Origin of the sequence: Bradyrhizobium sp. 27S5, assembly GCF_037217225.1 — a bacterium.
Classification (GTDB): domain Bacteria; phylum Pseudomonadota; class Alphaproteobacteria; order Rhizobiales; family Xanthobacteraceae; genus Bradyrhizobium; species Bradyrhizobium septentrionale.
Window position 1 is genome coordinate 171,446 of record NZ_CP147714.1, and the last position, 456,355, is coordinate 627,800.

At 64.4% G+C, this 456,355-nt stretch carries 427 protein-coding genes, 2 tRNA genes and 7 pseudogenes (2 of these 436 cut by a window edge); 218 read left to right on the top strand and 218 right to left on the bottom strand.

Going from position 1 to position 456,355, the window contains the following annotated elements; genetic code table 11:
- Both WDM24_RS00830 and WDM24_RS00835 read right to left on the bottom strand, forming a co-directional pair.
- Positions 1-890, bottom strand: partial view of an ABC transporter ATP-binding protein/permease gene (locus WDM24_RS00830; RefSeq protein WP_338830093.1) — the 5' portion only. It extends 1,177 nt beyond the left edge of the window; only the first 890 of its 2,067 coding nucleotides appear in the window; its start codon is at positions 888-890; its stop codon lies beyond the left edge, outside the window.
- Between the two features lie 377 nt (positions 891-1,267).
- On the bottom strand, positions 1,268-3,412 hold the full coding sequence (locus WDM24_RS00835; protein ID WP_338830094.1) for a hybrid sensor histidine kinase/response regulator: 2,145 nt from the start codon (positions 3,410-3,412) through the stop codon (positions 1,268-1,270).
- 263 nt (positions 3,413-3,675) lie between these two features.
- Between WDM24_RS00835 and WDM24_RS00840 the strand changes: the two genes are divergently transcribed.
- The 3 genes from WDM24_RS00840 to WDM24_RS00850 all read left to right on the top strand — a co-directional run bounded on the left by WDM24_RS00840 (position 3,676) and on the right by WDM24_RS00850 (position 8,686).
- On the top strand, positions 3,676-3,963 hold the full coding sequence (locus tag WDM24_RS00840; RefSeq protein ID WP_029081252.1) for a FeoA family protein: 288 nt from the start codon (positions 3,676-3,678) through the stop codon (positions 3,961-3,963).
- On the top strand, positions 3,960-5,834 hold the full coding sequence (gene feoB / locus WDM24_RS00845) for a ferrous iron transporter B (protein ID WP_338830095.1): 1,875 nt from the start codon (positions 3,960-3,962) through the stop codon (positions 5,832-5,834). Before WDM24_RS00840 ends, feoB begins: the two co-directional genes overlap by 4 nt.
- A 101-nt stretch (positions 5,835-5,935) precedes the next feature.
- Positions 5,936-8,686, top strand: a complete 2,751-nt coding sequence (locus WDM24_RS00850) for a bifunctional acetate--CoA ligase family protein/GNAT family N-acetyltransferase (RefSeq protein WP_338830096.1) — start codon at positions 5,936-5,938, stop codon at positions 8,684-8,686.
- A 28-nt stretch (positions 8,687-8,714) separates the two neighbouring features.
- On the opposite strand, the gene WDM24_RS00855 is transcribed toward WDM24_RS00850, so the two are convergent.
- From WDM24_RS00855 to WDM24_RS00875, 5 genes are all read right to left on the bottom strand, one after another.
- Positions 8,715-9,500, bottom strand: coding sequence for a succinate dehydrogenase iron-sulfur subunit (locus tag WDM24_RS00855; protein WP_166300497.1), 786 nt, complete (start codon positions 9,498-9,500; stop codon positions 8,715-8,717).
- Positions 9,501-9,518: 18 nt separating this feature from the next.
- A complete protein-coding gene (gene sdhA, locus WDM24_RS00860) occupies positions 9,519-11,357 on the bottom strand; it encodes a succinate dehydrogenase flavoprotein subunit (protein WP_029081256.1) in 1,839 nt (612 codons plus the stop codon).
- 3 nt (positions 11,358-11,360) lie between these two features.
- Positions 11,361-11,735, bottom strand: a complete 375-nt coding sequence (gene sdhD / locus WDM24_RS00865) for a succinate dehydrogenase, hydrophobic membrane anchor protein (RefSeq protein WP_338832551.1) — start codon at positions 11,733-11,735, stop codon at positions 11,361-11,363.
- A 14-nt stretch (positions 11,736-11,749) separates the two neighbouring features.
- Positions 11,750-12,148 (bottom strand): succinate dehydrogenase, cytochrome b556 subunit, encoded by a 399-nt coding sequence (gene sdhC, locus WDM24_RS00870; RefSeq protein ID WP_044540759.1) that lies wholly within the window; start codon positions 12,146-12,148, stop codon positions 11,750-11,752.
- 229 nt (positions 12,149-12,377) lie between these two features.
- A complete protein-coding gene (locus tag WDM24_RS00875; protein ID WP_338832552.1) occupies positions 12,378-13,280 on the bottom strand; it encodes a LysR family transcriptional regulator in 903 nt (300 codons plus the stop codon).
- 122 nt (positions 13,281-13,402) lie between these two features.
- Between WDM24_RS00875 and WDM24_RS00880 the strand changes: the two genes are divergently transcribed.
- Both WDM24_RS00880 and WDM24_RS00885 read left to right on the top strand, forming a co-directional pair.
- A complete protein-coding gene (locus WDM24_RS00880; protein ID WP_338830097.1) occupies positions 13,403-13,651 on the top strand; it encodes a hypothetical protein in 249 nt (82 codons plus the stop codon).
- Positions 13,652-13,662: 11 nt separating this feature from the next.
- Complete coding sequence (locus tag WDM24_RS00885) at positions 13,663-14,523, top strand: sulfite exporter TauE/SafE family protein (protein ID WP_338830098.1); 861 nt, start codon at positions 13,663-13,665, stop codon at positions 14,521-14,523.
- A 6-nt stretch (positions 14,524-14,529) separates the two neighbouring features.
- Here the strand turns inward: WDM24_RS00885 and WDM24_RS00890 are convergent, their stop codons facing one another.
- From WDM24_RS00890 to WDM24_RS00900, 3 genes are all read right to left on the bottom strand, one after another.
- The gene (locus WDM24_RS00890) at positions 14,530-15,018 is read right to left on the bottom strand and encodes a hypothetical protein (protein ID WP_338830099.1); all 489 of its coding nucleotides are present in this window, start codon (positions 15,016-15,018) and stop codon (positions 14,530-14,532) included.
- Between the two features lie 148 nt (positions 15,019-15,166).
- A complete protein-coding gene (locus tag WDM24_RS00895) occupies positions 15,167-15,670 on the bottom strand; it encodes a hypothetical protein (RefSeq protein ID WP_338830100.1) in 504 nt (167 codons plus the stop codon).
- A gap of 26 nt (positions 15,671-15,696) precedes the next feature.
- Complete coding sequence (locus WDM24_RS00900; protein ID WP_338830101.1) at positions 15,697-17,226, bottom strand: malonyl-CoA synthase; 1,530 nt, start codon at positions 17,224-17,226, stop codon at positions 15,697-15,699.
- 252 nt (positions 17,227-17,478) lie between these two features.
- On the opposite strand from WDM24_RS00900, the gene WDM24_RS00905 reads away from it, so the two are divergent.
- Positions 17,479-18,240: an SDR family oxidoreductase gene (locus tag WDM24_RS00905; RefSeq protein WP_338830102.1), complete on the top strand. Its 762-nt coding sequence runs from the start codon at positions 17,479-17,481 to the stop codon at positions 18,238-18,240.
- A 156-nt stretch (positions 18,241-18,396) separates the two neighbouring features.
- On the opposite strand, the gene WDM24_RS00910 is transcribed toward WDM24_RS00905, so the two are convergent.
- Complete coding sequence (locus WDM24_RS00910; RefSeq protein WP_338830103.1) at positions 18,397-19,671, bottom strand: MFS transporter; 1,275 nt, start codon at positions 19,669-19,671, stop codon at positions 18,397-18,399.
- Here WDM24_RS00910 and WDM24_RS00915 point away from each other — a divergent pair.
- The 4 genes from WDM24_RS00915 to WDM24_RS00930 all read left to right on the top strand — a co-directional run bounded on the left by WDM24_RS00915 (position 19,657) and on the right by WDM24_RS00930 (position 22,354).
- Positions 19,657-20,028, top strand: coding sequence for a hypothetical protein (locus tag WDM24_RS00915; protein WP_338830104.1), 372 nt, complete (start codon positions 19,657-19,659; stop codon positions 20,026-20,028). The genes WDM24_RS00910 and WDM24_RS00915 overlap by 15 nt on opposite strands.
- 98 nt (positions 20,029-20,126) lie before the next feature.
- Positions 20,127-20,681 (top strand): fasciclin domain-containing protein, encoded by a 555-nt coding sequence (locus tag WDM24_RS00920; protein ID WP_166307821.1) that lies wholly within the window; start codon positions 20,127-20,129, stop codon positions 20,679-20,681.
- A 180-nt stretch (positions 20,682-20,861) separates the two neighbouring features.
- Positions 20,862-21,494 (top strand): cytochrome b/b6 domain-containing protein, encoded by a 633-nt coding sequence (locus tag WDM24_RS00925; protein WP_166300516.1) that lies wholly within the window; start codon positions 20,862-20,864, stop codon positions 21,492-21,494.
- 74 nt (positions 21,495-21,568) lie between these two features.
- Entirely contained in the window at positions 21,569-22,354 is a 786-nt protein-coding gene (locus tag WDM24_RS00930) for a molybdopterin-dependent oxidoreductase (protein WP_338830105.1), read from the top strand.
- A 97-nt stretch (positions 22,355-22,451) separates the two neighbouring features.
- Here WDM24_RS00930 and WDM24_RS00935 read toward each other — a convergent pair whose 3' ends face one another.
- Both WDM24_RS00935 and WDM24_RS00940 read right to left on the bottom strand, forming a co-directional pair.
- Entirely contained in the window at positions 22,452-23,630 is a 1,179-nt protein-coding gene (locus WDM24_RS00935) for a YbfB/YjiJ family MFS transporter (protein WP_338693685.1), read from the bottom strand.
- Between the two features lie 89 nt (positions 23,631-23,719).
- Positions 23,720-24,583 (bottom strand): EamA family transporter, encoded by an 864-nt coding sequence (locus tag WDM24_RS00940; protein ID WP_338830106.1) that lies wholly within the window; start codon positions 24,581-24,583, stop codon positions 23,720-23,722.
- 147 nt (positions 24,584-24,730) lie between these two features.
- Here WDM24_RS00940 and leuB point away from each other — a divergent pair, with 147 nt between their 5' ends.
- Positions 24,731-25,843: a 3-isopropylmalate dehydrogenase gene (leuB, locus tag WDM24_RS00945; protein WP_338830107.1), complete on the top strand. Its 1,113-nt coding sequence runs from the start codon at positions 24,731-24,733 to the stop codon at positions 25,841-25,843.
- A gap of 173 nt (positions 25,844-26,016) precedes the next feature.
- On the opposite strand, the gene WDM24_RS00950 is transcribed toward leuB, so the two are convergent.
- Entirely contained in the window at positions 26,017-26,421 is a 405-nt protein-coding gene (locus tag WDM24_RS00950) for a hypothetical protein (RefSeq protein ID WP_338830108.1), read from the bottom strand.
- Positions 26,422-26,598: 177 nt separating this feature from the next.
- Positions 26,599-27,393, bottom strand: a complete 795-nt coding sequence (locus WDM24_RS00955) for a hypothetical protein (RefSeq protein WP_338830109.1) — start codon at positions 27,391-27,393, stop codon at positions 26,599-26,601.
- Positions 27,394-27,509: 116 nt separating this feature from the next.
- On the opposite strand from WDM24_RS00955, the gene WDM24_RS00960 reads away from it, so the two are divergent.
- Together WDM24_RS00960 and WDM24_RS00965 are read left to right on the top strand one after the other, a co-directional pair.
- A complete protein-coding gene (locus tag WDM24_RS00960) occupies positions 27,510-28,544 on the top strand; it encodes an aspartate-semialdehyde dehydrogenase (protein ID WP_166300527.1) in 1,035 nt (344 codons plus the stop codon).
- Between the two features lie 37 nt (positions 28,545-28,581).
- Positions 28,582-29,136 carry a TIGR00645 family protein gene (locus WDM24_RS00965; RefSeq protein WP_166300529.1) on the top strand — a complete coding sequence of 185 codons (555 nt, stop codon included), beginning with the start codon at positions 28,582-28,584 and terminating at the stop codon, positions 29,134-29,136.
- Between the two features lie 26 nt (positions 29,137-29,162).
- Here WDM24_RS00965 and WDM24_RS00970 read toward each other — a convergent pair whose 3' ends face one another.
- Positions 29,163-29,798 carry a carbonic anhydrase gene (locus WDM24_RS00970; RefSeq protein ID WP_166300531.1) on the bottom strand — a complete coding sequence of 212 codons (636 nt, stop codon included), beginning with the start codon at positions 29,796-29,798 and terminating at the stop codon, positions 29,163-29,165.
- 204 nt (positions 29,799-30,002) lie between these two features.
- On the opposite strand from WDM24_RS00970, the gene WDM24_RS00975 reads away from it, so the two are divergent.
- Positions 30,003-30,881, top strand: a complete 879-nt coding sequence (locus WDM24_RS00975; RefSeq protein ID WP_338830110.1) for a CoA ester lyase — start codon at positions 30,003-30,005, stop codon at positions 30,879-30,881.
- Between the two features lie 156 nt (positions 30,882-31,037).
- Here the strand turns inward: WDM24_RS00975 and WDM24_RS00980 are convergent, their stop codons facing one another.
- From WDM24_RS00980 to WDM24_RS00990, 3 genes are all read right to left on the bottom strand, one after another.
- Positions 31,038-31,826 (bottom strand): hypothetical protein, encoded by a 789-nt coding sequence (locus tag WDM24_RS00980; protein ID WP_338830111.1) that lies wholly within the window; start codon positions 31,824-31,826, stop codon positions 31,038-31,040.
- 93 nt (positions 31,827-31,919) lie between these two features.
- Positions 31,920-32,522: a 3-isopropylmalate dehydratase small subunit gene (gene leuD, locus WDM24_RS00985; protein WP_338693665.1), complete on the bottom strand. Its 603-nt coding sequence runs from the start codon at positions 32,520-32,522 to the stop codon at positions 31,920-31,922.
- Between the two features lie 84 nt (positions 32,523-32,606).
- Positions 32,607-33,005 (bottom strand): metallopeptidase family protein, encoded by a 399-nt coding sequence (locus WDM24_RS00990; RefSeq protein WP_338830112.1) that lies wholly within the window; start codon positions 33,003-33,005, stop codon positions 32,607-32,609.
- 115 nt (positions 33,006-33,120) lie between these two features.
- On the opposite strand from WDM24_RS00990, the gene WDM24_RS00995 reads away from it, so the two are divergent.
- Positions 33,121-33,447 (top strand): hypothetical protein, encoded by a 327-nt coding sequence (locus WDM24_RS00995; protein WP_166300541.1) that lies wholly within the window; start codon positions 33,121-33,123, stop codon positions 33,445-33,447.
- 98 nt (positions 33,448-33,545) lie between these two features.
- Here WDM24_RS00995 and WDM24_RS01000 read toward each other — a convergent pair whose 3' ends face one another.
- On the bottom strand, positions 33,546-33,773 hold the full coding sequence (locus tag WDM24_RS01000) for a hypothetical protein (RefSeq protein WP_338693660.1): 228 nt from the start codon (positions 33,771-33,773) through the stop codon (positions 33,546-33,548).
- Positions 33,774-34,029: 256 nt separating this feature from the next.
- On the opposite strand from WDM24_RS01000, the gene WDM24_RS01005 reads away from it, so the two are divergent.
- Together WDM24_RS01005 and WDM24_RS01010 are read left to right on the top strand one after the other, a co-directional pair.
- Complete coding sequence (locus tag WDM24_RS01005; RefSeq protein ID WP_166300542.1) at positions 34,030-34,257, top strand: hypothetical protein; 228 nt, start codon at positions 34,030-34,032, stop codon at positions 34,255-34,257.
- 127 nt (positions 34,258-34,384) lie between these two features.
- Positions 34,385-34,711: a hypothetical protein gene (locus WDM24_RS01010; protein WP_338830113.1), complete on the top strand. Its 327-nt coding sequence runs from the start codon at positions 34,385-34,387 to the stop codon at positions 34,709-34,711.
- 93 nt (positions 34,712-34,804) lie between these two features.
- On the opposite strand, the gene WDM24_RS01015 is transcribed toward WDM24_RS01010, so the two are convergent.
- Positions 34,805-36,502 (bottom strand): methyl-accepting chemotaxis protein, encoded by a 1,698-nt coding sequence (locus tag WDM24_RS01015; RefSeq protein ID WP_166300544.1) that lies wholly within the window; start codon positions 36,500-36,502, stop codon positions 34,805-34,807.
- 197 nt (positions 36,503-36,699) lie between these two features.
- Positions 36,700-36,993, bottom strand: coding sequence for a DUF1330 domain-containing protein (locus WDM24_RS01020; RefSeq protein ID WP_338693652.1), 294 nt, complete (start codon positions 36,991-36,993; stop codon positions 36,700-36,702).
- Between the two features lie 158 nt (positions 36,994-37,151).
- Between WDM24_RS01020 and WDM24_RS01025 the strand changes: the two genes are divergently transcribed.
- The gene (locus tag WDM24_RS01025) at positions 37,152-37,748 is read left to right on the top strand and encodes a hypothetical protein (protein ID WP_338830114.1); all 597 of its coding nucleotides are present in this window, start codon (positions 37,152-37,154) and stop codon (positions 37,746-37,748) included.
- A 169-nt stretch (positions 37,749-37,917) separates the two neighbouring features.
- Here WDM24_RS01025 and WDM24_RS01030 read toward each other — a convergent pair whose 3' ends face one another.
- The 7 genes from WDM24_RS01030 to WDM24_RS01060 form a co-directional block, all read right to left on the bottom strand.
- Positions 37,918-38,130 (bottom strand): hypothetical protein, encoded by a 213-nt coding sequence (locus WDM24_RS01030; RefSeq protein WP_414645665.1) that lies wholly within the window; start codon positions 38,128-38,130, stop codon positions 37,918-37,920.
- A gap of 102 nt (positions 38,131-38,232) precedes the next feature.
- Positions 38,233-39,639, bottom strand: coding sequence for a 3-isopropylmalate dehydratase large subunit (gene leuC, locus WDM24_RS01035; RefSeq protein ID WP_338830115.1), 1,407 nt, complete (start codon positions 39,637-39,639; stop codon positions 38,233-38,235).
- Between the two features lie 452 nt (positions 39,640-40,091).
- On the bottom strand, positions 40,092-40,472 hold the full coding sequence (rplS, locus tag WDM24_RS01040) for a 50S ribosomal protein L19 (protein WP_338830116.1): 381 nt from the start codon (positions 40,470-40,472) through the stop codon (positions 40,092-40,094).
- Positions 40,473-40,580: 108 nt separating this feature from the next.
- Positions 40,581-41,327, bottom strand: coding sequence for a tRNA (guanosine(37)-N1)-methyltransferase TrmD (trmD, locus tag WDM24_RS01045; protein WP_338830117.1), 747 nt, complete (start codon positions 41,325-41,327; stop codon positions 40,581-40,583).
- A 9-nt stretch (positions 41,328-41,336) separates the two neighbouring features.
- Positions 41,337-42,419 carry a zinc-binding alcohol dehydrogenase family protein gene (locus tag WDM24_RS01050; RefSeq protein WP_338830118.1) on the bottom strand — a complete coding sequence of 361 codons (1,083 nt, stop codon included), beginning with the start codon at positions 42,417-42,419 and terminating at the stop codon, positions 41,337-41,339.
- 292 nt (positions 42,420-42,711) lie between these two features.
- The gene (locus WDM24_RS01055; protein WP_338821920.1) at positions 42,712-43,794 is read right to left on the bottom strand and encodes an ISAs1 family transposase; all 1,083 of its coding nucleotides are present in this window, start codon (positions 43,792-43,794) and stop codon (positions 42,712-42,714) included.
- Between the two features lie 144 nt (positions 43,795-43,938).
- Complete coding sequence (locus WDM24_RS01060) at positions 43,939-45,138, bottom strand: MFS transporter (RefSeq protein WP_338830119.1); 1,200 nt, start codon at positions 45,136-45,138, stop codon at positions 43,939-43,941.
- Positions 45,139-45,308: 170 nt separating this feature from the next.
- On the opposite strand from WDM24_RS01060, the gene gcvA reads away from it, so the two are divergent.
- Positions 45,309-46,220, top strand: coding sequence for a transcriptional regulator GcvA (gene gcvA, locus WDM24_RS01065; protein WP_165127117.1), 912 nt, complete (start codon positions 45,309-45,311; stop codon positions 46,218-46,220).
- 13 nt (positions 46,221-46,233) lie between these two features.
- Here the strand turns inward: gcvA and rimM are convergent, their stop codons facing one another.
- From rimM to ffh, 3 genes are all read right to left on the bottom strand, one after another.
- Positions 46,234-46,755 carry a ribosome maturation factor RimM gene (gene rimM, locus WDM24_RS01070; RefSeq protein ID WP_338830120.1) on the bottom strand — a complete coding sequence of 174 codons (522 nt, stop codon included), beginning with the start codon at positions 46,753-46,755 and terminating at the stop codon, positions 46,234-46,236.
- A gap of 17 nt (positions 46,756-46,772) precedes the next feature.
- Positions 46,773-47,105, bottom strand: coding sequence for a 30S ribosomal protein S16 (gene rpsP, locus WDM24_RS01075; RefSeq protein ID WP_029081296.1), 333 nt, complete (start codon positions 47,103-47,105; stop codon positions 46,773-46,775).
- Positions 47,106-47,190: 85 nt separating this feature from the next.
- Entirely contained in the window at positions 47,191-48,738 is a 1,548-nt protein-coding gene (ffh, locus tag WDM24_RS01080) for a signal recognition particle protein (RefSeq protein WP_166300556.1), read from the bottom strand.
- 537 nt (positions 48,739-49,275) lie between these two features.
- Between ffh and WDM24_RS01085 the strand changes: the two are divergent.
- Positions 49,276-50,255 (top strand): annotated as a pseudogene (locus WDM24_RS01085) (MBL fold metallo-hydrolase).
- Positions 50,256-50,397: 142 nt separating this feature from the next.
- Here WDM24_RS01085 and WDM24_RS01090 read toward each other — a convergent pair.
- Both WDM24_RS01090 and WDM24_RS01095 read right to left on the bottom strand, forming a co-directional pair.
- Positions 50,398-51,093, bottom strand: coding sequence for an SIMPL domain-containing protein (locus WDM24_RS01090; RefSeq protein ID WP_338830121.1), 696 nt, complete (start codon positions 51,091-51,093; stop codon positions 50,398-50,400).
- A 5-nt stretch (positions 51,094-51,098) separates the two neighbouring features.
- Entirely contained in the window at positions 51,099-51,809 is a 711-nt protein-coding gene (locus tag WDM24_RS01095; RefSeq protein ID WP_338693625.1) for a GyrI-like domain-containing protein, read from the bottom strand.
- Between the two features lie 185 nt (positions 51,810-51,994).
- On the opposite strand from WDM24_RS01095, the gene dapF reads away from it, so the two are divergent.
- The gene (gene dapF, locus WDM24_RS01100; protein ID WP_338830123.1) at positions 51,995-52,867 is read left to right on the top strand and encodes a diaminopimelate epimerase; all 873 of its coding nucleotides are present in this window, start codon (positions 51,995-51,997) and stop codon (positions 52,865-52,867) included.
- Between the two features lie 30 nt (positions 52,868-52,897).
- Positions 52,898-54,169 carry a tRNA (N(6)-L-threonylcarbamoyladenosine(37)-C(2))-methylthiotransferase MtaB gene (mtaB, locus tag WDM24_RS01105; RefSeq protein ID WP_338832553.1) on the top strand — a complete coding sequence of 424 codons (1,272 nt, stop codon included), beginning with the start codon at positions 52,898-52,900 and terminating at the stop codon, positions 54,167-54,169.
- A 104-nt stretch (positions 54,170-54,273) separates the two neighbouring features.
- Here the strand turns inward: mtaB and bfr are convergent, their stop codons facing one another.
- Positions 54,274-54,756: a bacterioferritin gene (gene bfr, locus WDM24_RS01110; RefSeq protein ID WP_338830124.1), complete on the bottom strand. Its 483-nt coding sequence runs from the start codon at positions 54,754-54,756 to the stop codon at positions 54,274-54,276.
- Between the two features lie 262 nt (positions 54,757-55,018).
- Here bfr and WDM24_RS01115 point away from each other — a divergent pair, with 262 nt between their 5' ends.
- Positions 55,019-55,387, top strand: a complete 369-nt coding sequence (locus WDM24_RS01115; RefSeq protein WP_166300565.1) for a VOC family protein — start codon at positions 55,019-55,021, stop codon at positions 55,385-55,387.
- Between the two features lie 123 nt (positions 55,388-55,510).
- Complete coding sequence (locus tag WDM24_RS01120) at positions 55,511-56,431, top strand: complex I NDUFA9 subunit family protein (protein WP_338830125.1); 921 nt, start codon at positions 55,511-55,513, stop codon at positions 56,429-56,431.
- A gap of 1,518 nt (positions 56,432-57,949) precedes the next feature.
- Here the strand turns inward: WDM24_RS01120 and WDM24_RS01125 are convergent.
- Complete coding sequence (locus WDM24_RS01125) at positions 57,950-59,089, bottom strand: DUF2336 domain-containing protein (protein ID WP_338830126.1); 1,140 nt, start codon at positions 59,087-59,089, stop codon at positions 57,950-57,952.
- A gap of 105 nt (positions 59,090-59,194) precedes the next feature.
- The gene (locus WDM24_RS01130; protein ID WP_166300570.1) at positions 59,195-59,896 is read right to left on the bottom strand and encodes an RluA family pseudouridine synthase; all 702 of its coding nucleotides are present in this window, start codon (positions 59,894-59,896) and stop codon (positions 59,195-59,197) included.
- Positions 59,897-59,945: 49 nt separating this feature from the next.
- Between WDM24_RS01130 and ftsY the strand changes: the two genes are divergently transcribed.
- Entirely contained in the window at positions 59,946-60,890 is a 945-nt protein-coding gene (ftsY, locus tag WDM24_RS01135) for a signal recognition particle-docking protein FtsY (RefSeq protein ID WP_166300572.1), read from the top strand.
- A 158-nt stretch (positions 60,891-61,048) separates the two neighbouring features.
- A complete protein-coding gene (locus WDM24_RS01140; RefSeq protein WP_338693611.1) occupies positions 61,049-61,648 on the top strand; it encodes a septation protein A in 600 nt (199 codons plus the stop codon).
- 67 nt (positions 61,649-61,715) lie between these two features.
- Here WDM24_RS01140 and WDM24_RS01145 read toward each other — a convergent pair whose 3' ends face one another.
- The 6 genes from WDM24_RS01145 to ccmA form a co-directional block, all read right to left on the bottom strand.
- Positions 61,716-62,090 carry a helix-hairpin-helix domain-containing protein gene (locus WDM24_RS01145; RefSeq protein WP_338693609.1) on the bottom strand — a complete coding sequence of 125 codons (375 nt, stop codon included), beginning with the start codon at positions 62,088-62,090 and terminating at the stop codon, positions 61,716-61,718.
- A 161-nt stretch (positions 62,091-62,251) separates the two neighbouring features.
- On the bottom strand, positions 62,252-62,845 hold the full coding sequence (locus tag WDM24_RS01150; RefSeq protein ID WP_338693607.1) for a DsbE family thiol:disulfide interchange protein: 594 nt from the start codon (positions 62,843-62,845) through the stop codon (positions 62,252-62,254).
- Positions 62,842-63,021 (bottom strand): heme exporter protein CcmD, encoded by a 180-nt coding sequence (ccmD, locus tag WDM24_RS01155; RefSeq protein WP_166300578.1) that lies wholly within the window; start codon positions 63,019-63,021, stop codon positions 62,842-62,844. Before ccmD ends, WDM24_RS01150 begins: the two co-directional genes overlap by 4 nt.
- A 4-nt stretch (positions 63,022-63,025) precedes the next feature.
- Positions 63,026-63,757 (bottom strand): heme ABC transporter permease, encoded by a 732-nt coding sequence (locus WDM24_RS01160; protein WP_166300580.1) that lies wholly within the window; start codon positions 63,755-63,757, stop codon positions 63,026-63,028.
- Positions 63,758-63,832: 75 nt separating this feature from the next.
- Positions 63,833-64,501 (bottom strand): heme exporter protein CcmB, encoded by a 669-nt coding sequence (gene ccmB, locus WDM24_RS01165; protein WP_338830127.1) that lies wholly within the window; start codon positions 64,499-64,501, stop codon positions 63,833-63,835.
- Positions 64,502-64,766: 265 nt separating this feature from the next.
- Positions 64,767-65,369, bottom strand: coding sequence for a heme ABC exporter ATP-binding protein CcmA (gene ccmA / locus WDM24_RS01170; protein ID WP_338830128.1), 603 nt, complete (start codon positions 65,367-65,369; stop codon positions 64,767-64,769).
- 240 nt (positions 65,370-65,609) lie between these two features.
- Here ccmA and acnA point away from each other — a divergent pair, with 240 nt between their 5' ends.
- The 3 genes from acnA (at position 65,610) to WDM24_RS01185 (ending at position 70,171) form a co-directional block, all read left to right on the top strand.
- A complete protein-coding gene (acnA, locus tag WDM24_RS01175) occupies positions 65,610-68,330 on the top strand; it encodes an aconitate hydratase AcnA (RefSeq protein ID WP_338830129.1) in 2,721 nt (906 codons plus the stop codon).
- Between the two features lie 162 nt (positions 68,331-68,492).
- On the top strand, positions 68,493-69,254 hold the full coding sequence (locus tag WDM24_RS01180) for a DUF1223 domain-containing protein (RefSeq protein WP_166213274.1): 762 nt from the start codon (positions 68,493-68,495) through the stop codon (positions 69,252-69,254).
- A gap of 545 nt (positions 69,255-69,799) precedes the next feature.
- Entirely contained in the window at positions 69,800-70,171 is a 372-nt protein-coding gene (locus WDM24_RS01185) for a DUF2794 domain-containing protein (protein ID WP_338830130.1), read from the top strand.
- Between the two features lie 185 nt (positions 70,172-70,356).
- Here the strand turns inward: WDM24_RS01185 and WDM24_RS01190 are convergent, their stop codons facing one another.
- From WDM24_RS01190 to WDM24_RS01205, 4 genes are all read right to left on the bottom strand, one after another.
- Positions 70,357-70,887, bottom strand: a complete 531-nt coding sequence (locus WDM24_RS01190) for a GNAT family N-acetyltransferase (protein ID WP_166300589.1) — start codon at positions 70,885-70,887, stop codon at positions 70,357-70,359.
- A 100-nt stretch (positions 70,888-70,987) separates the two neighbouring features.
- Positions 70,988-71,779: a Bax inhibitor-1/YccA family protein gene (locus WDM24_RS01195; protein WP_029081319.1), complete on the bottom strand. Its 792-nt coding sequence runs from the start codon at positions 71,777-71,779 to the stop codon at positions 70,988-70,990.
- A gap of 233 nt (positions 71,780-72,012) precedes the next feature.
- Entirely contained in the window at positions 72,013-74,583 is a 2,571-nt protein-coding gene (locus WDM24_RS01200) for an ABC transporter permease (RefSeq protein WP_338830132.1), read from the bottom strand.
- Positions 74,580-75,299, bottom strand: a complete 720-nt coding sequence (locus tag WDM24_RS01205; protein ID WP_028336302.1) for an ABC transporter ATP-binding protein — start codon at positions 75,297-75,299, stop codon at positions 74,580-74,582. The genes WDM24_RS01200 and WDM24_RS01205 overlap by 4 nt, the downstream gene beginning before the upstream one ends.
- Positions 75,300-75,354: 55 nt before the next feature.
- On the opposite strand from WDM24_RS01205, the gene WDM24_RS01210 reads away from it, so the two are divergent.
- The 12 genes from WDM24_RS01210 to WDM24_RS01265 all read left to right on the top strand — a co-directional run bounded on the left by WDM24_RS01210 (position 75,355) and on the right by WDM24_RS01265 (position 89,582).
- On the top strand, positions 75,355-76,014 hold the full coding sequence (locus tag WDM24_RS01210) for an arylesterase (RefSeq protein ID WP_414645799.1): 660 nt from the start codon (positions 75,355-75,357) through the stop codon (positions 76,012-76,014).
- Between the two features lie 168 nt (positions 76,015-76,182).
- Positions 76,183-76,719, top strand: coding sequence for an RNA 2',3'-cyclic phosphodiesterase (gene thpR / locus WDM24_RS01215; RefSeq protein ID WP_166213279.1), 537 nt, complete (start codon positions 76,183-76,185; stop codon positions 76,717-76,719).
- Positions 76,720-76,873: 154 nt separating this feature from the next.
- A complete protein-coding gene (zapE, locus tag WDM24_RS01220; RefSeq protein WP_338830133.1) occupies positions 76,874-78,061 on the top strand; it encodes a cell division protein ZapE in 1,188 nt (395 codons plus the stop codon).
- 209 nt (positions 78,062-78,270) lie between these two features.
- A complete protein-coding gene (gene mdh / locus WDM24_RS01225) occupies positions 78,271-79,239 on the top strand; it encodes a malate dehydrogenase (RefSeq protein WP_163150794.1) in 969 nt (322 codons plus the stop codon).
- Positions 79,240-79,398: 159 nt separating this feature from the next.
- Positions 79,399-80,595, top strand: coding sequence for an ADP-forming succinate--CoA ligase subunit beta (gene sucC, locus WDM24_RS01230; protein WP_338830136.1), 1,197 nt, complete (start codon positions 79,399-79,401; stop codon positions 80,593-80,595).
- A 2-nt stretch (positions 80,596-80,597) separates the two neighbouring features.
- Complete coding sequence (locus WDM24_RS01235; RefSeq protein ID WP_338830137.1) at positions 80,598-81,074, top strand: DUF1579 family protein; 477 nt, start codon at positions 80,598-80,600, stop codon at positions 81,072-81,074.
- A 33-nt stretch (positions 81,075-81,107) separates the two neighbouring features.
- Positions 81,108-81,989: a succinate--CoA ligase subunit alpha gene (gene sucD / locus WDM24_RS01240; protein ID WP_338830138.1), complete on the top strand. Its 882-nt coding sequence runs from the start codon at positions 81,108-81,110 to the stop codon at positions 81,987-81,989.
- A gap of 259 nt (positions 81,990-82,248) precedes the next feature.
- Positions 82,249-85,209, top strand: coding sequence for a 2-oxoglutarate dehydrogenase E1 component (locus WDM24_RS01245; protein WP_338830139.1), 2,961 nt, complete (start codon positions 82,249-82,251; stop codon positions 85,207-85,209).
- A 151-nt stretch (positions 85,210-85,360) separates the two neighbouring features.
- Positions 85,361-86,602 (top strand): 2-oxoglutarate dehydrogenase complex dihydrolipoyllysine-residue succinyltransferase, encoded by a 1,242-nt coding sequence (gene odhB, locus WDM24_RS01250; RefSeq protein WP_338830140.1) that lies wholly within the window; start codon positions 85,361-85,363, stop codon positions 86,600-86,602.
- 71 nt (positions 86,603-86,673) lie between these two features.
- Positions 86,674-87,423 carry an SDR family oxidoreductase gene (locus tag WDM24_RS01255; RefSeq protein ID WP_166300606.1) on the top strand — a complete coding sequence of 250 codons (750 nt, stop codon included), beginning with the start codon at positions 86,674-86,676 and terminating at the stop codon, positions 87,421-87,423.
- A gap of 179 nt (positions 87,424-87,602) precedes the next feature.
- The gene (gene lpdA, locus WDM24_RS01260; RefSeq protein WP_338830141.1) at positions 87,603-89,003 is read left to right on the top strand and encodes a dihydrolipoyl dehydrogenase; all 1,401 of its coding nucleotides are present in this window, start codon (positions 87,603-87,605) and stop codon (positions 89,001-89,003) included.
- Between the two features lie 39 nt (positions 89,004-89,042).
- Positions 89,043-89,582, top strand: a complete 540-nt coding sequence (locus tag WDM24_RS01265; RefSeq protein ID WP_338830142.1) for a hypothetical protein — start codon at positions 89,043-89,045, stop codon at positions 89,580-89,582.
- 145 nt (positions 89,583-89,727) lie between these two features.
- Here the strand turns inward: WDM24_RS01265 and WDM24_RS01270 are convergent, their stop codons facing one another.
- Together WDM24_RS01270 and WDM24_RS01275 are read right to left on the bottom strand one after the other, a co-directional pair.
- Positions 89,728-90,318, bottom strand: a complete 591-nt coding sequence (locus WDM24_RS01270; RefSeq protein WP_338830143.1) for a DUF4337 domain-containing protein — start codon at positions 90,316-90,318, stop codon at positions 89,728-89,730.
- Between the two features lie 160 nt (positions 90,319-90,478).
- Positions 90,479-91,450 carry a tyrosine recombinase XerC gene (locus WDM24_RS01275; RefSeq protein ID WP_338832555.1) on the bottom strand — a complete coding sequence of 324 codons (972 nt, stop codon included), beginning with the start codon at positions 91,448-91,450 and terminating at the stop codon, positions 90,479-90,481.
- A 249-nt stretch (positions 91,451-91,699) separates the two neighbouring features.
- On the opposite strand from WDM24_RS01275, the gene WDM24_RS01280 reads away from it, so the two are divergent.
- The gene (locus WDM24_RS01280; protein WP_338830144.1) at positions 91,700-93,910 is read left to right on the top strand and encodes a primosomal protein N'; all 2,211 of its coding nucleotides are present in this window, start codon (positions 91,700-91,702) and stop codon (positions 93,908-93,910) included.
- 183 nt (positions 93,911-94,093) lie between these two features.
- Here WDM24_RS01280 and WDM24_RS01285 read toward each other — a convergent pair whose 3' ends face one another.
- Entirely contained in the window at positions 94,094-94,582 is a 489-nt protein-coding gene (locus WDM24_RS01285) for a septal ring lytic transglycosylase RlpA family protein (RefSeq protein ID WP_338830145.1), read from the bottom strand.
- Between the two features lie 630 nt (positions 94,583-95,212).
- On the opposite strand from WDM24_RS01285, the gene WDM24_RS01290 reads away from it, so the two are divergent.
- The 7 genes from WDM24_RS01290 (at position 95,213) to WDM24_RS01320 (ending at position 103,255) form a co-directional block, all read left to right on the top strand.
- On the top strand, positions 95,213-95,773 hold the full coding sequence (locus WDM24_RS01290) for a F0F1 ATP synthase subunit delta (RefSeq protein WP_338830146.1): 561 nt from the start codon (positions 95,213-95,215) through the stop codon (positions 95,771-95,773).
- The gene (atpA, locus tag WDM24_RS01295) at positions 95,773-97,302 is read left to right on the top strand and encodes a F0F1 ATP synthase subunit alpha (RefSeq protein WP_038384679.1); all 1,530 of its coding nucleotides are present in this window, start codon (positions 95,773-95,775) and stop codon (positions 97,300-97,302) included. The genes WDM24_RS01290 and atpA overlap by 1 nt, the downstream gene beginning before the upstream one ends.
- A gap of 91 nt (positions 97,303-97,393) precedes the next feature.
- Positions 97,394-98,272, top strand: coding sequence for a F0F1 ATP synthase subunit gamma (locus WDM24_RS01300; protein WP_166300617.1), 879 nt, complete (start codon positions 97,394-97,396; stop codon positions 98,270-98,272).
- 25 nt (positions 98,273-98,297) lie between these two features.
- Positions 98,298-99,740, top strand: a complete 1,443-nt coding sequence (gene atpD, locus WDM24_RS01305) for a F0F1 ATP synthase subunit beta (RefSeq protein ID WP_029081341.1) — start codon at positions 98,298-98,300, stop codon at positions 99,738-99,740.
- 94 nt (positions 99,741-99,834) lie between these two features.
- Entirely contained in the window at positions 99,835-100,242 is a 408-nt protein-coding gene (locus WDM24_RS01310; RefSeq protein ID WP_166300619.1) for a F0F1 ATP synthase subunit epsilon, read from the top strand.
- A gap of 203 nt (positions 100,243-100,445) precedes the next feature.
- Complete coding sequence (locus tag WDM24_RS01315; RefSeq protein WP_338830149.1) at positions 100,446-102,134, top strand: adenylate/guanylate cyclase domain-containing protein; 1,689 nt, start codon at positions 100,446-100,448, stop codon at positions 102,132-102,134.
- 125 nt (positions 102,135-102,259) lie between these two features.
- Complete coding sequence (locus WDM24_RS01320; protein WP_338830150.1) at positions 102,260-103,255, top strand: AraC family transcriptional regulator; 996 nt, start codon at positions 102,260-102,262, stop codon at positions 103,253-103,255.
- On the opposite strand, the gene WDM24_RS01325 is transcribed toward WDM24_RS01320, so the two are convergent.
- From WDM24_RS01325 to WDM24_RS01380, 12 genes are all read right to left on the bottom strand, one after another.
- Complete coding sequence (locus tag WDM24_RS01325) at positions 103,213-103,713, bottom strand: RNA pyrophosphohydrolase (RefSeq protein WP_338830151.1); 501 nt, start codon at positions 103,711-103,713, stop codon at positions 103,213-103,215. The genes WDM24_RS01320 and WDM24_RS01325 overlap by 43 nt on opposite strands.
- Before the next feature lie 22 nt (positions 103,714-103,735).
- Positions 103,736-104,242 carry an RNA pyrophosphohydrolase gene (locus WDM24_RS01330; RefSeq protein ID WP_029081346.1) on the bottom strand — a complete coding sequence of 169 codons (507 nt, stop codon included), beginning with the start codon at positions 104,240-104,242 and terminating at the stop codon, positions 103,736-103,738.
- Positions 104,243-104,322: 80 nt separating this feature from the next.
- Positions 104,323-105,540: a divergent polysaccharide deacetylase family protein gene (locus tag WDM24_RS01335; RefSeq protein WP_338830152.1), complete on the bottom strand. Its 1,218-nt coding sequence runs from the start codon at positions 105,538-105,540 to the stop codon at positions 104,323-104,325.
- Between the two features lie 138 nt (positions 105,541-105,678).
- Positions 105,679-107,049 carry a S41 family peptidase gene (locus tag WDM24_RS01340; protein WP_029081348.1) on the bottom strand — a complete coding sequence of 457 codons (1,371 nt, stop codon included), beginning with the start codon at positions 107,047-107,049 and terminating at the stop codon, positions 105,679-105,681.
- Positions 107,046-108,452 (bottom strand): murein hydrolase activator EnvC family protein, encoded by a 1,407-nt coding sequence (locus WDM24_RS01345; RefSeq protein WP_338830153.1) that lies wholly within the window; start codon positions 108,450-108,452, stop codon positions 107,046-107,048. The genes WDM24_RS01340 and WDM24_RS01345 overlap by 4 nt, the downstream gene beginning before the upstream one ends.
- Before the next feature lie 40 nt (positions 108,453-108,492).
- Entirely contained in the window at positions 108,493-108,975 is a 483-nt protein-coding gene (rlmH, locus tag WDM24_RS01350) for a 23S rRNA (pseudouridine(1915)-N(3))-methyltransferase RlmH (RefSeq protein ID WP_338830154.1), read from the bottom strand.
- A gap of 50 nt (positions 108,976-109,025) precedes the next feature.
- The gene (gene rsfS, locus WDM24_RS01355; RefSeq protein WP_029081351.1) at positions 109,026-109,394 is read right to left on the bottom strand and encodes a ribosome silencing factor; all 369 of its coding nucleotides are present in this window, start codon (positions 109,392-109,394) and stop codon (positions 109,026-109,028) included.
- A gap of 186 nt (positions 109,395-109,580) precedes the next feature.
- Positions 109,581-110,204: a nicotinate-nucleotide adenylyltransferase gene (locus tag WDM24_RS01360; RefSeq protein ID WP_166307839.1), complete on the bottom strand. Its 624-nt coding sequence runs from the start codon at positions 110,202-110,204 to the stop codon at positions 109,581-109,583.
- A gap of 45 nt (positions 110,205-110,249) precedes the next feature.
- Positions 110,250-111,542 (bottom strand): glutamate-5-semialdehyde dehydrogenase, encoded by a 1,293-nt coding sequence (locus WDM24_RS01365; protein ID WP_166300630.1) that lies wholly within the window; start codon positions 111,540-111,542, stop codon positions 110,250-110,252.
- Between the two features lie 112 nt (positions 111,543-111,654).
- On the bottom strand, positions 111,655-112,797 hold the full coding sequence (proB, locus tag WDM24_RS01370; RefSeq protein ID WP_166213303.1) for a glutamate 5-kinase: 1,143 nt from the start codon (positions 112,795-112,797) through the stop codon (positions 111,655-111,657).
- 82 nt (positions 112,798-112,879) lie between these two features.
- Positions 112,880-113,929 carry a GTPase ObgE gene (obgE, locus tag WDM24_RS01375; RefSeq protein WP_338830155.1) on the bottom strand — a complete coding sequence of 350 codons (1,050 nt, stop codon included), beginning with the start codon at positions 113,927-113,929 and terminating at the stop codon, positions 112,880-112,882.
- Between the two features lie 206 nt (positions 113,930-114,135).
- A complete protein-coding gene (locus tag WDM24_RS01380; RefSeq protein ID WP_338830156.1) occupies positions 114,136-114,615 on the bottom strand; it encodes a MaoC family dehydratase in 480 nt (159 codons plus the stop codon).
- 167 nt (positions 114,616-114,782) lie between these two features.
- On the opposite strand from WDM24_RS01380, the gene WDM24_RS01385 reads away from it, so the two are divergent.
- Positions 114,783-115,697, top strand: a complete 915-nt coding sequence (locus tag WDM24_RS01385; protein ID WP_166300636.1) for a DMT family transporter — start codon at positions 114,783-114,785, stop codon at positions 115,695-115,697.
- Between the two features lie 32 nt (positions 115,698-115,729).
- Here the strand turns inward: WDM24_RS01385 and WDM24_RS01390 are convergent, their stop codons facing one another.
- From WDM24_RS01390 to WDM24_RS01405, 4 genes are all read right to left on the bottom strand, one after another.
- Complete coding sequence (locus tag WDM24_RS01390) at positions 115,730-116,326, bottom strand: GNAT family N-acetyltransferase (protein ID WP_338830157.1); 597 nt, start codon at positions 116,324-116,326, stop codon at positions 115,730-115,732.
- Between the two features lie 169 nt (positions 116,327-116,495).
- The gene (rpmA, locus tag WDM24_RS01395; protein WP_166300640.1) at positions 116,496-116,765 is read right to left on the bottom strand and encodes a 50S ribosomal protein L27; all 270 of its coding nucleotides are present in this window, start codon (positions 116,763-116,765) and stop codon (positions 116,496-116,498) included.
- A 102-nt stretch (positions 116,766-116,867) separates the two neighbouring features.
- The gene (gene rplU, locus WDM24_RS01400; RefSeq protein ID WP_338830158.1) at positions 116,868-117,338 is read right to left on the bottom strand and encodes a 50S ribosomal protein L21; all 471 of its coding nucleotides are present in this window, start codon (positions 117,336-117,338) and stop codon (positions 116,868-116,870) included.
- Between the two features lie 256 nt (positions 117,339-117,594).
- A complete protein-coding gene (locus tag WDM24_RS01405; RefSeq protein ID WP_338830159.1) occupies positions 117,595-118,545 on the bottom strand; it encodes a GlxA family transcriptional regulator in 951 nt (316 codons plus the stop codon).
- Between the two features lie 124 nt (positions 118,546-118,669).
- Between WDM24_RS01405 and WDM24_RS01410 the strand changes: the two genes are divergently transcribed.
- Together WDM24_RS01410 and WDM24_RS01415 are read left to right on the top strand one after the other, a co-directional pair.
- The gene (locus tag WDM24_RS01410) at positions 118,670-119,473 is read left to right on the top strand and encodes an SDR family oxidoreductase (RefSeq protein WP_338830160.1); all 804 of its coding nucleotides are present in this window, start codon (positions 118,670-118,672) and stop codon (positions 119,471-119,473) included.
- A gap of 108 nt (positions 119,474-119,581) precedes the next feature.
- The gene (locus WDM24_RS01415) at positions 119,582-120,739 is read left to right on the top strand and encodes an ROK family protein (protein WP_338830161.1); all 1,158 of its coding nucleotides are present in this window, start codon (positions 119,582-119,584) and stop codon (positions 120,737-120,739) included.
- Between the two features lie 211 nt (positions 120,740-120,950).
- Here the strand turns inward: WDM24_RS01415 and WDM24_RS01420 are convergent, their stop codons facing one another.
- The gene (locus tag WDM24_RS01420; RefSeq protein WP_338830162.1) at positions 120,951-121,814 is read right to left on the bottom strand and encodes an alpha/beta hydrolase; all 864 of its coding nucleotides are present in this window, start codon (positions 121,812-121,814) and stop codon (positions 120,951-120,953) included.
- A 213-nt stretch (positions 121,815-122,027) separates the two neighbouring features.
- On the opposite strand from WDM24_RS01420, the gene WDM24_RS01425 reads away from it, so the two are divergent.
- A tRNA-Ser gene (locus WDM24_RS01425) sits at positions 122,028-122,117 on the top strand.
- Between the two features lie 90 nt (positions 122,118-122,207).
- Positions 122,208-122,465 carry a hypothetical protein gene (locus WDM24_RS01430; RefSeq protein ID WP_338830163.1) on the top strand — a complete coding sequence of 86 codons (258 nt, stop codon included), beginning with the start codon at positions 122,208-122,210 and terminating at the stop codon, positions 122,463-122,465.
- 274 nt (positions 122,466-122,739) lie between these two features.
- On the opposite strand, the gene WDM24_RS01435 is transcribed toward WDM24_RS01430, so the two are convergent.
- Positions 122,740-123,840: a hypothetical protein gene (locus WDM24_RS01435; RefSeq protein ID WP_338830164.1), complete on the bottom strand. Its 1,101-nt coding sequence runs from the start codon at positions 123,838-123,840 to the stop codon at positions 122,740-122,742.
- Positions 123,841-124,163: 323 nt separating this feature from the next.
- On the opposite strand from WDM24_RS01435, the gene WDM24_RS01440 reads away from it, so the two are divergent.
- Both WDM24_RS01440 and WDM24_RS01445 read left to right on the top strand, forming a co-directional pair.
- A complete protein-coding gene (locus tag WDM24_RS01440) occupies positions 124,164-124,322 on the top strand; it encodes a hypothetical protein (protein WP_338830165.1) in 159 nt (52 codons plus the stop codon).
- The gene (locus WDM24_RS01445; RefSeq protein ID WP_338830166.1) at positions 124,319-124,714 is read left to right on the top strand and encodes a hypothetical protein; all 396 of its coding nucleotides are present in this window, start codon (positions 124,319-124,321) and stop codon (positions 124,712-124,714) included. Before WDM24_RS01440 ends, WDM24_RS01445 begins: the two co-directional genes overlap by 4 nt.
- Here WDM24_RS01445 and WDM24_RS44295 read toward each other — a convergent pair.
- The 3 genes from WDM24_RS44295 to WDM24_RS01455 are packed head-to-tail and all read right to left on the bottom strand — an operon-like array spanning position 124,711 to position 125,671.
- Positions 124,711-125,016, bottom strand: coding sequence for a twin-arginine translocation signal domain-containing protein (locus WDM24_RS44295; RefSeq protein WP_414645800.1), 306 nt, complete (start codon positions 125,014-125,016; stop codon positions 124,711-124,713). The two genes, WDM24_RS01445 and WDM24_RS44295, sit on opposite strands and share 4 nt — an antisense overlap.
- A gap of 6 nt (positions 125,017-125,022) precedes the next feature.
- Positions 125,023-125,448 carry a hypothetical protein gene (locus WDM24_RS01450; protein WP_338830167.1) on the bottom strand — a complete coding sequence of 142 codons (426 nt, stop codon included), beginning with the start codon at positions 125,446-125,448 and terminating at the stop codon, positions 125,023-125,025.
- Positions 125,414-125,671: a hypothetical protein gene (locus tag WDM24_RS01455; RefSeq protein WP_338830168.1), complete on the bottom strand. Its 258-nt coding sequence runs from the start codon at positions 125,669-125,671 to the stop codon at positions 125,414-125,416. Before WDM24_RS01455 ends, WDM24_RS01450 begins: the two co-directional genes overlap by 35 nt.
- A 581-nt stretch (positions 125,672-126,252) precedes the next feature.
- Here WDM24_RS01455 and WDM24_RS01460 point away from each other — a divergent pair.
- Together WDM24_RS01460 and WDM24_RS01465 are read left to right on the top strand one after the other, a co-directional pair.
- Entirely contained in the window at positions 126,253-126,498 is a 246-nt protein-coding gene (locus WDM24_RS01460) for a hypothetical protein (RefSeq protein ID WP_338830169.1), read from the top strand.
- A gap of 810 nt (positions 126,499-127,308) precedes the next feature.
- Positions 127,309-127,575 (top strand): DUF3892 domain-containing protein, encoded by a 267-nt coding sequence (locus WDM24_RS01465; RefSeq protein WP_176535459.1) that lies wholly within the window; start codon positions 127,309-127,311, stop codon positions 127,573-127,575.
- Between the two features lie 155 nt (positions 127,576-127,730).
- Here WDM24_RS01465 and WDM24_RS01470 read toward each other — a convergent pair whose 3' ends face one another.
- From WDM24_RS01470 to WDM24_RS01560, 19 genes are all read right to left on the bottom strand, one after another.
- Complete coding sequence (locus tag WDM24_RS01470) at positions 127,731-128,342, bottom strand: hypothetical protein (protein ID WP_338830170.1); 612 nt, start codon at positions 128,340-128,342, stop codon at positions 127,731-127,733.
- 50 nt (positions 128,343-128,392) lie between these two features.
- Positions 128,393-128,905, bottom strand: a complete 513-nt coding sequence (locus WDM24_RS01475) for an ATP-binding protein (RefSeq protein ID WP_338830171.1) — start codon at positions 128,903-128,905, stop codon at positions 128,393-128,395.
- 246 nt (positions 128,906-129,151) lie between these two features.
- A complete protein-coding gene (locus WDM24_RS01480; RefSeq protein WP_176535461.1) occupies positions 129,152-129,346 on the bottom strand; it encodes a hypothetical protein in 195 nt (64 codons plus the stop codon).
- 264 nt (positions 129,347-129,610) lie between these two features.
- On the bottom strand, positions 129,611-129,877 hold the full coding sequence (locus WDM24_RS01485) for a hypothetical protein (RefSeq protein ID WP_176535463.1): 267 nt from the start codon (positions 129,875-129,877) through the stop codon (positions 129,611-129,613).
- 22 nt (positions 129,878-129,899) lie between these two features.
- Positions 129,900-130,169 (bottom strand): hypothetical protein, encoded by a 270-nt coding sequence (locus WDM24_RS01490; RefSeq protein ID WP_338830172.1) that lies wholly within the window; start codon positions 130,167-130,169, stop codon positions 129,900-129,902.
- Entirely contained in the window at positions 130,166-130,360 is a 195-nt protein-coding gene (locus tag WDM24_RS01495) for a hypothetical protein (RefSeq protein WP_338830173.1), read from the bottom strand. Before WDM24_RS01495 ends, WDM24_RS01490 begins: the two co-directional genes overlap by 4 nt.
- A complete protein-coding gene (locus WDM24_RS01500; protein ID WP_338830174.1) occupies positions 130,357-131,232 on the bottom strand; it encodes a hypothetical protein in 876 nt (291 codons plus the stop codon). The genes WDM24_RS01495 and WDM24_RS01500 overlap by 4 nt, the downstream gene beginning before the upstream one ends.
- Positions 131,233-131,244: 12 nt before the next feature.
- Positions 131,245-132,609: a DNA-packaging protein gene (locus tag WDM24_RS01505; protein ID WP_338830175.1), complete on the bottom strand. Its 1,365-nt coding sequence runs from the start codon at positions 132,607-132,609 to the stop codon at positions 131,245-131,247.
- Positions 132,596-133,261, bottom strand: a complete 666-nt coding sequence (locus WDM24_RS01510) for a hypothetical protein (RefSeq protein WP_338830176.1) — start codon at positions 133,259-133,261, stop codon at positions 132,596-132,598. Before WDM24_RS01510 ends, WDM24_RS01505 begins: the two co-directional genes overlap by 14 nt.
- Positions 133,262-133,639: 378 nt before the next feature.
- Positions 133,640-134,932 carry an AAA family ATPase gene (locus tag WDM24_RS01515; RefSeq protein ID WP_338830177.1) on the bottom strand — a complete coding sequence of 431 codons (1,293 nt, stop codon included), beginning with the start codon at positions 134,930-134,932 and terminating at the stop codon, positions 133,640-133,642.
- Positions 134,929-135,150, bottom strand: a complete 222-nt coding sequence (locus WDM24_RS01520) for a hypothetical protein (RefSeq protein WP_338830178.1) — start codon at positions 135,148-135,150, stop codon at positions 134,929-134,931. Before WDM24_RS01520 ends, WDM24_RS01515 begins: the two co-directional genes overlap by 4 nt.
- Positions 135,147-135,518, bottom strand: coding sequence for a putative PDDEXK endonuclease (locus WDM24_RS01525; RefSeq protein WP_338830179.1), 372 nt, complete (start codon positions 135,516-135,518; stop codon positions 135,147-135,149). The genes WDM24_RS01520 and WDM24_RS01525 overlap by 4 nt, the downstream gene beginning before the upstream one ends.
- Entirely contained in the window at positions 135,515-135,703 is a 189-nt protein-coding gene (locus tag WDM24_RS01530) for a hypothetical protein (protein WP_338830180.1), read from the bottom strand. The genes WDM24_RS01525 and WDM24_RS01530 overlap by 4 nt, the downstream gene beginning before the upstream one ends.
- Before the next feature lie 3 nt (positions 135,704-135,706).
- Entirely contained in the window at positions 135,707-135,952 is a 246-nt protein-coding gene (locus WDM24_RS01535; protein ID WP_338830181.1) for a hypothetical protein, read from the bottom strand.
- On the bottom strand, positions 135,953-136,153 hold the full coding sequence (locus WDM24_RS01540) for a helix-turn-helix transcriptional regulator (RefSeq protein ID WP_338830182.1): 201 nt from the start codon (positions 136,151-136,153) through the stop codon (positions 135,953-135,955). It abuts the gene before it with no gap.
- 107 nt (positions 136,154-136,260) lie between these two features.
- Positions 136,261-136,896, bottom strand: a complete 636-nt coding sequence (locus WDM24_RS01545; protein ID WP_338830183.1) for a hypothetical protein — start codon at positions 136,894-136,896, stop codon at positions 136,261-136,263.
- Positions 136,897-136,934: 38 nt separating this feature from the next.
- On the bottom strand, positions 136,935-138,152 hold the full coding sequence (locus WDM24_RS01550; RefSeq protein ID WP_338830184.1) for a tyrosine-type recombinase/integrase: 1,218 nt from the start codon (positions 138,150-138,152) through the stop codon (positions 136,935-136,937).
- A gap of 1,218 nt (positions 138,153-139,370) precedes the next feature.
- Entirely contained in the window at positions 139,371-140,873 is a 1,503-nt protein-coding gene (locus WDM24_RS01555) for an ATP-binding cassette domain-containing protein (RefSeq protein ID WP_414645666.1), read from the bottom strand.
- 138 nt (positions 140,874-141,011) lie between these two features.
- Positions 141,012-142,331: an Hsp70 family protein gene (locus tag WDM24_RS01560; RefSeq protein ID WP_338830185.1), complete on the bottom strand. Its 1,320-nt coding sequence runs from the start codon at positions 142,329-142,331 to the stop codon at positions 141,012-141,014.
- 227 nt (positions 142,332-142,558) lie between these two features.
- On the opposite strand from WDM24_RS01560, the gene WDM24_RS01565 reads away from it, so the two are divergent.
- Positions 142,559-143,308 (top strand): class I SAM-dependent methyltransferase, encoded by a 750-nt coding sequence (locus WDM24_RS01565; RefSeq protein ID WP_338830186.1) that lies wholly within the window; start codon positions 142,559-142,561, stop codon positions 143,306-143,308.
- A 29-nt stretch (positions 143,309-143,337) separates the two neighbouring features.
- Here WDM24_RS01565 and WDM24_RS01570 read toward each other — a convergent pair whose 3' ends face one another.
- Entirely contained in the window at positions 143,338-144,294 is a 957-nt protein-coding gene (locus WDM24_RS01570; protein WP_338830187.1) for a LysR family transcriptional regulator, read from the bottom strand.
- A gap of 98 nt (positions 144,295-144,392) precedes the next feature.
- Here WDM24_RS01570 and WDM24_RS01575 point away from each other — a divergent pair, with 98 nt between their 5' ends.
- On the top strand, positions 144,393-145,574 hold the full coding sequence (locus tag WDM24_RS01575) for an MFS transporter (RefSeq protein ID WP_338830188.1): 1,182 nt from the start codon (positions 144,393-144,395) through the stop codon (positions 145,572-145,574).
- Positions 145,571-145,660, top strand: a pseudogene (locus tag WDM24_RS01580) (aldo/keto reductase); the annotation flags it as partial. The gene WDM24_RS01575 and the pseudogene WDM24_RS01580, both read left to right, overlap by 4 nt.
- Positions 145,661-145,693: 33 nt before the next feature.
- On the opposite strand, the gene WDM24_RS01585 reads toward WDM24_RS01580, so the two are convergent.
- Positions 145,694-146,596 carry an AraC family transcriptional regulator gene (locus WDM24_RS01585; RefSeq protein WP_338830189.1) on the bottom strand — a complete coding sequence of 301 codons (903 nt, stop codon included), beginning with the start codon at positions 146,594-146,596 and terminating at the stop codon, positions 145,694-145,696.
- A 310-nt stretch (positions 146,597-146,906) separates the two neighbouring features.
- Between WDM24_RS01585 and WDM24_RS01590 the strand changes: the two genes are divergently transcribed.
- Positions 146,907-148,547, top strand: a complete 1,641-nt coding sequence (locus WDM24_RS01590) for an NAD(P)/FAD-dependent oxidoreductase (RefSeq protein WP_338830190.1) — start codon at positions 146,907-146,909, stop codon at positions 148,545-148,547.
- Between the two features lie 89 nt (positions 148,548-148,636).
- The gene (locus tag WDM24_RS01595) at positions 148,637-149,830 is read left to right on the top strand and encodes a serine hydrolase domain-containing protein (RefSeq protein ID WP_338830191.1); all 1,194 of its coding nucleotides are present in this window, start codon (positions 148,637-148,639) and stop codon (positions 149,828-149,830) included.
- 39 nt (positions 149,831-149,869) lie between these two features.
- On the opposite strand, the gene WDM24_RS01600 is transcribed toward WDM24_RS01595, so the two are convergent.
- From WDM24_RS01600 to WDM24_RS01610, 3 genes are read right to left on the bottom strand one after another with little or no spacing between them, the layout of a single operon-like run.
- Complete coding sequence (locus WDM24_RS01600) at positions 149,870-151,003, bottom strand: threonine synthase (RefSeq protein ID WP_338830192.1); 1,134 nt, start codon at positions 151,001-151,003, stop codon at positions 149,870-149,872.
- Positions 151,004-151,014: 11 nt separating this feature from the next.
- Positions 151,015-151,671, bottom strand: a complete 657-nt coding sequence (locus WDM24_RS01605) for an HAD-IA family hydrolase (protein ID WP_338830193.1) — start codon at positions 151,669-151,671, stop codon at positions 151,015-151,017.
- Between the two features lie 17 nt (positions 151,672-151,688).
- Positions 151,689-152,849 carry a DSD1 family PLP-dependent enzyme gene (locus WDM24_RS01610; RefSeq protein WP_338830194.1) on the bottom strand — a complete coding sequence of 387 codons (1,161 nt, stop codon included), beginning with the start codon at positions 152,847-152,849 and terminating at the stop codon, positions 151,689-151,691.
- A gap of 71 nt (positions 152,850-152,920) precedes the next feature.
- Between WDM24_RS01610 and WDM24_RS01615 the strand changes: the two genes are divergently transcribed.
- Positions 152,921-153,844 (top strand): LysR substrate-binding domain-containing protein, encoded by a 924-nt coding sequence (locus WDM24_RS01615; RefSeq protein ID WP_338830195.1) that lies wholly within the window; start codon positions 152,921-152,923, stop codon positions 153,842-153,844.
- Positions 153,845-153,854: 10 nt separating this feature from the next.
- On the opposite strand, the gene WDM24_RS01620 is transcribed toward WDM24_RS01615, so the two are convergent.
- Positions 153,855-156,011, bottom strand: a complete 2,157-nt coding sequence (locus tag WDM24_RS01620) for an acetoacetate--CoA ligase (protein ID WP_338830196.1) — start codon at positions 156,009-156,011, stop codon at positions 153,855-153,857.
- A gap of 75 nt (positions 156,012-156,086) precedes the next feature.
- Here WDM24_RS01620 and WDM24_RS01625 point away from each other — a divergent pair, with 75 nt between their 5' ends.
- Together WDM24_RS01625 and WDM24_RS01630 are read left to right on the top strand one after the other, a co-directional pair.
- On the top strand, positions 156,087-157,088 hold the full coding sequence (locus WDM24_RS01625) for a glycoside hydrolase family 3 N-terminal domain-containing protein (RefSeq protein WP_338830197.1): 1,002 nt from the start codon (positions 156,087-156,089) through the stop codon (positions 157,086-157,088).
- A 96-nt stretch (positions 157,089-157,184) separates the two neighbouring features.
- Positions 157,185-157,367, top strand: a complete 183-nt coding sequence (locus WDM24_RS01630; protein ID WP_166300840.1) for a hypothetical protein — start codon at positions 157,185-157,187, stop codon at positions 157,365-157,367.
- 89 nt (positions 157,368-157,456) lie between these two features.
- On the opposite strand, the gene WDM24_RS01635 is transcribed toward WDM24_RS01630, so the two are convergent.
- Positions 157,457-157,879: a hypothetical protein gene (locus tag WDM24_RS01635; RefSeq protein WP_414645667.1), complete on the bottom strand. Its 423-nt coding sequence runs from the start codon at positions 157,877-157,879 to the stop codon at positions 157,457-157,459.
- 549 nt (positions 157,880-158,428) lie between these two features.
- On the opposite strand from WDM24_RS01635, the gene WDM24_RS01640 reads away from it, so the two are divergent.
- Both WDM24_RS01640 and WDM24_RS01645 read left to right on the top strand, forming a co-directional pair.
- Positions 158,429-159,037, top strand: a complete 609-nt coding sequence (locus WDM24_RS01640) for a helix-turn-helix domain-containing protein (RefSeq protein ID WP_338830200.1) — start codon at positions 158,429-158,431, stop codon at positions 159,035-159,037.
- A gap of 509 nt (positions 159,038-159,546) precedes the next feature.
- A protein-coding gene (locus WDM24_RS01645; RefSeq protein WP_166081867.1) for an IS630 family transposase occupies positions 159,547-160,493 on the top strand; the annotation gives its coding sequence in 2 pieces (ribosomal slippage) (positions 159,547-159,886 and positions 159,886-160,493; 948 coding nt in all).
- Between the two features lie 50 nt (positions 160,494-160,543).
- Here WDM24_RS01645 and WDM24_RS01650 read toward each other — a convergent pair.
- Positions 160,544-161,263, bottom strand: coding sequence for a Crp/Fnr family transcriptional regulator (locus tag WDM24_RS01650; protein ID WP_338830201.1), 720 nt, complete (start codon positions 161,261-161,263; stop codon positions 160,544-160,546).
- Between the two features lie 180 nt (positions 161,264-161,443).
- The gene (locus tag WDM24_RS01655) at positions 161,444-162,154 is read right to left on the bottom strand and encodes a Crp/Fnr family transcriptional regulator (protein ID WP_338830202.1); all 711 of its coding nucleotides are present in this window, start codon (positions 162,152-162,154) and stop codon (positions 161,444-161,446) included.
- 551 nt (positions 162,155-162,705) lie between these two features.
- On the opposite strand from WDM24_RS01655, the gene WDM24_RS01660 reads away from it, so the two are divergent.
- The 6 genes from WDM24_RS01660 (at position 162,706) to WDM24_RS01685 (ending at position 169,586) form a co-directional block, all read left to right on the top strand.
- Entirely contained in the window at positions 162,706-164,304 is a 1,599-nt protein-coding gene (locus tag WDM24_RS01660) for a flagellin (RefSeq protein ID WP_166300851.1), read from the top strand.
- A gap of 392 nt (positions 164,305-164,696) precedes the next feature.
- Positions 164,697-167,441, top strand: a complete 2,745-nt coding sequence (locus WDM24_RS01665) for a hybrid sensor histidine kinase/response regulator (protein ID WP_338830203.1) — start codon at positions 164,697-164,699, stop codon at positions 167,439-167,441.
- Positions 167,442-167,464: 23 nt separating this feature from the next.
- Positions 167,465-167,938 carry a chemotaxis protein CheW gene (locus tag WDM24_RS01670; protein ID WP_338693475.1) on the top strand — a complete coding sequence of 158 codons (474 nt, stop codon included), beginning with the start codon at positions 167,465-167,467 and terminating at the stop codon, positions 167,936-167,938.
- A 43-nt stretch (positions 167,939-167,981) separates the two neighbouring features.
- A complete protein-coding gene (locus WDM24_RS01675; RefSeq protein ID WP_029084260.1) occupies positions 167,982-168,371 on the top strand; it encodes a response regulator in 390 nt (129 codons plus the stop codon).
- 36 nt (positions 168,372-168,407) lie between these two features.
- Entirely contained in the window at positions 168,408-169,265 is an 858-nt protein-coding gene (locus WDM24_RS01680) for a protein-glutamate O-methyltransferase CheR (protein WP_338830204.1), read from the top strand.
- A gap of 3 nt (positions 169,266-169,268) precedes the next feature.
- Positions 169,269-169,586 carry a PilZ domain-containing protein gene (locus WDM24_RS01685; protein WP_166300857.1) on the top strand — a complete coding sequence of 106 codons (318 nt, stop codon included), beginning with the start codon at positions 169,269-169,271 and terminating at the stop codon, positions 169,584-169,586.
- Between the two features lie 139 nt (positions 169,587-169,725).
- Here the strand turns inward: WDM24_RS01685 and WDM24_RS01690 are convergent, their stop codons facing one another.
- Positions 169,726-170,034, bottom strand: coding sequence for a hypothetical protein (locus WDM24_RS01690; protein WP_166307857.1), 309 nt, complete (start codon positions 170,032-170,034; stop codon positions 169,726-169,728).
- Positions 170,035-170,188: 154 nt separating this feature from the next.
- Here WDM24_RS01690 and WDM24_RS01695 point away from each other — a divergent pair, with 154 nt between their 5' ends.
- The 3 genes from WDM24_RS01695 (at position 170,189) to WDM24_RS01705 (ending at position 173,629) form a co-directional block, all read left to right on the top strand.
- Positions 170,189-170,824, top strand: coding sequence for a response regulator transcription factor (locus WDM24_RS01695; protein ID WP_029084264.1), 636 nt, complete (start codon positions 170,189-170,191; stop codon positions 170,822-170,824).
- Positions 170,825-171,044: 220 nt separating this feature from the next.
- The gene (araD, locus tag WDM24_RS01700; RefSeq protein ID WP_338830207.1) at positions 171,045-172,784 is read left to right on the top strand and encodes an L-arabinonate dehydratase; all 1,740 of its coding nucleotides are present in this window, start codon (positions 171,045-171,047) and stop codon (positions 172,782-172,784) included.
- Positions 172,785-172,909: 125 nt separating this feature from the next.
- On the top strand, positions 172,910-173,629 hold the full coding sequence (locus tag WDM24_RS01705) for a ribonuclease activity regulator RraA (protein WP_338830208.1): 720 nt from the start codon (positions 172,910-172,912) through the stop codon (positions 173,627-173,629).
- A gap of 338 nt (positions 173,630-173,967) precedes the next feature.
- Here WDM24_RS01705 and WDM24_RS01710 read toward each other — a convergent pair whose 3' ends face one another.
- The 9 genes and pseudogenes from WDM24_RS01710 to WDM24_RS01750 form a co-directional block, all read right to left on the bottom strand.
- The gene (locus WDM24_RS01710; RefSeq protein ID WP_414645801.1) at positions 173,968-176,001 is read right to left on the bottom strand and encodes a S9 family peptidase; all 2,034 of its coding nucleotides are present in this window, start codon (positions 175,999-176,001) and stop codon (positions 173,968-173,970) included.
- 288 nt (positions 176,002-176,289) lie between these two features.
- Positions 176,290-177,951, bottom strand: a complete 1,662-nt coding sequence (locus WDM24_RS01715; protein WP_338830210.1) for an iron ABC transporter permease — start codon at positions 177,949-177,951, stop codon at positions 176,290-176,292.
- 244 nt (positions 177,952-178,195) lie between these two features.
- Positions 178,196-179,260 (bottom strand): substrate-binding domain-containing protein, encoded by a 1,065-nt coding sequence (locus WDM24_RS01720; RefSeq protein ID WP_338830211.1) that lies wholly within the window; start codon positions 179,258-179,260, stop codon positions 178,196-178,198.
- Between the two features lie 23 nt (positions 179,261-179,283).
- Positions 179,284-180,336 carry an ABC transporter ATP-binding protein gene (locus WDM24_RS01725; protein ID WP_338832556.1) on the bottom strand — a complete coding sequence of 351 codons (1,053 nt, stop codon included), beginning with the start codon at positions 180,334-180,336 and terminating at the stop codon, positions 179,284-179,286.
- 283 nt (positions 180,337-180,619) lie between these two features.
- A pseudogene (locus WDM24_RS01730) lies at positions 180,620-180,954 on the bottom strand (GIY-YIG nuclease family protein).
- A 282-nt stretch (positions 180,955-181,236) separates the two neighbouring features.
- Complete coding sequence (locus tag WDM24_RS01735; RefSeq protein ID WP_338830213.1) at positions 181,237-182,421, bottom strand: pyridoxal-phosphate-dependent aminotransferase family protein; 1,185 nt, start codon at positions 182,419-182,421, stop codon at positions 181,237-181,239.
- A gap of 133 nt (positions 182,422-182,554) precedes the next feature.
- A complete protein-coding gene (locus tag WDM24_RS01740; protein WP_338830214.1) occupies positions 182,555-183,385 on the bottom strand; it encodes an LssY C-terminal domain-containing protein in 831 nt (276 codons plus the stop codon).
- 175 nt (positions 183,386-183,560) lie between these two features.
- Complete coding sequence (locus WDM24_RS01745) at positions 183,561-184,286, bottom strand: thermonuclease family protein (protein ID WP_338830215.1); 726 nt, start codon at positions 184,284-184,286, stop codon at positions 183,561-183,563.
- 116 nt (positions 184,287-184,402) lie between these two features.
- Complete coding sequence (locus WDM24_RS01750; protein ID WP_414645802.1) at positions 184,403-186,130, bottom strand: hypothetical protein; 1,728 nt, start codon at positions 186,128-186,130, stop codon at positions 184,403-184,405.
- Between the two features lie 359 nt (positions 186,131-186,489).
- On the opposite strand from WDM24_RS01750, the gene WDM24_RS01755 reads away from it, so the two are divergent.
- A complete protein-coding gene (locus tag WDM24_RS01755) occupies positions 186,490-187,329 on the top strand; it encodes a caspase family protein (protein ID WP_338830217.1) in 840 nt (279 codons plus the stop codon).
- A gap of 187 nt (positions 187,330-187,516) precedes the next feature.
- On the opposite strand, the gene WDM24_RS01760 is transcribed toward WDM24_RS01755, so the two are convergent.
- The 6 genes from WDM24_RS01760 to WDM24_RS01785 form a co-directional block, all read right to left on the bottom strand.
- The gene (locus WDM24_RS01760) at positions 187,517-188,368 is read right to left on the bottom strand and encodes an efflux RND transporter periplasmic adaptor subunit (RefSeq protein ID WP_338832557.1); all 852 of its coding nucleotides are present in this window, start codon (positions 188,366-188,368) and stop codon (positions 187,517-187,519) included.
- Positions 188,369-188,468: 100 nt separating this feature from the next.
- Positions 188,469-189,572, bottom strand: a complete 1,104-nt coding sequence (locus tag WDM24_RS01765; protein ID WP_338830218.1) for an alpha/beta fold hydrolase — start codon at positions 189,570-189,572, stop codon at positions 188,469-188,471.
- 887 nt (positions 189,573-190,459) lie between these two features.
- A complete protein-coding gene (locus tag WDM24_RS01770; RefSeq protein ID WP_029084279.1) occupies positions 190,460-190,705 on the bottom strand; it encodes a hypothetical protein in 246 nt (81 codons plus the stop codon).
- 280 nt (positions 190,706-190,985) lie between these two features.
- Positions 190,986-191,195 (bottom strand): cold-shock protein, encoded by a 210-nt coding sequence (locus WDM24_RS01775; RefSeq protein ID WP_029084280.1) that lies wholly within the window; start codon positions 191,193-191,195, stop codon positions 190,986-190,988.
- Between the two features lie 395 nt (positions 191,196-191,590).
- On the bottom strand, positions 191,591-194,026 hold the full coding sequence (locus WDM24_RS01780; protein WP_338830219.1) for an adenylate/guanylate cyclase domain-containing protein: 2,436 nt from the start codon (positions 194,024-194,026) through the stop codon (positions 191,591-191,593).
- 133 nt (positions 194,027-194,159) lie between these two features.
- Positions 194,160-196,223 carry an AsmA family protein gene (locus tag WDM24_RS01785; RefSeq protein ID WP_338830220.1) on the bottom strand — a complete coding sequence of 688 codons (2,064 nt, stop codon included), beginning with the start codon at positions 196,221-196,223 and terminating at the stop codon, positions 194,160-194,162.
- 202 nt (positions 196,224-196,425) lie between these two features.
- On the opposite strand from WDM24_RS01785, the gene WDM24_RS01790 reads away from it, so the two are divergent.
- Complete coding sequence (locus WDM24_RS01790) at positions 196,426-197,100, top strand: Crp/Fnr family transcriptional regulator (protein ID WP_166299930.1); 675 nt, start codon at positions 196,426-196,428, stop codon at positions 197,098-197,100.
- 342 nt (positions 197,101-197,442) lie between these two features.
- Entirely contained in the window at positions 197,443-198,078 is a 636-nt protein-coding gene (locus WDM24_RS01795) for a pyridoxamine 5'-phosphate oxidase family protein (protein ID WP_338830221.1), read from the top strand.
- A 34-nt stretch (positions 198,079-198,112) separates the two neighbouring features.
- On the opposite strand, the gene WDM24_RS01800 is transcribed toward WDM24_RS01795, so the two are convergent.
- From WDM24_RS01800 to WDM24_RS01815, 4 genes are all read right to left on the bottom strand, one after another.
- Entirely contained in the window at positions 198,113-201,262 is a 3,150-nt protein-coding gene (locus WDM24_RS01800; protein ID WP_338830223.1) for an efflux RND transporter permease subunit, read from the bottom strand.
- A 12-nt stretch (positions 201,263-201,274) separates the two neighbouring features.
- Positions 201,275-202,192, bottom strand: coding sequence for an efflux RND transporter periplasmic adaptor subunit (locus tag WDM24_RS01805; RefSeq protein ID WP_338832558.1), 918 nt, complete (start codon positions 202,190-202,192; stop codon positions 201,275-201,277).
- Positions 202,193-202,475: 283 nt separating this feature from the next.
- Positions 202,476-203,129: an OmpA family protein gene (locus WDM24_RS01810; protein WP_338830224.1), complete on the bottom strand. Its 654-nt coding sequence runs from the start codon at positions 203,127-203,129 to the stop codon at positions 202,476-202,478.
- Between the two features lie 143 nt (positions 203,130-203,272).
- Complete coding sequence (locus WDM24_RS01815) at positions 203,273-204,859, bottom strand: caspase family protein (RefSeq protein WP_338830225.1); 1,587 nt, start codon at positions 204,857-204,859, stop codon at positions 203,273-203,275.
- A gap of 494 nt (positions 204,860-205,353) precedes the next feature.
- Here WDM24_RS01815 and WDM24_RS01820 point away from each other — a divergent pair, with 494 nt between their 5' ends.
- The gene (locus WDM24_RS01820; protein ID WP_338830226.1) at positions 205,354-206,160 is read left to right on the top strand and encodes an N-acyl homoserine lactonase family protein; all 807 of its coding nucleotides are present in this window, start codon (positions 205,354-205,356) and stop codon (positions 206,158-206,160) included.
- Positions 206,161-206,224: 64 nt separating this feature from the next.
- Positions 206,225-207,121, top strand: a complete 897-nt coding sequence (locus WDM24_RS01825; protein ID WP_338830227.1) for an NAD(P)-dependent oxidoreductase — start codon at positions 206,225-206,227, stop codon at positions 207,119-207,121.
- A 258-nt stretch (positions 207,122-207,379) separates the two neighbouring features.
- Here the strand turns inward: WDM24_RS01825 and WDM24_RS01830 are convergent, their stop codons facing one another.
- Positions 207,380-207,940, bottom strand: coding sequence for a MarR family winged helix-turn-helix transcriptional regulator (locus WDM24_RS01830; protein WP_371261162.1), 561 nt, complete (start codon positions 207,938-207,940; stop codon positions 207,380-207,382).
- A 168-nt stretch (positions 207,941-208,108) separates the two neighbouring features.
- Here WDM24_RS01830 and WDM24_RS01835 point away from each other — a divergent pair, with 168 nt between their 5' ends.
- The 10 genes from WDM24_RS01835 (at position 208,109) to WDM24_RS01880 (ending at position 217,262) form a co-directional block, all read left to right on the top strand.
- Positions 208,109-209,737 (top strand): FAD-dependent oxidoreductase, encoded by a 1,629-nt coding sequence (locus tag WDM24_RS01835; protein WP_338830228.1) that lies wholly within the window; start codon positions 208,109-208,111, stop codon positions 209,735-209,737.
- Positions 209,738-209,746: 9 nt separating this feature from the next.
- A complete protein-coding gene (locus WDM24_RS01840; protein ID WP_166299912.1) occupies positions 209,747-209,974 on the top strand; it encodes a DUF2783 domain-containing protein in 228 nt (75 codons plus the stop codon).
- 27 nt (positions 209,975-210,001) lie between these two features.
- Positions 210,002-210,958, top strand: coding sequence for an MBL fold metallo-hydrolase (locus WDM24_RS01845; RefSeq protein ID WP_166299910.1), 957 nt, complete (start codon positions 210,002-210,004; stop codon positions 210,956-210,958).
- 2 nt (positions 210,959-210,960) lie between these two features.
- Positions 210,961-212,307, top strand: a complete 1,347-nt coding sequence (gene hmgA, locus WDM24_RS01850) for a homogentisate 1,2-dioxygenase (protein ID WP_338830229.1) — start codon at positions 210,961-210,963, stop codon at positions 212,305-212,307.
- Positions 212,308-212,475: 168 nt separating this feature from the next.
- Positions 212,476-213,834 (top strand): tyrosine-type recombinase/integrase, encoded by a 1,359-nt coding sequence (locus tag WDM24_RS01855; RefSeq protein ID WP_338830230.1) that lies wholly within the window; start codon positions 212,476-212,478, stop codon positions 213,832-213,834.
- A gap of 276 nt (positions 213,835-214,110) precedes the next feature.
- Positions 214,111-214,434 carry a hypothetical protein gene (locus tag WDM24_RS01860; protein WP_338830231.1) on the top strand — a complete coding sequence of 108 codons (324 nt, stop codon included), beginning with the start codon at positions 214,111-214,113 and terminating at the stop codon, positions 214,432-214,434.
- A gap of 150 nt (positions 214,435-214,584) precedes the next feature.
- Positions 214,585-214,860, top strand: coding sequence for a hypothetical protein (locus tag WDM24_RS01865; protein WP_338830232.1), 276 nt, complete (start codon positions 214,585-214,587; stop codon positions 214,858-214,860).
- A 4-nt stretch (positions 214,861-214,864) separates the two neighbouring features.
- Positions 214,865-216,238, top strand: a complete 1,374-nt coding sequence (locus tag WDM24_RS01870) for a primase-helicase family protein (RefSeq protein ID WP_338830233.1) — start codon at positions 214,865-214,867, stop codon at positions 216,236-216,238.
- A gap of 204 nt (positions 216,239-216,442) precedes the next feature.
- Positions 216,443-216,853, top strand: coding sequence for a hypothetical protein (locus WDM24_RS01875; RefSeq protein ID WP_338830234.1), 411 nt, complete (start codon positions 216,443-216,445; stop codon positions 216,851-216,853).
- Entirely contained in the window at positions 216,846-217,262 is a 417-nt protein-coding gene (locus WDM24_RS01880; protein WP_338830235.1) for a hypothetical protein, read from the top strand. The genes WDM24_RS01875 and WDM24_RS01880 overlap by 8 nt, the downstream gene beginning before the upstream one ends.
- Here WDM24_RS01880 and WDM24_RS01885 read toward each other — a convergent pair.
- Positions 217,259-218,137 (bottom strand): recombinase family protein, encoded by an 879-nt coding sequence (locus WDM24_RS01885; protein ID WP_338830236.1) that lies wholly within the window; start codon positions 218,135-218,137, stop codon positions 217,259-217,261. The two genes, WDM24_RS01880 and WDM24_RS01885, sit on opposite strands and share 4 nt — an antisense overlap.
- Positions 218,138-218,314: 177 nt before the next feature.
- Entirely contained in the window at positions 218,315-218,638 is a 324-nt protein-coding gene (locus WDM24_RS01890) for a hypothetical protein (RefSeq protein WP_338830237.1), read from the bottom strand.
- Between the two features lie 392 nt (positions 218,639-219,030).
- On the opposite strand from WDM24_RS01890, the gene WDM24_RS01895 reads away from it, so the two are divergent.
- The 4 genes from WDM24_RS01895 (at position 219,031) to WDM24_RS01910 (ending at position 221,371) form a co-directional block, all read left to right on the top strand.
- Positions 219,031-220,263, top strand: a complete 1,233-nt coding sequence (locus WDM24_RS01895) for a phage major capsid protein (RefSeq protein ID WP_338830238.1) — start codon at positions 219,031-219,033, stop codon at positions 220,261-220,263.
- A gap of 319 nt (positions 220,264-220,582) precedes the next feature.
- Positions 220,583-220,711: a hypothetical protein gene (locus WDM24_RS01900; RefSeq protein WP_338830239.1), complete on the top strand. Its 129-nt coding sequence runs from the start codon at positions 220,583-220,585 to the stop codon at positions 220,709-220,711.
- Between the two features lie 20 nt (positions 220,712-220,731).
- On the top strand, positions 220,732-220,983 hold the full coding sequence (locus WDM24_RS01905) for a hypothetical protein (RefSeq protein ID WP_338830240.1): 252 nt from the start codon (positions 220,732-220,734) through the stop codon (positions 220,981-220,983).
- Positions 220,984-220,996: 13 nt separating this feature from the next.
- Positions 220,997-221,371 carry a hypothetical protein gene (locus WDM24_RS01910; protein ID WP_338830242.1) on the top strand — a complete coding sequence of 125 codons (375 nt, stop codon included), beginning with the start codon at positions 220,997-220,999 and terminating at the stop codon, positions 221,369-221,371.
- A gap of 29 nt (positions 221,372-221,400) precedes the next feature.
- Here the strand turns inward: WDM24_RS01910 and WDM24_RS01915 are convergent, their stop codons facing one another.
- The 5 genes from WDM24_RS01915 to WDM24_RS01935 all read right to left on the bottom strand — a co-directional run bounded on the left by WDM24_RS01915 (position 221,401) and on the right by WDM24_RS01935 (position 227,070).
- Complete coding sequence (locus WDM24_RS01915; RefSeq protein ID WP_338830243.1) at positions 221,401-222,414, bottom strand: hypothetical protein; 1,014 nt, start codon at positions 222,412-222,414, stop codon at positions 221,401-221,403.
- Positions 222,415-222,634: 220 nt separating this feature from the next.
- The gene (locus WDM24_RS01920) at positions 222,635-223,651 is read right to left on the bottom strand and encodes a hypothetical protein (protein WP_338830244.1); all 1,017 of its coding nucleotides are present in this window, start codon (positions 223,649-223,651) and stop codon (positions 222,635-222,637) included.
- Between the two features lie 46 nt (positions 223,652-223,697).
- On the bottom strand, positions 223,698-225,290 hold the full coding sequence (locus WDM24_RS01925) for an ATP-dependent nuclease (RefSeq protein WP_338830245.1): 1,593 nt from the start codon (positions 225,288-225,290) through the stop codon (positions 223,698-223,700).
- A gap of 385 nt (positions 225,291-225,675) precedes the next feature.
- Complete coding sequence (locus tag WDM24_RS01930) at positions 225,676-226,389, bottom strand: hypothetical protein (RefSeq protein WP_338830246.1); 714 nt, start codon at positions 226,387-226,389, stop codon at positions 225,676-225,678.
- Positions 226,390-226,548: 159 nt separating this feature from the next.
- Positions 226,549-227,070: a hypothetical protein gene (locus WDM24_RS01935; RefSeq protein ID WP_338830247.1), complete on the bottom strand. Its 522-nt coding sequence runs from the start codon at positions 227,068-227,070 to the stop codon at positions 226,549-226,551.
- Between WDM24_RS01935 and WDM24_RS01940 the strand changes: the two genes are divergently transcribed.
- The 6 genes and pseudogenes from WDM24_RS01940 to WDM24_RS01965 all read left to right on the top strand — a co-directional run bounded on the left by WDM24_RS01940 (position 227,069) and on the right by WDM24_RS01965 (position 234,441).
- Positions 227,069-227,218 carry a hypothetical protein gene (locus tag WDM24_RS01940; protein WP_338830248.1) on the top strand — a complete coding sequence of 50 codons (150 nt, stop codon included), beginning with the start codon at positions 227,069-227,071 and terminating at the stop codon, positions 227,216-227,218. The genes WDM24_RS01935 and WDM24_RS01940 overlap by 2 nt on opposite strands.
- Before the next feature lie 776 nt (positions 227,219-227,994).
- Positions 227,995-231,542 (top strand): annotated as a pseudogene (locus tag WDM24_RS01945) (helicase-related protein).
- Between the two features lie 20 nt (positions 231,543-231,562).
- Positions 231,563-231,832, top strand: a complete 270-nt coding sequence (locus tag WDM24_RS01950) for an RNA-binding S4 domain-containing protein (protein WP_338694756.1) — start codon at positions 231,563-231,565, stop codon at positions 231,830-231,832.
- An 84-nt stretch (positions 231,833-231,916) separates the two neighbouring features.
- Positions 231,917-232,255, top strand: a complete 339-nt coding sequence (gene fdxA, locus WDM24_RS01955; RefSeq protein WP_029079620.1) for a ferredoxin FdxA — start codon at positions 231,917-231,919, stop codon at positions 232,253-232,255.
- A 421-nt stretch (positions 232,256-232,676) separates the two neighbouring features.
- Positions 232,677-233,468 (top strand): CarD family transcriptional regulator, encoded by a 792-nt coding sequence (locus tag WDM24_RS01960; protein ID WP_166301690.1) that lies wholly within the window; start codon positions 232,677-232,679, stop codon positions 233,466-233,468.
- 574 nt (positions 233,469-234,042) lie between these two features.
- Positions 234,043-234,441 carry a nuclear transport factor 2 family protein gene (locus WDM24_RS01965; protein WP_029079623.1) on the top strand — a complete coding sequence of 133 codons (399 nt, stop codon included), beginning with the start codon at positions 234,043-234,045 and terminating at the stop codon, positions 234,439-234,441.
- Between the two features lie 71 nt (positions 234,442-234,512).
- Here the strand turns inward: WDM24_RS01965 and WDM24_RS01970 are convergent, their stop codons facing one another.
- The 7 genes from WDM24_RS01970 to cyoA are packed head-to-tail and all read right to left on the bottom strand — an operon-like array spanning position 234,513 to position 241,421.
- The gene (locus WDM24_RS01970; RefSeq protein ID WP_338830249.1) at positions 234,513-235,049 is read right to left on the bottom strand and encodes a response regulator transcription factor; all 537 of its coding nucleotides are present in this window, start codon (positions 235,047-235,049) and stop codon (positions 234,513-234,515) included.
- Positions 235,039-236,367 carry an ATP-binding protein gene (locus tag WDM24_RS01975; protein WP_414645803.1) on the bottom strand — a complete coding sequence of 443 codons (1,329 nt, stop codon included), beginning with the start codon at positions 236,365-236,367 and terminating at the stop codon, positions 235,039-235,041. Before WDM24_RS01975 ends, WDM24_RS01970 begins: the two co-directional genes overlap by 11 nt.
- A gap of 28 nt (positions 236,368-236,395) precedes the next feature.
- A complete protein-coding gene (locus WDM24_RS01980) occupies positions 236,396-237,199 on the bottom strand; it encodes an SURF1 family protein (RefSeq protein ID WP_414645804.1) in 804 nt (267 codons plus the stop codon).
- 26 nt (positions 237,200-237,225) lie between these two features.
- Positions 237,226-237,618, bottom strand: coding sequence for a cytochrome o ubiquinol oxidase subunit IV (gene cyoD / locus WDM24_RS01985; RefSeq protein WP_338694760.1), 393 nt, complete (start codon positions 237,616-237,618; stop codon positions 237,226-237,228).
- The gene (gene cyoC / locus WDM24_RS01990) at positions 237,615-238,244 is read right to left on the bottom strand and encodes a cytochrome o ubiquinol oxidase subunit III (RefSeq protein WP_029079628.1); all 630 of its coding nucleotides are present in this window, start codon (positions 238,242-238,244) and stop codon (positions 237,615-237,617) included. The genes cyoD and cyoC overlap by 4 nt, the downstream gene beginning before the upstream one ends.
- Positions 238,241-240,244, bottom strand: a complete 2,004-nt coding sequence (gene cyoB, locus WDM24_RS01995; RefSeq protein ID WP_338830251.1) for a cytochrome o ubiquinol oxidase subunit I — start codon at positions 240,242-240,244, stop codon at positions 238,241-238,243. Before cyoB ends, cyoC begins: the two co-directional genes overlap by 4 nt.
- A gap of 10 nt (positions 240,245-240,254) precedes the next feature.
- Positions 240,255-241,421 carry a ubiquinol oxidase subunit II gene (gene cyoA / locus WDM24_RS02000; RefSeq protein WP_338830252.1) on the bottom strand — a complete coding sequence of 389 codons (1,167 nt, stop codon included), beginning with the start codon at positions 241,419-241,421 and terminating at the stop codon, positions 240,255-240,257.
- Between the two features lie 199 nt (positions 241,422-241,620).
- On the opposite strand from cyoA, the gene WDM24_RS02005 reads away from it, so the two are divergent.
- From WDM24_RS02005 to WDM24_RS02015, 3 genes are all read left to right on the top strand, one after another.
- Positions 241,621-242,913, top strand: coding sequence for an MFS transporter (locus WDM24_RS02005; protein ID WP_166301710.1), 1,293 nt, complete (start codon positions 241,621-241,623; stop codon positions 242,911-242,913).
- A gap of 325 nt (positions 242,914-243,238) precedes the next feature.
- Positions 243,239-243,469, top strand: coding sequence for a hypothetical protein (locus tag WDM24_RS02010; protein WP_338830253.1), 231 nt, complete (start codon positions 243,239-243,241; stop codon positions 243,467-243,469).
- 1,294 nt (positions 243,470-244,763) lie between these two features.
- Complete coding sequence (locus tag WDM24_RS02015; RefSeq protein WP_338830254.1) at positions 244,764-245,090, top strand: nuclear transport factor 2 family protein; 327 nt, start codon at positions 244,764-244,766, stop codon at positions 245,088-245,090.
- A 120-nt stretch (positions 245,091-245,210) separates the two neighbouring features.
- Here WDM24_RS02015 and WDM24_RS44300 read toward each other — a convergent pair whose 3' ends face one another.
- Complete coding sequence (locus tag WDM24_RS44300) at positions 245,211-245,423, bottom strand: LuxR C-terminal-related transcriptional regulator (RefSeq protein WP_414645668.1); 213 nt, start codon at positions 245,421-245,423, stop codon at positions 245,211-245,213.
- 918 nt (positions 245,424-246,341) lie between these two features.
- On the opposite strand from WDM24_RS44300, the gene WDM24_RS02020 reads away from it, so the two are divergent.
- The 3 genes from WDM24_RS02020 to WDM24_RS02030 all read left to right on the top strand — a co-directional run bounded on the left by WDM24_RS02020 (position 246,342) and on the right by WDM24_RS02030 (position 248,063).
- Positions 246,342-246,755, top strand: coding sequence for a hypothetical protein (locus tag WDM24_RS02020; RefSeq protein ID WP_338830255.1), 414 nt, complete (start codon positions 246,342-246,344; stop codon positions 246,753-246,755).
- Positions 246,756-246,836: 81 nt separating this feature from the next.
- Positions 246,837-247,250 (top strand): hypothetical protein, encoded by a 414-nt coding sequence (locus WDM24_RS02025; RefSeq protein WP_338830256.1) that lies wholly within the window; start codon positions 246,837-246,839, stop codon positions 247,248-247,250.
- A gap of 150 nt (positions 247,251-247,400) precedes the next feature.
- Positions 247,401-248,063 (top strand): SOS response-associated peptidase, encoded by a 663-nt coding sequence (locus WDM24_RS02030; protein ID WP_338830258.1) that lies wholly within the window; start codon positions 247,401-247,403, stop codon positions 248,061-248,063.
- 32 nt (positions 248,064-248,095) lie between these two features.
- Here WDM24_RS02030 and WDM24_RS02035 read toward each other — a convergent pair whose 3' ends face one another.
- The 3 genes from WDM24_RS02035 to WDM24_RS02045 all read right to left on the bottom strand — a co-directional run bounded on the left by WDM24_RS02035 (position 248,096) and on the right by WDM24_RS02045 (position 250,322).
- Entirely contained in the window at positions 248,096-248,974 is an 879-nt protein-coding gene (locus tag WDM24_RS02035) for a P63C domain-containing protein (protein ID WP_338830259.1), read from the bottom strand.
- Between the two features lie 4 nt (positions 248,975-248,978).
- Positions 248,979-249,200 (bottom strand): hypothetical protein, encoded by a 222-nt coding sequence (locus WDM24_RS02040; RefSeq protein ID WP_338830260.1) that lies wholly within the window; start codon positions 249,198-249,200, stop codon positions 248,979-248,981.
- 312 nt (positions 249,201-249,512) lie between these two features.
- Positions 249,513-250,322, bottom strand: coding sequence for a transporter (locus WDM24_RS02045; protein WP_338830261.1), 810 nt, complete (start codon positions 250,320-250,322; stop codon positions 249,513-249,515).
- A gap of 185 nt (positions 250,323-250,507) precedes the next feature.
- Between WDM24_RS02045 and WDM24_RS02050 the strand changes: the two genes are divergently transcribed.
- Together WDM24_RS02050 and WDM24_RS02055 are read left to right on the top strand one after the other, a co-directional pair.
- On the top strand, positions 250,508-250,885 hold the full coding sequence (locus tag WDM24_RS02050) for a hypothetical protein (RefSeq protein ID WP_338830262.1): 378 nt from the start codon (positions 250,508-250,510) through the stop codon (positions 250,883-250,885).
- Between the two features lie 86 nt (positions 250,886-250,971).
- Positions 250,972-251,373, top strand: coding sequence for a c-type cytochrome (locus WDM24_RS02055; RefSeq protein ID WP_166211919.1), 402 nt, complete (start codon positions 250,972-250,974; stop codon positions 251,371-251,373).
- A 162-nt stretch (positions 251,374-251,535) separates the two neighbouring features.
- On the opposite strand, the gene WDM24_RS02060 is transcribed toward WDM24_RS02055, so the two are convergent.
- The gene (locus tag WDM24_RS02060; protein ID WP_414645669.1) at positions 251,536-253,038 is read right to left on the bottom strand and encodes a M48 family metalloprotease; all 1,503 of its coding nucleotides are present in this window, start codon (positions 253,036-253,038) and stop codon (positions 251,536-251,538) included.
- A 54-nt stretch (positions 253,039-253,092) separates the two neighbouring features.
- Positions 253,093-253,836: a thermonuclease family protein gene (locus WDM24_RS02065; protein WP_338830263.1), complete on the bottom strand. Its 744-nt coding sequence runs from the start codon at positions 253,834-253,836 to the stop codon at positions 253,093-253,095.
- Between the two features lie 490 nt (positions 253,837-254,326).
- Here WDM24_RS02065 and WDM24_RS02070 point away from each other — a divergent pair, with 490 nt between their 5' ends.
- The 5 genes from WDM24_RS02070 to WDM24_RS02090 all read left to right on the top strand — a co-directional run bounded on the left by WDM24_RS02070 (position 254,327) and on the right by WDM24_RS02090 (position 267,416).
- Positions 254,327-261,841, top strand: coding sequence for an Ig-like domain-containing protein (locus WDM24_RS02070; RefSeq protein WP_338830264.1), 7,515 nt, complete (start codon positions 254,327-254,329; stop codon positions 261,839-261,841).
- A gap of 170 nt (positions 261,842-262,011) precedes the next feature.
- Positions 262,012-263,217, top strand: coding sequence for an ABC transporter substrate-binding protein (locus WDM24_RS02075; RefSeq protein ID WP_029079637.1), 1,206 nt, complete (start codon positions 262,012-262,014; stop codon positions 263,215-263,217).
- A gap of 166 nt (positions 263,218-263,383) precedes the next feature.
- Positions 263,384-264,178 (top strand): enoyl-CoA hydratase, encoded by a 795-nt coding sequence (locus tag WDM24_RS02080; RefSeq protein WP_338830265.1) that lies wholly within the window; start codon positions 263,384-263,386, stop codon positions 264,176-264,178.
- 15 nt (positions 264,179-264,193) lie between these two features.
- On the top strand, positions 264,194-264,949 hold the full coding sequence (locus tag WDM24_RS02085) for a hypothetical protein (RefSeq protein WP_338832561.1): 756 nt from the start codon (positions 264,194-264,196) through the stop codon (positions 264,947-264,949).
- A 352-nt stretch (positions 264,950-265,301) separates the two neighbouring features.
- On the top strand, positions 265,302-267,416 hold the full coding sequence (locus WDM24_RS02090) for an acetate--CoA ligase family protein (protein WP_338830267.1): 2,115 nt from the start codon (positions 265,302-265,304) through the stop codon (positions 267,414-267,416).
- Positions 267,417-267,577: 161 nt separating this feature from the next.
- Here the strand turns inward: WDM24_RS02090 and WDM24_RS02095 are convergent, their stop codons facing one another.
- The 7 genes from WDM24_RS02095 to WDM24_RS02125 form a co-directional block, all read right to left on the bottom strand.
- Positions 267,578-268,378 (bottom strand): enoyl-CoA hydratase/isomerase family protein, encoded by an 801-nt coding sequence (locus WDM24_RS02095; RefSeq protein WP_166301731.1) that lies wholly within the window; start codon positions 268,376-268,378, stop codon positions 267,578-267,580.
- A gap of 17 nt (positions 268,379-268,395) precedes the next feature.
- Positions 268,396-269,556 (bottom strand): acyl-CoA dehydrogenase family protein, encoded by a 1,161-nt coding sequence (locus WDM24_RS02100; RefSeq protein WP_338830268.1) that lies wholly within the window; start codon positions 269,554-269,556, stop codon positions 268,396-268,398.
- 18 nt (positions 269,557-269,574) lie between these two features.
- Positions 269,575-270,642, bottom strand: coding sequence for an acyl-CoA dehydrogenase family protein (locus WDM24_RS02105; RefSeq protein ID WP_338830270.1), 1,068 nt, complete (start codon positions 270,640-270,642; stop codon positions 269,575-269,577).
- 231 nt (positions 270,643-270,873) lie between these two features.
- Positions 270,874-271,716 (bottom strand): IclR family transcriptional regulator, encoded by an 843-nt coding sequence (locus WDM24_RS02110; protein WP_338830271.1) that lies wholly within the window; start codon positions 271,714-271,716, stop codon positions 270,874-270,876.
- A gap of 3 nt (positions 271,717-271,719) precedes the next feature.
- Positions 271,720-272,853 carry an NADH:flavin oxidoreductase/NADH oxidase gene (locus WDM24_RS02115; protein WP_338830272.1) on the bottom strand — a complete coding sequence of 378 codons (1,134 nt, stop codon included), beginning with the start codon at positions 272,851-272,853 and terminating at the stop codon, positions 271,720-271,722.
- Positions 272,854-272,897: 44 nt separating this feature from the next.
- Positions 272,898-274,115, bottom strand: coding sequence for an ABC transporter substrate-binding protein (locus WDM24_RS02120; protein WP_338830274.1), 1,218 nt, complete (start codon positions 274,113-274,115; stop codon positions 272,898-272,900).
- A 15-nt stretch (positions 274,116-274,130) separates the two neighbouring features.
- Positions 274,131-275,759, bottom strand: coding sequence for an AMP-binding protein (locus WDM24_RS02125; RefSeq protein ID WP_338830275.1), 1,629 nt, complete (start codon positions 275,757-275,759; stop codon positions 274,131-274,133).
- A 194-nt stretch (positions 275,760-275,953) separates the two neighbouring features.
- Between WDM24_RS02125 and WDM24_RS02130 the strand changes: the two genes are divergently transcribed.
- Both WDM24_RS02130 and WDM24_RS02135 read left to right on the top strand, forming a co-directional pair.
- On the top strand, positions 275,954-276,715 hold the full coding sequence (locus tag WDM24_RS02130; protein WP_338694793.1) for an N-acyl homoserine lactonase family protein: 762 nt from the start codon (positions 275,954-275,956) through the stop codon (positions 276,713-276,715).
- Positions 276,716-276,820: 105 nt separating this feature from the next.
- The gene (locus WDM24_RS02135) at positions 276,821-277,603 is read left to right on the top strand and encodes an SDR family oxidoreductase (protein ID WP_338694795.1); all 783 of its coding nucleotides are present in this window, start codon (positions 276,821-276,823) and stop codon (positions 277,601-277,603) included.
- A 190-nt stretch (positions 277,604-277,793) separates the two neighbouring features.
- Here WDM24_RS02135 and WDM24_RS02140 read toward each other — a convergent pair whose 3' ends face one another.
- Both WDM24_RS02140 and WDM24_RS02145 read right to left on the bottom strand, forming a co-directional pair.
- Positions 277,794-278,072 carry a GlsB/YeaQ/YmgE family stress response membrane protein gene (locus WDM24_RS02140; protein WP_338830276.1) on the bottom strand — a complete coding sequence of 93 codons (279 nt, stop codon included), beginning with the start codon at positions 278,070-278,072 and terminating at the stop codon, positions 277,794-277,796.
- A 36-nt stretch (positions 278,073-278,108) separates the two neighbouring features.
- On the bottom strand, positions 278,109-278,711 hold the full coding sequence (locus WDM24_RS02145) for a YidB family protein (RefSeq protein ID WP_338694797.1): 603 nt from the start codon (positions 278,709-278,711) through the stop codon (positions 278,109-278,111).
- A gap of 151 nt (positions 278,712-278,862) precedes the next feature.
- On the opposite strand from WDM24_RS02145, the gene WDM24_RS02150 reads away from it, so the two are divergent.
- Genes WDM24_RS02150 through WDM24_RS02160 form a run of 3 tightly spaced genes read left to right on the top strand, consistent with a single transcriptional unit; the run spans position 278,863 to position 280,563 of the window.
- The gene (locus WDM24_RS02150) at positions 278,863-279,873 is read left to right on the top strand and encodes a 2-dehydropantoate 2-reductase (RefSeq protein WP_338830277.1); all 1,011 of its coding nucleotides are present in this window, start codon (positions 278,863-278,865) and stop codon (positions 279,871-279,873) included.
- Between the two features lie 50 nt (positions 279,874-279,923).
- Positions 279,924-280,118 (top strand): hypothetical protein, encoded by a 195-nt coding sequence (locus WDM24_RS02155; protein WP_166301758.1) that lies wholly within the window; start codon positions 279,924-279,926, stop codon positions 280,116-280,118.
- A gap of 22 nt (positions 280,119-280,140) precedes the next feature.
- Complete coding sequence (locus WDM24_RS02160; RefSeq protein WP_338830279.1) at positions 280,141-280,563, top strand: CAP domain-containing protein; 423 nt, start codon at positions 280,141-280,143, stop codon at positions 280,561-280,563.
- Positions 280,564-280,573: 10 nt separating this feature from the next.
- Here WDM24_RS02160 and WDM24_RS02165 read toward each other — a convergent pair whose 3' ends face one another.
- The 3 genes from WDM24_RS02165 to WDM24_RS02175 form a co-directional block, all read right to left on the bottom strand.
- Complete coding sequence (locus WDM24_RS02165) at positions 280,574-281,215, bottom strand: hypothetical protein (protein ID WP_414645670.1); 642 nt, start codon at positions 281,213-281,215, stop codon at positions 280,574-280,576.
- 217 nt (positions 281,216-281,432) lie between these two features.
- Complete coding sequence (locus WDM24_RS02170; RefSeq protein WP_338830281.1) at positions 281,433-282,530, bottom strand: hypothetical protein; 1,098 nt, start codon at positions 282,528-282,530, stop codon at positions 281,433-281,435.
- Between the two features lie 199 nt (positions 282,531-282,729).
- Positions 282,730-283,380 carry a TetR/AcrR family transcriptional regulator gene (locus WDM24_RS02175; protein WP_338830282.1) on the bottom strand — a complete coding sequence of 217 codons (651 nt, stop codon included), beginning with the start codon at positions 283,378-283,380 and terminating at the stop codon, positions 282,730-282,732.
- Positions 283,381-283,464: 84 nt separating this feature from the next.
- Between WDM24_RS02175 and WDM24_RS02180 the strand changes: the two genes are divergently transcribed.
- A complete protein-coding gene (locus WDM24_RS02180; protein ID WP_338694808.1) occupies positions 283,465-284,970 on the top strand; it encodes an NAD(P)/FAD-dependent oxidoreductase in 1,506 nt (501 codons plus the stop codon).
- 24 nt (positions 284,971-284,994) lie between these two features.
- Here the strand turns inward: WDM24_RS02180 and WDM24_RS02185 are convergent, their stop codons facing one another.
- On the bottom strand, positions 284,995-285,903 hold the full coding sequence (locus WDM24_RS02185) for a LysR family transcriptional regulator (protein WP_166301776.1): 909 nt from the start codon (positions 285,901-285,903) through the stop codon (positions 284,995-284,997).
- Between the two features lie 125 nt (positions 285,904-286,028).
- On the opposite strand from WDM24_RS02185, the gene WDM24_RS02190 reads away from it, so the two are divergent.
- The 7 genes from WDM24_RS02190 (at position 286,029) to WDM24_RS02220 (ending at position 291,917) form a co-directional block, all read left to right on the top strand.
- Positions 286,029-286,898: an MBL fold metallo-hydrolase gene (locus WDM24_RS02190; protein WP_338694812.1), complete on the top strand. Its 870-nt coding sequence runs from the start codon at positions 286,029-286,031 to the stop codon at positions 286,896-286,898.
- Positions 286,899-286,931: 33 nt separating this feature from the next.
- The gene (locus WDM24_RS02195; protein ID WP_166301782.1) at positions 286,932-287,930 is read left to right on the top strand and encodes an alpha/beta hydrolase; all 999 of its coding nucleotides are present in this window, start codon (positions 286,932-286,934) and stop codon (positions 287,928-287,930) included.
- Between the two features lie 96 nt (positions 287,931-288,026).
- Positions 288,027-288,103 (top strand) — tRNA-Arg (locus WDM24_RS02200).
- A gap of 248 nt (positions 288,104-288,351) precedes the next feature.
- Entirely contained in the window at positions 288,352-288,669 is a 318-nt protein-coding gene (locus WDM24_RS02205; protein ID WP_338830284.1) for a DUF485 domain-containing protein, read from the top strand.
- Positions 288,666-290,363: a cation/acetate symporter ActP gene (actP, locus tag WDM24_RS02210; protein ID WP_414645671.1), complete on the top strand. Its 1,698-nt coding sequence runs from the start codon at positions 288,666-288,668 to the stop codon at positions 290,361-290,363. The genes WDM24_RS02205 and actP overlap by 4 nt, the downstream gene beginning before the upstream one ends.
- Positions 290,364-290,402: 39 nt before the next feature.
- Positions 290,403-291,752, top strand: a complete 1,350-nt coding sequence (gene fahA, locus WDM24_RS02215; RefSeq protein WP_338830286.1) for a fumarylacetoacetase — start codon at positions 290,403-290,405, stop codon at positions 291,750-291,752.
- A 12-nt stretch (positions 291,753-291,764) separates the two neighbouring features.
- Positions 291,765-291,917, top strand: coding sequence for a hypothetical protein (locus WDM24_RS02220; protein ID WP_338694820.1), 153 nt, complete (start codon positions 291,765-291,767; stop codon positions 291,915-291,917).
- Between the two features lie 115 nt (positions 291,918-292,032).
- Here WDM24_RS02220 and WDM24_RS02225 read toward each other — a convergent pair whose 3' ends face one another.
- Entirely contained in the window at positions 292,033-293,094 is a 1,062-nt protein-coding gene (locus tag WDM24_RS02225) for an AraC family transcriptional regulator (RefSeq protein ID WP_338694821.1), read from the bottom strand.
- A 244-nt stretch (positions 293,095-293,338) separates the two neighbouring features.
- Here WDM24_RS02225 and WDM24_RS02230 point away from each other — a divergent pair, with 244 nt between their 5' ends.
- From WDM24_RS02230 to WDM24_RS02250, 5 genes are all read left to right on the top strand, one after another.
- Complete coding sequence (locus tag WDM24_RS02230) at positions 293,339-294,106, top strand: enoyl-CoA hydratase/isomerase family protein (protein WP_166211837.1); 768 nt, start codon at positions 293,339-293,341, stop codon at positions 294,104-294,106.
- A gap of 2 nt (positions 294,107-294,108) precedes the next feature.
- Entirely contained in the window at positions 294,109-295,320 is a 1,212-nt protein-coding gene (locus tag WDM24_RS02235) for a CoA transferase (protein WP_338694825.1), read from the top strand.
- 189 nt (positions 295,321-295,509) lie between these two features.
- Positions 295,510-296,928, top strand: coding sequence for a UbiA family prenyltransferase (locus WDM24_RS02240; protein WP_338830287.1), 1,419 nt, complete (start codon positions 295,510-295,512; stop codon positions 296,926-296,928).
- Positions 296,929-296,930: 2 nt separating this feature from the next.
- On the top strand, positions 296,931-298,316 hold the full coding sequence (locus WDM24_RS02245; RefSeq protein ID WP_414645672.1) for an FAD-binding oxidoreductase: 1,386 nt from the start codon (positions 296,931-296,933) through the stop codon (positions 298,314-298,316).
- Entirely contained in the window at positions 298,316-299,062 is a 747-nt protein-coding gene (locus WDM24_RS02250) for an SDR family oxidoreductase (RefSeq protein ID WP_338830289.1), read from the top strand. The genes WDM24_RS02245 and WDM24_RS02250 overlap by 1 nt, the downstream gene beginning before the upstream one ends.
- Here WDM24_RS02250 and WDM24_RS02255 read toward each other — a convergent pair.
- Positions 299,043-300,296, bottom strand: coding sequence for a glycosyltransferase family 87 protein (locus tag WDM24_RS02255; RefSeq protein WP_338830290.1), 1,254 nt, complete (start codon positions 300,294-300,296; stop codon positions 299,043-299,045). The two genes, WDM24_RS02250 and WDM24_RS02255, sit on opposite strands and share 20 nt — an antisense overlap.
- Before the next feature lie 186 nt (positions 300,297-300,482).
- Here WDM24_RS02255 and WDM24_RS02260 point away from each other — a divergent pair, with 186 nt between their 5' ends.
- Positions 300,483-301,322, top strand: coding sequence for a tetratricopeptide repeat protein (locus WDM24_RS02260; protein WP_338694835.1), 840 nt, complete (start codon positions 300,483-300,485; stop codon positions 301,320-301,322).
- 476 nt (positions 301,323-301,798) lie between these two features.
- On the opposite strand, the gene WDM24_RS02265 is transcribed toward WDM24_RS02260, so the two are convergent.
- On the bottom strand, positions 301,799-302,491 hold the full coding sequence (locus tag WDM24_RS02265; RefSeq protein ID WP_166216271.1) for a hypothetical protein: 693 nt from the start codon (positions 302,489-302,491) through the stop codon (positions 301,799-301,801).
- Positions 302,492-302,832: 341 nt separating this feature from the next.
- Between WDM24_RS02265 and WDM24_RS02270 the strand changes: the two genes are divergently transcribed.
- A complete protein-coding gene (locus tag WDM24_RS02270) occupies positions 302,833-304,368 on the top strand; it encodes an aspartate ammonia-lyase (RefSeq protein WP_338830291.1) in 1,536 nt (511 codons plus the stop codon).
- 182 nt (positions 304,369-304,550) lie between these two features.
- Here WDM24_RS02270 and WDM24_RS02275 read toward each other — a convergent pair whose 3' ends face one another.
- Positions 304,551-306,386, bottom strand: coding sequence for a di-heme-cytochrome C peroxidase (locus tag WDM24_RS02275; RefSeq protein ID WP_338830292.1), 1,836 nt, complete (start codon positions 306,384-306,386; stop codon positions 304,551-304,553).
- A 272-nt stretch (positions 306,387-306,658) separates the two neighbouring features.
- Between WDM24_RS02275 and WDM24_RS02280 the strand changes: the two genes are divergently transcribed.
- A complete protein-coding gene (locus WDM24_RS02280; RefSeq protein WP_338830293.1) occupies positions 306,659-307,339 on the top strand; it encodes an alpha/beta family hydrolase in 681 nt (226 codons plus the stop codon).
- 10 nt (positions 307,340-307,349) lie between these two features.
- Positions 307,350-308,081, top strand: a complete 732-nt coding sequence (locus WDM24_RS02285) for an aspartate/glutamate racemase family protein (RefSeq protein WP_338830294.1) — start codon at positions 307,350-307,352, stop codon at positions 308,079-308,081.
- Here WDM24_RS02285 and WDM24_RS02290 read toward each other — a convergent pair.
- The gene (locus tag WDM24_RS02290; RefSeq protein ID WP_338830295.1) at positions 308,073-308,855 is read right to left on the bottom strand and encodes an SDR family oxidoreductase; all 783 of its coding nucleotides are present in this window, start codon (positions 308,853-308,855) and stop codon (positions 308,073-308,075) included. The genes WDM24_RS02285 and WDM24_RS02290 overlap by 9 nt on opposite strands.
- 40 nt (positions 308,856-308,895) lie before the next feature.
- The gene (locus WDM24_RS02295; protein WP_338830297.1) at positions 308,896-309,870 is read right to left on the bottom strand and encodes a 2-dehydropantoate 2-reductase; all 975 of its coding nucleotides are present in this window, start codon (positions 309,868-309,870) and stop codon (positions 308,896-308,898) included.
- Positions 309,871-310,050: 180 nt separating this feature from the next.
- Between WDM24_RS02295 and WDM24_RS02300 the strand changes: the two genes are divergently transcribed.
- On the top strand, positions 310,051-310,851 hold the full coding sequence (locus tag WDM24_RS02300) for an enoyl-CoA hydratase-related protein (RefSeq protein ID WP_338694849.1): 801 nt from the start codon (positions 310,051-310,053) through the stop codon (positions 310,849-310,851).
- 15 nt (positions 310,852-310,866) lie between these two features.
- On the opposite strand, the gene WDM24_RS02305 is transcribed toward WDM24_RS02300, so the two are convergent.
- Positions 310,867-311,130 carry a hypothetical protein gene (locus tag WDM24_RS02305; RefSeq protein WP_338830298.1) on the bottom strand — a complete coding sequence of 88 codons (264 nt, stop codon included), beginning with the start codon at positions 311,128-311,130 and terminating at the stop codon, positions 310,867-310,869.
- Positions 311,131-311,192: 62 nt separating this feature from the next.
- Positions 311,193-312,077: a LysR family transcriptional regulator gene (locus WDM24_RS02310; protein WP_338830299.1), complete on the bottom strand. Its 885-nt coding sequence runs from the start codon at positions 312,075-312,077 to the stop codon at positions 311,193-311,195.
- 127 nt (positions 312,078-312,204) lie between these two features.
- Here WDM24_RS02310 and WDM24_RS02315 point away from each other — a divergent pair, with 127 nt between their 5' ends.
- From WDM24_RS02315 to WDM24_RS02330, 4 genes are all read left to right on the top strand, one after another.
- Entirely contained in the window at positions 312,205-313,566 is a 1,362-nt protein-coding gene (locus WDM24_RS02315; RefSeq protein ID WP_338830300.1) for an FAD-dependent oxidoreductase, read from the top strand.
- A 13-nt stretch (positions 313,567-313,579) separates the two neighbouring features.
- A complete protein-coding gene (locus WDM24_RS02320; RefSeq protein ID WP_338830301.1) occupies positions 313,580-314,584 on the top strand; it encodes an ABC transporter substrate-binding protein in 1,005 nt (334 codons plus the stop codon).
- Between the two features lie 159 nt (positions 314,585-314,743).
- The gene (locus tag WDM24_RS02325; protein ID WP_338830302.1) at positions 314,744-315,517 is read left to right on the top strand and encodes an ABC transporter ATP-binding protein; all 774 of its coding nucleotides are present in this window, start codon (positions 314,744-314,746) and stop codon (positions 315,515-315,517) included.
- On the top strand, positions 315,510-316,337 hold the full coding sequence (locus WDM24_RS02330) for an ABC transporter permease (RefSeq protein ID WP_338694859.1): 828 nt from the start codon (positions 315,510-315,512) through the stop codon (positions 316,335-316,337). The genes WDM24_RS02325 and WDM24_RS02330 overlap by 8 nt, the downstream gene beginning before the upstream one ends.
- Before the next feature lie 194 nt (positions 316,338-316,531).
- On the opposite strand, the gene gtdA is transcribed toward WDM24_RS02330, so the two are convergent.
- Complete coding sequence (gtdA, locus tag WDM24_RS02335; RefSeq protein WP_338830303.1) at positions 316,532-317,572, bottom strand: gentisate 1,2-dioxygenase; 1,041 nt, start codon at positions 317,570-317,572, stop codon at positions 316,532-316,534.
- Positions 317,573-317,671: 99 nt separating this feature from the next.
- Here gtdA and maiA point away from each other — a divergent pair, with 99 nt between their 5' ends.
- The 3 genes from maiA to WDM24_RS02350 are packed head-to-tail and all read left to right on the top strand — an operon-like array spanning position 317,672 to position 319,990.
- Entirely contained in the window at positions 317,672-318,304 is a 633-nt protein-coding gene (maiA, locus tag WDM24_RS02340; RefSeq protein WP_166299255.1) for a maleylacetoacetate isomerase, read from the top strand.
- Entirely contained in the window at positions 318,294-318,806 is a 513-nt protein-coding gene (locus WDM24_RS02345; RefSeq protein ID WP_338694865.1) for a MarR family transcriptional regulator, read from the top strand. Before maiA ends, WDM24_RS02345 begins: the two co-directional genes overlap by 11 nt.
- Positions 318,806-319,990, top strand: a complete 1,185-nt coding sequence (locus WDM24_RS02350; RefSeq protein ID WP_338830304.1) for a 3-hydroxybenzoate 6-monooxygenase — start codon at positions 318,806-318,808, stop codon at positions 319,988-319,990. The genes WDM24_RS02345 and WDM24_RS02350 overlap by 1 nt, the downstream gene beginning before the upstream one ends.
- 216 nt (positions 319,991-320,206) lie before the next feature.
- On the opposite strand, the gene WDM24_RS02355 is transcribed toward WDM24_RS02350, so the two are convergent.
- From WDM24_RS02355 to WDM24_RS02375, 5 genes are all read right to left on the bottom strand, one after another.
- Positions 320,207-321,817, bottom strand: a complete 1,611-nt coding sequence (locus WDM24_RS02355) for a benzoate-CoA ligase family protein (RefSeq protein ID WP_338830305.1) — start codon at positions 321,815-321,817, stop codon at positions 320,207-320,209.
- A complete protein-coding gene (locus WDM24_RS02360; RefSeq protein ID WP_166299251.1) occupies positions 321,814-322,944 on the bottom strand; it encodes an FAD-dependent monooxygenase in 1,131 nt (376 codons plus the stop codon). The genes WDM24_RS02355 and WDM24_RS02360 overlap by 4 nt, the downstream gene beginning before the upstream one ends.
- A 115-nt stretch (positions 322,945-323,059) precedes the next feature.
- Positions 323,060-323,272 (bottom strand): hypothetical protein, encoded by a 213-nt coding sequence (locus WDM24_RS02365; RefSeq protein WP_338830308.1) that lies wholly within the window; start codon positions 323,270-323,272, stop codon positions 323,060-323,062.
- Positions 323,273-323,382: 110 nt separating this feature from the next.
- Positions 323,383-323,604, bottom strand: a complete 222-nt coding sequence (locus WDM24_RS02370) for a cysteine rich repeat-containing protein (RefSeq protein ID WP_338830310.1) — start codon at positions 323,602-323,604, stop codon at positions 323,383-323,385.
- Between the two features lie 38 nt (positions 323,605-323,642).
- On the bottom strand, positions 323,643-324,449 hold the full coding sequence (locus WDM24_RS02375; protein WP_338830311.1) for a cysteine rich repeat-containing protein: 807 nt from the start codon (positions 324,447-324,449) through the stop codon (positions 323,643-323,645).
- A gap of 241 nt (positions 324,450-324,690) precedes the next feature.
- Between WDM24_RS02375 and WDM24_RS02380 the strand changes: the two genes are divergently transcribed.
- Positions 324,691-325,863: an efflux RND transporter periplasmic adaptor subunit gene (locus WDM24_RS02380; protein WP_338830312.1), complete on the top strand. Its 1,173-nt coding sequence runs from the start codon at positions 324,691-324,693 to the stop codon at positions 325,861-325,863.
- A 9-nt stretch (positions 325,864-325,872) separates the two neighbouring features.
- Complete coding sequence (locus WDM24_RS02385) at positions 325,873-329,043, top strand: multidrug efflux RND transporter permease subunit (RefSeq protein WP_338830313.1); 3,171 nt, start codon at positions 325,873-325,875, stop codon at positions 329,041-329,043.
- Positions 329,044-329,407: 364 nt separating this feature from the next.
- On the opposite strand, the gene WDM24_RS02390 is transcribed toward WDM24_RS02385, so the two are convergent.
- On the bottom strand, positions 329,408-330,409 hold the full coding sequence (locus WDM24_RS02390; protein ID WP_338830314.1) for an NADP-dependent oxidoreductase: 1,002 nt from the start codon (positions 330,407-330,409) through the stop codon (positions 329,408-329,410).
- 217 nt (positions 330,410-330,626) lie between these two features.
- Here WDM24_RS02390 and WDM24_RS02395 point away from each other — a divergent pair, with 217 nt between their 5' ends.
- Positions 330,627-331,916, top strand: a complete 1,290-nt coding sequence (locus tag WDM24_RS02395) for a dicarboxylate/amino acid:cation symporter (RefSeq protein ID WP_166299246.1) — start codon at positions 330,627-330,629, stop codon at positions 331,914-331,916.
- Between the two features lie 12 nt (positions 331,917-331,928).
- A complete protein-coding gene (locus tag WDM24_RS02400; RefSeq protein ID WP_166299245.1) occupies positions 331,929-332,858 on the top strand; it encodes an amino acid ABC transporter substrate-binding protein in 930 nt (309 codons plus the stop codon).
- Positions 332,859-332,919: 61 nt separating this feature from the next.
- On the opposite strand, the gene WDM24_RS02405 is transcribed toward WDM24_RS02400, so the two are convergent.
- Entirely contained in the window at positions 332,920-333,855 is a 936-nt protein-coding gene (locus tag WDM24_RS02405; RefSeq protein ID WP_338830315.1) for a RimK-like protein, read from the bottom strand.
- Between the two features lie 297 nt (positions 333,856-334,152).
- On the opposite strand from WDM24_RS02405, the gene WDM24_RS02410 reads away from it, so the two are divergent.
- The 3 genes from WDM24_RS02410 (at position 334,153) to WDM24_RS02420 (ending at position 338,027) form a co-directional block, all read left to right on the top strand.
- Complete coding sequence (locus WDM24_RS02410) at positions 334,153-334,926, top strand: ferredoxin--NADP reductase (RefSeq protein ID WP_338830316.1); 774 nt, start codon at positions 334,153-334,155, stop codon at positions 334,924-334,926.
- A gap of 264 nt (positions 334,927-335,190) precedes the next feature.
- Positions 335,191-336,060 carry a patatin-like phospholipase family protein gene (locus tag WDM24_RS02415; protein WP_338830317.1) on the top strand — a complete coding sequence of 290 codons (870 nt, stop codon included), beginning with the start codon at positions 335,191-335,193 and terminating at the stop codon, positions 336,058-336,060.
- 341 nt (positions 336,061-336,401) lie between these two features.
- Positions 336,402-338,027 (top strand): FMN-binding glutamate synthase family protein, encoded by a 1,626-nt coding sequence (locus WDM24_RS02420; protein ID WP_338830318.1) that lies wholly within the window; start codon positions 336,402-336,404, stop codon positions 338,025-338,027.
- 84 nt (positions 338,028-338,111) lie between these two features.
- On the opposite strand, the gene WDM24_RS02425 is transcribed toward WDM24_RS02420, so the two are convergent.
- The 4 genes from WDM24_RS02425 to WDM24_RS02440 form a co-directional block, all read right to left on the bottom strand.
- A complete protein-coding gene (locus WDM24_RS02425) occupies positions 338,112-339,572 on the bottom strand; it encodes an FAD-dependent monooxygenase (protein WP_338830319.1) in 1,461 nt (486 codons plus the stop codon).
- A 453-nt stretch (positions 339,573-340,025) separates the two neighbouring features.
- The gene (locus tag WDM24_RS02430) at positions 340,026-342,014 is read right to left on the bottom strand and encodes a carbohydrate porin (protein ID WP_338830320.1); all 1,989 of its coding nucleotides are present in this window, start codon (positions 342,012-342,014) and stop codon (positions 340,026-340,028) included.
- 548 nt (positions 342,015-342,562) lie between these two features.
- Positions 342,563-344,206: an NRAMP family divalent metal transporter gene (locus WDM24_RS02435; RefSeq protein ID WP_338830321.1), complete on the bottom strand. Its 1,644-nt coding sequence runs from the start codon at positions 344,204-344,206 to the stop codon at positions 342,563-342,565.
- Between the two features lie 151 nt (positions 344,207-344,357).
- Complete coding sequence (locus WDM24_RS02440) at positions 344,358-344,684, bottom strand: hypothetical protein (RefSeq protein ID WP_338830322.1); 327 nt, start codon at positions 344,682-344,684, stop codon at positions 344,358-344,360.
- A gap of 338 nt (positions 344,685-345,022) precedes the next feature.
- Here WDM24_RS02440 and WDM24_RS02445 point away from each other — a divergent pair, with 338 nt between their 5' ends.
- Positions 345,023-345,292: a metal-sensing transcriptional repressor gene (locus tag WDM24_RS02445; RefSeq protein ID WP_338830323.1), complete on the top strand. Its 270-nt coding sequence runs from the start codon at positions 345,023-345,025 to the stop codon at positions 345,290-345,292.
- 129 nt (positions 345,293-345,421) lie between these two features.
- On the opposite strand, the gene WDM24_RS02450 is transcribed toward WDM24_RS02445, so the two are convergent.
- On the bottom strand, positions 345,422-345,688 hold the full coding sequence (locus WDM24_RS02450) for a hypothetical protein (protein ID WP_338830324.1): 267 nt from the start codon (positions 345,686-345,688) through the stop codon (positions 345,422-345,424).
- 147 nt (positions 345,689-345,835) lie between these two features.
- On the bottom strand, positions 345,836-346,642 hold the full coding sequence (locus WDM24_RS02455; protein WP_338830325.1) for a creatininase family protein: 807 nt from the start codon (positions 346,640-346,642) through the stop codon (positions 345,836-345,838).
- A 148-nt stretch (positions 346,643-346,790) separates the two neighbouring features.
- On the opposite strand from WDM24_RS02455, the gene WDM24_RS02460 reads away from it, so the two are divergent.
- The 8 genes from WDM24_RS02460 (at position 346,791) to WDM24_RS02495 (ending at position 353,450) form a co-directional block, all read left to right on the top strand.
- Positions 346,791-347,822 (top strand): ABC transporter substrate-binding protein, encoded by a 1,032-nt coding sequence (locus WDM24_RS02460; RefSeq protein ID WP_338830326.1) that lies wholly within the window; start codon positions 346,791-346,793, stop codon positions 347,820-347,822.
- Between the two features lie 7 nt (positions 347,823-347,829).
- Positions 347,830-348,633, top strand: coding sequence for an ABC transporter ATP-binding protein (locus WDM24_RS02465; RefSeq protein WP_338830327.1), 804 nt, complete (start codon positions 347,830-347,832; stop codon positions 348,631-348,633).
- Positions 348,630-349,418: an ABC transporter permease gene (locus tag WDM24_RS02470; protein WP_338830328.1), complete on the top strand. Its 789-nt coding sequence runs from the start codon at positions 348,630-348,632 to the stop codon at positions 349,416-349,418. The genes WDM24_RS02465 and WDM24_RS02470 overlap by 4 nt, the downstream gene beginning before the upstream one ends.
- Positions 349,418-350,401 (top strand): 2-hydroxyacid dehydrogenase, encoded by a 984-nt coding sequence (locus WDM24_RS02475; protein WP_338830329.1) that lies wholly within the window; start codon positions 349,418-349,420, stop codon positions 350,399-350,401. The genes WDM24_RS02470 and WDM24_RS02475 overlap by 1 nt, the downstream gene beginning before the upstream one ends.
- Positions 350,401-351,096 (top strand): AprI/Inh family metalloprotease inhibitor, encoded by a 696-nt coding sequence (locus tag WDM24_RS02480; protein WP_338830330.1) that lies wholly within the window; start codon positions 350,401-350,403, stop codon positions 351,094-351,096. Before WDM24_RS02475 ends, WDM24_RS02480 begins: the two co-directional genes overlap by 1 nt.
- Before the next feature lie 307 nt (positions 351,097-351,403).
- Positions 351,404-351,775, top strand: a complete 372-nt coding sequence (locus tag WDM24_RS02485) for a YciI family protein (RefSeq protein ID WP_338694911.1) — start codon at positions 351,404-351,406, stop codon at positions 351,773-351,775.
- 12 nt (positions 351,776-351,787) lie between these two features.
- Complete coding sequence (locus WDM24_RS02490) at positions 351,788-352,138, top strand: YciI family protein (RefSeq protein ID WP_029083234.1); 351 nt, start codon at positions 351,788-351,790, stop codon at positions 352,136-352,138.
- Between the two features lie 28 nt (positions 352,139-352,166).
- Positions 352,167-353,450, top strand: a complete 1,284-nt coding sequence (locus tag WDM24_RS02495) for an RNA polymerase sigma factor (RefSeq protein WP_414645805.1) — start codon at positions 352,167-352,169, stop codon at positions 353,448-353,450.
- Positions 353,451-353,608: 158 nt separating this feature from the next.
- On the opposite strand, the gene WDM24_RS02500 is transcribed toward WDM24_RS02495, so the two are convergent.
- On the bottom strand, positions 353,609-354,046 hold the full coding sequence (locus WDM24_RS02500; RefSeq protein WP_166299229.1) for a hydrogenase: 438 nt from the start codon (positions 354,044-354,046) through the stop codon (positions 353,609-353,611).
- Positions 354,047-354,234: 188 nt separating this feature from the next.
- Between WDM24_RS02500 and WDM24_RS02505 the strand changes: the two genes are divergently transcribed.
- Both WDM24_RS02505 and WDM24_RS02510 read left to right on the top strand, forming a co-directional pair.
- Positions 354,235-355,263: a putative zinc-binding metallopeptidase gene (locus tag WDM24_RS02505; protein WP_338830332.1), complete on the top strand. Its 1,029-nt coding sequence runs from the start codon at positions 354,235-354,237 to the stop codon at positions 355,261-355,263.
- Entirely contained in the window at positions 355,260-356,294 is a 1,035-nt protein-coding gene (locus WDM24_RS02510) for a D-alanine--D-alanine ligase family protein (RefSeq protein WP_338830333.1), read from the top strand. Before WDM24_RS02505 ends, WDM24_RS02510 begins: the two co-directional genes overlap by 4 nt.
- Here the strand turns inward: WDM24_RS02510 and WDM24_RS02515 are convergent, their stop codons facing one another.
- The 3 genes from WDM24_RS02515 to WDM24_RS02525 all read right to left on the bottom strand — a co-directional run bounded on the left by WDM24_RS02515 (position 356,295) and on the right by WDM24_RS02525 (position 358,772).
- The gene (locus tag WDM24_RS02515) at positions 356,295-356,570 is read right to left on the bottom strand and encodes a hypothetical protein (RefSeq protein WP_338830334.1); all 276 of its coding nucleotides are present in this window, start codon (positions 356,568-356,570) and stop codon (positions 356,295-356,297) included.
- A 384-nt stretch (positions 356,571-356,954) separates the two neighbouring features.
- A complete protein-coding gene (locus WDM24_RS02520) occupies positions 356,955-357,575 on the bottom strand; it encodes a Crp/Fnr family transcriptional regulator (protein WP_165126799.1) in 621 nt (206 codons plus the stop codon).
- A gap of 1,020 nt (positions 357,576-358,595) precedes the next feature.
- Positions 358,596-358,772 (bottom strand): hypothetical protein, encoded by a 177-nt coding sequence (locus WDM24_RS02525; protein ID WP_338694924.1) that lies wholly within the window; start codon positions 358,770-358,772, stop codon positions 358,596-358,598.
- Between the two features lie 383 nt (positions 358,773-359,155).
- Here WDM24_RS02525 and WDM24_RS02530 point away from each other — a divergent pair, with 383 nt between their 5' ends.
- On the top strand, positions 359,156-359,284 hold the full coding sequence (locus WDM24_RS02530; protein ID WP_275949049.1) for a hypothetical protein: 129 nt from the start codon (positions 359,156-359,158) through the stop codon (positions 359,282-359,284).
- 10 nt (positions 359,285-359,294) lie between these two features.
- Here WDM24_RS02530 and WDM24_RS02535 read toward each other — a convergent pair whose 3' ends face one another.
- The 4 genes from WDM24_RS02535 to WDM24_RS02550 are packed head-to-tail and all read right to left on the bottom strand — an operon-like array spanning position 359,295 to position 362,900.
- Positions 359,295-360,050, bottom strand: coding sequence for a GntR family transcriptional regulator (locus WDM24_RS02535; protein WP_029078007.1), 756 nt, complete (start codon positions 360,048-360,050; stop codon positions 359,295-359,297).
- A 6-nt stretch (positions 360,051-360,056) separates the two neighbouring features.
- The gene (locus tag WDM24_RS02540; RefSeq protein WP_338694932.1) at positions 360,057-361,037 is read right to left on the bottom strand and encodes a Gfo/Idh/MocA family oxidoreductase; all 981 of its coding nucleotides are present in this window, start codon (positions 361,035-361,037) and stop codon (positions 360,057-360,059) included.
- A complete protein-coding gene (locus WDM24_RS02545; RefSeq protein ID WP_338830335.1) occupies positions 361,034-361,921 on the bottom strand; it encodes an NAD(P)-dependent oxidoreductase in 888 nt (295 codons plus the stop codon). Before WDM24_RS02545 ends, WDM24_RS02540 begins: the two co-directional genes overlap by 4 nt.
- A 19-nt stretch (positions 361,922-361,940) precedes the next feature.
- Positions 361,941-362,900 carry a Bug family tripartite tricarboxylate transporter substrate binding protein gene (locus WDM24_RS02550; RefSeq protein ID WP_338830336.1) on the bottom strand — a complete coding sequence of 320 codons (960 nt, stop codon included), beginning with the start codon at positions 362,898-362,900 and terminating at the stop codon, positions 361,941-361,943.
- A 134-nt stretch (positions 362,901-363,034) separates the two neighbouring features.
- Here WDM24_RS02550 and WDM24_RS02555 point away from each other — a divergent pair, with 134 nt between their 5' ends.
- The 3 genes from WDM24_RS02555 to WDM24_RS02565 all read left to right on the top strand — a co-directional run bounded on the left by WDM24_RS02555 (position 363,035) and on the right by WDM24_RS02565 (position 366,232).
- Entirely contained in the window at positions 363,035-363,424 is a 390-nt protein-coding gene (locus WDM24_RS02555) for a carboxymuconolactone decarboxylase family protein (protein WP_338830337.1), read from the top strand.
- A 72-nt stretch (positions 363,425-363,496) separates the two neighbouring features.
- Positions 363,497-364,858: an adenylosuccinate lyase family protein gene (locus WDM24_RS02560; RefSeq protein WP_338830339.1), complete on the top strand. Its 1,362-nt coding sequence runs from the start codon at positions 363,497-363,499 to the stop codon at positions 364,856-364,858.
- Between the two features lie 117 nt (positions 364,859-364,975).
- A complete protein-coding gene (locus WDM24_RS02565) occupies positions 364,976-366,232 on the top strand; it encodes an aminopeptidase (RefSeq protein ID WP_338830340.1) in 1,257 nt (418 codons plus the stop codon).
- Between the two features lie 178 nt (positions 366,233-366,410).
- On the opposite strand, the gene WDM24_RS02570 is transcribed toward WDM24_RS02565, so the two are convergent.
- Genes WDM24_RS02570 through WDM24_RS02580 form a run of 3 tightly spaced genes read right to left on the bottom strand, consistent with a single transcriptional unit; the run spans position 366,411 to position 369,274 of the window.
- Positions 366,411-367,343 (bottom strand): GNAT family N-acetyltransferase, encoded by a 933-nt coding sequence (locus WDM24_RS02570; protein WP_338830342.1) that lies wholly within the window; start codon positions 367,341-367,343, stop codon positions 366,411-366,413.
- 11 nt (positions 367,344-367,354) lie between these two features.
- Positions 367,355-368,413: an amidohydrolase family protein gene (locus WDM24_RS02575; RefSeq protein ID WP_338830343.1), complete on the bottom strand. Its 1,059-nt coding sequence runs from the start codon at positions 368,411-368,413 to the stop codon at positions 367,355-367,357.
- Positions 368,414-368,458: 45 nt separating this feature from the next.
- A complete protein-coding gene (locus tag WDM24_RS02580) occupies positions 368,459-369,274 on the bottom strand; it encodes an MBL fold metallo-hydrolase (RefSeq protein WP_338830344.1) in 816 nt (271 codons plus the stop codon).
- Positions 369,275-369,448: 174 nt separating this feature from the next.
- Between WDM24_RS02580 and WDM24_RS02585 the strand changes: the two genes are divergently transcribed.
- Positions 369,449-370,387, top strand: coding sequence for an alpha/beta hydrolase (locus WDM24_RS02585; RefSeq protein ID WP_338830345.1), 939 nt, complete (start codon positions 369,449-369,451; stop codon positions 370,385-370,387).
- Between the two features lie 69 nt (positions 370,388-370,456).
- A pseudogene (locus tag WDM24_RS02590) lies at positions 370,457-371,232 on the top strand (IS5 family transposase).
- A gap of 86 nt (positions 371,233-371,318) precedes the next feature.
- On the opposite strand, the gene WDM24_RS02595 reads toward WDM24_RS02590, so the two are convergent.
- Positions 371,319-372,839 carry a permease gene (locus WDM24_RS02595; protein WP_338694948.1) on the bottom strand — a complete coding sequence of 507 codons (1,521 nt, stop codon included), beginning with the start codon at positions 372,837-372,839 and terminating at the stop codon, positions 371,319-371,321.
- Entirely contained in the window at positions 372,836-373,588 is a 753-nt protein-coding gene (locus WDM24_RS02600; RefSeq protein WP_338830346.1) for an ABC transporter ATP-binding protein, read from the bottom strand. Before WDM24_RS02600 ends, WDM24_RS02595 begins: the two co-directional genes overlap by 4 nt.
- Positions 373,589-373,881: 293 nt before the next feature.
- Here WDM24_RS02600 and WDM24_RS02605 point away from each other — a divergent pair, with 293 nt between their 5' ends.
- The 6 genes from WDM24_RS02605 to WDM24_RS02630 all read left to right on the top strand — a co-directional run bounded on the left by WDM24_RS02605 (position 373,882) and on the right by WDM24_RS02630 (position 380,772).
- Positions 373,882-374,757 (top strand): branched-chain amino acid ABC transporter permease, encoded by an 876-nt coding sequence (locus tag WDM24_RS02605; protein ID WP_165126793.1) that lies wholly within the window; start codon positions 373,882-373,884, stop codon positions 374,755-374,757.
- A gap of 9 nt (positions 374,758-374,766) precedes the next feature.
- Positions 374,767-375,915 (top strand): branched-chain amino acid ABC transporter permease, encoded by a 1,149-nt coding sequence (locus tag WDM24_RS02610; RefSeq protein WP_338830347.1) that lies wholly within the window; start codon positions 374,767-374,769, stop codon positions 375,913-375,915.
- Complete coding sequence (locus WDM24_RS02615; RefSeq protein WP_338830348.1) at positions 375,912-376,670, top strand: ABC transporter ATP-binding protein; 759 nt, start codon at positions 375,912-375,914, stop codon at positions 376,668-376,670. The genes WDM24_RS02610 and WDM24_RS02615 overlap by 4 nt, the downstream gene beginning before the upstream one ends.
- 10 nt (positions 376,671-376,680) lie before the next feature.
- On the top strand, positions 376,681-377,460 hold the full coding sequence (locus tag WDM24_RS02620) for an ABC transporter ATP-binding protein (protein ID WP_212012716.1): 780 nt from the start codon (positions 376,681-376,683) through the stop codon (positions 377,458-377,460).
- A gap of 139 nt (positions 377,461-377,599) precedes the next feature.
- Complete coding sequence (locus WDM24_RS02625; protein ID WP_338830349.1) at positions 377,600-379,438, top strand: AMP-dependent synthetase/ligase; 1,839 nt, start codon at positions 377,600-377,602, stop codon at positions 379,436-379,438.
- 134 nt (positions 379,439-379,572) lie between these two features.
- Positions 379,573-380,772: an ABC transporter substrate-binding protein gene (locus tag WDM24_RS02630; RefSeq protein WP_338830350.1), complete on the top strand. Its 1,200-nt coding sequence runs from the start codon at positions 379,573-379,575 to the stop codon at positions 380,770-380,772.
- A gap of 167 nt (positions 380,773-380,939) precedes the next feature.
- Here WDM24_RS02630 and WDM24_RS02635 read toward each other — a convergent pair whose 3' ends face one another.
- The gene (locus tag WDM24_RS02635) at positions 380,940-381,692 is read right to left on the bottom strand and encodes a transglutaminase-like cysteine peptidase (RefSeq protein ID WP_338830351.1); all 753 of its coding nucleotides are present in this window, start codon (positions 381,690-381,692) and stop codon (positions 380,940-380,942) included.
- Between the two features lie 287 nt (positions 381,693-381,979).
- Positions 381,980-382,926, bottom strand: a protein-coding gene (locus tag WDM24_RS02640) for an IS630 family transposase (RefSeq protein WP_166081867.1) whose coding sequence is annotated in 2 segments (ribosomal slippage) — positions 381,980-382,587 and positions 382,587-382,926 — 948 coding nt in all. Because the reading frame shifts where the segments join, the coding sequence is not laid out codon by codon here.
- Positions 382,927-383,343: 417 nt separating this feature from the next.
- On the opposite strand from WDM24_RS02640, the gene WDM24_RS02645 reads away from it, so the two are divergent.
- Positions 383,344-387,513, top strand: a complete 4,170-nt coding sequence (locus tag WDM24_RS02645) for a VCBS domain-containing protein (protein ID WP_338830352.1) — start codon at positions 383,344-383,346, stop codon at positions 387,511-387,513.
- A gap of 107 nt (positions 387,514-387,620) precedes the next feature.
- On the top strand, positions 387,621-389,855 hold the full coding sequence (locus tag WDM24_RS02650) for an adenylate/guanylate cyclase domain-containing protein (protein ID WP_338830353.1): 2,235 nt from the start codon (positions 387,621-387,623) through the stop codon (positions 389,853-389,855).
- Positions 389,856-389,929: 74 nt separating this feature from the next.
- Here the strand turns inward: WDM24_RS02650 and WDM24_RS02655 are convergent, their stop codons facing one another.
- On the bottom strand, positions 389,930-391,537 hold the full coding sequence (locus WDM24_RS02655; RefSeq protein WP_338830354.1) for an ABC transporter substrate-binding protein: 1,608 nt from the start codon (positions 391,535-391,537) through the stop codon (positions 389,930-389,932).
- 209 nt (positions 391,538-391,746) lie between these two features.
- On the opposite strand from WDM24_RS02655, the gene WDM24_RS02660 reads away from it, so the two are divergent.
- The 7 genes from WDM24_RS02660 to WDM24_RS02690 all read left to right on the top strand — a co-directional run bounded on the left by WDM24_RS02660 (position 391,747) and on the right by WDM24_RS02690 (position 399,096).
- Complete coding sequence (locus WDM24_RS02660; RefSeq protein ID WP_414645673.1) at positions 391,747-393,399, top strand: ABC transporter substrate-binding protein; 1,653 nt, start codon at positions 391,747-391,749, stop codon at positions 393,397-393,399.
- 198 nt (positions 393,400-393,597) lie between these two features.
- A complete protein-coding gene (locus WDM24_RS02665; protein WP_166211606.1) occupies positions 393,598-394,551 on the top strand; it encodes an ABC transporter permease in 954 nt (317 codons plus the stop codon).
- Between the two features lie 2 nt (positions 394,552-394,553).
- On the top strand, positions 394,554-395,441 hold the full coding sequence (locus tag WDM24_RS02670) for an ABC transporter permease (protein WP_156928316.1): 888 nt from the start codon (positions 394,554-394,556) through the stop codon (positions 395,439-395,441).
- Between the two features lie 4 nt (positions 395,442-395,445).
- A complete protein-coding gene (locus WDM24_RS02675; RefSeq protein WP_338830355.1) occupies positions 395,446-396,519 on the top strand; it encodes an oligopeptide/dipeptide ABC transporter ATP-binding protein in 1,074 nt (357 codons plus the stop codon).
- On the top strand, positions 396,516-396,713 hold the full coding sequence (locus WDM24_RS02680) for a hypothetical protein (RefSeq protein ID WP_338830356.1): 198 nt from the start codon (positions 396,516-396,518) through the stop codon (positions 396,711-396,713). The genes WDM24_RS02675 and WDM24_RS02680 overlap by 4 nt, the downstream gene beginning before the upstream one ends.
- Complete coding sequence (locus tag WDM24_RS02685) at positions 396,710-398,122, top strand: amidase (protein ID WP_338830357.1); 1,413 nt, start codon at positions 396,710-396,712, stop codon at positions 398,120-398,122. Before WDM24_RS02680 ends, WDM24_RS02685 begins: the two co-directional genes overlap by 4 nt.
- Entirely contained in the window at positions 398,119-399,096 is a 978-nt protein-coding gene (locus WDM24_RS02690; protein WP_338830358.1) for an ABC transporter ATP-binding protein, read from the top strand. The genes WDM24_RS02685 and WDM24_RS02690 overlap by 4 nt, the downstream gene beginning before the upstream one ends.
- Before the next feature lie 116 nt (positions 399,097-399,212).
- Here the strand turns inward: WDM24_RS02690 and WDM24_RS02695 are convergent, their stop codons facing one another.
- Positions 399,213-400,121, bottom strand: coding sequence for a LysR substrate-binding domain-containing protein (locus WDM24_RS02695; RefSeq protein ID WP_338830359.1), 909 nt, complete (start codon positions 400,119-400,121; stop codon positions 399,213-399,215).
- Positions 400,122-400,229: 108 nt separating this feature from the next.
- Here WDM24_RS02695 and WDM24_RS02700 point away from each other — a divergent pair, with 108 nt between their 5' ends.
- The 3 genes from WDM24_RS02700 to WDM24_RS02710 all read left to right on the top strand — a co-directional run bounded on the left by WDM24_RS02700 (position 400,230) and on the right by WDM24_RS02710 (position 404,249).
- Complete coding sequence (locus WDM24_RS02700) at positions 400,230-401,030, top strand: acyl-CoA thioesterase domain-containing protein (protein WP_338830361.1); 801 nt, start codon at positions 400,230-400,232, stop codon at positions 401,028-401,030.
- A 148-nt stretch (positions 401,031-401,178) separates the two neighbouring features.
- The gene (locus WDM24_RS02705) at positions 401,179-402,930 is read left to right on the top strand and encodes a type I secretion system permease/ATPase (RefSeq protein WP_338830362.1); all 1,752 of its coding nucleotides are present in this window, start codon (positions 401,179-401,181) and stop codon (positions 402,928-402,930) included.
- An 8-nt stretch (positions 402,931-402,938) separates the two neighbouring features.
- Positions 402,939-404,249, top strand: coding sequence for an HlyD family type I secretion periplasmic adaptor subunit (locus WDM24_RS02710; RefSeq protein ID WP_338830363.1), 1,311 nt, complete (start codon positions 402,939-402,941; stop codon positions 404,247-404,249).
- A gap of 411 nt (positions 404,250-404,660) precedes the next feature.
- Here the strand turns inward: WDM24_RS02710 and WDM24_RS02715 are convergent, their stop codons facing one another.
- On the bottom strand, positions 404,661-405,143 hold the full coding sequence (locus WDM24_RS02715) for a CinA family protein (protein ID WP_338830364.1): 483 nt from the start codon (positions 405,141-405,143) through the stop codon (positions 404,661-404,663).
- 172 nt (positions 405,144-405,315) lie between these two features.
- Here WDM24_RS02715 and WDM24_RS02720 point away from each other — a divergent pair, with 172 nt between their 5' ends.
- Genes WDM24_RS02720 through WDM24_RS02730 form a run of 3 tightly spaced genes read left to right on the top strand, consistent with a single transcriptional unit; the run spans position 405,316 to position 407,912 of the window.
- Positions 405,316-406,392: an amidohydrolase family protein gene (locus WDM24_RS02720; RefSeq protein ID WP_338830365.1), complete on the top strand. Its 1,077-nt coding sequence runs from the start codon at positions 405,316-405,318 to the stop codon at positions 406,390-406,392.
- Positions 406,389-407,498, top strand: coding sequence for an amidohydrolase family protein (locus WDM24_RS02725; RefSeq protein WP_338830366.1), 1,110 nt, complete (start codon positions 406,389-406,391; stop codon positions 407,496-407,498). Before WDM24_RS02720 ends, WDM24_RS02725 begins: the two co-directional genes overlap by 4 nt.
- Entirely contained in the window at positions 407,499-407,912 is a 414-nt protein-coding gene (locus WDM24_RS02730) for a Rieske (2Fe-2S) protein (protein ID WP_016846808.1), read from the top strand.
- An 87-nt stretch (positions 407,913-407,999) separates the two neighbouring features.
- Here the strand turns inward: WDM24_RS02730 and tcuB are convergent, their stop codons facing one another.
- The 4 genes from tcuB to WDM24_RS02750 form a co-directional block, all read right to left on the bottom strand.
- On the bottom strand, positions 408,000-409,115 hold the full coding sequence (gene tcuB / locus WDM24_RS02735) for a tricarballylate utilization 4Fe-4S protein TcuB (RefSeq protein ID WP_338830367.1): 1,116 nt from the start codon (positions 409,113-409,115) through the stop codon (positions 408,000-408,002).
- A 16-nt stretch (positions 409,116-409,131) separates the two neighbouring features.
- On the bottom strand, positions 409,132-410,532 hold the full coding sequence (gene tcuA, locus WDM24_RS02740) for an FAD-dependent tricarballylate dehydrogenase TcuA (RefSeq protein WP_414645674.1): 1,401 nt from the start codon (positions 410,530-410,532) through the stop codon (positions 409,132-409,134).
- A 131-nt stretch (positions 410,533-410,663) separates the two neighbouring features.
- A complete protein-coding gene (locus WDM24_RS02745; protein WP_338830368.1) occupies positions 410,664-411,974 on the bottom strand; it encodes an MFS transporter in 1,311 nt (436 codons plus the stop codon).
- Between the two features lie 182 nt (positions 411,975-412,156).
- Complete coding sequence (locus WDM24_RS02750; protein WP_338830369.1) at positions 412,157-413,056, bottom strand: transcriptional regulator GcvA; 900 nt, start codon at positions 413,054-413,056, stop codon at positions 412,157-412,159.
- Positions 413,057-413,174: 118 nt separating this feature from the next.
- Here WDM24_RS02750 and WDM24_RS02755 point away from each other — a divergent pair, with 118 nt between their 5' ends.
- Together WDM24_RS02755 and WDM24_RS02760 are read left to right on the top strand one after the other, a co-directional pair.
- The gene (locus WDM24_RS02755) at positions 413,175-413,393 is read left to right on the top strand and encodes a DUF1127 domain-containing protein (RefSeq protein ID WP_338830370.1); all 219 of its coding nucleotides are present in this window, start codon (positions 413,175-413,177) and stop codon (positions 413,391-413,393) included.
- Positions 413,394-413,462: 69 nt separating this feature from the next.
- Complete coding sequence (locus WDM24_RS02760; RefSeq protein ID WP_166211573.1) at positions 413,463-414,086, top strand: GNAT family N-acetyltransferase; 624 nt, start codon at positions 413,463-413,465, stop codon at positions 414,084-414,086.
- A 214-nt stretch (positions 414,087-414,300) separates the two neighbouring features.
- Here the strand turns inward: WDM24_RS02760 and WDM24_RS02765 are convergent, their stop codons facing one another.
- On the bottom strand, positions 414,301-415,131 hold the full coding sequence (locus WDM24_RS02765) for an enoyl-CoA hydratase (RefSeq protein WP_338830371.1): 831 nt from the start codon (positions 415,129-415,131) through the stop codon (positions 414,301-414,303).
- Between the two features lie 194 nt (positions 415,132-415,325).
- Complete coding sequence (locus WDM24_RS02770) at positions 415,326-416,027, bottom strand: SDR family NAD(P)-dependent oxidoreductase (RefSeq protein WP_338695011.1); 702 nt, start codon at positions 416,025-416,027, stop codon at positions 415,326-415,328.
- Positions 416,028-416,098: 71 nt separating this feature from the next.
- On the opposite strand from WDM24_RS02770, the gene WDM24_RS02775 reads away from it, so the two are divergent.
- A complete protein-coding gene (locus tag WDM24_RS02775; protein WP_338830372.1) occupies positions 416,099-417,880 on the top strand; it encodes an acyl-CoA dehydrogenase family protein in 1,782 nt (593 codons plus the stop codon).
- A gap of 43 nt (positions 417,881-417,923) precedes the next feature.
- Positions 417,924-419,012 (top strand): Zn-dependent alcohol dehydrogenase, encoded by a 1,089-nt coding sequence (locus tag WDM24_RS02780; RefSeq protein WP_166211561.1) that lies wholly within the window; start codon positions 417,924-417,926, stop codon positions 419,010-419,012.
- Positions 419,013-419,122: 110 nt separating this feature from the next.
- On the opposite strand, the gene WDM24_RS02785 is transcribed toward WDM24_RS02780, so the two are convergent.
- The 4 genes and pseudogenes from WDM24_RS02785 to WDM24_RS02800 all read right to left on the bottom strand — a co-directional run bounded on the left by WDM24_RS02785 (position 419,123) and on the right by WDM24_RS02800 (position 423,748).
- Positions 419,123-419,476 (bottom strand): nuclear transport factor 2 family protein, encoded by a 354-nt coding sequence (locus WDM24_RS02785; RefSeq protein WP_166299185.1) that lies wholly within the window; start codon positions 419,474-419,476, stop codon positions 419,123-419,125.
- A 212-nt stretch (positions 419,477-419,688) separates the two neighbouring features.
- Positions 419,689-421,161, bottom strand: coding sequence for an amidase (locus tag WDM24_RS02790; protein ID WP_338832565.1), 1,473 nt, complete (start codon positions 421,159-421,161; stop codon positions 419,689-419,691).
- Between the two features lie 282 nt (positions 421,162-421,443).
- Entirely contained in the window at positions 421,444-422,415 is a 972-nt protein-coding gene (gene mbfA / locus WDM24_RS02795) for an iron exporter MbfA (RefSeq protein ID WP_166299184.1), read from the bottom strand.
- A 179-nt stretch (positions 422,416-422,594) separates the two neighbouring features.
- Positions 422,595-423,748, bottom strand: a pseudogene (locus WDM24_RS02800) (alpha/beta fold hydrolase).
- Positions 423,749-423,853: 105 nt separating this feature from the next.
- On the opposite strand from WDM24_RS02800, the gene WDM24_RS02805 reads away from it, so the two are divergent.
- Positions 423,854-424,363: a hypothetical protein gene (locus WDM24_RS02805; protein ID WP_338830373.1), complete on the top strand. Its 510-nt coding sequence runs from the start codon at positions 423,854-423,856 to the stop codon at positions 424,361-424,363.
- A gap of 101 nt (positions 424,364-424,464) precedes the next feature.
- On the opposite strand, the gene WDM24_RS02810 is transcribed toward WDM24_RS02805, so the two are convergent.
- The 3 genes and pseudogenes from WDM24_RS02810 to WDM24_RS02820 form a co-directional block, all read right to left on the bottom strand.
- Positions 424,465-424,719: a hypothetical protein gene (locus tag WDM24_RS02810; protein ID WP_166299182.1), complete on the bottom strand. Its 255-nt coding sequence runs from the start codon at positions 424,717-424,719 to the stop codon at positions 424,465-424,467.
- Between the two features lie 147 nt (positions 424,720-424,866).
- Entirely contained in the window at positions 424,867-426,411 is a 1,545-nt protein-coding gene (locus tag WDM24_RS02815; RefSeq protein ID WP_338830374.1) for an acyl-CoA synthetase, read from the bottom strand.
- A gap of 198 nt (positions 426,412-426,609) precedes the next feature.
- Positions 426,610-427,781: pseudogene (locus WDM24_RS02820) on the bottom strand (acetyl-CoA C-acetyltransferase).
- A gap of 174 nt (positions 427,782-427,955) precedes the next feature.
- On the opposite strand from WDM24_RS02820, the gene WDM24_RS02825 reads away from it, so the two are divergent.
- From WDM24_RS02825 to WDM24_RS02865, 9 genes are all read left to right on the top strand, one after another.
- Positions 427,956-428,621 carry a TetR family transcriptional regulator gene (locus tag WDM24_RS02825; RefSeq protein ID WP_166299179.1) on the top strand — a complete coding sequence of 222 codons (666 nt, stop codon included), beginning with the start codon at positions 427,956-427,958 and terminating at the stop codon, positions 428,619-428,621.
- 45 nt (positions 428,622-428,666) lie between these two features.
- Positions 428,667-429,425: an SDR family NAD(P)-dependent oxidoreductase gene (locus WDM24_RS02830; RefSeq protein ID WP_338830375.1), complete on the top strand. Its 759-nt coding sequence runs from the start codon at positions 428,667-428,669 to the stop codon at positions 429,423-429,425.
- 260 nt (positions 429,426-429,685) lie between these two features.
- Positions 429,686-430,492, top strand: coding sequence for an enoyl-CoA hydratase/isomerase family protein (locus tag WDM24_RS02835; protein ID WP_338830376.1), 807 nt, complete (start codon positions 429,686-429,688; stop codon positions 430,490-430,492).
- A gap of 41 nt (positions 430,493-430,533) precedes the next feature.
- Positions 430,534-432,402, top strand: coding sequence for an AMP-binding protein (locus tag WDM24_RS02840; RefSeq protein WP_338830377.1), 1,869 nt, complete (start codon positions 430,534-430,536; stop codon positions 432,400-432,402).
- 169 nt (positions 432,403-432,571) lie between these two features.
- Positions 432,572-433,699: an acyl-CoA dehydrogenase family protein gene (locus WDM24_RS02845; protein ID WP_338830378.1), complete on the top strand. Its 1,128-nt coding sequence runs from the start codon at positions 432,572-432,574 to the stop codon at positions 433,697-433,699.
- A gap of 142 nt (positions 433,700-433,841) precedes the next feature.
- Entirely contained in the window at positions 433,842-435,089 is a 1,248-nt protein-coding gene (locus WDM24_RS02850) for an acyl-CoA dehydrogenase (RefSeq protein WP_338830379.1), read from the top strand.
- A 26-nt stretch (positions 435,090-435,115) separates the two neighbouring features.
- Entirely contained in the window at positions 435,116-436,360 is a 1,245-nt protein-coding gene (locus WDM24_RS02855; RefSeq protein ID WP_338830380.1) for an acyl-CoA dehydrogenase, read from the top strand.
- Positions 436,361-436,474: 114 nt separating this feature from the next.
- On the top strand, positions 436,475-437,173 hold the full coding sequence (locus tag WDM24_RS02860) for a nitroreductase (RefSeq protein WP_338830381.1): 699 nt from the start codon (positions 436,475-436,477) through the stop codon (positions 437,171-437,173).
- Between the two features lie 78 nt (positions 437,174-437,251).
- The gene (locus WDM24_RS02865; RefSeq protein WP_166299172.1) at positions 437,252-437,662 is read left to right on the top strand and encodes a hypothetical protein; all 411 of its coding nucleotides are present in this window, start codon (positions 437,252-437,254) and stop codon (positions 437,660-437,662) included.
- On the opposite strand, the gene WDM24_RS02870 is transcribed toward WDM24_RS02865, so the two are convergent.
- Positions 437,659-438,654: a YafY family protein gene (locus WDM24_RS02870; RefSeq protein WP_338830383.1), complete on the bottom strand. Its 996-nt coding sequence runs from the start codon at positions 438,652-438,654 to the stop codon at positions 437,659-437,661. The genes WDM24_RS02865 and WDM24_RS02870 overlap by 4 nt on opposite strands.
- Positions 438,655-438,737: 83 nt before the next feature.
- Here WDM24_RS02870 and WDM24_RS02875 point away from each other — a divergent pair, with 83 nt between their 5' ends.
- The gene (locus tag WDM24_RS02875) at positions 438,738-439,391 is read left to right on the top strand and encodes a glutathione S-transferase family protein (RefSeq protein WP_338830384.1); all 654 of its coding nucleotides are present in this window, start codon (positions 438,738-438,740) and stop codon (positions 439,389-439,391) included.
- A 13-nt stretch (positions 439,392-439,404) separates the two neighbouring features.
- Positions 439,405-439,878, top strand: coding sequence for a DUF6157 family protein (locus WDM24_RS02880; RefSeq protein WP_338830385.1), 474 nt, complete (start codon positions 439,405-439,407; stop codon positions 439,876-439,878).
- A gap of 161 nt (positions 439,879-440,039) precedes the next feature.
- Here the strand turns inward: WDM24_RS02880 and WDM24_RS02885 are convergent, their stop codons facing one another.
- Together WDM24_RS02885 and WDM24_RS02890 are read right to left on the bottom strand one after the other, a co-directional pair.
- Complete coding sequence (locus WDM24_RS02885) at positions 440,040-440,825, bottom strand: enoyl-CoA hydratase/isomerase family protein (protein WP_338695048.1); 786 nt, start codon at positions 440,823-440,825, stop codon at positions 440,040-440,042.
- A gap of 11 nt (positions 440,826-440,836) precedes the next feature.
- Positions 440,837-441,949 (bottom strand): cyclic nucleotide-gated ion channel, encoded by a 1,113-nt coding sequence (locus WDM24_RS02890; protein WP_029077942.1) that lies wholly within the window; start codon positions 441,947-441,949, stop codon positions 440,837-440,839.
- Between the two features lie 323 nt (positions 441,950-442,272).
- On the opposite strand from WDM24_RS02890, the gene WDM24_RS02895 reads away from it, so the two are divergent.
- Positions 442,273-442,941, top strand: a complete 669-nt coding sequence (locus WDM24_RS02895) for a Crp/Fnr family transcriptional regulator (RefSeq protein WP_029077941.1) — start codon at positions 442,273-442,275, stop codon at positions 442,939-442,941.
- A gap of 31 nt (positions 442,942-442,972) precedes the next feature.
- A complete protein-coding gene (locus tag WDM24_RS02900; protein WP_338832566.1) occupies positions 442,973-443,839 on the top strand; it encodes a DUF6537 domain-containing protein in 867 nt (288 codons plus the stop codon).
- A 265-nt stretch (positions 443,840-444,104) separates the two neighbouring features.
- On the opposite strand, the gene WDM24_RS02905 is transcribed toward WDM24_RS02900, so the two are convergent.
- Both WDM24_RS02905 and WDM24_RS02910 read right to left on the bottom strand, forming a co-directional pair.
- The gene (locus tag WDM24_RS02905) at positions 444,105-444,320 is read right to left on the bottom strand and encodes a hypothetical protein (RefSeq protein ID WP_338695054.1); all 216 of its coding nucleotides are present in this window, start codon (positions 444,318-444,320) and stop codon (positions 444,105-444,107) included.
- 36 nt (positions 444,321-444,356) lie between these two features.
- On the bottom strand, positions 444,357-444,665 hold the full coding sequence (locus WDM24_RS02910) for a hypothetical protein (RefSeq protein WP_224741354.1): 309 nt from the start codon (positions 444,663-444,665) through the stop codon (positions 444,357-444,359).
- Positions 444,666-444,791: 126 nt separating this feature from the next.
- Between WDM24_RS02910 and WDM24_RS02915 the strand changes: the two genes are divergently transcribed.
- The 3 genes from WDM24_RS02915 (at position 444,792) to WDM24_RS02925 (ending at position 446,414) form a co-directional block, all read left to right on the top strand.
- On the top strand, positions 444,792-444,998 hold the full coding sequence (locus WDM24_RS02915; RefSeq protein WP_166299165.1) for a hypothetical protein: 207 nt from the start codon (positions 444,792-444,794) through the stop codon (positions 444,996-444,998).
- A gap of 90 nt (positions 444,999-445,088) precedes the next feature.
- Positions 445,089-445,451, top strand: a complete 363-nt coding sequence (locus WDM24_RS02920; protein ID WP_338695058.1) for a PRC-barrel domain-containing protein — start codon at positions 445,089-445,091, stop codon at positions 445,449-445,451.
- A gap of 201 nt (positions 445,452-445,652) precedes the next feature.
- The gene (locus tag WDM24_RS02925; protein ID WP_338830386.1) at positions 445,653-446,414 is read left to right on the top strand and encodes a Crp/Fnr family transcriptional regulator; all 762 of its coding nucleotides are present in this window, start codon (positions 445,653-445,655) and stop codon (positions 446,412-446,414) included.
- Positions 446,415-446,605: 191 nt separating this feature from the next.
- On the opposite strand, the gene WDM24_RS02930 is transcribed toward WDM24_RS02925, so the two are convergent.
- On the bottom strand, positions 446,606-447,094 hold the full coding sequence (locus WDM24_RS02930; RefSeq protein WP_338830387.1) for a ferritin-like domain-containing protein: 489 nt from the start codon (positions 447,092-447,094) through the stop codon (positions 446,606-446,608).
- Positions 447,095-447,428: 334 nt separating this feature from the next.
- On the opposite strand from WDM24_RS02930, the gene WDM24_RS02935 reads away from it, so the two are divergent.
- On the top strand, positions 447,429-447,632 hold the full coding sequence (locus WDM24_RS02935; RefSeq protein ID WP_166299160.1) for a CsbD family protein: 204 nt from the start codon (positions 447,429-447,431) through the stop codon (positions 447,630-447,632).
- A 173-nt stretch (positions 447,633-447,805) separates the two neighbouring features.
- Here WDM24_RS02935 and WDM24_RS02940 read toward each other — a convergent pair whose 3' ends face one another.
- Positions 447,806-448,300 carry a PRC-barrel domain-containing protein gene (locus tag WDM24_RS02940; RefSeq protein ID WP_338830388.1) on the bottom strand — a complete coding sequence of 165 codons (495 nt, stop codon included), beginning with the start codon at positions 448,298-448,300 and terminating at the stop codon, positions 447,806-447,808.
- 57 nt (positions 448,301-448,357) lie between these two features.
- Between WDM24_RS02940 and WDM24_RS02945 the strand changes: the two genes are divergently transcribed.
- Positions 448,358-448,516 carry a hypothetical protein gene (locus WDM24_RS02945; RefSeq protein WP_338830389.1) on the top strand — a complete coding sequence of 53 codons (159 nt, stop codon included), beginning with the start codon at positions 448,358-448,360 and terminating at the stop codon, positions 448,514-448,516.
- A 1,081-nt stretch (positions 448,517-449,597) separates the two neighbouring features.
- Here the strand turns inward: WDM24_RS02945 and WDM24_RS02950 are convergent.
- The gene (locus tag WDM24_RS02950) at positions 449,598-450,998 is read right to left on the bottom strand and encodes a TAXI family TRAP transporter solute-binding subunit (protein ID WP_338830390.1); all 1,401 of its coding nucleotides are present in this window, start codon (positions 450,996-450,998) and stop codon (positions 449,598-449,600) included.
- Between the two features lie 435 nt (positions 450,999-451,433).
- On the opposite strand from WDM24_RS02950, the gene WDM24_RS02955 reads away from it, so the two are divergent.
- Positions 451,434-451,787: a DUF3307 domain-containing protein gene (locus tag WDM24_RS02955; RefSeq protein WP_083991990.1), complete on the top strand. Its 354-nt coding sequence runs from the start codon at positions 451,434-451,436 to the stop codon at positions 451,785-451,787.
- Between the two features lie 171 nt (positions 451,788-451,958).
- Positions 451,959-452,360: a hypothetical protein gene (locus WDM24_RS02960; protein WP_338695075.1), complete on the top strand. Its 402-nt coding sequence runs from the start codon at positions 451,959-451,961 to the stop codon at positions 452,358-452,360.
- Between the two features lie 9 nt (positions 452,361-452,369).
- Here the strand turns inward: WDM24_RS02960 and WDM24_RS02965 are convergent, their stop codons facing one another.
- Positions 452,370-452,705 (bottom strand): YkgJ family cysteine cluster protein, encoded by a 336-nt coding sequence (locus WDM24_RS02965; RefSeq protein ID WP_338830391.1) that lies wholly within the window; start codon positions 452,703-452,705, stop codon positions 452,370-452,372.
- Complete coding sequence (locus tag WDM24_RS02970) at positions 452,705-453,403, bottom strand: helix-turn-helix transcriptional regulator (RefSeq protein WP_029077927.1); 699 nt, start codon at positions 453,401-453,403, stop codon at positions 452,705-452,707. Before WDM24_RS02970 ends, WDM24_RS02965 begins: the two co-directional genes overlap by 1 nt.
- Before the next feature lie 205 nt (positions 453,404-453,608).
- Between WDM24_RS02970 and WDM24_RS02975 the strand changes: the two genes are divergently transcribed.
- Both WDM24_RS02975 and WDM24_RS02980 read left to right on the top strand, forming a co-directional pair.
- Complete coding sequence (locus WDM24_RS02975; protein ID WP_029077926.1) at positions 453,609-453,842, top strand: hypothetical protein; 234 nt, start codon at positions 453,609-453,611, stop codon at positions 453,840-453,842.
- A gap of 64 nt (positions 453,843-453,906) precedes the next feature.
- A complete protein-coding gene (locus WDM24_RS02980; RefSeq protein ID WP_166211445.1) occupies positions 453,907-454,638 on the top strand; it encodes a glutathione S-transferase family protein in 732 nt (243 codons plus the stop codon).
- On the opposite strand, the gene WDM24_RS02985 is transcribed toward WDM24_RS02980, so the two are convergent.
- On the bottom strand, positions 454,635-455,270 hold the full coding sequence (locus WDM24_RS02985; protein ID WP_338830392.1) for a pyridoxamine 5'-phosphate oxidase family protein: 636 nt from the start codon (positions 455,268-455,270) through the stop codon (positions 454,635-454,637). The two genes, WDM24_RS02980 and WDM24_RS02985, sit on opposite strands and share 4 nt — an antisense overlap.
- A 117-nt stretch (positions 455,271-455,387) precedes the next feature.
- Here WDM24_RS02985 and WDM24_RS02990 point away from each other — a divergent pair, with 117 nt between their 5' ends.
- Positions 455,388-456,281: a LysR family transcriptional regulator gene (locus WDM24_RS02990; RefSeq protein WP_338830393.1), complete on the top strand. Its 894-nt coding sequence runs from the start codon at positions 455,388-455,390 to the stop codon at positions 456,279-456,281.
- Positions 456,282-456,298: 17 nt separating this feature from the next.
- Here WDM24_RS02990 and WDM24_RS02995 read toward each other — a convergent pair whose 3' ends face one another.
- A protein-coding gene (locus WDM24_RS02995) for a hypothetical protein (protein ID WP_338830394.1) crosses the window boundary here: on the bottom strand, positions 456,299-456,355 show its end. The gene runs 207 nt beyond the window's last position; 57 of the gene's 264 nt are visible here — the last part of the coding sequence; its start codon lies off the right edge, out of view; its stop codon occupies positions 456,299-456,301.

Below are 456,355 nucleotides of genomic sequence, written 5' to 3' on the forward strand. Positions count from 1 at the left end.
ATCTGCACGAAGCGGCGGCCGATCGCCATGATCGAGCCGGACGCGATCGCGGCATAGATGATCGCGGCAATGACGAGGAAGCCCGGGATGCTGACGGACGAGCCGCCGAACGTTACCGTCAGCGCGCCGCCGATGGTCCAGAGCACGACGATGAATGTGACGGCGGACAGCAGCGCCGACGTCACCCCGGCGATGAAATCGACCGGCGAATCGGTCGCAATTCGCAGGTCCTCCGCAATGCGGTATTCCGGATTCTTGTGATCGCCGTCGACGAGATTGAGCTGGTAGTAGCGGCCATTCGTGAGCCAGCGCGATACCACGGCGTTGGTCAGCCAGGCACGCCAGCGCCGCTGAATGCCCATGCGGCCGAACACCTGGGCGACGCCCAGGAGCACGCTGCCGATCGCGAGCGGAAAGAAGATGGCGGTCAGTTGGAAGACCGCGGCCGAGTCGCGCTTCTCGATCGCATCGAAGATCGCGCGATTCCAGACATTGATGCCGTACTGGACGGCGACATTGGCGACGATGAGCAGCAGCAGGCCGATCGTGAACAGCCATACTAGCCGGTCGCCGCTGCGGCCCCAGTAGCCGCGCGCGCTGATCCAGAATCGGGTCAGCAAATAGTCCTTGCGCGCCTGTTCGGCCTCTTCGGGCGACAGTTCGGGATCGGGTTCGATAACTTCCGGCGGCGGCGGCTCGATATGATCGCCGTCTTCGGCAATGACCTCGACGAAGTCCGATTTGTCGTCCGCTTCGCCTTGCGCAGTGTCGCTGCCGTCAGCATCGCCTCGTTTCGCGCCCGGTTTCCGAGCCGAAGAGGTCTTGTCCGAAGTGGTCTTGGCCGAAGACGGCCTGCGCGAAGATCCGGATTTTGCTGAAGCTTTGCCCATGCCGCGACAACGCCAGGCAAATCAAACGGTTCCTCGCGGTTCCGACGGCGGCCATGCGCTTCGCGAAGTGACGGAGAAGCGCTGCGACAAACGAGAGGACGGAACGAAGAGCATGACTCGGACAAATCATGTCGCGAGAATGCAAAGCTGCATCCCCACTACATCTGTCATCGCCCGGCTCGACCGGGCGATCCAGTACGCCGCAGCCTCTCGGCTCAAGCATCGGCGCCTCTGGATTACTGGATCGCCCGGTCCCGTCTACGCCAAGGCTTCGACGAGACCACGAATCCCAGGCACGCCGAAGCTTTAGCGAAGGCGGCAAGCCGGGCGATGACACCGATTTTGTGGCAGCGGATTCGAGAACCTATCGTACGTCGTCACGACGCCGGCGCCTGGTCGCGTCGCAGCCGGCGCGAGCGCGCGGCCTTGTGCAGCACGCGCGCGAGCTGCTCGGCGGAATAGGGCTTCTGCAGCAGCTCGAAGCCGCCGCTGCCCTGCTGCGACAGCACCTGGCTGTAGCCGGAGGCGAGCACGATCGGCAGATCGAGCCCCTGCCGGCGGATCTCCCCCGCGAGCTCGATGCCGCTCATGCCGGGCATCACGACGTCGGTGAACACGAGGTCGAACCTGTCGGGGTCGACGGCAAGCTCTTCCAAGGCGTGGGTGGCGTTCTCCACCAGCACGCAGGTGCAGCCAAGCTGGGTCAGCGTGTCGGCGGCGAACTTTCCGACCTCGACATTGTCCTCGACGATCAAGACCGACGCCGCGGTCCGGTCGACCGAAGGCGCATCCTCGGTGCGCAGCGATTGCGCGCGGTGCTCGCCGACGACACGCGGCAGATACAGCGTGAATGTCGAGCCCTTGCCGACGTCGCTGGTGACGCTGACCTCGCCGCCGGATTGCTTGGCAAAGCCGAACACCTGCGACAGGCCGAGGCCGGTGCCCTGGCCGATTTCCTTGGTGGTGTAAAACGGCTCGAAGATGCGGCCGAACAGATCCTGCGGAATGCCGACGCCGGTGTCGGCAACGGACACCGCGACATGGCCATGCGGGCTCGGCGGGTTCGCTGCTCCGGACGGCAGGCTGTTGACTGGGCGGACCGCGATCGTGAGCCGGCCGACGCCGTCCATGGCGTCGCGCGCGTTGACCGCCATGTTGATGATCGCGGTCTCGAACTGGCCGGCGTCGGCGTTGACCAGACAGGTTTCGTCCGGCACCTGCGCTGTGATCTCGATGCGCGAGCCGATCAGGGTCGCGATCATCTCGCTCAGGGTCCGCACATTCTGGCTGGCGTCGAACACCTCGGGCTTGAGGGTCTGCCGGCGCGCGAATGCGAGCAGCTGGTTGGTCAGCTTGGCGGCGCGGTTCACGGTGTTGGAGATCGCGTCGATGTAGCGCTGCCGCCGCGGCTCCGGCAGGTCCGGCCGCCGCAACATGTCGACCGAGGCGCGGATCACGGTCAGCAGATTGTTGAAATCATGCGCGACGCCGCCAGTGAGTTGGCCGAGCGCCTCCAGCCGCTGGCCGTGCCGCAGCGCGTCCTCGGCCTCGATCCGCCGGTTGGCCTCCTCCTGCAGGCGCTGGGTGCGCCGGAAGGCGAGCGCGAGCAGGCCGAACAGCAACGCGGTGGCCGGAATCCCGAAGATCAGGTGCTGGGCCATGGTCGACATCCAGCGCGACTGGATCGCCGAGGTTTCGAGGCCGGCGCTGACATAGATCGGGTATTCGGCCAGCCGCTGATAGCGCATGCGCCGTTCGACGCCGTCGGCCGGGGACTGGATCGTCATGGCGCCGGCCTCGGGATTGGCGACGATCTGCCGCCCGAGCGGCCCGCCCGGCTCGAACCTGACGTTGCGGTCGACGACGGGGAAGTGCGCCAGCACCGCACCGTCGGTCCGGATCAGCGCCAGGAAGCTGCCGGGCTCGCGGCCGATCCGCGCGTAGAAATTGACGAAATATTCCGGAAGCACGGAGGCCTGGATCACGCCGGCAAAGCTGCCGTCCTCGTTGTTGCGCCGCCGGCCGACGCTGAAGAACCGCGAGCCCAGATAGGGCGGCCGCGGCGTCAGCACCTCGCCGATATAGGTGCCGATGTCGCCCGGAGCATGGATCCGGAAGTATTCCCGGTCCGAGAAATCGATGTCGGGGGCCGGCTGCACCAGGCTGTTGACCAGGGCGCGGCCGTTGGCGTCGAACACCCAGATCGATTTCACCTGGGGAAGCGCCTCGGCGACCTTGCGCAGTCGCTGGTGCAGGATCTTGTCGCGCGCGACGATGTCGCCATCGCCCATGCCGCGGATGACCTCGGTGACCTCGGCCAGGCTGCGGTCGATGGTCTCGAACACCTTGAGCGCGTGCTCGTGGGCGACATCAAGCGCGCGCTGGATTTCCTGGTCGGCGGCCTCATTGATCGAGATCCGGGACATCGCGGAGGCGAACGCGAACAGCGCCAGCGGAAGGGCCAGCGCGGCGGCCATCATCCATCGCAGCAGTCTCAGCGAATTGCGTTGTGCAGTCGGCACGGGCGCTCCGGCTCCTTGCGGACCTTAACGCAAACCGTTGCGCCGGAGGAAGCGAAACCCCGCCTTGCGGTGTGGCGCCGGCTTGCGTTCGGGGCGGCGCCGGGCCGATGCCGCCCGGCGACATCACGGACCCGTTAGCGCCTCGTCGGCAATCAAGCGGAAAATCGACCCGGATGACGCTTCCCGGCGCTGTTTTTAGGAGTTCTAAAACCTCTCACGGGCAAACGCTTGACCCTGTGACTACCTGCTGAAACACAGGCCGCATGACAGGCGATCCAAACAGCTCCCAGGATAATCTTCAGGACATCCGGCTCGGACATGCGGATCGCGGTTTTGTCGGAAAGATCATCAGGCTCGATGCGCTCGTGACGGGCTCATCGCTGTCTCCGCAGGAGCTGGAGCAGCGCCTGGTCGAGATGGGTTTTGTCGAGGGCGCGCGCGTGGAAATCCTGCATGAGGGCACGATCCGACGGGATCCGATCGCAGTGCGCGTCGACAACATCACGATTGCGCTGCGCCGGAGCGAAGCCATGGCTGTGATCGTCGAATGACCGCTGCATCCCTGCGTCTGGCGCTGGTCGGTGCCCCGAACACCGGCAAGACTTCGCTGTTCAACCGGTTGACCGGCAGCAGCCAGAAGGTCGCCAATTATCCCGGCGTCACCGTCGAGCGCAAATCCGGCGGCTTCGTCACGCCGGAGGGCCGCAGCGTGACCGTGCTCGACCTGCCCGGCACCTATTCGCTGCGTGGCCGCAGCCCGGACGAGGAGATCACCCGCGACATCGTGCTCGGCCGCTTCGACGGCGAGCAGGTCCCCGATCTCGTGCTCTGCGTCGCTGACGCCACCAACCTGCGGCTGACCTTGCGACTCGTGCTCGAGCTGAAGCGCGTCGGCCGGCCGATGATGCTCGTGCTCAACATGATCGACATCGCGAAGCGTCGCGGCGTGACGATCGACATCGACCGCATGTCGCAGGAGCTGGGCTTGCCGATCGTGACCTCGGTCGCGGTACGCAAAGGCGGTGTCGACGAGCTCTTGAAGCGGACCGACGAATTCCTGGCCCGGTCGCATGAGGCGGCGGCCAGCGAGTGGACCACGCCGACCATCGCCGACCTCAAGGCGGCGCAGCGCGAGGCGGACCGTATCATCGCCGCCGCCGTGACGCTGCCGGCCAAGCCCGACACGCTGACGACGCGGATCGATTCCGTCGTGCTGCATCCGGTCTGGGGTCTCGTGATCCTTGCCGTGATCCTGTTCGTGATGTTCCAGGCGGTGTTCACCTGGGCGCAGCCGGCGATGGAATTGCTGTCGGACAGTTTTGCCGCGCTCGGGCAATTGATTCACGGCGTGCTGCCGGAAAGCTGGGGTCTGCTGCAGAGCTTCCTGCAGAACGGCGTGATCTCCGGCGTCGGCAGCGTGATCGTGTTCCTGCCGCAGATCATCATCATCTTCCTGTTCATCCTGCTCTTGGAAGATTTCGGCTACATGGCGCGCGCCGCGTTCCTGATGGACCGCATCATGGGCGGCGCCGGGCTGCACGGCCGCGCCTTCATTCCGCTGCTGTCGAGCTTTGCCTGCGCAATTCCCGGCATCATGGCGACGCGGGTGATCGACAACAGGCGCGACCGCCTGACCACGATCCTGATCGCGCCGCTGATGACCTGCTCGGCGCGGATTCCGGTCTACACGCTGATCATCTCCGCCTTCGTTCCGTCGACCACGGTGTGGGGTTTCGTCAATCTGCAGGGGCTCGTGATGTTCGGCCTCTATGCCGCCGGCATCACCAGCGCGCTGACGGTCTCGGCGATCGCAAAGTTCTTGATGTGGCGCGACCATGCGCCGGCGCCGTTCATGCTGGAATTGCCCGACTACAAGGTGCCGCGGCTGCGCAGCATCGCGATCGGCGTGTTCACCCGCGCCAAGATGTTCCTGTACCGCGCCGGCACCACGATTCTCTCGATGATGGTGCTGATCTGGTTCCTGGCGTCGTTCCCGCAGGCGCCCACAGGCGCCGAAGGGCCGGCGATCAACTACAGCTTTGCGGCGATGATCGGCCATGCGCTCGAGCCGCTGCTGCGGCCGATCGGCTTCAACTGGCAGATCGCGGTGGCGCTGATCCCGGGCATGGCGGCGCGCGAGGTCGCGGTCGCGGCGCTCGGCACCGTCTATTCGATCGAGGGCGGCAAGGAGGCGGCGGACCAGATCGGCCAGGTGCTGGCGCAGAAATGGACGCTGGCCACCGCGCTGTCGCTGCTGGTCTGGTACATCTTCGCCCCGCAATGCGCCTCGACGCTGGCGGTGATCCGCCGCGAGACCGGCAGCGCGAAGTGGATGGTGGTGACGTTCATCTACATGCTCGCGCTGGCCTATGTCGCGAGTTTCCTGACCTTCAATCTGGCGCAGGCGCTGGGGCTGCACTAACGGGCCTGTCCGGCTCAATGGGTGCAACTGGCCGAATGACGAAGTAGAGTTCATTCGCGGGCGCGCTACCGGCGTCCGCTTGTTCCCTGCGAGACCACGCAATGTCGACGTTCGGCCTGGAGCGGGTATTTTCGCCGCGAAGCATCGCGATCGTCGGCGGCAGCCCGCGACCGTCGTCGCTCGGCGCGGCGGTGCTGCGAAACGTCAAGGCGAGCGGCTTCACCGGCCGCGTCGGGGTGGTCAATCGGCAGTATGCCGATGTCGACGGCGAGCCGACCGTTCCTGACCTGAAGTCGCTGCCGTTCGTACCGGACCTCGTCGTCATCAGTGCGCCGGCGGCCGCGGTCCCGGAGATCGTGGCGGAGGCTGGGCTGGCCGGCGTCGCCGGTGCGGCGATCCTGTCGGCCGGTCTCGGTCACGGCGCGGGTTCGCTCGCCGAGACCGCGGAGCAGACGGCGCGGCGGCATGGCATGCGCCTGATCGGGCCCAATTGCATGGGCGTCATGGTGCCGCATGCGAAGCTCAATGCGAGCTTCGCCGCGCATCAACCCTCTGACGGGCACGTCGCCCTGATCTCGCAGTCCGGCGCGGTCGCGGCGGCGATGATCGAATGGGCGGCGGAGCGGCGGCTCGGCTTCTCCGGCGTCGCGTCGATCGGCGACCAGCTCGATGTCGACGTCGCCGACCTCCTGGATTATTTCGCGCTCGACGATCATACCAGCGCGATCCTGATCTACCTCGAGGCCATCAAGGATGCGCGCAAGTTCATGTCAGCGGCGCGCGCCGCGGCACGGCTAAAGCCGGTCATCGTCGTCAAGTCGGGACGGATGGCGCCGGGCGCGAAGGCCGCGGCGACCCACACCGGTGCACTGGCTGGCTCGGATGCGGTCTATGACGCCGCGTTCCGCCGCGCCGGCATGCTGCGCGTCTACGACCTTCGCCAGCTGTTCGATTGCGCCGAGCTGCTCGGCCGCGGCTTCGTCCCGCGCGGCAACCGACTGGCGATCCTGACCAATGGCGGCGGGCTCGGCATCCTCGCCACTGACCGGCTGGCCGAGCTCGGCGACGTTCCCGCGACATTGACGGCGGAGACGATTGCGCGGCTCGACAAGGAGTTGCCGCCGGGCTGGTCGTGCGCCAATCCCGTCGACATCGCGGGCGACGCCGATGCCGCCCGCTACGTGGTGGCGCTCAATGCGCTGCTCGATGACGCCAACAGCGATGCGGTGCTGGTCGCGAATGTGGAAATGGCGGTGGCGCCGGCCGAGGGGATTGCCGAGGCCGTGGCGCAATGCGTTCGCGATCGCAGGTCGAAGCGGAGTGCAGTGGCGGCACTGGTGCTCGCGGCGTGGGTCGGCGCCGACGAGCGCACCGGCGCGATCTTCGAGGCGGCGCGCATCCCGCATTTCCCGACCGAGGATGATGCGGTGCGCGCCTTCATGTATCTGGTGCGCTATCGCGAAGCCTCCACCGCGCTCGCCGCGATCCCGCCGGGTATCGCATCGGCGTTCATGCCGGAGACCGCGGCGGCGCGGCACGTGGTCGTAAAGGCCTTGTCGGAGGGACGCGCCTGGCTCGATCCGCCCGAGATCGTCGCGCTGTTCGAGGCCTATGGCATTCCGATCGTGACGACCATCGTCGCTGAGAGCGCCGAGGATGCCGCCGAGAAGTCGGCGCCGTTGCTCGCCGAGGGGCACGCGATCGTGGTCAGGGTGGTCTCGCGCGACATTCGCCACGCCTCCGACGTCGGCGGGGTCATCCTCGATCTGCGCACCAGGGACAGCGTCGTCGAGGCCGCCAGAACCGTGATGGAGCGCGCACGAAGCGCGCGGCCCGGCGCGAAGCTGCTGGGCGTGACGATCCAGCCGATGATCGTGCGGCGCGCGGCGCGTGAACTGATCCTCGGCATCGCCGACGATCCGACCTTCGGTCCGGTGATCGTGTTCGGCCGCGGCGGCCCCGCGGTCGAGGTGATCAACGACAAGGCGTTGGCGCTGCCGCCGCTCGACATGAATCTGGCGCGTGAGCTGGTCGGACGCACCCGCGTCTCGCGGTTGCTGGGCGGCTATCGCGATGTGCCGGCCGTCCCGGTCGACGTGGTGCCGCTTACCCTCGTCAAGCTGGCGCAGATGGCGGCCGACATTCCCGAGGTCGCCGAACTCGATATCAATCCGATGCTCGCCGACGAGAGCGGCGTGCTCGCGCTCGATGCGCGGGTGGCGATCCGCAAGCCGGCGCGGCTGTTTGCCGGCCAGACCCGGCTCGCGGTGCGGCCGTATCCGTCGCAATGGGAGGGTGAACTCGCGCTGCGCGACGGCTCGCGCGTCATGGTGCGGCCGATGCGGCCGGAGGACGAGCCGATGGTCGGCGAGTTCTTCAAGCGCGTGACCGCCGAAGACCTCCGGCTGCGCTTCTTCCATGCGATGAAGGAATTCTCGCACGCGTTCATCGCGCGCCTGACCCAGCTCGATTATGCGCGCGCGATGGCTTTCGTAGCGCTGGACCCGAACACCGGCGAGATGATGGGCGCGGTCCGGCTGCATTCGGACTCGCTGTACCAGAACGCCGAATATGCGATCCTGCTGCAGTCCGATCTCAAGGGCAAAGGGCTAGGCTGGGCGCTGATGCAGCTGCTGATCCACTACGCGAAGTCGGAGGGATTGAAGCGGCTGTCCGGGCAGGTGCTGACCGAGAACACCACGATGATCGGGATGTGCCGCGATCTCGGCTTCACCGTCACGATGGATCCGGACGATCACAGCATTGTTGACGTCGTGCTCGATCTCGATCGGCCCGGCGTCGATGCCGTCGGCGCTGACATCCTGATCCGGTCCGCGACGGCCGGCCGCTGATAGCAGCGCCGGCCGCGGCCGTGTCGGATCAGATCTGGCGTTCGACCAGCTTGAACTTGAGCTCGGCGATCGCTTCGGAAGGGTTGAGGCCCTTCGGGCACGCCTTGGCGCAGTTCATGATGGTGTGACAGCGATAGAGGCGGAACGGATCCTCGAGATTGTCGAGCCGTTCGCCGGTCGCCTCGTCGCGGGAGTCGGTGACCCAGCGGGTCGCCTGCAGCAGCGCGGCGGGGCCGAGGAAGCGTTCGCTGTTCCACCAGTAGCTCGGGCAGGAGGTCGAGCAGCAGGCACACAGGATGCATTCGTAGAGGCCGTCGAGCTTCTCGCGATCCTCGTGGCTCTGCCTCCACTCCTTCTGCGGCGTCGGCGTCGTGGTCTTCAGCCACGGCTCGATCGAGGCATACTGGGCGTAGAAATTGGTGAGGTCGGGGACGAGGTCCTTCACCACCGGCTGGTGCGGCAGCGGATTGACCTTGACCGCGCCGCCGGCGCCGACGTCGTGCATCGACTTGGTGCAGGCCAGCGTGTTCTGGCCGTCGATGTTCATCGCGCAGGAGCCGCAGACGCCTTCGCGGCAGGAGCGGCGGAAGGTCAGCGTCGGGTCGATGTGGTTCTTGATCCAGATCAGACCGTCCAGCACCATCGGGCCGCAATCATGGGTGTCGACATAGTAAGTGTCGACACTCGGATTCTTGCCGTCGTCCGGATTCCAGCGGTAGACGCGGAATTCGCGCGTCTCGGTGGCGCCGGCCGGCTTCGGCCAGGTCTTGCCGCCGGAAATCTTCGAATTCTTCGGAAGTGCGAATTCAACCATGCTTGCTCGCCTTCGTTCTCAGTAGACCCGCGCCTTCGGCGGGATGTACTGCACGTCGTTGGTCATCGTGTAGTCGTGGACGGGACGATAATCGATCGCCGTCTTGCCGGCCGGATCGATCCAGGTCAGCGTGTGCTTCATCCAGTTCTTGTCGTCGCGCGCGGAGAAGTCCTCGCGGGCATGCGCGCCGCGGCTCTCGGTGCGGTTGGCCGCCGAATCCATCGTCACGATCGCCTGCACGATCAGATTGTCGAATTCCAGCGTCTCGATCAGATCGGAATTCCACACCAGCGAGCGGTCCGAAACCGAGATGTCGCCGACGCCGCCATAGACCTTGTGGATCAGGTTCTGGCCTTCCTGCAGCACGTCGCCGGTGCGGAACACCGCGCAATTGTTCTGCATCACATGCTGCATGCTGTCGCGCAGCTTCGCGGTCGGCGTGCCGCCGGAGGCATGACGGAAGTGATCGAGTCGGCCGAGCGCGAGGTCGGACGAGTCTTTCGGCAGCTCCGGCTGCTTGGCGTTCGCCGTCAGCTTGTCGGCAAGACGCAGCGCCGCAGCGCGACCGAACACGACAAGGTCGATCAGCGAGTTGGAGCCGAGGCGGTTGGCGCCGTGCACCGAGACGCAGGCGGCTTCGCCGATCGCCATCAGGCCCGGCACCACCGAATTGTCGTCGCCGTTGCGCTTGGTCAGCACCTCGGCGTGATAGTTCGTGGCAATGCCGCCCATGTTGTAGTGCACGGTCGGCACGATCGGAATCGGCTCGCGGGTGACGTCGACATTGGCGAAAATCTTCGCCGATTCGGAAATGCCCGGGAGCCGCTCATGCAGCACCTTCGGATCGAGGTGATCGAGGTGCAGGAAGATGTGATCCTTCTTCTTGCCGACGCCGCGGCCTTCGCGGATCTCGATCGTCATCGCGCGCGAGACGACGTCGCGCGAGGCGAGGTCCTTGGCCGACGGCGCGTAGCGCTCCATGAAGCGCTCGCCTTCGGAGTTGACGAGATAACCGCCTTCGCCGCGGGCGCCCTCGGTGACGAGGCAACCCGAGCCGTAGATGCCGGTCGGATGGAACTGGACGAACTCCATGTCCTGCAGCGGCAGGCCGGCGCGCAGCACCATGCCGCCGCCGTCACCGGTGCAGGTGTGCGCCGAGGTGCAGGAGGCGTAGGCGCGGCCATAGCCGCCGGTCGCCAGGATCGTGGTCTGGGCGCGGAAGCGATGCAGCGTGCCGTCGTCGAGCTTGAGCGCGATGACGCCGCGGCAGACGCCCTGGTCGTCCATGATCAGGTCGATGGCGAAGAATTCGATGAAGAACTCGGCCGAGTGTCGCAGCGACTGGCCATACATCGTGTGCAGCATGGCGTGGCCGGTGCGGTCGGCGGCGGCGCAGGTGCGCTGCGCCTGGCCCTTGCCGAAATCGATGGTCATGCCGCCGAACGGGCGCTGATAGATCTTGCCCTCCTCGGTGCGCGAGAACGGCACGCCCCAATGCTCGAGCTCGTAGACCGCGTCGGGCGCGTTGCGCACCATGTATTCGATCGCGTCCTGGTCGCCGAGCCAGTCCGACCCCTTCACGGTGTCGTACATGTGCCAGCGCCAGTCGTCCTGGTGCATGTTGCCGAGCGAGGCCGAGATGCCGCCCTGCGCCGCAACGGTGTGCGAGCGGGTCGGGAACACCTTGGTGATGCAGGCGGTGCGCAGGCCCGCTTCCGAGCAGCCGACCACGGCGCGCAGGCCCGCGCCGCCGGCGCCGACCACGACGACGTCGTAGGTGTGGTCCTGGATCGGGTAGGCCTTGCCGTTCGTGGCCGGGCCACCGTTGGTGGCCTTGCCGTTTCCTTCACCGGCCATGGGTTATACTCCCGACGACAATTTGAGGATTGCGTAGATCGAGGCCAATGCGACCGCGACGCAGAAGAAGTTGTTCGCCATCACGCTGGCGATCTTCAGCTTCTCGTTGTGGACGTAGTCTTCGATCACGACCTGCATGCCGATCTTCATGTGCCAGGTGCTGGCGATGATGAAGAGCAGCAGGATGATGGCGATCGGAATCGAGCCGAGGATCTGCGCCGCGCCGGCATGGTTGCGGCCGATCAGCGTGATCACCACGACGATCACCGGAACGATCAGCAGCGTCATCGCAACCGCGGTGAGGCGCTGGCGCCAGAAATCGCCGGTGCCGGTATGCGCGGAGCCGAGGCCGCGGACGCGCTCCAGCGGCGTGCGCATCGAAGAGGGGCCGCTCATCGTCCACCTCCAACGGCATAGGCAATGATCCAGACCAGCACGGTCAGCGCAATGCCGGCAACCAGCGCACCCCAGGTCAGCGCTTCGCGCTCATTGGCCTTGAAGCCGTAGCCGAGATCCCAGACGAAATGCCGGATGCCGCTGCACAGATGGTGCATCAGCGCCCACGTGTAGCCGAACACGATCAGCTTGCCGATCACGCTGCCGGTGAAGGCCTGGACATTGGCATAGGCGGTGGGGCCGGAGGCGGCTGCGATCAGCCACCAGGCGAGCAGCAGGGTGCCGAAATAGAGGGCCACACCTGTGGCGCGGTGGACGATGGACAGCGCCATCGTCAGCGTCCACCGGTAGGTCTGCAAATGGGGTGAAAGCGGTCGTTCGATCCTGGCGGTCATCGGCGGGCTTTATGGTGTGAGGGACCGCGGCCGGCCCATCGGGGAACGCGGTAGAGGAGTTCTATTTACGGAGTCGGATCAGCCCGCGCAACGGTCAAATAGCCTTCGGTCGAACCGAAGTTCATTGTTAGACTTGCCGAATTCTGGTTGATCCGCAGCGTGGTATACCAGATGCAAGGTCAGATGAACTAAGAAGTGAATCCGAATATCTGAGTGCGATGTGAGACGATTAGCTGCGCGCTGACGGGCTCCGGAACGCGTCGATTCTGCCCCATTGTTCCACCAGATAATCGACGAATGCCCTGATCTTAGGCGATGCCAGGCGCGAAGGTTGCAGCATCACATGCAGCGGCGTCGGCGCCGGCTCGTGGTCGATCAGCAGGCGTTGCAGGCGGCCGCTGGCGAGATCGGATTGCACCTGCCACGACGGCACGCGGACGATGCCCGCACCATCCCGCGCCGCACCAACCAGCGCGTCGAGGCTATTCATCCAGAGCCGACCGGATATGCGGAATTTGCGACCCGTCTTCGAGCCGTCAGCAAAGCGCCACTCCGCGCTTCCGGGCGAATCGGAAAACACCAGGCAGTCATGACCTGCAAGATCGTGCGGCGTCCGCGGTTCGCCGCGCCGCGCGAGGTACTCAGGCGATGCGCACACGATCATTTGGAGATCGGTGAGCTTGCGCGCGACCAGCTGCGAGTCGCGCAAGCGGCCGATGCGAATGGCCAGATGGATGTCTTCCTCGACCATGTCGACGGCGCGGTCGATCAACAGCAGGTCGACGGCAACAGCGGGATAACGGCGCAGAAACTCGTTGAGCAGCGGCGCGATCACGAGCCGCCCGATCAGGCTCGGTGAGCTGATGCGAATCCGACCCGATGGCTGGTGCGGATCGCGCGCCAGCGCCGCCTCGATCTCCCTGACTTCGCCGAGAATCGATTTCGCGCGCTCGTAGAGGATGCGGCCGTCGTCGGTGAGTGCAAGTTGGCGGGTGGTGCGCAGCAGGAGGCGGGTGCCGAAATGCTCCTCCAGGGCGCTGATCTGGCGGCTCACCGCGGTCAGCGAGCTCGGCAGCGAGCGCGCCGCCGCCGACAGGCTGCCGGCATCGACCGCGCGGACAAAGGCCGCCATCGCCGCAAGCTGGTCCAAGCCCGATCCTTCCGCATTTCGCAAGAGAGCCTGCTCATCCGGAGCAATACTCCCGCGTTTGAGAAGGGTCTAGTCTGTCCGCTCCACGATTTGAGGAGCGCGACATGGCCTCAACGTCCCTCCATCCGAATTCCCTTGAACGGCGCAGAACTGCCCGCCGTGCCAGTGCCGACGATCCGGCCATCCTGCTTGTTTTCTCGTGCGCCGGCCTGCTAGTCGACGTCCTGGCGTTGCTGATGCAGGGCGCAACGCCTTCAAACCCACTCCGCTTTGCTGTGATTGCGGCGGCTGCTCCGTTGGCAGCGTTGGTCACGTTGTGGCTGGCCGACCGCACTGACGCGAACGCCTCCTGACGACGGGAAGGATGATGGCCGGCCTCGATCCCAAGGAACTGCTCGAGCTTGCGCTGCTGCTGATCGCGGTCGGAGCGCTGTCCGGGTTTCTCGCCGGCCTATTCGGCATCGGCGGCGGCGCGATCCTGGTGCCGGTGTTCTACGAATGCTTTCGCCTCGCCGGCGTGCCGCTCGAGGTGCGGATGCCGCTGTGCATCGGCACCTCGCTTGCGATCATCATCCCGACCTCGCTGAGCTCGTTCCGCGCCCACTATCGCCGCGGCGCGGTCGACATGGAGATATTGAAGCGCTGGTGGCTGCCGATCGTGATCGGCGTCGCCGCCGGCAGCGTCACCGCGCGGTTTGCGCCGGAGCGGCTGTTCAAGATCGTGTTCGTGATGGTGGCGTGGTCGGCGGCCGCGCGGCTGCTATTGGCGCGCGAGACCTGGAAGTTCGGCGACGACGTGCCCAAAGGTTTCCTGATGCGCGTCTATGGCTTCTTCGTCGGCCTGCTGTCGACGCTGATGGGCATCGGCGGCGGCCTGTTCGCGAATCTGCTGATGACCTTCTACGGCCGGCCGATCCATCAGGCGGTCGCGACCTCGTCCGCGCTTGCGGTGTTGATCTCGATCCCTGGTGCTCTGGGTTACGTCTATGCCGGCTGGCCCGCCGCCGCGCGCTTTCCCGACGTCACCGCGCTGCAACTGCCGTTCGCGCTCGGTTACGTCTCGCTGATCGGCGCGCTACTGGTGATGCCGACCACGCTGGTCACCGCACCGCTCGGCGTGAAGGTGGCGCATGCGCTGTCGAAGCGGGCGCTGGAGATGGCGTTCGGGGCCTATCTCTTCATCGTCGGCGGACGGTTCGTGATCAGCCTCGTCGGCGGACACTAGCCGGAGTCAGTCCTTCAACCGTACTTCGCTATTACCCCAGTATCGCAGATCGCCAGCGCTCTCGATACGATCCAAATCAGAGAGCACCTGCAATCGGGCCGCCGTCGCCTCATAGGTGATGGTCCAACCGAGTTCCTTGAAGCGTTTTTCTACATCGGTCACGAACGCCACGACTTTCCGCCAGCGGGACTTCAAAAGCGAGAAGATGACTTCGTCCAGTTGATCTTCGGTCACCGACGGCGGGAGAAGCACCTCGCTCCATGTCACCTCGCTGAAGAGATGCGGGGGCCTGGGTAGAGGTTTGAGGTCCGGATGCTGGGCATAGATCCCCACCAACAGCTTTCGGTAGACGATTTCGTGGAGTTCGTTGAAATGCTCCAACAAGGCGTCTCGCTCGCCCTTGTCGATTTGCCCCATGGCCATGAACGTACGATCGAGTGCTCGGCCCACGTTCAGTAGGCGTTTTTTCAGTTCGGCCGCCTGCTCTCGATCCATTAGGGGTCCCCTCACCGCGTCCTGTAAATATCCTTGCACTTATCCCGCAGCGCGTAGCCCGGACGGAGCGAAGCGCAATCCGGGGTTCTCGCAGCTGATAGAGTGGTCCCGGATTTCGCTTCGTTCCATCCGGCTACGAAACGACCCGCTAATCCTGCAGCCGAACTTGGCTGTGGGCCGGAGAACGGAGGTCACCCTCACTTTCGATTCGACCGGTATCCCATAGGTATCGCAAACGTGCTGCCATCATGCGGTAGGTGAACGGCAATCCCAGCTCTTCGCAACGGTTGGTGCCTTTGAGCAGAACCAATGCGGCCTTTTGCCAGTATGGCTCCAGAAGCGACATGAGGAGGTCATCGAGCGCTGCTGTGGTGGCGGCACGCGGCAATTTTACATCGCTCCATGCCACGTCGGAGGTGGGGGCGGGGATAGGCAATTCCTCAAGAAGCCCCGACGGCAGCAAGTCAGGGAATTTTTCGTAAAGCGGCACCATCACTTGCCATTGCAGCTCAACCAGAAGCTCGAAGAGCGGGCCGTCGAATTCGAGTTGCTCCTCTTTTCCGAGTTCTGCAATAGCCGTTCGGGCTTTCATCATCGCCTCGTTGGCGATGATGAGCTGGTCACTCAACCGAATAGCCTCTTTGCGGTTCATCGGTTATCGCGACATCGTCGCGCCCCTTACGCCTTCGAATAAATATCCTTATACGTATCGCGCAGAATGTTCTTCTGCACCTTGCCCATCGCATTGCGCGGCAGTTCGTCGACGACGAAGACGCGCTTGGGCATCTTGAATTTGGCGAGCCGCCCGTCGAGCGCCTTCAGCACCGAGGCTTCGCTGACATCGGCGCCCTTGCTGCAGACCAGCACGGCGGTGACGCCTTCGCCGAAATCGGCATGCGGCACGCCGATCACGGCTGACTCGATCACGCCGGGCATGGCGTCGATCTCGCTCTCGATTTCCTTCGGGTAGACGTTGAAGCCGCCGGAGATCACGAGATCCTTGCCGCGGCCGAGGATGTGGATGTAGCCCCTGCCGTCGATCTTGCCGAGATCGCCGGTGATGAAGAAGCCGTCGCCGCGGAATTCGGCCTTGGTCTTCTCCGGCATGCGCCAGTAGCCCTGGAACACGTTCGGACCCTTGACCTCGATCATGCCGATGGTCTCCGGCGCAAGCTCCTTGCCGGTCTCGGGATCGGTGACCCGCACCGAGACGCCGGGCAGCGCGAAGCCGACCGCGCCGGGCACGCGGTCGCCGTCATAGGGGTTGCTTGTGTTCATGTTGGTTTCGGTCATGCCGTAGCGCTCGAGCACGGCATGGCCGGTGCGCTCCGACCATTCGCGATGGGTGTCGGCGAGCAGCGGCGCGGAACCCGAGATGAACAGCCGCATGTGCTTCGTCGCGTCCTTGTTCAGGCCGGGATTCTGCAACAGGCGGGTGTAGAAGGTCGGCACGCCCATCATCACGGTGGCGCGGGCCATTAGCTTGATGATCAGGTCCGGATCGAACTTCGGCAGGAAGATCATCGAGGCGCGTGAGAACAGCGTCACGTTGCTCGCCACGAACAGGCCGTGGGTGTGATAGATCGGCAGCGCGTGGATCAGCACGTCCTTGTCGGTGAAGCGCCAGTAGTCGACCAGCGAGTAGGAGTTCGACGCCAGATTGTCGTGCGACAGCATCGCGCCTTTGGAGCGGCCGGTGGTGCCTGACGTGTAGAGGATCGCGGCGAGATCGTCATTGCCGCGCGGCACGGTAGCGAAGTCCTTACGAGCCTTGTCGGTGGCCTCGGTCAGCGAGCCCTTGCCGCCGGTATCCAGCGTCTCGACTTTGGCGCCCACCTTGGCGGCGATCGCCTTGATGCCTTCGAGCTTGGCGGGATCGCAGACCACCAGCGACGGCTCGGCGTCGCTGATGAAGTATTCGAGCTCGTTCAGCGTGTAGGCGGTGTTGAGCGGCAAATAGACGCCGCCAGCGCGCACGGTGGCGAGGTAGAGCACCAGAGCCGAAACCGATTTCTCGGTCTGCGCCGCGACGCGGTCGCCCGGCTTGACGCCGCGCTCAACCAGCACGTTCGCCATCTGGCCGGTCCGCGCGATCAGATCGCCATAGGAGATGCGGCTGCCGTCGAGCTGCTCGATCGCCAGCCGATTGGGGTCGTCGAGGCCGTCGAACAGGCGGGAAAACAGGTTGGCGTTGGTGGTCGTGTTCATGCAAACATTCCCCGAGGGGCGAAAGAGCCGGAAAGGCTAGTGCCGCCGATTTGAAGTTCCTAGCCAGGCGCCGCGAGTCCTACTAGGAACTTCAAATCGATAAGCGGCACTAGATTAATTAGATTCGCTAGTGCCCCGTAAGCTTCCGAAGTTCGTGTCAGTGTCTGCCGCGGCGGATCACGAACTTCGGAAGCGGGGCACTAGCGCTGGATTAGCAAAAACGCCCTTCGGAAAGCAACGGAGACAGTTTGCATGACAAATAATGGGAAACGCGTGGCCTGGGTCACCGGCGGCGGCACCGGAATCGGCGAATCCGGGGCGGAATTCCTGGCTGCGGACGACTGGACGGTGGTGGTCTCCGGCCGCCGCAAGGAAGAGCTCGACCGCGTGGTGGCCAACATCACGAACAACGGCGGCAAGGCCGAGGCGATCCCGCTCGACGTCAGCAACAAGGCCGACGTCAACAAGGCGGCCGAGACCATCGTCGCCAAACACGGCCGCATCGACCTCCTGGTCAACAGCGCCGGCATCAATGTGCCGAAGCGCAGCTGGGCCGACATGGAACTGGAAGGTTGGGACAAGCTCGTCGAGGTCAACCTCAACGGCGTGCTCTATTGCATGCGCGCGGTGCTGCCGACGATGCGCAAGCAGCAGGACGGCTGCATCATCAACGTCGCCTCCTGGGCCGGCCGTCACGTCTCGAAAATGCCGGGCCCGGCCTACACCACGACCAAGCACGCGGTGCTGGCGCTGACCCACTCCTTCAACATGGACGAATGCGTCAACGGCCTGCGCGCCTGCTGCCTGTCGCCGGGCGAGGTTGCAACGCCGATCCTCAAGCAGCGGCCGGTGGTGCCGAGCGAAGCCGAGCAGGCCAAGATGCTGCAGCCCGAGGATTGCGGCCGCACCATCGCTTTCGTCGCCAGCATGCCGCCGCGGGTCTGCATGAACGAGATCCTGATCAGCCCGACCCACAACCGCGGGTTCATCCAGACGCCCGCGAACAGGGATTAGGTCCGTCTTCTCCTTCCCCCTGAAAGGGGGAAGGTCGGGATGGGGGTCAGCCGCAGGCGACGGTGTATGTGGAGAGAGCAGATCCCCACCCGCTTTGCTCTGGCGAGCAAAGCGACCTCCCCTTTTCAAGGGGAGGTTGGAGCAGCGTAGCCCCGATCACTCGATGATCTCGTTCAGCTCCTTGCCGGAATGCTCGGGCACCCACAGGAAGACACCGACCGCCATCGCGATCATCAGCACGGGGATGCAGAGGAACGCCAGCGCGAACGAGCCGGTGTGCTGCTGGAGTGCGATCGAAACGAACGGGAACAGCACGAAGCCGACGAAATAGGCGATCGCCCACACCACGCCGTTGGCGGCGCCGCGGATGCGCGTCGGGAAGATTTCCGCGGTCAAGGTCGTGCTCGGGCCCCAGAAGCCGAGGAAGCCGAGACACCAGAGAAGCCCGAACGTCCAGAGCAGGACGCGGTCCTCGGAATAGACCCAGAGCGTCATGAAGATCGCGCCCTCGATCAAGGTGATGATGAAGGCGCGCCGGCGGCCGATCTTGTCGATCAGCCAGCCGACCAGGCACAGTCCGAGGAAGCCGCAAAGGCCGTAGAACACGTAGAACAGGCTGTATTCCGTCGTCGACCAATGCTTCTCGGTCGATAGATACAGCGGCATCCAGGCGCCGACCGTGCCGTAGATGCAGGTGCTGGCGCAGGCCACGAACAGCGCAACCAGTGTTGCGGGCAGCACGTCGGGCATGAACACCTGGCGGATGCCGACCGACTTGGCCTTGCCGAACCAGGCGCCATCGTCGGCGCTGACCGTGCCGCCGCGCGCCAGCGTCTCCGAGATACGCCGCTTGCGGTCCTGCGCGCGCACCCAATAGGGCGATTCCGGGCAGGTGGAGCGGATATAGATCGCCAGCAGTGCGATCACGCCGGGCACCATCACTGCGACACGCCAGCCGAAATTGGCGGCGACCAGTCCGGTGATGGCGCCGGCGAGCGTGGCGCCGAGACACCAGGCCGATCGCGTGATGGTGATCACCCGCCCGCGCAGCCGCGCCGGCCAGGTTTCGGCCACCAGCATTGAGCCGAGCGACCATTCGCCGTTGAGCGCGAAGAACAGGAACGAGCGCGCGATGACAAAGACTGTAAAGGTCGGCGACAGCGCCGCGACCGGCATCAACAGCGAGAACAGCGCGATGTTGACGGCGAGCAGCGTGCGCCGGCCAAACCGGTCCGCCAGCCATGGCCAGAAATAGAGGCCGGCGATGCCGACGAACAGCGCGATCTGCATGCCGGAGCGATATTCCGGCAGGCTCAGCGAAAACTCCTTGATCACCATCGGCGAGACCAGCGCGAAGATCACGCCGTCCATGCCGTCAAAGCCCCAGCCGAGCGCGTTGGCGGTGGCGATGTGCCAATGCGTTTTCGTCACCTCGGTGCCGCCGGCGACCGCGCGGTAATTGGCAAATTGCAGGTGCTTCTGCTCGAGCGGGCCGATGTCGCTGCTGGCCTCGTTCGCCGCAGGCGCGCGTGGCCATCAGCCGTGATGCTGCTCATGATCGTCCTCCCCACACCCACCCGCCTGGCTAGCGAAGCTGCGCCGCAATCTCAGGCTGAACCAATCAGGCAATGGCGGCAAGCAAATTGCTCGCGGCAGCGCACCCGTCCATTCCGCTCAATGGAATGGTCGACAAGTTGCGGGCTGCGCTGCGCGTACGAAGCGCGCCGCAGCCGGTTTCAGGAATCACAAAGAATTATTTCCGGAAACCGCCGGGAAAACCTGCCGTAGCTCGGCCAACGACGACGCAGACACCGAACAACACGCGCCGTTGTCCATCATCGCCGGCGATGCCTCGCCGGTTGGATATCTCATCGGGAGACGAAACCATGTCGAAGCGTATTGCCTATCTCGCTGCCGCCGCCTTCAGCGCGCTTGCGATCACCGCCACTGTCGTGGCCCCGGTCCGCGCCGAGGAAAAGACCGTGATGGTCGGCGGCGCCGCGATGTTCCCGTCCAAGAACATCGTCCAGAACGCCGTCAATTCGAAGGACCACACCACCCTCGTCGCCGCGGTGAAGGCCGCGGGCCTGGTCAGCACGCTGGAAAGCAAGGGCCCGTTCACGGTGTTCGCGCCGACCAACGCCGCGTTCGGCAAGCTGCCGGCCGGAACCGTCGACAACCTCGTCAAGCCCGAGAACAAGGCGACGCTGACCAAGATCCTCACCTACCATGTGGTGCCCGGCAAGCTCGAGGCCTCCGACCTCACCGACGGCAAGAAGCTGAAGACCGCGGAGGGCGAGGAACTCACCGTGAAGAAGCAGGACGGCAAGGTCTGGATCGTCGATGCCAAGGGCGGCACCTCGATGGTGACGATTTCCAACGTCAACCAGTCGAACGGCGTCATCCATGTGGTCGACACCGTGCTGATGCCGGCGACGTAACACCCGGCGGCCCGATTTAGTCCCTGAGCGCTTTACGAAACAGCGAGCCGGAGCCTCGCCCCGGCTCGCATTTTTGTGACCAGATGGGGGCGCCTATATCAAACTGAGTAGGCGCGACCCTGTAACGGAACCCCGGTTCCCGGCGTATAAGCCGGTAACGACCACGAGCAGAGATATGCCATGACGAGCCTTGCCGTCAGCGACCACCAGGCAGAGACCGCAACGCCGGCGAAGGTGATCCAGCCGATCTGGGTGCGGATGGTGCACTGGATCAACGCATTAGCGATGATCCTGATGATCATGTCCGGCTGGCAGATCTACAACGCCTCGCCGCTGTTTGGCTTCACCTTCTCGCGGAGCATCACGCTCGGCGGCTGGCTCGGCGGCGCGCTGCTCTGGCACTTCGCCGCGATGTGGCTGTTGATGGTCAACGGCCTGATCTATCTGGCGCTCGGATTCGCCACCGGCCGCTTCCGCAAGAAGCTGCTGCCGATCACCCCCGGCGGCGTGATCTCCGATACCAAGGCGGCGCTGACCTTCAAGCTGTCGCATGACGATCTCAGCAAGTACAATTCGGTGCAGAAGCTGCTCTATACCGGCATCATCATCGTCGGCGTCGTCATCGTGCTGTCCGGCCTGTCGATGTGGAAGCCGGTGCAATTGCATTGGCTGGTGACGCTGTTCGGCGGCTATGACTTCGCCCGTTATGTTCATTTCACCTGCATGGCGCTGATCGTCGCCTTCCTGGTGATCCATGTCGCGCTCGCACTGCTGGTGCCGAAGAGCCTGCGCGCCATGATCATCGGGCGCTAGGGCATGATCCCGAAAAGTGGGAACCGGTTTTCGGAGTTGATCATGCCCAAAAATGAGACTCTTGAGAGGATGCTATGGGTCGCCTGCGCAAACTCCTGATCCCCGGTGTCGACAAGAAGCTGCTGGTCCGCGACGCGGTGAAGACGATGCCGGAACTGACGCGCCGCCGTTTCATCACGGCGGGCACCAGCCTCGGCGCGCTGACGCTGTTGACCGGCTGCGACGTGGTCGATTCGTCGTCGGCGGAAGAACTGCTGAAGAGGGTCTCGAAGTTCAACGACGCGGTACAGGCCTGGATGTTCAATCCGGATGCGCTGGCGCCGACGTATCCCGAGAGCATGATCACCAAGCCGTTCCCGTTCAATGCCTATTACGATCTCGACGATGCGCCCGAGGTCGCGGGCGCGGACTGGAAGCTCGAGGTGCGCGGCCTGGTCGACAACAAGAAGTCGTGGACGCTGGACGAGTTGTACAAGCTGCCGCAGGTCAAGCAGGTGACGCGCCATATCTGCGTCGAGGGCTGGAGCGCGATCGGCAGCTGGACCGGCACGCCGCTGCGCGATTTCCTCAAGATCATCGGCGCCGATACGCACGCCAAATATGTCTGGTTCCAGTGCGCCGACAAGGACGGCTACAATTCACCTTTGGACATGCGCACGGCGCTGCATCCGCAGACCCAGATGACCTTCAAGTTCGGCGACGAGATCCTGCCGCGCGCCTACGGTTTCCCGATGAAGATCCGGGTGCCAACCAAGCTCGGCTTCAAGAACCCGAAATACGTGCTCTCGATGGAAGTCACCAACGACTACAAGGGCGGCTACTGGGAAGACCAAGGCTACAATTCATTCAGCGGGAGCTGACGCGAAGCGTCATTCCGGGATGGTCCGAAGGACCAGACCCGGAATCTCGAGATTCCGGGTTCGATGCTTGCGCATCGCCCCGGAATGACGAATGGGTCTAAGGCCCCACCTTCCGCTGAAACGCCGACAGCAGTGCGCCGAGCGCGAGCATCGCGGCCGAGACGTTCAGCGCAAATGACAGGCTGCCGACGGCATCCGTGATCGCGCCGACCACGATCGGCCCGAGCGTCTGCCCGATGCCGAAGGCGATGGTCATCGCCGCGATCGCAGTCGGCCAGGCTTGCGGCGGGTAGTTGAAGCGTACGAAGGCGGTGGTCGACCCCACCACCGCGAAGAAGGCGACGCCGAACACCAGCGCGGAAATCGTAAGCAGCAGCGGCGAATGCCCGAAGATCGGCAGGCTCGCGCCGAGCGCGTTGACGCCGAGGATGATGGTGGTGGCGATCCCGCCGCGGTCGAGCGCCAGCACCCGCCGCCAGAACCAGGGCGTCACGAATGCGCTGACGCCGATCAGGCTCCAGAACGCGCTCTGTGCGACCGCGCCGCCGCCGCCGTCGCGGACATAGGCGATCATGAAGGTCATGTAGGCGATGTAGCCGGCCCCGAACAGGAAATAGGCGGCGAGGTAGATCAGGACCGGCATGATCTCGAATTTGGTCCGCACGATACCGGCGGCGGCCGCACCGGCGTGGAAGGGCGCAAGCAGCAGCGGCACGGTCATGATCGCGGAGAGCAGGGTCATTGCCCACCACACGATCCACCACGAGCCCGCGCCAAAGCCCTGCAGCACGAAGGGCGCGATCAGGCCGGATGCCAGGATGCCGACTCCCGGCCCGGCATAGAACAGGCTAAGCAGGAAGTTCGCGCGCTCCGGCCGCGACTGCGCAATGGTCGCCGCGAGTGCGCCGCCGCCGACGAAGCCGATTGCGGCGGCGAAGCCGACCAGCAGGCGGGCAAAGCTCAGCACGGCAAAATTGCCCGAGATGGCGCAAAGCGCCAGCGACAGCGCGCAGGCCAGCGTCGACCAGCGCACCGATGTGGCAAGCCCGAAGCGCTGGATCAGGCGCGAGGCGAACAGCGCGCCGACCAGATAGCCGGCGGCATTGATCGTGTTCATGAAGCCGGCGGCCGAATAGGACCAGGCCAGCGAGTCGCGCATGTCGGGCAGCACCAGCGAATAGGCGAAGCGGCCGATGCCGAGACCGACCGTCGGTGCGAGCGACAGAATCAGGATCAGCCGCGCGGGATGCGGATAGGACGGGGCGGGGGCTCTCACAATTCACTCCGGCAATGCCGCCATTGTGGCAGGCCGCAGCGGCGCTGCCCAGCGCCGGAGGCCGCAACACTGTCTTGCGTATCAGACAATCAAGCGATCAGGACCAGCGCGACACCGATCACGGTCAGCAGGGTTCCGGCGACGATCCGCGCCGTGATCTCGACATGTTTGAGCAGCATTGCGCTCAGCGCCACGGTGACCAGCGGATAGATCGCAGCCAGCGGCGCCACCAGCGTGATCGGGCCGTTGCGGACCGCGGCGAACAGGCTGAGTGCACTGAGCCCGTTGCTGATGCCGGTCAATGCGAACCAGAACCGGCCCTCGCGCGGGGCCTGCACCGTGAAGCTGCCCTTGCGGATCCGCTGCACGGTCAGCACCACCAGCGAGGACATGATGTAGCCGATCAGACAGGCCCAGAGCGGGCTCGGCCAGATCGCAAGCCCGAGCTTGGCAATCGGGGGCACGATGCCGCGCACCAGCGCGCTGGCGAGCGGCAGCAGCAGGGCCCAGCTGCGCCAATGGCCGAGGCCGCGCGGCCGGGTCACGGTGATCACAGCCGCCCCCGTCACCGCGACGACGAGGCCGGCGAGCTGCTGCGGCTCGAGCGGCTCGTGCAGCAGCACCACGGCGGCGGCGACCGCAAACAGCGGCGCCAGATTGCCCAATGTTGAGGTGATGACGGGTCCCAGCGACCGGTTCGACGCGAAAGTCAAAAGCGTCAGCGAGGCCGGGAAGAACAGGCCGATCGCCATGAAGATCGGCAGGCCGCGCCACACCACCGGCTCGCCATGCAGGATCAGCGGCGACAGCAGCAGGAACAGCAGAGTGAAGGACGGCACGCTGATTGCTGCGCCCGACAGCGGCTCGACGGTGCGCAAGCCAAGCTGCGCCAGCACGACGCCTGCGCCCAGGAAAATGGCCGAGGCGAAGGCGTAGACGATGGCTGCGGTCATGAGGTCCGTCTTGTTGGCTTCTTGGGGCGCGGTTGGCTCTGTGGGGCCATTTTGGCCCTGTCCGAGGCGCCTTGCCAATCCGCCCGGGGCGTTTTAGCACTCGCGCCTGACGATGACGGGCATGCCCGATTGAGTGAGGAACGAACCATGGCGACCCACAAACTGCTGCTTCTCCCCGGCGACGGCATCGGCCCCGAAGTGATGGCCGAGGTACAGCGCCTGATCGACTGGCTGAATGCGCAGGGCATCGCCAGGTTCGAGACCGAGCAGGGGCTGGTCGGCGGCTCCGCCTATGACGCCCACAAGGTGTCGATCTCGGAGGGCGACATGGCCAAGGCCACGGCGGCCGACGCCGTGATCTTCGGCGCGGTCGGCGGTCCGAAGTGGGACAGCGTGCCCTACGAAGTCCGCCCCGAGGCCGGCCTGCTGCGGCTGCGCAAGGATCTCGGCCTGTTCGCCAATCTGCGTCCGGCGGTGTGCTACCCGGCGCTGGCGGATGCCTCGAGCCTGAAGCGCGAGGTGGTCGAGGGCCTCGACATCATGATCGTGCGCGAGCTCACCGGCGGCGTCTATTTCGGCGAGCCGAAGACCATCACCGATATCGGCAACGGCCAGAAGCGCGCGGTCGACACCCAGGTCTACGACACCTTTGAAATCGAGCGGATCGGCCGTGTCGCCTTCGACCTGGCGCGCAAGCGCCGTAACAAGGTGACGTCGATGGAAAAGCGCAACGTCATGAAGTCGGGCGTGCTCTGGAACGAGGTCATGACCCAGGTCCATGCGCGCGAATACAAGGACGTCACGCTCGAGCATCAGCTCGCCGATTCCGGCGGCATGAATCTCGTCAAGACGCCGAAGCAATTCGACGTCATCGTCACAGACAATCTGTTCGGCGACATGCTGTCGGACATTGCGGCGATGCTGACGGGGTCGCTCGGCCTGCTGCCGTCGGCTTCGCTCGGCAAGGCGGACGCCAAGACCAACGAGCGCAAGGCATTGTATGAGCCGGTGCACGGCTCGGCGCCGGATATCGCAGGCCGAGGCCTCGCCAATCCGATCGCGATGATCGCCTCGTTCGGCATGGCACTGCGCTATTCCTTCGCCATGGGCGATCTCGCCGACAAGGTCGATGCCGCGATCGCGGCCGTGCTCGCCAACGGCTTGCGCACCGCCGACATCAAGTCGGAAGGCACCACGTCGGTCAGCACGACGCAGATGGGCGAAGCGATCCTGAAGGAATTGCAGAAGCTGCACGCGTGACGGCTCTGCCGTCATTCCGGGGCACGTCAAAGACGCGAACCCGGAATCTCGAGATTCCCCGATGCGCAATTGCGCATCTGAGGTCTGGTCCTTCGGACCATCCCGGAATGACGGACAAACAAAAATGCCCGGCCGGAGCCGGGCATTTTCGTATCGGCTGCTTGCCGAAATTCTCAGTACAGCGGGAAGTTCCGCGGATAGCCGCCGAGATCGGCCGGCGGGCTGAGCGGCTGGCGATCGATCGGACGGTTGTTGTTCTCGCGCCCGAACGAGGGGTAGCCGATCTCCGGCGGATAGGCGTAGTCGTTGAACTTGCGGTCGCCCGGCAGCACTTCGGTGCCGGCGTCCAGCCACGAGCGCGTGGTGACGTAAACGCGGGTGCGCGGACCCTGCTGATAGATGCGGTTCGGACCCTGCTGGCCGTAATAGCGGCGGCCGTCGCGGTCATACTGCTCTTGCTGCTTGCGCTTGGTCGGGCTCTGCGCGCTGGTTGCGGTCACACTGAGCGCGGTTGCGGTGACGGCAGCCGCGGCAAGCAACACCACGAGCTTGTTCGCGGCAGGGAATTTCAAGGTCATCGCATCCTCGTCATTACGGCCCCATCGGGGGCTGGCGCGTCCGCCAAAATCACTCGGAACATATTGTAGCCTTGGTGGGAAGCCCGTCACTAGGTCAATTGCGCCACACCGGCCCAGATAATGCGGCCGGTAGAGCAAAAGTTTCATGTAAACCAGTGTCTTGCCACGGTCTTGCCATCAAAGGGCGCCGCGCAGAAGCGGGTTCTCGCTGCCCATCACCCAGTCGGCCGACAGGGCCGGCGGGCCGGAGGTAACGCAGTCGGTACGGCGCAGCTCGGCATGCGCGAACAGCGCAGCGAGCCGCAAGTCATTGCCCGCGGCCAGCAGGGTCAGGCGGTTCAGCATGCAGACGATCGCGGCGCGCTGGGCCGGCAGGCCGGCGCCCTGGCAGGCCCAGCCTGAGATACGCAGATCGGGAGCGTCGGCCTGCTTGAGGAAGCCGAGGCAACTGCGGCTGCCGTCCTGCCGCGCCGGGCGCAGCAAGGTGACGCTGCCGAACTTGCTGTCGACGATCCCGGCGGCCTCGAGCTCGCGGACGCCGCCCGGGTCGGGCCGCCCGGCGATCTCGGTGACTGCGGGTCCCATGGGCTCGCCGCCGGGGCGGTAGATTTCGAGCTCCGCTACCGGCGCACCATTGGCGTCGGCCCAGCGGAAGACGTCCTTGCGGCCGCCGTCGGGGTGCCGGAAGATTTCGTAAGTCTCTGTTTTATCTCGCGGATCGAGCCGGCTGATGGCAAAAGCCGGCGTCGAGCGGCCGGCCAAGCTCCAGCCCGCGACGGTGGGGGCCGCCATCGCCGTCGCGTCCGGCAGTTGCTTCCATAGATAGTTGCCGAGGACGGCGAACAGCGCGAGCACGGCGACATAGGCGAACAGCCGGGAGAGCGTGGCGTATATTTCGTCGACGAAACTCGTCAGCGCTGACGGAGTTCTCGTATGATGGGGTGCGGCCGGACCGGCCTGAAAGAAACGCATCAAAACGCTCAAATGCTACGCAACGTTGTCTTGACGGGGTTTCTCGCATAGAAGCGCTGCCTCTTCCCTTTCCGCTGCCAGCGGGGGAACGGGCATTTTTCGTCGGAGAGTGAACGATGGGTTACAAAGTCGCGGTGGTCGGAGCGACCGGCAATGTCGGGCGCGAAATGCTCAACATTCTCGACGAGCGCAAATTCCCCGCCGACGAGGTCGTCGTGCTGGCCTCGCGCCGTAGCGTCGGCGTCGAGGTCTCCTATGGCGACCGCACGCTGAAGGTGAAGGCGCTCGAGCATTATGATTTCTCCGACGTCGACATCTGCCTGATGTCGGCCGGCGGCTCGGTCTCCAAGGAATGGTCGCCCAGGATCGGCGCCGCCGGCGCGGTCGTGATCGACAATTCCTCGGCCTGGCGCATGGACCCGGACGTGCCGCTGATCGTGCCGGAGGTGAACGCGGATGCGGCCGCCGGCTTCACCAAGAAGAACATCATCGCCAATCCGAACTGCTCGACCGCGCAGCTCGTCGTCGCGCTGAAGCCGCTGCACGACAAAGCGACGATCACGCGCGTCGTGGTCTCGACCTATCAATCGGTGTCGGGCGCCGGCAAGGACGCGATGGACGAGTTGTTCACGCAGACCAAGGCCGTCTACACCAATGACGAGCTGATCAATAAGAAGTTTCCGAAGCGCATCGCCTTCAACGTCATTCCCCAGATTGACGTCTTCATGGAAGACGGCTTCACCAAGGAAGAGTGGAAGATGATGATGGAGACCAAGAAGATCCTTGATCCCAAGATCAAGCTGACCGCGACCTGCGTGCGCGTGCCGGTCTTCGTCGGCCACTCCGAAGCCGTCAATGTCGAGTTCGCCAATCCGATCACGGCGGACGAGGCGCGCAACATCCTGCGCAATGCGCCGGGGTGCCTGGTGATCGACAAGCACGAGCCGGGCGGCTACGTCACGCCGTATGAGGCGGCTGGCGAGGACGCGACCTATATCAGCCGCATCCGCGAGGATGCGACGGTGGAGAACGGCCTGTCGTTCTGGTGCGTCTCGGACAATCTGCGCAAGGGTGCCGCGCTGAACGCGATCCAGATCGCCGAGGTCCTGATCAACCGCAAGCTGATCACCGCCAAGAAGAAGGCGGCGTAACAGCGAAACGCGGGATACGGGTCAGGAAGCGCGTGCCATGGCGGAACAACCGGGGACCTATCGGCCCAATCCGACGCTGAAGCGCGTTGAACGTCGTTTCGAGAACCTGCTCTTCAACAGTCGCTGGCTGATGGCGCCGTTCTATTTCGGCCTCGTCATCAGCCTCGCGGCATTGCTGCTCAAGTTCTGCATGGAGCTGTGGCACTTCATCCTGCATGTGCCGGATGCCAAGGAATCCGACATCATCCTCGGCGTGCTCTCGCTGATCGACATCTCGCTGACCGGCAATCTGATCCTGATCGTGGTGTTCTCCGGTTACGAGAACTTCGTCTCGAAGATCGATCCGGAAGGGCACCCGGATTGGCCGGACTGGATGACCAAGGTCGATTTCGGCGGCTTGAAACAGAAATTGCTGGCGTCGATTGTCGCGATCTCAGCCATTCAGGTGCTGAAGGCGTTCATGAACCTCGATACCGCCTTCGATCCCAGCAAGCTCGCCTGGCTGGTCGGTGTGCACCTGGTGTTCGTGGTGTCGTCCTTCATGCTCGCGATCTCCGACCGCTGGGGCAGCGGCCATCACGGCGGCGAGTAGATTTCTGTTGGCCCGATTTCATCGCGTCAGCGAACGCTGACGAATTCCTTCGCGCCCCGGTCGAGCACGAACAGCGAGCCTTCGGCGACGCCGAAATAGGCGCCGTGCAGTTGCATGTCACCGCTCTCCACGCGTTCGCGCACGAACGGGAAGGTCATCAGGTTCTCCAGCGAACGGAACACCGCGGCCTTCTCGATGCGGGTGACGAAGTCCTGCATGCTCTCATGCTCGCGCTGCTCGACGACTTCGCCCGGCTTGATGAACATCTGCATCCATTTGCCGATGAAGTCGCCAGGCGTGAGCGGCTTGATCTTGTCGACGAAGGCGCGGATGCCGCCGCACTGGGCATGGCCCAGCACCACGAGATTCTTCACCTTCAGTACGGTCACGGCATACTCCAGCGCGGCCGAGACGCCGTGGGCGTTGCTGTCGGGCTGGTAGACCGGAACCAAATTGGCGATGTTGCGGACCACGAACAACTCGCCAGGGCCGGCATCGAAGATCACTTCCGGCGAGACGCGGGAGTCGCAACAGCCGATCACCATGGTCTCGGGGAACTGGCCGCGCTCGGACAGGTCCCGGTAGCGGGACTGCTCGGTCGGCAGCCGCTGCGTGGCAAAGGCGTGGTAGCCGTCGATCAATTGCTTCGGAAAGGACTGCATGCCACTGCCTAACCACAAGCGCATGTCCGGAACAAGACTTTCGGCGTCGGGGCTGAAATGATAGCGCCGGGGCTTGAAAAGCCGCGGCCGATCAGTGCCTAAACAATGGACTTTCGCTAGAGCATGATCCGGAAAAGTGCGAAGCGGTTTTCCGAAAAGATCATGCTTAAACAACAATCTGCCAGAGGCCTTGAGGAGATCACCATGACCCGTCCGCGCCGCAGCCTGTTGTTCATGCCGGGATCGAATGCACGGGCGCTGGAAAAGGCCCGGACGCTGCCGGCGGACGGCATCATCCTCGATCTCGAGGATTCCGTGGCCCCCGACGCCAAGGCGGTGGCCCGTGAGCAGATCGCCAAGGCGGTCGCCGCCAAGGGCTTCGGCAAGCGCGAGGTCCTGATCCGGATCAACGCCCTCGACACGCCCTGGTGGGTCGACGACATCGGCATGGCCGGCAAGGCGCAGCCGGACGGCATCCTGGTTCCCAAGATCTCCACCGTCGACGATCTCAATGCGGTTGCCGACCGCCTCAGCGACATCAATGCGCCCGCCTCGATCCGGGTCTGGGCCATGATCGAGACCGCGCGCGCGGTGCTCGACGCCGACAAGCTCGCCGCGGCGTCAAAGGATTCCGAAACCCGGCTCGCCGGCTTCGTGTTCGGGCCGAACGACATTGCGCGCGAAACCCGGATCCGGATGAAGCCGGGCCGCGCGGCGATGATCCCGATGATCACGCATTGCATCCTGGCGACCCGCGCGCACGGGCTCGAAATCCTCGACGGTCCCTATAGCGACATCAGCAATGTCGACGGCTTTGCCGAGGAATGCGCGCAGGGCCGCGATCTCGGCTTCGACGGCAAGACGCTGATCCACCCGAGCCACATCGACGCCTGCAACGCGATCTTCACACCGCCCGAGGCCGAGGTCACTGAGGCGCGCAAGATCATCGCCGCCTTCGAACAGCCGGAGAACGCCTCGCGCGGTGCGATCCAGCTCGACGGCCGCATGGTGGAGCGCCTGCACGCCGAGATGGCGAGGCGCACGATCGCGATCGCCGACGCGATCGCTGCGATGGGGCATTAGCAGGGATCCTTCCCTTCTCCCCTTGTGGGAGAAGGTGGCGCGGACGCAGTCCGCGACGGATGAGGGGTCTCTATCCGCGGAGGCAGACCCCTCACCCGGCTTCGCTTCGCGAAGCCACCCTCTCCCACAAGGGGAGAGGGTGAACTTGCGCCCTGGTCACGCGCCAAACCTCTCCGTCGCCCACGCATAAAGACTGCCAGGGATCGGCGCGTCCTTGCCGCGGCCCTTTGGCGAGATGTGCAGGCCGACGATGGCGGGGTCGTTCAGGTATCTCGAAAAATCCGTCGGCTCGAAGAACAGTTTTGGCTCGGCGTGCACCGCATAGAACGAACGCTTCGGCAGCGCGTGCTGCAATTCGCGTTCTCGGCGCGCCAGCGCGGTGAGTGCCGCCGGGCCGAAGATCGCGACACGGATGTCAGCGAGGCGATTGGATTTGCCGCGCAGCCGGCGCATCGCAAAGGTCACGCGGTGACGCAGGGCCAGCCAGTCCGGGGTCAGCTCGTCCTGCTGCATCAGCGCCTCGAAGGCGCGCACGATTGGATCATTTTGCGGCAGATACAGCACCGAGTTGCCGAGTTGGCGCGGCCGTTCCCAGGCAAAATAGGGCTTTGCCGGATCGATCTCGACAGGCTTCAGCAGCAGCACATCGGCATCGAGCCAGAGGCCGGCGCGCTGCTTCATCAGCCGCATGCGGAAGAAGTCGCTGAACTGCAGGATGGTCCAGTCGCGCCACGAACCGTCCGGCTCGGCCGGACGCAGCCTCTCCGAGAACGAATGCGGCAGCACCGCCTCGGCCTCGGCATTGCCGATGCCGTTGGGCAGGCCGGGAATGGGATCGAAGCTGTAGACGGTGACCTTGTGCCCCGCCGCCACCTGCGAGCGCAGGCAGGTCTGGCGCAGCGCGTCCATCGAGCCGTGCCAGAAGGTGACGATGTCAGGCAACATGCGCGTCAGGTATCAGCAAGTCTGCGGTGAGGCAATTCGGCAAACAAAAGCCCCGGCGCCGCAAGGCACCGGGGCTCGATGACACGCTGCCGCTCAAGCCCAGGCGCGTTCCTTGAGCTTGGCCTCAAAGGTGTCGATCGACGTCTTCTTCTCCATCGTCAGGCCGATGTCGTCGAGGCCGTTGATCAGGCAGTGCTTGCGGAACGGGTCGATCTCGAACTTGACCTTGCCGCCGTCGGGACCGCGGATCTCCTGGTTGGGAAGATCGATGGTCAGCGTCGCGTTGGCACCGCGCTCGGCGTCGTCGAACAGCTTGTCGAGGTCCTCCTGCGACACGCGGATCGGCAGGATGCCGTTCTTGAAGCAGTTGTTGTAGAAGATGTCGCCGAACGAGGTCGAGATCACGCAGCGGATGCCGAAGTCGAGCAGCGCCCAGGGCGCGTGCTCGCGGCTCGAGCCGCAGCCGAAATTGTCGCCGGCGACCAGCACCTTCGTATTGCGATAGGCAGGCTGGTTGAGGACGAAATCCGGGTTCTCGCTGCCGTCATCCTTGTAGCGCTGCTCGGAGAAAAGCCCCTTGCCAAGGCCGGTGCGCTTGATGGTCTTGAGGTACTGCTTCGGAATGATCATGTCGGTGTCGACATTGATGATCTTCAGCGGCGCCGCGACGCCTTCCAGCGTGGTGAACTTGTCCATCGTTGCACTTCCCGGTCAAAATGAGGGATAGGGGCGGTTATTTATCGCGAATGTGACAGCGGTAAAAGGGCCATTTCTGCAGGGCTAGCCCGCAGCGGCCTCAATCGCCTCCATATCGGCGTCCGAGAGGCCGAAATGGTGGCCGATTTCATGGATCAGCACGTGGCGGACGATGTGGCCGAGGGTCTCATCGTGCTCCGCCCAGTAGTCCAGGATCGGCCGGCGGTAGAGCCAGACCAGGTTGGGCAGCCGGGCGACGTCGCCATAGCTCTGCTGCGGCAGGCCGATGCCGTGGAACAGGCCGAGCAGGTCGAACTCGCTCTGGGCCTGCATGTCGTCGAGCACCTCGTCGGTCGGGAAGTCGTCGACGCGGATGATCAGGCCCTCGCAGAGGGCCCGGAAGGTCTCGGGCAGGCGCTCGAAAATCTCGTGCGCCATGGCCTCCATCTCGTCGAGCGAGGGGGCTTTGGCTGTGGTCCACATGACACTCCTTTAGCGCGAGTGCCTCAGGCGGCGCCAGCGCAGTTGACCTTGGCGGTGCAATGGGAGACCGTGCGGCCCAACAGTGGGGCTCAAGGATGGGGCTTGGGTGGGCGTGATGAAACGGATCGTGGCGGCAGTGCTGTTGGCTGGTGCAGTCGGGCTCTCGCTTCCGGCGGGAGAGGCGCAGGCACAGAGCGCGGCGGCTGAAGCGCGCATCGGTCAGGCGGACCCGGTGGCGCGCGAGCGGGTCGTCGAGCGCCGCCGGCTGAAGCGCGTGCCGATCTACCGGTCCCGGCCCGATCATTGGGAGCCGGATGTCATCCCGCGCTACAATCCCGGTCCGAACGCCGTGCGCGACTGCACCGCGACCTATGTCCAGGAGCACCGGCCGAGCGGCACCGTGATCACCCCGCGCATGAACTGCTTCTGGCGGCCCGGCTAGAGCATTTTCGGTTCTGATGAATCAGAACCGAAGCTCTAGCTCACTATTTTTACGCGTTTTCTTCACGCGAACCGGTATCCACTTCGCTCGAAAACGCTCTAGCTGCGCATCCGCCGTCGTGCCGCGCTGATCACAGCAGTAGCGGCGATCACCCCCGTCGTTCCATAGACCACAACGGCCATCAGCATTTGCGTGAGATGGCTCGCCGTTCCCATGCCGCCGCCCGGTCCCTGCGAGGCGAGCGCGACATCGGCGAGCATAATGGAACCACTGAGCGTCGCAAGCGCGGTTCGAAGCAATCGCCTGCGTGTGCCTGTGTGTGTCACGGCAACCTCCAGCAACAGAGAGCACGCGAGATACGACCGTAGTCTGTGCCGGGTTTTGCGTGTGAGCGCGAAAATTCGCGCGACGCATCGGAACTTGAGCGCGCCAGCAGCATTCACAATCGTGGCGCAGTCATTCACATCCCATTCACGTCATCCGCACTCTGCTTGCGATCTGCGTCGCGGCAACGGCGGTCGATTCGCGCGAACGCGAGGCGTCGTTGCAAGACGTGACATCAAGGGATCAAGGAGAAGACTTATGAAGGTGATGAAAGTTCTGGGGCTCGCGGCTGTCGGTGCCGTGCTGGTCTTGGCGGCGCCGGCCGAGCGCGCAAATGCGATGTCGCTGGCGACGCCAGGCACCGCCGCAACGGTTCAGGACAACGCGAACCAGGCGACCACGCAAGTGCGCTGGGGCCGCGGCTGGCATCGCGGCTGGGGTCGCGGTCATCACCGTGGCTGGGGCCATCGCCACTGGCGCCACTGATCGCGCGGCGTATCAGCGCAGTTGAGACACAGGCCCGTGAGCAACGGGCCTGTTGTCGTTTGCAGCCATCAAACCGGCAGATTCGCGCGCGCCAGATGATATCAATCGAAATCTGCAGGAGTTAATCATGATGAGATGGATCGGTGTTGCCGCGGTCGCTTGTGCCTTCGCATTGACGGCGCCGGCATCGGCAACCGCTGCGGCATCAGCCAAGCCGCCGGCCGCCGCGCAACAGCGGCACGCAGGCAAGGCGACTGACTTCAGCGCGCAGCGCCATCATCACTATTACCATCGGCATCATTATCACCACGGCTACCGGCCGTACTATCGCTCCTACTCCTATTACCGTCCGTACGGCTCCTATTATTACGCGCGGCCCTATTATTACCGGCCATATCCGTATGCTGCGCCGGCGCCGTTCACCTTCGGCTTCGGATTCGGCCCATTCTGGTGAGCCGCGGTTCGCGCGCGACTGCGCAGAGCCAACAGAAAGGGCGGCTCCGATCGCCCGGCGCCGCCCTTTGCAGTGAGAGGCTGCCTGATCCGGTCAGGCCGCGCGGATCTTGTCCAGGAATGCGTTGACGTTGCCGCGCAGCGTTGCGGATTGCTGACTGAGATCGTCGGCGGCCGTCAGCACCTGCGTGGCCGCCGATCCGGTCTCAGTGGCGGCTTCGTTGACGCTGCCGACATTCGCCGACACCTCGCTGGTGCCGCGCGAAACTTCCTGGATGTTCTTCGAGATGTCGCGGGTAGCAGCGCTCTGCTGCTCGACGGCGGCGGAGATCGCCGCGGCGATTTCGCTCATGCGTCCGATGGTGCCGCCGATCGCCCGGATCGCGGCGACGGCCTGACCGGTCTCCTGCTGGATGGCCGCGATCTGCGAGGAGATGTCCTCGGTCGCCTTGGCGGTCTGGGTGGCAAGCGCCTTCACTTCATTGGCGACCACCGCAAAACCCTTGCCGGACTCGCCGGCGCGCGCAGCCTCGATCGTTGCGTTCAATGCCAAGAGATTGGTTTGCGAGGCGATGTTCTGGATCAGCGAGATCACCTCGCCGATCCGCTGCGCAGCCGCGGCCAGGCTCTCGATGGTCGCGTTGGTGCGATCGGTCTCGTCCACCGCCGCTCTTGCGGTCTGGGCCGCCTGCGTCACCTGGCGGGTGATCTCGCTGATCGAGGCGTGCAGTTCCTCGGTTGCGACCGCGACGGTCTGGACGTTCGCCGAGGCCTCGTTGGATGCGGTGGCAACGAACGTCGCCTGTCGGCTGGTTTCCTCCGCGGTCGCCGACATGCTTCCGGCGGTCGCGTGCATTTCGGTCGAGGCCGCGGTCAGGGCGTTCAGCGCTTCCGAGACCTGATTGTCGAAGGTCGCGATGTGGCCCTCGACCGCGCGCTGCCGGGCCTCCTTGCGCAGCTGCTCCTCGCGCTGTTCGGCTTCGAGGCGGCGCGCCGTGATCGCATTCTCCTTGAACACGCGCAGCGACTTGGCGAGGCCGCCGACCTCGTCGCTCCTGTCATCGCCGACCACCGCGATGTCGAGATCGCCCTCGGCGAGCTTCGTCATCTCCTCCGTCATGCGCGACAGCGGCCGCGCGATCTGGCTGAACGCGATCCAGGCGAGGATATTGAAGGCACAGAGCAGCCCGGCGGCGGCGCCGAACAGCAGCACGAGGCGGGTCTGGTCGGCGGTGGCGATGCCCTGGTCACGCGCGGCCTGCATGCCCTTCACATTGGCGGCGATCAGGCTGGCGACCGCCTCCATCGCGGTCTGGCGATGCTTGGCCGCGACATTGCGCGAATAGGCGAAGGCGTCCTCCAGCTTGCCCGCGGTGACCAGCTCGAACACCTTCGCGCTGGCCTCGCGGCGGTCCTTGACCGCGCGGCGCAGCGTGTCGATCAGTTGCTGCTGTCCGGCGTCCGATGTGACGGACGCCAGGCGGTCGACGGCGGCAAGCGTCGCATCGGTTGCCTTGTTGTAGGCTTCGATGTTGGAGGCGATCGCCTTGGTGTCGGCGGCGCTGAGGATGACATTCTTCTCGCTGACGGCCGCGCTGTTGAAGTTACTCTCGGCTTCGAGGCTGTACTGCACGCGGCGGGCGTTGCCATCCACCAGGTCGGACGCGGTCGCCGACAAATGGCTCAGCGCGAGCGAGGCCTGGACGACGATGCCGATCGCGACCAGGGCGATAATGGCCGCGGGCACCGCGATCTTGGCAATGATGGGCAAATTCTGAAACTTGATGGTCATTTCCGGTCCCACGATAATGCTGCTGCTTCCATCGGCTCACCCCGGCCGATGAGGCACGTGTGAGGGCGCGATGCCACGGCTTGGCCTGCTGGCCGCGCCATGGAAACCGAAGTCGTCCTGAATTTTCTGATTGATTGTCCGTTAACCCTAGCCACCAACCCTTAGCAAAGGGTTCACGCCGGTAGCGGGTAACGGCATCAGGGCGCAAAGCCCTTGGCGAGAAGCACGGTGCCTTGCGCGCCCGCTTTGCGGTCCCTGGAGATCTCGACATATTCGGGCGATTCCGACCAGGCGCGGAATGCGGCTTCGTCAGGGAACGACATCAGCACCAGCTTGTCGCGATCCCAGGTGCCTTCGAGCACCGCGGGCTGTTCGTCGGCCGACAGCAGCCGCCCGTTGAACTTCCTGAACACGTCGAAGAAGCGCGCCTGATACCGATCATAGGCGGCACGATCGGTCATCTTGAGTTGCACGATCACATAGACGGTCACTTGCGTTGCTCCCGGACTTTTCGTCGCACCGTTTTGCGCGTTCATGACGCATTCACTCAGGGATTTCTAGCGTTGCGGCGGGAGCGACCGCAATGAAAGCAATGCAACCGGCTGCCATGCAGCGTGGCTGTGATTGCTGTTGTCAGGGAGGTTCTGAGATGAGGGAAGGGTATTTGCGGCGTGGCTTGGTGCGCCGTCTCGGTGTCGCGGCGGCCGCGGTCTTCGCGCTGTCGACTTCAGCGCAGCAACGCGCCGAAGCGCTGTCGCTGGCGAGCCCGGGCACCGTGCTCGCGGCGAAGTCTGCGGCCGATGCCATGACGACAGAGGTCCGGCATGGCGGTCACGGCGGCCACGGTGGCGGCGGTCACGGCGGCGGAGGTTTTCATGGCGGCGGCTTCCGCGGCGGTGGTTTCCATGGTGGTGGATTTCATGGCGGTGGTTTCCACGGCGGCGGCTTTCGCGGCTTCCATGGTGGCGGCTTCCGCGCTGCGCCGGCGTTCCATGGCGGCTTCCATCGCTATGGTGGCATCCATCGCCACTACGGTGGCTACCACCGCTTCTATGGCGGCGGGTACCGCTACGGATACCGCCGGCACTTCCATCACCGGCGCTACTTCTATGGATCGTCCTACTACTATCCGGCCTACTATCATCACCGCCGTTGCCGGGTGGTCTGGACCTATTACGGGCCGCGCCGAATCTGCCGGCCGTATTGGCATCACCGTCACCATTGGCGGCCGTATGGCTATTGGTGAAGGCTGAAATGACAGCGGGCGCCAAACGGCGGCCGTTTTGTCAGGACACTTTTCGCGCGAAGGCACCTAGAGCGTTTTCGAGTGAAGTGGAGGCCGGTTCGCGTGAAGAAAACGCGTCAAAACAAGAATCTAGAGCTTCGGTTCTGATCCAATCAGAACCGAAAATGCTCTAGTCCCAGTTCTTCAGCCTCCAAGGCTTGATCTTCCAGGGCGTCAGGTTTTCGATCCGCCATTGCGTCCAGCGCTCCGGCGGCCAGTGGCTGAGGCGCGAGGTTTCTTTCACCTCGGGAGGCGGATCGATGATGCGTGGCGCGGCGCGGCGGCGCTTCTGCCGCGTCGCCTCGCTGATCATGTCGACGAATTCGCGCTTGTCGTCAGCCACGTCCGGCTCCCCGCGAAGTTGGTCTTCGCAAGGAGGCAGTGTGCGTGCGCCCCGTTAACGAGCCGTTTCCACAACGGCTCGAGCTTGAGACGAAAACTTCGTTTACCGCCAGTCGCGGACGTCGACGAAGTGGCCGGCGATCGCGGCGGCGGCGGCCATCGCGGGCGACACCAGATGGGTGCGGCCCTTGAAGCCCTGGCGGCCCTCGAAGTTGCGGTTCGAGGTCGAGGCGCAGCGCTCTTCCGGCTTCAGCTTGTCCGGATTCATCGCAAGGCACATCGAGCAGCCCGGCTCGCGCCATTCGAAGCCGGCCGCAACGAAGATCTTGTCGAGGCCTTCGGCCTCCGCCTGCTCCTTCACGATGCCCGAGCCCGGCACGATCATCGCGTTGACATGGGCGTTGACGGTCTTGCCCTCGGCGATCTTCGCCGCGGCACGCAGGTCCTCGATGCGGCCGTTGGTGCAGGAGCCGATGAAGACGCGGTCGAGCTTGATGTCGGTGATCTTGGTGCCGGCGGTCAGGCCCATATATTTCAGCGCGCGATGCTTGGAGAGCCGCTTGGCCTCGTCCGCGATCTTGTCGGGATCGGGCACAAAGCCGGTCACCGAGATGACGTCCTCGGGCGAGGTGCCCCAGGTGACGATCGGCGGCAGCTTGGCCGCGTCGAGCCGGAGCTCGTGGTCGAAATGCGCGCCCTCGTCGGAGCGCAGCGTCTCCCAGTAACGCATCGCGGCATCCCAGGCGGCGCCCTTCGGCGCCTTCGGACGGTCGCGCAGGAAGTCGAACGCCTTCTGGTCGGGCGCAACCAGGCCGGCGCGCGCGCCGCCTTCGATCGACATGTTGCAGACCGTCATGCGGCCTTCCATCGAGAGCGCACGGATCGCCTCGCCGCCATATTCCAGCACATAGCCGGTGCCGCCGGCGGTGCCGATCTCGCCGATGATCGCCAGGATGATATCCTTGCCCGTCACGCCGTCGGGCAATTTGCCGTCGACGACCGCGCGCATGTTCTTGGCCTTCTTCTGGATCAGCGTTTGCGTCGCCAGCACATGCTCGACCTCGGAGGTGCCGATGCCGTGCGCGAGCGCGCCGAACGCGCCGTGCGTCGAGGTGTGGCTGTCACCGCAGACGATGGTGGTGCCGGGCAGCGTAAAGCCCTGCTCCGGGCCGATGACGTGGACGATGCCCTGGCGCTTGTCGAACTCGTTGTAATACTCGATGCCGAATTCCTTGGCGTTCTCCGCCATCACCCGCATCTGCTCGATGCTTTCAGGATCGGGGTTCGGCTTCGAGCGATCGGTGGTCGGGATGTTGTGGTCGACGACGGCGAGCGTCTTTTCCGGCGCGTGCACCTTGCGGCCCGCGGCGCGCAGGCCTTCGAACGCCTGCGGCGAGGTCACCTCGTGCACCAGATGGCGATCGATATAGAGCAGGCAGGTGCCGTCGTCGGCCTCGTGGACCAGATGGTCGTTCCAGATCTTGTCGTACAGCGTGGTCGGTTTGGACATGAGCTTCAGCTCCAGAAGAAATTCAGTGGTGAGTGGCGTGAGCGCGCCGCGGCGCGCGAGCAGGCGAAAGCGTCCAGGCAGCGTTACGCTGCGCGCGTAAGCTCTGACGTTGCCGACGTCGCAAAGCGCCCGAAGAAGCGGCCGGGCAGCCGCGAGCGATCGTCGATCACGACGCGCTGGCAGGGCTGGCTTGCTTGATCCGGAACCATTCTAAATTTCTAACACAGGGCTTGCGCCCGCGACAATCGATCGATGCGCGGGGCGCCTCTTCGTCATTGCCGGGCTTGACCCGGCAATCCATCCATCTTGAGCAACAAGTTCCTCTTCCTGATGGATGCGCGGGTCAAGCCCGCGCATGACGAGTTGAGGCTGATCCTCGATATAGGTATGTCGCAACAAAAAAGCGCGGGGCAGGCCCCGCGCTTTCGGTCACACAACCCTTTCGGGATGATTTACTCGCCGACGGCAGTCGGGCGGTCCTGCTTCTCGACGATGCGGGCCGACTTGCCGCGCAGGTTGCGCAGGTAATAGAGCTTGGCGCGACGAACCTTGCCGCGGCGCACGACCTTGATCGAGTCGATCATCGGCGACACCACCGGGAAGACGCGCTCGACGCCCTCGCCGTAGGAGATCTTGCGCACGGTGAAGCTCTCGTTGAGGCCCTGGCCGGAACGGCCGATGCAGACGCCTTCATAGGCCTGCACGCGGGTGCGTTCGCCTTCGACCACCTTCACATTGACGATGACGGTATCGCCGGGTCCGAATTCCGGGATGGTTTTGGTGGCGGCGAGCTTGTCGAACTGCTCTTTTTCGAGCTGCTGAATCAGATTCATCGAAATCTCCATCGGCGGCGCGCCCAGCCTGTGCGGGCTGCGCAAACGTCCATCTATCCTGCGCGTGTGCGGATTAGGCCGTGCCTATAAGGCAAAGCGTAGGGTTTGTCACCCGTCTGTCGCGTTTTTTGTCCCTGGCGGAGCGGCTTTTTGGCCGGCCTTCCGGGCCCAGAGGTCCGGCCGGCGGTCCGCCGTCAGCGCCTCGGACTGGGCCAACCGCCAGGCTGCCACCTTGGCATGATCGCCGGAAATCAGGATTTCCGGGATCTGGCGGCCCTCGAACTCCTGCGGACGGGTGTATTGAGGGTATTCCAGTAGTCCTTCGGAGAAGCTCTCCTCGGTTCCCGAGGCCTGCTTGCCCATCACCCCCGGCAACAGGCGGACGCAGGCGTCGATCAGGGCCATCGCGGCGATTTCGCCGCCCGACAGCACGTAATCGCCGATCGAGACCTCCTCGAGCCCGCGTGCCTCGATCACCCGCTGGTCGATGCCCTCGAAGCGGCCGCAGACGACCAGAGGTCCCGGTCCGGCCGCGAGCTCCGCGACCCGCTCCTGGGTCAATGGCCGACCCCGCGGGCTCATCAGCAGGCGCGGGCGGTCAGGCGCAATCGCCGCGGCGTCGATTGCCGCCGCCAGCACGTCGGCCCGCAGCACCATGCCCGGACCGCCGCCGGCCGGCGTGTCGTCGACGCTGCGGTGCTTGTCGGTCGCCGACGCGCGGATGTCGCGCACCTCCAGCGCCCAGAGCCCGCCGGCCAGCGCCCTGCCGGCCAGGCTGATGCCGAGCGGTCCCGGAAACATGTCCGGGAACAGGGTCAGCACGGTCGCGCGCCATGGTGTCGCTTGGGTTGTCATGGCCTCTGGTTACGGCACCACGGCCGTGAGGTCGAGGCTCTGCATCATGGCGGCGGCGTCGACCGCGCGGCGGAAGTCGGCAAGCCCAAAGGTCGCGACGTTGATCCTGCCGAGATCCAGCAGGCCTTCGGCGGCGAGGCCGGCGAGCTGGCCCGGCGCGGTGCGGTCATACATGAACTGCCCCACCACCTCCCAGTCGTTGGCGAGCATCTCGCGGAACGAGAGTTCGAGCGGCACCTCGGCGCTGCCCATCAGCACCATCCGGCCGCCGCGCTTCAGCGCACGCAGAGAGGACAGCGTGGTCGAGGTGCTCCTGGCGGCGCCGAGCAAATCAAGCGCGACATCGGCGCTGCCGCCGGCGGCGCGGCGGATGATCGAAAGATCGCCTGCGGCATCGCCGGTGACGACAGCGGGGATGACGCGCGGGCCGAAGGCGTCGCGCAACTGCTCGAGCGCGGCCTCTTTGCGTCCGACCGCGACGACGCGGCCCGCGCCCATCGCGACCGCTAGCATCACGCCGCCCGAGCCGAAATAGCCGGTCGCACCGTTGACGATGATGGTCTGCCCGCCGCGCAGGCCGGTGCGCTGCAATCCGCCGAACGGCACGATCAGTTTTGCCAATCCGATCAGCTCGGTCGCCGGTCTGTCGTCGAGATTGGCAAGCGGCGTGACGCAGGCAGCCGGCCAGTGCGCGATCTCGGCGAACACGCCGTCGCGCCAGCGTGCCTGCAGCGCCAGCGCCTCCGGTGTCGTCACCGTCGCAGTCAGCCCGATCAGGATCTGCGGCGGATCGCGATCCGGCACGTCGCCGCGCAGATGCGGGCTCAGGAACACGCGGTCGCCGCTCGCAACGTGCGTGACGTTCTCGCCGGTGGCGACGACACGCGCGATCGCGTTGGTACCCGGCACGAACGGCATCGGCGGCAGGCTGTAGGGCAGTGCGCCCGACAGCAGCCTGTTGGTATACGACAGCACCATGCCGGCTTCGATCCGCACCACGACGCCATCGGGCGCGGGGCTGGGCGTTGCGACATCCTCGAAGCGAAGATCATTGTGGGCGTGCAACCGCCAGGCCTTGTGCGTAGTTGTCATTGGGATGCTCCGTGAGACCATTGCTTAGGTAGCCCGGATGGAGCGAAGCGCAATCCGGGAATCACGCAAGCAACGACTCTCCTCGGAAGACGGCCCAGATTGCGCGGAGCCTGTCATCGGGCGCGCGTTCGCGCGACCCGTTGGCTCCATCCGGGCGATAGCTCCAACCTCCCCTTGAAAAGGGGAGGTCGCTTTGCTCGCAAGAGCAGAGCGGGTGGGGATCAGCTCTGTCAGCTTGCACCGTCGCCCGCGGCTGACCCCCATCCCGACCTTCCCCCTTTCAGGGGTAGGGCTATCGCATATGGGCGAGGACGGAGAGAAGGAAGTCGTTATTCCATCTGGCCTGGAGCATTTTGTGGCTGGTGCGCGTGGGACCTGGCGTGGCTTGTAGAGCGTTAAGTGCCAGCTTTCGGATGGCGGCAAGATTTTCGGCGGCATGGCCCTTGCGGCTACGGCAGGCGTCTTCGTCGAACAGAACGTCGAGAACCCAATGCAAGTTGTTCTCGATACCCCAGTGGGCGCGGACGGCCTCGAGCAGCTTCTTGGCCGACAACCGGCGTGAGGCCAGAAAGTATCGGGCCGTGTGTTTGGCTGTCTTGCCGGCCTTGGCGCGCCAACTATCGATGCGACCGACGACAGCGATAGCAGGGAAGCTGTATTGCTTTGCCAAGTCTGGGGCCGGCACGACGATGGCCTGCCGGCGCTCGATGCGGCCGTGGGCCGATGTCCTTCGCTGGCTCGCCCGCGCTGGCTTCCGGGCCGTATCGAGCAGCGCCTTGACGGCTTTGAAGAGCCGGCCGCGATTACTCTTGATGGCCAATACATAGTGGCCCTTCCGATCGCGGATGGCCTGCGCCGTGTCGGGCCGGCAATGCAAGGCGTCGGCGGTGACAAGAGCACCATCCAGATCGAGCAGGGCGAGGACTTCGAGAGCGCCGGCAATCTCGTTGCGATTGGGAGCCTTTCTCTGCGCCAACGCCATGCGCGTGCCTGCCGCCCAGACGTTGACCATATGTAGCGGCGTAGCCCGCCGGCCACGCGTGAAGGCTCCGCGCAACGCCTTGCCGTCGATGCTGACCACGCCCTTGACGCCGAAGCTCTTGCTGAACTTACGCAAAACCGCTTCCAGACCCTTCGGGTCCAGCACGCGGAAGACGTTGCTGAACGTGTCGTGGCTAGGAATACCGTGTCCAAGCTCCAGGAACTTCCGCAACAGCTGCTCTCGGCCTTTGCCGAAGAACTCGAACTCGGTGCAGGTCTTGGCGCCGGCCAGCGTCGCCGCCAAGGCAATGACGAGGATCTCCAACAAATCGTGTCGCGTGTTGCCGGCGCGTGGATCCTTGAGCGGTCGAAACAGGCGCCTGAGTTTGCGCATTTGGGTCTCCCTCGACAATCGAGAGACCCCCAAAGAATCCAGTTCCAACCGCTTGGCAACACCCCTCCTGAGCCATATGCGATTCCCCTACTTTCAGGGGGAAGGAGAAGACAGACGGTAGCCCGGGCTTAAGCGCGTTATGCGTCACGCCGTCGTTGGTTCGTCGCGAAGATGCCGCGCCAGCGCGATGGTGAGCGGACAGATCGCCAGCGCCGTGATCGCGGTAGCTGCGGTTGCGAGCGTCGGGCCGAGCGCGTCACCGAGCAGACCGTAGAGCACCGGCGCGATCGCGCCCGATCCGATGGTCCCGGTGTAGAACAGCGCGAACGCGCGTTCGGTTTGATGTGCCGGCGTGAGTTCGGGCACCGTGCCATAGAGCACGGATGAGGTGCCGTTGAGCATCACGCCGAGCAGCGGCAGCAGCATCATGGTCGGCGCCAGCGGCAGCATCAGCACCGCCGCGATCAGCGCCGCCGTGCCGCCTTCGGTGATCAGCACGGTGCGCAGCGTGCCGACGCGTTCGCCGAGCCAGCCGCAGGTGAATTTTCCCGCCGCGCCGCCGATGAAGACCAGCGCCAGCGCGAGGCCGTTGGTCGGCAGCGCGGCGCCCTTGTCGCGCAACAGGAACGGCAGGAAGGTGAGAAACCCCATCCTGACCGCGGTGTCGAGGATTCCGATCGCGAGCAGCCAGGAGAAGCCGCCGCCGGCGCTTGCGTGGCGTGACGCTGCGGCCGCCTTGCGCTCGGCGCCCTTGCCGACCAAGGGCATCCAGAGCGCGATGCAGATCGCGACGAGCAGGCCGGCCAAGGCGAGCACGAGCAGCGTGTGCCGCCACGACATGATCACGAGCAGAACCGAGGTCAGTGCCGGGATCGCCGCCTTGCCGAGATCGCCGGAGAAATTGTAGATGCCGAGCGGCCCGCGTGCTGCCGAACCATAGGCGCGCGACACCGCGGCCGATGCGATCGGATGCTGCGTGCTCGAGCCCGCGCCGGAGAGTGCGAGCGCAAGACCAAGTCCGATGACGCCGCCGGAGAATCCGGCAAACACATAGCCCAGCGCCGACAGTGCCGTGCCCGCGATCAGGATGACCTTGCCGTCGATTCGCTCGGCGATCCGTCCGACCGGAATCTGCAAGCCAGCCATGGCGCCGGCATAGAGCCCGCGCAGCAGCGCCAGCAGCCCGTAGCTCAGCGCGAATTCGGCCTGCCAGACCGGCAGCAGCACGTAGATCAGGTCGGTGTAGCCGTCATGGAGGGCGTGGTTGAGCCCGGTCACCGTCAACGTGCGCGTCGCCCGGGCGTGGTCGGGACGGGATGCGTCGATTTCCGCGGATGCGCTCATTGTCGCGATCCAGAGCAAGAAAATCTAAAGATAGGACGGGGGTGCATTGGAGCGAAGTCTCAAAAAACGAAGATATGTGAGCATTTTGCTACGCAACATGCGCCCGATCGGCCGCTGTCACAAATCAGTAATAATAGGATCATGCGTTAGAAAATCTGGTATTGAGGGTCATGTTCGTCCCGCGCCGCAGCCTGCCGCCGCTCAATGCGGTCCGCGCCTTCGAGGCCGCCGCGCGCCTCGGCAGCTTCAAGGAAGCGGCCGCCGAGCTCAGCGTGACCCATGGCGCGGTCAGTCAGCAGATCCGGCTGCTCGAGGAATGGCTGGGCGCGCCGGCGCTGTTCCGGCGCTCGGTCCGCCGCGTGGTGCTGACGCCGGCGGGTGCGGCCTTGCTGGCGGAATTCGCGCCCGCGCTCGACCGGATTTCCGCAGCCGTGCAGCAGCATCGCGAGCGACGCGGCGATGCGGCTGTCGCGGTGCTGCGCGTCAACGCGCTCGCGACCTTCAGCCTGCGCTGGCTGTTGCCGCGGATGAGCCGGTTTCGCGCCGAGCATCCTGATATCGAGGTGCGTCTCGCCACATCGAACGATCCGGTGGATGCGCTGCCCGAACCATTCGACGTCGTGATCCGCGGTGGCCCCGACACCTTCCACGGCTTTTCGTCGCGCTTCCTGGTGTCGGAGCGGCGGCTGCCGGTGTGCAGTCCGGCGCTATCAGCGCAATTGCCGCTGCATGAGATCGCAGATCTCTCCCGGCATACGCTGCTGCACGTCACGTCGATGCCGCGGCTGTGGCGCGACTGGCTCACCGAGGCCGGGCAATCCGCGCTGGAGCCGGCGGCTTCGCTGACCTTCGATCATTTCTATCTGACGATCCAGGCAGCGCTCGATGGTCTCGGCGTTGCGATGGGACCGACGGCGCTGATTGCGGACGATCTCGCCGCCGGGCGTCTGGTGACGCCGTTTCCGGCGATCAGCCTGCCGGCGCGCAGCTACTTCGCGTATTTTCCGGCGGGCCGCAGCAACGATCCGCACAGCGCAGTGTTCTGCGACTGGCTCGAGCAGCAAGGCCGGATGACGGGCTGAAAATGTCTCTCGATCAAGCCGCCGACGGATCGTCGTCGTCGATTTCCTGCGGCGGCTCGATCACGACGCGGCCGCCGGCGAGATCGACCGTCGGCACCACGGCGTTGGTGAAAGGCAGCAGCATCGTCGCGCCCTGCGGCGGGGCGATCTCGATGATGTCGCCGGCGCCGAAATTATGGATCGCGATCACCTTGCCGAGCGGCTGCTCTGATGTCGTCACCGCGGCGAGCCCGATCAGGTCGGTGTGGTAGTATTCACCGTCGTCGGTTTCCGGCAGCCGCTCGCGCGGAATGTAGAGCTCGAGGCCGTTGAGCCGTTCGGCATCATCGCGCGAGGCGACGCCCTTCAGCGTCACCACCAGATGATCCTTGGCCTCGCGCGCATGCGTGACCTCGAACTGGCGCGTGCCGTCCTTGGTCATCAGCGGGCCGTAATCCTTCACGGCCAGCGGGTCTTCGGTGAAGGTCCATAGCCGGACGGCGCCGCGCACACCATGCGCAGCGCCGATACGGGCGACACAGACCGGTGCAGTCACCGCAGCAGCCGTTCAGCTTACGCCTTGGCGGCGGCTTCGGCCTGCGCCTTGCGCTCCTTGCGCGGCACGGCCTTTTCCGGGTTGTTGCGCGCGGTGCGCTTGACGACGCCGGCGGCGTCGAGGAAGCGGGTCACGCGATCCGACGGCTGCGCGCCCTTGGCGAGCCAGGCCTTCACCTTGTCCATGTCGAGCTTCAGCCGCGCCTCGTTGTCCTTCGGCAGCAGCGGATTGAAGTGGCCGAGACGCTCGATGAAGCGGCCATCGCGCGGAAAGCGCGAGTCGGCGACGACGACGTGATAGACCGGACGCTTCTTGGTGCCTGCGCGAGCGAGGCGGATAACAACGGACATTTAGTTCTCCTTCAAAGGTCGATGTGTTCGGTTGATTGGCATTCCGCGTCGCGCCGGCCGCATTTGAGCCGTCGCGACGAATTCCTCATTTCTTCTTGCCCGGGAAGCCGCCGAGGCCCGGCAGCGTCGGCTTGCCGGAAAGCCCGGTCAGGCCCGGCACGTTCGGCAGGCCGCCGCGCAGCCCGACCGGCAAATCCTTCGGCAAATTGGGCAGGCCACCGCCGGCGCCGCCCTGCATCTTCTCGGCGAGCGCCTTCATCTCCTCGGCCGAGGGCGGCTTCATGCCGCCGCCAAAGCCCATCGCCTGCGCGATGCCGGCGAGCGGGCCGCGCTTGCCGCTTCCCATGGCCTTCATCATGTCGGCCATGTTCCGGTGCATCTTCAGGAGCTTGTTGACCTGCTCGACGCTCTGGCCGGCGCCGGCCGCGATGCGCTTCTTGCGGCTGGCCTTCAGGATGTCCGGATTCTTGCGCTCCTGCCGTGTCATCGAGTCGATGACCGCGACCTGACGCTTGATGATCTTGTCGTCGATGCCGGCCGCCGCGATCTGGTTCTTCATCTTGGCGATGCCGGGCATCATGCCCATCAGGCCGCCGATGCCGCCCATGTTCGCCATCTGCTGCAGCTGCTCGCGCATGTCGTTGAGGTCGAACTGGCCCTTGCGCATGCGCTCGGCGGTGCGCGCGGCCTTCTCGGCGTCGATATTGGCGGCGGCTTTCTCGACCAGCGAGACGACGTCGCCCATGCCGAGGATGCGGCCGGCGATGCGGTTCGGATGGAAGTCTTCCAGCGCGTCGGTCTTCTCGCCGGTGCCGAGCAGCTTGATCGGCTTGCCGGTGACGGCGCGCATCGACAGCGCGGCGCCGCCGCGGCCGTCGCCATCCACTCTTGTCAGCACAATGCCGGTGAGGCCGACGCGCTCGTCGAACGCGCGGGCGAGGTTAACCGCGTCCTGGCCGGTGAGGGAGTCCGCGACCAGCAGCACTTCATGCGGGTTGGCGGCGGCTTTGATCTCGGCCGCCTCCTTCATCATGTCTTCGTCGAGCGTGGTGCGGCCGGCGGTGTCGAGCAACACGACGTCATAGCCGCCGAGCTTGCCGGCCTCTAACGCGCGCTTCGCGATCTGTGGCGGCATCTGGCCGGCGACGATCGGCAGCGTCGGAATGTCGAGGTCGCGGCCGAGCACCGCGAGCTGCTCCATCGCCGCCGGGCGATAGACGTCGAGCGAGGCCATCAGCACCTTGCGCTTGTCGCGCTGGACCATGCGCCGCGCGAGTTTTGCGGTGGTGGTGGTTTTACCGGAGCCCTGCAGACCGACCATCATGATCGGGACGGGCGGCACGGAGTTGATATCGATGGTCTGGCCGTCGGAGCCGAGCGTGGCGACGAGCTCGTCATGGACGATCTTCACCACCATCTGGCCGGGCGTGACCGACTTGACGACGGTGGCGCCGATCGCCTGCTCGCGGACCCGGTCGATGAAGCTGCGGACGACCTCGAGCGCGACGTCGGCTTCGAGCAGCGCGCGGCGCACCTCGCGCATCGCGGCATCGACGTCCTTTTCGGTCAGCGCACCGCGCCCCGTCAGACGATCGAGAATGCCACCAAGCCGTTCCGACAGATTGTCGAACAATGCCGTTGTCCTTCGTTGCGCTCGTAAGCGCGCGTCACCCGTTTCTCGTCATACCCCGCGAAAGCGGGGTATCCGGTACGCCACGGCCGCCCGGTTCAATCCGAGCTGCTCTGGAATACTGGATCACCCGCTTTCGCGGGTGATGACCACATAGTCCGCCTTGGCAACCTGCCAAGACGAAGGTCCAAACACTTTCGCGCCCGAGGGCGCATCGCGCTGTCGGGCGTTGGCCTCTGGTCTCCAGGACCAGTCGGCGGGTCGAAAAGACGGATCTTTCCGAGAAAGTAGCGGCGTTAAACGCTGCCGGGGGCGCAAAGTCAAGGAAAGTTTCGCCGCGATCGGCGCGGCATCGACAGTAAGGCGCTGAAATCACATCATTTTGTCGGGTTGGTTCCGAATTCGTCGATGCCACCCATATAAGCCGCGCCCGCCTCCTATTTGGGAACCCGCTTGCCCATCATCACCCGCCGCCGCCTTCTCGCAACCTTGACCGGAGCCGCCGCGGCGATCGGCGTGCCCTCGATCTGGATGTCCTATATGAAAACCTATGACGGCCCCGTCTCCGATCACTTCGACGGACTGCACTTCTTCGATCCGGATGGCTCGCCGCCGAAATCGCTCGGCGAGGTGTTGCGCTGGCAGTTCGGGGGCAGGCGGCAGCGCGCGGTCTGGCCGGAATGGGCGCCGAGCCCCTATGCCGATACGCCGCCGCCGCGCGTCGATGGCGGTGGGGTGCGGTTATGTTTCGTCGGCCATGCGAGCTGGCTGATCCAGGCCGGCGGTCTCAACATCCTGGTCGATCCGGTGTGGTCGATGCGCGCCTCACCGTTCAGCTTCGCAGGTCCCATGCGGCACAACGATCCCGGCATCGCCTTCGAGAAGCTGCCCAAGATCGACGTCGTGCTGGTGTCGCACGGCCATTACGACCATCTCGATGTCGCGACGCTGTCGAAGCTCACGGCGACGTTTGCGCCGCGCGTGATCACGCCGCTCGGCAACGACGTCACGATGTGCGCATCCGATGCTGCGATCAAAGCCGAGGCGTTCGACTGGCATCAGCGCGTCGAACTCGGCAATGGCCTTGCCGCGACGCTGGTGCCGACGCGGCACTGGTCGGCGCGTGGCCTGTTCGATCGCAACAAGGCGCTGTGGGCGAGCTTCGTGCTGGAGACGCCGGCCGGCAAACTCTACATCGTCTGCGATTCCGGCTATGGCGACGGGCGGCATTTCCGCAGGGTTGCCGACGCGCATGGACCCTTAAGGCTCGCGATCCTGCCGATCGGCGCCTATGAGCCGCGCTGGTTCATGCGCGACCAGCACATGAATCCGGAGGACGCGGTGAAGGCGCTGGCCATTGCGGCGCCGCGCAGGCGCTGGCGCATCACCACGGCACGTTCCAGTTGACCGACGAGGCGATCGACGCACCGGCGACCGCCCTCGGCGAAGCGCTCGACGCGGCAAAAGTGCCGCGCGAGAAGTTTTTGACGTTGAAGCCCGGGCAGGTGTTCGAGATCTAGCCTCGTCCCGGGCAAGCGACGCGCGACCCGGGACCCATAACCACAAATGCGAAATATTGGGCGATGCTGCGGTCCCAGCTTGCCTCCACAATTCGCATTTGTGGTTATGGGTCCCTGCTTTCGCAGGGACGACGGGAACTTATTACTTCCCCTTGATCGCCCAGGACACGCTGACGCTCACGGACAGGGTTTCCTCGCCCTGCGCGACCGGCGCGCTGGAGGCTGCCATCGGCGCGGCCATCTTGCGGTACATCGGCACGGGCGCGTTGCCCTCCTCGGAAATGCTGATCGGTTCGCCGAGCGTGACGCCGGCGGCCTTGGCGTAGATTTCCGCCTTGCGGCGCGCGTCGGCGATCGCCTTGTCGCGCGCCTCGTCCAGTACCTTCGAGGCCTGCGACACCACGAAGTTGATGCCGCCGATCTCGTTGGCGCCGGCGCCGACCAGCACGTCGACCAGGCTGGCGACCTTGGCGACGTCGCGCACCTTGATGGTGACGCGGTTGGTGGCGCGGTAGCCGCTGACGGTGGGGGGGCCCGACACGCGGTCGGGCGCATGTTTCGGCTGCAGCGACAGCCGCGAGGTCTGGTAGTCCTTCTCGTCGAGGCCCGCGCCCTTCAGCGCGCCAAGCACCTTCGCCATCGCCGTGTTGTTGGCGTCGGCAGCCTCGCGCGCGGTCTTCGCATCGGTCGTCACGCCGCCATCGATCACGGCCTGGTCCGGCGCCACCGAGACGGTGGCTTCGCCGGTGACCGAAATCGCCGGCGGCGGCACCTGTGCCAATGCCGGCGCGGCAATCAGCGAAAGGGCAAGGGAGGCAAGGGGCAGGGTCAGCTTCATGGGGCTCACTTCAGGGGCACGTAAACATTGATCACCAGCTTGTCCTCCGCGGTCTTCAGCGGATCGGTGATGTATTCTTCGATAAAGGTGTCCTTGGCTTCGAGCTTCTTGTCGTCGAGGTGATTGGTGATCGCCTCATAGGTGTTGTCCATGTTGTCGTAGGAACCGCGATGGACGAACTTCAGCGCCTTGCCGTCGGGCGAATTGCCCATGCTCATGTTCTTGCCGAGGTTCTTGACGTCCTGATCGACCGGGATTTCGGCGATGAAGGTGAAGCCGGTGTCGTCGGTCGAGGTGTAGACGATCATGGGATTGCCCGATGCCTTGATGCCGCCCTTGTCGAGCAGCGCGGTGAGCTGCTTGAACGCCTCGATCAGCGCGTCGAAGGCCGAATCCCAGTTGGCGGTGCCCTTCAGCATCACGACCTTCTTCGGCTCCAGCGTGAACGGTTCGCCGAACGGATCGGCGGTCTGCACCGGGGCGGTCGGTGGCGGCGCCGGGGTCTGCGATGCGGCGGGGCTGTCGGCCGGCGACTTGGTCTCGGCCGGAGGCGGGACGGGCGTGGCCGAGGGCGCCGGGGCGGGGGTCGGGCTCGGGCTGGCTGCCGGAGCGGGCGAGGCGGCCGGCGACTGGGCGGGCGCCGGGCTTGCCAGTGCGATCGCGGCCAAGGGCAGCAGCGCGACCAGGGCCGCGCGGAGCGTGCTGATACGGTTCATTCGGTATTCTCCATCCCCATCCTCAAACGGCCGCTCGATCTGTCCCAGCGCGCGCGGCCCGCGAGGTGCGATATTCCTAACACGCAAGTTCTGCATTCGTCCCATGACAGATGTGTCACGGAGCCATTCCGACTGGCCAATGGACCACCAGTCGCCATATAACCGGGCAGAATTTGGGAAAATCGATGAGCGCGCTCGCCAATCACGCATTTGCCAAGATGAACGGCATCGGCAACGAGATCGTCGTCGTCGACCTGCGCGATTCCAAGGCACAGGTTTCGGCGGAGGAGGCGCGCGCGGTGGCTTCGCCGGCCGGCGTTCCCTATGACCAGCTGATGGTGCTGCAGCCGCCGCGGCTCGACGGCACCGAAGCATTCATCTCGATCTACAACAATGACGGCTCGGAGGCCGGCGCCTGCGGCAACGGTATGCGCTGCGTGGTGCGGCGGATTTTCGAGAAGACCGGCCAGACCGCGGCAACGTTCCAGACCCGCGCCGGCCTGCTCAATTGCTGGCAGGGGCCGGCGCCCGATCTCTACACCGTCGACATGGGCGCGCCGAAGTTCGGCTGGCAGGACATTCCACTGGCGGAGGAATTCCGCGACACCCGCTACATCGAGCTGCAGGTCGGGCCGATCGACAAGCCGGTGCTGCATTCGCCCTCGGCGGTCTCGATGGGCAATCCGCATGCGATCTTCTGGGTCGACGACGTCAATGCCTACGACCTCGAGCGTTTCGGGCCGCTGCTGGAGAACCATCCGATCTTCCCGGAGCGCGCCAACATCACGCTCGCCCATATCGTCGATCGCGACCACATCACGATCCGCACCTGGGAACGCGGCGCCGGCCTGACCAGGGCCTGCGGCTCGGCGGCCTGCGCGACGGCGGTGGCGGCGGCGCGGCTGAAGCGCGCCAACCGCATCGTCGAGATCACGCTGCCCGGCGGCAAGCTCGGCATCGAATGGCGCGAGCGCGACGATCACGTGCTCATGACCGGCACCGCCGATTTTGAATATGAGGGCCGCTTCGATCCGGCGCTGTTCGCCAGCGTCGCCTGACCGGGCGTGGGATCGATCATGAGATCGGGCATGGGCGTCGATGTCGTCACCTTTGGCTGCCGCCTCAACGCATTCGAATCCGAGGTGATTCGCCGCGAGGCCGAGCAGGCGGGGCTCACTGAGACCATCGTCATCAACAGCTGCGCCGTCACCAACGAGGCGGTGGCGCAGGCGCGCCAATCGATCCGCAAGTTGAAGCGCGAGCGGCCCGCGGCGCGCATCGTCGTCACCGGCTGCGCGGCGCAGACGCAGGCAGCGATGTTCGCTGACATGGCCGAGGTCGATCGCGTCGTCGGCAATGACGAGAAGATGCGCGGCGCTGCCTGGCAGGCGACGCGCGCTGCGTTCGATCTCGGCGCGAGCGAGAAAGTCGCGGTCGCCGACATCATGGCGGTGACGGAGATGGCGCCGCATCTGCTCGACGGTTTCGAGCGCGGCCTGCCGCGGGTGTTCGTACAGGTGCAGAACGGCTGCGATCATCGCTGCACCTTCTGCATCATCCCCTATGGCCGTGGCAATTCCCGCTCGGTGCCGATGGGGGCGGTGGTTGACCAGGTCCGCACGCTGGTCGAGCGCGGTCATGCCGAGATCGTGCTGACCGGCGTCGATCTCACGAGCTACGGCGCCGATCTCCCGGGCACGCCGAAGCTCGGCCAGTTGACCCGGCAGATCCTGCGCCACGTGCCCGAGCTGAAGCGGCTGCGCATCTCATCGATCGATTCGATCGAGGCCGACCGCGACCTGCTCGATGTCATCGCCGACGACGCGCGGCTGATGCCGCATCTGCATCTGTCGCTGCAGTCGGGCGACGACATGATCCTCAAGCGGATGAAACGCCGGCATTCGCGGCAGGACGCGATCGATTTCTGTGCGCAACTGCGCCGGCTGCGACCGGATATCGCGCTCGGCGCCGACATCATCGCGGGCTTCCCGACCGAGACCGAGGAGATGTTCGCGCGCTCGCTCGATCTGGTCGAGCAATGCGATCTCACCTTCCTGCACGTGTTTCCCTATTCGAAACGCCCGGGCACGCCGGCCGCGCGGATGCCGCAGGTCGCAGGCGGGGCGATCAAAGAGCGCGCCAAGCGGCTGCGCGCGGCCGGTGAAGCCGCGCTGCGGCGGCGGCTGGCCGCGGAGATCGGCGCGACGCGCGAGGTGCTGATCGAAAGCAACAGGCAGGGCCGCACCGAGCACTTCCTGCCGGTCGCGATCAATGATGATGTGCCGGGCACGGTGCGACGGCTCGCCGTGACGGGTCATGACGGTGCGCGCCTCGTTGGGTCGTGCGGCGAAGCTATCTAGCGCGTCGTCTTCCTAAAACCGCCATGTCCGCCTTGCCTTCGAAGGAGGGCGTGGAGCCGACGTGAGTTCATGCCGGCTTTGGGCCAAAAGCAGTCGTTGGCACTCTAGTCCTTGTCGAGCTCTCCGATATGACGCTGGGCATATAGCTCGAGGCCGATCCTCGCGACGAGTTCGATCTGGGTTTCCAGAAAATCGATATGCTCTTCCTCATCGTGCATGAGTTGCTCAAACAGATCCCGTGTCACGTAGTCTTTGACCTGATGGCAATGGCTCGCAGCTTCAGCGTAGAGGGAGTGCGCCGACGATTCGGCTTGCAAGTCGCTATCGAGCACGGCCTTCACGGTCTTCCCAATATGAAGGGATTCCAGCGTCTGCATATTGGGAGATCCATCGAGGAAGATGATGCGTTCGATGAGCTTGTCTGCATGTTGCATCTCTTCAATCGATTCCTTGCGCCACGCCTTGGCCAGCACCTTGTAGCCCCAATTGTCGAGCAGGCGGTAGTGCAGCCAGTACTGGTTCACCGCGGTGAGCTCGTGTCGCAGCGCTTTGTTGAGGTATTCGATAACGCCTTTATCGCCCTTCATGCTCCGCTCCTTTTCGCGGGTGCCGCTGGGATCGATTGGTTGTGTGGGCGCCTGGACTTGATGTTTGGCCGACGCGATGGAGAGTTTAGAGCGTCAGCGCTTTCGGTTCGAGCAGTTTGGGGCATCTACCGCTCGCCGTAAGCGGCGACGCAAGGAAAGGGGCGCTCGGCGTTGACTTGCTCACCGTTCGACACACATGAGAGGTTAATCTCTGCGCCGCGACTTCAAAGGCGTAGGGAGATGGAGCAGGGGAGTTTTGGCCATGATCGAGGGGATCAGCGCGCTCACGCTGGGCACCCATGACATGCCACGAGCTGTCCGATTCTACCGAGCCCTGGGATTTGAGGTCCTGCATGGCGGCGAATGGTCGTCGTTCACTAGCTTTCGAGCCGGTCTGAGCTACCTCAACCTCACCGACCAACCTGCCGAACGACGCTGGTCCTGGTGGGGTCGGGTCATCTTCTACGTCACCGATGTTGACGCACTTTACGAACGCGCGCTCGCGGCGGGTTACCAGCCCGCGACTGTGCCCCGCGATGCCGAATGGGGTGAGCGTTTCTTCCACCTGGCTGACCCCGACGGCCACGAACTCAGTTTCGCTCGACCTTTGCTTCCGGCTTCCGTCCAATAGCGGATCGAAGCGGCCTGCATTCCAACCGTCGCTGCGAGAGGGTATTGTTCCGACAGACGGCCATCGCCCTGACGTCAGCTTCGGCTCGGACTATGGCGCGGTCTCTCGAGCAAAGATCAAAGGATGGCAACGAACGGTCGCACCGTCACCGTATTCGGCGGAACCGGTTTTCTCGGCCGCCGCATCGTTCAGCATCTGCGCGATCACGAGTTTCCCGTCCGGATCGCGTCAAGGCATCCAGATCGCGGGCGCAGTCAGTTTGGCCCGCATGATTCCCAACTTCTGTTCGTCCAGGCCGATATTCACGACGAACGGTCTGTCGCAAATGCGCTTGCCGGCGCTTACGCCGCTGTCAACACCGTCAGCCTTTACGTCGAGCACGGACGTGAGACGTTTCATTCCGTTCATGTCGAGTCCGCCCAACGGGTAGCGGCCCAAGCGCACGGGGCCGGAGTCAAAAGACTCGTTCACTTGTCAGGCATCGGCGCCGATGCCGCGTCTCAATCGCGGTACATCCGAGCGCGCGGCGAAGGTGAACTGGTGGTCAGGGCTACGTTTGCCGGCGCACATATCATCCGGCCCGCCGTCATGTTCGGACCGGACGATGCGTTTCTTACGACCATCTTCAACCTTCTCCGCCGGCTGCCGATCTATCCGATGTTCGGCCGCGGCTCGATGAAACTGCAGCCGGCCTATGTGGAAGATGTGGCTGAGGCGACTGTCCGGATCATCCAGCGAGCCGAGACGCAACCGACGATCTTCGAGTGTGGCGGCCCTCGCGCTTATTCCTACGAAGAATTGGTCGGAATCGTCGCGCGTCAGGCTGGCCTTGCGCCCATCCTGGTCCCGATCCCGCTCGCCGTTTGGCACGCCCTGGCATGGGCTTCCGAAATACTCCCGGACCCTATTCTCACGCGCAATCAGGTGGAGCTGATGCAGATCGATACCGTGTCGTCGCCGGAGATGCCTGGCCTTGTCGAACTTGGGATTTCGCCGCAGCCGGTTGAGGCAATACTCCAGAAGATGCTGTCAAAGTGCGGATGAAGAGGGCTCATCGGTTAAATCCGCTTCAGATGGCGGGTTCGCGCGCTACTGTTACAGGACGCGATGGCGTATCCGCCGTTCGACGGCGGCAATATGGCTGTGCGCCGTCGGCAGCTGCAGGTAGTTCGGGGTCGACTGACCTTGGACGCGTACCTCTAAATCCGGATTGGTGAGCGTGGCTCTGTATCCGCTTCAGTCCGAAAGCGACTGTAGTGCGGCGTCGCCGCGAAATGACGCGATGGGTCAAAAGCCGTCGATGACGGCCGAGTCCGGCGAGCTTCCGCGCATGAACTTCGTATCGCGACGGTTCCCAGCAAAATGACAGCATGCCTCAGACCGATCCACACACCTCCTGAAAAGACTTGCGGCTAGTTTCCCGACATTGGCGGCGGAGTTTGCCGAAGCAAGCGCCTTCGGCGAGCGATAATGGCGCCCGCCGCAAGAGAGAGTGTTACAGCAGTCACAAGCAAGTACGGACTCGCGACTTTCCTGTCCAGCAGCACTCCTCCGAAGGCGTACCTCCCGCTTGGTGCGTGGATCAGCGTGAACCAAACGAGCAAGGTGCCGGTGAGAGTGATCCACAAAGCTGCCAACAGAAGCCAGAAGCGTGCGTGCCTGTGCACTGTAGGTGATGAAATTGATTCTCCGATGCGCAATTGCGCATCGTAGTTCTCGCCTGCGGCGAGCCCGGAATGGCAGTCAAAGCCTGCGACAAATTAACCCGACGGGCAAAATTCCGCTTCGCGTTTCACCCAACTCAGATGTTCAATAGACCCATCTCACCCGCTTGAGGGGCGCTTCGCGATCGTCACGAGTGTCGGGTCGAGATGCGGTGGACGCCGATTGAGCAACTGACGAGTGCGCGTGACGCGGACGGTGAAGTCGTGTGGTCCTGACGCCCTAGTGGCCGGTGTCCCCCGCGAGATGCGAAGCATCTTCGCGAGGCGGTGACAAACAAGCCCAGTCTCGCCGGGGAGAGCACGAAGTAAGCCGTAAAACCATCGCGCAGGGAAAGCCGGGATGTTCCCGGTTACACCTGTGGTCCTACCCCCGTGCTTTCTACCCATTGCACAGGGCCCATGGGTGCGATCGGCACCCGGCTTTCCCTGCGCCCCCTGTTCGAGGGAGGGCGGAAAGAAATGCAAAGCTCGGGCAAATCATGTCGCGAGAATGCGGAAGTATCACTCACAGACCGTGCAACAAATTCGGTGTTGTCCTGGCGAAAGCCAGGATCCATTACCCCAAATCATAATTGTTGCGCGACGCTGGGAGCGACGATCCCGTTGATCGTCAAATGCGGTGGCTATGGGTCCTGGCTTTCGCCAGGACGACGATCGTGTGTGTGGCACCCGCGCTGTCATCGCCCGGCTCGACCGGGCGATCCAGTACGCCGCGGCCTCTCGGCTCAACAACGGGCGTCTCTGGAATACTGGATCACCCGCATGCGCGGGTGATGACACTGAATTCGCTGTTTGACAGGTCGAATCTGAATCAGTCCCGGCGCTGTGCGCGAGAATGTCAACGGCTGCGTTCGCCGGGCTTTGGCGGCTGCGATGCGCGGACCTGCCAGAACCGCAGCATGCGGTCGGCGTTGGCGTGCGTTATTCGCGTGAACTGGCTCTTCGCGTTGGCGAGCTCGACCGGCCCCATCGATCCGGTCGAATAGCGGCATTCCATCACCGCGGCCGTCGTCTCCCAGCTCAACCCCGCGGCCCGGCAGGGCACCAGCAGACCCTCGCTGCGGAGGCTTTGCATCAGGGGGCGGATCACCTCGATGCTGGCCTGCGCAAGCTCCGCCAGGGCAGCGATGGTTTCTTCATACATTCGCTGCCTGGCGAAGCCGAGCAGGGCGGCCTCGTTGAGCTCGCCGGAATCCTTCAGCCTTGCGACGTGACGCTTGGCTGCGGTGAAGTCCCGGGCCCGCGACATCTCGCGCTCGACGCCGGCGGCGACCGCGGCGATCGCGTGGCGGATCTCCTCGAACAGATGCGAGGGCGCGCGTTGCAGCAAACGGCTGCGCACCTCTTCCGTTGCATCGTGCAGCAGCTGAACACGGAGCTCCGGGGGCAGATCCGCGCGGATACCGGTCTGGACCGCAAGCACCGGGTCGTGCTCGGCCTGCGCGAGAATGATTGCGAACCCGTCCGCCGACACCTTGGCGCCGGGATTGCTGACCAGGCGGTGACTGACGCTCGCGAAGCGACGGGCCAACAGCGCGTCGGTGACGACTTCCTTCAGCCACCAGCGGCCGGCGACCGCGAGCAGATGCAGCTCGCTCTTGGTCTTCGCGATCTCGACCAGATCTTCCGTGTTGAGACGCGACGATTCCTGCAGGATCGGCCGGGCGATCCTGATCTCGTCATTGCTCGCGAGACGGCGAATGATCGCGGGCGGTGCCTGGGTGACCGGTGCGAGCTGCTCGCTGATGTCGGTGAGCGCCATCCGGGCGCTGATGTCGGCAAGCGCCCGCAACTCGATGGTCTTCACCAGACGCTCGAGCACATTGTCGAACAGCTCGACCTGTTCGCTGTTGAAGCTGCCGGCGGAGGCGAGGAAAAGGCCGGTGACGCGCTTCGCCGCTTCTATGCATTTTTCGGCGGAGCCGGCGCGTATCGCGGCCTCGACCTCGTCGACAATCCCTTGCCCAGCATTCAGCATTGCTCGTCCTGAGCCGTGGTGGCGCGCTTTTTCTAAGCCGCCTGCAGGACTACCGGATGGGCCTGAATGTTCCGTAAAGGATACTTGTCCGTAAAATCACGGAGGTCACTGCCCGTTCCAGCCGCAGCTCTTGAGCCGCTCGTGCATGTGGTCCGGCGCGGGCGCGACGACATGCACCGGCTCCTTGTTGCGCGAGATCGGGATGCCGATTTCGCGGGAGTGCAGGTGCAGGATCGGCTCGCCGAAGCGCGGGCCGTTGCCGTAGATGTTGTCGCCGACGATCGGCCAGCCCATCGCCGCTGAATGCACCCGCAGCTGATGGGTGCGGCCGGTGACCGGCTCCATCGCGAGCCAGGCGAGGCCCTGACCGCGTCCCAGCACCTTCCAGTTGGTGATCGCCTTCTGCCCGTCCGGATCCGGCTTCTGCCACCAGCCGCGCTCGGCGTTGAGCCGGCCGAGCGGCATGTCGATGGTGCCTTCGTCCTCGGCGGGCCCGCCCTCGACCACGGTCCAGTAGGTCTTCGCGATCTTGCCGTGCTTGAACAACAGCCCGAGCGAGGCGGTCGCCTTGCGGTGGCGTCCCAGCACGAGGCAGCCGGAGGTGTCCTTGTCCAGCCGATGTGCCAGCACCGGCGGCCGCGGCAGGCCGAACCGCAGCGCGTCGAACGAGGCCTCCAGATTGGCCCCGCCCTTGGGGCCGCGATGCACCGGCAGGCCCGCCGGCTTGTCGATCACCAGCATCAGTCCGTCGCGGTGGAGCACGCGGCCCAAGATTTCTTCCGCGGTCAATTGGGGAACATCAATCAATTCGTCGAGACTTTCGTTTATGGGCCGAAACGGCTAACACGTCCGCGCCATGAACGATACCACTGCGGGAACTCCAAAACAGAGCTGGTGGCAGCGCCTGAAAGGCGGCCTGAAGCGCACCTCCGGTGCGCTGGGGACGGCGGTCGCCGATCTCGTCACCAAGCGCAAGCTCGATCGCGCCATGCTCGATGACATCGAGGATGTGCTGCTGCGCGCCGATCTCGGCACCGAGGTCTCGGTGCGGATCGCGGAGGCGGTCGGCAAGGGCCGCTACGACAAGGCGATCTCGGCCGATGAGGTCAAGGCGGTTGTCGCGACCGAGGTCGAGAAGGTGCTGGCACCGGTGGCCAGGCCGCTCGAGATCGATGCCGGGAAGAAGCCATTCGTCGTCCTGGTCGTCGGCGTCAACGGCTCCGGCAAGACCACGACGATCGGCAAGCTCGCCGCGAAATTTTCCGCCGAGGGCCGCAAGGTCATGCTCGCGGCCGGCGACACGTTCCGCGCCGCGGCGATCGAGCAGCTCAAGGTCTGGGGCGAGCGCACCAAGTCGCCGGTCATCGCCGGCGCCCAGGGCTCGGATTCGGCAAGCCTCGCCTTCAGCGCGCTGACTGCGGCGAAAGAGCAGCAGCGCGACGTGCTGCTGATCGACACCGCCGGCCGGCTGCAGAACAAGTCCGAGCTGATGAACGAGCTCGAAAAGGTCGTGCGCGTCATCAAGAAGGTCGATGCGTCGGCGCCGCACGCCGTGTTGCTCGTGCTCGACGCCACGGTGGGACAAAATGCGCTGTCGCAGGTCGAGGCGTTTCATCGTACGGCAGGCGTCACCGGCCTCGTGATGACCAAGCTCGACGGCACCGCGCGCGGCGGCATCCTTGTCGCGCTGTCGGAGAAGCACAAGCTGCCGGTGCATTTCATCGGCGTCGGCGAAGGCGTCGAGGATCTTGCCCCCTTCACGGCGAAGGATTTTGCCAAGGCAATTGCTGGAATCGAGTAATTCATCCTTCGAGACGCGCGCAAGTGCGCGTTCCTCCAGCAACAACGGCAAAGCCGTTGTGCGGGGATGACGGTGGGATACGAAAGGTCGTCATCCTGAGGAGGCGCGGAGCGCCGTCTCGAAGGATGGCCAAGACACGAGTTCAATGGACTGAATTGATGGACAAGACCCAACCACATCCGCTGTTCAAGCTCGCGACCGAACTCGGGCCGCTGCTCGTGTTCTTTGTCGCGAACGCCAAGTACCATCTGTTCGTCGCAACCGGCGCGTTCATGGTGGCGATTGTCGCGGCGATGATCGCGTCCTATGTGGTGACCAAACACGTGCCGATCATGGCGCTGGTGACCGGCGCGGTCGTGCTGGTGTTCGGCACCCTGACACTGGTGCTGCACGACGAGACCTTCATCAAGGTCAAGCCGACCATCATCTACGGCCTGTTTGCGGCCGTGCTCGGCGGCGGGCTGCTGTTCGGGCGTTCCTTCATCGCCGTGATGTTCGACCAGATGTTCAATCTGACGCCGCAGGGCTGGCGCATCCTCACCATGCGCTGGGCGCTGTTCTTCGCGGGCATGGCAATCCTCAACGAGATCGTCTGGCGGACGCAGACCACCGATTTCTGGGTGAATTTCAAGGTGTTCGGCGTCACGCCGCTGACCATGATATTCGCCATCGCGCAGATGCCGCTGACCAAGCGCTATCATCTGGAGCCGGTCTCGCTGGAGACCAGCGAAGCGGACGCGGGCGATCTGCGGAAGTAACTCCGAACGCAGCGCGGGCGATTGCGCCGCGCTGCGTCCGAGGCCTTAGAGATCAGCTCCTCAGAAATCAGCTCTTCTGCTTGGCGATGATCTTGTCCTTGATCTTGTCGTAGGTCGCCTGCGGCAGGATGTTCTTCTGCACCAGTTCATCCTTGCCCTTGTAGGGGCGGCCCTTGATGATCGCGGCCGAGTAGGCCTTGCCGACGCCGGGCAGCGCGTCGAGCTGGTCGGTGCTGGCGCTGTTGATGTCGAGCAGGTCGTCCTTCGCCATGCCCGTCGTCTTCAATTCGGGGGCGGCCGCCTTTGGCGCGGGAGCCATCCTGGTCTCGGACTTTGCGGCGGGCGCGGCCGGCTGCGGGGTTTGAGCGAACGACGGCGTGGCCGTCATCATGCCGAGCGTGAGCGCGGTGGCGAGCAGTGAAGCGAGCGTGGTCTTGCGCATATGTCCCCTCCAGAGGAACGTTGATGTCAACGCCAGTGAGTTGGGGCTGCGTTCATGGCGTTGCCATGGCCGCGAAATGAACCGCAGATAAACGTGTCGAATTATTTTGTCGCAGCTTTTCGCGCGCAATCTGTTCGCGCATCCACCGAATGACGACGCGATTATTTGTTCGCGCGCAGCGCCTTCTCGATCTCGGCCTTGAGCACGGTGTTGACGTTGTCAGGCGTCACCGGACCGACCAGCTTGTAGACGATCGTGCCTTCGCGTCCGACCACGAAGGTCTCGGGCACACCATAGACGCCCCATTCGATCGAGGCGCGGCCGTTGCCGTCGACGCCGACGATGCCGAACGGATTGCCGTAGCGGCCGAGGAAGCGCCGCGCATTCTCCGGCGAGTCCTTGTAGTTGATGCCGATGATCTGGAAGCGCTTGTCCTTGCCGAGCTCGGTCAGCAGCGGCGCTTCATCATGACAGGGCACGCACCACGACGCCCAGACATTGACGATGCTGACCTTGCCCTTGAAGGCGGCGGGATCGAGACCTGGCACGGCCGCGCCGTCCCGCACTAGGCCGTCGAGCGCGGGCAGGGCCGTCTGCGGCGCGGGCCGTCCGATCAGTGCCGACGGGATCTTCGAGGGATCCCCCCCATAGAGCCGCAGCAGGAACAGCCCCGCGAGCCCGAGGAAAAAGATGAGCGGCAGCACCACCAGCAGGCGGCGGGTTTGCGGCGGGCCGTTTGTCGCCTGCTCGCTCATCGGATGTCCGCCGCGCTGCGGCCGGAGCGGCGCGTGACGCCGCTGGCCTCGATCTCCCTGAGGCGGGCCTGCTGCAGGCGATAATCGGCGCTGATCCAGACGATCAAAAGCAGTACGACCGCCGCGACCAGCGCATAGGACGTCACGATGAAGGAGGCGTAGGGACCAAGCGACATCGTGTCACGCCGCCCGTTGATTAGCTTGCATCATCTGCAAGCTGCGCACGCGCCGGCGCAGGATCTCGTTGCGCATCGCCGCCAGATGCAGCGTGATGAAGAGCAGCGAAAACGCGATCGCCATCACCAGGAGCGGCCACAGGAACGCCTTGTCGAGCGTCGGTCCGCCCGCGCGAAATACCGAGGCCGGCTGGTGCAGCGTGTTCCACCAGTCGACCGAGAATTTGATGATCGGGATGTTGATCGCGCCGACCAGGGTCAGGACGGCTGCCGCCCGCGCCGCGCGCGACGGGTCCTCGACCGCACGCCACAGCGCCATCAGGCCGAGATACATCAGGAACAGGATCAGCACCGAGGTCAGGCGGGCATCCCATTCCCAGTAGGTGCCCCACATCGGCCGGCCCCATAGCGAGCCGGTGACCAGCGCGAGGAAGGTGAAGGCGGCGCCGATCGGAGCAGCGGCCTTTGCCGCGACGTCGGCCAGCGGATGCCGCCACACCAGCGTGCCGAGCGCGGCCACGCTCATGACGCCCCAGACGAACATCGACAGCCACGCATTCGGCACGTGGATGAACATGATCTTCACCGTGGCGCCCTGCTGATAGTCATCGGGTGCCATGGCCGACCCGTAGAGCCCGATCGCGAGCAGGATCGCGGTCAGGCCCACGAGCCATGGCAGGATCCGCGCGGTCAGCGCCAGGAACTTGGTCGGGTTGGCGAGGTCGGTCAGCGTCATGGCACCCTGATAGTCGTCCGATGTGCCGCAGGCAATTGGCCGTACTGCTCTCGTCGAGATTTGATCCGGCTCATTTCAGTCCAGCCCATGCCGCAGGCTCGCGGCGGCGGCAAACGGGCCGATCACCAAGCTGGCAAGTGACAGCGCGCAGAGGATCGAGAACGGTGTTCCAAAGGGCAGCGCCCCCGATATCGCGGCCTGGGAGGCCGCAACACCGAAGATCAGCACCGGGATCGACAGCGGCAGCACCAGCACCGCGAGCAGCAGGCCGCCGCGATGCAGCGTCACCGCCAATGCCGCGCCGATCATGCCGGTGAAGGTCAGCGCCGGTGTTCCCGCCAGCAGGGTCGCCGCCACCGCAAGTGTCGCCGTGCCGTCGAGATTGAGCAGCAGGCCGAGCACCGGCGTCGCGATGATCAGCGGCAGGCCGGCGGCGATCCAATGCGCCAGCGCCTTGGCCGCGCAGGCGAGTTCCAGCTGCGTCCGGCTCATCACGATGAGGTCGAGCGAGCCGTCCTCATGATCGGCCGTGAACAACCGGTCGAGGGTGAGCAGGCTCGCCAGCAGCGCGCCGAGCCAAAGAATGGCCGGGCCGAGCCGTGACAGCAGCGCCAAGTCCGGCCCGACCGCGAACGGCATCAGCACCGTGACGGTGAGGAAGAACAAGACCCCGATCAGCGCGCCGCCGCCAACGCGCAGCGCGATGCGGATGTCGCGCCGGATCAATGCGGCAAGCGCGCTCATGCCGCGCCTCCGCGGTGGTCGCCGTGTGAATCCACGTCGTGCCGCGCACTCGCTGCGCTCCCTCCCCCCTTGCGGGGGAGGGCGGGGGAGAGGGGTAGCCCCGGGCGAGATCGTTGATAGACACCTCGCTCGGGCAATCTCGGTCCAGCGTCGTTTAGGGATAGGCGGAAAGAGCACGTCGTGTGGCACCCCTCTCCCTGACCCTCCCCCGCAAGGGGGGAGGCGACGGAGAGACCTGTGCTTAGTGACAAGAGGCGTCGCGCGCTCATGCCGCGCCTCCCATCCGCAGGTCGCGCGCGGCGATGCCGAGCGGCAGATGGGTCGCTGCGACGATCAGGCCGCCGCCGGCGAGGTGATCGCGCATCAGGCCGACGAACAGCTCCTGTCCGGCCGCATCGAGCGCCGATGTCGGCTCGTCCAACAGCCAGACCGGCCGCCGCACCGAGAGCAGGCGCGCGATCGACAGGCGGCGGCGCTGGCCGGCGGAGAGGTAGGCCGCCGGCAGATGCGCGGCGTGGTCGAGCGCCACGGCGGCAAGGCAGCCTCCGGCGTCCCGGGTCTCGCCACCGAGGAAATCCCGCCAGAAGGAAAGATTTTCCGCCACGCTGAGCGCCGGCTTCAGGGCGTCGCGGTGACCGAGATAGTGGGCCTGTTCGGGCAGGCTGAGCTCGGCGTCGCCGCCTTCGAGCACGATCGAACCCTCGGCGGGAACCAGCAGCCCGGCGATCACGCGCAGCAGCGAGGTCTTGCCCGCGCCGTTGGGACCGGTGATGGCGAGCGCCTCGCCGGCTGTGGCCGACAGATCGAGGCCGGAAAACACCTCGCGTCCGCCGCGCACGCATTTCAGATTTCGTCCGGAGAGCTGCATGGTTCGTCTTGTCACAGCCCTCTGAAATCTTTCGCTACCGCGTGAGAATTTTTGGGTCGCGCAACGCTGTCGCACGCTTGTCGGTGTGGCGGTGCTTCTAGAAAGGTTCTATAAGCCCGGAACTTGATGCAGCACACACAATCGGCGGCCGCAAGCCATCCAGGCCATCCCTCGGCCAGTGTCGTTCGCCGGTGTTTAGTTACCCTTGCCGGGTATAACTGAAAAATTGGGATTCCTCGCATGACCTCGCTCGACAGCTTCAAATGCCGCAAGACCATGAAGGTCGGCGGCAAGTCCTACGTCTATTACAGCCTGCCCCAGGCAGAGAAGAACGGACTGAAGGGAATTTCGAAGCTGCCCTATTCGATGAAGGTTCTGCTCGAGAACCTGCTGCGCAACGAGGATGGCCGCACCGTCAAGAAGGAAGACATTGTTGCGGTGTCGAAGTGGCTGAAGAAGCGCCAGCTCGAGCACGAAATCGCCTTCCGCCCGGCGCGCGTGCTGATGCAGGATTTCACCGGCGTCCCGGCCGTGGTCGATCTCGCGGCGATGCGCAACGCGATGCAGAACCTCGGCGGCGATGCCGAGAAGATCAACCCGCTGGTGCCGGTCGACCTCGTCATCGACCACTCGGTGATCGTCAACTTCTTCGGTGACAACAAGGCGTTCGCGAAGAACGTCACCGAGGAATACAAGCAGAACCAGGAGCGCTACGAGTTCCTGAAGTGGGGCCAGAAGGCGTTCTCGAACTTCTCGGTGGTGCCGCCCGGCACCGGCATCTGCCACCAGGTCAATCTCGAATATCTCGCGCAGACGGTGTGGACCAAGAAGGAGAAGATGACGGTCGGCAAGAAGACCGGCACCTTCGAGGTCGCCTATCCGGACTCGCTGGTCGGCACCGACTCGCACACCACGATGGTCAACGGCCTCGCCGTGCTCGGCTGGGGCGTCGGCGGCATCGAGGCGGAGGCCTGCATGCTTGGCCAGCCGCTGTCGATGCTGCTGCCTGAGGTGGTCGGCTTCAAGCTCAAGGGCCAGCTCAAGGAAGGCGTCACCGCGACCGACCTGGTGCTGACCGTCACCCAGATGCTGCGCAAGCTCGGCGTGGTCGGCAAGTTCGTGGAGTTCTTCGGCCCCGGCCTCGATTTCCTGTCGGTCGCGGACAAGGCGACCATCGGCAACATGGCGCCCGAATACGGCGCGACCTGCGGCTTCTTCCCGGTCGATGCCGCGACCATCGATTACCTGAAGACCTCGGGCCGCAAGGCCGATCGCGTCAAGCTGGTTCAGGCCTACGCCAAGGCGCAGGGTCTGTTCCGCACCGCCAAGTCGGCCGATCCGGTGTTCACCACCACGCTGACGCTCGACCTCGCCGACGTCGTGCCGTCGATGGCCGGACCGAAGCGCCCGGAAGGCCGCATCGCGCTGCCGGCAGTGTCGACCGGTTTCGCCACCGCGCTGGTCAACGAGTACAAGAAGCCCGAGGGTGAATCCAAGCGCTTCGCCGTCGAGGGCCGCGACTTCGATCTCGGCCATGGCGACGTCGTGATCGCGGCGATCACCTCCTGCACCAACACCTCGAATCCGAGCGTGCTGATCGGCGCTGGCCTCTTGGCGCGCAAGGCGGCCGCCAAGGGCCTGAAGGCCAAGCCGTGGGTGAAGACCTCGCTCGCGCCGGGCAGCCAGGTGGTGGCGGAATATCTCGCCAATTCCGGCCTGCAGACCGATCTCGACAAGGTCGGCTTCAACCTGGTCGGCTTCGGCTGCACGACGTGCATCGGCAACTCCGGCCCGCTGCCGGAAGACATCTCGAAGTCGATCAACGAGAACGGCATCGTTGCCGCCGCCGTGCTGTCGGGCAACCGCAACTTCGAAGGCCGCGTCTCGCCGGACGTGCAGGCGAACTACCTCGCCTCGCCGCCGCTGGTGGTCGCGCATGCACTTGCCGGCACCGTGACGAAGGATCTGGCGGTCGAGCCGATCGGCATCGGCAAGGATGGCAAGCCGGTGTTCCTGAAGGACATCTGGCCGACCACCAAGGAGATCAACACCTTCATGAAGAAGTACGTCACCGCGACGATCTTCAAGAAGAAGTACGCCGACGTGTTCAAGGGCGATACCAACTGGCGCAAGATCAAGACCACGGAAAGCGAGACCTATCGCTGGAACATGAGCTCGACCTATGTGCAGAACCCGCCCTATTTCGAAGGCATGAAGAAGCAGCCGGACCCGGTCATCGACGTGGTCGACGCGCGGATCCTGGCGATGTTCGGCGACAAGATCACCACCGATCACATCTCCCCGGCCGGTTCGATCAAGCTGACCTCGCCCGCCGGCAAGTTCCTCAGCGAGCACCAGGTGCGTCCCGCCGACTTCAACCAGTACGGCACCCGGCGCGGCAACCACGAAGTGATGATGCGCGGCACTTTCGCCAACATCCGCATCAAGAACTTCATGCTGAAGGGCGCCGACGGCAATATTCCGGAGGGCGGTCTGACCAAGCACTGGCCCGACGGCGAGCAGATGTCGATCTACGACGCCGCGATGAAGTACCAGCAGGAGGAAGTGCCGCTGGTGGTGTTCGCCGGCGCCGAATACGGCAACGGCTCGTCGCGCGACTGGGCCGCCAAGGGCACGCGCCTGCTCGGCGTGCGCGCGGTGATCTGCCAGAGCTTCGAGCGCATCCATCGCTCCAACCTGGTCGGCATGGGCGTGCTCCCGCTCACCTTCCAGGACGGCACGTCGTGGTCCTCGCTCGGCCTGAAGGGCGACGAGAAGGTCACGATCCGCGGGCTGCAGGGCGACCTGAAGCCGCGCCAGATCCTGACCGCGGAGATCGTCTCCGGCGACGGCGGCAAGCGGGACGTCCCGCTGCTCTGCCGCATCGATACGCTGGACGAGCTCGATTACTATCGCAACGGCGGCATCCTGCACTATGTGCTGCGCAAACTCGCGGCCTAACGCGGATTTGTGATCGGTGCCTCACCGCTTAGTGAGTGGCGACTAAAAAGAAGGCGGCCTATGACAAGGCCGCTTTCTCGCGTTTTTGGGGCACGCAAGTTCAGGGACAGGCTTCATGCTCCGTACAATTACGGATGGAAATCATCACGACTGGTTCGCAGTATGACAGCGATGATGGCCTATAATTCGATCTCGCGATGGTCCAGCGCTCTTGGTATTTGCGCGATCGTTGCGGTCATCCGCCCCGCTCACGCCGATCCGCGTGCTGTCGTCGAACTCTTCACCTCGCAGGGGTGCTCGTCCTGTCCGCCCGCGGACAAGATCATCGGTGATCTCGCCAAGGACCCCAACGTCATCGCGCTGAGCATGCCGATCGACTATTGGGACTATCTCGGCTGGAAGGACACACTGGCCGATTCCCGTTTCAGCGCGCGCCAGAAAGCCTATTCGCACATGCGCGGCGATCGCGACGTCTACACGCCGCAGGCCGTGATCAATGGCTCCGCGCATGTGATCGGCAGCGATCGGGCGAGCATCGAGAGCGCCATCAAGGACACCGAGAAGAGCGGCAGCGTGATGTCGGTGCCGGTGACGCTGACGCTGACCGGCAAGCAGATCAACGTTTCGGTGGCCGCGTCGAAGTCGCCCGCAGTGTCGCGCGGCGAAGTCTGGATCTGCTCGATCTCGAAGTCGGTGCCGATCTCGATCGCGCGCGGCGAGAACCGCGGCCAGGAGATCACCTACCATAACGTGGTGCGCAATCTCCTGAAGGTCGGTGACTGGAACGGTTCGTCCGGGAGCTGGACCGTGCCGTTGGAGAACATCACGCGAGATGGCGTCGACGCTGCGGCGGTGTACGTCCAGGACGGCAATCGCGACAAGCCGGGCCCGATGCTCGGCGCCGCTTTCACCTCGCTTCGCTAGCGCCTCGCGGCGCCAGTATCCGTCGGTCGCGCCATTGGGCGACACGCAGCTTGTCGTGCAGCCCACGCGGGAGGCGGCCGACAACCATCCAGAGATATACTGAAACGAAAGCGGTGAGCCTCTGCGCACGCCGCGATCGCGCGCGGCGGAGCAGGTTCCCAAAAACAAAAAGGACCAACTTTCGTTGGCCCAGTGTTGGGATTAACTCCCCTGCGAACAGGCCCGATCCCGACGGCCCCGGGGGGCTGGGGGCTGAGGAATCCGGAACCGAAAGGACCGGGCCAACGCAGGATTTTCCTTTCGCAGGGCAGCGGGGCGGGCGATGGGCGGAAGTGGGGCAGCAATATGATTCCGCTAACGTTCCCGTGACTCTCTGGTTTTCCGGATAATCCGCCGCGCCAGACCGTGGTTAAGACCCGGTTGCATCGCGAATGGCCCCTTGCAGGCCCCCTCGCTTAGCGCAATCATGTCAGCGTTGTGACGATCCCGAAAAGGGGGACCGGCTTTCGGACCATGATCGTCACTGGGATGACAGGAGGCGCTCGATGAGTCTGATCTCGGAGGACACTGATCCGAGCGGGAGCCGCGCCGCGGCGCGCCCCGCCGCCGCGATCCCGCAGCCCAACCGCGTGACCTTCAATCGACTAGAGCTCAACCGCATTCTCAATCTCTACGGCCGCATGGTCGCCGACGGCGAGTGGCGCGACTATGCGATCGACTTCCTGAAGGACCGTGCCGTGTTCTCGGTGTTTCGGCGCGCGTCCGAAATGCCGATCTACCGGATCGAGAAGGATCCCCGGCTCGCGCGCAAGCAGGGCATGTACAGCGTGATTTCGGCGACGGGCCTGATCCTGCGCCGCGGCCATGAACTCGAACGCGTGCTGCTGGTGATCGACCGCAAGCTGTCGCTGGTCTAGCCCCACCTCCCCTTGAAAAGGGGAGGTCGCTTTGCTCGTCAGAGCAAAGCGGGTGGGGATTTGCTCTCTCCGCACACAGCGTCGCCCGTGGCTGACCCCCATCCCGACCTTCCCCCTTTCAGGGGGAAGGGGAAGATAGATTATCCCGGATTGCGCTGCGCTCCATCCTGGCTACGAATTGTCGCTCAATCCGCCGGCACGGTCGCGCCGCCTTCGCCGAGCGCGCGCTGCATCATCACGGTGTCGAGCCAGCGGCCGAATTTCAGGCCGACGCCCGGGTGTGTCCCGATCATCTCAAAGCCGCAGCGGCGGTGCAGTCCGATCGAGCCGGCATTGGCCGAATCCCCGATCACCGCGATCATCTGCCGGAAGCCGCGCGCGTCGCATTCGGCGATCAGGCGCTCCATCAGCTTGAGGCCGACGCCGCGGCGATGGAGCGCAGGATCCAGATAAACCGAGTTCTCGACCGTGAAGCGATAGGCTGGCCGCGGCCGGTAGGGGCCGGCATAGGCATAGCCGGCGACGCGGCCGTCGAGTACGGCAACGAAATAGGGGAAGCCGCCATCGATCAGCGCCCTGTAGCGGCGGGTCATCTCGGCGAGGTCGGGCGGGATCAGCTCGAAGGTCGCAGTGCCGAACCGCACCGCCTGCTCATAGATCGCCGTGATCGAGGGCAGGTCCGCCTCGGCGGTCGGCCTGATTACCGGATTGGACACCGCAGGATTGGACATGGTGCGACAGTATTTTTGCTCCGCGCAAAAGAAAAGCCCCGGCCGCTAGGGCCGGGGCTTGGGTCGATTCCTTCGCTCGAGGCGCTTAGTCGCGCTGGCCGAGCAGCTGCAGCAGCAGCGTGAACAGGTTGATGAAGTTCAGGTAGAGCGACAGCGCACCAGTGATTGCCGCGCGCTCTGCCATCACGCCACCCTGCGAGGCGTAGCCGTAGATGTAGTCGTTCTTCAGCCGCTGGGTGTCCCAGGCGGTGAGGCCCGCGAACACCAGCACGCCGACCACCGAGACGATGAACTGCAGCGCCGAGCTCGCCAGGAACAGGTTGACCAGGCTCGCGATGATGATGCCGATCAGGCCCATGAACAGGAACGAGCCCATGCCGCTCATGTCACGCTTGGTGGTGTAGCCGTAAAGGCTCAGCGCACCGAACGTCGCCGCGGTGATGAAGAACACGCGCACGATCGAGGTGTGCGTGTACACCAGGAAGATCGACGACAGCGACAGGCCCATCAGTGCCGAGAACACCCAGAACAGGAGTTGGGCGGTCGCGGGCTGCAGACGGTTGATGCCTGCCGAGATGACGAACACCATCGCAAGAGGGGCGAGGATGAACAGCCACTTCAGCGGGCTCACGAACATCGCGTAGCCGAACTGCGTCAGATAGGCGTTGCCGAACTTGGCAACGGCGGCGGACTGGTCGCTGGTCACCGCACCCATGTAGACGCCGAGCGCGGCCAGGCCGGTGATGGCGAGGCCGATGCTCATGTAGTTGTAGATGCGCAGCATGTAGGCGCGCAGACCGGCGTCGACGGCCGCAGCGTCAATGCGCCCGGCGGCCCGGCCGAAAGGAGAAGCGTAATTGCGGTCTAGGTCCGACATGGTCGAATTCCCGTGGTTGGTCCCGGTGGAGCGCAAGGGATTTGCGGCGCCGGTCGTAAATCTATCTCAGATGGCTCGGTTTGCGGAACATTAATTCCGTGTCATTCAGACGAGCATCCGGCTCGATTGGTATGTGGGAAATTAACACATCCGACGCAAGCTTCCACGCGCGGCCGAATGTCGCTCTGAGCGAACAGTATAGGGAAAAACGGCCTCGGTGCCGCTACAAATTGTCACAAATTCCGCAGCACCGAGGCCGGCTTCTGGTTCAGCGCGAGCAGCGTTCCGGCCAGCCCCAACCCAACCGTGACGATCAGCGCGGCGACCACGACCAGCGCGGCGCTACTGGCCTGCCAGACGAAACTCAGCGTCATCAGTCGCGTCACGATCAGCCAGGCCGCGATCGAACCGGCGATCACCCCGAACAAAGCGGTTGCAAAACCGATCATCAGATACTCTAGCGCGTAGGCCCCGAGCAGCCGCACCCGCGTGGCGCCGAGAGTCTTGAGAATCACGGCGTCGTAGACGCGGTGGCGGTGACCTGCGGCGAGCGCGCCGCCCAGCACCAGGATCGCCGAGATCAGCGTCACCGCGCTGGCGCCGCGGATCGCCAGCACCAGATTGCTGACCACGCTGCCGACCGTCTCCAGCGCCTCGCGGACCCGCACGCTGGTCACCATCGGGAACGCGTCGGCGACCTGCTTGATGATGCGCGCATCGTCTCCGTTGTCGGCATGCGGCTCCGTCAGGGTCGCGACGTGGCTGTGCGGCGCGCCCCTGAAGGCGTTCGGCGAGAACACCAGCACGAAGTTGATGCCGAGCCCCTGCCAGTCGATGTTGCGCAGGTTGGCGATCTTCGCCGCCACGTCGCGGCCGAGCACGTTGACCACGATCTCGTCGCCGATCTTCAGGTCCAGGCCGTCGGCGATCTTCTTCTCCATCGAGACCAGCGGTGGTCCGCTGTAGTCCGGCCCCCACCATTCGCCCTCGACGATCTTCGAGCCCTTGGGAATCTTGCCGGTGTAGGTCAGGCCGCGGTCGCTCTGCAGCACCCATTCCGAATCGACTGACGGCTTGAGCTGGTCGCCCTTGACGCCGCGGGCGGCGACGATGCGCCCGCGCAGCATCGGCACGTCCTCGACGGTCGAGCCAGGCGCGATCTGCGACAGGAAGGCGGCAAAGCGGTCGGCCTCGGTGGAGGGGATGTCGATGAAGAAGAACGACGGCGCCCGGTCCGGCAGCGCGGCCAAAAATTGCCGGCGCAGATTGCCGTCGATCTGGGTGATGGTGACGAGCACGGCGAGCCCGAGCCCCAGCGACAGCACGACCGACGGCGTCAGCGCGCCCGGCCGGTGGATGTTGGCGATTGCAAGCCGCAGCATGGTGATGCGGCTGCGCGGCAGCCGGCGCGCCACCGCCATCAGGATTTCGGCGATCCCGCGCAACAGCAGGAACACCGCGATCGAGGCGACGACGAAGACGGTCGCGACCCGCTTGTCATAGGCAAGTCCGATCGCAACCCCGACCAGGAGCGCGATCACCACGGCCATCAGCGCCAGATAGCTCCAGCGCGGGCGGTGCCACTCGCTGGTGATGGTCTCGCGGAACAGCGCCGCGACCGGCACGTCATGCACCCGGCCGAGCGGCCACAGCCCGAACGCCAGCGCGGTGAGCTGGCCGTAGAGGAAGGAAAGCGCAAGCTCGTCGGGATGCAGCGCGGGCACCACCGGCAGCGGCAGCAGCTTGCCGAACAGGCCGACGATGACGAAGGGCAGCGTGGCGCCGAGCACGAGCCCGATCACCGAACCGATCCCGGCCAGCACCACCACCTGCGTGCAGTAGATCGTGAAGACGTCGCGGCCGGTGGCGCCGAGCGCCTTGAACGAGGCGATGACGTCGCGGCGCCGGTCGATATGGCTCTTCACGGCATTGGCGACGCCGACGCCGCCGACCAGCAGCGCGGCAAGGCCGACCAGGGTCAGGAACTGGGTGAAGCGGTTGATGGTGCGCTCAAGCTGCGGCGAGGCGTTGTTGCGGCTGCGGACCTCCCAGCCGGCCTCCGGCGCCGCAGCCCGCGCGCCGTCGATCAGCGCGGTGGTGGCGCGATCGTCGTTGGCGCCGTCGGGCAGCTTCACCCGGTAGATCCAGCGCACCAGGCTGCCCGGTTGCAGCAGGTCGGTGGCGCGCAGGCTCGCTTCGCTGATCAGGAAGCGCGGGCCGAGGCCGACACCGCCGGCGAGCTTGTCCGGCTCGGCCGCCACCACGCTGCGGATCTGGTAGGTCGCGCTGCCGATCGTGACGCGGTCGCCGAGCTTGAGGTCGAGCCGCGCCAGCAGCGTTGAATCGGCAGCCGCGCCATAGACGCCGTCGCGCTCGGCAAGCAGATCGGCGACCGGCATGTTCGGCTCGAGCGTCAGTTCGCCGAGCAACGGATATTTGCCGTCGACCGCCTTGAGCTCGACCAGCGCCAGCTTGCCGTCGCCGCTGCGCGCCATCGCGCGGAGCGTGGCCGCGACCGAAACCTCGCCGCGCGTGCGCAGGTAGGCGACCTCGTCGGGCTTGGCCTCGCGCGAGATCAGCGAGAACGCGACGTCGCCGCCGAGCAACGTGCGCCCCTCGCGCGACAGGCCGTCGCCGAGGCTTGCTGCGACCGATCCGACGCCGGCGATCGCCATCACGCCGAGCGCGATGCAGGCGATGAAGACGTAGAAGCCGCGCAGGCCGCCGCGCAATTCGCGCAGCGCGTAACGGATGGCAAGCGACGACGCGCGGCTCTGCAGCGCGACTTCGGACGCGATGCTCATGTCGTGGATTGTCCGTCGATGCGGCCGGAGCGCAGCCGCACGACGCGGTCGCAACGTTGCGCGAGCGCGAGGTCGTGCGTCACCAGCACCAGCGTCATGCCGCGCTCGGCGTGCTTGGTGAACAGCAAATCGACGATCTGCTTTCCCGTCGTCTCGTCGAGATTTCCGGTCGGCTCGTCGGCGACGAGGATCGCAGGATCAGGCGCGAGCGCACGCGCGATGGCGACGCGCTGCTGCTCGCCGCCGGACAATTGCGTCGGATAGTGATGCAGGCGTTCGCCGAGCCCGACCGATTGCAGCTCCTGCGCGGCGCGCGCGGCGGCATCGGGATTGCCGGCGAGCTCGAGCGGCACCGCGACGTTCTCCAGCGCGGTCATGGTCGGGATCAGATGGAACGACTGGAAGACGATGCCAACCTGGCGGCCGCGGAAGCGCGCCAGCGCATCTTCATCGAGGGCATTGAACGAGGTGCCGTTGACGACCACTTCTCCACTGTCAGGACGTTCAAGCCCCGCCATCACCATCAGCAAGGTCGACTTGCCCGAGCCTGACGGGCCGATCAGCCCGATGGCCTCACCCGCTGCCACACGAAGGCTGATATCTTTGAGGATATGAACCCGTGCCGCGCCGGTGCCGAGCGAGAGATTGACGTTCCTGACGGCAATGGTGTCCGGCTCGACGTCGGTCAGTGAAGAGGATTCGATGAGACTGTCCATGGTTCGGTCATATGGCACTTCCGCGGCTGCGGTCGAGGGCCGGTTGAGAATCTTCGTGCACATACTCGTGTTGCTTATGGGCTTGATGACGGCGGCAAGCGCGCAGACCGGCGGACCGGAGAAGGGCCCCGCGGGAGGTTCGGCGAAACCCATCAAAATGGTGGTCCTGGGCGATTCCCTGAGCGCCGGTTATGGTCTCCCGGGCCCGGCGGCGTTCCCGGTCCGGCTGCAAAAGGCCTTGGAAGCCAAGGGGATAAAGGTCGAGATGACCAATGCCGGGGTGTCCGGCGACACCGCCTCGGGCGGCCGCGAGCGGCTCGACTGGTCGGTGGCTGACGGAACCGATGCGGTGATCGTCGAGCTCGGCGCCAACGATGCCTTGCGCGGCATCGATCCCGCGGTCACGCGTGCCGCGCTCTCCGACATCATCACAAAGTTGCAGGCGCGCAAGATCGCCGTGCTCTTGTGCGGCATGCTGGCGCCGCCGAACTATGGCAGCGACTATGCAGCGAAGTTCAACGCGATCTATCCGGCGCTGTCGAAATCGCTCGGCGTGCCGCTCTATCCATTCTTCCTCGATGGGGTTGCTGCCGATGCCAAGCTCAACCAGGCCGACGGCATGCATCCGACGGCAGCGGGCGTGGACATCGTCGTGAACAACATGCTGCCCACGGTGGAGGCATTTCTCGGCGCATTATCAGGGCAACGCAGCTGAATCGCAGGCAGTGAGCCGTGTGGTGTCCGTAGGTTTACGAGCTGTTAACCGGTCATGCTTCGCAGAGTCACATATCTCGGGTACAAATAGGCATCGGTGATTCGTCACCGGGGTCTGTTACAGGGTGCGGGCTCCCAAAACTCGCGCCAAGCATCGAGGATTATTGCGATGCCGCGTCTGTTCACTGGACTGGAAATTCCGGCCGAAATCGGCCAAACCCTCTCCAGCTTGCGTGGCGGCCTTCCCGGCGCACGCTGGATCGATCCCGAAAATTATCACGTCACTCTGCGCTTCATCGGCGACATCGATGGCATGTGGGCCAACGAGATCGCAACGATGCTGTTCCGGGTGAACCGCAAGCCGTTCGAGGTCAAACTGCAAGGCCTGTCGAGCTTCGGCGGACGCAAGCCGCGCGCGGTGGTTGCCGCCGTCGAGCCGAGCCGTCCGCTGATCGAACTGCAGGCCGAGCTCGAGCGGATGATGCAGCGGATGGGGCTCGATCCCGAGGGCAGGAAATTCACGCCACATGTCACGCTTGCGCGTTTGCATGACGCGTCGAGCCAGGACGTCGCGGATTATCTGTCCGTGCGCGGCTACTTCCCGAGCCGCAGCTTCCTGGCGGACCGCTTCGTGCTGTTCTCGTCGCGGGCGTCGACAGGCGGCGGCCCCTACGTGGTCGAGGATTCCTACGCGCTCTGCGCGTAAGGCATCGCAGATCGCGGCTTGAGGTGTCAGGCAGTGGCCCGTGCGGTCGGCCGTGGTATGCAAGGGCTCGCGCTTGCATACCCGTTGCCCGCATGGCCGTTGGCACAATTCCCGACTTGCATTTTTCCGCGCACTAGGGCCGTAAGGTGGGCCCATGCTGTCCACCTCGCCGAATTCGTTCCTCGAACACTACAACGCCCTGGTCGCCTCCGGCGCGATCGAGGCCGATCCTGCGCAGGCCCGCGCCGCCGAAGCGTTCGGCGCGCTGGACGAGCGGCTCGCGAGCTACAAGCCGCAGCGCAAGCAGGGCCTGTTCGGACGGTTGTTCGGCGGCGACAAGGACGACAAGCCGCCGCGCGGCCTCTACGTCCATGGCGAGGTCGGCCGCGGCAAGACCATGCTGATGGATCTGTTCTTCCAGCAGAGTCCGGTCGAGCACAAGCGCCGCGCGCACTTCCACGAATTCATGGCCGAGGCGCATGAGCGCATCTTCGGCTATCGTCAGCAGATCGCGCGCGGCGAGATCGCGGACGGCGACGTGATCGGGCTCACCGCGCAGGCGATCTTCGACGAGGCCTGGCTGCTCTGCTTCGACGAATTCCACGTCACCGACATTGCGGACGCGATGATCCTCGGGCGGCTGTTCGCAAAGCTGTTCGATCTCGGCACCGTCGTGGTCGCGACGTCGAACGTTGCGCCAGACGACCTCTACAAGGGCGGGCTCAATCGCGCGCTGTTCCTGCCGTTCATCGCGCAGATATCAGACCACATGGATGTGCTGCGGCTCGACGCGCGCACCGACTTCCGGCTCGAGAAGCTCGTCGGCGTGAAGATGTGGCTGGTGCCCGCGGATGAGGCGGCTCGCGATGCGCTCAATGCGGCGTGGCGCAAGATGACCGGCAACGCGCCGTGCAAGGCGCGCCTTATCGAGATCAAGAAGCGTCTGCTGACTGTGCCGTGCTCGTCGCATGGCGTCGCGCGCTTTGCCTTCGCCGATATCTGCGAGAAGCCGCTTGCCGCGTCCGATTACCTCAGGCTCGCGCACGACTACCACACGATCCTGATCGACCACATTCCGGTGATGGATTACGCCGAGCGCAATGCCGCCAAGCGCTTCATCTCGCTGATCGACACGCTCTATGACAATGCCGTGAAGTTGATGGCCTCGGCCGAGGCCGATCCGGTGTCGCTGTACCTTGCGGAAGACGGCATCGAGGCGATGGAATTCAAGCGCACATCCTCGCGCCTGATCGAAATGAGCTCGGAATCCTATTTGGCCCTGCCGCATGGCCGGAAGGACTCCTCCGCAAGCGGCTCGTCGACCGGCCTGGTCGAGACCTGAATTCAGCCTTGATATTCGCTCTTGCGCGCGGTTCGGTTCGGAGCAACTTTCCGTGTCTCCGGGACGGATGTTGCTGGCATGCCTGATCGAATTCCAGGCAGGGCCCGCAATCGGGCAGGCCGCGACTTGAATGGATCATTCGAAAGGGATAACCACCCCTGCAACCGACTTCCCTCCCTCCTGCACCCAGTTCAAAGGACTGATTTCCCATGGCACGCGACAAGATTGCTCTGATTGGCTCCGGACAGATCGGCGGAACACTGGCGCACCTCGTTGGCCTCAAGGAACTCGGAGACGTCGTGCTGTTCGATATTGCCGAGGGCGTGCCGCAGGGCAAGGCGCTCGACATCGCGCAGTCGTCGCCGGTCGACGGTTTCGACTCCAATCTGGTCGGCGCCAACTCCTATGAGGCGCTCGACGGCGCCAAGGTCTGCATCGTTACCGCGGGCGTGCCGCGCAAGCCGGGCATGAGCCGCGACGATCTCCTGTCGATCAACCTCAAGGTCATGGAGCAGGTCGGCGCCGGCATCAAGAAGTACGCCCCCGACGCCTTCGTCATCTGCATCACCAACCCGCTGGATGCGATGGTGTGGGCGCTGCAGAAGGCCTCGGGCCTGCCGCACAAGAAGGTGGTCGGCATGGCCGGCGTGCTCGACTCCGCGCGTTTCCGCTACTTCCTGGCCGACGAATTCAACGTCTCGGTCGAAGACGTCACCGCCTTCGTGCTCGGCGGTCACGGCGACACCATGGTGCCGCTGACCCGCTACTCGACCGTTGCCGGCATCCCGCTGCCCGACCTCGTCAAGATGGGCTGGACCTCGCAGGCGCGGATCGACGAGATCGTCGATCGCACCCGCAATGGCGGCGCCGAGATCGTCAATCTGCTCAAGACCGGCTCCGCCTTCTACGCGCCGGCGGCGTCGGCGATCCAGATGGCCGAGAGCTATCTGAAGGACAAGAAGCGCGTGCTGCCTTGCGCCGCCTATCTCAACGGCGAGTACGGCGTGAAGGACATGTATGTCGGCGTACCTACGGTGATCGGCTCCAAGGGTGTCGAGCGCATCGTCGAGATCGAGCTGGCCGGCAAGGATCGCGAAGCCTTCGACAAGTCGGTCGGCGCGGTGCAGGGCCTGGTCGATGCCTGCAAGAAGATCGCGCCCGATCTGCTCGGCAAGTAATCTGAGTTAGCAATGGCCCGATAGGCGATTTCGATTGCCTGTCGGGTGCAAGGTGATGAAATTCCGGCGAATTTTCTAGTTGCACGAGCCTTGGTATATGGTATGCCAGATCAAGGCTGACGTGAAGTTCGCCGCACGAGGGTTTGGGAGCGACGATCCATGAATATCCATGAATACCAGGCCAAGGCTCTGCTGCATGAATTCGGCGTGCCGATCTCGCGCGGCGTGCCGGTGCTGAAGGCTGACGAAGCCGACGCGGCGGCCAAGCAGCTTCCCGGCCCGATCTGGGTGGTGAAGAGCCAGATCCATGCCGGCGGCCGCGGCAAGGGCAAGTTCAAGGAAGCATCCGCGGGCGACAAGGGCGGTGTCCGGATCGCCAAATCGGTCGCCGAGGTCGACGCGTTCGCCAAGCAGATGCTCGGCGCGACGCTGGTCACGGTGCAGACCGGCCCGCACGGCAAGCAGGTCAACCGCCTCTACATCGAGGAAGGCTCCGAGATCGACAAGGAGTTCTATCTCTCGATCCTGGTCAATCGCGAGACCTCCGAAATCTCCTTCGTGGTGTCGACCGAAGGCGGCGTCAACATCGAAGAGGTCGCGCATTCGACCCCGGAAAAGATCGTCTCGTTCTCGGTCGATCCCGCCACCGGCATCATGCCGCACCACGGTCGCACCGTCGCCGAGGCGCTGAAGCTGAAGGGCGATCTTGCCAAGCAGGCCGAGAAGCTGACCGGTCAGCTCTACACAGCGTTCGCCGCCAAGGACATGGCGATGCTCGAGATCAACCCGCTCGTCGTCACCAAGCAGGGCCAGCTCCGCGTGCTCGACGCCAAGGTGTCGTTCGACAGCAACGCGCTCTATCGTCACCCGGACGTGGTCGCGCTGCGCGACGAGACCGAGGAGGACGCCAAGGAAATCGAGGCGTCGAAATTCGACCTCAACTATGTCGCGCTCGACGGCACGATCGGCTGCATGGTCAACGGCGCCGGCCTCGCCATGGCGACCATGGATATCATCAAGCTCTACGGCATGGAGCCAGCGAACTTCCTCGACGTCGGCGGCGGCGCCAGCGTTGAGAAGGTCGCGGCCGCGTTCAAGATCATCACCGCCGATCCGAACGTGAAGGGCATCCTGGTCAACATCTTCGGCGGCATCATGAAGTGCGACGTGATTGCCGAAGGCGTGGTCGCCGCGGTGAAGCAGGTCGGCCTCAAGGTGCCGCTGGTGGTGCGCCTTGAAGGCACCAATGTCGAGCAGGGCAAGAAGATCATCCGCGAGAGCGGCCTCAACGTCCTGCCCGCCGACAATCTTGATGACGCTGCACAGAAAATCGTGAAAGCCGTCAAGGGAGGCTAACGATGGCCGGTCATCTCGACGCTCCGACACCGCTTGATGAACACCGCAAGCTCGCGGTTTTCGCGGGCGAGTGGAATGGAGAAGAGATGGTCTATCCGTCGCGCTGGATCGCGGGCGGTCCGGCGAGCTCGCATGTCGTCGCGCGCATCGCGCTCAACGGTTTCTACCTGATCCAGGACAGCGTGCAGACCCGCGACGGCAAGGAGAGCTTCGCCACCCACGGCGTCTTCACCTACGACCGCGACGATCGGGCCTACAAATTGTTCTGGCACGATTCGCTCGGCTACTACCCGCCGTCGCCGGCGTCCGGCGGCTGGGCGGGCAAGTCGTTGATCCTGGTGCGTGGTTCGTTGCGCGGCAACGCCCGTCATGTCTACGAGGTCGTCGACGACAACACCTACAACATGAAAATCCAATTCTCGCCTGACGCGGAAGGGTGGGCCGACGTGCTCACCGGCGTCTACCGGCGTGTTCACTGAAACCCTTCACCGCTCGTCTCGCGAAAGCATCCCATGTCCATTCTGATCGACAAGAACACCAAGGTCATCTGCCAGGGCTTCACCGGCAAGAACGGTACATTCCATTCGGAAGCGGCGATCGCTTACGGCACCAAGATGGTCGGCGGCGTGGCGCCGGGCAAAGGCGGCTCGACCCATCTCAGCCTGCCGGTGTTCGACACCGTCGCGGAAGCGCGCGCGAAGACCGGTGCCTATGCCAGCGTGGTCTATGTGCCGCCGCCGGGCGCGGCGGATGCGATCTGCGAGGCGATCGATGCGGAGATCCCGCTGATCGTCTGCATCACCGAGGGCATTCCGGTGCTCGACATGGTGCGTGTCAAGCGCTCGCTGTCGGGCTCCAAGTCGCGGCTGATCGGGCCGAACTGCCCGGGCGTGATGACCGCCGGCGAATGCAAGATCGGCATCATGCCGGCCAATATCTTCAAGCCCGGCTCCGTCGGCATTGTCTCCCGCTCCGGCACCCTGACCTATGAGGCGGTGTTCCAGACCACCCAGGAGGGCCTCGGCCAGACCACTGCGGTCGGCATCGGCGGCGATCCGGTCAAGGGCACCGAGTTCATCGATGTGCTGGAGATGTTCCTGGCCGACGAGAAGACCAAGTCGATTGTCATGATCGGCGAGATCGGCGGCTCCGCCGAGGAAGACGCCGCCCAGTTCCTCAAGGACGAGGCCAAGCGCGGCCGCAAGAAGCCGACGGTTGGCTTCATCGCTGGTGTCACGGCACCTCCCGGCCGCCGCATGGGCCATGCCGGTGCGATCATCTCAGGCGGCAAGGGCGACGCCGGCTCCAAGACCGCGGCGATGGAAGCGGCCGGCATCAGGGTGTCGCCGTCGCCGGCGCGGCTCGGGCACACGCTCGCAGAGATGCTGAAGTAACCGCCTTCCGGCGAGGTTCCCTTCGGGTTATGGCGCGGTTTCCGGCGGGTTCCCGTCCGGGAACCGCGCTTTTTTGCGCGTCTTACCGCCGATTGAGCGGATCAATAAAATATGAAAATATATTCATTTCTTGGTTCTTTTAGGCAGGAATATCTGTCTTAGATAGGGTAAAGGGTAACGACCCAGCCGGCGCTCTTCTCAGACCGGCACTTGCGCCGTCTTCCACGCGCGAACCGAAAAAAATCACCAGGACTGCCCCATGTCTCGCCAAGACGCGAACGCCGCTTTTGCTCTCTCATCCTTCCTGCAGGGTACCAACGCCGCCTACATCGACGACCTCTACGCCCGCTACGAGCAGGACCCGTCGTCGGTCGACGCCGAATGGCAGGATTTCTTCAAGAGCCTGAAGGACGCCCCGACCGACGTCCAGAAGAACGCCGAGGGCGCCTCGTGGGGCCGCGACAACTGGCCGGTGACGCCGCGCGATGAGCTGACCTCGGCGCTCGACGGCAACTGGGCCCAGGTCGAGAAGGCGGTCGGCACCAAGCTCGCCGCCAAGGCGCAGGCCAAGGGCGCCGCGCTCTCCGACACCGACGTGAATCAGGCCACCCGCGATTCGGTTCGCGCCCTGATGCTGATCCGCGCCTACCGCATGCGCGGCCATTTCCACGCCAAGCTCGACCCGCTGGGCATCGAAGCGCCGCGCGACCGCGAGGAACTCGACCCGCGCTCCTACGGCTTCACCGAGGCGGACTTCGATCGCAAGATCTTCCTCGACCACGTGCTCGGCCTCGAATACGGCACGCTGCGCGAGATCGTGCAGATCTGCGAGCGCACCTATTGCCAGACGCTCGGCGTCGAGTTCATGCACATTTCCAACGCCGCGCAGAAGGCGTGGATCCAGGAGCGCATCGAGGGACCGGACAAGGAGATCAGCTTCACGCCGGAGGGACGCCGGGCGATCCTCAACAAGCTGATCGAGGCGGACGGCTTTGAGAAGTTCTGCGACACCAAGTTCACCGGCACCAAGCGTTTTGGTCTCGACGGCGGCGAATCGCTGATCCCGGCGCTCGAGCAGATCATCAAGCGCGGCGGCAATCTCGGCGTGAAGGAGATCGTGGTCGGCATGCCGCATCGCGGCCGTCTCAACGTGCTGACCCAGGTGATGGGCAAATCGCACCGCGCGCTGTTCCATGAATTCAAGGGCGGTTCGGCCAACCCGGACTCGGTCGAAGGCTCCGGCGACGTCAAGTATCACCTTGGCGCCTCCTCGGACCGCGAGTTCGACGGCAACAACATCCATCTGTCGCTGACCGCCAATCCGTCGCATCTCGAGATCGTCGATCCCGTCGTGATGGGCAAGGTGCGCGCCAAGCAGGATCAGCACGGCGATCCGCCCGACATGCGCATCTCGGTGCTGCCGCTCCTGATGCACGGCGACGCGGCGTTCGCGGGCCAGGGCGTGGTGGCGGAATGCTTCAGCCTGTCCGACCTGAAGGGTTACCGCACCGGCGGCTCGCTGCACTTCATCGTCAACAATCAGATCGGCTTCACCACCTATCCGCGCTACTCGCGTTCGTCGCCCTATCCGTCCGACGTGGCGAAGATGATCGACGCGCCGATCTTCCACGTGAATGGCGACGATCCGGAGGCCGTGGTGTTCGCGGCCAAGGTCGCGATCGAGTTCCGGCAGAAATTCCACAAGCCGGTCGTCATCGACATGTTCTGCTACCGTCGCCACGGCCACAACGAGGGCGACGAGCCGGCGTTCACCCAGCCGGTGATGTACAAGCGGATCGCCTCGCATCCGTCGACGCTGGAGATCTACGCCAAGCGGCTGGTCGCCGACGGCGTGCTGACCGAGGGCGAGGTCGAGAAGGCCAAGGCCGACTGGCGCGCACGGCTCGACGCCGAGCTCGAAGCCGGTGCCGGCTACAAGCCGAACAAGGCCGACTGGCTCGACGGCAAGTGGGCCGGGTTCAAGTCGGCCGATCAGGAAGAAGACGCGCGCCGTGGCGTCACCGGGGTCGATGTCGCCGTGCTCAAGGACATCGGCCGCAAGATCACCAAGGTGCCGGACGGCTTCCGCGCCCACCGCACCATCCAGCGCTTCCTCGACAATCGCGCCAAGGCGATCGACACCGGCGTCGGCATCGACTGGGCGACCGGCGAGGCGCTGGCGTTCTGCACATTGCTGCAGGAAGGCCATCATGTGCGCCTGTCCGGCCAGGATTCCGAACGCGGCACCTTCTCGCAGCGCCATTCGGTCCTGATCGACCAGGAGGACGAGAGCCGCTACACGCCGTTCAACCATCTCGGCGGCGAGGATACCGGCCACTACGAGGTCATCAACTCGCTGCTGTCGGAAGAGGCGGTGCTCGGCTTCGAGTACGGCTACTCGCTCGCCGAGCCGAATGCACTGACGCTCTGGGAAGCGCAGTTCGGCGATTTCGCCAATGGTGCGCAGGTGGTGTTTGACCAGTTCATCTCCTCGGGCGAACGCAAATGGCTGCGCATGTCAGGCCTCGTCTGCCTGCTGCCGCACGGCTACGAAGGGCAGGGACCGGAGCACTCCTCCGCGCGCCTCGAGCGTTACCTGCAGATGTGCGCCGAGGACAACATGCAGGTGGTCTATCCGACCACGCCGGCGAACTACTTCCACGCGCTGCGGCGCCAGCTGCATCGCGAAATCCGCAAGCCGCTGATCCTGATGACGCCGAAATCGCTGCTGCGTCACAAGCGCGCCGTGTCGCGGCTCGACGAACTCGGCGAGAACGCCACGTTCCACCGCATCCTGTACGATGACGCGCAGATGCTGCCGGACGAGAAGATCAAGCTAGTGCCCGACGACAAGATCCGTCGCGTCGTGCTGTGCTCCGGCAAGGTCTATTACGATCTGTACGAGGAGCGCGAGAAGCGCGGCACCGACGACATCTATCTGATGCGCATCGAGCAGCTGTATCCGGTTCCGCTGAAGGCGCTGGTGCAGGAGCTCGGCCGCTTCAAGAATGCCGAGGTGGTCTGGTGCCAGGAAGAGCCGCGCAACATGGGCTCCTGGCACTTCATCGAGCCTTACCTGGAATGGGTGCTGAACCAGATCCACGCAGCCAACAGGCGGCCGCGCTATGCCGGCCGCCCGGCTTCGGCGGCGACCGCCACCGGCCTGATGTCGAAGCATCTGGCGCAGCTCAAGGCGCTGCTCGACGACGCACTGAACTAACGATCTTCACCAACACCATGCCCCGCGAAAGCGGGGCATCCGGTATCCCGTCATCCAGCACAAGCGCTGTCGTCACGGAGTACCGGATCGTTCGCTTTGGCGGCGGTGGCGAGACAAGTTTTACGACCGCAAGGTTATCGGGGAAAAGACCATGACTGAAATTCGCGTTCCAACGCTCGGGGAATCCGTGACCGAGGCCACGATCGGCCGCTGGTTCAAGAAGGCCGGTGAGGCCGTCGCGGTGGACGAACCGTTGGTGGAGCTGGAAACCGACAAGGTCACCATCGAGGTGCCCGCGCCGGTCGCCGGCACGCTCGGCGAGATCATCGCCAAGGATGGCGAGACCGTCGCCGTCGGTGCGCTGCTCGGCCAGATCAATGACGGCGCTGTTGCGGCCAAGCCTGCTGCCGCTGCCCCCGCCAAGGCTGCCGCGCCGGCTGCGGCGGCCGCTGCCGCGCCTGCCCTTGCCGCGCCAAAAGTGCCGCCGGCGGATGCGCCGCTCGCGCCTTCGGTGCGCAAGCTGTCCGCTGAAAGTGGCGTCGATGCCACCACGGTCCCCGGTTCGGGCAAGGACGGCCGCGTCACCAAGGGCGACATGCTGGCCGCGATCGAGAAAGCCGCCTCGGCGCCGACCCCGGTCAACCAGCCGGCCGCCGCGGTGCAGGTGCGTGCCCCGTCGCCGGCCGACGACGCCGCGCGTGAGGAGCGGGTGAAGATGACCCGGCTGCGCCAAACCATCGCGCGCCGCCTGAAGGACGTGCAAAACACCGCGGCGATGCTGACGACCTTCAACGAGGTCGACATGACCGAGGTGATGAAGCTGCGCGCCCTCTACAAGGACACGTTCGAGAAGAAGCACGGCTCGAAGCTCGGCTTCATGGGCTTCTTCACCAAGGCGGTCGTGCAGGGCTTGAAGGACATTCCCGCCGTCAACGCCGAGATCGACGGCTCCGACCTGATCTACAAGAACTACTATCACATCGGCGTTGCGGTCGGCACCGACCGCGGCCTGGTGGTGCCGGTGGTGCGCGACTGCGACCACAAGTCGATCGCCGAGATCGAGAAGGGAATCGCCGATTTCGGCCGCCGCGCCCGCGACGGCCAGCTCAAGATCGACGAGATGCAGGGCGGCACCTTCACCATCACCAATGGCGGCATCTACGGCTCGCTGATGTCGACGCCGATCCTCAACGCGCCGCAGTCCGGCATCCTCGGCATGCACAAGATTCAGGAGCGGCCGATGGTGGTCGGCGGCAAGATCGAGGTGCGGCCGATGATGTATCTGGCGCTGTCCTACGATCACCGCGTGATCGACGGCAAGGAAGCGGTCACCTTCCTGGTGCGCGTCAAGGAGAGCCTGGAGGATCCGGCCCGCCTGGTGCTGGACCTGTAAGGTCATTCGCGCGCGACGCCCGATTACCTCGGGCGTCGCGTTCTGTTGGGTGCTTACATTTGGGGATCAATGTGACGGATAAGGTCGTTGTCATCACCGGCGGTAGCCGCGGCATCGGCCGCGCCACCGCGCTCGCTGCTGCCGCGCGCGGCTATCGCATCGTGGTCGGCTATGCGTCCAATCAGGCGGCGGCCAATGAGGTCGTCGCCGCGATCGAGGCCAAGAACGGCAAGGCGATCGCAGTGAAATGCGACGTCGGCAGCGAGCAGGACATCCTGGCGCTGTTCAAGGCCGCAGACAGCTTCGGAACGCTCGGCGCGCTCGTCAACAATGCCGGCATCGTCGGCAAGAGCGGTGTGCGTGTCGACGAGATGTCGGCCGAGCGCATCCAGCAGATGATGGCGGTCAACGTCACCGGCAGCATTCTGTGCGCGCGCGAGGCGGTGAAGCGGATGTCGACCAAGCACGGCGGCGAGGGCGGCGTCATCGTCAACCTCTCCTCGGTCGCGGCGCGGCTCGGCGCGCCCAACACCTATGTCGACTATGCCGCCTCCAAGGGGGCGATCGATTCCTTCACGGTCGGCCTCGGCTACGAGGTCGCGGGTGAAGGCATCCGCGTCGCCGGAATCCGGCCCGGGCTGATCGATACCGACATCCACGCCGCGGGCGGCGAGCCCGATCGCGCCCATCGGCTCGCCCATATGGTGCCGATGAAGCGCGTCGGCACCGCCGACGAGATCGCCAACGCCATCGTCTGGCTGATCTCGGACGAGGCCTCCTACGTCACCAGCGCGATCCTCGACGTGTCGGGCGGTCGCTAGAGCGTTTTCGCGCGAAGTGGGTGCCGGTTCGCGTGAAGAAAACGCGTCAAGACAAGAACCTGGAGCCCCGTTCCGATTCAATCGGAACGGGGCTCTAGAGCACGATCAAGAAGCGGGAAGCGGTCCGATCGAATCGCGCCCGCCCAACTGTCACAGAGTTTAGCTACAGGACCTCAATCATGGCTTCTTACGATCTCGTCGTCATCGGCACTGGCCCCGGCGGTTACGTCTGCGCGATCCGCGCGGCGCAGCTCGGCATGAAGGTTGCCGTCGTCGAGAAGAATGCGACGCTGGGCGGCACCTGCCTCAATGTCGGCTGCATGCCGTCGAAGGCGCTGCTGCACGCCTCCGAGATGTTCGAGGAGGCCGCGCACTCCTTCGCCAAGATGGGCGTCAGCGTCCCGGCGCCGAAGCTCGATCTGCCGGCGATGATGAATTTCAAGCAGCAGGGCATCGACGGCAACGTCAAGGGCGTCGAGTTCCTGATGAAGAAGAACAAGATCGACGTGCTCAAGGGCACCGGCAAGATCCTCGGCGCCGGCAAGGTCGAGGTCTCCGGCGACGGCAAATCCGAGACCGTCGAAACCAAGAACATCGTGATCGCCACCGGCTCCGACATCGCGCGGCTGAAGGGCATCGAGATCGACGAGAAGCGCGTCGTGTCCTCGACCGGCGCGCTGTCGCTGGAGAAGGTGCCTTCCAGCCTCTTGATCGTCGGCGCCGGCGTGATCGGGCTCGAGCTCGGCTCGGTCTGGCATCGCCTCGGTGCCAAGGTCACCGTCGTGGAATTCCTCGACCGCATCCTGCCCGGCATGGACGGCGAAGTGGCCAAGCAATTCCAGCGCATGCTGGAAAAGCAGGGTTTTGTCTTCAAGCTCGGCGCCAAGGTCACCTCGGTCGACACCTCGGGCAAGGCGCTGCAGGCCAAGATCGAGCCGGCCGCGGGCGGCGCCGCCGAAACCATCGAAGCCGACGTCGTGCTCGTCTGCATCGGCCGCGTGCCCTACACCGAGGGCCTCGGGCTGAAGGAAGCCGGCGTTGCGCTCGACAATCGCGGCCGGGTCGAGATCGACGCGCACTTCTCGACCAATGTGAAGGGCATCTACGCCATCGGCGACGTCGTGGCCGGGCCGATGCTTGCGCACAAGGCGGAAGACGAAGGCGTTGCCTGCGCCGAGATCATCGCGGGCCAGGCCGGCCACGTGAACTACGACGTCATCCCAGGTGTTGTGTATACCACGCCGGAAGTGTCGTCGGTCGGCAAGACCGAGGAAGACCTCAAGCAGGCCGGCGTCGCGTATACCGTCGGCAAATTCCCGTTCACCGCAAACGGCCGCTCCAAGGTCAACCAGACCACCGACGGCTTCGTGAAGGTTCTCGCAGATGCGAAGACGGATCGGGTGCTCGGCGTGCACATCGTCGGCCGGGAAGCCGGCGAAATGATCCATGAAGCCTGCGTTCTGATGGAATTCGGCGGATCGGCGGAAGATCTGGCCCGCACCTGCCACGCGCATCCGACCCGTTCCGAGGCGATCAAGGAAGCCGCGCTTGCGGTCGGCAAGCGCGCCATCCATATGTGATCGAACATCCGGCATGCGAGCCGGGCAGAGATCATAGCGATGCTGCGCCGCCTGCTTCAGCCGTTCTGGGTCCTGCTTGCGATCATCTTCCTGATCGAGGCTTGGCTATGGGACCACGTCGAACCGATCGTGGCGCGGGTGGTCGCGTGGATTCCGCTGCGCGCGCTCAAGCAATGGCTTGCCGACCGGGTCGATTCGCTGTCGCCGGCGATGACGCTGATCGTCTTCGTCGTGCCGGTCATCCCGCTGTTTCCGCTGAAGCTGGTCGGGCTCTGGCTGTTGGCGAACCAATACTGGCTCAGCGCGGTCTCGCTGATCCTGTTCGCCAAGATCGTCGGCGTCGGCGTGACGGCGTTCCTGTTCGACGTGACGCGGCCGAAGCTGCTGGAGATGCCCTGGTTCGAGGCACTCTATAATTTCGTCATGGGGCTGCGGGCCAAGGCCACCGCGCTGGTCGAACCGATCAAGCGGCGCATCCTCGAGGTGATCCGCGGCGACGGCGACGGCTGGTCGGCGCGCACGCTGCGCCTGATCGCGCGCTTCCGCAAAAGCGTGCATGAGACCAGCAAGGTTCTCTAAGCAACGCTTTTACCCCGTCATCCTGAGGAGGCCGCAGCGCGGCCGTCTCGAAGGATGCACGGCCCGGCCGGCGGCCGTCGATCCTTCGAGACGCGCGCAAGGGCGCGCTCCTCAGGATGACGGTCACAGAGCGTAGCCCAGCCCTTCAATGCAGATGCAGCAAATGCGGTTGGAACAGGCCGAGCAGCGTCATCACGATGCCGGCCAGCGTCACCAGACCCGACACCCAGGCCAGCGCGATGATGCCCGTGATGATCGTCGCTGACGCCAGCACGATGGCGATCTGGAAGGCGGCGGAGGCCAGCTCGAAGTGATGATACTTCGCGGTGGCCTCGTCGCGCTCATGCTCGGCGTGCTTGGCGCGTTCGGCGAGTTGCTCTGAACCTTCGCCAGTCTCCGGCTCCGAACGATAGCGCGCCGCGGTCTTCTGCCAGTCGTCGATCTGCTTCTGCAACGCAGCCTTGGCCGCTTCGTCGGTGGTGGTCGCGAGGTTCAGCTTGCCCTGTTCGGCGGCGGTCTGCACCGACGTGCGGCGGATGCTCTTGGCCTGGAAGAAGGCCCAGAGGTTGGACGCCTCGACGTTCTTGCTGATCGATTCGGTCTGGGCGCCCTTGCCGAGCGTCTCCGACAGCGCCAGGCAGAGCGCGATCACGGCGATCAGGAGTGCGATCTTCTTGTTCTCACCCGACGCATGCTCGGCATGCTCCGCGTGCTCCATACTTTCATGTGCGCTCATGATTCCCCTCCGGATGAGACCGCGCCACGATTGCCGAATGCGGCGCACAAGGCAAGGGGCGGGCGGTTTGTAGCAGTCCTATGAATATGAACGGCGCATGATGAACGGCGCATTGATGGGAGCGAAGCCCGCGCTGTGTTCTGAACTCAGATCCGGGCGTTCAGCCGCGCGGGTGCGCGGAGCGATAGACTTCGAGCAGGCGCTCGCTGTCGATGCCGGTGTAGATCTGCGTGGTCGACAGCGATGCGTGGCCGAGCAATTCCTGGATCGCACGCAAATCGCCGCCGCGGCTGAGCAGATGGGTGGCGAAGGAGTGCCGCAACGCATGCGGCGTTGCGCTGTCGGGCAGGCCGAGCGCGCCGCGCAGCCGCTCCATGGTGAGCTGGATGATGCGCGGGCTTAAGGGGCCGCCGCGGGCGCCTACGAACATCGGCCCGGTCGGGCTGAGCTGGTGCGGGCAGATCGCCGCATAGTCCGCGATCAATTGCAGCACGTTCTGCAGCACCGGCACCATGCGGGTCTTGTTGCCCTTGCCGGTCACGACAAGCACGTCGCCTTCGCCCGGCTTCGGCACGTCGCGGCGCTTCAGGCCGAGCGCCTCGGAGATGCGCAGGCCCGAACCGTAGAGCAGCGCCATGACGGCGGCATCACGCACCAGAATCCAGGTCTCGCGGGTTTCGTCAGCACGCTCGTCCGCGTCGGCAAGGCGCTTCGCTGCCTCGATATGGATCGGCTTCGGCAGGCTCTTCGCCACTTTGGGCGCGCGGATCGCCGAGAGCGCGCCGACCTTGCCCTTGCCTTCGCGTTCCAGGAAACGTCCGAACGAGCGCAGGCCCGCCAGCGCCCGCATCAGCGATCGCCCGCCGATCTCGTCTGCGCGGCGCATCGCCATGAAGGCGCGGACATCGCTCGCCTCGAGCGCGGAAAATGCCCTGAGCGTGACGCGCGCGCCCCAGTGCCCGGCCAGGAAGGTCAGGCATTGGCGCACATCGCGGGCGTAGGCCTCGAGCGTCTTCGGCGACAGCCGCCGCTCCGCGCGCAGATGCGACAGCCAGCGCGTCATCTCCTGCGTGACTGACGCGTCGGCGCAGTCGAGCTCGAGCGGCTGGATGGGCTGGTCGGTTCGGGCCATGTCTTGAGCGGCCATGTCTTGAACGGCCATGTCCTGAGGGCTATTGGCGCTGCGATTCTCCTGATTATATCGCACTGCCTTCGTTTACCGTTCGCTAAAGCGGCGCAGCGGTGATAGAGCGTTTTCGAGCGAAGTGGGCACCGGTTCGCGTGAAGAAAACGCGTCAAAACAAGAAGCTAGAGCTTCGGTTCTGATTTAATCAGAACCGAAAATGCTCTGGCCCGATCGGGTTTTCAAAGTTCTGATTCAATGGACCACACCACGCGCCCCGGCTCAGCCTCTGCATCGACGACAGACGTCGTCGACGTGCTGGTGCCTGTCGCGCTGAACCAGACCTATTCCTACCGCGTGCCGGGCGGCATGGAGCTTGCGCCCGGCGATGTGATCTGCGTTCCGCTCGGGCCGCGCGAGGTCGTCGCGGTGGTGTGGGCCGAGAATGCCAGGCCCGATCCGCGGCTGCACAACCGGCTCAAGGACGTCAGCGAGAAGCTCGATGTTCCCCCGCTCAAGGCGGAGCTGCGCCAGCTCGTCGACTGGGTCTCCAATTACACACTGTCGGCGCGCGGCATGGTGCTGCGGATGACGCTGCGGATGGGCGAGAATCTCGGGCCCGAGCGGATGCGCCTCGGGGTGCGCCTGGTCGGCGAGCCGCCGCGGCGCCTGACACCGGCGCGCCGGCGGGTGATCGAAGTGCTGTCGGACCGGTTGCTGCACGGCAAGTCGGAGGCGGCGCGAGAGGCCGGCGTCAGTTCCGGCGTGATCGACGGCCTGGTCGACGAGGGCACGCTGACGGTCGAGGCCATGCCGCCGCCGGCAGCGCCACCCGTTCCGGATCCCTCTTATGCGCAGCCGGATTTTTCGCGCGAGCAGCGCAGCGCGGTCGACGTGATGCGGACGCTGGCTGCGAGCGGCAGCTTTCACGTCGCGCTGCTCGACGGCGTCACCGGTTCCGGCAAGACCGAGGTCTATTTCGAGGCGATCGCCGAGAACATCCGCCGCGGCAAGCAGACCTTGATCCTGATGCCGGAAATCGCGCTGACCGGCCAGTTCCTCGACCGCTTTGCGCAGCGCTTCGGCGTGCGGCCGCTGGAATGGCATTCGGAGCTCACGCCGCGCACGCGGGCGCGCAACTGGGCTGCGATCTCCGAGGGCAAGGCGCCGGTCGTGGTCGGCGCCCGCTCCGCGCTGTTCCTGCCCTATGCCGATCTCGGCCTCATCATCGTCGATGAGGAGCACGACCAGGCCTACAAGCAGGACGAGGGCGCGCATTATCACGCGCGCGACATGGCGGTGGTCCGCGCCCATATCGCCAAGATCCCGATCGTGCTGGCGTCGGCGACGCCCTCGGTCGAGAGCGAGGTCAATGCGCGCAAGGGGCGTTACCAGCGCGTGGCGCTGCCGTCGCGGTTCGGCGGCCAGCACATGCCGCATATCGAGGCGATCGACATGCGCCGCGCGCCGCCCCCGCGCGGCCGTTTCATCTCGCCGGTGCTGGCCGAGCAGATTCGCCATGCGATCGAGCGCCGCGAACAGGCGCTATTGTTCCTCAACCGGCGCGGCTATGCGCCGCTGACGCTATGCCGTGCCTGCGGCCATCGCTTCGCCTGCACGATCTGCGATGCATGGCTGGTCGATCATAGATTCCGCCAGCGGCTGGTCTGCCATCACTGCGGCTTCTCGATGCCGCGCCCGAACATCTGCCCGCATTGCGCGGCCGAGGAATCGCTGGTCGCGGTCGGCCCCGGCGTCGAGCGCCTGCAGGAAGAGGCCGCAAGTATCTTCCCCGAGGCCCGCACCATGGTGCTGTCGAGCGATCTCATCACCTCGATCGAAACCATGCGCAGCGAGCTGAATGAGATCGCCGAGGGCCGCGTCGACATCATCATCGGAACACAGCTGGTGGCGAAGGGGCACAATTTCCCGCGGCTCAATCTGGTCGGCGTCATCGACGCCGATCTCGGCTTGAGCAATGGCGATCCGCGCGCCGCCGAGCGGACGTTCCAGTTGTTAAACCAGGTGGTCGGCCGCGCCGGCCGCGACCAGGGCCGCGGCGTCGGCTATCTGCAGACGCACCAGCCCGAGCATCCCGTCATCAAGGCCTTGATCGCCAATGACCGCGAGGCGTTCTACGCCAGCGAGATCGAGATTCGCGAGCGCACCGGCTATCCGCCGTTCGGCCGGCTGGCGAGTCTGATCGTCTCCGCCGGCGACCGTCCGACGGCGGAAGGCTTTGCGCGCAAGCTCGCCGCGGTCGCGCCGCTCGATGAGCGGATCCAGGTGCTCGGCCCCGCCGAGGCGCCGCTTGCGGTCATCAAGGGCCGCTATCGCTTCCGCCTGCTGGTGAAGTCGCTGCGCAATGTCGACCTGTCGCAATATCTGCGCGAGTGGCTTGAGGCGGGTCCGAAGACCAAGGGCAATCTGAAGCTCGAGGTCGACGTCGATCCGCAGAGCTTCCTGTAAGCCATGGTCATTCCGAGATGGTCCGTCAGGACCAGACCCGGAATCTCGAGATTCCGGGTTCGATGCTGCGCATCGCCCCGGAATGACACGTCAAAGAAAAAGCCTGCCGTCATTCGCGACGGCAGGCCTTTGGCGCGAAGCAGGCCTCGCGGCCGTTACGCAACGCAACGCTTACTGAACGCGTTACGAGACGACCTCGGCAGTGACGCGGCCGACGCCGGCACCGGTCAGGCCAATGGCGCGCGCTGCGCCGGTCGAGAGGTCGAGCACGCGGCCGCGGATGAACGGGCCACGATCGTTGATGGTGACGACGACGCTGCGGCCGCCATGGGTGACGCGGAGCTTGGTGCCGAATGGCAGCGAGCGGTGGGCCGCGGTCATGGCGTTCTGGTTGAAGCGCTGGCCGGAAGCGGTGCGGCTGCCCGATTCATTGCCGTAGAAGGAAGCCATTCCCGAGAACGAGTGGCCGCCGGACGGCTGGATCGATGCATTGGCGTCGCGCCAGGACGAGCCTTCGGCGCGGGCGTGGTGATGATGGTGGTGGCGATGATGGTGGTGCCTGGACTTCGCGGACGCCTCCGTCACGGTGCCCCCGACCAGAAGAGTTGCGGCTACAAAAGCAAGCGCCGTACGCGAGCGGGTACCATTGCCCGCCGCCTTCTTGATATTCATTGATAAGACCCTCAGACAGTATTGCCGCTAACACGGCAAGTGGACCCCCGTCCCTTCGTTGACCAATGCCGTTTGGTTTCGCAATGAGGCACGAATTGGGCAGTAAATCCCGATTGTCTCGCGTTGAAATATCTTGTTACCGCTTCGGGGTATTCGAGCGAGGTTCCGTAATCTTGTCTGTTAATCAATTTTTAACGATAACTATACTCATGAATACTGATTAGAGGGGCGCTGGTAAGTTTTCGGTAAGTAATCGCCAAATGAAGCGGACGCCCGTTTTGGGTTCCCTGCGCTAGGAACCATGGGCCCATGCAGATTTTCGATGGAACAAATCTGCGGTGACCTGAATCGGTGTCGGCGGGACGGATTTCCGCGCGCCGAATTTTCATGATTCGGCGGCTCGCTGCGGTCGTCAAAAACCGCATGCGACAAGGCGGCTCGCGCGATGCCGTCATGTTGCACCTGCGCGATTGCTATGTTAGCAAAGCCGCGATTTTAACGGTCCCGGCACGTCCTGTGCCGGTCGAAAATCGAAGTCCCGCTTGAATTCCAAGGGCTTGGATCGCTAGGCGCTGCTTTGGTGGCGACGGTTTTTCCCTTGTGAATTTGACAGCAAAAAAGAGCGAGCTCGTGGCTGCTGAAGATCCGTCCGTTTCGGGAGTGTCCGGTCGTTACGCAACGGCCCTGTTCGAGTTGGCGCGCGACGAGCAATCCGTCGATCAAGTCAGGGCCGACCTCGACAAATTCGAGGCCATGCTCAACGAGAGCGCCGATCTCAAGCGTCTCGTTCGCAGCCCGGTGTTTTCCAAGGATGCCCAGCTGAAGGCGCTGACCGCGGTGCTCGACAAGGCCGGTATCTCCGGCACGTCGGCCAAATTCCTCAAGGTGCTCACCGCCAATCGCCGGCTGTTCGCAATTGCCGATGTGATCCGCGCCTATCGCGCGCTGGTGGCGAAGTTCAAGGGCGAGGCGACTGCGGAAGTCACCGTCGCCGAGCAGCTCAATGACAAGAATCTCGACGCGCTGAAGGCCGCACTGAAATCAGTGACGGGCAAGGACGTCGCGCTTAACGTGAAGGTCGATCCCTCCATTATCGGTGGCCTCGTGGTCAAGCTTGGCAGCCGCATGGTGGATAGTTCGCTTCGCACCAAACTCAATTCGATCAAGAACGCGATGAAAGAGGCAGGCTGATGGACATCCGCGCCGCAGAAATTTCTGCGATCCTCAAGGACCAGATCAAGAATTTCGGCCAGGAAGCCGAAGTCACCGAAGTTGGCCAGGTGCTGTCGGTCGGTGACGGTATTGCCCGCGTCTACGGTCTCGACAACGTTCAGGCCGGTGAAATGGTCGAGTTCGAGAACGGCACGCGCGGCATGGCGCTCAACCTCGAAACCGACAACGTTGGTATCGTGATCTTCGGCGCCGACCGCGAAATCAAGGAAGGCCAGACCGTCAAGCGCACCCGCGCCATCGTGGACGCGCCGATCGGCAAGGGCCTGCTCGGCCGCGTCGTCGATGCGCTCGGCAACCCGATCGACGGCAAGGGTCCGATCCAGGCGACCGAACGCAAGCGCGTCGACGTCAAGGCGCCCGGCATCATTCCGCGCAAGTCGGTCAACGAGCCGATGGCCACCGGCCTGAAGGCGATCGATGCGCTGATTCCGATCGGCCGCGGCCAGCGCGAGCTGATCATCGGTGACCGTCAGACCGGCAAGACCGCGATCGCGCTCGACACGATCCTGAACCAGAAGCCGCTCAACGCCCAGCCGGACGAGAACCTCAAGCTGTATTGCGTCTACGTCGCGATCGGCCAGAAGCGCTCCACCGTCGCGCAGTTCGTCAAGGTGCTCGAAGAGCAGGGCGCGCTGGAATACTCGATCATTGTCGCGGCGACCGCGTCCGATCCGGCCCCGATGCAGTACATCGCGCCGTTCACCGCCTGCACCATGGGCGAATACTTCCGCGACAACGGCATGCACGCCGTGATCATCTATGACGACTTGTCCAAGCAGGCCGTCGCCTATCGCCAGATGTCGCTGCTGCTGCGCCGTCCGCCGGGCCGCGAAGCCTATCCGGGCGACGTGTTCTATCTGCATTCCCGCCTGCTCGAGCGCGCCGCCAAGCTCAACAAGGAGCATGGCTTGGGCTCGCTGACGGCGCTGCCGGTCATCGAAACCCAGGCCAACGACGTGTCGGCCTACATCCCGACCAACGTGATTTCGATCACCGACGGCCAGATCTTCCTGGAAACCGACCTGTTCTTCCAGGGCATCCGCCCTGCCGTGAACGTCGGTCTGTCGGTGTCGCGCGTCGGTTCGTCGGCGCAGACCAAGGCGACCAAGAAGGTGGCCGGCAAGATCAAGGGCGAACTCGCGCAGTACCGCGAAATGGCGGCGTTCGCGCAGTTCGGTTCGGACCTCGATGCCTCGACGCAGCGCCTGCTCAACCGTGGCTCGCGCCTGACCGAACTCCTGAAGCAGCCGCAGTTCTCGCCGCTGAAGATGGAAGAGCAGGTCTGCGTGATCTGGGCCGGCACCAACGGTTATCTCGATCCGCTGCCGCTTAACAAGGTGAAGGCGTTCGAGGACGGTCTGCTGTCGCTGCTGCGCGGCAAGAACGCCGACATCCTCGATGCGATCCGCACGAGCCGCGATCTGTCCGACGACACCGCCGCCAAGCTCAAGACGGCGGTCGAAGGCTTCGCCAAGACGTTTGCATAACGAATGGGACGTCGCCCGGCTCGCCGCCGGGCGTGACGAACGGAGGCTTGCGATCTGACCGTTGTGGTCGGATCGCCGGGGTGAACGAAGAATGGCGTCACTAAAAGACATGCGGGTCCGCATCGCCTCGACCAAGGCGACGCAGAAGATCACCAAGGCCATGCAGATGGTCGCAGCCTCGAAGCTGCGCCGCGCGCAGAACGCCGCCGAAGCGGCGCGGCCTTATGCCACCAAAATGGATGCGGTGATTTCCAACATCGCCGCCGCGGCCAATGGCTCGCCCGGCGCGCCACGTCTGCTTGCGGGCACCGGTCAGGACCAAGTGCACCTGCTGCTGGTCTGCACCGGCGAGCGCGGCCTGTCCGGCGCTTTCAACTCCGCCATCGTGCGCCTGGCGCGCGAGCGGGCACAGTCGCTGCTTGCGCAGGGCAAGGAAGTCAAATTCTTCTGTGTCGGCCGCAAAGGCTACGAGCAGCTGCGGCGGACCTTCGAGAAGCGCATTGTCGAGCATCTCGACCTGCGTTCGGTGCGCCAGATCGGCTTTGTCAATGCCGAGGACATTGCCCAGAAGGTGCTGGCGCGGTTCGACGCCGGCGAATTCGATGTCTGCACGCTGTTCTACTCGCGCTTCCAGTCGGTGATCGCGCAGATCCCGACCGCGCAGCAGATCATCCCGCTCGAGGTGGCTGCGCCCGCGGCCAGCGCGGCCCCCGCCACGTCCTACGAATACGAGCCTGAAGAAGACGAGATTCTCGGCAGCCTGTTGCCGCGCAACCTCGCGGTGCAGATTTTCCGCGCGCTGCTGGAGAACAACGCCTCGTTCTACGGCGCGCAGATGAGCGCGATGGACAGCGCGACGCGCAACGCAGGCGAAATGATCCGCAAGCAAACCCTGATTTACAACCGGACCCGCCAGGCCCAGATCACGAAGGAGCTGATTGAAATCATCTCCGGCGCTGAGGCGGTCTAAGGCAGATTTCGAAGGAGAACAGTCCATGGCTACAGCAGCCAACCAGAACGGTCGCGTCACCCAGGTCACGGGCGCCGTGGTCGACGTGCAGTTCGAAGGCCACCTTCCGGCGATTCTGAATGCGCTCGAGACCAAGAATGGCGGCAATCGCCTGGTGCTCGAAGTCGCGCAGCATCTCGGCGAGTCGACGGTGCGTACCATCGCGATGGATATCACCGAGGGTCTGGTCCGCGGTCAAGAAGTGACCGACACCGGCGAGCCGATCCGGGTGCCGGTCGGCGAAGGCACGCTCGGCCGCATCATCAACGTGATCGGCGAGCCGATCGACGAAGCCGGTCCGATCAAGTCCGAAGGCCTGCGCGCCATCCATCAGGAAGCGCCGACCTACACCGACCAGTCGACCGAAGCCGAAATCCTCGTCACCGGCATCAAGGTCGTCGATCTTCTTGCTCCGTACGCGAAGGGTGGCAAGATCGGCCTGTTCGGCGGCGCCGGCGTCGGCAAGACCGTGCTGATTCAGGAACTGATCAACAACGTCGCGAAGGCGCACGGTGGTTACTCGGTGTTCGCCGGCGTCGGCGAGCGTACCCGTGAAGGCAACGACCTCTATCACGAGTTCATCGAATCGAAGGTCAACGCCGATCCGCACAATCCGGATCCGAGCGTGAAGTCGAAGTGCGCGCTGGTGTTCGGCCAGATGAACGAGCCGCCGGGCGCCCGTGCCCGCGTCGGCCTGACCGGTCTGACGGTTGCCGAGCACTTCCGCGACCAGGGCCAGGACGTGCTGTTCTTCGTCGACAACATCTTCCGCTTCACCCAGGCGGGCTCGGAAGTGTCGGCGCTGCTCGGCCGTATTCCTTCGGCGGTGGGTTATCAGCCGACGCTCGCGACCGACATGGGCGCGCTGCAGGAGCGCATCACCACCACCCAGAAGGGCTCGATCACTTCGGTGCAGGCGATCTACGTGCCGGCCGACGACTTGACCGACCCGGCGCCCGCCACCTCGTTCGCGCACTTGGACGCCACCACGGTGCTGTCGCGCGCGATCTCGGAAAAGGGCATCTATCCGGCGGTGGATCCGCTCGACTCGACCTCGCGCATGCTGTCGGCGCTCGTCGTCGGCGACGAGCACTACAACACCGCGCGCATGGTCCAGCAGATCCTGCAGCGCTACAAGTCGCTGCAGGACATCATCGCCATTCTCGGCATGGACGAACTGTCGGAAGAGGACAAGCTGACAGTCGCCCGCGCCCGCAAGGTCGAGCGCTTCCTGTCGCAGCCGTTCCACGTCGCCGAAGTCTTCACCGGCTCGCCGGGCAAGTTCGTCGACCTCGCCGACACCATCAAGGGTTTCCGCGATCTCTGCCAGGGCAAGTACGACCATCTGCCGGAAGCGGCGTTCTACATGGTCGGCACCATCGAAGAAGCCGTCGAGAAGGGCAAGAAGCTCGCCGCCGAAGCGGCCTAAGCAAGTGAATGGCGAATAGGGAGTAGCGAATAGTCAATCGCGCACTCCCTATGCCGCCGCTCGCTATTCGCTACTCACTATTCGTAGGTTTTCCATGGCCACCTTCCACTTCGATCTCGTCTCTCCCGAAAAGCTCGCCTTCTCCGGCGAGGTCGATCAGGTCGACGTCCCCGGCGTGGAGGGTGATTTCGGTGTGCTCGCCGGCCATGCACCGGTCGTCGCCACGGTTCGTCCGGGGATCCTGACGATCACGGCCGCCGGCAAGCGCGAGAAGGTGATCGTGCTCGGCGGCCTTGCCGAGGTGTCGGACAAGGGCCTCACCGTGCTCGCCGACGTCGCGACCGCGATTGCGGATCTCGATCGTGCGAAGTTTGCCGAGACGATCGCCGAGATGGAGGAAAAGCTCTCCGAGCACGAGGGGACCGAACTCGACCACGCGATCGAGCGGCTCGATCACTTCAAGGGCATCCAGCACGAGCTCAACGCGACGGCTATGCACTAAGGCGCGATTGCCTAGTCGCGATCGCGCCGTTGCGTCCGGGTGAGCCGGACCTCCTTGTGAAATCGCTCACATTTCCAGTCATCGGCTACGAAACTTGAATAATTCAACGCTCGCCGCATCCTGGCGGGCGCCGAATGCTTGTTGCGCCTGCGAGCGTCTGGCGGCATTCTGCCCGCTATATTTGGGTTCCGGGGCTGGTGCTCATGAAGCGCAAGATCGCGGCGATCTTTGCGGCCGATATTGCAGGCTATAGTCGATTGGTTGCCGAGGATGAGGAAGAGACGCTGCGGCGGCTCGCCTCCTACCGGCAGGTCACCGACGATTTCATTGCGAAATGCGGTGGCCGCATCTTCAACACCGCGGGCGATGCGGTGCTTGCGGAATTTCCCAGCGCCGTTGAAGCCGTGCGCTGCGCGATCGACATCCAGGAAAGCCTGCGCACGCGCAACATGGCGTATCCGCCAAGCCGGCAGATGGCGTTTCGAATCGGCATCACCATCGGCGACGTCGTCGAGCGCGATGGCGATCTGCTCGGCGATGGCGTCAATATCGCCGCGCGGCTCGAAGGCCTCGCCGAGGTCGGCGGCATCTGCATATCGCGCGCGGTGCACGAACAGGTCGCCAACAAGCTGTCGGTGCAGTTCGCCGACATCGGCGCGCAGGAAGTGAAGAACATCCCGACCCCCGTGCACGCCTATATGGTGGCGATGCGGCGCGAGGACGGCACCTACGCGACGCCGCAGGTCAAGAAGCCGGTCAAGGCCGCCCCTGCGGGTGCGCCGGCCTGGATGTGGCCCGCCGCCATCACCCTGGTGCTCTTGGCGGCGATCGGCGTCGGCGGCTTCCTCACCTACGCCAAGCTGGAAACGTCGGCGACGAAGCCCGCTTCCGTGGCGAGCTCCACTCCGACATCCGCGCCCGCGGCATCCGCATCACCGGCGCCATCGGCCGCACCGTCGCCATCAGCATCGACGGCGCCGCCTGCCCCGGCGAAACCTGCGCCTGCGCCGAATCTGGCCGCGCCGGCCTCTCCGGTGCCGCCGTCACCGCCACCTTCGATTTCATCGGGCGATAGGTTCGTCGCCGACAGCACGCCCTTCGTCAGCGACCGCACCCGTAGCGCGCTCGTGGCCGAATATTTGCCCGCAGGCGATTCCAAGGCGGTGGCCCTCAACATCAACGGCTTCGTCGGATGGAGCGTGGCGCAGCCGAGCGAGGACGCGGCGAAGACGGCGGCACTCGAGCTGTGCCAGAAGCGCGCCGACAATGCCAACTCGCCGCGCAAGTGCGAACTGTATGCCGTCGGCAACACCGTTGTGTATGCCCATGGCCAGCCTCCGCTGCCGCCCTTGCCATGGGTGAAGCGCGATGGGCTGGTTGAGAAGCCGTACGCCACCAAGGACGTTCCGCTGTTGCGCGACCCGGCCAAGGCCCGGCTCGACAACCTGTTCGTGCCGGGGCGGAAGACGCGGACCATCGCGCTCGGTCCGGGCGGGCATTTCTTCTTCAATTCAGGCATCGATTCGCTCGAGGAATCGGCGCGCCGCAACCTGCAAGCCTGCGGGGCGGTCGCGGGCGTGCCCTGCACGATCGTCGTGGTCGACGATGTCTTCGTGGTGCCGATTCCGACCACGTTGCGTGTCACGGGCTTCTTCAAGGCCGCGGACAGCTCGGTCATCGCGCCGGGCGAACGCAATGAAGTTGCACGGAAGCTCGCCGATGCGACGGCGGGTTGGAATGCGATCGCGGTCGGCGCGCAGGGACGGCCGGGGCTCGGATTGAAGGCCGCCAACGAACAGACCGCGGTGAATTCGGCGCTCGGCGAGTGCGTCAAGCGCGACAGCGATTGTCGTGTCATCGCAATCGGTCCGTTCGCGGTTGGCCCGAACTAGAGCATGGTTCGGAAACTGTGAAGCAGTTTACAGCGAGAATCGTGCACAAATGACAAGTTGCAGCGCGATGACGAATTGGCCCGATCGCATCGCGATTTCATCCCTGATGTAACGGACAAGAAGCTGTGCTGACTTTCTCGACTGATGCTCTCCGCCCGCAAGACCGTTTCGAGCACTGGTGCGAGGTCCGCGGCAAAAGCCTGTTCGGGGTCACGATCGAGCTCGACCGTGACAAGCGGCCCGATTTCCGTGGACGGTTCTCCGCAACGCCCGTCGGTGAGGCGGTGCTGGCGGAAATGTCGGCATCCTCCTATCGCGTCAGCAGGACCTCGTCCGATATCGCACGCGTCCCGAGCAACAGCCTGCATCTTGCGTGGCAGGTGCGCGGGCCCGGTCACATGGATATTGGCCGCGATCGCGTCCAGTACGTGCGCAATGGAGATCTGGTGTTCGGCCACTCCAATCTTCCGTTTGCCTCGAAGCCGGAACGCACCGACGGCTTTCATTTCTACAGCCTCAAGATTCCCGTCACCAGCGAGCTTGTGCTCGATGCGCGGATCGAGGACGTGCCGCCGGTGATGCTGTCGCGGGATGCCGGGCTGACCCGGCTTGTCGGCGCCATGTTCCGCGCGATGACACATGATCCCGCGCAGGCCGGGCAGTTCGCCGGCGACGTCACGCATATGGTGCGTCTGGCGCTGCTTGCGCGCGGGCGCGTGCGGCCGCGCCAGGATGAAATCCGTGCCGCGCTGCATGCGGGCTACCTCCACGCCGCGCGCGAGATCCTGCTCCGCGACCTGCATCGGCCGTCGCTCACGCCGGCCGCAGTGGCCACGGAGCTTTGCATTTCACTGCGGCAATTGCATGCGCTGTTCGAGCCGACCGGCCTGTCGTTTGCGCGGACGCTGACGGCGGCAAGGCTGAAGGAGGCGAGGCGGTCTCTCTACCTCATGCAGGAGCGGGGCATCGACGAGATCGCGTTCTCATGCGGCTTCGACAGCATCGCGACCTTCTATCGCGTGTTCCGCGCGACCTATGGCATGACGCCGGGCGACGCACGGCGCGTTGGGCCTGCAGATCAGCCGGCGAATTCCGCAAACCGGGTCGCGACCGCGCGATAGACGTCGCGCCGGAACGGCACCACGAGATCGGCGACGCGGTCGAGGCGCTCCCAGCGCCATTGATCGAATTCCGCGGGCTGGTTGTTGCGCGGCGTCAACGGATCGATCTCGTCGTCGCGCCCGGTGAAGCGCAGCGCGAACCACTTTTGCCGCTGGCCACGAAATCGTGCCAGACGGTGTGTTTCCGGCACATGATGGGACGGAAATTCGTAGGTCATCCAGTCGGTCTCGCCGAGATAGTCGGCGTTGACGGCCCCGGTCTCTTCCCACAATTCGCGCATCACGGCCTGGCGCGGATCCTCGCCCGCGTCGATGCCGCCTTGCGGCATCTGCCATTCGAGGTTGGGCAATACGATCTCCGGACCATCGTCCTTGATCCGGTGGCCGATCAGCACGCGTCCAGCGGCGTTGAACAGCGCAATGCCCACATTGGGGCGATAGGGCTTATCTGATGACATCTCGGTTGCGTACGCCGTGGGTCTATTTGGCCGCCAAACCGGCGAATTCCTTCACGACGCGCTCATAGACCGGGCGCTTGAACGGCACAATCAGCTCCGGCAGATTCTTCATCGGCTCCCAGCGCCAGGACATGAACTCGGCCTTGTGGCCACCGCCACCGGGATTGGAGACGTTGATCTCCTTCTCCTCGCCGGTGAAGCGCAAGGCGAACCATTTTTGCCGCTGGCCGCGATAGCGGCCTTTCCAGGCGCGCCCCGCGACGGTGCGCGGGATGTCATAGATCAGCCAGTCCGGGACCTCGCCGAGCTTTTCCACTGATTTGACGCTGGTCTCTTCATAGAGCTCGCGCCTCGCGGCCTGAAACGTATCCTCTCCGGGATCGACGCCGCCTTGCGGCATCTGCCAGACATGAGCGTCGTCGACATGCTCGATGCCGCCGGCGCGGCGTCCGATGAAGACCAGCCCCGCGGTGTTCAGCAGCATGATGCCGACGCAGGTTCGATAGGGCAGGTCTTCATAACGTGCCATGCTGCCGCTACCTCGTACAGTTTCCGGAGCCGCCGACCCGGCCCCCGGCAAGGTCTCAAGCTGCACCAACGGATTGATCTTTAGCCCGATTTTGATTTCAGCATCGCCGTTGTCAATGGCACAAGCATGATGCCCTTGGAGTCCAGTGTCTTGAGCCAGGCGCCGAGCCGTTCGATCGAGACCGGCAGCGCCGAGGCGACGCCCACGGCGGTGCCGCGTTCCTTGGCGATCGTCTCCAGCTTGACCAGCGCGCGGTCGATTTCCGCCGACGTCGGCACCGCGTCGATGGCGAAATCGGCCCTGGCGAACGGCAGCGCCTGGCCGGCGGCGAGGCTCTGCGCGACGCTGCGCGGGGTGGAACCGTCATCGAAATAGCTCAGGCCGCGCTTGGCCGCTTCGCGGACGATGGGCTGCATCACGAGATCGGTTGCGACGAACCGGGCACCCATGAAATTGGCGATCCCGGCATAGCCCTGCAGGCGGCTCAGGTGCCAATAGAAGCGGTCGAGATTCTGCTCGCTGCCGAGCGTCGTCAGCAAGGTCTGCGGCCCCGGATCGTTGTCGGGATAGTCGAACGGCTCCATCGGGATCTGCAGCAGGATCTCGTGGCGTTGGGTCCGGGCGCGTTCCGCAAGCTTGCCGGGGTCGGCGCCATAGGGCGTGAAGGCCAGCGTCACGGCCGGCGGCAGCTTCATGATGGCATCAGTGGTCTTGGCGGCACCGACGCCGAGGCCGGCGACCACAATGGCGACCACCGGCATCCGGCCCGCCTTGGCGCGGTCGGCGTCGGCCGCATAGACCGTGAACGGCTTCAGGCCGTCGGCGACCACCGGGATCATGCCATAGCGCGACTTTTCCAGCAGGCGGGGGTCGATGCCGGTCATCGCGAGCGCCGGCGCGTCGCCATCGCCCTTGTCGGCGGGATCGGCGGCGCCGATCACCACGTCCTGGCGCTTGCCGCTGGAACCGTCGATGATGGTGACGGTCTTCGCGTCTTTGGCGTCGCCGGCTGCGGCCGGTGTCTTGGCGGGGGATTTGGCCACCGGTTCGGCCTGGCCGGCCGGGGCGCGCTTGTCGTCGGCAACTGCGGGCGGGGGCGTGCCGAGCGCGATACGGGCCATCGGTTCGCCGCCGAGCGGATTGTCGTTGAACAGCGCGACGCCGCCGAAACCGACCAGCACGAGCCCGAGCAGCACGGCAAGCGCCTGCATCGCCGTGAATGGCAGGCGGACGCGGCGCCTCCTGCCCTTGGTCGTCTGCCCAAGCGGCGTGCTCAGTTCGTCGGCCGCCTCTGCCATGACCCTCCCCGAATCAACAGGGCGAACGATAGCACGATGCGGTGCATTCCCGCGCCCCGGCCTCCCGTCCAAGCACAGGTGCAGAAAGCAGAAAGGGCGGCCCGAGGGCCGCCCTTTGCGCCAGATCGATTGGATGGATCAGTTCGCGGCCTTGTTGCCTGGCTTGTCGACCGCGGCCTTGTCGCGCGCGGCCTCAGGCGCCGGCGTCGTCGCGCTGGAGGTCGACTTGATGCCGTGCAGCAGGTCGTCGGCCATCTTCAGCGCCTTGTCGTCCTTGGCATCCGGCGGCACATAGGACTGCGAGCCGGTCTTCTCGTCGCCATCGTTCTTCAGATGGCCGCGCAGCGAGGCCTCGCCCTTGGTGTCGGTGCGCGCCTTCAGCTCTTCCGGCACGTCCTGGAGCACCTCGATGTCGGGCACGATGCCCTTGGCCTGGATCGACTTGCCCGACGGCGTGTAGTAGCGCGCGGTGGTCAGGCGCAGCGCGCCGTTGCCCGAGCCGAGCGGGATGATGGTCTGCACCGAACCCTTGCCGAACGAGCGGGTGCCGACCAGCGTCGCCCGCTTGTGGTCCTGCAGCGCGCCGGCGACGATTTCGGAGGCCGAAGCCGAGCCGCCGTTGATCAGCACGATGACCGGCTTGCCCTTGGTCAGGTCGCCCGGATGGGCGGCGCGGCGCTGGGTTTCCTCGGCATTGCGGCCACGGGTCGAGACGATCTCGCCACGTTCCAGGAAGGAATCGGACACCGTGACCGCTTCCTCGAGCAGGCCGCCGGGGTTGTTTCTGAGGTCGATGATGTAGCCCTTCAGCTTGTCGCCGATCTGGCCCTGCAGATTGGCGACCTCCTTCTTCAGGCCCTCGGTGGTCTGCTCGTTGAAGGTGGTGATGCGGATATAGGCGATGTCGTCGGCCTCGACGCGCGCGCGCACCGAGCGGACCCGGATGTTGTCGCGCACCAGCGTGACGTCGATCGGATTGTCCTGGCCCTTGCGGATGATCTTGAGCTTGATCTTGGTGTTGACCGGACCGCGCATCTTCTCGACGGCCTGGTTCAGCGTCAGGCCCTGCACGGCCTCGTCGTCGAGATTGGTGATGATGTCGTTGGCCATGATGCCGGCCTTCGAGGCCGGGGTGTCGTCGATCGGCGAGACGACCTTGATCAACCCGTCTTCCATCGTGACTTCGATGCCGAGGCCGCCGAACTCGCCGCGGGTCTGCACCTGCATGTCGCGGAAGCTCTTGGCATCCATGTAGCTCGAGTGCGGATCGAGGCCGGACAGCATGCCCGAGATCGCGGATTCGACCAGCTTGGAGTCATCGGGCTTCTCGACATAGTCGCTGCGCACCCGCTCGAACACGTCGCCGAACAAATTGAGCTGGCGGTAGGTGTCCGACGTCGCGGCGCGCGCGCTCGATCCCATCAGCACCGCGCGGGGCTGCGTGACGAAAAGCGTCAGGGCCGCGCCGGTGGCGGCGCTAAGGAGAATTACCGAAGTCTTGCGCATCATCCGCGAACCTTTTCGCCTTCATTTGCGGCCCACCATGGACCTGGATCGATTGGAGTGCCGTCTTTCCGGAACTCGACATAGAGCACTGGCTGGCTCGCATTGGTCGCGAGAATGGATGCAACTTGGGACGTCGACCCCATGGTCGCAACCGGCTCCCCCGTAAGTACAAACTGGCCGATGTTTACCGAAATACGCTCCATCCCGGCGATCAGGACATGATACCCGCCCCCGGCATTGAGGATCAAGAGTTGTCCATAGCTGCGGAAGGGACCCGCGTAAACAACCCAGCCGTCACACGGGGTTGTGACCTGCGCGCCCGGCTTGGCTGCCAAAGAAATGCCTTTTTGTACGCCGCCAGCGCCGTCGGAACCGCCAAATTCGCGAATCTTGGTGCCATTCACGGGATAGGAGAACAGGCCTTTGGCCGAGGCAAAGGCGACCGCCGGGCTGAGGCGGGCGGGGTCCTTCAGGGCCCCCAGATTGGGCTTGCCGTTAACCGTCGCGGGCGCCCCCTGGAGGCTGGCCGTGGCCGCAGCCTTGGCCGCGCTCTTGAGGTCCTGTTCCATCTTGGCGATCAGGCTCTGCAAATTGTCGGCCTGTTTGGACAGCGTAATGGCGCGGGCGCCTTCCGCCTCCATGTCCTTTTCGGCCGCGCTCTGCTGCCGCTGCCGTTCGTCGACCAGCGCCGCAAGGCGGGTCTGATCTTCCCTGAGCTTGTCGCGGTCGCCGGCCAGCGCGTCGCGCTCGGTCGAGATCGTCTTGCGCAGCGCCACCAGTTCGCCGAGGTCGGCGGCAAGCTTCTCCGCGCGAACGCGCAACTCCGGCACCACGGCGCCGAGCAGCATCGCGGTGCGCAACGATTGCAGCGCATCCTCGGGCCGCACCAGCAGCGCCGGCGGCGTGCGCCGCCCGGCGCGCTGCAGCGCGGCCAGCACCTCGATCACCTCGGACCGGCGTGAATCCAGCGAGCCGCGGATTTCACGCTCCCGGCCGTCGAGCGCCTGCAAGCGTGCCTCGGCGTCCGCGATCCGCGTCTCGACGCCGCGCACCTGGCCGGCAATGTCGATCAGCTGCTGGTTCAGCTCGCTGCGGTCCTGGCCGATCGCGGCGATGTCGGCTTTCAGCTTCTCCTGCAGCTCGGTCGCCTTGCGCTGCTGTTCGCGTGCGGCCTCGAGCTCCTGCTCGCGCTGTTTGATGGCATCGGGCGATGTCTCCGCCGCGGTGGCCTGCTGCGCCGGCGGCGCGGATTGTTGCGCTGGAGGTGTCGCTTGCGCGTGCGCCGCTGTCAGCGGATACGCAGCGAACATGGCGATCGACAACGGCAGCGACGCCGGCAACCAGAAGCGGCGCGCGGTGCCGAGATACGAAGCCAAATACGAAGCTGTGTCCCGCTTGTGCTGCATCCGAGTGCGTTCAGCGCTTTCGACTGTCCGTCGCCGCGCCTCAGGCGCGGTGATAGGGGTGGCCGGCCAAAATGGTTGCGGCCCGATAAATCTGTTCCAGAAGCATGACGCGGACCATTTGGTGCGGCCAGGTCGCGGAGCCGAATGCAATACGCAACGAAGCCTTGCGCTGCAATTCGGGCGAAAGTCCGTCGGCGCCGCCGATCACGAAGACAGTATGCGCCAATCCCTCGTCGCGCCAGCGGCCGAGCTGCTGGGCAAAGCTTGTGCTGTCGATGCTCTTGCCGCGTTCATCGAGCGCCACCAGCGCGTGCTTGTCGGGCAGCAAAGCCGAGATCGCCGTGGCCTCTTCGGCGATGCGCGCGGGCGTGTCGCGCGCGCGGCTCTCCGCAATCTCATGAATGTCGAGGCCGCGAAAGCCGAGCTTGCGGCCGATATCCTCGAAGCGCTCGCGATAACGCTCGGCGAGCTCCCGTTCCGGGCCCTGTTTCAGGCGGCCGATGCAGATGACGACGAGGCGCATCAACGCAGACTAGCTGCGCTGCAGCCGATTCGCATCGGCTTCGATAGGCCTTAGACCGCCGCGACCGCCGGGTTCTGAGTCCACAACCGCTCGAGATTGTAGAACTCACGCACCTCGGGTCTGAACACGTGCACGATCACGTCGCCGGAATCGATCAGCACCCAGTCGCAATTGGGCATGCCCTCGACATGGATGCTTTTGACCCCGTTCTCCTTCAGGCCCTTCGTCACATTTTCCGCGATCGCACCGACGTGCCGGTTCACCCGGCCGGTGGTGACGATCATGTAGTCGGAATATGCGGATTTGCCGCGAAGGTCGATGGTGACCGTCTCTTCCGCCTTCATATCCTCGAGGCGGGAGAGGATCAGGCTCAGCGTCTTGTTGGCATCCGGTTTGTCGGCATCCGGTTGCGCCTGCAAGGCCGCGGTTTTCGTCGATGTTTTACGCGCAGTCTTTGGAACCTTGGGTAAAACAGACTTGGACAATACAGATGTGGCCAGGGACCATTCCTTTCACTGTATCGCGGGTGCCGAATCCTCGGCCCCACGCACCATATTACGCATGTGGGGTTAATGGTTTCAATATTCCAGTAACCCTTTTGCGCTTCACGCCGTTCTCCAGCTCCCGTCCGGGTTCCGCAGTCCGGTCGAAGACAGATTGGATTTCATTCCTGTCAGGAACACCCAGGCCGGGGCCTGCTGATCGGCCAGCCGGGTCGCCTGATTTTCGGGCAAGCGATAGCGCATGAGCGCCTGCGCCGCCGGTGCGGCAAGGGCGCGGAAGCTCTGGGGCGGTCGGTCGATCACGGCAATCGGCACGTCGGAGGCGATGCGCCGCCAATCTTTCCAGCGATGAAATTGCGCGAGATTGTCAGCGCCCATGATCCAGACGAAGTGCACGCCGGAGACGCGGCGGCGCAAGTGGATGATCGTGTCGACAGTGTAGCGGACACCAATGACAGCTTCGAGACAGCTGATGTCGATGCGCGGATCGTCGGCGACGCGGCGTGCGGCCGCGGCTCGCTCGGCGAGCGCGTGCAATCCATCATGGTTCTTCAGCGGATTGCCCGGTGTCAGCAGCCACCACACGCGGTCGAGCTGCAATCGCTTGAGCGCGAACTGACTGATGGCGCGATGCGCGGCGTGCGGCGGATTGAACGAGCCGCCGAGCAGCCCGATGCGCATGCCGTTGGTATAGAACGGAAGCGCCTGGGCTGCGGAGTGCGGCACGGTCGAGGGTTGCTGCAATGGTCTACCGTGCGCGTGCGACAATGGTCACGGCCGTGTCTGCCCGGTGCCGTGGACGCGGTACTTGAAGCTCGTCAACTGCTCGGCGCCGACCGGGCCGCGGGCGTGGAATTTGCCGGTGGCAATTCCGATCTCCGCGCCGAAGCCGAACTCGCCGCCGTCGGCGAACTGGGTCGAGGCGTTGTGCAGCACGATCGCCGAATCGACTTCGTTGAGAAATTTTTGCGCGGCAGCGATATCCTCCGTCACGATCGCATCGGTGTGATGCGAGCCGTGATTTTGAATATGCGCAATCGCTTCATCGAGGCCGTCGACGATCTTCGCAGAGATGATCGCGTCCTCATATTCGGTGTCCCAGTCCTCGTCGGATGCGGGTTTCACCCTGGCATCGGCGCTTTGCACGGAGGCGTCGCCGCGCACCTCGCAACCGGCATCGATCAACAACTCGACCAGCGGCTTCAGCTTCGTCGCGGCAGCCTTGCGATCGACCAGCAGGGTTTCGACGGCGCCGCAGACGCCGGGACGGCGCATCTTGGCGTTCAGCACGACCGCCTTGGCCATATCGAGCCTGGCGCTGGCATCGACATAAATGTGGTTGACGCCCTCGAGATGCGCGAACACCGGAACGCGTGCTTCCGCCTCGACGCGTGCGACCAGGCTCTTGCCGCCGCGCGGCACGATCACGTCGATGCCACCGTTCAATCCCGTCAGCATCAGGCCGACGGCGGCACGGTCACGGGTCGGCACCAAGGTAATCGCGGCCTCAGGCAGGCCGGCTTCACGCAGGCCCTGCACCAGACAATCATGGATCGCGCGGCAGGAGCGGAAACTGTCGGAGCCGCCGCGCAGGATCACGGCGTTGCCGGACTTCAGGCAAAGCACGCCGGCGTCGGCGGCGACGTTGGGGCGGCTTTCGAAGATCACGCCGATCACGCCGAGCGGCACGCGGACGCGCTCGATGGTCATGCCGTTCGGACGTTGCCAGCTTTCGGTGACGGCGCCGACCGGATCAACAATTTCGCGCACGGTGGCTACGCCGTCGGCCATGCCGGCGACGCGCGCCTGCGTCAGTGTCAGCCGGTCGACGAAGGCAGAGGTCATACCGGCAGCCCGCGCCTCCGCGACGTCCTCGGCATTGGCGGCGAGAATTGCCGCGGCATGCTCGCGGATCGCGCGTTCGATCGCGGCGAGCGCGCGGTCCTTCTGCTCCGGCGGCGTCAGCGCCAGCACGCGCGCGGCAGCGCGCGCCTTGGCGGCGAGGTCGGTCATCAGGGCGGAGAGATCGGCGTTGCCGTCGATCGCCTTCAGGGGCGCGCTCATGGAAGTCCCAGCTTTGGATTAAGGCCATGTTCTAGCATGGCAATTGATGGGTTGGCGAGGCGCGGAACCGGCATGGCAGGTGGGCGGCAGGCCGGGCTTGTCGTCCAATGGCCTACTTGGCCGGGATCGCTCCGGCCGGGCCGATCACCAGATCGTCGCGATGGATCATCTCGGACCGGCCGCTGATGCCCAGAATCGCCATCACGTCAGGCGAGGAGCGGCCCTTGATCTTCTCGGCGTTCTCGGCGTCGTAGGCGACCAGGCCGCGGCCGATCTCATGGGTGTCGGGCCCGCGCACCACCACGGCATCGCCGCGGGCAAACTGGCCGTCGACCCTGATCACGCCGGCCGGCAGCAGGCTCTTGCCGGCGCGCAGCGCTGCGACCGCGCCGGCATCGATGGTCAGCGTGCCCTTCGGCTCGAGCGAGCCTGCGATCCAGCGCTTGCGCGCGGTGACCGGATTGGCCGGGGTCAGAAACCAGGTGCAGCGACCGCCATCGGCGATCGCCTGCAACGGATGCTCGATCTTGCCGGAGGCGATCAGCATATGGGTGCCGGCAGTGGTCGCGATCTTCGCGGCTTCGATCTTGGTGGTCATGCCGCCGCGCGACAGTTCCGACCCGGCCGAGCCGGCCATCGCCTCGATCTCCGAGGTGATGCTCTCGACCACCGGGATCAGCTTCGCGTCGGGATCGACCGCCGGCGGCGCGGTGTAGAGGCCGTCGATGTCGGACAGCAGGATCAACAGATCGGCGCTGGTCATGGTGGCGACGCGGGCGGCGAGGCGATCATTGTCGCCGTAGCGGATTTCGGTGGTCGCGACCGTGTCGTTCTCGTTGATCACGGGCACCGCACGCCATTCGAGCAGCTTTGCGATGGTCGAGCGCGCATTGAGATAGCGGCGGCGCTCCTCGGTGTCCTGCAGCGTCACGAGAATCTGCCCGGCGCCGATATCGTGATGGCCGAGCACCTCCGACCAGATCCGCGCCAGCGCGATCTGGCCGACCGCCGCGGCAGCCTGGCTCTCCTCGAGCTTCAGCGGTCCGCGTGGCAGCTTCAGGCGGCTGCGGCCGAGCGCGATCGAGCCCGACGACACCACCATGATTTCGCGGCCGCCCTTGTGCAGCTTGGCGATGTCGTCGACCAGCGCGGCGAGCCAGGACGCGCGCACCTCGCCGGCCTGCGAATCGACCAGCAGCGAGGAGCCGACCTTGACGACGATGCGGCGAAAGTTCTTGAGCGCGGGGCGTTTCATGGGTTCGGTCTGGCAGGAAGGTGGAAGCAATACGCGCCACAAGGTGGCTTGGGAAGTACAGGTGTTGTTCGGCTGTTGCCGTTCAACCCTGCGGCAGCGGCGTCGCCCACGGCTCCGCCTGAGCCTTGGCCTTGTTGGATACCGGCGCCTCGCCGATCACCTCGACCAGCGTGCGCAGGGCGTCCTGCACGCCTTCGCCGGTCACGCCTGAGAGCAACAACGGCGTCTTCTTCGCCGCCCGCTTGAGGCGGTCCTTCTGCTTCTTCAGCTCGTCGGGCGCGACCGCGTCGATCTTGTTGAGCGCGACGATCTCGATCTTGTCGGCGAGCTGGCCATCATAGGCTTCGAGCTCGGTGCGTACCGTCTTGTAGGCCTTGCCGGCATGCTCGCAGGTTGCATCGACCAGATGCAGCAGCACGCGGCAGCGCTCGACATGGCCGAGGAAGCGGTCGCCGAGGCCCGCGCCCTCGTGCGCGCCTTCGATCAAGCCCGGGATGTCGGCGAGCACGAATTCACGGCCGCCGTAGTTCACCACACCGAGCTGCGGATGCAGCGTGGTGAAGGGATAGTCGGCGATCTTCGGCCGCGCCGCGCTGACCACCGAAAGGAAAGTCGATTTGCCGGCGTTGGGCAGGCCGACCAGGCCGGCATCGGCGATCAGCTTCAGCCGCAGCCAGATCCAGCGTTCCTCGCCCGGCGCACCGGGATTGGCGTTGCGCGGCGTGCGGTTGGTGGAAGATTTGAAATGCGCGTTGCCGAAGCCGCCATTGCCGCCTTCAGCCAGCACGAATTTCTCGCCGAGCTCGGTGAAGTCGTGCAGCAGGGTCTCGCGGTCCTCGTCGAACACCTGGGTGCCGACAGGCACTTTCAGCACGATCGGCTTGCCGTTGGCGCCATGGCGGTCCTTGCCCATGCCATTGGTGCCTTTTGGCGCCTTGAAGTGCTGCTGGTAGCGGTAGTCGATCAGCGTGTTCAGCCCGTCGACGGCCTCGATGATGACGTCGCCGCCGCGACCGCCATTGCCGCCGGAGGGACCGCCGAACTCGATGAACTTCTCGCGCCGGAACGCGACGCAGCCGTTGCCGCCGTCGCCGGAGCGAATATAGACTTTTGCTTCATCGAGGAATTTCATGATGTTCAACTATAGCGTTTTCAAGCGAAGTGGTCGCCGGTTCGCGTGAAGAAAACGCGTCAAAACGAGAATCGAGAGCGCACCGGTTCTGATTTCATCAGGACCGGTGTGCTCTAGTTAGGGCAGGGTGGCCGCTGCGGCAACCCGGAAAGGCCCTGACTTCGGCGAAAAGCCTTAATTGTCGGGCCTTTTTGCGGCCCCTGACGCTATGTTGGCCGGCGCCGGACCAGGAATTTCTGCATTCCTTCGAGCACCAGCTCGCGGCGCTGGTTATGCACGGTCGAGCGCAGCGTCACGACGCCCGTAGTCCGGCCCGGAACGAGCTCGATCACCTCCAGCGCGGGGTAAATGGTATCGCCGGCGTAGACCGGCTTCAGGAACTTGCTCGACTGTTCCAGGAAGCCGATCAGCGACTCCTCGACGACATAGGGGAACAGCCCCGCGCCGGGCGCGGTGTGCACCAGGGTCTGGAAGCCATGGGCGAGCAGGTCGGGCATGCCGCGCGTGCGGCAATATTCGACGTCGTAATGGATCGGATGGGTGTCGCCGCTCGCGGTCTGGAACGCCGCGAACACCGCCGAGGTCTGGGGCCGGCTCGGAATCACGAAGCGCTCGCCGAGCACGAAATCCTCGAACCAGCGCTGCGCGGGGACCATGCGATGCTGGGTGGGGTCGAATTCGCTCATGCGGCGTTTCCTGCTCTCGTTCTTGAAGGGCTGGCCTAGCGGTAGCGCAGCCGCCGCACTGCGACAATTGGTTCGATATGCCCTCGGTGGGGTTGTCCTGCATCGCCACGTCGGTAAAACCGGCAGCAAGACCGGCCCGATTCACGCGCGGCGGCAACAAGACAACAATGAGCCTGTTCGCAAAACTGTCCTCCTATGACGATCGATCGGCGCGGCTCGCCGGCATCGGATTGATGCTGCTGTCGATCTTCATGTTTTCGTTCGGCGATGCGATGGGCAAATTCATCGTCGCCACCTATTCGGTCGGGCAATTGCTGTGGCTGCGCGCCTGCGCGGCGCTGCTCGTGCTGCTGCCGATCGTCTGGCAGCGGCGGGCTGATTTCCTGCATCTGGAGCGGCCGTGGCTGCAATTGCTGCGGGTCACGCTGTCGACGCTTGAGGTCGCCGCCTTCTTCCTGGCGACCGTCTATCTGCCGCTCGCCGACGTCATCACCTACTATCTGGCCGGGCCGATCTTCGTCACCGCGATGTCCGGCCTCGTGCTCGGCGAGCATATCGGCTGGCGGCGCTGGACCGCGATCCTGGTCGGCTTTTGCGGGGTGTTGATCGCGCTGCGGCCGTCGGCGCAGACGATCAGCTGGCCGGCGATGATCGCGCTTGGCGGCAGCCTGTCGTTTGCGGTGCTGATGCTGATCACGCGCTCGCTGCGGGCAACGCCCGATATCGTGCTGGCGACATCGCAATTCGGCGGCACGTTCATCCTGGGCCTTGTGCTCTCGCCGTTCGGCTGGGTGACGCCGAGCGCCGGCAGTCTCGTGCTGTTCTTCACCGCCGGCATCATTTCGGTTGCGGCGCTATTGTGCGTCAATCGTTCGCTAAAACTCGCGCCGGCGAGCGTGGTGGTGCCTTACCAATATTCGATGATCGTCTGGGCGGTGATCTTCGGCTTCGTGGTGTTCGGCGACGTGCCGTCCTGGGCCACCATCGTCGGCGCCGCGATTATCATCGCGGCCGGCCTCTACATCTTCGTGCGCGAGCAGCAGCTCGGACGCGGAGACTCCTCGGTGAATCCGCCGGCGTGATGTTCACCCTCCCCATGGGGGAGGGTGAAGAATCAGCTCTGCCGCCGGGTCGAGTTGTTCCAGCTCTTCAGCGAAGCCCAGACGCCGCGCGACAGCCGGAAGGCATCCACCGGGCTCGATGAGCCCAGCGCCTCGAAGCGGTGCAGCTCGACGCCGCTCCACTGGAAGCCGCACTTCTCGAGGATGTTGCGCGACGACGGGTTGACGACGCGGGCGCCCGCGATCAGTTGGTCGAGATCGAATTCCTCGAAGAAGTAGTCGATCATCGCGCGCGCGGCCTCGGTGCCAAAGCCCTGGCCCCAATGGTCGACGCCGAGCCAGTAGCCGAGTTCGGCCGCGGTCTCCTCGCGCCAGTCGATGCCGACCATGCCGATCGGGGTGTGATTGTTCTCGATCAGGAAGACGGTCTCGCGCCTGCCCGCGCCGAGTGCGCGCACGAAGTCGATGGCGTCGTCCTGGGTATAGGGATGCGGCAGGCGGCGGGTGTTCTCCGCAATGCGGCGGTCATCGGCGAGCCGCGCAATGGCTTTTACGTCCGCGAGCGTCGGCTTGCGCAATGTCAGCCGTTCGGTCTCGAGGACGCAAGCTCTTGCCTCGCGCAAGATCGGCGTCGGGATGTCCTGCAACATGTCGAGCTCCTGTGATGCGACAATCGGTACGCAACGCTTGGAACGTCACGCGCGGTCGAACCGGAACGCGCGCAACGAAAAGGGGAGGCCGGTCATCCCGCCTCCCCTTGGAGCCCTTTGCGACTCCGCCGGTTCAACAGGACCCGGCGGACTCATGTGTGTCCACCGTCTACTCGGCCGCCTCCGCCATCGGAATAACCGATACGAATGTGCGGCCGTTGGCTTTGGCACGGAACTCGACATGACCCTCGACCTTGGCGAAGAGAGTATGGTCGGTGCCCATGCCGACATTAAGGCCAGGATGCCAGGTGGTGCCGCGCTGACGCGCGATGATGTTTCCGGGGATCACGCGCTCGCCACCGAACGCCTTGACGCCAAGGCGCTTGCCCTTGGAATCACGTCCGTTACGCGATGAACCGCCTGCTTTTTTATGAGCCATAGCTCGTCTCCGACTTCGCTTTGATCTCTAGATCAATTCCTTGACGGAATCATTTCACGTTTTGTCACGCTTCAAATCTGAAAACGCGACGATCACTTCTTGTTAGCTCTTGGCCGCGGCCTTCTTGGCCGGAGCCTTCTTTGCGGCCGGCGCCTTTGCGGGCGCCTTCTTCTTGGCCGTCTTCGGTGCTGCGTCCTCGCCATCATCAGCGGGCGCTGCGACCTTTTCCTTCTTCGGCCGCGGGCCGACGGTCGGTTGGGCGTTATCGGCGAGGATCTCGGTGATGCGAAGCACCGTGAGCTCGTCGCGATAGCCGCGCTTGCGGCGTGAATTCTTGCGGCGACGCTTCTTGAACGCGATCACCTTGGCGCCGCGCTTGTGCTGCAGCACTTCGGCCGCAACGGTGGCGCCTGCCACGGTGGGCGTTCCCAGCACCGGCGTGTCACCGCCGAGCACCAGAACTTCGCCTAGCTGCACGATCGTGCCGACATCGCCGGCGATCTTGCCAATCTCGAGTACATCATTCGGAACGACACGGTACTGCCGGCCGCCGGTTTTGATGACTGCGAACATCGTTTGATTCCTTCGTGTTCGGTTCCGGCCTCGGACGGTTAGCCCGGGTCGGCTTTTTGTTCAGTCGCTATGGGTTATGTGTTTCGCGCGAAGGGAATGAATTCCCAAACTGGATCGCACAAAAACGATCGGCGCGAGAAAATCCCCGCGCCGGATGGGCGGACTTATAGCCGCAAACGACGGGGAGTCAAGGTAAAGCAGGGCAAAAACCGGCCAAACATGAAGGGTTTGGCGCGGTTTTCGCCCGGATTTCCCCTCAAGCTGCGGTCTGCGCGGCGGCCCGTGCGTGCCGGCGGATGGTTTGCGGCGGCTGGCCCAGCACCCGCAGGAACGCCCGCCGCATCCGTTCGCGGTCGGCAAAGCCGGTTTCGCCGGCGATTTCGTCCATCGAATGGCGGCCGTCGCCGATCAATTCGCGGGCAGCCTCGACCCGGAGCTGCTCGATCGCCTTGGCCGGCGATTGGCCGGTCTCGGCCCGGAAGGCGCGGCTGAACTGGCGCGGGCTGAGTCGCGCGATCTCGGCGAGTTCCTCCACCGACAGTTCGTTGCGCAGGTGAGCCTTGGCATAGTTCAGCGCGTTCTGGATGCGGTCGGATTTCGGCTCGAGCTCGAGCAGTGCGGAAAACTGCGACTGGCCGCCGGTGCGGCGGTGATAGACGACAAGCTTGCGCGCCACCGAGCGCGCGACCTCGATGCCGAGATCGTGCTCGACCATCGCCAGCGCCAGATCGATCGTCGCGGTCATGCCGGCCGAGGTCCAGATCGGCCCGTCGACGATGTAGATGCGGTCCTGCTCGACCTTGAGCCTGGGAAATCGCGCCTGCAATTCCGCGGCAAATTGCCAGTGCGTGGAAACGCGCCGGCCATCGAGCAGGCCTGCCTCAGCCAGCGAAAAAGCGCCGATGCAGGGCGCGGCGATACGCTGCGACACCGTCATGGCGCGGCGAATATAGTCGGTCAATTCAGGGGATGCCGGATGAAGCTCGTGGCCGGCGCCAATGAACAGCGTGTCGAAGCTGCGATCGCCAAAGGCTTCCGTTTCGACATTGAAGCCGGCGGAAGATCGCACCGGCCCACCGTGCTCCGACAGCAGCGTGACCTCATAGAAGCGCTCGCCTGCGATCAGGTTGGCAACCTCGAAGGCAGTGATGGCGGCAAAGCCCATCACCTGAAACTCCGGGAAGACGACGAAGCCGATCTCCTGCATGGAACCCTCCGACGGGAATCTGTGTCCTAAAAAGGTGTATATATGACATTTGAGACATGCAAGGGGGCCTGTAGAACCTGAGCAGCGGCCAAGACCGGCCGTCTAGGTCAAACAGGAGACCAACATGACCAAGTCAGCCAAGGGAACGGCGCTCGTTACCGGTGCGTCGTCCGGAATCGGTGCCATCTATGCGGACCGGCTCGCACGGCGTGGCTACGATCTGATCCTCGTCGCACGCAACCGTGAGCGCCTCGATGGGCTCGCCAGGCGTCTGTCGGCGGAGACGGGCCGTTCGATCGAGATCGTCGCCGCCGACCTCGCCAAGCGCGGTGACGTTGCACGGATCGAATCCATTCTGCGCGATAACGCCGGCATCAGCGTGCTGGTGAACAACGCCGGCGTCGGTGCAACGGCGCCGCTGCTCGCATCCGATGTCGACAAGATGAGCGACATGATCGCGCTCAATGTCGACGCGCTGATGCGCCTGACCTATGCGGCGGTGCCGGGATTCGTCGCCCGCGGCGGCGGCACCATCGTCAACATCGCCTCGGTCGTCGGCGTCGCGCCCGAAATGCTCAACGGCGTCTACGGCGGCAGCAAGGCCTTCGTGCTGGCGCTGACCCAGTCGCTGCAGCATGAGCTGAAGGACAAGAACATCCGCGTCCAGGCGGTGCTGCCGGGCGCCACGGCCACCGAATTCTGGGGTCTGGCCGGCACGCCGGTCGAGCACCTGCCCAGCCAGATTGTGATGAAGGCGGAGGACATGGTCGATGCCGCGCTTGCCGGGCTCGATCAGGGCGAAGTCATCACCGTGCCGTCGTTGCCCGAGGTTGCCGACTGGCAGGCCTATGAGGCCGCCCGTCAGAAGCTGATGCTGAACCTGTCCCGCAGCGCGCCTGCGGCGCGTTACGCCGTGAAGGCCGCCTGACGCCTTGCGAATTGCCTCCCGCGCCGGCCAAAGCGCCGCGCGGGAAAGCAACCATTTGGGTTCCCCGCCGTTAGTGCTGGGAACCTCAAGCGGGCAGGCAAGGGCTAAATGGCTGACGACGCTGGACTGACCACGGGCATCGCGCACCACGGTGCCGCGCGGCTGCCGTCTGTCGACATCGACAGTTTCAACATCGAGTTGAAGGACGACGAGGGTTTTCTCGGCGATCGCGCCTCAAAGGGCGCGTTCCGCAAGATCCTGGACCGCTGGCGCAAGCCGCTGCGCAAGTCGGACGAAGATCCGTTCGGCGACGAGCCGTCCGACAAGATCAGCAAGAAGAAGCTCGATGAGCTGCTGGTCGGTGACGACACCGAGGCCTCCGCGGTCGTGCACAGCGCGATCGAGGAGTTCGCGCAGGAACTCGCCTACGTGACGCGGCGCTTCCTCAACACCAAGGCCTGGGCCAAGACCGAGCGCATCGTGGTCGGCGGCGGTTTTCGCGACAGCCGGCTCGGCGAGCTCGCCATCGCGCGCACCGACATCATCCTGAAGTCGGAGGGTCTCAAGGTCGATCTGGTGCCGATCCGCTTTCACCCCGATGACGCCGGCCTGATCGGCACGCTGCATCTGGCACCATCGTGGATCTTCGAAGCCCATGACGGCGTGCTCGCGGTCGATATCGGCGGCACCAATATTCGCTGCGGCGTCGTCGAGACGCGCTGGAAGAAGGAGCCGGATCTCTCCAAGGCAACGGTCTGGAAATCGGAGCTGTGGCGCCACGCCGACGACGAGCCGACGCGCGAAGGCGCGGTGAAGCGGCTGGTGAAGATGCTGAAGGATCTGATCGCCGCCGCCGAGAAGGAGAATCTCAGGCTCGCGCCATTCATCGGGATCTCCTGTCCCGGCGTCATCAAGGAGGACGGCTCGATCGAGAAGGGCGCGCAGAACCTGCCGGGCAATTGGGAGAGCAGCAAATTCAACCTGCCGGCGAGCCTGGTCGAGGCGATCCCGCAGATCGGCGATCATGACACCGCGATCGTGATGCATAATGACGGCGTGGCGCAGGGATTGGCCGAGGTCCCGTTCATGCAGGATGTCGCGCGCTGGGGCGTGCTGACGATCGGAACCGGGCTCGGCAACGCCCGCTACACCAATCGCAAGAAAGACAACGGCAAGGACGACAAGAAGGCCGAGAAAAAGGACAAGGACGACGAGGACGACAAGAGCGAGAAAAAGGCCAAAAAAGCCAAGAAGGCCGACGCCTGAGCGATGCCTGAACCTCGCCTGTGTCGGCCGATCGCGCGGTAAGGTTGATCGGTTAGGTTAAGATCGGGTTCGCGTTGCCGTTTCGGCGTCGGCCGCTACCGTGACCCGTGTCGCTCCCGCCGACCGGCGAAGCCGCACTTCCCGGCCGGCATTTTTGAGAAGCGGCACGGGACCGCCAGTTTTTGTCGCGTCCTGGCGGTCCCACCACTTTCTACCTCCAATTGATCCGTCCGAAGAAGCCGGCGATCTCGGCGGCCGCGCCGTCGGGGTCCTCGCGATGCGGGAAATGCCCGACATCGGGAAACATCTTCAGGTCCGGATTGGAGAAGGTCTCGCCCAGCCGGTCGGTCCAGCCATAGGGAAACAGCGGATCGTGCTCGGCCCAGCGGATGCAGGTCGGCACGGTGATCGGCGGCAGCGCGGGGGCCTCGCCCTGCATCATCTTCACGCGCCCCGCATGAGAAGCGCGATAATGCGCAAAGCCGCCGGCGAGGTTGCCGGGCTTGAAGAAGTTGTCGGCGAAGTCTTCGATCACGTCGTCGAACGCAGCCTTGCGATGCGCCCAATTGTGCAGGAAATGGCCGATGTAGATGCGGCAGGTCTCGCGGCTGGCGCCGACCAGCGCGGGCGCCATCTCCATCTGGTGGAACGACTGGTACCAGATGTGGTTGAGCCGGTCGGGTGCGGCCATCCGGGGGCCGATGCCGGGATAGACGAAATCGAAGAAAAACAGACCGGCGATGCGCCCGGGCGCCTTGCGGGCGAGCGGCTGCATCACCGCGCCGCCGACGTCGTGACCGACCACGCCTGCCTTCTCGATGCCGAGCGCGTCCAGCAGCGCCAGCATGTCGTCGGTATGCTGATCGGGGCCGTAGGAGCCGTTGGGCTTGTCGCTGTCGCCGAAGCCGCGCAGGTCGGGGGCGATCAGGGTGTAGCGGTCGGCCAGACGCGCCATCACCGGCTTCCAGGTCAGCCAGAATTCCGGCCAGCCGTGCAACAGCAGCAGCGGCTTGCCGCTCCCGGTCCGCGCGACGTGGAACGCCGCGCCATTGGCCCGAATCGTCGCATGCTCCATGGTCCGCTCCTGCTCCCTCTGGTGCGCCCGCGCGACGATCGAACCAGAACCGCCCGCTAGCGCTTTGTTTCCGCGCGCTTTCTTGCATCACCCCCGGTGCTTCGATGAGACGAGGCGCCGGTGACGGAAATATTATTGCAGCGCCTTGTCTGGCCCGCCATCCTCGCCTAGAACACGCCCCGACCGCGGGTGGCGCAAATCACCCGGGCCATCGGAGAGGTGGCAGAGTGGTTGAATGCACCGCACTCGAAATGCGGCATAGGTGCAAGCCTATCGGGGGTTCGAATCCCTCCCTCTCCGCCATCACTCTATATATTTCAATTAGTTAACTGGCTTTGCGGCATCTACGCACAATTGACTGCACAACCAAGTTTAGAGCGAGCGGGGGTTGCGATGGGCTACTTCGATGAGCTTCGCAAAGGTTCGGCATTCCACCGTTCTGATATCAAGACCGACCGCACTTTCTCTATCAGCGCCGCCGACGAGAGCCTCGACGCCATGGCTGCTTTTCAGCGCATGGTCCAGGATGCTTTCCGCCATGAAGGCGAGGACGGTTACCGAATAACGACCGCGAACCGGTACACGCAACACTCACTGCCGGGCCATGAAGGGCAAACTGTCTACGACTTCTTGGTGATCACACGGGACTAAAGCCGCGTGTGGAATCGCCGCCGGGACGCGTATTTCGAGCCCGGCGGCGTTACTTTTGCGAACTCTCCAGTCAGCTCCGATCAGGTGAATCGATGCGGTGCACAACCGCCATTATCGGCCGAGTGCCGTCCATCGGCTTCCCCTCGAACAGGAAGTCGGTGACGAGTTGCTCCGCCAATCGCAGCACCGCCAGCGCGTCCTCGCGGTATTCGGGCAGCTGGCAGGCGATCTGAATTGCGTGGCGCCGATGCCATGGTTGGCTCCTGATGAGCTTTCATGTCGTCGCTCCCGCCAAGTCCGGCGTCAGCGTATCGATGCCGAGCGACCCCAGCACGGCGCGGGCGCGCTCGGGCAGCGGATCCTCGTCAAAGAACGGCATGTAAGCGCGCCTTTCGTTGAGTGGCTCTTGAAGGGAGGCCTCTCGTCTTTCTCGCTCGCACACGACCCTAACCGCGTCATCAAAGATAACGTAATTTCTCGCGAAATTGGGTTCGCGATAGAGGACCCAACTGACCGTCTGCAGTTCCTGCACGAGGAAGCTCTGGTACCTCGTTAGCAGGCCGGCTTCGGTCAGCTTCCCATCCCGCTCCAGCGCCCCCGGGTTTTTCTGAGCAGTTCGCATGAGGGCGCTGCGAGCCCTGTTCTCCGGATCGAGCGCCCAATTCTCCGGCGGCTTGTAACCCGCAGCGGTGGCCAGCGAGACTGCGTCGAGGGCCACCGAAAACGCTACTAACTGGCGCTCCATCAGCAAGTGATGACGAGAGCTCTCCGAGATGCCACCCTCGAAAGCGACGGATGCCGCCGCCTTGAGAGCCAGCTCCTCGAAGTTGACCGCCCCGACTTTGCCGACGTCCAACTGAGCCGAACGGTAGAGATGCTGAGCCCGCTCCCTGGCCTCGAGCGACGCATCAAGACCGAGTTCGTCCCGTACTTTTCCAGACCTTCGGTACCACTTCTTTTCCGCCCGACCTGGCGGGGGGCACGGGTTTTTCGTCTCCCATTCGCGCCAAGTCTTGAACGCCGCGCTATGCACTGCGTCAGTTTCTCTTAGCGCGTAATAAGCCTCCTCCAACGTCTTGATCGCATCGCGCAATTCTGGGCGAGCGGTGTCAACGTCAAAGGCTTTTGGCATCTCCGCCGATTCTGCCGGCCGCGGCTCCCCGACGACGGCCGCGCCCGCGAGAGCCGCACCACTCACAAACATATTCATGACTGACCTCCGGTTCATCCCAGTCCCGCCGGAGGGAATCTGCGACACGCCGGATGGTTCACCGTCGTTTTTGACTCCCTGCCCTGCGATTGGGCCGCTATCGGGAGTCAAAAGTGACGACGACAATTGTTCAGCGCCCGTGGCGCTATTGCTGGTTGCCTTCATGATTGCGCCCTCCGTTAAACCGTCTCGAGGATGCGGCAGACGGCGGCAGCGCCACCATCTAAGCGGCGCGGATGGTCAACGTCGACCATTGCCGGGCTAAGCCCATCGTCCTCGGCGGCCCTGAAGGCGGCGCGCAGCACGGGGTCCTGGAAAAGCGAAGACAGGGGTTTTGTGGTATGATTTGAGTCAGCTCTCGCCATGGGTAACTCCTTGGCTTGGGTTAGGACCGGATGGGAAGTTGGCGCTTCCCTCCGGTCTGCATATGTGATGTATGCGATATATACGCTTGTCAATACCGCATATGCGCTATCACAGGACCTTGAATGCCCAGGCCGGAGCTTTACCCCATCAAAAAGGTCATCGGATTCGACCAAGAGATGATCGATGCAATCGAAAAATGGCGTGCAAAGCAGCACCCCATCCCGAATGTTTCGGACGCGATCCGCCGCCTCGTCGAAATTGGGCTGAGGGCGAAGAAATGAGCCGGGACGATTTCAGAAGAGATATGGAAGCATGGCTTGCCAGCGAGCAGGCCAATGAGGCAGCGGAGTACGCTGCGCGAGGTCGAAAACATCAATCGCTATCGATTGATGATCTGATTGCTGCCTGGGTCCAGGCCTTCCGGAGATTGGCAGCAAAATTCCAAGACGGGAACCTGCGCATCGCTGAGGTCGATCTTCGGTCAGAGCTCTTGCTGCGAAACATCGATCCACCCTACGATTTGGTCAAGGACGAACTTGGTCGGCTGACCAACGCAGCTGCGGATGCGATAGAGGAGCTTCAGCTAGAAGATCCTGGTCATTTCGATCGGGTCAATGAGGAAATCGAAAACGACGTGGCCACATTCCGGGCTGAGCGAGAGAACAAAAGCTAGCGCCGTCGGTTAAGCGACACGACACGGCCCGACGTCGTTGGCCTTCGCGGCGTCGGCGGTTGTGGCCTCAGCGGGTTGTCCGGAACGAACCTGATCGCCGCCAAGAGGTCGGCAAAGGCTTGCCGATGCCGGGCGATGGCGTCCAGAGCCGGATCCACGGGTGGCTCGGCCGAAAGCGCGGGAGCGCCGGCCAGGGCGGCCGCGGCGGCGGTACCGGCGAGAAACCGCCGTCTCGATGTGAGGTTTAGCCTTGAAGCGCGGCAAGTGGGCGGACCATCACCGGCTATGGCGGCGGCACATATATTGGGCTAATGGGGCCTGCGCCGCCGAAAGATAGACGCGGTGTCAATCAGGTTTTCATTGATCATCTGACGAAGCTGCTCAAGATTTGCTTCTGCGGTCGCGCGACTTGGCGACCCCACGGGAGCTGCAGCGACCTGAATCTCAAACTCAGCCATGGCTGCTTTTAGACCACGCAAATTGAACTTGTTTAAGATATAGGCGCTGACAAGCGGGCCGGCGGCTCCGATGAAGACCGCAATCCATGGAGCCGCGCCCTCAAGAGCCAAGGTCCACGGCTCGCCTAATCCGAACTTCTGGGCAATGACGATCCAACCTGTACCAACGCCAGCCCCGGCGACTTTTGAAAGTGTGCCGGGGCCGCGCGGCCTATTGGTAATGTCGGTTGGAGGAGCGTCGCTATGCTGCTGCTCTAGTGCCGATGGTGATGTCATGCTTCTGCCGGATGCGGTCGTGCAGCGACACCAATTCCTTGGTGTCCATCTTCTGAACGCTTTCGGCAGTGATCTCCTTCACCACATATCCATCCTTATCGACGAACACGATGGACCTCGGAACAGAGTTTTTCCAAATCCCAAAGGCCAGCTTCACGATAGGAAAGATAACGGCAATGAAAGAAAAAATACCTAGGGCTCTCATTACTTCGAGTTCAGTCATGAGATTCACCTGAATAAATACGGCTTCAGCGTCACAATAACGGGCAGAAGCATGCCAAGTTCCCGCAGTGCGTGCAAGCGCCGGAACCTCAATTAGGAGGCGGAAAGTATCTTTAAAGGGTTAACAGGGCCATTTTGATGGCTTTTTGTCGGTTTGGCCAGCGAAATGGTTCAAGTGCCCTTGAAAGCGCCAACGGGACGGGCGGGCTTCCCCGGCCATCGCCCCCCTCTTCCGGCGCCGCTCGGCTAAAGCCCGAACTGCTGAGGGGCTGCAAATCCTCTAACCCTAGTAGTTATTCAGCCGACCGAGCCGGGGCCAAGGAAGCCCGACTCGAGGCCGACGCTGTGGCCTGCCAGGCGTGGACCGCCCGCAGGCTCGCGCACCCAACACTCCCGCGCACCTCCTGCAACGACTGAATGATCGAGCCTCGCCCACCGCAGACTATGCGAAGTGATCAATTTCGCCAAAGGCGCGCCTCCGGCTGACTGCCGAACGTCGGCTCGTCAGAAGCTTCGAGCTGCCCTTGCTGCGTTTGCTCACCGGCGCTAACGCTGGTCTTTGGTTTGCGGAGAGGATGCACGATGAGCAAGGCGCGCGAGTTTATCGATTTTTGGATCGAAAATAGCGTTCACGCTGTCGAACAATATCGGACCATCGGCGCGTCCCAGGATGTGGCCGAATTGAGCCGCCGACTCGTCGATGCTGCCAAGGAACAAAGTATCCCGGAAGCGGACCTGCAGGCTGAGATCGGGAATATCTCCGACTACATCACAGACCAGCTAAAGGCGGCGAATAGGGTTGAGAGCGAACGGCGTAAGCCTACCTAGGCGCCTTGCGGCAAGGCCAAGGCCGTCGACTGAGGCGGCCTACTCCACGCTTACGACGCCTTCCGCTTCCGCACCGATTGACGAAAGCTGCGTGAGAGCCTTGGCTACGACGACGCCGGACGACACCACCAAGGCTCACCCGCACAACGGATTGCCCCTTGAATAGCGTGAGCCGTCGCGTCGGTTGTCGTCCTGACCGGCGACGCGATTCTGCCTGGCTGCCCCCCCCCCTTAGAATAGGTAGGAGCCGATCCAATGTTGATGCTGTACCGTCAAACGTCGTTAGCCTTTCGGGCTGGACTCCGTGGAGCATCAGGATCTGACGATGTCTAAAGAGACTGCCAACTTGCGCGCCGAAGTTAAGAAGCGCATTGCCCAGATCGAAAGTATGACGCTAGTCCAGATTCAACGGGTCATGACGGATTGTATATCCGAGCGGTCTGCTGGCAGGATGACGGCATGTGAGGGCAATGCGTTGCGCCACGCGCTGAACAAACGGGTCGGCATTCTCGGACGAGACCTTGTCGCGACGCGGGAGAGCTAAAGCGACAGTGAGAGGCCGCGATCCCGAAGCCCGCGACGCCCAAGGAAAGAACTCAGAGGTGCGTGGCATATTCGAACAACCACACTTCCGTTCTTATTCAATCCCGGCTCGCATTTGTATTGGCCTTGCGGTCTTAAGCGCCGTCCTGCTGGTCGGGATAATAGTGACGCACGTCGGGCCGTAAGGCAGCTCCCCGTATCCTCACTTGGTTGATTGGGGATTTGCTGTGATGCCGTTCTGCCGCTGGAGACGAATAGGAGTGAGCCATGACTCGCCGCATTACCTGCATTACCAGGCTGCCTAACCATAAAGACCGCCATCGGCGTATTCAAGCAGTCGGTGGTTCAGGATGGCAAGACTTGGAAGAAACAGCCATTGCAAACGTCAGACGCGACAAAAGCTCTTATGAGGTCACTGAGCAGGGCAAGACGGTCAAGGTGACCGTCAAAAAACACGATGGTCGCGAGTACCTCAAGACCGCGAACGATCGTTTTCTTCCCGACAATCTTCTGAGTCTTCCGGATTGCCCGTGACCAGCATGTCGGCTCTCGCGCGCCGGCCGGAGGGCATTTTCGTTTCAGACTTCGAGCAAGGCGAGATGGCCCCGACCTCTTCAGGAAAGCTTGCGAGTTTGGATTTGAAGGTCTGGTATCGAAGCGTTCGGATCGGCCATACCGCGTCGGCGGCCCTAGCGGCCGATCCGAATCAAATATTCGTTGAACATCGGCACGGTGAACGCCGTATCACCATGAGCCGGGCTATACACCATTCCCTTTTTTATCAGGGAGCTTCTAACTGGAGCAACGCTTTCGACCGGAACTCCGAGTTCGGTTGCGATATCGCCTGAGCGATGAGCTCCCGGCCCAAGCGCTGCCATGGCAAACATGTAATCCTTCTCGCGAGGCGAAACGCGATCGAATCTCACACGGAAGAAGCTGTCGTCGAGGTTAGACCTCGCTGCTTCGCTAGCTGCCTTTACATCTTTAGTTGTGATTTTACCGGAGCCGGCTTTGGCCGCATTCCAAGAGTGGTATCCCCACTCCTGAAGAAAATATGGATATCCGCGTGTTAGCTGGACCGCCAGTTTGAGCGCCTGAGGATGCCAGTCGACGCCCTCTCGCTTTGCGGGTTCCTTCAAAGCGCTTGCGGCATCTTTTTCGTTCAGTGCGTCCACCTCTGGGTAGTCAAAGAGACGCTCAGCGTATGATTTTGCTTTGCCCGCAAGGCCGACCAACTGAGGCAAGCCCGCACCGATCACGATTAGGGGTAACTGTTTCTGCGAAATGCGATGAACGGCCATAATGAGAGCGCTGAACTCAGTCTCTTTGATGTATTGAAGCTCGTCGATGATTATCGCGCAGTATTCCTTGCTTTAGCAGCGGCGCCAATTACCTCGAAGAGATCAGCCAGGTCTGTGTCGAGGTCCCCACTGTCGCCGGTACCTTTCTCTGCGTCGATGTCCAAACCAATTTCCACCTCGCCCACCGTAACCTTAACCGCTTTGGCAAATGACTTCAGCACCATCATTCCGCGCTTTACCGCGACGGTGACTTTTTCCTTGGTGTCGAGTTGGAACAGAATCTTTCGCAAGCATGGGATTAGAAGCTCCGGCAGAGACTTGCCTTCTGGCGCCTCAATCACCGTAGCGGTGTAGCCATCATCCTCAGCGATCTGGGCAATTCGATTCAGCAGAACTGTCTTTCCGACGCCCCGGAGCCCGACCAACATAAAGCTCTTCGCATGTCGCCCCGCTTTAACACGAGCAAGTGTTGTTTCGGTCCGGCTGACAATCTCGCTACGACCGGCAAGCTCGGGCGGCTGGCTCCCGGCACCTGGAGCATATGGGTTCGCAACTGGGTCCACTTTAGCTCTTAAAAAAATTATGGGCAAATGAGCTAAGTTGCACAAGGGGCTTGGGTCAACCCGACTAAAGGGTAACTTACAAATCTATAGCGATCTTATGCTGGAATCCGATAAGTTTCATAAGATCGGTCAACCTAGTTTAAGATTCTAGTGAGGCCTACGATTCGTCCGACTATGAGCAGGGCGAGATCGGCCCGGACCTATTCCGCAAGGTCTGCGAATTCGGCGACCGTCAATTGAGCCATCTCACACTGGCCTAATTTTGTCTTTCAGCTTGCGATTGATGAGCATTTCAGCGCGGCGCTTTGCCAACTCTGGCAGGCGCGTTCTCACGGTGCTCCGCGTTTTTGAATCGTCGAGATGAATGACGATCTCGAACTGATCCTCATAGCGGCGGATCACGTCGAACGAAACGCCCCTATGGGTGAAAGTCTTCGGCATTGGTAGGGGCTAACAAATGCCGCGCGCCAGTTGCACCGGAAAGCTACGGGAATTCGTCCCGCTGCAGGAATGCCCCTATGCCTGCGACACCCAGCCGCTCAGGATGCACTGCCTCGACCCAACCCTCTTGTGGCGCCCGATCACCTCTCCTCGGTCTAAGGTCCGAGGTGGGCGGCAAGCCCCAACTAAGGGGGGCTCGGGCTGCCCGGGCTTATCGCCCTTCCTACGCCGCGACGCCCTGGGCGGCGCTCGCCGCATGCAGCATCAGTCGCTCAAGCTTTTGGCCACGGTCACAACGCCCGTTGATGGATTGACTGCAAATCGCCCATTGGAGTCATCGACCATTTCCCAAACAACCGTGCCTTCGTAGGCGGCATTAATCGCCAGCGTTCCAAGCACGTCGCCAATTTCGGCGTCCGCAGCGATCTCGCTGTTGGACAACGTTATGCAACTAGCGGGAAGAATAATCTGGATGGGTCCGCCGGCCGACATTTCCGGCACCATGAAGTCTAGTGAAGTTGAGATACCCATTGTTTGACCTTTCGAGACTCTCTCATTGAGGCAGGCGCAGCGCCGTGAAACGCGTCGGCATTCCGATTGAGATGGCCGGGGACACGAATGCCGCGCGAGCACCGGAAATATGCCGGCATGCCTCTTCAATGGAGCGGAGCACGATCTCAAGCAGCGTATCGGCGCACGGCAAACGATCAGGAGGCTGCGATGAAAGTAGCCGCTCAAGCTGACGCTGAACTTCAGATGCAAGGCTGAAACTGAAACGCGGATCAGCTAACAACTCTGCCAGAATGTGGCCCTCGTGGCTCACTTGCCCGCATCAGTAACCAGGGTGATAGCCGCGCGCACGTTGTTCTTGGTGACGTGGGAGAGCGTGCCATTGCCGACCTGCTTCGTTAGAAGCGCGACGACTTTGGCCTCGAGGTTCTGCACGCCGGCCGTGTCGAGGTCACCGGCCGCGCAGCGGATCATTGCCTTGTCGGATTTGGAAAGCTCAATCACGCCGCCGTCCTCTCAGTTCGGATTCCATTGCTCGCCGCATAGTCGTCGTAGCTGGCGAAAAAGATGCCAGTCTCCAATTCCTCCGGCGTCGCCTCGCGTTTTACCTTCCGGTCGAGGTCAACCACGACAGTGCGGTTGCCCTCCTTGCTGAGCCAAGCGACGCCGACCTTGGCTTCATGAGGCGCGGCTGCCTGATTGAACTGAACAGGTGTGGCCTCCGCCTCGCGAATGATCTCTTCACGCGCCATCTCGATCGCGCGCTCTGCGACCTCAATTCCTCGTTGCAGATCCTCGACTTCCTTCAGGGTGTCGCCGTGGAGGCGCTTCAGCTCGCGATCCACGAAAAACTTGTGATCATTGTCCAGGATGCCGGAGACGATCGCCGGCATCTCCGTGATCGCCTGCACCCACTCGGTGGGCAGGTTGTCCCGGTTCTTCGAAAGATACTGGTTGCGCTTTTCATCGTTCATGCCAGCCAGGAAGCCGCGGATCTCCAGCCTGCGCAGGTAGCCAACCGCATCGGCCTTGTCGGTCTGCTGATCGAGCGAGATCCGGCCGCGCAGATCATCAAGCTCGCGCTTGGCCACTGCTATTTGCTGCCGGCTGCGCTTCAGGGACGGGGCGTGCGTCGCGGCGAATGACAGCACATCCGCCTTCAATCCTTCGCCGGTGAACCTGCCGGACGATGCCGACGTAGCCTTGTGTGCTTCGACGGCATCGACGGTGTCGAGCGCTGCCAAATAGGCTTTCTCGAGTCGGGCCAGCGTCGAACCCGGTTTAGCTTCGAGCTCCCAGAATCCGACGGTGCGGCTGTTCTGACTCGTGAGTGACGATTTCCGAATAGTTCGACGACCTTTGACGTTGGTGCTCATGCGTAATCCTCGTTAATTCCAACCGACGTAGTGGCCGGGTTTGGGTTTCTCGCCTTCCGGGAAAAGGCCCTGTCTCGGCTGCAAGCCGTAATGATCGTGCGGCTCGGAGCCATACGTACCGAAGGTGATCCTGGCAGCGACCGGCATGGTCATCAGCTCAGTGAGTGCCCAGACGAGTGCATCGGCACGATCTGGCGAGCCGTCGCCGCCGTAGCCCTCGCCCGTCATCGCCGCGAGTTGATCCTCAAGCTCAGTGAAATTGCCGGCGTGACGAACCCTGCTCTGCTCATACAGGGCCGCGATCGGCTCAGCGCGTTGGATTTTGCCCCTGCTCGCCGTGACTTCGCGATAAGGCACGTTCGGATCGACAGTGCGGATGACGTGCTGCACCATTGCGCCGCCGAAGTTTCGTTCGGCAACGATGCGGTCGGCCTTAAACTCACGGTAGGCAGCAACGGCCCTGGCGCCCCATATCGCAGGTGATGCTTTGATCGTGCGATCCGCGAGGATATAGCCAAGGCCATCAACACCGAGGCCGGCAACGACGATGCCAATGGCGTCTCCCCCGTCCTGCTGGCCGCTGGTGCCGGATGGATCGATTGCGACGACAACCCGCCTCAGGCCGGGAACGGTGCCCGTGAACCGCGCGCGCTCGAGCATGTCACGGGTCCACAATGCGCCCGCGACATCGTCCAGGATCTCGGCGTTCAATTCCTGACGGCCGAGCCGCGTGCCCTCGTAGCGCTGACGTATCGCGGCAAGGAAGGTTGGCGCAAGGTTCGCTTCGTTCTCGAAAGTCGAGCCACGCGTTACCACCACGTCGCGACCTTCACGGGCCAGGATCTCCTTCAACAGCTTGATTGGCCGCGGCGTCGTTGTGGCGAGCCAGCGCGGATGCTTGCCGAGCCGCAAGCCGAACATGAGCATGTCCCAGGTCGCCTGCGGGTCGTTCCAGGCAGCTAGCTCATCGGCCCACGCGGCATCGTGCTCAGGACCACGAAGGCGGTCAGCCTCCTCGCTGGAGAAGGTGGTCGCGATGGCGCCATTCGGCCAAGTCAGCCGGCGTTTGGAGGGCTCGTATTGCGGTCGATTCCACGGGGGCGCCATTCGCAGCAGGCCGCTTTGACCCTCGACCATCGTGTCCCGCGCGTCGGCAGCCGTGGGTGCCACCAGCGCAATCCGGCCAGCAGCGGCAGTTTCAACCAGCTCGTTCACCCAGCCGGAGCCAGTAAATGTCTTCCCGAACCCTCTGCCTGACATCAGGAGCCAGCCGAGCCAGTCACCCGGCGGAGGCAACTGCGACGGACGCGCCTTCGCACGCCAGCCGCCATCGGCCAGCGAGTCCGCCAGGCGTGAGGCAAGGCTAGGCGGCGACATGGTCGATTACCCGACTCGTGGACGGCCCTGGCAGCCCCGCTGGTGAGTCCTCCTCATCCAGGTTGCGCAGTGCTGCCACGACGGACGCACGCGCATCAGGGAACGGCGCAAGGGCTCTGAGCATGGTGGCCTGCATCCTCAGAAAGGCGGGATGTTCGGCCAAGACAGCGATGTTGTTCGTGATGTTGACGCTATGGGCCATCGAGCCCAGCTCGCCGGTGACGCGGGCAATGGTTTCGAGCGTGGAGACTAGCCGGCCGGCGATAAGCGCGGCGCCTCGTCCGTCGCCGGCTTCGTTCATGCTCGCAAGCTGGCCAGACAGCACAGTGCGGACCATCCGGAGATAGTCGAGGACGCTATCGCCCTCGCTTGCCGCCTTCTCTGCCAGCTCGGCCAGTTGAGCCGGGCCACACAGGTAGGTGGCCTTGGTTTCGGCAGAGACGTGCTTGGACCAGTGGCGCCAGATCGCATCACGATCGACGCTGAATTTCTCGGCCAGGCTATCGAGGGAGGCCCCGCCAGCTCGCAGCAGCTCGATGCGCCATCGTTCAGGATGGCGGCAGACCTGGCAGCGGTGGTTAGCGGGTTTGTCGCCCATGGTTGCGTAGCTTTCCGTACATCCGGGAAAGCCCGCTCGGTCATCGACCGCCATGGGCACATCGGCGAACCGATGCAGTTAATCTAGCGCGATAATCTGTAGCGTTCAAGAGAATGTTTGTGCGTAGGATTGTGCGCACCAATGCGAACTGTAAATATTTTGAGATCTGCCGCTGAAATATAGACAAGTCGGCGGATGATGTTTCCGCCAAGAGCGCTCGGCGCGGCGTGATATCCGACGCAACAACACTAAATCACCGTCGCGCGGCCGAACCGGCGTGGGCTAGGCGTGTGCCAGCCAAACCCGTTTTTGTGCCATGGCACGGCACGGGACATCTGTGGGACATTTACGGGACACTGTCCCGGACCCCGAACCCGGACGGACAGGGACACACCCCTATAGGGGTGTCCCATGTCCCGTCCCGTGTCCCGATTATGCCGCCAGCCAGATTAGCTCGTGGCCGTTGGCAAGCTCTCCGCCAACAAGGTTGAGGTCTCGAGCCTGCTTGAAGTTTCTCGCCCAGGCTTTGCGTTCAGCTTCGTTGCGGTCCCCGTCGCCCGTGCTGACATAGCGCTGATTGTGGAGGGCTCTCGCGGCCTGGACCGTAGTTGCCTTCACCGCGGGGCCATCGCCCCCTCCGATACGGTGATCCCTGCCTGCCTCGAGAACGGCTGCGTTGATTGCGTCGCGCACAAGCCGGAGCCCCTTGCCCCACCGGTTGACGCGGCGAGCCGGTGTCTCGGGGTCGACCTCATCGCCACTGACGATGTTGACCGTGATCGGGTCGCCATCCTCATCGAGGCCGAACTGATGAACATCCGACTTGAAGGAGAACAGTGGGCCTTCCGCCATGTCGTTTGCCTTGACGACGGTGGCGGTCTTGATGTCCTCGCCGGCAATCGTCACCATGACGTCAGCATCGCCTAGGATTGCGTTGGAGCCTCTCGCGCCGCGGCTCTCGTCCTTGCCGGTATGGCCCACCAGCGCGACGTGCGGACGGCCCAGCTTCTCTTTTATCCGCTCGATATTGGCGAAGACTTTGCCCTGATCCTTGGCCTTGTCTTCATCACCACCACTGGCCGCCATCAGCTTCGCAAAGGTATCGAAAATGATGACGCCAATGACCTCGCCCGTGAACTCTTCTGCGTTCTTCACAGTCCGCACGACCTTGGCGACGCTCTCGGGGGTAAAAAGGTCGATGGTGCTCGAAACTATTGAGATAACGCCGGGCCGCTCTGGATCAATAGAGATTCCCGTGCGGGCGATTTGCGCTTCAATACGTCTCCGCACCAGATCGGCACGCTCAAGGGCGAAGTAGATCACGCCGACGCGGCCCTTGGATTTCCGCCCGTGCCAGTCCCGACCAAAGGCGGCGCTGATGGCGAGGTCCGACATCAGGGCAGACTTGAGACTGCCGGGCGGGCCGATCCATGCGGATGTTTCACCCCAGGCGACGGCGCCCTTGATGATCCACATTTTCTGATGGTCTTCGGCGCCGATAAAGTCGCCGAGCGTTTGGTAGGCGTAGCCCGGCCCGAATTCTTCGCGTTTGGCCTCGGCCGCAACGGCGACCTTCCGGCGCGCGGCCTGTTCGGCATAGGCCTTGTACCTGGCGTCTGCCTCATTGGGCCACGTCACGGGCTTGCGCGGCCGTTCGATCGCGCCAAGACAGTTGCCGGCACTATCATAAGCCAAGTGCTCCTCTGGAAATTCCGGCTCGCTCATTCGGCACCCATCAATTCTGGGTACACAAGATCTAGCGCGCCCAACTCTTCTAACTTCTGATCAACCTCCGAACTTGAGAGCTTGTTGTTCTTGAGCTTGATGCCGATCACCCGGGCCTCGCTGGCAAGCCACATCGAGCGGCTGTACATGAAGCGCAGCCCAGCGAGTTGTAACTGCTTCCGAATTGCCGGATCGGAGACCATAAGGCGATGGTTCATGCTACATCACCGCCTGGACTAATGATGACCCGCTCAATCCTTAGCTTATTTTTGTCCGCGGCAGATGCGATCTCGGCAGCGAGCTTGAGTGGTAGGACGACCAGCGGTACATTGCGATCGGCCCGTACGATCAGGAGGTCGCGAGCCTCGAGCCAGCGATACAGCTCTCGGAAGCCGTTAGCGCGACACTTCACCTCTGCGACGCGATCCACATCCAAAACCGGAATCGTCACGTCGCCAACGAATGAGCCGCCGGCAGATCCGGACAGCGGAACGCGCTCGGCTGCAAAGCCGCGATCTTGGAGAAATTTGACAATCGCGCGCTCGGCTCGGTTGCCCTTGTCACGTGATGCTCTGCCGCCCTTCATCGCTGAGCCTCCCCATACGCGAGAGGTGCGATGATCGACGCCATCGTGAGGCTGATGGCGTAGCGGCGCGTCAGACGTGCGGCTTGAAGTTTTTGAAGAGGTGCTTTAGATTCCAAGGCGTCTCGCCAGACACCAATATTCGGAATCGGGTCGCCCTCTTGGCGGCCCCTTTCGTTTTCAGCCATGAACTATGCGGCCTCCGACTTCAGGAGTGCGGCGGCGTCGAGTAGTCCCCGGATCAGCTCGAGGAGATAATCGGCTCCGACGACGACGTGGCGCGGTGTTGGCTCCCAATCGTGGTCGCGGTGGCGCTCGAAAACACGGATCTCAGCTTTGGTGGTCCCGTTGAAGTCTCTCAAAGAGATCCGGTATTCTTCTCTGCCGGTAGATTTCTTGACGGAGGCGACAAGCCGCGGGTGGTTGGAGATCGTCATCTACGCGACCTCCGCAACATTTCGGGCCGCGATCTTTGACGCGATCCAGGTATCGACCTCTTCCGCATTCCACGCGCGGGACTGTTTCGAGATGGGGAAATTCTTCGGAAACCAGCCCTCGCGCATACCCCGATATATTTCCGAGATGCAGAGGCCGGTTCGCTCTTGAACGCTACGAATACGCTCGAGTCGCAAGGCCATATTGTTCTCCTGTGTGTACGCTTACGTGCGCCTACGTTCGGAGAAATGCCCTGTTTGGTGCGCTGTCGCTATTTGTCGGTGGTCGCTGATTAGCGGCTAATTGGCGGCTATTTCGCCTTGGACTCGGCGGCCTTCAGCTCCTTGAGAGCCTTACGACAGGTGTCGCGGCTGGCCCCAAATTCGGCCGCCATAGCCGTCTCCGACCATTTTTGCACTTCTTCAATGCCAAATTTTCGCATTTTAGCCTTCACGGTCTCGCGCTTATCCACCTTCGGGCCGCGGCGTCGACCGCCTGCGCCATCGTGCTGCGGTTGCTTCCCTACCAAGGGCTCTTCAGGGGGCGTCACGATGAGAAGTGAACCATGCCTGAAGGGGCCAATGCCTCTGCTAAGCATTGTTTCCGCTGGCCTCGTCCTCCATGCGTGACGTCCGATGGGGATGATTCTTCCGTTCCAAGTATCCAATTCTGCAGCCTTGAGTTCGCCGGCTTCAAGCTTGCTGAGAAAATCTGCGCAAACTTGCTCGTAGCGAAGTCGGGCCTCTCGCTCAGCCTGGTACTCGGCAGATGACGGGTCATCCAAGGACGGAGCGAACGTAACGCCCCCGCTACCCCTCATTCCTGATCCGGGTGTTACCTTCGCTTTTTCATATTCGGCGATCGTCCACAGTCCGGCGCGGGCGCTATATTCCATCTTACCCGTCCAAGCATCGCCGAAGATCTCATGGCCGATGGCGTCGAACACGTCGCGGCTCCACATGTAACCCGAGGGCGCGCGTCTTTTCATTGCCTCACCCCACCGAACGCGCAAAACGCCGCCCAGTCCTCCATCATCTGCCGGCGCTTTTCACGCATATCGCCGCGGCGGTACGCCGCTTCGACCTTGTCACCGACCGTATGCGCCAGTGCCAGTTCCGACATCTCGTTGGGATACGCGGTCTGCTCGCTACACCAATCCTTAAATGTCGAACGGAAGCCATGAACCGTTGCGATAGTCGGGGCGACCCCCAGATCTTTTAGGACCTCTGCCAGGGCCATGTTAGAGAGTCCAGCGCCCTCCTTGGCTCCAGGAAACAGGAAGTTACCCTCCTTCGGCAGCCCCTCGAGTAATTCGAGCGCGCGCCTAGATAGCGGCACGACATGGTCTCGTTTGCGACCGCCCTTCCTGCCCTTCAGACGAGCCGCCGGGACGATCCAATTGCCATCTCGGATCTCGTGCCGGATGGCCCCGATCGTGTCGCCGGTCCGGCACGCATTTAGAATTGTCCACTCCAAGGCCCGCGCGCTGATGCTGTTGCGGCTCCTAAGCCTCTCCATGAACTGAGGCACCCCAATGTAGGGCATCGCCGGGTGGTGCTCGACAGGTGCCACCTGTGCCCGTCTTGGCAGCAGCTGGTCCAAATAGCCGGTCCAACGGGCAGGATTCTCGCCGGTTCTCAGTTTCAGTGCTTTGGCTCGATCCAACACCTTTTCGATCCGACCGCGGACCCTGCTGGCGGTTTCCGTCTTGGTGGTCCAGATCGGCTGCAGAATTTTCATCACGTGCCCCTCGTCAATGGCGCCGACGGGGAGCGATCCAATAACAGGGTATGCGTACCTTTCGAGCGTCGCCGTCCACTGGTTGGCGTGCTTTGGGCTTTTCCAGCTCATCTCGTTCGCAGCGATGTAGCCTTCGGCGCACTCCTTGAAAGTTGTCGCCTTCGCTCTCTCAGCGGCCAGTGCGGCCTTGCGGGAGTTCCGCTGCTCGATCGGATCGACGCCGTCAATCACAAGCAAATGGGCCGCGTTTGCCTTTTTTCGGGCATCGGCTAGCTTGACGTTGTCGATATCGCCGAGGCCCATCTTGCGGGCAACGCCCCGGATCATAAATCTGAAAACCCAGGCCCTGGTGTTCCGATTGCTAACCTGCAGATACAGCCCACCCCCGTCGCCGTAGAGGCCGGGCTTTAAGTCCTTGCGATCAATGAATTTGACGGAGAGTTTATTGGCCACGCGGCCCATAGCGCACCATGCAATTGTACAACGCTACGTACAAATCGATCCTAGCAATGTTCGCACGAGTTCGCAATAGTTCGCATTGAGAACCCGGTATATACGATTGAATAATTGTGCATTTCCGCATCAGTGCGGCGGAGTACGCACTAGAACGATGGGGACTCCCTCTCCGCCATTCTTCGTTCTGTCTGGCTTTGGGTTGCAGGCCACCCCTGCCGGACCAGGGCCAAGAGTGTCTCCCGAAACTTCGCGCGGACTCACCGGCTCCTCAACATGACACGGATGGATTTGAGCGCGCGACCCGCGCAACCGTTGTCGCGGGCTACCGGGCGCGCACAGCTCAGACGCGGCGGCCGTTGCGCGGCCTCGATCGGATAAAAGCCCGCGTCATTGCCGGCGCGGGTATGCCGACTTCGAACGCAGCGTGTTGGTGCGGCCGTGCCTCGGTAACCTTAATTTTTCCTTTCGATTGTCGATAAAGTTTTATCGATTATCCTGGTGACAGTTGAGCGGTGTGACGAACCGCGCGATGAGAGGCAGCGAAGAGCCGAGTGGCTTGACAACCTCTCTGAAATCGAAGGGTGGGCAGAGCGCAGTGCCAGCCACCTTTCGGGCTGTCCGGCGGCGGCCGGCAGGGCAAATCAATTCCTGAAGTGCTTTTGATTGCCAGGCTGCGGTGCATCTCGCGCCGCATGACGTAACGCTTATCAATCGGGATGTTCCACGATGTCGTTCGCGCATTTCTTGATCGCGGTCGGTGCCGTTTCTTTGTTGCTGGCCAGCTTCATCGCATTTGCCCTTTGGAGAAACGCGCTCCATTCGAGGGCGCGGATCTAACAACAGGCGAGATTGAGCTCCGACGGCCTCGTTCATGGGGATGAGCGAGGCTGGCGGAATGGCCGCACCGCCGCGCGGCCTGACAGCCGAGCACCGCGCCTTCCACCTACCCCAAGGCGACGCGTGCTCGGCTGTTCACTCTCTGATCAGCCGCATCGTTCGAAACATTGATTGCGTGAACGCAATAGCCGCGGGCTACTTTGCATGGGGTTGTTTTCGATATTTTGGTGGGAGCCGTGGCCACCAGGCTGCAATCAGATCCGTGCCGAGGGAGGACCCGGACAATCCCGTCTATCGCTAGCGGGTATACGCACCGAGGTCCAACCTGCGCCCGATCGCGATCGCCTCGAGGAAAGCTCATCGTGGCTGACGACCAGCAGCGCGCCGTCATAGGCACGCAGCCCGGCCTCGACTGCTTCCATGGAAGAGATGTCGAGATGATTGGTCGGCTCGTCGAGGACCAGCAGCGGCGGGGGCGTCACGCCGCCCAGGACACAGGCGAGGCCGGCACGCAGCAGCTGGCCGCCGCTGAGGCTCGAGACGGTCTGCAGCGCGGCATCGGTGCGGAACATGAATCGCGCCAGCGCGGCGCGACAGGCGTTCTCGCCGGCATTCGGATTGATGCGCCGGAAATTGTCCAGGATGGAGGCTGACGCATCGAGCAGGCTGACGGCCTGATCGAAACATCGCAAAGCGGGTCATCACCTCGACAGTGCCGCGCGACGGCGACAGCTCGCCGCTGACGAGCTTGAGCAATGTCGTCTTGCCGGCGCCGTTGGGCCCGACAATCGCAACGCGTTCCGGCCCCGAGATGGTGAAGGTGAGATCGCGCAGGATCGGCGCTTCCGGTGTGTAGCCGACATCCGCGGCTTCGATCCGCAGCACCATCCTGCTCGCCGGCAGCTGCGTCGACGGCAATTGCACCGAGAACGGTTGCAGCACCTCGATGCGCTGCCGTGCCGTGGATGCAAGTTCGAGCGCGTGCGTCCGCCTGCGCTCGGTGAGACGGGCGTTCTCGCCGCCGCTATCTTCGGCGCGATCCTTGCGCAGTCCGGCGGCGATGCGCGGCATGTCACTCTTGGCGCGCTTCTTCGCGCCGGCGCCATCCTTGCGGGCCTTGCGCTCGGACGTTTCCCTCGCCTTGCGGTCGATCTCGGCGACGCGCTTCTCGGCATCGGCCAGATCGTGTCTTGCTGCCGAAAGCTCGACGGCCCTGCGCGCGCGGTACGCGCTCCAATTGCCGCCATAGCGTCGGGCCTCCAGCGAGGTCAGCTCGACGATCGCATCCATGCTCTCCAAGAGCTCACGGTCGTGGCTGACGATGATGGCGCCATGGCGCCAGTCGGCGAGCAGGTCGATCACCGCCTTGCGCCCCGCGCGATCGAGATTGTTGGTGGGCTCGTCGAGCAGCAGAAAGTCGGGCTCTGCAAAAGTCAGCGCGGCGAGGCGCGCCCTGGTGGTTTGCCCGCCGGACAACGTTGTCAGCGGCGCGTCGAGCACATCGTTCAGTCCGACGCGCTCGAGCGCGGACGCGATGCGCGTGTCGAGCGTCCAGTCGACATCCGCAAGCTCGTCAGCGCTCGCATGGCCCTGTTCGGCCCGGCGCAGAGCGGCCAGTGTGTGGCGCGCACCGAACAGATCGACGACGCATTCGTCCGGTGTCAGCTGAACCGTCTGATGCAGCATGGCGACGCGTCCCTGAACCGAGACCGTGCCGGAGTGCGGCGTGCGCCGGCCCGCGATCAGGTCGAGCAGCGTCGTCTTGCCGACGCCGTTCCTGCCGACAAGGCCGGTGCGTTCGGGTCCGAAATTGAGATCGATATTGGAAAGGAGAGCCCGGCCGTCAGGCGCGGACAGGGTCAGATGCGAGAGCGTGATCGATGCAGGCATGGCGATGGATATCCCCGTGGGCAAGGCTGATGGGCATTGCTGTCAGGGTGAAATCCATGGCTGTCGGCATCCTCTCGGAGTGATGGTCGCGGTGATGTAGTCGCGTATTAAGCCGGGATCAAGGCGCGACGCGTGTCGTCACGCCGCTGCGGCGAAGGTCCAGCGGTCGGGATCTGGCGTGTGGCCGATCAAGGCGAGGCCGTAGGCGATCGATTCGAACTGATCTGCCGAGGTCAGCCGCGCCGCGCCAAAGCGCTCGGCGAACAGGCGCTGCACGGCCGGCACGAACGAGGTGCCGCCGGTCAGGAACACCTTTTCCACGTCGCGCGCGGCGATGCCGGACTTTGCCAGCGCTTCGTCGACGGTTGCGCCGAGACGTTCGATGTCGTCGGCGATCCAGGATTCGAAATCGTCGCGCGTCACGGTCGCGCCGATATCGATGCCTTCGCGGGCAAAGCGGAACTCGACGCGGTCGCGGCTCGACAGCGCGACCTTGGTGTCGGATACGGCGCGGTAGAGCGCAAAGCCGAGATCGTGGTCGACGATGGTGATGAAGTCGTGCAGCGGCGCCGGATCGAGCGCGGTGCGCGCGAGCTGCTGCAATTCGCGCAAATCGCCATTGCCCCTCATCATCGCGAGCTGATGCCAGCGGGCGAGGCTCGAATAATAATGGTTGGGGATCGGCAGCACCTTGTCGAACGAGCGGTAGTTGGTGCCCTTGCCGAGCCGCGGCGAGACGATGTGGTCGACGATCCGGTAGTCGAAAGTGTCGCCGGCAATGCCGATGCCGGCGTGTCCCAGCGGTTCGGCGCGCAGCGCGCCGCCCTTGCGCGAGAATCGCATCACCGAGAAGTCGCTGGTGCCGCCGCCGAAATCGGCGACCAGCACCGTGGCGTCGTGGTCGAGGCTGCGCGCAAAGGAGAACGCGGCGCCCACCGGCTCGTAGACATAGCGCGCATGGCCGGCGCCGAGCCGCTCGAACGCGGCGCGGTAGCGCTGCATCGCGAGCTCGTCATTGGGATTGCCGCCGGCAAAGCGCACCGGGCGACCGACCATGATGGTCGGCGCGCCGAGATCGAAGCCGTCGCCGGCGTGGCGCGTCAGCGTGCGCAGGAACGCCGCGAGCAGGTCCTCGAACTTGTAGCGCTGCCGGAAAATCTGGGTGGTGTTGAAGGCCGAGCTTGCAGCAAACGACTTGAACGACTGGATGAAGCGATGGATCGTGCGGCCCTCGAGGAACTGCTCGATCGCCCACGGGCCGCCCTCGGCGCGCGGATGCAGGCCGGCGCCCGGCCGATCCTCCCAGAAGCACAGCGCGGACACATAGACGCTATGCGTGCGGCCGCCATGGTCGAATCTGATCGCCTCAACGCGGCCGTCGGCGTCGGACAGCGCGACCACGGTGTTGCTGGTGCCAAAATCGACGCCAATCGAGACGGCGGGCGGAGCGCTCGACATTTTATGCTCGGATCTGTGATGTGAAGGGGGCGGACCTTTAGCGGCTTTGGCCGGACTTGCCAACCCTTTCTGGCGCGCTGCGCGCACTCCGGGAACAGGCTGTGACGCAGAGGTGACGAATGTTCAGCGAAACGTGAATCGGCCCGCTCTTCCCGTCCTGCGCGCCCGCTGCTCTATAGCGCCGGACAGGGTTTCACGGCACACGGCATGGCGCGCAGGAGAAGCGGATGACACTCAACCCCACGGCCAAAAATTATCGTGTCGCGGTCGCCGCTTACGAGGCCGGCCGTCCCAGCTATCCCGCCGATATTGTCGCCGCGCTGCCGCTTCAGGCCGCGCGCTGTGTCGTCGATCTCGGCGCCGGAACCGGCAAGTTCACCCGGCTGCTGCTTCCGCATCTGTCCCCGACCACCCGTCTCGTCGCGGTCGAGCCGGTTGCCGAGATGTCGGCCAGGCTGGCGAACGAAGCCGGGATCGAGGTGATCAACACGCGCGCCGATGCGATCGATCTCGCAACCGGCAGCGTCGATCTCGTCACCTGCGCGCAGGCGTTCCATTGGTTCGACAACGAGCCGTCCGTCGCCGAGATCGCGCGACTGTTGCGCCCCGGCGGGACGCTGGCGCTGGTCTGGAACAACAGGGATGACCGCGCGCCGTGGGTCGACGCGTTGTCCGTCATGATTGAAGGCTACGCGGGAGATACCCCCCGGCAACGCTCGGGGCGTTGGCGCTGGATCCTGAACGATCCCCGCTTCGTGCTCGAGAGGGAAATCGTGCAGGACCATCCGCATCGGATGCCGCGACAGGGCGTCTATGAGCGCGTCGTGTCGACGAGCTATGTCGCCAACCTTCCCGACGCCGAAAAGGCGGTCCTTCGTGACAAGGTCGACGACGTCCTGCGTGAGGCTGGTCTCGGCCAAGCTGACGAGGTGGTGTTTCCCTATGTCACGCAGCTCTATTTGCTGAAGCGGGTCTAGGTCCGTTCACGACATCGCCGCGCGATGCCTCACTTGCCGGTCACGATCTTCCATTGTCCATCGGCACCACGGCGTAGCGCCGGGTCGCCGATGCGGATGTGTTGTGCGAGAAAATCGATGAAGGCGCGCACCCGCGCCGGCAGCGGACCGGCATGGCCGACATAGACCGCGTGGATGTCCTCGCGGTCGCCGGGATTGAGGTTTTGCAACACCGGCACCAGACGGCCGGCCTCGATATCAGGACCGATGTGGAACAGCGCCAGCCGTCCCAGCCCGATCCCGCCGAGCGTGAGTTGGCGTGCCGCCTCGCCGTCGCTGACGCGGGCGACCGGCGGCGGCAGTGCTTCCTCGATCCGCTCGGCCCGGCGGAACGGCCAGCCGCGGATGCTGCGTGGAAAGGTCCAGCCGATGCCGCGATGCGCGGCGAGGTCGGCCGGCGTCTTCGGCGTGCCAAAGCGGGCGAGATAGGACGGCGCGGCGACCACCACCATGCGGCTGGTGCCGAGCTTGCGCGCAATCAGCCGCGAGGCGCCGAGCGGGCCGACGCGGATCGCGACGTCGGCGCGCTCCTGCATCAGATCGACCAGCGTATCGGTCAGCACGATGTCGAGCGTGATGTCGGGATGCTCGCGCATGAAGCGCGGCAGCAGCGGCATCACATGCAGCATGCCGAACGGGATATTGCTGTTCACGGTGAGATGGCCGCGCGGCACGCAGGAGGCGGCCTCGCGTTCGGCCTCATCGATGTCGGCGAGGATGCGCTGGGCGCGCTGATAGAAGGCCTGCCCCTCCTCGGTGAGCTGCAGCTTGCGCGTGGTGCGGTTGACCAGCCGCGTGCCGAGCCGCGTCTCGAGCCGGGAGACCAGCTTGCTGACGCCCGACGGCGTCTGGCGCAGGCTGTTCGCGGCAGCCGTGAAGCCGCCGAGATCGACGACACGGACGAACACGTCCATCTCGCCGGAGCGATTGGTGTCTGATCGGGCCATCTTGAATTCACGTCACAAATGATTGGATTGACGCCATTCTAATCCTTCTGGCGCGGCCTCGCTATGTCGCATTGCGGAATCCTCATCCGGAGCGACACATGCCTGCTGCAGTCCTTGCCTTGACCGCCGGTGCCTTTGGCATCGGCACCACCGAATTCCTCATCATGGGACTGCTGCTGCAGGTCGCCGCGGACATGCAGGTATCCGTGTCCGCAGCGGGGCTGTTGATCTCCGGCTACGCACTCGGCGTATTCGTCGGCGCTCCGATCCTGACGCTGGCAACGCGACGGATGCCGCGCAAGGCGGTGCTGCTGGCACTGATGGCGATCTTCACGCTCGGCAATGCCGCCTGCGCGCTGGCGCCGAACTACGAACTGCTGATGGCCGCGCGCATTCTGACCTCGCTGGCGCACGGCACCTTCTTCGGCGTCGGCTCGGTCGTGGCGACAAGTCTCGTTCCGGAAGACAAGCGCGCCTCGGCGATCGCCACGATGTTCATCGGTCTCACGGTCGCGACCCTGCTCGGCGTGCCGTTCGGCGCCTGGTTCGGCCTGATGCTCGGCTGGCGCGCGGCGTTCTGGGCGGTGGCTGCGATCGGCGTGGTCGCCTTCATCGTGCTGGCGGTGCTGGTGCCCGGCCATGTCGGCGCCAAGGACAAGCCGGCGCTGCTGCGCGATGAACTCGCCGTGCTCGGCCGCCCGCAGGTGCTGCTCGGGCTTGCGATGACGGTGTTCGGCTTCGGTGGGTTGTTCGCGGTCTTTACCTACGTGCAGCCGATCCTGACCCGGCTGACCGGATTCTCCGACGCCGCGGTGTCGCCGATCCTGCTGGTGTTCGGCGCTGGACTCGCGATCGGCAATGTCGCGGGCGGAAGGCTCGCCGACAAGGGACTTGCGCGGGCCCTGCTCGTGTCGCTCGGTGGCCTCGCTGCCGTCCTCGTGGCGCTTGCTGCCGTGGTCTCGATCAAGGCACTGGCGGTGGCGCTGCTGTTCATTCTCGGCATCGCGGCGTTCGCAACGGTCGCGCCGCTGCAGCTTCGCGTGCTCGAAGCCGCCGGTGTCGAAGGGCGGACGCTGGCGTCGAGCCTGAACATCGCCGCCTTCAATCTCGGCAATGCGCTCGGCGCCTGGGCCGGCGGCGTCACCATCGATCGCGGCCTCGGCCTCGGCGCGCTGCCGCTGGTGGCGGCGCTGATCACCGCGATCGGGCTGTTGCTCGCACTGTGGAGCCTGCGTCTCGATCGACCGGTCGTCCTCGCCACGCAGTGCCCGGCCGAGTGAATCGCATCGACACCGCCAACGTCTATTGCAACGGTGCGTCGGAGGAGATTCTCGGCGCCGCGATCAAGGGCCGCCGCGACAAGGTGTGAGTCCGTCGCAGGTTCGCCGGCGTCGCTGTCTCACGCCTCGGCGCTGTGCTCGCAGACTTGCCTGCGGTATTCCGCCGGCGTCACGTTCATGTGCTGCCGGAACACGCGATTGAGGTGGCTTTGGTCGGCGAAGCCGGCCAGCAGCGCGATCTCCTTCAGCGCGACGCGGTCCTTGCGCAGATGCTGGCAGACATGCTCCACCTTGCGCCGCAGGACATAGGCATGTGGCCGCGTGCCGTAATGCACGCGGAATTTGCGGGCGAACTGGATCGGCGTGCAATTGCAGATGTTCGCCAGCTCCTCCAGCGTGATGTTCCGGAAGATGTTCTGCTCGATATAGTCCTCGATCAGCCTTGCATGCGCCGGCCTGAAACGTCCCTGCGCGCACGGCATCTTGAATTCGATCGCCGCATATTTCCGCAGGATGTGCACGCTCGCCTGCAGCGCCAGCGCGTCATAGCACAGGCGTCCGCCCGGACCACCTGCGGCAACCTCCTGAACCATCTGGTCGTTGATCCAGGTCAGCATCGGATCTTCGGCCTTGAGCAAATCGTGCAGTTCGATCGTCTCGGCATCGCGGTCGAAGGCATCGCTCGCGGTCTTCATCATGAGGGCGGGAGCGATATAGAAATGCGTGACCTCGATGTCATTCTTCCAATGCCAGCTCGATGGCTCCGCGCGGGTCAGCAATGACGTGACGCCGCGACCGACGTGATCCTGCTTCCACGCGCCGGTGACGCGGCGGTTCATCGACGTCACGCCGTCGCGATAGAGCACGAGGAGGAAGTTGGCCGACGGCGGAACCCAGATGTCCGACGGCGCATAACGGAAAATCCGCAGCCGGAAATCGTTCCGCCCGACCGCCGCACTATCCAGCTTCAGCTCACCGGGAGCGTAGCGCGGCAGCTCCTCGACCGTGATCAACTGGCCCATCGCGCGAGCCTCCTCCTTGGAGTCTGTCCCTGGAATCCCTGGCGCAGTTGACCGCTGCTTCTTGGCCGGATGGCTTGGCGCAGAATAGGCCACTTTCGCCGGTTGCCAAGCCGACCAATGGCCGGTGGTTCGATTGAACGGCGGCGTTCAAGAGATTGTCGGTTTCATCCAAGCCGTCAGGTCGAACGGCCCGTAGCCTGCCCTTCGTTTCGGCACAGTGCGTGCGGCCGAGACCCAATTGACGCAACGCACCATCATCCGGCGACAGGCGGGGTGGGAGCGTGTGTGAAGCAAAACACAGGAGGAAACGATGACCGAGGCCGTCACAAGGTCCAATGGAAGCAATGGTGCGCGTGCCACGACCAAGCTCGACGCCGTTGTCGTCGGCGCCGGCGTCGCCGGTCTCTATCAGCTGTTCCGCCTGCGGGAGCAGGGACTGAACGTCCGGGCGATCGATGCCGGATCAAGCGTCGGCGGCACCTGGTACTGGAACCGCTATCCCGGCGCGCGTTTCGATTCCGAAGGCCACACCTATCAGTACCTGTTTTCCGAGGATCTCTACAAAGGCTGGAGCTGGAGCGAGCGGTTCCCGGGGCAGCCGGAAATCGAGCGCTGGCTGAACTACGTCGCCGACCGCCTCGACCTCAAGAAGGACATCCAGTTCGGCACCACGGTCAAGAGCGCGCACTTCAACGAGGCGACGCAACGCTGGCTGGTGACGACCGACCAGGGCGATGTGATCGACACCCAGTTCCTGGTCACCTGCTGCGGCATGCTCTCGGCCCCGCACGTGTCCTTCCCAGGACAGGAGACATTCAAAGGCAAGCTGTTCCACACTGCGCGCTGGCCCAAGGGGCCGATCGAGCTCGCCGGCAAACGCGTCGGCGTGGTCGGCAACGGCGCGACCGGAATCCAGGTGATCCAGACGATCGCGGCAGAGTCCGGTCATCTCAAGGTGTTCATCCGAACGCCGCAATACAGCATCCCGATGAAGAACCCGAAATGGGATGCGTCGGATGCCGAAGCATACAAGTCGAAATTCAAGTTCCTTACCGAACGGCTGCCGAAGACGTTCACCGGATTCGAATTCGACTTCGAGCACGTCTGGGCCGACCTGACGCCGCAGCAGCGTCGCCAGGTGATCGAGGACTGCTGGAACGACGGATCCCTGAAATTGTGGGTGGCATCCTTCGCCGAACTGTTTTTCGACGAATCTATCAACGCCGAGATCACCGAATTCGTCCGCGAGAAGATGCGCGAGCGGATCAAGGATCCCAAGCTGTGCGAGTTGCTGATTCCGTCGGATTACGGCTTTGGCACGCACCGGGTGCCGCTGGAGAGCAATTTCCTCGAAGCCTTCCTCCGGCCCAATGTCGAGATCGTCAGCGTCAAGGACAATCCGATCGCGCGTATCACGCCCGAGGGCATCCAGACCGCAGACGGCACTGTTCACGAGCTCGACGTCATCATCCTGGCGACAGGGTTCGACGCCGGCACGGGCGCATTGACGCGCATCGACATCCGCGGTCGCGACGGCCGGTCGCTGAAGGAGGATTGGGGCCGCGATATCCGCACCACGATGGGCCTGCAGGTTCATGGCTATCCGAACCTGTTCACGACCGCGGTGCCGCTCGCGCCCTCGGCCGCGCTCTGCAATATGACCACCTGCCTGCAGCAGCAGGTCGAGTGGATCGCCGACTGCATCAAGTATTTGCGCGGCAAGAACCTCAACGTCATCGAGCCGACCAGGGACGCCGAGGATCAGTGGGTGGCGCATCACGACGAGACCGCCAACGCAACGCTGATCGCGAAGACCAACTCCTGGTACCTCGGCTCGAACGTCGAGGGCAAGCCGCGCCGGGTGCTGTCCTACTGCGGTGGCGTCGGCACCTACCGCCAGAAATGCGACGAGGTCGCCGCAAGCGGCTATCTCGGATTTGTCATGCAGTAGCGCCGCGATCGCGATCCGGTGCCGCGGTCGTTGCTGACCGGCGGCGCCGCTCCTGATCGACCACATCAAACAAATATGGGAGGAAGACAATGAGCACGAATTTCAGTGCGGCAGCAGATGCGATTCTCGACGGCGTCGTGACATCCAGCCCGCGCGTTCCCGGCGTCGTTGCCATGGTGACCGACCGCCATCGCAACATCTATGAAGGCGCCGCCGGCAAGCGCCGCCTCGACCAGGCGGCGGACATGACGACCGACAGCGTGTTCGCGATCTTCTCGACCACCAAGGCGATCACCGGGACGGCCGTGCTGCAACTCGTCGAAGAGGGCAAGCTCGATCTCGACGCGCCGGCCAGGACCTATGCGCCCGACATCGGCAAGCTCCAGGTCATCGAAGGTTTTGACGACAAGGGCGAGCCAAGGCTGCGACCGCCGAAGCGCGACATCACCACGCGCATGCTGATGGTCCATAGCGCAGGCCTGAGCTACGACTTCATCAACCACACCTATAACCGGCTTGCGCAGGAGAAGGGGCAGCCCAGCGTCATCACCGCGTCCAAGGCGTCGCTGATGACCCCGCTGCTGTTCGATCCGGGCGAGCGATGGGAATACGGCACCAACATGGATTGGTGCGGCCAGATCGTCGAGGCGATCACCGGCCGCCGGCTCGGCGAGGTCTTCAGGACCCGGATCTTCGAGCCGCTCGGCATCAAGGATACGACGTTCGAGCTCACCGACGCGATGCGCCGCCGGCTCGCCGGCATTCACGCCCGCAATGCCGACGGCTCGCTCACGCCGATGGATTTCGAGCTGCCGGCCAATCCGGAAATCCACATGGGCGGCCACGGGCTTTACGGCACCATCGGCGACTACATGCGCTTCATCCGGATGTGGCTGAATGACGGGGCAGGCGAACATGGCCGAGTCCTGAAGGCGGAGACCGTGCGGATGGCGGAAAAGAACCATCTCGGCAACAACAAGGTCACCGCCATTACCGGCGTGATCACCGCGCTCGCCAACGACGCCGAGTTCTTCCCCGGCCAATCGAAGTCCTGGGCGCTGAGCTTCATGATCAATGACGAGCAGGCCCCGACCGGCCGCCCCGCCGGCGCGCTCGGCTGGGCCGGTCTCGCCAACCTGTTCTACTGGATCGACCGGCAGAACGGCTTCGGCGGATTCTGGGCGACGCAGATCCTGCCGTTCGGCGACCCGACATCCTTCATCGGCTACATGAATTTCGAGACGGCGTTCTACGAAGCCCTGAAGATGCGCAAGGCGGGTTAGAGAAACCCGCAGCCTCTCACGCGCACGGCTGAGGACGTTTCAGCCGTTTGCGAGCAACTCCGTGATCAGCGACGCCGCCTTGATGCCGGTGCCGCTGATGATAACGACGGTGCGCTCCGCCGGCCGGATCGCGCCGCGTTGCTTCAGGACGTCGAGCGCGGCGGCGGCCGAGGCCGAGGTCGGCTCGACGAACAGGCCGGTCTGCGCGAGCCGCTTCAATGCGGCGACGATGCCGTCCTCGGGGATCGCGACGGTGCCGCCGCCGCTCTCCTTCAGCGCCGCGATCATCTGCTTGAGCCGCAGCGGATGCTTGATCGCGGTGCCCTCGGCGATGGTCTTGCGGACCGCGCGATCGACCGGCGTGTCGAGGCCGGCGGCAAAACTGGCATCGACCGGCGAGCAGTTCAGCGGCTGCGCGGCAAACAGGCGCGGCAGCCGCGCGATCTGTCCGGCCGCCAGCAGCTCCTTGAAGCCGATATAGCAGCCGAGCAGGCTGCTGCCGGCGCCGACCGGCATGATGATATTGTCGGGCGCGGTGAAGCCGAAATCCTCCCAGATCTCGTAGGCCAAGGACTTGGTGCCCTGCAGGAAGAACGGCTGCCAGTTGTGGCTGGAATAGAAAATCTGCTTGGACTGGCGGATCGCCTCGGCCTCGGATTCCTCGCGCGGTCCTTCCACAAGCTGCACCTCGGCGCCGAAGGCGTGCATCTGCGCGACCTTCATCGGCGATGTCGTGGCCGGCGCGAGAATTCGGACCCGCATGCCGCCGGCCGCGCCATAGGCCGAAACGGAGGCGCCGCCATTGCCGGAGGAGTCCTCCAGCACCGCATCGACGCCGAGCTGGCGCAGCAAGGAGAGCATCACCGTGGTGCCGCGATCCTTGAAGCTCGAGGTCGGATTGAACCATTCGAGCTTGAAGTGCGGCCGTAGCTCATCCCACGGCTTCTCGACGACAGGCGTGCAGCCTTCACCCATCGTGATCGGCTGCCTGATCTCGACCGGCAGCGCCGCGCGATAGCGCCACAGCGACCGCGTCCCGCGATCGATGTCGTCGCGGGAAATGCCCGGTAGCGGTGTGACCAGCAGCGGCTTGCCCTCGTCGGAGCACCAGCGCGGGACATCCAGCGGATAAAGCTTTCCGTTGAGCGGGTCGATGTAGCTGGGTGATGGCATCAATTCAGTCCTCAAGTCGCGGGCCGGCCGGACACGTCGCGACCGAGCACGAAAGCCGGCAGGGTCGCAAGGCTGTCACGAACCACAATCGGGGCGGGCGCCCCTTCCGGCAGGTTCATTCCGGCCCGATTATGCCACCAGGTCGGTAAACGCACACGTGCCGTGCCGAACAGATCATACGCCGATCCCGCGACAAACAGGCATCGATCTGATGGGACCGGCAGTTCGTCGAGCGCGAGCTGGTAGGGTTGTGGCTGCGGCTTGTAATAGCCGGCGCGCTCGGCCGTCACGAAGACAGCGAGAGGAACGCGGATGCGCTCGGCTGCGATGCGGCCGAGCCGCTCCGAGCAGTTGGTCACGACGCCGAGCGCGACGCCGGCCTCGTGCAGCGTCTGCAGCACCTCGCGAACCTCGGGCCAGGGATCGAGTTCCGCGTAGCGCGCGCCAAGCTCCTCGGCAAGTTCGAAGGGGAGCCCGACATTGCGCGCGGCCTCGCCCACCAGATCCTCATAGGGCCGATAGCGCCCGGTGGCGTAGGTGTTCTTGAGGTACTCCGCCCGCCAGCGCAGCCCGGCTTCATCGGAGCCCGCGACCTTGTTCCAGAGCGCCCAGCTGTCGAGCAGCGCGGTCAAGAGATCGAACAGAACGGCGTCATAGGCTCGAATCATGGGCTGAGCTCCGCTTCCTACCATCCGCGAAACCGTTCCCATTGCCTGACGGCGTCGGAGCCGGCCGAGACGACGTGATAGCGGTCGTGCTGGGCGCCGGTCGCGCAGGCATGATTCGGCAGGATCCGCACCCGGGTGCCGACCGGCAGCGTAACCTGCGGCGCGGTGCTGCCGGGGCGGACGGCGATGATGCCGTGCTCCTGATTGGTTTCGGTCACGATCAAATCGGGATAGGGCCGTCCATCGATGTCGCAGACGATGCCGTAGCCCTGGTCGATTGGCTGTTTCGCGGTGCCGCGATCGCGCGACAGCGCCATCCAGCCCGCGTCGATGAAGGTCCAGCCGCGATCGGCGCGATGGCCGATCACCGTCGCGAGCACCGACAGCGCAATGTCCGCGACCGCGCAGACCCCGATTCCGGCCATCACCAGGTCGAACATCACAAAGACGCCGGCACGCACCTCGGTGATGCCATCGAGCCGGCGTGCGAAATGCACTGTCGGTGTCGAGCCGACGCTGACCACGGGGCACGGCAGTCCGGCCGAACGCAGCACCTCGGCGCAGGCCACCGCGGCGGCGCGCTCCTCTTCGGCGGCTTGCTCGAGCGCCGCCACGCTGCGGCAGGAATAGGATTCGCCGGCGTGGGCCATGACGCCGCGCAATTCGGCACGGCCTTGATGCAGCGCGCGGCCGATCTCGACCAGCAACGGGTCGCTCGCGCCGACCCCGGCCCGATGGCCGTCGCAATCGATCTCGATCAGCGCCGGAATACGGTCGTTGGTCATGCGCGCCATTGCGGTGACGGCGGCGGCCTGCTCCAGGCTGTCGAGCACCACGGACAGGTCCACGCCCTGCCGGCGCAGCGCGGCCACGCGATCGAGCTTCTGCGGCGCGACGCCGACGGCATAGAGGATGTCCTTGACGCCCGCCGCGGCAAACACCTCGGCCTCCTGCAGGGTCGAGACCGCGGCCGGGCCGCCTGGGCCGTCCATCACGGCGCGCGCCGCCGGAATTGATTTCGCGGTCTTCAGATGCGGGCGCAGCGGCACGCCGAGCCGCGCCAGCCGCGTCTTCAGGCGCGCGATGTTGTGCAGCATCCGGTCCTCATCGAGGACCAGGCAGGGCGTCTCGGTCCCGGCGAGGGGATGCGTTGTCGTCGAAACAGGAGCTGATGACATGCGGCGAGACTAGCCGTTTCCATGCTAAGCGCAATTTACCGAATGTCATTCCTATATTAAGTTTGGACTTAATGATCTCGACCGACGACATCCGCTTTTTCACAGCGATCGCCACGGCTCGGTCGCTGGCGGCTGCGGCGCGGGCGCTCGACGTGACGCCATCGGCGGTCTCGCAGCGGCTGCAGAGCCTCGAGCAGCGGCTGGGCGTTCAACTGGTCAGCCGTTCGGCCCGGCGGCTGACGCTGACCGATGAGGGCGAGCTTTTGGTGCTGCGCGGCGGCGCGCTGCTCGACGAGGCGGCGGAACTGACGGAAGCGTTGCAGGCGCGTCGCGGAACCATCTCGGGCCATCTGAAGATCCTCGCGCCGCTCGGCTTCGGGCGGCGCTACATCGCCCCGGCCGTTGCCGCCTTCCGATCCCGCCACCCCGACGTATCGGTCGAGCTCGAACTGTCCGATCGGCCCGGGCGTGCCGCTGCCGGTGCGTGGGACGTCATGATCCACATCGGCGCCTTGACGGATTCCACGCTTCGCTTGCTGCGTCTTGCGCCGAATGAGCGCTATCTGTGCGCCTCGCCGGCCTATCTGAAGCGCCGCGGAACGCCGGCGAGCCCGCAGGATCTGCGCGGGCATGGTTGCATCGCGCTGCGCGAGAACGAGGAGGACGTGACGCTCTGGCGGTTCTCGCGCCGGCGCGCCGCGGCGGCGCCTGATGTCGTCAGGATCGAGCCGATGCTGTCGAGCAATGACGGTGAGGTGGTGAAGGCCTGGGCGCTGGCGGATCACGGCCTGATCGTCAGGTCGGAATGGGATGTCGCCGAGGACCTCGCCTGTGGCCGGCTGGTGCGTGTCCTGCCGAACCACCGCCTGCCGCCGGCCGACATCGTTGCGCTGCTCAACCCCGGCCGCAGTGGCCGGGCCCGGCGCACGCAGGCCTTCGTGGAGCACCTGCGCGCGGCCCTCTCGCCGCCGCCGTGGCGCGGCAGGCCGCGATGACTGCGATCGCCTACGCCGCGCCGGCCTGCTTGTTCAGATAGCCTTTTGCAAAGTCGAGATACCAGTCGAGGCAGCCGGGATTGGCCATCGCATCGCGGTTGATGACCTTCTCGACCGCATGGCCAAGCAACAGCTTCTTGACCGGCAGTTCCTGCTTCTTGCCGGACAGCGTGCGCGGAATTTCCGCGACGACGAAGATGTCGTTGGGCAGGAAGCGGCGCGACAGCCCGGCCTCGACCGCCTTGTTGATCTTCGCCTTCATCGCGGCATCGAGGGCAACGCCCTCGCGCAGCACCACGAACAGCGGCATGTAGCTGTCGCGTCCGAGATATTCGAGGTCGACGACCATCGAATCCAGCACCTCGGGTAGCGCCTCAATCGCCGAATAGAGCTCGCTGGTGCCCATCCGCAAGCCGTGGCGGTTGATGGTGGCGTCGCTGCGGCCATAGATCACGCAGGAGCCGTCGGGGTTGATCTTGAGCCAGTCGCCATGCCGCCACACCGGGCCGCGGCCGCTTCCGTCGAAATTGTCGGGATAGGTCTCGAAATAGCTCGCCAGATAGCGCGCGTCGCCGGGATCGTTCCAGAACCGAAGCGGCATCGAGGGCAACGGCTCGGTGCAGACGAGCTCGCCGACCTCGTCGATCACGGCGCGGCCCTGCTCGTCGAAGGCCTCCACCGCGCAGCCGAGCAGGCGGCATTGCATGATGCCCGGCGTCTGCGGCAGTTCGGGATTGCCGCCGATGAAGGCACCGGCGAAATCGGTGCCGCCGGAAATATTGGCCCACCACAGATCGGCCTGCGCGGCGTTGCCGTTGCGCTTCGAAAGCGCGGCGAAGCGTTGGTTGAACCAGGCTTGCGTATCGGCGCTGAGCGGCGAGCCGGTCGAGCCGAGCGTGCGCAGGCCCGAGAGGTCGCCCACAGCGGCGAGATCGATCTCGGCCTTGGTGCAATTGGCGAAGAACGCCGCGCCCGCGCCGAAGAAGGTCGCCTTGGCGTCGGCGACGAAGCGCCACAACGTGGTCCAGTCCGGCTTGTCCTTGCTGCCGCCGGGACTGCCGTCGAAGATGCAGCAGGTCGTGCCGTTGAGCAGGCCATTGGCCTGGCAATTCCACATGATCCAGCCGGTCGACGAGTACCAATGAAAGCGTTCGCCGAACGAGTTCGGCTGATAGCTGCAGCCGATGTCGTTGTGCAGCGTCGAGAGCGGCAGCGCCACCACGATGATGCCGCCATGGCTGTGCAGGATCGGCTTCGGCAATCCCGTGGTGCCTGAGGAATAGACGATCCAGAGCGGGTGATCGAACGGCAGCCATTCCGGCTCGAAGGCGTCGATCTCCGCACTCTCGCCCGCGAGGATGGACGACAGCCGCGTCTCGGCGGGCGCGGCGTCGCTGTGCAGGATGACGTGCTGCACCGTCGGCAGCGCGCGCCGCAGCTCCTCGATCACGCCTTGCCGGTCATGGCGCCGGCCGGCATAGGTCACGGCGTCGCAGGCGATCAGTACCTTCGGCTCGATCTGCTTGAAGCGGTCGATCACCGCGGGCGCCGCCATGTCGGGCGCGCAGACGCTCCAGATCGCACCCAGGCTCGCGGTCGCGAGAAACGCGATGATGGTCTCGGGGATGTTCGGCAGATAGGCCGCGACGCGATCGCCCCGGCGTACGCCGTTGGCCTTCAGATGCAGCGCCAGCGCCGCCGATTTGCGCCGCAGTTCGGGCCAGCTCGTTTCCGAAAGCCTGCCGTCCTCGCCGCTCGCGATCAGCGCCGGCAGGCCTGCCGCGTGCGCCGGCGCGACATGACGGAAGACCTGGTGCGCATAGTTCACCGAAGCGCCGGGAAACCACACCGCGCCCGGCATCTTGCGTTCGGCCAGCACTGCCGAATGCGGCGTCGGCGAGCGCAGATCGAAATAATCCCAGACGCTCTGCCAGAAGGCGTCGATATCGGTGACCGACCAGCGCCGCATCGCCTCGAAGTCAGCAAATTCAAGGCTGCGCGTCTGCTTCAGCCATTGGCGGTAAAGGGCCATTTGCGGGACGTAAGGTACAGTCATGGGCGGTTTCCGGATTTTCTTGTCGTGGCGTGCGCGCAGATCGCGTGCGGGCGCTGTCTTAACATGGTGACGCAGGCACGGGGAACGCAGTCGAGCCGCGGCTTGCGTCATATTCTTACCGCTGTCGCAGCGTGCTATGCCGTCGGGTGCAAGGTTGATTCCGTGCGCATCCGATAGAGAGCTGCGATGTCCGTCGGCGAACTCTTCATCCTCGGCTTCTACGGCAAGGTCGTCCCGCCCTGGCTGACCGAATTTGCCGCGCAATTCGGGCTCGGCGGGGTGATCCTGTTCGATTATTCCTGCCAGACCCGGCAATACGACAACAACGTCGCGTCGCCCGCACAGGTGCAGTCGCTCTGCGCGGAGATCGCAGCGCTGCCGTCGCAGCCGCTGGTCTTCATCGACCAGGAGGGCGGTCTGGTGCGCCGGCTCAAGGATGGCCTTGGCTTTCAGCCGCTGCCTAGCGCGAAGGACCTTAATCGGCTCGCCACCATCGAGAAGCAGGCCATTCTGGAAGCAAGCTATCGCGAGCTGAGCCGGCTCGGCATCCGCTACAATTTCGCACCTGTGATCGACGTCGATTACAATCCCGACAATCCCAATATCGGCAGGGTCAAGCGGTCCTATTCGGCCGATATCGGCGAGGTCGAGGCCAATGCCCGCCTGGTCGACGCCGCGGCGCGGCAGGCAGGCGTCGGGCTTTGCCTCAAGCATTTTCCGGGCATCGGCGGCGCGCACGTCGATTCACATCTGGAGTTCATGGACATTTCCGATGCGTTGCGGCCGGAGCAGGAGGAGTTGTTCTATGCACTGGCGCCGCACACCTTCGGCGATGCGGTGCTGGTCAGCCACGCCATTGTCCGCCAGTGGGACGCGCAGCATCCGATGACGTTGTCATCGAAAGGGAGCGGCCGGCTCCGCGGCCGCTTGCCGGAGACGCTGCTGATCACCGACGACATGCAGATGCAGGGGCTGCAGAAGGCGCTGGGCACCGGCGCGGCCAGCCTGCAGGCGATCGCCGCCGGCATGGATATGATCTGCATCGGCAACAATCTGTTCGACCAGGAGCAGGAGATGGCCGGCATCGCCGCGGCGGTCGCGCGTGCGGTGCAGGACGGGGCGCTGGATCAAGCCGCGGTGCAGCGATCCATTGCGCGCGTGCAAAAGCGCAAGGCATTGCTCTCCTGATGGCGTTGAACCAAATTTTGCGCCGAGCGACCACAAGGGGCGGAACCAAATTTCATGACCGCGATTTAACACTGACGCTCATCGGGGCTAACAACCATGAAGATGCTCAAGCGTCTCTTCCGATTGACCTGGCTGCGCCGCGCCGCCCGCAACCCCGCCGATCTTCCGCCTGCCTCTATTGATCCCGACGAATTCACCCGCCTGCTTTGCAGCGGGCGCAGCGAAGATCTGCGGATCCTGGCAAAGCGGCTGAGCCAGCGCTCGCGGGCCCACGCGTAGATAGAGGGACAAATCCAGTCGTGGGCCGGTTTTCAGCAGAACCGGCAAGCCCGGCGCGCGGCCGCGGCTCCAACGCCTGATGCGATCAGCTACTGCTTTGCCTTTTCGTGATTGCCGATCCCGATCGCCTTGTAGTCATAGGTCGGGTAGAACTCGGTGTGATAGGCGCCCCACGCGCTGTTCTCGATGATGCGGTTGATCTCGCGCAACCGCGCTGCCGGCAGCCGCAGTGTCACCACCTGGCCGACACCCATCATCACGTACCAGCTGACGACCTCGACACCTTCGGGCGGAAACGCCTTGTAGAAGCCCTGCCGCTCCAGCTGCGCATTCAGCTCGCTGAGTGGCCGCGACTGATCATGCTTGAAGAAGATCGTGAGCATTACGGCGTTGTCCGCCGTCGGCGTGGCATCGCTGGTCGGCGTGGTCTGGGCCCGCGCGGCGGCGCCGACCAGCAGTGCTGCGGCCAGCGCCGCCATTGTCATCCAGGATCCGTTCCGCCCTCGCTTCATTGCGCGCCCTTGTTGTTCGAGAGGCGGCGATCATCGCGGCGCCTGCCGGGGCTGTAAATTGACATTCGCCTGACCGGTCGCGTCGGGCCGATGTGAACTGCCTCACACGCATACGCGCCGACGTGCTGTATGCCGATGCCATTCCAATGCCCAGAGGGATGATCGATGTCGACCCAGCGGATGGCGTATTGGTGGTTCAGGTTCGTTCTTTCGGGACGATTCCTGCAGAAGTTCCTTCGGTCCCGGCGCCCCTGAGGGCCGAGCCAGCGGCGCTGGTCTAGCCCAGTGCAACCCAAAGCGGGGGTTGAGAGGCGAGCGGCTGAACCGCCGAAGGTAAACGCCTGACCGTGAAGCGGCCGGGACGAAGCCGGCCCGGTATTCCCGTAAGAATACTGTCATTCGACTCGAATATGCGACTTTCGTTGCCAAATCAGCGGTAATCTGCGCCTGCTTGGCGGGTCGGGGCCCGAGGTCACAGTTGCGTCACCCGTAGTTTTACGGAGTCCCGCGTTAACGCGGCCACAAGTTCACCTTTGGTAAACCATACTTATGACGCAACATGACAATCGGGCCGAGGCGCGCCTTCCGACCTGGGTGGGTGGAACCGCAACGCTCGAAACGCCGTCGCTTGAGCTTCCGGAGGCCGCCGCCCCGCGGGCGCAGGTAACCACGGACGCCGGCGCCGCGATCGTCCGCCAGTTCAACGGACCCGTGACGGCGCTGCTGCTCTATATGAATGAGCTCAAGCAGCACAGCCATCAGTTCGCGCACGCCCCCGGCAACGGCGTCTATCTGCGCCAGGTGATCGAGAACGCGCTCGAGCAGACCGAGCGGGTGTCCGCGATGCTGAAGCAGATTTCCGATCTCTATCCGAGCGCCATTCCGGCCGCCGATCTCAAGCCGCCGGGTGACGACAAGCCGGCGGGTTCAAGGTCGCCCGAAATCATGTTCGCGCCGGAGGCCGGCCGCAAGCCGTTGACCAAGCGCGAGCGTGAGGTGCTCAGCCTGATCAGCGACGGCTACTCCAACAAGCAGGGCGCGCTGCGAATGAACATCAGCCCGCGCACGTTCGAGAGCCATCGCGCCGAGGCCATGCGCAAACTCGGTGCGCGCAACACCGCCGATCTCGTCCGCAAGGCTCTGCTGCACTCCGCCTGAGCGGGGGGCGGCTCTCAGAAATCGTCTTCCGCGGCAAAGCACAGACGCGGTGCGGGCCGGGCTGCCGGGGCAGCGGCCTTCGGTTCGTCCGGAACGATCGTGACCACCCCAGGCTGCCGTCGTGCCGGACCTGCTTTCGACGATCGCGCGCACGCGTCCCGTCACGGTCGCGCCGGCGGACCGGACCGTGGCGGGCCGGCCGTTGAACTGGGCCATGCGGAAGCGGCGGGCCTCCTTGCGATCGGTCGTCTGGTACGTGAACATCAGCTCCCCCGTGCGTCCACGCAATTCTGGGGATTCAGCGTTATCCGACGGTGAAAATCGTAAACCGTAGAAGTACGGCTTGGCGCTCTGGAGCGTTTTCGAGCGAAGTGGGTACCGGTTCGCGTAAAGAAAACGCGTCAAAACAGGAATCTAGAGCATTTTCCGACCGGAAAGAATCGGGTGGGGATTCCCAAAACGGCGCGAGTCAGATTCAAGCTGCATGCTGGCGAGGGAGGCCAGCATGTATGGCCAGGGCGCTTTCGGTTGATCTTCGCCAAAGGGTGGTAGCCGCGATTGACGGTGGCATGTCCTGTCGACAGGCTGCTGAGCGCTTTGGTGTCAGCGCGGCCAGTGCGATCCGCTGGCGCGGTCGCCTCAAGAAAGTTGGCGACATCGTTCCTAAACGCCAGGGCGGTGACCGCAAATCGCAGCGCATCGAAGCGCATTCGCAATTGATTCTGGAGGCGGTGACAGCGAGGCCGGATATCACGCTTGCCGAGTTGCGAGAACTGTTGAAACGTCGTGGAATATCGACTGGCATCGCGTCGCTCTGGCGTTTTTTCCAGCGCAGAAAGATCACACTTAAAAAAAGACAGCGCACGCCGCCGAGCAACGGCGCGGCGATATAAATGCCGCACGTGAGGAGTGGTTCGAAGGGCAAATCGACCTTGACCCTGAGCGTCTCGTCTTCATCGACGAAACCAGCGCCAACACCAAAATGGCGCGGCGTTACGGGCGCTCGCCACGCGGCGAGCGATGTCGTGCAGCTATCCCACACGGACATTGGAAGACGACGACGTTCACCGCTGGATTGCGCTCCGACGGTCTGATCGCGCCGCTTGTTCTGGACGGTCCAATGGATGGCGACGCTTTCCTGGCCTACGTCGAGCAATTGCTCGCCCCATCGCTGCGGCCGGGCGATACCGTTATCATGGACAACTTGCCCGCTCACAAGGTCCATGGCGTTCGAGAGGCCATCCAGGCGGTCGGAGCTAGCCTGCTCTATCTTCCGCCCTACAGTCCAGACTTCAACCCGATTGAAATGGCCTTCTCCAAACTGAAAGCGCTGTTGCGGGCCGCCGCAGCGCGCACCATGCCCGATCTCTGGCAAGCAATCGCCAACGCTCTCAAACGCTTCTCACCCGAGGAATGTCAAAATTATCTCGTCGCGGCTGGTTACGACGCAACGTGATCGGAAAACGCTCTAGAGCCCCGTTCCGATTCCATCGGAACGGAAAGGCTCTAGCTGCCGGTCTCCTGGCAACTCAGCAGTCGCGCATACTGCGCCTTGACCGTGGCGTAGCATTCGCACGCGGTCCTGATCAGTCCATCCGCATTGGTGATCTCGATGTGACCACGGCTGTAGTGGATGAAGTTCGCCTGTTGCAGGGTGTGCGCGACCAGCGAAACGCTGTTGCGGCGCGCGCCGATCATCTGTGCCATCGCCTCCTGGGTCAGGATGATCTTGTTGCTGCCGGAGAGATCGCGCATCTGCAGCAGGCATCGTGCCAGCCGCGACTCCACGGTGTGGGCGGCGTTGCAGCCGGCCGTCTGCTGGATCTGGGCATAGACGGCGAGCCCATGCCGGATCAACACCGCGCGAAGCGTCGGGCTCTGGCCGGCAGCTGCCCGCAACGGCTCGAGCTCGATCGTCGATGCGACGCCCGGCACCAGCACCATCGCGTTGTTCAACGTCCGTCCTTCGACGAGCGGGGCGAAAGCGCCATAGATGCTGTCGCGACCGACCATCGCGACCTGGACGCGCTCGCCTCTTGCCAGCTTGACCACCAGCGAGATCACGCCCTTGTGCGGCATGTATGTCCGCTTGAGCATCTCGTCGGTCTCGATCAGGACCGAATCGGCGGTGAGGTCGACCGTCCGCAGATGCGGCCGGATCAGCTCAAAATCGCTCTCCGAGAGCGACGACAGGAATCCGTTGGGCGATCGCGGAACCGTATCCAAAGCAACCTCCTGCCTTCTGGCAAGCTTTGTCTCTGGGCACCAGGGCTGACGCGTGCAGCTGGACGTTCTTGCAACCTATTCTGGCACGTGTTGGTTCCAATGGGAACACGTCTTGGTTCCAATAGGAATAGACCTATCGCCGCATGATGCGGTTTGCGTGCTCCGGCCGGCCGGCGCCAGTCAATCTTCCGGCCCAATCAATTGTTCGGCGTGCGCCTTGACGGTCGCATAACATTCACACGCCGCCTTCCGCAGGCCGTCGATGTCGGTGATTTCGATATGACCGCGGCTGTAGCGGAGGATGCCGGCCTGCTGAAACCCGTGCGCGACGATCGAAACCGCGTTGCGGCGGACACCGATCATCTGCGCCAGCATCTCCTGGGTCAGCGGCAATGCTTCGCTGCCGCACAGATCGCGCGCACGCAGCAGCCATCGTGACAGCCGTGCCTCCACCGGATGCGAAACGTTGCAGGCGACGGATTGCTGCGTCTGCGCCATCAGCGCCTGCTCATAGAGCGCGACCAGGGTCCGGAAATCCGCGCTGCGATTTGTTGCCTCGCGGAACTCCTCCGCCCGCAGCATCGAAGCCGTACCCGGCACCACGACGATCGCGTCGGCAAGCGGCGGCCGCTCGTGCAGCGCGGCTGACGCACCAACGATGCCGTCGCGACCAACGGTTGCAATCTCGACTGATTGCCCGTCGGACAGATTGACCACCATCGAGACCACGCCGCCGTGCGGAAAGTAGACCCGCTGCACCGGTGCGCCGGCGTCGGCGAGCACCGTTTCCTTGGTCAGGTCGACGGTTTCCAGAAGCGGATGGAGCTGCGCGTACTCCGTGGGGGGAAGTGCTTGCAACAGACGATTGGGCGGGCGCGATAGCGCGGACATTGGAGCTCCTGCCGAGGGCGGGAGCACTACGGTCTCGCATCACCTACTCTTGGCGTGTGGAATGAACGCGAACATAGCTTGCCTGTCCAATTGCACAAGGGTTGTGGAGCGAACTCTATACCCTCTAGGGGGCAGACGGTCCGCGCCGCATCGGCCTGCGCGGCCATCGGGATCGATTCGAGCGACAAGCATCGCGCGACCAAAGGTTGCGGCTTTGGCGCGCATTTATTGATTTCCATTAACTCTGATCAGTGCAGACCGCGCGTCGATGTAGCCGTGATTCCGGCTGTCAGGTCGGCAGCGCCAGGATGTGGCAAGTCCTGCAAATGCAGGACGAATTCGCCGCCGCGACAACCGCGCGTTGCCGGCCTTGCGCGGCCGCGCCGAACGGCTGCGCCGCGTGGCCCGTAAACCACCGGCGAGGCCATTCTGGGTATTTGTACGGACCAGCCCTTTAACGAACGGGTAGCGCGGACAGACCAGTGTGGCACGGGTCGCCGTGTGAAACTTGCGGCGTCGCGTCAATCGTGTTCATCCAGAAGGGTATCAGTATGTCCGGCATCGTTCTTTCGGCATCGGTCCGTCAAAATCTGCTTTCGCTGCAGTCCACGGCCGACCTGCTCGCCACCACGCAGAACCGCTTGTCCACCGGCAAGAAGGTCAACACTGCGCTCGACAATCCGACCAACTTCTTCACGGCGCAGTCGCTCGACAACCGCGCCAGCGACATCAACAATCTGCTGGACGGCATCGGTAACGGCGTGCAGGTGCTGCAGGCCGCCAACACCGGCATCACCTCGCTGCAGAAGCTCGTCGACAGCGCCAAGTCGGTCGCCAACCAGGCCCTGCAGGCTGCAGTCGGCTATTCCCAGAAATCGCAGGTGACGACCGCAGTTGTCACCGGCGCGACCACCGACGATATCCGCGGCACCGCCACCTACAGCAATACGGTGCTCGCTGGTTCGGTCGTCAACAACAATCTCACGACGCCCGCTGCGATCACGGCCGCCACCAAGCTCGTCAGCGCGACCAACGCTGATACCCTGGCGACGACCCCGTCTGGCACGATCAGCGTCAACGGCAAGACGATCACGTTCTCGACCGCGCAGACCACTTCGACGACCGATTCGGCCGGCAACGTGACCCTCGGCACCGGCGCGGGCAGCACGCTGACGGTCGGCGACCTGCTCACGGCGATCGACGGCATCACCGGCGCAACCACCGCCTCCACCGTGTCGGCTGGCGCGCTCCAGATCAGCACCGGCATCAACCAGGATCTCAACCTCTCCGGCTCGGCGCTGGCCGCTTTCGGCCTTACGACCGGAACCACGGCACGCACCGTGGCAACGCCTTCACCGCTGGATGGTCTGACGCTGACGATCGGCGCGACCGGCAACGGCACCGCCACCAACATCACCTTCGGCAGCGGCACGGGCAAGGTGAAGTCGCTCAACGACCTGAACGCCGCACTGTCGGCCAACAACCTGCAGGCGTCGCTCAGCGCGACCGGTGCACTCACCATCAGCACCACCAACGATGCTGCGTCCGCGACCATCGGTACGATCGGTGGCACCGCAGCCGCTTCCGGCAAGCTGTTCAACGGCCTGGCGGGCAGCGCCCCGGTACAGGATCCGAACGGGCTGGCGAACCGCTCCAACCTGGTCAACCAGTACAACAACATCCTGGATCAGATCACCACGACGGCCCAGGACGCGTCGTACAACGGCATCAACCTGCTCAATGGCGATCAGCTCAAGCTGACCTTCAACGAGACGGGCTCCTCGACCTTGAAGATCCAGGGCGTGACCTTCGATGCCTCCGGCCTCAACCTCACCAAGCTGGTGGCCGGCACGGACTTCATCGACAACGCCTCGGCCAACGCTACGCTGAAGACGCTCAACTCGGCGAGCGGCCTGCTGCGCACCCAGGCGTCGACCCTCGGTTCGAACCTGTCGATCGTGCAGATCCGCCAGGACTTCTCGAAGAACCTGATCAACGTGCTGCAGACCGGCTCGTCCAACCTGACGCTGGCCGACACCAACGAGGAAGCGGCCAACAGCCAGGCGCTGTCGACCCGCCAGTCGATCGCGGTGTCCGCGCTGGCTCTGGCCAACCAGTCGCAGCAGAGCGTTCTGCAGCTGCTCCGCTAAGCGTAGCCGCGACAGACATCGAATAGCGAGGCGGCGGAGGAAACTCCGCCGCCTTTGCTTTTGCGTGCATTTACCACCCCGCCGGCTTCAACCAATGGGCGATCGCACCCTGATGCAGTCCGACGTCATGGCCGCGAATGTTTCGCGGGGCTTAACGGTCCTTCACGCTCATTTGGTTCAAATTGCGATGACCGTTGGAACGGCCTCTTTCCCGTCCGGGTGGTAAGGGCCTGTCCTGGTGAGACTGTCCGTGATGTCGTGATGCATCGTCCGACGGCTTGAAGAGCTTCATCGTCCGTAGTTGCACGGACGGCAAAATTAACGTCGCCGTGAAGCCGGCCAAGTTATCGGTGCGAGGCGAGCGTTCTGTAGCACCTTGAGGGGACCGATTCATGGACGATCTGTTGCGCGAGTTCCTGACGGAGAGCAGCGAGAGCCTGGATACGGTCGACAACCAGCTGGTGCAGTTCGAGCAGGACCCGAACAACGCGAAGATCCTGGATAACATTTTCCGCCTTGTGCACACGATCAAGGGCACCTGCGGCTTCCTCGGGCTGCCGCGGCTGGAAGCGCTGGCGCATGCCGGCGAGACCCTGATGGGCAAATTCCGCGACGGCATGCCGGTGAAGGCGGAAGCCGTGACGCTGATCCTGTCCTCGATCGACCGCATCAAGGAGATCCTTGCAGGGCTGGAGGCCACCGAGGCCGAGCCCGAAGGCAACGACCGCGATTTGATCGATCAGCTGGAAGCGATGGTCGAGCGCGGCATGGCCGCAACGGCTGCAGGTGAGAATGTTGCTGACGACGCCATGCCCGTCGTCGAAGCGCCGTCCGTGCAGGCTGACATGACCCAAGCGATGACTGAAGGCACGCTGGTGGTGCAGACGCTGGAGCGTCCGCTGCGTCCGGGCGAGGTCTCGCTCGACGAGCTCGAGCGCGCCTTCCGCGAGACCGCGACCGAAGTCGCCGCACCCGCACCTGTCGTGAAGCTCGTCGCCACTGCTCCCGCAGCGCCTGCTGCCGAAGCTGCCGAGCCTGCGAAGAAGCCGGCCCGCAAGGCCGCCGGTGAGGACGTCCAGGAAGGCGACAAGATCGCCAACCAGTCGATCCGGGTCAATGTCGACACCCTCGAACACCTCATGACCATGGTCTCCGAGCTGGTGCTGACCCGCAACCAGCTGCTCGAGATTAGCAGGCGCAACGAGGACACCGAGTTCAAGGTGCCGCTGCAGCGGCTCTCCAACGTCACCGCCGAGCTGCAGGAAGGCGTCATGAAGACGCGCATGCAGCCGATCGGCAATGCCTGGCAAAAGCTGCCGCGCATCGTCCGCGACCTCTCCGGCGAACTCGGCAAGCAGATTGAACTGGAAATGCACGGCGCCGACACCGAGCTCGACCGCCAGGTGCTCGACCTGATCAAGGATCCGCTGACGCACATGGTGCGCAACTCCGCCGATCATGGGCTGGAGACCACCGCCGAGCGGGTCGCGGCCGGCAAGCCGGAGCAGGGCACCATTCGCCTCAGTGCCTATCACGAGGGCGGCCACATCATCATCTGCATCGCCGACAATGGAAGAGGGCTCAACACCGAGCGGATCAAGGCCAAGGCGCTCCAGAACGGTCTCGTCACCGAGGCTGAGCTGGAGAAGATGACCGAAGCCCAGATCCACAAGTTCATCTTCGCGCCGGGCTTCTCGACCGCAGCGCAGGTGACCTCGGTGTCCGGCCGCGGCGTCGGCATGGACGTGGTGCGCACCAATATCGACCAGATCGGCGGCACCATCGACATCAAGAGCGTGGCCGGCGAGGGCGCTTCCGTCACCATCAAGATCCCGTTGACCCTGGCGATCGTCTCCGCCCTGATCGTCGAAGCCGGCGGCGACCGCTTTGCGATTCCCCAATTGTCTGTGGTCGAGCTGGTGCGGGCCCGCGCCAACTCCGAGCACCGCATCGAGCGGATCAAGGACACCGCGGTCCTGCGGCTGCGCAACAAGCTGCTGCCGCTGATCCATCTCAAGAAGCTGCTCAAGATCGACGACGGCGCGACCACCACCGACGCCGAGAACGGTTTTATTGTGGTGACGCAAGTCGGCAGCCAGACCTTTGGCATCGTGGTCGACGGCGTGTTCCACACCGAGGAGATCGTGGTCAAGCCGATGTCGACCAAGCTGCGTCACATCGACATGTTCTCCGGCAACACCATTCTGGGCGATGGCGCCGTGATCATGATCATCGACCCCAACGGCATCGCCAAGGCGCTGGGCGCCTCCGGCTCGTCGGCCCATGACATGGCCGAGGACAGTGCGAACGCCCACGCCTCGAGCGGCGAGCAGCTCACCTCGCTGCTGGTGTTCCGCGCCGGCTCCTCGCAGCCCAAGGCGGTGCCGCTCGGCCTCGTCACCCGGCTGGAAGAGATCGCAACCGACAAGATCGAGCTCAGTAACGGCCGCTACATGGTGCAGTACCGCGAGCAGCTGATGCCGCTGGTGCAGATGGCCGGCGTCGAGGTGCAGACGCAAGGGTCGCAGCCGATCCTGGTGTTCGCCGACGACGGCCGCTCAATGGGGCTCGTGGTCGACGAGATCATCGACATCGTCGAGGAGCGGCTCAACATCGAGGTCGCAGGCTCGCAGGACGGCATTCTGGGCTCGGCCGTGATCAAGGGCCAGGCCACCGAGGTGATCGACGTCGGCCACTTCCTGCCGATGGCGTTCGCCGACTGGTTCTCGCGCAAGGAGATGCGCCCGTCGGCGTCAGCGCAGTCGGTGCTGCTGGTCGATGACTCCGCGTTCTTCCGCAACATGCTGGCGCCAGTGCTCAAAGCCGCCGGCTACAAGGTGCGGACCGCGCCGAACGCCCAGGAGGGGCTCGCCGCGCTGCGTTCCGGGCAGGCCTTCGACGTGGTGCTGACCGACATCGAGATGCCCGAGATGAACGGCTTCGAGTTCGCCGAGAACATCCGGAGCGACCACAATCTGATCGGGCTGCCGATCATCGCGCTGTCCGCGATGGTGTCGCCGGCGGCGATCGAGCGCGGCCGGCAGGCCGGCTTCCACGACTATGTCGCCAAGTTTGACCGTCCCGGACTGATCGCGGCGCTGAAAGAGCAGACCGCCGAACTCCGGAAAGCGGCCTGATGGGACCGAGGGAAACAGCATCGATGACCAGCAAGACCGAGACCAGTGAAGGCGCGATGGCCGAATACGTCACCGCTGTGATCGGCGGGCAGCTGTTCGGGCTGCCGATCTCGCGGGTGCAGGACGTGTTCATGCCGGAGCGGCTGACGCGGGTGCCGCTGTCGTCGACGGAGATCGCCGGCGTGCTCAATTTGCGCGGCCGCATCGTCACCGTGGTCGACATGCGCGCCCGGCTCGGGCTGCCGAAGGCCGCTGACGGCCAGCCGCCGATGGCGGTCGGCGTCGACCAGCGCGGCGAATCCTATGGCCTCCTGATCGACCAGATCGGCGAGGTCTTGCGGCTGCCCGACGACAGCCGCCAGGACAACCCGGTCAACCTCGATCCCCGCATGGCCAAGCTCGCCGGCGGCGTTTACCGCCTCGACGGCCAGCTCATGGTCGTCCTCGATATCGATCGCGTGCTCGAACTGGTGCCCAAGATAGCTGCTGCAGCGTAACGCTCCGTCGCGTAGACGGCGGATTCTACAAGGAGGCCAACACATGAAGACATGTCTCGTCGTCGACGATTCCGGTGTGGTGCGAAAGATCGCGCGCCGCATCCTCGAAGGAATGCAGTTCACCGTCATCGAGGCCGAGGACGGCGCGGTGGCGCTCGAAGCCTGCAAGCGGGCGCTGCCCGACGCGGTGCTGCTCGACTGGAATATGCCGGTCATGGACGGCTTCGAATTCCTCGTGCAGCTCCGCCGCATGCCCGGCGGCGATCAGCCCAAGGTCGTGTTCTGCACCACCGAGAACGGCATCGACCACATCTCGCGGGCCCTGCATGCCGGCGCCAACGAGTACATCATGAAGCCGTTCGACAAGGACATCGTGATCGCGAAATTCCAAGAAGTGGGCCTGCTGGCGCTCGATGCGTCGGCCGAAGCCTGACACCCAATTTCACCCTTTTGTCCTTGCGAGGCTCCCGTGACGCCCCCCGACTACGAGTATCTGCGTAAGCTCCTGAAGGACTATTCCGGTCTCGATCTGTCTGCGGACAAGCAGTATCTGATCGAGAGCCGCCTGTTGCCGCTGGCGCGCAAAAGCGGCCTGTCCGGCATCCCCGACCTGGTGGCGAAGATCAGGGCCGGCTCGTCCACGCACACCGTCCAGGTGGTCGAGGCCATGACCACCAACGAGACCTTCTTCTTCCGCGACAAGGTGCCGTTCGAGCATTTCCGCGACACCATCATGCCGGAGGTGCTGAAGGCGCGGGCCGCGCGCCGCAGCGTCCGGATCTGGTGCGCCGCCGGCTCGACCGGGCAGGAGCCCTATTCGCTGGCGATGAGCCTGAAGGAAATGGGCGCGGCGCTTGCGGGATGGCGAGTCGAGATCATCGCGACCGATCTGTCGCAGGAGGTGCTGGAGAAGGCGAAGGCCGGCATCTACAGCCAGTTCGAAGTGCAGCGCGGGCTGCCGATCCAGATGCTGGTCAAGTACTTCAAGCAGTCGGGTGAACTCTGGCAGATCAATCCCGAGTTGCGCTCGATGGTGCAGCACCGCCAGCTCAACCTGCTGCACGATTTCTCCGCGCTCGGCGCTTTCGATGTGGTGTTCTGCCGCAACGTGCTGATCTATTTCGATCAGGACACCAAGATCAACATCTTCAACCGCCTCGCCCGCTCGATGGAGACCGACGGCTTCCTGGTGCTGGGCGCCGCCGAGACCGTGGTCGGTCTGACCGATACGTTCAAGCCGATTCCCGATCGCCGCGGCCTGTACCGGCCGAGCGGGGTGCGGCCAGCGCTCGCCATGCCGAGGGCCGCCATGGCGGTCGGATATTGAGCGATGACCGAAGATGGCAAATCCGTTGAGCGGGTCACGTTCAGCCGGGGCGTCGATGTCTGCATCATGGCCATCGACGGCACCTGGCGGCGCGACTGCCAGCTCAACGCCATCTCGGACAATGATGCGTCGCTGACGGTCGAGGGTTCCATTCAGGGGCTCAACCTGAAGGAGTTTTTCCTGCTATTGTCCTCGACCGGGCTCGCCTATCGTCGTTGCGAGCTGGTCCGCGTCAACGGCACCGAAATGGACATCAGCTTCCTGAAGGGCAAGCCGAGCAAGCGCCGGGCGGCCGCCGACGAAGAGCGGGCCAGAGCCTGACCTGACCGGGCGGGCACGGCCTTGCCGTCAATCCGGACAATGCGTGGAACGGATGGTCGCCCCAAGGGTTGGGGCGTGTCGGGCGTCGTCGGACGATCTGCGTGATGGCGCCCAAACCCGGGGCTGCCGGCCCAGTGGGTCAATTCAGGAGGCGCGCCGGTGCCTCAGAATCGCGCATCCGATCGAGTGCCGCGCCGAGGCCGGCGTCGCAGGCTCTCAGCGCCGTGGACGCGGCCTCGTAGCGTGGGGTGACGTCGTCAAGCACGGCGATGTTGGCGGCGGCGTCCTGCTCGGCCAGCAATGCCTCGCGCGCAATCGCCGCTTCGATCAGTCGCAGGCTCGCCCGGACATGGCCGATCAGCGCGACGAGGTCCGTCACGATCAGGTTGTAGGGATCGTTGCCCTCGTCCCAACGCCCTGCAACGCCGTCCGCCGCTGCATTTACCATGCATGTTTTCTCCACCGTCCCCGCTTTTAGGGAACGCGGTGCTACTTGTGCGTTAAGCGGACGTCCCGTACAAATACGGGTCCATTGATCGAGATGGTCGAGTTACTTCTTGTGCGGTCAGGTCAGCACGCTTCACCACTGATGGACGATGCAAATGGTTGAGAATGGCGCTCCTCGCGGAGAAATTTTCGTGGTCGACGACGAGCCCGCCGTCCGCGAGACGCTTTCCGTGGTCCTGTCGACCGCTGGTTACAAGGTGATCTGCTTTGCGGATGGTGCGGCGCTGCTCTCGGTGGCGCGCAGCAGGACGCCGGCCTGCATCCTGCTCGACGTGCATATTCCAGGCAAATCCGGCCTCGATATCCTGCGCGAGCTTCACGGCGAGGATTATCCGGCGCCGATCTTCATGATCTCCGGTCAGGGCGACATCCAGATGGCGGTCAGCGCCATCAAGAACGGCGCGCTCGATTTCATCGAGAAGCCGTTCCGCGGCAACGAGATCGTCAGCCGTCTCAATGAAGCGATCGACGCCTACACGCGGCGCCAGGCCGAGACCTCGGCGTCGCGCATCGCCGCGCTGCACTTCCCGGGGCGCGAGCCGTTGACCCGCCGCGAGCGCGAGGTGCTTGAGCAATTCACCGCGGGCGCCTCCAACAAGGAGGCCGGGCGTCATCTCGGCATCAGCCCGCGCACGATCGAGGATCACCGCGCCAACATCATGAAGAAGCTCGGCGCGCGCAATGCCGCCGATCTCGTCCGCATCGTGATGACGGCGCAGCGCCAGAGCTAGCAAAGGCTGGTTTCCGCGCTGATTTCCACATTGCGGAGTTTGTGCGGCGCACGCCCGGCACACCGGCGGCGAACGGCACGTCTGCACCGCGCGCAGGACGATAGGTCCGGAAATCGAGTATATGCGTTGCGCAGGGCATGCGCTGAGATGACGCGCGTGCAGGCAATGTCGAGACACGCATTATCGAAGCACGCAATATCGAGCACATGGCGCATCGAAGATGACGAAGAAGAACAAGACCCCCGATCAATTGCGCAGCGCGCGCTGGTTTGCGCCCGACGATCTCAGAGCCTTCGGCCATCGCTCGCGCGCGATGCAGATGGGCTACGCGCCGGAGGAGTGGCGCGACCGGCCGGTGATCGCGATCATCAACACCTGGTCGGACGCACAGCCCTGCCACACGCACTTCAAGAGCCGGGTCGACGACGTCAAGCGCGGCGTGCTGATGGCCGGCGGTTTCCCGCTCGAGCTGCCGGCGCTGTCGCTGTCGGAATCGCTTCTGAAGCCGACCACGATGCTCTACCGCAACATGCTGGCGATGGATGCCGAGGAGCTGTTGCGCGGCCATCCGGTCGACGGCGTCGTGCTGATGGGCGGCTGCGACAAGACCACGCCGGGGCTGCTGCTCGGTGCCACCAGCATGAATTTGCCGGCGATCTATCTGCCGGCGGGGCCGATGCTGCGCGGCAACTGGAAGGGCAGGACGCTGGGCTCCGGCTCGGACGCCTGGAAATACTGGGACGAGCGGCGTGCGGGGAAGATCTCCGACAAGGACTGGGTCGACATGGAGGCCGGCATCGCCCGCAGCTATGGCACCTGCATGACCATGGGCACGGCCTCGACGATGACCGCGATCGCGGAAGCGATCGGCATGACCTTGCCCGGCGCCTCGTCGATCCCCGCGGCCGACGCCAACCACATCCGCATGAGCTCGGAGGCCGGCCGCCGCATCGTCGAGATGGTGTGGGAGGATCTCACGCCGCAGAAGATCCAGACCCGAAGAGCGTTCGAGAACGCGATCACGGTCGCGATGGCGATGGGCTGCTCGACCAACGCGATCATCCATCTGATCGCGCAGGCGCGCCGCGCCGGCCAGGACATTTCACTTGATGATTTCGAGACGGCGAGCCGCAAGGTGCCTGTGATCGCCAATGTGCGGCCGAGCGGCGACCTCTATCTGATGGAGGATTTCTTCTATGCCGGCGGGCTGCCCGGCCTGATGAACCGGATCAAGCCGCATCTGCATCTCGATTGCATGACCGTGTCAGGCAAGACGCTGGGCGAGAATATCGAGGGCGCCGAAGTCCATAACGACGACGTCATCCGCACCGTCGAAAATCCGATCTACAAGGAGGGCGCGCTTGCGGTGTTGAAAGGCAATCTCGCGCCTGATGGCTGCGTGATCAAGCCGAGCGCCTGCGATCCGCGCTTCCTCAAGCACACCGGGCCGGCGCTGGTGTTCGACGATTATCCGTCGATGAAGAAGGCGGTCGACGACCCCGATCTCGACGTCACGGCCGATCACGTGCTGATCCTGCGCAATGCCGGGCCGCAGGGCGGGCCGGGCATGCCGGAATGGGGCATGCTGCCGATCCCGACCAAGCTCGTGAAGCAGGGCGTGCGCGACATGGTGCGGCTGTCGGACGCGCGGATGAGCGGCACCAGCTACGGCGCCTGCATCCTGCACGTCTCGCCGGAATCCTATATCGGCGGCCCGCTGGCGCTCGTGAGGAACGGCGACCGCATCACGCTCGACGTCGCCGCGCGCACCATCAATCTCGATGTCCCAGAGGCGGAGCTGGCCAAGCGCCGCGCCGAATGGAAGCAGCCCGAAAAGCGCTTCGAGCGCGGCTATGGCTGGATGTTCTCGAAACACATCAAGCAGGCCAATGAGGGCTGCGACTTCGATTTCCTGGAGACCGGTTTTGGCAAGCCGGTGGGAGAGCCGTCGATTTATTGACCGTCGTTCCGGGGCGATGCGCAGCATCGAACCCGGAACCTCGAGATTCCCCGGGGCGCAATTGCGCCCCTGAGGTTCGATGCTGAATCGCCCCGGAATGACGACCGATAAGAAAGCAATGCACCATGTCAAAACTCAGCGACGCCACCCGCAACAAACTGAAATCCGTTTCCACCGCAACCGTCGCGACCGCACTGTTCAAACGCGGCTTCCGCATCCAGATGATCCAGGATGTTCACCCCCTAAGCCCCGATCAGCCGACCATGGTCGGCGAAGCCTTCACGCTGCGCTACATGCCGGCGCGCGAGGACCTCAACACGATCGAGGTATTCCGCGATCGCTCGCATCCGCAGCGCAAGGCGATCGAGGACTGCCCGGCCGGCAGCGTGCTTGTCATGGACAGCCGCAAGGACGCGCGCGCGGCCTCGGCCGGCGCCATCCTGGTGACGCGGCTGATGAAGCGCGGCTGCGCCGGCGTCGTTACCGATGGCGGCTTCCGCGATTCTATCGAGATCGCGCGGCTCGGCTTCCCGGCCTTCCATCACCGCCCGAGCGCGCCGACCAATCTGACGCTGCATCAGGCGGTCGAGATCAATGTCCCGATCGGCTGCGGCGACGCGCCGGTGTTTCCCGGCGACGTGATCCTGGGCGACAGCGACGGCGTCATCGTGATCCCGGCGCATCTCGCCGACGAGATCGCCAATGAAACCTTCGAGATGACCGCGTTCGAGGATTTCGTCACCGAGGAGGTGCAGAAGGGCCGCGGCATCTTCGGCCTCTATCCCGCGACCGACGAGCAGACGCTGAAGGATTTTGCAGTGTGGCGGACGGCGAAGGGGCGGTGACGCCTCACTCTCCGCCGTCGTCCTTGATAAGCGACCGCCACGCATTCCGCCGTCGTCCCGGCCTAGTGCGCAATTGCGCACGGGAGCCGGGACCCATAACCACAGGGAGGAGTTTGGCGACGGCTGGCAGTTGCGTTGCACGCCTTGGTACAGCTACTTCCGCGATGGATAGATCACGCGGTATGGGTCCCGGCCTTCGCCGGGACGACGGCGCGGTGAGATCAGCGCAAGATAAATGGCATCCCGTAGCCCGGATGGAGCGCAGCGCAATCCGGGGGCTCTCACGGCCGGCACGACCGCTCCCGGATTTCGCTGCGCTTCATCCGGGCTACGATGTCCTACACCTCCGCCCTCTCCGCCATCCCGACTGCCCACAGCGCGAACGCGTAGACGATCGCGACCTCGTCGAGGCGGTTGAAGCGGCCGGAGGCGCCGCCGTGGCCGGCGCCCATGTTGGTGCGCAACAGCACCGGTCCGCCGCCGCGCATGGTGGCGCGCAGCCGCGCGATCCATTTCGCCGGCTCCCAGTAGGTGACGCGCGGGTCGGTGAGGCCGCCCATTGCGAGGATCGCCGGATAGTCCTTTGCCGCGACATTGTCGTAGGGCGAATAGGACAGGATGGTACGAAAATCCTTCTCGCTGTCGATCGGGTTGCCCCATTCCGGCCATTCCGGCGGCGTCAGCGGCAGCGTGTCGTCGAGCATGGTGTTGAGCACGTCGACGAACGGCACTTCGGCGACAATGCCGGCGAACAGCTCGCCGGCGCGGTTGGCGACCGCGCCCATCAGCATGCCGCCCGCCGAGCCGCCATGGCCGACGATGCGCTTGGCGCTGGTGTATTTCGCGTCACACAGCGCGCGGCCGGCGGCGGCGAAATCGTCGAACGTGTTGGTCTTCTTCTCGCGCTTGCCGTCGAGATACCAGCCCCAGCCCTTGTCGGCGCCGCCGCGGATATGCGCGATCGCATAGACGAAGCCGCGGTCGACCAGCGACAGCCGGTTCGCCGCAAACGACGCCGGCATCGCCATGCCGTAGGAGCCGTAGCCATAGAGCAGCAGCGGCGCGTTGCCGTCGCGGGCAAGGTCCTTGCGATGCAGGATCGAGACCGGCACCTGCGCGCCGTCATGCGACGTCGCCATGATGCGCGTGGTGACGTAATCGGCCGGGTTGTGGCCGGACGGAATCTCCTGGCGCTTGCGCAACACCCGCGTCCGCGTCGCCATGTCGTAGTCATAGACTTCCGACGGCGTCGTCATCGACGAATAGGCAAAACGCAGATTGGTGGTCTCGAACTCGTAGCCGCCCATGGTGTCGAGCGAATAGGCGGCCTCGTCGAAGGCGATCGCGTGCTCCTCGCCCGTCTTGAGGTCGCGGATGATGATCGCCGGCAGCGCGTTGGCGCGCTCCAGCCGCACCATGTGGCCGGCATAGAGCTCGACGTCGAGCACATAGACGCCTTCGCGATACGGGATCAAATCGCGCCAGTTGGTCCGCTCGGGCGCAGCCAGCGGCGCGGTGACGACCTTGAAGTCGATGGCGTCGTCGGCATTGGTCAGGATGAAGAGTTCGTCGCCGCGGTCGGCGATCGAATATTGCACGCCTTCCTCGCGCGCCGCGACCAGCCGCGGCGGCGCGTCCGGATTGGCGAGATCGATCAGCCGCTGCTCGGAGGTCTCGTGGTCGCCGCCGGCAATCACGCAGAAACGGCCGCTGGCGCTCTCGTGCAGATGGGTGAACCAGCCGGGATCCTGCTCTTCATAGATCAGGATGTCGTCGGCCTGTTTGCTGCCGAGCTTGTGCCGCCACACCTGCATCGGGCGGTGATTGTCGTCGAGCTTGACGTAGAAGAAGCTCTTCGAATCCGCGGCCCAGACCACGCCGCCATCGGTCTCCTCGACGAGATCCTCGAGATCGCCGCCATCGGCCCAGTCGCGCACCCGAATGGAAAAGTATTCCGAGCCCTTGGTGTCGGCGCTCCAGGCGTGCAGCCGGTGATCGTTGGAATGCCGGCTACCGCCGAACTTGAAATATTTGTGGTCCTTGGCCAGCGCATCGCCATCGAGCACGACATGCGCATCGCCGCCGTCGCGCGGCGTGCGGCAGAACAGCTCGTGCTGGCCGCCCTCGCGGAACTTGCGGAAATAGGCGAACGGGCCGTCCGGCGACGGCACGCTGGAATCGTCCTCCTTGATCCGCCCGCGCATCTCCTTGACGAGCTGTTTCTGCAAGCCGTCGGTGTGGCCGAGCAGGCTCTCGGTGTAGCCGTTTTCGGCTTCGAGATAGGTCCGGATATCGGGATCGAGGATCGAGGGATCGCGCAGCACCTCCTGCCAGTTCGGATCCTTGATCCAGGCATAGTCGTCCGTCACCATGATGCCATGAGTGGTGAACGAATGCGGCCGGCGCGGCGCGACAGGGGGCGAATTCTTGGTGGTGGATTTGGTCACACGATCCTCATATGCGGGGTTCCGCCTTATATCGGGATGAATGTGGCGATTGCCAGATGATCTGATGCATGAGGTGCGCCGGCTCGCATGTCCTGCCCCGGACGCAGTGCAGCGCGCAGCGATGCACTGCTGAGCCGGGGCCCATGTTTGCCGGGTCCCGGCTCCGCGCAGCAGCGTTGTCACGCTGCAGCGCGTCCGGGACAGGAGATCGAACTACCCGTTCCGCAGCTTCGCGCCGGCATTGCCGCCGGACATCGGGATCTGGTTCACCGCCAGTACCACGGCAAATGTAATCACCAGCATCGCGATGCCGAGCACCGCGATCGCGGCGAGGTCGCCGCCTTCGTTGAGATCGTAGATCAGGACCGACAGCACCTTGGTCTGCGAGGTGAACAGCACGATCGCGGCCGACAGTTCCCGCATCACGCCGATGAAGATGAAGCACCAGGTCGCGATCACCCCGGTGCGCAGCAGAGGCGCGGTGATCTGGCGCAACGCCTGCAACCGCGTCGCGCCGAGGATGCGGCTTGCTTCCTCGAGCTCGGGATGGATGGTCGCGAATGCCGCCTGCAATTGCTGATAGGCCGAGGGCAGGTTGATGGTGAGGAACGCCAGCAGCAGGATCCACAGCGTGCCGTAGAGCACGAAGGGCGGCCGTGTGTAGCTCAGGAACAGGCCGACGCCGAGCACGATGCCGGGAACGGCGACCGGCGCGGTGGCGAGGAAGCCGAGGATGCGATGGCCCGCGATCACCTTCCGTGTCGTCACATAGGCGATGACCAGCGCCAGAATGGTGCCGATGGTCGCGGTCGCGGCGCCCAGAATCACGGTGTTCTTCAGCGCCAGTTGCGTCGACGACAGCTCGGTGAACACGAAGACGATGTTGTGCAGCGTTGCCGTCGACGGCGTCACCAGTGTGGTCGCATTCGGCGAGAACGCGGCATTGAGCAGCGCGAAGTAGGGCAGGAACACCGGGTTGAGCAGCACCAGGAGGCAGAAGCCGAGCGCGGCCCAGCGCCATCCCTTCAGCTCCACGCGGCGCGGCGCGCCATATTTGCCGCCGATCACCGAATAGCCGCGGCGGCCGAGCAGCGCCTTCTGGCCCTGCAGCAGCAGGATGGTCAGCACCAGCAGCGGCACGGCGGCGGCGGCCGCGAGCTCGAGCTTCGGCGGATACTGGAACAGGCTCCAGATCTTGGTCGTCATGGTGTGGAAACCGGCCGGCAGCGCCAGGATCGCCGGCGAGCCGAACAGCGTCATCGCCTGCAGGAAGGCGATCAGGGCGCCCGCGACCAGCGCGGGCATGGCGAGCGGGATCGTCACCCGACGCGCCGTGGTCCAGGCATTGCCGCCAAGGATCGCGGAGGCGTCCTCGAGCTCGCCAGGCATGGTGTCGAGCGCATTCGCCACCAGCACGAACACGAACGGGAAAGTGTAGCAGGAGATCACGAAGATGATCCCGGTCATCGAATAGATGTTGAACAGCGCGTCCGCATCCTCGCCCGCGAACAGCCGGTAGAGCTGGTTCAACAGCCCCGAATTCGGCGCGGCCAGCAATTCCCAGGCCACCGCGCCGAGGAACGGCGGCGTCACGAACGACGCCGTCACCAGCGCGCGGATGGTCTGCCGGCCCGGCATGTCGGTGCGCGATACCAGCCAGCTGAGCGGCGCCGCGACGATGCAGCAGATCACCGCCGACGTGGTCGCGATGATCGCCGTTGTCAGCAGCGGATCGAGGAAATCGGGATTGCTGAACAGCGTGACGAAGTTCTGCAGCGTCGGATGGCGATTCTTGTCGGTGAAGGCAAACACCGCAAGCCATGACAGCGGCAGCAGGATCAGCAGGATGAGCACGGCCGCGAACAGCCAGAGCACCGGATGTGTCCAGTCGATCCGGGGGCGGGGGGCTGGGGAGGTGGTTGTTGTCATGTTGACCCGCGGTGAACTGTCTCAGCTCCCTCGCCCCGCTCTTGCGGGGAGAGGGTTCGGGTGAGGGGCTGCTTCCACAGACACCGAGTGCGCGGAGATTCCCCCTCACCCGCCGCGCATCTTGCGATGCGCGTCGGCCTCTCCCCACAAGCGGGGCGAGGCAAGGAAGCATGCACCGCGGCTCGCATCCTCACACCCGAAACAACCGCGCATAGCGCGTCTTGATTTCTTCGGTCATCGCCTCCACCCCCGCCGGATCCTCCTCCATCAGCTTGATGTCGGCGAGCCTGCGCCGGCCGGCCCTCGGCTGCACCTGGGCGTGCACCGAATATTGGCCGGTGAAGTCGACGAAGAATTGCTGGGTCTCGCGGGTGTGCAGCCAGGCCTGGAACAGCTTTGCGGCGTTCGGATGCGGCGCGCCGGCGAAGATGGCCGTCGGTCCCGAGATTGTCGGCGTGCCCTCGGTCGGATAGACCGGCTCGACCGGCTGTCCGGCCTCCTTCAACAGCACGATGCCGTATTCATTGCCGTCGGCCATCACGGCGCGTTCGCCGAGCGAGAGCTTTTTCGGCGGATCGGTCGAGGACTGCACCTGCATCACGCGCTGTTTGGCAAGCTTCTCGAGGTAAGGCCAGCCGAGCTCGCGCACGATCTGGAACGTCGTGGTCATGATGGTGCCGCTATAGGCCGGATGGCCCTTCACCATCTTGCCGGCCCATTTCGGGTCGAGCAGGTCGGCAAAGCGTTTCGGCGTGTCCTCCGCCTTCACCAGATTGGTGTTGTAGGCGATCGAGGACAGCCACAGCCGCGTCGTCACGGCCATCCCGTCCGGATCGCGATAATTGTCGGGAAAATACTTCGCGACATCCTCGGGCACGAACGGCATCAGCCACCCGCTCTTTTTCCATGGGATAAAGTGCGAGGCATCGGCGCTGTTGACGACGTCGGCGGCGTGGATGTTGGCGTCGAATTCCTGCACCACGCGCTGGAACAGCCGCTCCGAGCCCGAGCGCTCGATCTGCACCGTGATGCCGGGATACGCCGCCTCGAACGCCTTGCCGAGCTTCTCGCCGACCGGCAGGTCCATCGACGAATAGAACACCAGCTTGCCTTCGTTCTTCGCGGCGGCGACAAGGTCGGGCGTAATCGCAACCGGCTCCGGTGCCGCGGCGCGCGCCGGTGAAGCGAACACCGTGCCGGCCGCAAGCGCCGCAGAGCCTTTCAGGACATCGCGTCTGGAAATTGGTTTCCGCATCGCGTGCTTCCGTTTCTTGTTGGTCAGCGGCTGAGTGCCCGGCAGCTCTCGGGCGGCAGTGTCAGCCAGACCTTGCTGCCTTTCTCGACCGCGGTCTCCGTCGGTGTGGTCACGCGCAGCGAGGTGCCGTCGGAGGTTTCCACCATGTAGTCGCGGTTCATGCCGAGATAGACCTGCCGCGTCACGATGGCCTTGAGCGTGTTTGGCGTTGCGGCGGGCGGGCGCGTCGAGAGCTGGATCTCGTGCTGACGGATCGCGACCGGCGCGATCTGGCCGGCTGCGAGTTTCGCGCCGACCACCGCAAGCGTCGCGCCGGCGAATTCCACGTGGGTCGCGTCGCGCGCGGTGCCCTTGATGACATTGGCGGCGCCGATGAAGCGCGCGACGAATTCGGATTCCGGCCGCGCATAGATGTCCTCAGGCGCGCCGAGCTGGTCGATTTTGCCGGCATTCATCACCGCGATCAGATCAGCTGTCGTCATCGCCTCGGACTGATCGTGGGTGACGTAGACCGTGGTGTAGCGATATTCATCGTGCAGGCGGCGGATTTCGAACCGCATCTCCTCGCGCAGATTGGCGTCGAGATTCGACAGCGGCTCGTCGAGAAGCAGCGTCTCGGGGCCGACGATCAGCGCCCGCGCCAGCGCGACGCGCTGCTGCTGGCCGCCGGACAGCTCGCCTGGATAGCGCTGCGCCAGCGGTTGCAGCTTGGTCGTCGCCAGGATCGCGGCGAGCTTTTTCGCGATGGTGTCGCGATCCATTTTGCGCAAGCGCAGGCCGTAGACGATGTTCTCGGCCACCGTCATGTGCGGCCACAGCGCGTAGCTCTGGAAGATCATCGACATGTTGCGCTGCTCGGGCGGCAGCGTGCGCGCTTTCGACGACACCACGCGGTCGCCGACGCGGATCTCGCCGTCGGATGGTTCGAGGAAGCCGGCGATCAGCCGCAGCGTCGTGGTCTTGCCGCAGCCGGACGGCCCAAGCAGGCAGACCAGCTGGCCGTGATCGATCGTCAGCGAAACATCATCAACCGCGACGAACGATCCAAACCGCTTGACCAGGCCGCGCAATTCCACCGATGCCAAGCGATCCCCTCCATTTTGTTGTCTCGCAGGGATCCGTGCCCGGCTGTTGCCGGCAGTAAAGCTGAAAATGATGACGACGGAAAGTGTTCGTGCCCCGTCAAATAGTCGTGGCTCCTCTTCGTTGCGTATCCCCCGACCACTCTCCCGTCATCCTGAGGAGCGCGCTCTTGCGCGCGTCTCGAAGGATGCACGGCCCGGATATCTCGGCGTGCACCGATTCGCTCGCGGCCACAGCGGGGCCGTCGATCCTTCGAGGCTCGCAAGAGCTCGCACCTCAGGATGACGGGGAGGGATCATCGGCCACGGATTTAGCTCGCGGTGCGCCACCGCGACGATGCGCCAATCGGCTGACGGTTTCCAATCCGATTTGATGAGTGCCTCTTTCTTCGCCCGGCCCCAGCCCTTGATCTGCCGTTCCGCAGCGATACCGTCAGTGACGCGATCGAAATACTCCGACCAGACGAGGACGACGGGTCGGCGATTGTAGGTGTAGCCGGGGAAGGTACCTGCATTGTGCTGTTCGATGCGCGGCCGGAGATCGTCGCCGGTAGCGCTGCCGACATAGTACGAGTTGTCTGCGCAGCGAAGCATGTAGATGTAGATGCCCATGTCACCAGACCCGTGCGCGTAGCGCACGGCCCGATCATGAAGCAAACTTAGTCACGGTCAACGCGCAAGTGCTAGTGCATCATCCCCCAAACACTCGGTCCCGTCATCCTGAGGTGCGAGCGGAGCGAGCCTCGAAGGATGCACGGCCCCGATATCTCAGCGGTCTGGTGCACCGTCGGAGACTGCGCGGCCGTCGATCCTTCGAGACGCCGCGCAAAGCGCGGCTCCTCAGGATGACGGGTCAAGCATGTGCGTCCGGGACGTAGGACGCGCTGGGAAAGCCTACGCCTTCACGTTCTCGCCGAGCCACTGGATGGCGGCGTCGGCGCCGGCCTTGCCGTGTGGAATCTTCAGCGCGGTGAGCGCGACCTCGACGACGCCGAGCGTGCCGAGGATCATCGGCGCGTTGACGTGGCCCATATGCGCGATACGGAACGCCTGGCCCTGCAAATCGCCGATGCCGGTGCCGAGCACGACGCCGCATTTCTCCTTGGCGTAGCGCTGGATCGCGGCGGGATCGGCGCCCTTCACGGTCACGGTTGTCACCGTGTTGGAGCGCTCGGCGGCTTCAGTGATGTTGAAGCCGAGCACCTGGCCCTCGGCCCAGGTGGCAACCGCGCGGCGCACGGCTTCGCCGAGCAGCCGGTGCCGTTCGAAGGCATTCTCCAGGCCTTCGGCATGCAGCATGTTGATCGCCTCGCGCAAAGCGAACAACAGATGCACCGGCGCGGTGCCGGCATATTTGCGGTAGTGCTCGCTGCCTTCGCGCTCGGTCCAGTCCCAATAGGGCGTGCGCAGGTCGGCCTTCTTGTGCGCGTCCCAGGCGCGGTCATTGGCGGCGACGAAGCCGAGGCCGGGCGGCGTCATCAGGCCCTTCTGCGAACCGGACATCGCAACGTCGACATACCATTTGTCCATCGCGAACGGCATGCAGCCGAGCGAGGCGACAGTGTCGACCATGAACAGCGCGGGATGGCCGGCGGCCTTGATCGCCCTGCCGATCGCCTCGATGTCGTTGTAGGCGCCCGACGCGGTGTCGACCTGCACGGCGAGGATCGCCTTGATCTTGTGCTCCTTGTCGCGGCGCAGCCGCTCTTCGACCTCCGCGGGGCGGATCGCGCGGCGCCAGTCGCCCTTCAGCACCTCGACATCGGCGCCCATCGCGGCCGCCGCCTGCCCCCAGCCGATCGCAAAGCGCCCGCTCTCCAGCACCAGCACCTTGTCGCCGCGCGACAGCACGTTGGAGAGCGTCGCCTCCCAGGCGCCGTGGCCATTGGCGATGTAGATGTAGGATTTGCCCGTGGTGGCGAACAGCTTCGAGAGATCGCGCAGCAGGCTTTCGGTCAGTTCGACCATCTCGGCGGAGTAGATGTCGAGCGCCGGGCGATGCATCGCCTGCAGCACCTGATCGGGCATCGTGGTGGGCCCGGGGATGGCCAGAAATTCCCGGCCCGCGCGAACGGTCATCGTCCTGTTCCTTGTGGGTAAAGCAACGCAAATCATGCGTGTGAGGGGTCAAGCGGAGAGACTATTCCATCGTGGCTCCGATTGCGAGCCACACGAAGCAATCCAGCGTTTCCAAAAGCGCGGGACACAGCCCTCATTTGCCGATTGATTCGACCACCGCGCGCCAGACCTGGTCCTTGAATTCGGTCGCGGCGGGGCTTGGGATCTGCTCGACCGTGCCGTGGTTCTTGCGGCAGGCCTCGACCAGCCGCAGCACCCAGATTTCGCCGTCGGTGTAATAGAGGTCGCCGCCGCCGTTGCGGCCGGCGAGGGTCGGGCCGATCCCGGTCACCTGATATTTCGCGGTGACCATGCCGGCGGACTCGAGATCGGTGGTGAGCAGCGCACGTTCGGCGTCGAGATCGGCCGCGATATGATGGGTCACCGCGCCGGTGTAGTGGCTGACGCCGACGCCGCGGTCGAGCGTCGCAGCGCCAAGCCACACCGGACGCTTCTCCTCGCCCTGATCGAGCACCTTCCAGAAGCGGACATGGTTGCGGCGGTCCGCGCTCGTTCCAACCGGTTTCTCGAAGGCAAGGTCTTCGCGGCGATCGAGATAGAACAGGTTGCTCACCGGCGCATCCTTGTAGGGACGATCGAGCAGCACGGAGCCTACGATTTCGATCGAGGATTTCAGCGTGACCGGATCGGCCGGATACCAGCCGGCTTCGTGCATCGCGCAGACCACGTCCCTGGTGTCGCCGATCAGCCCGACATTCATCGGATCTCCGGGAATGCCCTGCGCGGTGCGCGTCACCATCGGCAGGTTGGCAAGGCCCTTCTGGTGTTCGTAATGCGTCCACAGTGCGGGCAGCAGCAGATAGGCCGCGATCAGGTAGATGAAGAGGGCGAACAGAAACAGCTGCAGATAGCGCAGGCGTTTGCGCCGGCGCGCCACGGGCGGATTGATCTCGACGTTGGTCACAGCGGCCTCCTTACCTCTCCCGCTTGCGGGGGAGGTCGGATTGCATCGAAGATGCAATCCGGGTGGGGGCTATTTCCGCAATATGACTCGTGGAGAGAGCCCCCACCCCGACCCTCCCCCGCAAGCGGGAGAGGGGGTGCACTGACGATGCGGAACGATTCAATCTCACCTCTGCCTAACGCCGCGTCTCGCGGCAGCCGGCGGCCTCGGCTTCCTCGACCGAGCAGAACCAGCGCGTGCCCTTGCTGATCTTCATCTCGATCTTGGCGTACCAGCGGCTGGTCGGCTGGTGAAAGATGCATTCGCCGGAGCGGTTGACGTTGCCCTTGATGGTGCAGTCGGGCGAGGGCGCGACGGGGCCCGAGGCCGAGGCGAGCAGGATCGAGCTGGCGCCATCCGGCGGCTTCACCGCGCCGAGCACGGTGGTCTTCTTGTTGCGCACGCGCCAGTCCCACGGCGCGATGAACGCGCCTTGCCACATCCCGGCCTTGGCTTCGCGCGCCGCCTTCTCGTCCGCTTCGTAATCATGCGAGACGCGGGTGTAGGCCAGCGCCCAGCCATTGCTGACCAGCCATTTCTGGATGTCCTCGCCGTCGACCTCGCAACGCGCGATGGTGCGGCCGCGGCGATCGACCGAGCGGGGATGGCAGGTCCAGTTCTTGTTGCCGGCATGCTTGATCAGCTCGTCGCGCGCGGCGACGCCGCAGGTCCAGCGTTCGCCCTTGGTGTTGAGGCAGAGCTGGTCGGTCGACGGCGCGTCGACGCCGCCGAGCCGGATGCGGGCGCTGCCGATCTGAATCTGGTCGCCATCGCGGATCTTCGGCACGCCGGTGATGTCGGCGGCGACAGCCAAGGTCGGCAGCGCGAGCAGCAGGCCAGCAGTGAGCAGCGTCTTGAACATCGGCATTCCCGGCCAGATTCTTGTCGTCCAAAGGGCTTGAGCGTCTCGACGTCAGTGCCCAAGGATTGTGCGGGCAATTGGGCAACCGTGCCAGTGCTGGAGTGTTTCCGCCAGTTTCAACTTCGCGTCATCCGCTTCTTCGCCAGCGCGAGGCCCATCAGCACGAAGGCCGACGTCACCTCGGGCCCGCCGACCAGGATGCGGGTCGGGGTCTTCATCTTATTCCATTCATAGGCCTTGTAGGGCCCCTTGCGGCCGCCCTCGCCGAGGCCCTGCACGATGCAGTGCAGCGCCGGCGTGAAGGTCGAGACCGCGGCGCCAAGATGCGCCAGCGCCATCAGCGCCAGTGCGGCGTCGAACGGGTTCATCTCGTGGGCGATCAGCTCGTTCGTGACGTAGCCGAGCACCCGGGCGCGGATCAGCGCGAACACGTTGCCCGGATCGATGACGCGCTGCGCTGCCAGCGGCAGCGCGACGAAGGCGGCGTAGCAGCGGCCGAAATAGGCCGAATAGAGCTCCGGCAGATAATAGATGTGCGAGCGCGGATTCTTGAACGCGCCGCTTTCGACCAGAGTCCTCTGGAAGGCGATGATGCGATGCACCGTCTCCAGCCGCTGCGGCGTCTCGATGATCTTCCAGCGGGTGAGGTTGCGGAACGAGACCTCGAGAATGTCAAGGTTCAGCGTCGGATCGAGGTCGTTGCCGTAGGGCCGTTCGCCCGCGAGATTGTCGATCCAGGTGACGACGCCGCCTTCATAATCGATGTTGTCGTTGAGCGGCACCGTGACGCGCGGCTCGTTGGCGCCCGCGCGCACCTGGTAGCCGCGGTAGAAGTCGAGCAGCGGCTGCGCGAGGATCGGATCGTCGGAGCCGGCCTGTGTCGCGGCAGAGAACGAGCAGGCGGTGGTGTCGCAGTCGGGCACATAGATGCCGAAGCCGAGGTCCTGCTTGATCTGGGCGAAGAACCGCGAGAAGCGCGGATGCCGGCCCGGCGCCAGCGCGGTGACGACTTTCACGATGGAGCCGTCATACGACGGCACCTCCTCGGCGCTGGTCTTCAGGCAGAACTCGACCATGTCAGAGATCGCGCGCCGCGCCGCGCTTGTCTCATCCGGCGATGCCAGCCCGGTCTCGACAAAGCCGAGCAGTGCCTCGATGAAGAACGCGTCGTAATAGGCCGAGCGGTGGCGGATCTGCACCGGTTCCCACATCGGCTCGGCGATGCCGCGCCAGGCCGGATTGATCAGCACCCGCGCCGGCGAATGGGCGATGAAGATACGTGCCAGGCTGAACAGCAGGGTCGAGTTCTTGTAGCCGCGCGCGTTGAGCCCGGTCAGCGCCATCAGCATCTCGCGGCCGCCGACGTCGGGGTCGCCGATCAGATTGAAGGCGGCATAGGTCGGGATGAAGGCGTTTTTGCCGAACGCGCGCAGCAGATGCGCGCCGGTCAGGCGGATCACGCGGTCGATCTCTGCCATCTCGGGCATCCGCCCCGGCGCCGGCGCTGCCGGCGGGGCCGGGTGGCGGACGCCGATATCGTCCATCAGCGCGGCGACGGGCGCGCCGATCGCGGCCCAGTCCGGCGCCTCGGCGTCGCGCGCCTCAATCAGCGCGGCGCGCAGGCCGCCGAGCCGGTCGGGGTCGTTCAGCGCGGGCAGGCCGGTGCGGCGGAGCAGTGCGCGCAGCGGCGGATTGCCGAGCGCGGTCCGGTAGAACTTCCCGAGATGGGCATCGCCGCCGCGATAGGACTGCAGCACGGGGTCGCAGACGTCGTACAGCGACGGGCCGTCCTTGGCTGCGGTCAGTGACCGGCACACGGCGCCTGCGATCTCGTGAAAGCCCATAAAACTCTTTCTGTTGGAACCGGTTAACGCTGCCATCAGGCAGAATTTCCCGCGCTCCTCCCCAAAATCCCGCAAGTCGTTGGAAAGCTACATGAATCCTTACAAAATACAAATGTGACCGAAGTCACGTAACGGGATCTTAACGGCGTCAATGGCCTCTGCCGGGCGGCAGCATGCGGCAAACCGGGTTGCTCCGGCCGCCCGGTCGGGTTAATGGAATGTTTGTTGCAGCGCCGCAAATTGAGCTCAATCGACGGCACACAGGCTTCAACCCCATTAAACCTGAATGTCTCTGACGCGACTAACTGGCGCGATCTCGTGTGAGCGTGATCGGGATAAAGATTGGGACTAGGAACGCTATGAACCTTAGGCAGCTTCGCATTTCCCGCCGCACCATCGCCTTTGCTGTGGCGGTGGCCGGCACGGTGTCGCTGGCGATCGGCGCCCATGCCGCGCTCAACAAGCGGACGATGGATGTCGCCAAAGCTGTTGCCACCGACACCACCGGCAGCATCCCGGCCGGCACCTCTCGCCTCGCGCTGATCATCGGCAACGGCCACTACCCGGACGCAGCGGCCCCGCTGGCCCAGCCGATCAACGATGCCCGCACTTTGTCGTCGGCGCTGCGCCGCGAGGGCTTTGACGTCGACGTGGTCGAGGACGCGACGCGCGACGACATGGTCCGCGCGGTCGAGCGCATGAAGGCCAAGATCCGCCCCGACACCGTCGTGATGCTGTTCTTCGGCGGCTACGGCGTGCAGGTCGGCCGCGAGAGCTACATGATCCCGGTCGATGCCACGATCTGGAAGGAAGCCGACGTCAAGCGCACCGGTGTCAGCGTCGAGTCCGTGCTCGATGCGATGAAGGAGCGCGGCGCGAAAGCCAAGCTCGTCGTGCTCGATGCCTCGCGCCGCAATCCCTATGAGCGCCGTTTCCGCGCCTTCTCGCACGGCCTGGCGCCGATCTCGCCGCCGGAGAACACGCTGGTGCTGACCTCGGCGACGCCGGGCAAGGTCGCCGACGATTCCAGGGCGCCGAACAGCGTGCTGGTCTCCGAGCTGATCAACAACCTCAACGCCCAGGCCGGCGCCGAAACCGCCTTCAACAAGACCCGCGTCGCGATCTCGCGCGCGAGCGAAGGCGAGCAGGTGCCGAGCGTGTCGTCCTCGCTGCTGGAAGACATCAAGCTCGGCGGCTGAGCCCAAGTCTTCCCGCACGTCGTCCCGGCCTAGTGCGCAATTGCGCACGGGAGCCGGGACCCATAACCACGAATGTGCGTTGTGGTGCGATGCTGGGGCCGCAGCCGCGTTCATCTCAAAGATCGGTGGTTATGGGTCCCGGGTCGCGCTTCGCTTGCCCTGGACGACGCTGTGGGTGCAGCGCCGTCTACTTCGCGTCCGCGCTCGCGCCCACCGGCCGCACCGGATCGCCTTCGCGCAGCAGCGCGCCGGCGCGGGCGACGACGATGTCGCCTTCCTGGATGCCGTCGCGGATCTCGACCTGGCCGGCCGACATCAACCCGGTTTCAACCCGCCGCGTCTCGACCCGGCCGCCGCGGATCACCTGCACCACGGTGCCGGCGGTGGAATAGAGGATCGCGGTCAGCGGCACCGCGACGCCGCAGCTCTGCCCGGTCTTGATCTGCGCCCGTCCGCTCGAATTCACCAGCAGCCGCTTGTTGGCGCTGATGGCGACGAACACCTGGCCGAGCTGGCTGTTCGGCTCGATGGTCGGCGCGATCCGCCGCACCTTGCCGTCGACATCGCCGGCGCCGATGATCTTCAGCCGCGCGGTCTGCTCGGTCTTCAGCTTGGCGATGTCGCGGGTCGGCACCATGCCGACCAGATCGTATTCGCTCTTGGCGATGATCGAGAACAGCGCGTCCTTGCCGGAGGCCGGCGCGCCGACGATCGCCGACGACGCCGAGATCGTGCCCGCCACCGGGGCCGTGATGTTGGTCGAGTTGGTGCCGTCGGTCAGCTTCGCCAGCACCTGGCCGGCGGTGACGGTGTCGCCGGGATCGGCATTCACTTCCGCCACCTTCAGCCCGAACCGTTCGGGGCGGACCTGCTGTTCGTCGCGCGGCAGCACGATGCCGGACGCCTCGACGATATTGCCGAAGCAGAATTTTGAGGCCTTCAGCACCGTCACCGCCGCGCCCTTCGGCGCCGCGTCCGCCTCGCCCGCGGCAGAGGCGGGAGAGACGGCGAGCAGGACCAGCGCGGCGAGGGCCGTCATCGCTGCGTAGGATGGGTAGAGCGGCTTGTCCGCCGTAGCTCGAAGAGCGAAGGCGGAAGCGAAACCCATCAATTGCTTGAGGCGCAAAATCATCGGCAATTCATTCCCAAAATGAGGGCCTCCTGAATACCAGATGCGGCCTGGCCGGGCCAGCCGGCTGCACCGTGCCGGCCGCCGCGTTGGCGGCGCCGGCATCCGCGGCCAGCTGCAGCTTCGCCAATTCCTCGGCGCGCCAGATGTGGCGCAGAATCTCCGGGTTGATCCGTTCGGCATGCGTCACCGGCAGCATGTGGCCGGCGGCCGGCAGATGCCGCAGCTCGGCGCCATCAATCAGCAGGGCCAGCTTTGCGACAATGCGCTGCGTCACATAGGGCGACAGCCCGCCCGACAGCAGCAGCGTCGGCACACTCAAACCGCGCGCGGCGGCCGCCACCCGGTCCAGATCGAGCGCTGCATTGAAATCGTAGGGCAGCTTGTCGGCCTGCTCGATCATCCGCAGCCGCCCGCTTGGCGAGAACTGCTCGCGCGGGCCGGAGCCGGCCCAGAACGCGGTGAACGCCTCGACCGCCTCCATGACAGCGCCATCGAAAATATCCTGCGACACGATGTGCGCCGTGCGCGCGAAGCGCTCGTAGAGCCGCGCGTCGGCCGGCGAGTCGAGCAGCGTATGATCCGGAAAAGGGCGAAGCGGTTTTCCCTCGCGACAAACGCGGGACGCGTTTATGCGGGGATCATGCTCCAACAAAGAACTGTTGCGTGACGACGCATCACGCACAGCATGATCCGGAAAAGTGTGCAGCGGTTTTCCGACCGGATCATGCTCAAACAAAGAGCTCTTGCGTGACGACTCGTCACGCAAGAGCGTCGGCAACACCGGCTCGATCAGCGTCAGGCTGCGGATCCGCTGCGCATGCGGCGATGCCGTCGCCATCCGGAACGCGATCGCCCCGCCATAGGAATGCCCGATCAGATGGATCGGCCCCTCGGCCTTTGCGAGCCAGGGCTCGAGCAGCGCGATCTCGCCATCCAGCGTCCGCGGCCAGTCGCGCCCAATGGCAGCAACGCCATAGCCGGAAATATCCGGCGCCATGAACCTGTAACCACCGAGCGCGGCCGCCAGCTTCGTCCACTGCCGTCCCGACCCCAGCGAGCAGTGCAGCGCCACCACCGACGCCGCCTCAGGCGTCCCGTCCAAACCCGTCATCAAACCCATCCTGCTTGTTCTTGTTCTCAGCGACGCGCGCGTCGCGTCATGACGCGAACGGCGCGGGGGTTGGGTTATTCCTGGGACGGGCGGGAAGGGTCGTGATCGTGATCACGGACGCAGTCAGATTCACTGGATGTTGATCAGCGCGCGAATGATCGGACACAACGACTGAAGAGGAGGCGTTTTGCTTTCCACGGTCAATTCTGGTATTCGGAATTTGTCTTGGCTCTACCCCCAACTCAGCTCTACAACTTCCCCCGTCCCGCCCGGCAAGAGGGGCGTATCGCGATCGTCACGAACGTGCGGCGGGATGCGATGGACGTTGCGAGACGAAGCGCGTTAGCCGGCGGACGGTGAAGTCGTGTGGTTCTGGCGCCCCAGTTGCAGGTGCCCCCTAGCAAAACGCGCAAGCGTTTTTGCGACGGCGGTGACAAGCAAGCCCGGTCTCACCGGGAAGAGCACGAAGTAAGCCGTAACCCATTGCGCAGGGAAGGCCGGATGTTTCGGTTTCACCTGTGGCCCTACCTCCCGTGCTTTTTGTTGCACGGGACCCGCGGGTGCAATCGGCGCCCGGCCTTCCCTGCGCCCTCTCACGATCGAGGAGGGTGATTTGATCGCTCACTCGGGCGCAACGCGTCGCGAGGATGCGAACGCATATCCCTCACGCTGTTTGACAATGTTGATCCGGGACTAACGTGGCTCCGTCGCGCTGCCGCTCCGTCACCCTGAGGAGCGCGCTCTTGCGCGCGTCTCGAAGGGTCGACGGGCATGAGCGGGGCCGTGCATCCTTCGAGGCTCGCCCAGCGGCGCTGTTGCGCCGCAAGGCTCGCACCTCAGGATGACGGGATTGATAGCGGTGCGGACGCGACTACAGCAGCACTACCTCAGCGCACGATGCGCTTCACGCGCGCCTTCTTCTTGGCGATGGGGGCTGGCGCCAGTTCGGCCTCGGCGGCAGCCTGGGCCTCGCGCGCTTCGCGCAGCGCGCGCAGCCGCTCCATGTTCTTGCGGATCGCGGCGGCGTCGCGCTCGACCTCGGCGATGGCGCGGGCGCCTTCCTCGGCCGCCATCCGTTGGCGGTCGGCTCTTGCAAGGCTTGCGGGCGATGGAGCGGGCTTCCTGGCGTTCATCGGCATCCTCTCAAGGGCATGATTCCCCCGCGCAAGCGCGTCGCGTCTGTGTCCTGCGGCGCTTCTGTCTCGCCAAGCGGCGCGACGCAGCGTTCTCAGGGATCACGCGCAACAGCACATGCTAAAACCCGCCCAATCCGGGTGGATCGAGCGGGCAGCAACGTCATTCCAGTACATCCGTGGAATGACGAACCGGCATGATCTCCGCGCAAACGCTAGCGTTTGTCGCGAGCGAAAAGCGCGTCGCGCTTTCCGCCGTAATCATGCCCAAGCAGGAATCTCAGACGATCTGAAGATTCTCGGCGCTGGTCTTGCCGCGCATCTTGTCGGTCTTCAGCTCGAACGAGACCTTCTGTCCTTCAGCGAGGCCAGTCAGACCGGCACGCTCGACCGCGCTGATGTGAACGAACACATCCTTGCTGCCGTCGCTCGGCTCGATGAAACCAAAGCCCTTCTGGCCGTTGAACCACTTCACAGTACCTGTCGCCATCTTCTCTTCTCCAAAGCGCGTAAGCGCGTTTTTGCGCAATACTGCGCGTCACATCCATTCAACTGGCGATGTCTTTGGAGGAGGGCCGTTCTGGCCATTCAACAAGGCACAACGGCTAATCGAATGGCCCTAATATACACACTTTCCCCGCGAATGCAAGGTTTCGGCGGTAGCGGGTTCCCGCTGGCGGATGCGGCCGACGGGTCTCTCCTCGCAATTAGGACGGCGCGGTAGCGGCACGAACTCTCAAACCGTCACCCTGAGGAGCGCGAAGCGCGTCTCGAAGGGTCGACGGGCATCGGCGGGGCCGTGCATGCTTCGAGGCTCGCTCCGGTCGCACCTCAGCATGACGGGATTGGGTGGATGCGTCCGGTGAGGAGTGATGTGCGCGCCGGCTACTCCGCCGCCGCTTCCGCTGACGGCTCGCCCTTCCAGCTCAGAATCTCCGCGGCGAGGATCGGGTGATTGAATCCCTTCAGCACGAGGTCGTCGATGGCGCGGCCTTCGACATGGGGTTCGACGATGCCGTAGACGCGGCGGCTCACCACGATCTGGCCGGCCTTGGCCTCGCCGCACAGGCGGGAGGCGAGGTTGGTGACGCTGCCGATCGCGGCATATTCCAGCCGCTGCTCGAAGCCGACCTGGCCGAGCGTGGCGTAGCCGACCGCGATGCCGATGCCGAACCCCAGGCTATGCCCGCGGTTGCGCCAGCGCTCGGTCAGCGGGCCGATGGTGTCGCGCATCTCTATCGCCATCTTCACCGCGCGCAGCGTGTGGTCTGCGAGCAGGATCGGCGCGTTGAACAGGATCATCACGCCGTCGCCGGCATATTTGTCGAGCGTGCCTTCGTACTTGAAGATCAGCGTGCCGAGCGCCGCGTGATACTCGCGCAGTACGTTCATCGCCTCTTCCGGCTCGGTCGCTTCGGTGAAGGCGGTGAAGCCGCGCAGATCGCAGAACACCACGGTGACTTCGCGGCGGTGGCTGGCGAGCAGCCCCTCGGGACTCTCGGAGGAGGCGATCAGCTGCGCCACCTGCGGCGCCAGGAAACGTTCGAGCTTGCGGATGCGCTCGATCTCGGAAAGCTGGGTCTCGACGCGGGCCTCCAGCGACTTGTTCCAGTCCTTGAGCTCCTCGGTCTGCTCGCGGAGCTTGTCTGCCTGCTCGCGCACGGTGGAATGGGCCTGCTCCAGCGCGTGGCTCTTCTGGTCCACTTCAGTGAACAGCCGCGCGTTGCGCATCGCCAGCACCGCTTGGTGCGCAAAGGTCTTCATCAGGCCGATCAGGCTCGCGGGGAAATCGCCGGCCGCCTTGCGCAGCACCACCAGCGAGCCGAGCACGCCCTGCTGGTCGACCAGCGGTACCACCAGCACGGAGTGGAAGCCGGCGCCGACCACGACGTCGCGCAGCGGATGATCGCCCTCGCCTGTGAGATCGGGGAAAGCCAGCGGCTCGCCATTGGCCGCGGCTTCAGCAAGGGGGCTGTTCGCCGCATCGATCGCGCGATGGCGGCCCTCGGCCTCAGCGTGGATGCCGATCGATTGCGTCAGGTTGAAGCTGCGGTGCGCGGCGTCATAGCCATAGATCAGCACGGCGTCGGCATGGGTGATCTCGAGCGCGCGGGCGGCGACCGTCGGCAGCACCGCGTTGAGATCGAGCGAGGAGGCCACCGCGCGGCCGACCTCCTCGAGCACCTTCAGCTCGTTGATCGATTGCGCGAGGTCGCGGGTGCGCTCCTTCACCTTCCATTCGAGGTCGGAATAGGTTTCCGCAAGCTGCGAGGCCATGCTGTTGAACTGCCCGGCGAGCTCCTCCAGTTCGTCCGCGGTCTTGACCTCGATGCGATGGCCGAAGTCGCCGGCGCCGAGCCGTCGTGCGCCGGTGCGAAGAGCTGTGATCGGCACCAGCATGCGGCGCGCCAAAATCGTGCCGGCGATGATTGCGACCAGGAGGCCGAGCGCGATCAGCAGCGCGATGCGCACCAGCTGGTCGCGGATCGGGGAGAGCGCCTGCGACGTCGGTTGCTCGACAAACACGTGCCAGCCGAGATTCGGTACGGCGCTCGCCGTGGTCAGCACCGCGTTGCCGTTGATGTCGGTGCCGGAGGCGAGCCGCTTGCCGGCGGGCGACAGCACCGCGGCGACCTGCGGCAGCGCGGCGAGATCCTTGCCCGTCTCCGGGCCCTTCGACGAGCTCGCCAGCACGCGGCCCTTGGCGTCGACGACATAGGCAAAGGCGAGGCGGCCTATCTGGGAATCGCCGAAATAGTCGTTGAGAAAACGCAGGTCGATCTCGGCCACGGTGACGCCGGCGTTGAAGCCGGAATGCTGCTCGCCGATCGACATGAAGGGCCGCCCGTCGCGGAAAGTGGCCGGCGCGTAGGCGGTGCCGCGGCTCACTGCCTCGATGAAGCGGAGGTCGCGGGACAAGTCGGCGTTGGAGTTCACGGTGATGCTCTGGCGCGACAGCCGCAGCAGCTCGCGGCCCTGGCCGTTGATCAGCGTGAGCTGGCTCACCGCCGGCACCTGGCCGAGCAGCTGGGCATAGTCGGCGCGGCGCAGCTCGATGGTGTTGGAGGAGGCGCGGGTCACCCAGGAGATCTGGCGCTCGAGGTCGGAGATCGCCTGCTCGATGCGCTTGGCGGTGGCGTCCGCCTTCTCGCTCATCGCGTCGGTGAGCGTGCTCCTGATGCCGCGGTAGCTGATCCAGGTCTCGAGCGCGCCGTTGACCGCCAGCACGAACACGACAAGCCCGACCAGCGCGAGGACGTATTTGGCGAACAGGCCGCCGCGCAGGAACCAGATCTTGCCCTTGTCCGTCACCCCGTTCATCCAGCCTCGTCCGCCCCCTCGCAATCGGGTGCGCCGCATCATCCGGCGCTGTTTAGCACGGATCGGCGGGGCAGGGCGGAGCCTCCCGCCGCATGGTTAGCCCCGGATATTGGCGGGGGATATCCGGGAATATTCAGCGATTGAACAGCTGGCGCAGCACGTCGTTCATAGCCGGATTGTCGTGCTGCTCGGCGGTCGTGCCGGGCGGGGGATTGGGTGGCGGGGGTTGGTCGGCGGCCGGCGGTGCGTCGGGCGCGGATGGGGCCAAGTTGCGGCTCGGGCGGGACGCGTTGCCCTGGTTCATCGTGGAGAGGCCCTGCTGCAGCAGGTTGCCGATGGTCTCGCCAAGCTGTCCGCCGAGCGGGTTGCTCCGGCCGGCGCCGCCTGGAGGTTGGCCGGCGCCGGGCTGTGCGCCGGTTCCGCCGCCCTGCGCGCCGTTGAGGAGATTGCTCAGCCCGCTGAGGCCTTCGGTCAGACCTTGGCCATTCGCGCCGAACAGGCCCTTGCCCATCTCCTTGAGCTTGGCATAGGCGGCCTCAGGGTTGTCGAGGATGCCCTGCATCTCCGGATAGATCCGCGGGCTGACCCAGGGGCCCTCGACCATCACGGGAATGCCGAGGCCGGCCGGATTGCCGGCGCGGCCCTGGCCTTCGGTGGTCATCACGAGCTGCGGCTCGACGCGAAACCCGATCTGCCTTGTGTTGAGGTCGATGGTGCCGACCCCGGTCATCTTCACCAGCGGGCCGATCAGATTGAGATCGGTGGTGACGGCCTGGCCCTTGTCGATCTTGAACGACGCCGAGAGCTGGCTGAGGTCGGTCGACAGCGCCTCACTCTCCTGCCAACCCGACAAGGTGCTGGCGGTGAGGTTGCGGATCATCTGCGCGAGGTTGAGGCCGAGGATCTTGCCATCCTGGAACACGACGAAGGCCGTGCCGCCGAGATTGCCGACGATGGCGCGCTCGCTTCCGCCTTGCGAGGTCAGCGCGATCTTGGCCTGCATGCGTCCGTCGAGCTTGTCGAACTCGGCGAGGCTCTTCAGCACCGGCAGCGCGCGCACCCCGGCGAGATCGAGCCGCAGCGCGTAGGTTGGAGCAGCGCCCCTCGCGTCGATGGTGAGGTCGCCATTGGCGGTGCCCTCATAGGCGCCGAGATTGGTGAGCCGCCCCTTCAGCGCGCCGCTGTCGACCGAGGCATCGATTGCCGCGGACGCGAAGCGGCCGTCGCCGATCACGAGTTCGGCCGCCGAGATGCGCGCCTGCGCGTCGACATAGTTGAGCCCGCCAAGGTCGATCGAGGCGTTGCTCCAGCTGTTCGTGCCCAATGGCTGCGCGGCGCCGGACTGGCTCGGCGTCATCGCGATCGCAATGCGCTGGAAGTCGAGATCGAGCTTCACCAGCGGCTTGTTGCTGGCGAAGTCGACCGAGGCCCAGCCGGTGAAGCCGCCGTCGCCGAGCGTGCCGGACACGCCGTTGAACATCACGACCGTGCCGTTCAACCTCAGCTCGGCATTCGCCTTGATCGCCGCGGGCAACAGGCCCGGCGCATCGATGTTGAATTCGGCCGGCACGCTCTGACGCTCGAGCGGCGCTTGCGGTGTGGTCGCGCGGATCTCGAACTTCAGCGGCTTGTCGCTCGCGCGCGCGTCACCCGTGACCACGATCTTGCGGTCGGCGCCGATGGTCGCGTCGGCGTTGAGCATCTCGATCCGGTTCTCGATCCGATCGCGCACATTGGAAAACACGATGGTGCCGCCGCTGACGCTGACATGCCGGATCGTGATGCCGCCATTGTCGGACGCAGCAGACTTCGCCGGCGGATTATGGTCGCGGGTGCGCTCGCGCTGCAGCGGCAGGTTGATCACAGGCTTGGCGATGACGAGGTCGGTGATATCGGGCTGGCCCGACCACAGGCTCGACAGCGTCATCTTGGCTTCGACGCTGGCAGCGGCGAACCGGTTGTTGATCTCGCGCTCCCGCGGGTCCTGCAACACGACGTCGCTCAGCGTCACATTGACGGTCGGCCAGAGGCCAATCTTGGCGCCGCCATTGATCGCGAGCTTGTAGCCGGTCTCGCGCTCGACCCGCTCGGTGATACCAGAGGTGAGGAAGGTGGTCGGAATCCCGACCGCCGCCACCAGCGCGATGATCACAATCACGGCAGCAATGGCGGCCCCGGCAAATCTCAGTGCTCTCATGTCGTCGTTCCAGGCCGGGCAAGCGGGGTTCCGCCGCGGAAAAGCACGGCCGATCGCACGAGATTATCCCGCAAACGGGACCTCGCTCCAATGAGGCGAAAAATAATCCGTTACCAGCATGAACTTATGTGACCTCTCACACACTCCCATGAGGGTGATTTTTGCTAACCGAGCGTCTTGGATCGATTTGGAAGGCAGTACAATGAACAAACAGGCCGAATTTGCGGTCATTCTAAAGATGAACCCGATGTTCGCCGATCTCGGTGCGGACGAGTTGCAGCGGCTTTCGGGCCTCTGCCACACCCAGCAGCTCTCGGCCGGCGAGGTGTTGTTCCAGAAAGGCGATCCCGGCGACGCCCTGTTTGGGGTCCGCCGCGGCCAGATCCGGATCGAGACCGGGGCCTCCGACGGCAGCCGGCTCACGCTGAACTTCATGGGATCCGGCGATCTGTTCGGCGAAGTCGCCGTGCTCGACGGTCAGGACCGCACCGCGGACGCGACCGCGGGCGAAGCCAGCGAATTGTTCGTGTTGCGGCGGGAAGATTTCCTCAGCTTCCTCGAGCGCGAGCCGAAGGTCGCGGTCAGGTTGATCGAATTGCTGTGCCAGCGCATCCGCTGGCAGAGCGAGCGGATGGAAGAATCCGTGCTGCAGCCGTTGCCGGTCCGCCTCGCACGCCGGCTGTGCGCACTTGCCGAGGATTTCGGCTCCGAGGTACACATCTCGCAGGAACAGCTCGGCATCTTCGTCGGCGCCGCGCGCGAAAGCGTCAACCGGCAGCTGCAGACCTGGCGCAAGGACGGGATCGTCGACCTGCAGCGCGGCCGGATCATGCTGCACAACATGACTAAGCTGACGGCGGTCGCGCGCAACGACTAAGCGGATGCCTGCAATGTGCGCGCGAGGACCGCGAATGTCTCGCGCGCGCTGCTTCTCCTGCCCAAAAGACTTGCTTGCGGGAACAGGCCGGAGTCGCTTTCATTGCAGCCGGTCCTTGGGGTGACACCCAGCCTTGCTGGCCTCACGCCATCCACCAGCAACCCCTGCGGTCTCTTCCCGTGACCGCAGGGGTTTTGCGTTCCTGGCCATCGGCGCGACCGCGTCATCGTCCTGCAGAACGGCAGATCATCGAGAAAAACACTGCGGCGGAAGCCCGCATGCGCCGCAGCGGGCATCAATTCAGGCATCGACGTGGTATAGACCGACCAAAGGGAGTCGGTCATGGACAGCCAGAACACCGACGGCAAGCCGCCGGTCAAGTCGCAGGAGGATCTGCGCGCGCATTTCGGGCAAGTGAGCCCACTCGCGGAGAAGAAGGTCCTCAATCATCTCGACAAGTTCTGCCGCGACTTCATCGCACTGTCGCCGTTCCTCGTCATCGCCACCAGCGACGGCAAGGGCCATGCCGACGCCAGCCCGCGCGGTGATGCGCCGGGCTTCGTCTCCGTGATCGACGACAAGACGCTGCTGATCCCGGACCGGCGCGGCAACAACCGGGTCGATACGTTCGGCAATATCCTGGCCTCGCCCGGGGTCGGGCTGATCTTCCTGGTGCCCGGCATCAACGAGACGCTGCGCGTCAACGGGCGGGCGGAGATCTCGCAGGAGCCGGATCTACTGACTCCGCTCACGGTGCAGAACGTCACGCCGATCATCGGCGTGAAGGTGCATGTCGATGAGACCTACTTCCATTGCGGCAAGGCGCTGATGCGCTCAAAGCTCTGGAATCCCGCCACGCAGGTCGAGCGCCACAGTTTCCCGACGCTCGGCCGGATCATCGCCGAGCAGACCACCGCCGTCGAAGTCGAGGTCGCCGAGAAGGCGATGGAAGAAGCCTATCGCACGAGGCTTTACTAGACCGCGATGAAGTTGGGTTAGAACGTCATCGCGCTCACTCCGCGGCGGGTGAGATCATGCTCGGCGGGCCGGGCTTCTTGGCTTCGTCGGCCGGGTGCTCGCTCGGGGTCAGCTCGTGGTCGGCGTGGGAGACGACGAGCCGCTTGCCGAAGCGCCAGATCAGGCTGCCGATATCGTCCATCACCATGAACATCGCCGGCACGAACACCAGCGACAGCACGGTAGAGAAGATCAGGCCGCCGATCACCGCGAGCGCCATCGGCGAGCGGAATTCGCCGCCGGCGCCGAACGCAAGGGCCGACGGCATCATGCCGGCGGCCATCGCGATCGTGGTCATCACGATCGGGCGGGCGCGCTTCATGCCGGCGTCGATCATGGCGTCTTCGCGCACCTTGCCGTCGCGGATCGCCTCCACCGCGAACTCCACCAGCATGATGGCGTTCTTGGTGACGATGCCCATCAGCATCAGGATGCCGATCCACACCGGTGTGGTGAGCTGCTTGCCGGTCAGCAGCAGCGCGCCGATCGCGCCCCCGATCGAGAGCGGCAGCGAGAACAGGATGGTGATCGGCTGCAGGAAGGTGCCGAACAGCAGCACCAGCACGGCATAGACCATCATCAGGCCGGCGGTGATCGCGGTGGCGAAGCCGTCGGACAGTTCGGCGAGGCTCTCGGCGTCGCCGGACGGGCTGACCTTCACGCCCTTCGGCAGGCTCTTCATGACCGGCAGGTCGTAGATCAGCTTGGTAGCATCGCCGAGTGCGGCGTTGCCGACCAGGTCGGCGGCGACGGTGGCCTGCCGCTCGCGGTCGTAGCGGTTGATGCTGGTCGGGCCCTGGTCGAGCTGGATGTCGGCGACGACGGAGAGCGGCACGCCGCCGCGTTCGCCACGCTGGCCGAGCGGCACGCGCAGCTGCTCCAGCATCTGCAGGTCGCTGCGCGCATTGTCCTCGAGCTGAACGCGGATCGGCACCTGGCGGTCGCCGGCGTCGAACTTGGCCAGCGCCGGGCCGACATCGCCGATGGTGGCGACGCGGATGGTCTGCGACAGGCTCTCGGTCGAGACGCCGAGCCGCGCCGCGAGCTCGGCGCGCGGACGGATGCGCAGCTCGGGCCGGTCGAGCGCGGTCTCCGAGATCACATTGGCGATGATCGGGATCCGCTTCATCTGCGTCGCCAGTTCGCTCGCGACATTGTTGACGATGTTGCTGTCGGTGCCGGTGACGACGAGCGAGATGGCGCGCAGGCCGTTCTCGTCGAGGAACCAGAACCTGATGTCAGGAACGTTCTCGAGCTCCTTGCCGATCGACAGTTCGAGCTCGCGCTGGGTGATCTTGCGGTCAGCCTTCGGCGTGTAGTTGATGATCAGCGCGGCGCGGCGCACTTCTTGCGTGCCCGGCGGCACGCGGCCGCCGTCGACGAAGATGCTCCTCACCTCGGGCCGCTTGCGCAAGCGCGCCACGATCTCCTCGGTCACCTTCTCGGTGTAGGCGAGCTGCGAGCCGGGCGGCAGCTCCATCGCGAGCAGCGAGCGCGCGGTGTCCTGCGCGGGCAGGAAGCCCTGCGGCAGCAGCGTGATGCTCCAGATCGACGCGGCAAAGACCGCAAAGCCGATCAGCACCGTGATGTAATGGTGCTTCACCGACCAGGCGACGAGGCTGTGATAGCCGCGCAGGATGGGGCCGGGCGGCGGGTCGTCGTGGTCATGGTGCTTGAGGAAATAGGCGGCCAGCACCGGCGTCACGAAGCGCGCGGCGAGCAGCGAGAAGAACACCTGCACCGACACGGTGATGCCGAACTGCTTGAAGAACTGTCCGGCGATCCCCGACATGAAGCTCGCCGGCGCGAAGATCGCGATGATGGTGAGCGAGATCGCGATCACCGCAAGGCCGATCTCGTCGGCCGCTTCGAGCGCGGCACGATAGGGCGACTTGCCCATCCGCATGTGGCGGACGATGTTCTCGATCTCGACGATGGCGTCGTCGACCAGAATACCGGTCGACAGCGTGATGGCGAGGAAGGAGACCAGGTTGAGCGAGAAGCCGAGCAGGTCCATCGCCCAGAATGCCGGGAAGATCGACAGCGGCAGCGAGACCGCCGCGATGATCGTGGCCCTGATATCACGCAGGAAGAGCAGCACGATGATGACGGCAAGGATCGCGCCCTCGAACAAGGTCGAGATCGCGGCTTCGTAATTGCCCTTGGTGAACTCGACCGAGGTGTCGATCAGCTTGAGGTCGACGTCGGGATAGGCCACCTTGAGCGCGTCGATCCGCTTCTGCACCGCGGCTGCGACCACCACATCGCTGGCGCCCTTGGAGCGCTTGATGCCGAGCGCGACCACCGGCTCGCCGTTGAAGCGGGCGAAGGTGCGCCGGTCGGCGATGGTGTCGGTGACGGTGCCGAGGTCGTCGAGCCGGATCTCGCCACCGCCGAACAGCGGAATCATCGTGCCGGCAAGCTCGTTCAGCGTCTTGGCACCGGCCAGCGTCCGGATCGCCTGGTCGTTCTTGCCGATCTCGGCGCGGCCGCCGGCGACGTCGACATTGGTGCCGCGCAGGATCTGGCTGACATTGACCGCGGTGAGTCCCACCGCCTGCAGCTTGTCGGGATCGAGCGAGACCAGGATCTCGCGCTCGACACCGCCGATGCGCTCGACCTGGGCGACGCCGCGGACGCCCTGCAGCGCGCGCTTGACCACGTCGTCGACGAAATAGGAGAGCTGCTCCGGCGTCTTGCCGGGTGAGATCGCGGCATAGGTCACGATCGGCAGGCCGATGACGTCGACGCGCTGGATCAAAGGCTCGGTGACGTTCTGCGGCAGGTTGGCGCGGACCCGCGTCACCGCGTCCTTGACGTCGTTGAGCGCGCGGTCGGTGTTGGTCTCCAGCGCGAACTGGATCGTGGTCACCGACAGGCCGTCGGTGATCGATGAGGAGATGTGGCGCACGCCCTCCACGCCGGAGACGCCGTCTTCGATCGTCTTGGTGACCTGCGATTCAAGTTCGGACGGCGCGGCGCCGAATTGCGAGACCGCGACCGAGATCACCGGAATGTCGGCGCTCGGCAGCCGCGTCACCGCGAGCTTGGTGAAGGAGACATAGCCCAGCACGAGCAGGATGATCGAGAAGACGATCGAGGGAAGCGGGTTCCGGATCGACCATGCCGAGATGTTCAAAGCCATTAGCGTGCCCGATTACCGTGTCCGAGTGCGATCGAGTTCGTCGGCGAACATGGTCTTGATCTGGTCGCCGTCATGCAGCGAGGTGCCAGCATCGGCCACGACGATTTCGCCGACGTCGAGGCCTTCAAGAATTTCGGTCGAGGTGTCGGAGGTCAGCCCGACGCGCACCCGGCGGGTCTCGACCGTGTTGCCCTTCACGACCTGCAGGGTCAGGCGGTCGATCGCGGTGCGCGGCACCGCGACGCCGCAGGAGCGCTTGGCGTCGATATTGGCGCGCGCGAACATGCCGACCTTCAGCGTCGGATTGTTGTTGATGGTGATGCGGACGTGCCCGAGCTGGGTGGCGCGGTCGATCTGCGGCGAGATCAGTCGGACCTTGCCGACCATGTCGGGCGCATCGTCGCGGCTGATCCGCACATTGGCGCCGGGATTGAGCTTCAAGAGCTGGAAGCCCGGTACCTCGGCGTCGAGCTCGATCTCGTTGTTGATCGAGATCTTGAACATCGGCGGCGCCTGCGGTGAGGCCGGCGCGCCGGGTGCGGTGCGCACCTCGGTGACAAGGCCGGCCGCCGGCGCGCGCAGCACGATCGGCTTGGCGTTGCCCTGAGCGGCCTGCTGCGGCGGCGGGGTCAGCCGCGCCAGTTCCTGGTTCTCGGTCACGGTATCGCCCTCGCGGACCAGCACGTCGGTGACCTTGGAGCCTTCCTGGTCGACATTCACCTGCGCCTCGCGGCGCGGCACGATGAAGCCGGTGACGCGGACCATGTCGGAGAAGCAGGCATTGGTCGACTTCGTCACCACCACCAGCGCCTGGCCCGGCGTCTCTTTCTCCTCCGGATGGGAGCGGTGCTCGAACGCGTAATAGGCGACAGCGAGGATGATGACAAACAGCGTGCCGAGCGCGGGCTTGAGGTACTGGGAAAAATTCATCACCGGATCAATCCAGAACTTGTCGCGCCAGAACGTGTCGCGCCATGGGTATTCGTCGAAGTCTCATCCCGCTCGCCATCATATTGCCTGAGCCTGCGAAAGGCCGGTGTCCATTGTTGGGGATCATGCCCTGACGTCATGTGAGGCGGGTCACGTGTGGGCCGCTTTGGACCTCGGTCCAAAGCATTGACCCAAAAGCAAATGCGCCCCGCCGGGGTGCGGGACGCATTGTAACCGCAAAAAGGCGGTCCGCCACGCCCATCGCTTCCAGATCACTTGGAGGTCACTTGGAGGCGGTGGCCTTGTTTTCCATATTCACGACCTGCACGCGCCGGTTCACGTCCGCCATCGGGTGGCCTGGGTCCTTCAGCTTGCTCTTGCCATAGCCGACGGTGACGAGATCGGTGCCGTTGATGCCGTATTTGTCGACGAGATAGCGCTTGATGGCGTCGGCGCGGCGCTCCGAGAGGCCCTGATTGTACTCCTCGCCGCCGGCGGCGTCGGTGTGGCCAGCGACCACGAAGGTCGAGCCCTTCAGATCCTGATTGGTCAGGGCGCGGCCGAGTGCCTGCACCGACGTCAGCGATTTCGCGCTGATGTCGGCGGAGTTGTAGTCGAAGTTGATCTCGAGATCGATCTTGGGCTTGTCCTGGACGATGGTCGCGATTTCCTCGCGTTCGGCCGAGGACAGCGAGCGGGTGGCGCGGCCGCGGACGCTCTGCACGAATTTGGCCTGGTCGGCGTTCAGCTCGGGCGACGTGGTCTGCGGGCCGGCCGACAGGCCGCGGGTCAGCGACTTCTTGTCGGGCGTCAGCGCCTTGATGATCTGGTCCTCGGTGACGTTGTCACCGGCGCGGACGGCGGTCATGCCGAACGACAGCACGATGCCGGCGGTCATGATTGAAAGGATCGCGGCCTTTGCCGACGGCTTGAACATCTCGGTCCCCCTCCTGCGCGAGCTCGCGCGGTTCCAGGCAGTTATTCAGATTGATTGCCGGCAGCGGTGGCCGGCACGCACCCTCTGATTAGTCGCGCAATTCCATCAGCGGTTCGAGTCGCGGGCAGGCCTCGTTCGATTGGTCATTGCACGCCGTAGTCGGCGAATTCCTTGACGATATTCGGATCCATCGCCTTGGCGTTGGCGATGTCGAGATCGCCTTCCGCGACCGCGCCGTTGCGCTTTTTGGCAAGGCCGCGCCCGTACAGCGACGAGGTCAGCCGCGGGTTGATCTTCAGCGCAGCGTCGAAATCGGCGATCGCGTTCTTGTTCTGCCCGCCCTTCAGGTTCATCAGCCCGCGGCTGTCGAGCGCATCGACGAAATTCGGGCGCAGCCGCAGCGCCTCGTTGCAGTCCTTCAGCGCCGCCTGCAGGTCACCGATGACGGTGCGAACCCAGCAGCGGTTGTTATAGGCCTCGACGTCCTTCGGGTTCAGCCGCAGCGAATTGGTGAAATCCTTCACCGCGAAGTCGTAGGCACCCTTGCTGGCATAGACCTGGCCGCGTCGGTACAGCGCCGCCGCATCATCAGGGTTTTTGTCCAGCTTTTCGCTCAGGCTCTTGATGGTCGGATCGTCGGCAAGCACAGGCGAACTGCTCGGCGCGGGCGCCGGCTGGATCACCACCGGCGGGGGAGGCGCAGGTGGCGGCAGCGCGATCTCGGGCGCCTTTGGCGGGGGCGGCGGTGAGGTCGGCGCTGTGGCGACGGGCGGCTTCGGCGGCGCCGGTGCCGGCGTCGGCGCGGTTGCCGCGGGTGGCGTCGGCGTGGTTGCCGGAGGCGGCGCAGGCGGAGGCGAAACCGGTGGTGCGGCTGCCACCTCGGGCGACGGCGATGCGGCAGGCGCGGGAGCCGGTGCAGCGGTCGACGGCCCCGCCGCCGCGCCGCTCGGGCTGGCTGCGCCGCCTGGGATGGCTGCGCCGCCTGGAATGAACGAAAAATCCTCGGCGAGTGACGACGAGATCCACGGCACCTGTTCCTGGCGCGAGGCCCGGGTGACGCCGACGCGGGTGCGGTTCAGCGTTTCCTCCGCCATCAGGTCCGGGGTGCGGATCTCCTTCAAGAGTTCCCGCACGAACAGGCTGTGGTCGTTGCCATTGTCCGAGATGACGGACGACAGTGCCGCCGAATACATCACCAGCGTACCGTTGGGCGCGATCACGGGGGCGAGCCCGGCCGAGAAGCTGCGGAAACGGCGCTCGAACGGGTTGCGCCTCGAGGCGTCGACCAGGGCGATCTTCACCCCGGCGCCGCGGCTGTTGATCTCGCCGAGCACGGTCTCGAGGCTGAAACCGTCGCGGCGAACGTCGGCTTCGGCCCAGATCTGGGCATCGACCGGGATCATGTAGCTCTGCCGGTTCGACTGGATGCCGTAGCCCGAGAAGAAGATCAGGGCGACCGAGCCCGGCTTGATCCTGCCATAGAGCCTGTCGAAGGCGCGGCGCATGCCGTCGCCGGTCAGGTTCTCGCCGACCTCGACGGTGAAGCCATCGCGCTTGAGCTCGTCGGCGACGTCGCGCGCGTCGTTGATCGGCTCCTTCAGCGGCGCGTCGGCGTCGGGATATTTGGCGTTGCCGATCACCAGCGCGAAGCGGTCGCCGGCGGCGAAGGACAGGGTCGGCGACGCGATTGAAAAAATCAGCGTGGCGAGCAAGGCAAGGCGGATTTTCATAATCGCGGCAGATCCAGATCGCGGCTTCCAATGAAATGGCGCCGCTTCGAGCCTGCGCCTCGGGGACCTTACTCTAGAGCCATTTCCGTTCCGATGGAAATCGGAACGGGGCTCTAGATTCTTGTTTTGACGCGTTTTCTTGACGCGAACCGGTGGCCATCCCGCATCGAGTGCGGGACAGGCTTCGCTCGAAAACGCACTGGCGAAAACCCATTATCAAGCCACGGCTAAACTCCCGTCAACGGCTTGCGGCGCCATCGCTAATCGCGGCGGTGCTGGCGAGGCCGCAGTGCAACAGCCGCGATCATGGCCGCCATCGCCATCGTGGCATGGTGCAGGTTCCTGCGACCGGATAATGTGATTGCACTCACAGAGGCGCTCGCCCCTGTCATGCGCTCGTCGCACTTCGCGCGGTTTGACCTTTGCGCGAGGCGATGGCTTTGTGTCCGGGACGGCAACGTGCACAACAAGTCACGCAAACAAGAGCGAAACCGATGGGAAACGCCTACGAAATCTACGCCCTGCGCTATGCGACGATGTCGCCGCGCACCCCACACCTCAACTTCCTGGTGCCCGATCCGCACGACACCACCGCGCAAGACCTCGATTATTTCGTCTGGCTGATCCGCGGCCACGGCCGCGACATCCTGGTCGACACCGGCTTCAACGCCGAGGAGGCCAAGGCGCGCGCCCGCAAGCTGACGCTCAATCCGGTCGATGCCCTGGCCGGCTTCGGCGTCAGCGCCGATGCGATCCGCGACGTCATCGTCACCCATCTGCATTATGACCACGCCGGCAATCTCGATCGCTTCCCGAACGCCAGATTCCATCTGCAGGAACGCGAGATGAGCTACGCGACCGGCCGCTGCATGTGCAACGGCATGCTGCGCCATCCGTTCTCGATCGAGCATGTCACGCAGATGGTGCGTCATGTCTATGGCGAGCGCGTCACCTTCCATTCCGGTGACGGCGAGATCGCGCCCGGCGTCACCGTGCATCGGGTCGGCGGCCATTCCGATGGCCTGCAGGTGGTGCGGGTCGAGACCGCGCGCGGCCCGGTCGTGCTGGCATCCGACGCCGCGCATTACTATGCCAACCTGCACAAGCGCAGCCCGTTCCCGATCGTCTGCAATGTCGGCGACATGGCGCAGGGCTGGGAGACCGTCGAGCGGCTCGCCGGGCATCCGGACCGCTTCATCCCCGGCCACGATCCGATCGTCAGCGAGATCTATCCGCGCGCCAGCGACAAGGTCGATGCGTTCGCGCTGCATCTGGCGCCGTCGCGATCGTTCGCGAAATAGCCCCGCCGGTTTGGGGAGGGGTGCATGCACAGCACCTCAAGAAACGTCAAAAAGAAGAAGCGATATGACTGACACCAAGACTGCTGACTACAAGACTCTTGGGTTCATCGGCCTCGGCGTGATGGGCGAGCCAATTTGTCGCAACCTGGTCAGGAAAAGCGGCAAGCGCGTCGTCGTGTTCGACCTGTCGGCCGAACCACTGCAGCGGCTGCGCGCTGACGGCGCCGAGATTGCCGGCTCGGTCGCCGAAATCATCAGGCAGAGCGACGTGCTGTTCCTCTGCCTGCCGAGCGCCAAACATGTGCGCGCGGTGTTCGAGGGCGACGGCATCCTGAAGAATGTGCGGAGCGGCCAGGTGGTGGTCGATCTCGGCACGTCGTCGGTGAGCCAGACCCGCGATTTCGCCGGGCAGTTGCGGGCCAAAGGCGCGGCCTGGGCCGATGCGCCGATCGCGCGCACGCGGCAGGCGGCGCAGGACGGCACGCTCAGCGTGATGGTCGGCGCGGTGCCCGCGCTCTATGCGGCGATCGAGCCGCTGATCCGCTGTTTCGCCACCGACGTCACCCATTGCGGCGAGGTCGGCGCCGGGCAGGTGACAAAAATCCTCAACAACATGGTGCTGTTCGAGACCGTGAACGCGCTGGCCGAGGCCGTCGCGGTGGCGAAGCACAATGGCGTCGATCCGAAGCTGCTGCTCGATACCCTGTCGAAGGGCTCGGCGGACAGCTTCGCGCTGCGTAACCACGGCATGAAGGCGATCGTGCCGGGCGTGTTTCCCGAGCGCGCGTTCTCGACCGAATATGCGCTGAAGGATTTGTCCTACGCGCTGGAGCTGGCGGCCGACGCCGGCATCAATATCCGTGGCGCGGAGCTGATCGGCACGGTGTTGCAAGAGGCGATCGACAAGGGATCGAAGGACAATTACTTCCCTGTGATCGCCAAGCATATCGACAGGGCGTGACGGCTCCGTCATTGCGAGGAGCGTAGCGACGAAGCAATCCATCGTCCCGCATGCTCGGATGTATGGATTGCTTCGCTTCGCTTGCAATGACGCTGGAGGGAGCCGCGCACAGACATTCCATCACCGTCACCCTGAGGAGCGCGCTCTTGCGCGCGTCTCGAAGGGTCGACGGCCGCCAGCTGGGCCGATTCATCCTTCGAGGCTCGCTCCGCTCGCACCTCAGGATGACGGGTTTGTAGGCGTGCGCGTCGCGCCGGCCTAATACACATCCTTCGCGTCGGCCTCTTCGCTGGTCTGCACCAGCTCGAGGCTGGTCTCGATCTTGCCGAGCAGGCGTCCGAGATCACGGCGTTCCTGCGCGGACAGGCAGGAGATGATCTCCTGCTCCTTGCGCAGCAGGCGCGGGATCAGCTCTTCGTACAGCGCCTGGCCCTTTTTGGTCAGCTGCAGGCGGAATTCGCGGCGATCGTCGGCGTTCTCGACGCGCTCGACGATCTCGCGCTCCATCAGCGCCGACACCGCGCGGCTGATGGTGGACTTATGCGTGCGGGTGCAATGCGCGATGTATTGCGCGCTGCAGGGATCGCTGCGGAAGCCCAGCGTGGCGAGCACGCGCCATTCCGGAATGTCGAGGCCGTAGCGCGCCTGATATTCGCTCGATAGCGCCGAGCTCACCTCGGCCGCCAGCCGGTTGAGGCGGAACGGCATGAAGTGGAAGAGGTCGAGGCGCTTCTTTCCTGGCGCGGCATTGTCGCGCACGTCCGCGTCCACGGCGCTGCGCGGCCGGGCTGGAGGCTGGCTTGCAGAGGTCCTGGCCAAAAATCCCTCCAATTTGAGTTGACGGCGGCCCCGACTGGGGGTTTAAGATAGTTGCAAGTGAGACTAATTTAGCAAGGTCGCGGCCGACCCGCAAGGTCCTGGTCGCAAGCCAGTCACACAGAACCGCAGCCAAGGGCCGCGGCGCAAGGGAACATCCAGGGTCATACAATGGCAAACGCCAATACGGCACAGGCCAAAACCCAGTTCGGCTATCGCCGCCACCCCGACCAGGAGCGGTCGGGCGCCAACATCGCAGAGCATCCCGTCGTCGTGGTCGGTGCCGGACCGGTGGGGCTGTCGCTCGCGATTGACCTCGCGCAGCGCGGCCAGCGCGTGGTGCTGCTCGACGATGCCGACCGGATCGGCGAAGGCTCGCGCGCGATCTGCTTCTCGAAACGCTCGCTGGAGTTCTGGGACCGCCTCGGCGTCGGCGACCGCATGGTCGAGAAGGGCGTGGTGTGGAGCGTCGGCAAGATCTTTCACGGCGCCTCGCAGCTTTATCAATTCAACCTGCTTCCCGAAGAGGGCCACAAGCGGCCCGCCTTCATCAACCTGCAGCAGTTCTACGCCGAGGCCTATCTGGTCGACCGGGTCGAGCAGCTGCCCGGGATCGATCTGCGCTGGCGCAACAAGGTGATCGCGCTGGAGAGCCGCAATGATGGCGTCGCGCTGACCATCGCCACTCCTGAAGGCTCGTACCAGGTTCATGCCTCTTTCGTCGTCGCCTGCGACGGCGCCCGTTCCTCGCTGCGCCAGATGGTCGGTGCGGACTTTACGGGGCAGGTGTTCGAGGACCAGTTCCTGATCGCCGACGTCAAGATGACCGCGGCGTTCCCGACCGAGCGCTGGTTCTGGTTCGATCCGCCGTTCCATGCCGGACGTTCGGCGCTGCTGCACAAGCAGCCCGACGACATCTGGCGGATCGATCTCCAGCTCAATCCGGATGCCGATCCGGTGGCCGAGAAGCAGCCGGAGAATGTCCGGCCGCGGATCGAGCGCATGCTCGGGCATGACAAGTTCGAGTTCGAATGGATCTCGCTCTACAAGTTCCAGTGCCGTCGGATGGCAAAATTCATCCACGGGCGGGTGATCTTCGCCGGCGATTCCGCACATCAGGTCTCGCCGTTCGGCGCGCGCGGCGCCAATTCCGGGCTCGAGGATGCCGAGAACCTGGCGTGGAAGCTCGACCGCGTGCTGCGCCGGCTCTCGCCGGAAGGCCTGCTGGAGAGCTATCATATCGAGCGCAGCGCGGCGGCGGACGAGAACATCCGCGAGTCGACCCGCTCGACCGATTTCATGGCGCCGGCGACGAAACAGGAGGCGCGGCTGCGCCAGGCGGTGCTGTCGCTCGCAGAGGATACCGAGTTCGGCAAGCGCATGGTCAATGGCGGCCGGCTCTCGGTGCCGTCGGTCTATGACACGCCGCTGTCGAGCGGCGATCGCGACGACTGGCGCGGCGGTCCGCGGCCGGGCGCCTCGATGCTGGATGCGCCGGTGACCGAGCAGAGTGGCGGTTCCACCTATTTGACCGACGTTTTCATCAGGCAGGGAACGCGTTTCACGCTGCTGGAGTTTGGCAATGGCGCGGCTGCCGATGTCCCTGATGGCGTCGGCAGCATCCGGATCGGCGGTGAGGGCGGCCTTGTCGACACGCAGGGCCTCGCCGGCAAGCGCTACGATGCCGAGCCCGGCACCGCCTATCTGCTGCGGCCGGACGGCTACGTCGCGGCGCGCTTCCGCAACGCTGAGCGGCCGTCGCTCGATGCGGCGCTGGCGCGCGCCGCCGGCCTGAACTGAGGAGCGGTCATGGCGCTGTCGACCAGTTCGAATTTCGCAAAGCCCGATGACGCCTTCCGCGCCATCGTCGAGGCGCATCGCGGCCTCTCCGAGGCGCAGAGCGCCGATCTCGATGCCGCGCTGGTTCTGGTGCTCGCCAACCATATCGGCGATCTCGACGTGCTGCATGATGCGATCGCGCTGGCGAAGCGGCGGATGCTGGACGCGAGCCAGCAGCAACAACAGCAACAACAATAGACTGATCAAACGGACAGGATTGAACTGATGGCCAAAGGTTTTGCATCGACCACGGATCTCGCGGAAAAGAAGGTCACCTTCTCGGAGATCGGCACCGATCTCTACGCTTTCACCGCCGAGGGCGATCCCAACACCGCCGTCATTGTTGGCGAGGACGGCTGCCTGGTGTTCGACGCGCAGGCAACGCCGGCGATGGCGAACAAGGTGATCGAGCGGGTCAAGACCGTTACCGACAAGCCGATCAAATATGTCGTGCTGTCGCATTATCACGCGGTGCGTGTGCTCGGCGCTTCGGCCTACAAGGCGCAGGGCATCGTGGCCTCGCAGGAGACCTACCGGCTGATCCAGGAGCGCGGCCAGCAGGATTGGGATTCCGAATACGGCCGCTTCCCGCGCCTGTTCCAGGATGCCGCGAGCATTCCCGGCCTGACCTGGCCGACGCTGACCTTCGAAGGCGAGATGTCGATCTATCTCGGCAAGCGCGAGGTGCGGCTGATGCAGCTCGGCGCCGGCCACACCTCGGGCGACATCGTCGCCTGGGTGCCGGACGCCGAGGTGATGTTCTCCGGCGACCTGATCGAATATCACTCGGCCTGCTACTGCGGCGATGCGCATCTGCGCGAATGGCCAATGACCTTGAACGAGATCCGCGCCTTCAATCCGAAGGCAATCGCGCCGGGCCGCGGCGATGCGCTGAAGGGCCTGGAGACCGGGCGCGATGCGATTGCGATGACCCGCGATTTCGTCACCACGCTGTATGGCGCTGCCGAATCGTCCGTCGCCAAGGGCCGCACGCTGAAGGAATCGATGGCGGCGACGCGCGAGGTGATGGATCCGAAGTTCTCGAAGTTTGCGATCTACGAGCACTGCCTGCCGTTCAACGTTTCGCGTGCCTATGACGAGGCGTCCGGGATCGACGATCCCGTGATCTGGACCGACAAACGCGACCAGGAAATGTGGGCCGCCCTGCAAGGAGGAGGATAGAAATGAACATCAATACCTCGCCTGATCGGATCGTTCGCAGCTCGGGGCAAGTGACGCCGGGCTACATGTCCGGCTTCGGCAACAGTTTTGAGACCGAGGCATTGCCCGGCGCGCTGCCGATGGGGCGCAACTCGCCGCAGCGCTGCGCCTACGGGCTCTATGCCGAGCAGCTCTCGGGCTCGCCGTTCACGGCGCCACGCGGCACCAATGAGCGCTCATGGCTCTATCGCATCCGGCCGTCGGTGCGGCATTCCGGCCGCTTCGCCAAGGCCGACGCCGGGCTGTGGCGCACCGCGCCGTGCCACGAATACGACATGCCGATCGCGCAACTGCGTTGGGATCCGGCGCCGATCCCGAAGCAGGACATGACCTTCCTGCAAGGCGTGCAGACCATGACCACGGCAGGCGATGCCAACACCCAGGCCGGCATGGCGGCGCACATCTATCTCATTACCAAATCGATGGTCGATCAGCATTTCTACAATGCCGATGGCGAGATGATGTTCGTGCTGCAGCAAGGCAATCTGCGCCTCGTCACCGAATTCGGCCGCATCGATGCCGAGCCGGGCGAGATCGTGGTGATCCCGCGCGGCGTCAAATTCCGCGTCGAGATTCCCAATGGTCCGGCGCGCGGCTATCTCTGCGAGAACTACGGCGGCGCGTTCACGCTGCCGGAGCGCGGCCCGATCGGCGCCAATTGCCTGGCCAATTCGCGCGACTTCCTGACGCCGGTCGCGAGCTACGAGGACAAGGACACGCCGACCGAGCTCTACGTGAAGTGGGGCGGCGCGCTGTTCAAGACCACGCTGCCGCATTCGCCGATCGACGTGGTCGCCTGGCACGGCAATTACGCGCCCTACAAATACGACCTGCGCACCTTCTCGCCGGTCGGCGCGATCGCGTTCGATCATCCCGATCCCTCGATCTTCACGGTGCTGACCTCGCCGTCGGAGACTGCGGGCACCGCGAATATCGACTTCGTGATCTTCCCGGAGCGCTGGATGGTGGCCGACAACACCTTCCGCCCGCCGTGGTACCACATGAACATCATGTCCGAGTTCATGGGCCTGATCTACGGCGTCTACGACGCCAAGCCGCAAGGCTTCGTGCCCGGCGGCATTAGCCTGCATAACATGATGCTGCCGCACGGCCCCGACCGCGAAGCCTTCGAACACGCCAGCAACGGCGAGTTGAAGCCGGTGAAGCTGACCGGCACGATGGCCTTCATGTTCGAAACCCGCTTCCCGCAGCGCGTGACGCAGCACGCCGCGACGTCGGCGACGCTGCAGGATGATTACTCGGATTGCTGGAAGGGGTTGGAGAAGAAGTTCGACCCGAACAAGCCGTGATGCTTGCCCTCTCCCCTTGTGGGAGAGTTTTAGAATGAAAGAAGTCCTATAAAATAGGGCATTTCCCGTAATTACAATAGCTTACGAGCTATCAGAGCTTGAATTTCAGGTGACATTTCAGGTTACATCCTTTGCGGTGGTCCTTTGCCGCAAAGGAGATCAATCGACATGCCCGCCAAACATCCGCATCTGCTCGCCAATGACGGCTGGTGGCACTTCTATCGCCGCGTGCCGAAGCGCATGGCGGAGTTGGACAAGCGCCACGCGGTGAAGAAGGCGACCAAGATCAGGGTCGCCGACGATCCGAAGGCGCTCAAGGCCACCAAGGCCGTGATCATCTTGAATGACGGGCTAGAGGCCGACTGGCGCGACATGATCGCCGGTCGCAACGACGCGGCCCGCAGTCATCTGCGCGAGGCCGCCAAGCGCGCGCAGCAGTTTGGCTTCGGCTATCACACTGCGAGCGAGATTGCCGAGCGCCAGCTTGACGAAATCCTCAAGCGCATCGATCAGTTCGGCAACGGTGCCAGCATCGATGAAAAGGTGGACCGCATTGCCTTGGTCGGCGGCACGGGCCGCGCCACCGTCATGCTCTCTCAACTGCCTGCCGAACTCCAATCGCTCAAGGCCACCGAGATCAGAGGCAAGTCGCCGCAACAGTTGAAAAAGTGGCGCGCATCGAGAGACGCTCCGGTCAATCGATTGACCGGCGTCATCGGCGACAAGGACATGCTGGCGATCACGCGCGACGACGCCAAGGCATTTCGCGAGTGGTGGTCAACGCGCATCACCGAGGAGGACTTGACCGAGGAAGGCGCGCGCAAGGACATCAACGCGCTTTCGGCCATGATCGCCGAAATCTGCAAGCGCGATCAGTTGACCGACCCGAAAATCTTTTCCGGTCTCGGCTTCAGGCGCAGCAAGGGCAAGCGCATCGCCTTCGACATCGACTTCGTCCGAACCGTGATCCTGAAACCGGGTGCGCTCGACGGCATGCCGCAGGTGGCTTTCGACATCCTGATGGTGTGCATCGAAACCGGCGCGCGCGTGTCCGAGATCGTCAACCTGCAACGGCAGCACATCAAGCTGATGCACAACATCCCGCACATCGCGATCAGGGATGACGGTCGAGAGGTGAAGACCAAGAACGCCATCCGCGAGGTGCCGCTGGTCGGCATCGCGCTGGAAGCCATGCGGCGCAACCCGAATGGATTCCCCGACTATTACGACAACGCCAACGAGGCATCGAAGGCGATCAACAAATGGCTGAAGGCGTTGCAGCCTGACGTCAACGAAGATGACGGCGACCGCTTCAAGACGCTGCACTGCCTGCGCCATACCTTCAAGGATCGGCTGCGCGCTGTCCGCGCCGAGGATGAAATGAAGGTGGCGCTGATGGGCCACGACACCGGCAGCACCGGCAACACGCCGGACTATGGCGAGGGCTATTCATTGCAGGCCAAGCTCGCCGTCGTACACCAGATCGCTTTCCCGGTTGCCCGGTTGATCGCGCAGGCTGCGGCTTGAAGCTGACCTTCGTCCGGTGACCACAGCGATGTGGTCGCGCTGCGTGCGCGAGATGCTTGGACCCGCCCTGTTGCCCCAGATGAGTCGAGTATTCGTCGTCTTCTAGATTAGCCAAGTAACAGCAACCGGAATTTCGGTTGCTTGCTTGATCTTGACGCGGTGAAGTCCGAAGAAATCAAGAATTCGCGGCGGTCTGTCGCTGCTTTTACTTGACGCATCTGGCCGTCGGTGGCCATAATCCCCTCGCTCCTTTGGTGTACACAGATGGAGGGCTTCATGCCCGACAATGACACCATGCCGTCTTGGAGCGCATCCACACAGCGACCTCGCGGCAGACCTCGTAAGCCGCCGACCATCAAGCCGCGCAAGAAAAAGCGCGAGCGCAATCGTGGCGTTCCGCCGCTGCCGACCTTCGATCTGTACAAGCTCGCGCCGCATCAAGGCCTGACGCAGCGAGAGACAGCGAGCGTTATCCGGCGCGCGGAAGCAACGCTGGAATCATGGCGGCGGTACAAGCCAGATCATCGGTTGAAATGGAAGAAGGTTCACGGGCGCATCCTGTACGAGGCTGGCGACGTCCGGGCCTATCTCGAAAATTAAATCGGGCCGCACACGCGCGAACGCGGCGGCCCGAGGAAGTGCCGTGGTGCTACTTTCAGAGTTGGAACACGCTCAACATAGCACCGCCATTCCCGGATCGCCATAGCCCTTCGCGCCGACGTGCTGGCCTTCACAAAAGGGAGGCGAGCTATGAGCAATATCCGCGAATTCAACGAGGCACTGCGGCGGCGCTGCCTACCGCCCGATCAGCAGGGCAGCATCAAGCGCAAACTGACCCCCATTGCCGGACAGCTTCGGCAATGGCCCTATCCGTTGGCAGCGCCGCCCGGTGAGATCGACGCCGTCATTTCCGAACTCGATGGCCTCATCGCACGACTGGATGGACGCGGACCTGCCGCTCTGATGGATCGCTGCCTGCGCTGCCTGCGCCGCGCCCGGATCATTCGATCACGGTGTGGAGGCTGATCCGATGCGCGATGAAATCAGGCTGGCCGACATCATCGATGACGAGGCCGCGCCGCTGCAATTTGACGACTTTCTCGCCTATCTGCCCCGGCACGAATACATCTTCGTTCCGACCCGCGAGATGTGGCCCGCGAAAAGCGTCGATGCGCGGCTGCCGATGCGAGGCAACCTGAAGCCGAGCGCGTGGCTCGATGAAAACCGCGCGGTCATGCAATTGACATGGGCACCGGGCGAGCCGCCATTGATTGCCGACAAGGTGATCGACAACGGCGGTTTTGCCGACAAAGACGGCTCGCGGATTTTCAATTCCTACAGGTCGCCGTTGGATCATCCGCGCGGCGTGCCCACGCGCGACGTGACGACTTGGCTCGACCACATCGAAAAGCTCTATGGCGACCTGACGGCGCACATCGTGCATTGGTTCGCCCATCGCGTGCAGCACCCCGGCATCAAGATCAACCACGCGCTGGTGCTGGGCGGCGAGCAAGGCATTGGCAAGGACACGATACTTGAGCCTGTGCGGCGCGCGGTCGGAGAATGGAATTGCGCCAGCGTCTCGCCGAAGCAGGCTATGGGCCGCTTCAACAAGTTCCTGAAATCGGTGCTGCTGGTGATTAACGAGGGCCGCGACCTCGGCGAATTCGACCGCTTTGCGTTTTATGACCATCTCAAGACCATCATCGCCGCGCCGCCGCCCGTGCAATGGATCGACGAGAAGCGGCTCGGCGAATACCCCGTGCCGAACGTCACGGGCGTCATCCTCACCACCAACCACAAGAGCGACGGCATCTATCTCGCGCCCGACGACCGCCGCCACTTCGTGGCGTGGAGCGATCTCACCAAGGCCGATTTCACCGATGAATACTGGCGCGATGTGTGGCGCTGGTACGACGAGGGCGGCTATGCAGCCATAGCGCACTACCTCGCTACGCTCAACCTCGTCGGCTTCAATCCGAAGGCACCACCGAAGAAGACGGAGGCATTCTACGCCATCGTCAACACCAACCGCTCGGCCGAGAATGCGGAGCTTGCCGACCTGCTCGATGACATCCGGGACGAGAAGCAGAAGGCGGGCAAGACCCTCGACACGATCACGCTGCGGCAACTGATCGCCAAGGCCGAAGCAAGCAATGGCCGTCATACCAAAATTGCGTGCTGGGTGCAGGACGCCAAGACCAACGCCCGTCGCATCCCGCACCGGCTGGAGGAATGCGGCTTCGTCCCGGTGCGCAATCCCGACGCAGATGATGGCCTGTGGCGCATCGACGGCAGACGGCAGGCAATCTACGCCCGCAAGAGCCTCAACGAGCAACAGCGACTGGAGGCCGTCCAAAGGCGGATCGAGGCCATCAAAAAAGCGGGCGCGTCAGCGGCGTAAGTGACGTCAGTGATTTCCTATTCCCAGTATTTTCAAAATAGTCTGGTATAGAAAACCACTGACACTACTGACACCAACGACACCACGGTCAGTGGTGTCAGTGATCGACGCAATGTCACGCGAGAAATCAGCAACACATGCCCGGTGCAGGAGCGGCGAGGCCGCGCATCTGGCGGCTGGGCGAAATCATTGTAGAGTTCACGCATGTTCGGACTTGGCGGTGCAACAAGCGGCCATGCGTGGCGCGACGACGAACTGGTCGAGCGGCATCGCAGGATCGATGTCAACGCGATGGCGCGCAACGGCGCACTGATCGAGGGCGCAGTGACGACGTGGCGGTGGCCGGATGGCGAGAAAGCTACGGTGCGCGCCAGCCATGGCAGAATAATTTTGATCGGTGATCGCGTGCAGGTGATCCGGTTTGGCCTGATCCCCCTGACGCTGATCCATGGCGGTGCGCGTGCGCGCTTGATATGTCGATGCGGTGCTGGCGCGTATTTTCTTTACGACGACAAGCATGGCGCGTTCGCTTGCCGCCGCTGCTGCGGCTACGAGTATCGGTGTCGCCACCGGATGCGCTATCGTCGTTCACTCAAGGAGAAGATCGATGGATGATCTGATCTGCGACGACCGCGATGCTGAAATCGTCAAGGCTATCGCGCTTGGCTACAATGAACGCGCCATCGCGAGGCGTTATCAAATTACCGTCCGTGAAGTCCGGGCGGCGGTGGATCGATTGATGATCCAGATTAACCGGCCACATCGTTCATATGCCGCCAGACGCCAGCTAGAACGGATCGAGGTCATGGCCCGACCGTACATGGCAGCTGCACTTGCAGGAGAAACCGCCGCCGCATCCGTGATGATAAAGTTGATGGAGCGGGAAGCCTCGATCCTTGCTCTCGATCAGCCGATGCGCGTCGATGCCATGCTGATCGAACCAGCCGAGCGAACCAGCAGCACGGATGATCTGGAAGCAGCGATCAATCTATTGATCGGCAAGCCCGCCGCGCAGTCGCATTAAATGCCGAGCCGCCGCATCAGACGCCAGATCGTGGCTGGCCGCCACTGCCCACCGCGTGCGGTATTGATGCCCTTTGCATTGAGATGTGCGGCGATTGCGCGTGTGGTCATGCCCGCGAGTGGAGTGACAACCGCGCGCAGACTTTCGGCATGAGCGTCGGCGGCCTGCCGTCGCGCGGCATTGAGTTTTGGATTGCCAAGCGGCTCGCCGCGTGCCTTGCGGGCCGCTAGCGCATCCTTGGTCCGTTGCGCGATCACCGCGCGCTCCTTCTCGGCGACGGCGGCATAGATGTGAAGCATGAACGGATCGACGTCGGGGCCAAGTTCAGTGACGACGAACGGCACGCGCTCGCTCATCAGGCCACTGATGAAATGAACATCGCGGCTTAATCGATCCAACTTGGCGACCACGACTGGCGCGGCATCGCGCTTGCGCCTTGAGCCGGTGCCGAGCTTGCGGGCGGCCTGCATCGCTGCCGCCAACTGCGGCCTGCGATCCAGCGCATCCGCGCCCTTGCCGGTCTCGACCTCGCAATACTCGCCCTTGATCGCGTAGCCGTGCGCGGCACAGAACGCCTTGATCGCGGCCTGCTGCGCTTCGAGGCCGAGGCCGCTGCGGCCCTGCTTGGCTTTGCTGACGCGGATATAGGCGATGATGGGCTGCGTCATAGAATGATCTTCCCTTCCGAACCTGCGGCTTCTGCACACACAACGGTCGTTGTATGTAACAGCCGCCGCCGATCCGGGCAAACGCACGCCCATCAATTCAGTCTCAGGTTGCAACGTGACCGGGAGGTTGAATCTCAGGGCGCGAGCGGTTCCGTCAGGGTTCCACGGCACCACCTCGCCACCCAATTTGAAAATATCGCGCTTCACGCGCCGCCCATCATCAACTGGCCCATCGACCGCCCCATTGCCGCGCCGCGCGCGCCGCCAGTGCGCAGAATCCCAGCCGCCCGTGGTTTCCCATCCCGCCGATGGAGGCGCATGGGCGGCCTTCCTATTGGCCCGCGAATCGCAGTCGCGGCAGGCACCCTGACCCGCAGTTTCGCATCATGCGGACCCGTCGCGATGCATCCTCCCGGCGCGCTGATAGGCCGCCCGCCCTTCCGCCGTGGCCAGCCATTGGTCCAGTTCTTCGACGCTGTTGGGCGGCCTGTCCTGTGCGGCCTCGAACAGACCGGAATAGGCGTCGAACCGCACGATTTCAGCGGCGCGCTGCACCTCGGCTCCGGTCAAGTCAGGAAAACGCGCCTGCACCACGGCAAAGGCGGCATCGGCAATCGCCAGCGGATCATCGCCGCGCATCGCCTTCAGCCGTCGCACGGTGTCCTCGAACAGTGCCACCACGGCGGCGGCGCGGTGCGGTTCGCTCATTGGTTAAGGTCTCCCTTCATGTGCGGGTTGTCCGACTTCGCCGCGAAGGTCGTCGCCGATCCGGCCAACGCGGGCAAGTCAACGCGCGATCTCGCAAGGGATACAGGGCTGAGCCACATGACGATCAACAACGCGCAACGAAAGCAGGTGTAAAATGTACACCTGACGCCCGCATCACCGGCAAAGACGGCAATGCGCAAATCACCTGCCACGCGCACCCGCTTCCGCTCCGCGTGACTCTGAAAGTCACGCCGGTTCATCGGGCACAGCACGCAATCTACAATAGCCGCGCGCCAACCTTTGGAATAAGTTTCCATCGCAGGACGCATCAAAGGAGATCACCCACTCTGGATAATCGGCGCGCGCCACCATGCGCCGTGGAGAAAGTGATCATGTCCAACGGACTCGTTGAACTGCTCAAGGAAGTGAAAGAGACCCGCGAGACGCTGGAGCAGCAGGAAGCCGAGCGCGACAAGGTTCTCAAGCAGATCAAATCCGACATCGATCGATTGGCGCTGCGCATCAACCGCCCCGGCCAAGAGTCCTTCGGCGACGATGCCAACCGCAAGGCGGCCATTGGTCTCCTGAAGCTGAAGCACAATCTGAAAATTCCGAAGCATGATGTGCAGCATCCGTTCGTAGCCTCGGAGGATCAGATCGCCGAGGCCACCACTCATATCGAGGCCATCAAGGCGCTGATGCACAGCGCCGATGTGGGCAGGCTTCCGGAAGCGATGCGCAAGGCCCTGTCGTCGTTTTCGTTCGGCAGCAACGGCTTTATTTTGCCGGTTGAACTAAGCGACCGAATTTTGTCGTGCGTGGTCAGTCCGACCGACATCACATCGTTGTTCGACAGCGTCACGATCAGCGGCTCGTCAATCAAGTTTCTCGTTGACCGAGGCGACATCGACAACGCGGCATGGGCCTGCCAGAGCGCCTGCTTCGCCAACAGTCCGACCGGCGTCGATCTGGCCGCGTTGCTTGGCGAATTGGAGATCAAGCCGGAGCCGCTGCGGTACATCGCCTGTGCCACAAGCGATCTACTTGAAGATAGCGGCTTCAACATCGAGAACTGGCTGCTCGGCAAGGTCGGCCGTGCGTTCAGGAACACCGTCTCCGAAGCCGTGATGATCGGCAGCGGGATCGGCATGCCGCAAGGCATCCTGCTGCCGTCCAGCGGGATTCCGATCTGCGATACGGCGGCGGCTACGCCAGCAAATCAGTTCACGTGGCAAGACCTCGTGATGCTTAAATTCGCCATCCCGGTGCAGTATTGGGATGCCAACGCGGCCTATTTGATGAACCAGCGCACCGCCGGATTGATGTTCACCCTTTCTGACGCCAACGGGCGACCAATAATGATGCAAAGCCCGCAGGACCCGCTGACCTTTAACCTGCTCGGCAGCCCGGTCAAGATTGCTACCCAGATGCCTGACGTCGCGCCGGGTGCAACGCCGGTCGCCTATGGCAACTGGAAGTCGGCCTACATGATCGCGAACCGCAAGGCGGTAACGATGCAGCACGACCCTTATTCGGCGGGGTTCTGCTCGCTATTCAAGTTTGAAGCCCGCGTCGGCGGCGCGGTGACGTGCGCAAACGCGGCAAGGCTGTTGCGGATCAAGTGAACATCAAAAGGCCGACGCCAATGATGAGCCTGTTCATTGACGGCCACATCCCGATCCTGCGCGCGCGCCGGGGCGGACACACAGCCTCACGGTCAGATGTCCGTTCTGTCAAAAAATCCATATCCATGGCAGCGGCGGCGACCTCGGCCCATGGTTCGGCTATTTTCGCGCGCGCTGCGATCCCGCCGACCTGCCGCGCGAGACACGCTACTGGTCGCGCGACGGCTACTATCTGACCGCCACCGCATTGCCGCAGCCTGAATGTTCCGCGAGCCGCGACCGCAGCGCCAGCGCGGAAGTGATCCCGTTCCGAAAGGCCATGCCGAGCAAAGCCAAGATCAGCAACGGGTTAGGCGAAAAATCCAATGCTAGTGGCATTGGATCGCAGCACGGCATCGATCAGTTCGTCAACGCCAAGGGCGAGGTCAAAGCGGCCTGCGACTTGTAAACCGAAAGAGAACCGAAGCCATGAACAAACAAATCGACGACGGTCTCGGTGAACTCCTGAAGGAAGTGAAAGAGACCCGCGAGGCGCTGGCGCAGCAGGATGCGGCGCGCATGGCCGCGCTTGACGAGTTGAGGGCCGATGTCGCCAAGCACTCAAAAAGCTCGGGCGACACCGAGGCCAAGGTGCAGCGCATTGTCGATGACGTGGCGGCGCTCCTTGCCAAATACCAAAGCCTCGAAGACCGGGTCAACGACATCTGCAAGCGCATTTGAGATGAGCGAAGCCATGAACATGACGACGCCCGATGCCGAACAGGGCCGCATGCTGTGCCTCGCCACGCTCAAATTGATTGCTCGCGATGGCGATGAAGCTGTGCAGGTGGACGAAAATGATCGCTTCACTGAATGGCGGATGGTCCAGCGCGGTCGCTACTGCTTTGCAGAGAAGCCTGCGAATGAGCGGCTGCCACGCCGGATCGATGCCTATGAGGTCGAGGACGGCGAAAACTTCCTGCTCGACCCGCAGCGCAAGCTGTTCAGCCTGCAATACCGGCACAACGGCAAACCACCGGACCTGCATCTGGTCGTCCTACAGCCCTGCGAGCGATGGCTGGGCGACGTCATGCTGACGCTGGTCATGGCATTAGATATGCGGAATTAAAGCGCAGGGAAATCGACGCGCCGAAGTTCTTATCTTCCGGGATCGTCTGGCCACGGCTTCGGCTCAGCAACTAGGTTGCCGTCTTGATCGAAAAGCGTTGTTCGGCAAGTCTGCGTCTCTTCGTCAAATAAGATCGAGCGATCAACATGCATATATGCCGACATGGCATAGCTAAGCTCAGTTTGATTCCAATCACGGAAGATCCGCAACTCGCTGCTTCCCGGCAGGCATCCCGAAAACGACCTGACGTGCAGTTGCTCAGTCTGGATTGAATCTTCATTTTCAACTGTCAGGTAAAAGTGCGTCGCCTCTCTAAGCGCCGCTTTGTAATGAACGCGAGCCGAGATTTCTCTGAACTGTGTTTCGGACAGGTCAGAACCTGATAGGTCAAACGGACCCTTCGGGCCGACTTCCATCTGGAGACCGCCATCGTTTATGAAAATGGCACCGAACCCGCCAATTCTAATTGAAATTGACTGTCCGGCGATATTTGTCGAGAGATCGAACTCATGATTTTTTCGATAATTCGACACTCTGTAGGAATAAAGCGAGAAAGGAAATTCACTGTGGAGACAGCGGAAGGACGTGGCCTTTCTCGCGCTTTGCATTACAAAGTGGCTATGGCGAAGTTCGTCGATGAAATCCGGTTCGACAATTGTTCCGAGGCTTGGCTTTGATCGGTCGAACAGGAGACCGGTTTCTTTAACTAAGAGTCCGATTAAGAGTTTAGAAAGCCAGCGCGCCAGAGCAAGCTTATCTTCATTCGTCAATACGCTGCCACGGTGAAGGACAGCCTGAACAGAGCTTTCAATTCTCGACAAAAATCCAGTATTGCATTCGATGCAACATGGGACAGTCAAATTCCGATACGGAATAGACGTCCCATTCAACAGCGTCAGTTGCTCATCGAATAAACGGAATTTCTTTTGAAGCCACTTGGGAATTATATGCTCGCCAATGCCGCTACTAGGTGGCCCGCCGCAGGCGAAGCATCTCCTTTTGGCGATGCTGCTGGCTGACACAGCTCTATCCGTCAGTTCCAAGACCTTCATCGCAATGAGCTACCAACTGTGAGAGTTGCTATCACGTAGCGAAGTGCCCGCTTCGTGAGTTCTACGAATCGATCAAACGATCTCTGGTTCGCGTCCAATGGATGATATCTGCAGCATTGCCGACGCACCGTCATGGCCGCCCTGACACTTCTCGGCATGGAGCGCGGCAGGGGGCGCGCGCCATGTTCGCGTTTGGCACTCTGAGAAACTTCTATGGCTGATAGCGCGCCACGGTCGCGAGAGCCATTCCATCCTCGATGACGAAGGCTGCACTCTGTCGGGCGCGCGTCACGGCGACATACAACTTTGGAATTTCCTTCGCAGCGTCCGCCAGCTTTCCAGTTTCAAGATACTTCCGCAACGGCCCGTGCGGATAAATTAGCGTTCTGTCAAAGGTCATGCCCTTGGCTGCGCCGAAGTTGATTGGCTTCCCCGCCGCCACGACATGGGTGCGGGTATAGCGCAAAGGTTGAGGTTGGAATCGAGCACAGTAGTCAGCGACATGGCGGCGCTCGACCGCAAAGATTCCGTCATGGCCGGTCGCAACCGTATTGAGAGATCGCGTCTTTGGCGCAGTCGGAAAAAAGAGATCAGCAAAGTCACAAATTTCCTGAACGCAGCGACGGCTCGACGTTTGATACTCGATGTCGCACAGCTTGGCCGCTTCCCAAGCTTTGAACTTTTCAACAATGTTGCTGCGGACGTATTTTTTGTTCTTTCCTGAATCGTTTGTAGTGTAGGTGGCCTGACGATAGTCACCGACCAAAATAATATCGGTTGCCGATTTGAGAAGATATTCAACCAGCTCAAGATCGTACCCAGCCAAATCTTGGCTCTCATCGATGAATAGCCGATCAAAAATGTGCTCAAAGCGCCGGATCGGCTGACCGTCCGTTTGCTGAATGATGTCACACGCGAATTTTGAGACCTTGTCTAGATAGATCATTCCCGGACCGGAAAAGTAATGCTTGTCGATATCTGTCGCCCTCGAAAATCGCGCTGTCTGCCCGCGCACAAATAGAAGCCGCGACACGCGCGGCTTGTATAGCTGCGTCTGATAGGGTCGAATAAAGTGACGAAGAAGAAATGCATACCATGTGCTGATCACCGTATGAGAAGGAACAGCCTTATACCGTTCGCACGCGATCTTCACACATTCATCCGCGCCGTTTATCGTATAGGTAATAAGCGCCGACCTTTTCGATGCGTCGGTACAGGCGTCGTCCACAATAGCCGTCGTTTTGCCAGAACCAGCACACGCGAGTATGACGCGATTAACGGATGGCATCTTTGATGTAGTCCGGAATGATGAATGGCCGCGCGCTGTCAAAGAGTTTCAGGGCTACGTCGGTCTTGTGGGATTTCATGTAGTCCAGCAGCGCGTCCCCCTCCGCGTATGACGTTCCGAGCAGCGAGTTGAGCCTCGTTAGCCCGTTCGCATTTAAAAGCTGCGGCTCGAGCGTCGGAAACTTATCGCCCTTGCCAATACAGACAGAAATGTTCTCGTGTTTGGCATATTCAGCGTAACTGGCTGTTTTGGCTTCCTCGTTGCTATCGTTATCGGTTACGACTGAAACATCTATCTTAAGAAGGCGCGCAATATCCAGAAACCGTTTGAAAGCAAGAGAGTTGACCGAAATCACTTCAACTCCAGCGTCTAGCGGCATTGTCCCGTGGGTTTGGAAAAACGCTTTTTGGACAACCAGCTCATCGGATGGGCCTTCGACGAGAATGCTGCGCTTCGCAAGAATCATTCGCAACGTGTCGTAGCCGGGAAGCTTCTTGAAATAGGCAAAGGTTGGCTTCGGAAGATCGTTAAGGCGGACGCCGTGCCGCCCGTCGAACATGATCGTGTTGTCGATGCCAAGTTTATTGAGGACGAAACTGCTGTGGGTCGTGATGATAAGTTGTCGCCCCTCCGACTTGGCAACAATCTTCCCGATTAGCCGGTTGAGATTAGTATGCGAAAGATGATTCTCAGGCTCTTCCATCAAGAAAATATCGCAGGCCTCCGAAGCTTCCATCGCCAACTTCACTTTCACCGCGTTCTGCTCGCCCTTACCAACCAGAGTAAGAGGAATATCGTCGAGGTGAGGCATCACGCCCGTCTCCCAACTCGCGCGCGAGGTCACATCCATCGCTACCGAGAGACGTTTATCGGAGACAATGCCCGCCTTCGTAGCCAAGTCGCTATTGATGGCATGAATGCGTGCGTCGTTTTGGAATTCATCGCGCATCTTCCGATAGGAGAGCGCAAGCTCAACAGACTGCACCTTAGTCAAGTAGTCCCGCACGATCTCTAGGACGTATCTGTTCGCAGCATGCGTATTGGTGATTGAGCTTGGATCGATCAAGGCTGACTTAACCGGGATCGCTTTGCTGGTAAGAAGATCACCCGCAAAGCTAAGCCATTCGATCTCATAGTATTCAATAGGAATGCTACGAAGTTCGTCCGGATTCTTGATGTACTCGCGGTACTCATCCTTGAGATTGTCGTCGAGTTTTATTTTCAGTGCGATGCCGGGTTGATCCAATATCTCGCTATTCATAGTGCCTTTGAGTACGGCGAGGTCTTCGTGGTCGCGTAAATATAGCTCGATCAGAATTTCCGGCGGCGGCTTTGGCGTTCCGAACTTGTGACTGGCAATAAATTCGGCAACCGTCTTGCTGTTAAAGAGAAATGGATGGAGTTCGTAGTCCGCAGGGCGGCGCGACAGTTGGCGCTTTAGCGCCAGATTAATAGCCTCAAGTAGCGTTGATTTACCCGATTCATTGTCACCCACTATGATGTTAGTGCCCGGTCCAAATTTCAGATCGGCATCATACAGCGTGCGATAATTGCGCACGATAACGCGTTCGATTGTCACCCCGAATCCCCCTCGTACCAATGGAAACTTCTTTCATATTTCCCGGTAAAGTTGCAAGCCCGTGCTTTGCTAAATCGTAGGAGTTTCGGGGATAGCCACCCTCGTAAACTGCCCGAACCAAGCCGAAAGTCATGCTCCCAAGGCAAGTTTGAGTTTTTTCGATTGTGGGGAAAGCGTTCGATTTCCCAACTTCATCTTCGCGTCTGCCCTTATCGTCGAGGTCGAAACTGGAGTCGGTGAGGATCGGAGACGACCAAGTAGGCGCATGACAGTCCACCGATGACCATCTGCCGCCGCGCGTTGTGGCGACCTTGCGGGTCGATCGTTCGGCCCCCGCAAACAAGTCCGCGAAGCCCGCCGGATTCGGCGATGCCGCGAAGGTGACCTATGCAGTCTGAAGTGCGGCGACTCGCTCGATTTCGTTCTCTAGCCGGTCGATGCAATTTTCATCGAGCAACAGAAGAACGGTTGCGCCCAATATGGCATCCCGGTGGCGCTCAATATCTTTCGATTCCGAGAAGCTCGTCGTGCCAGTCTCGACATCGAGCGTGCCGAACATTTGGTGATGGCCCAAATAGTTTGGATGACATCTTTCAGACATCAGGTCGTAGAGCCTGCGAATGCCTGAACCTGTGCGTTTATCCATCCGATCAATCAAGGTTAGGACGTTGATCGCTGCGGATTCCGGGTCCATTTCGACCCATTGCTTTTCGCGCGTTGCAAAGGTCCGATTGTTCAGGAGAGTATTGAGAGCAGCAATGTCGCGGGCATCGATATGCTTTTTCAACTCATGTTCAAGATCGAGCAATAGCGCGCTTGTTTCGATTAACGCTCTGGCGGACAGATACGCGCCGACAATGTTGCCGCTATTCCAGTTGATGGCCACGCTTTCGGTCAGTGCCACGATCCGCCAAAGCACGGCCTCTCGATAGACCGCCAGCTTCCATGCTAGCTTCGACTCCATCAGGCGACCTTCAACTTCGATTTGATCGACCCTCTGCGCCTGTAGTCGGCATAGGCCAGCATTGATTTCTTTGATCAGTGTGACGTCATCCTCTTTCAGGTCGGAGGGCGTGCTGATTTCGATTGCTATCGCCATTGGCCAAATTGTTTTGCTTGTGTGATGGCTTCGCCTGCAAGAAAAGCCCCGCCGCGTGCCAGCAGCGAGGCTTTCCGTTTGCCGGTTCGCGCTGTCAGGCCGACGCCCCGGCAGGGTGATGATAGGCCGTTCACGGCGGTTGTCGAGGTGCCGCGCTGCTCAAATCCGTCGCGGGTTCGGCGACAGCGGCGGCAGTTGGTTTCTTTTTCTTGCAAAATCCATGAAGACTTCAAGCTGATCTGCGATCTTCGGAATGGCCGTGAGCCGGTCGATGTTGCCATGGGCATCGCAGTCGAGCGCATCGAGCAACGCACGCAGCGTCATGGTGATCAGTGACGTATGGTCGAGTTGCGACTGATCCATGACGGCGGTCAATTGCGCGACTACGGCTTCCTCGTATTCTACGGCGGCGTCGATCTCGGCAAGGTCACGCGCGTGCTGCACGCTGGCGAAGTCAACCGTGCCGGGTGGCGCGCGGCGCAATACTTTTCCCGGATTTCGCTCGGCAAATTCGCGCATCTCTTGCATCCGCGCCGCGACCTCGTCGGCGCTGCATCGGGCCATCAACTCACGGGCCAACTCGGCGGACCCATCGCCCCAACCTTGACCATAGAGCAATTGCTCCAACTCGGCCTCAAGGGCGGCGCGGGTTTCAAGATCGCGGATGTCGTCATCGGCCATGATTGATCTCCCTTTGCTGGCGTTGCGGCGCGCGGCAATGGTGGATGGCCTGATCTCCGCCGTGGAGCTTGCCATAACCGGAAAGGCGGTCAAGGCAACGCGGCTGACCGCCCCGGGCGGGGACGGCATGCCGGTTGTCCCCAGTTGATTTGCGCTCCCGGTTTCAGGTTACAAAGCAGGTGACACGGCGGAATGGCCGTTGCGATAAGTGCTTGCAAATGAATGGGTTCTCGTCGTAGTCAAAATCGTGCTTCTCCCCTTGTGGGAGAAGGTGGCGTGGACGCAGTCCACGCCGGATGAGGGGTCTCTATCTGCGGAGACAGGCCCCTCACCCGGCGCCTGCGGCGCCACCCTCTCCCACAGGGGGAGAGGGTACCTCGGAGGCGCTGCGCGGGCTCGGGAATGCAACAAACGTCACCGGAATCCAGTTGACTCTTGCCTGCTTCTGATTCGACTCGGCACCCTCTGGAATTTAAGGAATTCAGTCCGCATATCCTGTGCTTGTGGAGCCCTCTCAAACTTGATCTAGTGCCGCCGCCGTCAGGTCCACCCGAGATGTTGCGGTGAACGTTTCAGGCCTGGAATGGAGTCACCGATTCGGGCGCGATTCGTTCCGGAGTCGTTCCGAAGCTTAAGCCGGGCGCAGAAAGCGTCGCATTGTGAGACAGATCTTGCGAAACACGCTGCCAATGCGAAACATGCAGCCAGACCGTCACCCTGAGGAGGCCGCGCAGCGGCCGTCTCGAAGGGCGACAGCCCCGCTCGGCCCGCGAGAGGAAAGTCCGATCAAAACGCGCGGATAAATTTGGGCCGTGCATCCTTCGAGACGCGCTGACGCGCTCCTCACAGCGACAAAGGCGGGGCCTTTGCGCGGGGATGACGGGTTAGGGATCTCGCCAACAATTCAAGAAACACCTGCAAAATATGGCTTTCTCAACTTCGTTCGGAAATGACCGCGTGCCCGGCGCAGGCGTCACCGCGGTGCTTGGCCCGACCAACACCGGCAAGACGCATCTCGCCATCGAGCGCATGCTTGCGCATTCGTCGGGCTTGATCGGGCTGCCGCTGCGGCTGCTCGCGCGCGAGGTCTACAACAAGATCGCGGATCGCGCCGGCGTCGACAACGTCGCGCTGATCACCGGCGAGGAGAAGATCAAGCCGAAGGCGCCGCGCTTCTGGGTCTCGACCGTGGAGGCGATGCCGCGCGATCTCGATTTGTCGTTCCTCGCGGTCGACGAGATCCAGATCGCGGCCGATCTCGAGCGCGGCCACGTCTTCACCGATCGCATGCTCAACCGCCGCGGCCGCGACGAGACGCTGCTGCTTGGCGCCTCGACGATGCGGCCGATCATCGAGCGGCTGTTGCCGGGCGCCTCGATGGTCACGCGGCCGCGCCTGTCGCAGCTCGAATTCGCCGGCGACCGCAAGATCACGCGGCAGCCGAGAAGAACAGCAATTGTCGCGTTCTCGGCGGATGAGGTCTACGCGATCGCCGAACTGATCCGCCGCCAGCATGGCGGCGCGGCTGTGGTGCTGGGCTCGCTGTCGCCGCGCACGCGCAATGCGCAGGTCGAGATGTTCCAGAACGGCGACGTCGATTATCTCGTCGCTACCGACGCCGTCGGCATGGGGCTCAATCTCGACGTCGATCACGTCGCCTTCGCCTCCGACCGCAAATATGACGGCTATCAGTTCCGCCGGCTGACGCCGGCCGAATTCGCCCAGATCGCGGGCCGCGCCGGCCGCGCCACGCGCAACGGCACGTTTGGTACGACGGGACGCTGCGCGCCGTTCGAGCCGGAGCTCGTCAACGCGCTGCAGAACCACACCTTCGACAGCGTCAAGATGTTGCAATGGCGCAACGCGAAGCTCGATTTTGCCTCGCTCGGCGCGTTGCAGGTGTCGCTGGCGCAGGCGCCCAATCATGAGGCACTGACGCGGGCCCCGATCGCCGAGGACCAGCGCGTGCTCGACCATGTCGCGCGCGACGCCGAGGTGCGCGAATTCGCCATGGGGCTAAAGCGGTTGAGCGGCTGTGGGAGGCCTGCCAGGTTCCGGACTATCGGAAGCTGTCGCCGGCCGCCCATGCCGAACTCGTGACCACCCTGTACGGCTTCCTGATGCAAAAGGGGCGTATCCCTGACGCATGGTTTGCCGCCCAGGTCGACCAGGCCAACCGGACCGACGGCGATATCGACACGCTATCGGGCCGGATCGCGCAGATCCGGACCTGGACCTTTGTGGCCAACCGGCCGGACTGGCTGTATGACCCGGAGCACTGGCAGGGGATCACGCGCGATCTCGAAAATAAATTATCCGATGCGCTGCATGAACGGCTCACGGAGCGTTTCGTTGACAGGCGGACCAGTGTATTGATGCGCCGCCTGCGGGAGAACTCAGTTTTGAATACGGAAATTGGCAAGACCGGCGAAGTGATCGTGGAAGGTCATGTGATCGGCCGGCTCGATGGTTTCACCTTTGCACCTGATGCGGCCGAGGCCGGCAGCGACGCCAAGGCGCTGCAAGCCGCCGCCCAGCAGGTGCTGGCGCGCGAGATCGATGCGCGCGCCGAGAAACTGGGTGCGGCGCCCGACGAGCAGTTCGTGCTGACCTCCGACGGCACCATCCGCTGGACCGGCGATGCTGTCGCCAAGCTGGTCGCCGCCGAGGACGCGCTGCATCCGCGGCTGCGCATCATCTCCGACGAGCGGCTGACCGGCGCCTCGCGCGAGGCCGTGCAGACCAGGCTCGACCTCTGGCTCAAAACGCATATCGAAAAGCTGCTCGGGCCGCTGTTCGAACTCTCCAAGGCCGAAGATATCCAGGGCATCGCCCGCGGTATCGCCTTCCAGCTGGTCGAGGCGCTCGGCGTGCTCGAGCGCAGCAAGATCGCGGCCGAGATGAAGGATCTCGACCAGCCCTCGCGCGCAGCGCTGCGCAAATACGGCGTGCGGTTCGGCGCCTATCACATCTATTTCCCGCAGCTTTTGAAGCCCGCGGCGCGCTCGCTGGCCTCGCTGTTGTGGGCCGAGAAGCAGAACAATGTCGATATGGCGGCGCTGTCGAACGTGCAGCATCTCGCGAGTAGCGGCCGCACCTCGTTCCCGGTCGACAAGCAGCTCGCCCGCGATGCCTATCGTGTGCTCGGCTATCGCCAGTGCGGCGAGCGCGCGGTGCGCGTCGACATCCTGGAGCGGCTCGCCGATCTGATCCGCCCGGCGCTGGCCTGGCGCGAGACCTCGCCGGGCGAAAAACCCACCGGCGCCTTCGACGGCCGCGGCTTTGTCGTGACGCAGGCGATGACCTCGCTGACTGGTTCGGCAGGCGAGGACTTTGCCTCGATCCTGCGCGCGCTCGGCTATCGCATGGACCGCCGTCCGCCGCTGCCGCCGAAGGCTGTTGAGGCTGCACCGGTCGAGACCACCGAGACGGTCGCCGCCGAGACGCCGCCGGTCGAAGCGAGCTCTGACGCTGCCGCAGATGCGCCGGTCGACGCCGCCGCTGAGGTCACGGCCGATGCAGTGGAGGCTACCGTTGCGTCCGAGGCCGAAGCGCCCGAGGCCGAAGCTGCTGTCGATCAGCCGGTATCCGGCGATCCCGCGCCGTCGGCCGCACTGCTGCCCGATGTCGGCTTTGCCGAGGTGGTTTCCAGCGAGGCGACGCCGGTCGTCATCGAGACCCACCAGGATGCCGCAGCGGAGCGTGCCGCTCCGGTCGACGCGCCCGCCGCGACCGAAGAACCCGCTCCTGAAGCGCCCGCCGCTGAAGTCGCAGCCGCGCCCGCCGTGGAAGCCGCTGCGGAGACGCCTGAGGCTGCCACTGAGGCGCCCGCTGAGACCGCGAGCGCCGACGCTGATACCGCCGAGGCCGCTCCCGCAGCCGCGGAAACGCCGGCCGAGCCGCAACTGGTCGAAGTCTGGCGTCCCGGCGGCCGCTCCGATGGAGAACGCCGGCCGCATCATCGCGGTCACGATCGCAATCGCGGCCGTCATCAGAACAAGCCCGCCGACGGCGCGCAGGCCACCGAAGGCGGCGGCGAGGGTGGCGAGAAGCGCGAGCAGCATCGCCGGCCGCGCCGTCACCACGACTTCCGCGCGCCCCGTCCGGGCGCAGCACCCGCTGACGGCGCTGCGGCAGCCTCCGCCGCGCCGGCCGATGGCGCGCAGGCCCGCGACACCAGAGAGGACAAGGGCCAGCGCCGCGAGCGGTTCGAGGGCAAGGGACGCGATCGCGACAATGAGCGCCGCGGCGAGAAATTCGGCGGCGGCCGCAAGGGCGGCGATCGTGATCGCGGCGGCCGCGATTTCGGCCGCGACAAGGGCGGGCGCGACAAGCGCGAGGGCGGGCCGTCGCATCGGCCCTATGCCTCGAGCGCGAGCACGCCGCGCGAGCGCGATCGGCCGATCGATCCGAACTCGCCCTTCGCCAAGCTCGCTGCACTGAAGGAGCAGCTCGCCGGCCGGAAGGAATAGCCCAACTTTTGGTCTAGCTCTTGGATCGACAGCGCCTCGACAAATGGCTGTGGCATGCGCGGGTGGTGAAGGCCCGCGCCAGCGCGGCTGAACTCGTCGCATCAGGGCATGTCCGCATCAACGGCACGCGCGAGAAATCGCCGGGCCATGCCGTGAAGCTGGGTGACGTCGTCACCGTCGCGCTCGACAACAGCGTCCGTGTGCTGAAAGTGATCGGCTTTGCCGAACGGCGCGGCGACGCCGCGTCCGCGCGCCTGCTTTGCGAGGATTTGCAAGGAGGCAAGGAATAGCTATTTAGGGCCAGCAATTCCTTGCGGCTGCGGTATTCCTGCGCTACGCAACCCCGGAAAAAGTGGATCGTTTCGGAGTTTTGGATGACCTACGTCGTCACTGAAGCCTGCATCAAGTGCAAATATACCGACTGCGTCGAGGTCTGCCCCGTCGATTGCTTCTACGAGGGCGAGAACATGCTGGTCATCCATCCGGACGAATGCATCGATTGCGGCGTGTGCGAGCCGGAATGCCCGGCTGACGCCATCAAGCCGGACACCGAGCCGGGGCTGGAAAAGTGGCTTGAGGTCAACCGGGACTACGCCAAGAGCTGGCCGAACATCACCCAGAAGAAGGACTCGCCCGAGGACGCCAAGGAGTGGGAAGGCAAGGAAGGCAAGTTCGAGAAATATTTTTCTGCGAATCCGGGCAGCGGCGACTGAGTTCGCCTGTCACCCTCGGGACTACCCCGATAAGGGCGGGCTTGGACCGCCGCGGCCCTCCGTCCGACCCGCCGATTTAACCCTAATGACGGACATATGACCTGAGGGTCCCCTGTTATGCCCGGAATCGGGCGTAAATCATTGATTTTTGCGGAAAATGTGCTATATCTGGCACATTACAGGCCAAGAACCCCTGCCATGCGTACCTTGTGGCTTCGAGGTTCCCGCAAACATCGAACAGGGGCGCGGCAGTTTCCGCGCGCAGGCTGTGTCACAGAAAACGCGTAAAAAGAGTGCTTCAAAGACGACGAAAAAAGCCGCTGTCTTTGCCCGCAGCGCAACCAAGGGCCGTGCCAAGGCGCCCGTGAAGGGGGCCAAGAAGGCGGCGGCTGCAAAGTCCTCAAAGAACAAAAGAAGCGTGATGCCAGAAAAGACTGCCAAGACTGCCGCGAAAGCGGCAGCTGCGAAGCCCGCTGCTGCGAAGGCCGCCCCCAAGACTGTTGCTGCTGCGCCGAAGCCGGCCGCCCCGAAGGCTGCCGTCCCCGCCGCTGCTCCGAAGGTTGCCGCCAAGCCGGCCGCTGCGCCGCCCCCGGCAGAGAAGAAGGTCGTGACCCAGCGTCAGGGCTTCAAGGCCAATGAATTCGTGGTTTATCCCGCTCACGGCGTCGGCCAGATCCTGGCGATCGAGGAGCAGGAGATCGCGGGCGCCAAGCTTGAGCTGTTCGTGATCAATTTCATGAAGGACAAGATGACGCTGCGCGTTCCGACGGCGAAGGTCGCCAATGTCGGCATGCGCAAGCTGTCGGAGCCGGCGCTGGTCAAGAAGGCACTGGAGACGCTGAAGGGCCGCGCCCGCGTCAAGCGCACCATGTGGTCGCGCCGCGCCCAGGAATACGAAGCGAAGATCAACTCGGGCGACATCGTCGCGATCGCCGAGGTGGTCCGCGATCTCTATCGTTCGGAATCGCAGCCCGAGCAGTCCTACTCTGAACGCCAGCTCTATGAAGCGGCGCTCGACCGCCTGTCGCGCGAAATCGCGGTCGTGCAGCACTCGACCGAGACCGAGGCGATCAAGGAGATCGAAGGCCAGCTCGCCAAGAGCCCGCGCCGCGGCGCCAAGGCGGAAGCCGAGGGTGAAGGCGAGGGCGATGCCGACGGTGAGGATCTCGACAGCGATGGCGACGATACCAGCGTCGCCGACGAAGCCGCCTAAGCAGCGCTGCAAGGTTTCAGATGAAAAGCCCGGTCGCAGGACCGGGCTTTTTGTTTTTGCGGCGCGCGTTGCAACGCCACCGAAGTAAACGGCAACGCTGCGTCCACGCGGCTCTCTATTCGTAGCCCGGATGAAGCGAAGCGAAATCCGGGGTTGGGCCCATCCGCGGATCGATTGGCCCCGGATTACGCTGCGCTGCATCCGGGCTACAGGCAGACGCCCCGTCATCCTGAGGTGCGAGCTCTTGCGAGCCTCGAAGGATGCACGGCCCGAGTGCTTGCAGGTGCGCGCGGAAATAGCCGGGCCGTCGCCCTTCGAGACGCGCTGCGCGCTCCTCAGGGTGACGGCGAGGCACTCTCCACTTCGCTAGCTCGCTAGCTGGGCTACTGCATCGGCCGCTTCACCCGCTGCTTCTCTCGAGCTTCCGCCAGCCACGTAAACGATCCTGACCGGAATCGCCTTGAGTTGTTTCACGGATGACGACGGCAATCGGTGCCCGGCATGCTATGCTGGCCGCCCTGCCGTTATTGGATCGACGTTAAGATGACCCATCAATTTGCAGAGGAGAAATCCGATGGCATCCAATGTTGAGGCAACTAGGAAGGGCTATGAGGCCTTTCAACGTGGTGACATTCCAGCGCTCATCAGGGATCTGATCGATGACGACTGCACGTGGATAACCCCAGGTCCCCAGGATAAATTGCCTTGGGCTGGGACCTTTAGGGGAAAGCAGCAGATTGCAAACTTCTTCGTCCAGGTCGGCGAGAATTTGGAGTTCAGCGAGTTTGCTCCGCGTGAGATGATCGAGCAGGGCGACACCGTCGTGGTCTTGGGCACACTCACGGCGCGGGCAAAGAGAACAGGCAAGACCGTAACGAACGAATGGGCCCACGTTTTCAAGTACCGCGACGGAAAGGCGGTCCGTTTTCAGGAGTACATCGACACTGCGGCGGATGTTGCCGCGATGTCCTGACGGAGCGAGAGGCGGCCGGCTGAATCAGGCGCGCATTCGCGTGTCTCGTTGGCGTCGTCGGCCTCTATCGCCTACTTCACCCGCTGCTTCTCGAGCTTGCGCGCGAGCGTCCGGCGGTGCATGCCGAGGCGGCGGGCGGCTTCGGAGATATTGAAATCGGTCTCGATCAGGGTCTGGTGAATGCGTTCCCATTCCAGCGTCTTGATCGAGGTCGGCCGCGCGCCGACCTCGATGGCGGAATTGCCTTGCGCTTTAAGGAATGCGGCCTCGATGTCGTCGGTGTTCGACGGTTTTGCCAGATAGTGGCAGGCGCCGAGCTTGATCGCCTCCACTGCGGTCGCGATGCTGGCGAACCCGGTCAGCACGACGATCAGCATCTCCGGATCATGCGCGTGCAGCGCTTCGACGCAGGCGAGGCCGGAGGCGCCGCCGGCGAGCTTCAGGTCGACCACGGCATAGCCGGGCGATTGTACTTCCAGGAGATGCCGCACCTCGTCGAGCGAGGCCGACACCGCGACACCGTAGCCGCGGCGCTCGAACGAGCGCTTCAGTGTGCGGGCAAAGCCGGCGTCGTCCTCGACGATCAGGAGCTGGCGTTCATCCGTCAAGATGGTCTCCGATCGCGAGCGTCGACAGCGGCAGCTCGAGCCTGACCGCGGCGCCGATATCCGGGCGGTTGCGCGCCGTCACCACGCCGCCCAGCTTGCGCACCACGTTGCCGACCAGGAACAGGCCGAGGCCGCTGCCGGGGCTGCCCTTGGTCGATTGATAAGGCTTGCCGACATGCGCCAGCATCTCGCGCGAGAAGCCCGGGCCGCGATCGATCACCGACAGCACCAGCCTGTCGCGATCGCGCTCCGCCGTCAGCTCGATCCAGTCGCGCGAGACCTCGGCGGCATTGTCGAGCACGTTGAAGATCGCCTGCTTGAGCGCGATGTCGGAGACGATCGGCAGGTCGGCCCCGAAGGCGTTGCGGAAATACAGCGTCGCCGACGGCCGCGACGTCCGCCATTCCTCGACCAGCGCCGACAGGAATGCAGCGACCGTGGTCGGCGAGGAGCCTTCGCCGCGGGCCTCGCCGGCCGACAGCAGGATGCCGGTGACGATCGTCTTGCAGCGCTGCACCGAGATCTCCATCTCGCCGAGGTCCTGCGACAGCTCGGGATCGGAGGCGAGCGCGGGCATCCGGCGCCAGTCACCCAGGATGACTGAGAGCGAAGCGAGCGGCGTGCCGAGTTCGTGCGCGGCGCCGGAGGCCAGCAGCCCCATCCGGACGATATGGTCCTGTTCGGCCGCGTCCTGGCGCAGCGCCGCGAGGCGGAGGTCGCGGTCGCGCAGGTTGCGGTTGATCCGCGTCATGAACACCACGAGCAGCACGGCGTCGAGCACGAGGCCGATGAAGGTGCCGACGATATGGAGGTTGAACGCATCGGCAAAGCCCTGCTGCGGCAGCTCCAGCGGCCGGTAATAGTTGGTCAGCCAGGCGAAGTTCATGCACACCAGCGCCACCAGCGACCAGGTCGAGGGGGCGTCGAGCAGCACCGCGCCAAGCGTGACCTGCAGCAGATAGAGCGACGTGAAGGGATTGGTGGCGCCGCCGCTGAGATAGAGCAGGACGGTGAGCGCAGCAACGTCGAGCGTCAGCGCGATCAGGAGCTCGCGGTTGTTGATGTCGGCGCGGTAGCGCAGCCACAGCAGGCTGACGAGATTGAGCGCCACCAGCCCCGAGATCACGGCCGCCATCGGCATCAGCGGCAGCGCGACGCCCATCCAGAACTGCACAAAGCCGATGGTCGCGATCTGGCCGATCACCGCGATCCAGCGCAGCTGGACCAGCAGGGCCATGTTCTTGCGGTTGGTGGCGACGTCGGCGGGAGCTGCGAGATCGAACGGCATGCCGGCAGCCGCGTTCACGGCGGACGGCATTACGGCCGTGCCGGTCTCGGCCTTTTCGTCATGCGGATCCGATGTGCGCTCGAGCATCTGGGCCTGTGTCGCGAGACAGATTGCGGGCTGCGCCGATCAGGCGGCGCACGGCGGCGCGCCTTGAGTCCCACCCTGGATCAGCGCCGGCGCGGCCCCTGCCGCTGATGATGCGCAGGAGCGCGCCCGCCAGCATAAAGGCCAGCGCGAACCATGTCAGCGCGTAAATCAGGTGGTTGTTCGGAAACCGCACCATCGTGAGCCCGCCGATGGGGTAGCCGCCCGGATTGGGCGTTGCATCGGCGTCGATGAAGAAGGGGGCGACCTGCGACAATCGGCGGCTGGCGGCGATCGCTGCGACGTCGCGCGAATACCAATGGCCCGATGCGGGGTCGTTGCTGCGCAGGAAGCCGCCCTTCGGCTCCGAGATTCGCAAGAGGCCGGTGACGCTGACGGTGCCCTGCCGCTCGCCGTCGCGCCGCGTTGCAGGATCGCGTCTGTCAGGCGGCACAAAGCCGCGATTGACCAGCACCGTGGTTCCGTCAGCCATGCGCAGCGGGGTCAGCACCCAGAAGCCCGGGCCGTCGGTCGTCACGGCCTGCACCAGCGTCTCGTCGGTATTGAGGAAAGTGCCGCTGACGGTGACACGGCGGTACTCGTCGCTCGCGGCGGTGACCGCCGGCCATGACGACGGAGGCGGCGGCGCTGTTGGCGCCGCATGCATGCGCTGCTCGACCCGCCCGATCAGCGCCAGCTTCCAGGTCCTGCGTTCGACCTGCCAGGCCCCGAGCGCGATCAGCAGCACCACGCCCAGCATGCCGAGCGTGAGCAGCACAAGCGATGGTCTGGCCGACCGACTGGTCACGGCATCTGGCTCATGTCGTGCAGGGGCATCATGTTGACGTTGAGATGATGCATGACCCACAGCGAGCCGGTCAGCGCGATCACCACCATGATCACGGTGAAGATCAGCGCCATCATGGTCCAGCCGTTCTCGGACCGCGTGTTCATGTGCAGGAAGTACACCATGTGCACGACGATCTGCACCGCGGCGAGCACGAGCACGATCAGCGCGGTGACCTGCTTGTCGACGATGGTGCCGGTCATCACCAGCCAGAACGGCACCGCGGTGAGGATCACCGAGAGGCCGAAGCCGATCAGATAGCTCTTCAGCGAGCCATGGGCGGCGCCACCATGGTCATCATGGCCGTGACCGCCGGCGGCGGAGTGCAGGGCGTGAGAGTCTGTTGTCATCGCAGCATTCCCAGGAGGTAGACGAAGGTGAAGACGCCGATCCAGACCACGTCGAGGAAGTGCCAGAACATCGAGAGGCACATCAGCCGGCGCCGGTTGGCTTCGGTCAGGCCGAAACGCGCGGTCTGCACCATCAGCGTCACCAGCCAGACCAGGCCGAAGGTGACGTGCAGGCCGTGGGTGCCGACCAGGGTGAAGAACGACGACAGGAAAGCGCTGCGCTGCGGCGTCGCGCCCTCGTGGATCATGTGCGCGAACTCGGTGAGCTCGATGCCGAGGAAGGCGAGGCCGAACAGTCCGGTGATCGCAAGCCAAATCTGCGTCGCGCCGATCCTCGATTTCTCCATCGTCAGCATGGCAAAGCCATAGGTGATCGAGGAGAGCAGCAGCATCGTGGTGTTGAGCGCGACCAGCTTGAGGTCGAACAGGTCCTTCGGCGCCGGACCGGCGGCATAGTTGCCGCCGAGCACGCCATAGGTCGCAAACAGCATCGCGAAGATGAGGCAGTCGCTCATCAGGTAGATCCAGAAGCCCAGCATGGTGCTGGCGCCTTCCGGATGCGCATGCTCGTCGATGACGTGAAAGATCGGTTCGGAGCTTTGGGTGGAGACGGTAGCAACGGTCATGGCTGGGCTCCCGCGGCGAGAACGCGCGTCCGCGCATCTTCGGTCCGCACCACCTCATCCGCCGGGATGTGGAAGTCGCGGTGATAGTTGAAGGTGTGGCCGATCGCGACCGCGAGCAGCGCAATGAAGCTTATGGCGGCGAGCCACCAGATGTACCAGATCAGGCCGAACCCCATGACTGTCGCCAGTCCGGCGAGGATGATTCCGGTGCCGGTGTTGGACGGCATGTGGATCGGCTTGAAGCCGGTGAGCGGACGCCGGTAGCCGCGGCGCTTCATGTCCCACCAAGCATCGTTATCGTAGACCACAGGCGTAAAAGCGAAGTTGTAGTCCGGCGGCGGCGAGGATGTCGCCCATTCCAGCGTGCGCGCGTCCCAGGGATCGCCGGTGGTGTCCTTCAGCTGCTCGCGTCTGAGAATGCTGACCGCGAACTGCACCAGCATGGCGCCGATGCCGAGCAAAATCAGGAACGCTCCGAAGGCCGCGATGACGAACCAGATCTGCAGGGACGGGTCGTCGAACACGCGGAGCCGTCTCGTCACGCCCATCAGGCCGAGCACGTAGAGCGGCATGAAGGCGAAGTAGAAGCCGGAGACCCAGAACCAGAACGACAGCTTGCCCCAGAACGGATCGAGCCTGAAGCCGAACGCCTTCGGGAACCAGTAGTTGATGCCGGCGAACAGGCCGAACAGCACGCCGCCGATGATCACGTTGTGGAAATGCGCGATCAGGAACAGGCTGTTATGCAGCACGAAATCGGCCGGCGGCACCGCGAGCAGCACGCCGGTCATGCCGCCGATCACGAAGGTCAGCATGAACGCCACCGTCCACATCATCGGCAGCTCGAAGCGGATGCGGCCGCGATACATCGTGAACAGCCAGTTGAACATCTTGGCGCCCGTCGGGATCGAGATGATCATGGTGGTGATGCCGAAGAACGAGTTCACGCTGGCGCCGGAGCCCATCGTGAAGAAGTGGTGCAGCCAGACCAGGTAGGACAGGATGGTGATGACGACCGTGGCGTAGACCATCGAGGTGTAGCCGAACAGCCGCTTGCCGGAGAACGTCGCGGTCACCTCGGAGAAGATGCCGAACGCCGGCAGCACCAGGATGTAGACCTCGGGGTGGCCCCAGATCCAGATCAGGTTCACGTACATCATCGGGTTGCCGCCGAAGTCGTTCGTGAAGAACTTGGTGCCGACGTAACGGTCGAGCGACAGCAGCGCCAGCACCGCGGTGAGCACCGGGAAGGAGGCGACGATCAGGACGTTGGTGCAGAGCGAAGTCCAGGTGAACACCGGCATCTTCATCATCGTCATGCCCGGCGCGCGCAGCTTGACGATGGTGCAGACCAGGTTGATGCCCGATAGCGTCGTACCGACGCCGGCGACCTGCAATCCCCATATGTAGTAGTCGACGCCGACGTCGGGACTGTAGCCGATGTTCGACAGCGGCGGGTAGGCGAGCCAGCCGGTGCGGGCGAATTCGCCGACGAACAGCGACATCATCACCAGCACGGCGCCGCCGACCGTCATCCAGAAGCTGAAATTGTTGAGGAAGGGGAAGGAGACGTCGCGGGCGCCGATCTGCAGCGGCACCACATAGTTCATCAGGCCGGTCACCAGCGGCATCGCCACGAAGAAGATCATGATCACGCCGTGCGCGGTGAAGACCTGGTCGTAGTGATGGGCCGGGAGATAGCCGTCCGAGCCGTTGAAGGCGATCGCCTGCTGCAGCCGCATCATCAGCGCGTCCGCGAAGCCGCGCAGCAGCATCACGATGCCGAGGATCATGTACATGATGCCGATGCGCTTGTGGTCGACGGTGGTGAACCACTCGCGCCACAGATAGCCCCAGAGCCGGAAATAGGTGACGAGGGCGAACAGCGCGAGGCCGCCGGTCGCGACCACGGCGAAGGTGCCGACCAGGATCGGCTCATGGAACGGCAGCGCTTCCAGATTGAGGCGGCCGAAGATCATCTTGATGAGATCGGGATTCATGCGGCGCTCCTCAGGAGTCTGATTTCGGGCGCTGGCCGAGCAGCAAAGAGGTCGATGACGGATGGGCGGGCGAGAACGGCGGCCGCTTCAGCCCGACGCCGCGCAGCGGCGTCAGATCGAGCGGGGCGAGAACGTCACGCGACGGCGCGTCCTTGATCTCGTCCATCGAGCAGATCCCGGCGACGAAGGTCGGCTCAACGCCGAGCGGCGCGCCGCGGCGGGCGTATTTGTCGTAAGTGAGCGGCAGCGTGTTGTTGAGGCCTTCGCGGCCGAGCCCGCCCTTGGCGTCGATCGCCATCATCTCGCTCATGCACATCTTGCCCGGCTCGACGCACATGTTGAGGATCGCCTTGTAGAGATCGCGATCGACGGTGCCGTAGAGCCGCACCGGATCGTTCTGGCTCGGACGCTCGAGCTGCAGATAGTCGGTGCGGCCGAGCATGTTGGTGCTGGCCTTGGCGTTGGCGACCCACTTGTCGAAGCCTTGGGACGACAGGCTCTTGAAGTCGAAATGCATGCCGGAGAATCCGGCGCCGCTGTAATTGGCGGAGAAGCCGCGGAAGGTGCCTTCCTGGTTGGCGACCGCGTGCAGCTTGGTTTCCATGCCCGGCATCGCATAGATCTGGCCGGCGAGTGCGGGGATGTAGAACGAGTTCATCACGGAGGAGGCCGTGATGCGGAAGCGGATCGGGCGGTCGATCGGAGCTGCGAGCTCGTTGACGGCGGCGACGCCGTAATCCGGGTAGATGAACAGCCACTTCCAGTCGAGCGCGACCACCTCGACATTGAGCGGGGCGTCCTTGCTCTCGATCGGCTTGTCGGCGGCGATGCGGCCGAGCGAGCGGTAGGGATCGAGCAGGTGCGTGCCCATCCAGGTCAGTGCACCCAGGCAGATGATGATCAGAAGCGGCGCCGACCAGATCACGAGCTCAAGCTGGGTCGAGTGATCCCACTCCGGCTCGTAGGGTGCTTCGGTATTGGATTGCCGGTAGCGCCAGGCGAAGAAGATGGTCAGCGCCATCACCGGAAGCACGATCACGAGCATCAGGATGGTGGAGATCACGACGAGGTCGCGCTGCTGGGCGGCGATGTCACCGGCAGGCGCCAGGACGACGAAATCGCACCCGCCGAGGAACGCCGCGAACGGCAATAAGGCCAATAATTTCAAGGCGCGCACGGCTCACCCCCAAGGGATCGGCTGGAATTTTATGAGTTCCGCCAACGGGTAGCTGCGATGCAGCAAAGTTGACATTGGACAATTTGTCCAATGTTGCACTGCGGGATAGGAGGTCAGAAGGTGAAGTGGATCGCGTGGCAAATTCTGCCCGTGGCCTCATCTTGAAGGACGGTCTCCGGCGATGGCACAGGCCCCAGCAATGGCTCACGGCACCCCGACGGCATCAGGTCGCGGGCAGGCGAAACCCGGCGAAATCGCCATCGGCGTCATCATCGGACGCACCTCGGAATTCTTCGACTTCTTCGTTTATGCGATCGCCTCGGTGATCGTGTTCCCGAAGCTGGTCTTCCCGTTCGTCAATGAACTGACCGGCACGCTCTATTCGTTCGCGATCTTCGCGCTGGCCTTCGCCGCGCGGCCGCTCGGCACCGTGATCTTCATGGCGGTCGACCGCCGCCACGGCAAGGGCGCCAAGCTCGTCATCGCGCTGTTCCTGCTCGGCACCTCCACGGTCGCGATCGCCTTCCTGCCCGGCTACGACACGATCGGCGTCGCGGCGATCTGGCTATTGGCTGCCGCGCGGCTCGCGCAGGGCATCGCCTGGGGCGGCGCGTGGGACGGTCTCGCCTCGCTGCTCGCGATGAATTCGCCGCCGAATCGCCGCGGCTGGTACGCGATGGTGCCGCAGCTCGGCGCGCCGCTCGGGCTGATCGTGGCGAGCGCGCTGTTCGCCTTCTTCGCCGGCAACCTCTCGGCGGATGATTTCTTCGATTGGGGCTGGCGCTATCCGTTCTTCGTCGCCTTCGCCATCAACGTGGTGGCACTGTTCGCGCGGCTGCGCATGGTGGCGACCGATGAATATTCCGAACTGTTCGAAAGCCGCGATCTGGAGCCGGCGCGCGTCGGCGAGACCATCAAGCAGGAGGGCCGCCACATCCTGCTCGGCGCGTTTGCGCCGCTGGCGAGCTTTGCCCTGTTCCACATGGTCACGGTGTTTCCGCTGTCCTGGGTGTTCCTGTTCACCAAGGAAAGCCCGGTGCGCTTCCTGATCATCGAGATGATCGGCGCCGCGGTCGGCGTCTTCGCGATCATCGCCTCCGGCATGATCGCCGACCGCGTCGGCCGCAAGCCGCTGCTGCTGGGATCGGCGGTCGCGATCGCAGTCTACAGCGGCTTCGCCCCGCAGCTGCTCGATGCCGGCGCGGTCGGCGAGACCGTCTATATGGTGCTCGGCTTCGTGCTGCTCGGCCTGTCGTTCGGCCAGTCGTCGGGCGCGATCGCCTCGAGCTTCGCGCGGACCTATCGCTACACGGCCTCGGCGCTGACCTCGGATTTCGCCTGGCTCTTCGGCGCCGGCTTTGCCCCACTCGCGGCGCTGCTGCTGGCGACCCATTTCGGCCTGATCTCGGCCGGTGCGTATCTCCTGTCGGGCGCGGTGTGGACGCTGCTTGCGCTGTGGCTGAGCGGCCTGCGCGAAGCCGAAGTTAACTAGTCACGCAGCCCTGTCTTCTCCTTCCCCCTGAAAGGGTAAGCACTTAGTGCTCGTTGAACGGAAAAAATCTTGCGTTATTAATAAGTTGTGGAAAATGTCGCGGGCGCGTGTCCCGCCTGTGTCCCGGCGAGCTTTTAACTCGGTATCCATCGACCCGGCGTCGCAGCCTGTGCGCTGGCGCGGTCTGCCCGGTGTCCGAGTGGCCCTGCCCTGCGGCGCGCTGTAGGGCCTTCCTGCGGCCTCTGATGCCTGCCTGTTGTCGTGGTGATGGTGACGCGCTCGACGCTGGCGCTGTCGTCTGCGCGCGCTGCTTGCCGCTGTCGTGATGCTGGCTGGAGGCCAGCTCGCGAACGTCGATCAAGCACATCCATGCCGAGGAGTGGAGCCGGTTTGTCCACGTGGACAAACCGACATCGTCGAAGCGCAATCGCGGAGGATCATCAAAGGCGATGCACAGAGCCTGATCGGCGATGCGCGCTGCCTGCTGGCGCTTCGGCTTGAAGTCTGCTTCGCCCAATTGATCGCGAATGTGGCGGCGTTCTTGCCCCTCAATTAACGAAAGCGTGATTGGGGGTGCGCCCGTGACTGCACGGACGTCCAAAATTGAATAGGACCGCACAATCGCTCTTTGTCAGCATCGACTAGTGTGCCTCATCGGCCGTCCCCCGGCCGTGCCCTCCTTGGGCGTTTCCTCCCTAGACTTGGGCCGCTTGTGGCAACGCAAGCGGCCTTCCTTTTTGTGTCCGGTTTCTCGGGCCTGACTTTGCCGGTCAGTGATGCTGTGGCTGCTGCCGTCGTGACGCGCGTCGTGACGGTGACGCGGTGACGGTGCGGGCCGCTGCCCGTGCTGGCTCCGGGTTCGATGCGTGCCGTGCCGCGCATCTCAACGAAAGAAGCCGTCCCGGGGGTCATACGGTGACGGCTTCTCGCTCACGCAACACACTGTCCACCAGAAGGTGGGGACTGATGATGCATGGACGCGGTTTGATGTTGGCCGACACGGTGACGTGGTCGAGGTCGAGGTGATGCGCGCGCGACAGCGCGACCGTCGAAGGATGGCGGATGTGAGTGCAACCGTCTAATGACATAGATCAAGACAGGTACCGGCAGAGCGAGTAAACTTCTAATCTTGGGGCAGTCCAGCAAGGGAGGCAGTCATGATCTCTCGACGGAAGCTTCTTTCTTCTTTGGGCTTGGCGACTGCAATAGCCGCGTTCCCGACCGTGCTGATGGTCCCTGACGCGGAGGCGCAGACCGCTGGTATGGAAAGGCGTCAAGATCGACGTGAGGGGCGACGCGAACGCCGCGAGGATCGCCGTGACGCGCGCCAAGTGCGCCGCGAGGGTCGCCGTGAAGCGCGCCAAGTGCGGCGCGGAGTTACGACGGCGCCGGGAGTTACGACGGGGACAGCTAAGTAGCTTGGCTAGAGCGTAGTGGGTCGATAGGTCATCATCTCCGCTCATCGTCCCGGTGCAGCGCCAGCAGCAGTTTGCGTGCATGAAGGGAAGAAATGATCGAGACGTGGCACGCTGTAACCTTCTGCTCGGCGAGCCTAGAGCTTAGTCGTTAACCTTCCGGCGCCCTCCGCACGGTCGTCCGGGTCCTCTGGGGCGCGCGGAAAATGCGGGGACCGCGCGACGCCTCGATGCCATCATATTTGCGATTTTTCACACGCACCTAAATTTTATGCCACTCGGTACACAAAGGTGCACCAGCGCCGAAGCACGAGAGGAAGCCTGAGACGGATTGAGAGGTTCACTTCGGGGCGCGCGGGCAGTATTTTTCCCAGTATCGGAGCCCCCCACAAGCGTTCTAACCGTCACCTACGACACGGCATGTAGGTGAGGAATATGTCCTTTGACCCGATGGCCGCCGCGGTTGATTGGCTCGACGCCTACCGCGCTGGCGATGTTGAAGCCATCCTAGACATGTGCGCCGACGACGCCGTGGTGTACTGTGAGTGCGGCAGCTCGAAAACCCTGACCGGCCGAGAAGCGCTGCGCGCCTACTGGGTTGATCGTCTCAAGCATCATCCTGCATTTGAATTGGATGACCTTCGGCTCTCCCGAACCGAGCCCGTAATCTCGTATTTTACGAGCGACGGCGTGGTCAAAGCTATTTTGACGTTCAACGCTGTCGGACAAATTCGGGAGCTGAGCTGCGGTCCTGCCAACTGAAGCGGCCTCTGATTGAGCGGCCCCAGCAACCTTTGGGGGCCATGGGGGCCGGTGCTGGGGCCATCTACCTGCCCGGTTGGAGCGGGCCAGGTTCGCGCTTCGACTAAGACGGTGGCGCAGCTATTGGTGAAACGGCCATCTAGCCAATCTGTCCGCTGCGTCCATGAGCTGGGCCTGAGATTTGATGTTGAGCTTTCTGAGGAGACGGAGGCGTTGGATCGATACCTGAGCTTCGGTCCCGCCGATCTGCACAGCAATCTCCGCATCACGCCGCCCGAGCGCCATGCGCCTCAGGAGTTTCTTTTCGCGCGGGCTCAGTATTAGCGTCGTCACGACACGAACAGAGCGATTCCGATTATGGCGAGTGGGCTCAGCCCGAACAGTACGATGTAAACGCTTTCAAGTAGGTCTTTCCCCATGGCACAACCTTTGCGTTGAGGTCGAAGCCTAGGCTCATGGAACCTTATAAGAAAGTGCAGTTTGTGCCAGCAATGGAGCGACGAAAAATCGCACCCGGTCACGGCGCCAACCCCGTTTCTGTCGAGCCTGCCCGCGCGGTGTGCGCCGCGAGACGATCTTGCGATCCGGCGCAGCATCGAGCGGGTCGTGTTCGAGGTACGCGCCGAGATAGCCAACGTCTGCCAGCAGATGGCCGACAAGTGCGGTGAGCCGCCGACTTAGGGAACAAGGCTGACGAAAGCATCCGACGTGAAGGGCTAATAGCACGGTCCATAGGGGTAATACCCGCAGCGCGGCCTAGCGACCACCGCTCCCCCTACTACTGCTCCCCCCACTACCGCTCGCCGTGTCGTTCGACGTGCAACGCCCGCGACACTCACGGGGGTCAACGGTCGCCCCACACGGGCTTGCGCGCTATCAACGGACAGTAAGAGGCCGTCATTTTTTGACCATCCAACCGAACCGAAAACTCCACACACGACAACGGCGGCAACTAACAAAGCTCGTTTCAAGGCGATGTGTCTCATAACGACTTCCTTTCCCAAGTAGAGAACAACATTGTCTGGACCAACCCTGCGAATGCTTGATCCATGTCAACGTTCGTTGGGAAGCCAGAGCATGCGGTCCGATAGCTTTTTGGCCCTTCTCGGACCTCCCGGCATGTCTGCTTTTGTGCCGCTGGTTGGGGGCAAACGGGCATCGCGCTTCGGCCCTCCCGTTGTGCCCGGCACGCTATCCACCGCAAGCTGTAGCGGCTTGCCCGCTCATCGTGGCCGGGCGATCCTCGCTCGCATGGGCACCAAATCGCGCGAGACCATTTACGGCGCATCGATCCGGGCAGCGGCTGAGCGAGCGACGGAAGCGCGCAAGCAAGCCGACCGGCTCACCGTCGAGGCGTGGAACGCGCGCATGCTCGGCTTTCAGGGTCCGGCGCAGCCATCGCCCGCGCTGGGCGATGCCCTCAACGCCGGATACCGCTACCTCGAAGTGAAGTGCCTCGGCTGCAACACGCATCAGACCGTCGCGCTCGACATCGTGCGGCGACCGAAGTCAACGCCGGTCCACGAACTGGAACGCTACATGCGCTGCAAGGATTGCTCGCAGGTGCGCGGCTATCCATACAAGCGCAGCCATCTGGTCGCGCTGCGACCGACGAAGATTTCTGCGAGCGAACCACGGTCAACATGGTGGCCGGGAGAAAGATAGATCGAACCAGCGATGCCCCTATCACATTACGCCTTGGACAACTTCGTTGCTCCGAAATTATCATCCCTGACAAGCTGCGGGATGCCGGAAATCGTATTTCCTGAGGTTCCATTTGCAGCGGTTATTCTGGGCCAAATCTTTGTTAGGCCTTTGGGTAAAACGCAAATTCGCTTGTTGACAAACCTCCTCAGGTGGATCGATGGAGCGTTTGCCAGCTACGTCGCCGCGCGAACAAATCTCATCGCCTACACGGCGGTACCGCGCGGTAAGTTGAGCGACTACTACAGGACCGTTCTGCATATCGAGCAATGCATCGCCGCTACTCATCACTCGGAAAGACTTGTCACCACTGTCTACAAAATTCTCGGATCGGTGCATCGGCCCCACTCAGGTGCGGCTGAGCGGCTTAGATTGCTTTACAATACTTCAAGCACATTGACGAACGGATCGAGGACGGCAAGCTTCACGACGATGCGACGCTACCCATTTGGCTGACAAACGAAGACATCGAGAGTAAGGATCACTCATTGAGCTTTGCTGAACTCTCTGGCTTCATGCAGGACTACGTTGGCTTGGTCGATGGCTTGTTGAGCCAATATCAAGGCGATGGACCGACCTAAACGGCCCTGTTCATTCCGGCTATTTATGTGCAATCTCTATAGCATCACCACCAACCAAGCCGCGATCATCAACCTGTTTCGCGTCGTCAACCGCTTCGTCGGCAACCTCGCGCCGATGCCCGGCGTGTTTCCTGACTATCCAGCGCCGGTTGTCCGCAACACCGAGACCGGCACAGAGATGACCCTGATGCGATGGGGCATGCCGCCGCCACCGCGCACAGGCGGGCCGCCGGTCACCGACATCCGCAACACGTCGTCGCCGCACTGGCGGGGTTGGCTGAAGCCGGAGAACCGCTGCTTGGTCCCGGCCAACAGCTTCGCCGAATACGCGCCGGAGCCGAACCCGGAGACGAAGAAGGACGTGGTGTGGTTCGCGCTCAGCGATGAGAGGCCGCTGTTCGCCTTCGCTGGCATCTGGACGACGTTCAATGGTGATCGCGGCACGAAGTCGAAGCCGGTGCCGGGTCCGCATCAGGTCTACGGCTTCCTCACCACATCGCCGAACGCGGTGGTCGAGCCGATCCATCCCAAGGCCATGCCGGTGATCCTGACCACCGATGAGGAGCGGGATGTGTGGATGCGCGCGCCGTGGGATGAGGCCAAGTCGCTGCAGCGACCTCTGCCGGATCACGCGCTCAGGATTGTCATGCGCGGTGCCGAGAAAGAGGACCGCACGGCGGCGGCATGAGGCGCAGGTCGCACGGCTGACGGCCGAAGCGCCTAGGCGGCGGTCTCGCTCGGCGGGTCGTAGTTGTCCGGGAACGGCAGCATCATGTTGCTGCCCCACTGCGGAAACTCATGGTCGAGGCGGTCCATGAAGACGCGCCAGTTCGGCGAATACTTCATCAACATCAGCACGGCAGCCAGATGCTCCTTGAGCTTCGGATGGCCAAAATCATCTGTGAGCCGCTGAAACAGTTTATTCTTGTTGTCGCCGCCTGGATATTTTGGTGTCAGACGCTTGAGTTCATCGAGCACGCCCGGAGCGAGCCGCTTGTAGACGATGTTGTTCGTCCAATGCCCGATGACACCGGGTCTGCCCGAGCCCTCGGTGTACGTCCAGCTATTGAGCCGATAAATCTGTTTGTAGAACTCTGACGGGAACGTCTTCACCCACGGACGAAGCTCCTTCGCCACGAACTTCTCCAAAATCTTGGCTAGCGCATCCCGCTGCCGAAAATCCTGATAGCCCGTCGCCTCGTCCACCAGCGCGATGATGCCAACCGTGGCAAAGCCATGCTGTAACTGCGCCGCCCGCGCCGCAAGGTGTTCCCGGTGCTTGCCCTTACCAAGCGACCCCTTCTGCTGGGCGTCGATCAGCACGGCGCAGATGTCGGGCAGAATGGTGGCATCATAGCCATCAGCCGGATTGCCACCGTGGGGAGGGATGAACCTAATCGGCGAGTTGGCTCGCGCTATCAGGCCCCTGACATCGACGCCTTTGTCGGCCAACTCCGACATCAGTTCGACAATCCGGCGCGAGCCGGTCTTGCCGCCACCTTGTGACAGGCCGATGCCTGCCTGCAATCCGCGCTGCGCCAGAACTCGCGTCCCATCGGCCAGCACGTAACAGGGAATTTCGATTTCACCGATGCGCAAGGGCCTATCGACGGCTCCGTACTTGGTCGGCGAGGCCAAAGCTCTTGATCCAGTTGCCGCCCTTGCCGTCGGCGGCACGGACGTTCCACGCGCCGGGTCCGGCGTTGCGCCGATAGCCCAAGCTGATGCCGGGTGCGACCGCGATCCAGTACGGCTTGCGCTGCTGCGCGAGCTTCGCGCGTGCGGTTCTGGTTTCAAGCGTTGCGGAGCGGATGCGGCGCGGCATGGATTAAGTCCTTCGGTGTCCCGGCTGTGTCCCGGCGATGGGTGTGTAAGCGGATGTACGCCAAGATAGCCGATATGGAAGAACTTATGAAGTTTGAATGGGTTAGAGGGATGCCGAGAGACGCCTATGTAAACCTGTAGAGCATCAATTTCCCCTGAAAGGGGGAAGGTCGGGATGGGGGTTAGCCACAGGCACCGGCGCGTGTGGAGAGACAGGATCCCCACCCGCTTTGCTCTGGCGAGCAAAGCGACCTCCCCTTTTCAAGGGGAGGTGGAAGCGCCGCGCGGATGGAGATGGGCCCATCACCCATCGTCATCGAAACAGCCCGTCGACGCGGAATGAATACCCCACGCCGACGATATAGTTCGGCGAGTTGCGGTTGAGCCCGAACGCGACATGGAGGTCGACCTGCTGGGTCGGCGTGATCCGGTAGAGACCGCCGGAATTGATCAGCTGGGTCGGCCGCGCGCCGTCAGGATAGTCGCCGACATATTCAGTGAACACGCTGATCCGCTCGGTCAGCTTCTTCTCGATCACGAAGGTCGCTTCCGACATGTGCCGTCCCGTCAGCTCGGCGGGACGGAAGAATTCCGTGAACATGCCGCTGACGCCCCAGCCTTCATGCAGCTCCCAGGACCATGGCAGCTGGATGTAGGGCTGCGCGCCGCGCCCGGCGATTTCGGCCGCACCCGTCGGCAGCGCGACGCCGGCGGTGAGCGAGAGGTCGATCTTCCCCGGCACCGGGCTGATCTGCCATTTGATGCCGGGCGCCACGTCGGAAAAGCCCGAGGCGCCGGGCGACTTCAGCGTGCCGGTGTAGCTCGGCAGGTCGATCAGCACTTCGAGGCAGGGCGCGATGCCGAGCCGCCAGCGGCTGTTGCTGCCGTCGATGCTGCGGCCAATGTTGCGGCCGGTCAGGTTGACGCCGTTCTCGTTCTGCAAGCTCCCGACCGGCACGACGATACTCGAATTGGTTACGTCGGGCCGGTCGGTCGCAATTTCGTCGCTCGCCTTGGGACAGCCGTCCGCGCGCGCAGCGGTGACTGCTGCGAGTGTGAGCGCAGCAAGCGCGCACCCGAGTTGGGCAAGTCGAGCGACGGCGCCGCACCGGTTGAGAAACACTGGGGATGCTCCTGTCGCGCGGCGCGCTGCGGAGGTGGCAGCTTGGAATAGATCGGCCGGTGACGCGGATATTCCTCGCAGACGGGAAAAAACTTCAACAAGACGTGCTGATGTCAGCGATCAATGCGGCTGGCGTCCGGCGTCTTTGTGCGGCAAGCTTGGGCTGCCGATCGAGGCGGCACGGCATGACCGCTCGAACGCCACGCGGATATCGCGCGCCGATTGCCATTGGCGCTCTGCTGCTGGGTCTGCTGGACCCATCGGGAGCCCTTGCCCGCGGGGGCAGCTTTCCGCGCGATGACCCCTGGAACGCGGAGCGCATCGACAATCTGCCGCCCGATATCCGCAATGCGGTCCTGCATATGTGCGGGTCGCGGCCCAATGCCGGGCACTATTTTGCGACCTATCTCGACAACGCCCGCGTGGTCAGGCTGCATTTCGAGCATTTCAATTGCGAGGGCGCGCAGCACCACCGCACCGGTGGCTGCCTGCATCAGGACTACGCCCGCTCCGGCGCGCATTATCATCTGATCCGCAACTACGTCGGCCGCTGCGAGGATTGAAGGAACCGCGCCCGCAGGCGGAATTTCAGGGAATAGAATGGCAGGGTGGCTGCTCCTGTTGTGGTGGCAAACAGGAGCCCCATGGAATGACCATTCGTTCGATCGCAGGCGCTATCGCGCCGCGGCACGCCAAACTCGCCGCGATGGCGGCGATTGCGCTTCTACTCGCCCTCAACAGCGCCCGGGCGGCAGGAGATCCGGCGCGCGGCGCCACGCTGTACCAGGGCTGCGGCGACTGCCATTCGATCGAGAAGAACGACGTCGGCCCGATGCACAAGGGTGTCGTCGGCCGCCTCGCCGGCACCGTCGCGGGCTACAATTACTCGCCGGCGCTGAAGGACTCGAAGATCGTGTGGACCGAGGCCAATCTCGACAAATGGCTGACCGGTCCGGACGCCATGGTTCCGGGCACCAAGATGTTCTACGAGGTTCAGGATCCGAAGGACCGCGCCGACATCATCGCCTTCTTGAAGGAGAAGGCGAAATAGAGCGTTCTCTTTCTCTCTACGTCGTCCCTGCGGAAGCAGGGACCCATAACCACAGGAATATGTTGCTAGGGCGCGCTGTGGCCCCAACTTTTTCCATCAATCGATAACGGTGGTTATGGGTCCCGGCGTTCGCCGGGACGACGGTGGCGAGGGTGCGTGGCCTCAATCCACCACGATCTTGACGCGGTCGCGCGGCTTTACCTGGGCGTGGGAATCGAGTCCGTTGAGCACACGGAAGCGCTCGGCCGGATGATCGACGCCGGCCATGCGGTGCGACAGCGATTCCACGGTATCGCCGGGCTGCACGTTGATGACCTTGATGCGCAGCGGCCGCGCGGCCTGGATCTCGTCGAGCGTCAGGCGGCGGAACGAGTTGACGGTCTCGCGCGCGTTGCGCTCGCTCTCGGTGGATTTCTGCTTGGCGGCGAAGATGAAGCGATAGACGTCGCTGCCGAAGCGCAGCGCGTAGACCTTGAACTGCCACTGGTCGCCATGCGCGGTGGCCGATGCCGCTGGAAAGCCGTTGATGTTGAGGTCCTCGGTCGAGGACTTCTCGACGCCTTCCATCCAGCCGGAGTTCAGATAGTCACCGAGCGACTGCTCGGCCGGCACCCGCACCACATCGAAACGCATCGCCTGGCTGCCGCCCTCGCGCACGCCGATCACCGCCTGCGCGGTGTTGTCGAGCGTGAAATTGTCGGGCGCGGTGAAGGTGAAGCCGAGCTTGGGATGCAGGAAGCGGCGGCCGCGCACAAACCCCTCGCTGGGGTCCTCGCCATAGACGATGTTGTCGATCGCGGCGAGATAGGTCTCGCGGTCGCGCTCGTTGTTTTCGGGCGACGAGTATTGCCGCGCAGTAGTCTGCGCATTGGCGATGCGCTCAGGCGTCGCCGGATGCGACGAGGTGAAGTCCTGCGCGCGCGGATCGAGCGCGGTCTTGCCGACCTTGAGCGCGGCATTGCGCTCCATCGCGGTCAAAAAGCGCGCCGCGCCGTAGGGATCGAAATGTGCGCGCGCGGCGATCCCGACGCCGATGCCGTCGGCCTCGAACTCCTGCTGCCGCGAGAAGCTCGCCATCGTCAGCTTGGTCTTGGCGAGCGCCAGCGCTGTGAGATCGGGGTCGCTGCTCATGTCGGTGACGACGCGCGTCACCACCGCGGCCTGGCGCGCCTGGTCCTCGCGCATCGCGGCGTGCTTGGCCAGCACATGCGCCATCTCGTGGCTCAGCACCGAGGAGAGCTCGGAGGTGTCGCTAGCGAGCGCGATCAGGCCGCGCGTGACGTAGAGCTGACCGGTCGGCAGCGCGAAGGCGTTGACTGCGCCGGAATTGAGGATCGTGACCTTGTAGGCTTGGTCGGGCCGTTCGGACGCGGCGACCAACTGATCGACGGTCTTGCTGATCAGGGCCTCCAGCTTCGGATCGTCATAGGCGCCGCCATAGGACGACAGGATGCGCTCATGCTCGCGCTCGCTGTTGGGCGTCTGCTGCACCACGCGGTTCGGCTTCACCGGAGCCGCCGCTGCGGTCGGGGGGGCCTGCTCGAAACGGCCGACATTGCCGATATTGCCGCAGGCCGAGAGCGTCAGGGCCGCGCAGACGAGCGCCAGCGCAGCCCAAAGACGGCGGCCAGTCCCCCCTTCACGCCCTCCTGCGTGCTCAATCACGTCAAATACCCACAAATTGTCCCATGAACCGGCCGGGGCATGGCCTCCTGGCCCCTAGTTCCCGCCGAGCATTTCAAGCTGCCCCACCCGGAGCAATTCGATTCGCGGCCCACGCCGTGCTTCCACCCAGCCTCGCACACGAATCCTACGATTTTCCAGAGACTTGGGCGCAAGCCCGGCCGCCTCGAACGCAGGGACTATGCGCCTTGAAATAGTCGCAGCAAAGTCCCGAGTCCAGTTTCGGCCGAAATTCAGATAGGTCGTCGCGCCAGCCTGACGCACGGACAAAACCCTGCCCTCGACCACTGTAAAACGCCCGATCCCGGCCAAAATATCGTCGGAACTTTCGGCGTTTTTTATGACGCTGGACTCGGCCCAAGTTCCCGATCGGGTGGTCCTCGCCTCGGCCTCCGCCGCCATCAGGGCCGCGGCGCAGTCCTTGTCGGCGATCTCTGAAGACACCAGAGCGAGGCCACGGCGCAGCAATTCACCCTGCACGGACGTCTCTTGGCCGTCGAGGAACGCATAGGCCGGCTGCCGGCCATAGCGGTCCGGCGTGTCATCCTGTCCGCGCAGCGTGACGTCGCGGCCGAGCAGCAGCGCCGACAGCGCGGCGGCGGCCTTCGCCCGGTCCGCGACCTCGATGCCGGCAAGCTTGACCTCACGGCCGTCATCCAGCCGAAAGCTGCGCGCATCGATTACTCCCGCAACACGGCCCTCGCCCTGAATCTCGAAACTGCATCCGGCCGCCTCGGCGCGTCCGATGCAGGCGCCGATCGCGAGGGCGCAGACTGTCATCGTCACCACCCGCGGGCTGCGACGCCATGCTGTATCGCGTGGAAGCATCATGCTGCACTCGGCGTTCCGGCGCGCTCCGTTCGGAGCGCAGTCGCAAATAAGCTCAGTCTGACGGAAAGATCGCATCGGAGCCACAAGCGAAGCGAGACGGCATCGATGGAGCCATCCTTGATTCGGCAACGCATTGCGGATCAATTCTTTGCGGCACTTCTCATTGCGCGCAAAGTCGTGTTGCGAGTTTCACAATGGCGCGGGCCCGCCAAGGGACGACGTCGTCGCATCTGCCGCGTCCGGTGACGCAGATTGCCGTCCGCGCCTGCGCAGCGCGGTCCTCGCGCGCATCAACCTTACCGCTTCACCATCTCAAGTCCGTGCGCGGAATGAGAATTCGTTATTGTTGCCAATGGCTTGCGACACGATGTAACTAATCGGCAATTTTTTTGAAACAGCGACGGATCGCAGTCGCTCTCGCATATTGCCGAGGTCCCTGGTGTCGAATCCTGTTGTTCTCACGCTGACGACCAGCGATCCGGTCCACGATTACACCCAGCTCTACAACGCGATCTCGGCGATCAGCGTCGGCGGCGGCCTGGCTGCGGCCAATACCGACTACATCATCAACTTCTCGACCTCTGGCGCCGCGCGCACGCTGCAACTGCTGGACGATCTGCCGGCCATCAATTTGATGAGCGGCTCGACGCTGACCTTCGACGGCAGCTCCGACTACAACAATCAGCTCGGCGGCCAGGACAATAGCGACGTCATCGACGCCCGCGGCTATCAAGGCTTCGTCGTCGTCGCCGGCAAGGTGACGTTCAAGAATCTCACCATCGTCAACGCCGTCGCAAGCGGCGGTGGTGGCGGCACCGGTGGCGGTGGTGGCGGCGCAGGCCTCGGCGGCGGCCTGTTCGTCGGGCAGAATGCCGACGTCACGCTGAACAACGTCAATTTCGGCAGCAACACCGCCAAAGGTGGCAATGGCGGCGCGGTCGATCCGGCCGGCGGTGGCGGTGGCGGCGGCGGCATCGGTGCCGACGGCGGCAGCGGCAATGGCGGCGGCGGTGGTGGCGGCGGCTTCGGCGGCCAAGACTATTACGGCGACCATGGCAACGGTGCCAATGGCTACAGCGAGGCGGGCTCTGACAGCCAGCATCCTTCAACCGGCGCGCAGACCTCGAGTGGCACGCCGGCGACCGTTGTTGGTCCGGGCGGTGGACAGAGCGCCGACAATTACGGCGGCATTGGCTTCGGCGCGCATGCCTCCGGCGGCGCGAATGGTGGCGGCGGCGCCGGCGGCGTCGGCGGCGGCGGCGGTGGTATCGGTGGCGGCAACTCGGTGGGCGGCGGCCCCTCGGGCACCCTGATCGGCTTCGGCGGCGCTGGCGGCGTTGGTGGCGGAGGCGGCGGTGGCATTTATGGCGGCGGCGATGGTGGTTTTGCTGGCGGTGGCGGCGGCTCCGGCAACGGCAGCGGATACACGCACACCGGCGGCGATGGCGGCTTTGGCGGCGGCGGCGGCGGTTCGAACGGCACGCCCGGTACCGGCGGATTCGGCGCGGGCTCTGGTTCGCTCGCCGGCGGTGGCGGCGGCGGTCTCGGCGCCGGCGGTGATATCTTCGTTCAGCAAGGCGGCAAGCTGACCGTCATCGGCGGCACCTTGATGGATGCCACCGAGACCGGCGGCACCGGCGCCAACGGCGCGGGCAATGGCTCCGCCTATGGCGACATCTTCATCCAGGGCACGATGGTCGTCACGCCGACGCACACCGTGCCCACGTTTTCCCAGGGCCTGCAAACCGTCACGACGCTGACGATCGGCGACACCATCGCCGACGAAAAAGGCATCAGCGGCAGCGGCACGAGCGGAAAGCTGGTCGTCTCCGGCGGCGGCACGCTGACGCTGACGGCCGCCAACACTTACGTCGGCGGCACCCAGATCGATGGCGGCAACGTCCTGTCGATCACGGCCGACAACAATATCGGCGGCTCGGCCGGCGCGCTGATCCTCAACGGCGGCACGCTGACCACAACCGGCGGCTACACCTTCACGCACGACATTCAGCTCACCAGCAACGGCGGCACCTTCGACATATCGTCCGGCACGATTGTGGACACCGGCTCGATCAGCGGCTCCGGTACGTTCATGCTGTCCGGCGTCGGCACGTTGCAACTCGGGATGGGTCAGCTCGCCGGGCTGACCGGGACGTTCGGACTGAGCAGCGCGCATCTGTCGCTGACATCGAGCGGCACTTTCGACGACGCGCTCTCGGTCAGCGGCAATTCGATCCTGTCGATCGCGAACGGTACGACCGTCACGGACACTGCCCTCGTCACTGGCAGCGGCAATCTCGGCATCGACGGCGGCGGTACGCTCGTGCTCGGCCATGCCGCCAACACCTATGCCAGCACGACGATCTATTCGGGCACGGTGTGGCTCACCGCGGCCGGCGCCGCTGGAGCCGGCAACATCTCGTTCACGACAGGCATTGCCGGCACGCTGAAGATCGACAACGCTGCGCTGAGCGGCAATGCGTTCACCAACACGATCGCGAACTTCAATCCCGGCCAGTTCATCGACCTGACCGGGCTGCAGTACAACACCCAGAATCCGTCGCTCAACACAGTCAGCCTGTCCGGCAACACGCTATCGATCTCGAACGGCACCACGACCGATACGCTGACCCTCACCGGGGTCGGCGCCGGTACCAGTTTCCAGCTCTCGCAGGATGCCACCGGTGGAACGATTGTGCAGGTCGTCTCGACCCGCGTCTTCAATGTCTCCAACGTCGCCGAGCTCAACGCCGCCATCCTGCAGATGGATTCCGGCGGGGTGAACGCCGCGCCGAGTGCCAGCTACACGATCAACATCACCGCCAACTTCAGCCTCACGTCGGAGCTGTATGCGCTCAATCTGCTGAGCGGGTCGAGCGTTACGATCAACGGCAGCGACGGCCACGGCGGCACGCACACGATCGACGGCCTCAACGCCCAGCGTGGCTTCTTCGTCTATGCCGGCAACGTCAATCTCGAGAACCTGACCATCCAGAACACGGTGGCCGCAGGCGGCGGCGTCGTCCGCGGCGGCGGCGGCGGCGGCGCCGGGCTCGGCGGCGCGCTGTTCGTCTCGTCGAATGGCAGCGCCACGATCGACAACGTCACCTTCCACAACAGCGCCGCGATCGGCGGCAACGGCGGTGGCGGCGGCACGGGCAGTATCACGTCCGGCTACGGCTTCGGCGGTGGCGGCGGGATGGGCGGACGCGGCGGGAGCAGCGGCGGCGGCGGGATCGGCCTCGGCGCTCAAGGCTCGGACTCGGATCTCTTTGCCAACGGTTCGCCCGGCATTGTCCCCAACACTGCCGGGGGCGGCAAAGGGAGCGACGGTTACCTGATCCCGTTCGGTGGCGGGACTATGCTTTACTGGTATGGCGGATCAGGCGGCGCCAATGGCGGTGGCGGCGGCGCGGCGGGGTGGATCGGCAGCGGCGTTCGCGCACCGTACGGGCCGGGGGGCGGTATCGGCGGCGGCAACGGGGCTGATGGCGGCAACGGCGGCTTCGGTGGTGGCGGCGGCGATGGCGGCAACGGCGGCTTCGGCGGTGGCGGCGGCTACAACGGCGATGGCGGCTTCGGTGGCGGCGGCGGCATTGGCGGTGTCGGAGGCTTTGGCGGCGGCAATGGCGGCACCAACGGCAATGGCGCGCCGGGCGGCGGTGGCGGCCTCGGCGCCGGCGGCACGGTCTTCGTTCAGCAAGGCGGCTCGCTGACCATCAAGGGCGGCTCGCTCACGAATGATTCAGGCTTTAACGCCGTCGCCGGCGGCACCAATGGCATCGGCCAGGCCAGCGGCTCGGCGTACGGCTCCGGCATCTTCATCCAGGGCAACAACAATCTCAGCTTCGCACCTGGCAGCGGCGAGACGCTGACGATTGCGAACGACATCGCCGACCAGAGCGGCAGTGGCGGCACCGCCGCCAATGCGGGCACAGGCGGCCTCGCCATCAGCGGCGGCGGCACCGTCATTCTCGGCGGCAACAACACGTATACGGGATACACCACGGTCAGCGGCACCGGCACCGTTGTCTCGATCTCGTCCAACGTCAATCTCGGCGCGGTCATCAGCGTCCTGAAGCTCGGCGACGGCACCGGCATCAGCTTCACCGACGGTTTTACGCAGACCCACAACATTACCGTCGCGGGCGATCCGATCTTCAATGTCGCGGCCGGCGAGACCGTCACCCAGAGTGGCGTGATCTCCGATGGCGCGACGCCGGGTGATGTCGAGGTGACCGGTGGCGGCCGGCTGGTGCTGTCGGCGCACAACACCTATTCGGGCGGCACCGTCATCAGGGGCGCCACGCTCGAACTGGCGGCGAATGGCGCGGCGGGAACCGGCGCGATCGCCTTCACCGACGGAACCACCGACAAGCTCGTGCTCGATGCCGTGGCGTTCTCGGGCACGGCGTTCGGCAGCTCGATCACCGGCTTTGCCGGCGGCGATACCATCGACTTCGGCAACATCGCCTATGACGCAACGGCGACGCTGTCCTATGCGAACGGCGTGCTTGTCGTGAAGAGCAGCGGCGGCACGACGCTCGCCTCGCTGAATCTGAGCTTTGGCGCCGGCGCCTCGGCCGGCTCGCTGCTCCTTGGTTCCGACGGCTCGGCGACGCCGCATCTCGAAATCCGGTCACAGGCAAGCATCGCCTCGGTCACTTCAGATACCACCGGTCACCTGACGACGCTGAACACCGGCAAGGTCGTGACCATCACCGTCAATTTCAGCAACACGGTGAGCGTGACCGGTACGCCGGAGCTGCCGCTCAACGACGGCAAGGCCGCGACCTATGTCAGCGGCAGCGGTTCGCAGGCGCTGGTGTTCAGCTACACCGTGCAGGACGGCGACAGCACGTCCGATCTGCAAGTGCAGAGCCTCTCGCTCAATGGCGGCACGATCAAGGATCCCGGCGGCCAGGACGCCGACGTGACCCATGCGGCGACCGACCTGCATCTCGTGATCGACGCGATCGCACCGACCGTGTCGGTGGCCGCGACCCCGACCTCGCTGCTGGCCGGACAGACCTCGACCGTCACCTTCACCTTCTCCGAAGCGGTCACGGGTTTTGCGCTGTCGGATACGACCGTGAGCGGCGGCACGCTGAGCAACCTCGTCCATGTCGGCGTCAACGGCGCGCACCAGGACATCTACACGGCGACCTTCACGCCTGGTGTGGCCGATTCCGAGGCAGGCTCGGTGCAGGTCAACCCATCCAGCTATACCGACATTGCCGGCAATGCCGGCGCGGCGAGCAGCGCCATCACCCTCAGCGGCGACACCAAGGTGCCGACGGTGGCGGTGACCGCCGATCACACCGCGCTGACCGCGGGCGACACCGCCGTCGTCACCTTCACCTTCTCCGAGGCCGTCACAGGCTTTGGGCTCGGCGATGTCACGGTCCATGGCGGCACGCTGGGTAACCTCGCCCATGCCGGCGTCGATGGCTCCGGCCGTGACGTCTACACCGCGACCTTCACGCCCGATGTGACCAATACCGAGGCCGGCTCGGTGCAGGTCGACGCCTCAAGCTATACCGACGTCGCCGGCAATTCCGGCACGTCGAGCAACACGATCAACTTCACCGGCGACACCAAGGCGCCGACCGTGTCGGTATCAGCCGATCACACCACGCTGCTGGCCGGTCAGGCCGCGGTCGTGACCTTCACTTTCTCCGAGGCCGTCGCGGGCTTCGCGCTCGGCGATGTCAGTGTCAGCGGCGGCACGCTGGGCAGCCTTGTCCATGTCGGCGTCAATGGCTCAGGCCAGGACATCTACACGGCGACCTTCACGCCCGATGCGGCCAACGCCGCGGCAGGCTCGGTCCAGGTCGACGCATCCAGCTACAGCGACACGGCCGGCAATGCCGGTGCAGCCAGCAACACCGTCAACTTCACCGGCGACACGTTGGCGCCGACGGTCTCGGTCACGCTCAATCCGGACACGGTGCTGGCCGGCGACCTCTCGGTTGCGACCTTCACCTTCTCCGAGGCCGTGTCCGGCTTCACGCTTGCCGACACGACTGTCCATGGCGGGGCGCTGAGCAATCTCGTGCATGTTGGGCTCAACGTGTCAGGCCATGACGTCTACACCGCAACCTTCACGCCCGATGTCAGCGACACCGAGGCCGGCTCGGTGAAGGTCGATGCGTCCGGCTACAGCGATACGGCCGGCAATGCTGGTGCGGCGAGCAACACCGCGACCATTGGCGGCGACACGCTGGCGCCGACCGTCTCGATCGCGGCGGATCGCAACGCGCTGCTGGCGGGCCAGACCGCGCTGGTGACGTTCACTTTCTCCGAAGAAGTCGCGGGCTTCGCGCTCGGTGACGTCGCGGTGCACGGCGGTGCGCTGGGCAATCTGGTCCATGTCGGCGTCAACGCGTCCGGTCAGGACGTCTACACCGCAATCTTCACGCCTGATGTGAGCAATGCCGAGGCGGGCTCGGTACAGGTCACGGCATCCGGTTATACCGACATTGCCGGCAACGCCGGTGCGGCCAGCAGCACGATCAATTTTACCGGCGATACCAAGGCCCCGACGGTGTCGGTCGCGGCGAGCCCGAGCACGGTGCTTGCCGGCCAGACTTCGGTCGTCACCTTCACCTTCACTGAAGAGGTCGCCGGTTTCGCGCTCGGCGATACCGTCGTCGCCGGTGGTGCGCTGAGCAATCTGGTCCATGTCGGGCTCAATGGTTCAGGCCAGGACGTCTACACCGCGATCTTCGCGCCTGATATCAACGACGTCGTGGCGGGTTCGATCCGGGTCACGGCCGCGAGCTATACCGACGACGCCGGCAACTCGGGCGCGGCGAGCAACACCGCCAACATCGGCGGCGATACGCATTCGCCGACGGTATCGGTGGCGGCCGATCACACCGTGCTGCACGCGGGCGATGCGGCGCTGATGACCTTCACCTTCTCCGAGGCGGTCGCCGGCTTCAGTCTCGGCGATATCGCCGTCCATGGCGGTCTGCTCGGCAGTCTGGTCCATGTCGGCATCAACGGCGCTGGCCACGATATCTACACCGCGGTCTTCACGGCCAACGTGACCGACCATCTGTCGGCCAATCTGTCCGTCACCGGGTCAAGTTACACCGACATCGCCGGCAATGCCGGTGCGGCAAGCAACTCCATCAATTTCAGCGGCGACACCAAGGCGCCAATGACGCCGATGCTGATGCTGCATCAGGACACCGGCGTCTCGGGTGCCGATCACATCACCAGCAATCCGCTGATCGACTATTACAAGGCCGATGCGGCCGACACGCTCCGCTTCAAGGCCGACGGCGCCTCGAGCTTCTCGACATTAGCGCCGGTCTTCACGACCGATGGCGTGCATTCGGTGACGGTGCAGGAGGTCGATGCCGCCGGCAATGTCAGTGCATCGTCGAGCCTGATCTTCACCCTCGACACGGCAGCGCCGCATCTCACCGGAATCACCGCGACGCCGTCCGGCGGCGTTGCGGCGACGGGTTCGCTGGTGCAATTGACCGTCGGCTTCAACGAAGCGGTTCATGTCATCAGCGGCACGCCGACCCTGACGCTGAACGATGGCGGCAGCGCGATCTACGATGCCGCGGCGACGGCGCTGCTCGGCGATCCCTCCAAGCTCGTGTTCGATCACGTCGTGTCGTCGACGGACCGCGCCGCCTCGCTGGCCGTGACCGGCTTCGCGGCCAACGGCGCCAGTGTCGTCGACCTGGCCGGCAACGCGGCCTCGCTGTCGGCGGTATCAGCCGCCTTCGATGCGCTGCACATCAACGAGACCATCGCACCGGCCTACACGCTCGGGGCGATCACCCGGCCGGAACTGCATCTCGATCTGGGCGGCCATGTCATCATGGATGCCGCGGCATCGGCGTTCGCCGGACAATACGGCATGCAGTATTTGTTCCTCGGCCTGCCGGCGGGGACGCCCTTTTCGACCGTTCCCGACTTTCATCTCTGATCGCATCGCGGATCGACGCCGCGCCGGCAGCTCCTGCGCGGCGCTTCATTCCGCTTAGCGGAAAACAGATTGCTGCCGCTGCGGCTTGCTGCAGTGCAGGCCATGCGGCATGATCCGGCCCTCGAAACGGACCTGAAGGAATGAGGTCCGCATCTCAAGGGAGGGTTTGAATGAGACGAGTTTTGGCCGGCGTGTTGGCCTGTGTGTTTGCGATCTCGGCGAATGCGTCGCTGGCGCAGGACAAGCCTCCGCTGAAGCTCGGCGGCATCCTCGATATGTCGAGCCTCTATGCCGACATCACCGGCTCGGGCAGCGAAACCGCGGCCAAGATGGCGGTGGAGGATTTCGGCGGCACGGTGCTCGGCCGCAAGGTCGAGATCGTGGTCGGCGACCATCTCAACAAGGCCGACCTTGCCGCCAACATCGCCCGCGACATGATCGACAACCAGGGCGTCGAGATGATCTTCGACGTCGCGGCGTCAGCGACGGCGCTTGCTGCCGGCGAGATCGCCAAGGCACGCGGCAAGATCATCATGTTCAACGGCCCGGGCTCGATCCGCCTCTCCAACGAGGCCTGCGGCCCCTATACCGTGCACTATGTGTTCGACACCTTCGCGCAGGCCAATGTGACCGGCCTTGCCGCGGTGAAATCCGGCCTCGACACCTGGTTCTTCCTGACCGCGGACTATGCCTTCGGCCAGGACCTCGAAAAGGACACCAGCAATGTCGTGGTGAAGTCGGGCGGCAAGGTGCTCGGCAATGTGCGGCATCCGATCAACACCTCGGACTTCTCGTCCTTCCTGCTGCAGGCGCAGGCCTCGAAGGCCAAGGTGATCGGGCTTGCGAATGCCGGCGGCGACACCATCAACGCGATCAAGCAGGCGGCGGAGTTCGGCCTCACCAAGACCGGGCAGAAGCTGTCGCCGCTGCTCGCCTTCGTGACCGACATCGACAGCGTCGGGCTCGACACCGCGCAGGGGCTGCTGCTGGCGGAAGCGTTCTATTGGGACCTCAATGACGACACCCGCGCGTTTTCGAAACGCTTCATGGAGCGCGTCAAGCGGGTGCCGACCTCGGCGCAGGCCGGCGTCTATTCCTCGGTGACGCATTACCTGAAGGCGGTGAAGGCCGCCGGCACCACCGATGCGGCCGCCGTCATGAAGGTGATGAAGGAGACCCCGATCAACGACATGTTCGCCAAGAACGGCCGGATTCGCGAGGACGGCCGCATGGTGCACGACATGTACCTGTTCGAGGTCAAGAAGCCCTCGGAGTCGAAGGGCCGCTGGGACGATTACAAGCTGCTCGCGACGGTGCCGGGTGACCAGGCGTTCCAGCCGCTCGCCGACTCGCGCTGCCCGCTGGTGAAGAAATGACGCGAAGCGTCATCCCGGGGCGATGCAACGCATCGAACATGATGCGCAATTGCGCATCTGAGGATCTCGAGATTCCCCGATGCGCAATTGCGCATCTGTGGTCTGGTCCTTCGGACCATCCCGGAATGACGCTGAGATAATCAACAACAACGAAAGGCAAAACGCCATGAGCGACAATCAGATGGTTCTCCAATCCCTCGACCAGGGCCTGCTCACCATCACCATGAACCGTCCCGAGCGGCGCAATGCGCTCAATCCGGACATGACGCGCGGCCTTGTCGAGGCGGCGCGGCGCGCGCAGGACGATACCGACGTACGTGCGGTGCTGATCCGGGGCGCCGGCGGCACCTTCTGCGTCGGCGGAGACGTCAAGTCGATGGCGGAAGGCCGCGCGCCGCTGCCGTTCGAGGCCAAGATGGCGAATTTGCGCCGCGGCATGGAGGTCTCGCGCATCCTGCACCAGATGCCGAAGCCCGTGGTGGCGCAGCTCGACGGCGCGGCGGCCGGCGCCGGGCTCTCGATCGCGCTGTCCTGCGACCTCCGCGTCGCCAGCGCCTCCTGCAAGATCACCACCGCCTTTGCCAAGGTCGGCTTCTCCGGTGATTACGGCGGCACCTATTTCCTGACCAAGATGCTCGGCAGCGCCAAGGCCCGCGAGCTCTATCTGATGTCGCCGGTGCTGTCGGCGCAGGAGGCCTACAATCTCGGCATGGTCTCCAAGGTGGTGCCCGATGCCGATATCGAGGCCGAGGCGCTGGAGCTGGCGCGATCGCTGGCGCAGGGACCGTCGGTGACGCTCGGCTATATCAAGCGCAACATCAACAATGCCGAGACGATGACGCTGGAGGCCTGCTTCGACGGCGAGGCGATCCATCACACCCGCACCGGCGACACCGCCGACCACAAGGAAGCGGCCAAGGCCTTCGTCGAGAAGCGCAAGCCCACCTTCCAGGGTCAATAAGCCGTGACCAATCACATGGCCGAGTACATGCGGCTGCGGCAGATCTGCCTTGTGGCGCCGCAGCTCGCGCCCGTGATCGCGGACATCTCCGCGATCATGGGCCTCGACGTCTGTTACCGCGACGGTAACGTCGCCAAATACGGGCTCGAGAATGCGCTGCTGCCGGTCGATACCATCCTGCTGGAAGTGGTCGCGCCCTTCCAGCCGGGGCCCGGCACCGCGGCCGGCCGCTTCATCGAGAAGACCGGCGGCCGCGGCGGCTACATGGCGATCTTCTGCTGCGAGGATCCCGATGCGCGCGGCGCAAAGGCCAATGCGATCGGCGTGCGCACCGCGAACGTGATCACGCACGCGCCCTATCACGGCGTGCAGCTGCACCCGCGCGACTGCCGCGCTGCCTTCATCGAGTTCAACCACACCGACGGCAGCGACGACATCCTGGGGCCATATCCGCCGGCCGGCCCGGACTGGCAGAAGTCGATCCGCAAGGACACGACCCTGGCGCTGACCGAGGTCGAGATGCAGAGCCCCGAGCCGCAGGCGCTGGCGCAGCATTGGGGCAAGATCGTCGGCTTTCCCGCCGGCGGCACCGTGGTGAAGCTGCCGAACAGCACCTTCCGCTTCGTCAAAGGTGACAGCGAGATCATGAGCGGGTTGACGTTCAAGGTCGCCGACAAGGCGAAGGTATTGGACGCCGCGAAAGCCAGGGGCTGTGCGGTGGCGGGGGATGAATTCCTGCTCTGCGGCGTGACGTTCAAGTTGACGGTGTAGTCACCATCATTGCGAGGAGCTCGCGACAAAATTGCAAAGCAATTTTGCGCTGAAGCGACGAAGCAATCCATTGTTTCCGCAAGTAGAGGGATGGATTGCTTCGCTTCGCTCGCAATGACCGCTACAGATCATTTTTCCGTCATCCTGAGGAGCGCGTAGCGCGTCTCGAAGGATGCACGGCCCGGCTGGCGGCCGTCGATCCTTCGAGGCTCGCTCCGCTCGCACCTCCAGCGACAAAGGCGAAGCCTTTGCGGGGGATGACGGGGAACGATTGGTGCTTGCGGGGAGGGCGGTTGAGCCGGCGGCAACGATCCAATATCGTGGCCGACAATAACAACAATTGGAACGCCCCATGCCGCATCCGCTCGATACCTTCTTCGCCCCAAAGAGCATCGCGCTGATCGGCGCCTCGCGCGATCACGAGAAGATTCCCGGGCGGCTGCTCGCGATGCTGCGCAAGAACCTCTATCCGGGAGCGCTCTATCCGATCAATCCGAACTATGACGAGATCGACGGCTTGAAATGCTTCAAGTCGGTTGCCGAGGTCGGCGCGCCGATCGATCTCGCCGTCATCGTCATTCCGGCCCGTGCCGTGCTGCCGGCGCTGGAGCAGTGCGCTTCCGCCGGCGTCAAGAACGCGGTCATCATCTCGTCCGGCTTTGCCGAGGAGGGCGGCGACAGCGCTGACATGCAGGATGCGATCGTGGCGCTGGCGAAGCGGACGGGGATGCGGATCAGTGGCCCCAACGCGGAAGGCTTTTACAGCCAGGTGCAGAAGGTCGCCGCGACCTTCAGCCCGACCGTCGACGTCAAGCCGGATGCGCCTGATCTAGTGGCAAGCAAACGGCGGATCGGCATCGTCGCGCAGAGCGGTGGTATCGGGTTTGCGATCTATCATCGCGCCAAGGCGCTTGGCGTAGCCCTCAGCTACGTCGTCAGCGCCGGCAATGAGAGCGATCTCGGCGCCGGCGAGTTCCTCGACTACATGGTGCAGGATGCCTCGACCGACGTGATCCTGCTGTTCATCGAGGGTATCCGCGACGTCGACAAGTTCCTGGTTGCGGCGAAGCGCGCGGCAGAGCTCAGGAAGCCTGTGATCGTCACCAAGGTCGGCCGCTCCGGCGCCGGCGAGCGTGCCGCCGCCTCGCATACCGCGAGCATGGCGGGCTGGTCGGCGGCCTATGACGCGGTGTTTGCGAAATATGGCTTCATCGTCTCCAACGATCTCGACGAGGCCGTGACCATTGCCGCGGTTCTGACCACCAATCCCTTGCCGAAGGGCGACCGCGTCGCCGTGCTGACGGTATCGGGCGGCGCCGGCATCTGGGGCGCCGACACCGTGTCGATGCAGGGCCTGCGCGTGCTGGAGCTTTCGGCTGCGATCCAGAACCGGATCAAGCAATGGATGCCGTCCTATGGCGCGGCGGGCAATCCGGTCGACGTCACCGCGCAGGGCGTCTCCTCCGGCGGCCTGCAGAAGAGCATCGAGCTGTTCGACGCCTCCGACGAGGTCGATGCGACGCTGGTCGTGCTGTCGCTGTCCAGCGAGACGCGGATGCCGTTCAAGGAGGCCGAGCTGAAGCCTTTGATCGCGGCGCAGAACAAGCCGGTGGTGTTCTATTCCTACACGCTGCCGTCGCACTTTGCGCGGCAGGAGCTGGCGAAATCGGGCGTGGTGGTGCTCTCGGGGCTGACCCATGTCGGCGTCGCGATGCGGCGGCTGGCGGACTATGCCGCCTTCAAGCCCGCACCGGAGATGGCGGCATCTGCGTCGCCGACGCACGATCTTTCTGCGCATCTGAAGTCAAAGACGCTGTCCGAATATGACAGCAAGTCGCTGCTGCGAGCCGCCGGCGTCGCGCTGCCGGATGAGCTGCTGGTGACCGATCGCGACGGGCTCGACGCCGCGATCGAGCGCGCCGGATTTCCGCTTGTCATGAAGATCCAGTCGCCCGCGATCGCGCACAAGAGCGAGGTCGGCGGCGTCCGCGTCAACATCGCCGCCAAGGGCGCGGCGTTCACCGCCTATCGCGACATGCTGGAGAGTGTGCAGAAGCAACGGCCGGATGCCGCGATCCAGGGCGTGCTGGTCGGGCCGATGGCCAAGAAGGGCATCGAGATCATCGTCGGCACCATGACGGATGCGACCTTCGGGCCGATGGTGATGGTGGGCCTCGGCGGCATCACCACCGAATTGTTCAAGGACGTGGTGTACCGCCCGGCGCCGGTGAGCCCGGCGGAAGCAACCACGATGCTGGAGACGCTAAAGGCCGCACCGCTGCTGCACGGCTTCCGCGGCGCGCCGAAGGCGGATGTCGCTGCCCTTGCGCGCTTGATTTCGCAGATTTCGGTGCTGGCAGCGCAGCATGCAAGCGAGATTGCCGAGATCGAGGTCAATCCGGTGCTGGTGCACCCGGAGGGGCAGGGCGTGACGATCGTCGATGCGCTGGTGGTGCCGAAAGGCTAGCGAGCCATCTCCCCAGCGTCGTCCCGGGCTTGACCCGGGACCCATACGCCGCGGCCCGCGGAAAGGGCACAAGGGGAGACGGCTTGTCCTGCCACTCGCATCGGTGGTTATGGTCCCGGGTCAAGCCCGGGACGACACGTGGATGGAGCTGCGCGAGGGCCTCACCGCCCCCTGAAGTTGGCGACGCGGCGTTCGGCGGTGGCCTTGACGCCTTCCTTGAAGTCCTCGGTCGCGCGCAGCTTGGTCTGCTCTTCCAACTCGTGGTTGGTTGCGGCGAGCACGCGGTCGGCGAGGCCGGCGCGCATGGTGGCGCGGGTCGAGACCAGGCCGAGCGGCGAGCATTCGGCGATCTCCTGCGCGAGCTTCATCGCTTCAGCCCGCACCTGATCCTGCGGCACCAGCACGTTGGCGAGGCCCCAGCGATAGGCCTCTTCGCCGGTGACGCGGCGGCTGGTGTAGAACATCAGCTCCGCATTGTTCTTGCCGATCAGCTCCGGCAGCGTCGTGGTCAAGCCGAAGCCCGGGTGGAAGCCGAGTTTGGTGAAATTCGCCGAGAAGCGCGCTTCAGGGCAGGCGACGCGGAAATCGGCCGACACGGCGAGGCCGAGGCCGCCGCCGATCGCAGCACCATGGATCGCCGCGACGATCGGCTTCTTGTTGCGGAAGATGCGCACCGCCTGAACGTAGAGATGGTTGATCGGCAGGTTGGAGGCCGGATCGCTCTTGGCGCGTTCCTCCTGCTCCTGGCGGGCCGGGTCTCCAAAATTGGCGCCGGCGCAGAACGCCTTGCCTTGCGCGGCCAGCACCGAGGCGCGGATCTCGATATTGTTGTCGATTTCCTCCAGCGCGTCGGCGATCTGGTTGATCAGCGCGACGTCGAAGAAGTTCAGGGGCGGCTTGCGGATTTCGATCAGGCCGACATGGCCGTGGGTCTCGACGCCGATATCCGTGTATTTGGTCATGATCTGTCCTCGTTGAATTAGCGTAGGCCCAATCCGCGGGCGATGATGCCGCGCAGCACCTCGGTGGTGCCGCCCTGGATCGTTAGCTTGGGTGCGGTCTTGATGGCGAAATCGAGCTGCTTTTCCAGCGTCTCGCGGTTGGTCGCGGTTTCCTCGACGAAGGCGGCGAGATCGCGGACGCGATGCGGCAGCTGCTGCTCCCACACCGTGCCGATGTCCTTGACGATGGAGGCCTCCACCACCGGCTCCTTGCCGGCCTGCAGCATGCCCGCGACCGACACCGACATGCGGCGCATGGTGTGCACTTGCGCGACCAGGCGCCCGATGCCCTCGGCGCTGCGGGTGTCCGGGTTCTTGCCGACCGCGCGCACCAGTTCGGTGAGCACGTAATAGGTCTCGAGGAAGCGCTCGGGGCCGGAGCGTTCATAAGCGAGCTCGGATGTTGCCTGCTTCCAGGCGCCGTCGACCTCGCCCAGCACATGATCGTCCGGCACGAAGTAATCGGTGAACACCACCTCGTTGAACTCGAACTGGCCGGTGATCTGGCCGATCGGGTTCACCTGAATGCCCGGCTGCTTCATCTTGACCAGGAACTGGGTCAGGCCGTGACGGCGGTTCTCTTTCGTGGGCGGTGACGTCCGGAAAATCGCGATCATGTAGTCGGCGATATGCGCCGACGAGGTCCAGATCTTGGTGCCGTTGATCAGATAGCCGCCGTCGGTCTTGGTCGCGCGCGTCTTCGCCGCGAACAGATCGGAGCCGGAGTTCGGCTCGCTCATGCCGATCGCAAAACAGACCTCGCCGCGGCAGATCCGCGGCAGGATGTCCATCTTGATGTGCTCGGGCGCGTATTTCAAAAGCACCGGCCCGCTCTGGCGGTCGGCGACGAAGAAGCGCCGGGTCGGCGCATTCGCCACCCGCATCTCCTCGGTCACCACGTAACGCTCGAGGAACGAACGCTCCTGGCCGCCATATTTCTTCGGCCAGGTCATGCCGAGCCAGCCCTTGGCGCCGACGCGGCGGGAGAATTCCGGCGCGTCATTGTCCTCGCGGTTCGGCGCGTGCGGATCGAAGGTGCCGGCGGCGATCTCCTCGGTGAGGAAGGCACGCACCTCCTTGCGGAGCTGCTCGCATTTCTCCGGCAGGCGGATCGGATCGAAACGAAGGGCTGCAGTCATGATGTCTCTGTCCTGATCTCAGCGCGAAGCCACCAGCGGCCACAATTCATCGGCGCCACGCTCAGCGACGAGCCTGCCGAGCTCGACCGCCCAGTAGCTCTCCGAGCCGAAATCGTCACGCCAGGCCAGCGCACGCAATGAATAGCGGTGCAGGATGTGCTCGTTGGTGAAGCCGATCGCGCCGTGCACCTGATGCGCAATGCCGCCGCCCTTCTCGGCCGCTTCTGAGCAGCGGATTTTTGCGGAGGCGGCTTCGAGGAACACCGCGTCATTGTTCAGCGAGTTCGCGCTTGCAATGGTGTCGGCCGCCGAGGTCGCGGCGGCCAGCGCCGCGGCCGACTCGCCGGCGAGGCGGGCGAGGTTGTGCTGCACCGCCTGGAATTTCGAGATCTTCTTCTCGAAGGCGACGCGCTCGTTGGAATAGCGCACGGAGATGTCGAGCATCGATTCCAGTGCGCCTGCAATCTGCAGGCTGCGCACCACGCCGCCCATCAGCATCAGCGTGGTTCGGTCAAAGCCCTTTGGCGCGGGCTTGGTCGTGACCGGCTGCACCTTGTCGAGCGTGACGGTGTCGTTGTGATCGCCGCCAAGTCCGATGCCGGATTCGATCCGGCATTTGGCGGCATCGACCAGCGCGATCGAGATGCCGCCATTGCCATCAGCCAGCACCGCGATGTGCTTTGCGTCTTTCGCAAACGGCACGCCGCGGGCGCGGCCGGAGAGAGAGCCGTCGGCGTTGAGCGTGACGCGGTCCTTCGGGCTTGCCGGCAGCACGGTCATCTCGCCTTCCGGGGAGGCGATCCTGGCTTGCGTCAGCAGCCAGCCGGCCAGCATTGTTTCGGCCAGCGGAACAGCGATCGCATGCCGCCCGGCGACGTTGAGGACGCTGAAACCTTCGGCGAGGCTGGCGCCGGAACCGCCGAGATCGTCGGGCACCCAGGACAGCGGCAGACCGGCTTCGGTCAGCGCCTGCCACAGCGGCGCCTTCCATGCGCCCTGCTTGTCGTGATTGATGGTCTGGGCATCCGCGAGATCGGCGAAAATCTTTCCCGCGGTCTCGGCGACGATGTTCTCACTCTCCGCCACAGCGTTCCTCGTGTTGATTGGCTTGGGTCCTGCCATCAGGCAGGCCCTGCTTGCGGTGTTGTCTTGCGCTCAATGATGCGGAAAAGCCATAGCCGTGACAAGCGTTGCCCGCAGGGCCACTTGCGCGGATGGCATGAAGCCGGACGAGGTGCACGAATTCCGCATAGTGGACTTTGGACCGCCTCGGTTTTGTGTGCCAGGCGCGGAGGAAAATCGGCCGGCGCCATCGGTTCAGTCCGCCAGGTGAAACTGGATCGCCTTCCGCATGAGGTCGGCGAGTTCGGCCTCCTGGACCATCAGCGCGTCGTTCAGCCCGGCGACGCACAGCACCAGCGGCTCGTTGGATTCCGCGATCGGCGGCAGGTTCAGGGCGACGACGCCGGCGCCCGGCGTAACCATGCCGAGCGAGAAGGCATGCCCCTTGGCGCGAACCTTCTTCAGCTCCAGCAGCAAGGCCTTGATGTCGATCTGCCGATCCGGCCGCGGCTCGTTGTCGTTGATCAGGCGGACCAGGCGTCTGACTTCCTTGTCCGGATAAGCCGACAACAGCGCGTAGCCTGATCCCGAGTGCGCCAGAGGCCGCAGCGTGCCGGCTTTGACATGCAGGCGCATCGGCAGTTTGGCCTGGATGATGTGGATATATTGCGCGCTGAGCCCGTTGCGCACCGCGAGCATGATGGTCTCCCCGGTCTTCTCGGAGAGCTCGTCCATCAAATTGATCAGGCGCCCCCGCGTGAACAGCGCCGGGCTGAGCCAGTGCCCCAGCATCGAGATCCGCGGCGTCGGAATATAGGTGCGGCGGCTGGTGTCGTAGTGCAGATAGCCGAACGCCGTCATCGTGCGCATCAGCGCCGAGGTGCTGGACTGCGGGAATTTCAGGGCGGCAGCCACCTCGATGGCGGAAGCGGCGCGCTGGTGCTCCTCGAAGAATTCGAGCACGTCGAACACGCGCCGCGCCGACTTGACCGCATTGTCCATCTTCGGCAGGTCGCGCGAGGTGTCGCCGGGGCTGTCGAAAGACCGCGCGCCGGTCGCAGGACCGGTAGCCGCCACATCTTTCTTCGCCACCGGCATCGCTTATCGTCCTTGCTGCGCCACCCGCCGCTTCAGCCACCAGCCATATTGCTCCGGCCAGTTCGTCCACTCGGGATCGCATCCGAGCGCGAGTGCCGTCTGGGCGGGCCAGTTCGGATTCCACAGCAGTTCGCGGCCGAGTGCAATAAGCGTCGCCTTGCCGTCCCGCAAGATGGCTTCCGCGTAGTCTGGCTCGCGGATCAGCCCGACCGCGACCGTCGGCATACCGGCTTCCTTCTGGATGCGTTCGGCGAAGGGCACCTGGAAGCCCGGCGTGCGCGACACCAGCGAGTTGCCGCGCGGCAGCTTCATGCCGCCGGACGAGCAGTCGACCATATCGATGCCGATCGCCTTCAGCTCGGTTGCGAAGGCGATCGAATCTTCGATCGACCAGCCGATATCGACGCCGTCGACCGACGAGATGCGGACCAAGGCCGGCAGATGGTCGGGCCATTCCTCGCGCATGATGGAGGCGATTCGCAGCGGCAGCCGCATCCGGTTCTCGCGCGAGCCGCCATAATCGTCGTTGCGGTTGTTTGCCAGCGGCGACAGGAACGAGTGCATCAGATAGCCGTGCGCGCAGTGCAGCTCGATGACGTCGTAACCTGCGGTCCTGGCGCGGCGGAACGCCTGGCGGTAGTCGTTCACCAGGGTATCGATCTCCTCTGAAGTCAGCATGTGCGGCGCCGGCCAGCCGTCGTCGAAGGGAATGCTGCTCGAGGCCGCGATCTGCCACGGGCCTTCGCCGCGCGCCTTGATGTCGGCCTCACCCAGCGGGTTGCCGCCTTCCCACGGCCGCTGCGATGAGCCCTTCCGGCCGCCATGTGCGATCTGGATCGCGGCCTTGGCATCGAAGCGGTGGATCAGCGCGGCGAGGCTGGCGTGGCCTGCGATGTGCGTATCGTCCCAGATGCCGAGGCATCCATGGGTGATGCGTCCCTGGGTGTTCACCGAGCTCTGCTCGACGAATACGAGACCGGCGCCGCCGGCAGCGAGCTTGCCGATATGGGCGGTGTGCCAATCGGTCGCGCGGCCCTCATGCGCCGAATAGGTCGCCATCGGCGAGACCATGATCCGGTTCTTCAGTTCGAGGTCGCGCAGTTGCAGCGGGGTGAAGAGTAGCGGCAGTTCGGTCATGCGATGTCCAGCCTTGCTTGTGGTTTGCGGATCCGTGCGAGCAATCATTTCTTGAGCAGCGGGCATGCGCTCTCCTCGGGCGTTGCGAACGCTTCCTTGCCCGGAATCACCTGCACCAGCTTCTCGTAATCCCAGGCGCCCCTGGATTCCGCGGGCGATTTCACCTGCACGAGATACATGTCGTGGATCAGCTGGCCGTCCTCGCGCAGGAAAGCATTGCGGGCGAAGAAGTCGTCGATCGGCATGTCCTTCATTTGCGCGATCACCCTGGGGCCGTCGTCGGTGCCGGACTTCTCGACCGCCTTGAGATAATTCATGACGGCGGAGTAGAGACCGGCCTGGACCATGGTCGGCCGCTTTTTGGTCCTGGCCATGAAGCGCGCGGCGAAATCGCGGGTCTTGTCGTCGAGATCCCAATAGAACGCGGTCGCGAGCTGCAGCCCCTGCGCCGCCTGCAGGCCGATCGCATGGATGTCGCTGGTCTGCATCAGGAAGGCCGCGAGCTTCTGCTGCTGCGCCAACCCGAATTCCTGCGCCTGCCGGATCGAATTGGCGAGATCGCCGCCGGTGTTGGCGAAGGCGATCACGTCTGCCTTCGAGCTCTGTGCCTGCAACAGATAAGACGAGAAATCCATGCTGTTGAGCGGATGCCGCACCTCGCCGGTGATGCTGCCGCCGACCTTCTCCACCGTCTTGGCGGCGTCGTTGCGCAAGGCGTGGCCGAAGGCGTAGTCGACCGTGACGAAGTACCAGCTCTTGGCGCCTTCCTTGGCCAGCGCCCGAACCGTGCTGTTGGCGAGCGCATAAGTGTTGTAGGTCCACTGCACCGAATTGGCCGAGCAGCCCTTTCCGGTCAGATCGGAGGAGCCGGCCGACGACGCCAGCATCGCCTTGTTCTTCTGCTTGGTGAGCTCGAGCACGGCGAAGGCGACGGCGGAGTTGGCGAAATCGACGATGACGTCGACATTCTCCTGCTCATACCAGCGCCGCGCGATGCCGGCGCCGATGTCGGCCTTGTTCTGATGGTCGGCATCGACCATCGCGATCGGCTTGCCCAACACCTTGCCGCCGAAATCTGAGATCGCCATCCGCACCGCTTCGACCGCTCCCGGGCCGGCCGCGTCGGCATAGAGCCCGGCTTGATCGGTCAGCACGCCGATCTTCACCATGTCGTCGGAGATCTGCGCGTGGGATGGCGTGGCGGCGAAGGTGGCCGACAGGATTGCAGCGCTCGCGGCCATCCACCCGTAAGTCGATGTCATTGTCCCTGGTTTCCTCTAGTTCGATTGCCTTATGGCGTTGGTTTTCTCTTGCCGCAGGTCGATCATCCCAGGATGCGACTGCGGGTCCTTGTCCGCGCCGAGCAGCGCGTGTTTCTGGATCTTGTTGGTCGAGGTCAGCGGCAGCTCGGCGACGAAGACGATCCACGCCGGCAGCTTGAACGGCGCCAGGCGTTCGCGGCAGAACCGAAAGATGTCCTGCGCGAGTTCGCGCAATACGTCGGCGCCATCGTTGATCACGATGAAGGCCGCAACTTCCTCATCGCGGATGGGATCGCGCGCGGCGACGACCGCGGCCTGCTTGACCAGCGGCGACGTCGTCAGCACGGCCTCGACCTCGGCGGCCGAAATGTTCTCGCCGGCGCGACGGACTAGGTGCTTCAGCCGGTCGACGAACACGAAGGCGCCGTCCTCGTGCTGCCAGGCGCTGTCGCCGGTGTGAAACCAGCCGCCGCGCCAGGCCTGCTCGGTGGCTTCGGGGTCTTTCAGGTAGCCGGAGAATAAGCCGCGCCGCGGCGTCGATTCGGAATGGCGCACGCAGAGTTCGCCGACCGCGCCTGGCGGCAGCGCATTGCCGTCGGGGTCCAGAACGATCATCTCGAGTCCGGGCACGCTGCGGCCGATGGTGTTGGTTTCCAGATGGCGCGGCTCGACCGTGTTGAACGGACTGCGTCCGGTCTCCGTCATGCCCCAGCCTTCGACGAAGGGGATGCCGAAGCGTTCACGGGCTCGCGCGCGCTGCTCGGGATTGGCGCCGACGCCCATCGAAAAGCGCAGCGCATGGGCTTTCTCGTCCGGCGTCTCCGGCTGGGCGAGCAGGGCCGCGACGATCACGCCGAGATAGTGCAGCACGCTGGCGCGGCAGGACACGATGTCGCGCCAGGCGTATTTCGCGTTGAAGCGTTCCGGCAGGATCAGGCAGCCGCCGGTCAGCATCATTGCTATCGTCGTGAGCGTGAGGCCGGCCATGTGGAACAGCGGCAGCGGGCTGTAGAGGCGCTCCGTTCCGATATGATAGGTCGCCTCGCCGCCGTGGCTTGCGTAGCAGCGGCCGGTCGCTACCACGTATTCGTTGGTCAGGATGCATCCCTTCGGACGCGCCGTGGTGCCCGACGTGTAGAGCAGCGCGGCCTCGGTCTGGCTTGCCGGATTGTCGGTGCGGGGCGGCGGCCGTCGGGCAAGCGGGATTTTCGCCACGCTCGCGGCGAGATCGTCGCCCGATACGTCAAGCACGGGCACGGCGCCGGTCAGCGCCTTCCGCAATTCCTTCTGATCGTGCAGCGTGACGATCAGGTCGGGCTCAGCATGCGCGATGAGATATTCGATTTCCGCCGCGCGATAGGCCGGGTTGATCGGAACGATCGAGACGCCGAGGCCGTTGAGCGCCAACCAATGCACGATGAAATCAGGCCGGTTCTCCAGCAGCAGGCACGCGCGGTGCCCATGGCCAAAGCCCGATGCGCGGTACTGATCGCGCAATGCGCAGACCTGCCGTACGATGTCGCCATAGGACAACTCGATGCCATCGGGAAAATAGCCGCGGCCAGGACGCGCGGGAATGCAGAGAAAGGGTTTGAACGCTGCCGCATCTGCGGTCGCAGCGAACACGCTGAACACGGTGTACATCGTCGCGTATGCTTCCCCCAGATGGCCGCAGGTCGACGTCAACGATGCCGGTCTGCGAGAGCTGCTTCGTTGAGCGCGTTGCCGCGATCGCGGCGTTGCGCGGAAGCTATAGGGGTGAGTAATGTGCTGTCAAATCCATTATGCGTTTTTATAAAACTCATATGTAGTTTGACGTCCAAATGGGAGATGGCGTGATGAAGATGCATATGTTGTCGGGCGGGCGTCTGCGGATGTCCAAGCGGACCTATCTGCCGGATGCGCCGCGTGGCGAGATGATCGACCTGCCGGTGTCCTGCGTGTTGTTGCGGCACACGCAAGGCAATGTGTTGTTCGACACCGGATGCCATCCCGATGTCGCGACCGATCCCGAAGGGCGGCTCGGCACGCTCGCCAAATACATGACGCCGATCATGTCGGCGGATGATCACGTGCTGACAAGCCTGAAGGCGACAGGCCTTGGACCCGACGATATCGACGTGGTGATCTGCTCTCACCTGCACACCGATCATTGCGGCTGCAACGCCTTCTTCAAGAAGGCGACGATCTTCGTCCACGCGCTCGAGATTGAGGCCGCCAACGCGGCCAATGCGCCGGATCGCGGATACATCAGGGCGGATTGGGATCATCCGTTGAAGATGGAAATCTTCGACCGGCAGATGGACGTGTTCGGCGACGGCAGGCTGACGCTGATCCCGCTGCCCGGGCATTCCAAGGGCACGACCGGGGCGCTGGTCAAGCTCGACCAGAGCGGCGAATTCCTGCTCGCCTCCGACGCGCTCAGCGTGCGCGCCAATCTCGATCAGCGGACTTCGCCTCGGAACAGCCTCGACGTCGAGCAGTTCCTGAATTCGCTCGACGAGATCGCCAGGATCGAAGCGTCAGGCGTCAAGATCATCTGCGGCCATGACGATGCGCAATGGGCCAGCCTGCAAAAGGGTCCGAACGCCTATACATAAGAGCCTTGCACATAAGGGCCTTGCGCGGTTTGCAGGTATCTTTCCGCGCGATATGGTATGCCACCGCCGGAATTCATCTGGCTCACAACAACAGGGGAAATGCAGATGTCGAAGGATGGCTTGTGCGCGATCGTGACCGGGTCCGCATCAGGACTTGGTGCCGCGACCGCGCAAATCCTCGCCACGGCGGGCGCGCGCATCATCATCAATTATTCCAACAGCAAGGCGGAAGCCGAGGCAACTGCCGAACTCTGCCGCAAGCAGGGCGCCGAGGTGCTGGTGGTGCAGGGCGACGTCTCGCGCGATGAGGATTGCAAGAAGATTGCCGCCGCAGCCCAGGGCTGGGGCCGCCTCGATGTGCTCGTCAACAATGCCGGCACCACCAAGCATGTGCCGCATCACGATCTCGACGGGCTGACGGCGGAGGACTTCCAGCGCATCTATGCCGTCAACACCATCGGCCCGTTCCAGATGGTCCGTGCCGCGCGCACACTGCTCGAAGCCGGTGCGAAGGCATCTAGCCGTCCGTCGGCGGTGGTCAACATCTCCTCGGTCGCCGGCATTTCCGGCGGCGGTTCGTCGGTGGCCTATGCCGCGAGCAAGGGCGCGCTCAACACCATGACGCAGTCGCTGGCGCGCGCGCTGGCGCCGCTGATCCGCGTCAACACGGTGTGCCCGGGCTATATCGACACGCCCTGGTTCACCAAGGGCCGCGGCGAGGCGGGCGCCAAGCAGGTGCGCGACACCGTGGTGGCGCGCGTGCCGTTGAAGGTCGCGTCATCAGCGGAAGATATCGCCAACCTGGTCTGCTTCCTGGCGAGCCCGGCGTCGAGCAACATGACCGGCGAGTTCGTCCGCATGGACGCGGGCATGCATCTGATCCAGTGACGAGGCGCCGTTGCAGAAATGACAATGCCCGGGCCAAGCCCGGGCATTGTCATGTTGAAGCGGCTTTCAGTTTCGTTGTCTCGTAATTCCGGGATGGTGCGTTAGCACCTCAGATGCGCAATTGCGCATAGGGGAATCTCGAGATCCCGGGTTCGATGCTACGCATCGCCCCGGGATGACGCCTACGGCGTCACCTGTTTCCCAAATCCGGGATCACGCGCGCCGCGACCAGCCTGTGCCAGATGAACAGCACCACCAGCGCGCCGATCGTGGCGGTGATGAAGCCGGCGCCCTGTTCGGGACCGTAATGGCCGATGGCCTGGCCGATGAAGGTCGCGAGAAACGCGCCGGCGATGCCGAGCACGGTGGTGAGAATGAAGCCGCTGGGATTGTTGGGTCCCGGCGACACGAGCCGCGCAATGATCCCCGCGATAAAGCCGACGATGATGACCCAGATGATGCCGCCCATGACTGTCGTCCTCCTCAGATGGAATCAACGCTGCCGCTAAAGCCTGCCGCGTAGTTCGTCGCTGCTCGGCAGCCGCCCGTCCGGCGTCAGATGATTGATCGCATCGGGCAGATACTGGCTCAGGCCCTGCAGTAGCTGGTCCCGCGACATGCCGCTCTGCGACGCCAGCGAGTCGATTTGGTCGGCGCCAAGCGCGTTGGCGAGATCGCCGGGCGCGATCTGCTTGTTGGGACCGTTGCTGACCCAGGAATTGGCCGCCTCGCCATGGCCCTTCTGTTGCAGCTGGTTGAGCAGATCGCCGAGGCCACCGCTGAGCACAGTGCCGGCAGCACCGCCGGCGAGAAGACCACCGAGGCCACCCTTGAGCAGATCGGAGAGCCCGCCGCCGCCGGCACCGCCCGGCAGGCCCGCGGTGACGTTGCCGGGGAGCGGCGGCGCCTGCGCCGGTTTCGGCTCAGGGGAGGCGGTGCCCGGCTGGTCGCCGGTGAAATGCTTGACGGCCTTCCAGGCGAGCAGCGCCAGGATGGCCATCGTCATTGGCGACATTCCGCCGCCGCTCGAGCTGTCGGATTGTGTGCTTGGCGCGCTCGGACCGCGAGGGCCGTTCTGCATGCCGTTGAGTACGTCGAGTAAACCCATGATCGTCTCCTGCCGCAACCGTGCCCCGTGCGGGAAACATAGCTTCGGCCCATGACGGTTACAAGGCGAGACGCCGGCCCCGGCGGTGCGTCGAAATAGGCAGGCAACCCAAGGTCTGCTATCGATCCCCGATGAACGGACGTTTAGCCAGATGAACACGGACCAGCCGATCGGTATTGCGGGCGCCGGCAGCATCGGCTGCTTCGTCGGCGGCATGCTGGCGGCGGCGGGCCGTCGCGTCGCGCTGCTGGCGCGGCCGCGGCTGATCCAGGAGATTTCCGCGGGCAGCTTGCGGGTCAGCAGTTTCGACGGCTCGCAGCGGACGGTATCCGCGGACCAGCTCATGCTGTCAGACGATCCGTCGATCTTGCGCGACGTTCAGACGGTGCTGGTCACGGTGAAGAGCGCCGATACCGCTGAAATGGCCGAATTGATCGCGCGTCACGCACCCGCTGACGCCGCGGTGATCAGCCTGCAGAATGGCATCGGCAATGTGCCGCTGCTGCGCGACCGTCTGCCGGGCCGCAAGGTGCTCGGCGGCATGGTGCCGTTCAACGTGGTCGCGCTGGGCGACGGCCGCTTCCATCGCTCAACCTCGGGCGACATCGTGATCGCGCAGGATGACGCCGGCACGGCGGCGCAGCTCTCGGTGCCGGGCCTTGCGATCAGCAGCACCGGCAATATTGACGGCGTGCAGTGGGGCAAGCTGATCGTCAATCTCGGCAATGCGCTCAATGCGCTGTCCAACATTACGCTGCGGCAGCAGCTCGCGCAGCGCGGCTGGCGACAATTGCTGGCCGACCAGATGGCCGAGGGCTTGGCCGCGGTGCGTGCCGAAGGCATTGCACCGGTATCGCCGACGCCGCTTCCTTCGAGCTGGATGCCGCCCTTGCTGCGACTGCCGGACACGCTGTTCGACATGCTGCTCGGCCGCACCATGAAGATCGATCCCGAGGCGCGCTCCTCGATGTGGGAGGATCTGCAGCGCGGCCGCCGCACCGAGATCGATTATCTGCAGGGCGTGATCACCGCGATTGCGGATCGCCGCGGGCTCGATGCGCCGTTGTCGCGCCGCGTCATCACGCTGATCCGGAAGGCGGAGGCCGCCGGCAAGGGGTCGCCGGGGCTGACGCCCGAGCAGATTCGCGCGGCATCGTCGTGAAGGCCGTCGATCATCCGCCACATCGATCAAACGTCCGAGGAGGTGACATCATGAAACGATCTTGCATCATGCTGCTCACGCTTGTTGCGCTCAGTGTCGGCGCAGCCCGCGCCGCGCCGCCGACCGTGGTGCCTTCGCCAGGCTATGATGCGCGCTTGCAGGAGCAGCGCGCCGCGAGCCGATCGGCGATGCCTGCGCACAAGCCGGTCGCGCCCCGGCACCACAAGCGCAGTCGCGCGCGCTGATCCCTTGCAGGGATGATCTCAGATGAAGCTGCTGCTCCTCGTGCTCACCCTCGTGCTCGGCTTGACCACGGCCGCAAGCGCCGCCGACTATGCCGTTTCGATCAGTGCCTATAGGCGCGCCAACCACATGTCCGCAGTGAAGCTTGACGCGAAGCTGAATGCGATGGCGTTGAACCAGGCGCAGGCGATGTCAGCGAGCGGATCGGTCAGCCACTCCGCGGGCGGCAGCTTCTTCACGCGCATCGCGCCGTTGAAGAAGCAGCGCGCCGCCGAAAATATCGGCGCGGGTTTCATTGCCTTCGCAGAGATGCTGAAGCAGTGGGAGAATTCGGCGGGGCATCGCGAGAACCTGTTGATGCCGGGCGCCAAGCGCGTGGGCGTCGCCTTCGTCGACAATCCGAAGTCGCCGTACCGCCGGTTCTGGGCGATGGTGATTACCGACTGATATGAGGAAATCAGCTCCGCTTCGCGAGCTTGGTCGGCTGCGGCGGTGGCGGCGCGAACAGCTTCTTCAAGCCGTCCAGTCCCTCGGAAAGCTTTGGCCATTCGCAGGAGAACGTGCCCTTGACGCAACTCCCCGCCTGCGGCCGCACCTTGGGAAGCGGGACGACAGTAACGCGCGGCTTGACCGGTCGCGCGACCGGGACAGGCGCCTTCGTCGGCTCGCTGTGCAGTGAAGCCTGCTCAATTTGCGGCGGCTGCTCCTGTGGCCTTTCCTGCCGCTCGAGCTGCTTGGCGTTGAACGCGGCGACGATGCGGGAGCGTCGCTGCTTCTCGAGATAGCCGGTATATTCCTGGTCGATCTTCTTCTGCTCGTCGGGCGTCGGATTGGGACCGGCGATATCGAAGCTGCGGTCCTGCATGAAGTCGTAGTAGGTGTAGCCACCGCCTACCTTGCGCCGTCCGGCAAACTTGGCGTTGCAATCGGCGAGTTGCGCGGTCCTGTCTTCCTTGGTCTTCGCCTTCTCGGCGAGGTCGGCGCAATCCTCGAAGTCCTTCGGTGCGCCGCGCCACCATTGCGCGTGCGCGCTCATCGGCGCCAGCATGGAAGCGGCGACCAGAATGGCGACAGCCGACGTCGATGATCGTGACGGCATCACGGACATTGCAAGCAAAACCCGAACCAGACAGGGTGAGCGGATTGTCGTCATTTTAACGATGCTTGTCACCCCGGAACCCGACGATTTCCCTGCCCTTTTAAGCTGCACTCCAGCCGCTTGGTTCAGTGGAATATGTGCCGCATACGATTGGAATATTTGAACAATTTCTGGTCTCGCAGCGCGTGGAAGATTGGAACAATTCGACTTGAATCGTTCACTTCACCCGGTGCAGCAATGCGACGAGTTCCGCCTGCCGATGCGTGCCGGTCTTCTGGAAGATCGTCTTGAGCTGATTGCGTGCAGTGGCCACGGCAACACCGGCCTCCTGCGCGGCAGTTTCGACCGAATCCCCGCGCGCAAGCCGCGCGGCGAGCCGCGCCTGTGCCGGCGTCAGTTCGAAAGTCGCCGCCAGCAGCGCCTGGTCGAACGCCGGGTTGCCTTCGAGATCGCGGATCAACAGGAGCGCGCGCGCTCCCAGGAACGGCGAGCGCGCGGCGGGAGGCACCGGCTGCATCTGGATCACGAGCGGCCGCTTGTCGATCCTGCGCACCACGATCGGCGATGACGGCAATGGCTGCAGGTCCGAGCTGTGCGCCAGTTGATCGATCAGCCGGGTCAGATCGGCATTGGCCTGCCGGTCGAGCAGAGTGAGGCGATTGTTACGGATCGCGAGGTCGTGGCCGAGGCAGGCTTCCGCCTGGCCGTTCATGCCGATGATGGCGCCGTAGCGACCGACGGCAATCGCGGCGACCTGGATCAGGTCGAGCGCGCTGGTGATGCCCGACAACGCGGAGCGGCCGACGACGGCGGAGAGCGTCGCGGCTTCCGTGAGCCGCGCCGACATTCTCGACAGCGCCTTGACCTCGTCGGCTTCGAACATGCCTTCTTTCGGCGAGCGCTGGATGGTCAGTCCCCACAATGCCGGGCCGGAGCGGAAGCTGACGGCCGCAAACCATTTCAGGCCGAACTCGCCGAGCGTGGTGTAGAGCGGATCGCGCAGCATCTCGGTCTCGGACGCGAACAGGTCCGCATCGGTGATGACGTCGGCACCGGCGAGCATCAGCGGCACGCCGCGCGCCGCGCGGATGTCGGTGAGATGAAAATTCTGCGGGAAGTAGGTCTTGGTGAAATAATCGGTGATCGATTGCGTGCGCGGAATGTCTTCGGTGCGGATATCGCTCTGTAGCATCGCAGCCCCGGTCGCGCCGACGGCGGCGCAGACCTCGTCCATGAAGGACGGCCAGGTCGCGGGATCGAGCACCACGTCGCCGAGGCGCGCGGTCACGTCGTCCAGCCGGTGCACGTCGACCAAAGGCTCAGCTCCGCCCGATTTTCGTTGTTTCACAGGACGAAACAGGTCGGACCTGCTTGCGCCCGGTACCATGCATAAGAAAGCCCAGGCTGCCGAATATGCAAGTCAAATCAGCGACGCAGCGGGGTGGACGCGACGAAAACCCTGGCGAAACATGATCGAAAATCGGCGGATCCGGCGGTGCTGCCCAGCGCGGCTGCTACCGCGAATGCCAATCCTGGTGGCGATTGGCCTCGGTCAGCGCCACCCGGCAGAAGCTGGCCGCGATCGCGACGACGTCCTCGACCGCCTGCGGATATTGCTTCGACACCCAGCGCAGCGCGATCGAGATGACCGCGCCGACCATGCCGTTCGAGAGCAGCGTCGCCGCCCCGGCCTTGTCGCCGCGCTTCTGATCGGACGTCGGCGGCACCAGGATGTCGCTGAAGACCCGCAAGGCGTCGAGCTTGACGGCATCGACCGCCGGACTGATGCCGGAAATCTCCAGCAGGAAGACCCGCGCCGGTTTCGGATGTTGCTTCAGCCGCGTGAAATACAGTGTCAGCGCGGCGCGCAATCTTGCCTCGGGATCGTCGCCGGCGGCTGCGGCGGCAGCAATCATCTCCTCGTGCAAATGGCCGACGACATGATTGTAGGCTGCGATCAGCAGCGCTTCGCTGTTGGCGAAGGATTCGTAGAAATAGCGCTCGGTCAGCTCGGCGGCCTCGCAGATCGCCTTCACGGTTGCGACGCGGTAGCCGACCTCGCCATACACCTCGATCGCCGCGTCGATCAGCCTGAGCCGCCGCTCGGCGCGGCGTTCCTCGGCGTCCATACCGCCGTAGAGGCGGGCTTTTCGGCTGCTTGCCATGAAAGTCTATTGACATGAGCTATTGTCAGATGTCAAGGTATCTGACAATACGGATTGTCAATACTGCCACGGGAGGGTCAGGGCATGTCCGCGCATTTCGACGTGTTGATTGTGGGCGCGGGGCTCTCGGGCATCGGCGCCGGCTACCATTTGCAGACCAACTGCCCGGACCGCAGCTACGCCATTCTCGAAGGCCGCGATTGCATCGGCGGCACCTGGGACCTGTTCCGCTATCCCGGCATCCGCTCCGACTCCGACATGTACACGCTCGGCTATTCGTTCCGGCCGTGGACCGAGCCGAAGGCGATCGCCGATGGCCCGTCGATCCTGAACTACGTGCGCGAGACCGCGCGCGTCTATGGCATCGACAAGAAGATCCGCTTCAACCACCGCGTCATCAGTGCCGACTGGTCGTCTGCCGACTCGCAATGGACGGTGGAGGTCGAGCGCGGGCCGGAGAAGACGATCGAGCGCCTCACCTGCAACTTCCTGTTCATGTGCAGCGGCTACTACAAATATGAACACGGCTACACGCCTGATTTCCCCGGTATCGGCGATTTCGCCGGCCGCCTCGTCCATCCGCAAAAGTGGACTGACGACATCGACTATGCCGGCAAGAAGGTGGTGGTGATCGGCAGCGGCGCGACCGCGGTGACGCTGGTGCCGGAAATGGCCAAGACCGCCGCCCATGTCACGATGCTGCAGCGTTCGCCGACCTATGTCGTGGCGCGGCCGGACGAGGACAAGGTCGCCAACTGGCTGCGGGCGCGGCTTCCTGCGAAGGTCGCCTACGGCCTCACGCGCTGGAAGAACGTGCTGTTCGGCATGTATTTCTACCGGCTCTGCAAGCGCGATCCGGAGCGCGTGAAGAAGCTGATCCTCGGCGGCGTGCGCCACGCGCTCGGCCCCGACTACGACGTCGCCACGCATTTCACGCCGAGCTACAATCCGTGGGACCAGCGGCTCTGCCTGGTGCCGAACGGCGATCTCTTCCAGTCGCTGCGCAGCGGCGGATCGTCCGTTGTCACCGACCAGATCGAGACCTTCACGCCCGGCGGCATCAAGCTCAAGAGCGGCAATATGCTCGACGCCGACGTCGTGGTGACCGCGACCGGCCTCGATCTGCAGGTGCTCGGCGGGCTCGAGATCAATGTCGACGGCGCGCCCGTCGATCTGTCGAAGACCATGAACTACAAGGGGCTGATGTACTCGGGCGTGCCGAACCTCGCCGCCGCCTTCGGCTACACCAACGCGTCCTGGACGCTGAAATGCGACCTGACCTGCGAATATGTCTGCCGCATGCTCAACCACATGAAGGCGCACGGCTACGCACAAGTGACGCCGCGGCGGAACGACCCTGATGTCACCGAGCTGCCCTGGGTGGATTTTTCCTCCGGCTATATCCAGCGCGCCGCCGCCAGATTCCCCAAGCAGGGCTCGCGCCGGCCGTGGCGGCTCTACCAGAACTATGCGCTCGACATCGTGACGCTGCGCTTCGGTTCGCTGAAGGATGAGGCGATCGAGTTTCTGCCGGCGCGCCGGACCGGTGCGGCGGATCAGGCCGCGAGCCCGGCGAGACAGGTGGCGTAGGACGCGGATCACCGACGTCGCGCGCTAATCCTCCGCACAGTCTGTAAGCAGATTCCGCAGCCAGACATGGCCGGGATCGTTGTCGAAGCGTGCGTGCCAGGTTGCGTAAAGCGAGAAATGTCCGGCGTCGAATGGCAGCGCGGTGGCGGTGAGCACATTGGAATAGCGCGCGAGGAACCGCGCCGGCAACGTGCAGACGAAATCGGTCGACTGCAGGATGACGGGCACGACGCTGTAGTACTGCACGGAGACCCCGACGCGCCGGGTCAGGCCTCGTGCCGCGAGGATATCGTCGACGAAGCCGCGAAAGCCGCCTCCGTCTCCGGAGACGATGACGTGTTCGAGCGATGCATATTCCTTCAGCGACGGTCGACGTGAGCCCCGCGGATGCGCCTTGCGCTGCGCCATCATGAAGCGCTCTTCCAGCAGCGGCTTGTGCGGCATCCCGTTTGGCAGCGCGTTCTTCGAGACCAGCGCGATGTCGATCTCGCCTGCTTCGAGCTGGCCCGCAAGCCGTGCCGGGTCGACGGCGCGAAATGCCAGTCGGGTTGTCGCGGCGCCGCTGCGGCGCATCCGCTGCACCAGCCGTCCGCCCAGCATGGCGCTGGCATTGTCGTTGGCGCCGATCGCAAAGGTCCGCTGCGAACTCTTCGGCTCGAACACCGGCGGGGTGCGCACCACGTCGTCGAGCCGCCGCAGCGCGTCGCGCAGCGGCTCCCGCAGCTTGATGGCGCAGGGCGTCAGCACCATGCCCTTGCCCGATGCCGCCGGTGTCAGCAGCTGATCGCCAAACACGTCGCGGAGCCGCGCCAGTTGCGCGGAGAGCGCGGGCTGGCTGAGGCCAAGCCGCGCCGCGGCGCGGGTCACGTTGCGCTCGTCGAGCATCACGCTGAGCGAAACCAGCAATGGCAGCGTGTGGGCGTTCATATCCATGGCGATTATGCCTGTTATCCGATCTATCAATTTCAATTATCCCATGCTGCGAGGCATTGAGGCAATAAGGTTCGGCGCCCGGCGATCTCAGGCAGCGAACTGCGATGCAGGAAGGGATGCAGGCCATGAGCTGCCATTCGATCGGCGACGTGACGGTCCGGCGGGTGACCGAACAATGCGGCGCCGGATTTGCACCGGGTTTCCTGTTTCCGGACTGGGACCCGCGCGTGCTCGACGAGCACAAAGCGCTGATGATTCCCGACTGCTTCGACGTGACGGAAGGGCGCTTCATTGCCAGCGTGCACAGCTGGGTGCTGCAAACCCGGCATCACACCATCCTGATCGATTGCTGCGCCGGCAATCACAAGAACCGGCCCGGCCTGCCGCGTTTCCACCAACTGGACTTGCCGTTCCTGCAGCGGCTGGTCGAAGCCGGCGTCTCGCCTGACGCCGTCGATTACGTCATGTGCACGCATCTTCATGTCGATCATTGCGGCTGGAATACCCGGCTGGTGGATGGCCGGTGGGTGCCGACCTTTCCCAATGCGCGATATTTGTTCTCGAAGGCCGAATACGATCATTGGCGCGGTCCGGCCGGACGTGAGGGGTTCAATGCCGGTGTCTATGAGGATAGCGTGCTGCCGGTGGTCGCGAGCGGGCAGGCCGAGATCGTCGATGGCGAAAGCGAGGTCGGCGATGGCCTCACCTTTCACCCGACGCCGGGCCACAGCGTCGGTCATGTGGCGATCAGGCTTGCCAATGCCGGCCAGTCCGGATTGTTTAGTGGCGATATCATGCATCAGCCGCTGCAGGTGTTTCGGCCCGACTGGAACAGCGCCTTCTGCGAGGATCCGGCGCGTGCGCGCCAATCCCGCCGCTGGCTGCTGGAGCAGGCGGCGGAGAGCGGCGCCACGGTGTTCACCGCGCATTTTGCCGCCTCGTCGGCCGGCCGCGTCACGCGCCGCGGCGACCGGTTCGACTGGCGCTTCGCGTGACGCCGGCGAGACCAGAAGAAGGACGTCCGCGACATGAGTTTGCCTGACATCGCGACCGAAGAGATGATGGTGCCGAGCGATACCGACGGCATCAGCCTGTTTGTGCGCAACAAGCGCCGCGCCGACCTGGCCCGGTTCACGCCCGGCAACACCATCCTGTTCGTGGCGGGCTCGACCTATCCGGCCTCGACCTCGTTCGACCTGAGGCTCGATGGTGTGTCCTGGATGGATCACCTCGCCGCGCGGGGGCACGACGTCTACCTCGTCGACGTCAGGGGCTACGGCAGTTCGACGCGTCCGCCGGAGATGGCGCTGCCTGCGAGCGTCAATGCGCCGATTGTGCGGACGCCGGTGGCCGTTCGCGACATCGGCAGCGTGGTCGCCTTCATCCGCGCACGGCGGAATCTGGCGAAGATCAATCTGATCGGCTGGTCATGGGGCACGACATTGATGTCGCGCTACACCAATGAGAACCCCGATGCGGTCGCCAGGCTGGTCCTGATCGCGCCCCAATGGCTGCGTGACACGCCGAGTCTCGCCGACGCCGGCGGCCCGCTCGGGGCCTTCCGCATCGTCGATCGGTCCGCCGCAAAGGACCGTTGGCTGAACGGCGTGCCTGCGGACAAGAGGCAGGCGCTGCTGCCGGATCACTGGTTCGACGCCTGGGCCGATGCGACGTTTGCCTGCGGCCAGGCCGGACCGGGCCCGTCGCAATTGATGGCGCCGAACGGCACGGTGATCGACAGCCGGGAGTTTTGGGCCGCGGGCAAGCCGCTCTACGATCCTGCGCGGCTCACCGTGCCGGTCCTGATCGTCCATGGCGAATGGGATCGCGACTGTCCGCTCGAGATGTCGCGCGCCGTGTTCGGCCAATTGACCGCCGCGCCCTACCGGCGCTGGGTCGAGATCGGCGAGGCCACCCATTCCCTGTTCCTGGAAAGCAATCGCTGGCAGGTGTTTGGCGCGGTCGACCAGTTCCTCGAGCAAAGCCCGCCGGATCGGCTGTCACATGAGCGAAATCAGTTCTTTTGATCGAAGACTGCATCAGACGCTTGCTTCGGAGGCTTCCGATGCGCCTCCGCCTCTGCTATGGGATGGCCACGCCCGCGTGCTTCGCCGCGGGTTCGCGGTCCCGTAGCTCAGCCGGATAGAGCGACGGTTTCCTAAACCGTAGGTCGGAAGTTCGAGTCTTCCCGGGATCGCCAAACAACGCGCTAGCGCCGAGAGCTGGCGCGTAGGCAAGCCGTTCCATCGAATCATCCTGGCAACGCCCAAGATAGCGGCGTGGCATGAAATCACGCGGAGTTTGGCAGGATATCACCTTGCCCGATGCGGCCCGGATTCCGATGCTCGGAACATAACGAGGGAGACGCCTCCGGAGCCTTGATCTTCTGCTGCGCACCGCGCGCAGGCGGGGAGCGGCAGTCCGCAATGTCTCCGAGGGAGGAGCCGGATGTCGCAACTGACCCGTGAGCGGACGCAGCAGATTCTTGCCGATGCGGCGTTCAAGGAGCTTGTCTCGGGACGCGCCAGGCTGCGATGGAGCCTGTCCATCCTGACGCTGGTGATGTTCTTCGGCTTCATCGCGCTGATTTCGACCGTGAGAGCCGCACTTGGCGCGAGCATCGCGGGAAGTGCCATGCCGGTGGGCTTCGCGCTCGCGCTCGCCATGGTCGCGGCGGTCGTGATTTTCACGGGCATCTATGTGCAGCGGTCGAATGCGCGGTTCGACGAGCTCACCCGCATTGTCAACCGGGAGCTTGGCCGATGATCTTCAGGTGTTTGCTGGCCGCAGCGCTCGTTGTGGCCGTTCCGTTCGCGGCGATGGCACAAAGCGCCTCCGTGACGGGCGGGCGTGGAACCGACTGGATCGCGATCGGGATGTTCGCCCTGATCGTCGCTATCACGCTCGTCATCACCTACCGTTCGGCAGGCAGCACGCGCTCGAAGGCCGGCTTCTATACCGCCGGACATTCGATCACGCCGCTGCAGAACGGGCTGGCGACCGCCGGCGATTTTCTGTCGGCGGCCGCATTTCTCGGCATCTCGGCGCTGGTCTACGCCAACGGATTCGATGGCTTCATCTATGCGCTCGGATTTCTCACGGGTTGGCCGATCGTGCTGTTCCTGATGTCGGAACGCATGCGCAACCTGGGAAGCTACACGTTCGCGGATGCGGCGGCGTTTCGTCTCGACCGCACGTCCGTCCGGCTCGTCGCCGCGACCGGCAGCCTCGTCGTCGTCCTGTTCTATCTGATCGCGCAGCTGATCGGGGCGGGCAAGGTGATCCAGCTCCTGTTCGGCATCGACTACATCCTGGCAGTCGTCGGCGTCGGCGTTCTGATGATGCTCTACGTCATCGTCGGCGGCATGCAGGCGACCACGTGGGTTCAGATTACGAAGGCGGTGCTCTTGATCTGCGGCGGAACACTGCTCGCGCTTGCCGCTTTGTGGCATTTCGATTTCAGTCTCGGGCGGCTGCTCGAAGCCGCAAGCCGGATTCACCCCAAGGGCTCCGCAATCCTTGCGCCTGGCGGATTGTTTGCCGAACTGGTCTCGGCGATTTCTCTCGGACTGGCACTGGTGTTCGGCACGGCCGGCCTGCCGCACATCCTGATGCGGTTCTTTACCGTGAAGGATGCCGCGGCTGCCCGCAAATCCGTGTTCTATGCGACGACCTGTGTGGCGTATTTCTGCTGGGTGATTCCTGTGCTGGGATTTGCCGCCGCGGCGATCCTGATGGCGGATCCCAGTTATTTCAACGTCGCGGCATCCGGCCAGTTCAACAAGATCGTCGATCTGATTGGCGGACCGAACATGGCGTCGATCCACCTCGCCCATGCGATGGGTGGCCCGGTCCTGCTCGGCTTCATTTCCGCGGTCGCCTTTGCAACCATTCTTGCGGTCGTCGCCGGACTGACGCTCGCCGGTGCCTCGGCCGTCAGTCACGACATCTATGGCCAGGTGATGTGCGGTGGAAAAGCGCCGGAGGCGCGCGAGGTTCTGATCTCGAAGATCGCCGCGATGGCAATCGGCGTCGCTGCGGTTCTTCTGGCCTATGTCTTCGAGAACCAGAACGTTGCGTTCATGGCGGGACTCGCGCTGTCGGTTGCCGCAAGCTGCAATTTCCCGGTGCTTGTCATGGCAATGTTCTGGCGCGGCACGACGACGCGCGGCGCCGTCGCCGGCGGTCTCGCCGGGCTGGCCGCATCGGTCGTCCTCGTCGTGCTGAGCAAGACGGTCTGGGTTGCCGTGCTGGGCTTTCCATCGGCGCTGTTCCCTTACGATAATCCCGCGCTGTTCTCGATGCCGCTCGCCTTCCTGTTCGTGTGGCTGTTCTCGGTGACGGATCGCAGCGCGCGTGCGTCGCGCGAACGCGAGGCGTTCGCAGCGCAATTCATCCAGTCCGAGATCGGAACGGCTCTGGCCGTTGAACGCCCCGGCCTTGCGGCGGCAGCCTCATGAAATCCGGCGCAGACTGCACTGATCGCGGAGCCTGACAGCATGACCAATCTGCTCGACGAGACGCACGATTCGGCACGGCGAAGCTTTGTCGAGACTGCAAACGGCAACGAGACCGACTTCCCGATTCAGAATCTGCCGCTCGGCATTTTTTCCACCGCGGCCGAGCCGCAGCCGAGGGTAGGTACGGCGATCGGGGATAGCGTGTTCGACCTGAAGCGGGCACTCGGTTCGGACGAGCATCTTGGGCAGCCGATCCGGCGGGCTTTGCAGGACAGCACACTCAATGCGTTGTTCTCGCTCGGACCGGCCGCGACGCGGGCGGTGCGGCGCCGCGCGGCGGAACTGCTCGGCCAGGGCAGCGCGGCCAACGTGATCAGGCGTCGTGCCTCGGATGTGCTGACGCCGATGGCCGACGTGACCCTCCATCTACCGACGCGGGTGTCGAACTACACGGATTTCTATGCCGGCATCTATCACGCGCAGGCGGCCGGTGCGCTGCTGACGCCGGAAAATCCGCTTCCCGCGAACTACAAATGGGTCCCGATCGCCTATCACGGCCGGGCATCGTCCGTGCAGGTCGGGCGGGGCGCGGTACGACGGCCGCTCGGACAGCGTCCGCCCGCCACGGCCGGCGGAGCGCCGACGTTCGGGCCCTGCGAGCGACTGGATTTCGAGCTCGAGATGGGCTTCTACCTCGCCGCCGGAAACCAGCTCGGCCGGCCGGTCCCGATCTCCGAGGCATCGCAGCAGATCATCGGTTATTCGCTCCTCAATGACTGGTCCGCACGCGATATCCAGCGTTGGGAGATGTTTCCGCTAGGACCGTTCCTGAGCAAGAGCTTTGCCACGTCGGTCTCACCCTGGGTCGTCACCGCAGATGCGCTGGCTCCGTTCCGCCTCCCGGCGCTGGCGCGCCCGCAGACCGATCCGCGTCCGCTCGATTACCTGTTCGATATGCCCGACCAGTCCCATGGCGGGCTCGATGTTCATCTTGAGGTGCTGCTCTCGACCGCGCAGATGCGCGCCGCGAACCAGCCCGCCGCAGCGATCCTCACGTCGAATGCCAAATACCTGTACTGGACGCCGGCGCAGATGGTGGCGCACCACTCGATCAACGGCTGCAACCTGCAGTCGGGCGATTTGATCGGCACCGGCACCATCTCGGGACCAAGTCCGGCGCAGCTTTCCAGCATGCTCGAACTGACTGCCGCAGGGGCAAGGCCGGCGATGCTTCGGAATGGCGAGAGCCGCGGCTTCCTGCAGGATGGCGACGAGATAATCCTGCGCGGCAAATGCATGAGGGACGGCTATGCCAGCATCGGGTTCGGATCGTGCGCCGGCAGGATCGAGCCGGCTGAGGCCGTCATCGCCGCAAGCGAGCAAGCTTGATGGAGGGCTGTCATGGAATGTCAATCTTTGCTCTTTGGCGCCTACCTGTCGGCTTCTCCACTCGATCCGGACGAGGTCCGCTTCGGACAGCTTCTGGCGCTGGTGGTCGGACTGTCCCTGTTGCTGATCGTGCGCTTGGCATTAATGCTGGTCGGGGCGTTCTAAAGTGCGATGAGATAAGGTTGAATCGTCATCGCACTTTAGCTCTTTGTTTGAGCATGATCTTTTCGGAAAACCGCTTCGCACTTTTTCGGATCATGCTCTAGCGCGACCACCAGCATTAGGTTTGCTCCCGCGGCTCCGGATGGCGAAAATCCGAGGGCGAGCGGTTGGTCCATTTCTTGAAGGCCTTTCGAAAACTGGTTGCGTCGGCAAAGCCCACGCGCTCGGCGACCTGATCGATTGCCAGATGGGTGTTCTCGAGCAGCTCGGTCGCCACCGACCGCCGCATCCCATCGACGATCGCTTGGTAGGACTGGCCGTCCTCCGCCAACCTGCGGTGAAAGGTCCGCAACGAGAGCCCGAGCTGGGCAGCAATCTCCGGTGCGGCCGGAAACCGGTTGGGACTGTTAAGGCACGCGGCGCGAATCCGCCTGGCAAGCTCGGATTCGCCGGGACGCTCGGTCATCACGACGTCGCAGAGCTGCTGGCAGATCTTGGCCGTGATCGGATTTGCGTTCGGGCACGGCAGATCGAGGACCTTTGCGTCGAAGTGCCACTCCATGCGATCGGCAGCAAAGTCGATCGGGCAGTTGAACATCCGTTCGTAGTTGCGCCAATGCACGGGCGGCGCGAACGGAAAGATCATCCGCTTGCTCGGGAAGGGTGCTTCAAGCACGCGGCTGAACACGGCCGTCATCGAGCTGCGCCAGAATTCCGCGGCAAATGGCAAGAGCTCGCCGAGCGGATCGAGTCCATGGCTGCGCAGGATCGCGGTGGTGCCGTGCTCGATCCGGAAGCTGATCTGCCGCACGGCAGGTCCGGCCATGGTGATGTGATCGAGCGAGAACAACAGCGCCTCGCCAAATGTCCGGCTCGATACCAGTGCATAGCCGTAGATGCCGTAATCGCTGATGCGCTGCCGCGCGCCGGCGAGCAGTCCGATGTCGGATCGTTTCGCCAGCCTGATGGCGTTGCGGTAGATCGCCAGCCGCTGGCGATGCGAGATGCGCGCGTGCGGATCTTCCAACTGCGTGGCATCGAGACCGGTGCGCGCGAACAGCTCGCGAACCGAGACGCCCTGCGCCGCAAGCTCGGCGGCCAACGCACCGAGGCCGAGCAGGCTCTGCGTCGGTGCATCGGGATCGCTCGAGATCGGCATCACGATCTTGATCGGCTTCATAACTTCCTCCGCGTCCACCTGGCACAGTTTGACAGGCGGATGAATCGGCTCTTCCGGCCGCTTGGCAATTTTCGACATCATAATTGGCAGAGCTTGACGTTGTCACGCTTGTTATGATGAGCGACATTCAAACCGTTGAGAACGGCGGGAACTGTACAAAGCAGCCCGCGATGAGGAAACGCCAGCCGGCCGCGGTTCTGCGGCGGAGGCCGGCTGTTGGCCCTGGATCGAGCGAGGGAACGGCATGACGATTGTAACTCACGAGATCGACGGCAAGGTCGGCGTGGTGACGCTGGCCAAACCGCCGCATAATCTGCTCGACGATCAACTCATTAATGCAGTGGTCGGCGCCTACCACACAGTGGTCGCGGCCGGCTGCCGCGCCATCCTGCTGCGCAGCGCGATGCGGCATTTCTGCGCCGGTGCGGAGATGGCGTCCTGGGGAACGGGCACCAAGCTGCATACCGATCAGGCCGGGCTCGAAAAGGTCTGGCGCAGCCTCGAGGATGTGCCGGTGCCCACGGTCGCCGCCGTCAACGGCGGCGCGCTCGGCGGTGGCCTCGAACTCGCGTTGACCTGCGACATGATCGTCGCTGCCGACACCGCCTTCTTCGGCCAGGTCGAGGTGGCGGTCGGCTTGCTGCCGCTGCTCGGCGGTACCCAGCGGATCGCCCAGCGCGCCGGGATCGCGCGCGCCAAGGAGATCTCGATGCTCGGCCGGCGTCACACGCCCCAGACATTCGAGCGCTGGAACATCATCAATCTCGTCGTCCCGGAAGCGGAGCTTGCGGCGTCGTCGATGATCCTGGCCCGGCAACTCGCCGCGGGCCCGACCAAGGTCATCAACGGCATCAAGATGCAGGCGAACCTCGAGGCGCGCGGCGGCATCGCCGCCGCCGATGCGCGGCAGGTCGAGATCAACGACATGATCTGGCAGGCCAGGGATCGGCAGCGCGGTGCCGATGCCTTCTTTGCATCCGGTCCCGCAACTGCCGTCTTCGAGGGAGACTGACGATGTCCGCTGCACCGCTGCAGGGCCTGCGGGTGGTTGATTTCACCCGCGTGCTGGCCGGCCCGCATTGCACCAAGGCGCTGCGCGACCTCGGCGCCGAGGTCACCAAGATCGAGCCGCCATCCGGCGATATCGGCCGCGCCGGGCTGCCTTTTGTGAACGGCATGGGTCTGTATTTCGTGCAACAGAATGCCGGGAAACGAAATCTCAGCATCGACTTGAACTACGCCGAGGCGCGCGAGATCGTCGCCAGTCTGTGCCGCGACGCCGACGTCATCGTCGAGAATTTTCGGCCCGGCACCCTGGCGCGGTTCGGCTTCGGCTATGACGACGTCCGCGCGTTCAACCCCGGCATCATCTACGTGTCGCTCAGCGGCTACGGGCAGTCCACCTCCTGGCGAAACAGGCCGGCCTTCGCGCCGACGGTGCAGGCCGAGACCGGCCTCACCTCGATCGTGCAGGATCATTTCGGTGCGGCATTGTCCGAACCGCGCGGCGATTCCTGCAGTCATGCCGATGTCTATACCGGACTGCAGGGTGTGATTGCCGTGCTCGCCGCGCTCCAGCATCGCAACCGGACCGGCGAAGGCCAGCATGTCGACGTGTCGATGGCCGCGACCATGCTGTCGGTCAACGAGCGCGCCGGCGCGATGCTGTCGGAGGTCGATACCGACGGTGAGCCGATCGCGCTCTCGGCCAACGAATCCCACATCTTTGAAATGTCCGACGGCACGCGGTTGACGATAGCCGCCAGCCCGATCTATTCGCCGATGTTCACGCGCTACTGCGCGATGATGCGGCGAAGCGATCTGCTGGCCGATCCGCGCTACGCCACCGCCAGGCTGCGCAGGGAAAACCTCGCAAGTCTGCTCGCCGAAATTCGTGCCTGGCTCACGACATTCGAAAACCTCGAGCAATTGCAGGCGCAGGTGAGCGAGGCGGGGCTTGCGGTCGGGCAGGTGAGAACCGTCAACGAATTCGCAAGCTCCGACTGGGTCAAGGAGTGGAATGCGGTGGTCGAGGTCGACGACCGCGCCGGCGGGCTGGTGCGCATGCCGGGCAACCCCTGGATCTTCAGCGGCTCGGAGCTTCCGTCCCCCGGCGTGCCCGCCTATCAGGGCGAGCATAATGAAGCCATCCTCGATGAGCTCGACGTCCCGTCCGAAACCGTCCGGGATCTGCAGCAGCGTGGCATCCTGCTCAGCCGCCGATAAGCGTTTCGGGCTGTCGTCCCGAAGCCGTCCGCGGGCCGCTGGCCGGCCGCCGTTTCGTCGCGGCCGGGAATTGGCCGCGAAGCCGCCCTGGCCGCGCCTGCCATTCCGCGCCCAAGTTCACCCGACAAGTTCACCCGGCGTTAGGGAAAGCCCGGGACAATGGGGAGGAGGCACCGGAACACCGCGCGCATGCGAGCTAGTTTTCCAGAACGGGTTGAGCAGGGCGATCGCGGCGCCCTCCGCGATCCGTTGCCGTTAAGGAGCCGGCCGCTCGTCGTCGATGTCGACGAGGTCTTGATCGGGGAAAGCTCCTTCCCGGCGGATTTCCCGTCCGGGATTGCCGGCCGCTTTCGCGCCATCGCGGCGGCGATTGCCACCGCCTTCGAACCGGAAGCGCGATCGGCGCATGCCGCTGGCGTCTCTCGCTTCGATCCATCCCGCGCGCAATTCGACCGCGACGCCGTGAGGTTCCTGTTGCAGGTTTTGGGTGAAGGCCGCCCGGTCTATCTTTGCTCGGAAACCTATGGCGAGCCGTTCGTCAGCGCGGTTGCCGAGCATCTCGGCGTCTTCACCGCCTGGGCGGCCGCGCCGGGGAGCCGGTCGCCGGCCGCACAGAGCGACGACTTTCCTTCCGCGCTCCGTCAAGGTTTCGACTACATCGGCAGCGCGACGGCCGCACTGCCCGATTTCGCGTCGCCCGTGGCGCGCCCCGCCGGATCCGAGTCGGCTGCGCCTCCGCGCGCCGATGTGCGCAGCTGGCTGAAGCTGTTCAGGGTGCATCAATACGCCAAGAACGCCCTGGTGCTGGTGCCGCTCCTGACCGCACACAAATTCGCGCTGGGGTCGGCCGCAACGTCGCTGCTCGCCGTGATCGCATTCTCGCTCTGTGCCTCGAGCGCCTACATCCTGAACGACCTTCTCGACATCACGGCCGATCGCGCCCATCCGAGCAAGCGCAACCGTCCGATCGCAAGCGGCACCATCACGCCGTCGCAGGCCGTCCGCGCGATGGCCCTGGCGCTGGTCGGCGCGTTCGCGATCGCCATGCCGATATCGATCGAGTTCGGTGGCGTCCTGCTCGGCTATTTCGCGCTGACCACGTCCTATTCGCTCTGGCTCAAGCGCATCGCGACCGTCGATGTCGTCGTGCTTGCCACGCTTTACACCGTGCGCGTAATCGGCGGCGCGGTCGCGATCGACGTGCCGATGTCGGAATGGCTGCTGGCGTTCTCGCTGTTCATCTTCATGTCGCTGGCGCTGGTGAAGCGCTACACCGAGCTCGCCAGCCAGCCGGACGGCGCCGTGCTGGCGGCACGCGGCTACCAGATCGAGGACAAGGCGATGGTCGCGATCCTTGCGGCTGCGTCGGGCTTCAACGCCGTCGTGATCTTCACGCTCTACATCTCGTCCGATACGGTTCGCGCGATGTACAGCCATTCGCAACTGCTTTGGGTCGGCTGCCCGATCCTGATGTACTGGATCGGCCGCGTGATGTTGTTCGCGCAGCGCGGCCTGATCGACGACGATCCGGTGATGTTCGCGCTGAGGGATCGCGCCAGCTGGGTCGCCCTCGGCGCGATCGGCGTCATCATGCTCGCCGCCATCTAGCAATGTCGGCGGTTGCCTTGCCAGGACGTGTGAGTGCGGCCTCTGGTCCCAGCGGGATCCGTCTCTCCGGTTGGGGCAATTATCCCAAAGTGTCGACCGAGCTGCTGGCGCCGCAGACGCAAGCAGGCGCGCGCGACTATCTGCTGGCGCGGTCCGGCGTCGTGGCGCGCGGGGCAGGGCGGGCTTATGGCGACGCTGCGATCGGTGTGCAATCCACGATCTCGTCACGCGGCCTGAACCGGATGCGCAGCTTCGACGCGGCCACCGCCCGATTGACGGTCGAAGCCGGCGTGACCATCGCCGACATCCTCGCCGCCTTCGAGCCGCGCGGCTTCTTCTTAAAGGTCGTGCCCGGCACGAAATTCGTGACGGTGGGAGGCGCGATCGCCGCCGACGTGCACGGCAAGAACCACCATCGCGACGGCGGCTTCGGTTCTATCGTCGATTCCTTCCGCCTCGCGTTGCCGGGCGGCGAGATCGTCAGCTGCTCACGGTCGGAGAACGCTGCGCTGTTCGCGGCGACGCTGGGCGGCATGGGCCTGACCGGCGTGATCCTCGATGCGACGCTGCGGCTGCTCCCGATCGAGACGGCCTGGCTGCGGCAGGACACCCGCGTCGCCGGCCATCTCGATGCGGCGATCGATCAGTTGGAAAGCAGCGCATCGGCCACCTATTCGGTGGCCTGGATCGACTGCCTTGCGCGCGGCGCGGCGCTCGGACGCTCGCTGGTCTATCTTGCCGAGCACGCCACGCGCCGCGACAAGGACATGCTCCGGCCCGATCTCGCGCCGTTCCCCAGCCCGCGCACTCAGCGGCTGTCGGTGCCGGAGCTGTTTCCCGGATGGCTGCTCAATCGCGCATCGATGCGGGCGTTCAACGAGCTGTACTTCCGCCGCGGCGCGGCGCGGCAGGGCGAGCCGCGGCTGGTCCATTGGGATCCCTATTTCTTTCCGCTCGATGCGATCGCCGACTGGAACAGGATCTACGGCCGGCGCGGCTTCGTGCAGTATCAATGCGTGATCCCGCTCGACCGCGCGCGCCGTGTCCTTGCCGAAATCCTGGACCGCGTATCGCGGCGCGGCGATGCGTCGTTCCTGGCCGTGCTCAAGCAGTTGGGCGATGGCGGCGGGCCGATGTCGTTTCCGCTTCGCGGCTATACGCTAACGATGGACTTTCCTGTCACCGACACGCTGTTCGCGTTTCTTGACCAGCTCGACGCACTGGTGGTCGATGCCGGCGGCCGGCTGTACCTCGCCAAGGACGCGCGGCAATCGCGCGCGACATTCGAATCCGGATATCCCGGCCTCGCGGCCCTGCGGGAAATCCGCCGGCAGACTGGGGCAAATACGCGCCTCGTGTCGCATCTCTCAGCACGGCTTGGAATTTGATGACCGACACAAGATCAGTTCTGGTGATTGGCGGCAGCTCGGACATCGGGCACGCGACCGCGCTGCGCTATGCCAAGGAGGGATGGCGCGTGATGCTGGTGGCTCGCGATGTCGAGGCTGCCGAGCGCAACGCGGACGACATCAGGACGCGAAGCGGCGTCGAAACGTCGGTTCAGGCGCTGGACGTCTTGCAGACCGGGCAGCTTGCCGGCTTTGTCGCCGGCCTTCCTGTGCTGCCGGATACGGTGGTGTGTGTCGTTGGCGAGCTCGGCGACCAGCTGCGCGCCCAGGCCGATCCGGAGCTTGCGACGACGATCATGCGCACGAATTTCGAGGCGCCCAGCCTGCTGCTCGAACGGTTCGCGCAAGCGTTCGAGACGCGCGGCTCGGGCACCATCGTCGGGGTCAGCTCGGTCGCGGGCGATCGCGGGCGGGCGTCGAACTACTATTACGGCGCGGCCAAGGCCGGCTTCTCGCAATTCCTGTCCGGCCTGCGCAATCGTGTGACGCTCGCCGGCAAGGTCCGCGTCGTCACCGTCAAGCCCGGATTCGTGCGCACCAGGATGACGGCGCATATGAAATTGCCCGCTCCCCTGACCGTGCAATCGGATCGGGTTGCCGAGGATATCTTCCGGGCGGACGTGACGAAGCCGCGTGACGTGATCTATGTGGCGAGGCGGTTCTGGCTGGTGATGACGATCATCTGCGCGCTGCCGGAGTCGATTTTCAAACGGATGCGCATCTGACACCGGCCTCGGTGATCGCTTCCGTTCTTGAACTGCGCAGCAGCACAATTCCGACAATCAGCACAATCAGCGGAACGATCGCGAAGCCGCCGATCGAGAGCACGTCGAGCCAGTCTGCGCCTTGGTGGGACGACGCCATCTGCGTCGCCTGCAGGTAGCCGGCCGCCCCGATCGGAATTGGCAGCGCGTAAATGATCCCCCGTTCCCACTCCCGCGCGTTCGCCAGCAGCGCCGGCAGCAACAGCGCCAGGCCGACGCTGAAGACCAGGAAATCGTAGTCGTAGGCATAAGGGCTGATGCAGACCGAGACGATCGCGGTGAGGCCAAGGCTCTCGCGTGCGGGCATCGTGCGGTAGACCGCAATGAGGACGACGGCGAGCGCCAGCACGGCGACGATGCCCTGGGCGACAAACGATCCCGACGCGGACAACCCCGCCGTTCGCAACGCCGCATAGATCGAGATCATGCGATGCATCGGATAGTTGCCTTGCTCCAGGAACACCGACGAATCGCGTACGCTCTGCAGGAACGCGCTCCAGATCTCGACGCCGAACACCGCCGTAGAGATCGCTGAACTGATCAGCACGACGGCGGCGGCCGTCATCACGACCATCCAGGAGCGCCGCAGGATCGCGTAGACCGCGAACGCGATGGCGAGATGCGGCTTGATGATCATGAGACCAAGCGCCGCTCCGGCGACGACTGGTCGCTCTTCGAAGAACAGGCAAACCATTCCGATCAGCGCGGCCGTCAGCAAGCCGTTCTGTCCGCATGCCAGCGTGATCCCGATGGTCGGGAAGAAGACGATCAGCACGAGCACGAACTGGCTTCCGGCAAGGCGGCGCAGCACGGCGAGGTAAAGCGCCAATGTCGAGCCCGCGAACAGCAAATAGGCGATCCCGATCGGGATCAGCGCAAACGGCGCCAGCAGCAGGCCAAATTGCGGCGGATAGGTCCACGACATGAAGCCGTTGTGCCCGCCCGAGGCCTCTCGCTGGATGACGATGAGCTTCGCGAACCGATAGGCCTGGTCCATGTCGCCGAGCCACACCAGCTTTGCGGTGATGTAGAAGGCGGCAAAGTCGACAAGTTCGCGGCCATGCCCCAGCCCCACCTGCCACAACCACACCGATTTCAGAACGATGGCGATGGCCAGCAGCGCGAGGATTCCACGTGTGTAGGCGGTTCGCTTCGAGGCGGTCGACTGAATTGTTTCGAGGGTTGTTGCGAGCATCAAGCCGGGCCCTGTTACGGCAATTCAGGCTAGATCGAATAGGTTAAGCAGTCGAAAAACCGGGCGGAACCGGGTAGTGCCAAGGTGCCCGGTTCGACCGGCGCCGGTACCCTTCATGCGACTTTCGCTGGACGCTCCGTCGGCACCAATGGTAACGGCTGAGATGACCATTTGATCGAGAGCCGCATGCCGAAACCTCCGCCTCCTTCCGCCAATCGCGGGCCCGGCCCATCCCCGGTCCTGCAACGTGCCGTGGTCGCGTTGCAGATGGGGCAGGTCGTCGAAGCCGAGCGGCTGGCGGCGGAGGTGTTGAAGGCAAACCGGACCGATGTCGGCGCGGCCACGATCCTGGCACGGGCGCTGATGGCGCAGAACCGCAACGAGGAGGCGATTGCGCCGCTCGAGCGAGCCGCCCGCCGCGTCGAGGATGCCGGTATCGAGACGCTGCTCGGCGCGGCGCTCGGCGCCGTCGGCCGCCGCAGCGAGGCGATCGATGTGTTGCGGCGAACCACCGCGCGGCGGCCACCTTTCCTTCCCGCATTTCAGGAGCTGGCAGGGCAATTGGCCGCGGCCGGTCGCGTCGACCAGGCGGTTGCCGTCATCGAGAGCGCGATCGCTCTCGCGCCTGGGACCCTCGAGTTGCAGATCTTGCTCGCGCAGCTGCTGCCCGATTGCAATCAGCGCAACCGAGCGCGCGAGATTCTGGAGAAGCTGCGCATTGTGGCGCCGGGGCATCCCGCTATCCTGCCCGCGCTCGCGCGTGTGCTGCTGCTCGATGGCGAATACGCCGGTGCGGCGGAGCTCTACCGTCAGGTGCTGGCGCAGCGCCCTGACGACCCCCTGACGCGTCTCAGCTACTCCGCCTGCCTTCTGGAAATGGGCGACCGCGCCGCCGGCGAAGCCAATCTGCGTCTGGCGCTGCGCGGCCGGCCGCAAATGATCGGCCGCACGACGGCCGCGCTGACCATGTCATCGCATGGCCGCTTCTTCTTCCGTCCCAGCGGGTTTGCAAAATTTCTGAGCTAGGCGGTTCAGCCGCTGGTGCACGGAATTGTAGGATTGGTAGAGCGAAGCGAAACCCATCAATTGCACCCGCGCAGGTGAGATGATGGGTTTCGCTGCGCTCTACCCATCCTACGAGACTGGCGGTCTGTCATCGACTGGTTTGCGTTGATGGGAGCGGAGTTGGTCGCGCCCTGCGCCCTCTGCGAGAGGAGAGGGCGGAAAGAAGAGCAAAGCTCGGACAGATCATGTCGCGAGAATACAAAGCTGCGTCCCCATTAAAGCTGTCATCGCCCGGCTCGACCGGGCGATCCAGTACGCCGCAGCCTCTCGGTTCAAGCACCGGCGTCTCTGGAATACTGGATCACCCGCATGCGCGGGTGATGACACCGAGTACTTGGCTGTTTGACATTGAATCAGCTGTGAATCGCCCCACCCCCGAGCAAAGCCTTCGCCTTTGTCGCTGGAGGAGGCAGCGACAAAGGCCGTGCACGCCCGGTCTACGTCCGAAACTGCCGACGATACAGCCCAGACTCGCGGGCGATCCTCTTGGACAGTTCCTGTGCGCGCGATGTTTCATCCGGCGTCATCGCCGCGGTCTGCGGGACCCAGTTTTCGCGTTTCACCGGGAAGCATTGCGCAATCGGCGTGCCCTTGGGCAACACGCCGTTGAAATTGGTGTCGTGCCAGCGTGCCGGGAAATGAATCCAGCTGTCGTGAAACAGATCGCAATCGACCAGGCCGGTCAGTGTGGTGAAGGGCAGGTCGAACCGATTGACCGGATGCGTGAAGAACAGCGAGTAGCCCGCCGGCGCCTCGATGGTCCACAGATTGACAAACTTGATGACGAAGCGGTCGGCCTCGAACAGCGGCGAGCCGACCACCTGGCTTTCGTCGTGGAATCCGACCGGCGAGCGCGGGAATTCGAGCTCGCCCCCGGCCGGAAGATCGTTGTCCCATGTGATCGCGCCATTCTCGACCTTGAGATCGCACACCAGCGGCAACAGGAAACCTGATGTCATCGCATCGACGAATGGCGGGCAGCGCTTGACGGTATCCTCCTCGCGATTGCTCATCGCGTTGAAGGACTGCGTCGGCATCGCCTTGAGCCATCCTGGAAGACCCAATGACGCGGGCACCGGCGGCGGAATCTTGCCCTCGAGCTCCGCCGGACAGCGGAATTTGATGGTCATCGCTTCGTTGTTGTTGGACACGGCTTTGGCCCTTGGTTCGTTCAATGTCGGCAGCGCCCTTGCGCCAGTCGATGCTGATCTAGCACGCGATGACGCCGCGGAGAAAGCAGCCGCATCTGCCGCGGCGCGAACCGCGGTATGGAGCTATAAGCTGTTGTTATCGTGACGGATAAGGCAAGTCCTCTATTCCCGGTTCGACGCACGCCAATGCTGCTTTGTCGCGTCGTTCCGTTCGCCGGTGTGCAAGACTCAACCGACAGGCATTGGCTTTCGATGCCTGTCGGGCGCATCATGGCGGGTGTCGCTGACGACGGGATTTGCAAGAGGTAACGGAGGGACCGATGGCCGAATCGAAGGTTGAGACCGCCAACACCGCGGGCGCCGCGCCACCCTCCGGCGAGAGCGGCGGCGTGAGCGAGCTTGCGATCGCAACCGTCCGCACCGTGCCGATCGAGCAGGCGCAGTCTCGCACCGAGCACGATCTGCTCGGCGAGGACGATGTGCCGGCCAACGCGCTGTGGGGCATCCATACCAAGCGCGCGGTGGTGAACTTTCCGATCACCGGCGTGCCGGTCGGCCATTTCCCGGAATTTGTCCGCGCACTGGCGCTGGTGAAGCAGGCGGCCGCCCGCGCCAACAAGCGGCTCGGCTATCTCTCGCCCGAAAAGGCCGATGCGATCGACAAGGCCTGCACCCTGATCGCGACCGACAAGGTCTATGCCGAGTCTTTTGTCGTCGATGCGATCCAGGGCGGCGCCGGCACCTCGACCAACATGAATGCCAACGAGGTGATCGCCAACGTCGCGCTGCGATTGATGGGCAAGAAGCCTGGCGACTATCACACGCTGCATCCGAACGACGACGTCAACATGGCGCAATCGACCAATGACGCCTATCCGACCGCGCTGCGGCTCGCGGTGATTTTTGCCACCCAGCCGCTGGTGCGCGCGCTGGATGACCTCGCATATGCCTTCAAGGGCAAGGCGGTGGAATTTGCCGACGTTTTGAAGATGGGTCGCACCCAGCTCCAGGACGCGGTGCCGATGACGCTCGGTCAGGAGTTCGACGCCTTCCATGCCACCGTGAAGGAAGACGTCGCACGGCTGAACGAGATCTCCTCGCTGTTCCGCGAGGTCAATCTCGGTGCCACCGCGATCGGCACCGGGATCAATGCCGACCCGCGCTACGCCGCACTTGCGGTCGAGGAATTGTCGCGGCTGTCCGGCCAGCCGATGGTGCTGGCCTCGAACCTGATCGAGGCGACGTCCGACCTCGGCGCCTTCGTGCTGTTCTCGGGCGTGCTGAAACGCGTTGCGGTGAAAGTGTCGAAGATCTGCAACGACCTTCGCCTGCTGTCGTCGGGGCCGCGCACCGGCATCGGCGAGATTCGGCTGCCCGCCGTGCAGGCCGGCTCATCGATCATGCCCGGCAAGGTCAACCCGGTGATCCCCGAGGTGGTCAACCAGGTCGCTTTCCTCGTGATCGGGCACGATCTCACGGTGACGATGTGCGCCGAAGGTGGCCAGCTCCAGCTCAACGCGTTCGAGCCGACCATCGGCTACTGCGTGCTGAGCTCGCTGCGCATGCTGACCGCGGCGATCGACACGCTGACCAAGCGCTGCGTCGACGGCATCGAGGCCGATCGCGAGCGCTGCCGCAGCCTGGTGCAGGGCTCGATCGGCCTGATCACGGCGCTGGCGCCGGCGCTCGGTTATGAGGCCTCATCGCGCGTGGCGCGCCGCGCGCTGAAGGAGAACCGCTCGGTCGCCGATATCGTGCTGGAGGAAAAGCTCCTGACCGAGGCGCAGCTCAACGAGTTGCTCGAGCTCGAAGCCATGACCCGCCCGGCGCGCCGGCAGCCGGTGCCGAAGGGGTGAGGGGGCTGCGAAGGAGCTGTGCTCCCTCTCCCGCTTGCGGGGGAGGGCCGGGGTGGGGGCTTTCTCCACGAGTCGCAATGCGGAGAGAGCCCCCACCCGCATCGCATCTTCGATGCGCTGCGACCTCCCCCGCAAGCGGGAGAGGTCGGCCGCGAGACCGATGCAAGCAAAGCCCATCCTACTCAGAGCGTCTTGATGAACTCGATCAAAGCGCGGCGCTCGTTTTCCGTCAGCTCCGGCCCGATCACGCCGGCACGCTTCTCGTTCGAGAATTCGTGTCCGGAGTTGCTGTTGCCGCGCTTGGTGGTGTCGAGCACGAAGCCGTTCTTGACCTTGTCCTTCCAGGCATAGCCGAGATCCTTGGGATCATACTCGCGGCTGCCGAGATAGAAGGTCGAGGGACGCTCCTTCACCGGCGACAGCAGTGCGTAGATGGTCGGGACCGATCCGTTGTGCAAATAGGGCGGCGTCGCCCAGATGCCGTTGAGCGGCCGGACCTTGTAGGCGAGCGGCGCCTGGATCTCGTTCGGCCGGTAGCCGTTGATGCGCTTGCGATCCTCCGGCGGAGTCTTGTTCTGGTCGTACCAGTAGTTGACGGCCTTCTCGACGAGGTCGCCGAGCGCCGGTCCGAAACTACCGTCCTTGATCTTCAGATTGGCCGGCGTTTCGACCGTACGGTGTGCCAGGCTCTCGGCCTGCGCGCCGTCGGTGCCGATAAGGCTGATCGGAATCATCTCGACGTCGAGCAGCGGCTGGCCGGCGTCGTTCTTGATCCAGCGCTTCTTGTCCTTGAACAGCGCAAAGGCCTCGCTCGCGGGCAGCGCCTTGCTGTCGATCGCCGGGCCATGGCAGCCCTGGCAGCGCGTCTTGTAGAGCCCGCCGCCTGTCTTCGCGAGATCCATGTTGATCGGCGGCAGGATGTTCTCCGGCCATTTCGGCGACGCCAGGCCGCCAAAGCCCTTGTCCTCGCTGGGCGGCTCGCCGGCGATCATCCGCTCCATCTCGTGCAGCACGTCTACCCGCGCGCTCGACTTGAACAGGCCCCTGGATTCGTCGAGCAGATTGAGCTCCGCGCTGACGCCGAGCGCCTCGCCGGCATTGCGCACCATCGGTTGCATGATCGAGCCGTCATATTGCACCCAGCTGAACCATGGCGCGTTCCAGATCCGCGGGAAATGCACCGGCGCCGAATGCGAGGCGTAGTTGTTCGGATTGTTCAGGTCGATCGAAAACACCTGGTTGCCGATCCGGTTCAGCGCGTCGAGCCGCGCATAGCCTTCCTCGACGCTGTTGGCGGCGACCTTGGTCTCCAACGAGTTGATGTTGGCGTATTGCTTCAACACCAGGTCGAGTTGGCCGCGCAGCGCCATGCGCTCGTCGAGGCTCGCATCCTTGCCGAGGATCTCGTCGGCAAAGCGCGAGAAGCGGCCCGGCCAGAACCGGGTCAAGAGCAGCGAGACGCCGACGCTCTTCTGGAATTCGAACAGATTGGTGTTGGCCGGCCCGCCGTCGATCACGATCTCGGTACCGCGATAGGTGAAGCTTCCGGTGTGACAGGCCGCGCAGGTCAGCCCGAGCCCGGTCATGTCGGCCTTGCTGTGCGGGTTGCGCCAGGGCGTGCCATTGGCATCCGCCATCGGACTGCCCTGCGCGAAGCCGATCGGCAGCGCATCGGGCTTGCCCGGGATCACAGTGTCGGGAATAAAGCCGAAGCGGCCGAGATAACTAGTCTCGCTGAGCCGCGGCGGCGCCGTGAACAGCGGCCAGACCGTCGGCTGCTCCAGCGCCATGAACCATTCATGGGGAATGCCGAAGGTCCGGGTGCCCTGGTCGGCGTGGTAGAACCAGCGCAGCCGCTCGGCGCTGACATTCTGATCCAGCCACACGCTCTTTGCCTGCGGCTGGTAGTCGACGACCTTGACGCGGAAGCCGCTTACCACCGTCTCGATATCGTCCTTGAAGTAGAGGACGCCGGCGACAATCAGCAGTCCGATGAAGAAGATCGTCTTGCGAGGCATGCCCCGTCCCCCGATTCGTGGTACCCGCGCGTCATATGGACGAGATGTTAAAAATCGCCGAAAACAAGTTCGCGTTCTGCGTGTGTCATGCTGCACACCATCCTACAGTGGCGGCTCTTGGTCTAACAGCGGAAATGTTGCAAAGGCAATGTTGCAAAGGAAACATTGATCGGCTGTGAGCCATCTCACTTGCGGCGTCGTCGCGGCGGCATTTGCGCGCATCGAGGCGTGCGGCTAGAACTATCGGCACAACAATTCTTCGAGATGTCATCTTGAACGCGTCAGGCGCGCAACCGCTCACGATCACGATCTCGGACGACAGCACGGTGTCCGCGCTGCTGCTGCGCCCGGCGCAGGCGCGTGCGGCCTATGTGTTTGCGCATGGCGCCGGCGCTGGCATGGCCCATGCCTCGATGGAGTCGATTGCGGCGGGCCTCGCCGAGCGCGGCATCGCGACGCTGCGCTATCAGTTTCCCTACATGGAGAAGGGCAGCAAGCGGCCCGATCCGCCCGCCGTCGCGCAGGCAACGGTGCGCGCCGCGGTGGCGGAGACCGCGCGGCGTTGCGGCGAACTGCCGCTGTTCGCCGGCGGCAAGTCGTTCGGTGGACGCATGACCTCGCAGGCGCAGGCGAAAGCGCCGCTCGCCGGCGTGCGCGGGCTGGTGTTCCTCGGCTTCCCCCTGCATCCCGCCGGCAAGCCGTCGAGCGAGCGGGCCAAACATCTCGCCGAGGTCAAGGTCCCGATGCTGTTCCTGCAGGGCACCCGCGATGCGCTGGCCGAGCTCGACCTGCTCGAGCCTGTGGTGAAGGCGTTGGGTAGCCGTGCGACGCTGCATCTGGTGCAGGAGGCCGACCACTCCTTCCATGTCCTCAAGCGCTCCGGCCGCAACGACCGCGAGGTGATGGCCGAGCTGCTCGATGCGTTCGCGGCGTGGGTCGCCAAGCATTCGTGAGTCGTAACCCATGACCAAGATCCTGATCGTCAATCCCAACACCATCGCGTCGATGACCGCGACCATCGCCACCGCCGCGCAGGCGGTTGCCGCATCCGGCACCGAGATCGTGGCGGTCACCTCGTCGATGGGGCCGGCCTCGATCGAGGGCTTCTACGACGAGGCGTTTGCCGTTCCCGGCCTGATCGAGGCGCTGTTGAAGACGCCCGATGCGGACGTCGGCATCATCGCCTGCTTCGACGACACCGGGTTGGATGCCGCGCGGTCGGCAGCGCGCTACCCCGTGGTCGGCATCTGCGAAGCGGCGCTGGTCACGGCCGGACAGATCGCCAAACGCATCGGCATCGTCACCACGCTGCCGCGCTCGATCGTGCCGCTGGAAGAGCTGGTCCGCCGCTACGGCTTTGCCGATCGCGCCGTGGTCACCGCCTGCGACGTCGCAGTGCTCGATCTGGAGAAGCCGGGCTCGGGCGCCAAGCCAAAGCTGCAGGCGGAGATCGCCCGCGCGCTGGAGAAGGGCGCCGACGCCATCGTGCTCGGCTGTGCCGGCATGGCCGATCTTGCACATGAGCTGTCGGTGCAATTCGGTGTGCCGGTGGTCGATGGCGTCGCCGCCGCGGTGAAGCAGGCGGAGGCGCTCGCCGGTCTCAAGCTCACGACGTCACGCCGCGGCGCCTACGCCTCGCCCGCGGCGAAGGTCTATTCCGGGCCGTTGGGGAAGTTCGCGCCGCCGTCAGCCTGACGTCGCACCGCCATAGATCCGGTCGCGCAGCCGGCGCATGCCGGAGAGCCAGCGCTCGCGGTTGGTGACTTTGCGCTGCATGTATTCCTGCACCTGCGGATGCGAGAGAATCAGGAAGCGCTCCTCGGCCATCGCCTCGATCACCATGCGCGCGACCTCGCCCGGCTGCAGCACGCCGTCGACGCGCGCTGCGCTCGGGCCCGGCGTCGTCATGCCGGTCTGCACCGATTGCGGACAGAGCACGGAGATGCGGATGCCGCGATCGCCATACTGGATGGCGAGATGCTCGGCGAGCGCGACCGCGGCGCTCTTGGTCACGCCGTAAGGCATCGAGTTCAGCGAGGCCAATAGCCCCGCGGCCGATGCGGTGTTGATGAGATAGCCGGAGCCGCGCGCCAGCATGCCGGGCACCAGCACACGCGCCGCGAACACGTGACTCATCACATGCACCCGCCAGCTCACGTCCCAATCGGCATCGGTCGCGGCTTCCTGTCCCTTGCGCGACAATCCGGCATTGGAGAAGAACACGTCGACCGGACCATATTTGTCCTCGGCCGCGGCGATCAGCGCCTTGATGTCCTCTTCGAGCCCGACATCAGCGGTGACCGCAAGCCCGTCGATATCGCCGGCGACATTGGCGAGCCGGTCGCGCGAGGTCTTGAGATCGGCGACCACGACGCCGCGGGCGCCCGCCTCCGCATAGGCCCGCGCCACCGCTTCGCCGATCCCGCTCGCACCGCCGGTGACGACACAGACCTTGTTCTTGACGTGCATGGTTCGATGTCCCTGCTTGTTATCGTGGTGGGGCGGATTGTCAGCCCTGGTACAGGTCCTTGTCACGCGCCTTCTGGATCGCGAGCGCGGCCATCAGGTCGAGCATCGGGGTCGGAATGCCGGCTGCGCGGGCAAACGCCGCCGGGGCGCGCACCAGCACGTCGATCTCCATGGCGCGGCCGAGCTCGTAATCCTGCAGGATCGAGGGCTTGTGGTCGGGCGCCGGCCCGCTGCGGGTGACGCGCTTGACCGCAGGGAGATAGCGAGTCGCCACCGCATTGGCCTCGTCGAGCAGGCGCGGGATCACGTCCTGCATGACAGGATCGTCGCGGACGGCACGCGCGGTCAGTCCGGTCAACAGGCACAGCACCGACATCGACATGTTGGTGAGCAGCTTCGACCAGATCGTCTCGCGGATTTCCGTGACCTCGGGCGATTCGATCGAGGCTTCATTCAGCGCCGCGCGCAGAGTGGCAATGCGCTCGCTCTGACGGTCGTCGCACTCGCCGATCAAAAGGCGGTTGCGATCCGGCGACAGGTTTGCCGCCACGCCGGGCGCGATCACCTCGTTGGACGAGAAGATCACGCCGCCAATGATCCGTTGCTTCGGGATGGCGCTGCGCAGCCGCCCGCCGGGGTCGAGGAAGCCGAGATCGGGGATGGCGGGATGCTGTGGCGGCAGGCCGAGATCGTACCACCAGGGAATGCCGTTCTGCGCGAACACGATGGCGGCGTCGCGTTGAAGCAACGGCGGGAGCCCGGTCGCGAGCGCGCCGATGCCGGTGGCCTTCAACGTGCAGATGACGACGTCCTGCGGACCCAGCTCGGCGGGATCGGCCGACGCCTTCACCTTTGCGGTGAGCCTGGTGCCGCCGACCTCGAGCGTCAATCCGTTGGCCCTGACCGCGTCGAGATGCGGCCCGCGCATCACGCAGGACACGTCGTGACCGGCGCGTGCCAGCCGGACCGCGAAATGGCTGCCGACGGCGCCCGCGCCGAAAATGCAAATACGCATGAGTGGAACAATTCCTTGCAAACGTGCCGCGTCAGTTTCCACAAGCGCGGGGCATCGCGCAACCCGTCATGCGCGTGGCGCGGTCGCGCGCGCTTGAAAGTGATGGATCAAGGCATCTCCGCTCGCCATAGTGCGAGGCTAGTACAAGGCAAGAGCAATGCCGAACGAGGGAGAAAAATCATGTCGGCCAGCCCAGTCCTGTGGAGCCTCGATGCGCGCGGGGTCGCGACCGTCACGCTGAATCGCCCCGAGGTCAACAATGCCTATGACGGCGCGCTGATTGCGGGCGTGCTGGCCGCGATCGACGATCTCTCGACCAAGCCGGTGCGCGTTGTCGTGCTCAAGGGCAATGGCAAGCATTTCCAGGCCGGCGCCGACCTGAAATGGATCAACGGCGTGCGGCCGAAATCATCAGAGGAGAACGAGGTGGCGTCGCGCGCCACGTTCGAGGCGGTGCAGCGCCTCAACACGCTGCCGGTCCCGACGGTCGCACTGGTGCAGGGCGGCTGCTTCGGCGGCGGCACCGGCGTGATCTCGGCCTGCGACATCGTGATCGCGGCTGATAACGCGTTGTTCTCGATCACCGAGGTGCGCTGGGGCCTGACCGCGGCGATCATCATCCCGCAGCTCTGCGACGCCATCGGCGTGCGCCAGGTGCGCCGCTACGCGCTGACCGGCGAACGCTTCGGCGCCGAGGATGCGCGCCGCATCGGCCTCGTGCATGAGGTGGTGCCGCTCGCCGATCTCGAAAGCGCCGGCGCCAAGGTCGTGGAGCAGCTGCTCGGCAACGCACCGGATGCGATGGCCGAGACTAAGAAGCTCGCGATGGAAAGCTCGTTCGGCGGCATGGGCGTGGACGACGACGCCTACAAGCGTCTCGTCCATCTGCATTCGGCCAAGCGGCAGACCGCCGAGGCGGCCGAAGGGCTCGCGTCCTTCGCCGAGAAGCGCGCGGGGCGATGGGGCGGTGGCACGGCGTAAGTCTCTCTGTTTCGTTCAGCAGCCGTTGCAGATGCCGCGCATGCTCCGGTAGACCTCCGCGTCGTCGCGGCGCATCTGTTGCAGCTGATCGAATGTCTTCGATTCGCTCGACCGCGTCACAGGCGCTTCGGGCTTGCGCCGGGCCGCCAGTTCCTGCTCCTGGCGGTGGTAGCAGGCCTCGCGTTCCGCCTTGGCCTCGGTGAAGCGGCAGGTCTCGATCGCCGCCGCGGGCCCAGCGACGATGATGAGGCCGAGCGAAACCGAGATCAGGAGTTTCAAGCGGGCGATCCTTTCGTGGTCTTGTCTCAGGTCCGCGTGCGAGGGGCAAGGCTGTCGTCGGATCACAGCGATTGCGACAGCATTTTTTTCAATGTCCTTAGCAGCGCCTGCACGGCGGCGGCATTGATGCGGCGTTCCGGAACGGCGGCCTTCACCCACAGTTCCGGGATCGGAAACTCAGTGAGCACCGGCTGCAGGACGCCGTCGCGCAGCGCGTCCGCGACCAGATAGTGCGAGAGCAGGGCGATGCCGTTGCCGGCGATCGCGCTTTGCGTCAGCACACGGCCCTCGTTCGACGAGAGAATCGGGCGCACCTGGATATTGATGCGGCCACGCGGCCCCTCGAACGGCCATTCCGGCCCGGTCGGCAGGAAGCTGAGGCAGCGATGATCGACCAGGTCGCGCGGATGCTTCGGTGTGCCGTGCTTCTTCAGATACACAGGCGAGGCGCACAACAGCCGCGGCAGCCGGCACAACGGCTCGTCGACGACGCCGCCGAACGAATGCGGGAAGGCGCCGATCGCGATATCAAAACCCTCGGTCACCGGATCGACCGGACGGTCGATCATCACGATCTCGAGCTTCACGCTGCGGTTTTGCTTCTGGAAGATCGTGAAAGCATCGGCGAGCCGCGCCACCGTCAGCGATGTCGGTGCCTTGACGCGGAGGTGATCGGTGAGATCGCGCTGCTTCTCGCCCATCCGAGACAAGAGATCGCCGACATCGGCAACCACGCCGCGGGCGCGATGGACATATTGCTGCCCGGCCTCGGTCAGCCGCAACTGGCGGGTCGAACGATGGAACAGCGCGGTGCCAATCCGTTCCTCTAGCTGGGTGACGCGCTTGGCGACGACTGACGTTGCGACGTTGAGCTTGCGCGCAGCGGCGGAGAAGCCGCCGGCGTCGGCGGTGGCGAGGAAGGCCTCGAGGTTAACAAGCGTATCCATCCGCTCTTACCTTTTTCTCCCTTTGCCTTTCTCGATTCGCGAAAGCTGATTACATAATTTGGTGGATTGTACTGCAATCCGCATCAATTCATAGTTGGCCCAATCAACTTTGTTCAGGGCGGAAATGATGCGAGCGAGCACGATCGAAGAACCTGCGCGGCAGGTCCCCCTCTATGGCGAATATGACGTGGTGGTGCTCGGCGGCGGACCGGCCGGCATCGCGGCGGCCGTCGGCGCGGCACGTGCCGGACGGCGGACGCTGCTGATTGAACGCTACGGATTTCTCGGCGGCATGGGCACCGCGGCGGGCGTGACCAACTTCTGCGGACTGCACGCCAACATCTTCGGCGAGATGCACCGCGTGGTGCAGGGCATCGCCTCCGACTTGCTGGCGCGGATCGACCGTCTCGGCGGGTTGAACGCGCCGCATCTGATCCTCGGCAAGATCCTTGCGCAGGCGTATGACACCGCCGCCTACAAGATCGCGGCGGACGATCTGCTGGCGCATCACAAGGTCGACATCCTGTTCCACGCACTCGGTGCCGGCGTTGTGATGGACGGCGCGCGGATTCGCGCGCTAATGGTGGAAACCAAGGCCGGCCGGCAAGCGGTGCTGGCCGGCATCTTCATCGACTGTTCCGGCGACGGCGATCTCGCGGTGTGGGCGGGCGCGCCCTATGAAGTCGGCGACAACCAAGGCGGCATGCTCTACCCCTCGATGATGTTCCGCCTCAACGGCATCGATCCGGCGAAAGCGGGCGACGCGTGGCGCACGATCCCGGCGCTGATGGCGGAGGCCGAGGCCGCCGGCACGCATAAATTCCCGCGCAAGTCGGCGATCGTGCGGCCGCAGAAATCGCAGATCGAATGGCGGGTGAATTTCACCCAGGTGACCCGAAGCGATGGCGGCGCCATCTCGGGCATCGACCCCGACGACATGACGCGCGGCGAGATCGAGGGCCGCCGCCAGGCGGTCGAGGCTTTTGCCTTTTTGCGCACGGTGCCTGGCTTCGAGAACTCCTACATCGTCGATCTGCCGCCGCAGCTCGGCATCCGCGAGACGCGGCGCGTGATCGGCGGCTACATGCTATCAGGCGAAGACGTGCTGGGCTGCGCCTCGTTCGAGGATTCGATCGGCGTCAACGGCTGGCCGAAGGAGTCACACGTGCCGGGCGACGTGATCTTCGAATTTCCGCCGATCCCGGAGAGCCGCGGCTACAACGAGTTGCCGTACCGGATGCTGGTGCCGGATGGTGTCGACAATCTCCTGGTTGCCGGCCGTTGCGCCTCGATGACCCATGAAGGGCAGTCGGCCGCGCGCGTCTCCGGTGCCTGTTTTGTGATGGGCGAGGCGGCGGGAACCGCGGCTGCGCTGGCGCTGTCGGGTAACACGAATCCGCGCGACATTTCCGTCGAAAAGTTGCAACAACTGCTCGGCAGACAGGGCGCGTTCATCGGCCGCGATCAGGCCGTGCCCGAAGGACTTTAGGCGGAGGACGGCAATGAAGGGTTGGACGCGGCTCGCACTCGCGGGTCTGCTGGTCTGGGCCGCGAGCGGCATCGCGCGGGCCGATGATCTCCTCAAGGCGAAGATCGGCGTCTTGCGCCTGTCGTCCTCGGCGCCGGTGTTCATCGCGCAGGACAAGGGCTATTTCCGCGACGCCGGCCTCGACGTCGAGTTGAAATTCTTCGATGCGGCACAGCCGATCGCGGTCGCGACCACCTCGGGCGACATCGATTTCGGCATCACCGCGTTCACCGCGGGCCTCTACAATCTCGCCGGCAAGGGTACGCTGAAGGTGATCGGCGGCATGAGCCGCGAGAAGGCCGGCTATCCCCTGATCGGCTATTTCGCCAGCAACAACGCCTATGTTGGCGGCCTCAAGACGCCGAAGGATCTGGTGGGCAAGCGCGTGGCGGTGACCCAGGTCGGCTCCAGCTTCCATTATTCGCTCGGCCTGCTCGCCGACAAATACGGCTTCAAACTGTCCGACGTGAAGGTCGTGCCGCTGCAGTCGCTGTCGAACGCCGCCGCGGCGCTGAAGGGCGACACAGTCGATGCGGCGCTGCTGCCGGTCTCGACGGCGCGGACGCTGATGGATTCCAACGGCGCGAAGTTTCTGGGCTGGGTCGGCGACGAGACGCCGTGGCAGCTCGGTGCCATCTTCGCTTCGCCGAAGACGCTGACCAACGCACCGCTGGTGACCCGACTGCTCGCCGCGCTCACCCGCGCCGACCACGAATATCACGACGTGATCCTCACGGCGATCAAGGACGGCGTGGTGCCGATCAACGAGCGGACAAAACCGCTGCTTGAGATCATCGCCAAATACACCAATCTTCCGGTCGAGCAGGTGGTCGGCAACTGCGCCTATATCGATCCCGACGGCAAGCTCGACGTGAAGAACGTCGACAACCAGATCAAGTGGCTGCAGGAGCAGGGTTTTGTCGACAAGGGTTTTGACGCCGGCGCGATCATCGCCAAGGACTATGTGAAGGCGGATTGATGTCGAGCCGCGCGCACCATAGTCCACCCGTCATCCTGAGGAGCGCGCACTTGCGCGCGTCTCGAAGGATGCACGGCCGAGCTGCATCCGGGCCGTCGACCCTTCGAGACGCCGCTGCGCGGCTCCTCAGGGTGACGGATCAGATAATGAGCCTCTAACATGGACCTGATCGCCGACCATATCAGCCATCGCTTCGGCGCGCTCGACGTGCTCGATGATGTCTCCTTCCAGGTCTCGGCCGGCGAGATCGTTGCGATCGTCGGTCCGTCCGGCTGCGGCAAGAGCACGCTGCTGTCGATCCTCGGTGGGCTGCTGCGGCCATCCGCGGGCGCCGCCGAGCTGCGCGGCGCGCCGCCGGCCGGCAGCCTCAATCCGCTGACCTTCGTATTCCAGGATTTTGCCCTGCTGCCGTGGAATACTGTCGAGGAGAACGTCGCGTTCCCGCTGCTGCACACGGCCCTCAGCGCAGGTGACCGCCGTGCGGTGATCGACGACGCGCTGCGCCGCACTGGTCTCTCCGATTTCCGTGCGACTTACCCAAAACAGCTGTCCGGCGGCATGCGCCAGCGCGTCGGCATTGCGCGCGCACTCGCGGTTCGCCCCGCGATTCTGTTGATGGACGAACCGCTATCGGCGCTGGATTCGCAGACCCGCGAGCTCCTGATGGAGGATTTCGTAGGCCTGCTTGCCGACGGCACGATGGGCGCGGTCTATGTCACGCATAACCTTGAGGAAGCTGTGCGGCTCGCCGACCGCGTCGTCGTGCTGTCACGCCGCCCCGGCCGCATCAGGGAGATCGTGACCATTCCGATGACGCGCGCCGAACGCGGTGCTGTGGATGCGCGCGGGCCGCTGGCCGCCCTTCAAGGGGAGCTGTGGTCGCTGATCCGGAAAGAGGCGATCGATGCCGAGCGCGAGGTTCAGCATGCTTGACCGCGCGCCGCAGGAGACGAACGATCAGTCGGCGGAAGCAACACGGCCGGTCGCGTTTCGCGGTGCCGGCTTTACCCCGGGCGGCAGCCGCTATGCCGGCTGGATCGCGCTCGCGCTTGTGATCGCGGTCTGGCAACTCGCGGGCAGCGCAGGATTGGTCAATCCGCTGTTCCTGCCGGCGCCGTCGGCGATCGCGGTTGCGATCACCAAGCTCGCGATGTCGGGCGCGCTGTGGCAGCATTTGTCCTGGTCAATCATGCGGATCGGCACCGGCTGGATCATCGGCACGGTCGCCGGCGTCATCGTTGGTTTCGCGATCGGGCTGTCGACCCTGGCGCGCGGCGTCGGCATCACCTTCATCTCGGCGCTGTTCCCGATCCCGAAGATCGCACTGCTGCCGCTCCTGATCCTGTGGCTCGGGATCGGCGAGGAGCCGAAGATCGCGACCATTGCGCTCGGCGTGTTCTTCTCGACCGCGATCTCGGTCTATAGCGGCGTCGATGCGGTGCCGCGCAATCTGATCCGGATGGCGCAAAGCTTCAACGTGCCGTTCCACGCCATCGTGCGCCGCGTGATCTGGCCGGGCGCGCTGCCCTCGATCCTCGCCGGCTTCCGCATCACCGCATCGGTTGCGCTGCTGCTGGTCGTCAGCGCCGAGATGATCGGCGCGCAATACGGCATCGGCGCCTTCGTGCTGCAGGCCGGCAATCTGATGCAGACCGATCAGCTGCTCGCCGGCGTCGTGATCCTGTCGCTGTTCGGGCTAGCGGTGGGGAAGTTGATCAACTGGCTGGAGACGCGGCTGCTGCACTGGCGGTGAAGTGCGCATCGCGAGCCCCAACCTCCGCCGTCGTCCCGGCGAAGGCCGGGACCCATAACCACAGGGCGTGGTTGTTGGAAACAGCTGGGGCCACAGCGTCTTTAACAAAGCCCTGTGGTTATGGGTCCCGGGTCGCGCTTCCGCCTTCGCTCGTTGAGCTACGGCGGACAAGTCGCTTGCCCGGGACGACGAATTTATGCGTTCCCCCTGTCCTCGCGGAACAGGTCGAGCTTCTGCTGCACCGGGCGGTCGGAGAACGAGAACAGCACGGAGTCGGCATCGGCCTCGTGGGTGACCCAGTGCCAGCTCGGCACCACGAACAGGTCGCGCGGGCCCCACTCGAAGGTCTGGTCGCCGATCCGTGTGCGGCCCTTGCCCTCGATCGCGGCGAACACGGTCGCGTCGGTCGCGCGATAGCGCGCGGTCTTGAAACCCTTCGGCAGCAGCTGGATGAAGGTGCCGATGGTCGGCATCGCAAAATCACCGGTCTCGGGATTGGAGAATTTCAGCTTCAGGCCGTGGCAGGCGTCCCATTCGTCGCTGCCCTTGGCCTTCTCCAGCGCCTCGCGGGTGTATTCATAGGGGTAGTTGAAGATCGGCGAGGTCTTCGAGGTCCGCTTCTGATCGATCGGCAGCAGATTGTGGCCGTAGCGCGCGAAGCTCGCGCCGGCTGGTTTCGAGATCGACTGCTGATCTTCCTTGGCGCCTTCGGCGAAGGAGCAATCGAAGAACTGCACCATCGGAATGTCGAGCCCGTCGAGCCAGAACATCGGCTCGCTGGTTTCGTTGGAATGGTCGTGCCAGGTCATCGACGGCGTGATGACGAAATCGCCCGGCGCCATCGCGGTGCGCTCGCCATCGACGGCGGTGAAGGCGCCCTTGCCCTCGAGCACGAAGCGCAGCGCTGACTGCGCGTGACGATGGGCGGGGGCGATGTCGCCCGGCACCACCATCTGCACGCCGGCGAACAGCGAGGTCGTGATCTTGGACTGGCCGCGCAGGCCGGGATTTTCCAGCACCAGCACGCGGCGCTCGGCTTCCTTGGCCGTGATCAGCCTGCCGGCCTCGTTCATGTAATCGCGGATCTGATCGAATTTCCAGAGGTGAGGGCGGGAGGCGCTCTTCGGCTCCGGCGTGATCAGATCGTTCATCACGTTCCAGAGCGCCGAGAGGTTTTGGCCGTCGATCTTCTTGTAGAATGCCTCGCGCTCCGGGGTCTTCTGCACGGCTTCCATGGCAAGCCTCCCATCATTCTTGTCGGTTCAATTTAATTGACAGTATACTCATAATATGACTAGCGTCAATCAACCACACGAAATGCAAGGGAGGTTCCGATGAAGCTGCATGGCTATTTCCGGAGCAGCGCGTCCTATCGGGTGCGGATCGCCCTCAATCTGAAGGGGCTCACGCCCGAGCATCTGCCGCATCATCTGCGCAAGGGCGAGCAATGCGCGCCCGCTTATCTTGCGATCAACCCGCAGGGGCTGGTGCCGACGCTGGAGGATGACGCCGGCGCGATCCTCACCCAGTCGCTCGCGATCATCGAATGGCTCGACGAGACCCATCCCAATCCGCCGCTCTTGCCAAACGATCCGCTGCGGCGTGCCAAGGTGCGGGCGTTCGCGCAGGCGATCGCCTGCGACACCCACCCGGTGCAGAACCTGAAGGTGCTGGCGCGGCTGCGTCAGCTCGGCCTGCCGGAGGCGCAGGTGACGGAGTGGGCGGCCTGGGCCAATCGCGAGGGTCTGTCGGCGTGCGAGACCCTGATCGCGGAAGAGGCGGGACCGTTCTGCTTCGGCGACCAGCCGACCCTGGCCGATCTCTGCCTGGTGCCGCAGCTTGCCAATGCGCGGCGCTTCGGCGTCGATCTCTCGGCCTATCCGCGCCTGCTCAAGGCAGAGGCCGCGGCGAAACAGGTCAAGGCGTTTGCCGACGCCGCCCCGGACAAGCAACCCGATGCCGAATAGCAAGCCAACGCCCGTCACCATGGACGCGGTCTACACCGCGCCCGGCTATCTGTTTCGACGGATGCAGCAGATCGCGGTCGCGTTGTTCATCGAGGAGTGCAAGGCGTTCGACTTGACGCCGGTGCAGTACGCCGCGCTGGTGACGATCTCGACCCATCCCGGCATCGACGCCACCCGGCTCTCCGCGGTGATCGCGTTCGACCGCTCCACGCTCGGCAATGTGATCGAGCGGCTGCAGGCCAAGGAGTTCATCGCCCGCAAGCCGTCGCCCGAGGACAAGCGCGTCAAGCTGCTCTATCTCACCAGGGCCGGCGCCGCCGTGCTCAACGACATCATGCCTTCGGTCGACAAGGCGCAGGCGCGGATGCTGCAGCCGCTGAAGCCGGCCGATCGCAAGACGCTGCTGGCGCTGCTGACGCAACTCGTCGACCTCAACAACGAGTCCTCGCGGGTACCGCTGCGCGCCGAGGACGCGCTCGAACATCTGGGGAGGTCGGGCTGATGGCAGACAGCAAGCCGGTCCTGATCGCGGGTGGCGGCATCGGCGGTCTCGCCGTGGCGCTGGGCCTCGCGCAGAAGGGCATCCGCTCGATCCTGCTGGAGAAGGCCGCAGCACTCGGCGAGATCGGCGCCGGCATCCAGCTCGGGCCGAATGCGTTCCACGCCTTCGACTATCTCGGCGTCGGCGAAGCCGCGCGCAACATGGCCGTCTATATCGACCAGCTGCGGCTGATGGATGCGCTGACCGCCGACGAGATCACCCATATCGATCTTGGCGACAGTTTTCGGGCGCGGTTCGGCAATCCCTATGCGGTGGTGCATCGCGGCGATCTGCATGGCGTGTTCCTGCGCGCCTGCCAGAACCACGAGCTGATCGAGCTCCGCGTCTCCAGCGAGGTTGTCGGCTATGAACAGGATGGTTCATCGGTGACTGCAAAACTCGCCAGTGGCGAGCGCATTACCGGACGTCTCCTGATCGGCGCCGACGGACTGTGGTCGAATATCCGCAAGCAGGTGACATCAGACGGACCGCCGCGCGTCTCCGGCCACACCACCTATCGCTCCGTGATCCCGACGGAGCAGATGCCGGAGGATCTGCGCTGGAACGCGGCCACACTGTGGGCCGGCCCGAAATGCCACATCGTGCATTACCCGCTGTCAGGCTGGAAGGTGTTCAACCTCGTCGTCACCTACCACAATGACGCGCCGGAGCCGGTCGCCGGCAAGCCGGTCTCCGAGGACGAGGTGATGAGGGGTTTTACCCACGTCCACGAGCGTGCGCAGAACATCATCCGCCACGGCACCAACTGGAAGCTCTGGGTGCTGTGCGACCGCGATCCCGATGAGCGCTGGATCGACGGCCGCGTCGTGCTGCTCGGCGATGCCGCGCATCCGATGCTGCAATATTTCGCGCAAGGCGCCTGCCAGGCGATGGAGGACGCGGTGTGCCTGTCGCACATGCTGGCCAACCACGATGATCAGGCGGCGGCACTCGATGCTTACCGCGCGCAACGCTTCCCCCGCACCGCGCGCGTGCAGCTGATGTCACGCGCGATCGGCGAGCACGTCTACCATCCCGCCGGCGAGCACGCCCGCATCCGCAACGCGATCATGAGCGCGAAGTCGCAACAGCAGTGGTGCGACGATATTGCGTGGCTGTATGGCGGGACGGGGTTGGGAAGTTAGCTCCCCCGTCGGTTGACGCAGGAGACGCGGTCGCCGCATTTTCAGTCGTCGTCCCGGACAAGCGAAGCGCGATCCGGGACCCATAACCCCAAATGGTCGTTGTTTCAGTGAGCTGGGGCCCCAGCCTTCGCGCCATAAAGATTTGTGGTTATGGGTCCCGGCTTTCGCCGGGACGACACTGAATGTGTGGCGGCAGTGTTGAGCAGTCTGGCGCCCTCACATCCGCATCACCGCCTGCCGGTCGATCTTCCCCGTGCCGGTCTTCGGCAGTTCGTCGATGAACTTCACCTCGCGCGGATATTTGTAGGGCAGCAGCTTCGCCTTGACGTAATCCTGCAGCCGCCGCGTTGCCTCATCGGTGTCGAAGCCGCCCTTGTTCATCACCACCACGGCGCGCAGCGTCATGCGGCGGTCCGGCAGTTCGGCGGCGTAGACGGCGCATTCGCGGACGTCGGGGTGATCGGCGAGGCAGAGCTCGACCTCGAGCGGATAGACCCACTGGCCGGAGATCTTGATCAGATCGTCGGCGCGGCCGCGGAAGAAGTGGAAGCCGTCGCTGTCGCGGACAAAGCGGTCGCCGGTGTAGATCCAGCCGTCCTCGCGCACGGTCTCGGCGGTCTTGTCCGGCCGGTTCCAGTACAGCGGCGTCGCGGAATCGCCGCGCACCCACAAGATGCCTTCCTCATTGTCGTCGACCTCGCGGCCGTCGCTGTCGCGCAGCATGATCTCGTAGCCGGGCACGCGCAGGCCGGCGGCGCCGAGCTTCTTCTTTTCCGCGCGGTTGCAGAGATAGATGTGCAGCACCTCGGTCGAGCCGAGGCCCTCGATGATCTCAAGCCCGGTGAGCTCTTTCCAGCCGTTGAAGACATCGGCCGACAGCACCTCAGCGGCCGAGACCGCCATCCGCAGCGAGGAGAAATCGGCAGCGTCCGCGCCTTCGGCCTTGGTCAGCGAGATGTAGAGCGTCGGCAGGCCGAAGAACACGGTCGGCCGATACTGCGCGATCGCCGCGAAGATCGCCGCCGGCTTCGGCTGGCCCGGCAGCAGCAGCGTCGCGGCGCCGACCGAGAAAGGAAACGTGATCGAATTGCCGAAGCCATAGGCGAAGAAGATCTTCGGCACCGAGAAGCAGATATCGCCAGGCCCGAGCTTCAGCACGTTGCGGGCAAAGGCGAGCTCGCTATAGGCCATGTCGTGCTGCAGATGCACGATGCCCTTGGGTCGGCCGGTCGAGCCCGACGAATACATCCAGAACGCCATCTCGTTGCGGTGCGTATCGGCCTCGTCGAGTTCGCCCGGAAACGCCTGGAGCCAGTCGCCGGCGTTGCGCATCTCAGGCACGGCATGCTCGCTGGCAGCGCCGTTGACCACGATCAGCGTGCGCAGTGGTGTGTCCTTGCAGGCCTCCGCGTTGAAGCGCGTGCAGAATTCGGCGTCAGTCACGGCGACCTGCGCGCCGGCGTCGGACAGATAGAACTGCAGCAGCTCTGATGTCGTCAGCGTGTTGATCAGCAGCGGCACGAAGCCGGCGCGCACCGCGCCGAAGAATGCGGCCGGGTAGGCCGGCGTGTCGTCGAGGAACAGCAGCACGCGGTCGCCGCGCTCTAGTCCGAGCGACGTGAAGGCGCGGCCCCAGCGCGCCGCGTCAGTGCAGAGCTCGCGATAGGTTCGCGTCCCGGCGGGACCGATCAGCGCCAGGCGTTCAGCGTTGCCATTGCCGAGATTGTCGAACAGGATGCGGCTCGCATTGTAGTGCTCGGGTATCGCAAAGCCGATCTCGCGCGCACCGGGATTGTCCAGCGGAACCTGGTCGGCGATCCCTGTCATGAGTGTCCCTTTGCGGCTTCATAGCGGGCCATGAAGCCGGGCGACATCGCGCGCAGCCGCGCGTCGTCGATCCGGCCGGAGCGGGTGATGTAGCTGTAGGCGAAGTCCATCAGGTCGCGCTTCATATGCGCGGGGAAATGCTCGTACCAGTCGGCGCTGGTCCGCGCCGCGGTGACGAGCTTCTTCACGATCGGCTTGCGCTCGCTCTCGTAGCGCCCAAGCGCGGCGGCGATGTCGGCCTCGGTCTCCAGCGCCTTGGTCAGCGCGATCGCGTCCTCGATCGCAAGCCGCGTGCCCGAGCCGATCGAGAAATGTGCCGAATGCAGGGCGTCGCCGATCAGCACCATGTTGCCGTGCGACCAGCGCTCGTTCCAGATCCACGGAAAATTGCGCCACACCGATTTGTTCGAGATCAGCCGGTGGCCGTCCAGCGTTTCGGCAAACACGTCTTCGCAGATCGCCTGCGATTCTTCGATGCTCTTGTCGGCAAAGTCATAGGCGACCCAGGTCGCCGCGTCGCACTCGACCAGGAAGGTGCTCATGTCCCTGGCGTAGCGGTAATGATGGGCGTTGAAGCTGCCGCGCTCGGTTGCCACAAAGGTCTGCGACAGCGTCGCGAAAGGTTTTGTGGTGCCGTACCAGGCGAATTTGTTGCTCGAATGCGAGACCGACGCGCCGAACGCGGTCTCGAAGCCGCGGCGGACCATCGAGTTCAGCCCGTCGGCGGCAACGATCAGGTCGTAACCCCTGAGCTCGTCGACCGCCTGCACCACGGTGTCGAAGCGCGGCGTGATGCCGACGCTGCGCACGCGCTGCTGCAGGATCGTCAGCAGTTCCAGCCGGCCGATCGAGGAAAACCCGACGCCGTCGATCTCGACGCTCTCGCCGCGCAGGTTGAGGGTGATGTTCTTCCAGCTCTCCATCCGCGGCGCGATGGCGTCGACCGTCTCGGGGTCGTCGGCGCGCAGGAAGTCCAGCGCCTGCTCGGAGAACACCACGCCGAAGCCCCAGGTGGCGCCGGCGGCGTTCTGCTCGAACAGATCGATCTCGGCGTCAGGGTGACGCTTCTTCCAGAGATAGGCGAAATAGAGCCCGCCGGGCCCTCCGCCGATCACGGCGATCCGCAACGTCTGCCTCCCAGATTGACAGTGTACTTACTATTTGGCTCCACACTAATCTCCCTCCGGCGGGAACGCCAGAGGGAAAATGCGCGAGGCGACTATCCTGTTGGCGCTGAAAGGCTCAGTAGCAGCGGCGGACCTTCACGCCGCCGACCCATACCCAGCGGCAGCCGGCGACGACGGGCTTGCGGACGACGACGGCGCCGCGATAGCCAGCGCACCCGGCGCGATAGACGCCGCGGGCGCAAACCACCGCATTGGCGTCGGAGGATTCAAAGGTCATGGTCGCGGCAAAGGACAACATGGCCGCGACGATCAGCAAAAATGAACGCATAATATTCCCTCTCCCGGGGTGAGGCTTGATTGGCCTGTGATTGATCAACAAGGTGCTACGGCTCCGTGACCGGCAATCGCCGGGCACATGTCGTCTCACCGCCTGCGCGGCTACTTCTTTTCCGCCTCCGCCAGCACCTTCTTGCAGGCCGGCGTCAGCTTGTCGCTCTGCTTGGCAAGGCAGGCGATGATGCGCCCGCCGCCGGGCGTCACGCTCTTGCAGAACTTCTCGTAGTCGCCCATGCAGGCGTCGCGTTGGGCGTTGGTTAGCTCCTGGGCGTAGACGGCAGTCGTGCCGCAGAGCAGTGCGACGGTCAGGACAATACGCAGCATCGTTGGCTCCCTTTGCGGTCAGTCTCGTGACAACAGGATTACCGCGCCGCGAACGGCGCCAGCACGTCGCGGCATTCCGGCGAGAGCGAGCCGGCATTGGTCGCCAGGCATTGCAGGATCCGGCCGCCGCCGGGTTGGACGCCGCCGCAGATCGAGCGGACATCGGCGCCGCAGGCCGAGCGCAGCACGAACAGTTCTTCGCGCGGGCGCATCGGCCGCAGCACGATCACGGTCGGCGCTGCCGCCGATGCCGCGGCCGGCGCAGCCGTCGTCGCAGCAGCGCCGGCGGCCGGCGCGGCGCCACCGCCGGCGGCAGCCACCGCCTTCTCGCAGGCCGGCGAGAGTTTTGCCTTGTTCCTCTCGAGGCATTGCAGCGCCGGCGCGCCGCCGGTCGGCACACCCGCACAGACCTTGGGATAATCGGAGCGGCACGCGCTGCGGATCGCGGAAATCTGCGCGTTGGACGGTGTCCCGGCCGCCTTCGGTGCGGCGGCCTCAGCGGCGGGCTTGGCCGCCGTCGCTGGAGCTGCGTCGGTCTTGGCTGCATCGGTCTTGGCTGCCGCGGTATCCGCCTTTGGCGCCGCGGCCGGCGCTTCCACGGCCTTCACGGCGCTGGCGCAACCCGGTGCGAGGCTTGCCATGTTCTTCTGCAGACATTGCAGCGACGCTTCGCCGCCTGGCGGAACGCTCGAGCAGTGCGCGATATAATCATTGCGGCATTGTGACTTGATGGCGTCGCGCTGCGCCTGGCTCGGCGCCTGCGACATCGCCGGTGCGGTGCTCATCATTGCCGCAAGCGCAAGCCATGCGGATAGCTTCGTTGCTCGTGTCAACGTATTGATCATCTGACTAAATCCTCTCGTCGCGCCGGAAGCCTCCGGCTCAACTGAACTGCGTTCTGAAAAAGTCTTGCTCTAACAACCTTCGCGAGCGGCATCATTTTCGGTTTCGAGTTCCGCTGCAAGCGGATTGTTGCTATGAAAGAATCAGGCTGATTTTTTCGCTCGCTTCGACATCTCTATCCTTGAATTAAGTCATTTGAATTGAGGCTCGGAAATGAGGCATGCGCGCGCATCGGCACATTTCATGCGGAGCAATTTTGTGCGGCTGCGAAACGCGCCACTGACGCGTTCGGCTTTCGTCATATCGGCCTTTGTCAGTTTAAGTGCCTGCGAGCAAAACAGTTTTGTTGCGCCTCCGCCACCGAAGGTCGAGGTTGCGCCGCCGGTGCAGCGCGCCATCACGCGCTATCTGGACGCCACCGGAAACACCGCGCCGATCAAGACCGTCGATCTGGTCGCGCGCGTGCAAGGTTTCCTGCAGTCGATCAACTATCAGGACGGCGCTCAGGTGAAGGACGGCACCACCCTGTTCACGATCGAGCCGGAGACCTACAAGCTGAAACTGGAGCAGGCGCAGGCGGCCGAAGTCGGCGCGCAGGCGACGCTGAAGCAGGCCGAGGCCGACTTCAAGCGGCAGACGGATCTGGTGCAGCGCCAGGCGGTCTCGCAGTCGACGCTGGATAGCTCGACCTCGGTGCGGGACAACGCGCAGGCCAGTCTGCAGCAGGCCCAGGTCAATACCAAGATCGCCGCGGTCAATTACGGCTACACCAATGTGGCAGCGCCGTTCGACGGCATCGTCAGCAACCATCTGGTCTCGGTCGGCGAACTGGTCGGCGTGGCGTCGCCCACCCAGCTTGCCACCATCGTGCAGCTCGACCCGATCTATGTGAATTTCAACGTCAGTGAACAGGACGTGCAGCGGGTGCGCGACGAAGCGCGCCGCCTCGGCATGACGGTCAACGACATCAGACAGCTGCCGGTTGAGGTCGGCCTGCAGACCGAGACCGGCTATCCGCACAAGGGCAAGCTCGATTACGTCTCGCCGACCGTCAATCAGTCGACCGGAACGCTTCCCGTCCGTGGCTTGATACCTAATCCGGATCGCGTGCTGCTGCCGGGGTTCTACGTCCGCGTTCGCGTGCCCTTCACCAAGCAGGAGAACGCGCTGCTGGTGCCCGACGTCGCGATCGGCAGCGACCAGGCCGGCCGCTACGTGCTGGTGGTCAACGCCGACAATGTGGTCGAGCAGCGCAAGGTCACCACCGGCCCGCTCGACGCGGGCCTGCGCGTCATCGAGAGCGGGCTGAAGGCGGACGATCGCGTCGTGACCGCCGGGCTGCTGCGTGCGATCCCCGGGCAGAAGGTCGATCCGCAGGTGCAGAAGGGCGACGCGGCGCCGGCACCGGCCAAATAGGGACGCGCCATGATCTCGAAATTCTTCATCGAGCGCCCGGTCCTTTCCAACGTCATCGCGATCCTGATGATCCTGCTTGGCGGCGTGGCGCTGTACAATCTCGCGGTCGCACAATATCCCGACGTGGTGCCGCCGACGGTGCAGGTGACGACGCGCTATCCCGGCGCATCGGCCAAGACGGTGGTCGACACCGTGGCGCTGCCGATCGAGCAGCAGGTGAACGGCGTCGAGGATATGCTGTACATGCAGTCCTACAGCGGCGCTGACGGCACCTATACGCTGACGGTGACCTTCAAGATCGGCACCGATCTCAATTTCGCGCAGGTGCTGGTACAGAACCGGGTCTCCTCGGCGCTGGCGCAGCTGCCGTCCGCGGTGCAGAACCAGGGCGTCACGGTGCAGAAGAAGTCGACCTCGATCCTGCTGTTCGTGACGCTAACCTCGCCGAACAGGACCTACGACAGCCTGTTCCTGTCGAACTACGCCACCATCAACATCCGGGACGAGTTGTCGCGGCTATCAGGCGTCGGTAACGTCACGGTGTTCGGCGCCGGCCAGTATTCGATGCGGGTCTGGCTCGATCCGAACAAGCTGCAGGTCCGCGGGCTGGTGCCGCAGGACGTCATCCAGGCGATCCAGCAGCAGAGCCAGCAGGTCACCGCCGGCCAGGTCGGCGCGCCACCGACGCCGGCGGGGCAGGCGTTCCAGTACACGCTGAACGTCAACGGCCGCCTCGACGACAAGAGCCAGTTCGAGGACATCATCGTCAAGACAGGCACTGTCGGCGACGTCACCCGCGTCCGCGACGTCGGCTGGGTCGAGCTTGGCGCGCAGACCTACAGCCAGATCTTTTCGCTGAACCAGAAGCCGGCGACCGGCATCGGCGTGTTCCAGTCGCCGGGCGCCAATGCGCTGCAGGTCGAGAAGGCGGTCGAGAAGAAGATGGCGGAGCTGGCCAAGCAGTTCCCGCAGGACATCCAATACGACACGCCGTTCGACACCACCAAATTCGTCAACGCCTCGATCGAGGAGGTCTACAAGACCCTGATCGAGGCCGGCTTGCTGGTGCTGGTCGTGATCCTGATCTTCCTGCAGGACTGGCGAGCGATGCTGGTGCCGGCGACCACCGTGCCGGTCACGATCATCGGCGCGTTCGCAGGCATGGCCGCGCTCGGCTTCACCATCAACCTCTCGACGCTGTTTGCGATCGTGCTGGCGATCGGCATCGTGGTCGACGACGCCATCGTCGTGGTCGAGGGCGCCGCGCACAATATCGAGCGCGGCATGTCGGGCCACGACGCGGCGATCAAGGCGATGGACGAATTGTTCGCGCCGATCGTCGGCATCACGCTGGTGTTGATCTCGGTGTTTTTGCCGGCGGCGTTCCTGCCGGGGCTGACCGGGCGGATGTACGCGCAGTTCGCGCTGGTGATCGCCGCCACCGCGCTGCTCAGCGCGGTCAATGCCGCGACGTTGAAGCCGACGCAGTGCGCGCTGTGGCTGCGCCCCCCCGCGCCGCCCGAACAGCGCAACTTCTTCTATCGCGGCTTCAACGCGGTCTATGACCGGGTGGAGCGTGGCTATACCAGGCTGGTCGGCGGCATTGCCGGGCATGCCAAGACCTCGGTCGCGGTCGCGCTTGTTATCATCGGGCTCGCCGGCTACGGCCTGTCGCGGGTGCCGACCGGCTTCATCCCGATCGAGGACCAGGGCTATCTGCTCGCCGCGGTGCAATTGCCCGACGGCGCAGCGCTCGACCGTACCCAGCAGGTGCTCGACAGGGTCACGGAGATTGCCCGCAAGACGCCCGGTGTCGACCAGGTGGTCTCGATCGCCGGCATCTCCGCACTCGACAACTCCTCGAGCCTCGCCAATGCCGGCGTCGCCTATCTGATCCTGAAAGACTGGAGTGCCCGCGGGCCGGGCGAAGATCTGCGTTCGCTGGTCTATGGTCTCAACGACAAGCTCGCGGTGATCCCGGAGGCGCGCATCCTGGTGATCCCGCCGCCGCCGATCCAGGGCATCGGCAACGCCGCCGGCTTCGCCATGCAGGTCGAGCTGCGTGACGGCAATGCCGATTACGGCAAGCTGCAGGCGGTCACCGGGGCGATCGTCGCCAATGCCCAGACCCAGAGCGCGCTGCAACGCGTCCAGTCGTCGTTCCGTTCAATGGTGCCGCAGTTCGACGTCGAGGTCGATCGGGTCAAGACGCAGATCCTGCACGTCACCCCCGACCAGATCTTCGCAGCGCTGTCGACCTATCTTGGCGCCAGCTACGTCAATCAGTTCACCAAGTTCGGCCGCACGTTCCAGGTCTATACTCAGGCCGAGGCGCAGTACCGCCTGTCGCTGCGCGACATCGAGAACATGATGGTGCGCAACAGCAATGGCGACATGATCCCGCTCGGCACGGTGGCGAAGATCACGCCGTCGGTCGGGCCGTCGCTGATCAGCCTCTACAACCTCTATCCGTCCGCCACCATCATCGGTCTGCCGGCGCAGGGCTATTCGTCCGGCCAGTCGATGACGCTGATGGAGGAGATCGCGGCAAAGACGCTGCCGCCGGGTTCGGGCTTCGAATGGACGGCGATGTCGTACCAGGAGAAGGAGGTCGGCGGCCAGATCTACTATGTGTTCGCGCTGGCGCTGTTACTGGTCTACCTCGTGCTCGCAGGACAATATGAGAGCTGGTACGCACCGATCTCGGTGATCCTGGCCGTGCCGCTGTCGTTGCTCGGCCCGACGCTGGTGCTGCTCAGCCTGCGGATCGAGAACAATCTCTACACCCAGATCGGCATCATCCTGTTGATCGCGCTGTCGGCCAAGAACGCGATCCTGATCGTCGAGGTCGCGCTCGAGCACCATCTACGCGACGGGCGGTCGGTCCTGGATTCGGCGATCGATGCGGCGCGCGCCCGGTTCCGGCCGATCCTGATGACGTCGTTCGCCTTCATCCTCGGCGTGCTGCCACTGGTGCTCGCGACCGGCGCCGGCGCCAACGCCCGCAAGTCGATCGGCATCACCGTGTTCTCCGGCATGATCGCCTCGACCTGCCTCGCCGTGCTGTTCGTGCCGGCATTCTTCGTCGTGGTGCAGACGTTCGAGAACTGGCGCAAGGCGAAGAAGGGCAAGGTCGCGCCGCCGCAAGCCGCACCGCAGGCGCCGGGCACGGTGCACTGATCTCCCTCGCCCCGTTCTTCACGGGGAGAGGGTTGGGGTGAGGGGCTCCATCCACCAGGAGGTGCGAGTTGCGAGGCCTGTACCCCCTCACCCGGATTGCATCTAAAGATGCAATCCGACCTCTCCCCGCAAGCGGGGCGAGGTAAGAGAAGGCCGAGCGCGGTCCAGTAGCTCCGCCCATTTCAGACTTTCCCCGTCACCCTGAGGAGGCCGCGAAGCGGCCGTCTCGAAGGGCGAACGGCCCGGCTTTCTCCGCGCTGCCGCAGCCGGGCCGTGCATCTTTCGAGGCGCGCAAGGGCGCACCTCCAACGCCAAAGGCGAAGCCTTTGCGCGGGGATGACGAATTGAGAGCTATCTCTGCCGCCTACACCTTCACCATGCGCTTGCCGCGGTTCTCGCCGGCTAAGAGCCCGATCAGCGCTTGCGGGGTGTTCTCGATCCCGTCGATCACGTCCTCCTGCACCTTGAGCTTGCCCGAGGCGACCCAGGACTGCAGGTCGGCGAGGGCGGCCTGGCTCTGGTCCATGTAGTCCATCACGATGAAGCCCTGCATGACGAGCCGCTTCACCACGATCAGGCCGGGTACGCCGCGCGGGCCGTGCGCGGAGGGGACGCCGTCATATTGCGAGATCGCGCCGCAGCAGGCGATGCGGCCGCGATTGTTCATCTGCGCGAGGCACGCCTCCAGAATGTCGCCGCCGACATTGTCGAAATAGACGTCGATACCGTTCGGCGCGGCGGCGCGCAGCGCCTTGTAGGTGGCGCCGTCCTTGTAGTCGACCGCGGCGTCGAAGCCGAGCTCGCTTGTCAGCCAGTGGCACTTGTCCTTGCCGCCGGCGATGCCGACGACACGGCAGCCCTTGATCTTTGAGATCTGGCCGACGATCGAGCCGACCGAGCCCGCGGCGGCCGACACCACCACGGTCTCGCCCTCCTTGGGCTTGCCGACATGGAGCAGGCCGAAATAGGCGGTCAGGCCGGCGATGCCGTACACGCTGAGCAGATGCGTCATCGGCTCGAGCTTCGGCATCTTGGTCAGATGCCTGGCGGGCACCGCGGCAAAATCCTGCCAGCCGGTGTCGCCGAACACGATGTCGCCCGGCTTCAGGCCGGGGTCCTTCGACGCCACCACCTCGGCGATGCCGCCGCCGGCCATCACGGTGTTGGCTTCCACCGCGGCGCGGTAGGTGGCGCCGTGCATCCAGGCGCGGTTGGCGGCGTCGAGCGAGATGTAGCGCGTTCGCACCAGCGCCTCGCCGTCCTTCGGCTCGGGGATCGCACCCTTGGTCAGACGGAAATGCTCGGGGCCAAGCTTGCCGGTGGGCTTTTCAACAAGCAGGATCTGGCGATTGACGGTGTCGTTCATTGGCGGTGTCTCCCCTTGCGTTGGTCGTTTCGCATGCAGTTTGACTGCGGTGCGCGCAGCTCTCTGCACAGATTGTGCGCTGCATGAACGCTAGCCCTCGCGCTGGCATTCCACAACGGGAACATTTCGGCAAAGGCCCGCTCGGCGCGAAGCGTGTTGCTTAGCTGCGTAAATCTGCCACACTTGCCGTTCGTCGGGAACTTACGGGGGTAAGAGAATGTCGAACAGGTTTACGCAGTACATCCTGATTGCGATGGTCCTTGGCATCGCGATGGGGACGATTGTCTTCAACTACTTTCCTGACAGCCGTGCCGAGATCGCAGCAGACGTCAATTTGATTGCGATGCTGTTCCTGCGCCTGATCAAGATGATCATCGCGCCGCTGGTGTTCGCAACCCTCGTCGGCGGCATCGCCCATATGGGAAGCGGCGCTCGTCTCGGCCGCATCTTCGCCAAGACCATGGGCTGGTTCGTCACCGCATCATTTGTCTCGCTGCTGCTCGGCCTCGTGATGGTCAATTTGCTGCAGCCCGGCGCCAACTTCCCCGGCACGCTGCCCGACAAGGCGCAGTCGACCGGCCTGCCGGTGTCGGCTTTCTCCTTTGAGAAATTCTTGACCCATTTGATCCCGACCTCGATTGCGGACGCGATGGCGCAAAACGAGATCCTGCAGATCGTGGTGTTCGCGGTGTTCTTCGCGGTCGCGCTCGGCGCCATGCCTGAGCGGGCCAAGCCGATCATGGGCCTGATCGACGACCTCGCGCATATCATGCTCAAGGTCACGGGCTATGTGATGCTGTTCGCCCCGCTGGCGGTGTGGGCCGCGATCATGGCCACCGTCTCGAAGAACGGCCTCGGCGTGCTCTGGAAGCTCATCGTCTTCATGGGCGGCTTCTATCTGTCGCTGCTGATCCTGTGGAGCATCCTGGTCATCGTCGGGTTCATCGCGATCGGGCCACGCTACAGCCACCTGCTGCGGCTGATCCGCGAGCCGCTGATGATCGCGTTCTCGACCGCCTCTTCGGAGGCGGCCTATCCGAAGACGCTGGAGGGGCTGAACCGGTTCGGCGCCTCCTCGCGCATCTCGGCCTTCGTGCTGCCGCTCGGTTATTCCTTCAACCTCGACGGCACGATGATGTACTGCACCTTCGCGAGCATCTTCATCGCGCAGACCTACCACATCGAGATGTCGCTCGGCACGCAGCTCGCGATGCTGGCGACCTTGATGATCACCTCGAAGGGTGTGGCCGGCGTGCCGCGCGCCTCGCTGGTGGTGATCGCCTCGACCCTGGCGCAGTTCAACATCCCCGAGGCCGGGCTATTGATGATCATGGGCATCGACACCTTCCTCGACATGGGCCGCAGCGCCACCAACGTGATCGGCAACTCGCTGGCGACTGCGGTGGTTGCGAAGTGGGAGGGCGAGCTGAAGGCCGAGCACGAGCTCGGGCCCGACGACGCGGTGCCGCAGGATGCGGTGCCCGGCGCCGTGATGGCTGGCCATTGACGGGAGGCATGCATGCATCGCGCCCGCTGGAGGCCGATACGGGCTGAGAGGCTACTGCTGTCAGCATGTTTGCTGGCAGCAAGCCTGCTCGCCGCACCGGTGTCCGCACAGCCGGCGGGCGAGGGGCTCAGCCCCACGCTCGCCAACATCAAGGCCACGCACACGGTGCGGATCGGCTATCGCGAGAGCTCGCCGCCGTTCTCGTTCCTCGACCACTCGAACCGTCCGATCGGCTACAGCCTCGAGCTGTGCGATGCGATCGTCGAGGAGATCGGGACCGAGGTCGACGACGCCAACCTCAAGGTCGACTATGTCAAGGTCACTTCCGACGACCGCATCCCGGCGGTCGTCGACAAGAAGATCGATCTCGAATGCGGATCGACCACGGCGAATGCCGAGCGCGGCAAGCTGGTCGCGTTCTCGCCGCTGATGTTCGTGGCCGGCACCAAGCTGATGGTGCCGAAGGCCTCGGGCGTCACCCAGGTCGGCGACCTGAAGGGCAAGACGGTGGTGGTGACCAAGGGCACCACCAACGAGCAGGCGATGCACAATGTCGACGCCAAGCAACAGCTCGGCCTCAACATCGTCACCTCGCCCGACCACGAGCAGTCCTACCAGATGCTGGTGGACGGCAAGGCGGATGCGTTCGCGACCGACGACATCCTGCTCTACGGCCTGATCGCGCGGCACAAGTCGCAGGACAAGTTCCGGGTCACCGGCGACTATCTGTCCTACGATCCCTACGGCATCATGTACCGCAAGGGCGAGCCGCAGATGAAGGAGGTGGTCGAGCGCGCATTCCGCAAGCTCGCCTCGAACCGCGACATCGTCCCGCTCTACAACAAGTGGTTCGTCGCCCGCCTGCCGACCGGCGAGAAGCTCAACGTCGCGATCTCGCCGCAACTCGAAGAGGCCTTCAAGGTGCTCGACGAGAACCAGTAGGGTAAACACCCGTGTCGTCCCGGCCTAGTGGGCAATTGCGCACTAGGCCGGGACGACGAAGTTACGCGAACACCTGATCCAGCGCCGCCGAATACGCCGCCTCGACCAGCGCCGGATGCCGGCGGCCCAGTGCCTCCATCTTCACCCCGGAATTCACCTCGAGGATTTGCCACGCGCCGTCAATGCGCACGACGTCGATCGAGGCAAAGCGGATGCCGACGGCCTGCGCGGCCTTGATCGCGAGCGCGACGCAGGCCTCAAGCGTCGCGTCGTCAGTGAGCAGCACGGGCTCGGCGCCGGCATCGAGATTGTGCCGCCAGTTCAACAGCCGCCGCTCGCCGGCCGGTGGAATGGCGTCGAGCGCGGCGGCGTCAAAATCCTCGGTGATGGTCTCGAGCTGCTCCGCCGTCGCGGTCGCCTGCGCCAGCGCGCGCAGCGAATGGACGCCGTCGCCAATCACCGACGGGCGCGTCTTGCCGTAGACGATCAGCGCGCGATCATCGAGCAGCACCACGCGCACCTCGTCCTCGATCTCGCCGTAAGGCGAGATCGCAAGGCTCGGATGCGCGGCCAGGATGCGCGCGACCGCGGTCTCCAACTGCCCGCGCGTCGTGACGCGAAAGACGAGCTCGCCGGATGTCCCCTCGTTGGGTTTGACGACAAGCCCGCGCGGATGCTCGTCGAGCAGACGCTGCATCGCCTCCAGCGAGTCCGATCCCGGGATGTGCTTGCTGAGCTTCGCGCCGAGAACCAGCGTGTGCGGAATGGCTGATACGCCGGCCGATGCCAGCACCTCGGCGCAGGCCGATTTGTCGTTGGCGACCTGATGCGCGACCGCGCTGTTCAGCCCGATGTCGTAGCCGATCACGAGCCGCCGTTCGCTGCCCCTGGTCATGATGACCAGCCAGCCGCTGGAGCGCACCTCGACCGCGATTCCGCGCGCCAGACAATATTTTTTGATGGTTTCCAGGAAGATTCGCTGGCTGATCAGGACCACGAGATCATTTTCCCTTCGCCGCGGTTTTCGTAGCAATTATTTGCCAGATCGGCGCGGATATCAGCAAGTAAATTACGTGCAGCACCACGCGTTAACGATGTCGTGGTTGAACCTCTGCGCGAAATCGAACGACTGCCATTCCGAGATCGCAATTGCACGCCAGTTGATCTTGACTATCTCACGTATAGGCGCAATGGACACGCGAGATCTTCAGTGATTTCGGCCACTTCTGCGCCGTCGCGAGCAGTCTAGAAATCAAACCATTCTAAATCTGGTCAGTCGAGAAAACGAAAACACATGAGCGCGTTCTATCGAGAGAAAGTTCTTTCCGTTCAGCACTGGACCGATACGCTTTTCAGCTTCCGGGCGACCCGTGATTCCGGTTTCCGCTTCCAGAACGGGCAGTTTGCCATGATCGGCCTCGAGGTCGACGGCCGGCCGCTGCTGCGCGCCTATTCGATGGCGAGCGCCAATCACGAGGAAGAGCTCGAGTTCTTCTCGATCAAGGTGCAGGACGGCCCGCTCACGTCCAAGTTGCAGAAGATCCGCGAGGGCGACACCATCCTGGTCGGCCGCAAGGCGACCGGCACGCTGATCACCGACAATCTCATTCCCGGCAAGCGGCTGATGCTGCTGTCGACCGGCACCGGCCTCGCGCCGTTCGCCAGCCTGATCAAGGACCCCGAGGTCTATGATCGCTACGATCAGATCCTGCTGGTGCATGGCTGCCGCCAGGTCTCCGAGCTCGCCTATGGCGAGGAGCTGGTCGCCAAGCTGCGCGACGACGAATTGTTCGGGCCGCTGCTGTCCGAGAAGCTGTCGTACTATCCGACCGTGACGCGCGAGCCGTTCCGCAACCGCGGCCGCATCACCGACCTGATCACCTCCAGCCAGCTGTTCACCGACCTGCACCAGGGCCCGCTCGACATCGAGACCGACCGCATCATGATGTGCGGCAGCCCGGGCATGCTGGAAGAGCTGAAGCAGCTGTTCGAGACCCGCGGCTTCAAGGAAGGCAGCGGCAACACCCCCGGTCACTTCGTGATCGAGAAGGCGTTCGTCGAGCGCTGATCCTTGTCGTCCCGGCCAAGCCAACGGGTCGCGCGAATGCGCGCCCGATGACAGGCTCCGCGCGAGCCGGGACCCATAACCACCGCTACCGATTTGACGAAGGCTGGGGCCCCATCGGGCTCCAGCCTTTGCATGTGTGGTGATGGGTCCCGGCCTTCGCCAGGACGACGACAGTGTTTGTGGTACGCAGCATTCCCGCGCTGCTATAACGCCCCCAACGCCGCGCAACCGTTTCCCGAACGCGGCGAGTAAGGGAGCTGCACCTTGTCCATCACCGATCCGGATGCCCCGAAGACCGCCTTTGTGTTTGCCGGCGGCGGCAGCTTTGGCGCGGTCCAGGTCGGCATGCTGCAGTCGCTGGCTGCCCACGGCGTGGCCGCCGACATGGTGGTCGGCTCCAGCGTCGGCGCGCTGAACGGCGCGTTCTATGCCGGCGACCCGACGGTCGCGGGCGTCGCGCGGCTCGCCGAGATCTGGCGCGGCCTGAACCGGAATGACGTGTTTCCGGTGACCTGGAAGACGCTGGTCGGTTTCCTGTGGCGGCGCGACTTCCTGATCCCGCATGACGGCGTTCGCAAGCTGATCGACGACCACATCCCGTTCCGCAATCTTCAGGACGCGCGGATCCCGATCCACATCGTCACCACCGACATCATCAGCGGCGACAGCGTGGTGCTGTCGGAAGGCTCGACGGCGGAGGCGATCGTGGCATCGACCGCGATCCCCGGCGCGTTCACGCCGGTGCGTTATCGCGATCGCTTCCTGGCCGATGGGGCGATCTCCAGCAACACGCCGGTCCGCGTCGCCGTGAAGCATGGGGCGAAGCGCCTGATCGTGCTGCCGACCGGGCACGCCTGCGCCAACCAGGCGCCGCCGGTCGGCGCGCTCGCCAACGCGCTGCATGCGCTGACGCTGCTGATCGCGCGGCAGCTCGTCAACGAGCTCGAGAACATCGGCCCCGATGTCGAGTATTTCGTCGTGCCGCCGCTCTGCCCGCTGGTCGGCTCGCCCTACGATTTCACCCGGACCTCGGATCATATCGCACGCGCCCTCGACACCACCAACGCGTGGCTGGAGAGCGATGGCCTGAAGGCGGGCCACATTCCGCACGAGTTACAGCCGCACGACCATTAAGCGAACGGCGCTTTCACCTCTCCCGCTTACGGGGGAGGTCGCATTGCATCGTAGATGCAATGCGGGTGGGGGCTTTCTCCACGGAAAGAGCCTCGCGTGTGGAGGCACCCCCACCCCAACCCTCCCCCGCAAGCGGGAGAGGGAGCGCAGTCTTCACGCAACCCCCTTCGTTGCACTGCAGCAGATGGGATCAAATTGAACGATCATGACCGGCAACCGCCCATCCGGGCGGTTGTCACATCTGTGACTGCTCGGCCGTATAACCGTGGTGCACTTGTTCCGCGAGTTGGATTAGGCTCGCGGCCGACAGGGGATTTCAGGCAGACCGGTTGAGGGTTTCCATGGACACGATACTGCTTCCGTTCTCGCCACGCTTCATCGTGCTGACGATCTGCGCCGTCGTCACCGCGCTCCTGCTGCTGGTCGGGATTTTCGATCCCAAGGTGTTCAAGATCGTTCTGATCCCGCTGATCATCTTCGGCGCGCTGACATTGCTCGGCATCCGCGACCTCACCCAGAAGGGCCATGCGGTGCTGCGCAACTATCCGATCTCGGCGCATGTCCGCTTCCTGCTCGAGGAAATCCGCCCGGAGATGCGGCAGTATTTCTTCGAGAGCGAGAAGGACGGCATGCCGTTCTCGCGCGACACCCGCGCGGTGGTCTATCAGCGCGCCAAGATGGTGCTCGACAAGCGGCCGTTCGGCACCCAGGAGGACGTCTACCGCGAGGGCTATGAGTGGATGCACCATTCGGTGGCGCCGAAGCCGCATGCCGACCAGAAATTCCGCATCACCATCGGCGGTCCCGACTGCAGCAGGCCGTATTCGGCCTCGGTCTTCAACATCTCGGCGATGAGTTTTGGCGCGCTCAGCCCGAACGCGGTGCGGGCGCTCAATGCCGGCGCCAAGAAGGGCGGCTTCGCCCATGACACCGGCGAGGGCGGCGTCAGCCCCTATCACCGCGAGATGGGCGGCGACATCATCTGGGAGGTCGGCTCCGGCTATTTCGGCTGCCGCAACCGCGACGGCACCTTCAATCCGGAGCTGTTCGCAAGCGTCTCGGGCGACGACCAGATCAAGATGGTCGAGCTCAAGATCAGCCAGGGCGCCAAGCCCGGCCACGGCGGCGTGCTGCCGGCCGCGAAGGTGTCGGAGGAGATCTCCAAGATCAGGGGCGTGCCGATGGGCGAGGATTGCATCTCGCCAGCCTATCACAAGGCGTTCTCGACGCCGCTGCAGATGATGGAATTCGTCGCCCAGATGCGCAAACTGTCGGGCGGCAAGCCGGCCGGCTTCAAGATGTGCATCGGCCATCCCTGGGAATTCCTGGCGATCTGCAAGGCGATGAAGGAGAGCGGGCTCTATCCCGACTTCATCGTGGTCGACGGCAATGAGGGCGGCACCGGCGCCGCGCCGCTCGAATTCATGGATCATTTGGGCATGCCGATGCGCGAGGGCGTCAATTTCGTCCATAACGCGCTGGTCGGCATCGGCGCGCGCGACCGCATCAGGATCGGCGCCTCCGGCAAGATCGCGACCGCCTTCGACATGGCGCGCGCGATGGCGATCGGGGCCGACTGGTGCAATTCGGCGCGCGGCTTCATGTTCTCGCTTGGCTGCATCCAGTCGCTGAGCTGCCACACCGACCGCTGCCCGACCGGCGTGACGACGCAGGATCCGATCCGCAACCGCGCGCTCTACGTGCCCGACAAGATCGAGCGCGTGTACAATTACCACCACAACACGCTGCACGCGCTGACCGAGCTGCTCGCGGCCGCCGGCCTCGAGCACACCAAGGATCTGCGGCCGATCCACTTCTCGCAGCGGAGATCGACCACCGAGGTCTCCTCCTTCGCCGAGCTCTATCCGGCGCTGCGCCCCGGCGAGTTGCTCGATGGCACCCAGGACCGCCGCTACCGCGACGCCTGGGCGATGGCGCGCGCGGATTCGTTCCAGCCGGCGGGGTAGGGCGGTAGCGGTTTCGGTTCACCTCTCCCGCAAGCGGGAGAGGTGACGCAGTCCCGATGCTGCTACCGCTTAGACTCCATCTGTTCACGCAGCAGTCACGCCGAACCATTTGGTCAGCGCCTCGGTCAGTCCTACCTGCGTTCGCTCGCCAACCCACGCCACATATCCGTCGGGCCGCACCAGAACCGCGGCCGGCGTCGGAACGGTTCCGAGCACCGGAAGCTCCCACGCGCCGTTGTATGTCGCGTCGATCCGCTGAATCCGGTCGGGCCATCCAGTGCTATCGATGGTACCGAGGCCACCAAAATTGATCAGCAGCGGCCGGGCTTCGTGCAGTAGGGCGAAGACCCGAACCCCACCGTCAGGCAGGACCAGATCGAGATCCGGCATGCGGCGTCCAAGCAGCGGATGGCCGTCGGCAAGGCCGTAACGAATGTCCAGCCCGGACATCATGCCGGCGTGGCGCTTGCGCGGTTCGTCCATTCTGAGCAGTTCGGACACGAACTCGTCCAGCGCCTTGCTGCGGTCGTCGGTGCGGCGAAGCGCGACCTGCGCCAACGTGTTGCGCAGCACGCGGACGCCGATCGGATGGCGTTCAGCGTGATAGCTGTCGAGCAGACCGTCAGGTGAAATGCCCATGATCACTTGTGCCAGTTTCCACCCCAGGTTCACCGCATCCTGCACGCCGATATTGAGCCCCTGTCCACCCATCGGCGCATGCACATGCGCGGCGTCACCGGCGAGCAGGACGCGCCGGTCGCGGTAGGCGGCGGCCTGACGTGCCATGTCGGTAAATCGTGAAATCCAGGTCGGATTGTTGATCCCGAAATCAGTTCCGTAGACGGCGATCAGCGCTGCGCGCACATCGCTCAAGCCAGGCTCCGTGGTCTGCAACTGCCGCTCGGTCAGCACCAAGCGTATGCCGCGCCCGTCCTCGAGCTTGCCGATCCCGTGGATGCCGGCGGTATCGTGGCGGAAGCCAAATGGCGGCTCCTCGGACATCTGCGCTTCCGCGATCAGCCAGCTCGTGGTCGGATTCCAGCCGGGGAACTCGATGCTCGCTGTCTTGCGGATCAGGCTGCGTCCTCCATCGCAGCCGACGAGATACTGCGCTCGCAGCGAATGCCCGTCAGACAGCGCGATGTCGACGCCGGCGTCGTGCTGCGCAAAGCCGGTCACCTCACGTTGGCGATAGATCGGCACACGGAGCTCGCCGACCCATCCGGCCAGGATGCGCTCGATATGGTTCTGCCAGAGCGCGAGCGTGTAATTGTGCCGGGTCGGAAAGTCGCTGAGGTCGAGCGGCATCGGGTGGACGTGCACGACTGGATGGCGCTTTCCTTCGGAGACGAACCGATCCGCGATGCCGCGCTGGTCGAACACCTCGAGCGTTCGTGCATGCAGGTCGCCGGCGCGCGAACCGGTGAGGTCCTGGCTGGCGCGCCGCTCGACAATCGCCACGTCGATATCAGCCAGTGCCAGTTCCCCCGCCAGCATCAGCCCGGTCGGACCTCCGCCTGATATCACCACCTGATGTTCGTTCATCCCGCGCTCCCTCAGTTCGATTGGGCGCGCGTTCTACGGGATGACCCCGGGCTTGCGGCAAGCCCGGGGGGTCTACATATAACTGAGTGGGGAGAGGGCTTTTGCCGCCCCGATCAATCCAGCCATCATTGCCAGAGAATCCGTAGCCCGGATGGAGCGGAGCGCAATCCGGGATTCTTTGCCGCGCGGATAAAGCAGCCCCGGATTTCGCGGAGCCTGTCATCGGGCGCGCGAACGCGCGCCCCGTTGGCTTCATCCGGGCTACGCTAGCTAGCTCCGAGACATCATTGCGAAGAACGGCGCGGCAAATTCACTGTCGTCCCGGCGCAGGCCGGGACCCATAACCACAGGGTGTTGTATTTGCCTCGCTGTGGCCCCGACCTGCCATAACCACATACAGCGGTGGTTATGGGTCCCGGCTTTCGCCGGGACGACGTGGGGAGATTGCGCGTCTCAAAACTCCCCGTGGATGCGGCCGGAGAAGATGTGCACCGGGCCGCGGTCGGCGTTGTAGGCGGGGTTGGTAATGAACTGATAGTCCGCGGTCAAGGTCAGGTTCTTGTTCACCTGATAGGCGTAGTAGGTCTCGAAGATCCGCTCCGGGCTGTAGTTCAGCGCGCCGTCGCCGATCAGGAGGCCAAGGCCGCCGGCGGCGAGATAGTCGTGATGCGCGGCTGACAGCCCGTTGACCGCGCCGCCGATGCCGATCGTGTCGTTGGCCCGTCCCCAGCGGCTGCCCTTGATCGACAGGCCGCCGGAGATGCTGCGGTCGACATCGGTGAACGACAGGATCTCGTTCTGGCCGTCGTTCCAGCTGAGGCGGCCAAACAGGCCGACGTCGGTTGCGATCTGCTGCTCGCCGTTCAGATAGAAGCCGTATTTCAAATTGTCCTTGCGGATGCTTGCCATCACGTCGTTGATGTCGAGCCCCGGATTGGCGTCCTCGATCGCGAGCGCTTGGCGGTAATTGCCGGTGTTGCCGCGATTGCCGAACACGCCGACGCGCAGTTTGCCGGGTTGGTCGAAGATCGAATAGCGGCCCTCGAACTCCACCACCGCGCCGCCGGTGTTGAACACCAGGACGTCGCTGTTCGGCGCATTCGGCACCTGGAACACGCCGGCGCGCACCGCCCAGTCCTTGCGGTTGAGCTCGACCACGGCGCCGCGGGTATAGCCGGGCAGGTCGGCCGGGAAGTCGTAGGCGGCAGACGCCCACATCGCCCAGTTCATGAAGTCGGCGCGCGGGTCCTTGGCGTAGGAATTGCCGTCGAAGAAGTCGCCGACCGCAAAGCGCCCGACCACGACCGTGAGGCGGTCGATGTCGCGCTTGCCCGCGATCTGGTTCGGACCGTCGGCGACGTCTTCCTGCTCGCCGCCGAAGCCGAAGGTCTGCTTGAAGTAGTAGCGCTGCGGCCGGATCTTCGGGTATGGCGCGCCGGCCTTCTGCGCTTCGCCGTTGGAGAAGCCGGCGAGGCCGAGCGTGCCGTTGAGGCCAAAGCCCTGCGCCGTTTCCGGATTGAAGTAGAACTCGCCGCCCTCCCAGAGCCGCACGCCGAGAAATGCCGTGGTGGTCCAGGTCTGCTGCATCTGCCCGGCGCCCGGAAGGCTGTTGGTGCCGGAATACGGCGCGCGGAACGAGGCGTAGCCCTGCGGGAGCAGCGTCGTCTGCGCGTGCACGCTCCAGTCGGTGGATTCAGGCAGCAAGGTCTGCGCCGGCGTCGCCGACCATGGCGAGTCGCCGAACTGGTAGTTCAGGCCGAATTTCAGCAGGTGAATGTGCGGATCGATGCTGACGCCGGGCATGCCGAAGTCGGCGAGACCGAGCGTGCGGCGCGACAGGTCGATGTAGTCGTATTCGACCTTGGCGGTCCAATTGCCGCTCACCGCAAACTCGGCGCCGGCGCCGGCGGTCCAGCCGGTCTGGTACTGGCCGGGCTCCGAGATCACCTCGCCGTCGGTGTCGTTGACCCTGACCTGGCTGTGTCCCCAGGCGAAGCCGCCGGTGACATAGGGCATCCAGGTGCCGAAGCTGTAGCCGGCACGGCCGCGCACCGTGCCGACATAGTCGATCGACGAGTTGAACGGGCCGAGCCTGCGCCGCGGCAGGTCGGTCGGGCCGGTGAACGTCGCGTCGGCCTCGACGCCGAGCACGAAGCGGTTGGCGAATTCCTTGTTGTATCCAACCTGGAAGCCGCCGATCCCGCCGGTGATCGTGGGCGGAAAGAACACGCCCTGTTCCAGAATTGGGTTGGTGCCGGGGCCGAGCGTGCCGTCGCCATAGCCGACATGGGCGCCGACATAGAAGCCGGTCCAGCTGTAGACCGCCCGCGCGGCCGGAGACTTGAGCGCCAGATCCGCCGCAGTCGCCGGCGTGCCGAGGGTGGCCGCGCCGAGCGCTGCGCCGGCGGCGATCTGAACCCGGAAGAGGCGGACGCAGGTCATGACGCGGCTTTCGGCGAACGGTTGGCGGTTTCGCCCGGCATCACTGCAGATTTGGGGGCCGCTTGCCACCCGAGATTTGAAATCATCGCCCGCCGTCCCCGGTCCGATCCGTGTCGGTCCATCCAAAGCCAGATCAGCACCTAGCATCCCCTGTTGCTTATTGCAAATCATTCGCAATAGCAACTGAGGTGCCCCAGATACCTCCTCGATTTGCACGCCACCATGACAGTCACGTAACAGCGCCAGCTGGCATGCCTTGTCCGCTGCGATCGGCCGCGCCTCCGCGGCGAACAGGTCGAGGGCCCGACCCGATCAATCGACACCACCATCGTCTTCGTCCCTTGTTTTGGCGAACGCCGGTTGCGCTGTGCCGCCGAGCACGACCCGTGCGCCAGCCCGTTCGACGCATCGCGCCATGGACAGCGCTGTCCGCATCCCGGCGTCTGAAATCACGCGTCGCTGATAGAGCGCGGTCGCGCCGCGTAGGATGGCGCTTGCCAGCCTGAGCAACACGATCGCGCCCCATCGCCGGCCGCGGCCAGGCGCCGTCACGCTCCCACCGTGGCGAGCTGGACGATGCGCAGCAGCACGAGGCCGGCGGCGACGATCAGGTAGCCACGCAGCACCAGCATCCAGATCCGGCTCAGCGCGCTGAGGCGCGCCTTTGGCAGCCGGTCGAGCGGCGGCATCCGCCAGGTGTCGCGGTCGAACAGCGGCGGCTTCAGTTTGGGGCGGAAGGAGGCATTACGGTGCGACGACATCTCGTACAGCTTGACGAGCGCGGTGACCGCGAGCCCGAGCCCGCTGCCGCCGACGAGGATACCGATGATCCAGGCTTCGCTGAGATCGGGGAACAGCACCGCGGCGGTCAGGATCACCGACAGCATCACCAATGCCGCGACCACCGCGCCCGTGAACAGGTTCAGTTTGGTCGAATTGACCCAGGGCCCAAGGATGTGGCGGTCATTGCACAGCAGGAGCAGGAACACGGTTGCGCTGGGCAACAGCACGCCGGCCAGCGTTTGCACCGCGTTGGTGAGCAGCCCGAGCGGCGTACCCGGCGTCAGCACCAGCACGGCGGCGAGCACGATCAGGCCGCAATAGACGGTGTAGAAGCCCTTCGCATCCCACGGCTTGCGATGCAGCGAGTGCTTGACCGCGAACACGTCGCCGATCGCGTAAGCCGTTGCGAGCGAGACCGCCGCCGCGCCGATGATGCAGGCATCGAGCAGCGCGAGGGCGAACAGCACCGCCGGCAGCCGGCCGGCATATTTCTCGAGCCCGACCGCGGTTCCCAGCGCGTCGGTGTAATTGCCGAATTCGGGCCGTCCGGCGAACACCGCCGCACAGAACGAGATCATCGCCACGGCGCCGACCACCACCAGCGCGATGCCGATGCACAGATCCATCCGCTCATAGCGGATGAAGCGCGGCGTGATCCGCTTGTCGACGATGTAGCTCTGCTGGAAGAACAATTGCCATGGCGCCACCGTGGTGCCGACGATGGCGACGATCAGCAGCATCACCTCGCTGAGCCTGGCGTCGTGCGGCATCTTCGGCACGAAGAAATCGGCCGCGATCTGCCCGATCGGCGGATGCACCATCAGGATGACGGGCACCAGCAGCAGGCTGCCGACCACCAGCACGATGCCGAAGCGTTCGAAGCGGCGGAAGTCTCCGGTCGAGACCGCCAGCATCACGATTCCAGCCGAGGCCAAGACGCCCCAGAACTGCGAGACGCCGAGAAAGCTCAGCGCCAGCGTGATGCCGATGAACTCGGTGACGATGGTCAGCGCGTTCAGCACCAGAAGGTCGATGACGCTGAAGGCGCCCCAGAACTTGCCGAAGCGCTCGAAGATCAGCCGCGCATGGCCGACGCCGGTGACCGCGCCGAGCCGCACCACCATCTCCTGGTTGACATAGAGCACCGGGATCAGGAGCAGCAGCGTCCACAGCAGCGTGGTGCCGTAATTCTGTCCGGCCTGGGTGTAGGTGCCGAAGGCGCCGGCATCATTGTCGCCGACCATCACGATCAGGCCGGGCCCGACGATCGCGAGCAGTGTCTTCAGCCGGGCCAGCCACGTCGCGCGCGGCGCAGTGTCGTCGCGGGCGATGCTGCCGAGCGCGCCATGGATGTCGCCGGCATGCGCGGTATCGAGAATGGCGGTTGGGGTGGTCGTGGTTTCGGTCATTTCGCGTCTCCTCGCCGCCCTCTGGGGGCACGGCGGAGGGACGCGGAGCCGTCAGGCGCGCACGTCTCTGCTGCCGTGAGCGGCGGCATTTCCAGATGTGATGCAGTTCAAGAATCCCGCTGCTGCGCCTGAGCGGCGCGCAACGGGGCAACTAGGTCCTTCGTCCATGTCGGCCTCCTAAAGCCGCGCCGCGGCTTTCACCACGTGGCGCGTTGACGTTGCGCGCGGGGCCAAGGCGTCGGCCCGCGCGTCGCTGATGATCGAGATCGCCGCTGGTGTTGTCGATGGTCCACCGGCATTCCAGCTGGCCATCGATCAGGACCCAATGACAGACCGGGGTTGGACGCCGACGGTCCGCCGGGCGGCGAAAGCCCGGCAGGTTGTCATTGCAATGCATGGCCGGCCGCGGCGGCATGCGCCGCGGCTCGACAACACGCCGCGGGCTTGCTTGCCGGAATTTTGCGAGCTTTTCGAACATCGCTCACCTCCACTTCCGCTGGTCGCGGCAGGCCGGTGAGGAGCGGGCGGTCAGCTGAAGCGCGACCGCCTGTCCACGCAGGCGATATCTGCGCGATCAGTCTTGCTGTGTTGCGGCGTCAATGGTCCCGGCGTTGCGGGGCTACTGTCGCCAAAGTTGCTACTGCCCATGTGCCTTCTGTGCTGGCTCGTGGTCGGGTTGACGTCCGGGGGCGAACCCGGTGCGGAACGATTGTTCCGGCAATCGGGCACTACGCCCGGCACAATGGCCTGTCAAGCCGATTCTGCTATCCTCCCGGGAGGATCGTGATTATCCTCCCGGGAGGATAGGAGAACCGCATGTCCGACGACCATCCGCACGCCGCGATCGCCCGCCGCCTGAAGCGCGCCAACGGCCATCTCGAGACCATTGTCGAGATGATCCAGCAGGGCCGGCCCTGTGCGCAGATCGCCCAGCAATTGCAGGCGGTGGAGAGTGCGATCGAAAGCGCCAAGAAGGCGCTGATCCATGATCACATCGGCCGCAGCCTGGAGGACACGCTGAAGGCCGGAGGTCCGAAGGGCCGCGCCGTGCTGCGCGACTTCCGGTTGATCGCGAAATATCTGTGAGCTGGGCCCGCCTGTCGCGAGCTCACAACGATTGACCCGCCCGGGGGGATTACCGGGCGGGTCGGTTGCGGCACGGGGTGGATGAGGACCCGTGCCGAACACCGGATCCGCAGCCTTAAATGTCGTCGATCAATAGCAGGAGCGCACGCGGCCGATATAGTTGCCGAAGGCGTCGTACTGGCGCACCCAGGCGCAGCGCCGATAGCCGCCGTTGTAGGTGTAGCCGTCGCTGGCCGCGATCGCGCTGCCGACAACGGCGGCGCCGACGAGGCCTGCGCCAACGCCCCAACCCCAGCCATATGGCCTGGCTTCAGCCTGCGAGGTGGTGGACGCGATGGTGCCGGTCACGGCGAGCGCGGTGAGGGCGAGGGCGGCAAACTTGGTCTTGATCGACATGGAATACTCCATCCTGTGTGGGCGCGGCGCCGGTGTGGTCCGCATGCCCGTTGGACGGAGGCTTCCCGGTTCCGGTTCGAGAGATGAGGCCGGAAATATGGTTTCGTGAATTGTTTCGTCGCCATTGCCCCGACGAAGCAATTCCGATCAGCTGCCGCGAAAGATGCTCGAATCGAACCTGTCGACGTCGGCGAGCAGTTCGCAGAACGCGCGTGCGCCGTGCTCGATCAGCTGTTCGCCCTTCTCGGCCGAGGCTTGGGTCGCATCGCCGATCGCGCCGCTCGGATTGAGGTCCTGCGCCTGCCAGGCAAACGGCGCCGGCCGTTGCGTCGACAGCAAGCGATAATCCTTTTCGATTCTTACGCTGGCGGGCTTGAAGTCCGCGATCGCATCCTGGCGCACGGCGTGCGGATATTTCGCCAGCATGATCGAGGTCTCGACCGCGCCGCCATGGATGCCGTGGCGCAATTCGTCGGCATCGAACAGCCCGTCCGGCGCACCGAAGCGCGACCAGCTCGTCGTCACCACCAGCATGCCGTGTTGCGCGCGCAAATCTTGCGCCACGAGCTGCATCGCGGCGGAGTTGCCGCCATGGCTCGTCACCACCACGAGCTTCTTCACCCCGGCGCGCGCCACGCTCGCGCCGAGCGCCATCCAGCTGTTCAGCGCCACCCTGGTCGGCAGCGTCAGCGTGCCCGGAAAATCGATGTGCTCGGTCGAGATCCCGACCGGCTGTAGCGGCAGGAACGTCACAGGCCGGGACGCCGGCAGCAGCTCGCGCACCCGCGCCAGATAGGCCTCGCCGATCATGACGTCGGTTCCAAGCGGCAGATGCGGCCCGTGCTGCTCGGTCGCGGCCAGCGGCAGCACCGCGATCCAGCGCGCGGCCGCGTCCCCGGCGATATCGGGCCAGTGGATCGCGGTCCAGTCACGGGGCGGAAGCTGAGAAGTCATCAAGCAAGCGTTTCATTGGGTGGATTTGCAGGCTGGTTCGTTTAACATCATAGAGGCGTCTGCGTCTCCGGGCGCGATCCTCGTCGCCGGGGCATGATCCACGCCCCGGCCTTCCATCATGGGCCATAATGTCAGACGGAGTCCAACCATGATCCGGGCCTTTTTGCCGCGAGCGTTAACCACGAGCCTTCTGGCTGCCGCCCTTTGCGTTGCCGCGGCCATCGTCCCGGCGCAGGCACAGACGCTGGACAAGGTCTCGTTCGGCACCAACTGGGTCGCCGAGGGCGAGCATGGCGGCTTCTTCCAGGCGGTCGCCGACGGCACCTACAAGAAATACGGCCTCGACGTCACCATCGTGCCCGGCGGTCCCAACGAGAACAACCGCATGCTCCTGATCGCGGGCAAGCTCGACTTCTTCATGAGCGCGAACTCGCTGCAGACCTTCGACGCCGTGACGAACAACGTGCCGCTGGTCGCGGTTGCCGCGATGTTCCAGAAGGACCCGCAGGTCTTCCTGACCCATCCGGAGGTCAAGGCCAGCAAGATCGAGGACCTGAAGCCGCTGACGCTTTTGATCTCGAAGGAGGGCATCACCAGCTACTTCCAGTGGCTGAAGTCGGAATACGGCTTCGACGAGAACAAGGTGAAGCCCTACACCTTCAACCCGCAACCCTTCATCGTGAACAAGCAGACCGCGATGCAGGGCTACGTCACCTCGGAGCCGTTTGCGGTCGAGAAGGCCGCCGGCTTCAAGCCGAACGTGCTGCTGCTCGCCGATTACGGCTTCAACTCCTACTCGACCCTGATCGAGACCCGCCGCGACATGGTCGACAAGAAGCCGGACCTCGTGCAGCGCTTCGTCGATGCCTCCGTCGTCGGCTGGTACACTTACGTCTACGGCGACAACTCGGCCGGCAACGCGATGATCAAGAAGCTCAATCCTGACATGAACGACGAGCTGCTGGCCTATTGCGTCGCCAAGATGCGCGAGCACGGCATTGTCGATTCCGGCGATTCGACCAAGAACGGCATCGGCGCCATGACCGACGAGCGGATGGCGAGCTTCTTCGACAAGATGGTGCGCGCCGGCGTGGTCAAGAGCACCATCGACTATCGCCAGGGCTACACGCTGCGCTTCGTCAACAAGGCGGTCGGCGTCGAGCTCCGGCCGAAGAACTGACGGCCGGATGGCGGGGGCTGCGTTGTCTGGATCCGATGCCCGGTCAGCCGTGCGCCTGCGCGGCGTCACCAAGACCTATGACTCTGGTGTGACGGCGCTCGGGCCGCTCGACCTCGATGTCGACAGCGGCGAGTTCGTCTCGCTGCTCGGGCCCTCCGGTTGCGGCAAATCTACCGCGCTACGCCTGATTGCCGGCCTCGCCACGCCCAGCGCCGGCACGGTCGAGCTCGCGCATCACGGCACCGAGCAGCGCGGCAGCCACAGGATCGGCTTCGTGTTTCAGGAGCCGACCCTGATGCCATGGGCCAATGTGCGCGACAATGTCCGGCTGCCGCTGAAGCTCGCCCGGGTGCCTGCGACCGATGCCGGTGCAGGCATCGATGCGGCGCTGGATCAGGTCGGGCTCAGCGAGTTCGCGACCGCCTATCCGCGCGAATTGTCCGGCGGCATGAAGATGCGGGTGTCGCTGGCCCGCGCGCTGGTCACCGATCCGGATATCCTGTTGATGGACGAGCCGTTCGCGGCGCTCGACGAGATCACGCGCTTTCGCCTCAACAACGACCTGCTGTCGCTGTGGCGCAATTTGCACAAGACCGTCATCTTCGTGACGCACTCGGTGTTCGAGTCGGTTTATCTGTCGCAACGCGTGATCGTGATGACCGCGCGCCCGGGCCGGATCGGTGCCGAGTTTCGCATCACGTCCTCCGAGCCGCGCGGCGAGGAGTTCCGCACCTCGGCCGAATATGCCGCGTTCTGCCGCGAGGTCTCGGGTGCGCTGGCGCCGTCTTATGCAGGGCAGGCGGGCGGATGAAGTCTCCGCAGGATCTCGTGCGCTTCCTGCTTCCCGTCGCGGTGTTTGCCGCGGGCCTCGTGCTCTGGGAAGCCGTCGTCCGCGCCTATGCCATTCAGCCCTATGTGCTGCCGAGCCCGCTATTGGTGCTGAAGACGCTGGTTGCGGACTGGCCGGTGCTGTCGCAATCGCTCGGCGTCACGCTGTTGACCACGCTCGAAGGCTTCGTTGCCGCCGCGATCGGCGGCGTCGTGCTGGCGCTGCTGTTCAACCAGTCGAAATGGCTGGAATATTCGCTGTTTCCCTATGCCGTGGTGCTGCAGGTCACGCCCGTGATCGCGATCGCGCCGTTGCTCCTGATCTATCTGCAGCAGCAGACCGCCGTGATCGTCTGCGCCTGGATCGTGGCGTTCTTTCCGGTGCTTTCGAACACGACGCTCGGCCTCAACTCGGTCGATCGCAACCTCGCCGGATTGTTTCAATTGTATGGCGCCTCACGGCTGCAGACGTTGCTGTTCCTGAAGCTGCCAGCGGCGCTGCCCTATATCCTCGGCGGCCTGCGCATCGCCGGCGGGCTGTCGCTGATCGGCGCCGTGGTCGCGGAGATCGCGGCGGGCAGCGCTGGCGCCGGCTCGGGCCTGGCGTTCCGGATCGCTGAATCGGGCTACCGGCTGAATATTCCCCGCATGTTTGCAGCACTTCTGCTGCTATCGCTGGCCGGGATTGTCATCTATGGGGTGCTGGCGCTAGTTTCGCACCTTCTGTTGCGGCGTTGGCATGAGAGCGCGTTAGGAAAGGACAATTGATGGCCCCGATTTCTTCCGAAAAGATCGATCTGTTGATCTATGGACCTGTCAGGCCAATCCTCGAAAACGGCTTTTCCGATCAATACGTGCTGCACCGGGCCGAAAGCCGCGGCGACCTCGAACGGCTGACGCCCGACACGCTCGCCAAGATCCGCGGCATCGCCGTCACCTATCACACGATGGCGACCGACAAGACCGCGATGGCGCTGTTTCCGAAACTCGAGATCGTCGGCAGCTTCGGCGTTGGCTACGACCACGTCGATTCCCATTACGCCCGCGATCACAATATTGTGGTCACCAATACGCCCGATGTGCTGACCGAGGAGGTCGCCGACGTCGCGATGGGGCTGTTGATCGCGACGCTGCGCGAGTTCGTCAAGGCCGACCGCTACGTGCGCTCCGGCCTGTGGCAGACCCAGAACTATCCGCTCAGCGTCGGCTCGTTGCGCGACCGCAAGATCGGCATCGTCGGCATGGGCCGGATCGGCCAGGCGATCGGCCGCCGCCTCGAGGCGTCGCGCGTGCCGGTGTCCTATCACTCGCGCAATCCGTCCAAGGACGTCGCCTACAAGCACTATCCCGATCTGATCGAGATGGCGAAGGCGGTCGACACCCTGATCGTCATCGTGCCGGGTGGCGCTTCGACGGCGAAGATGATCAATGCCGACGTGCTGAAGGCGCTCGGCCCGCGCGGCGTGCTGATCAATGTCGCGCGCGGCTCGGTGGTCGACGAGCCGGCGCTGGTCGCGGCGCTGAAATCCGGCACGATCCTGGCCGCCGGCCTCGACGTGTTCGCGGCCGAGCCGAACGTGCCGGACGAGCTGAAGGCGATGCAGAACGTCGTGCTGCTGCCGCATATCGGCTCGGCCTCTGTGGTGACGCGCAATGCGATGGACCAGCTCGTGGTCGACAACATCAAGAACTGGTTCGCCGGCAAGCCGCCGCTGACGCCGGTTGCCGAAACCCCGGTGAAGGGCCGCTGATGCCGCTGTCCCGCTTCAACGTCGCGCTCCTGCTGCTGCTGGCCGCATGCGGTCCGGCAGCGGCGCAGGATGCCTCGACGTTGAAGAAGGACATGATCGGGCAGTGGGAGCTCGCCACCACCGAGCGCAGCAAGACCTGCGTCGTGACGCTGAAACCGGATGCGACGCCGCAAGGCTTCAAGCTCGAGCTCGAGCCGGCCTGCGCCGCCGCGCTGCCTTACACCAAGGACATCGCCGGCTGGAGCATCAAGGGCCTCGGCGACATCGTGCGGCTGCAGAACGCGGCCGGCGAGGCGGTGATCGATTTCACCGAGGTCGAGACCGGCATCTTCGAGGGCATGCGCACCAACGAAGGCGTCTACATCCTGCAAAACCTCGCCGCCGCCCGTTCGCTCGCCAAGTCGATGGACCAGATGATCGGCGACTGGTCGATGGTGCGCGGCAATGGCCAGGCGATCTGCGTGCTGGTGCTGACCAACACCGAGGCTGGCAACGACAATTTCCAGGTGTTCCTGAAAGGCAAATGCGATCCGGCGGTCGCGGCCTTCAACCCGACGCTGTGGCGACTCGACCACGGCCAGATGGTCCTGATGTCGCCCAAGGGCGAGACCTGGCAGTTCGAGGCCGACGACAACGCCCAGTGGCGCCGCGTCCCCGACAGCGCCGACCCCCTGATCATGCTGCGGGAGCAGTAGGGTCGCTTGCCTCTCCCGCTTGCGGGCCTAGTTCTCCGTCATCCTGAGGAGCCGCGAAGCGGCGTCTCGAAGGATCGACGGGCCACCAGCCGGGCCGCGCACCCTTCGAGGCTCGCCCAGCGGCGCACTTGCGCCGCAAGGCTCGCACCTCAGGGTGACGGGGAGGGGGTTGTCGCCCTCTTACGCAGCAATACTCAAAAATAATTCCCAGCCCCCTGTCGATCCTGCCCGCCCCGGATCGTCGTCCCCCATAGCGAGCCGATTTCACCGCAATAATCCTGCCGCTCGCCGGGAACAGGAGCATTTCATGCGCTTTATGTCGATCGTCCTCTCGTCCCAGCCGCCGCAGCAGCCGACCCCGGAACTGCTGGAGGCGATGCACAAGCTCGCCGACCGCGAGATCAAGGCCGGCCGCATGATCGACAATGCCGGCCTGATGCCGCTTGCCACTGGCGCGCAGGTCCGCCTGGTCGGCGGCGAGCTCAGCGTCGTCGACGGCCCCTTCGTCGAGGCCAAGGAGGTGATCGGCGGCTATGCCATCTCGGAGCTGCGCAGCAAGGAGGAGGCGGTGGCGCTCGCGGTCGAGTTCATGCAGCTGCACAGGGACCACATGCCGGGCTGGGAAGGCACCTGCGAGGTCCGCGCCTTTGCCGGCTTTGCCGGCCAGTGCGGCGAGTAGGGAGGGCACGCGATGCGCTTCATGTATGTCCTGGTCGCCGAGAAGCCGATGCTGCCAAATCCCGCATTGAGGGAGGCGATCGGCAAGCTCGCCGAACGCGAGATCGCGGCCGGCCGCATGCTTGATACCGGCGCACTGCTGCCGCGCACGGCGGGCGCGGAAGTGAAAATCAAGGACCGCAAGCTCACCGTCACCGATGGTCCTTTCATGGAGGCCAAGGAGGTGGTCGGCGGTTACGCGGTTTTCGAGCTGAAGGACAAGGAGGAAGCCGTGGCGCGCGCGGTCGAGTTCATGCAGCTTCATCTTGACCACATGCCGGATTGGGAACTGTCATGCGAGGTTCGTCCCTTCATGGAGTGCTGACGATGATGGCGTGTTGCCGGTGTCCGGCGTGACCGCGGACGACATCCAGCGCACCATTCTCGGTGTATGGCGCATCGAGCAGCCGCGGCTGATCACCAGCCTATCGCGGATGCTGCGCGACGTGCCGCTCGCCGAGGACCTGACCCAGGAAGCGCTGATCGCGGCGCTCGAGCATTGGCCGGTCAGCGGCGTGCCGGAGAAACCGGGCGCCTGGCTGATGGCGACCGCCAAGCGCCGCGCGCTCGATCATCTCAGGCGCAATCGCATGCTCAGCCGGCGGCACGGCATGCTTGCGCACGATCTGGCGCGGGAGCAGGAGACCATGCCCGATTTCGATTCCGCGCTAGACGACGATATCGGCGACGAATTGCTGCGGCTGATCTTCACCGCCTGCCATCCGCTTCTGTCGCGCGAGGCCCGCGCCGCGCTGGCGCTCAGAATGATCTGCGGCCTGACCACCGAGGAGATCGCGCGCGCCTTCCTGCAGACCGAGGCGGCGATCGCCCAGCGTATCGTGCGCGCCAAGCGCACGCTGTCGGAATCCGGCCTCGCCTACGAAACGCCGCGCGGCGCGGAATTGTCGGAGCGGCTCGCCTCGGTGCTCGAAATCGTCTACCTCATCTTCAACGAGGGCTATACCGCGGCGACCGGCGACCAATGGCTGCGGCCGCAGCTCTGCAACGGGGCGCTGCGCCTGGGCCGCGTGCTGACCGCGATCGCCCCATTGGAGCCGGAAGCGCACGGCCTCACCGCGCTGATGGAGCTCAACGCCTCGCGGATGGCGGCGCGCACCGATGCGAACGGCGAGCCGATCCTGCTGATGGACCAGAACCGTGCCCGCTGGGACCGCCTGCAAATCCGCCGCGGCCAGCTCGCACTGGCGCGCGCCCGCGAGCTCGGCGGCGCCGGCGGCTTCTATGCGCTGCAGGCTGCGATCGTCGCCTGCCACGCCGAGGCCGGGACATCGGACGCGACCGATTGGCGCCGCATCGCTACCCTCTACGGCGATCTCGTCGCGCTGGTAAATTCGCCCGTGATCGAGCTCAACCGCGCGGTCGCGATCGGCATGGCGGAAGGCCCGCTCGCCGCGCTTGCGATCGTCGACGGTCTCGCGCACGAGCCGGCGCTGAAATCCTATCATCTGCTGCCGAGTGTGCGCGGCGACCTGTTGCACCGCCTGAGCCGCTTCGAGGAGGCCCGCGTCGCGTTCGAGGCCGCGGCTGATCTCGCCGGCAATACGCGGGAGCGCGAATTGTTGCAGCGGCGTGCGGCTGCGGCCGCGCGCGCCGCGCAGGATCACGGCTGCCGCTGACGGCTTCGCGGTTTCGACGCAAAGCGCAACCACGTAGCCCGCATGAGCGCAGCGACTTGCGGGTCTTTGCGGTGACCAACCCCGGGTATCGCTTCGCTCACTCGCTCTACGAGGCTGCATGCTCCGGAAAGTGTGCGCTGCTGCCGTGCAGCGCTGGGTCAGGCCTTGGGCGCAACCAGCGCCGCCTTGCTGCGCAGCCCCCACAGCAGCAGGATCGATGCTGCGATGATCGCAAGGCCGATCGAGATGAATCCTGCGGTCACGAGCGTTTCCTGCCATGGCGCGGCGCTGAGGCCGGGCGCGGTGATCGGCGAAAGTGCGCCGGTTCCGAGAATGGCGGCGATCGTGGCCACGGCCCAGTTGCCGTAGGTCCCGCACAGCAGCGCCCAGTAGGCTATCGTGCTGGCGCGGGACGGCAGCCTGACCTCGCTCCAGATCGCACCGACCGCGAGCAGGAAGGTGCCATTCATCACGCCTTCGAGATGCGCTGCGAGCGCCATCCGCACATTGCTGAAGTGCTGCTCAAGAAGGCCGGTGACCAGCCCAATCAGGAACAGGGCCATGCCGTGAAAAAGCAGTCGTCGCCGATAATCCATTCCCGTCCCCTCAAGTTGCCTAAGTGAATGTCGGTCGACCATAGCAGAAAGCGCGAGGGCGTCGGCGTTCCGCGCGGTCGCTGCCCGGGGCGGGCCGAAGGCCGGACGCCGCGAGGGCCGGGCGGTTGTGACCGGCAGCAACCTATGACAGCATCCCGATTTCGATTTGTCGTGACGTCTGGAGACCCATGCCGCGCCCGAACTATGCCTGGGAGAAGCTGACCGATGAGCAGTTGCTGGAGCAGCGCCTCAGCAGCCTGAGGGTGAAGGTCGAGGGCACCTGGCTGGCGGACTGCGTCCGCACGCTCAATGAGGAGCTCGAGGAGCGGGGGCTGCGGCTGCGGCCGCACGCATGGATCTCGAGCGAATGGTTCAGTCCGTCAAATACGCCGGGGATCGCGATCCCGTTCTATCTCGCGCATCCCCGCCTGATGAAGCTCGAGAAGAAGATGATGCTCGACGTCGAGGGCGGCACCTGGTCCGAGTGCATGGCCATTCTCCGTCACGAAGCGGGCCATGTCATCCAGCACGGCTACCAGCTGCAGCGCCGCCGGCGCTGGCAGCAGCTGTTCGGCCCGTCGTCGCGGCACTATCCGCGCTACTACCGGCCCAATCCGGCCAGCCGAAGTTATGTCCAGCATCTTCGGCTGTGGTACGCGCAGAGCCATCCGGACGAGGATTTCGCCGAGACCTTCGCGGTGTGGCTGCGGCCGCGTTCGAACTGGCGGACGCGCTATGCCGGCTGGCCGGCGCTGAAAAAGCTCGAATATGTCGACGAGCTGATGGGCGAGATTGCCGGCAAGCGGCCGCTGCTGACATCGCGCGAGCGTGTCGATCCGTTGCATTCACTCAAGCAGACCCTCCGCGAGCACTACAAGAAGAAGCAGGCGTTCTACGCCTTCAATCCGCCGAAGACCTACGACCGCGACCTGTCCAAGCTGTTCTCCGCCGATCCACGGCATCAACGGCATCCGGCCGCCTCACTCTTCATCAGGCGGCACCGCGCCCAGATCAGGCAGCTGGTCGCGCGGTGGACCGGCGAGAACCAGCTGACGCTCGACGCCGTGCTCGATGATATGATCTCGCGCTGCCGCGAGCTCAATCTGCGCGCCGTCGGCCCTGAGCAGAAGCTTGTGACCAACTTCACCATCCTGCTCACCGCCAAGACCATGCACGCGCTGTTCGGCCCGTCGCGCCGGAAATGGATCGCGCTATGAAACGTCTTCGCATTCTCGTGCTGATGCACCCGGACTTCGTGCCGCCGGAGTCCTCGGACGGCTACTCCGCCCAGGAGATCAATGCCTGGAAGACCGAATACGACGTCGTCAGCACCTTGCGCGCGGCCGGCCACGAGGTCCGTCCGCTCGGCGTGCAGGAGGAAATCAAGCCGGTCCGCGACGCGATCGAAAATTTCAAGCCGCATGTGGTGTTCACACTGCTTGAGGAGTTTCATTACGAGGTGGTGTATGACCAGCACATCGCGAGCTATCTCGAGCTGATGAAAATCCCCTATACCGGGTGCAATCCGCGTGGCCTGATCCTGGCGCGCGGCAAGGATCTGTCCAAGACGCTAGTGCATCATCGCCGGATTCCGGTGCCGGCCTTCGCCGTATTCCCGATGCGCCGCAAGGTCAAGCGGCCGCCGCGTCTGGCGTTGCCGCTGATCGTCAAGAGCCTGAGCTCGGATGGATCGCTCGGCATCTCGCAGGCCTCCATCGTCGACACCGACGAGAAGCTCGCCGAGCGGGTCGCCTTCATCCATGAACGGATCGGAACCGCCGCCATCGCCGAGCAGTTCATCGAAGGGCGCGAGCTCTATGTCGGCGTGCTCGGCAACAACAGGCTGCGGGTTCTGCCGGTTTGGGAATTGAAGTTCGGCAGCATGGGCGGTCACAGTGCGCGGCACATCGCCACCGAGAAGGTCAAGCACGATCCGAGCTATCAGGAGCGCATCGGAATTGAGGACGGGCCGGCCGGGAATCTGACGCCGGAACTATCCGCCCATATTCAACGGCTGGCGAAACGCATCTACCGGACGCTCGGGCTCGACGGCTATGCGCGCATCGACTTCCGCCTCTCGACCAATGGCGTTCCCTATTTCATCGAGGCCAATCCCAATCCTGAAATCGCCAAGAGCCAGGAATTCGCAACCGCGGCCCTGCATGACGGACTGGACTACGCGGGTCTGCTGCATCGCATCGTGACCCTTGGCATGAGCCGCGCAAAGGCCGGCGTATCGCTGGGCTGATCACAGGCTGCGCTGCATCGGCGTATGGCGCCGGCCGTCCCTTGGGATGAACATCGCAAACGTTTCCCTAACGCGCGCCGCCGGCGTCGGGTCGGCAGCGGCGGCTGAGACCGGGGCCGCCGTGGGACGGAACGCATCCGCTTCCGGCCAGCGCTGTGCAACGACGTCGCCGACCGGCGCCATCATGAGCAAGTCGACGTTGCGGCAGGCGTCGTAGACGTACAAACTGGCAAGAAAAATCGATACGGCAACAAGAATCGTCCTGAAAATCGGCATTGCGATTGCGCCTTCTTGATTGAGGCGAACAATGCCCTGCGACAGTGAACCGCGCGTTTAGCGGTCCGATCGATCGGTCGATACGGTTCCCACGTGGTGAAACGGTTCCCACTTCGTGCGGTGGCTGCGTAAACGGCTCGCTTACCAATGCCCTCAAGGTTGCAGCAACCAGCTTTCCTCACCGGGGCGAAAGAAGTCTCTGGCATTGAGAGACCAAGAAAAACACTGAGGAGGCACCATGTTCGTCGCCATTCGAGTCATGATCCTGATCGCCAGTGCATACGCAGGCTCGGCCGTCGCAGAGATGCAGTTTGCGCCGTTGCCGAGCCCAGCGGTTTCGTCCGCGCCGTAGGACCGGCAGGCGACGCGCATCTTCCGGCGCGGTTACACCGGATTGGGCGCGGCAGCCCCGATTGCGCGGGCCGCGTTCTCCGTCATCCGGGTCGCCGTCAGTCGCAGGAAATACAGCGACAGTCCTGGATTGCGCTCGCACAGCTTCTTCAGCGCAGCGTCGCTGATCCACAGCAGATCCACATCAGTCGCCGCCACGGCTGTCTGAGTACGACGCCGTTCAAGGGAAAACAGTCCGATCTCTCCGAACAGTTCGCCTGCCGATACCCCGCGATCGATCTCGGGAAACCTGACCTGCCCCGACACGACCATATAGAGAAGGTCGGCATCGTCGCCTTTCCTGAAGATCGTTTCTCCCGCCTTGATGTGCTTTGCGTGCATGAACGGTTGCAGCCAGTTCGGAGAAAGATCCGTCGCCGCAGCAAGCTTGGCCTTGCGGAGCAGGCGGACCATCTGGAACAGCAGCAGCACGTTCAGCGGCAGCAGAATGATGTGCAGGATGAGCACCGGATAGATCCGGTCGCCCAATCCATAGCTGATGAACGCCAGATTGCTGAATATCGCGACGGTGCGCAGGCTCAACATGGTGCTCATGCAGAACGTCAGCAGTACAAGCGCCGACGCGAGGTAACCCAAGCCATCGATCAAGGTCATGGCAGCACCCACCTGAAAATGCATTGCAAGAAAAGTGTTCTGAAAGCGACTTCCAACCTTTGCTAGAGCGCTCATTTTCTTGGGCGGAAATGTGGCCGTCGGGCGCCCGGCCACTGAGTTGCCCGACGGCGCAAGCCCTCGCAGCAGAGCAAGGATGGGTGGAGCGAAGCGAAACCCATCGATTTATGCCCGCGGCGCAGATGATGGGTATCGCTTCGCTCCACCCATCCTACGAGCCGTCAATCCTCGGCTATCTCGTTCGGCTTTTCAGAATTTTGCTTGACACCTGACCCAACTCAGATGTTCAATATGCCCGTCTCACCCGATCGAGGGGCGCTTCGCGATCGTCACGAACGCGGTGTGAGATGCGGTGGACGCCGAGCGCGCAGTCGACGAATGCGTGTGAAGCGGACGGTGAAGTCGTGTGGTCCTGACGCCCTAGCGGCAGGTGTCTCGTCGCAACACGCGAAGGCGTGATGCGAAGGCGGTGACAAGCAAGCCCAGTCTCGCCGGGGAGAGCACTAAGTAAGCCGTAACCCATCGCGCAGGGAAAGCCGGATTGCTCCGGTTACACCTGTGGTCCTACCCCCGAGCTTACTACCCATTGCTCGGGGCCCATGGGTGCGATCGGCACCCGGCTTTCCCTGCGCCCTCTGCGAGAGGAGGGTGGAACGAAGAGCAAAGCTCGGACAAATCATGTCGCGAGAACGCGAAGCTGCGTCCCAACCCAAACTGTCATCGCCCGGCTTGACCGGGCGATCCAGTACGCCGCGGCCCGTCGGCTCAAGCGCTGGCGTCTCTGGAATACTGGATCACCCGCATGCGCGGGTGATGACACCGAGAGCCTGGCTGTTTGACATTCGAATCGCATCCCCCGTCTCCCCGCGCAACGGCCTCGCCGTCGTGCCCGGAGCGGCCGCATCACGATTGACGCATGCCAGCACACACCGGCCATGGCAGACGGTCGCGCGAATCAGCGGTGAAGATCGTGTGCCTTAGGGTCGAGACGCGGCAGCGGCCCTACTGGTCCGTCTTCGGCGTCTTGCCTGCAATGTCGAGGCCGAGCCGGAGCGCGCGCTCATGGCGCTCTTCGGTCAGGAGCTTCAGTTCCCGTTCCAGCGACCGCACCACCTCCTCCTGCGTTTCCTTGGAGTGGCGGCGGGAGCCGCCTTGCGGTTTGGCCGGTTGGGCAGTCACGGGAGGCCCCTTGTCATCACACTGTCATCGCCCTGATGACACGGCCGGAGTCGCCGCGACAATCAAAAAGAATTCAGCGGCCGCACGTTTGGTATGTTTGTTGTGCGTCTGACTCAAATTTGGGCAGAAAATTCTCTTTGCCTTTGTCTCGAATGGAGCCGAAGCCGGTCGGGCCCGCGGTCTCATCAATTGGGATGAGAGAGGCCGGTTCCGACGAAATCATTTCCGGATTGGCACGAAGGCGTCCTGAAACCGACAAGGTCTAACCTTAGTAGCGTTGTGAGGACGGACGCCTGGTGAGACGCTGATGATCTCGGTCGTGAGATTCACGACCAGGGTCGTGAGACTGGTCAGTGCTCCCAGGACGTGGGGATGATCTCGGAATGAAGAAGCTGAATGCTGTGCCATATGTCTGGGCGGCCGCGCTGATCGCGGTCGCGGTCTGGGGCGTGAGCGGCACCCCGCAGATGGCGCACACCTCTGCCAGCACGCATTTGGCGCGGGCGCGGTAAGGCGTTTCCCCTAAAGCTTCGGCCGCAGCGAGCGCTGCATGTCCATCGTGTAGGTGTAGCGCCCTTCAGGGTGCGTGGTGATGGTGACCTCGAACAGTTCCTCGCGCAGGCCGTAGTAGCGGCGTACCACGGTGAGCGCCGGCGAGCCGGTCTTGACGCCGAGCGCCTTGGCAATCGGCGCCGGCATGCCCCGCACGAAGATTTCCATCTGGGCGCGCTCGGTGACCTGGCCGTACATCTTGGCGATCTGCTCGTGCACTGGGGTGCGGCCATGGTCGCTGCGGGTCACGACATCGGCGAACCGGCGCAGCACGTAGATCTCGGTCCAGCCGAGCGGCGCGGCGAACTGGTCGGAGCGGCGTACCGCCTCGATCAGGAACCAGCTCCTGCCGGGCTCGCATTTCAGGAGCCCGGCCAGCTTGCGGTCGGCGACGATATCGCTGCTTGCCACGACGTCGCGGTAGGTCTCGTTGGAATAACGCAGCCACTCGCCCAGCGACTTGACGCTGTGGGTGAACAATACCGGCGGCTCGGACGCGATCACCACCGAGCCGAGGCCGGCGCGGCGCACGATCAGGCCCTGCTCGATCAGGATGCGCAGCGCCTCGCGCACGGTTTGGCGGCTCGCACTGAAGCTTGCCATCAGCTCGGTCTCGGTCGGCAGCAGATTGCCGACCGCGTAGGTGCCGAGACGGATGTCCCTCTGTAGTCCGGTGGCGATGTCGCGATAGCGGGACGATCTCGCCCTGTCCGGTTGTTCAGACATGGTGGGTCACTGGTATGCCATATGGCAGGCGGCCGGGTGTCCTGTCTGCATCGACTGCAGTGCGGCCTCGAATGCAGCGAGCGTTGCCAGCACATCTGCCTCCGGCACCGGGAACGGCTGCTTGCCCTCGACCGCGTCGGCAAAGGCGGAAAGTTCCGCGGCGAGCGTGTCGACCGCCGGATAGCGTGTCGTCGCGGGCGCCTCGCCGGATTTCCGCAGCACCATCGTCACCTCGTCGAGCACTTCGGCAGATCCCTTCGTTCCGAACACATGCACGCGCCAATAGAACGGTGTTGCGCGGATTGTCGCAAGGGTTGCGCTCACGCCATTCACAAATTCAATCGCCAAGGTTGCAGTGTCGAGCGGCGGCGGTCCGGCCTCGCGCGCACTCAACCGGGCATAGACCTGGCGTGCCGGGCCGAGCAGGCTGACGAAGCCGTCGAGCACATGCAGTCCGGCGCCGGTCAGCCCGCCGCCGGGCGACTCTTCGGGCGACAGCCGCCAGCCCTGCGTGATGGTCTGCGAGTTCTCGTTGCTGTTGTGGCCCTCGACATGCAGGATCGTGCCGAGCCCGCCACCGGCTGTGATCGCGCGCAGCGCCCGCATCGAGGGCCAGAACCGGCGATTATGCCCGACCGCGAGCAGCACGCCGGCGTTGCGGCAGGCCGCGAACATCTCGGCGGCGTCGTTGCGCCGAAGCGCCAGCGGCTTCTCGCAAAGCACCTGCTTGCCGGCCGCGGCGGCCGCGATCACTTGGCTCCGGTGCAGCGAATGCGGCGTCGCCAGCAGCACGGCGTCGATCTCGGGCGCGGCGAGCACGGCCTCCAGGCTCGTCGCGGCGGACAGGCCATGAGCCGCGCAAAAATCGGCGGCGCCGGTGATGTCGGGTTCCACCGCGCTTGTGATCCTGAGCCGCGGCTCGTTCTGCGCGGCCTCGACCAGCGCGCGGCCCCAGCGGCCGAGGCCCACGATCGCACAATTGATCATGAATGCCCCTCATCCCGGCCGCGCCCGGCACGGATCGCCTCGATCACGGCGGCGCTGTCGCTCTCGGGGCCTTCGAGCGCGATCGCCGCGCGCAGCAAGTCGGCCTGCACTGAGGTTAGCGGCAAGGCAAGGCCGTGCCGGCCGGCCTCCTGCAGGATCAGCTCGGCATCCTTCAAGGTCTGCGCGATATGCGATTGCGGCGAGAAATCGCGCGCCAGCATTTTCGGTCCCTTGCTGTCCATTACCCTGGAATATGCCGCCGATTGCCGCGCCGTCGCAAGGAACGTCGCGCCGTCGAGGCCGAGGCTCTCGGCAAAGGCGATGCCCTCGGCCAGCGCGGCGCGGTTGTTCTGCAGGATCAGGTTGATGGCGAGCTTGGTGCGGCTCGCATTGCCGATCGCACCGACATTGATCCGCTGCGGGCAGAGAATATCGAGCGTCGCTGCGGCAGCTTCGATGACATCGGCATCGCCGGCGACCAGCGCGGTGGCGGTGCCGGCGCGGACCTCGGCGCTGGTGCCCGAGATCGGCGCCTCGATCAAGGCAAGGCGCGAGCGCGCCGCGAATTCGGCGATCACAGCGATCTCGCCCGGCGCGCAGGTGGTGGTGCAGATGACGAGCGGCGGCACCGCCGCGTTGGCGAGGTCCGGCAGCAATCCCTTGACCTGGGCCGCGTCGTACACCGCGATGACGATGGTCCGGCAGTGGGCCGCCACATCGGCGGCGAAGGCGGCGAACTCGGCGCCGCTGGCCCTCAAGCCGTCGTTCTTCGCGGCATCGATGTCGAAGCCGATTACGCCGACGCCGGCGTCGATCAGCCGCGCGGAGAGGGCCGATCCCATCAGCCCCAGGCCAATCATGCCAACAGGTGTCTCGCGAGCCATGATGCGACAGAGCTCTCGTCTATTGCGGCTGGATGCCGGCCGCCTTGACCTCCGCCGACCAGCGCACGACCTCGCTCCTGACGAAGGCGCCGAACTCGGCGGGCGCCAGCGGCGCCACGATCACGCCGACATCGGCGAGCTTCTTCTTCGTCTCCGGCATTGCGAGGTACCTGGCGCATTCGGCGTAGATCCTGTTGACCACCGGCTCCGGCGTGCCGGCCGGCGCGAACAGCCCGTACCAGATCGTGGCCTCGAAGCCGGGCATCGCTTCCGACAGCGCGGGCAGGCCCGGGGTGAGCTCGTTGCGGGTCGCCGACGTCACGCCGATGCCACGCAAGGTGCCACCCTGCATCTGCGGGATCGCGACCGAGAAATCGCCGAACGTCAGGTCGATCACCCCCGCCATCACGTCGGTCATCGCCTGCGGCACGCCGCGATAGGAGGCTGCGATCAACGACAGGCCGCCGCGCGACTGCAGCTGTGCGATCGAGATCTGCGACGCGCCGGAGCCGTAACCCGCGGTCAGATTGGGAGTAACCTTGGCGTAAGCGAGGAACTGCGGCAGGTCCTTGGCCGCAAGCTTCGGGTTGACCAGCAGCACCATCGCCGTCGTGGTGGTGCGGATGACGGGCGCAAAATCCTTCACCGGGTCGTAGGGCAGGCTCTTGAGCGTCGCGACGTTGCTGGCATGCGTCGTGTTGGTGCCCATCAGCAGCGTGTAGCCGTCGGGCGCGCTGCGGGCGACTTCCTGGGCGCCGATGCTGCCGAGCGCGCCGGCGCGATTCTCGATCAGCACGGTCTGGCCGAAGGCGTCCTGCAGATGCTGGCCGACCAGCCGCGCGACATTGTCGGGGCCGGCGCCGGCCGGGAAGGGCACGATGATCTTGAGCGGTCGTTGCGGGAAGCCGTCCGCCGCGAGAGCCGGCAGGACCGGAAGTGCCGAGAGCAGGACGGCAAGCAGCCCCAGCCGTAACTTCATTCCGGTCCCCTCCCGTGTCTGCTTTGATAAATTTATACGGACAAACACGTCAGAAATGCAAGCAGCGGGCCTATCGCAATATTGAGGCGCGCCATAATTATCCGTATAAATAGCCCATACAGGGGAGCCAGACGATGGTCGACATCAGCGATCTCCATGCGCGCGGGCTGCGGCGGCGTCAGAAGATGTTCGGCGAGGACGATGTCGCCAAGCGGATGGCGGCCGCGGGCGATTTTGGCACGCCGCTGCAAAACATCATCAATGCTTATGTCTATGGCGACGTCTGGGAGCGCAGCGGCCTGTCCGACCAGATCCGCAGCCTCGTGATGCTCGGCATCACCGCGGCGAGCAGCAAGCCGGCCGAGTTCCGCGTTCATGCCAAGGGCGCGCTGGCCAACGGCTGCACCGCCGCGCAGGTGCAGGACGTGCTGCTGCTGGTCGCGATGTATTGCGGCATTCCGGCTGCGATCGAGACCAGCAAAATCGCAGCCGAGGTGTTCGGCGAGGTGCCTGCGGAGGGGTAGGGCGCAGGCCTGCGCCGTGATAGGGACGTTGCCGACTGCGATCGGCAACAGGATGCGCCCAAGGATCTGTCCATGTCCGGCTTCCCCGCTTCGACCACCGTGCTCGATTCCGTGCTGTTTCGCGATGCCTTCGGCACAAGCGAGATGCGCGAAGTGTTTTCCGATCTGCGGCTGATCTCCCGTTATGCCGAGGTCGAAATCGCGCTGGCCCAGGCCGAAGCGCGCTGCGGCGTGATCCCGGCGGAGGCTGCCGAGGAGATCGCCGGGCGAACCGATGTCGCCGCACTCGACTTCGACCTGCTGCGGCAGGAGACCGATATCGTCGGCTACCCGATTCTGCCGCTGGTGCATCAGATGGTGAAGCAGTGCGGCGAGGCTGGCCGCTACGTCCATTGGGGTGCCACCACGCAGGACATCATGGACACCGCCGTCGTGCTGCAGCTGCGCGACGGCCTCAAGATCGTCGAAGACGACATTGCCGCGCTGCGGGGCATCCTCGCCGATCTCTCGAAACGCTATCGCGACACGCCGATGGCCGGCCGCACCCATCTGCAGCAGGCGCTGCCGGTGACCTTCGGCTACAAGACCGCGATCTGGCTTGCCGCCTTCGATCGCCACGCCGCGCGCTTGGCGGAGCTGAAGCCGCGCGTGTTGGTCGGCCAGTTCGCCGGCGCCGCCGGCACGCTGGCCTCGCTCGGCGACAAGGGATTCGAGGTCCAGAAGGCGCTGTGCGAGGAGCTTGGCCTCGGCGTGCCCGTCTCGACCTGGCATGTCGCGCGCGACGGGCTGGCGGAAGCGGTGAATTTCCTGGCGCTGGTTACGGGAACGCTCGGCAAGATCGCGCTCGACATCATGATCATGGCCTCGACCGAGTTCGCCGAGGTCTACGAGCCGTTCGTGAAGGGCCGCGGCGCGTCCTCGACCATGCCGCAGAAGCGCAACCCGATCTCGTCGGAGCTGATGCTCGCCGCCGCCAAGGCGGTGCGTCAGCATGCCGGCCTGATGCTGGATGCGATGGTGCAGGATTTCGAGCGCGCCACCGGCCCGTGGCACGCCGAGTGGATGGCGATCCCGGAAAGCTTCGTGCTGACCGCAGGCGCTCTGCACCAGGCCAAATTCGCGCTTGGCGGCCTGATCGTCGACGAGAAGCGGATGGCCGGCAATCTCGACATCAGTCGCGGGCTGATTGTGGCTGAGGCCGTGATGATGGGGCTGGCACCCGCGATCGGCCGGCAGGAAGCGCATGATGTGGTCTACGACGCCTGCCGTGTTGCCAACGACAAGGGTCTGACGCTGGCCGAGGCGCTCGCCGCGGACGATCGCGTCGCAAGCCGGATCGATCGGGCGACGATTGATCGCCTCACCGCGCCGAAAAACTATCTCGGCCTCGCGCCCGAGATGGTCGACCGGGTGCTTAATTCAGTGAAGCGGTAAAATTCGAGGCAATTGCTCGCCGTCGCGTGATCGGGCGCGGCGGGCGGGAACCTTGCGAATGCGGATCGAATTGGACTACGAATCCCAAAACCCTCAAACGACACGGCCGGACACTTCATGACCGCACATCAACGCAATCTTTCCGCCTCGATCGATCCTGTAAAACTCGATCGGCTCGCCGAAGTCGCGATCAAGGTCGGTCTGCAGCTGCAGCCGGGGCAGGATCTGCTGCTGACGGCGCCCTCAGTGGCAATGCCGTTGGTGCGGCGGGTCGTGGAGCATGCCTACAAGGCCGGCGCCGGTATCGTGACCCCGTTCTTCTCCGACGAAGAGCTCACGCTGGCGCGCTACCGCCACGCCAACGATGCGAGCTTCGATCGCGCCGCGGGCTGGCTTTACGAGGGCATGGCGAAGGCGTTCGGCGCCAACACCGCGCGGCTTGCGATCGTCGGCGACAATCCGATGCTGCTGTCGGGCGAAGACCCGGCGAAGGTCGCGCGTGCCAGCAAGGCCAATTCGATCGCCTACCAGCCGGCGCTGGAGAAGATCGTCAATTTCGACACCAACTGGAACATCATCGCCTATCCGAGTGCGTCCTGGGCGAAGCAGATGTTCCCCGATGATGCCGAGGACGTCGCGGTCGCCAAGCTGGCGGATGCGATCTTCGCCGCGTCACGGGTCGACCAGGACGGCGCCGTCGCCGCCTGGGACAAGCACAATGCCAGACTGCGCGAGCGCACCGACTGGCTCAACGGCCAGCGCTTCCATGCGCTGAAATATTCCGGTCCGGGAATGGATCTCACGATTGGGCTCGCCGACGGTCATGAATGGGAAGGCGGCGCCTCGACCGCCAAGAACGGCATTGTCTGCAATGCCAACATCCCGACCGAGGAAGTCTTCACCACGCCGCACTGCCGGCGCGTCAGCGGCCACGTCGTCAGCTCCAAGCCGCTGTCCTATCAGGGCACGCTGATCGACAATATTTCAGTCAAGTTCGAGGAGGGCCGCATCGTCGAGGCCAAGGCCTCGCGCGGCGAGGAAGTCTTGAACAAGGTGCTCGACACCGACGAGGGCGCGCGCCGCCTCGGCGAGGTCGCGCTGGTGCCGCATTCCTCGCCGATCTCGAAGAGCGGGCTGCTGTTCTTCAACACGCTGTTCGACGAGAATGCCGCCTCGCACATCGCGCTCGGCCAGTGCTATTCAAAATGCTTCGTTGGTGGCGACAAGTTGACGCCTCAGCAGATCGCCGAGCAGGGCGGCAACAAGAGCCTGATCCACATCGACTGGATGATCGGCTCGGCCCACACCGACATCGACGGCATCCACGCCGACGGCCGCAGCGTGCCGGTGTTCCGGAAGGGCGAGTGGGCGTAGGGCGCGGCTGACCCAGCTTACGGAGCTCAGTCCCGTCATCCTGAGGTGCGAGCTCTTGCGAGCCTCGAAGGATGGACGGCCCGGATAGGCGGCGCGGAGAGAGCACGGCCGTTCGCCCTTCGAGGCTCGCTCCGCTCGCACCTCAGGGTGACGGCGATAGATTTGTATTCAGGGTAGGCTAACCAAGCTTCCGCTCGCGCGCGGCGATCAGCTCGCGGCGCGGGGCGCTGAAGCGGCAGGTCTCGTGCTGCGGCCGGAAGCCGAGCCGGCGGTAGATCTTCAGCGCGGGCGCGTTGCGGCTCGAGACGTTGAGCCAGCAGGGATGCTCAACCGATACGTCGTGTGCGCTCAGCACGCGATAGACCAAGAGCTGGCCGAGCCCGCGTCCCTGCCGCGCCGGGTCGACGGCGACCGATTCGATCCACATCGAGTTCCGCTCCGGCTCGGTCAGGCAGAATCCCGACACCTGCCCATCCTCCGACGCGATCCAGACCTCGCTCTCGGTCAGCACCTGCGCCATCTCCTCCGGTGAATACAGGCGGAATGCGGCGTCCGAGGCATAGGCGGCATTGTGGATGCGTGCGACCTCGGCCGCGCAAGCGGTGACGTCGGTCACCTGCTCGATGGTGGCGCGGGCGGCCGCAAGCGTACGGGCCGGTTGCAACGGCTCGACGCACTTCATCCCGATCTCGGACTCGACATGAACAAAGCCGAAGGCGGTCACGAAGGCCATTCCTGCCGGCCAATCGCTGCTCACCAGCGTCTGCACGGTGAGATCGGGATCGGCATCGATCGCAAGGATGTCGTCGATCAGCGCGAGGCCGATCCGGCGGCGGCGCATCTCGGGCGCCACGACGATCTTGAGGAACCGGGAATGATGCGCGCCCTGGTCACGCAACGAGGATTCGGCGAGGCCGACGAGCCGGCCATCCCGCTCGGCAATACGAAAGTCGCGCCCGCCACGGTTCTGCGGCAGCTTCAGGAACTGGTCCCATTGCGGCAGCGTGACAGGTCCCAGCCGCGGTTCCACCGCAGCTGCCTTCGCGTAAAGTGCGACCACCGCTTCCGCATCAGCCTCGCGAAGCGGTCGGATGGTGATGCCGTCATCCATGAGTCGAGAGCTTACCCGATATCGAGCCGATAGACATCCTTTGCCGTCTTCGAGAACAACGCCGTCTTCTCGGCTTCGCTATATTGTGAAGCAAGCCGTTTAAAGGTGTTAAAGATCACCTGGTAACTGCACTGCCCCTTATCAGGTGGGAAGTTGCTCTCGAACATGCAACGGCTTGGGCCGAAGGCCTCGACGCAGGTTTCCACATAGGGCCGCCAGGCGGCGGCGAGTTCCTCCGACGACGGCGGCCGGGGGCGGAGGTGGAAGTCGTAGCCGAGCAGGCACATTGCAAGCCCCCCGAGCTTGACCACGACGTTCGGGCATTTGGCGATCTCCTGGATCGACGCCTTCCAGACCGGAAAGGTCTCCGCGCGCTTGCCGGCGAACCGGCCGGTGCCGACCGGGCCGCCGCAATGGTCGAGCACGATCCTGGTGTCGGGGAAGGCGCGGGCGAGGTCGGTGAGCTCGCCGATCTGCGGGTGGAACAGCCAGGCGTCAAAGCTGAGACCGAGCGGCGCCAGGCAGGCAAAGCCCTTGCGGAAGGTGGAATCGAGCAGAATTCCCTTCGGCCGGTTCGCATACATGTGGGCGACGTTGGGGTCCTCGTCCCAGGCCGAGGAATGGCGGATGCCGCGGAACCGGCCGTTGCCGGCGGCGATCTCCGCCTCCAGCACCGCCTTGGCCTGGTCGCCGATCAGAAGATTAACGTGGCTGACGATGCCGGCGCAGATCGCGGCCTTGCCGTAGCCGCCGCTCGCCGCCATCGCCGCGACGCCGTTGGCGAACTCGACCTCGCCGACCGGGCGGAACGCCTCCGGGCCGTCGGCGCGATACATCGACCGGCAATCGACATAGACGGTGGCAACGATGTTGTGGCCGGAGGCGATGTCGTCGCGCATCTCCTCGATCAGATAGCGCAAGCCCCCGCGGTCCCAGAGATGGTGATGCGGATCGACGATCGGCCGGTCAGGATCGATGATCTCCTCGGCATATTGGGCGAGCCAGTCCTCGCGCGGATTGGCATAGAGCCCGCTGGCGGAGGCGGGCAGAGTGCTGGTGCTGGTGGCCATCGATTCTTCACTCCCGTTTGGTTTTGCTTCTTCTTGTAAGAGACTTCACACCCCGTCGAGGATGATCACCGTCGGCGTCGCGGGCAGGGTGTCGCGCGAAATTCGCAAGGTGCGCTCGCCGCCGCGGCGGTCGATCTCGAATTGCTGGCCGATCAGGCGCATGAACTCGTCGAGCGGGGTCGCGAAGCGGTGCATCGGCAGCACGACGGCGGCACGCAGCCGCTTGGTGATCTCGGAGACGCCGTCGAGCGACATCGTATAGGTGCCGTCGATCGGCACCATCACGATGTCGAGTCGGCCGATCGCGGCAAAATGGCTGTCGTCGAGCTTGTGATGCAAATGGCCGAGATGGCCGATGCAGAGGCCGGCGACCTCGAAGATGAAGATCGAATTGCCGTCCTTTATCATCTCGCCACCAGAGTCCTCGCCCCAATAGCGGCGAATATCGGTGGTGACGTTGCGGATGTAGACGTCGCCGATCCGCATCGCATAATGCGCGGCCTCGCCCTTCTCGCCCCAGCCATGCAGCACGTGGGGAATCCTGGGGTCGGGGAACAGCGTGTAATGCGTCGCGTGGGCCCGGTTCATCGTCGCGACATCGGGCAGCCGCCCGGCCTGATAGACGCCGTTGTAGTCGGTCGCGATCCGGATACCGCCCGGCGTGTCGATGTAATAGGTCGAATGGCCGGCATAGGTGATCGCGACCTCGTCGGCCTTGGCCGCGACGCGCCGGTAGTTCACTGGGATGGCGCGCGGCGGGGCATTCGCCATCGCCAGGCATTCGCTGCGCTGGGCGTCCTGCGCGAAGGCGTGGCTGGTCAACGTTCCGAGCAGGACGAGTGCGGCGAGCAATCTCAGCATGACCTGTTCCGTCTGCGGCGGTATCCGCGGCCGCGAGACTATAGCGCAATTGGCGTGCCGTCATGATGAGACCGGCGCATCGCTCCATGGCGCTGGCTGCAACACGATCCGGGGGATTAATCCGGCAGGACGCGCTACCATGTCGACCAGATCTCAGCGATCAGGGAGTTATGCGTGACTGACACTGCCCCTACGCCGCGCGCATCATCGACCAAGCGGCTCGAGCCATTGCGCCATGTCGACGCAGGCGTGCTCAACATCGCCTATTACGAGGCCAGCCCCGCCGACGGCCCGGCGGTGATGCTGATGCACGGCTTTCCCTACGACATCCACTCCTATGTCGACGTCGCCCCACTGCTGGCGGCGCAGGGCTGCCGCGTCATCGTGCCCTATCTGCGCGGCTACGGGCCGACGGTGTTCCGCGACAAGGCGACGCCGCGCTCGGGCGAGCAGGCAGCGGTCGGCGCCGACATGATGGCGCTGATGGATGCGCTCGGCATCAAGCGCGCGGTGTTCGCCGGCTACGATTGGGGCGGCCGCGCTGCCTCGGTCGGTGCCGCGCTCTGGCCGGAACGATGCATCGGGCTCGTCTGCACCAATGGCTACATGATCCAGGACATTGCACATGCGATGGTGCCGGCGCGGCCGGATCACGAGGCGGCGCTCTGGTATCAATATTACTTCCAGCTCGAGCGCGGGCGCGCCGGGCTTGCCGCCAACCGGCGCGGCATCGCGAAGCTATTGTGGTCGCAATGGTCGCCGAGCTGGGCGTTCGACGAGGCCTGCTTCGAGCGCAGCGCGATCGCGTTTGACAATTCCGGTTATGTCGACGTCGTGATCCACAGCTACCGGCATCGCTTCGGCCTCGCCGATGGCGATCCACAATATGCGGAGGTGCAGCGTCGGCTGGCCGCATTGCCGGTGATTGCGGTCCCGACGATCTCGCTCGACGGTGCCGACGACGGCGTGACGCCTGCGCGCGACGGCGGCGCCAGCGCGGCAAAATACACCGCCCGCCGGGCGCATCGCGTGATCCCGGGCGCCGGCCACAATCTGCCGCAGGAAGCGCCGGAGGCGTTCGCCGCGGCGGTGATGGAGCTGGTGAAAGGCTAGGTGGTGTGGACTCTAAGGATTCCCTTTTAGGAGCAAATCAGATTCAAGGCTGCTTTTGGGGAGGCCGCCTTGGGTGTGATGGACCGTTTGGTATTGAGCGACGCGGCGTGGGAGCGGATAGCGCCGCTGATCATAGGGCGCCCCGATCAGAAGGGCTCCACCGGGCGCGACAACCGGATGTTCGTGGAAGGTGTGCTGTGGATCGTGCGTACGGGGTCTCCCTGGCGCGATCTTCCGGAGGTGTTTGGGGACTGGAACAGCGTGTTCCGGCGCTTCAGTCGATGGAGCATCAAGGGTGTTTGGTGGCGGATCTTCGAGGCGATGTCCGATGATCCGGACTTCGAATATCTGATCGTCGATTCCACCATTGTTCGGGCGCATCAGCACGCCGCCGGCGCCAAAAAGGGGGGTCTGAAGATCAAGCGGAAGATCAAGCGATCGGCCGCTCGCGCGGCGGCCTGAGCACCAAGATACACATGGCCGTTCGAGGCTTGGGATGTCCGGTGCGGTTCACGCTTACCGCAGGTCAGAAGGGCGATGCACCGCAAGCCGCCGCATTGATCGAAGGCTTATCCGCCGAGGTCGTCATGGCCGATACGGCCTATGACGCCGATCACTTGCGCCAGGCCATCGCCGCCAAAGGCGCGCTCGCCGTGATCCCCAACAACCCGTCACGCGCGCTCAAATATCCACTCGACAAGCATTTCTATGCCCAGCGTCATCTCGTCGAATGCTGCTTCTCAAAGCTCAAGCAGTTCCGCCGCGTTGCAACCCGCTTCGAAAAGACCGCCCGAAATTACCTGGCCGTCGTCACTCTCGCAGCCATCGTCTTATGGATGCGATAAGTGTCCACACCACCTAGAGCGTTTTCGAGCGAAGTGGATACCGGTTCGCGTGAAGAAAACGCGTCAAACTAGAATCTACCGCGGTCTCACGCGCGCCGCGGGCTGATCTTCCAGGCGATGACGAGCGTCAACAGCGTCAGAATGCCGCTGACGAGCGCGGCCGACGGGATCGTCAGGACGAGCGCTGCGGTTGCCGCCCAGCCGATCGAGGAGAAGGCCTCCGCGAAGGTCGCGATGCGGGAGGAGGTCTGGCGCCGGCGGAACTGGCTGCGCTTGGCCTGCGCGCGGAACCAGAGTTGAATCCCGGCGGCCGATGCGGTCGCGATGACGATCGCGATCGCGGTGACCGCGGCCTGCTGCGGCGAGGCAAATGCCAGCGCGGCCACCAGCGGCGCGAAGATGGCGGCGATCGCGATCAGCACGACCTCGACCTTGGCGCGGGTCACGCGCGACGGCGGCAGCGGCGCGGTCGCCACCAGATCGGGCGCGTCCTCGCCCGAGATAGTCAGCCAGGCAAGCCCGCCGGCGAGCTGGCCTGCGGCCATCACGATGACGGGCGTGATCAGCACGATCGCGGTCGAGGTGCCGGAGAAACTGCGCCACAGCATCAGCGCCGGCGGCACCAGATATAGCATTTGCATCAGGGTCTGCGAGAGCAGCCACGGATCGCGGCGCAGCAGCAGAAACTCCTTGCGCCGCAGCGCCTGCTGGCGCGAGCCGGAGCGGAACGCGCGGGCGCGCCCCCGCGTCACCGCGGCCGGATTGGCGGCGACGCTCGCGACGGTGTCGGCAAACCGTGGTGCGAACACCGCCATCACGACGCCGAGCATCACCAACGCCAAGGCGAGCAGCAGCATCATGATGTCGAGATCGCCCAGCGATGCCCGCGCCGGCCACCACAGCAGGCTGTCGGGGGCGGGGGCAATTCGCGCCGCGGTATCCGAGGTCAGGAAGGCAAAGCGCGACAGCGTGCCGTAGGACAGCACCGCGACCACCTGCAGGGCGATAACGAAGCCCGCGCCGATCACGGCGGAGACGATCTGCGCCACCAGCCGGGTCCGGCTCGGCCCGATCAGGCGAAACAGGAAGGCGGTGACGGCGATCGCGGCAGCCGCCGCCGACAGCCCGATCGCAAGGACGACGCCGAAGCCGGCGAGCCAGCGCGGGCCGCCGAGATAGACCAGCACGTCGACGAATGGCGTCGACAGCAAGAGCGCCATGCTGCTCACCGTCAGCGCGATCGCGGCGATCCGGATCGAGAAGATGTTGGTCAGCTTCGCCGGCGACGACATGATCAAATCGAGATCGGCGCGGGCATAGAACACCCGCGTCACCGACTCGATCGCCTGCGACAGCATCAGCGCCCAGGACAGGAAGATCGTCGCGGTCAGCACGATCAGCGACGACGGGTCGAGCGGAAACCGCAGGTCGACATAGCGGGCGACCACGGCATAGGCCGGCAGATGCAGGATCGCTGCGAACAGCAGCAGGCCGATCACGGCGCGGTTGCGCCGGCGTCGGCCGCCGGTCATCATCGCCAGCCATTCGCGCCAGGCCAGGCGGAATTCGTGGCGGACGAACCAGGTGAGATGGGCGGTCGAGCTCACGCCGCCGCCGCCTCGGTGTCGACCAGCGCGATGAACATGTCCTCGAGGGTCGTGTCATTACGGCCGTTCCGCTCGCGCAGCTCGGCCAGCGTGCCCTCGGCGATCAGCCGGCCGGCCGCGATCACGCCGATGCGGTCGGCCATCCGTTCGGCGACTTCGAGAATATGGGTCGTCATGATCACGGTGCAGCCTGCGCGGACACGCTCCTGCAGCAGGCCCTTGACGTGACGCGCCGACAGCGCGTCGAGGCCTGTCAGCGGTTCGTCGAGAATGATCAGGCGGGGATCGTGCACCAGCGCGCCGGCGAGCGCCACCTTCTGGCGCATCCCCTTGGAGAAGCCTTCGCAGCGCTGGTTGAGATGCGGCTCGAGCCCGAGCGAGGCCAGCAGATCGCGGGCCGACAGCTCCGACGTGCGGGGGGCGATGCCCCAGAGGCCGGCGACGAATTCGAGATATTCCAGCGGCGTCAGCTTGTCATAGATCATCGGCTCGTCGGACACCCAGGCCATGATCTGCTTGGCGGCGACCGGATCGGCCAGCGCATCGATGCCCAGGATCGACACCGAGCCGGCATCGGGCCGCAGCAGGCCCGCCACCATGCGCAAGGTCGTGGTCTTGCCGGCGCCGTTCGGCCCGAGCAGCGCGTAGAATTCGCCGACACGGATGGTGAGATCGAGCGCGTCGACCGCCGGGCGGTCAAAACGCTTGGTTAACCCTCGCACGGCGAGTGCCGACAGTTCGGATGTCATGGTGTGGTGGCGATCCGGGATTGCGCTCTTCGGTTGCGTGAGCTTGGACAAAAACCGTTTCGGTGCGGTGAATCACGCAGGACAAATCGAAGCTGATGTCCGTATTAGTCCGTGCTGCGGCATTTATCCGCAAATGTGATGATGCTTACGGATCAAGGGTTTGTTGACAGGGATCGGGCCTTTTGGCTCAATCGGGGCGGACATAGGCAGCTTTCAGCGCTTCCGACACAAGGGCGCGAAGGCGGGATGCAACGAGCGATCGGAAAGAATCGCCGGGCATCGGGGAGGGAAGGATGCTGGACTTTGTTCAGCAGCTCGTCAGCGGCATCGCGCTCGGCTGCGTTTACGGCCTGATCGCGCTCGGATTCGTGCTGGTCTACAAGGCAACCGAGGTCGTCAATTTCGCGCAAGGCGATTTGATGATGCTGGGCGGCTTTTTCGCCTTCACCTTCATCGGCATGCTCGGGCTGAATTACTGGGTCGGATTCGCCGGCGCGGTGATCTGCATGGCGTTGTTCGGCATGCTGGCCGAGCGGGTCGTGGTGCGGCCGATCCTCGGCTATCCGCAATTCTCCATCATCATGGCGACGATCGGGCTCGGTTATTTCCTGCGCTCGATCACCGGCATGATCTGGGGCACCGACGACTTCAAGATCGAAACCCCGTTCAGCCAGGGCGTCTTGAGGATCGGCAGCCTGGTGCTTGCCTATGACAAGCTGTCGGTGATCGCGGCGACCATCATCCTGTGCGCGCTGCTCTATCTGTTCTTCAACCGCACCACGCTCGGCACCGCGATGCGCGCCAGCTCCGAGAACATGCTGGCTGCCTATTACATGGGCATCCCGGTCAAGCGCGTGGTCTCGATCGTCTGGGCGATCTCGGCGGCGGTGGCGACCTGCGCCGGCGTGCTGCTGGCGCCGATCACCTTCATCCATTCCAATGTCGGGCTGGTGCTGGGGCTGAAGGCGTTTCCGGCCGCCGTGCTCGGCGGCTTCGGCTCGATCCCCGGCGCGGTGGTCGGCGGCGTCCTGATCGGCGTGATCGAGAGCATGGCCGGCTTCTATCTGCCGCAGGGATGGAAGGACGTCGCGCCCTACATCGTGCTGCTCGCGGTGCTGCTGCTCAAGCCCGAAGGCCTGTTCGGCCTTCACGTCCGCAAGAAGGTTTGAGGAGCGAGGATGCGGTTTCTCTTCAAGACCAATTATGAAGACGACATCAGGCTGTTCCCGCATTCGGGCTATGTCTATTCCTACGGCCTGTTGCTGGCGGTGCTGCTGATCGCGCCTTACGTGCTCTCAAGCTACCTGATGAGCCAGCTCGTCTTCGTCTGCATCTATGCGACCGTCGGCGTCGGGCTCTTGATCCTGACCGGCTTCACCGGACAGGCCTCGCTCGGCCACGCCGCGTTTCTCGCGATCGGCGCCTACACCGCGGCCTATCTGCAGCAATTCAACGTGCCGTTTGTCTACTTCCTCGCCGCGGGGCTATTGACCGGCGTGGTCGGCGCGCTGGTCGGATTTCCGGCGCTGCGGCTGCAGGGCATCTATCTGGTGATCGCGACGATCTCGTTTGCCTTCATCGTCGAGGAAATCCTGGCGCGCTGGGAAAGCGTGACCCATGGCAATGAGGGCATGCGGGTCAAGGCCATACAGTTGTTCGGCACCACGATGTCGCGCGACGGCCCGACTTTCTATTATCTCTGCCTCGCGGTGCTGGTGCTGACCATCGTCGGCACGCTCAATCTGCTGCGCTCGCCGACCGGCCGCGCCTTTGTCGCGATCCGCGACAGCGAGACCGCGGCGCGCAGCATGGGCATCAATGTTGCGCTCTACAAGGTGAAGTCGTTCGCGATCTCGGCGGCGATCACCGGTTTTGCCGGCGTGCTATTCGCCCACAAGCTCTCCTTCATCTCGCCCGAGATGTTCACGCTGCAGCTGTCGATCGAGTTCATCATCGTGATTCTGATCGGCGGCACCTTCAGCCTGCATGGCGCGGTGCTGGGCGCGATCTTTCTGGTCATGATCGACCCGTTCCTGACCTATCTGAAGGACGACATGCCCGGCGTGATCGCAGGCATTGCCGCAACCCTCGGCGCCGGCACGGAGCGCGCCGGACATATCCAGGACGCGGTCGCAGCCTTTGCCTCCGCCAACGGCCTGAAGGGCGCGATCTACGGCGTCATCATCGTGGTGTTCGTGCTGTTCGAGCCGTTGGGGCTCTATGGCCGCTGGCTCAAGATCAAGCTCTTCTTCCAGCTGTTCCCGCTCTACAAGCGCGCGACCTTCAAGCGGCAGAAGATCTACGTGAAATCGGAGCGGAACCGATGAGCTATTTTCGCGCCGAGAATCTGTCGTTGCATTTCGGCGGCCTGAAAGCGGTCGACGCCGTCAGCTTCGCGGTCGAGAAGGGCGAGATCATGTCGATCATCGGGCCCAATGGCGCCGGCAAAAGCTCGATCTTCAACCTGATCTCTCGGATCTATCCGCCGACCTCGGGCAGGATCTTCTTCGAGGATCAGGACATCACCCAGGAGCCGGCCTACGATATCGCAAGGCTCGGCATCGCCCGCACCTTCCAGAACATCGAGCTGTTCGAGAATGCCACCGTGCTGAGCAATCTGCTGGTCGGCCGCCATCGCCATTCCACCACCCAGCTCTGGCAGGAGCTGCTGTTTCTGCCGAGCGTCCGCGCCGGCGAGAAGGCACATCGCCGCCGCGTCGAGCAGGTGATCGAATTCCTCGATCTCGAGCCCTACCGCGACAAGCTGATCTCGGGCCTGCCTTACGGCGTGCGCAAGGTGATCGAGCTGGCGCGGGCGCTCTGCTCGGAGCCGAAGCTGATCCTGCTCGACGAGCCGTCCTCGGGCCTCAATGTCGAGGAGACCGACGACATGTCGTTCTGGATCCGCGACATGAAGAGCGAGCTCGGCATCACGGTCTTGATGGTCGAGCACGACATGACGCTGGTCAACCGGGTCTCCGACCGCGTGATCGCGCTGAACTATGGCCGCGTGCTGGCGATGGGCTCGCCGTCGGAGGTGCAGCACCATCCCGACGTTGTCGCAGCGTATCTCGGCGCATGAGGATGATGCCATGAGCACATCAGACATCATCCTGAAACTCTCCAATATCGAGAGCTATTACGGGCCGATCATGGCGATTCGCGGCATTAGCCTCGAGGTGCCGCGCGGTCAGATCGTCACGCTGCTCGGCGCCAACGGCGCCGGCAAAACCACGGTGCTGAAGACGATCTCCGGCATCCTCGATCCGCAGAAGGGCACGATCGAATTCCTCGGCAAGCCGATCCAGCGCATGGAGGCCGACCGCATCGTGCGGCTCGGCCTGAGCCATGTGCCGGAGGGGCGGGAGGTGTTTCCGTTCCTGTCGGTGCGCGAAAACCTGATGATGGGCGCCTATCTGCGCAAGGACCGCGACGGTGTGGCGCAGGACCTCGAGCGCGTCTATGGCTATTTTCCACGGCTGAGGGAGCGGCTCGGCCAGCCGGCCGGGCAGCTTTCGGGGGGCGAACAGCAGATGCTCGCGATCGGGCGGGCGCTGATGAACCGGCCGACGCTGCTGCTGCTCGATGAGCCGTCGCTTGGGCTGTCACCGATCCTGGTGAAGGAGATCTTCACCATCATCCGCCGCGTCAATGAGGAGCAGGGCATGTCGATCCTGCTGGTCGAGCAGAATGCCAAGATCGCGCTGGAGACCGCGCATTACGGCTACGTGCTGGAGATCGGCCGCGTGGTCATGAACGACACCTGCGAGCGGCTGATGAATTCGCCTGATATCCAGGAGTTCTATCTCGGCGCCAAGGAAGCGGGCGCGCGGGGCGAGCGGCGCTGGAAGAAGAAGAAGACTTGGCGTTAAGGAAGATTTGGCGGTGAAGGTCAGCGCCAGGAAGGTTTGGCGTTGAGAGCGAGTTGGAGCTAGATTTCAGGCCTGTTGCACGAACAAGACCGGCACGAAGGCCCGGCACGTGAGACAGGCGGCAGAGGAGGGAGCGCGCATGGCAGGACCAGCGGTGCTGACGGTTGCCGACACGATCGCGAGGAGCTTTCTGCTCGCGGTACAGACGCGTGGCGACCGGCCCGCGATCCGCGAGAAGAAGTTCGGCATCTGGCAGCCGACCAGCTGGCGCGAGTGGCTGCAGATCTCCAGGGATATCGCCTTTGGCCTGCATGCGACCGGCTTCCGCCCCGGCGATGTCGCCTCGATCATCGCCAACGCGGTGCCGGAGTGGGTCTATGCCGACATGGGCATCCTGTGCGCCGGCGGCGTCTCCTCCGGCATCTACCCGACCGATTCGGCGGCGCAGGTCGAATATCTCGTCAATGATTCCGGTACACGGGTCATGTTCGTCGAGGACGAGGAGCAGCTCGACAAGGTGCTTACCTGCCGGTCGCGCTGTCCGACGCTGGAAAAGGTTGTGGTCTTCGACATGGAGGGCCTGAGCGGCTTCTCCGATCCAATGGTGCTGTCGCTTGCCGAGTTCACCGCGCTCGGCCGCAATCATGCGCAGGGCAATGACGCCTTGTGGGATGAAATGACCGGCAGCCGCACCGCCTCCGATCTCGCGATCCTGGTCTACACCTCGGGCACCACAGGCCCGCCCAAGGGCGCGATGCATTCCAACCGCAGCGTGACGCACCAGATGCGCCATGCCAACGATCTCTACCCCTCGACCGACAGCGAGGAGCGGCTGGTGTTCCTGCCGCTCTGCCACGTCGCCGAGCGGGTCGGCGGCTATTACCTCTCGCTCGCGCTCGGTTCGGTGATGAATTTTGCCGAGAGCCCGGAGACGGTGCCGGACAATCTGCGCGAGGTGCAGCCGACCGCGTTCCTCGCGGTGCCCCGGATCTGGGAGAAGTTCTATTCCGGCATCACCATCGCGCTGAAGGACGCGACCCCGTTCCAGAACTGGATGTATGCCCGGGCGCTTGCGATCGGCAACCGGATGACCGAGTGCCGGCTGGAGGGCGAGACGCCGCCGCTGTCGCTGCGGCTCGCCAACCGCGCGGCCTACTGGCTGGTGTTCCGCAACATCCGCCGCATGCTCGGGCTCGACCGCTGCCGGATCGCGCTGACCGGCGCGGCGCCGATCTCGCCGGATCTGATCCGCTGGTATCTCGCGCTCGGCATCGACATGCGCGAGGTCTACGGCCAGACCGAGAATTGCGGCGTCGCGACCATGATGCCGGCGGAGCGGATCAAGCTCGGCTCGGTCGGCAAGGCCGCGCCCTGGGGCGAGGTGATGATCTGCCCGAAGGGCGAGATCCTGATCAAGGGCGACTTCCTGTTCATGGGCTATCTCAACCAGCCGGAGAAGACCGCCGAGACGATCGACGCCAAAGGCTGGCTGCACACCGGCGATGTCGGCGCGATCGACAATGAAGGCTATGTCAAGATCACCGACCGGATGAAGGACATCATCATCACCTCCGGCGGCAAGAACATCACGCCGTCCGAGATCGAGAACCAGCTCAAATTCTCGCCCTACGTCTCGGACGCGGTCGTGATCGGCGACAAGCGGCCGTATCTCACCTGCCTGATCATGATCGATCAGGAGAATGTCGAGAAATACGCCCAGGACCAGGACATCCCCTTCACCAATTACGCGAGCCTGTGCCGTGCCCGCGAGATCCAGGACCTGATCCAGCGCGAGGTCGAGGCGGTGAATACGAAATTCGCCCGCGTCGAGACCATCAAGAAATTCTACCTGATCGAGCGACAGCTCACACCCGAGGATGAGGAGCTGACGCCGACCATGAAGCTGAAGCGCAGTTTTGTGAACAAGCGCTATGCGACCGAGATCGACGCCATGTATGGCGCGCGGGCGGTGGCATAGAGCATGATCCGGAAAAGTGTGAAGCGGTTTTCCGAATAGATCATGCTCAAGAATAGACGCGACGACGGACTTGGCGAAGGAGCGAGCAGGCCCGACCCTTCGCTCAACATGGGCCACTGAAGGAGGAGACTGCAATGTCGAAATCGCTGAAGGCGCTGGGCCTTGCGGTGAGCGCGCTGGCGCTGACCTGTCTGCCGGCCGCGGCCCAGACCAAGGTCACCAATGAAGGCATCTCGCCGACCGAGATCGTGATCGGAACGCATCAGGACCTGTCCGGCCCGATCAAGGTCTGGGGTGTTCCGGTGTCCAACGGCATGAAGATGGCGGTGGAAGAGATTAATGCCAGCGGCGGCATCAACGGCCGCAAGATCAAGATGATCCTGGAAGACAACGGCTACGACCCGAAGAAGGCCGTGCTGGCCTCGCAGAAGATGGTCGAGCGCGACAAGGTGTTCGCGATGATCGGCCCGATGGGCTCGCCGACCGTGCTCGCCGCGCAGGACATCCTGTTCGATGCCGGCGTGCTGCAGCTGTTCCCGCTGACCGCCGCCGAATTCACCTTCAAGTTCGATCCCGCCAAGCCGCAGGAGCGGCTGAAGTTCAACAACCTCTTGCCCTATGTCGAGAGCACGCGCGCCGCGCTCAAATACATGATGGACTGGAAGAACTTCAAGAAGCCCTGCATCATGCATCAGGACGACGAGTATGGCAAAAACGTGCTCGACGGCTTCACTCAGCAGCTCGGCGCGATGAAGGTGCAGCCGGCCTCGGTGACGAGCTACAAGCGCGGTGCCTCCGACTTCTCGGCGCAGGTCGCCAAGATGAAGTCCGACGGCTGTGACCTCGTCATGCTCGGCACCGTGATCCGCGAGACCATCGGCGCGATGAACGAGGCGAAGAAGCTCGGCTGGGACGTGACCTTCCTCGGTGCTACCCCGACCAACGTGCTCGAAGTGCCGGCGCTCGGCAAGGAGGCCGTCGAGGGACTCTACGCGGCGTCAGGCTTCGAGATTCCCTATGAGGACACGGCCAAGGGCAAGGTGAAGGACTGGCTGCTCAACTACAAGAAGATGTTCAACTCCGACGCCAACACCCAGGCGATCATCGGCTATAACGCGGTGATGACCTTCGCCTTCTACGCGCAGAAGGCGGGCAAGGATCTCACCGGCCAGAAGATGCTGGACGCGCTGGAGTCAGGCGACAAGTTCCTCGACATCTTCAGCTCGCCGCCGACCAAGTTCTCCAAGACCGATCATCTTGCCAACACCATCACGCAGGTCCAGCAGGTCAAGGGCGGCCGCTGGGTGCTGGTGAAGGACAATTTGATGTTCTGAGCGGCGGTCCAGAATTCCAACTGGCCGTCATTGCGAGCCACCCGGTCGGCGCGAAAGCCCGCCGGATGACAGGCTCCGCGAAGCAATCCATACCTCCCGAGCGGAAATGTGGATTGCTTCGTCGCTTCGCTCCTCGCAATGACGGAAGCGAATTTCGATCGCTTGGTTCAATGCACCCGACCCGCCGGCCGCCATGCGGCCTCGGCGACGAGCGGCGCATCGACATATCGGCTGACGCCATACTGGTCGATCACGAAGGTCGGCCGAAAACTCCTGATGTCGCTGTCCTCGATCATCGCCATGCGGCGGTTGTCGAGCGTCAGCCAACGGCCGTCGAGCCGCGCCGCCATCACGGCATGGTCCTCGCCGCCGATGAGGTCATGCATGACGACGATCCGCAGATCTTCCGGCGCGACGCCGGCGATGCGCAGGGCCACGAATTTCGCGATCGCATAGTCCTCGCAATCGCCGCTGCCGCGGGCAAAGGTGGCGAGCGGCGTCGCCCAGACGTCGGGCTCGCCATAGGTCGCAAGATCGTTTCCCGGGCGGATCGCGAGGTTGATCGCGCGGTTGATCGCACCGAGCCGGGCGCGGCCGTCGCGCGCCCGTCCGGCATCGACGATCGCGAGGAAACGCAGCGCCTCCGGCGATGCACAACCGGTGCGGTCGCCTTCACAGATGGCGAGCTGCACCAGCTCGTCGGCGAGCTGGCGCTGCACGCCGCGCCATTTGTCGTGCAGGCCGCCGTCGGCAAGCAGGCTGGTGGCCAGGCCAAACGGCTCGGTCGATTGTCTGAACAGCGTTGCCGGGCCGGGCGAAAGCAGCGAAGCGGCATTGAGCTCGGCGACCGGCGCGGCCAGCGCCAGGCCGATGCCCAGCGTGACGGCGCGCAGCGCAAATGAGCGAAGCGAGAATCCCATGTGACACCCCCTGTCCGCTCTTCGGCGGGTGGATGCTGCACCGCGCACGCGACCGGATCGTTTCATGCCGTCCAGCATGGCAAGCGATCCGTTCGAATCGATTTAAGATGTGGGGAAACCGGACAAGAGGCTGAAGGGCGCGTGGGCCGGGTCCCGAAAACTTTACCGGTTTGTGAAACGAACCGGCGAACCTTTATCCACCGTCTTCCGTCTCATGCTTGCCTCCTGGTTAACCGGCCGGTCCGCGCGCGGGACTGCTGTGATTTGTAAGCTAGAGCGTTTTCCGATCACGTTGCGTCGTAACCAGCCGCGACGAGATAATTTTGACATTCCTCGGGTGAGAAGCGTTTGAGAGCGTTGGCGATTGCTTGCCAGAGATCGGGCATGGTGCGCGCTGCGGCGGCCCGCAACAGCGCTTTCAGTTTGGAGAAGGCCATTTCAATCGGGTTGAAGTCTGGACTGTAGGGCGGAAGATAGAGCAGGCTAGCTCCGACCGCCTGGATGGCCTCTCGAACGCCATGGACCTTGTGAGCGGGCAAGTTGTCCATGATAACGGTATCGCCCGGCCGCAGCGATGGGGCGAGCAATTGCTCGACGTAGGCCAGGAAAGCGTCGCCATCCATTGGACCGTCCAGAACAAGCGGCGCGATCAGACCGTCGGAGCGCAATCCAGCGGTGAACGTCGTCGTCTTCCAATGTCCGTGTGGGATAGCTGCACGACATCGCTCGCCGCGTGGCGAGCGCCCGTAACGCCGCGCCATTTTGGTGTTGGCGCTGGTTTCGTCGATGAAGACGAGACGCTCAGGGTCAAGGTCGATTTGCCCTTCGAACCACTCCTCACGTGCGGCATTTATATCGCCGCGCCGTTGCTCGGCGGCGTGCGCTGTCTTTTTTTAAGTGTGATCTTTCTGCGCTGGAAAAAACGCCAGAGCGACGCGATGCCAGTCGATATTCCACGACGTTTCAACAGTTCTCGCAACTCGGCAAGCGTGATATCCGGCCTCGCTGTCACCGCCTCCAGAATCAATTGCGAATGCGCTTCGATGCGCTGCGATTTGCGGTCACCGCCCTGGCGTTTAGGAACGATGTCGCCAACTTTCTTGAGGCGACCGCGCCAGCGGATCGCACTGGCCGCGCTGACACCAAAGCGCTCAGCAGCCTGTCGACAGGACATGCCACCGTCAATCGCGGCTACCACCCTTTGGCGAAGATCAACCGAAAGCGCCCTGGCCATACATGCTGGCCTCCCTCGCCAGCATGCAGCTTGAATCTGACTCGCGCCGTTTTGGGAATCCCCACCCGATTCTTTCCGGTCGGAAAATGCTCTAACTCACAGCTTTGGCCGGGAATTTGGAGTCAAATGCCCTCTCGGGGCTGCGGGGAAATAGAGGCAAGTACAGAAATGCCGGTCAATACCACGAATACGTGGTCAAATACGTATCTTGGCTGCAATCCCACCTTATGGTACCGTCTTACAAATCAGAACTACACCACTCATACAAGAGTGAGCCAAGTCACACCCGCTCAAACGGCGCGATCGAAGCACCTTGCGCAAGCACAGGACAGTTTCGTCGAGCTTTATCCGATGATATGCAGGCAAAATCATTCGGATATTCTTGAGTCATTAACCTTCGTGGTGCGGTGATCCGCAGTGAACTTTGTCGAGAAATTCGACGGCCTTTTGCCGAACGCGGATGCTTATGCCCGTGGGTCGGTCCACGTCGACAGCGTTTCCACGCACGCGCCGCGCGGCGCGATCACCGTCGACGACGGGCAATTGCTGTTCACCGGCGACTTCAAGCGGACCGGGCTCGACCTCGTCATCGCGAAGGATGATCGGGAACTCGTCCTCCACGACTACTTCAAGGGCGAGAAGCGCGCGGCGCTGGCGTCACCCGATGGCGCACATCTCACCGGCGACCTCGTCAACGCGCTCACCGGCTACACCCAGTATGCCCAGGCCGGCGGCGCCGCCGAACCGGCCAAGGTCATCGGCCATGTCACCAAGCTGACGGGCAGCGCCACTGCCGTCCGCAACGGCGTCGCAATCGTCCTGAACCAGGGCGACAACGTCAACAAGGGTGACGTTGTGCAGTCCGGCAGCGACTCGACGCTGGGCATCACCTTCATCGACGGCACCGTGTTCGGTCTCGGACCGAGCGCCAAGATGGTGCTGAACGAGATGATCTACGACCCGAACGGGTCGAGCAATTCGTCGCTGATGAGCCTCGTCTCGGGCACGATCTCGTTCGTTGCCGGCGCGACCGCCAAGCACGGCGACATGAAGGTCGATACGCCGGTCGCGACCATGGGCATCCGCGGCACCGCGGTGCTGGTCGAGATCGATTTCGACGTGCAGGGCTCGGGTGGCGTGCCGCCGGCCAAATTCCAGGTGCTGGTCGAGCCTGACGGGACCACCGGCTCCTACATCCTGTTCGACAAGACGACGCTCAATCCGATCGCAACCGTCGATCAGGCCGGCACCCAGACCATCGTCAACGGCCAGGGCAGCGTCAGCTTCGTCTCGTCGGCGCAGCTGTCCGCCGACGCGCAGCGGCTGATCTCGGACGTGTTCGCGCTGAAGTTCACCGACAACAACAATCCCAATACCAAGCTCACGACGAACTTCACCGACAGCGTCGTTCCGGTCACGACCACCCTCAAGCTTGCCGGCGGCGACGTGACCTTGCCGATAAGCTTTCTGCTGGCCTTGACCGGCCATGCCGGACTAGAGGCCCCCGCCAGCAAGACCGACCACGCCCCCGGGGCGCCGGCGGTCGTGACACAGAATGCGGAATTCACTGAGCAGGCCGGGCAGACCCATAGCGGACTGCTCGACACGGCGACGGGCCGGATCGCATGGGTGGACGTCAATCTCGGCGACAAGCCGAGTGCGATCGTCAGCTTTACCTCGTCCAGCTATCGGGACGCAGAGGGTAACGACGTCACCTCGTCGCTGACGGCGGCGCAGCTTGCGGCCATCCATGCTGTCGAGATCCCGCTGCAGCTCGTGCACGATCCGCTGAACAACAATATCGGTTCGGCGACCTGGACCTACAACATTGACGATGGCGCCTTCGACTTCCTGGCCGCCGGCGAAACGCTGACGCTGACCTATACCGCGCGCGTGGATAACAATTACGCACCGAGCAACGAGACCGCGTTCAGGACATTCACTGTCACGATCACCGGCACCAACGACACGCCGGTGGTGACATCCTCGGCACAGCTCGGCTCGATCACCGAGCTTGCAGGGACGACGAACTCCGCCGTGCCAGATACGGTGCACGGCACGTTGACGTTCACCGATACGGATCTGACCGATACGCATTCGGTCAACATCACCGGCGTCACCGAGGCCGGCGTCACCACCGGACTTGCCAACCATGCCACCGTGCTGAGCTGGCTGTCGCTGGGCGCGCTGACCGATTCGACCGATGGCGTGACGGGATCGCGCGCCTGGACGTTCTCGGCCGCCGACAGGAGTTTCGACTATCTCGCCGCAGGTGAGACGCTGACGCTGACCTACACGGTCCAGATCGACGACCATCAGGGCGGCGTCGTCACGCTCCCGGTCACGATCACGATCGTCGGCACCGACGACACGCCGGTGATCACGTCGCCGACCCAGGCGGCAGCGATCACCGAACATGTCGGGACGACCGGCTCGGTGATATCCGATACCGCGTCCGGGACGGTGACCTTTACCGACGTCGATCTCAGCGACACCCACACTGTCACCGTGGCCGGCGTCACCGGAACGGGCGTCACCGCGGGCCTTCCCAGTCAGGCGACGATGCTGAGCTGGCTGTCGCTCGGTACACTGGCGGATTCGACCGGCGGCGTGACCGGATCGAGCCATTGGACCTTCTCGGTGGCCGACAAGAGTTTCGACTATCTCGCCGCCGGCGAGAAGCTGACGCTGACCTACCTGATCGAGGTTGATGACCATCATGGCGGGGTCGTCAGCCAGCCCGTGACGATCACGGTCACCGGCACCAACGACACGCCGACGTTTGCGTCGGCGCCGGGGACAGCCGCGATTCCCGAACAGCCGGACGAGACGGGTTCATCCAAGCCGGACGGCGCAACGGGCGCGGTGACGTTCGCGGACGTCGATCTCAGCGACATCCACACCGTGTCCATCACCGGCGTCGCGGAATCCGGGACCACCACCGGTCTCCCCGAGGACGAGTCCACCGTCCTGAACTGGCTCTCGCTGGGGACGCTGACCGACTCGACCGGCGGGGTCACCGGATCCCAGTCCTGGAACTTCTCGGCCGCCGATCGGAATTTCGACTATCTCGCCGTAGGCGAGACACTGACACTGACCTATACGGTCGAGATCAACGACCATCATGGCGGGGTCATCAGCCAGCCGGTGACGATCACGGTCACCGGCAGCAACGATACGCCAATCGTCACCTCGGGGGCGCAGGCGGCGACCATCCCCGAACTGCCCGACACCACGGATTCATTGAAGCCGGACGGCGCGACGGGCACCGTGACGTTCACCGACGCAGACCTCAGCGACACTCACGGCGTGACGATCATCGGCGTGGCCGAAGCCGGCTCGACCACGGGCCTCCCCGAGGACGAGTCCACCATCCTGAACTGGTTGTCGCTGGGCACGCTGACGGATACGACCGGCGGCACCACGGGGTCGTCGACCTGGACCTTCTCGGCCGCGGACCAGAATTTCGACTATCTCGCCGCCGGTGAGACGCTGACGCTGACCTACACGATCCAGATCGACGACCATCATGGCGGCGTCATCACCGAGCCGGTGACGATCACGATCAACGGCGCCAACGACGCGCCGACGCTTGCCGACGTCAACGCCGGCACGCTGACCGATACCGCCGCCGACGACACTTTCAGCGCGCTCACCGGCGCACTCCACGGCCACGATGTCGATCACGGCGAGACCGCGACGCTGACCTATGCCGCGCTCAACTCGGACCACGTTGCGGTCAACTCACCGATCGCGGGCCTCTACGGCTCGCTCACGGTCAATGCGGACGGCACCTACAGCTATGTTCCGGACGCCGCCGCGATCAACGCGCTGGCCAAGGGCAACTATACCGACACATTCACCGTCGAGACGATCGATGCACATAACGCTGTCGGGACGGCGACGCTGACGATCGACGTCGTCGGCGCCAACGACGCGCCTGTGATCCACGCCGACAACGTCAGCATCACCGAAAATCGCGACGGGACCGAGACGATCTCCGGCCTGACGGTGACCGACGCCGATGCGACGTCGGACGAGATCTTCACCGTGGCGGCCACGCCGACGGCCGGGTCGGGCAGCAGCGTCACGCCTCCATCGCAGGAGGGGCTCCTCTCCGGCATCAACACCGCGCTCGGGACGCCGGGCCTCATCTACAACCCCGGCCAGACGCCACCGGCGACCGACAAGATCGCGCTCGCCGTGACCGACGGCCATGGCGCGACCGACACGGTCAACCTGATCTTCAACCTCCAGCAGGATCCGCCCCAGCCGGTGACGCTGACCGGCACCAGCGACAAGGACGTGTTTTTCGGATCGGGCTATCAGGACAAGTTCGTGTTTGACCAGAATTTCAACCACGACACGATCGTGAACTTCACGCCCGGCCTCGACCAGATCGACCTTTCGGCGATCCTGTCGACCGGCGGTATCGATCCCGATACCTGGATCAGCGAGCACGTCACGCAATCGCCGACCAACGCCGCGGATACCCTGATCACGGTCGACAGCGCCGACACCATCACGCTTCGCAACGTCACGCCCGCGCAGCTCAGCCACAACGACTTCCTGCTTCACGTGACCTGACGGACGTGCGGCCTTGCCGCCATTGGCGGCGCGCCTGGCCGGGCCGTTTGTGCACCGCGGGTGCTTGTTCGATTGGAACAATGCTCCGCGCGTGATATCCAGAGGGCATGAGACGGCTGAAGGCGATACGACGGTGGTTCGGACGGCGCTTCGGTTATGCGCGGCTGGTCTGCGTGGTGCTTTTGATCGGTATCGCGGCGCTGCGGGTGATGGACCCGGCTCCGGTGCAGGAGCTGCGGGTCAGGACCTTCGATACCTTCCAGTTGATCGAGCCCCGCAAGAAGACCGCGCGTCCCGTCACCATCGTCGACATCGACGAGAAGAGCCTCGCCGATCCCCGGCTCGGGCAGTGGCCCTGGCCGCGGACGCGGATCGCCGAGATCGTCACCAATCTCACCAGGCTCGGCGCCGTCGTGATCGCATTCGACGCGGTGTTCGCCGAGCCGGACCGTCTCAACCCTGACATCGCAGCCGATACGTTCGGCAATCTCGACGAGGAGATGCGCGCCAGGCTCAGGCAGCTGCCGAGCAATGACAGCATCCTCGCCGAGGCCATCAGGAACTCGCGCGTCGTGCTCGGCGAGTCCGGCGGTCCAAATGTGCGCGCCGACCTCAACGAGAAGCTCCCGGTCACCGGACTGGCGATGCTCGGCGAGGCGCCGCAGCGCTTCATGTTCGAGTTCGTCGGCCTGCTGCGCAACGTGCCGGTGCTCGAGGAGGCCGCCGCCGGCCGCGGCTTGTTCACGATCAGGCCGGAACGCGACGGCATCGTGCGCCGCGTGCCGATGATGATGGTCGCCCAGGGCGTCACCATGCCGTCGCTCACCTTCGAGATGCTGCGGGTGGCGAGCGGCGCGGGCACCATCCTGATCAAGACCGACCAGGCCGGCATCAAGAGCCTCGGCGTCAAGGGCTTCACGATCCCGACCGATCTCAACGGCCAGCTCTGGATCCGCTACGCGCGCCGTGATCCCTCGATTTATGTCCCGGCCATCGACGTGCTGGAGGGGCGTGTCGCGCCGGAAAAGATCGCCGGCAAGCTCATCCTGATCGGCACCTCCTCGATCGGGCTGAACGACATCAAGACGACGCCGGTCACGCCCGCGATGCCCGGTGTCGAGATTCACGCCCAGGTGCTGGAGAGCGCGCTGACCGGCGACGTCGTTTCGCAGCCCAACTACGGCATCGGCATTGAATTCTTCGCCGCGCTGATCATGGGCCTCCTGGTGGTCGCCTTTGCGCCGAAATTCGGCCCGGTGACGCTGGTCGTTGTCGGCGGGATGTTCGCCTCGGTGCTGATCGGCACGTCCTGGTATTTCTACTCCCAGCACCGGCTCCTGATCGATTTCACCTATCCGCTGATGTCGACCACGGCGATCTACCTCACGCTGGTCTTCTCCGCCTTCGTGCGCGAGCTGCACCAGCGCCGGCAGATCAGGTCGCAGTTCGTGCAGTACATGTCGCCCGCGCTGGTCGAGCAGCTCGCTAACGCGCCGGAACGGCTCGTGCTCGGCGGCGAGGAGCGCGAGATGACCATCATGTTCTCGGACATGCGCGGCTTCACCGCGATCTCGGAGACCTACAAGCGCGATCCGCAGGGCCTCACGCAGCTGATGAATCGCTTTCTCACGCCGCTCACCAACGCGATTCTCGCCCGCAAGGGCTATATCGACAAATACATGGGCGACGCCATCATGGCGTTCTGGAACGCGCCGCTCGACGACAAGCAGCACCACCTCAATGCCTGCGACGCCGCGCTCGACATGCTGGAGCGTGTCGACGAACTTAACCAGGAACGCGAGCAGGAGGCGCAGGAGGGCGGCCACGTCTATGTGCCGCTCAACATCGGCGTCGGCCTCAACACCGGCAGCTGCGTGGTCGGTAACATGGGTTCCGATCTCAAGTTCAATTATTCGGTGTTGGGCGACAGCGTCAATCTGGCCGCGCGCCTGGAGGGGCAGTCCAAGGAGTACGGCTTCCCGATCATCGTGGGATCGAAGACCGCGCTCGAGGTGAAGGAGAAGTTCGCGATCCTCGAGCTCGACTTCATCATGGTCAAGGGCAAGAAGGAACCCGAGGTGATCTATGCGATCGCCGGCCGCGAGGACGTTGCGCAATCGGGCCGCTTCCAGCGGCTGCGCAACCTGACCATCGAGATGCTCGCCTGCTACCGCGGCCGCGATTGGGATGGCGCGCTGGCCGCGATCGAGCGCGGCCGCAAGACCGACGAGGCGCAGACGCTGCAATACTTGTATCGCCTCTATGAGGCGCGGATCCGCGCCTTCCAGAAAGAGCCGCCGCCGCAGGATTGGGACGGCGCATTTGCGTTGACGACGAAATAGGCGCCAAAAATTCGGTGTCGTCCCGGCTTTCGCCGGGACGACGACGGAGAGGTTCGTGCAACGGCAACCGAGGCTTACTCCAGCCCGATCTGTGTCAGATCCTGGAACCAGTGCTGCGCCTGCACGAATGTCTTCACCTTCGGCGACAGCGCGTGCGGATTGGTATCGTGCACCACCCATACCAGCGCGGCATCGTCGACGATCAGCGCGTGCGCCTGCGCCAGCAGCGCGTCCTGCTTGGCAGGATCGAAGGTCTGCTTGGCCTCGTCGATCAGCGCGTCGACCTTCGGGTTCTTGTAACCGCCCCAGTTGACGCCGACCGGAGCGACCTGGCCGGAATGGAAGAACCGCACGATGGCGTACAGCGGGTCCGACGTCACATAGGCGATGTTGTTGGCGGTGATGCCGGCGCTCATCTCGTCGGCCGCGCCCTTGCGCCAGTGCGTATAGAGCGTCTCGAGCTCGACCACCTTGAAGTCGACATCGATGCCGATCTCCTTGAAGCTCTGCTGCAGGAACTCGTTCATCGGCAGCGACAGCATCTGCCCGGTGCCGCCCTGGGCGATGATGAAGGTCGTCTTCAACGGCTTGTCCTTGGAATAGCCGGCTTCCTCCACCAGCTTCTTCGCGGCCGCGAGGTCGTATTTCAGCTCGAAGGTCGGCTTGCCGAACCACGGGCTCGACGGGTCGACCTGGCCCTTGGCGGGCTTTGCCAGCCCGTTCATCAGGGCAACGACCGCGTCGCGGTCGATCGCGAGGTTGAGCGCCTTGCGCAGGCGGATGTCGGTCCAGGGCGAGCCGGGCAGCACGCTCAGATGGTAATTCCAGACATGCGGCGTCACGTTGTCGACGATCTTCATGCCGGCGGCCTTGAGCTGCGGCACGGCGTCGGGCGCCGGCGTTTCGATCAGGTCGACCTGGCCGGCCAGCAACGCGTTGGTGCGCGTCAACGCCTCCGGCATCGGGATCAGGATCATCTTGTCGACCTTCGCAAGCCGCTTCTTGTCCCAATAGTCCGGGTTCTTGGTCAGCTCGGCGAGTTCGCGCGGCACGAGTTTCGTCAGCTTGAACGGGCCGGTGCCGGAGGGCTGGCTGGCGAACTTGTCCCAGTCTCTGCCGAGCTTCTCATATTGCGCGGGGCTCGAGACCAGGAACCAGAGCATCTGGTAGGGGAAGAAGGAGTCGACCGTCTTGGTCGTGATCTCGATGGTCGAGTCGTCGATCTTGGCGTAGCTCGCGACCGAGGGCAGGCGGGTCTTGACCTGCGCGCTCTGCCGCTTGTCGAATTGCGGTGCCTTGTCGTTCAGCACCTTGTCGAGATTCCAGATCACGGCGTCGGCGTTGAAGTCGCTGCCGTCGTGGAATTTGACGCCCTTGCGCAGCGTGAAGCGCCATTTGGTCTTGTCGGTGTCGTCGACCTTCCATTCGGTCGCGAGCCCCGGCACCAGCTTGCCCGGCCGGTCGGCAACATCCATCTCCCAGGCCACCAGCGGATCGTAGATCGTGTAGGCCGTGAATTGATAGGCGCCGGCGCCGCGATCGGGCTGGCCGGTCGTCAGCGGAATGTCGGCCATCGAAATGCCGTAGCGCACAATGGACTCCGCTCGCGCAGACAAGGCAGGCCAGCCCGCGGTCAGGGCAAGCGCCATTGCTGCCATCAGGATCGAATTGCGCGCACGCATATAAAGGCTCCATTGGTGGGAAGTCGGAACCAAATCTTGCAAGCGTGATGCCAGAATAGGCACTATTGCCCCGTCTTAGTCTAAGGTGGGAAGAAATGACGCGCCCAGCGGTTATTTGCTGAAGAACTATTCCCCTTGGCACAGGCATTGCATACGCTTGCCCAAGAAATAATCACCAAAACGTCACCGGACTCGAAGGGGTTGCTCAGATGCGTAACGGGAAGACCAATGCGACAGCGATCATGCTGGCGCTCGCGATTGCTGCCGGTGTGCCGGCGATCGCCCGTGCCGAGACCGTGCTGCGTATTGGCATGACGGCTGCCGATATTCCGCGCACCCTCGGGCAGCCGGACCAGGGGTTTGAGGGCAATCGCTTCACTGGGCTCACGATGTATGACGCGCTGACGATGTGGGACCTGTCGTCGTCGGACAAGGCGAGCGCGATGATTCCGGGCCTCGCCACCGAATGGAAGGTCGACGATTCCGACAAGACCAAGTGGGTGTTCAAGCTGCGTCCCGGCGTCGCCTTTCACGATGGTTCGCCGTTCAATGCCGATGCCGTGGTCTGGAATGTCGACAAGGTCCTGAAGCAGGACGCGCCGCAATATGATGCGAGCCAGGTCGGCGTCACCGCCTCGCGGATGCCGACGCTGGTCTCCGCGCGCAAGATCGACGACATGACGGTGGAATTGACCACCAAGGAGCCGGACAGCTTCCTGCCGATCAATCTCACCAATCTGTTCATGGCGAGCCCGACCAAATGGCAGCAATTCTACGACAAGGCCGAAGGCGCCGATGCCAAGGCGAAGTCGCAGGCCGCATGGGCCGCGTTCGCCAAGGACGCTTCGGGCACCGGCCCCTGGAAGATGTCGAGCTTCACTCCGCGTGAGCGGCTCGAACTGGTGAAGAACGACAACTACTGGGACAAGGCCCGCGTGCCGAAGACGGACAAGATGGTGCTGCTGCCGATGCCGGAGGCCAATGCCCGCACCGCGGCGCTGCTGTCGGGGCAGGTCAACTGGATCGAGGCGCCGGCGCCGGACGCGCTGCCCGAGATCAAGCAGCGGGGCTTCTCCCTCTATTCCAACGAGGAGCCGCATGTCTGGCCATGGCAGTTCTCCCGCGTCGAGGGCTCGCCCTGGAACGACATCCGCGTCCGCAAGGCCGCCAATCTCTGCATCGATCGCGAAGGGCTGCGTGACGGCCTGCTCGCGGGCCTGATGGTGCCGGCGACCGGCACCTTCGAGCCCGGCCATCCGTGGCGCGGCAATCCGACCTTCCAGATCAAATACGACAAGCCGGCTGCGCAGAAGTTGATGCAGGAGGCGGGTTTTGGGCCGAACAAGAAGCTGACGGTCAAGATCCAGACCTCGGCGTCCGGCTCGGGCCAGATGCTGCCGCTGCCGATGAACGAATACCTGCAGCAGGCGCTGGCCGAGTGCTACTTCGATGTGCAGCTCGACGTCATCGAGTGGAATACGCTGTTCACCAACTGGCGGCGCGGCGCCAAGGATCCGTCGGCCAACGGCTCGAATGCGACCAACGTCACCTATGCGGCGATGGATCCGTTCTTCGCGCTGGTGCGCTTCCTGCAATCGGGCATGGCGCCGCCGGTCTCGAACAATTGGGGCTTCATCAACAATCCGAAGTTCGACGAACTGGTGAAGAAGGCCCGCCAGACCTTCGACCCGGCCGCCCGCGACGCAGCGCTCGCCGAGCTGCATGCGGCCTCGGTCGACGATGCGGCGTTCCTCTACGTCGCGCACGACGTCGCGCCGCGCGCGATGAGCCCGAAGATCAAGGGCTTTGTGCAGCCGAAGAGCTGGTTTGTCGACTTCTCACCGGTCTCGATCGTGCCGTGAGGCATTAGACGCGCAATCGGTGCACCCTCTCCCCTTGTGGGAGAGGGTGGCTTCGCGACAGCGAAGCCGGGTGAGGGGTTGTCTCCGCGGACGCTCCTCCCCGATCTGAAATGACGTTGTCCGCGGATAGAACCCCTCATCCGGCGCGCTTCGCGCGCCACCTTCTCCCACAAGGGGAGAAGGAAGAAAGAGCGCAACGTGTTCGCCTATACGTCCAGACGGATCGTCTACGTCATTCCGATCGTGCTCAGCGTTGCGCTGGTGTGCTTCCTGCTGGTGCACATCACGCCCGGCGATCCCCTGGTTGCGGTGCTGCCGGCCGATGCCTCGCAGGAGCTCGCCGCGCAATTGCGTGCCGCCTATGGCTTCGATCGGCCGCTGCCCGTGCAATTCGGCCTGTGGCTGTGGCGCGCGATCCATGGCGATCTCGGCAATTCGATCGCGACGGGGCGTCCTGTCCTGACCGAGGTGCTGCGCGCGGTCGGCAACACCGTGATGCTGGCGATCGCGGCTGCGATGATCGGCTTCACGCTCGGCCTGCTGTTCGGCCTGATCGCCGGCTATTTCCGCGACACCTGGGTCGACAAGGTCGCGACCTCATTCGCCATCGCCGGCGTCTCGCTGCCGCACTACTGGCTCGGCATGGTGCTGGTCATCATCTTCTCGGTGCAGCTCAACTGGCTGCCTGCGGTCGGCGCCGGTCCCGGCGGCTCCGGCGCCTGGGCGTGGGACTGGGAGCATCTGCGCTATCTGGTGCTGCCCGCCATCACCACCTCGGTGATCCCGATGGGCATCGTCACCCGCACCGTGCGCGCATTGACCGGCGATATCCTGAGCCAGGATTTCGTCGAGGCACTGCGCGCCAAGGGCCTGCGCGAGACCGGGGTCTTTCGCCATGTCATCAAGAACGCCGCGCCGACCGCGCTCGCGGTGATGGGACTTCAGCTCGGTTACATGCTCGGCGGCTCGATCCTGATCGAGACGGTGTTCTCCTGGCCCGGCTCGGGCCTGCTGCTCAACTCGGCGATCTTCCAGCGCGATCTGCCGCTGCTGCAGGGCACGATCCTGGTGCTCGCGCTGTTCTTCGTGCTGCTCAATCTCTTGGTCGACATCGCGCAGGCCGCGATCGATCCGCGCATCAAGCGGAGCTAACCATGAGTGCGATGAGCGATACCGCATTGCAGGCGGCACCCGCGACCAAAGCGCGCGGCTACTGGGCGACCGTTGGGCGCCGCATCAGGCGCGACAAGGTCAGTATGGCCTGCGCCATCATCCTGGTGCTGATCTTTGCGTCGGCGCTGCTGGCGCCCTGGTTGCATCTCGCCGATCCCTATCAGGGCTCGATGATCCGCCGCCTCCGCCATATCGGCACGCCGGGCTATCCGCTCGGCACCGACGAGCTCGGCCGCGACATGCTGGCGCGGCTGATCTATGGCGGACGTCTCTCGCTGGTGATCGGCATCCTGCCGGTGATCCTCGCCTTCGTGATCGGTACCTCGCTCGGCCTCGTCGCCGGCTATGTCGGCGGCAAGCTCAACACCGCGATCATGCGTACCGTCGACGTATTCTACGCCTTTCCCTCGGTGCTGCTGGCGATCGCGATCTCCGGGGCGCTCGGCGCCGGTATCACCAATTCGATCGTGTCGCTGACCATTGTGTTCGTGCCGCAGATCACCCGCGTCGCCGAAAGCGTCACCACGGGCGTGCGCAACATGGATTTCGTCGAGGCGGCGCGCGCCTCCGGCGCCGGTCCGTTCACCATCATGCGCGTGCACATGCTCGGCAATGTGCTCGGCCCGATCTTCGTCTACGCCACCGGCCTGATCTCGGTGTCGATGATCCTGGCCGCCGGTCTGTCCTTCCTCGGGCTCGGCACCAAGCCGCCGGAGCCGGAATGGGGCTTGATGCTGAATACGCTGCGCACCGCGATCTATGTCAATCCATGGGTCGCGGCGCTGCCCGGCGCGATGATCTTCGCGGTCTCGATCTGCTTCAATCTGCTGAGCGACGGCATGCGCAGCGCCATGGACATCAGGAACTAGTGCGATGGGTGACGCCAATCTCTCAGCCGACATGCTGGAGCCGGTCGCCGACATCGGCGGCGCCGCGCAGCCGCTGTTGCAGGTCAAGGGGCTGACAAAACACTTCCCGGTGCGCGGCGGGCTGTTCAGCCCGCGCAAGACCGTGCGCGCGGTTGACGATGTCACCTTCGCGGTCATGAAGGGCGAGACCGTCGGCATTGTCGGCGAGTCCGGCTGCGGCAAGTCGACCACCGCGCGGCTGTTGATGCATCTGATGACCCGCGACGCCGGCGACATCGTCTATGACGGAATGCAGGTCGGCCCGTCGCTCTCGCTGCGCGATCTGCGCCGCGGCATGCAGATGGTGTTCCAGGACAGCTACGCCTCGCTCAACCCGCGCCTCACCATCGAGGAATCCATCGCGTTCGGGCCCAAGGTGCACGGCATGGCCGACGGCGCGGCGCGGGCGCTCGCGCGCGAACTGCTCGGCAAGGTCGGTTTGCGGCCGGAGATCTTCGCCATCCGCTATCCGCACGAAGTGTCCGGCGGCCAGCGCCAGCGCGTCAATATCGCCCGCGCGCTCGCGCTATCGCCGCGGCTCGTGATCCTCGATGAGGCGGTGTCCGCGCTCGACAAATCGGTCGAGGCGCAGGTGCTCAATTTGCTCGCCGATCTGAAGCGCGAATTCGGCCTGACCTATCTGTTCATCAGCCACGATCTCAACGTGGTCCGTTACATCTCCGACCGCGTGCTGGTGATGTATCTCGGCGAGGTCGTCGAGCTCGGCCCGGTCGACGCTGTCTGGGACGCGCCGGCGCATCCCTATACCCGCGCGTTGCTGGCGGCGATGCCGTCATCCGATCCCGACAAGCGCACCGAGGTGCCGCCGATCTCGGGCGATCCGCCCAATCCGATCGATCCGCCGCCGGGCTGCCGGTTTCACACCCGTTGCCCGTTTGCGGAGCCGCTCTGCGCAAACGACACGCCAAAACTCAGCGATCTCGATACAATGGGCCATCAAGCGGCGTGCTACATGGCCATTCCCGGCTCGGGGCACAGCCGCGCGCCGGCAAAAGCAAAAGGAGAAAACGCGGCATGACCAGACCCACTCCCAAGGACGTCAAGGTGATCGCGCACGTCGCCGACGTGCCCGCCGACGACGAAACTGCCACGCGCATCGCCAATTCGATCGGGCCCGCCTTCGACGGCTTTGCACCGATCTCCGGCACGCTGCCTCTCGATCTCGAACCTGCGAGCTTCCTGCTGGCGCAGATCGCAAAGGTGTCGAAATGAGCACCGAGCCGGCCCTGATGACGCTGACCGCGGTCGCCAAGGCGATTGCCGACAAGAAGGTCTCCTCGCATGAGGTGACGCGCGCCGTACTGCATCGCATTGCAGAGTGGCAGCCGCGCCTCAACGCCTATATGGCGGTTGAATCCGAACAGGCGCTCGCCGCCGCCGCAGAGGCCGATGCCGCGCTCCCCAAAGGCAACAGTCGCGGTCCGCTGCACGGTGTGCCGCTGGCGCACAAGGACATGTATTACGACGCCGGCAAGGTCGTGACCTGCGGCTCCCTGATCCGCCGCGACTTCGTGCCGAAGACCACAGCGACGGCGCTGCAGCGGCTCAAGGATGCCGGACAGGTCCGGCTCGGCTCGCTGCAGATGGTCGAGTTCGCCTACGGGCCGACCGGCCACAACGTGCATTACGGCGCGGTGCGCAATCCCTGGAATACCGAGCACATCACCGGCGGCTCGTCGTCGGGCTCGGGCTCGGCGGTCGCCGCGCGGCTCACCTTTGCGGCGCTCGGCTCCGACACCGGCGGCTCGGTGCGCATGCCCGCGCATTTCTGCGGCGTCACCGGCCTGAAGACGACGGTCGGCCGCGTCAGCCGCGCCGGCGCGATGCCGCTGTCGCAATCGCTCGATACCGTCGGCCCGCTGGCGCAGACTGCAGAGGATTGCGCGCTGCTGCTCGGCCTGATGGCCGGCGCCGATCCGGAGGATCTCACCGCGTCGACGCAGCCGGTGCCCGACTATCTGGCCGCGACCAGACAGTCGCTGAAGGGCGTCAAGATCGGCGTGCCGACGGCATTCTATGTCGACGACCTCGATCCTGAAGTCGCGCACATCCTCGACGAGACGGTTGCCACCCTGAAGAAAGAGGGCGCCGAGATCGTCAAGGTCGAGTTACCCGATCAGCGCCAGCTCAGCGCGGCGTCGCAGCTGGTGCTCGCGGCCGAGGCCGCAGCCTTCCACAAGCGCTGGATGATCGAGCGGCCGCAGGATTACGGCGCGCAGGTCCTGATGCGGCTGCAGAACGGCCTCACCATTCCGGCCGTCAGCTATCTCGAGGCGATGCGCTGGCGCGGCCCCGCGCTCGCCGCACACAACGCGGCGGTCAGCGGCGTGGATGCTGTGATCGCGCCGTCGGCCCCGGTGCCGGCGCCGACGATCGCCGAGAGCGACGTCGGCAACGGTCCAGGCGCGGAGGCGGTGATCCAGCGGCTGACGCGGTTCACTCGGCCGGTCAATTATCTCGGCATGCCGTCGCTGTCGATTCCGTCGGGCTTCACCAAGGCGGGTCTGCCGGTCGGCATGCAGCTGATCGGCCGCTCCTTCGAGGAAGCCGCATTGCTGCGGATCGGCGCCGCGTTCCAGCGCGCGACCGATTTCCACGGCAGGGTGCCCAAGCTCGCATGACCAACCTCGTCGAGATCAACAACCTCAACATCCGCTTCACCGGCGATCGCACGGTGCATGCCGTGAACGATCTCAGCCTGTCGCTTGGCGAGGGCGAGGTGTTGGGGTTGCTCGGCGAGTCCGGCTCGGGCAAGAGCGTGACCTTGCGCGCGTTGATGCGGCTGTTGCCGAAGAAGCGCACGCAGATCTCCGGCAGCGTGACAGTGCTGGGTCGGGATGTGCTGGCGATGGACGACGAGGCGCTGTCCGCATTCCGCGGCCAGACCGTCTCGATGATCTTCCAGGAGCCGGCGCTGGCGCTCGATCCGGTCTACACTATCGGCCGCCAAATCGCGGAGACGGTGATGCGCCACGAGGGCAAGAGCGAGCGCGACGCCACCGCGCGTGCGCTCGAAATGCTCGAAGTCGTGCGAATCCCCTCCGCCAGGCGACGGCTGGAATCCTATCCGCACGAGATGTCGGGCGGCATGCGCCAGCGCGCGATGATCGCGCTGGCGCTGGCCTGCAAGCCAAAAATCCTGCTCGCGGACGAGCCGACCACGGCGCTCGATGCCACCGTGCAGATCCAGATCCTGCTGCTGCTGCGCGAGCTGCAGCGCGAGTTCGGCATGTCGGTCATCTTCGTCACCCACGACATCGGCGTCGCCATCGAGATCTGCGACCGCGTCGCGGTGATGTATGCCGGCCAGATCGTCGAGCAGGGCGCCCTCCGCGACATCGTGCGCACGCCGATCCATCCCTATGCGAAGGGTCTGCTGGCCTCGACCATTCACGGCGCGATGCGCGGCCAGCGGCTGGAAACCATCCCGGGCACGCCGCCCTCGCTCGATCACGCGCCGGCCGCTTGCTCGTTCGCGCCACGCTGCAAGTTCGCCGAGCCGCGCTGCAGCGAAAGCTTGCCGCCCGCCGTACAGGTCGCGCCCGGCCATCTGGCACGCTGCGTTATGGCGGAACCTGCCGACGCGACGGTCTAAAGCGCGTGGATTTTGGTTGAATCGGTCGGACCGCAGGCTCGCTTCGCCTCCCCCGCAAGCGGGAGAGGGAGCGCAGCGTCTTCGCGGTCGCCAGTTCAGCCTAACTTCATCATGCGCTAGCTTGCGCGGGCGACCGCGTCGGCAATCCAGCGCCGCACCGCGGCAACGCGCCGGTCGCGCGCCTGTTCGGTGCGGGAGATCAGGTAGATCGTCTCGCTTGGCGCAGCCTCGAACGCGAACGGCGCCACCAGTTTCTTGCCGAAGCCCGGCCGCGCCTTGATCAGGGGAGCGATCGCGATGGCGACGCCGAGTCCGTGTTCGGCGGCCTCCAGCATCGCCGGCACGCTGTCGAGCCAGAGGTGTCCTCGTGGCGCAAGATTCGGCAGCCCGGCCTGCTGCAGCCAGGCCGGCCAGGCCCGCGGCTGCGTCGTGACATGGATCAGCACCTCGCGCGACAGGTCCTCCGGCCGCCGCAGTCCGGCCTTGACCAGCGCCGGCGTGCAGACCGGCTGCCCGCTGACCCGGACCAGCGGCTCGACCTTCAGCCCGGCGGCATGCTCTCGTCCGTAGCGGATCGCGACGTCGACGCGCGAGCCGATGAAGTCGGCATATTGATGGGTGGCCTCGATCCGCAGCGTCAGCTGCGGATGGCGCCGCTTGAACTCCGGCAGCGCCGGCAGCAGCACGGCGCTGGTGAAGAACGGCAGTGAGCTGATCCAGAGCTCGCCGCTGCTCTCGCGGCGTTGCCGCAGCATGTCGCGGCTCGCCTCCTGCAGCGTCGCCAGCGCGGCCGACACCTTTGCGAGATAGCGCTCGCCGTCCAGGGTCAGCCGCACCGAGCGCGCGCCGCGGACGAACAGTTTTGTGCCGAACTGCTGCTCCAGTCCGCGGATCTGGTGGCTGATCGCCGACGGGCTCAGCGACAGGTCGCGCGCGGCGCCGCGGAAGCTCAGCTGTGTGGCCGCGCGCTCGAAGGCGAGCAGCGCCGCGAGCGGCGGGATCAGGCGAGGATCCGGAGCGTCCAATGGGTGAATTTTGTTCACCTGAAGTGATGAATGGCCTTTTGTCATGGCCACTATTCTTGGCTCAGATTGCCAGATCGCTCAATCCTGCTCACCTCAGGGAACGTCACCTTGGCCATCTTCGAACCGCTCGCCACGCCCCACCACTGGAAGCCCGCCGCGCTGGCGGCGGGGCCGTTCGCAGGCCTGCAGGGCGGGGCGGTCGCAAGCCTCTTGACCGCCGAGGTCGAGGCGATGGCCGTTGCGCGCAACTGGGGCACCGCGATCTCAGCTTCGGCCTGGTTCCTGCGGCCGACGCCGATGGCCGAATTGCGCACGCAAGTCACCGTCGTGACCGAAGGCGGCCGGGTCAGCGTCGTCGACAACACGCTCTGGCCGGCCGGCGAAGCGCAGCCCACCGCGACGGTGCGCGTGACGCTGTCGCGCGAACGTGCCGTCGAGGTGCCGGGCCTTGACGGAAGTGTAGCCGACCCGGTCGATCCCACGGGCCTTCCGTTGCGCAACCTGCACGCCGTCCATGGCCATGGCCGCAGCTGGTTCATGGATGCGATGGAAGCCCGCGTCGGCGGCGAGGTTGCCTGGTTTCGCATGCACCATGACGTGACGACCGATGCCGGCCCGCTGGCGCGGGTGCTCGGTCCCGCCGACTGGACCCACGGCATCGCGCGCCCGGTCCAGAACGTGGTGGCCGACCCCAATCCGAACCTTGCAGTGCAGCTGTTCAGGCCACCGCAGGGCGCGTGGATCGGTGTTCGCCCTGAGGCGCGCTGGCGCCCGGAGGCCGGTCTTGGCGTCGGCAGCGGGGTATTGCTCGATGTGAACGGAGAGATCGGCCGGGTCTCGATGTCGGTCATTCTCGTGCCCTTTCCAAGAACCGCACCTGTTACCGCGCCGGGTTCCGCGGCCGGTTAACCCTGATTATTCCGTCAACTGTCTGTGGGATCACAAAAATAGCCCGCGAACCATGCTCTGGTCGACGCGACTTGAAATGGACGATGGCCGCAAACGCCTATACAAGGTGGTCATCACGTAACGCTTTTGTTTGCAGAGATCAGTTTTCATGGCAGCCGCGCCCGCTGTCCGGCGTTCCGAACTGGCTGAGGCGCTGCGCGCATGTCGCAGTGCCTTCATCGGCGTCGGTCTCATCAGTTGCATGATCAACCTGTTGTACCTGACAGGTTCGATGTTCATGCTGCAGGTCTACGACCGCGTGCTGCCGAGCCGCAGCGTTCCGACCCTGGTCGGCCTCGTGGTCATCGCCGCGGTGCTCTACATCGCCCAGGGCGTGCTCGATCTCTTGCGCGGACGGATCCTCGGCCGCGTCGGCACCTCGCTCGACGAGGCGCTCAATGCGCGGGTGTTCGACACCATCGTGCGGCTGCCGCTGATGGCCGGCAATCGCAGCGAGGGCCTGCAGCCGCTGCGCGATCTCGACAATGTACGCTCCTTCCTCGGCAGCATGGGTCCTGGTGCGTTCTTCGACCTGCCCTGGCTGCCGTTCTACATGGCGATCTGCTTTGCGTTCCATTGGCTGCTCGGCGTCACCGCGCTGGTCGGCGCCGTCATTCTGGTGACGCTGACGCTGATCACCGAATACATGTCGCGCTCGCCCGCCAAGGAAGCGATGTCGCTCGCGGCGCGGCGCAACGATCTCGCCGCCTCCAGCCGCCGCAACGCCGAGGTGCTCGTGGCGATGGGCATGGCCGGGCGCATGAACAAGCGCTGGAACGAAGCCAACGAGGAATATCTCTCCGGCAACCAGCACGCGAGCGACGTCACCGGCGGGCTCGGTGCGGTCGCCAAGGTGCTGCGCATGATGCTGCAATCCGCGGTGCTCGCGGTCGGCGCCTATCTCGTGATCCACCAGGAAGCGACCGGCGGCATCATCATCGCCGGCTCGATCCTGAGCGCGCGGGCGCTGGCGCCGGTCGATCTCGCGATCGCGCATTGGAAGGGCTTTGTCGCTGCGCGGCAGAGCTGGCAGCGTCTCAACCGGCTGCTGCAACAGATTCCGGCGCGCCCCGAGCAGACGCTGCTGCAGGCGCCGGAGAAGAAGCTTTCGGTCGAGGCGGTGACCATGGTTGCGCCCGGCGACCAGCGCGCCATCGTGCAGGACATCACCTTCGCGGTCGAAGCCGGCAGCGGCGTCGGCGTGATCGGCCCGAGCGGTTCCGGCAAGTCGTCGCTGATCCGGGCGCTGGTCGGCGTCTGGGTGCCGGCGCGCGGCAAGGTGCGGCTCGACGGCGCCGCGCTCGACCAGTGGTCGTCGGACGAACTCGGGCGCCATGTCGGCTATTTGCCGCAGGACGTCGAGCTGTTCGCCGGCACGGTGGCGCAGAACATCTGCCGGTTCGATCCGGACGCCAAGTCGGACGGCATCATCGCCGCGGCCAAGGAAGCCGGCGTGCACGAGATGATCATCAAGATGCGCGAGGGCTACGACACCCAGGTCGGCGAGCAGGGCACCGCGCTCTCCGCCGGTCAGGCGCAGCGCGTCGCGCTGGCGCGCGCGCTCTACGGCGATCCGTTTCTGATCGTGCTGGATGAGCCGAATTCCAACCTCGACAGCGAAGGCGACGAGGCGCTGACCCGCGCGGTGCGTGGTGCCCGCGAACGCGGCGCCATCGTCATCGTGGTCGCGCACCGGCCGGTCGGCATCGAGGGCGTCGACCAGTTGCTGGTGCTGAAGGACGGTCGCATGCAGACCTTCGGGTCGAAGGAGACCGTGCTCGCCCAGGTGCTGCAGCGCGTCGCGCCGCCGGTGCCGACGCCGATCAAGATCGTCGCCGATGCGGGGGCAGCCAAATCATGAGCGATCGCATGACCGATCAGCCGCGCAACGCACATCTTTCGATCCGCAAGCATCTGCTCGTCGGCCTCGTCGTGGTTCTGGTTCTGGGCGGCGGCGTCGGAGGCTGGGCGACCACGGTGCCGATCTCGGGCGCGCTGATCGCGCCGGGCTCGGTGGTGGTCGAGTCCAACGTCAAGAAGGTGCAGCATCCGACCGGGGGTGTGGTCGGTGAGGTCCGGGTGCGTGACGGCGACGTGGTCAAGGCGGGTGATGTCGTCGTGCGCCTCGACGAGACGGTCGTGAAGGCGAGCCTTGCGATCGTGGTCAAGACGCTGAACGGTCTCTACGCGCGCGCAGCCCGGCTCGAAGCCGAGCAGCGGGGCAACGACAAGATCGCCTTCCCGCCGCAGCTCGCGGAGCAGGCCAAGGATCCCGACGTGCGCGACATCATGGCGAGCGAATCCAAGCTGTTCGAAGTCCGCGTCAACGGCCGCAGCGGCCAGAAGGCGCAGCTGCGCGAGCGCGTCACCCAGCTCAACGAGGAAATCTCCGGCCTGCAGGCGCAGGAAACCGCCAAGGACAAGGAGATCGCGCTGGTGCAGCAGGAACTGGTCGGCGTTCGCCAGCTCTATGAGCAGCATCTGGTGCAGCTCACCCGCCTGACCACGCTGGAGCGCGACGCGGCGCGGCTCTCCGGCGAGCGCGCGCAATACATCGCCTCGCGCGCCCAGGCCAAGGGCAAGATCACCGAGACCGAACTGCAGATCATCCAGGTCGACAAGGACATGGTCTCCGAGGTCTCGAAGGACCTGCGTGAGACCAACGACAAGATCGGCGAGTTTGTCGAACGCAAGGTGACCGCCGAAGACCAGCTTCGCCGCATCGACATCCGCGCGCCGCAGGACGGTGTGGTGCTGCAGTCGACCGTGCACACTGTCGGCGGCGTCATCACCGCAGGCGACGCCATCATGATGATCGTGCCGAAGGCCGACGATCTGTCGGTCGAGGCCAAGGTCAATCCGCAGGACATCGACAAGCTGCAGGTCGGACAGAAGACCGTGCTGCGGCTCTCCGCCTTCAACCAGCGCACCACGCCCGAGCTGAACGGGGTCGTCACCCGCGTCTCCGCCGACGTCAACACCGACCAGCGCACCGGGCAGAGCTACTACACCATCCGCGTCTCGATGCCGCCGGAAGAGGTCGCGCGCCTCGGCAGCGAGGTCAAGATCATCCCGGGCATGCCGGTGGAAGCCTTCGTCCAGACCGGCGACCGCACCATGCTGTCGTATCTGATGAAGCCGATGAGCGACCAGTTCATGCGCTCGTTCCGCGAGAAGTGAGTTTCTTGCGGCTATCCATAGTCGACCCGTCATCCTGAGGTGCGAGCGGAGCGAGCCTCGAAGGATGCACGGCCCCACTCTGGCCGATTCATCCTTCGAGGCTCGCCGAAGAGGCTCGCGCCTCAGGATGACGGGGAGAGATTGAGCAAGCGTAGCCCGGATGAAGCGAAGCGAAATCCGGGGCCGCGCGCACCGCGGATAGAGCAGCCCCGGATTGGGCTGCGCTCCATCCGGGCTACGGCGTCATAGTTGAGCGGCGGTCCTTCCCCGCGTCGTCCCGGCGAAAGCCGGGACCCATTACCACCGCAGATCATCGTGGCGCACCGCTGTGGCCCCAGCACTCTTGAACGCTGACAGTCGTGGTTATGGGTCCCGGGTCGCGCTTCGCTTGCCCGGGACGACGGCAGAAAATTACTGTGCGAGATTCCTCAGTAGCAACTCCAGCGCCGCCTTGGCGAACGCCTGCATGTTGGCCTGCCGGTCGCCGCTGGCGGTTTCCAGCGTGATGACCTGCTGCTGCGGACCTACGACCGCCATGCAACTGTGGCCGGCGGCATCGCCGTAGCGGTTGCCGGTCGGGCCGGCGGCGCCGGTTTCCGACAATCCCCAATCGGTCGAGAGGCGTTCGCGGATCTGGCGCGCGAGCAACTGAGCATAAGGTTCTGACGACGAGCGGAGACCGCGCATCGTGTCGTCGGAAATGTCCATCAGCGCACGCCGCGCGTCGCGGGTGTAGATCACGCCGCCGCCGAGGAAATAGGCCGACGCGCCGGGCACCGCGAGCAGCGATGCGGAGATCAGTCCGCCGGTGGAGGATTCCGCGACCGCAATCGTCTGCTTGTTCGCGATCAGTTTCGCGGCGACCTGCTCAGCGATGGATATGAGTGCGTTCATCGGCGCTCTTTCTCGTTGCTTGCCATGAAAATCCTGTAGGGCGTTCTGCCTTCCTAGCACACCACACCGGCCCCTGCCGAGTTGCGGATCGCAGCACGGACTGATTGAATGTCGGACAACAACCAAGCGGCGCCCCGACAGTTGTTGTGAGAGCGTGCGCGGAGGAAACACCATGACGTCGCCGATCGCGGGCGGCGTGGATTGCGATCTGCATCCCGCCGTACCTCACCTCACCAGCCTGCTGCCTTACATGAACGACTACTGGCGCGACCAGGTGACGACGCGCGGCATGACGGATCTGATCTCGCAATCCTATCCCACCAATTCGCCGATCTCATCGCGGCCGGACTGGCGCCCCGCGCAGGGCAAGCCGGGCTCGAGCCTTGCCGACATGCAAAGCCAGGCGCTCGACAAGTTCGGTACCGCCTACGGCATCTGCAATCCGCTCTACGGTGTGCAGATGGTGTTTTCCGAAGACATGGCCGATGCCTTCTGCCGCGCGCTGAACGACTGGTTGGTCAAGGAGTGGCTCGACAAGGACGCTCGCCTGCGCGGCTCGATCGTGATTCCGGTGCAGAGCATCGACAAGGCTGTGGCCGAGATCGAGCGCTGTGCGCAGGACAAGCGCTTCGTGCAGGTGCTGATGCTTGTGATGGGCGACATGCCGCTCGGCAAGCGTCACTACTGGCCGATCTACGCGGCGGCGGAACGGCTCCGCCTGCCGATCGGCATCCATGCCGGCAGCGCCTATCACAACCCGCCGACCTCGGTCGGCTGGGGCTCCTATCATATCGAGGATTACGTCGCGCAGGCGCAGGCGTTCCAGACCCAGCTCACCAGCCTGATCGTCGAAGGCGTGTTCGCGCGCCATCCAGCCTTAAAAATGGTGATGCTGGAGAGTGGTTTCACCTGGCTGCCGCCGTTCCTGTGGCGGCTGCACAAGTTCTGGCGTGGCGTGCGCATGGAAACGCCGTGGGTCGACCGTGCGCCGCTGGAGATTGTGCGCAGCAACATCCGTTTCTCGCTGCAGCCGGTCGACGCACCGCCGGAAGGCGACACCCTGAACCGGCTGTTCGACCATATGCAGTCGGACGAATTGATCCTATTCTCGACTGACTATCCGCATTGGCAGTTCGATGGTGACGAGGTGCTGCCGACGGGGTTGTCGCCGGATCTGGTCCGCAAGATCATGATCGACAATCCGCACGCGACCTATCCGCGGTTGAAGATGAAGGATACCGTGTCATGAACATCCAGGTACGGGAACGTCCCGAGGCGGCCGCGTCGACCGGCATCAAGACCGCGATTGCCGATTGCGACATCCATCCGGCACGCGCGACCAAGGACGAGCTGCATCCTTATCTGGCCAAGCGCTGGCACAGCCATCTCGAGACCTTCGGCGTTCATGCCTATCAGGGCATGATGGAAGGCCCGCCCTATCCGAAGGCGCAGCCCAACGCCTCGCGCCGCGATGCCTATCCGCCGGAAGGCGGGCCGCAAGGCTCGTCGCTGTCCTTCATGCAGAAGCAGCATCTCGATCCCAACAATGTCGCGCTCGGCGTGCTCAATCCGCTCAACACCGGGCAGGGCATCCGCAACCAGGATCTCGCCGGCGCGATCTGCTCGGCGATCAACGACTGGCAGATCGAGAAATGGACCAGCAAGGACTCGCGGCTGAAGGGCTCGGTCGTCGTCGCCAATGAGGACGGCGTGTCGGCGGCAGCGGAAATCCGCAAGCGCACAGGGGATAAGAATTTCGTCCAGGTGCTGCTGCTCAGTCGCAATGTCGAGCCGCTTGGCCAGCGTCGCTACTGGCCGATCTATGAGGCGGCGCAGGAGGCGGGACTGCCGATCGGCGTGCACGCCTTCGGCTTCGGCGGCAACCCGATCACCGCCTCGGGCTGGCCGAGCTATTACATCGAGGAGATGGTCGGGCATTCGCAGTGCCAGCAGACCGCGCTGGCGAGCGTGGTGCTCGAGGGCGTGTTCGAGCGCTTCCCGAAACTGAAGATGGTGATGGTCGAGGCCGGCTTCGGCTGGGCGCCGTCACTTGCCTGGCGGCTCGACAAGGTGTTTGCGCGGCTTCACGCGGAGGTGCCGCATCTGAAGCGCAGGCCGTCGGAATACATCCGCGACCACATCTGGTGGACCACGCAGCCGATGGAAGACCCGGAGAGCCGCGACTATCTGTTCCAGACCATCGAGTGGATCGGCTGGGACAGACTGTTGTTCGCGACCGACTATCCGCATTGGGATTACGACGAGCCGTTGCGCGTGCTGCCGGCCGGCGTCAGCGATGCCAACCGCCAGGCGTTCTATCTCGACAATGCGAAGCAGCTTTACGGTATCTCATAGATGGCGCGTCATGTGATCGCTCCGGTGGATGAGTTGCCGCCGGGGTCGCGAAAATTCCTCGAGATCGACGGGCGGCCGATCGCCGTCTTCAACGTCAAGGGCGAGTTCTTCGGCCTGTTGAACCGCTGCCCGCATCAGGGCGCGGCGCTCTGCGAGGGGCCGCTGATCGGGCTGGCGTCGTCGTCGGATCCCGGCGAGATCGAATACACCAAACTCGGCGAGATCCTGCGCTGCCCCTGGCATGGCTGGGAGTTCGACATCCGCACCGGCCAGTCCTATTGCGACCCGCGCCGCTTCCGCGTGCGGGCCTATCCGGTCAGCGTCGAGCCGGGCACCAATGTGGTGAAGGGGCCGTATGTCGCCGAGACCATCAAGGTTGCGGTGGAGAGTGATTACGTGGTGGTGGATCTCTGACCACTGTCATTCCGGGGCGCGTCGAAGACGCGAACCCGGAATCTCGAGATTCCCGGTTCGATGCTGCGCATCGCCCCGGAATGACGCTTACTCTGCCTTGCCCTGCATCATCATCTGCCGTTCCCGCGCATAGCGCACCAGCGCGACGAAGCGGTAGATGCCGTGCACGAATTTCCCGTAGGGCATGGTGATGAACAGCGCGAACACCACGCCGAGGTGTAGCGCGAGCAGCGGGCCCATCGCGGCGGTCTCGCGCCACAGCAGCAAGGCGAGGCCAGTGATGCTGGTCAGGAACAGCATCAGGATGAACGCGGTGTCCATGCCCATCTGCTTTTCGTCGACCAGCACGCGGTCGCGCTTCCATTTCTCTGACAAGAGCCCGATCGGGCCGACCACGAGCCCGATGCCGCCGAGCGTGCCCAACACCACAGGCAGATCCCACCACGCATAGGGCGCCTCGCGCGCCAGCAGATAATGGTACAGCGTACCGACGCAGGTCGCGGCGAAGCACAGCGCGAAGCCGTAGAAGGTGAAGTGGTGATACAGCTTGCGGCGGTCGGTCGGATGATCGTCCTCGTTGAAGCAACCGACGCCGCCACCGTCGAGATAGCGCAGCTCGCCGGCATCGCGCATCGCCTGCAACAGCGATTTCGGGTCCGTTTTCATGCCAATGGGCTCGCCGATCGCGCGCCAGAACGCGCGCACGCCCATCACCAGCGCCAGGATGGCGTAGAGCAAAGCGGCGCCGAACAGCAGCGCCATCGCATTGTGCGGCATCAATTTGTAGAACGCGCCGGGCCCGGTGTGGATGCCATAGAGCACGCCGGGGTCGTTGATGGCGGCGAAGCCGAAGATGAAGGCGGCGACGCTGAGCGCCGCGATCAGGCTGATGACGAGGCCGTTGCGCGCGAACGCGCCGGAAAACGCGCGCGGCCAGGCATAGGCGGCATAGGATTCGGCGCGCGCCACCGCGAGCGTCTTCGGCACATTGACGTTGAATTCGTGCGGCGGCGAGAACTGGCAGTCGGTGTAGCAGGCGCCGCAGGCGTGGCAGAGATTGGCGAGATAGTTGAGGTCGCCGTCGGAGAAGGCGCGGCGCATCTCCATCGCGGGAAACACCGCGCACAGGCCCTCGCAATAGCGGCAGGAATTGCACACCGTCATCAGACGGTCGGCTTCCTGCAAGATCCTCGTCCCGTGCATCGTGCCAGCCTAGCCCTTAGTTCCGCGCATTCTTCGCCGCTTCCCGCCCGGCGACGCGGCCGAACACACTGCCGATGGTCATGCCGATGCCGGCGGCGTAGCCCTTGCCGAGCACGTTGCCGGCCATGATCTCGCCGGCGGCGAACATGTTGGCGGACGGCTTGCCGTCCTTCATCAGCATCCGTGATTGTTTGTTCACGCGGGTGCCGAGATAGGTGAAGGTGATGCCGGGCCGCACCGGATAGGCGAGGTAGGGCGGCGTCTCGATCCGGCGCGCCCAATGCGTTTTCGCCGGCGTGATACCTTCGGTGCGGCAGTCGTCGAGGATGGTGTGGTCGAACGTACCCGGCCGCACCGCAGCGTTGAATTCGGTGATGGTCTTTTCCAGCGCGGCAGGATCAAGCTCGAGCTTGCCGGCGAGTTCGGCAATCGTTGCGCCTGCGATCGGCGGAAACAGCGTCGGCATGAAGCTCGTCACGACGGTCGAGTCGAAGATGATGTAGGCGATCTGGTCGGGCTGTGCGGCGACCAGGCGGCCCCAGATCGCATAGCGCTTCGGCCAGATGTCCTCGCCCTCGTCGTAGAAGCGCTCGGCGTGTTTGTTGACGACGATGCCGAACACGACCGAGTCGTGGCGCGTGATGATGCCGCCGTCGAATTTCGGCGCGCGCGCGTCGATCGCGACCGCATGGCACTGTGTGGGATCGCCGATCTCCTGCACGCCTTTCGCCAGCAGCATTTTCAGGATAGCGCCGCGATTATAGGGCGTGCCGCGGATCAGGAAATTGTCGGCGGCCTCGCCCCAATATTGCTTCAGCCATTCGATGTTGGCCTCGAAGCCGCCGGCGGCCGCGACCAGGGTCGAGGCGCGCACCTCGGTCCTGCCACCGACCGGCTGCTTCAGCTGCGCCGAGAGGAACATGCCGTCCTCGATCTTGAGATCGATGACCTCGGCATCGTAGAGGATGTCGACGCCGAGCTCCTCGGCCGTGCGATACAGTGCGTTCAGCATCGCGCGGCCGCCGCCGAGGAAGAACGAGTTGGTGCGGCCAAGGCTCAAGGTGCCGCCGAGCGAGGGCTGCCAGCGTACGCCCTGTTCGACGATCCAGTTCAGGATGTCCTTGGACTCGTGGATCATGAAGCGGGCCAGTTCCTCGTCGGTCTGGCCGCCGGTCACCAGCAGCAAATCTTGCCAGAATTCCTCCTCGGTGTAGGGACCGGTGAGGATTTCGGTCGCCGCGTCGTGGGCGCAACGCATGTTGCGGGTGTGGCGCGTGTTGCCGCCGCGGTAGAATTTCGGCGCGCCTTCCAGCACCAGCACGGAAGCACCGGCGCGCCGTGCGCTGATCGCAGCACAGAGCGCGGCGTTGCCGCCGCCGATCACCAGCACGTCGAACCTGCGCGTCAGATCAACCATGCGCTCTTGTTATCGTTGTTGGCATGGAAAGCAACAGGGGCGGGCGAATGAGCATGATCCGGAAAAGTGTGTAGCGGTTTTCCGAAAGATCATGCTCAAATAAAGAGTCTGCCCCAATTGCATGCGCACGATCACGCCGCGACCGTCTCGCGCTGCTCGATGGTCTGGCCGTCGCGATAGACGATCAGCGCGGCGACGATGCCGAGCACGGCGGCGCACATCAGCCAGTAGCCGGGCGAAGCCTTGTCGCCGGTCTGCTGGATCAGCCAGGTCGAGGCGAACGGCGTGAATGTGCCGAACAGCCCGGCCGCCAGCGCAAAGGCCAGCGAGAAGCAGGTGGTGCGGACATGCGCCGGCACGATCTCGACCAGGCAGCCGAGCATGGTGCCGCTGTAGACGCCGAAATAGAACGAGAACATCATCTCGACCGCCAGCATCTTGCCGAAGCTCGGATTGGTCACCAGCCAGTGCAGCGCCGGATAGGCCGTCAGCAGCGACAGGCCGGCGATCACCAGCAGCACCGGCTTGCGGCCGATCCGGTCGGACAGCGCGCCGCCGACCGGATTCCAGATGAAGTTGGTCACGGCGACGAGCAGCGTCACCAGCAGCGCATCCTGGGTGGAGAGCTTCAGCACGGCCTTGCCGAAAGTCGGTGTGTAGACGGTGACGAAGTAGAACGTCGTGGTGGTCAGCACCGCGATCATCATGCCGAGAATGACGATGCGCCAGTTGGCGAGCGCCGAGGCAAACACCTCGCTTGCCGTCGGATGCGTCTTCATCGCCAGGAACGCCGGGGTTTCCTCCAGCGTGCGGCGCAGGAAGAAGATCACCGGGATGATCAGGCAGCCGACGAAGAACGGGATGCGCCAGCCCCAGTCCGCGACGGTTGCGGCCGGCATGCTCTCGCTCAGGATGAAGCCCAGGATCGAGGCGACGAAGATCGCCACCTGCTGGCTCGCCGACTGGAACGAGGTGTAGAAGCCGCGATTTCCGGGTGTGGCGATCTCCGCGAGGTAGACCGAGACGCCGCCGAGCTCGACGCCGGCGGAGAAGCCCTGCAGCAGGCGGGCAAGCAGGACGATAATCGGAGCGGCAATGCCGATGCTTGCATAGGTCGGGCAGATCGCGATCACCACGGTGCCGACCGCCATGATTGCGAGCGTCACGATCAGGCCCTTGCGGCGGCCGATGCGGTCGATATAGGCGCCGAGCAGGATGGCACCGACCGGCCGCATCAGGGCGCCGAGCCAGAACACGCCGAAGGCGTTGAGCAGCGCCGCGGTCTCGTTCTCGGAGGGGAAGAACGCCTTGGCGATCAGGGGCGCATAGAAGCCGAACAGGAAGAAGTCGAATTGCTCGAGGAAATTGCCGCTGGTCGCGCGCAGGATGGCGCCAAGACGCGACTTGATTTGCGGGACTTGTGGTGAACTCGACTGCGACATAACGCCCTTTCCTTCCCCGTAACAAAAGGGCTGGCGAAAATTGTCTCGCCAGCCAAGGCAGTTACCCTGCCATGTGCGGCAATTTGGCACGCCTGTCCGGCGCGACCAACCCCGAAATCACGCCGAGGCCATCGGAAAAAAGCCGTAGGTGGAAATCTGCTTGCGTTGCGGCGTGCGCCGCATCAGGGCGCGCTATGTGCCGCGGCGCCGAGCCAGGAGCGGAACGCGGAGAGTTTTGGCGTATCGGCGCGTCCCTGCGGCGACACCAGATAGAAGCCGGCGTCTGCCGGCAGCGCGATCTTGAAGGGAACCACGAGGCGGCCCTTGGTGATGTCGTCCTGCACATAGGAAGTGCGGCCCATCGCGATGCCGATCCCGTCGATCGCGGCCTGGAGCGTCACGAACAGCAGGTCGAAGGTGACGCCTGGCTGTTTGGAGACGTCGGCCGGCAGGCCCGCCGCGGTCAGCCACAGCCGCCAATCGTCGCTGTTGGCATTGCTGGTGTGCAGCAGCACGTGATCCCTGAGATCCTCAGGGCATTTGAGCGGCTTGCTTCCCTGCAGCAGCGAGGGGCTGCACACCGGAAACAACTCGTCCGCCATCAGCCAGTCCGCGCGCAGGCCGGCCCATTGGCCGCGGCCGTAGCGGATCGCGGCATCGACCTTGTCGCGGTGGAAATCGACCAGGCTGGTCGAGGTGGTGATGCGAACGTCGATGCCGGGATGCGCCTCCTGGAATGCCGACAGCCGCGGCAGCAGCCATTTGGCGGCGAGCGACGCCAAGGTCGAGACCGTCAGCACGTGATCGTCGTCCCGGCGCAGCAGCCGATCGGTCGCGAGCCGGAGGTCGTTGAAGGCGGCGCGGACGCCGGGAAGGTATTCGGCGGCATCCGGCGTCAGGCTCAGCGAACGGTTCTGGCGGATGAACAGGCGGACGCCGAGTTCCTCCTCGAGCCGCCGGATCTGATGGCTGATCGCCGTCTGGGTCACGTTCAGTTCGGACGCCGCCAGCGTGAAGCTCATGTGCCGCGCGGCGGCCTCGAATGCCCTGAGACCGTTCAGCGAAGGCAGGCGGCTGGTCATGCCAGAAAGGTCTCCTAATACATGACGTTAATTCATGCGAAGCGGTACAAAGTGTCGTTTGTGAACAGGCCGAATAGCTCCGATATTACCGCCAACAGGTTACCGATAGGAGCCGCAAATGTCCATTTTCACCCATGAATCGATGACAAATCCTCATACGCCCGATCATCATGCATCGGGGCTGCTGAACCAGGTCGGCGAGACCCTGCATGTCTGGTGGGAGCGCTACGAGCGCCGCCGCGAGCTGTCGCAGTGGACCGAGCGCGACCTGCACGACATCGGCATGTCCCGCAGCGACATCATGTTCGAGACCGATAAGCCGTTCTGGCGGGCCTAATGGGCCGCCGTCGCCGGCGCCGCCTCCATCGAGGGGCGCCGGCCAATTTCTTCACCCGAGGAGCGTGTCATGGTTGCGCTGCATCTCGACGATCTCAAGCAATACTCTGATGTGCTGCGCGCCAAGGACGGCAGCGAGATCAAGGTGCGCTTTGTCGAGCCGCGCGATCGCGAAGAGCTGCAGAACTACATCCGTTCGCTCTCCGCGGGTTCCCGTTATAACCGCTTCCTGGGCGCACTGAGCGAGCTGCCGAAGACGGAGCTCGAGCGTTTCATTCATGTCGGCGAGGCTGACCGGTTCACGGTGGTCGCGACGATGCTGGTCGATGGTTTCGAAACCATTGTCGGCGAAGCCCGCTATGCCTTCCATGCGGATACGTCGAGCGTCGAGTTCGGCCTGTCGATCGATGACCGGTGGCAGGGCCACGGCATTGGCAAGGCGCTATTGAAGAATCTCGAATGCCGCGCGGCGTCTCTCGGAGCCGAGCGCATTTTTGGCGACACGCTGCGTTCCAATGCGACGATGATCGGGCTCGCCCGCAAGTCGGACTATGCCTTTATGCAAAGCCCCGGCGACTGGAAGCTGGTGCGCTTCGCCAAAGAGATCCACGTCGAGCCGCAAGACATTCCCTGTGCCAGCTGGCGGCTTGCCGCCACTTCCCGCTTGGCCGCGATGTCCTCGCTTGCGGTTTGACTGACTAGGCCCGGTTCTGGCCCCTCCAGAACCGGGCCCTTTTCTTTGCTTCTGCCGCGTTTGCTCTTACCTCCCCTTGAAAAGGGGAGGACGCTTTGCTCGTCAGAGCAAAGCGGGTGGGGATCAGCTCTCTCCGCTTGCAGCGGCGCCTGCGGCTGACCCCCATCCCGCCTTCCCCCTTTCAGGGGGAAGGAGAAGATCGCGCGGACGCCTCTCAATTGCCCCGGAACACCGGCTTGCGCTTCTCGATGAAGGCCTGCACCGCCTCCTTGTGGTCGGCCGTCGTGGTCAGCCGGATCAGCCGCTCGGCCTCATGGTCGCGCGCGGTGGCGAAGTCGAATTGCAGCGCCTCGTCGAGATTGTCCTTCATGTAGCGCAGCGCCAGGGTCGGGCCTTCGGCCATCGACTTCGCCAGCGCAAAGGCTTCGTCCTGCAGCGTCTCGTCCGGCACCACGCGATTGACGAGGCCGATCTGCTCGCATCTGACGGCATCGACCTTCTCGGACGTGAACATCAATTCGCGGGCGCGCGAGGTGCCGACCAGCCGCGTCAACAGCCAGGCCATGCCGTAGTCGCCGCTCAGCGCCACGCGCAGATAGCCGGTCGAGATGAAGGCGGATTGCGCGGCGATCCTGATGTCGCAGGCCATTGCGATCGCAAGGCCGGCGCCTACCGCGGGGCCGGGCAGCGCGGCAATCGTGGGCTTGCGCACCGAGGCGAGTGCGCCGGTCAGCAGGCGCTGGCGCTCCTGCAGGTCCGCGACCTTGTCTTCATAGGACATTTCGAGCTTCTTCGGGTCGCGATGCGCGCCCATGCCCTTGACGTTGCCGCCGGCGCAGAACGCCTTGCCGGCGCCGGTGATGAGCAGCACGCCGACCTCGGGGTTCTCGCCGCAGGTCCGGATCATCGTGCGCAGCGCCGGCGTCAGCGTGTCCGACAGCGAGTTGCGGGCATCCGGACGGTTCAGGGTGATGACGGCGACGCGGTCGCGGATCACGCAGAGCAGTTCGTCGGTGCCGGTTTCGATCTTGATTTCGCTGGTCATGTCACTCCCCGTAGTCGTTTCGTTTGCTAAGTCATTCCGGGGCGATGCGAAGCATCGAACCCGGAATCTCAAGATTCCGGGCCTGGTGCTAACGCACCATCCCGGAATGACGAAGAATATCTTTCGAAGGCTAGCGCGAATGCGGGCACGTTGAGCTGCACGCAGCCTACGTTCTATAGATGATGTACGTCATCTCAAAACTTCTCAACCCAGGGCCGCAATTCCAGCTCCCAGCTCCAGGCGCTGCGCGGCTGTTGCAGCACGTTCCAGTAGCTTAGTGCAATCGCGTCGGGATCGAGCATCGAATCCGGGCGGTCGGCGGGCTCGGCGCGGGCGGCGCTGCGGATGCCGCCGTCGATCACGAAATGCGCGACATGGAGACCCTGCGGCGACAGTTCCCGCGCCATGCTCTGCGCCAGCCCGCGCAATGCGAACTTGCCCATCGCGAACGGCGCCGATTGCGCATAGCCCTTGACGCTGGCGGATGCGCCGGTGAACAGGATCGCGCCCTTCTTGTTGGGCAGCATGCGCTTCGCGGCTTCCTGCGCCACCAGGAAGCCGCCGAACGCCGAGACCGCGATCGCCCGCTCGACCTCGGAGGGGACGAGTTCAACGAAGGGTCCACGCGAGCGGCCGGAAGCGTTGTAGACCACGATATCAGGGGTTCCGATCTCGCGCTCGACGAGGCCGAAGAGACGCTCGACATCCTCCGCCTTGGTGGCATCGCAGGCATAGGCGCGCGCGCCGGTTTCGGTGCAGAGCGCGCCGAGCTTCTCGATGCTGCGGGCGCCCAGCGCCACGCGAATTCCCTCCCGCGAAAATAGCCGTGTCAGCGAGGCGCTGAGGCCCTCGCCGGCGCCGACGATCAGGGCGATCTTGTATTTTGGAATATCCATTGGGCTTTCCTTTGCTCGGCCGGAGGAGGATAGTCGTGCCCAAACAAATGAGAAGCGAAGCCGGGAATTCAATGCAGCCGCTCACGCAGGATTTGAAAACGTCGTCCACCAGCCAGCCGGGACTGCTGGCCCCCGATACGACGGGAATGAATTTCTACCGGGCCGATCCCGCGCTGACCGATCTCCTGAAGCTGCATCTGCCCGAAGCGTTGTTCCGCCACATCGAGCCGCATCTCGACCGTCTCGGTGGACTCGCCGGTGGCTTTCTCGACGAATGCGCACGGCTTGCCGACCGGCATACGCCGGTGCTGCACCAGCGCGACAAGTTCGGCCGCGACGTGCAGCACATCGAATATCATCCGGCCTATCGCGAGATCGAGAAGGTCGCGTTCGGCGAGTTCGGCATTCACGCGCTGTCGATCCGCAAGGGCATCATGGGCTGGCCCGACAAATATCCTGTGGTGGCCAAGCACGCCTTCACATTCCTGTTCAACCAGACCGAATTCGGCATGGGCTGCCCGATCAACGTCACCGACGGTTGCGCAAAACTGCTGGCGAATTTCGGCAGCGAGGCCTTGAAGGCGAAATATCTCGACGGCCTGACCCAGACCGACATGAGCAAGCTGATGCAAGGCGGCCAGTTCATGACCGAGAAGGAAGGCGGCTCCGACGTCGGCACGCTGACCACGCGCGCCGTGCAGGAGGGCGACCACTGGCGGCTCTACGGCGAGAAGTGGTTCTGCTCGAACGCCGATGCCAAGGTGGTGATGCTGCTGGCGCGGCCGGAGGGTGCGGGGCCGGGGACCCGCGGCGTCGGCCTGTTCCTGATGCCGCGTATCCTCGACGACGGCTCGCAGAACCACTACCGGATCGTGCGCCTGAAGGACAAGCTCGGCACCCGCTCGATGGCCTCGGGCGAGATCAAGTTCGACGGTGCGATCGCTTACGCCGTCGGCAAGCTCGACCGCGGCTTCGTGCAGATGGCCGAGATGGTGAATTCGTCGCGGCTGTCCAACGGTGTGAAGTCGACGGCGCTGATGCGCCGCGCCTTCCACGATGCGATGACGGTCGCGAGGGGCCGCGTGGTGTTCGGCCAGCGCATCATCGATTTGCCGCTGGCGCGGCGGCAGCTGATGAAGATCATGCTGCCGACCGAGCAGGCGTTGTCGATGAGCTTCCTGACGGCTGACGCGCTCGACCGCGCCGAGGCCGGCAGCCAGGATGCCGCGGCGCTGCTGCGCATCCTGACGCCGACGCTGAAATTCCGCGCCACCCGCGATGCCCGCAAGGTCTGCGGCGATGCGATGGAGATGCGCGGCGGCATTGGCTACATCGAGGAATTCGTCACGCCGCGCTTACTGCGCGACGCGCATCTCGGTTCGATCTGGGAAGGCACCGGCAACATCGTCGCGATCGACGCGTTGAAGCGCGCGGTCGGCCGCCATGGCGCCGACAATGCGCTCGCGGCCGATCTGCATGCGCGGCTCGATGACAGCCCGAACGTGCCGCAGGCCTGGCGCAACCGGCTGCGCGACCTCAGCGACCGCGCGATCGGGTTTGCGCGCGAAGTCGCTGGGAGCATCGACAACGAGGGCGACGCGCGGCGCGCCACCAGCCTGCTCTATCATGTCGCAAGCGCTGTGGCGCTGGCATGGGAGGGCGGACGCATCCGCGAGATGCGCGGCGACGCGCGCCGGCTGCTGCTGTCGCGGATGGTGATCGATCATCGCGTGATGCCCGGCGATCCGTTCCGGCTAGCGGAAAATACCGTTCAGCGCAGGATGACCGAACATCTGCTCGGCGATCGCGCCATCGGCATGGCCGAGGTTGGCGAATTGCTCATCGCAGCGTAGGCTGCCCCGCGAGCGCACAGTTCAAACGCCAAGGGAGACCCCGATGAAGGCCGCCGTTCTGCATGAAGTCAACAAGCCGCTGGTGATCGAGGATGTCAGCGTGCCCAATCCGGGGCCGCGCGAGGTCCTGATCCGCACCGCGGTCGCGGGCCTCTGCCATTCCGACCTGCACTTCATGGAAGGCCTGTATCCGCACCCGCTGCCGGCCGTGCTCGGCCATGAATCGGCCGGTGTGGTCGAGAAGGTCGGCTCCGACGTCAACTACGTGAAGCCCGGCGATCACGTCGTCACTTGCCTTTCGGTGTTCTGCGGCACCTGCGACAATTGCACTACCGGCCGCACCGTGCTGTGCACCGATACCACGGTGAAGATGCTCCCCGGCGCCTCCAACCGGCTGTCCTGGAACAGGTCGGAGAAGCTGCACCAGTTCCTCAACCTGTCGTCATTCGCCGAACAGATGCTGGTTCACGAGAACGCCATCGTGAAGATCAAGAAGGAGATGCCGCTCGATCTCGCCGCGCTGATCGGTTGCGGCGTCATCACCGGCTATGGCGCCGTGGTGAACACCGCCAAGGTGACCGCCGGCGAGACCGTCGCGGTGATCGGCTGCGGCGGCGTCGGCATGGCCGCGATCAACGGCGCGCAGATCGCCGGCGCCGGCCGCATCATTGCGATCGACACCAATCCGGCCAAGCTGCAGCTTGCGACGAAACTCGGTGCCACCGACATCGTCGATCCCGCCCGCGGCGATGTCGTCCAGCAGGTGCGCGAGCTCACCGGCGGCGGCGTGCAACACTCTTTCGAGGTGCTCGGCCGCAAGGACACCGCCGAGCAGGCTTTCGGTATGCTCGCGCCCGGCGGCACCGCGACCATCGTCGGCATGATCCCGTTCGGTCAGAAGATCGAGCTGCACGGTTTTGACTTCCTGCGCGAGCGCAGGATTCAAGGCTCCTCAATGGGCTCCAACCACTTCCGCGTCGACATGCCGCGCCTCGTCGACTTCTACATGCGCGGCAGACTGCATCTCGAGGACTGGATCTCGGCCAAGCTGAAGCTTTCCGAAATAAACGAGGGCTTCGCCAACATGAAAGCCGGCAAGACGCTGCGCAGCGTGATTATGTTTGATAGCTGATTTGTCGTCATTCCGGGGCGATGCGAAGCATCGAACCCGGAATCTCGAGGTCGTATGCGGCACAGGATTCCGGGTTCAGCCCTGTGGGCTGCCCCGGAATGACGGCCTCCTCATCGCGCGACATGCGCGGACACGGCGAGCCATTTGCCGTTCTGCCGCGCCCAGCAATCGGTGTAGCAGCCGTGCGCGGGCTCGCCGTCGGCGTTGGTGTAGCTGGTCTTCGCGTGGATGATGGCGAAATCGCCGAGGATGCGGATTTTGACGTCCTCGGCCTTCAGGCCCTTGATCTTCACCGGGATCGCCGTCTGCTTCAGGAAGGCGGTACGGTCGACCAGGCTCTTGTCGGGATTGGTGCAGTAAAAATCCTGCGCCAGGATTTCATCGAAGCGTTTGACGTCGCAGTTCTGAACCGAGTCGACGTAGTCCTTGTTGAGTTTTGTCAGGTCTTCGAGATCGTTGCTCATTGGTTTCTTCCCTGTTGCTATTGTTCGTATTGCTGTGCGAGCGCCGTAGCGGCGCTGTCGATACCGTCATCCTGAGGTGCGAGCTCTTGCGAGCCTCGAAGGATGCACGGCCACAGTCGGGCCGTCGACCCTTCGAGACGGCCGCTCGCGGCCTCCTCAGGGTGACGGTGATGGAGTTAGGTGCGCCTCACTGCTCTGCAATGACGGGTCACCTAGTCATCAAACATCTTCGGCGGCACGAAGCCGCCGAACTCGCGCTCGATCAGCTCGGCGAGCTTGAGCGGCGTGCGGTCCTCGAGGCATGCGCCGACGATCTGCACGCCGAGCGGCAATCCGTCGGGCGCAAAGCCGGTCGGGATCGCGGTCGAAGGCAGGCCGGGCAGCGTCGCGATGCCGGGCCAGGCGAGCTGGTCGGTGTAGATGTGCGGTTCGCCGTCGATCAGGATTCTGCGTTGTTCCTGATCGGGCGAATGATCGTGCGGATAGGCCGGCGTCGGCATGATCGGGCAGATCACCGCGTCGAAGGACTGGAAGAACTCGCGCCATTGCGCGCGCAGCCGCGAGCGCGCCGCCGTCGCCTGCACCCAGTCGCGATGGCTGAGCGCGATGCCGCGCAGCCGCTCGGCCTGCAGGCTGGTGTTGTCGGCCGGCAATGCCGCCGCCGCCGCGCAGGCGCCGGCATAGACCTCGGGCGGGAAGTTCGCGCCGAGGAACGACAGCAGCATCCGCATATAGAGCCGCGACGACGCCGCGAAATCCGGCAGCAAAGGGCTCGCGCGCGAGACCTTTGCGCCGGCCTTGTCGAGATGGCTGGCGAGCTTGTCGATCGTGCCGCGGACCGCCTTGTCGGTCGGCAGCACCGGATCGGTGTCGATGACGAGGATACGGAAATCCCGCAAGTTCGCATGCCGCGCCGCCGGCAGTTCGAGTTTGTAGGCTTTGCCGGCGTCGAGCGGATCGGGGTCGGCCATCACGTCCAGCAGCAGCGACAGGTCGGCCGCGCAGCGTGCCATCGGGCCGGTCACCGCGAGGTCGCGTTCATAGATCAGCGGCGGCGCCGGCGGCGAGGTGTGGCCGCGCGACGGCAGCAGCGCGAAGGTCGGCTTGTGCGCATAGACGCCGCAGTGGAATGCCGGCACGCGTAGCGAACCGCCGATGTCTGAGCCGAGCGACAGCGCGCCGTAGCCCGCCGCGAGCGCCGCCGACGATCCGCCGGAGGAGCCGCCCGGCGTGCGGCCGAGGTCGTAAGGGTTGTTGGTGGTGCCGTAGATCTCGTTGTAGCTCTGCCAGTCGGCGAGCCCGACCGGTACGTTGGTCTTGCCGAGGATCACGCCGCCGGCGTCCTTCACCCGCGTGATCGAGAGCGCGTCCTCAGTCGGCGTGAAGTTCTTCTGCGCCGGATAGCCCCAGGTCGTCGGCAGGCCCGCGACGTTGAAGGATTCCTTCACCGTCATCGGGATGCCGAGCAGCGGCTTGTGCTCGCCGCGTGCGATCGCGGCATCGGCCGCGCGTGCCGCCGCGAGGCCGCGCTCGAAATCGCGCACGCAGACCGCGTTGACCCTGCCGTCGTGGCGCTCGATGCGGCCGATCGCGTCCTGTGCGAGCTCGACCGCCGAGACCTGCTTGCTGCGCAGCGCCTCCGACAGTTCGACGGCGGTCCTGAAACTCCATTGCGATTTGGCCACGGCGTGCTCCCGGTTCTGGTTGGCGCGATGATGGGCAGTTTGGCTGCCGCCCGCAAGCGCTGTAGCCGCCGCATAGCCGCCGCGTTTGATCGGAATTGCGGGTGCGTGATCGAAGGCAATGCCCATTTCACCTCGCCCCGCTTGCGGGGAGAGGTCGGATCGCATCGCAGATGCGATCCGGGTGAGGGGGTACAGGTCTCACTGCGTTCACAGCTTGCGGAAGCAGCCCCTCACCCCAACCCTCTCCCCGTAAAGAACGGGGGGAGGGGGAACGATCGATTGCTACGCCGCGCCGATTAGGATGCCGACCGCGAGCACGATCGCGCCGCCGAGCACGATCTGGAACACCGCCTGCAGGAACGGTGTGTCCATGTAGCGCGAGCGGATGAAGGCGATCGCCCACAATTCGAAGAACACCACGATGCCGGCGATCGCGGTCGCGATCCAGAATGCGTTCGGCCAGGCGTCAGGCACGAGATAGGGGATGGTGTGGCCGAGGCCGCCGAGCGTCGTCATCAACCCGCAGGTCAAGCCGCGCAGCCAGGGCGAGCCGCGCCCGGTCAGCGAGCCGTCGTCGGACAGTGCTTCGGCAAAGCCCATGCTGATGCCGGCGCCGATCGAGGCGGCAAGGCCAACCAGAAAAGTCTGCCAGTTGTGATGGGTGGCGAAGGCGGCGGCGAACAGCGGCGCCAAGGTCGAGACCGAGCCGTCCATCAAACCGGCAAGCCCCGGCTGGACATATTGCAGCACGAACATCCGCCGCCGCGTGCGGTCTTCCTCCGCGCGCACATCGGGCTTGAGAATGTCGCCGGTCAGCTTGACCGCGAGCTTCTCGTGGCCCTTCTCCTCCTCGGCGAGATCGCCGAGCAGCCGGCGCACGCCGACATCGTCGGCATTCTCGGCGGCGCGGATATAGAAGCGCTCGGCTTCCAGCTCCATGGTCTCGACTTCCTTGCGGATGGTGTCGAGCGGCAGGTTCTTGGTGAGCCAGATCGGGCGGCGACGCAGAAAGCCTTTGACGTCCTCGCGCCGGATCGGCGGCAGGTGCTGACCGAAGCGCTGCTCGTAGGTTTCCAGCAGCCGGTGGCGATGGCCGCGCTCCTCCTCGGCCATCTCCTCGAAAATCTTCGCGGTATCGGGATATCGCCCGGCGAGGTCCTCGGCGAAAGACATGTAGATGCGGCTGTCCTCCTCCTCGGAGGCGATCGCGACCGCCAGCACCTCGCGCTCGGTCAGATCGGCAAAGTTCTTCACGGCAACGCACCCTGTTCATGCAGTTTAGAATTAGAATAGTTCTAAACTATAGAAGCGCGCCGCGGCCGGGTCAAATCAAGGTGGCCCCGAATCCGGGCGCAACCGCGCCGGGCCGCAGCGCGGATCTGGCGAAGAACGCGTTTCAGAACAATGAGATGAGCTTGGATCGATCGGCGCGCTCAGGGCCGGGAGCCGGCCTCTCGCAGGAATGTGAGGAGAAGCCGGCTGACCTCCTCCGGCTGCTCCTGCTGCACCCAGTGGCCGGCGCCGTCGACCAGATGGCAGCCGATCATCCTGCTGCAGGCCTTCGCCTGCATCGCCTCGAACACGCCGGGCCGCTGATAGGTGCCCCAATCCTGCTTGCCCGAGATGAAGGCGGAGGGCTGGTCGATGCTGCGGCCGCTCCAGGTCTGCAATTCCGGGGTGAACGCGCCCGAGGTGCCGCAGCGATACCATTGCAGCCCGCCCTGGAATCCGGTGCGCTGATACTCGGCGCTGTAATAGGCGAGCTCCCGATCCGGCAGCCAGGTGTTTGCGGCGATCGCCTCAAGCGACGGCATCTCTTCGGCCACCGTCGCTGCCATGTCCTTGGCGATATCCATCACGTAATAGGTCGGCAGTTTGGCCAGCTCGCCCGCCGACCAGGACTGCAGCGGATACGGCCTGTTGTCTTTCCAGTCCGCGCTCTTGTGATGGTAGTAGGCGCGCAGGAAATCATGCACGCCCTGCGGCGCGCGGTGCATGTCGTCATTGGCGGGGCGCGTCGAATAGTACCATTGGTAATGCTTGCGCGGCCGCGACAGCGCGGCGAGCTCGCGATGTACCGGATCTTCGCTCACGGGTTTCGCCGGCGCGTTGGCGATGTTGAACGGCAAAGTCGGCGGCCCCGCGAACGGCGCGCTCATCATCACGACCGCGCGGAACACATCGGGCCGGATCAGCGCGCACCACGCCGCGACCGATGAGCCGAAATCATGTCCGATCACGGCATCGACATGCGTACAGCCGAACGCTGCGACCAGCCCGAGCGCATCGCGCACCAGTTGGGCAAACGGAACGAGGCGAGGTCGCCGTCATAGTCCGCGCTCCAGCCGGTGGTGCGGCCATAGCCGCGCTGGTCCGGCGCGATCACGTGATAGCCGGCGGCAGCCAGCTTCGGCATCACCTTGCGCCAGGAGAACGCCAGCTCCGGAAAACCGTGCAGCAGCAGCACGCAGGGACGGCCGGATGTTTCGAAGCCGGCTTCGAGCACATGCATGCGCAGGCCGTTGATCCCGTCGACATAGCGCGAGCGGATGGTGGCGGGGAGCGGGACGTCGGGGAGAGCTGCCATCGTAAGGATCACCTGTTCAGGACAGCCGCAGAACCAGCGCATTTGGCTGTATGCTGGCGGTCATTGTTCTCACGATAGCAACTTTGGCCAGGGGATGCATACCGCATGCGCCACGCGAGGATTGCAATGCTGTCCGGCTGGATGGCGCGGCCCGCTCTGACGATCGTGGCCGCAAGCCTGCTGCTGCTGATGCCGGCGGCGCGCGCCGCCGACATCAACGAGCTGACCGAAAAATTGCCGCACGCCTATATCGGCGAATTCCTGTGGGATGGTGACAAGACGGTGCAGAACGTCGTCATCACCTTCGACCAGGTGCACGCCCTGAACGAGCAGAACGCGGAAGCGCTCGGCTGCGGTTCGTATGAGGTCGGCCGTCGCGTGACCAAGATCAAGGTGCGGATGTTCGTCCGGCTGTCCGATCTCGAGGTCGAGCTGTTCGAGCGGTCGCCCGACGGCGACGGCTCGTTCGAGACCGGCGGCAGCCATCGCGGCAAGCTGTCGGAAGATTTTCAGCAGATCGACGCGCAGTGGACCACCACGGCCACCGGCCAGCACGGCCAACTCCATCTGCGCGCCGTGGCGTCGGCCGCCTGCGAGCCGGCCGCGGCGTTGTAGCGGAAGATCAAGCCAGCAGCCCCGAAAATGGAATAACGCGCAGCCCTCTCTCCCTTGAGAGGGAAGGCTACGGCCATGCCGATGCGGAGATCAGGGTGTCGTCAGTTGCCTGCCGCAAGTTGTTGCATCGCCTCCGCCGGAGGTTGCTTGGCGTGAGGCGCGCGTTTCATCCAGCGCAGATATTTGCCGGGTTCCCGACGCTTGATGATCCGCCACGTCCAGGCCATCGCCCGGACGACGTTGCCGTCCTTGTCTGCGAGCCAGATACGACCGGCACCGACAGGTATCGGTGCCTGATCGATCTGCTTCCAGGTTTCCTCGTCAGAAACTTTCCCGAACAGATTCCAGAAAGCCATGGGACCCCCGCATCCGGTTATCCGCAGGTCTGTAGTATGGCTGAAACGTTGCCGCTTTTGAACCGGCTTTCCGTCAGGCGGCGATCCCCCTTAAGGGGGAGATCTGCAGGGTGGGGGAGGGCGGCGGCACCGCGCCCACCTGCCGATCTACGCCTTGCCCGCCGCCTTCGGCCAATACCGGTCACGCAGATGGCGTTTCACCAGCTTGCCCGTCGGCGTCCGCGGCAGCTCCGCCTCGAAGTCGATGCTCTTCGGGCATTTGATCGGCGACAGATGTTGCCTGCAGAACGCGATCAGCTCGGCCTCGAGATCCTTGCCGGCCTTGGTCATGTCGTGCGGCTGCACCACGGCCTTGACCTCTTCGCCCATCTCCTCGTTCGGCACGCCGAACACCGCGACGTCGGAGACCGCGGGATGCGTGATCAGCACGTCCTCGGTCTCCTGTGGATAGATGTTCACGCCGTCGGAGATGATCATGTAGCTCTTGCGGTCGGTGAGATAGAGGAAGCCTTCCTCGTCGAGGTAGCCGACGTCGCCGAGCGTCGACCAGCCCTTGGCGTTGTAGGCCTTCTTCGTCTTCTCGGGATCGTTGTGATAGGTGAAGGCGGGCGCGTCGGCGAAATAGACCTGGCCGATCTGCCCGGTGGGCGCCTCCTCGTCGTTCTCGTCCAGGATCTTGACCTTGCCGACCACGGCGCGGCCGACCGTGCCGCGATGGGTGAGCCATTGCTGCGAGGTCGAGACCGTGACGCCGTTGCCCTCGGAGCCCGCATAATACTCGATCAAGATCGGTCCCCACCATTCGATCATCTTCGCCTTGACGTCGACCGGGCAGGGCGCCGCGGCGTGGATCGCGCCTTTCAGTGAGGAGACCTTGTAGCGGCTGCGCACCTCATCGGGCAGCTTCAGCATGCGCACGAACATGGTCGGCACCAGCTGCGACTGCGTGACCTTGTGCTTCTCGACCTGCTTCAAAAATTCCTCGGCATCGAAATGCTCCATGATGACCGAGGTGCCGCCGAGCACCGTCGCCATCATGTTGAAGCGCAAGGGAGCCGCGTGATAGAGCGGCGCCGGCGACAGATAGATGCTGTCGGCGTTCATGCCGCACATGTCGGCGGTCAGAATCCGCAGGAACGGGTTCGGCACGTCGATCCGGTTGCCCTCGAACTCTTTCTTGATGCCCTTGGGCCGGCCGGTGGTGCCGGAGGAATACAGCATGTCGTAGCCCGCGACCTCGTCGGCAACCGGCGTGGTCGGCTGCGCGCCGGCTTCCTTGTCGTAGGAGCGGAAGCCCGGCGCCGGCTCGTCCATCATGTAGAACAGCGGCTCGCCGGGTTCGCCCTTGATCAGGCCTTTCACCTTGTCGGCGCATTGCGGCGTGGTGATGAACACCTTCGCTCCGCAATCCCTGATGATGTAGGCGATCTCATCTTCCGTCAGGTAGCGGCTGATCGCCGTGTAATAGAGGCCCGAGCGCTGCGCCGCCCAGCAGATTTCCATGAAGGCGAGGCGGTTTTCCATCAAGAGCGCGATGTGGTCGCCGGCCTTCAGGCCGAGCGATCGAAACAGGTGCGCGCCCTGGTTCGAGAGCTCGTCGAGCTCGCGATAGGTGATGGATTTGCCGGACACCGCCATCTGGTAGGCGATCTTGTCGGGCGTATTGCGCGCGTGGATAGAGGGGTGGGTCACAAGGCGTTCCTCAAGGTGGTCGTCCCGGCGAAAGCCGGGACCCATAACCACCGATCTTATTTATTGAAATGAGCTGGGGCCTCAGCTCGCCATAGCCACATCGACCTGTGGTTATGGGTCCCGGCTCAAGGCCGGGACGACACCTTTTGTATGGAGGCTCTTGCGGCCTCTCAAACGCTTCTTAAAGGTCAGGCGCTCTTACAGCCGCTCGACAATCGTCACGTTCGCCATGCCGCCGCCTTCGCACATGGTCTGCAGGCCGTAGCGCTTGTTGCGCTGCTTCAGCGCGTGCAGCAGCGTGGTCATCAGCTTGGTGCCGGAGCCGCCGAGCGGATGGCCGAGCGCGATCGCGCCGCCGTTGACGTTGAGGCGCGCCGGATCGGCGCCGGTGGTCTTCAGCCACGCGGTCGGCACCGAGGCGAAGGCCTCGTTGACCTCGAAAAGGTCGATGTCGTCGACCTTCATGCCGGCCTTCTGCAGCGCGCGCTGGGTCGCCGGCAGCGGCGCTTCCAGCATGATCACGGGATCGCCGCCGATCATGGTCAGATGATGGATACGCGCCATCGGCTTGACGCCAAGCTCTTGAGGCCCTTCTCGTTGACGACCATCACGCCGGAGGCGCCGTCGCAGATCTGGCTCGCGCTCGCCGCGGTCAGCTTGCCGTTCTCGGCGATCAGCTTGACGCCTTTGATGCCGTCGAGGCTGGCGTCGAAGCGGATGCCCTCGTCGATATGGTGGGTATCGGTCGAGCCGTCAGCGCGCGTGATCTTGACCGGCACGATCTCGTCGTTGAAGTGGCCGGCCTGGGTTGCCGCGATCGCGCGCTGATGGCTGTTGTAGGAATATTCGTCGAGCTCATCCTTCGACAGGCCGTACTTCTCGGCCATCATCTCCGCGCCGGTGAACTGGCTGAAGATGATGTTGGGGTACTTCGCCTCGATGCCCGGGCTCTTGTAATGGCCAAAGCCGTTCTTGGCGGGCAGCGAGGAGGCGAGCCCCATCGGCACGCGGGTCATCGATTCCACGCCGGCGGCGATCACGCAGTCCATGGTGCCGCTCATCACGGCCTGCGCCGCGAAGTGCAGCGCCTGCTGCGAGGAGCCGCACTGCCGGTCGATCGAGGTCGCGGGCACGCTCTCCGGCAGCTTGGATGCCATCACCGCGTTGCGCGCGACGTTGTTGGATTGCTCGCCGGCCTGCATCACGCAGCCCATGATCACGTCCTCGACCTGCGCGGGGTCGACACCTGATCGCTCGACCAGCGCATCGAGCACGGTCGCGGCCAGATCGGCCGGATGCCAGCCGGCAAGACGCCCTCCCTTGCGGCCGCCCGCGGTGCGAGCGGCGGCGACGATATATGCCTCGGCCATGTCTGATCTCCCTGATGTTCTGATTGGGCGGTTTTGAAAGTTGGGCCGGATTTAAGGGGCGGCTCCGCATTTAGTCAATCAATCAATTAACTCTTGAGTGCAGCCCCGCCATGGGCTTATGTGCGGCCTCGATTTACCGGCGAACCCGGAATCAAGAGCGGGACCAGAGCGCAGTTGAATACCAGCGTACCGACGAAACTTGCTGCGGGCAAAAACGCCACGGCGGACAAGCTATTGGTGGCAGCCAGCGAGCTGATGATCGAGCGCGCCTCGATCGAGGTCTCGCTGTCCGACATCGCGCAGAAGTCGGGCGTCAACGCCGCGCTGGTGAAATATCATTTCGGCAACAAGGACGGGCTGTTGCTGGCGCTCTTGGCGCGCGACGCCGCGACCGAGATCTCGCAACTCGAATATCTGCTGGCGCAGCCGATCTCGCCATCCGCGAAGCTGCGGCTGCATATCGGCGGCATCATCCGCGCCTATCACCAGTTCCCCTATATGAACCGGCTGATCCATTATCTGCTGCACGAGAGCTCGGCAGGCGCTCCGGACGAGGTGTCGAAATTCTTCGTCGCGCCGCTCCTGGATTTTCATCGCCGCCTGTTGGCCGAAGGCATCAAGGCCGGCGAGTTCCGCAAGATCGATCCGGTGCTGTTCTACACCAGCCTGATCGGCGCCTGCGATCATCTGTTCTTCGGCCGCCACGCGATGTCGCGCGCGGTCGGCGTCGGTCCGGTCACCGACGAGGTCTGCCGCGAATACATCAAGCACATGGAAGCCTTGATCTTCGGCGGCGTGCTCAATCCCGATAAGGAAACGGCGGCGGTTGCCGCCGGATAACAAGTTCGAAGTCTAGAGAAGAAACGTTCAAGGAAGGGCTATTCCATGCAGTTGAAAGACGTTGCCGTTCTCATCACCGGCGGCGGCTCCGGCCTCGGTGCCGCGACCGCCCGCGCCATGGCCGCCAAGGGCGCCAGGATCGGCGTGATCGACCAGAACAAGGAAAACGCCGAGAAGGTCGCCGCCGAAGTGAGGGGCGTCGCCCTGCACGCCGACGTCACCGACGAGGACGCGATCAAGGCGGCGATCGCCAAGGCCGAGGACGCCCACGGCATCGCGCGCGTGCTGATGAACTGCGCCGGCATCGGCGGCTCGCAGCGCATCGTCGGCAAGGACGGCGTCTATCCGCTGGCGAAGTTTGTCCGCATCATCAACGTCAATCTGATCGGCACCTTCAACGTGCTGCGCCTGTTCGCCGAGCGGCTGGCGACCGAAGCCCCGATCGGCGAGGAGCGCGGCGTCGCGATCAACACCGCGTCGGTCGCGGCCTATGAAGGCCAGATCGGCCAGATCGCCTATTCGGCCTCGAAGGGCGGTGTCGTCGGCCTCACGCTGCCGGCCGCGCGCGACCTCGCCAGCCTGAAGATCCGCGTCAACACCATCGCGCCCGGCCTGTTCCTGACGCCGCTGCTGATGGGCCTCAACGAGGAAGCCCGCAAGAGCCTCGGCGCCCAGGTGCCGCATCCGGCCCGCCTCGGCGATGCCTCGGAGTACGGCAACCTCGCCGTCCACATCGTCGAAAACCCGATGCTGAACGGCGAAACCATCCGCCTCGACGGCGCCATCCGTATGGCGCCGCGCTAGCGGCGAACTCCGCCGTACTTCCCTTCTCCCCTTGTGGGAGAAGGTGGCCATAGGCGGCGTCGGGCCGCCGTCCTTTAAAGAGGACGCCGATGCTTTGCATCGGCTATGCGTAGTCCGCGACGGATGAGGGGTTCTCCCCGCGGAGACAGACCCCTCACCCAACCGAATGCAAGGCTAATAGCGAACATGCCCTCTCCCACAAGGGGAGAGGGCACAGTAACGAGCATCGCGTTCGCTGAACGGTCGGGAGGACCATGCGCGTGTCTCAACCGCTGCTGATCGAACATCACGACGGGGTCGATTGGGTCACGCTCAATCGTCCCGAAAGCCTGAACGCGCTCGATCCCGCCATGATCGATGCGCTCAACAGCTACTTCCAGGGCCTGCAGCGCAACCGCGACACCCGAATCGTGGTGCTGAAGGGCGCCGGTGCGAATTTCTGCGCCGGGCTCGACCTCAAGCACGCGATGGCGCGCCGCGGCGGGCAGACCGAGCCGCCCGGCGTCACCGAGTCGCTCGACTCGCAGCGCCGCATTGCCGACATCGTGATGCTGATGCGGCGTTGTCCGCAGCCGATCATCGCGCTGGTGCAGGGCGCGGCCGCCGGCGGCGGCTTTGCGCTGGCGCTCGCCGCCGACATCCGCATCGCCGCAAAGAATGCGCGGATGAACTGCGCCTTCATCAAGCTCGGCTTGGGCGGCTGCGACATCGGCACCAGCTATTTCCTGCCGCGCCTCGTCGGCGTCTCCGTCGCGTCCGAACTGATCCTCACCGGGCGCTTCATCCATGCCGATCGCGCACTCGCCGTCGGCCTTGTCTCCGAGGTGGTCGAGGCCGCCGATCTCGACGCCGCCGCCAATCCTTATGTCGAGGCGATGATGACGGCCTCGCCGGTCGGTCTCCGCCTCTCCAAGGAATGCATCAACATGAGCGTCGATGCCGGCTCGATCGAAGCCGTGATTGCGATGGAGGATCGCAATCAGGTGCTGTGCAGCCGTTCGGAAGATTTTCAGGAGGGCATCAGGGCCTTCCTTGAGAAACGAAAGCCTGTCTATATCAGGCGCTGACAAAAAGTCCGCAAAGGACAAGAAATTCCGGGAGACGCAAAATGGATGGTGACGCGGCGATGCTGACAAAACCCGCCTTTCGCAAGGTGGACTGGCTCGCGCGTGACATCGCGGTCGAGCGGCGCGACGACGGCACCGTCGTGCTGCAGTCGCGGATTCCGCTCCAGGCTTATGAGACGCACATTCCGGCCTATCTCGCCAAATGGGCGGCGCAGGCGCCGGAGCGCATCTGGCTCGCGCAGCGTGGCGGTCCCGACCGAGCGTGGCGCAAGCTCTCCTATGGCGAAGCCAAACGCACCGTCGATGCGCTGACGCAGGGCCTGCTCGATCTCGGCATTGGTGCAGACCGGCCCGTCGCGATCCTCTCGGGCAATTCGATCGAGCATGCGCTGATGACGCAGGCGGCGATGCAGGCACGGTTGCCGGCCGCGCCGGTGTCGCCGGCCTATTCGCTGATGAGCCAGGATCATCTCAAGCTCAAATATCTGTTCAACCTGATCAAGCCCGCCGTCGTGATGGTGCAGGATGGACCTGCCTTCGAGAAGGCGCTGAAGGCGATCGATCTCACAGGGATCACCGTCATTCACGTGCTGCGTCCGTGCGAGGGCATCAAGAGCGTGGCCTTTGCCGAGCTTGCCGCAACGCCGGTGACATCCGCGGTCGGTGAGTCCATCGCGAAGATCACGCCCAATACCGTCGGCAAGCTGCTGTTCACCTCGGGCTCGACCGGCATGCCCAAGGCCGTCATCAACACCCAGGAGATGATGTGCGCCAATGCGGCGATGATGATGCAGGTGCGGCCGCGTGAAACGGCTGGGCCGATCCCGACCGTGCTCGACTGGATGCCGTGGAATCACACCATGGGCGGCAACGCTGCGTTCAATCCGGTGCTGGTCGACGGCGGCATGCTCTATATCGACGACGGCCGGCCGATGCCGGGTCAGCTCGAGGAAACCATCAGGAATCTGCGCGAGGTCTCGCCGACCTATTACGCCAACGTGCCGGCCGGCTATGCCGCGCTCGCAGCCGTCATGGAGAAGGACGAAGCGCTGTGCCAGAGCTTCTTCAAGAACCTCGCGATCATGGGTTATGGCGGCGCGCGGCTGCCTGACGATCTCTACGACCGCATGCAGGCGCTGGCGGTGAAGACCACTGGCGAGCGCATCGTGTTCTACACCGGCTGGGGCTCGACCGAGACGGCGCCGACCTCGACCGGCACCTATTGGGACACTGAGCGCGTCGGCCTGATCGGCCTGCCATTCCCCGGCGTCGAGCTGAAGATGGTGCCGTGCGGCGCGAAATACGAACTGCGGCTGCGCGGCGTCAACGTCACGCCGGGCTATTTCGGCCAGCCTGACCTCACCGCCAAGATGTTCGACGAGGAAGGCTTCTACTGCATCGGCGATGCCGGTGTGTTCGTGGACCCTGCGGATCCGCTGCAGGGCATCATCTTTGCCGGCCGCGTGGTCGAGGACTTCAAGCTGACCACCGGCACCTTCGTCCATGTCGGCTCGCTGCGCACCGATGCGATCGCGGCCGCGACGCCGGTCGTGCATGACGCGCTGGTGGCGGGGCAGGACCGTGAGTTCATAGGCCTGTTGTGCTGGCCGAACCTGCACGCCTGCCGTCAGCTCGTCGGCAATGCCGAGGCGACTTACGACGACGTGATCCGGCACCCCGACGTTGTCGCCTGCGTCAGGAAAGGCCTGCAGGCCCACAACGCGTCGACCACCGGCAGCAGCATGCGCATCGCGCGCGCGATGCTGATGGTCGAGCCGCCGTCGATCGACGGCAACGAGCTCACCGACAAGGGCTACATCAACCAGCGCGCCGGCCTCGAGCGCCGCGCCGCGCTGGTCGAGCAGCTTTATGCCGACAAGCCCGGCGACGAGGTGATCGTTTTGAACTGACCGTAGGATGGGTAGAGCGCAGCGAAACCCATCATCTGACCAAGCAATCGATGGGTATCGTCCGTAGGATGGGTAGAGCGCAGCGAAACCCATCATCTGACCAAGCAATCGATGGGTATCGCTTCGCTCCACCCATCCCACGAAGCCAAGCAACAACGCGGGTAGCGCCATGAATTTCGATTTCTCCGACGAACAGAAGCAGATGCGCGACGAGGCGCGGAAGTACCTCGCCGAACAATGCCCGCCCAAGGCCGTGCGCGAAGTGCTCGACGGCAAGGCGCCCTACGACAAGGCGCTGTGGAAGGGCCTCGCCGAGATGGGCTTCCTCGGCGTCGCGATCCCGGAGCAGTTCGGCGGCGCGGGCGCCGGCCATCTCGAGCTCTGCGTGATCGCCGAGGAAATGGGCCGTGCGCTGGCGCCGGTGCCGTTCTCGTCGACCGTCTATCTCGCCGCCGAAGCGATCCTGATCGCGGGCAGTGACACGCAGAAGCAGAAGTGGTTGCCGAAGATCGCCTCCGGCGATGCCATCGGCACGCTCGCGCTGTTCGAGGGCCACGGCAATCCGTCGCCGAAGGCGGTCAAGGTCACTGCCAATGGCGGCGTGCTCAACGGCGTCAAGAAGCCGGTCGCCGATGGCGCGATCGCCGATTTCGCCGTGGTGGCCGCGCGCACCGGCTCGGGCGGACGTGAATCCGATATCTCGCTGTTCATCGTCGACCTCAAGGCCTCAGGCGTCGAGGTCAAGTCGCTCACCAACATCGATCTCACGCGCGGCCAGGCCGAGATCACCTTCAAGGACGCCAAGGCCGAGCCGCTTGGCGCCACCGGCGAGGGCTGGAGCGTGATCACCCAGGTGCTGGATCGCGCCGCGGTGCTGACCGCGTTCGAGCAGGTCGGCGGCGCCGACCGCGCGCTGGAGATGGGCCGCGACTACGCGCTCGACCGCATCGCCTTCGGCCGTCCGATCGGCTCGTTCCAGGCGGTGAAGCACATGCTGGCCGACATGTATGTCTCGGCGACGCTGGCGCGGTCGAATTGCTATTACGGCGCCTGGGCGCTCTCGACCAATGCCGGCGAGCTGCCGGAAGCCGCCGCCGCCGCGCGCATCAGCGCGACGCAGGCGTTCCAGCACTGCGCCAAGAACAACATCCAGGTTCACGGCGGCATGGGCTTCACTTGGGAGTTCGACTGCCACATGTACTACCGCCGCGCCAATGCGGTGGCGCTCGGCCTCGGCAGCCTGTCCTATTGGGAAGACGCGCTGATCGACCGCATGCGCAAGAAGAACGCGGCGTAAGGGGTGCTCGTGTCCCGGACGCGGTGCAGCGTGAAACGCTGCTCCGCAGAGCCGGGACCCATCGGGCTACTATGGACCCCGGAACAGCAGCGCACCACTCCGTGCTGCGCCGCATCCGGGGAACGCAGGAGAGGACAGAGTCATGAATTTCGACGACACTCCGCAGGAAGCCGCATTCCGCGCCGAGGCGAAAGCCTGGATCGTGGCGAATGCGCCCAAGCAATATGAGGAAGAGCTGCGCAAGGCCTCGCTCGGCCGCTTCCAGCTCAAGGGCGCCAATATCCTCGAGGTCGCCAAGGCCTGGCAGAAGAAGAAGGCCGACGCCGGCTGGGCCTGCCTGCACTGGCCGAAGGAGTATGGCGGCCGCGGCGCATCGCCGATCGAGCGCGTGATCTGGCAGCAGGAGGAGGGCCCGTTCGGCCGCCTCAGCTCAATGTTCATCATCGGTCACGGCATGTGCGGCCCGACCATGATGGCGTTCGCCGGCGAGGAGCAGAAGCGCTCTTACCTGCCGCCGCTCGCCTCCGGCGAGAAGATCTGGTGCCAGCTGTTCTCGGAGCCGGCCGGCGGTTCCGACGTCGCGGGCCTGCGGACCCGCGCCGAGAAGCATGGCGACGAATGGGTGATCAACGGCCAGAAGATCTGGACCTCGGGCGCGCACTATTCCGACTACGGCATCCTGCTCACCCGCACTGATCCGACCGTACCGAAGCACAAGGGCCTCACCATGTTCTTCCTGGACATGAAGAGCCCGGGCGTCGAGGTGCGGCCGATCAAGCAGGCGAGCGGCGCTTCCGACTTCAACGAGGTCTATTTCACCGACGTCCGGATTCCGGACTCGCAGCGGCTCGGCAATGTCAATGACGGCTGGAACGTGTCGCTGACCACGCTGATGAACGAGCGCATGTCGATCGGCGCCGGCGTCTCGACCGGCTTCCCCGAACTGTTCGACTTCTGCAACAGCCTGATGCTGGAGGACGGCCCGGCGATCGAGAACCGCGCGGTGCGCTCGAAACTGGCGAACTGGGCGGTGAAGGCGAGCGGGCTGAAATACACCAGCATGCGCGCGATCTCGGCGCTGTCGAAGGGCGAGCGGCCGGGGCCGGAGAACTCGATCGGCAAGCTGGTCGCCGGCTCGATGATCCAGGACGTCGCGACCTACGCGCTCGACCTGCAGGGCGCCGCCGGCGCGCTGAGCGGGGTAGAGGATGCCGAGGCCGCCGGCAAATTCCAGGCGATGCTGCTGCGCGCGCCCGGCACCCGCGTCGAGGGTGGCACCGACGAGATCATGCGCAACATCATCGCCGAGCGCGTGCTGGGCCTGCCCGGCGACATCAGGGTCGACAAGGACGTTCCCTTCAACAAGATCCCGACCAAGGGCCGCGCCTGACCGCGCGCAACTGAAAGAGGTTCGCCATGAATTTCGATGACACGCCGCAGGAAGCCGAATTCCGTAGCCTCGCCCGCAGCTGGGTCGCCGCCAATGCGCCGAAGGAGTTCGAGGAGGAACTGTCAAAATCCTCGCTCGGCCGCATCAAGCTCGCCAGGCATGACATGGTCGAGGTCGGCAAGGCCTGGCAGAAGAAGAAGGCCGAGGGCGGCTGGGCCTGCCTGCACTGGCCGAAGGAATATGGCGGCCGCGGCGCCACCCCGATCGAGCGCGTGATCTGGCAGCAGGAAGAGGGCGTCTACGGCAAATTGACCCAACCGTTCCAGATCGGCGAGGGCATGTGCGGCCCGACCGTGATGGCCTGGGGCGGTGAAGACGCCAAGCGCCGCTATCTGCCGAAGCTCGCGTCGGGCGAAGAGATCTGGTGCCAGCTGTTCTCCGAGCCGTCGGCCGGCTCCGACGTCGCGGGGCTGCGCACCCGCGCCGAGAAGAAGGGCGACAACTGGGTCGTCAACGGCCAGAAGATCTGGACCTCCGGCGCGCATTATTCCGACTATGGCCTGTTGATCGCGCGCACCGACCCGAATGTGCCGAAGCACAAGGGCCTCACCATGTTCTTCCTCGATATGAAGAGCCCGGGCGTCGAGGTGCGGCCGATCAAGCAGGCCAACGGCATGCAGGAGTTCAACGAGGTCTATTTCACCGACGTCGTGATCCCGGACAGCCAGCGCCTCGGCGCGGTCGGCGAGGGCTGGAGCGTGTCGCTGACCACGCTGATGAACGAGCGCATGTCGATCGGCTCGCGGCTCGCGACCGGCGTCCCCGAGATGTTCGAGTTCTGCTCCAATCTGATGCTGGAGGACGGGCTTGCGATCGACGATCCGGCGGTGCGCTCCAAGCTCGCGAGCTGGGCGGTGAAGGCGAGCGGGCTGAAATATACCAGCTACCGTGCGATCTCGGCGCTGTCGAAGGGCGAGCGGCCCGGTCCGGAAAACTCGATCGGCAAGCTGGTCTCCGGCCTGATGCTGCAGGACATCGCGACCTATGCGATGGACCTCGAGGGCGCGGCCGGCAGCCTTACCGGCACCGATGAGGAGCAGGCCAACGGCCAGTTCCAGCAGATGCTGCTGTCGTCGCCTTCGATGCGCATCGCCGGCGGTACCGACGAGATCCTGCGCAACATCATCGCCGAGCGTGTTCTCGGTCTGCCCGGCGACATCCGGGTCGACAAGGACGTGCCCTACAACAAGATCCCGACCAAGGGGCGTTGAGGGGATCGTACGTGGGTTAGCGAAGCGTAACCCACCATTGGCTATCAACCACGTGCGACAGAAGCGGTGGGTTACGCCTTCGGCTAACCCACCCTACGCAGAATAGGATGCGCAATGGACGCCGTCGTAAAACAACAAGACCGCATCGGCGCGCTCGAGGAGCTGCTCAACGAGCGCTACTCGGTGCGCGCGTTCCAGCCGCGCGAGGTGCCGCGCGAGACCATCGCGCACATCCTGGCGACTGCGCAGCGCACCGCGTCCTGGTGCAACAGCCAGCCCTGGCAGGTCCTGATCGTGTCCGGCGAGGCCAAGGAACGGTTCCGCAAGGCGATCTATGCCGAGGCATCGCGCGGGCTTGGCGAAGACTACGACTTCACGCCGCCGCGCGAATATGTCGGGGTCTATCTGGAGCGCCGCCGCGAAAGCGGCTTTCAACTCTACAACACGCTCGGCATCACCAGGGGCGATAAGGCGGCGTATGCAAAACAGGCGCTGGAGAACTACAATTTCTTCGGCGCCCCGCACATTGCCGTGATCCACACCAACGAGCCGCTCGGCATCTACGGCGCGATCGATTGCGGCGGTTATGTCTCGAACTTCCTGCTGGCGGCGCAAGCGCTCGGGCTCGGCACCATCCCGCAGGCCGCGATCGCCCGCCATTCCGGGCTGATCCGCCGCCATTTTGGCCTGGCCGACGATCGCCGGGTTGTCTGCGGCATCTCGTTCGGCTATGCCGATCATGCGCACAAGGTGAACAGCTACCGCACCGCGCGTGCGACCGTGGCAGATACTGTCACATTCGTGGACGTATAATTCCCCGAGGGCTGAGTCCGCCCGGGACAAAAGCGACCAAGACAAGAAACGACAAGAAAAAAAGCGACAACAAGAACAATGGCGAACGACGCCTCGCTCACGGCGGGCAGGATCAACAGGCAGCTGCACCGTCTCCCCGCGCTCGAACGCGACGCGTTCATCGCTGCGCATTATCTGGGCCAGCCGGTCGCCTGGGAAACCCGCTTCTTCGACGCGATCGACTGGGGTGCGGGCTCGGTGCTGCAGTTCAGCTTCCTGCAGCGCGGCTGGCACCGCCATTCGCGGCTCGACAATCCGATCTATGCCCATATCGATATCGAGCAGCATCCTGAAACGCGCGGCCTGCGCCGCGGCCGGCGCATCGATCTCTACGGCACGATCAAGGGCATCGACTTCGTGACCGGGATTACGCTGACGCTCGACCGTTTCGAGATCCTGCCGGTCAATTTTCTCGACCGCTTCGTGATCAGCTCCGATAGCCGGTACTAGCGCCGGGCCGCGCGGCGCGCCTGCCTCTCGGCATAGCGCGCGGACATCGCGCCCGCCAGCTCGGCCATCTTCTCGCGCAACTCCGCGGGCGCGATCACCTCGGCCTCGGCGCCGAGCCGCAGCAGCTCGGTCGCCGCATGCCACACCGTCTTGCCGACCGGCATGGTGGCGACCCGCCAGCCGTCGGGCTCGGTGCCGTCAGCAAGCTGCATCCGTGCCTTCACGTAAGGATGCGCCAGCGCATCGAACAGTTTCAGCCCGAACGGCGACAGCCGCACCGTGGCCTGGTTCGGATGCAGCTCGGCCTCAAGCCGTTCGATCGAGGCGCGCCAATAGGCGGCGAGGTCGAAATCCGCCGGCCGCGCGAATGGCGTCTCAAGTGTCTCACAATCCAGCACGCGAGCCACCCGATAGGTGCGCACATTGCCGTCGACGAGGCCGGCGAGATACCAGCTGCCGCCCTTCAGCACGAGCCCGAGCGGCGCCACCCGCCGCCGCTTCTCGGCCTTCCAGCTCTGGTAGCGGATCTCGATCAGATTTTCGCGCAGCACTGAGGCTGCAATGGCGCGCAGATGCTTCGGCTCCTCGGTCTCGCCGAACCAGCCGGGCGCGTCGAGATGGAAGCGCTGCTGCATGCCCCGCGCGTTGGGCCGCAGATTTTCCGGCAGCGCGGCCATCAGCTTGCTCTGCGCCGCGACCATCGCGGTGTCGAGGCCGAGTGCCGCGGCGGGGCCGGGCAGGCCGGCCATGAACAGCGCCTCGGCCTCGCCCTGCGACAGCCCGTTCAGCCGCACGCGATAGCCGTCGAGCAAGCGATAGCCGCCCTCGGCGCCACGGTCGGCATAGACGGGCACCCCGGCGGCCGAGAGCGCGTCGATGTCGCGATAGATCGTGCGCACCGAGACCTCGCAGGCCTCGGCCAGCTCGGGTGCGGTGACCTGCCCCCGCGCCTGCAGGGTGGTGAGGATGGAAAACAGCCGGCTTGCGCGCATGGCCAGATCATACCTGACACAAGATGTCAGGTATAGGCGGACATAAGGAGGCCATGCCGCCCGACGGCGCAAGGAGACTGCCCATGACCACCGCTGCCACCACCGACCGCGTCACGCTGTATTACTCGCCGCAAAGCCGCGCCACCGGCACGCGCGTGCTGCTCGAGGAACTCGGTGCGCCCTATGATTTGCATGTCCTCAACATGAAGGCGGGCGAGCAGCGCAAGGACGCCTATCTCGCCATCAATCCGCTCGGCAAGGTGCCGGTGGTCCGCCACGGCGATGCGCTGGTCACCGAGCAGGTCGCGATCTTCATCTATCTCGCCGATCTGTTTCCGCAGGCCGGCCTGACGCCCGCGCTGAACGACCCGCGCCGCGGCCCGTATCTGCGCTGGATCGCCTATTACGGCGCCTCGTTCGAGCCGGCCGTGATCGACCATTTCAAGAAGCGCGAGCCGGCGCCGATCACCCAGTCGCCCTACGCCGATTACGACAGCATGCTGGGCGCGCTGGAAGCGCAGCTCGCGAAAGGGCCCTATCTGTTCGGCGAACAGATCACGGCGGCCGATATCCTCTGGGGCATCGCGTTCAGCTGGACCATGATGTTCGGCCTGGTGCCGAAACGGGATGTGTTCGTCCGCTATGCCGAACGCATCACGGCGCGCCCGGCTTTCGCAAGGATATCGAAGGCCGACGATGCGATGGCGGCGCAGCATGCTGCAGCCGCCGGCGTGTGATACGATCGTCGCGATGGCCAAGACACTGCAAAAGATGCCGCACAGCCCACTGCACAGCACCAACTGCTTCAACACCTTCATCCGCGTGGCGGAGGATTGTCCGGCGCGGAGCGGCGAGGAGCCGCAGCCGCGCGGCGGCCAGCCGACGGTCGCCGTGCTGCAATACCGGATGATATCAGGCGCGCCGTACACATACACTTCCGACGACGTGGTGTTCGCCACGTCGGCGGCCGGCCGCGCGCTCGATGCCAAGGCTGCGAACAACAAGGCGGCGAAGAAAGAACGCAGCCTCGCCCGCGAGGCGTTCTTCTCGCGCGGCCAGGCCTGCATGCGTGCCTCGCCGCTCGGCAAACGCTTCGGCTGGGGCGTCCACGCCGATGCCGAAGGCCGCATCGCGCTCTACGCGGTCGACAGCAAGCGCTACCAGGCCCTCGCCGGCGATCCGGAGATCGCGCAAGTCCGTGCGATGCGGTCGAAGCGGGCGTAAGGGGAGAGTGAAGCGTCGCGCGTCGCTGCTAAGCCCGTCATCCTGAGGAGCGCGTAGCGCGTCTCGAAGGATGCACGGCCACACTCGGGCCGTCGACCCTTCGAGACGCGCGCAAGAGCGCGCTCCTCAGGGTGACGGTACGATCGATTTGGAGCGCTGCGTTAGAACTTCGGCGCCCGCTTCTCGGCGAATGCCTGGATGCCTTCCTTGATCTCGTCGCCGCGCATGCTGTCGCGGTGGCGGGCGTCGGCTGCGGCTGCATCGAGCTCGCCGCGGGCGAATTCGTTGACCGCGCGCTTCATGCCGGCCATCGCCTTGGGCGCATTGCCGGCCAAAACATTTGCAAGCTTGTCGACCTCCTCGTCGAGCAGGTCGATCGGCACCATCGCAGTGAGGTAGCCGATCCGCAGCATCTCGGGCGCGGTGATCCTCGAGGCGGTCAGGAACAGCATCTTCGCGTTGTCGACGCCGAGCCGTGTGACGTAGCGCTTGATGCCGCTGGTGTAATAGTGCAGACCGAGCCGCGCCGCCGGCATGAACATCTCCGCGGTATCGACGCCGATCCGGAAGTCGCAGGCGAGCGCGAGGTCGGTCGAGCCGCCATAGACGCCGCCATTGAGCCGGCAGATCGTCGGCACGGCCAGATCTTCCAGACGGTTGACCACGACCTCGAACGCCGAGCCCGCACTCTGCTGCTCGCTGGCGCTCACCGCGCGCTCGGCCACCGAGTTGAGGTCGTAGCCGGCGGAGAACGCGCGGCCGGTTCCGGTCAGCACCAGCACGCGGATCGCAGGATCGGCCTCGATCCAGTCGAACAGTTTCAGGAGCTCGCCGAGGTCCTCGGCCTGCAGGCGGTTGAGATGCTTCGGCCGGTTGAGGCGGATGGTGGCGCGCGCCCCCGCAATCTCGAGCACGGGTCCGCTGGCGGTGTCGGCCGCGTCAGCCATCTTGGTCTCCATTATTGGTTCTCACGTTCGCGCCGCTTCGCCTCGGCGTCGATGGTCTCGGCGAGATCGGGATGCCTTGCCATCAACAGGCGGAAATCGACCAGGTCAAGCACCAACAGCCGCGTCACCTTGCTGGTGGCGACGCTGGCGGCGCGCTTGGCGTTGCCGAGCAGCGCCATCTCGCCGAAGAACGCGCCTTCGCCGAGCTTGACCTTGCGCCCGGGCAGGTCGACCTCCACCTCGCCGGCGGCAACGAAATACATGCAGTCGCCATTGGTGTCCTTGCGGATGATCATGGTGCGCGGCGGCAGGTCCATGGTCCGCAGCACCTGGGTGACGTCGGCGATCGCGGCCGGGCCGAGATGCGCGAAGAACGGCACCTTGCTGACGGTCTCCCAGGTCTTCAGAAAATTGTCGCGCCGGGTTTCCGCAGCAAAGCCGGTCGCCAGGATACCGGTCCACAGCCCGAACACGCCGAGGCCCGAGATCATCACCATGGCGGCGACCACGCGGCCGAGCGGGGTGATCGGCACCACATCGCCATAGCCTGTCGTGGTCAGCGTCACCACCGCCCACCACAATGCCGCCGGCACGCTGCCGAAGGTCTGCGGCTGGACGTCCCGCTCCAGCAAATATTCCGCAACGGAAGCCAGGAACACCACCATCAGGAAGATCACGAGCACGCTGAGCAGCGGGCCGGACTCCACCACCAGCACGCGCCGGAGCTGGCGCAGGCCGGGAATGCCCGGCACCACCTTGAGCACCCAGAGCACGCCGAACAGCCATGCCGTCTTCGGCTCGAGGCCGGAGAGCAGGGCGAGCGGCACCGCCAACGCGCCGATTGCATCAACCACGCCTGCGCTGGACAGCGCGTAGAACCAGAGCTTGCCCTGCCGTCGCATATGGCGCAGCCGCACCACCCATTCGAACACGAAATAGGCAAGGCAGGCCGAGAGCAGCGCACCGATCCAGTGCGGGGCGGCGTCATAGGCCGGCTGCACCGTCAGCAGCGTCATCATGGCGATGCCGGTCGCGACCGCGACATAGGCCGCCGTGGTCATGTTGCGGCCGGCGGTGGCCGAAACGAAGGCGGTCAAAGCCGGAAGGACGAGCCGCTTGGACATCAGAACGGAGGTTGCCTGTCGACGAACTGTTGAAATCGGGCCCCGCGCGCGGCGGAGCCTGCGTCACAACGTGCCCGTCCTCCTTGAGGCCGTCAACGCGCGGGCCATTCGCGCATCAAGTCAGCAGGGCAGCCGTTCGTTGGACGAATGGCCCAAAAGGCCTAACCATCCTGCCCCGATTTTGCGCCCGCGAATGTGAGAAATCGGACAAATCGTCGCTTTTTCACCGTATATCAGGGATGCTGGCGGCCGATACGACCCCGGCCGGAATGAAGCGACTAATAAGACGATCTATTCACTTCTTGAGCATTGGTTGGTTTCCGATGGACACCTCACACCTCGCGGAACACGCCGGCGCCGCCGGCAGTCTGTTCGCATCGATCTTCGTGGTCGCCACGCTGTCGATGCGGACCATGATCCCGTTGCGCGTGTTCGCCATCCTGACCAACATCATCCTGATCGCGACCGCGATCCCGACCCACAATTACGCCGTGCTGATCCTGCATTCCGTGCTGCTGCCGGTGAACACCTACCGCCTGCACCAGATGCTGCAGCTGGTCCGCAACGTGAAGAAATCGGTCAACAGCGATCTGTCGATGGAGTGGCTGAAGCCGTTCACGACGGAGCGCAAATGCACGGCGGGCGAAGTCCTGTTCTACAAGGACGAGAAGGCCGACAGCATGTTCTACATCGTCAGCGGCCGCTTCCGCCTGGTCGAATCGGGCATCGAGCTGCCGGTCGGCGCCATCGTCGGCGAGTTCGGCATGCTGTCGCCGTCGAACACACGGACCCAGACGCTGGAATGCGTCGAAGGCGGCATGGTGCTGTCGGTGACCTATGACCAGGTCGAGCAGCTTTACGTCCAGAACCCGGCGTTCGGCTTCTACCTCCTGCGGCTGTTCAGCGCCCGCCTGTTCCAGAATATCTCGACGCTCGAGCAGCGGCTCGCGCAACACACCACGCCGCAGGTTGCGGAGCCAAAACCTGCATGAGCCCGCCGTGACCAGTTCTGGAGGCGCCGCAGTGCCGGATGACGATAGTCTCCTGGCTTCGCTCCGCTATCTCTTCGCCGATATCATCGGCGACGAGGACGAGGGGCCGCCCGTGCTGCCCGAGGCTTGTCCGGATCATCTCGGGCCCGCGGTCACCGAGGCCATCCATCTGTTGATCGCCTATCAGAGCACGAGCTACGCCCAGCTCTATATCGACCGGCTCAAGCGCTTCGTCGGCCGCCGCGGCGTCGATGACGCGCTGCTCGCGGACATCGCGCGGCTGATGGCGGAGCGGATGGCCTATGAGGATGCGATCCGGATCGCGCAGCTCAAGCTCGGCGAGGTCTATGCGGCGGGTGGCCTTGCGGCGCGCTCGGCCGACGATGTCAAGAAACTTCGCCTCGACGAGCTGATCGACGCTTTGCCGGCCGTGGTTGCCGATCCGATCCTTACCGTGCTCGATCAGTTCGGCTGGCGCCGCCGCAGGGTCTCGATCCGCTTCAGCGCCAACAACCGCTTCAGTGTTCGCCGGCTCAGGATCGAGGCGGGCCTGAAGCGCTGGCGGCTGTTCTCGGTGCGCTATGCCAAGGAGCGCGTCTGGGTCGAGCGCTGGCTGCACATGATCGACCGCAGCCTCACCAAGCAACCGGCCGCGGCGTCGGCGGTGGTGCAGACCGCGACCATGATCCAGGGCTATGGCGATCCCTATCGCCAGGGCATCGCGGACTGGCACGCGATCATCGACGGGCTCGCCAAGCCGACCTTCGACGGCGTGCTCGCGCTTCCCGATCTCGCCGCCGCGATTGCGGAAGCCCGCGCCGCCATCATGCCCGATCCCCGGCAGGCCGCACTGAAGCGCAAGATCGCCGAGATCCGCGCCCGGGTGCCGGCGGCGTAGTCATCGTCGCATTGTGATTTGAAACGACTCCATCACCGTCATCCTGAGGAGCGCGAAGCGCGTCTCGAAGGATCGACGGCCCGACCGTGGCCGTGCATCCTTCGAGGCTCGCTCCGCTCGCACCTCAGGATGACGGGACTGGCGGCGTCGCTCTATCCACGTCATTGCGAGCGAAGCGAAGCACTCCATAGCTCCACAAGCGGAGAGATGGATTGCTTCGTCGCTTCGCTCCTCGCAATGACGAGAGCAGGGCAGGTTGTAGCGGCTATTCCGCCGCGGCGGTGACCTTGGTCAGCGCCTGCTGTCCGGCTTCAGTGAGCTCGGAAAGCGTCGTTCTGCCGCTGCTGGCGCACTTGATGATGTATTTGGCAACGTATTTTCGGGTGGCGTGTTCCTCGCCATGACGCGCCTCGGCGCAAACCCGGTCGAGCGCAAAATTCATGATGGCGAGTGTATGTGAGTCGAATCTCTCCTCGATCATCGCAGCCCCTCCCTATGGGCCGGTGTCCGGCGCGGCTTATTTGCGGAGCGTCAGCCACTCGCTGACTTCCATCACCGTCTCGGTCTGTCTGGCTCTCTTCATCAGCGTTTCGCGTTCGCGCCCCGGCGGCAGCTCGCGTGCCGCAAGGCGTGCATCTTCGGCAAATTTTTGCAGACGGTCCTCGAACGATCCCGGGGGACGCGCCCTGTTGCGTTTCTTCTTGATCATGCCGCCTCCGGTCTGGAACCGGGAATACTTGGCATGCTCCCCGGAGGCCGTCGTTAACCCATGACATCGGCGGATCGAATTCATCTTTTGCATCGCAGGAACGATCTCCGGCGCCATGCGTAGCACCCGTGTGTTCACTGCTCTTCACCCCGGGGGCAGTGGACCACTCCGGTGACGGGCCTCGGCGAATTTCATCGTCGGGGCCCGCACATCTTTAGGGATATCAGCTAAGGGAAATCGGCAATGGCACATTCCAATCACGGTATCGTCAAGGACGACAAGGGTCAGGAGCAGCCGGCCGACAAGGAGCGCGCGCAGAGCGCTCACAAGACCGACCCCCGAAAGTCGCAAACACGCGAAGCGACGCGGGACCCCAAGCTGAATGACGCCGGCAAGACGCCGGGCTCGGGCATGACGCCTGACGACAGCGGCGATCCCCCGACAGGCTGAATGTCGTTTTGCCCTGCAGCAACTGCGCAATGCGGCAGGAACGATGACCCTGGTCCATCGTTGGCCTCGGAAGATCACAGGAGATTTGACATGGCGACAGACGCAAAAGAAATCGGAAACCTCATCGGCAGCGACAAGGTCGAGGGCACCGCGGTCTACGGATCGGATGAGCGCAAGATCGGCTCGATCGAACGCGTCATGATCGACAAGACAAGCGGACGGGTGTCCTACGCCGTGCTCGGCTTCGGCGGCATTCTCGGCCTCGGCAACGACCATTATCCGCTGCCTTGGCAATCGCTCAAATACGACACAAGGCTGGGCGGTTACGTCACGGGCGTGACCGAGAGCCAGCTGCGCGGCGCGCCGAAATACGGTAGCGAGCGGGACTGGAATTGGGCCGATAACGGCACCACACGCGCGGTCAACGATTATTATGGCGTGCCGCTCGTCTGAATGACGTCGGCCTGAAGGCGTCACGTTTTGCTGGACGCCGCCCCGCTGGCACCGGATCTGTACCGCGCTTGAGGACATTACCGTTGCGTCCTCCGGCGTGTGTACACTAGTGAACAGACGGCAATAGCTGTGCAATGTAACATACGTTATTGAAAACGGAGCGGCGGTTACCCGATTTAGCATCCGGGGAGACCAATGTCGTTGGCGTCGCTAGTCCGGAAATTGGAGCAGTTCGTACGGCTTTCGCCGGTCGACCACGCCATTCTCAATCGCGCGTCGACCGAGCGCGTCCGTCACTTCGGTCCGCGCGTCGACATCGTCCGTGAGGGCGAGAAGCCGAAGGACGTCCATTTGATCCTGTCCGGCTGGGCCTGCCGCTACAAGCAGCTCGAGGACGGCCGCCGTCAGGTGGTGTCGTTCTTCCTGCCCGGTGATATCTGCGACGTGAACGTCTTCATCCTGCGCGAGATGGATCATTCGATCGGCACCATCACCCCGGTGTCGATCGCCGACCTCTCGCGCGAGTTCTTCGAAAAGGTCGCGGCCGAACATCCCCGCATCGTCACCGCGTTCTGGTGGGAGACGCTGGTCAACGCGGCGATCCAGCGCGAATGGACCATGAGCCTCGGCCAGCGCACCGCGCTGGAGCGGGTGGCCCATCTGCTCTGCGAGATCTGGCTGCGCCTGCGTCTCGCCGGCCTGACCCAGGGCGACAGCTGCGACTTCCCGCTGACCCAGGGCGATCTCGCCGACGCCACCGGGCTCTCCAAGGTCCACGTCAACCGAACGCTGCAGGAGCTGCGCGCCGACGGCCTGATCGTGCTCAAGGGAAGGGCGCTCGCCGTCCCCGATCTCGACCGGCTGATGCAGGCCGGCCTGTTCAACCCGAACTATCTGCATATGGATCACGAGGGACGGCAGCTCGATGCCGCCGGGACGCCGACGGACGTTGCGGCCGGGTGATCGGCGCGTCAATCGGGCAAGGCGCACCGCGCTTTCCCCGGCGGCCAAGTAGAGCAGGCTAATTAAAGAGCCCGGCACCTCGATGGTGATCGATGAGCCGGGCCGAACTAGCGGCCCTCGCCCTTTACGCTACGCTTTGTCGCGGTTAGCGACGATCGGATGCGCGAGCTTCAACTGGATCACACTGCCCCTTAGGCCGCTTCGGCGTTCACCGCGGAGACGGCAATGGAGGTCAGCGTCTCGTCGGTTTTCTTTTCTTCATTCAGGGTTTGACCGAGCAGCTTGACGGCATCCGGCATGTTCAGCTTGTCGGCCCAGGCTTTGAGCGTGCCATACCGCGAGATTTCATAGTGCTCGACCGCCTGAGCGGCAGCGAGCAGACCGGCGTCCAGCGCGGGCGCGTCGGCGTATTCCTCCATGATTTCCTTGCCCTCGTCGAGGATGCCTTCGATGGCATCGCACTTCTTGCCACGGGCGGGCTTGCCGAGCAGCTCGAAAATCTTTTCGAGGCGTTCGATCTGGCCTTCGGTCTCGTCGTGGTGCTTCTCGAAGGCGGCGCGGAGCTTGTCGGACGCTGCTGCCTTTGCCATTTTGGGAAGCGATTTGTAGATCTGCTTCTCGGCGTAATAAATGTCCTTGAGGGTATCGAGGAAGAGAGCGTTGAGGTCTTTCTCGGCCATGGTCAACTCCGTTGCGAATGATGGTGCAGATGAGTCTTCCAACACACGGCCGTGATCGGCGTTCCTATTGTGGCTGATGCGCCTTCCGGAATCACGTCCTCATCGTTTCTTCCTCCGTGCCGCAGAAGACCAGGCTCCGGCAACACGGCGCGTCCAACGGCATGACCGTCGGCCGTTAAGTGCACTTTGTAACACAGCGATCTGCACCACTGTGTTGCGTGCTCTCGCATGATTGTGGAGGCGGTCAAGCACGTGGCCCATCTGTCGCAGGGCAGCTTAGGAACGAAGGTCTCTGGCCTCGGTTGATCGGTCGTCTGAATAACGGAGGTCGACGATGGATTGGAATCGAGTTGAAGGAAACTGGAAGCAGATGAAGGGGAAGGTGAAGGAGCAATGGGGCAAGCTGACCGATGATGACCTCGACGTCATTGCCGGCAAGCAGGACCAGCTCGAGGGCCGTCTGCAGCAGCGCTACGGCTACGCCAAGGACCAGGCCCAGAAGGAAATCGACACCTGGTATGGCCGCCAGAAGTGGTGAGCAAAAAAGCCCCGCACTCGCGGGGCTTTTTTTGCAAGGATCTCGGCCAGAGAGAATGATGTTGGGCAGGGTGCGCCCCTGTTGGCACCTGTGCGATCGCGGGGTCTCGATGAGACCCCGCTTTCCAGTGACCGCATCCCGCGGGCGGCGTCAGATCCTTGCGCCGGGACCGGCTACTTGCCTTCCGGGACCCAGGTCGTGCTCGCCTTGTCGTATTTGAAACCCGGTGCTGACTTCAAACCGTCCTTGGACTCGTTCAGGGTCAGCCACCATTTATTGTCCTTCTTCGTCGTCTTGACGGCGGTGAATGGAACGATGACGTCCTTCTCTCCCGCACCGAGAAAGCCGCCGACGCCGATCACCAGACCGTTGACCTTGCCGGACTTGTCGACGAGCACATCATCAACGTCGCCGATCTTGTTTTGCTGCGGATCGTACACCGACTGCTTGTAATAGTTGGTCACGGTCCAACTCTCAGCGGGCGCGGCCGACATGGTCTCCGCGGCATGCGCCGCTGTCATCATTCCAGCCGCAACAACGCATCCTGCAATCAACTTGTTCATTTTCTTCTCCTCCATATGAGGCATTTGTAACCTCACGCCTTTGAAGAAGTTCCTGTTCAGTGGAGTTGCTGGACGTTCTTCTGCTTCTTGCCGACGAACGACCATGCCTCATCAAGTTCTAGGCGTTCGGTGCGGATGCCGACGCCTTCGCAAAGCGCGGCAATGACTCAGGAGGTCTTCAACCTCCCCGAGGCGACGGTCACGATTACCTTTCCGAAGCAGCTTTCCATGGGAGAGCGACCAGACCTGGAGGATCAACTGAGTTTGCTTTTGCGTCGCGTTAAGCGACCGGCGAACAAGGACGATGAGGCCGTCAACTGAGGCAGCCTTTCAGGTATCCCATGATCGACCGTGTGCCGCGCGCAGTGCTGTTGTTGCTGGCGCTAACGCTAGGTGGCCGCTTGCGCGGTGATCTTGTGAAGCAAGCCAACTGAGCTGACGCTCAAGCGCACAACGCGACCAAGCTGTATAAGACTTGGCGGCGCTGGCACTTAAACTGGAAACTGCAATCCTCCAGTATGAGGGATACGTTTGGGCGCGCAAAACGTTGCTATGCGTAGCGGCTCGACGCGCAAGCGGTTGGTTGGTCACTACTGGGGAGGTCGAAGCTCGGTGGATCGCAGCCACTCGCTCATATGCGATCCGGTCTCAGCCTGTCTGGCCTTCTTCAAAAGGGCTTCCCGATCAGGCCCGGGTGTGAGCGCGTCAGCTTGCCGGCGCAGGAGTTGCGCCTCGTCAGCCAAACGTTCTTCCAGCGATTGTGTTTGCTTGAAACGACGCCGTTGCATGGCGCGCTCCTTTCCATATGAGGAAGGCGGGAGCGCAACCAGGCGGTCTCGTCACCGATAGTAGCCACGAGCGGGGCGGTGATAGCGATATCAAGCATCATTAATGCCCTTGGTTCTGTCCACTAGTGTACACAGCGGCGGAAATAGTTTCGGCCGCAAACCGGAAGGACAGATGGCGACCTATGGGAATTTATGTGCCCAGAACTGAATAGGCTTCTCAGTAGTCCTGCCGAGAACATCGACCAAGCCTTGGTTTCTGTTCGCTTAAAGCAAAGCAGGTCACTCCCAAATTCAACCCATCGCGCGGGGAAAGCCGGAGTGTTTCCGGTTACACCTGTGGTCCTACCCCCGAGCTTTCTACCCATTGCTCGGGGCCCATGGGTGCGATCGGCACCCGGCTTTCCCTGCGCCCTCTGCGAAGAGGAGAGGGCGGAACGAGATGCAAAGCTCGGACGATTCATGTCGCGAGAAGGCGAAGCTGTGTCTCCACCCACACTGTCATCGCCCGGCTCGACCGGGCGATCCAGTACGCCGCGGCCTCTCGGCTCAAGCAACGGCGTCTCTGGAATACTGGATCACCCGCATGCGCGGGTGATGACACCGAACAAGTTGCCTCACCCGCTCGCCGCCTTCACCACCACGATATTTTCATCCGGTGCCGCCGGGTGGCGCTTGAGATGATCGCGGCGCAGTGCGATCTCGTCGCGGACCAGCTCGTAGCCGAGCTTGAAGGTGTCGAGCCCGTCGCCGGACACGGTGCCGTCGCGCAAGCCGATCACCGCACCGCGCAGGATCGCCTCGAGCTCGTCCTGCAATTCGTCGAGATGTTCGGCGCAGGTGGTGTGCTCGACGCGCTCGCCGATGTCGAGGATCCGGCCCGCCAGCTCGCTCGCCTTCGCCGGCGCGACGCGGGTGATCTTGGTGTAGATCGCGGCGAAGATCGAGCCGATGATGCTGAGCGCGGCGGCGCCGAGATACATTACGTCGCTGTAGCGATCCATGAACGACTTGGTGTCGTCGTTGATGTACTCGGCGGCGCCCTGATGGGCGACGATGAAGGCGTCCTTGTCGGTCTCCGCCGGCTCGATCTTGGAGGCGAAGCCGTCGTCGAGCGCGAGCTCGGACTTGTTCTCATAGACGATGCGCGCGAGCTCGGCGGCCGTCGTCGTCGAAATCCAGGATTGCGCGACCAGCAGCCATTCCAGCCCGATGGTGTCGACGTCGTCATCGGGGATCGCCGGCGAGGACGACAGCATGCCGGTCGAGACCGTCTCCTCCGAGATCGCCGGATATTTGCGCGCCAGCGCCTTGGCCGCGTCGATCGCGTTCAACGTGAAGCCGCCGGAGCGCTTGGCGTATTGCTCGTAGGTCTTGTCCTTTATGATCTTCGAGGCATGCTCGATCGCGACCACGGCGGAAAAGCCGGAAGCGAACAGTTTGTCGAACGGGGTGTTCGGCGGCGCCTGCTGCACCCGCTGCGCCGCATCCGGGCTGTCGGAGATCTCCAGCGCGCTGCGGACGAAATTGACGCTGTTCTCGCCGTCGCCGACCACGGCGATCTTCTTCTTCTTGAGCTCGGCGAGCGACTTGATCTTCTTGCCGCCGGGGCTGAGCACCAGCACCACGTCATGTTCGAGGATCGCAATCGCGCGGGCGCGCGGCGGCACTTTTGCATCGGTGCGCAGGATGGCAAGCGCGGCGTCGCGGCGATCGAACTGCGCCAGCGCCTTGGCGTTGTCGGGGTTCGGCGCGATCTTCAGCCGCAGCCGCGACGAATTGGTCTTCAGCACGGTGGCGAGACGTGCCGCGAACTTGGCCTCCGGGCCCTTGGCATCGCCGACCGCGAACACCAGCGTCTCGGAATTGCGCAGCCAGACCCGGCCGCCGACCACCGTGATCGCGCTCAAGAACAGCGTCAGCAGGGTGAAGACGATGATCTGCGCGCGGTTGCTCTTGGCGACCGGGGGACGCGGCCGCGGCGGCATTGGCGAAGGCGAGGGGGCTTCGGCACTCATGGCTGATCACCTGGCTCATCACCCGCCCGGGGCTGCGCTTGACGGCCCTCGGCCGCAACCGGATCGGCGCGGCGCTGCCCGGTGAATCCGTAAATGACTATAAAAGAAAGAAAATTTCCTGCATCCTGACGATATACCTCCCGGGCGGGAATGCAAACCGGCGAGCCGCCGTAACCTTAACCTCGGCTGCCCCGCGTTGCGTTGCCGCATGACCATCGCCACTATCGACGCCGGGAGGAGGATGTGATTTTCGCAGCAACCGCTGGTGCATTCCGCCGCCGGAGATGTCATAAATGAGACAAGCTTCGGTTCGCGGAATTGTGCTGACGGCCTGACCCGGATTTCCTGCAATCACTTTCATCGAAGTAAAAGGGCGTCAGCTTGTTGTTTCCTGCCATGTCATCGTCGGTGTCGGTTGGTGCCCTGGTGGGATGGATGTTGCTTCTCACCGCGAAGCACATCATCGCCGACTTCATGCTGCAGAACGCCTGGATGGCGATCGGCAAGGACCAGAAGACCGGCTGGGCGATGCCGCTGCTCGCGCATTGCCTGGTGCATCTGGCGGTCGCGCTGGCGCTGATCCTGGTGGTGGCGCCGCGGTTCTGGTACGTCGCCTTCGTCGACTTCGTGATCCACATCATCGTCGATCGGTGCAAGGGAATCTGCGCCTCGCATTTCGGTGTGACGCTGGAGTCAGGCCATCCCTGGTTCTGGACCCTGATCGGGGTCGACCAGGCGCTGCACCACCTCACCGGCTTCGCGCTGTCGATCTACATGGCCGCGAACTGAGCGGCGCGCTCGGGTCTCTATCTCTCGTTTCGAATCACTGACCATCCGCCCGCGGCGGCGCGGATGTGATTCGCGTGCAACGGGCAAGGGGCCCCGGAAACGACCGGAGGCCGTGGTTAACCTTTCGTTAGAGGATTGCGCGGCATCTTCCGGATCAAGGGGGATTTGCAAATGTTTTCAAGCCGCGACGCATTCGATAACGATGCCTGCCCAGTTGCGGACGACCTGCTCGGCCAGATGTACCGCGCCAATCCCAACGGGCTTTCGCTGCTGGTCGCCAATGTCGCGCCCGACGCCAGGGCGAGGCTGGCGCTGTTCTGCTATCGCCGCAGCCATCTGCACGCACTCGCGGTCGCGATTGCGTCGAGCTGCACCGAGCGCGAGCTGATCAATTTCGGCGGCCGCGTCGGGTCGACGCTCTACGCGCTGGCGCGTGAACCGGCCCGCGTTGCGACCGTCTCGCATGGCGGCCGCAAGCCGATCACGCTGTCGACCAAGCCGCTGTCGACATTTGCGCCTGTTGTCGATGACGAGATCGACGACGAGGAGTTCACCGCGACGGTGACGGCTTAAGCAGCGCGATCAAACCGGCTGCGCGCTCGGGATGAGCGGCAGCCCGTGCCGGCGCCGTGCCATCGCGCATTCCGCGTCGCCCGGCAAGCAGGTGCGGCACACCTCCGGCCGCACCGCATAGACCTCGCAGCGCGTTGCCTCTCCCACCCGCCCCGACAGTGCCGAGCAGCGATCGCCGTCGCAGCGCATCCCTGACTGTCGCGTGTTGACGAATTGCGGCGGGATCAGCTCGAGCTCTGCGTCGTCCTCGACGGTGAAGCGCGGCCAGTTCTCCGAATAGCTGCAGCAGGCGCCGCAGGACTGGCACGGGCTTGCCTCCGTCGCGTCGATTGCGTTGTCGGCCATCAGGTGTCCCTCGGCGCTTCCCACACCAGGCTGCGCCGCCAGCGCGCCCTGAGCAGGTCGCGCCGCTCCGGATATTTCTCGTCGTGATAAACGGCGGTGACTACGCGGTCGGTGCGGAAGCTGCGAAAGTCCTTGCGCAGCTCGCACCAGGCGGCGAGCAGCCGCACCGCCTCGTGATAGCCGACCGCGATCGGCCAGACCGTGCGCTCCGAGTCGCGGCCATGCTCGTCGCGATAGTTGAGCGTGATCTTCTTGCCCTCGTGGATCTGGCTGCGGGTCCTGACCATGTCGATGCGGTCGGGCTCCCGGTTCCAGGCCGAGCGGGCGCGGCTCGCCGGCTCCAGCACGAACGGCCGCAGGCGGTCGGGCACGGTCTCGGCGATCTTGGCCATCAGGTCCTCGGCCGCGCGCGCCAATGCCGGATCGGCGTGACCGACCACCCATTGCGCGCCGAGCACGCAGGCCTCGATCTCGTCGGGCGTCAGCATCAAGGGCGGCAGGTCGAAACCCTTCTCCAGGATGTAGCCCATGCCGGCCTCGCCGCGGATCGGTACCCGCTGCTCGATCAGGCTGGCGATGTCGCGATAGATCGTCCGCTTCGATGTCTCGAGTTCGGCTGCGATCGCATCCGCGGTCAAAGGCTTACGGGTGCGGCGGAGCACCTGGATGATCTGAAACAGCCGGTCGGCGCGTCTCATGGCAACTCTCTTGGCAATTCTCTGGTCGCTCTCTTCTCAGGTCTGTTCTCAGCTGTCTTGACGAGTGTCTTACAGGCGTCTCGGCAGCTCTGTTGGTCTCTCGGCGCGTCGGCTTTTCTGCGTCCCGTCCAACTGCTGCTGACAGCATGTTGGCAGCAGGTGGGGGCTATATCAGGACAACACCTCAAGTGAAGGGAATTTGTCCATGACGAATCTTGACGAACTCGGTTTCCGGCAAGCGCAGAGCTTCGCGCTGGAACAACTGGTCACGGTCTACTCCACCTCCGGCGACCTGCGCTGGGCCCTGGTTGCGCTGGTCGCACAGTCGATCGGCGCTGCCTGGTCCTACGGGCGGGCACGGCTGGTCAAGCGCGTTCGCGAGGCGGTTCGCCGCCTCGCACCGGTCGGCCCGCTCGACAGTGAATGCCACTACTGCTGACACCATGCTGGCAGCAGGGGGCCGCTAGCTTCACTTCACGACCACAGGCGATCGGGAGCTTCATATGATTACGCTTTTTGGCTTTGGCACGGGTTTCGGCTTGCCTGAAATCAGTCCCTTCGTGACCAAAACCGAGGTCCAGCTCAAGATGGCCGGGCTCGCTTACGTCAAGGAAAAGGCGATGCCGCCGGCCTCTCCCAAGGGCCAGCTGCCCTTCATCGCCGATGACGGCGAGACCATCGCCGATTCGACCTTCATCCGCGCCCATATCGAGGGCAAATACGGCTTCGATTTCGACGCGCCGCTCAGCCTGCAGGCGCGCGCTCAGGCCTGGGCCTTCGAGCGTATGATCGAGCATCACGTCTACTGGGCGCTGGTCGGCGCACGCTGGGTCGACGACACCAATTTCGCCAAGGGCCCGGCACACTTCTTCGACGGCGCGCCCGATCACATGCGCGACAAGCTGCGCGAGGACGCCCAGTTCCGCGTTGCCGAGAACTATCTGCTGAGCGGGCTCGGCCGCCATGGGCCCGACGAGGACGTCGATCTCGCGCTCCGCTCGTTGTTCGCGCTGTCAGTCCAGCTCGGCGACAAGCCTTATCTGATGGGCAACGCGCCCTGCGGCACCGACGCCACCGCGTTCGGCGCGCTGGCGGGAATCCTGACACCGTTCTTCGATTCGCCGCTGCGCGAGCGCACCGAGAAGTTCGACAATCTCACCGCCTATGTCGGCCGGATGATGCAGCAATATTATCCGGAATTCGCCTGGGCGCCCCTGCAGCAGCAGGCAGCCTAGCTCGTTGCGGCGGGAGCGGGCTGGCCCTTCAATGCGGCCAGCTCGGCCTCGAGCTCGGCAATGCGCTGGTCGCGCGAGGCGAGCGCCGTCGCCACGTCGGCGGCATCGAATTTGTGCGGAATGTGCTGCGGGCAGTTGGTGTCCCAGGCGGCGACCTTGAACAGGATCACCTGCTCAGGCCGCGCCCGATAGCCCTGCGGCATCAGCGAGCGCATCAGTGCCGGATCGTCTTCCACCACCTGCGCCTCGCCCCAGATCTTCACGCGCTGCCGGTACGCATAGTTCATCACGAAGATATAGGCCTTCGGGTTCTCCGAGAGATTGCCCTGGGTGATGAACTGCCGGTTGCCGCTGTAATCGGCGAACGCGATGGTGTGCTTGTCGAGCACCTTGATGAACCCCTTCGGTCCGCCGCGATGCTGGATGTAGGGCTGGCCATCGGCGGAGGCGGTCGCGAGATAAAAGCTGTTGGTGTTGGCGAGGAAGGCCCCGAGGGTCTCATCGACCTCGGTGCGCCAGCCGCCATGCTCCTCGACCTCCGCATAGGTATCGCGCGAGCCCTTGCGGGTCTGGATCGCCTTCACGGCAGGCGTGAACCCGACATCGCTCGGATAGCTGCGAACGTCTGACATCTGAGCCTCCGCCACGGGCGACAAAGCGGTCGTCCTCGCCCGCTAAGATGGGTATTTCCGGATCGTAGGCAATCTTGTGAATTGACACTTCACTGTTGCCGATTATGCAATAGTGTCATGGACCGGATCGACGCCATGCAGGCCTTTGTCGCGGTGGCGGACCTCGAGGGTTTTGCCCCCGCCGCCCGCAAGCTCGGCCTGTCGCCCTCGGCGATCACGCGGCTGATCGCGGCGCTGGAGGAGCGGCTGGGGGCGCGGCTGCTGCAGCGGACCACGCGGCAGGTGACGCTGACCGACGCCGGCTCACGCTATCTGGAGCGGGCGCGGCGGATCCTCGCCGACGTCGAGGAGGCCGAGGACGCGGTGGAGAGCGAGCGCACCCGCCCCGAGGGCCGGCTGGTGATCTCGGCGCCGTTCGGCTTCGGGCGGCTGCATGTCAGCCCGGTCGTGAGCGTCTATCTGAAGCGCTATCCCGATGTCGGCGTCGACCTGCGGCTGTCGGACCGCAGGATCAACCTGGTCGAGGACGGCGTCGACCTCGCGGTCCGGCTCGGGCACCTGCCGGATTCGACGCTTGTTGCGCGGCATGTCGGCCAGATGCGCCGGATCGTGGTGGCGTCGGCCGGCTACCTCAAGCTTCGCGGCGAGCCGAAGCGGCCGGCTGATCTCACCGCCCATGACACGATCCAGTTCGGTGCCATGACCGCGACGCCGGATTGGCGCTTCATGGAGGAAGGGCAGGAGATTCGCATCACTCCCACGCCGCGCTTCACCAGCAACAGTTCAGATGCCGCCATCCAGTACGCCGAGCAGGATGGCGGACTGACGCGGGTGATGGCCTACCAGGCCGCCGAATCGCTGAAAGCGCGGCGGCTCCAGATCGTGCTCGCCGAATTCGAGCAGCCGGCGGTGCCGATCCACGTCGTCTATCCGACCACGCGGCTGCTGTCCGCCAAGGTGCGGACCTTCATCGATCTCGTCACCGAGATCACCGACTGGCACTTCGGTTAGCTAGCGCAAGCGGTTCGTCATTTGGCGTCCTTGTTCAGTTCGATGGTGACCTGCGACAGCCAGGAGCCGGGCGC

Coding starts and splice junctions, on each gene's coding strand:
- WDM24_RS00840 (WP_029081252.1), top strand. CDS start 3,676: ATGACAGGCGATCCAAACAGCTCCCAGGATAATCTTCAGGACATCCGG.
- feoB (WP_338830095.1), top strand. CDS start 3,960: ATGACCGCTGCATCCCTGCGTCTGGCGCTGGTCGGTGCCCCGAACACC.
- WDM24_RS00850 (WP_338830096.1), top strand. CDS start 5,936: ATGTCGACGTTCGGCCTGGAGCGGGTATTTTCGCCGCGAAGCATCGCG.
- WDM24_RS00855 (WP_166300497.1), bottom strand. CDS start 9,500: ATGGTTGAATTCGCACTTCCGAAGAATTCGAAGATTTCCGGCGGCAAG.
- sdhA (WP_029081256.1), bottom strand. CDS start 11,357: ATGGCCGGTGAAGGAAACGGCAAGGCCACCAACGGTGGCCCGGCCACG.
- sdhD (WP_338832551.1), bottom strand. CDS start 11,735: ATGCGCACGCCGCTGGAGCGCGTCCGCGGCCTCGGCTCCGCGCATACC.
- sdhC (WP_044540759.1), bottom strand. CDS start 12,148: ATGACCGCCAGGATCGAACGACCGCTTTCACCCCATTTGCAGACCTAC.
- WDM24_RS00875 (WP_338832552.1), bottom strand. CDS start 13,280: ATGGCGGCCTTTGTCCGCGCGGTCGATGCCGGCAGCCTGTCGGCGGCG.
- WDM24_RS00880 (WP_338830097.1), top strand. CDS start 13,403: ATGGCCTCAACGTCCCTCCATCCGAATTCCCTTGAACGGCGCAGAACT.
- WDM24_RS00885 (WP_338830098.1), top strand. CDS start 13,663: ATGATGGCCGGCCTCGATCCCAAGGAACTGCTCGAGCTTGCGCTGCTG.
- WDM24_RS00890 (WP_338830099.1), bottom strand. CDS start 15,018: ATGGATCGAGAGCAGGCGGCCGAACTGAAAAAACGCCTACTGAACGTG.
- WDM24_RS00895 (WP_338830100.1), bottom strand. CDS start 15,670: ATGAACCGCAAAGAGGCTATTCGGTTGAGTGACCAGCTCATCATCGCC.
- WDM24_RS00900 (WP_338830101.1), bottom strand. CDS start 17,226: ATGAACACGACCACCAACGCCAACCTGTTTTCCCGCCTGTTCGACGGC.
- WDM24_RS00905 (WP_338830102.1), top strand. CDS start 17,479: ATGACAAATAATGGGAAACGCGTGGCCTGGGTCACCGGCGGCGGCACC.
- WDM24_RS00915 (WP_338830104.1), top strand. CDS start 19,657: ATGCGTTTTCGTCACCTCGGTGCCGCCGGCGACCGCGCGGTAATTGGC.
- WDM24_RS00920 (WP_166307821.1), top strand. CDS start 20,127: ATGTCGAAGCGTATTGCCTATCTCGCTGCCGCCGCCTTCAGCGCGCTT.
- WDM24_RS00925 (WP_166300516.1), top strand. CDS start 20,862: ATGACGAGCCTTGCCGTCAGCGACCACCAGGCAGAGACCGCAACGCCG.
- WDM24_RS00930 (WP_338830105.1), top strand. CDS start 21,569: ATGGGTCGCCTGCGCAAACTCCTGATCCCCGGTGTCGACAAGAAGCTG.
- WDM24_RS00940 (WP_338830106.1), bottom strand. CDS start 24,583: ATGACCGCAGCCATCGTCTACGCCTTCGCCTCGGCCATTTTCCTGGGC.
- leuB (WP_338830107.1), top strand. CDS start 24,731: ATGGCGACCCACAAACTGCTGCTTCTCCCCGGCGACGGCATCGGCCCC.
- WDM24_RS00950 (WP_338830108.1), bottom strand. CDS start 26,421: ATGACCTTGAAATTCCCTGCCGCGAACAAGCTCGTGGTGTTGCTTGCC.
- WDM24_RS00955 (WP_338830109.1), bottom strand. CDS start 27,393: ATGCGTTTCTTTCAGGCCGGTCCGGCCGCACCCCATCATACGAGAACT.
- WDM24_RS00960 (WP_166300527.1), top strand. CDS start 27,510: ATGGGTTACAAAGTCGCGGTGGTCGGAGCGACCGGCAATGTCGGGCGC.
- WDM24_RS00965 (WP_166300529.1), top strand. CDS start 28,582: ATGGCGGAACAACCGGGGACCTATCGGCCCAATCCGACGCTGAAGCGC.
- WDM24_RS00970 (WP_166300531.1), bottom strand. CDS start 29,798: ATGCAGTCCTTTCCGAAGCAATTGATCGACGGCTACCACGCCTTTGCC.
- WDM24_RS00975 (WP_338830110.1), top strand. CDS start 30,003: ATGACCCGTCCGCGCCGCAGCCTGTTGTTCATGCCGGGATCGAATGCA.
- WDM24_RS00980 (WP_338830111.1), bottom strand. CDS start 31,826: ATGTTGCCTGACATCGTCACCTTCTGGCACGGCTCGATGGACGCGCTG.
- leuD (WP_338693665.1), bottom strand. CDS start 32,522: ATGGACAAGTTCACCACGCTGGAAGGCGTCGCGGCGCCGCTGAAGATC.
- WDM24_RS00990 (WP_338830112.1), bottom strand. CDS start 33,005: ATGTGGACCACAGCCAAAGCCCCCTCGCTCGACGAGATGGAGGCCATG.
- WDM24_RS00995 (WP_166300541.1), top strand. CDS start 33,121: ATGAAACGGATCGTGGCGGCAGTGCTGTTGGCTGGTGCAGTCGGGCTC.
- WDM24_RS01005 (WP_166300542.1), top strand. CDS start 34,030: ATGAAGGTGATGAAAGTTCTGGGGCTCGCGGCTGTCGGTGCCGTGCTG.
- WDM24_RS01010 (WP_338830113.1), top strand. CDS start 34,385: ATGATGAGATGGATCGGTGTTGCCGCGGTCGCTTGTGCCTTCGCATTG.
- WDM24_RS01015 (WP_166300544.1), bottom strand. CDS start 36,502: ATGACCATCAAGTTTCAGAATTTGCCCATCATTGCCAAGATCGCGGTG.
- WDM24_RS01025 (WP_338830114.1), top strand. CDS start 37,152: ATGAGGGAAGGGTATTTGCGGCGTGGCTTGGTGCGCCGTCTCGGTGTC.
- leuC (WP_338830115.1), bottom strand. CDS start 39,639: ATGTCCAAACCGACCACGCTGTACGACAAGATCTGGAACGACCATCTG.
- rplS (WP_338830116.1), bottom strand. CDS start 40,472: ATGAATCTGATTCAGCAGCTCGAAAAAGAGCAGTTCGACAAGCTCGCC.
- trmD (WP_338830117.1), bottom strand. CDS start 41,327: ATGACAACCCAAGCGACACCATGGCGCGCGACCGTGCTGACCCTGTTC.
- WDM24_RS01050 (WP_338830118.1), bottom strand. CDS start 42,419: ATGACAACTACGCACAAGGCCTGGCGGTTGCACGCCCACAATGATCTT.
- WDM24_RS01055 (WP_338821920.1), bottom strand. CDS start 43,794: ATGCGCAAACTCAGGCGCCTGTTTCGACCGCTCAAGGATCCACGCGCC.
- WDM24_RS01060 (WP_338830119.1), bottom strand. CDS start 45,138: ATGAGCGCATCCGCGGAAATCGACGCATCCCGTCCCGACCACGCCCGG.
- gcvA (WP_165127117.1), top strand. CDS start 45,309: ATGTTCGTCCCGCGCCGCAGCCTGCCGCCGCTCAATGCGGTCCGCGCC.
- rpsP (WP_029081296.1), bottom strand. CDS start 47,105: ATGTCCGTTGTTATCCGCCTCGCTCGCGCAGGCACCAAGAAGCGTCCG.
- WDM24_RS01090 (WP_338830121.1), bottom strand. CDS start 51,093: ATGAAGCTGACCCTGCCCCTTGCCTCCCTTGCCCTTTCGCTGATTGCC.
- WDM24_RS01095 (WP_338693625.1), bottom strand. CDS start 51,809: ATGAACCGTATCAGCACGCTCCGCGCGGCCCTGGTCGCGCTGCTGCCC.
- dapF (WP_338830123.1), top strand. CDS start 51,995: ATGAGCGCGCTCGCCAATCACGCATTTGCCAAGATGAACGGCATCGGC.
- mtaB (WP_338832553.1), top strand. CDS start 52,898: ATGGGCGTCGATGTCGTCACCTTTGGCTGCCGCCTCAACGCATTCGAA.
- bfr (WP_338830124.1), bottom strand. CDS start 54,756: ATGAAGGGCGATAAAGGCGTTATCGAATACCTCAACAAAGCGCTGCGA.
- WDM24_RS01115 (WP_166300565.1), top strand. CDS start 55,019: ATGATCGAGGGGATCAGCGCGCTCACGCTGGGCACCCATGACATGCCA.
- WDM24_RS01120 (WP_338830125.1), top strand. CDS start 55,511: ATGGCAACGAACGGTCGCACCGTCACCGTATTCGGCGGAACCGGTTTT.
- WDM24_RS01125 (WP_338830126.1), bottom strand. CDS start 59,089: ATGCTGAATGCTGGGCAAGGGATTGTCGACGAGGTCGAGGCCGCGATA.
- ftsY (WP_166300572.1), top strand. CDS start 59,946: ATGAACGATACCACTGCGGGAACTCCAAAACAGAGCTGGTGGCAGCGC.
- WDM24_RS01140 (WP_338693611.1), top strand. CDS start 61,049: ATGGACAAGACCCAACCACATCCGCTGTTCAAGCTCGCGACCGAACTC.
- WDM24_RS01145 (WP_338693609.1), bottom strand. CDS start 62,090: ATGCGCAAGACCACGCTCGCTTCACTGCTCGCCACCGCGCTCACGCTC.
- WDM24_RS01150 (WP_338693607.1), bottom strand. CDS start 62,845: ATGAGCGAGCAGGCGACAAACGGCCCGCCGCAAACCCGCCGCCTGCTG.
- ccmD (WP_166300578.1), bottom strand. CDS start 63,021: ATGTCGCTTGGTCCCTACGCCTCCTTCATCGTGACGTCCTATGCGCTG.
- WDM24_RS01160 (WP_166300580.1), bottom strand. CDS start 63,757: ATGACGCTGACCGACCTCGCCAACCCGACCAAGTTCCTGGCGCTGACC.
- ccmB (WP_338830127.1), bottom strand. CDS start 64,501: ATGAGCGCGCTTGCCGCATTGATCCGGCGCGACATCCGCATCGCGCTG.
- ccmA (WP_338830128.1), bottom strand. CDS start 65,369: ATGCAGCTCTCCGGACGAAATCTGAAATGCGTGCGCGGCGGACGCGAG.
- acnA (WP_338830129.1), top strand. CDS start 65,610: ATGACCTCGCTCGACAGCTTCAAATGCCGCAAGACCATGAAGGTCGGC.
- WDM24_RS01180 (WP_166213274.1), top strand. CDS start 68,493: ATGACAGCGATGATGGCCTATAATTCGATCTCGCGATGGTCCAGCGCT.
- WDM24_RS01185 (WP_338830130.1), top strand. CDS start 69,800: ATGAGTCTGATCTCGGAGGACACTGATCCGAGCGGGAGCCGCGCCGCG.
- WDM24_RS01195 (WP_029081319.1), bottom strand. CDS start 71,779: ATGTCGGACCTAGACCGCAATTACGCTTCTCCTTTCGGCCGGGCCGCC.
- WDM24_RS01200 (WP_338830132.1), bottom strand. CDS start 74,583: ATGAGCATCGCGTCCGAAGTCGCGCTGCAGAGCCGCGCGTCGTCGCTT.
- WDM24_RS01205 (WP_028336302.1), bottom strand. CDS start 75,299: ATGGACAGTCTCATCGAATCCTCTTCACTGACCGACGTCGAGCCGGAC.
- thpR (WP_166213279.1), top strand. CDS start 76,183: ATGCCGCGTCTGTTCACTGGACTGGAAATTCCGGCCGAAATCGGCCAA.
- zapE (WP_338830133.1), top strand. CDS start 76,874: ATGCTGTCCACCTCGCCGAATTCGTTCCTCGAACACTACAACGCCCTG.
- mdh (WP_163150794.1), top strand. CDS start 78,271: ATGGCACGCGACAAGATTGCTCTGATTGGCTCCGGACAGATCGGCGGA.
- sucC (WP_338830136.1), top strand. CDS start 79,399: ATGAATATCCATGAATACCAGGCCAAGGCTCTGCTGCATGAATTCGGC.
- WDM24_RS01235 (WP_338830137.1), top strand. CDS start 80,598: ATGGCCGGTCATCTCGACGCTCCGACACCGCTTGATGAACACCGCAAG.
- sucD (WP_338830138.1), top strand. CDS start 81,108: ATGTCCATTCTGATCGACAAGAACACCAAGGTCATCTGCCAGGGCTTC.
- WDM24_RS01245 (WP_338830139.1), top strand. CDS start 82,249: ATGTCTCGCCAAGACGCGAACGCCGCTTTTGCTCTCTCATCCTTCCTG.
- odhB (WP_338830140.1), top strand. CDS start 85,361: ATGACTGAAATTCGCGTTCCAACGCTCGGGGAATCCGTGACCGAGGCC.
- lpdA (WP_338830141.1), top strand. CDS start 87,603: ATGGCTTCTTACGATCTCGTCGTCATCGGCACTGGCCCCGGCGGTTAC.
- WDM24_RS01265 (WP_338830142.1), top strand. CDS start 89,043: ATGCTGCGCCGCCTGCTTCAGCCGTTCTGGGTCCTGCTTGCGATCATC.
- WDM24_RS01270 (WP_338830143.1), bottom strand. CDS start 90,318: ATGAGCGCACATGAAAGTATGGAGCACGCGGAGCATGCCGAGCATGCG.
- WDM24_RS01275 (WP_338832555.1), bottom strand. CDS start 91,450: ATGGCCCGAACCGACCAGCCCATCCAGCCGCTCGAGCTCGACTGCGCC.
- WDM24_RS01280 (WP_338830144.1), top strand. CDS start 91,700: ATGGACCACACCACGCGCCCCGGCTCAGCCTCTGCATCGACGACAGAC.
- WDM24_RS01285 (WP_338830145.1), bottom strand. CDS start 94,582: ATGAATATCAAGAAGGCGGCGGGCAATGGTACCCGCTCGCGTACGGCG.
- atpA (WP_038384679.1), top strand. CDS start 95,773: ATGGACATCCGCGCCGCAGAAATTTCTGCGATCCTCAAGGACCAGATC.
- WDM24_RS01300 (WP_166300617.1), top strand. CDS start 97,394: ATGGCGTCACTAAAAGACATGCGGGTCCGCATCGCCTCGACCAAGGCG.
- atpD (WP_029081341.1), top strand. CDS start 98,298: ATGGCTACAGCAGCCAACCAGAACGGTCGCGTCACCCAGGTCACGGGC.
- WDM24_RS01310 (WP_166300619.1), top strand. CDS start 99,835: ATGGCCACCTTCCACTTCGATCTCGTCTCTCCCGAAAAGCTCGCCTTC.
- WDM24_RS01315 (WP_338830149.1), top strand. CDS start 100,446: ATGAAGCGCAAGATCGCGGCGATCTTTGCGGCCGATATTGCAGGCTAT.
- WDM24_RS01325 (WP_338830151.1), bottom strand. CDS start 103,713: ATGTCATCAGATAAGCCCTATCGCCCCAATGTGGGCATTGCGCTGTTC.
- WDM24_RS01330 (WP_029081346.1), bottom strand. CDS start 104,242: ATGGCACGTTATGAAGACCTGCCCTATCGAACCTGCGTCGGCATCATG.
- WDM24_RS01335 (WP_338830152.1), bottom strand. CDS start 105,540: ATGGCAGAGGCGGCCGACGAACTGAGCACGCCGCTTGGGCAGACGACC.
- WDM24_RS01340 (WP_029081348.1), bottom strand. CDS start 107,049: ATGATGCGCAAGACTTCGGTAATTCTCCTTAGCGCCGCCACCGGCGCG.
- WDM24_RS01345 (WP_338830153.1), bottom strand. CDS start 108,452: ATGCAGCACAAGCGGGACACAGCTTCGTATTTGGCTTCGTATCTCGGC.
- rlmH (WP_338830154.1), bottom strand. CDS start 108,975: ATGCGCCTCGTCGTCATCTGCATCGGCCGCCTGAAACAGGGCCCGGAA.
- WDM24_RS01365 (WP_166300630.1), bottom strand. CDS start 111,542: ATGAGCGCGCCCCTGAAGGCGATCGACGGCAACGCCGATCTCTCCGCC.
- proB (WP_166213303.1), bottom strand. CDS start 112,797: ATGAAACGCCCCGCGCTCAAGAACTTTCGCCGCATCGTCGTCAAGGTC.
- obgE (WP_338830155.1), bottom strand. CDS start 113,929: ATGAAATTCCTCGATGAAGCAAAAGTCTATATTCGCTCCGGCGACGGC.
- WDM24_RS01380 (WP_338830156.1), bottom strand. CDS start 114,615: ATGAGCGAATTCGACCCCACCCAGCATCGCATGGTCCCCGCGCAGCGC.
- WDM24_RS01385 (WP_166300636.1), top strand. CDS start 114,783: ATGAGCCTGTTCGCAAAACTGTCCTCCTATGACGATCGATCGGCGCGG.
- WDM24_RS01390 (WP_338830157.1), bottom strand. CDS start 116,326: ATGTTGCAGGACATCCCGACGCCGATCTTGCGCGAGGCAAGAGCTTGC.
- rpmA (WP_166300640.1), bottom strand. CDS start 116,765: ATGGCTCATAAAAAAGCAGGCGGTTCATCGCGTAACGGACGTGATTCC.
- rplU (WP_338830158.1), bottom strand. CDS start 117,338: ATGTTCGCAGTCATCAAAACCGGCGGCCGGCAGTACCGTGTCGTTCCG.
- WDM24_RS01405 (WP_338830159.1), bottom strand. CDS start 118,545: ATGCAGGAGATCGGCTTCGTCGTCTTCCCGGAGTTTCAGGTGATGGGC.
- WDM24_RS01410 (WP_338830160.1), top strand. CDS start 118,670: ATGACCAAGTCAGCCAAGGGAACGGCGCTCGTTACCGGTGCGTCGTCC.
- WDM24_RS01415 (WP_338830161.1), top strand. CDS start 119,582: ATGGCTGACGACGCTGGACTGACCACGGGCATCGCGCACCACGGTGCC.
- WDM24_RS01420 (WP_338830162.1), bottom strand. CDS start 121,814: ATGGAGCATGCGACGATTCGGGCCAATGGCGCGGCGTTCCACGTCGCG.
- WDM24_RS01430 (WP_338830163.1), top strand. CDS start 122,208: ATGGGCTACTTCGATGAGCTTCGCAAAGGTTCGGCATTCCACCGTTCT.
- WDM24_RS01435 (WP_338830164.1), bottom strand. CDS start 123,840: ATGAAGGCAACCAGCAATAGCGCCACGGGCGCTGAACAATTGTCGTCG.
- WDM24_RS01440 (WP_338830165.1), top strand. CDS start 124,164: ATGCCCAGGCCGGAGCTTTACCCCATCAAAAAGGTCATCGGATTCGAC.
- WDM24_RS01445 (WP_338830166.1), top strand. CDS start 124,319: ATGAGCCGGGACGATTTCAGAAGAGATATGGAAGCATGGCTTGCCAGC.
- WDM24_RS01450 (WP_338830167.1), bottom strand. CDS start 125,448: ATGACATCACCATCGGCACTAGAGCAGCAGCATAGCGACGCTCCTCCA.
- WDM24_RS01455 (WP_338830168.1), bottom strand. CDS start 125,671: ATGACTGAACTCGAAGTAATGAGAGCCCTAGGTATTTTTTCTTTCATT.
- WDM24_RS01460 (WP_338830169.1), top strand. CDS start 126,253: ATGAGCAAGGCGCGCGAGTTTATCGATTTTTGGATCGAAAATAGCGTT.
- WDM24_RS01465 (WP_176535459.1), top strand. CDS start 127,309: ATGACTCGCCGCATTACCTGCATTACCAGGCTGCCTAACCATAAAGAC.
- WDM24_RS01470 (WP_338830170.1), bottom strand. CDS start 128,342: ATGGCCGTTCATCGCATTTCGCAGAAACAGTTACCCCTAATCGTGATC.
- WDM24_RS01480 (WP_176535461.1), bottom strand. CDS start 129,346: ATGCCGAAGACTTTCACCCATAGGGGCGTTTCGTTCGACGTGATCCGC.
- WDM24_RS01485 (WP_176535463.1), bottom strand. CDS start 129,877: ATGGGTATCTCAACTTCACTAGACTTCATGGTGCCGGAAATGTCGGCC.
- WDM24_RS01500 (WP_338830174.1), bottom strand. CDS start 131,232: ATGAGCACCAACGTCAAAGGTCGTCGAACTATTCGGAAATCGTCACTC.
- WDM24_RS01505 (WP_338830175.1), bottom strand. CDS start 132,609: ATGTCGCCGCCTAGCCTTGCCTCACGCCTGGCGGACTCGCTGGCCGAT.
- WDM24_RS01510 (WP_338830176.1), bottom strand. CDS start 133,261: ATGGCGGTCGATGACCGAGCGGGCTTTCCCGGATGTACGGAAAGCTAC.
- WDM24_RS01515 (WP_338830177.1), bottom strand. CDS start 134,932: ATGAGCGAGCCGGAATTTCCAGAGGAGCACTTGGCTTATGATAGTGCC.
- WDM24_RS01520 (WP_338830178.1), bottom strand. CDS start 135,150: ATGAACCATCGCCTTATGGTCTCCGATCCGGCAATTCGGAAGCAGTTA.
- WDM24_RS01525 (WP_338830179.1), bottom strand. CDS start 135,518: ATGAAGGGCGGCAGAGCATCACGTGACAAGGGCAACCGAGCCGAGCGC.
- WDM24_RS01530 (WP_338830180.1), bottom strand. CDS start 135,703: ATGGCTGAAAACGAAAGGGGCCGCCAAGAGGGCGACCCGATTCCGAAT.
- WDM24_RS01535 (WP_338830181.1), bottom strand. CDS start 135,952: ATGACGATCTCCAACCACCCGCGGCTTGTCGCCTCCGTCAAGAAATCT.
- WDM24_RS01540 (WP_338830182.1), bottom strand. CDS start 136,153: ATGGCCTTGCGACTCGAGCGTATTCGTAGCGTTCAAGAGCGAACCGGC.
- WDM24_RS01550 (WP_338830184.1), bottom strand. CDS start 138,152: ATGGGCCGCGTGGCCAATAAACTCTCCGTCAAATTCATTGATCGCAAG.
- WDM24_RS01555 (WP_414645666.1), bottom strand. CDS start 140,873: ATGCCTGCATCGATCACGCTCTCGCATCTGACCCTGTCCGCGCCTGAC.
- WDM24_RS01560 (WP_338830185.1), bottom strand. CDS start 142,331: ATGTCGAGCGCTCCGCCCGCCGTCTCGATTGGCGTCGATTTTGGCACC.
- WDM24_RS01565 (WP_338830186.1), top strand. CDS start 142,559: ATGACACTCAACCCCACGGCCAAAAATTATCGTGTCGCGGTCGCCGCT.
- WDM24_RS01570 (WP_338830187.1), bottom strand. CDS start 144,294: ATGGCCCGATCAGACACCAATCGCTCCGGCGAGATGGACGTGTTCGTC.
- WDM24_RS01575 (WP_338830188.1), top strand. CDS start 144,393: ATGCCTGCTGCAGTCCTTGCCTTGACCGCCGGTGCCTTTGGCATCGGC.
- WDM24_RS01585 (WP_338830189.1), bottom strand. CDS start 146,596: ATGGGCCAGTTGATCACGGTCGAGGAGCTGCCGCGCTACGCTCCCGGT.
- WDM24_RS01590 (WP_338830190.1), top strand. CDS start 146,907: ATGACCGAGGCCGTCACAAGGTCCAATGGAAGCAATGGTGCGCGTGCC.
- WDM24_RS01595 (WP_338830191.1), top strand. CDS start 148,637: ATGAGCACGAATTTCAGTGCGGCAGCAGATGCGATTCTCGACGGCGTC.
- WDM24_RS01600 (WP_338830192.1), bottom strand. CDS start 151,003: ATGCCATCACCCAGCTACATCGACCCGCTCAACGGAAAGCTTTATCCG.
- WDM24_RS01605 (WP_338830193.1), bottom strand. CDS start 151,671: ATGATTCGAGCCTATGACGCCGTTCTGTTCGATCTCTTGACCGCGCTG.
- WDM24_RS01610 (WP_338830194.1), bottom strand. CDS start 152,849: ATGTCATCAGCTCCTGTTTCGACGACAACGCATCCCCTCGCCGGGACC.
- WDM24_RS01615 (WP_338830195.1), top strand. CDS start 152,921: ATGATCTCGACCGACGACATCCGCTTTTTCACAGCGATCGCCACGGCT.
- WDM24_RS01620 (WP_338830196.1), bottom strand. CDS start 156,011: ATGACGCAAGCCGCGGCTCGACTGCGTTCCCCGTGCCTGCGTCACCAT.
- WDM24_RS01625 (WP_338830197.1), top strand. CDS start 156,087: ATGTCCGTCGGCGAACTCTTCATCCTCGGCTTCTACGGCAAGGTCGTC.
- WDM24_RS01630 (WP_166300840.1), top strand. CDS start 157,185: ATGAAGATGCTCAAGCGTCTCTTCCGATTGACCTGGCTGCGCCGCGCC.
- WDM24_RS01635 (WP_414645667.1), bottom strand. CDS start 157,879: ATGAAGCGAGGGCGGAACGGATCCTGGATGACAATGGCGGCGCTGGCC.
- WDM24_RS01640 (WP_338830200.1), top strand. CDS start 158,429: ATGACGCAACATGACAATCGGGCCGAGGCGCGCCTTCCGACCTGGGTG.
- WDM24_RS01655 (WP_338830202.1), bottom strand. CDS start 162,154: ATGTCCGCGCTATCGCGCCCGCCCAATCGTCTGTTGCAAGCACTTCCC.
- WDM24_RS01660 (WP_166300851.1), top strand. CDS start 162,706: ATGTCCGGCATCGTTCTTTCGGCATCGGTCCGTCAAAATCTGCTTTCG.
- WDM24_RS01665 (WP_338830203.1), top strand. CDS start 164,697: ATGGACGATCTGTTGCGCGAGTTCCTGACGGAGAGCAGCGAGAGCCTG.
- WDM24_RS01670 (WP_338693475.1), top strand. CDS start 167,465: ATGACCAGCAAGACCGAGACCAGTGAAGGCGCGATGGCCGAATACGTC.
- WDM24_RS01675 (WP_029084260.1), top strand. CDS start 167,982: ATGAAGACATGTCTCGTCGTCGACGATTCCGGTGTGGTGCGAAAGATC.
- WDM24_RS01685 (WP_166300857.1), top strand. CDS start 169,269: ATGACCGAAGATGGCAAATCCGTTGAGCGGGTCACGTTCAGCCGGGGC.
- WDM24_RS01690 (WP_166307857.1), bottom strand. CDS start 170,034: ATGGTAAATGCAGCGGCGGACGGCGTTGCAGGGCGTTGGGACGAGGGC.
- WDM24_RS01695 (WP_029084264.1), top strand. CDS start 170,189: ATGGTTGAGAATGGCGCTCCTCGCGGAGAAATTTTCGTGGTCGACGAC.
- araD (WP_338830207.1), top strand. CDS start 171,045: ATGACGAAGAAGAACAAGACCCCCGATCAATTGCGCAGCGCGCGCTGG.
- WDM24_RS01705 (WP_338830208.1), top strand. CDS start 172,910: ATGTCAAAACTCAGCGACGCCACCCGCAACAAACTGAAATCCGTTTCC.
- WDM24_RS01710 (WP_414645801.1), bottom strand. CDS start 176,001: ATGGTGACGGACGACTATGCCTGGATCAAGGATCCGAACTGGCAGGAG.
- WDM24_RS01720 (WP_338830211.1), bottom strand. CDS start 179,260: ATGCGGAAACCAATTTCCAGACGCGATGTCCTGAAAGGCTCTGCGGCG.
- WDM24_RS01735 (WP_338830213.1), bottom strand. CDS start 182,421: ATGACCGTTCGCGCGGGCCGGGAATTTCTGGCCATCCCCGGGCCCACC.
- WDM24_RS01745 (WP_338830215.1), bottom strand. CDS start 184,286: ATGTTCAAGACGCTGCTCACTGCTGGCCTGCTGCTCGCGCTGCCGACC.
- WDM24_RS01750 (WP_414645802.1), bottom strand. CDS start 186,130: ATGGGCTTTCACGAGATCGCAGGCGCCGTGTGCCGGTCACTGACCGCA.
- WDM24_RS01755 (WP_338830217.1), top strand. CDS start 186,490: ATGAACCTTAGGCAGCTTCGCATTTCCCGCCGCACCATCGCCTTTGCT.
- WDM24_RS01760 (WP_338832557.1), bottom strand. CDS start 188,368: ATGACGGCCCTCGCCGCGCTGGTCCTGCTCGCCGTCTCTCCCGCCTCT.
- WDM24_RS01765 (WP_338830218.1), bottom strand. CDS start 189,572: ATGACGGGTTTGGACGGGACGCCTGAGGCGGCGTCGGTGGTGGCGCTG.
- WDM24_RS01770 (WP_029084279.1), bottom strand. CDS start 190,705: ATGAACGCCAGGAAGCCCGCTCCATCGCCCGCAAGCCTTGCAAGAGCC.
- WDM24_RS01775 (WP_029084280.1), bottom strand. CDS start 191,195: ATGGCGACAGGTACTGTGAAGTGGTTCAACGGCCAGAAGGGCTTTGGT.
- WDM24_RS01780 (WP_338830219.1), bottom strand. CDS start 194,026: ATGAACGGGGTGACGGACAAGGGCAAGATCTGGTTCCTGCGCGGCGGC.
- WDM24_RS01785 (WP_338830220.1), bottom strand. CDS start 196,223: ATGAGAGCACTGAGATTTGCCGGGGCCGCCATTGCTGCCGTGATTGTG.
- WDM24_RS01790 (WP_166299930.1), top strand. CDS start 196,426: ATGAACAAACAGGCCGAATTTGCGGTCATTCTAAAGATGAACCCGATG.
- WDM24_RS01795 (WP_338830221.1), top strand. CDS start 197,443: ATGGACAGCCAGAACACCGACGGCAAGCCGCCGGTCAAGTCGCAGGAG.
- WDM24_RS01800 (WP_338830223.1), bottom strand. CDS start 201,262: ATGGCTTTGAACATCTCGGCATGGTCGATCCGGAACCCGCTTCCCTCG.
- WDM24_RS01805 (WP_338832558.1), bottom strand. CDS start 202,192: ATGAATTTTTCCCAGTACCTCAAGCCCGCGCTCGGCACGCTGTTTGTC.
- WDM24_RS01810 (WP_338830224.1), bottom strand. CDS start 203,129: ATGTTCAAGCCGTCGGCAAAGGCCGCGATCCTTTCAATCATGACCGCC.
- WDM24_RS01815 (WP_338830225.1), bottom strand. CDS start 204,859: ATGAAAATCCGCCTTGCCTTGCTCGCCACGCTGATTTTTTCAATCGCG.
- WDM24_RS01820 (WP_338830226.1), top strand. CDS start 205,354: ATGGGAAACGCCTACGAAATCTACGCCCTGCGCTATGCGACGATGTCG.
- WDM24_RS01825 (WP_338830227.1), top strand. CDS start 206,225: ATGACTGACACCAAGACTGCTGACTACAAGACTCTTGGGTTCATCGGC.
- WDM24_RS01835 (WP_338830228.1), top strand. CDS start 208,109: ATGGCAAACGCCAATACGGCACAGGCCAAAACCCAGTTCGGCTATCGC.
- WDM24_RS01840 (WP_166299912.1), top strand. CDS start 209,747: ATGGCGCTGTCGACCAGTTCGAATTTCGCAAAGCCCGATGACGCCTTC.
- WDM24_RS01845 (WP_166299910.1), top strand. CDS start 210,002: ATGGCCAAAGGTTTTGCATCGACCACGGATCTCGCGGAAAAGAAGGTC.
- hmgA (WP_338830229.1), top strand. CDS start 210,961: ATGAACATCAATACCTCGCCTGATCGGATCGTTCGCAGCTCGGGGCAA.
- WDM24_RS01855 (WP_338830230.1), top strand. CDS start 212,476: ATGCCCGCCAAACATCCGCATCTGCTCGCCAATGACGGCTGGTGGCAC.
- WDM24_RS01860 (WP_338830231.1), top strand. CDS start 214,111: ATGCCCGACAATGACACCATGCCGTCTTGGAGCGCATCCACACAGCGA.
- WDM24_RS01865 (WP_338830232.1), top strand. CDS start 214,585: ATGAGCAATATCCGCGAATTCAACGAGGCACTGCGGCGGCGCTGCCTA.
- WDM24_RS01870 (WP_338830233.1), top strand. CDS start 214,865: ATGCGCGATGAAATCAGGCTGGCCGACATCATCGATGACGAGGCCGCG.
- WDM24_RS01875 (WP_338830234.1), top strand. CDS start 216,443: ATGTTCGGACTTGGCGGTGCAACAAGCGGCCATGCGTGGCGCGACGAC.
- WDM24_RS01880 (WP_338830235.1), top strand. CDS start 216,846: ATGGATGATCTGATCTGCGACGACCGCGATGCTGAAATCGTCAAGGCT.
- WDM24_RS01890 (WP_338830237.1), bottom strand. CDS start 218,638: ATGAGCGAACCGCACCGCGCCGCCGCCGTGGTGGCACTGTTCGAGGAC.
- WDM24_RS01895 (WP_338830238.1), top strand. CDS start 219,031: ATGTCCAACGGACTCGTTGAACTGCTCAAGGAAGTGAAAGAGACCCGC.
- WDM24_RS01900 (WP_338830239.1), top strand. CDS start 220,583: ATGCCGAGCAAAGCCAAGATCAGCAACGGGTTAGGCGAAAAATCCAAT.
- WDM24_RS01905 (WP_338830240.1), top strand. CDS start 220,732: ATGAACAAACAAATCGACGACGGTCTCGGTGAACTCCTGAAGGAAGTG.
- WDM24_RS01910 (WP_338830242.1), top strand. CDS start 220,997: ATGAACATGACGACGCCCGATGCCGAACAGGGCCGCATGCTGTGCCTC.
- WDM24_RS01930 (WP_338830246.1), bottom strand. CDS start 226,389: ATGGCGATAGCAATCGAAATCAGCACGCCCTCCGACCTGAAAGAGGAT.
- WDM24_RS01940 (WP_338830248.1), top strand. CDS start 227,069: ATGATTGATCTCCCTTTGCTGGCGTTGCGGCGCGCGGCAATGGTGGAT.
- WDM24_RS01935 (WP_338830247.1), bottom strand. CDS start 227,070: ATGGCCGATGACGACATCCGCGATCTTGAAACCCGCGCCGCCCTTGAG.
- fdxA (WP_029079620.1), top strand. CDS start 231,917: ATGACCTACGTCGTCACTGAAGCCTGCATCAAGTGCAAATATACCGAC.
- WDM24_RS01960 (WP_166301690.1), top strand. CDS start 232,677: ATGCCAGAAAAGACTGCCAAGACTGCCGCGAAAGCGGCAGCTGCGAAG.
- WDM24_RS01965 (WP_029079623.1), top strand. CDS start 234,043: ATGGCATCCAATGTTGAGGCAACTAGGAAGGGCTATGAGGCCTTTCAA.
- WDM24_RS01975 (WP_414645803.1), bottom strand. CDS start 236,367: ATGCCGTCCGCCGTGAACGCGGCTGCCGGCATGCCGTTCGATCTCGCA.
- cyoD (WP_338694760.1), bottom strand. CDS start 237,618: ATGACAACAGACTCTCACGCCCTGCACTCCGCCGCCGGCGGTCACGGC.
- cyoC (WP_029079628.1), bottom strand. CDS start 238,244: ATGACCGTTGCTACCGTCTCCACCCAAAGCTCCGAACCGATCTTTCAC.
- cyoB (WP_338830251.1), bottom strand. CDS start 240,244: ATGAATCCCGATCTCATCAAGATGATCTTCGGCCGCCTCAATCTGGAA.
- WDM24_RS02005 (WP_166301710.1), top strand. CDS start 241,621: ATGGCTCACGGCACCCCGACGGCATCAGGTCGCGGGCAGGCGAAACCC.
- WDM24_RS02010 (WP_338830253.1), top strand. CDS start 243,239: ATGCTGGCTGGAGGCCAGCTCGCGAACGTCGATCAAGCACATCCATGC.
- WDM24_RS02015 (WP_338830254.1), top strand. CDS start 244,764: ATGTCCTTTGACCCGATGGCCGCCGCGGTTGATTGGCTCGACGCCTAC.
- WDM24_RS02020 (WP_338830255.1), top strand. CDS start 246,342: ATGGGCACCAAATCGCGCGAGACCATTTACGGCGCATCGATCCGGGCA.
- WDM24_RS02025 (WP_338830256.1), top strand. CDS start 246,837: ATGCCGGAAATCGTATTTCCTGAGGTTCCATTTGCAGCGGTTATTCTG.
- WDM24_RS02030 (WP_338830258.1), top strand. CDS start 247,401: ATGTGCAATCTCTATAGCATCACCACCAACCAAGCCGCGATCATCAAC.
- WDM24_RS02040 (WP_338830260.1), bottom strand. CDS start 249,200: ATGCCGCGCCGCATCCGCTCCGCAACGCTTGAAACCAGAACCGCACGC.
- WDM24_RS02050 (WP_338830262.1), top strand. CDS start 250,508: ATGACCGCTCGAACGCCACGCGGATATCGCGCGCCGATTGCCATTGGC.
- WDM24_RS02055 (WP_166211919.1), top strand. CDS start 250,972: ATGACCATTCGTTCGATCGCAGGCGCTATCGCGCCGCGGCACGCCAAA.
- WDM24_RS02065 (WP_338830263.1), bottom strand. CDS start 253,836: ATGACAGTCTGCGCCCTCGCGATCGGCGCCTGCATCGGACGCGCCGAG.
- WDM24_RS02075 (WP_029079637.1), top strand. CDS start 262,012: ATGAGACGAGTTTTGGCCGGCGTGTTGGCCTGTGTGTTTGCGATCTCG.
- WDM24_RS02080 (WP_338830265.1), top strand. CDS start 263,384: ATGAGCGACAATCAGATGGTTCTCCAATCCCTCGACCAGGGCCTGCTC.
- WDM24_RS02085 (WP_338832561.1), top strand. CDS start 264,194: ATGGCCGAGTACATGCGGCTGCGGCAGATCTGCCTTGTGGCGCCGCAG.
- WDM24_RS02090 (WP_338830267.1), top strand. CDS start 265,302: ATGCCGCATCCGCTCGATACCTTCTTCGCCCCAAAGAGCATCGCGCTG.
- WDM24_RS02095 (WP_166301731.1), bottom strand. CDS start 268,378: ATGACCAAATACACGGATATCGGCGTCGAGACCCACGGCCATGTCGGC.
- WDM24_RS02100 (WP_338830268.1), bottom strand. CDS start 269,556: ATGACTGCAGCCCTTCGTTTCGATCCGATCCGCCTGCCGGAGAAATGC.
- WDM24_RS02110 (WP_338830271.1), bottom strand. CDS start 271,716: ATGCCGGTGGCGAAGAAAGATGTGGCGGCTACCGGTCCTGCGACCGGC.
- WDM24_RS02115 (WP_338830272.1), bottom strand. CDS start 272,853: ATGACCGAACTGCCGCTACTCTTCACCCCGCTGCAACTGCGCGACCTC.
- WDM24_RS02120 (WP_338830274.1), bottom strand. CDS start 274,115: ATGACATCGACTTACGGGTGGATGGCCGCGAGCGCTGCAATCCTGTCG.
- WDM24_RS02125 (WP_338830275.1), bottom strand. CDS start 275,759: ATGTACACCGTGTTCAGCGTGTTCGCTGCGACCGCAGATGCGGCAGCG.
- WDM24_RS02130 (WP_338694793.1), top strand. CDS start 275,954: ATGAAGATGCATATGTTGTCGGGCGGGCGTCTGCGGATGTCCAAGCGG.
- WDM24_RS02135 (WP_338694795.1), top strand. CDS start 276,821: ATGTCGAAGGATGGCTTGTGCGCGATCGTGACCGGGTCCGCATCAGGA.
- WDM24_RS02140 (WP_338830276.1), bottom strand. CDS start 278,072: ATGGGCGGCATCATCTGGGTCATCATCGTCGGCTTTATCGCGGGGATC.
- WDM24_RS02145 (WP_338694797.1), bottom strand. CDS start 278,711: ATGGGTTTACTCGACGTACTCAACGGCATGCAGAACGGCCCTCGCGGT.
- WDM24_RS02150 (WP_338830277.1), top strand. CDS start 278,863: ATGAACACGGACCAGCCGATCGGTATTGCGGGCGCCGGCAGCATCGGC.
- WDM24_RS02155 (WP_166301758.1), top strand. CDS start 279,924: ATGAAACGATCTTGCATCATGCTGCTCACGCTTGTTGCGCTCAGTGTC.
- WDM24_RS02160 (WP_338830279.1), top strand. CDS start 280,141: ATGAAGCTGCTGCTCCTCGTGCTCACCCTCGTGCTCGGCTTGACCACG.
- WDM24_RS02165 (WP_414645670.1), bottom strand. CDS start 281,215: ATGCCGTCACGATCATCGACGTCGGCTGTCGCCATTCTGGTCGCCGCT.
- WDM24_RS02175 (WP_338830282.1), bottom strand. CDS start 283,380: ATGGCAAGCAGCCGAAAAGCCCGCCTCTACGGCGGTATGGACGCCGAG.
- WDM24_RS02180 (WP_338694808.1), top strand. CDS start 283,465: ATGTCCGCGCATTTCGACGTGTTGATTGTGGGCGCGGGGCTCTCGGGC.
- WDM24_RS02185 (WP_166301776.1), bottom strand. CDS start 285,903: ATGGATATGAACGCCCACACGCTGCCATTGCTGGTTTCGCTCAGCGTG.
- WDM24_RS02190 (WP_338694812.1), top strand. CDS start 286,029: ATGAGCTGCCATTCGATCGGCGACGTGACGGTCCGGCGGGTGACCGAA.
- WDM24_RS02195 (WP_166301782.1), top strand. CDS start 286,932: ATGAGTTTGCCTGACATCGCGACCGAAGAGATGATGGTGCCGAGCGAT.
- WDM24_RS02205 (WP_338830284.1), top strand. CDS start 288,352: ATGTCGCAACTGACCCGTGAGCGGACGCAGCAGATTCTTGCCGATGCG.
- actP (WP_414645671.1), top strand. CDS start 288,666: ATGATCTTCAGGTGTTTGCTGGCCGCAGCGCTCGTTGTGGCCGTTCCG.
- fahA (WP_338830286.1), top strand. CDS start 290,403: ATGACCAATCTGCTCGACGAGACGCACGATTCGGCACGGCGAAGCTTT.
- WDM24_RS02220 (WP_338694820.1), top strand. CDS start 291,765: ATGGAATGTCAATCTTTGCTCTTTGGCGCCTACCTGTCGGCTTCTCCA.
- WDM24_RS02225 (WP_338694821.1), bottom strand. CDS start 293,094: ATGAAGCCGATCAAGATCGTGATGCCGATCTCGAGCGATCCCGATGCA.
- WDM24_RS02230 (WP_166211837.1), top strand. CDS start 293,339: ATGACGATTGTAACTCACGAGATCGACGGCAAGGTCGGCGTGGTGACG.
- WDM24_RS02235 (WP_338694825.1), top strand. CDS start 294,109: ATGTCCGCTGCACCGCTGCAGGGCCTGCGGGTGGTTGATTTCACCCGC.
- WDM24_RS02240 (WP_338830287.1), top strand. CDS start 295,510: ATGCGAGCTAGTTTTCCAGAACGGGTTGAGCAGGGCGATCGCGGCGCC.
- WDM24_RS02245 (WP_414645672.1), top strand. CDS start 296,931: ATGTCGGCGGTTGCCTTGCCAGGACGTGTGAGTGCGGCCTCTGGTCCC.
- WDM24_RS02250 (WP_338830289.1), top strand. CDS start 298,316: ATGACCGACACAAGATCAGTTCTGGTGATTGGCGGCAGCTCGGACATC.
- WDM24_RS02255 (WP_338830290.1), bottom strand. CDS start 300,296: ATGCTCGCAACAACCCTCGAAACAATTCAGTCGACCGCCTCGAAGCGA.
- WDM24_RS02260 (WP_338694835.1), top strand. CDS start 300,483: ATGCCGAAACCTCCGCCTCCTTCCGCCAATCGCGGGCCCGGCCCATCC.
- WDM24_RS02265 (WP_166216271.1), bottom strand. CDS start 302,491: ATGACCATCAAATTCCGCTGTCCGGCGGAGCTCGAGGGCAAGATTCCG.
- WDM24_RS02270 (WP_338830291.1), top strand. CDS start 302,833: ATGGCCGAATCGAAGGTTGAGACCGCCAACACCGCGGGCGCCGCGCCA.
- WDM24_RS02275 (WP_338830292.1), bottom strand. CDS start 306,386: ATGCCTCGCAAGACGATCTTCTTCATCGGACTGCTGATTGTCGCCGGC.
- WDM24_RS02285 (WP_338830294.1), top strand. CDS start 307,350: ATGACCAAGATCCTGATCGTCAATCCCAACACCATCGCGTCGATGACC.
- WDM24_RS02290 (WP_338830295.1), bottom strand. CDS start 308,855: ATGCACGTCAAGAACAAGGTCTGTGTCGTCACCGGCGGTGCGAGCGGG.
- WDM24_RS02295 (WP_338830297.1), bottom strand. CDS start 309,870: ATGCGTATTTGCATTTTCGGCGCGGGCGCCGTCGGCAGCCATTTCGCG.
- WDM24_RS02300 (WP_338694849.1), top strand. CDS start 310,051: ATGTCGGCCAGCCCAGTCCTGTGGAGCCTCGATGCGCGCGGGGTCGCG.
- WDM24_RS02310 (WP_338830299.1), bottom strand. CDS start 312,077: ATGGATACGCTTGTTAACCTCGAGGCCTTCCTCGCCACCGCCGACGCC.
- WDM24_RS02315 (WP_338830300.1), top strand. CDS start 312,205: ATGCGAGCGAGCACGATCGAAGAACCTGCGCGGCAGGTCCCCCTCTAT.
- WDM24_RS02320 (WP_338830301.1), top strand. CDS start 313,580: ATGAAGGGTTGGACGCGGCTCGCACTCGCGGGTCTGCTGGTCTGGGCC.
- WDM24_RS02325 (WP_338830302.1), top strand. CDS start 314,744: ATGGACCTGATCGCCGACCATATCAGCCATCGCTTCGGCGCGCTCGAC.
- WDM24_RS02330 (WP_338694859.1), top strand. CDS start 315,510: ATGCTTGACCGCGCGCCGCAGGAGACGAACGATCAGTCGGCGGAAGCA.
- gtdA (WP_338830303.1), bottom strand. CDS start 317,572: ATGGAAGCCGTGCAGAAGACCCCGGAGCGCGAGGCATTCTACAAGAAG.
- maiA (WP_166299255.1), top strand. CDS start 317,672: ATGAAGCTGCATGGCTATTTCCGGAGCAGCGCGTCCTATCGGGTGCGG.
- WDM24_RS02345 (WP_338694865.1), top strand. CDS start 318,294: ATGCCGAATAGCAAGCCAACGCCCGTCACCATGGACGCGGTCTACACC.
- WDM24_RS02350 (WP_338830304.1), top strand. CDS start 318,806: ATGGCAGACAGCAAGCCGGTCCTGATCGCGGGTGGCGGCATCGGCGGT.
- WDM24_RS02355 (WP_338830305.1), bottom strand. CDS start 321,817: ATGACAGGGATCGCCGACCAGGTTCCGCTGGACAATCCCGGTGCGCGC.
- WDM24_RS02365 (WP_338830308.1), bottom strand. CDS start 323,272: ATGCGTTCATTTTTGCTGATCGTCGCGGCCATGTTGTCCTTTGCCGCG.
- WDM24_RS02370 (WP_338830310.1), bottom strand. CDS start 323,604: ATGCTGCGTATTGTCCTGACCGTCGCACTGCTCTGCGGCACGACTGCC.
- WDM24_RS02375 (WP_338830311.1), bottom strand. CDS start 324,449: ATGATCAATACGTTGACACGAGCAACGAAGCTATCCGCATGGCTTGCG.
- WDM24_RS02380 (WP_338830312.1), top strand. CDS start 324,691: ATGCGGAGCAATTTTGTGCGGCTGCGAAACGCGCCACTGACGCGTTCG.
- WDM24_RS02385 (WP_338830313.1), top strand. CDS start 325,873: ATGATCTCGAAATTCTTCATCGAGCGCCCGGTCCTTTCCAACGTCATC.
- WDM24_RS02390 (WP_338830314.1), bottom strand. CDS start 330,409: ATGAACGACACCGTCAATCGCCAGATCCTGCTTGTTGAAAAGCCCACC.
- WDM24_RS02395 (WP_166299246.1), top strand. CDS start 330,627: ATGTCGAACAGGTTTACGCAGTACATCCTGATTGCGATGGTCCTTGGC.
- WDM24_RS02400 (WP_166299245.1), top strand. CDS start 331,929: ATGCATCGCGCCCGCTGGAGGCCGATACGGGCTGAGAGGCTACTGCTG.
- WDM24_RS02410 (WP_338830316.1), top strand. CDS start 334,153: ATGAGCGCGTTCTATCGAGAGAAAGTTCTTTCCGTTCAGCACTGGACC.
- WDM24_RS02420 (WP_338830318.1), top strand. CDS start 336,402: ATGGACACGATACTGCTTCCGTTCTCGCCACGCTTCATCGTGCTGACG.
- WDM24_RS02425 (WP_338830319.1), bottom strand. CDS start 339,572: ATGAACGAACATCAGGTGGTGATATCAGGCGGAGGTCCGACCGGGCTG.
- WDM24_RS02430 (WP_338830320.1), bottom strand. CDS start 342,014: ATGACCTGCGTCCGCCTCTTCCGGGTTCAGATCGCCGCCGGCGCAGCG.
- WDM24_RS02435 (WP_338830321.1), bottom strand. CDS start 344,206: ATGACCGAAACCACGACCACCCCAACCGCCATTCTCGATACCGCGCAT.
- WDM24_RS02440 (WP_338830322.1), bottom strand. CDS start 344,684: ATGTTCGAAAAGCTCGCAAAATTCCGGCAAGCAAGCCCGCGGCGTGTT.
- WDM24_RS02445 (WP_338830323.1), top strand. CDS start 345,023: ATGTCCGACGACCATCCGCACGCCGCGATCGCCCGCCGCCTGAAGCGC.
- WDM24_RS02450 (WP_338830324.1), bottom strand. CDS start 345,688: ATGTCGATCAAGACCAAGTTTGCCGCCCTCGCCCTCACCGCGCTCGCC.
- WDM24_RS02455 (WP_338830325.1), bottom strand. CDS start 346,642: ATGACTTCTCAGCTTCCGCCCCGTGACTGGACCGCGATCCACTGGCCC.
- WDM24_RS02460 (WP_338830326.1), top strand. CDS start 346,791: ATGATCCGGGCCTTTTTGCCGCGAGCGTTAACCACGAGCCTTCTGGCT.
- WDM24_RS02465 (WP_338830327.1), top strand. CDS start 347,830: ATGGCGGGGGCTGCGTTGTCTGGATCCGATGCCCGGTCAGCCGTGCGC.
- WDM24_RS02470 (WP_338830328.1), top strand. CDS start 348,630: ATGAAGTCTCCGCAGGATCTCGTGCGCTTCCTGCTTCCCGTCGCGGTG.
- WDM24_RS02475 (WP_338830329.1), top strand. CDS start 349,418: ATGGCCCCGATTTCTTCCGAAAAGATCGATCTGTTGATCTATGGACCT.
- WDM24_RS02480 (WP_338830330.1), top strand. CDS start 350,401: ATGCCGCTGTCCCGCTTCAACGTCGCGCTCCTGCTGCTGCTGGCCGCA.
- WDM24_RS02485 (WP_338694911.1), top strand. CDS start 351,404: ATGCGCTTTATGTCGATCGTCCTCTCGTCCCAGCCGCCGCAGCAGCCG.
- WDM24_RS02490 (WP_029083234.1), top strand. CDS start 351,788: ATGCGCTTCATGTATGTCCTGGTCGCCGAGAAGCCGATGCTGCCAAAT.
- WDM24_RS02500 (WP_166299229.1), bottom strand. CDS start 354,046: ATGGATTATCGGCGACGACTGCTTTTTCACGGCATGGCCCTGTTCCTG.
- WDM24_RS02505 (WP_338830332.1), top strand. CDS start 354,235: ATGCCGCGCCCGAACTATGCCTGGGAGAAGCTGACCGATGAGCAGTTG.
- WDM24_RS02510 (WP_338830333.1), top strand. CDS start 355,260: ATGAAACGTCTTCGCATTCTCGTGCTGATGCACCCGGACTTCGTGCCG.
- WDM24_RS02515 (WP_338830334.1), bottom strand. CDS start 356,570: ATGCCGATTTTCAGGACGATTCTTGTTGCCGTATCGATTTTTCTTGCC.
- WDM24_RS02520 (WP_165126799.1), bottom strand. CDS start 357,575: ATGACCTTGATCGATGGCTTGGGTTACCTCGCGTCGGCGCTTGTACTG.
- WDM24_RS02530 (WP_275949049.1), top strand. CDS start 359,156: ATGAAGAAGCTGAATGCTGTGCCATATGTCTGGGCGGCCGCGCTGATC.
- WDM24_RS02535 (WP_029078007.1), bottom strand. CDS start 360,050: ATGTCTGAACAACCGGACAGGGCGAGATCGTCCCGCTATCGCGACATC.
- WDM24_RS02540 (WP_338694932.1), bottom strand. CDS start 361,037: ATGATCAATTGTGCGATCGTGGGCCTCGGCCGCTGGGGCCGCGCGCTG.
- WDM24_RS02545 (WP_338830335.1), bottom strand. CDS start 361,921: ATGGCTCGCGAGACACCTGTTGGCATGATTGGCCTGGGGCTGATGGGA.
- WDM24_RS02550 (WP_338830336.1), bottom strand. CDS start 362,900: ATGAAGTTACGGCTGGGGCTGCTTGCCGTCCTGCTCTCGGCACTTCCG.
- WDM24_RS02555 (WP_338830337.1), top strand. CDS start 363,035: ATGGTCGACATCAGCGATCTCCATGCGCGCGGGCTGCGGCGGCGTCAG.
- WDM24_RS02560 (WP_338830339.1), top strand. CDS start 363,497: ATGTCCGGCTTCCCCGCTTCGACCACCGTGCTCGATTCCGTGCTGTTT.
- WDM24_RS02565 (WP_338830340.1), top strand. CDS start 364,976: ATGACCGCACATCAACGCAATCTTTCCGCCTCGATCGATCCTGTAAAA.
- WDM24_RS02570 (WP_338830342.1), bottom strand. CDS start 367,343: ATGGATGACGGCATCACCATCCGACCGCTTCGCGAGGCTGATGCGGAA.
- WDM24_RS02575 (WP_338830343.1), bottom strand. CDS start 368,413: ATGGCCACCAGCACCAGCACTCTGCCCGCCTCCGCCAGCGGGCTCTAT.
- WDM24_RS02580 (WP_338830344.1), bottom strand. CDS start 369,274: ATGCTGAGATTGCTCGCCGCACTCGTCCTGCTCGGAACGTTGACCAGC.
- WDM24_RS02600 (WP_338830346.1), bottom strand. CDS start 373,588: ATGACATCCGAACTGTCGGCACTCGCCGTGCGAGGGTTAACCAAGCGT.
- WDM24_RS02605 (WP_165126793.1), top strand. CDS start 373,882: ATGCTGGACTTTGTTCAGCAGCTCGTCAGCGGCATCGCGCTCGGCTGC.
- WDM24_RS02610 (WP_338830347.1), top strand. CDS start 374,767: ATGCGGTTTCTCTTCAAGACCAATTATGAAGACGACATCAGGCTGTTC.
- WDM24_RS02615 (WP_338830348.1), top strand. CDS start 375,912: ATGAGCTATTTTCGCGCCGAGAATCTGTCGTTGCATTTCGGCGGCCTG.
- WDM24_RS02620 (WP_212012716.1), top strand. CDS start 376,681: ATGAGCACATCAGACATCATCCTGAAACTCTCCAATATCGAGAGCTAT.
- WDM24_RS02625 (WP_338830349.1), top strand. CDS start 377,600: ATGGCAGGACCAGCGGTGCTGACGGTTGCCGACACGATCGCGAGGAGC.
- WDM24_RS02630 (WP_338830350.1), top strand. CDS start 379,573: ATGTCGAAATCGCTGAAGGCGCTGGGCCTTGCGGTGAGCGCGCTGGCG.
- WDM24_RS02635 (WP_338830351.1), bottom strand. CDS start 381,692: ATGGGATTCTCGCTTCGCTCATTTGCGCTGCGCGCCGTCACGCTGGGC.
- WDM24_RS02650 (WP_338830353.1), top strand. CDS start 387,621: ATGAGACGGCTGAAGGCGATACGACGGTGGTTCGGACGGCGCTTCGGT.
- WDM24_RS02655 (WP_338830354.1), bottom strand. CDS start 391,537: ATGCGTGCGCGCAATTCGATCCTGATGGCAGCAATGGCGCTTGCCCTG.
- WDM24_RS02660 (WP_414645673.1), top strand. CDS start 391,747: ATGCGTAACGGGAAGACCAATGCGACAGCGATCATGCTGGCGCTCGCG.
- WDM24_RS02670 (WP_156928316.1), top strand. CDS start 394,554: ATGAGTGCGATGAGCGATACCGCATTGCAGGCGGCACCCGCGACCAAA.
- WDM24_RS02675 (WP_338830355.1), top strand. CDS start 395,446: ATGGGTGACGCCAATCTCTCAGCCGACATGCTGGAGCCGGTCGCCGAC.
- WDM24_RS02680 (WP_338830356.1), top strand. CDS start 396,516: ATGACCAGACCCACTCCCAAGGACGTCAAGGTGATCGCGCACGTCGCC.
- WDM24_RS02685 (WP_338830357.1), top strand. CDS start 396,710: ATGAGCACCGAGCCGGCCCTGATGACGCTGACCGCGGTCGCCAAGGCG.
- WDM24_RS02690 (WP_338830358.1), top strand. CDS start 398,119: ATGACCAACCTCGTCGAGATCAACAACCTCAACATCCGCTTCACCGGC.
- WDM24_RS02705 (WP_338830362.1), top strand. CDS start 401,179: ATGGCAGCCGCGCCCGCTGTCCGGCGTTCCGAACTGGCTGAGGCGCTG.
- WDM24_RS02710 (WP_338830363.1), top strand. CDS start 402,939: ATGACCGATCAGCCGCGCAACGCACATCTTTCGATCCGCAAGCATCTG.
- WDM24_RS02715 (WP_338830364.1), bottom strand. CDS start 405,143: ATGAACGCACTCATATCCATCGCTGAGCAGGTCGCCGCGAAACTGATC.
- WDM24_RS02720 (WP_338830365.1), top strand. CDS start 405,316: ATGACGTCGCCGATCGCGGGCGGCGTGGATTGCGATCTGCATCCCGCC.
- WDM24_RS02725 (WP_338830366.1), top strand. CDS start 406,389: ATGAACATCCAGGTACGGGAACGTCCCGAGGCGGCCGCGTCGACCGGC.
- WDM24_RS02730 (WP_016846808.1), top strand. CDS start 407,499: ATGGCGCGTCATGTGATCGCTCCGGTGGATGAGTTGCCGCCGGGGTCG.
- tcuB (WP_338830367.1), bottom strand. CDS start 409,115: ATGCACGGGACGAGGATCTTGCAGGAAGCCGACCGTCTGATGACGGTG.
- tcuA (WP_414645674.1), bottom strand. CDS start 410,532: ATGGTTGATCTGACGCGCAGGTTCGACGTGCTGGTGATCGGCGGCGGC.
- WDM24_RS02745 (WP_338830368.1), bottom strand. CDS start 411,974: ATGTCGCAGTCGAGTTCACCACAAGTCCCGCAAATCAAGTCGCGTCTT.
- WDM24_RS02750 (WP_338830369.1), bottom strand. CDS start 413,056: ATGACCAGCCGCCTGCCTTCGCTGAACGGTCTCAGGGCATTCGAGGCC.
- WDM24_RS02755 (WP_338830370.1), top strand. CDS start 413,175: ATGTCCATTTTCACCCATGAATCGATGACAAATCCTCATACGCCCGAT.
- WDM24_RS02760 (WP_166211573.1), top strand. CDS start 413,463: ATGGTTGCGCTGCATCTCGACGATCTCAAGCAATACTCTGATGTGCTG.
- WDM24_RS02765 (WP_338830371.1), bottom strand. CDS start 415,131: ATGACCAGCGAAATCAAGATCGAAACCGGCACCGACGAACTGCTCTGC.
- WDM24_RS02770 (WP_338695011.1), bottom strand. CDS start 416,027: ATGGATATTCCAAAATACAAGATCGCCCTGATCGTCGGCGCCGGCGAG.
- WDM24_RS02775 (WP_338830372.1), top strand. CDS start 416,099: ATGCAGCCGCTCACGCAGGATTTGAAAACGTCGTCCACCAGCCAGCCG.
- WDM24_RS02780 (WP_166211561.1), top strand. CDS start 417,924: ATGAAGGCCGCCGTTCTGCATGAAGTCAACAAGCCGCTGGTGATCGAG.
- WDM24_RS02785 (WP_166299185.1), bottom strand. CDS start 419,476: ATGAGCAACGATCTCGAAGACCTGACAAAACTCAACAAGGACTACGTC.
- WDM24_RS02805 (WP_338830373.1), top strand. CDS start 423,854: ATGCGCCACGCGAGGATTGCAATGCTGTCCGGCTGGATGGCGCGGCCC.
- WDM24_RS02810 (WP_166299182.1), bottom strand. CDS start 424,719: ATGGCTTTCTGGAATCTGTTCGGGAAAGTTTCTGACGAGGAAACCTGG.
- WDM24_RS02830 (WP_338830375.1), top strand. CDS start 428,667: ATGCAGTTGAAAGACGTTGCCGTTCTCATCACCGGCGGCGGCTCCGGC.
- WDM24_RS02840 (WP_338830377.1), top strand. CDS start 430,534: ATGGATGGTGACGCGGCGATGCTGACAAAACCCGCCTTTCGCAAGGTG.
- WDM24_RS02845 (WP_338830378.1), top strand. CDS start 432,572: ATGAATTTCGATTTCTCCGACGAACAGAAGCAGATGCGCGACGAGGCG.
- WDM24_RS02850 (WP_338830379.1), top strand. CDS start 433,842: ATGAATTTCGACGACACTCCGCAGGAAGCCGCATTCCGCGCCGAGGCG.
- WDM24_RS02855 (WP_338830380.1), top strand. CDS start 435,116: ATGAATTTCGATGACACGCCGCAGGAAGCCGAATTCCGTAGCCTCGCC.
- WDM24_RS02860 (WP_338830381.1), top strand. CDS start 436,475: ATGGACGCCGTCGTAAAACAACAAGACCGCATCGGCGCGCTCGAGGAG.
- WDM24_RS02865 (WP_166299172.1), top strand. CDS start 437,252: ATGGCGAACGACGCCTCGCTCACGGCGGGCAGGATCAACAGGCAGCTG.
- WDM24_RS02870 (WP_338830383.1), bottom strand. CDS start 438,654: ATGCGCGCAAGCCGGCTGTTTTCCATCCTCACCACCCTGCAGGCGCGG.
- WDM24_RS02875 (WP_338830384.1), top strand. CDS start 438,738: ATGACCACCGCTGCCACCACCGACCGCGTCACGCTGTATTACTCGCCG.
- WDM24_RS02880 (WP_338830385.1), top strand. CDS start 439,405: ATGGCCAAGACACTGCAAAAGATGCCGCACAGCCCACTGCACAGCACC.
- WDM24_RS02885 (WP_338695048.1), bottom strand. CDS start 440,825: ATGGCTGACGCGGCCGACACCGCCAGCGGACCCGTGCTCGAGATTGCG.
- WDM24_RS02890 (WP_029077942.1), bottom strand. CDS start 441,949: ATGTCCAAGCGGCTCGTCCTTCCGGCTTTGACCGCCTTCGTTTCGGCC.
- WDM24_RS02895 (WP_029077941.1), top strand. CDS start 442,273: ATGGACACCTCACACCTCGCGGAACACGCCGGCGCCGCCGGCAGTCTG.
- WDM24_RS02905 (WP_338695054.1), bottom strand. CDS start 444,320: ATGATCGAGGAGAGATTCGACTCACATACACTCGCCATCATGAATTTT.
- WDM24_RS02910 (WP_224741354.1), bottom strand. CDS start 444,665: ATGGCGCCGGAGATCGTTCCTGCGATGCAAAAGATGAATTCGATCCGC.
- WDM24_RS02915 (WP_166299165.1), top strand. CDS start 444,792: ATGGCACATTCCAATCACGGTATCGTCAAGGACGACAAGGGTCAGGAG.
- WDM24_RS02920 (WP_338695058.1), top strand. CDS start 445,089: ATGGCGACAGACGCAAAAGAAATCGGAAACCTCATCGGCAGCGACAAG.
- WDM24_RS02930 (WP_338830387.1), bottom strand. CDS start 447,094: ATGGCCGAGAAAGACCTCAACGCTCTCTTCCTCGATACCCTCAAGGAC.
- WDM24_RS02935 (WP_166299160.1), top strand. CDS start 447,429: ATGGATTGGAATCGAGTTGAAGGAAACTGGAAGCAGATGAAGGGGAAG.
- WDM24_RS02940 (WP_338830388.1), bottom strand. CDS start 448,300: ATGGTCGTTCGTCGGCAAGAAGCAGAAGAACGTCCAGCAACTCCACTG.
- WDM24_RS02945 (WP_338830389.1), top strand. CDS start 448,358: ATGACTCAGGAGGTCTTCAACCTCCCCGAGGCGACGGTCACGATTACC.
- WDM24_RS02950 (WP_338830390.1), bottom strand. CDS start 450,998: ATGAGTGCCGAAGCCCCCTCGCCTTCGCCAATGCCGCCGCGGCCGCGT.
- WDM24_RS02955 (WP_083991990.1), top strand. CDS start 451,434: ATGTTGCTTCTCACCGCGAAGCACATCATCGCCGACTTCATGCTGCAG.
- WDM24_RS02960 (WP_338695075.1), top strand. CDS start 451,959: ATGTTTTCAAGCCGCGACGCATTCGATAACGATGCCTGCCCAGTTGCG.
- WDM24_RS02965 (WP_338830391.1), bottom strand. CDS start 452,705: ATGGCCGACAACGCAATCGACGCGACGGAGGCAAGCCCGTGCCAGTCC.
- WDM24_RS02970 (WP_029077927.1), bottom strand. CDS start 453,403: ATGAGACGCGCCGACCGGCTGTTTCAGATCATCCAGGTGCTCCGCCGC.
- WDM24_RS02975 (WP_029077926.1), top strand. CDS start 453,609: ATGACGAATCTTGACGAACTCGGTTTCCGGCAAGCGCAGAGCTTCGCG.
- WDM24_RS02980 (WP_166211445.1), top strand. CDS start 453,907: ATGATTACGCTTTTTGGCTTTGGCACGGGTTTCGGCTTGCCTGAAATC.
- WDM24_RS02985 (WP_338830392.1), bottom strand. CDS start 455,270: ATGTCAGACGTTCGCAGCTATCCGAGCGATGTCGGGTTCACGCCTGCC.
- WDM24_RS02990 (WP_338830393.1), top strand. CDS start 455,388: ATGGACCGGATCGACGCCATGCAGGCCTTTGTCGCGGTGGCGGACCTC.